The sequence below is a fragment of the Verrucomicrobiia bacterium genome (genome assembly GCA_023953615.1).
In the GTDB taxonomy this organism is placed as follows: domain Bacteria; phylum Verrucomicrobiota; class Verrucomicrobiia; order Limisphaerales; family JADLHS01; genus JADLHS01.
The window spans coordinates 806,147-1,267,519 of record JAMLJH010000002.1; the positions used below are offsets into that span (position 1 = coordinate 806,147).

Annotated in this window: 358 protein-coding genes, 9 tRNA genes, 2 other RNA genes and 8 pseudogenes (2 of these 377 only partly in view); 180 read left to right on the forward strand and 197 right to left on the reverse strand. The window is 57.7% G+C overall.

Annotated elements, in window-relative coordinates; translation table 11 throughout:
- Positions 1–1,132, forward strand: the 3' end of a protein-coding gene (metH, locus tag M9920_13780) for a methionine synthase (GenBank protein MCO5053358.1). 2,669 nt of this gene lie to the left of the window's left edge; the window shows 1,132 of its 3,801 coding nt (coding positions 2,670–3,801); its start codon lies beyond the left edge, outside the window; the stop codon is at positions 1,130–1,132.
- A gap of 90 nt (positions 1,133–1,222) precedes the next feature.
- Here the strand turns inward: metH and M9920_13785 are convergent, their stop codons facing one another.
- The 4 genes from M9920_13785 to M9920_13800 form a co-directional block, all read right to left on the reverse strand.
- Positions 1,223–2,494 (reverse strand): HlyD family efflux transporter periplasmic adaptor subunit, encoded by a 1,272-nt coding sequence (locus M9920_13785; protein MCO5053359.1) that lies wholly within the window; start codon positions 2,492–2,494, stop codon positions 1,223–1,225.
- 229 nt (positions 2,495–2,723) lie between these two features.
- Positions 2,724–3,428 carry an ABC transporter ATP-binding protein gene (locus tag M9920_13790; GenBank protein MCO5053360.1) on the reverse strand — a complete coding sequence of 235 codons (705 nt, stop codon included), beginning with the start codon at positions 3,426–3,428 and terminating at the stop codon, positions 2,724–2,726.
- Between the two features lie 10 nt (positions 3,429–3,438).
- The gene (locus M9920_13795; GenBank protein MCO5053361.1) at positions 3,439–6,123 is read right to left on the reverse strand and encodes an ABC transporter permease; all 2,685 of its coding nucleotides are present in this window, start codon (positions 6,121–6,123) and stop codon (positions 3,439–3,441) included.
- A gap of 18 nt (positions 6,124–6,141) precedes the next feature.
- Positions 6,142–6,474: a PadR family transcriptional regulator gene (locus M9920_13800; GenBank protein ID MCO5053362.1), complete on the reverse strand. Its 333-nt coding sequence runs from the start codon at positions 6,472–6,474 to the stop codon at positions 6,142–6,144.
- 128 nt (positions 6,475–6,602) lie between these two features.
- Between M9920_13800 and M9920_13805 the strand changes: the two genes are divergently transcribed.
- From M9920_13805 to M9920_13825, 5 genes are all read left to right on the forward strand, one after another.
- Positions 6,603–7,055: a bifunctional nuclease family protein gene (locus tag M9920_13805; protein MCO5053363.1), complete on the forward strand. Its 453-nt coding sequence runs from the start codon at positions 6,603–6,605 to the stop codon at positions 7,053–7,055.
- Positions 7,042–8,208: a DNA polymerase III subunit delta gene (gene holA / locus M9920_13810; GenBank protein ID MCO5053364.1), complete on the forward strand. Its 1,167-nt coding sequence runs from the start codon at positions 7,042–7,044 to the stop codon at positions 8,206–8,208. Before M9920_13805 ends, holA begins: the two co-directional genes overlap by 14 nt.
- Before the next feature lie 11 nt (positions 8,209–8,219).
- On the forward strand, positions 8,220–8,789 hold the full coding sequence (locus M9920_13815; GenBank protein MCO5053365.1) for an STAS domain-containing protein: 570 nt from the start codon (positions 8,220–8,222) through the stop codon (positions 8,787–8,789).
- A 471-nt stretch (positions 8,790–9,260) separates the two neighbouring features.
- Positions 9,261–10,994, forward strand: coding sequence for an RNA polymerase sigma factor RpoD (rpoD, locus tag M9920_13820; protein ID MCO5053366.1), 1,734 nt, complete (start codon positions 9,261–9,263; stop codon positions 10,992–10,994).
- A 99-nt stretch (positions 10,995–11,093) separates the two neighbouring features.
- Positions 11,094–11,168: transfer RNA gene (locus M9920_13825), tRNA-Met, on the forward strand.
- A gap of 360 nt (positions 11,169–11,528) precedes the next feature.
- Here M9920_13825 and M9920_13830 read toward each other — a convergent pair.
- A complete protein-coding gene (locus tag M9920_13830) occupies positions 11,529–13,142 on the reverse strand; it encodes a TIGR03790 family protein (protein MCO5053367.1) in 1,614 nt (537 codons plus the stop codon).
- Positions 13,143–13,145: 3 nt separating this feature from the next.
- Positions 13,146–13,949, reverse strand: a complete 804-nt coding sequence (locus tag M9920_13835; GenBank protein ID MCO5053368.1) for an MBL fold metallo-hydrolase — start codon at positions 13,947–13,949, stop codon at positions 13,146–13,148.
- 184 nt (positions 13,950–14,133) lie between these two features.
- Between M9920_13835 and M9920_13840 the strand changes: the two genes are divergently transcribed.
- Entirely contained in the window at positions 14,134–18,438 is a 4,305-nt protein-coding gene (locus M9920_13840) for a chitobiase/beta-hexosaminidase C-terminal domain-containing protein (GenBank protein MCO5053369.1), read from the forward strand.
- A gap of 159 nt (positions 18,439–18,597) precedes the next feature.
- Complete coding sequence (gene recN, locus M9920_13845) at positions 18,598–20,313, forward strand: DNA repair protein RecN (protein ID MCO5053370.1); 1,716 nt, start codon at positions 18,598–18,600, stop codon at positions 20,311–20,313.
- Between the two features lie 42 nt (positions 20,314–20,355).
- On the opposite strand, the pseudogene M9920_13850 reads toward recN, so the two are convergent.
- Positions 20,356–20,490, reverse strand: a pseudogene (locus M9920_13850) (QacE family quaternary ammonium compound efflux SMR transporter).
- A gap of 304 nt (positions 20,491–20,794) precedes the next feature.
- On the opposite strand from M9920_13850, the gene M9920_13855 reads away from it, so the two are divergent.
- From M9920_13855 to M9920_13870, 4 genes are all read left to right on the forward strand, one after another.
- Positions 20,795–21,259, forward strand: a complete 465-nt coding sequence (locus M9920_13855; protein ID MCO5053371.1) for a hypothetical protein — start codon at positions 20,795–20,797, stop codon at positions 21,257–21,259.
- Between the two features lie 161 nt (positions 21,260–21,420).
- Entirely contained in the window at positions 21,421–22,647 is a 1,227-nt protein-coding gene (locus tag M9920_13860; protein MCO5053372.1) for a DDE-type integrase/transposase/recombinase, read from the forward strand.
- Between the two features lie 3 nt (positions 22,648–22,650).
- Complete coding sequence (locus tag M9920_13865) at positions 22,651–22,971, forward strand: hypothetical protein (GenBank protein ID MCO5053373.1); 321 nt, start codon at positions 22,651–22,653, stop codon at positions 22,969–22,971.
- Positions 22,968–23,243 (forward strand): hypothetical protein, encoded by a 276-nt coding sequence (locus M9920_13870; protein MCO5053374.1) that lies wholly within the window; start codon positions 22,968–22,970, stop codon positions 23,241–23,243. The genes M9920_13865 and M9920_13870 overlap by 4 nt, the downstream gene beginning before the upstream one ends.
- A 298-nt stretch (positions 23,244–23,541) precedes the next feature.
- On the opposite strand, the pseudogene M9920_13875 reads toward M9920_13870, so the two are convergent.
- The 4 genes and pseudogenes from M9920_13875 to M9920_13890 form a co-directional block, all read right to left on the reverse strand.
- A pseudogene (locus tag M9920_13875) lies at positions 23,542–23,739 on the reverse strand (multidrug efflux SMR transporter).
- Positions 23,702–24,316, reverse strand: a complete 615-nt coding sequence (locus M9920_13880) for a hypothetical protein (protein ID MCO5053375.1) — start codon at positions 24,314–24,316, stop codon at positions 23,702–23,704. The pseudogene M9920_13875 and the gene M9920_13880 overlap by 38 nt, the downstream one beginning before the upstream one ends.
- Positions 24,300–25,661, reverse strand: coding sequence for an ankyrin repeat domain-containing protein (locus M9920_13885; GenBank protein MCO5053376.1), 1,362 nt, complete (start codon positions 25,659–25,661; stop codon positions 24,300–24,302). The genes M9920_13880 and M9920_13885 overlap by 17 nt, the downstream gene beginning before the upstream one ends.
- A gap of 5 nt (positions 25,662–25,666) precedes the next feature.
- The gene (locus tag M9920_13890; protein ID MCO5053377.1) at positions 25,667–27,355 is read right to left on the reverse strand and encodes a hypothetical protein; all 1,689 of its coding nucleotides are present in this window, start codon (positions 27,353–27,355) and stop codon (positions 25,667–25,669) included.
- 131 nt (positions 27,356–27,486) lie between these two features.
- On the opposite strand from M9920_13890, the gene M9920_13895 reads away from it, so the two are divergent.
- The 4 genes from M9920_13895 (at position 27,487) to M9920_13910 (ending at position 31,859) form a co-directional block, all read left to right on the forward strand.
- A complete protein-coding gene (locus tag M9920_13895; GenBank protein MCO5053378.1) occupies positions 27,487–28,305 on the forward strand; it encodes a ParA family protein in 819 nt (272 codons plus the stop codon).
- Positions 28,306–28,440: 135 nt separating this feature from the next.
- Positions 28,441–29,157, forward strand: coding sequence for an FAD-binding oxidoreductase (locus M9920_13900; protein ID MCO5053379.1), 717 nt, complete (start codon positions 28,441–28,443; stop codon positions 29,155–29,157).
- A gap of 88 nt (positions 29,158–29,245) precedes the next feature.
- Entirely contained in the window at positions 29,246–30,394 is a 1,149-nt protein-coding gene (gcvT, locus tag M9920_13905) for a glycine cleavage system aminomethyltransferase GcvT (protein MCO5053380.1), read from the forward strand.
- A gap of 103 nt (positions 30,395–30,497) precedes the next feature.
- On the forward strand, positions 30,498–31,859 hold the full coding sequence (locus tag M9920_13910; GenBank protein MCO5053381.1) for a hypothetical protein: 1,362 nt from the start codon (positions 30,498–30,500) through the stop codon (positions 31,857–31,859).
- A 28-nt stretch (positions 31,860–31,887) separates the two neighbouring features.
- Here the strand turns inward: M9920_13910 and M9920_13915 are convergent, their stop codons facing one another.
- On the reverse strand, positions 31,888–32,670 hold the full coding sequence (locus tag M9920_13915) for a histone deacetylase (protein MCO5053382.1): 783 nt from the start codon (positions 32,668–32,670) through the stop codon (positions 31,888–31,890).
- Positions 32,671–32,935: 265 nt separating this feature from the next.
- Between M9920_13915 and aroC the strand changes: the two genes are divergently transcribed.
- The gene (gene aroC, locus M9920_13920; protein MCO5053383.1) at positions 32,936–34,015 is read left to right on the forward strand and encodes a chorismate synthase; all 1,080 of its coding nucleotides are present in this window, start codon (positions 32,936–32,938) and stop codon (positions 34,013–34,015) included.
- A gap of 9 nt (positions 34,016–34,024) precedes the next feature.
- Here aroC and lpxA read toward each other — a convergent pair whose 3' ends face one another.
- Together lpxA and M9920_13930 are read right to left on the reverse strand one after the other, a co-directional pair.
- Positions 34,025–34,792, reverse strand: a complete 768-nt coding sequence (gene lpxA, locus M9920_13925) for an acyl-ACP--UDP-N-acetylglucosamine O-acyltransferase (protein ID MCO5053384.1) — start codon at positions 34,790–34,792, stop codon at positions 34,025–34,027.
- An 11-nt stretch (positions 34,793–34,803) separates the two neighbouring features.
- Positions 34,804–36,135 carry a bifunctional UDP-3-O-[3-hydroxymyristoyl] N-acetylglucosamine deacetylase/3-hydroxyacyl-ACP dehydratase gene (locus M9920_13930; protein MCO5053385.1) on the reverse strand — a complete coding sequence of 444 codons (1,332 nt, stop codon included), beginning with the start codon at positions 36,133–36,135 and terminating at the stop codon, positions 34,804–34,806.
- 309 nt (positions 36,136–36,444) lie between these two features.
- Here M9920_13930 and M9920_13935 point away from each other — a divergent pair, with 309 nt between their 5' ends.
- The 3 genes from M9920_13935 (at position 36,445) to M9920_13945 (ending at position 39,076) form a co-directional block, all read left to right on the forward strand.
- On the forward strand, positions 36,445–38,334 hold the full coding sequence (locus tag M9920_13935) for an ABC transporter ATP-binding protein/permease (protein MCO5053386.1): 1,890 nt from the start codon (positions 36,445–36,447) through the stop codon (positions 38,332–38,334).
- 10 nt (positions 38,335–38,344) lie between these two features.
- Positions 38,345–38,557 carry a DUF2905 domain-containing protein gene (locus M9920_13940; protein ID MCO5053387.1) on the forward strand — a complete coding sequence of 71 codons (213 nt, stop codon included), beginning with the start codon at positions 38,345–38,347 and terminating at the stop codon, positions 38,555–38,557.
- 126 nt (positions 38,558–38,683) lie between these two features.
- Positions 38,684–39,076 (forward strand): NADH-quinone oxidoreductase subunit A, encoded by a 393-nt coding sequence (locus M9920_13945; GenBank protein MCO5053388.1) that lies wholly within the window; start codon positions 38,684–38,686, stop codon positions 39,074–39,076.
- Between the two features lie 62 nt (positions 39,077–39,138).
- On the opposite strand, the gene M9920_13950 is transcribed toward M9920_13945, so the two are convergent.
- Genes M9920_13950 through grpE (M9920_13960) form a run of 3 tightly spaced genes read right to left on the reverse strand, consistent with a single transcriptional unit; the run spans position 39,139 to position 41,664 of the window.
- Positions 39,139–39,888 (reverse strand): 16S rRNA (uracil(1498)-N(3))-methyltransferase, encoded by a 750-nt coding sequence (locus tag M9920_13950; protein ID MCO5053389.1) that lies wholly within the window; start codon positions 39,886–39,888, stop codon positions 39,139–39,141.
- A 15-nt stretch (positions 39,889–39,903) separates the two neighbouring features.
- Positions 39,904–41,043 (reverse strand): molecular chaperone DnaJ, encoded by a 1,140-nt coding sequence (gene dnaJ / locus M9920_13955; protein MCO5053390.1) that lies wholly within the window; start codon positions 41,041–41,043, stop codon positions 39,904–39,906.
- Positions 41,044–41,073: 30 nt separating this feature from the next.
- Positions 41,074–41,664 (reverse strand): nucleotide exchange factor GrpE, encoded by a 591-nt coding sequence (grpE, locus tag M9920_13960; GenBank protein ID MCO5053391.1) that lies wholly within the window; start codon positions 41,662–41,664, stop codon positions 41,074–41,076.
- Between the two features lie 1,367 nt (positions 41,665–43,031).
- Here grpE (M9920_13960) and murQ point away from each other — a divergent pair.
- Positions 43,032–43,946, forward strand: coding sequence for an N-acetylmuramic acid 6-phosphate etherase (gene murQ, locus M9920_13965; protein MCO5053392.1), 915 nt, complete (start codon positions 43,032–43,034; stop codon positions 43,944–43,946).
- Here murQ and M9920_13970 read toward each other — a convergent pair.
- A complete protein-coding gene (locus M9920_13970) occupies positions 43,900–44,544 on the reverse strand; it encodes a YIP1 family protein (GenBank protein MCO5053393.1) in 645 nt (214 codons plus the stop codon). The two genes, murQ and M9920_13970, sit on opposite strands and share 47 nt — an antisense overlap.
- A gap of 107 nt (positions 44,545–44,651) precedes the next feature.
- Here M9920_13970 and M9920_13975 point away from each other — a divergent pair, with 107 nt between their 5' ends.
- Positions 44,652–44,969, forward strand: coding sequence for a septum formation initiator family protein (locus M9920_13975; GenBank protein ID MCO5053394.1), 318 nt, complete (start codon positions 44,652–44,654; stop codon positions 44,967–44,969).
- An 11-nt stretch (positions 44,970–44,980) separates the two neighbouring features.
- On the opposite strand, the gene frr is transcribed toward M9920_13975, so the two are convergent.
- From frr to M9920_13990, 3 genes are all read right to left on the reverse strand, one after another.
- On the reverse strand, positions 44,981–45,541 hold the full coding sequence (frr, locus tag M9920_13980) for a ribosome recycling factor (protein ID MCO5053395.1): 561 nt from the start codon (positions 45,539–45,541) through the stop codon (positions 44,981–44,983).
- Between the two features lie 142 nt (positions 45,542–45,683).
- Entirely contained in the window at positions 45,684–47,063 is a 1,380-nt protein-coding gene (gene thrC, locus M9920_13985; protein ID MCO5053396.1) for a threonine synthase, read from the reverse strand.
- Complete coding sequence (locus tag M9920_13990) at positions 47,060–48,367, reverse strand: homoserine dehydrogenase (protein MCO5053397.1); 1,308 nt, start codon at positions 48,365–48,367, stop codon at positions 47,060–47,062. Before M9920_13990 ends, thrC begins: the two co-directional genes overlap by 4 nt.
- 171 nt (positions 48,368–48,538) lie before the next feature.
- Between M9920_13990 and M9920_13995 the strand changes: the two genes are divergently transcribed.
- The 6 genes from M9920_13995 (at position 48,539) to M9920_14020 (ending at position 56,586) form a co-directional block, all read left to right on the forward strand.
- Positions 48,539–49,690 carry a PLP-dependent aspartate aminotransferase family protein gene (locus M9920_13995; protein ID MCO5053398.1) on the forward strand — a complete coding sequence of 384 codons (1,152 nt, stop codon included), beginning with the start codon at positions 48,539–48,541 and terminating at the stop codon, positions 49,688–49,690.
- Positions 49,691–50,006: 316 nt separating this feature from the next.
- Complete coding sequence (locus M9920_14000; protein ID MCO5053399.1) at positions 50,007–51,380, forward strand: aconitase family protein; 1,374 nt, start codon at positions 50,007–50,009, stop codon at positions 51,378–51,380.
- Between the two features lie 496 nt (positions 51,381–51,876).
- Positions 51,877–52,950, forward strand: a complete 1,074-nt coding sequence (locus M9920_14005; GenBank protein MCO5053400.1) for a hypothetical protein — start codon at positions 51,877–51,879, stop codon at positions 52,948–52,950.
- A 919-nt stretch (positions 52,951–53,869) separates the two neighbouring features.
- The gene (locus tag M9920_14010; GenBank protein MCO5053401.1) at positions 53,870–55,519 is read left to right on the forward strand and encodes a hypothetical protein; all 1,650 of its coding nucleotides are present in this window, start codon (positions 53,870–53,872) and stop codon (positions 55,517–55,519) included.
- Between the two features lie 27 nt (positions 55,520–55,546).
- Positions 55,547–55,999: a GtrA family protein gene (locus M9920_14015; GenBank protein MCO5053402.1), complete on the forward strand. Its 453-nt coding sequence runs from the start codon at positions 55,547–55,549 to the stop codon at positions 55,997–55,999.
- A 98-nt stretch (positions 56,000–56,097) separates the two neighbouring features.
- Complete coding sequence (locus M9920_14020) at positions 56,098–56,586, forward strand: DUF4339 domain-containing protein (protein MCO5053403.1); 489 nt, start codon at positions 56,098–56,100, stop codon at positions 56,584–56,586.
- Positions 56,587–57,330: 744 nt separating this feature from the next.
- On the opposite strand, the gene M9920_14025 is transcribed toward M9920_14020, so the two are convergent.
- From M9920_14025 to M9920_14045, 5 genes are all read right to left on the reverse strand, one after another.
- The gene (locus tag M9920_14025; protein ID MCO5053404.1) at positions 57,331–59,382 is read right to left on the reverse strand and encodes a phage/plasmid primase, P4 family; all 2,052 of its coding nucleotides are present in this window, start codon (positions 59,380–59,382) and stop codon (positions 57,331–57,333) included.
- A gap of 539 nt (positions 59,383–59,921) precedes the next feature.
- The gene (locus M9920_14030) at positions 59,922–60,215 is read right to left on the reverse strand and encodes a helix-turn-helix domain-containing protein (GenBank protein ID MCO5053405.1); all 294 of its coding nucleotides are present in this window, start codon (positions 60,213–60,215) and stop codon (positions 59,922–59,924) included.
- A 204-nt stretch (positions 60,216–60,419) separates the two neighbouring features.
- Complete coding sequence (locus M9920_14035) at positions 60,420–61,127, reverse strand: hypothetical protein (GenBank protein MCO5053406.1); 708 nt, start codon at positions 61,125–61,127, stop codon at positions 60,420–60,422.
- Positions 61,128–61,141: 14 nt separating this feature from the next.
- Complete coding sequence (locus M9920_14040; protein ID MCO5053407.1) at positions 61,142–62,521, reverse strand: tyrosine-type recombinase/integrase; 1,380 nt, start codon at positions 62,519–62,521, stop codon at positions 61,142–61,144.
- Between the two features lie 108 nt (positions 62,522–62,629).
- Positions 62,630–62,704: transfer RNA gene (locus tag M9920_14045), tRNA-Glu, on the reverse strand.
- A gap of 108 nt (positions 62,705–62,812) precedes the next feature.
- Between M9920_14045 and M9920_14050 the strand changes: the two genes are divergently transcribed.
- Positions 62,813–62,888 (forward strand) — tRNA-Phe (locus tag M9920_14050).
- Positions 62,889–63,012: 124 nt separating this feature from the next.
- Here M9920_14050 and M9920_14055 read toward each other — a convergent pair.
- The 3 genes from M9920_14055 to M9920_14065 all read right to left on the reverse strand — a co-directional run bounded on the left by M9920_14055 (position 63,013) and on the right by M9920_14065 (position 68,162).
- Entirely contained in the window at positions 63,013–63,459 is a 447-nt protein-coding gene (locus M9920_14055) for a hypothetical protein (GenBank protein MCO5053408.1), read from the reverse strand.
- A gap of 222 nt (positions 63,460–63,681) precedes the next feature.
- Positions 63,682–64,587 (reverse strand): response regulator, encoded by a 906-nt coding sequence (locus M9920_14060; protein ID MCO5053409.1) that lies wholly within the window; start codon positions 64,585–64,587, stop codon positions 63,682–63,684.
- Positions 64,588–64,682: 95 nt separating this feature from the next.
- Positions 64,683–68,162, reverse strand: a complete 3,480-nt coding sequence (locus M9920_14065; protein ID MCO5053410.1) for a metallophosphoesterase — start codon at positions 68,160–68,162, stop codon at positions 64,683–64,685.
- A 244-nt stretch (positions 68,163–68,406) separates the two neighbouring features.
- On the opposite strand from M9920_14065, the gene glpK reads away from it, so the two are divergent.
- From glpK to M9920_14135, 14 genes are all read left to right on the forward strand, one after another.
- On the forward strand, positions 68,407–69,927 hold the full coding sequence (glpK, locus tag M9920_14070; GenBank protein MCO5053411.1) for a glycerol kinase GlpK: 1,521 nt from the start codon (positions 68,407–68,409) through the stop codon (positions 69,925–69,927).
- A gap of 71 nt (positions 69,928–69,998) precedes the next feature.
- Positions 69,999–70,748 carry an aquaporin family protein gene (locus tag M9920_14075; protein MCO5053412.1) on the forward strand — a complete coding sequence of 250 codons (750 nt, stop codon included), beginning with the start codon at positions 69,999–70,001 and terminating at the stop codon, positions 70,746–70,748.
- Between the two features lie 789 nt (positions 70,749–71,537).
- Entirely contained in the window at positions 71,538–73,550 is a 2,013-nt protein-coding gene (locus M9920_14080; protein ID MCO5053413.1) for a tail fiber domain-containing protein, read from the forward strand.
- A 113-nt stretch (positions 73,551–73,663) separates the two neighbouring features.
- A complete protein-coding gene (locus tag M9920_14085; protein ID MCO5053414.1) occupies positions 73,664–74,530 on the forward strand; it encodes a hypothetical protein in 867 nt (288 codons plus the stop codon).
- 39 nt (positions 74,531–74,569) lie between these two features.
- Entirely contained in the window at positions 74,570–75,616 is a 1,047-nt protein-coding gene (locus M9920_14090; protein MCO5053415.1) for a hypothetical protein, read from the forward strand.
- Positions 75,617–75,669: 53 nt separating this feature from the next.
- Positions 75,670–76,518 carry a hypothetical protein gene (locus M9920_14095; protein MCO5053416.1) on the forward strand — a complete coding sequence of 283 codons (849 nt, stop codon included), beginning with the start codon at positions 75,670–75,672 and terminating at the stop codon, positions 76,516–76,518.
- A gap of 47 nt (positions 76,519–76,565) precedes the next feature.
- Positions 76,566–77,462 carry a thrombospondin type 3 repeat-containing protein gene (locus tag M9920_14100; protein ID MCO5053417.1) on the forward strand — a complete coding sequence of 299 codons (897 nt, stop codon included), beginning with the start codon at positions 76,566–76,568 and terminating at the stop codon, positions 77,460–77,462.
- Positions 77,463–77,505: 43 nt separating this feature from the next.
- Positions 77,506–79,386: a tail fiber domain-containing protein gene (locus M9920_14105; GenBank protein ID MCO5053418.1), complete on the forward strand. Its 1,881-nt coding sequence runs from the start codon at positions 77,506–77,508 to the stop codon at positions 79,384–79,386.
- Positions 79,383–79,928: a hypothetical protein gene (locus M9920_14110; protein ID MCO5053419.1), complete on the forward strand. Its 546-nt coding sequence runs from the start codon at positions 79,383–79,385 to the stop codon at positions 79,926–79,928. Before M9920_14105 ends, M9920_14110 begins: the two co-directional genes overlap by 4 nt.
- Before the next feature lie 152 nt (positions 79,929–80,080).
- Entirely contained in the window at positions 80,081–80,536 is a 456-nt protein-coding gene (locus M9920_14115; GenBank protein MCO5053420.1) for a DoxX family protein, read from the forward strand.
- Positions 80,537–80,780: 244 nt separating this feature from the next.
- On the forward strand, positions 80,781–81,560 hold the full coding sequence (locus M9920_14120) for a PA14 domain-containing protein (protein ID MCO5053421.1): 780 nt from the start codon (positions 80,781–80,783) through the stop codon (positions 81,558–81,560).
- Between the two features lie 36 nt (positions 81,561–81,596).
- Positions 81,597–82,307 carry a DUF1080 domain-containing protein gene (locus tag M9920_14125; protein ID MCO5053422.1) on the forward strand — a complete coding sequence of 237 codons (711 nt, stop codon included), beginning with the start codon at positions 81,597–81,599 and terminating at the stop codon, positions 82,305–82,307.
- A gap of 111 nt (positions 82,308–82,418) precedes the next feature.
- Positions 82,419–82,772: a transfer-messenger RNA gene (gene ssrA / locus M9920_14130) on the forward strand.
- A gap of 163 nt (positions 82,773–82,935) precedes the next feature.
- The gene (locus M9920_14135) at positions 82,936–83,898 is read left to right on the forward strand and encodes a TIM barrel protein (protein MCO5053423.1); all 963 of its coding nucleotides are present in this window, start codon (positions 82,936–82,938) and stop codon (positions 83,896–83,898) included.
- Between the two features lie 22 nt (positions 83,899–83,920).
- Here the strand turns inward: M9920_14135 and M9920_14140 are convergent, their stop codons facing one another.
- From M9920_14140 to M9920_14190, 11 genes are all read right to left on the reverse strand, one after another.
- A complete protein-coding gene (locus tag M9920_14140; GenBank protein MCO5053424.1) occupies positions 83,921–84,745 on the reverse strand; it encodes a hypothetical protein in 825 nt (274 codons plus the stop codon).
- 137 nt (positions 84,746–84,882) lie between these two features.
- Positions 84,883–85,617: a GntR family transcriptional regulator gene (locus tag M9920_14145; GenBank protein ID MCO5053425.1), complete on the reverse strand. Its 735-nt coding sequence runs from the start codon at positions 85,615–85,617 to the stop codon at positions 84,883–84,885.
- 91 nt (positions 85,618–85,708) lie between these two features.
- Positions 85,709–87,865 carry a sodium/solute symporter gene (locus tag M9920_14150; protein MCO5053426.1) on the reverse strand — a complete coding sequence of 719 codons (2,157 nt, stop codon included), beginning with the start codon at positions 87,863–87,865 and terminating at the stop codon, positions 85,709–85,711.
- Positions 87,866–87,871: 6 nt separating this feature from the next.
- The gene (locus M9920_14155; protein ID MCO5053427.1) at positions 87,872–89,371 is read right to left on the reverse strand and encodes a glycerol-3-phosphate dehydrogenase/oxidase; all 1,500 of its coding nucleotides are present in this window, start codon (positions 89,369–89,371) and stop codon (positions 87,872–87,874) included.
- Between the two features lie 11 nt (positions 89,372–89,382).
- Positions 89,383–90,258, reverse strand: coding sequence for an HAD-IIA family hydrolase (locus M9920_14160; protein ID MCO5053428.1), 876 nt, complete (start codon positions 90,256–90,258; stop codon positions 89,383–89,385).
- Positions 90,259–90,344: 86 nt separating this feature from the next.
- On the reverse strand, positions 90,345–92,561 hold the full coding sequence (locus tag M9920_14165; GenBank protein MCO5053429.1) for a hypothetical protein: 2,217 nt from the start codon (positions 92,559–92,561) through the stop codon (positions 90,345–90,347).
- 60 nt (positions 92,562–92,621) lie between these two features.
- On the reverse strand, positions 92,622–93,440 hold the full coding sequence (locus M9920_14170; GenBank protein MCO5053430.1) for a prepilin-type N-terminal cleavage/methylation domain-containing protein: 819 nt from the start codon (positions 93,438–93,440) through the stop codon (positions 92,622–92,624).
- A gap of 324 nt (positions 93,441–93,764) precedes the next feature.
- The gene (locus tag M9920_14175) at positions 93,765–94,286 is read right to left on the reverse strand and encodes a YkgJ family cysteine cluster protein (protein MCO5053431.1); all 522 of its coding nucleotides are present in this window, start codon (positions 94,284–94,286) and stop codon (positions 93,765–93,767) included.
- A gap of 1 nt (position 94,287) precedes the next feature.
- Entirely contained in the window at positions 94,288–95,313 is a 1,026-nt protein-coding gene (gene tsaD, locus M9920_14180) for a tRNA (adenosine(37)-N6)-threonylcarbamoyltransferase complex transferase subunit TsaD (GenBank protein MCO5053432.1), read from the reverse strand.
- Positions 95,314–95,367: 54 nt separating this feature from the next.
- On the reverse strand, positions 95,368–96,714 hold the full coding sequence (locus M9920_14185; GenBank protein MCO5053433.1) for a S41 family peptidase: 1,347 nt from the start codon (positions 96,712–96,714) through the stop codon (positions 95,368–95,370).
- Positions 96,715–96,845: 131 nt separating this feature from the next.
- A complete protein-coding gene (locus M9920_14190; GenBank protein ID MCO5053434.1) occupies positions 96,846–97,004 on the reverse strand; it encodes a hypothetical protein in 159 nt (52 codons plus the stop codon).
- Here M9920_14190 and M9920_14195 point away from each other — a divergent pair.
- Positions 97,003–98,199, forward strand: a complete 1,197-nt coding sequence (locus M9920_14195) for a Gfo/Idh/MocA family oxidoreductase (protein ID MCO5053435.1) — start codon at positions 97,003–97,005, stop codon at positions 98,197–98,199. The genes M9920_14190 and M9920_14195 overlap by 2 nt on opposite strands.
- 370 nt (positions 98,200–98,569) lie before the next feature.
- The gene (locus M9920_14200) at positions 98,570–99,904 is read left to right on the forward strand and encodes a Gfo/Idh/MocA family oxidoreductase (GenBank protein ID MCO5053436.1); all 1,335 of its coding nucleotides are present in this window, start codon (positions 98,570–98,572) and stop codon (positions 99,902–99,904) included.
- A 503-nt stretch (positions 99,905–100,407) separates the two neighbouring features.
- On the opposite strand, the pseudogene rplS reads toward M9920_14200, so the two are convergent.
- The 4 genes and pseudogenes from rplS to rpsP form a co-directional block, all read right to left on the reverse strand.
- Positions 100,408–100,752 (reverse strand): annotated as a pseudogene (rplS, locus tag M9920_14205) (50S ribosomal protein L19).
- A gap of 11 nt (positions 100,753–100,763) precedes the next feature.
- Positions 100,764–101,453 (reverse strand): tRNA (guanosine(37)-N1)-methyltransferase TrmD, encoded by a 690-nt coding sequence (gene trmD / locus M9920_14210; GenBank protein MCO5053437.1) that lies wholly within the window; start codon positions 101,451–101,453, stop codon positions 100,764–100,766.
- Between the two features lie 17 nt (positions 101,454–101,470).
- On the reverse strand, positions 101,471–101,719 hold the full coding sequence (locus tag M9920_14215; protein ID MCO5053438.1) for a KH domain-containing protein: 249 nt from the start codon (positions 101,717–101,719) through the stop codon (positions 101,471–101,473).
- Positions 101,720–101,800: 81 nt separating this feature from the next.
- Positions 101,801–102,049, reverse strand: a complete 249-nt coding sequence (gene rpsP / locus M9920_14220) for a 30S ribosomal protein S16 (protein ID MCO5053439.1) — start codon at positions 102,047–102,049, stop codon at positions 101,801–101,803.
- 430 nt (positions 102,050–102,479) lie between these two features.
- Between rpsP and M9920_14225 the strand changes: the two genes are divergently transcribed.
- Genes M9920_14225 through M9920_14235 form a run of 3 tightly spaced genes read left to right on the forward strand, consistent with a single transcriptional unit; the run spans position 102,480 to position 106,549 of the window.
- Entirely contained in the window at positions 102,480–104,156 is a 1,677-nt protein-coding gene (locus M9920_14225) for a ribulokinase (GenBank protein ID MCO5053440.1), read from the forward strand.
- Between the two features lie 23 nt (positions 104,157–104,179).
- Complete coding sequence (locus tag M9920_14230; GenBank protein MCO5053441.1) at positions 104,180–104,887, forward strand: nucleoside monophosphate kinase; 708 nt, start codon at positions 104,180–104,182, stop codon at positions 104,885–104,887.
- A gap of 18 nt (positions 104,888–104,905) precedes the next feature.
- A complete protein-coding gene (locus M9920_14235; GenBank protein ID MCO5053442.1) occupies positions 104,906–106,549 on the forward strand; it encodes a Na/Pi symporter in 1,644 nt (547 codons plus the stop codon).
- A 26-nt stretch (positions 106,550–106,575) separates the two neighbouring features.
- On the opposite strand, the gene M9920_14240 is transcribed toward M9920_14235, so the two are convergent.
- Genes M9920_14240 through M9920_14255 form a run of 4 tightly spaced genes read right to left on the reverse strand, consistent with a single transcriptional unit; the run spans position 106,576 to position 113,107 of the window.
- Positions 106,576–108,006: an efflux transporter outer membrane subunit gene (locus M9920_14240; GenBank protein ID MCO5053443.1), complete on the reverse strand. Its 1,431-nt coding sequence runs from the start codon at positions 108,004–108,006 to the stop codon at positions 106,576–106,578.
- Entirely contained in the window at positions 107,999–111,160 is a 3,162-nt protein-coding gene (locus M9920_14245; GenBank protein ID MCO5053444.1) for an efflux RND transporter permease subunit, read from the reverse strand. The genes M9920_14240 and M9920_14245 overlap by 8 nt, the downstream gene beginning before the upstream one ends.
- Before the next feature lie 12 nt (positions 111,161–111,172).
- Positions 111,173–112,378 (reverse strand): efflux RND transporter periplasmic adaptor subunit, encoded by a 1,206-nt coding sequence (locus M9920_14250; protein ID MCO5053445.1) that lies wholly within the window; start codon positions 112,376–112,378, stop codon positions 111,173–111,175.
- Between the two features lie 45 nt (positions 112,379–112,423).
- Positions 112,424–113,107 carry a TetR/AcrR family transcriptional regulator gene (locus tag M9920_14255; protein ID MCO5053446.1) on the reverse strand — a complete coding sequence of 228 codons (684 nt, stop codon included), beginning with the start codon at positions 113,105–113,107 and terminating at the stop codon, positions 112,424–112,426.
- 689 nt (positions 113,108–113,796) lie between these two features.
- Between M9920_14255 and M9920_14260 the strand changes: the two genes are divergently transcribed.
- Together M9920_14260 and rnk are read left to right on the forward strand one after the other, a co-directional pair.
- Positions 113,797–116,091 carry a cation:proton antiporter gene (locus tag M9920_14260; GenBank protein ID MCO5053447.1) on the forward strand — a complete coding sequence of 765 codons (2,295 nt, stop codon included), beginning with the start codon at positions 113,797–113,799 and terminating at the stop codon, positions 116,089–116,091.
- A 60-nt stretch (positions 116,092–116,151) separates the two neighbouring features.
- On the forward strand, positions 116,152–116,556 hold the full coding sequence (rnk, locus tag M9920_14265) for a nucleoside diphosphate kinase regulator (protein ID MCO5053448.1): 405 nt from the start codon (positions 116,152–116,154) through the stop codon (positions 116,554–116,556).
- A gap of 84 nt (positions 116,557–116,640) precedes the next feature.
- On the opposite strand, the pseudogene M9920_14270 reads toward rnk, so the two are convergent.
- The 4 genes and pseudogenes from M9920_14270 to M9920_14285 form a co-directional block, all read right to left on the reverse strand.
- Positions 116,641–117,047: pseudogene (locus M9920_14270) on the reverse strand (type I restriction enzyme HsdR N-terminal domain-containing protein).
- A gap of 96 nt (positions 117,048–117,143) precedes the next feature.
- Entirely contained in the window at positions 117,144–118,562 is a 1,419-nt protein-coding gene (locus M9920_14275) for a nitronate monooxygenase (GenBank protein MCO5053449.1), read from the reverse strand.
- Positions 118,563–118,569: 7 nt separating this feature from the next.
- Entirely contained in the window at positions 118,570–118,785 is a 216-nt protein-coding gene (gene infA / locus M9920_14280) for a translation initiation factor IF-1 (protein ID MCO5053450.1), read from the reverse strand.
- 118 nt (positions 118,786–118,903) lie between these two features.
- Positions 118,904–119,230, reverse strand: coding sequence for an RNA-binding protein (locus tag M9920_14285; GenBank protein ID MCO5053451.1), 327 nt, complete (start codon positions 119,228–119,230; stop codon positions 118,904–118,906).
- 859 nt (positions 119,231–120,089) lie between these two features.
- Between M9920_14285 and M9920_14290 the strand changes: the two genes are divergently transcribed.
- The 3 genes from M9920_14290 to M9920_14300 all read left to right on the forward strand — a co-directional run bounded on the left by M9920_14290 (position 120,090) and on the right by M9920_14300 (position 123,842).
- Positions 120,090–121,376, forward strand: a complete 1,287-nt coding sequence (locus M9920_14290; protein MCO5053452.1) for an O-acetylhomoserine aminocarboxypropyltransferase/cysteine synthase — start codon at positions 120,090–120,092, stop codon at positions 121,374–121,376.
- Between the two features lie 18 nt (positions 121,377–121,394).
- Positions 121,395–122,549, forward strand: a complete 1,155-nt coding sequence (locus M9920_14295; GenBank protein ID MCO5053453.1) for a homoserine O-acetyltransferase — start codon at positions 121,395–121,397, stop codon at positions 122,547–122,549.
- Between the two features lie 69 nt (positions 122,550–122,618).
- Positions 122,619–123,842: an AAA family ATPase gene (locus tag M9920_14300; protein ID MCO5053454.1), complete on the forward strand. Its 1,224-nt coding sequence runs from the start codon at positions 122,619–122,621 to the stop codon at positions 123,840–123,842.
- A gap of 32 nt (positions 123,843–123,874) precedes the next feature.
- Here the strand turns inward: M9920_14300 and M9920_14305 are convergent, their stop codons facing one another.
- The 7 genes from M9920_14305 to M9920_14335 form a co-directional block, all read right to left on the reverse strand.
- Complete coding sequence (locus M9920_14305) at positions 123,875–124,843, reverse strand: sugar phosphate isomerase/epimerase (GenBank protein MCO5053455.1); 969 nt, start codon at positions 124,841–124,843, stop codon at positions 123,875–123,877.
- A complete protein-coding gene (locus M9920_14310) occupies positions 124,840–132,831 on the reverse strand; it encodes a lamin tail domain-containing protein (protein MCO5053456.1) in 7,992 nt (2,663 codons plus the stop codon). Before M9920_14310 ends, M9920_14305 begins: the two co-directional genes overlap by 4 nt.
- A gap of 29 nt (positions 132,832–132,860) precedes the next feature.
- Positions 132,861–134,921 carry a DUF1080 domain-containing protein gene (locus M9920_14315; GenBank protein MCO5053457.1) on the reverse strand — a complete coding sequence of 687 codons (2,061 nt, stop codon included), beginning with the start codon at positions 134,919–134,921 and terminating at the stop codon, positions 132,861–132,863.
- Positions 134,922–134,942: 21 nt separating this feature from the next.
- Entirely contained in the window at positions 134,943–136,469 is a 1,527-nt protein-coding gene (locus M9920_14320) for a sulfatase (protein ID MCO5053458.1), read from the reverse strand.
- A gap of 102 nt (positions 136,470–136,571) precedes the next feature.
- Positions 136,572–137,441 (reverse strand): DUF1559 domain-containing protein, encoded by an 870-nt coding sequence (locus M9920_14325; GenBank protein ID MCO5053459.1) that lies wholly within the window; start codon positions 137,439–137,441, stop codon positions 136,572–136,574.
- A 234-nt stretch (positions 137,442–137,675) separates the two neighbouring features.
- Entirely contained in the window at positions 137,676–140,504 is a 2,829-nt protein-coding gene (locus tag M9920_14330; GenBank protein MCO5053460.1) for a hypothetical protein, read from the reverse strand.
- Positions 140,505–141,012: 508 nt separating this feature from the next.
- Positions 141,013–141,948 carry a prepilin-type N-terminal cleavage/methylation domain-containing protein gene (locus tag M9920_14335; GenBank protein ID MCO5053461.1) on the reverse strand — a complete coding sequence of 312 codons (936 nt, stop codon included), beginning with the start codon at positions 141,946–141,948 and terminating at the stop codon, positions 141,013–141,015.
- Positions 141,949–142,106: 158 nt separating this feature from the next.
- On the opposite strand from M9920_14335, the gene M9920_14340 reads away from it, so the two are divergent.
- On the forward strand, positions 142,107–142,997 hold the full coding sequence (locus M9920_14340; GenBank protein ID MCO5053462.1) for a LysR family transcriptional regulator: 891 nt from the start codon (positions 142,107–142,109) through the stop codon (positions 142,995–142,997).
- Between the two features lie 4 nt (positions 142,998–143,001).
- The gene (hemB, locus tag M9920_14345) at positions 143,002–144,006 is read left to right on the forward strand and encodes a porphobilinogen synthase (GenBank protein MCO5053463.1); all 1,005 of its coding nucleotides are present in this window, start codon (positions 143,002–143,004) and stop codon (positions 144,004–144,006) included.
- A 46-nt stretch (positions 144,007–144,052) separates the two neighbouring features.
- On the opposite strand, the gene M9920_14350 is transcribed toward hemB, so the two are convergent.
- The gene (locus M9920_14350; GenBank protein ID MCO5053464.1) at positions 144,053–144,604 is read right to left on the reverse strand and encodes an FHA domain-containing protein; all 552 of its coding nucleotides are present in this window, start codon (positions 144,602–144,604) and stop codon (positions 144,053–144,055) included.
- Between the two features lie 188 nt (positions 144,605–144,792).
- Here M9920_14350 and leuB point away from each other — a divergent pair, with 188 nt between their 5' ends.
- A complete protein-coding gene (gene leuB, locus M9920_14355; GenBank protein MCO5053465.1) occupies positions 144,793–145,905 on the forward strand; it encodes a 3-isopropylmalate dehydrogenase in 1,113 nt (370 codons plus the stop codon).
- A 144-nt stretch (positions 145,906–146,049) separates the two neighbouring features.
- Positions 146,050–147,552 (forward strand): NAD(P)/FAD-dependent oxidoreductase, encoded by a 1,503-nt coding sequence (locus M9920_14360; GenBank protein MCO5053466.1) that lies wholly within the window; start codon positions 146,050–146,052, stop codon positions 147,550–147,552.
- A 75-nt stretch (positions 147,553–147,627) separates the two neighbouring features.
- On the opposite strand, the gene M9920_14365 is transcribed toward M9920_14360, so the two are convergent.
- On the reverse strand, positions 147,628–148,197 hold the full coding sequence (locus M9920_14365) for a hypothetical protein (GenBank protein ID MCO5053467.1): 570 nt from the start codon (positions 148,195–148,197) through the stop codon (positions 147,628–147,630).
- A 138-nt stretch (positions 148,198–148,335) separates the two neighbouring features.
- On the opposite strand from M9920_14365, the gene M9920_14370 reads away from it, so the two are divergent.
- Together M9920_14370 and M9920_14375 are read left to right on the forward strand one after the other, a co-directional pair.
- Positions 148,336–149,430 carry a zinc-binding dehydrogenase gene (locus tag M9920_14370; protein ID MCO5053468.1) on the forward strand — a complete coding sequence of 365 codons (1,095 nt, stop codon included), beginning with the start codon at positions 148,336–148,338 and terminating at the stop codon, positions 149,428–149,430.
- A gap of 99 nt (positions 149,431–149,529) precedes the next feature.
- Entirely contained in the window at positions 149,530–150,333 is an 804-nt protein-coding gene (locus tag M9920_14375) for a DUF1361 domain-containing protein (protein MCO5053469.1), read from the forward strand.
- On the opposite strand, the gene M9920_14380 is transcribed toward M9920_14375, so the two are convergent.
- The 4 genes from M9920_14380 to M9920_14395 form a co-directional block, all read right to left on the reverse strand.
- Complete coding sequence (locus tag M9920_14380) at positions 150,330–151,220, reverse strand: SCO family protein (GenBank protein ID MCO5053470.1); 891 nt, start codon at positions 151,218–151,220, stop codon at positions 150,330–150,332. The two genes, M9920_14375 and M9920_14380, sit on opposite strands and share 4 nt — an antisense overlap.
- On the reverse strand, positions 151,217–151,897 hold the full coding sequence (locus tag M9920_14385; protein ID MCO5053471.1) for an SCO family protein: 681 nt from the start codon (positions 151,895–151,897) through the stop codon (positions 151,217–151,219). Before M9920_14385 ends, M9920_14380 begins: the two co-directional genes overlap by 4 nt.
- The gene (locus M9920_14390) at positions 151,894–152,193 is read right to left on the reverse strand and encodes a heavy-metal-associated domain-containing protein (protein ID MCO5053472.1); all 300 of its coding nucleotides are present in this window, start codon (positions 152,191–152,193) and stop codon (positions 151,894–151,896) included. Before M9920_14390 ends, M9920_14385 begins: the two co-directional genes overlap by 4 nt.
- Before the next feature lie 93 nt (positions 152,194–152,286).
- A complete protein-coding gene (locus M9920_14395) occupies positions 152,287–153,297 on the reverse strand; it encodes a deoxyhypusine synthase family protein (protein ID MCO5053473.1) in 1,011 nt (336 codons plus the stop codon).
- 138 nt (positions 153,298–153,435) lie between these two features.
- Between M9920_14395 and M9920_14400 the strand changes: the two genes are divergently transcribed.
- A tRNA-Met gene (locus tag M9920_14400) sits at positions 153,436–153,512 on the forward strand.
- Between the two features lie 394 nt (positions 153,513–153,906).
- On the forward strand, positions 153,907–155,466 hold the full coding sequence (locus M9920_14405) for a sulfotransferase (GenBank protein MCO5053474.1): 1,560 nt from the start codon (positions 153,907–153,909) through the stop codon (positions 155,464–155,466).
- Here M9920_14405 and M9920_14410 read toward each other — a convergent pair.
- Both M9920_14410 and M9920_14415 read right to left on the reverse strand, forming a co-directional pair.
- Positions 155,422–157,281 (reverse strand): cell wall metabolism sensor histidine kinase WalK, encoded by a 1,860-nt coding sequence (locus M9920_14410; GenBank protein ID MCO5053475.1) that lies wholly within the window; start codon positions 157,279–157,281, stop codon positions 155,422–155,424. The genes M9920_14405 and M9920_14410 overlap by 45 nt on opposite strands.
- Before the next feature lie 24 nt (positions 157,282–157,305).
- Entirely contained in the window at positions 157,306–158,646 is a 1,341-nt protein-coding gene (locus M9920_14415) for a sigma-54 dependent transcriptional regulator (GenBank protein MCO5053476.1), read from the reverse strand.
- Between the two features lie 458 nt (positions 158,647–159,104).
- On the opposite strand from M9920_14415, the gene M9920_14420 reads away from it, so the two are divergent.
- From M9920_14420 to M9920_14440, 5 genes are all read left to right on the forward strand, one after another.
- Positions 159,105–159,965, forward strand: a complete 861-nt coding sequence (locus M9920_14420; GenBank protein ID MCO5053477.1) for a fibronectin type III domain-containing protein — start codon at positions 159,105–159,107, stop codon at positions 159,963–159,965.
- 1 nt (position 159,966) lies between these two features.
- Entirely contained in the window at positions 159,967–162,000 is a 2,034-nt protein-coding gene (locus tag M9920_14425; GenBank protein MCO5053478.1) for an RHS repeat-associated core domain-containing protein, read from the forward strand.
- A 4-nt stretch (positions 162,001–162,004) separates the two neighbouring features.
- The gene (locus M9920_14430) at positions 162,005–162,466 is read left to right on the forward strand and encodes a hypothetical protein (protein MCO5053479.1); all 462 of its coding nucleotides are present in this window, start codon (positions 162,005–162,007) and stop codon (positions 162,464–162,466) included.
- Between the two features lie 71 nt (positions 162,467–162,537).
- Positions 162,538–164,235 carry a hypothetical protein gene (locus M9920_14435; GenBank protein MCO5053480.1) on the forward strand — a complete coding sequence of 566 codons (1,698 nt, stop codon included), beginning with the start codon at positions 162,538–162,540 and terminating at the stop codon, positions 164,233–164,235.
- 8 nt (positions 164,236–164,243) lie between these two features.
- On the forward strand, positions 164,244–164,693 hold the full coding sequence (locus M9920_14440; protein ID MCO5053481.1) for a hypothetical protein: 450 nt from the start codon (positions 164,244–164,246) through the stop codon (positions 164,691–164,693).
- A gap of 382 nt (positions 164,694–165,075) precedes the next feature.
- Here M9920_14440 and M9920_14445 read toward each other — a convergent pair whose 3' ends face one another.
- The 5 genes from M9920_14445 to M9920_14465 form a co-directional block, all read right to left on the reverse strand.
- The gene (locus M9920_14445; protein MCO5053482.1) at positions 165,076–165,927 is read right to left on the reverse strand and encodes a nucleotidyl transferase AbiEii/AbiGii toxin family protein; all 852 of its coding nucleotides are present in this window, start codon (positions 165,925–165,927) and stop codon (positions 165,076–165,078) included.
- Positions 165,924–166,523: a hypothetical protein gene (locus tag M9920_14450; protein ID MCO5053483.1), complete on the reverse strand. Its 600-nt coding sequence runs from the start codon at positions 166,521–166,523 to the stop codon at positions 165,924–165,926. Before M9920_14450 ends, M9920_14445 begins: the two co-directional genes overlap by 4 nt.
- 48 nt (positions 166,524–166,571) lie before the next feature.
- Positions 166,572–166,940: a hypothetical protein gene (locus M9920_14455; GenBank protein ID MCO5053484.1), complete on the reverse strand. Its 369-nt coding sequence runs from the start codon at positions 166,938–166,940 to the stop codon at positions 166,572–166,574.
- A gap of 7 nt (positions 166,941–166,947) precedes the next feature.
- Positions 166,948–167,023: transfer RNA gene (locus M9920_14460), tRNA-Lys, on the reverse strand.
- 47 nt (positions 167,024–167,070) lie between these two features.
- On the reverse strand, positions 167,071–168,717 hold the full coding sequence (locus M9920_14465) for a DUF4038 domain-containing protein (protein ID MCO5053485.1): 1,647 nt from the start codon (positions 168,715–168,717) through the stop codon (positions 167,071–167,073).
- A 153-nt stretch (positions 168,718–168,870) separates the two neighbouring features.
- Between M9920_14465 and M9920_14470 the strand changes: the two genes are divergently transcribed.
- From M9920_14470 to M9920_14495, 6 genes are all read left to right on the forward strand, one after another.
- Entirely contained in the window at positions 168,871–170,415 is a 1,545-nt protein-coding gene (locus tag M9920_14470; protein MCO5053486.1) for a DegQ family serine endoprotease, read from the forward strand.
- A 152-nt stretch (positions 170,416–170,567) separates the two neighbouring features.
- On the forward strand, positions 170,568–171,593 hold the full coding sequence (locus M9920_14475; protein ID MCO5053487.1) for a J domain-containing protein: 1,026 nt from the start codon (positions 170,568–170,570) through the stop codon (positions 171,591–171,593).
- A gap of 21 nt (positions 171,594–171,614) precedes the next feature.
- On the forward strand, positions 171,615–172,313 hold the full coding sequence (locus M9920_14480) for an SDR family oxidoreductase (protein MCO5053488.1): 699 nt from the start codon (positions 171,615–171,617) through the stop codon (positions 172,311–172,313).
- 60 nt (positions 172,314–172,373) lie between these two features.
- Positions 172,374–173,252 carry a shikimate dehydrogenase gene (aroE, locus tag M9920_14485; GenBank protein ID MCO5053489.1) on the forward strand — a complete coding sequence of 293 codons (879 nt, stop codon included), beginning with the start codon at positions 172,374–172,376 and terminating at the stop codon, positions 173,250–173,252.
- 107 nt (positions 173,253–173,359) lie between these two features.
- On the forward strand, positions 173,360–174,502 hold the full coding sequence (locus M9920_14490) for a prepilin peptidase (protein MCO5053490.1): 1,143 nt from the start codon (positions 173,360–173,362) through the stop codon (positions 174,500–174,502).
- Between the two features lie 121 nt (positions 174,503–174,623).
- Positions 174,624–174,699 (forward strand) — tRNA-Lys (locus M9920_14495).
- An 18-nt stretch (positions 174,700–174,717) separates the two neighbouring features.
- Here the strand turns inward: M9920_14495 and M9920_14500 are convergent.
- On the reverse strand, positions 174,718–175,278 hold the full coding sequence (locus M9920_14500) for a response regulator (protein ID MCO5053491.1): 561 nt from the start codon (positions 175,276–175,278) through the stop codon (positions 174,718–174,720).
- Between the two features lie 135 nt (positions 175,279–175,413).
- Complete coding sequence (locus M9920_14505) at positions 175,414–176,304, reverse strand: diacylglycerol kinase family lipid kinase (protein ID MCO5053492.1); 891 nt, start codon at positions 176,302–176,304, stop codon at positions 175,414–175,416.
- 196 nt (positions 176,305–176,500) lie between these two features.
- Here M9920_14505 and M9920_14510 point away from each other — a divergent pair, with 196 nt between their 5' ends.
- Positions 176,501–178,255, forward strand: coding sequence for a hypothetical protein (locus M9920_14510; protein MCO5053493.1), 1,755 nt, complete (start codon positions 176,501–176,503; stop codon positions 178,253–178,255).
- Between the two features lie 31 nt (positions 178,256–178,286).
- On the opposite strand, the gene M9920_14515 is transcribed toward M9920_14510, so the two are convergent.
- Complete coding sequence (locus tag M9920_14515) at positions 178,287–180,353, reverse strand: SpoIIE family protein phosphatase (protein ID MCO5053494.1); 2,067 nt, start codon at positions 180,351–180,353, stop codon at positions 178,287–178,289.
- A 140-nt stretch (positions 180,354–180,493) separates the two neighbouring features.
- Between M9920_14515 and miaB the strand changes: the two genes are divergently transcribed.
- Positions 180,494–181,894, forward strand: a complete 1,401-nt coding sequence (miaB, locus tag M9920_14520; protein MCO5053495.1) for a tRNA (N6-isopentenyl adenosine(37)-C2)-methylthiotransferase MiaB — start codon at positions 180,494–180,496, stop codon at positions 181,892–181,894.
- A 60-nt stretch (positions 181,895–181,954) separates the two neighbouring features.
- On the opposite strand, the gene M9920_14525 is transcribed toward miaB, so the two are convergent.
- The gene (locus M9920_14525; GenBank protein MCO5053496.1) at positions 181,955–184,873 is read right to left on the reverse strand and encodes an immunoglobulin domain-containing protein; all 2,919 of its coding nucleotides are present in this window, start codon (positions 184,871–184,873) and stop codon (positions 181,955–181,957) included.
- Positions 184,874–185,233: 360 nt separating this feature from the next.
- Positions 185,234–188,260: a class I tRNA ligase family protein gene (locus M9920_14530; protein ID MCO5053497.1), complete on the reverse strand. Its 3,027-nt coding sequence runs from the start codon at positions 188,258–188,260 to the stop codon at positions 185,234–185,236.
- Between the two features lie 341 nt (positions 188,261–188,601).
- Between M9920_14530 and M9920_14535 the strand changes: the two genes are divergently transcribed.
- The 3 genes from M9920_14535 (at position 188,602) to M9920_14545 (ending at position 191,835) form a co-directional block, all read left to right on the forward strand.
- Positions 188,602–189,213 (forward strand): glycerol-3-phosphate acyltransferase, encoded by a 612-nt coding sequence (locus tag M9920_14535; GenBank protein ID MCO5053498.1) that lies wholly within the window; start codon positions 188,602–188,604, stop codon positions 189,211–189,213.
- Positions 189,210–190,856, forward strand: a complete 1,647-nt coding sequence (locus tag M9920_14540; protein ID MCO5053499.1) for an aminotransferase class V-fold PLP-dependent enzyme — start codon at positions 189,210–189,212, stop codon at positions 190,854–190,856. Before M9920_14535 ends, M9920_14540 begins: the two co-directional genes overlap by 4 nt.
- Positions 190,857–190,989: 133 nt before the next feature.
- Positions 190,990–191,835, forward strand: a complete 846-nt coding sequence (locus tag M9920_14545) for a hypothetical protein (GenBank protein MCO5053500.1) — start codon at positions 190,990–190,992, stop codon at positions 191,833–191,835.
- A 241-nt stretch (positions 191,836–192,076) separates the two neighbouring features.
- Here M9920_14545 and M9920_14550 read toward each other — a convergent pair whose 3' ends face one another.
- Positions 192,077–192,451: a rhodanese-like domain-containing protein gene (locus tag M9920_14550; GenBank protein ID MCO5053501.1), complete on the reverse strand. Its 375-nt coding sequence runs from the start codon at positions 192,449–192,451 to the stop codon at positions 192,077–192,079.
- Positions 192,452–192,617: 166 nt separating this feature from the next.
- Between M9920_14550 and M9920_14555 the strand changes: the two genes are divergently transcribed.
- Positions 192,618–193,892, forward strand: coding sequence for a glutamate-5-semialdehyde dehydrogenase (locus M9920_14555; GenBank protein MCO5053502.1), 1,275 nt, complete (start codon positions 192,618–192,620; stop codon positions 193,890–193,892).
- Here the strand turns inward: M9920_14555 and M9920_14560 are convergent.
- Both M9920_14560 and lysS read right to left on the reverse strand, forming a co-directional pair.
- Entirely contained in the window at positions 193,886–194,890 is a 1,005-nt protein-coding gene (locus M9920_14560) for an NF038122 family metalloprotease (GenBank protein ID MCO5053503.1), read from the reverse strand. The two genes, M9920_14555 and M9920_14560, sit on opposite strands and share 7 nt — an antisense overlap.
- Before the next feature lie 257 nt (positions 194,891–195,147).
- Positions 195,148–196,791: a lysine--tRNA ligase gene (lysS, locus tag M9920_14565; protein MCO5053504.1), complete on the reverse strand. Its 1,644-nt coding sequence runs from the start codon at positions 196,789–196,791 to the stop codon at positions 195,148–195,150.
- A 285-nt stretch (positions 196,792–197,076) separates the two neighbouring features.
- Here lysS and M9920_14570 point away from each other — a divergent pair, with 285 nt between their 5' ends.
- Complete coding sequence (locus tag M9920_14570) at positions 197,077–199,059, forward strand: hypothetical protein (GenBank protein ID MCO5053505.1); 1,983 nt, start codon at positions 197,077–197,079, stop codon at positions 199,057–199,059.
- A gap of 27 nt (positions 199,060–199,086) precedes the next feature.
- On the opposite strand, the gene M9920_14575 is transcribed toward M9920_14570, so the two are convergent.
- Positions 199,087–200,649, reverse strand: a complete 1,563-nt coding sequence (locus M9920_14575) for a D-aminoacylase (protein MCO5053506.1) — start codon at positions 200,647–200,649, stop codon at positions 199,087–199,089.
- Between the two features lie 248 nt (positions 200,650–200,897).
- Between M9920_14575 and M9920_14580 the strand changes: the two genes are divergently transcribed.
- On the forward strand, positions 200,898–203,213 hold the full coding sequence (locus M9920_14580; protein MCO5053507.1) for a GH92 family glycosyl hydrolase: 2,316 nt from the start codon (positions 200,898–200,900) through the stop codon (positions 203,211–203,213).
- Positions 203,214–203,321: 108 nt separating this feature from the next.
- Here the strand turns inward: M9920_14580 and M9920_14585 are convergent, their stop codons facing one another.
- The 5 genes from M9920_14585 to M9920_14605 form a co-directional block, all read right to left on the reverse strand.
- Positions 203,322–204,269 (reverse strand): DUF3472 domain-containing protein, encoded by a 948-nt coding sequence (locus M9920_14585; protein ID MCO5053508.1) that lies wholly within the window; start codon positions 204,267–204,269, stop codon positions 203,322–203,324.
- Between the two features lie 36 nt (positions 204,270–204,305).
- Positions 204,306–205,574 carry a DUF3472 domain-containing protein gene (locus M9920_14590; protein ID MCO5053509.1) on the reverse strand — a complete coding sequence of 423 codons (1,269 nt, stop codon included), beginning with the start codon at positions 205,572–205,574 and terminating at the stop codon, positions 204,306–204,308.
- A 73-nt stretch (positions 205,575–205,647) separates the two neighbouring features.
- Positions 205,648–206,679, reverse strand: coding sequence for an L-threonine 3-dehydrogenase (tdh, locus tag M9920_14595; GenBank protein ID MCO5053510.1), 1,032 nt, complete (start codon positions 206,677–206,679; stop codon positions 205,648–205,650).
- 183 nt (positions 206,680–206,862) lie between these two features.
- The gene (locus tag M9920_14600) at positions 206,863–207,222 is read right to left on the reverse strand and encodes a hypothetical protein (protein ID MCO5053511.1); all 360 of its coding nucleotides are present in this window, start codon (positions 207,220–207,222) and stop codon (positions 206,863–206,865) included.
- Positions 207,223–207,231: 9 nt separating this feature from the next.
- On the reverse strand, positions 207,232–208,026 hold the full coding sequence (locus M9920_14605; protein MCO5053512.1) for a prepilin-type N-terminal cleavage/methylation domain-containing protein: 795 nt from the start codon (positions 208,024–208,026) through the stop codon (positions 207,232–207,234).
- A gap of 382 nt (positions 208,027–208,408) precedes the next feature.
- Here M9920_14605 and M9920_14610 point away from each other — a divergent pair, with 382 nt between their 5' ends.
- The 4 genes from M9920_14610 (at position 208,409) to M9920_14625 (ending at position 213,999) form a co-directional block, all read left to right on the forward strand.
- Positions 208,409–209,224, forward strand: coding sequence for a prepilin-type N-terminal cleavage/methylation domain-containing protein (locus M9920_14610; protein ID MCO5053513.1), 816 nt, complete (start codon positions 208,409–208,411; stop codon positions 209,222–209,224).
- A gap of 126 nt (positions 209,225–209,350) precedes the next feature.
- Complete coding sequence (locus tag M9920_14615) at positions 209,351–210,553, forward strand: cobalamin-independent methionine synthase II family protein (protein MCO5053514.1); 1,203 nt, start codon at positions 209,351–209,353, stop codon at positions 210,551–210,553.
- A 190-nt stretch (positions 210,554–210,743) separates the two neighbouring features.
- The gene (locus M9920_14620) at positions 210,744–211,742 is read left to right on the forward strand and encodes a Gfo/Idh/MocA family oxidoreductase (protein ID MCO5053515.1); all 999 of its coding nucleotides are present in this window, start codon (positions 210,744–210,746) and stop codon (positions 211,740–211,742) included.
- A gap of 169 nt (positions 211,743–211,911) precedes the next feature.
- Positions 211,912–213,999, forward strand: a complete 2,088-nt coding sequence (locus tag M9920_14625) for a beta-galactosidase (protein ID MCO5053516.1) — start codon at positions 211,912–211,914, stop codon at positions 213,997–213,999.
- 103 nt (positions 214,000–214,102) lie between these two features.
- Here the strand turns inward: M9920_14625 and M9920_14630 are convergent, their stop codons facing one another.
- The 5 genes from M9920_14630 to M9920_14650 form a co-directional block, all read right to left on the reverse strand.
- Entirely contained in the window at positions 214,103–216,901 is a 2,799-nt protein-coding gene (locus tag M9920_14630; protein ID MCO5053517.1) for a LamG domain-containing protein, read from the reverse strand.
- Positions 216,902–217,690: 789 nt separating this feature from the next.
- Positions 217,691–218,302 (reverse strand): hypothetical protein, encoded by a 612-nt coding sequence (locus M9920_14635; protein MCO5053518.1) that lies wholly within the window; start codon positions 218,300–218,302, stop codon positions 217,691–217,693.
- A 247-nt stretch (positions 218,303–218,549) separates the two neighbouring features.
- Positions 218,550–223,883: a S8 family serine peptidase gene (locus tag M9920_14640; protein MCO5053519.1), complete on the reverse strand. Its 5,334-nt coding sequence runs from the start codon at positions 223,881–223,883 to the stop codon at positions 218,550–218,552.
- Between the two features lie 578 nt (positions 223,884–224,461).
- Positions 224,462–228,178 carry a UvrD-helicase domain-containing protein gene (locus M9920_14645; protein MCO5053520.1) on the reverse strand — a complete coding sequence of 1,239 codons (3,717 nt, stop codon included), beginning with the start codon at positions 228,176–228,178 and terminating at the stop codon, positions 224,462–224,464.
- Positions 228,179–228,263: 85 nt separating this feature from the next.
- Entirely contained in the window at positions 228,264–231,596 is a 3,333-nt protein-coding gene (locus tag M9920_14650) for a PD-(D/E)XK nuclease family protein (protein MCO5053521.1), read from the reverse strand.
- A 181-nt stretch (positions 231,597–231,777) separates the two neighbouring features.
- On the opposite strand from M9920_14650, the gene rpoN reads away from it, so the two are divergent.
- Positions 231,778–233,253, forward strand: a complete 1,476-nt coding sequence (gene rpoN, locus M9920_14655) for an RNA polymerase factor sigma-54 (GenBank protein MCO5053522.1) — start codon at positions 231,778–231,780, stop codon at positions 233,251–233,253.
- A gap of 99 nt (positions 233,254–233,352) precedes the next feature.
- Positions 233,353–234,501: an LptF/LptG family permease gene (locus M9920_14660; GenBank protein MCO5053523.1), complete on the forward strand. Its 1,149-nt coding sequence runs from the start codon at positions 233,353–233,355 to the stop codon at positions 234,499–234,501.
- A gap of 64 nt (positions 234,502–234,565) precedes the next feature.
- Here M9920_14660 and M9920_14665 read toward each other — a convergent pair.
- Positions 234,566–234,643, reverse strand: a tRNA-Pro gene (locus M9920_14665).
- 185 nt (positions 234,644–234,828) lie between these two features.
- Here M9920_14665 and M9920_14670 point away from each other — a divergent pair.
- The 7 genes from M9920_14670 to M9920_14700 all read left to right on the forward strand — a co-directional run bounded on the left by M9920_14670 (position 234,829) and on the right by M9920_14700 (position 239,319).
- Positions 234,829–235,185 (forward strand): hypothetical protein, encoded by a 357-nt coding sequence (locus tag M9920_14670; GenBank protein MCO5053524.1) that lies wholly within the window; start codon positions 234,829–234,831, stop codon positions 235,183–235,185.
- Positions 235,186–235,353: 168 nt separating this feature from the next.
- Positions 235,354–236,169: an RluA family pseudouridine synthase gene (locus M9920_14675; GenBank protein MCO5053525.1), complete on the forward strand. Its 816-nt coding sequence runs from the start codon at positions 235,354–235,356 to the stop codon at positions 236,167–236,169.
- Positions 236,170–236,188: 19 nt separating this feature from the next.
- Positions 236,189–236,725, forward strand: coding sequence for an SET domain-containing protein-lysine N-methyltransferase (locus tag M9920_14680; protein ID MCO5053526.1), 537 nt, complete (start codon positions 236,189–236,191; stop codon positions 236,723–236,725).
- A complete protein-coding gene (purN, locus tag M9920_14685) occupies positions 236,722–237,357 on the forward strand; it encodes a phosphoribosylglycinamide formyltransferase (GenBank protein ID MCO5053527.1) in 636 nt (211 codons plus the stop codon). Before M9920_14680 ends, purN begins: the two co-directional genes overlap by 4 nt.
- A gap of 84 nt (positions 237,358–237,441) precedes the next feature.
- Positions 237,442–237,516: transfer RNA gene (locus M9920_14690), tRNA-Cys, on the forward strand.
- Positions 237,517–237,730: 214 nt separating this feature from the next.
- Positions 237,731–238,807: a tyrosine-type recombinase/integrase gene (locus M9920_14695; protein ID MCO5053528.1), complete on the forward strand. Its 1,077-nt coding sequence runs from the start codon at positions 237,731–237,733 to the stop codon at positions 238,805–238,807.
- A 284-nt stretch (positions 238,808–239,091) separates the two neighbouring features.
- Positions 239,092–239,319, forward strand: coding sequence for a hypothetical protein (locus M9920_14700; GenBank protein ID MCO5053529.1), 228 nt, complete (start codon positions 239,092–239,094; stop codon positions 239,317–239,319).
- Positions 239,320–239,350: 31 nt separating this feature from the next.
- On the opposite strand, the gene M9920_14705 is transcribed toward M9920_14700, so the two are convergent.
- Both M9920_14705 and M9920_14710 read right to left on the reverse strand, forming a co-directional pair.
- Complete coding sequence (locus M9920_14705) at positions 239,351–239,620, reverse strand: hypothetical protein (protein MCO5053530.1); 270 nt, start codon at positions 239,618–239,620, stop codon at positions 239,351–239,353.
- 26 nt (positions 239,621–239,646) lie between these two features.
- Positions 239,647–242,649, reverse strand: a complete 3,003-nt coding sequence (locus M9920_14710) for a DEAD/DEAH box helicase family protein (protein ID MCO5053531.1) — start codon at positions 242,647–242,649, stop codon at positions 239,647–239,649.
- Between M9920_14710 and M9920_14715 the strand changes: the two genes are divergently transcribed.
- Both M9920_14715 and M9920_14720 read left to right on the forward strand, forming a co-directional pair.
- A complete protein-coding gene (locus M9920_14715) occupies positions 242,636–244,528 on the forward strand; it encodes an AAA family ATPase (GenBank protein ID MCO5053532.1) in 1,893 nt (630 codons plus the stop codon). The genes M9920_14710 and M9920_14715 overlap by 14 nt on opposite strands.
- A complete protein-coding gene (locus M9920_14720) occupies positions 244,455–244,811 on the forward strand; it encodes a hypothetical protein (protein ID MCO5053533.1) in 357 nt (118 codons plus the stop codon). The genes M9920_14715 and M9920_14720 overlap by 74 nt, the downstream gene beginning before the upstream one ends.
- A 9-nt stretch (positions 244,812–244,820) precedes the next feature.
- On the opposite strand, the gene M9920_14725 is transcribed toward M9920_14720, so the two are convergent.
- The 5 genes from M9920_14725 to M9920_14745 are packed head-to-tail and all read right to left on the reverse strand — an operon-like array spanning position 244,821 to position 248,456.
- The gene (locus tag M9920_14725; GenBank protein ID MCO5053534.1) at positions 244,821–245,804 is read right to left on the reverse strand and encodes a YncE family protein; all 984 of its coding nucleotides are present in this window, start codon (positions 245,802–245,804) and stop codon (positions 244,821–244,823) included.
- Between the two features lie 10 nt (positions 245,805–245,814).
- Positions 245,815–246,435, reverse strand: a complete 621-nt coding sequence (locus M9920_14730; protein MCO5053535.1) for a DUF1080 domain-containing protein — start codon at positions 246,433–246,435, stop codon at positions 245,815–245,817.
- A gap of 59 nt (positions 246,436–246,494) precedes the next feature.
- Positions 246,495–246,857: a hypothetical protein gene (locus M9920_14735; protein MCO5053536.1), complete on the reverse strand. Its 363-nt coding sequence runs from the start codon at positions 246,855–246,857 to the stop codon at positions 246,495–246,497.
- Positions 246,858–246,904: 47 nt separating this feature from the next.
- Positions 246,905–247,792, reverse strand: a complete 888-nt coding sequence (locus M9920_14740) for a DUF1259 domain-containing protein (GenBank protein ID MCO5053537.1) — start codon at positions 247,790–247,792, stop codon at positions 246,905–246,907.
- A gap of 37 nt (positions 247,793–247,829) precedes the next feature.
- Positions 247,830–248,456: a DUF1080 domain-containing protein gene (locus M9920_14745; protein ID MCO5053538.1), complete on the reverse strand. Its 627-nt coding sequence runs from the start codon at positions 248,454–248,456 to the stop codon at positions 247,830–247,832.
- Positions 248,457–248,480: 24 nt separating this feature from the next.
- On the opposite strand from M9920_14745, the gene M9920_14750 reads away from it, so the two are divergent.
- The gene (locus M9920_14750; GenBank protein MCO5053539.1) at positions 248,481–248,678 is read left to right on the forward strand and encodes a ferredoxin domain-containing protein; all 198 of its coding nucleotides are present in this window, start codon (positions 248,481–248,483) and stop codon (positions 248,676–248,678) included.
- A complete protein-coding gene (locus M9920_14755) occupies positions 248,675–249,925 on the forward strand; it encodes an MFS transporter (GenBank protein ID MCO5053540.1) in 1,251 nt (416 codons plus the stop codon). The genes M9920_14750 and M9920_14755 overlap by 4 nt, the downstream gene beginning before the upstream one ends.
- A 28-nt stretch (positions 249,926–249,953) precedes the next feature.
- Here M9920_14755 and M9920_14760 read toward each other — a convergent pair whose 3' ends face one another.
- Positions 249,954–250,499, reverse strand: a complete 546-nt coding sequence (locus M9920_14760; protein MCO5053541.1) for a hypothetical protein — start codon at positions 250,497–250,499, stop codon at positions 249,954–249,956.
- A 748-nt stretch (positions 250,500–251,247) separates the two neighbouring features.
- Here M9920_14760 and M9920_14765 point away from each other — a divergent pair.
- Complete coding sequence (locus M9920_14765) at positions 251,248–251,901, forward strand: hypothetical protein (GenBank protein ID MCO5053542.1); 654 nt, start codon at positions 251,248–251,250, stop codon at positions 251,899–251,901.
- Here the strand turns inward: M9920_14765 and M9920_14770 are convergent, their stop codons facing one another.
- The 3 genes and pseudogenes from M9920_14770 to M9920_14780 form a co-directional block, all read right to left on the reverse strand.
- The gene (locus M9920_14770) at positions 251,902–252,969 is read right to left on the reverse strand and encodes a hypothetical protein (protein ID MCO5053543.1); all 1,068 of its coding nucleotides are present in this window, start codon (positions 252,967–252,969) and stop codon (positions 251,902–251,904) included. It abuts the gene before it with no gap.
- A gap of 24 nt (positions 252,970–252,993) precedes the next feature.
- Positions 252,994–253,767 carry a DUF4141 domain-containing protein gene (locus tag M9920_14775; protein MCO5053544.1) on the reverse strand — a complete coding sequence of 258 codons (774 nt, stop codon included), beginning with the start codon at positions 253,765–253,767 and terminating at the stop codon, positions 252,994–252,996.
- Positions 253,768–254,063: 296 nt separating this feature from the next.
- A pseudogene (locus tag M9920_14780) lies at positions 254,064–254,195 on the reverse strand (phosphomethylpyrimidine synthase ThiC).
- A 76-nt stretch (positions 254,196–254,271) separates the two neighbouring features.
- Between M9920_14780 and M9920_14785 the strand changes: the two are divergent.
- From M9920_14785 to M9920_14805, 5 genes are all read left to right on the forward strand, one after another.
- The gene (locus M9920_14785; GenBank protein ID MCO5053545.1) at positions 254,272–254,865 is read left to right on the forward strand and encodes a TetR family transcriptional regulator; all 594 of its coding nucleotides are present in this window, start codon (positions 254,272–254,274) and stop codon (positions 254,863–254,865) included.
- 70 nt (positions 254,866–254,935) lie between these two features.
- On the forward strand, positions 254,936–255,565 hold the full coding sequence (locus tag M9920_14790) for a DUF6448 family protein (GenBank protein ID MCO5053546.1): 630 nt from the start codon (positions 254,936–254,938) through the stop codon (positions 255,563–255,565).
- A gap of 17 nt (positions 255,566–255,582) precedes the next feature.
- On the forward strand, positions 255,583–256,749 hold the full coding sequence (locus tag M9920_14795) for an efflux RND transporter periplasmic adaptor subunit (GenBank protein MCO5053547.1): 1,167 nt from the start codon (positions 255,583–255,585) through the stop codon (positions 256,747–256,749).
- Positions 256,746–257,957 carry an ABC transporter permease gene (locus M9920_14800; GenBank protein MCO5053548.1) on the forward strand — a complete coding sequence of 404 codons (1,212 nt, stop codon included), beginning with the start codon at positions 256,746–256,748 and terminating at the stop codon, positions 257,955–257,957. Before M9920_14795 ends, M9920_14800 begins: the two co-directional genes overlap by 4 nt.
- The gene (locus M9920_14805) at positions 257,954–258,664 is read left to right on the forward strand and encodes an ABC transporter ATP-binding protein (protein ID MCO5053549.1); all 711 of its coding nucleotides are present in this window, start codon (positions 257,954–257,956) and stop codon (positions 258,662–258,664) included. The genes M9920_14800 and M9920_14805 overlap by 4 nt, the downstream gene beginning before the upstream one ends.
- Before the next feature lie 124 nt (positions 258,665–258,788).
- Here M9920_14805 and M9920_14810 read toward each other — a convergent pair whose 3' ends face one another.
- Positions 258,789–259,214 carry a hypothetical protein gene (locus tag M9920_14810; GenBank protein ID MCO5053550.1) on the reverse strand — a complete coding sequence of 142 codons (426 nt, stop codon included), beginning with the start codon at positions 259,212–259,214 and terminating at the stop codon, positions 258,789–258,791.
- Between the two features lie 5 nt (positions 259,215–259,219).
- Positions 259,220–259,972: a hypothetical protein gene (locus tag M9920_14815; GenBank protein MCO5053551.1), complete on the reverse strand. Its 753-nt coding sequence runs from the start codon at positions 259,970–259,972 to the stop codon at positions 259,220–259,222.
- 42 nt (positions 259,973–260,014) lie between these two features.
- On the opposite strand from M9920_14815, the gene M9920_14820 reads away from it, so the two are divergent.
- The gene (locus M9920_14820; GenBank protein MCO5053552.1) at positions 260,015–261,505 is read left to right on the forward strand and encodes a hypothetical protein; all 1,491 of its coding nucleotides are present in this window, start codon (positions 260,015–260,017) and stop codon (positions 261,503–261,505) included.
- A gap of 30 nt (positions 261,506–261,535) precedes the next feature.
- Here M9920_14820 and M9920_14825 read toward each other — a convergent pair whose 3' ends face one another.
- Positions 261,536–262,531 (reverse strand): dihydrodipicolinate reductase, encoded by a 996-nt coding sequence (locus M9920_14825; GenBank protein ID MCO5053553.1) that lies wholly within the window; start codon positions 262,529–262,531, stop codon positions 261,536–261,538.
- 85 nt (positions 262,532–262,616) lie between these two features.
- Entirely contained in the window at positions 262,617–264,449 is a 1,833-nt protein-coding gene (locus M9920_14830) for a phosphoenolpyruvate carboxykinase (GTP) (GenBank protein ID MCO5053554.1), read from the reverse strand.
- A 211-nt stretch (positions 264,450–264,660) separates the two neighbouring features.
- Here M9920_14830 and M9920_14835 point away from each other — a divergent pair, with 211 nt between their 5' ends.
- From M9920_14835 to grpE (M9920_14845), 3 genes are all read left to right on the forward strand, one after another.
- Positions 264,661–265,941: a sodium:glutamate symporter gene (locus M9920_14835; GenBank protein MCO5053555.1), complete on the forward strand. Its 1,281-nt coding sequence runs from the start codon at positions 264,661–264,663 to the stop codon at positions 265,939–265,941.
- 32 nt (positions 265,942–265,973) lie between these two features.
- Positions 265,974–267,677 (forward strand): gamma-glutamyltransferase, encoded by a 1,704-nt coding sequence (ggt, locus tag M9920_14840; protein ID MCO5053556.1) that lies wholly within the window; start codon positions 265,974–265,976, stop codon positions 267,675–267,677.
- A gap of 244 nt (positions 267,678–267,921) precedes the next feature.
- A complete protein-coding gene (gene grpE / locus M9920_14845) occupies positions 267,922–268,818 on the forward strand; it encodes a nucleotide exchange factor GrpE (protein ID MCO5053557.1) in 897 nt (298 codons plus the stop codon).
- A gap of 4 nt (positions 268,819–268,822) precedes the next feature.
- Here the strand turns inward: grpE (M9920_14845) and M9920_14850 are convergent, their stop codons facing one another.
- Entirely contained in the window at positions 268,823–269,680 is an 858-nt protein-coding gene (locus tag M9920_14850) for a prepilin-type N-terminal cleavage/methylation domain-containing protein (protein MCO5053558.1), read from the reverse strand.
- A gap of 101 nt (positions 269,681–269,781) precedes the next feature.
- Here M9920_14850 and M9920_14855 point away from each other — a divergent pair, with 101 nt between their 5' ends.
- The 4 genes from M9920_14855 to M9920_14870 all read left to right on the forward strand — a co-directional run bounded on the left by M9920_14855 (position 269,782) and on the right by M9920_14870 (position 273,433).
- Positions 269,782–270,816: a hypothetical protein gene (locus M9920_14855; GenBank protein ID MCO5053559.1), complete on the forward strand. Its 1,035-nt coding sequence runs from the start codon at positions 269,782–269,784 to the stop codon at positions 270,814–270,816.
- A gap of 200 nt (positions 270,817–271,016) precedes the next feature.
- A complete protein-coding gene (gene rph / locus M9920_14860) occupies positions 271,017–271,766 on the forward strand; it encodes a ribonuclease PH (protein ID MCO5053560.1) in 750 nt (249 codons plus the stop codon).
- A gap of 80 nt (positions 271,767–271,846) precedes the next feature.
- A complete protein-coding gene (locus M9920_14865; GenBank protein ID MCO5053561.1) occupies positions 271,847–272,488 on the forward strand; it encodes a histidine phosphatase family protein in 642 nt (213 codons plus the stop codon).
- 39 nt (positions 272,489–272,527) lie between these two features.
- Positions 272,528–273,433 (forward strand): 50S ribosomal protein L11 methyltransferase, encoded by a 906-nt coding sequence (locus M9920_14870; GenBank protein ID MCO5053562.1) that lies wholly within the window; start codon positions 272,528–272,530, stop codon positions 273,431–273,433.
- A 67-nt stretch (positions 273,434–273,500) separates the two neighbouring features.
- Here the strand turns inward: M9920_14870 and M9920_14875 are convergent, their stop codons facing one another.
- Positions 273,501–274,631 carry a C39 family peptidase gene (locus tag M9920_14875; GenBank protein ID MCO5053563.1) on the reverse strand — a complete coding sequence of 377 codons (1,131 nt, stop codon included), beginning with the start codon at positions 274,629–274,631 and terminating at the stop codon, positions 273,501–273,503.
- A 142-nt stretch (positions 274,632–274,773) separates the two neighbouring features.
- Here M9920_14875 and M9920_14880 point away from each other — a divergent pair, with 142 nt between their 5' ends.
- Positions 274,774–275,490 carry a hypothetical protein gene (locus tag M9920_14880; protein ID MCO5053564.1) on the forward strand — a complete coding sequence of 239 codons (717 nt, stop codon included), beginning with the start codon at positions 274,774–274,776 and terminating at the stop codon, positions 275,488–275,490.
- Positions 275,491–275,534: 44 nt separating this feature from the next.
- Here the strand turns inward: M9920_14880 and M9920_14885 are convergent, their stop codons facing one another.
- From M9920_14885 to ffs, 9 genes and pseudogenes are all read right to left on the reverse strand, one after another.
- Complete coding sequence (locus M9920_14885; protein ID MCO5053565.1) at positions 275,535–276,146, reverse strand: HAD family phosphatase; 612 nt, start codon at positions 276,144–276,146, stop codon at positions 275,535–275,537.
- 40 nt (positions 276,147–276,186) lie between these two features.
- A complete protein-coding gene (locus M9920_14890; GenBank protein MCO5053566.1) occupies positions 276,187–277,425 on the reverse strand; it encodes a hypothetical protein in 1,239 nt (412 codons plus the stop codon).
- A 119-nt stretch (positions 277,426–277,544) separates the two neighbouring features.
- Complete coding sequence (gene recR, locus M9920_14895; protein MCO5053567.1) at positions 277,545–278,141, reverse strand: recombination mediator RecR; 597 nt, start codon at positions 278,139–278,141, stop codon at positions 277,545–277,547.
- 116 nt (positions 278,142–278,257) lie between these two features.
- The gene (locus M9920_14900) at positions 278,258–278,569 is read right to left on the reverse strand and encodes a YbaB/EbfC family nucleoid-associated protein (GenBank protein ID MCO5053568.1); all 312 of its coding nucleotides are present in this window, start codon (positions 278,567–278,569) and stop codon (positions 278,258–278,260) included.
- Positions 278,570–278,619: 50 nt separating this feature from the next.
- A pseudogene (locus tag M9920_14905) lies at positions 278,620–278,884 on the reverse strand (hypothetical protein).
- The gene (locus tag M9920_14910; protein MCO5053569.1) at positions 278,881–279,081 is read right to left on the reverse strand and encodes a hypothetical protein; all 201 of its coding nucleotides are present in this window, start codon (positions 279,079–279,081) and stop codon (positions 278,881–278,883) included. The pseudogene M9920_14905 and the gene M9920_14910 overlap by 4 nt, the downstream one beginning before the upstream one ends.
- Before the next feature lie 172 nt (positions 279,082–279,253).
- A complete protein-coding gene (locus tag M9920_14915; protein MCO5053570.1) occupies positions 279,254–279,769 on the reverse strand; it encodes a hypothetical protein in 516 nt (171 codons plus the stop codon).
- A 12-nt stretch (positions 279,770–279,781) separates the two neighbouring features.
- Positions 279,782–281,557: a DNA polymerase III subunit gamma/tau gene (dnaX, locus tag M9920_14920; protein ID MCO5053571.1), complete on the reverse strand. Its 1,776-nt coding sequence runs from the start codon at positions 281,555–281,557 to the stop codon at positions 279,782–279,784.
- A gap of 91 nt (positions 281,558–281,648) precedes the next feature.
- An RNA gene (ffs, locus tag M9920_14925) (signal recognition particle sRNA small type) lies at positions 281,649–281,745 on the reverse strand.
- 141 nt (positions 281,746–281,886) lie between these two features.
- Between ffs and M9920_14930 the strand changes: the two genes are divergently transcribed.
- The 3 genes from M9920_14930 (at position 281,887) to M9920_14940 (ending at position 285,283) form a co-directional block, all read left to right on the forward strand.
- Complete coding sequence (locus M9920_14930) at positions 281,887–283,269, forward strand: DUF11 domain-containing protein (GenBank protein MCO5053572.1); 1,383 nt, start codon at positions 281,887–281,889, stop codon at positions 283,267–283,269.
- A 4-nt stretch (positions 283,270–283,273) separates the two neighbouring features.
- Entirely contained in the window at positions 283,274–284,380 is a 1,107-nt protein-coding gene (locus M9920_14935) for a hypothetical protein (protein ID MCO5053573.1), read from the forward strand.
- An 87-nt stretch (positions 284,381–284,467) separates the two neighbouring features.
- Positions 284,468–285,283: a M48 family metallopeptidase gene (locus tag M9920_14940; GenBank protein MCO5053574.1), complete on the forward strand. Its 816-nt coding sequence runs from the start codon at positions 284,468–284,470 to the stop codon at positions 285,281–285,283.
- A 5-nt stretch (positions 285,284–285,288) separates the two neighbouring features.
- On the opposite strand, the gene M9920_14945 is transcribed toward M9920_14940, so the two are convergent.
- The 3 genes from M9920_14945 to M9920_14955 all read right to left on the reverse strand — a co-directional run bounded on the left by M9920_14945 (position 285,289) and on the right by M9920_14955 (position 289,963).
- Positions 285,289–286,296, reverse strand: coding sequence for a hypothetical protein (locus tag M9920_14945; GenBank protein ID MCO5053575.1), 1,008 nt, complete (start codon positions 286,294–286,296; stop codon positions 285,289–285,291).
- Between the two features lie 70 nt (positions 286,297–286,366).
- Positions 286,367–286,915 (reverse strand): DUF2249 domain-containing protein, encoded by a 549-nt coding sequence (locus M9920_14950; protein MCO5053576.1) that lies wholly within the window; start codon positions 286,913–286,915, stop codon positions 286,367–286,369.
- 60 nt (positions 286,916–286,975) lie between these two features.
- Positions 286,976–289,963, reverse strand: a complete 2,988-nt coding sequence (locus M9920_14955) for a hypothetical protein (protein MCO5053577.1) — start codon at positions 289,961–289,963, stop codon at positions 286,976–286,978.
- Positions 289,964–290,196: 233 nt separating this feature from the next.
- Here M9920_14955 and M9920_14960 point away from each other — a divergent pair, with 233 nt between their 5' ends.
- Positions 290,197–291,669 carry an alpha-L-fucosidase gene (locus M9920_14960; GenBank protein MCO5053578.1) on the forward strand — a complete coding sequence of 491 codons (1,473 nt, stop codon included), beginning with the start codon at positions 290,197–290,199 and terminating at the stop codon, positions 291,667–291,669.
- Positions 291,670–291,684: 15 nt separating this feature from the next.
- On the opposite strand, the gene M9920_14965 is transcribed toward M9920_14960, so the two are convergent.
- Together M9920_14965 and M9920_14970 are read right to left on the reverse strand one after the other, a co-directional pair.
- Positions 291,685–292,518, reverse strand: coding sequence for an isocitrate lyase/phosphoenolpyruvate mutase family protein (locus tag M9920_14965; GenBank protein ID MCO5053579.1), 834 nt, complete (start codon positions 292,516–292,518; stop codon positions 291,685–291,687).
- Positions 292,515–292,991, reverse strand: coding sequence for a carboxymuconolactone decarboxylase family protein (locus tag M9920_14970; GenBank protein ID MCO5053580.1), 477 nt, complete (start codon positions 292,989–292,991; stop codon positions 292,515–292,517). The genes M9920_14965 and M9920_14970 overlap by 4 nt, the downstream gene beginning before the upstream one ends.
- Positions 292,992–293,256: 265 nt before the next feature.
- On the opposite strand from M9920_14970, the gene M9920_14975 reads away from it, so the two are divergent.
- The 5 genes from M9920_14975 (at position 293,257) to odhB (ending at position 299,198) form a co-directional block, all read left to right on the forward strand.
- Positions 293,257–293,802, forward strand: coding sequence for a hemerythrin domain-containing protein (locus tag M9920_14975; GenBank protein ID MCO5053581.1), 546 nt, complete (start codon positions 293,257–293,259; stop codon positions 293,800–293,802).
- A gap of 65 nt (positions 293,803–293,867) precedes the next feature.
- A complete protein-coding gene (locus M9920_14980; GenBank protein MCO5053582.1) occupies positions 293,868–294,221 on the forward strand; it encodes a cupin domain-containing protein in 354 nt (117 codons plus the stop codon).
- A 28-nt stretch (positions 294,222–294,249) separates the two neighbouring features.
- On the forward strand, positions 294,250–294,870 hold the full coding sequence (locus tag M9920_14985) for a transglutaminase family protein (GenBank protein MCO5053583.1): 621 nt from the start codon (positions 294,250–294,252) through the stop codon (positions 294,868–294,870).
- A gap of 275 nt (positions 294,871–295,145) precedes the next feature.
- Positions 295,146–297,953: a 2-oxoglutarate dehydrogenase E1 component gene (locus M9920_14990; GenBank protein MCO5053584.1), complete on the forward strand. Its 2,808-nt coding sequence runs from the start codon at positions 295,146–295,148 to the stop codon at positions 297,951–297,953.
- 9 nt (positions 297,954–297,962) lie between these two features.
- Positions 297,963–299,198, forward strand: coding sequence for a 2-oxoglutarate dehydrogenase complex dihydrolipoyllysine-residue succinyltransferase (odhB, locus tag M9920_14995; GenBank protein ID MCO5053585.1), 1,236 nt, complete (start codon positions 297,963–297,965; stop codon positions 299,196–299,198).
- A 74-nt stretch (positions 299,199–299,272) separates the two neighbouring features.
- On the opposite strand, the gene metG is transcribed toward odhB, so the two are convergent.
- Positions 299,273–300,832 (reverse strand): methionine--tRNA ligase, encoded by a 1,560-nt coding sequence (metG, locus tag M9920_15000; GenBank protein ID MCO5053586.1) that lies wholly within the window; start codon positions 300,830–300,832, stop codon positions 299,273–299,275.
- A gap of 194 nt (positions 300,833–301,026) precedes the next feature.
- Here metG and M9920_15005 point away from each other — a divergent pair, with 194 nt between their 5' ends.
- Positions 301,027–302,823 carry a ClcB-like voltage-gated chloride channel protein gene (locus M9920_15005; GenBank protein ID MCO5053587.1) on the forward strand — a complete coding sequence of 599 codons (1,797 nt, stop codon included), beginning with the start codon at positions 301,027–301,029 and terminating at the stop codon, positions 302,821–302,823.
- 39 nt (positions 302,824–302,862) lie between these two features.
- Here the strand turns inward: M9920_15005 and M9920_15010 are convergent.
- Positions 302,863–303,228, reverse strand: a pseudogene (locus tag M9920_15010) (tyrosine-type recombinase/integrase).
- Positions 303,229–303,866: 638 nt separating this feature from the next.
- Between M9920_15010 and icd the strand changes: the two are divergent.
- Positions 303,867–305,132 (forward strand): NADP-dependent isocitrate dehydrogenase, encoded by a 1,266-nt coding sequence (gene icd, locus M9920_15015; GenBank protein MCO5053588.1) that lies wholly within the window; start codon positions 303,867–303,869, stop codon positions 305,130–305,132.
- Positions 305,133–305,149: 17 nt separating this feature from the next.
- On the opposite strand, the gene M9920_15020 is transcribed toward icd, so the two are convergent.
- Together M9920_15020 and M9920_15025 are read right to left on the reverse strand one after the other, a co-directional pair.
- A complete protein-coding gene (locus M9920_15020) occupies positions 305,150–306,007 on the reverse strand; it encodes a DUF1080 domain-containing protein (GenBank protein ID MCO5053589.1) in 858 nt (285 codons plus the stop codon).
- Positions 306,008–306,132: 125 nt separating this feature from the next.
- Positions 306,133–307,221: an SGNH/GDSL hydrolase family protein gene (locus tag M9920_15025; GenBank protein ID MCO5053590.1), complete on the reverse strand. Its 1,089-nt coding sequence runs from the start codon at positions 307,219–307,221 to the stop codon at positions 306,133–306,135.
- 208 nt (positions 307,222–307,429) lie between these two features.
- Here M9920_15025 and M9920_15030 point away from each other — a divergent pair, with 208 nt between their 5' ends.
- Entirely contained in the window at positions 307,430–308,230 is an 801-nt protein-coding gene (locus M9920_15030) for an endonuclease/exonuclease/phosphatase family protein (GenBank protein MCO5053591.1), read from the forward strand.
- A gap of 65 nt (positions 308,231–308,295) precedes the next feature.
- Here M9920_15030 and M9920_15035 read toward each other — a convergent pair whose 3' ends face one another.
- Complete coding sequence (locus M9920_15035) at positions 308,296–309,324, reverse strand: tellurite resistance/C4-dicarboxylate transporter family protein (GenBank protein ID MCO5053592.1); 1,029 nt, start codon at positions 309,322–309,324, stop codon at positions 308,296–308,298.
- Positions 309,325–309,813: 489 nt separating this feature from the next.
- Here M9920_15035 and M9920_15040 point away from each other — a divergent pair, with 489 nt between their 5' ends.
- The gene (locus M9920_15040; protein ID MCO5053593.1) at positions 309,814–310,122 is read left to right on the forward strand and encodes a YhbY family RNA-binding protein; all 309 of its coding nucleotides are present in this window, start codon (positions 309,814–309,816) and stop codon (positions 310,120–310,122) included.
- A 66-nt stretch (positions 310,123–310,188) separates the two neighbouring features.
- Positions 310,189–311,937 carry an ADP-ribosylglycohydrolase family protein gene (locus M9920_15045; GenBank protein ID MCO5053594.1) on the forward strand — a complete coding sequence of 583 codons (1,749 nt, stop codon included), beginning with the start codon at positions 310,189–310,191 and terminating at the stop codon, positions 311,935–311,937.
- Between the two features lie 70 nt (positions 311,938–312,007).
- On the opposite strand, the gene M9920_15050 is transcribed toward M9920_15045, so the two are convergent.
- The 7 genes from M9920_15050 to M9920_15080 all read right to left on the reverse strand — a co-directional run bounded on the left by M9920_15050 (position 312,008) and on the right by M9920_15080 (position 320,275).
- Positions 312,008–312,997: an undecaprenyl/decaprenyl-phosphate alpha-N-acetylglucosaminyl 1-phosphate transferase gene (locus tag M9920_15050; GenBank protein MCO5053595.1), complete on the reverse strand. Its 990-nt coding sequence runs from the start codon at positions 312,995–312,997 to the stop codon at positions 312,008–312,010.
- Complete coding sequence (locus M9920_15055) at positions 312,994–314,160, reverse strand: glycosyltransferase family 4 protein (protein MCO5053596.1); 1,167 nt, start codon at positions 314,158–314,160, stop codon at positions 312,994–312,996. The genes M9920_15050 and M9920_15055 overlap by 4 nt, the downstream gene beginning before the upstream one ends.
- Before the next feature lie 7 nt (positions 314,161–314,167).
- Positions 314,168–317,137 (reverse strand): tetratricopeptide repeat protein, encoded by a 2,970-nt coding sequence (locus M9920_15060; protein MCO5053597.1) that lies wholly within the window; start codon positions 317,135–317,137, stop codon positions 314,168–314,170.
- Positions 317,138–317,183: 46 nt separating this feature from the next.
- Positions 317,184–318,335: a class I SAM-dependent RNA methyltransferase gene (locus M9920_15065; protein MCO5053598.1), complete on the reverse strand. Its 1,152-nt coding sequence runs from the start codon at positions 318,333–318,335 to the stop codon at positions 317,184–317,186.
- Positions 318,336–319,202: 867 nt separating this feature from the next.
- A complete protein-coding gene (locus M9920_15070; GenBank protein ID MCO5053599.1) occupies positions 319,203–319,511 on the reverse strand; it encodes a hypothetical protein in 309 nt (102 codons plus the stop codon).
- The gene (locus M9920_15075; GenBank protein ID MCO5053600.1) at positions 319,508–319,708 is read right to left on the reverse strand and encodes a DUF4160 domain-containing protein; all 201 of its coding nucleotides are present in this window, start codon (positions 319,706–319,708) and stop codon (positions 319,508–319,510) included. The genes M9920_15070 and M9920_15075 overlap by 4 nt, the downstream gene beginning before the upstream one ends.
- 15 nt (positions 319,709–319,723) lie before the next feature.
- Positions 319,724–320,275, reverse strand: coding sequence for a 3-isopropylmalate dehydratase (locus M9920_15080; protein ID MCO5053601.1), 552 nt, complete (start codon positions 320,273–320,275; stop codon positions 319,724–319,726).
- 135 nt (positions 320,276–320,410) lie between these two features.
- Between M9920_15080 and M9920_15085 the strand changes: the two genes are divergently transcribed.
- Entirely contained in the window at positions 320,411–321,592 is a 1,182-nt protein-coding gene (locus tag M9920_15085) for an anhydro-N-acetylmuramic acid kinase (protein ID MCO5053602.1), read from the forward strand.
- 242 nt (positions 321,593–321,834) lie between these two features.
- Here the strand turns inward: M9920_15085 and M9920_15090 are convergent, their stop codons facing one another.
- Complete coding sequence (locus M9920_15090) at positions 321,835–322,128, reverse strand: hypothetical protein (protein MCO5053603.1); 294 nt, start codon at positions 322,126–322,128, stop codon at positions 321,835–321,837.
- Between M9920_15090 and M9920_15095 the strand changes: the two genes are divergently transcribed.
- The 3 genes from M9920_15095 (at position 322,018) to M9920_15105 (ending at position 324,921) form a co-directional block, all read left to right on the forward strand.
- The gene (locus M9920_15095) at positions 322,018–323,373 is read left to right on the forward strand and encodes an RNA polymerase sigma factor (protein MCO5053604.1); all 1,356 of its coding nucleotides are present in this window, start codon (positions 322,018–322,020) and stop codon (positions 323,371–323,373) included. The two genes, M9920_15090 and M9920_15095, sit on opposite strands and share 111 nt — an antisense overlap.
- A gap of 265 nt (positions 323,374–323,638) precedes the next feature.
- Complete coding sequence (locus M9920_15100) at positions 323,639–324,307, forward strand: transposase (protein ID MCO5053605.1); 669 nt, start codon at positions 323,639–323,641, stop codon at positions 324,305–324,307.
- 317 nt (positions 324,308–324,624) lie between these two features.
- Positions 324,625–324,921, forward strand: a complete 297-nt coding sequence (locus M9920_15105; GenBank protein MCO5053606.1) for a hypothetical protein — start codon at positions 324,625–324,627, stop codon at positions 324,919–324,921.
- A 133-nt stretch (positions 324,922–325,054) separates the two neighbouring features.
- On the opposite strand, the gene cobA is transcribed toward M9920_15105, so the two are convergent.
- Positions 325,055–326,578: a uroporphyrinogen-III C-methyltransferase gene (cobA, locus tag M9920_15110; protein ID MCO5053607.1), complete on the reverse strand. Its 1,524-nt coding sequence runs from the start codon at positions 326,576–326,578 to the stop codon at positions 325,055–325,057.
- A gap of 97 nt (positions 326,579–326,675) precedes the next feature.
- A complete protein-coding gene (locus tag M9920_15115; protein ID MCO5053608.1) occupies positions 326,676–327,581 on the reverse strand; it encodes an urea transporter in 906 nt (301 codons plus the stop codon).
- A 364-nt stretch (positions 327,582–327,945) separates the two neighbouring features.
- Here M9920_15115 and M9920_15120 point away from each other — a divergent pair, with 364 nt between their 5' ends.
- Positions 327,946–328,683: a polyprenol monophosphomannose synthase gene (locus tag M9920_15120; GenBank protein ID MCO5053609.1), complete on the forward strand. Its 738-nt coding sequence runs from the start codon at positions 327,946–327,948 to the stop codon at positions 328,681–328,683.
- A gap of 19 nt (positions 328,684–328,702) precedes the next feature.
- Here M9920_15120 and M9920_15125 read toward each other — a convergent pair whose 3' ends face one another.
- Both M9920_15125 and M9920_15130 read right to left on the reverse strand, forming a co-directional pair.
- Positions 328,703–330,613 (reverse strand): O-antigen ligase family protein, encoded by a 1,911-nt coding sequence (locus M9920_15125; protein MCO5053610.1) that lies wholly within the window; start codon positions 330,611–330,613, stop codon positions 328,703–328,705.
- Between the two features lie 372 nt (positions 330,614–330,985).
- Positions 330,986–332,038 carry an aldo/keto reductase gene (locus tag M9920_15130; GenBank protein ID MCO5053611.1) on the reverse strand — a complete coding sequence of 351 codons (1,053 nt, stop codon included), beginning with the start codon at positions 332,036–332,038 and terminating at the stop codon, positions 330,986–330,988.
- A 168-nt stretch (positions 332,039–332,206) separates the two neighbouring features.
- Here M9920_15130 and M9920_15135 point away from each other — a divergent pair, with 168 nt between their 5' ends.
- The 16 genes and pseudogenes from M9920_15135 to M9920_15210 all read left to right on the forward strand — a co-directional run bounded on the left by M9920_15135 (position 332,207) and on the right by M9920_15210 (position 347,168).
- Entirely contained in the window at positions 332,207–333,226 is a 1,020-nt protein-coding gene (locus tag M9920_15135) for a Gfo/Idh/MocA family oxidoreductase (GenBank protein ID MCO5053612.1), read from the forward strand.
- An 8-nt stretch (positions 333,227–333,234) separates the two neighbouring features.
- Positions 333,235–334,068: an HNH endonuclease gene (locus tag M9920_15140; protein MCO5053613.1), complete on the forward strand. Its 834-nt coding sequence runs from the start codon at positions 333,235–333,237 to the stop codon at positions 334,066–334,068.
- Positions 334,069–334,154: 86 nt separating this feature from the next.
- Positions 334,155–334,346, forward strand: a complete 192-nt coding sequence (locus M9920_15145) for a type II toxin-antitoxin system HicB family antitoxin (GenBank protein MCO5053614.1) — start codon at positions 334,155–334,157, stop codon at positions 334,344–334,346.
- Positions 334,343–334,525, forward strand: coding sequence for a type II toxin-antitoxin system HicA family toxin (locus M9920_15150; protein ID MCO5053615.1), 183 nt, complete (start codon positions 334,343–334,345; stop codon positions 334,523–334,525). Before M9920_15145 ends, M9920_15150 begins: the two co-directional genes overlap by 4 nt.
- Before the next feature lie 42 nt (positions 334,526–334,567).
- The gene (lpxB, locus tag M9920_15155) at positions 334,568–335,767 is read left to right on the forward strand and encodes a lipid-A-disaccharide synthase (protein MCO5053616.1); all 1,200 of its coding nucleotides are present in this window, start codon (positions 334,568–334,570) and stop codon (positions 335,765–335,767) included.
- A gap of 202 nt (positions 335,768–335,969) precedes the next feature.
- Positions 335,970–336,317, forward strand: a complete 348-nt coding sequence (locus M9920_15160) for a hypothetical protein (protein MCO5053617.1) — start codon at positions 335,970–335,972, stop codon at positions 336,315–336,317.
- Positions 336,318–336,550: 233 nt separating this feature from the next.
- Positions 336,551–337,348, forward strand: coding sequence for a hypothetical protein (locus tag M9920_15165; GenBank protein ID MCO5053618.1), 798 nt, complete (start codon positions 336,551–336,553; stop codon positions 337,346–337,348).
- An 82-nt stretch (positions 337,349–337,430) separates the two neighbouring features.
- A pseudogene (locus tag M9920_15170) lies at positions 337,431–337,514 on the forward strand (prepilin-type N-terminal cleavage/methylation domain-containing protein).
- A gap of 63 nt (positions 337,515–337,577) precedes the next feature.
- Complete coding sequence (locus M9920_15175; GenBank protein MCO5053619.1) at positions 337,578–338,081, forward strand: hypothetical protein; 504 nt, start codon at positions 337,578–337,580, stop codon at positions 338,079–338,081.
- 29 nt (positions 338,082–338,110) lie between these two features.
- Entirely contained in the window at positions 338,111–338,314 is a 204-nt protein-coding gene (locus tag M9920_15180) for a hypothetical protein (GenBank protein ID MCO5053620.1), read from the forward strand.
- Positions 338,315–338,656: 342 nt separating this feature from the next.
- Complete coding sequence (locus M9920_15185; GenBank protein ID MCO5053621.1) at positions 338,657–340,207, forward strand: hypothetical protein; 1,551 nt, start codon at positions 338,657–338,659, stop codon at positions 340,205–340,207.
- An 83-nt stretch (positions 340,208–340,290) separates the two neighbouring features.
- Positions 340,291–341,196, forward strand: a complete 906-nt coding sequence (locus tag M9920_15190; protein MCO5053622.1) for a metal ABC transporter substrate-binding protein — start codon at positions 340,291–340,293, stop codon at positions 341,194–341,196.
- Positions 341,197–341,459: 263 nt separating this feature from the next.
- The gene (locus tag M9920_15195; GenBank protein MCO5053623.1) at positions 341,460–342,317 is read left to right on the forward strand and encodes a metal ABC transporter permease; all 858 of its coding nucleotides are present in this window, start codon (positions 341,460–341,462) and stop codon (positions 342,315–342,317) included.
- 399 nt (positions 342,318–342,716) lie between these two features.
- The gene (ppdK, locus tag M9920_15200; GenBank protein ID MCO5053624.1) at positions 342,717–345,470 is read left to right on the forward strand and encodes a pyruvate, phosphate dikinase; all 2,754 of its coding nucleotides are present in this window, start codon (positions 342,717–342,719) and stop codon (positions 345,468–345,470) included.
- Between the two features lie 211 nt (positions 345,471–345,681).
- Positions 345,682–346,257: a bifunctional phosphoserine phosphatase/homoserine phosphotransferase ThrH gene (gene thrH / locus M9920_15205; GenBank protein ID MCO5053625.1), complete on the forward strand. Its 576-nt coding sequence runs from the start codon at positions 345,682–345,684 to the stop codon at positions 346,255–346,257.
- The gene (locus M9920_15210; GenBank protein MCO5053626.1) at positions 346,257–347,168 is read left to right on the forward strand and encodes a site-2 protease family protein; all 912 of its coding nucleotides are present in this window, start codon (positions 346,257–346,259) and stop codon (positions 347,166–347,168) included. Before thrH ends, M9920_15210 begins: the two co-directional genes overlap by 1 nt.
- A 4-nt stretch (positions 347,169–347,172) precedes the next feature.
- Here the strand turns inward: M9920_15210 and M9920_15215 are convergent, their stop codons facing one another.
- Entirely contained in the window at positions 347,173–348,153 is a 981-nt protein-coding gene (locus tag M9920_15215; GenBank protein ID MCO5053627.1) for an NAD(P)-dependent glycerol-3-phosphate dehydrogenase, read from the reverse strand.
- Positions 348,150–348,821 (reverse strand): glycerol-3-phosphate 1-O-acyltransferase PlsY, encoded by a 672-nt coding sequence (gene plsY, locus M9920_15220; GenBank protein ID MCO5053628.1) that lies wholly within the window; start codon positions 348,819–348,821, stop codon positions 348,150–348,152. The genes M9920_15215 and plsY overlap by 4 nt, the downstream gene beginning before the upstream one ends.
- Before the next feature lie 370 nt (positions 348,822–349,191).
- On the opposite strand from plsY, the gene smc reads away from it, so the two are divergent.
- Positions 349,192–353,043, forward strand: a complete 3,852-nt coding sequence (gene smc / locus M9920_15225) for a chromosome segregation protein SMC (protein MCO5053629.1) — start codon at positions 349,192–349,194, stop codon at positions 353,041–353,043.
- Between the two features lie 43 nt (positions 353,044–353,086).
- On the opposite strand, the gene M9920_15230 is transcribed toward smc, so the two are convergent.
- Positions 353,087–354,550: a hypothetical protein gene (locus M9920_15230; GenBank protein ID MCO5053630.1), complete on the reverse strand. Its 1,464-nt coding sequence runs from the start codon at positions 354,548–354,550 to the stop codon at positions 353,087–353,089.
- Between the two features lie 201 nt (positions 354,551–354,751).
- Between M9920_15230 and eno the strand changes: the two genes are divergently transcribed.
- On the forward strand, positions 354,752–356,044 hold the full coding sequence (gene eno, locus M9920_15235) for a phosphopyruvate hydratase (protein ID MCO5053631.1): 1,293 nt from the start codon (positions 354,752–354,754) through the stop codon (positions 356,042–356,044).
- 84 nt (positions 356,045–356,128) lie between these two features.
- Here the strand turns inward: eno and M9920_15240 are convergent, their stop codons facing one another.
- Positions 356,129–359,560: an AsmA family protein gene (locus tag M9920_15240; GenBank protein ID MCO5053632.1), complete on the reverse strand. Its 3,432-nt coding sequence runs from the start codon at positions 359,558–359,560 to the stop codon at positions 356,129–356,131.
- A gap of 159 nt (positions 359,561–359,719) precedes the next feature.
- Entirely contained in the window at positions 359,720–360,757 is a 1,038-nt protein-coding gene (locus M9920_15245) for a glutamine synthetase beta-grasp domain-containing protein (GenBank protein MCO5053633.1), read from the reverse strand.
- A 302-nt stretch (positions 360,758–361,059) separates the two neighbouring features.
- On the opposite strand from M9920_15245, the gene M9920_15250 reads away from it, so the two are divergent.
- Positions 361,060–361,458: a serine/threonine protein phosphatase gene (locus tag M9920_15250; protein ID MCO5053634.1), complete on the forward strand. Its 399-nt coding sequence runs from the start codon at positions 361,060–361,062 to the stop codon at positions 361,456–361,458.
- Positions 361,455–362,294 (forward strand): protein phosphatase 2C domain-containing protein, encoded by an 840-nt coding sequence (locus tag M9920_15255; GenBank protein MCO5053635.1) that lies wholly within the window; start codon positions 361,455–361,457, stop codon positions 362,292–362,294. The genes M9920_15250 and M9920_15255 overlap by 4 nt, the downstream gene beginning before the upstream one ends.
- 619 nt (positions 362,295–362,913) lie before the next feature.
- On the opposite strand, the gene M9920_15260 is transcribed toward M9920_15255, so the two are convergent.
- The 7 genes from M9920_15260 to M9920_15290 all read right to left on the reverse strand — a co-directional run bounded on the left by M9920_15260 (position 362,914) and on the right by M9920_15290 (position 372,096).
- Positions 362,914–362,991 (reverse strand) — tRNA-Pro (locus M9920_15260).
- Between the two features lie 335 nt (positions 362,992–363,326).
- Positions 363,327–365,438: a DUF6259 domain-containing protein gene (locus M9920_15265; GenBank protein ID MCO5053636.1), complete on the reverse strand. Its 2,112-nt coding sequence runs from the start codon at positions 365,436–365,438 to the stop codon at positions 363,327–363,329.
- A 177-nt stretch (positions 365,439–365,615) separates the two neighbouring features.
- Positions 365,616–366,605 carry a sugar phosphate isomerase/epimerase gene (locus M9920_15270; GenBank protein ID MCO5053637.1) on the reverse strand — a complete coding sequence of 330 codons (990 nt, stop codon included), beginning with the start codon at positions 366,603–366,605 and terminating at the stop codon, positions 365,616–365,618.
- Positions 366,545–367,858: a Gfo/Idh/MocA family oxidoreductase gene (locus tag M9920_15275; protein MCO5053638.1), complete on the reverse strand. Its 1,314-nt coding sequence runs from the start codon at positions 367,856–367,858 to the stop codon at positions 366,545–366,547. Before M9920_15275 ends, M9920_15270 begins: the two co-directional genes overlap by 61 nt.
- A gap of 51 nt (positions 367,859–367,909) precedes the next feature.
- Entirely contained in the window at positions 367,910–369,100 is a 1,191-nt protein-coding gene (locus tag M9920_15280) for a glycine C-acetyltransferase (GenBank protein MCO5053639.1), read from the reverse strand.
- A 239-nt stretch (positions 369,101–369,339) separates the two neighbouring features.
- The gene (locus M9920_15285; GenBank protein MCO5053640.1) at positions 369,340–371,049 is read right to left on the reverse strand and encodes a DUF87 domain-containing protein; all 1,710 of its coding nucleotides are present in this window, start codon (positions 371,047–371,049) and stop codon (positions 369,340–369,342) included.
- 12 nt (positions 371,050–371,061) lie between these two features.
- A complete protein-coding gene (locus tag M9920_15290; protein ID MCO5053641.1) occupies positions 371,062–372,096 on the reverse strand; it encodes an SIR2 family protein in 1,035 nt (344 codons plus the stop codon).
- Positions 372,097–372,586: 490 nt separating this feature from the next.
- Here M9920_15290 and M9920_15295 point away from each other — a divergent pair, with 490 nt between their 5' ends.
- The gene (locus M9920_15295) at positions 372,587–373,018 is read left to right on the forward strand and encodes a DoxX family protein (protein MCO5053642.1); all 432 of its coding nucleotides are present in this window, start codon (positions 372,587–372,589) and stop codon (positions 373,016–373,018) included.
- Positions 373,019–373,158: 140 nt separating this feature from the next.
- Here M9920_15295 and M9920_15300 read toward each other — a convergent pair whose 3' ends face one another.
- The 7 genes from M9920_15300 to M9920_15330 all read right to left on the reverse strand — a co-directional run bounded on the left by M9920_15300 (position 373,159) and on the right by M9920_15330 (position 377,435).
- Positions 373,159–374,004 carry a sulfurtransferase gene (locus M9920_15300; protein ID MCO5053643.1) on the reverse strand — a complete coding sequence of 282 codons (846 nt, stop codon included), beginning with the start codon at positions 374,002–374,004 and terminating at the stop codon, positions 373,159–373,161.
- Between the two features lie 9 nt (positions 374,005–374,013).
- Entirely contained in the window at positions 374,014–374,979 is a 966-nt protein-coding gene (locus tag M9920_15305) for a cysteine synthase family protein (protein ID MCO5053644.1), read from the reverse strand.
- Between the two features lie 13 nt (positions 374,980–374,992).
- Positions 374,993–375,574: a mismatch-specific DNA-glycosylase gene (locus M9920_15310; protein ID MCO5053645.1), complete on the reverse strand. Its 582-nt coding sequence runs from the start codon at positions 375,572–375,574 to the stop codon at positions 374,993–374,995.
- A 1-nt stretch (position 375,575) separates the two neighbouring features.
- A complete protein-coding gene (locus tag M9920_15315; protein MCO5053646.1) occupies positions 375,576–376,145 on the reverse strand; it encodes a DUF488 domain-containing protein in 570 nt (189 codons plus the stop codon).
- 128 nt (positions 376,146–376,273) lie between these two features.
- A complete protein-coding gene (locus M9920_15320) occupies positions 376,274–376,723 on the reverse strand; it encodes a DUF5069 domain-containing protein (protein MCO5053647.1) in 450 nt (149 codons plus the stop codon).
- Complete coding sequence (locus tag M9920_15325; GenBank protein MCO5053648.1) at positions 376,720–376,947, reverse strand: hypothetical protein; 228 nt, start codon at positions 376,945–376,947, stop codon at positions 376,720–376,722. The genes M9920_15320 and M9920_15325 overlap by 4 nt, the downstream gene beginning before the upstream one ends.
- Positions 376,944–377,435 (reverse strand): Rrf2 family transcriptional regulator, encoded by a 492-nt coding sequence (locus tag M9920_15330; GenBank protein ID MCO5053649.1) that lies wholly within the window; start codon positions 377,433–377,435, stop codon positions 376,944–376,946. The genes M9920_15325 and M9920_15330 overlap by 4 nt, the downstream gene beginning before the upstream one ends.
- A gap of 194 nt (positions 377,436–377,629) precedes the next feature.
- Between M9920_15330 and fumC the strand changes: the two genes are divergently transcribed.
- Together fumC and M9920_15340 are read left to right on the forward strand one after the other, a co-directional pair.
- Positions 377,630–379,036, forward strand: a complete 1,407-nt coding sequence (gene fumC / locus M9920_15335) for a class II fumarate hydratase (GenBank protein MCO5053650.1) — start codon at positions 377,630–377,632, stop codon at positions 379,034–379,036.
- Between the two features lie 281 nt (positions 379,037–379,317).
- A complete protein-coding gene (locus M9920_15340; protein ID MCO5053651.1) occupies positions 379,318–379,803 on the forward strand; it encodes a hypothetical protein in 486 nt (161 codons plus the stop codon).
- A 359-nt stretch (positions 379,804–380,162) separates the two neighbouring features.
- Here the strand turns inward: M9920_15340 and zwf are convergent, their stop codons facing one another.
- Together zwf and M9920_15350 are read right to left on the reverse strand one after the other, a co-directional pair.
- Positions 380,163–381,551 carry a glucose-6-phosphate dehydrogenase gene (gene zwf / locus M9920_15345; protein MCO5053652.1) on the reverse strand — a complete coding sequence of 463 codons (1,389 nt, stop codon included), beginning with the start codon at positions 381,549–381,551 and terminating at the stop codon, positions 380,163–380,165.
- A gap of 91 nt (positions 381,552–381,642) precedes the next feature.
- A complete protein-coding gene (locus M9920_15350) occupies positions 381,643–382,401 on the reverse strand; it encodes a DUF2249 domain-containing protein (GenBank protein MCO5053653.1) in 759 nt (252 codons plus the stop codon).
- 232 nt (positions 382,402–382,633) lie between these two features.
- On the opposite strand from M9920_15350, the gene M9920_15355 reads away from it, so the two are divergent.
- Positions 382,634–383,431, forward strand: coding sequence for an ion transporter (locus tag M9920_15355; protein ID MCO5053654.1), 798 nt, complete (start codon positions 382,634–382,636; stop codon positions 383,429–383,431).
- 488 nt (positions 383,432–383,919) lie between these two features.
- Here M9920_15355 and M9920_15360 read toward each other — a convergent pair whose 3' ends face one another.
- The 7 genes from M9920_15360 to M9920_15390 all read right to left on the reverse strand — a co-directional run bounded on the left by M9920_15360 (position 383,920) and on the right by M9920_15390 (position 390,732).
- Entirely contained in the window at positions 383,920–384,828 is a 909-nt protein-coding gene (locus M9920_15360; GenBank protein MCO5053655.1) for a fructose bisphosphate aldolase, read from the reverse strand.
- Positions 384,828–386,462: a glucose-6-phosphate isomerase gene (gene pgi / locus M9920_15365; protein MCO5053656.1), complete on the reverse strand. Its 1,635-nt coding sequence runs from the start codon at positions 386,460–386,462 to the stop codon at positions 384,828–384,830. Before pgi ends, M9920_15360 begins: the two co-directional genes overlap by 1 nt.
- 6 nt (positions 386,463–386,468) lie before the next feature.
- Positions 386,469–387,200, reverse strand: a complete 732-nt coding sequence (locus M9920_15370) for an ROK family protein (GenBank protein ID MCO5053657.1) — start codon at positions 387,198–387,200, stop codon at positions 386,469–386,471.
- A gap of 167 nt (positions 387,201–387,367) precedes the next feature.
- The gene (locus tag M9920_15375; protein MCO5053658.1) at positions 387,368–387,724 is read right to left on the reverse strand and encodes a DUF488 domain-containing protein; all 357 of its coding nucleotides are present in this window, start codon (positions 387,722–387,724) and stop codon (positions 387,368–387,370) included.
- 26 nt (positions 387,725–387,750) lie between these two features.
- The gene (locus M9920_15380; GenBank protein MCO5053659.1) at positions 387,751–388,479 is read right to left on the reverse strand and encodes an FAD-dependent oxidoreductase; all 729 of its coding nucleotides are present in this window, start codon (positions 388,477–388,479) and stop codon (positions 387,751–387,753) included.
- 38 nt (positions 388,480–388,517) lie between these two features.
- On the reverse strand, positions 388,518–389,603 hold the full coding sequence (gene tal, locus M9920_15385) for a transaldolase (protein ID MCO5053660.1): 1,086 nt from the start codon (positions 389,601–389,603) through the stop codon (positions 388,518–388,520).
- A 172-nt stretch (positions 389,604–389,775) separates the two neighbouring features.
- Complete coding sequence (locus tag M9920_15390) at positions 389,776–390,732, reverse strand: aldo/keto reductase (GenBank protein ID MCO5053661.1); 957 nt, start codon at positions 390,730–390,732, stop codon at positions 389,776–389,778.
- Between the two features lie 504 nt (positions 390,733–391,236).
- On the opposite strand from M9920_15390, the gene atpB reads away from it, so the two are divergent.
- The 9 genes from atpB to M9920_15435 all read left to right on the forward strand — a co-directional run bounded on the left by atpB (position 391,237) and on the right by M9920_15435 (position 399,017).
- Positions 391,237–392,163 (forward strand): F0F1 ATP synthase subunit A, encoded by a 927-nt coding sequence (atpB, locus tag M9920_15395; GenBank protein ID MCO5053662.1) that lies wholly within the window; start codon positions 391,237–391,239, stop codon positions 392,161–392,163.
- A gap of 78 nt (positions 392,164–392,241) precedes the next feature.
- Positions 392,242–392,436, forward strand: coding sequence for an ATP synthase F0 subunit C (locus M9920_15400; GenBank protein ID MCO5053663.1), 195 nt, complete (start codon positions 392,242–392,244; stop codon positions 392,434–392,436).
- A gap of 50 nt (positions 392,437–392,486) precedes the next feature.
- Positions 392,487–393,041: a F0F1 ATP synthase subunit B gene (gene atpF / locus M9920_15405; GenBank protein ID MCO5053664.1), complete on the forward strand. Its 555-nt coding sequence runs from the start codon at positions 392,487–392,489 to the stop codon at positions 393,039–393,041.
- A gap of 34 nt (positions 393,042–393,075) precedes the next feature.
- Positions 393,076–393,468, forward strand: a complete 393-nt coding sequence (locus M9920_15410; GenBank protein MCO5053665.1) for a F0F1 ATP synthase subunit delta — start codon at positions 393,076–393,078, stop codon at positions 393,466–393,468.
- A 45-nt stretch (positions 393,469–393,513) separates the two neighbouring features.
- Positions 393,514–395,046: a F0F1 ATP synthase subunit alpha gene (atpA, locus tag M9920_15415; protein MCO5053666.1), complete on the forward strand. Its 1,533-nt coding sequence runs from the start codon at positions 393,514–393,516 to the stop codon at positions 395,044–395,046.
- Positions 395,047–395,085: 39 nt separating this feature from the next.
- Positions 395,086–395,964 (forward strand): ATP synthase F1 subunit gamma, encoded by an 879-nt coding sequence (atpG, locus tag M9920_15420; GenBank protein MCO5053667.1) that lies wholly within the window; start codon positions 395,086–395,088, stop codon positions 395,962–395,964.
- Between the two features lie 33 nt (positions 395,965–395,997).
- Complete coding sequence (gene atpD / locus M9920_15425; GenBank protein MCO5053668.1) at positions 395,998–397,455, forward strand: F0F1 ATP synthase subunit beta; 1,458 nt, start codon at positions 395,998–396,000, stop codon at positions 397,453–397,455.
- Between the two features lie 54 nt (positions 397,456–397,509).
- Positions 397,510–397,914 carry a F0F1 ATP synthase subunit epsilon gene (locus M9920_15430; GenBank protein ID MCO5053669.1) on the forward strand — a complete coding sequence of 135 codons (405 nt, stop codon included), beginning with the start codon at positions 397,510–397,512 and terminating at the stop codon, positions 397,912–397,914.
- 50 nt (positions 397,915–397,964) lie between these two features.
- Entirely contained in the window at positions 397,965–399,017 is a 1,053-nt protein-coding gene (locus M9920_15435; protein ID MCO5053670.1) for a beta-lactamase family protein, read from the forward strand.
- Positions 399,018–399,052: 35 nt separating this feature from the next.
- On the opposite strand, the gene M9920_15440 is transcribed toward M9920_15435, so the two are convergent.
- Entirely contained in the window at positions 399,053–401,776 is a 2,724-nt protein-coding gene (locus M9920_15440) for a glucosidase (GenBank protein MCO5053671.1), read from the reverse strand.
- A 285-nt stretch (positions 401,777–402,061) separates the two neighbouring features.
- On the opposite strand from M9920_15440, the gene M9920_15445 reads away from it, so the two are divergent.
- The 9 genes from M9920_15445 (at position 402,062) to glgA (ending at position 412,746) form a co-directional block, all read left to right on the forward strand.
- Complete coding sequence (locus M9920_15445) at positions 402,062–402,292, forward strand: hypothetical protein (protein MCO5053672.1); 231 nt, start codon at positions 402,062–402,064, stop codon at positions 402,290–402,292.
- An 832-nt stretch (positions 402,293–403,124) separates the two neighbouring features.
- Positions 403,125–404,264, forward strand: coding sequence for a galactose mutarotase (locus tag M9920_15450; GenBank protein MCO5053673.1), 1,140 nt, complete (start codon positions 403,125–403,127; stop codon positions 404,262–404,264).
- Between the two features lie 56 nt (positions 404,265–404,320).
- The gene (locus M9920_15455) at positions 404,321–405,310 is read left to right on the forward strand and encodes a sugar-binding protein (GenBank protein ID MCO5053674.1); all 990 of its coding nucleotides are present in this window, start codon (positions 404,321–404,323) and stop codon (positions 405,308–405,310) included.
- Positions 405,311–405,353: 43 nt separating this feature from the next.
- Entirely contained in the window at positions 405,354–406,871 is a 1,518-nt protein-coding gene (locus M9920_15460; GenBank protein ID MCO5053675.1) for a sugar ABC transporter ATP-binding protein, read from the forward strand.
- A gap of 7 nt (positions 406,872–406,878) precedes the next feature.
- The gene (locus M9920_15465; GenBank protein MCO5053676.1) at positions 406,879–407,886 is read left to right on the forward strand and encodes an ABC transporter permease; all 1,008 of its coding nucleotides are present in this window, start codon (positions 406,879–406,881) and stop codon (positions 407,884–407,886) included.
- A 116-nt stretch (positions 407,887–408,002) separates the two neighbouring features.
- Entirely contained in the window at positions 408,003–409,679 is a 1,677-nt protein-coding gene (locus tag M9920_15470; GenBank protein ID MCO5053677.1) for a sodium:solute symporter family protein, read from the forward strand.
- A gap of 19 nt (positions 409,680–409,698) precedes the next feature.
- Positions 409,699–409,899 (forward strand): hypothetical protein, encoded by a 201-nt coding sequence (locus M9920_15475; GenBank protein ID MCO5053678.1) that lies wholly within the window; start codon positions 409,699–409,701, stop codon positions 409,897–409,899.
- An 85-nt stretch (positions 409,900–409,984) separates the two neighbouring features.
- Positions 409,985–411,292: a serine--tRNA ligase gene (serS, locus tag M9920_15480; GenBank protein MCO5053679.1), complete on the forward strand. Its 1,308-nt coding sequence runs from the start codon at positions 409,985–409,987 to the stop codon at positions 411,290–411,292.
- Positions 411,289–412,746, forward strand: a complete 1,458-nt coding sequence (gene glgA, locus M9920_15485; protein ID MCO5053680.1) for a glycogen synthase GlgA — start codon at positions 411,289–411,291, stop codon at positions 412,744–412,746. The genes serS and glgA overlap by 4 nt, the downstream gene beginning before the upstream one ends.
- A gap of 794 nt (positions 412,747–413,540) precedes the next feature.
- On the opposite strand, the gene M9920_15490 is transcribed toward glgA, so the two are convergent.
- The 10 genes from M9920_15490 to M9920_15535 form a co-directional block, all read right to left on the reverse strand.
- Positions 413,541–414,746, reverse strand: a complete 1,206-nt coding sequence (locus M9920_15490) for a hypothetical protein (GenBank protein ID MCO5053681.1) — start codon at positions 414,744–414,746, stop codon at positions 413,541–413,543.
- Positions 414,747–415,035: 289 nt separating this feature from the next.
- The gene (locus M9920_15495) at positions 415,036–415,221 is read right to left on the reverse strand and encodes a hypothetical protein (GenBank protein ID MCO5053682.1); all 186 of its coding nucleotides are present in this window, start codon (positions 415,219–415,221) and stop codon (positions 415,036–415,038) included.
- Between the two features lie 3 nt (positions 415,222–415,224).
- Positions 415,225–416,781 carry a hypothetical protein gene (locus M9920_15500; GenBank protein ID MCO5053683.1) on the reverse strand — a complete coding sequence of 519 codons (1,557 nt, stop codon included), beginning with the start codon at positions 416,779–416,781 and terminating at the stop codon, positions 415,225–415,227.
- A 98-nt stretch (positions 416,782–416,879) separates the two neighbouring features.
- Complete coding sequence (locus tag M9920_15505) at positions 416,880–417,101, reverse strand: hypothetical protein (GenBank protein ID MCO5053684.1); 222 nt, start codon at positions 417,099–417,101, stop codon at positions 416,880–416,882.
- Positions 417,102–417,504: 403 nt separating this feature from the next.
- Positions 417,505–418,074, reverse strand: coding sequence for a hypothetical protein (locus M9920_15510; protein MCO5053685.1), 570 nt, complete (start codon positions 418,072–418,074; stop codon positions 417,505–417,507).
- 298 nt (positions 418,075–418,372) lie between these two features.
- Positions 418,373–419,173 carry a hypothetical protein gene (locus M9920_15515; GenBank protein MCO5053686.1) on the reverse strand — a complete coding sequence of 267 codons (801 nt, stop codon included), beginning with the start codon at positions 419,171–419,173 and terminating at the stop codon, positions 418,373–418,375.
- Between the two features lie 201 nt (positions 419,174–419,374).
- A complete protein-coding gene (locus M9920_15520) occupies positions 419,375–419,761 on the reverse strand; it encodes a hypothetical protein (protein MCO5053687.1) in 387 nt (128 codons plus the stop codon).
- 140 nt (positions 419,762–419,901) lie between these two features.
- Positions 419,902–422,067 carry a polyribonucleotide nucleotidyltransferase gene (gene pnp, locus M9920_15525; GenBank protein MCO5053688.1) on the reverse strand — a complete coding sequence of 722 codons (2,166 nt, stop codon included), beginning with the start codon at positions 422,065–422,067 and terminating at the stop codon, positions 419,902–419,904.
- A gap of 181 nt (positions 422,068–422,248) precedes the next feature.
- On the reverse strand, positions 422,249–422,506 hold the full coding sequence (gene rpsO / locus M9920_15530; protein ID MCO5053689.1) for a 30S ribosomal protein S15: 258 nt from the start codon (positions 422,504–422,506) through the stop codon (positions 422,249–422,251).
- Between the two features lie 127 nt (positions 422,507–422,633).
- Entirely contained in the window at positions 422,634–424,157 is a 1,524-nt protein-coding gene (locus M9920_15535; protein MCO5053690.1) for an AAA family ATPase, read from the reverse strand.
- Positions 424,158–424,360: 203 nt separating this feature from the next.
- Between M9920_15535 and M9920_15540 the strand changes: the two genes are divergently transcribed.
- Positions 424,361–425,989, forward strand: a complete 1,629-nt coding sequence (locus tag M9920_15540) for a PhoPQ-activated pathogenicity-related family protein (GenBank protein ID MCO5053691.1) — start codon at positions 424,361–424,363, stop codon at positions 425,987–425,989.
- A gap of 67 nt (positions 425,990–426,056) precedes the next feature.
- The gene (locus tag M9920_15545; protein MCO5053692.1) at positions 426,057–428,141 is read left to right on the forward strand and encodes a hypothetical protein; all 2,085 of its coding nucleotides are present in this window, start codon (positions 426,057–426,059) and stop codon (positions 428,139–428,141) included.
- A 412-nt stretch (positions 428,142–428,553) separates the two neighbouring features.
- Here M9920_15545 and M9920_15550 read toward each other — a convergent pair whose 3' ends face one another.
- The 3 genes from M9920_15550 to M9920_15560 all read right to left on the reverse strand — a co-directional run bounded on the left by M9920_15550 (position 428,554) and on the right by M9920_15560 (position 431,704).
- Complete coding sequence (locus tag M9920_15550; protein ID MCO5053693.1) at positions 428,554–430,329, reverse strand: hypothetical protein; 1,776 nt, start codon at positions 430,327–430,329, stop codon at positions 428,554–428,556.
- Between the two features lie 11 nt (positions 430,330–430,340).
- Positions 430,341–430,772: a hypothetical protein gene (locus M9920_15555; protein ID MCO5053694.1), complete on the reverse strand. Its 432-nt coding sequence runs from the start codon at positions 430,770–430,772 to the stop codon at positions 430,341–430,343.
- 383 nt (positions 430,773–431,155) lie between these two features.
- On the reverse strand, positions 431,156–431,704 hold the full coding sequence (locus M9920_15560; GenBank protein MCO5053695.1) for an RNA polymerase sigma factor: 549 nt from the start codon (positions 431,702–431,704) through the stop codon (positions 431,156–431,158).
- A 441-nt stretch (positions 431,705–432,145) separates the two neighbouring features.
- Here M9920_15560 and M9920_15565 point away from each other — a divergent pair, with 441 nt between their 5' ends.
- Entirely contained in the window at positions 432,146–435,061 is a 2,916-nt protein-coding gene (locus tag M9920_15565; protein MCO5053696.1) for a glycoside hydrolase family 78 protein, read from the forward strand.
- 50 nt (positions 435,062–435,111) lie between these two features.
- On the opposite strand, the gene M9920_15570 is transcribed toward M9920_15565, so the two are convergent.
- The 7 genes from M9920_15570 to M9920_15600 form a co-directional block, all read right to left on the reverse strand.
- Positions 435,112–436,581, reverse strand: coding sequence for a NapC/NirT family cytochrome c (locus M9920_15570; GenBank protein MCO5053697.1), 1,470 nt, complete (start codon positions 436,579–436,581; stop codon positions 435,112–435,114).
- Positions 436,582–436,662: 81 nt separating this feature from the next.
- Positions 436,663–436,992: a cytochrome c gene (locus tag M9920_15575; protein ID MCO5053698.1), complete on the reverse strand. Its 330-nt coding sequence runs from the start codon at positions 436,990–436,992 to the stop codon at positions 436,663–436,665.
- A 246-nt stretch (positions 436,993–437,238) separates the two neighbouring features.
- Entirely contained in the window at positions 437,239–439,362 is a 2,124-nt protein-coding gene (locus tag M9920_15580) for a hypothetical protein (GenBank protein MCO5053699.1), read from the reverse strand.
- 18 nt (positions 439,363–439,380) lie between these two features.
- On the reverse strand, positions 439,381–440,262 hold the full coding sequence (locus M9920_15585) for a hypothetical protein (protein MCO5053700.1): 882 nt from the start codon (positions 440,260–440,262) through the stop codon (positions 439,381–439,383).
- Positions 440,259–441,884: a hypothetical protein gene (locus M9920_15590; GenBank protein MCO5053701.1), complete on the reverse strand. Its 1,626-nt coding sequence runs from the start codon at positions 441,882–441,884 to the stop codon at positions 440,259–440,261. Before M9920_15590 ends, M9920_15585 begins: the two co-directional genes overlap by 4 nt.
- Positions 441,885–442,111: 227 nt before the next feature.
- Positions 442,112–442,612: a DUF456 family protein gene (locus M9920_15595; protein ID MCO5053702.1), complete on the reverse strand. Its 501-nt coding sequence runs from the start codon at positions 442,610–442,612 to the stop codon at positions 442,112–442,114.
- A gap of 125 nt (positions 442,613–442,737) precedes the next feature.
- The gene (locus tag M9920_15600) at positions 442,738–444,906 is read right to left on the reverse strand and encodes an alpha-galactosidase (protein MCO5053703.1); all 2,169 of its coding nucleotides are present in this window, start codon (positions 444,904–444,906) and stop codon (positions 442,738–442,740) included.
- A gap of 165 nt (positions 444,907–445,071) precedes the next feature.
- Here M9920_15600 and M9920_15605 point away from each other — a divergent pair, with 165 nt between their 5' ends.
- Entirely contained in the window at positions 445,072–447,786 is a 2,715-nt protein-coding gene (locus M9920_15605; GenBank protein MCO5053704.1) for a beta-propeller fold lactonase family protein, read from the forward strand.
- A 1,194-nt stretch (positions 447,787–448,980) separates the two neighbouring features.
- Here the strand turns inward: M9920_15605 and M9920_15610 are convergent.
- Entirely contained in the window at positions 448,981–450,015 is a 1,035-nt protein-coding gene (locus M9920_15610) for a sugar phosphate isomerase/epimerase (protein MCO5053705.1), read from the reverse strand.
- Between the two features lie 144 nt (positions 450,016–450,159).
- Between M9920_15610 and M9920_15615 the strand changes: the two genes are divergently transcribed.
- Positions 450,160–450,960, forward strand: coding sequence for a prepilin-type N-terminal cleavage/methylation domain-containing protein (locus tag M9920_15615; GenBank protein ID MCO5053706.1), 801 nt, complete (start codon positions 450,160–450,162; stop codon positions 450,958–450,960).
- Positions 450,961–451,109: 149 nt separating this feature from the next.
- Here the strand turns inward: M9920_15615 and M9920_15620 are convergent, their stop codons facing one another.
- Complete coding sequence (locus M9920_15620) at positions 451,110–452,210, reverse strand: hypothetical protein (GenBank protein ID MCO5053707.1); 1,101 nt, start codon at positions 452,208–452,210, stop codon at positions 451,110–451,112.
- A gap of 288 nt (positions 452,211–452,498) precedes the next feature.
- Between M9920_15620 and M9920_15625 the strand changes: the two genes are divergently transcribed.
- Positions 452,499–454,379 carry a glutamine--tRNA ligase gene (locus M9920_15625; protein ID MCO5053708.1) on the forward strand — a complete coding sequence of 627 codons (1,881 nt, stop codon included), beginning with the start codon at positions 452,499–452,501 and terminating at the stop codon, positions 454,377–454,379.
- Positions 454,380–454,385: 6 nt separating this feature from the next.
- Here M9920_15625 and typA read toward each other — a convergent pair whose 3' ends face one another.
- From typA to M9920_15650, 5 genes are all read right to left on the reverse strand, one after another.
- Positions 454,386–456,218 carry a translational GTPase TypA gene (typA, locus tag M9920_15630; protein ID MCO5053709.1) on the reverse strand — a complete coding sequence of 611 codons (1,833 nt, stop codon included), beginning with the start codon at positions 456,216–456,218 and terminating at the stop codon, positions 454,386–454,388.
- A 339-nt stretch (positions 456,219–456,557) separates the two neighbouring features.
- Complete coding sequence (locus tag M9920_15635; GenBank protein ID MCO5053710.1) at positions 456,558–456,920, reverse strand: hypothetical protein; 363 nt, start codon at positions 456,918–456,920, stop codon at positions 456,558–456,560.
- A 97-nt stretch (positions 456,921–457,017) separates the two neighbouring features.
- The gene (locus tag M9920_15640; GenBank protein MCO5053711.1) at positions 457,018–457,380 is read right to left on the reverse strand and encodes a hypothetical protein; all 363 of its coding nucleotides are present in this window, start codon (positions 457,378–457,380) and stop codon (positions 457,018–457,020) included.
- Between the two features lie 631 nt (positions 457,381–458,011).
- Entirely contained in the window at positions 458,012–458,515 is a 504-nt protein-coding gene (locus M9920_15645) for a hypothetical protein (protein ID MCO5053712.1), read from the reverse strand.
- 8 nt (positions 458,516–458,523) lie between these two features.
- The gene (locus M9920_15650; GenBank protein MCO5053713.1) at positions 458,524–458,994 is read right to left on the reverse strand and encodes a hypothetical protein; all 471 of its coding nucleotides are present in this window, start codon (positions 458,992–458,994) and stop codon (positions 458,524–458,526) included.
- 321 nt (positions 458,995–459,315) lie between these two features.
- Here M9920_15650 and uxaC point away from each other — a divergent pair, with 321 nt between their 5' ends.
- Positions 459,316–460,743 (forward strand): glucuronate isomerase, encoded by a 1,428-nt coding sequence (uxaC, locus tag M9920_15655; protein MCO5053714.1) that lies wholly within the window; start codon positions 459,316–459,318, stop codon positions 460,741–460,743.
- 60 nt (positions 460,744–460,803) lie between these two features.
- Here uxaC and M9920_15660 read toward each other — a convergent pair whose 3' ends face one another.
- Positions 460,804–461,373, reverse strand: the 3' portion of a protein-coding gene (locus M9920_15660; protein MCO5053715.1) for a glucosamine-6-phosphate deaminase. 213 nt of this gene lie beyond the right edge of the window; 570 of the gene's 783 nt are visible here — the last part of the coding sequence; its start codon lies off the right edge, out of view — the gene reads right to left on this strand; it ends in the stop codon at positions 460,804–460,806.

Genomic DNA, 461,373 nt, shown 5'->3' on the forward strand with positions numbered 1-461,373 from the left:
CGAAAGCAAGCCGGCGTTCGTGGCTAAAATTACCGAGGAATACGAAAAACTGCGTGTGCGCCATCGGACCGCGCCGGTGAAATTGCTTACCTTGGAAGCCGCTCGCGCCAATGGTCCGAAACTCACGTACGATAACCCGCCTCAACCCGAATTCACCGGGGTCCGCACGTTAAGCTCCGACGGATTCAACGCCGCGGAGGGGAATGACCCAAGGGCGTTCGGACCGGCGCGCGCCTTTTCGGTTTCCCTTGAGGACATTGTGCCGGTCGTGGATTGGACTCCGCTGTTCCATGCGTGGGAACTGCGCGGAGTGTATCCCAAGATTCTTCAGCACGAACGGCACGGGGAACAAGCGCGACAATTGTTCGCCGACGCGCAAAAACTTTTGGAGGAAATCGTTGCCAAAAAATTACTGCGATTGCGCGCGGTGTATGGATTGTTTCCCGCCAACTCGGTCGGCGAGGACGTGCAACTTTATACTGACGCATCGCGGCAACAGGTACTGACCACCTTCCACTTCTTGCGGCAGCAGATGGACAAAGGCGATGGTACCCCGAATCGCTGTCTCGCGGACTTTGTGGCGCCACATCTGCGGGGGGCGTCGGATAACATGTTACCGGATCATATCGGTGCGTTTGCGGTGACTTCTGGAATGGGTTTGAAAGAACTGATCGAGCGTTTCAAGGCGGAGCATGACGATTACAACGCCATCATGGCGGAAGCGCTGGCCGATCGCCTGGCGGAAGGTTTTGCGGAATATCTTCACAAACGCGTTCGCCTCGAATGGGGATTTGGCCGCACCGAAAATCTCACCACCGAGGAATTGATCGCGGAGAAATACCGCGGCATTCGCCCGGCGGCGGGTTATCCAGCCTGCCCCGATCATCCCGAGAAAGCCACGCTTTGGAAGCTGCTTGATGTCGAGCGGCGCACCGGCATCAAGCTGACGGAAAACTTTGCCATGTGGCCAGGCTCAAGCGTGAGCGGACTTTATTTCGCGCACCCGGAAGCCAAGTACTTCGCCGTTGGTAAACTGGGCAAAGACCAGATTGAAGATCACGCCCGGCGAAAAAATATTCCGGTGGCCGAGGACGAACGCTGGCTCGGGCCGTGGTTGAATTACAACTCGTAACCTTCGTAACCGTGGGGCTCCGGCGTTTGCGGGTAGCGGCACTTCGCCTTGCTTTCGGCAACACAGTGTCGAAAGCGTCGCTGCCAGGATTTACTCCAATTGCACCCGTTCCTGCGCGTCCCATTGCGACATGTCGGAGAGGATTACTTGTTCGCCCACCTGCAGGCCGCCGGTGATTTCCACCGCGTTCACCGAGCAGCGTCCCAGCTTGACCGCCACGCGCACCGCAGTCTTGCCGCTGTCCACAACTTTGAACAATCCCACTGTGCTGTCGGGTTGGGCTTGTACGGGGCGACCCAGATACATCACGTCCGTCAACCGCTCCAACTGGATCGTGCCGTCCACGCTCAGGTCGGGCCGCGCGCCTCGGGGCAATGGCGTGGTCAAAGCCACGTCCACCGTCACCGTGCCGTTTTCCACGGCGGGATCAATGCGCGTTACGCGTCCGGATACCACGCCGTTGCGGGTGTCAATTTCCGCAGGTTGGTCCAGTTGGATGTCCCGCGCCTGCGTCTCGGCGATGCGGATCGCGGCCTTCAACTTCGCCGGATTGGCGACACGCGCCACCAAGGCTCCCGCCGGGAGTTGTTGTCCGACTTGCAGGGGATTGGTCGTATCTCCCAGTCGTTGCAATACGCCGTCCATGCCCGCGCGGACCTTAAGCGCCTCGACCTGACGACGCTTCAACTCCAATAGCGCGTCGTACTGCGCGATCTTTTCCTCCTGGGCGGCGATCTGCGCTTGGGCGGCGGCGGTGCTTATTTGCAAACGCTCCTGCTCGATGGCCAGCACTATCTCGAGTTGTTCGGCTTTGGTCCGGGCCTGTTGTACGGTCAGTGCCGCGACCAGACCGCTTTTGCCAAGAGCCTCGTTCACTTCAAAATCCTGCTTCGCGCTGGTGTAATTGGCCTGCGCGTTCGCCACCGCCGCGCGTTGCGTCAACTTCTGCGATTCCAATTGCACGCGCAGATTGGCCAGTTCCGCTTTGGCGGCTTTAACTTGCGATTCCGCTTCGAATCCCGCCTGCTCCAGTTCCGGGTTGCTCAACTCAACCAGCACCGTGTCCGCCTGCACCGCCGCGCCGGGCAAAACCAGCACGCGCTCAACGCGGCCTGCGTTGATCGTTGGGATCCAGCGAATATCCTCGGGCACCAACGTCCCGTTGCCGCGCACCTGACGCAACATTTCACCGCGCTTCACCGTGTCCATCCAGATTGAAGCCTTTTCCACGCGCGGCGCAGCCGGTTTAAGGCGGGACAATCCCAGCGTGATCAGCGCGATGACGATGATTCCCGCGCTGATGGACAACCAGCGGCGGCGCTGGCGTCGTCGTTTGACCTCGGTTGAAACAGGCACGTCCATGGTTAATGAATTTCCTGTGAGTCGGCTCCAACTTCACCGAATCTATAGTGATTCTCAAAACCGATTTCCGGATTGTTTACCGCTGAGACGCCGAGACGCCGAGAAAACAACGGGAAAATCGCTCTGCGTCTCTGCGTTTCGGCGGTGATTCGGAAATTATTTTTGCGAACCATTCCAGATGGAGCGGACGCACGTCCGCTGCTACAAGATTCATGGTGGCGTTTCCAGTTCATCGCGTTCTCGCCGTTTCCCCGGCCACAACCTGTCCATCGAACAGGCGGATGGTTTTCTGCGCATCACGCGCAAAACGATCATCGTGCGTCACCAGACAGATTGTCGCGCCCTCGGCGTGCAACTCGCGCAACAACGCCATCACCGCCTCGCCGTTCTTGGAATCGAGATTCCCCGTCGGCTCGTCCGCCAGCAGAATCGCGGGCCGCCCGCCCAGCGCCCGTGCCACCGCCACGCGCTGTTGCTGCCCGCCGGACAATTGCGCCGGATAATGCTTCGCCCGCGCCGTCATGCCGACTTTCGCCAGCGCCTCGTCCACGCGCTCGCGCCGCTCCTCCTTGGTCAACCCGCGATACGTCAGCGGTAACTCGACGTTTTCCCATACCGTCAAATCACCGATGAGATTGAAGCTTTGAAAAATGAAACCGATCTCGCGATTGCGGACCTTCGCGCGCTGGGCGTGATTCAGATTGGCCACCGGCTCGCCGCGCAATTCATAGCGGCCGCTCGTCGGGGAATCCAGCAGGCCGAGGATGGAAAGCAACGTGGACTTGCCGCAGCCGGACGGCCCGGAGATGGACACGTATTCGCCGTGGCAAATCTCGAAACTCACGCCGGATAGCGCGTGTGTTTCCACTTCATCCGTGAGGAAGATTTTTTGAATCTCCGCCAGTTGAATCAAGGGAATGGTTGTTGTAGGCATAAAACCAAAATCATTCGTGACGCAGCGCCACCATCGGATCCACCTTCGCCGCGCGGCGGGCGGGCAACCAGCAGGCGAACATCGCCACGGACAGTAGGAACAAAGCAACCCCCAGAAAGGTTGCTGGATCGGTGGGTTTCACTTCGTAAAGTTGACTGGTCAGCAGCCGCGTAAGCGCCAGCGATCCCACCAGTCCAACCACCAAGCCGACAACGGCGGGACCCATCCCTTGTCGGAGAATCAAGCCGAGCACATTCCGCGCATTCGCCCCGAGCGCCATGCGGATGCCGATCTCGCGCGTGCGTTGAGCGGCGGCATATCCCACCACTCCGTAAAGACCCACAGCCGTCAGTGCCAGTGCGGTGACGGCAAACAGGCCCAACAGCAGGCTGGTGAAGCGCGGTCGCGCCACGGCATCGGAAACCAATCGTTCCATCGTGCGGTAATTCGCGACCGGCAGGAAGGGATCGAGACTCTTCATCTCCGCGCGAATCGCGCGCTCCAAGGTCGCGTCGGACATGGCCCCAGCCCGGACAACGATCGTCATCATGTTCTGCGGGTCTTGTTCCAGTGGACGATATACCTGCGGACGCGGTTTTGCCTCGGGGCGGGAACTCCGTACGTCACGCACCACGCCCACCACGGTCAGCCAGGGAGCGTGATCATCGGTTTCTCCCAACTTAAGCCGGTGGCCCACCGCGTCGGTTCCAGCAAAGAAGTTGCGCGCGATCGTTTCGTTAATGATGCAAACCGGTGGCTGGTTCGCCGTATCTCGGCTGGTGAAATCACGGCCTCGCAGCAGTGCTATTCCCATCGTTTCAAAATAACCGGGAGTCGTTCTTCGCGTCTCGGCGTTGGGCGTGTTCTCCGCGCTCGGTAAAGGCTGTCCCTCGGCATAAAGCAGATCAATTTGTTCGGGGCCACCCAGAGGCAAGCTCGAAATGGCGGCGGCGGACCGGATGCCGGGGAGCTTGCCCAGCCGCTCCACCGCCTCCCGATAGAACTGCCTTTGGCGCTCGCCGCTGCCGTATTTTTCGCCATATAGTCCCACATCGAACGCGGTCAGATGCTGCGGCTGAAATCCCAAGTCCACCACTTGCAGGCGCAAAAAGCTTTGCGCCATCAATCCTGCACCCGTCAACAACACGACCGCCAGAGCCACTTCGCCTGCGACCAAGAGTCCGTGGGTCCGTTGCCAGCCTCTGGCGTTCCCGGAGCGTCCGCTCGCGTTCAACGCGCGGGCAAAATCCAGCCAACTGGCCCGCCAAGCCGGGGCGAGGCCGAAGATAATTCCACTAACCAGCGAGACCACAACGGTGAACAGAAGGACTCGTCCATCCAGCGTCGTTTCGTTGAGCCGAGCAATGTTCGGTGGAGCCAACACCAGAATGGCCCGGATACCGGTCGTACCGAGTACCAGCCCAAACAGGCCGCCGAGGGTGGAAAGGAGCAAACTCTCGGTCAGTAACTGGCGAAGAATGCGACTCCGCCCCGCTCCGAGGGCCGCTCGTACCGCGATTTCCTTCTGTCGCGCGTTCGCGCGGCACAGCAGCAAGTTCGCGAGGTTGGCACAGGCGATCAGCAGCACGAAGCCAACGGCACCGAGCAGCACGAACAATAGCGGGCGTAGCGTTCCTGCTACTTGGTTGGCCAAGGGACGCAGATGGACGATCCAGCCCTCGTGATCCGCGGGCGACTCCGTGGCCTGTCGGGCCGCAATGACGTTCATCTCGGTTTGGGCCTGACCGAGCGAAACCCCGTCCTTGATCCGCCCCATCGCGATGAAATCGCGGGTATCGTCCCGCTGCCAATACGCGGCATTCTCCGCGAACGGCAGCCAGATGTCCGTGCCCTTCATCAAGCCATAGGCTGGCGGCATCTCCGAACCGCGCGGGAAATTGAAGCCCGGCGGCATGATTCCAACGATCTCTCGCCGTTCCTGATTCACCGTGATAAATCGTCCGATCACATTCGGTTGACCGCCGAAACGACGCTGCCACAGCCCGTAGCTGATGATTGCTACCCGGTCAGTTCCCGGCTGCTCCTCTTCTGCGTTGAAACTTCGTCCCCACATCGGCGCCACGCCCAGCAGTGGGAAGAAATCTGCCGTGACCTGAATGCCGCCGATCCGCTCCGGATCGCCATCTTCCGCCAGATTGGCCGGCCAAGGACGAAATGCCGCAATTTGCTCGAAGGATCGTGCTTGCTGACGCCACTCGGTGAGATCCACTGGCGCCGGCGGCAGTTCCGAAAAACCCAAATCGAGCGCTGGATTATCTGTCCACAGCATCACCAGTCGGTCTGGTTGCTGATACGGCAGCGCCTTTAGCAGGACCGCATTAACGACACTGAAAATGGCGGTGTTCGCCCCAATGCCCAGCGCGAGCGTGAGGACGGCCACGGCGGTGAAACCGGGATTTTTGCGCAACTGGCGGAAGGCGAACTTGAGGTCCATCCACGTCGCCTCGCCAAAACTCGCGCCGCGAGCCTCGCGACATTCTTCACGCACACTTTGCAGATTTCCAAACCGCTTCCGCGCCTCCCGCGCCGCATCTTCCGGCGACATGCCCGCCGCGATGTTCTCCGCCGTGCGTTGTTCGAGGTGATAGCGCAACTCCTCGTCAATCTCCTGTTTCACCGCCCGTCGTTGTCCGAGCGAGCGGAATTGGCGGCGGAAGAAAGTGGAAATGTTCATGTGCGCGTTTGTTTCCGGTCAAACCGCTTGCAACACGAGCGTGATGGCCCGGTGAACGCGCTCCCAGAGGGCCGTCTCTTCCTCCAGTTGTTTGCGCCCGGCGCGGGTCAATTCATAAAATTTGGCGCGGCGGTTGTTTTCGGACTTGCCCCACTCCGCGCGAATCCAACCTTTTTCCTCCATGCGATAGAGCGCCGGGTAGAGCGAGCCTTCCTCCACCACGAGCACGTCATCGGAGCGTTGCTGGATGCGTTGGGCGATGGCGTAGCCGTGCATTGCTCCGGCGGTGAGGGTTTTGAGGATGAGCAAGTCCAGCGTGCCTTGCAGGAGTTCGGATTTGTTGGTGGCCATAGGTTGTCCTAGACGTTCTAGGGGAGAATAGACAGCTTGCCTAGATTGTCAAGGGGAGAGTTGCGCTCACCGGGAGCGGAGCACACAGTGCGCTTGTTTTTTACGTGGGACGGAATAATCTTGGGCGCATGAAGAATGACGTCGTGCGGGTTCAGATTCGCGGCATCCTCCCCGTCAACAACAGTTGTGCGTTATTTGTGGGAAATGACGAAAAGGTGTTCGTCATCAATATTGAACCGCAGATGGGGCACATCATTGGCATGTTTTTGCGCGACACGCCGAAGGAGCGGCCAATGACGCATGATCTCATGAGAAGCGTCTTCAAAGGATTCGGCATTTCGGTCGAGCGGGTGGTCATTACTGATTTGCGCAACGCCACGTATTACGCCCGACTTATTTTGTCGCAAAGCAATGAGGTCGCCAAAAAGTTGGTGGAAATTGACGCGCGCCCCAGCGATTGCCTGGCCCTGGCCTCGGCGGAAAAATGTAAGATTTACGTCAATCGTTCCCTGTTTGAGCAGCTCGAGGATATGACCGAGCAGTTCAATCAAATGAATCAAGGAGAAGATGCGCCAGAGTAAACTGGCCGAAAAACCCGCCGCAGCGGATAAGTCCGTGGCCCTGGTCCACGGCGACGATGATTTCGCCGTCAAACAACGCGCCAAGGAATTGTATCAGAAGTGGAGTGCGGAACTGGGCGGCGAAGATCATGAGATTATCGAGGCGTCCGTCAGTAACAGCGGTGAGACCCTCCGGGTCATCGGCAAACTTCGGGAAGCGCTGCAAACCCTTCCGTTCTTTGGTTCGGGCAAGGTTGTTTGGTTGCGTAACTGCAATTTTCTCAGCGATGAGAACGCAAAACCAGCCACAGCGGTTACTGATGCGTTGGCCGAGCTGTCCCAAGATCTGAAGGAGTTTTCCTGGGACAAGGTGCGGTTGCTGATTACTGCCGCGAAGGTGGACAAACGCAAGTCTATCTTCAAAACGCTGGAAAAAATCGGGCAGGTACAGAGCTTCGAAAGCTGGTCGGTCAATGACAAGGATTGGGCGGCTCGGGCGGAAGTACTGGTGCGAAATCAGATTCGGGAACGTGGCAAGCGCATGGGGGATGGCGCGTTGAGGGAATTGGTGGCCCGCGTCGGGCCGCAGCCGCGCCAACTGGTCAACGAAGTCGAAAAGCTTTGCCTCTACGCTGGTGATCGGGAGGAAATCACCATACAAGACGTGGAAGCCATCTCCGTGAGGAACAAGCAAGCGCGGGCTTTTGCGTTGGGCGACGCTTTGGGAGATCGGAATTTGGCGCGCTTGTTGGCGCGCTTGGATGAAGAATTGTGGGAGGCGCAATTCGACCGAGATAAGAATGAAATCGGGTTGCTCTATGGATTGATTTTCAAGGTCCGGGCCGTGCTCTTGTTAAAGGAGATGCTGCAGGAGGGATGGCTTCACGCGACGGGAGATTTTTCCAACTTCAAGTCGCAGTTGGCTGATGTTCCCAGGGCAAAATTACCTGAGGATAAAAAATACAATCCATTGGCGCTTAATCCGTATGTGTTATTCAGGGCCTTATCGCAGGTGAAAAACTATTCATCCGCGGAGTTGATTCGGGCGCTGGAACTATTGTTGCAGGCGAATCAAAGACTGGTCTCGAGTTCGTTGGACGAGCGGGTGGTTTTACAACAGGTTTTGATTGAGATCGTTGGGGTGACGCCAACACCGGGGCGGTCGAGTCGCTAACACGAGCGAGATTGAGGAACGAGGATGAGTGGAAAAAATCAGAAAAAATGACGACTTCTCCTGCTAACTTGATGGTGCTGACCGGTGACCGCTTTGCCTGCGTAAAAGTCACTGGACGGGCGACTTTTACTCAAGCGGTTGATTTCAAGGCGCTGCTCGCTGGTTTGGAAGCGCGGGGCTACCCCTGTATTGTTATCGAACTGTCAGAATGTTCGCTAATGGACAGCACCTTTCTTGGCGTGTTGGCCGCTTTGGCGGCCCGGCTGAATGTGGCCAACGGAGAATGTGAAACGCGGGCCATTGAGCTGCGTCATGCGAACGCACGGTTGGTTGATCTGCTCGAAAGCCTGGGGGTGTTGCATCTTTTCAAAATGGGACATGCGGAAACCGTAGATTCCGGCTATCAGACGGTGGCGACAGACGCTTGCCGACAATCACGCGAGGATTTGATCCAAGCCTCACTCGAGGCCCATGAGGCGCTCATGCAACTCAATCCCGATAACGTGGGAAAATTCAAAGAGGTCGCTAAATTCCTCAAAGACGATCTGAAAAAGCTTAAGAATACTAAGAAAATAACGTAAAAGCCGAATCCGCGACTTCCGGTATGATGGCAATTTATTTGACGATTAAAAACTGAACTAACTGCTTTTCTACGTTCGTATTTCTTATTTTCTCTCCGATAAATCATTTTATGATTGAGTTTTATCCGGGTTCCGCTAGCCTGAGCAGGCGTCAGGCTTTTGGAGTTACGGAGTTCCCAAGATTTCCAGACCGGAATCACGAAATAGTGTAAAAAACGGTTTTTCCGTTGGTTTTGCAATGTAGCGTGAGTCGTGTCTGCCCAAAAGCGTTACGCTTGGTTCATTAACACTATGCTAAAACGTAAGTCTGTCCGAAATACTACCGTTAAATCTCGAAATACTGCTCCAACGAGAAAACCTTCCCCAACCAAAGCCCCTTCCGTTCGGCGACGCTTCGTTCTGCCGAGCGTCCGGCGACAAAGCAAGGACTCCAGTGCGCCTGCCGCGGTCAAAGCGACGAAAGTAGCCAAAGTGGTCAAAGAGACCACGCCACGTCGCGGCGTCCAGGCGACCGAAGCGGCGAAGAAGCCCGAGTTGCCTACACAAATCGCGGCCATGGCGAATCCGAGCGCGAGCGCGGTGGATATGACTGAAACGGTGAAGATGCTGCTGCATCTTTCCCAGGAGAACGGCTACATCACGTTCGACGACATCAATGACATTCTGCCGGACGGCTTGACGCCGGAAGACTTGGACACGCTGTTCACCAAGCTGCGGAGTCTGGATATTGAGATTGTTGATCAAGCTGAGGTCCAGCGAACCGCCAAGAAGGACGAGGCGGAAGAGCCTGAAGAGGATTCGCGACTGGAAATTCTGGATGATCCGGTGCGGATGTACATGAACCAGATGGGCAAGGTGCCGCTGTTGACCCGGGAACAGGAAGTGGAGATTTGCAAGCGCATTGAAGACGCCGAAATCGCCATGAAGCAAATTATTTGCGGACTTGGGTTCACGGCCAAAGAGCATATCGCCATCGCGGAGAAATTGCTGAGTGAGCCGCCGAAAGAGCGGTTCGATCGCGTCGTGGTTGATAAAAAAGTTGCGAATCGCGAAGGTCACCTCAAAGACTTGCGCACCCTGATCAAGAAGGTTCGGGCGGCGGATGTCAAGGTGGATGAAAAATATGCGACGTTGATGAAAATCTCCCAAAAGGGCCGCAAGGAGAAGCTGTATAAGGAATTCATCAAACTAAGTCAAAAATTGCAGGAGATGTTTTCCAAGTTTGCGTACAAGCAGAAGGTCATCGAGGAGATGATTGTCGTGGCTGGAAACATTTACGAGAACTTGCAAACCAGTTCCCGTCGCGTTCAGGAACTGGAGCGCTTGCGGACCACCTCCGAGCGTCGGGCGACCATCGAAGCCGAGCAGGCGCGAATCCGCACTCTGGAGCAATTTGTTCGCATGCCGAAAGAGGAATTCTCGAAGGCGTTTGCCAATTTGAAGGACGCGGCGGATCGGGCGCATCGGGCGAAAACGCACATGGCCGAGGCCAATTTGCGCTTGGTGGTTTCCGTGGCTAAAAAATACACCAACCGCGGCCAATCGTTCCTCGATCTGATTCAGGAGGGCAACATTGGTTTGATGAAGGGCGTCGAAAAATTTGAATACCGGCGCGGTTACAAATTCTCCACCTACGCCATCTGGTGGATTCGTCAGGCCATCACGCGTTCGATTGCGGATCAGGCGCGTACCATCCGCATCCCGGTTCACATGATCGAAATCATGAACAAACTGTGGCGCGCGCAGAAACAACTCACCCAGGAACTGGGGCGCGAACCCACCCCGGAGGAGTTGGCGGATGAAATGCACATGCCGGTGAGCCGGATCAATTCGCTGCTCAAGATGGCGCAACAGCCCGTCTCACTGCACGCTCCCGTCGGTGATGACGGCGACGTCAGCGTGGGCGATTTTATCGAAGACAAAAGCGCGGAAAACCCTTCCGACGTCACCAGTTATTCATTGCTCAAAGAAAAGCTGGGCGACGTGCTTACCACGTTGACCGAGCGCGAACGCAAGATTCTCGAAATGCGGTTCGGTCTGGTGGATGGCTACGAACGCACTCTGGAGGAAATTGGCAAGATGTACAACGTCACCCGGGAACGCATCCGGCAGATTGAGGCCAAAGCGCTCCGCAAGCTGCGTCACCCGACGCGCGTGCGCCACTTGCAAGGATTCCTCGATAGCGAAGATGCCGCCGCGGCCTGAGGGGCAGGGGATGGTTGGGAATTACCCGTATTTATTCCACGTTTCGGAGCATTGGGTTTGACATGAGCCGAAGCGTTCGGAAAATTATCGCTCCCGGTGGCCAGAGTAGCTCAGGGGTAGAGCAGAGGACTCATAAGCCTTTGGTCGCAGGTTCAATTCCTGCCTCTGGCACCATGTTTTCAACGGCTTGCGCTGGTAACGGGCGCAGGCCGTCTTGTTAGCGGCCAGTCCCGAACCACTTTGCCACACTCCGATGATTGCTCGTAGCGTTTTTTATTACGCTTGAGTTCTCGGGCAATTCTGAAACGGAGATTTTCACCACCATACACGCCTGCCCAATCTGGTGTTTCCCGTTGTCGCGGTGTGATTGAGCCGATTGCATTGACCTGCGTTTGATTTCCCAAGTACGCAAACGGAAAGGATTTCGGAAGGAACGCAACCTCATCGGAGACCAACGTGGTAAAACCGAATTGCGCGCGTCGGCAGGTTAAATCAACGTTTCCTTTGAGCTGCTGTGCGGTCCGTTTGATTCACTTAACGGGATTTTGCTTCCGAGGCGGGGGCGAGAGAATTGATCTTTTGTCGGATGGAGGCGGCGTCGGCGTAATCGGGAATTTCGGCAAGGAGTTGCTCGTAATCGTGAATCGCATCGGCGTTGCGTCCCGCGTCCGTCAGGTGCCGACCCAATTCCAATCGCAAGCGCAGGCGTTGTTGCGGGGATGGGTTGTGTTCGAGCGCTCGTTCATACATCAGGATGGCGGAGCTGGGTTTGCCTTGAGCGAAGTAGAGTTCCGCCAATTTCTCGGATAGCACCGCACTCGGTCTGGTCAAGGGCGTGCTTTCGAGGAACGCGGTGAGTTCGCTCAAGTTCATGCCCCGCTCGCGGTTCAAATTGATCACGCGCTCGATGGCCCATTCCGCAAGGCGATTCGTTTGCGTGGTGAAGGTTTGAAAGTGTTCTTGCAGGGAGGTTTTGGCCGGGCGGTAAAGCGGATCGCCCACCACGGTGGTTTGCCAGGAAAGCACCGGTTGCGCGGCGTAGCTGGCCGTGCCGAAGTCGAATCCAAGCAATAACCAGCGGCTGGTAAAAACGCCGAGGTCCGGAGTGCCGCTCAGATAAGGTTCATCCACGCAGCCCATCGTGCAGGTGGCGCCTTTGGCGAGCAACGGCCCGACCCAGTGACGTTCGGTGGTGCGCAAGGAATTTGCGCTGTAGGAATGCAGGTGATAGGCAAACGCACCGGGCATAAACTCCACGCGCGGCAGCGTGAAGGGGCCACTCACGTTTTCCTGATACCAACCCATGTAAAGCGCGATGTGACTCATGGGGAAGCCGACTGGAAACGTGGCCCCGTTTTCATCAATCGTGGTGTCGAAGCCCGCAACCTGAGACATTTTTGCCGCTTCGCGAATCCAATCATCGCCCGGTTTGTAGCTGGGATCGGAAATGTTGCGCACATCAAAATAGGCGCGGCCCCACAGACCATCGCGTTCCGCCTCCAACGCCTTGTCCACCAGACCGCGCGCGATGGCGGCGTTGGGGCCGTCGAGTCGGGCGACGATTAAAATGCCGTTGGTGGGGTGGAATTCGGCGGCGTTGGTGACACCGTAGAATAGGTTCAGCGTTGGTCCGGTGAGCGGATAACCTTGCGCGGCCAGCGGCAGACAAGCCAGCTCGCTATCCACGGCGGCTTCATTGCGGCGCAGTTCCGGTCGCAACGTGGCGGCGATGGGTTCGGACAACTCGTTATCGCGGCGGATTTTCAACGGCACGCCGTAGCACAAAACCAGATAGCGGATTTTGGACGCCACGACTTTGCGCGCCACCACGCGTCGGGTGTTGTTGGTGTCGGGCAGTTCGCCTTTGCCGATTTGCCAGAGCTTCAATTCCTGCAGTTGCTGTTGCAACGGGAGTTGGAGCTGTCCGCGAAATTCACCGCGAGACATGGTTTCGCCATCGGACAATTCAAAGCCGAGCACCTGTTCCTGGGGCACCTGGCGGAGGCGCGCGTAATAGTAAGCGAGCGATTTGGATTCGTCCAATTTGCGATTGTAAACCACTACCACTTCCGAGCCGTCGGCCCATAGCGAAACCGCACTGGTCAGCAGCCACCAGCCGATCAGGATGAAGAGGCGGTTGGGTTTCAATTTTTAGGCGGAGGAGATGGCTCCGTTACTTTCCACTTTCAAACCGTCCCACGCGAGCCAGATATCCGGGGGCAGCTCGGCCTGAGTTTTGTCGTGGTCATAATCCTGGGTGAGATGCGTGAGATAAGTGTGGTTGGCGCGAATGCGTCGCGCGGCGGTGAGCGCTTCGTCCAGGCACATGTGGGTGGGATGCGGCGCCAAGCGCAACGCATCGAGCACCACGATGTCCGTGCCTTGAACTTGTTCCACCACGGCCGGCGGAACTTCCTTGCAATCGTTCAAGTAAGCGAGCCGTTTGACGCCGTTTTGCCGGAACAAAAATCCGGTGGTCGTGAACCGACCGTGGGGCAAGGGCAGAGGAACGATTTCCAAATCGCCAATGCTAAATGGGCCGGTGATTTCGTGGGGTTGCGGCATGAAGTAACCCTTGGGCCACGGCCCATCGTGGAACGCATATTTGAACACGCGCCGCAGAACGTCCATGGTTTCCGCGCTGGCATACACCGGCAAGGTGCGATCGCCATTCAGGTCGCAGAACCGCCGGCAATCGTCCATGCCCATGATGTGATCCGCGTGTCCATGCGTCACCAGCACCGCATCCACTTGATGAATCTTTTCCCGCAACGCCTGGATGCGCAGTTCGGGGGAGGTGTCAATTAAGAGGCGGACCTGGTCGGTGGCGACGTAAGCCGAAGGCCGGGTGCGCCAGTTTTTGGGATTGGCCAGAAATTCGGGCGGATAATCACGTCCAATGATGGGCACGCCTTGCGAGGTGCCACTGCCGAGAAATAACAAAGAGAACGCCATAGAACCAAATCTCCTGCGAGTTTATATCGCCCGACAAGGTATCGCGAACCTTTTCAAAGGCGGATTCAATTTACTGTTTTGGTAAGCGAACGGACATGGCTTCACTCAGGATTCTCTGAAAAAAAGCCGGGAATTACGGGAGTTTAACCTTGAAAGGGGGTGGTTCGGATGGAACAGTCCCTCCATGCCTTGGCGCGTTACGACTTGGAGCGGTGTGTTACTCATCATCAACCTTGGAGTCCACTTAACCTGCGGACAGGTTTATTTGAACGAAGTGGTGGCGACCTCTGCCGAGCGGACGCTGCAACGAGCAAGCGGTCAGTACCCGTGGATCGGGAACACGACTTCATGGCCGTCTCTGGCTTATGACGATTCGCAGTGGCGTTCTGGTCCAGGGCCATTTGGTTTTGGAAGCTTCAGTGGCGTCACCTTGGGGACCGATGTGGCGGGGATGGTTAAACAACGGGCCGCGTCGCTTTACCTACGCAAATCATTTAGCGTCACGGCGGCGCAAGCGGCCAGTGGCGCGGCGCTGTTTTTCACGTTGCGTTACAATGACGGCTTCATCGCTTTTCTGAATGGCCGGGAAATCGCGCGGCGCAATATGGGTAATCCGGGCATGTTCGCTTTCCACGATCAAACGGCGTTCAACCCCAGATCCACAACGGCTGCTGCGGAAACGATTAACATAGGCGCGGCCAACACCCAACTGATCGAGGGCGAAAACGTGCTTTGCGTTCAAGTCCACAACCAAGCGGTCGGCGGCTCGGTGGGAGACACGCTGCTCTTTCTGGCCGATCTGCAACTCGTCGGCGGGGCCACGCTGGTGACGCAAGGCTCTGATTGGAAATACTTCCCCGGCTTGGTGGAGCCGTCGGGCGGCGTCTTGGATTACGGATTTCATGAGGCTTCCTTTTCGCTCACCTTGAGCACGACGCCGTCGGACGCAGAGATTCGTTACACTTTGGACGGCAGCGAACCCAATCCCGGTCTGCTCTACACCGGTCCGCTTTCCATCACGACCGATCAGATTGTGCGCGCGCGTGCGGTGCGGTCGGGAGCGGCTCCGTCGCGCATCGTCACGCATACGTATTTGATGCAGGAGACGGCGGCGAAGAAGTCGCTTGCCGCGTTGTGTTTGGGAGGTGATCCGGCGTTGACTTATTACGGACCCAATGCCAGTGGTGGTCCGGCCCTCGGGGAGGGCATCTTTGCCATTAAAGGCGGAACGTACGTGGCGGGTACCTGGACGGCGAATAATGATACGGCGGCCTTTAACTTTCCCATGTTACTGGGGCGTGCCAGCGAGAAGCCCGGCACGTTGGAGTTTTATCCGTTGAACGGTGAACCGTTGCGAACCGATCTCGGGGTGCGGCTTTCGGGCAGTCCGTATTCCCGGCCGCGCTACACGCTGACCGATGCGCCTTCGGCGCGCTTTACTCCTTCCTTCATGCGTAAACCGTCCTTCAACCTTTACTTCCGCTCTGAGTGGGGTGAGCGTCCGCAGGAATATCCATTCTTCGCCGATGCCGCGACGACCCGCTTCAAGGATATCCGCGTCCGCGCCGGCAAGAACGACATCCAGAATCCATTCATCCTCGACGAGTGGGTGCGGCGGTTGTTTATCGCCATGGGGCAACAAGGCAGCTTGGGCACGTTCAACACGCTTTACATCAACGGCGTGTTCAAAGGGTACTACAATTTGTGCGAGCATTTACGCGAAGCCTTCATGCAGGAACATTATCAAAGCTCCGAAGCTTGGGATGTCCAACAGGTCAACGACTTTACCAGCGGCAACGCGACCCACTGGAAAAAGACCCTGGCCTATGTGCGCGGTGCGAATCTTTCGGATCCGGAGGCGTACCGGCAGGTTTCCGATTACCTGGAGGTGGACAACTACATTGATTACCTGATCCTCAATTCGTTCAGCGCGATGTGGGATTGGCCCAACAACAACTGGGTGGCCGCTCGTGAACGCAGTGAATCGGGGCGCTGGCGTTTTTACGTGTGGGATGCCGAGGGCAGTTTTGGGCAAAGCGGAAGGAACCCGGACTACAACAGCTTCACCAGCGATCTCATCATTGGCAACGCTGGCACGACGGGCGACAACTACATTCCCGCGTTGTACACGTTGCTGCGGGTTTCTCCAGAATTCCGGCTGCGCTTCGCGGATCGGGTACAGAAACATTTCTTCAATGATGGCGCGTTGGTGAGCACCAACATTCAAGCCATCTACCAAACGCTGCGGGCCGCGATCAACCCAATCATGCTTGAAGTTCAGGGCAGTGCGGTGAATGACAGCTTTTACAATGCCTGGATCGTCAATGACACCCGTCGCGATATTTATTTCACGCAATTGTCCGCTCAAAACCTCTGGCCCAGTTTGATCGCTCCGAGCCTCAGCCACCTCGGCGGGGTGGTGGCGAGCGGCCTGGCTCTCAATCTCAGTAATCCCAATGGTTACGGCACGATTTATTTTACGACGGACGGAACCGATCCCCGCGCGCTGGGCGGCGCCATCGCGGGCACGGCTTACACAAATCCCATCACGATCCAACAAACGACCACGGTGCAGGCGCGGGTGCGGAGTGAGAGCGGCGATTGGAGTCCGGTCATCGTCGCGTCGTTCATCGTGCCAACGTCGGTTCCAGTCTTCCTCCCGACGGGTAGCGGGGATTGGACTGTGGATGATAATTGGTCCAGCGCGCCGTTGCCTTATCCGAATGATATCGGTCAGGCCGTGGCCATTCCGCCAGCCGATGCGGATCGCAATGTGAATCTGCGCGCGCCCGTCACGGTGGGCGTGATTCAGTTTCCGCAGGGTGAAGCCACGACGCGGAATCGGGTTCGGGATCAGGGCACGGACAACTCGCTCACGTTCCAACAGACGAATGGTCCGGCGTTGATTGAAGTGGGCGGCGACGGCAGTGGTTACGTGGAGTTCGACGTTGGTGCGGGAGTGAATTTGCAATCGGATCTCCAGTTGACTGTTACCAATCTGGTGGGCGACGCGGATTACGGCGCGCTGCGTTTGCGTAACAACTGGTCCGGGCCGGGAGGATTGATCAAAGCCGGTCTCGGGATCGCGTCTCTGACTGGCGATGCCAAAACTTACACCGGAAGCACCGTGATTGAGCAAGGCGTGTTACAGGTGACTGGACCGGCCGCGCCCATTGCGTCCTCGTCGGTTTCGGTTCAATCAGGTGGCCAGCTTCGTTTGACTTCGGGCAGCGATCCCGGCGAACCGCGCCTTTACACTTTTGGTGGACCGATCTCGCTGGCGGGGGCCGGACGCGGAGCGGAAATTTCCGAGGGGCAAGCGCAAGGCCGATTGGGCGCGCTGCGTTACGATCCCGGCTCGGGCAACAATCAAGCCTTACTCACCAATTCAATTGTGCTGACCGCGCCAAGTGAAGTGCATGTGGCCGGCAGTCGCAATCGGCTCACGCTGGCGGGAGCAGTGAGTGGTGCGCAACCGCTCACCAAATCCGGCGGCGGCACTTTGGAACTGGCTGCAAATGATCCGGTTTCAATTGGCGCGATTCAGGTGGATAATGGTTCGCTCCTCCTTTCCGGCGACGTTGAAGCGCCCATCAATGTTGCGGCTCCGGCGTTACTCACCGGTGCGGGTAGTGCGGGTGCTTTGAGCGGAACGGGAACGCTGTGCTTGGAAGAAATTTTGAGCGCCCCGTCCATCACCGGTTTGACGCAGCAGTTCGTATTTACAAAAACTGGCTCGCCGAATTATGGTCAAACTCCAATTGCCAACGGGGTGTTGCTGCTCGCCAATCCTCCCACCGCTGTGGCGGCAATCGAGGTCTTTCTACCCGTGGCCCCCGCGCCTGACGCCAGATTCCGCGGCGGTTATTTTCTGCCTTACGCACTGGATCTGTCGGCGGCGGTGACTGCCGCGCCCCAACACGTTTGGGTTCTGGACCCGGAAGGATCACGGCAGTTTAAGGATCAAACATGGTCCGAGCTTGGGACGGTTCAAATCACCACCGTGGCGGAGGCGGCCGATTTTGGCGGCGGCCAAGTGTTTGGGCGCACCCTGGAAGTTCGCGTGGAGGGAGCGCCGGTTTCATTTGCGGCCTGGCAGGCGGCCGCGTTTCCAGATCCCGCCGATCTTGCCGATCCCGAAATCGCCGGCCCCGGCGCCGATCCGCTTCACAGTGGTGTGTCCAATTTACTGCGCTACGCCCTGGGTTTGGGCCTGACGGATAATCCGGCGGAGCGGGCGCCACAATTTGTGGGATCGGCTTCCGCACCGGCGATCCGCTTTCCCTTCGACTCCGGACGCAACGACATCGCTTATGTCGTTGAATCCGTCTTCGACGTCACCGATTGGTCCAACGCCACCGTTCTTTTTGATTCGCGGGCGGATTTTCCTCCGGCGACGGAATCCGGTTGGATCACCATTCACGACCCCGCGCCATCCACCCAACAACGGTTCTATCGGCTCAAAATTATTCCACTGCCGCCGGGGTGAGTTGAGAAGCGACGGAATTCAGTTCGCGCTCTGAAAACCTGGCGTCATGGCGTCGGGTAAACGCAAAACGCGGCCGGATTGCATTTTCGAGATTGCGCACGATTGCATTTTGCCATTGCCGAAAAATGGCCGCATCCGCAAATTCTCGCGGACGCAGACATGCTCGCAACGCTCCGTATCAAGAACCTGGCACTGGTCAGTGATCTGACGTTGGAACTCCAATCGGGTTACAACGTCATCACCGGTGAAACCGGCGCGGGCAAATCCATTATTCTTGGCGCGTTGAATCTCGTGCTGGGCCAGCGCGCGGACCGGGCGTTGATTCGTGCCGACAGCGATTCCTGCGCAGTCGAAGCGGTATTCGATTTGCGCGACGTGATGGCTTCGCGCCGGGCCATCTTGCTGAAACGCGAGTTGCCGGAATGGTTGGCGGCGAACGGGCTTGAGCCGTGCGAAGCGGGGCAGTTGATTCTGAAACGCACTTTCACCAACGCGGGGGCGAACCGCCAGTTCATCAACGGCTCCGCCACGACGTTGAGCAATTTGGCCGAGATCGGCGCGTGGCTTGTGGACCTGCACGGACCGCATGATCATCAATCCTTGCTGCAACCAGCCAAGCAACTGACCATCCTCGACGCCTTTGGTGGACTCGAGCAATCGCGCGCCGAGTTTGCCGCGCTGGTGCGGCAAATTGCCAGTTTGGAAGCGGAAAAGGCGGCGCTGGTTGGCGATGAAAAGACCTACGCGCAGCAGTTGGATTTATTACGCTTTCAAGTGCAGGAAATCGAAGCGGCCCGGCTGCAACCAGATGAGGAGGAAGCGCTCGTGGCGGAGCATCATCGCGCCAGCAACGCGGCGCGTCTGTTGCAGTTGAGCCAGACCGCGTTGGACGGACTCGCGGAAGGCGATGGGGCGTTGCTGTCGCAGGCGGAAAGTATTGGTCGCATTCTGCAAGAGTTACAACGGGTGGACGCGGGGGCGACGCCGCTGACGGAATTGCACGAGCAGGGGATTGTTGCCTGGCGCGAGTTGCAGACGGCGCTGCTGCGCTACGCCGACCGGGTGGAGGTGGATCCGGCGCGGCTGAACGAATTGGAGGAACGCTTGAATCTCATCAATGCGTTGAAACGCAAGTACGGCCCCAACCTCGGCGCGGTCCTGGCTTTCGGCGCTTCGGCGCGCGCCCGATTGCAAACTCTGGAATCTCGCGATGCCGAACTCGCGCGCTTGGCGGCGGCGTCGAGTCAGATGGAGCGGGAGTTGGTTGAAATTGGGCGCAAACTGACCGCTGGGCGAAAAAAAGCCATTCCTCAGTTGACTCAGGCCGCCATGCGTCAGTTGGCCGATCTCGGCTTCAAACAGTCCCGGTTTGAAGTGAAATTGGAGTCGGCGCTTGCCGCTCATACCGCCGCGGGCGCCGCAAATGGAAAGTGGCGCGCTTCGGGTTTTGATGAGATCGAGTTTCAATTTTCACCCAACGTCGGCGAACCGTTGAAGCCGTTGCGCGCCATTGCTTCCTCGGGCGAAATGGCTCGCGTCATGTTGGCATTGAAAACCGTGTTGGCAGCCCAGGACGAAATCCCCGTGCTGATCTTTGACGAAGTGGACGCCAACGTCGGCGGTGAAACCGCGCATGCCGTCGGCGAGAAAATGAAACAGATCGCCGCGCAACATCAGGTGCTGTGCATCACGCATTTGCCGCAGGTGGCGGCGGCCGCCGCCGCGCATTATGTCGTCACCAAGCAGGTGAAGGCGGGCCGGACCATTTCCGAAATTACCCGGCTCGACCCGAAAGCGCGCGTGACCGAACTGGCCCGGATGTTGGGTGGCCAAAGCGGCGCGGCCCGGAAACACGCGGAAACCTTGCTGGAGTGAGCGAACGATGTTGGGGTGATTTCAGCTTTCCTGTGGCCGCACTCAATGTCCGTTCGGCGCGACGAGTTTGAGTCCCACCACTCCCGCGACGATCAATCCGATGCAGACGAGGCGCAGGACTTCACGCGATTCACCAAAGCAAAACATTCCGATCAACGCCGTGCCGACCGCGCCAATTGTTAAGTGCCGCAGTGCCGTCGTAAGAAGTGCCGTTTTCTGGCCGAATTGGGGTCATAAGCTCGGGTGAGTTTACGATCTCAGCGCGGCCAAAGCGCCGTCAGTGTGCCGTCCTTCCCTTTTCCATTATCTCACTCAACCGAGTTGCGCCGTCAGCGGGGCCGTAAAAAAGCTTGACGGTGGCAGTGAGCTTTGGGCAAGCAGTTGAAATGTCTCACCGGCCTTTTCGTTTTGTACGCGATGAACCCGCGTTGAAGGAGTCGCTTTTTCGCTCAAGCAGCAGCGCTGTCCCCGCTGCGGTCAAGTGGAAACACTGAATCGGCACAGCATTCTTCGTGGCAATGATCCGGCCAAAACCAGCGGCCAACTCGTCCGTGGTCAGCGGGTGTTTTGTACCAATCGCGGGCTGCGTGGCGGCTGTGGCAAAACATTTTCCATCCTGCTGGCGGAGATTTTACCACGACACACGTTGACCGCTTCGCTGGTGTGGCGGTGGCTGCTGGAACTGCTGGCCGGACTTTCGATCAAAGCCGCCGTGGAAAAATCGCGTCTGCCTTTTGCCGTGGAAGCGTTCTATCGGTTGCGGCGCGGACTGCGGCGGTGCCTGGCTTCGGTGCGAACGCGGCTTTGCCGGGAACAATCGCCGCCGGTCAGCGCACACACCGATCCGTTGCTGCAAACTGTGGAACATCTGCGGGCCGTCTTTCCTGACCATGAGTGTCCACCGGCAGCCTTTCAACTCCGGTTTCAACGTCCGTTTTTGGGATAAACCGGCCAGCACAGCCGCTGACTTTTGCCGAATTATCACGTCGGAATTTTGCCGGCGGGTTTTGCGGACCGGCGACAACACGACAATCCCATCCCTGTTGGTGCCCGGTGTCCGGTAGCGTCGCCGGCGTGAATGCCAACCACTCCACTAAATAATGACTCATGCGAAATCCCACCGCCTATTTGAAAATGCGGGTGCTCGGGGCCATTGACATGGCCGCGGGCAACTCGATTCAGGCCCGCATCCGGGCCGTCAGCCAGATGACCTTCACCGACGAGGAAGGCCACTCGCGCCAGTTCACCTGGCGCACGATCCAGACCTGGTATTCGCGTTATCAGAAACATGGCGTGACCGTCATGGAAAACCAGCCGCGCTCCGACAAGGGCAAACGCCGCAAGGTGGTGATCGAAGACGTGCTGGACGCGGTGCAAAAGGTGTTGCCCAAGGTTCACGGCAAAGCTCCGGCGCGGGCCTTGCTCTACCGGCTGTGCATTGAGGCCGGACTCATCACCCGTTCCCAAATTGCACCCAACACCTTCAACCGGCTGGTGCGGGAGTTTGAACTGCTCAAACCTGACGCCGAGGCCAGCAAGAAAATCCGGCTGGCTTTTGCCAAGGCCCACGCCAACGAAATGTGGCAGGCCGACACGCTCTGCGGCCCGTTTGTAACCATCAACGGCGTGCCGGTGCAAACGCGGCTGATCGCCTTTTTGGACGATGCTTCGCGCGTCTGCTGTCACGGCCAGTTCTTCCCGGCCGAAAATGTGGACGCCCTGATCGAATCGCTCCGCGCGGCGTTTTACAAACGCGGCGTGCCCCACGCGCTGTATGTGGACAACGGCTCGATTTACAGCTCCAAGGAAATCATCCAGATCTGCGCCCGGGTCGGCTGCCTGCTGCATCACACACCGGTCAGGGATGGCGCGGCCAAAGGAAAAATCGAACGGTTTTTCCGAACCGTCCGCGACCAGTTTTTAGCGCGCGACCTGGATTTGAGTTCGCTCGACGCGCTCAATCGCCAGTTCACGCAGTGGGTCGAGGAGCATTACAACGCCCAACTGCATTCCGTGCTGGGCATGAGTCCGCTGGATCGCTACGCGCTGGATCGCAAGTGGGTTCGCTTTCTGCCGCCAAATGAGGCCAACGATGAGTTGTTCTTTGTCGAGGAAGAGCGCCATGTCCGCGCCGACAACACTTTCGCGTTCAAATCGCTTCGCTGGGAAGCGCCACGTCACTTGCCGGATCGCACCATCCACATTCGTTTCCAGCGTTCGCAGCCGGTCAGTCGCGTGGTGGTTTATTACAAAGGCGAGCGCATGGGCGAAGCGCGTTTGCTCGATGCCATCGCTAACGACAGAAAACCGCTCAACCCGCCAACTGAAATTTAATTTATGATCCGCTCCCATTTTGGGCTCCAACGCAATCCCTTTGACCCGGAAGCCCTCACGCTGCTGGCCCACCAGCAGGAAATCTTCGACATCCTCCGCGTCCATGCCCAGCAAGGCGGTTTGTGTCTGGTGCTCGGCGAACCCGGCACCGGCAAAAGCGTCCTCAAACAAACGCTCCTGACCCACGACCCCAAACGCATGATCACGCCCGTGGTCAACCGCACCTTGCACACTTACCACAACACGCTCCGCATCCTCTGCGAAGCCTTTCAGATCGAGTTTGAAGGCCGCGACCATTCAACCCCATTGGAGAAAAGACTGTGACCAGCCCATCGCTTAAAAATGTCCGGTGGTCGCGCGCGCAAATCCGCGCCGCCCGGCTCGCCCCGCTGGTGCCGCTGCTCCAGCAACGCAAGTTGGAACTCATCGCCCGCGCGGCGGGCAATTTTATTTTGCCCGCCTATCCCGGCCTCATCGTCAAAGACAGTTACTGGCGCTGGCCCGAACGCAATCTGGCCGGCAACGCCATTGACTTCCACGTCCAAGTTCTTGGCCTGTCCTTCCACGACGCCATGCGCCAGATCACCGGCACATAATCCAGCCGCTGGCGTCATAACGCTACGACGCCAGTTCGGCCAAACGCCGCTGCACCGGCAAAATCCCGGCCTTACGACGCCAGTGCGGCAAACCGCCAGAGTAGCGGTCACTTACGATGCCAATGTGGTGAGAAATCCTCCAGTCACTTGAAAATCTAAAAATGAACCAGCCGCGTCATAACCTTACGATCAGAGCGCGGCTATTCGGCTACGAATTACGATGCCAGTGCGGTCAAACGGCCAAAAACCTTACGACGCCAGTTCGGCAAGTTTTACGATGTCAAAAAAGTTCGTAACAGCCAATTCCGGTCCAGACGGCGTACGCAGTCCCAATGGGAATGGATTTGAGCGCCTGCCCGAGCAATACGAAGCTCAGAATCATGCCGATGGCTGTAGCGACGCTCGGCCAGAACCGCGTGAAGCCGTCCGTGTATTTCAGACCAATCGCCCAACCGATTTCAAACGCGCCCGCAATAAGGAGGAAAATCCAAGCCATAACGCGGAGCTTCGCATGAAAAGCGTTCGGAGGCGAGAAGCTCTTCCGGGGCCAAATCATTTTTCGGTGGCACACTTCCTGTAATGGTTGGCGTGTCGAGTTCAACTGCGCCGCTCGGGTAATCAATCCCCCACAACCGCCCGGCAGCGTCATACCGGTTGGTCGTTCCACCCGTGTTGTCCGTCATCACCGTCACAGCGTCGTTGCCGTTATACTCGAAGCTCGCCGTCTCGCCAAGCGTCGAACTCCGATTGGTCAGGCGACCGGCAAAGTCGTAATGGTTGGTCAACGCCACGCCCGTGGGCAGCCGCACCCCGCTCAACCGATTCTCTTCGTTGTAGAAGTTCGTGAGCGAATTCCCGTCCCCAAACCGGATGCTCTTTACGTTATCCAGGTCATCATACGTGTAGCTCAACGTCTCGCCCGTCGGACTCAGCACGTTGGTCAACGCGCCCGTCTCCGCATCAAACTGATTCGTCCACCACGTTGCCCCGCTCAAATCCGTGGCGCGATACAACCGGCCCAAACTGTCGTAATCATAGCGCCGGGTGCGATTGCCCTCATCCGTGATCGCCACGGGATATTCCTCCGCCTCCTGTTCCTGGTTTTGCCCCCGCGTTCTTCATCAATCGGACAAGTGACAGCGAACTTGCCAGCGTCAGGGCCGTTTCCCCTTTCTCGGTCACATGGCTTAAGTCTGCACCGTGCTTGATCAACAACTTCACCATCTCTTTTTGGCCATTTAGCTTCGGATAAGCTGCGGGCGTTGCCCCTATGGGCCGAATCCTTCTTCCACGAGATTTTGTCCCTGGCAGTGACAGCGGGTTAAAGAGAGCCCAAAACAATGGGGTCCAACCATCGGAATCCTGCTCATTCGCATCGGCACCTTTGGAAAGAAGGTAACGGACCATTTCCACTCGCTTGGCACGAGCAGCCGAAATTAGCAGCCCCGAGGTTCTAGGATTTGACCCTTTGCTCACCAACAGTTCTAGCAAACTAACATCGCGCGAATAAATCGCGGTTTGGATAGGATCTCCCAAGCGATTTCCGAGTGGATTTGGAACAGCCCCTGCGCACAATAACAGCTTGGCTATCTCCCATTGCTCGGCTCTCATTGCACCTTCTAAGAACGAAGTGCCTTCTGGATCAACTTTGTTCAAATCCAGCCCCGCCTCAATCAAACGTCGCACAAAAGGAACCGCACCAAGTGCGATAGCTTTTTCCAAAGGTGAACGTCCTAGACGATCTCTTGCATTAACATCAACACCTTTCGCCAAACACTTTTCTACAGCCCCCATGTCCTGCTTCGAAACAGCCTCAAATAATGCAGAAACTCCCTGGCGACGTGGAGGTTTTCTCTGCGAAACTGGTTCGAGTAATCGAACCACCTCGGGCTCATTAGAGTCCTCAGCAATCTCATAGGCGGTCTGGCCAACCCGATCTCGAACACGCGGATTCGCTCCCGCCTTCAGCAATAGCTTGACAACATCGGGTCGCCCGAAACGAGCAGCGGCCATCAGCGGAGTGTTCCCTGAAGAATCTCGCAAATCGAGCTTGGCACCTGCCGCAATACAGGCTTTGGTGAAGTCAACGGAGCCCTCTTGAGAGGCAATATGGATCGGGTATTCCCACGAGCCTCGTTTGTTTATCGAAGCGCCTGCTTTCAACAACATTCGAAATGCCTGCCTATTCTTCGCATATATGGCCCTCATCAACAGCGTGCACCCACCACCCTTAGGATGTTCTACTGCGCCCAGGTCTGCGCCAGCCTCAATCAGAATCCGCAATACAGAATTGGCTTTGTGGCGGACTGCCAAGAAGCAAACGTAGTCACTCGGACACTCGCCTTGCCGTAAGAAGTCCCTGACAACTGAAACTGCATTGTCCGAGACGGCTTGAGCGAAATCCGAGTTGGTAGCCATGAGAATTATTCAAAAACAATGACGACTAGTGGCAATGCGCCCTTTTTCATACCCTTAAATACCACCTGAGCCTGTATGATCTCGTTTGACGGAGCGCCTTTTCCTCTGATCGCACAAATGATCAGCGCTGTCCGCGAATGCACATGACCAGCAGCATAGTTCATCATGGCCTGAAACTGCGGCGGTTCTTGAGTTCCGCCATACTGGTCGTATAAAGTCTTGGCGCTAGATTTGATCTCCCCAACCACCCACGTTTTGCCTTCGGTTGGTTCATTGTGGCCAAGAACAAAATCAGCACGAGGGATACCTTGACTGATGAAACTCCCCAGTTCTTTGAAGTCAATTCCGTCTTTGCAGTTAAACCCATCGGCATGCGGTGTCCCATCTGTGAAAATCGGCACCTCCAGGAATAACCAGTCTGGGACATCGAGATTGTCGCAAATTAGACTAGTGAGGCTTTTAGACACCTTCTCGCCTTGTTCAAATGATGAAAGCATATCTGGCATCGGAAAGAAGTTCTTAATCCGTTTCAGCGCCTCATCTTTAACAAGATTTCCCAAAACCTTGAGTGCCTTTTTCCGACCTTGGGTGGTTGCAATTCCCTTGAATGCTGCAAGTGCTGCTTGCTTCCCGCTGACAATGTTAACCTCAATCAACGTAAAACGTCCGCTTGGGTCACTAAAAATTGAGGGATTTGAATTGGCGTATGAATACGGGTTCAAGGTGTCAGGTGTCTTGAAGTTGCCCGGGTTTGGATCCCTGCTCGTGAACCTCCCCATGCGCGCATCGTATTCCCGCGCCCGCATGTGGTAGAGGCCGCTCTGTTCTTCCAACCACGCACCGTGGAAGCGGAAATCCCCACCCGTGCCGGTCGGCGCAGCAGTTGTCCCGCTCTGATTCCGCACGTTCCCAAACCCATCGTAATTGATGCTCGCAATCTTCGTCTGGCTCGCGTTCACCAACGCCGCCACGCTTCCCATCGCATCCTCAAGATAATAAACGGCGTTGCCATTTTCATCGAACCGCAGAATGGGGTCGTCTCCCAGATACACGTAGCCTTGTTGCACCGCACCACTGGCATCGGCTACCAGAAGCGGACTTTCCAAGTCGCTGCCCGGCGTAGGAGCAACGAGGAACTTCCGCATTTCACTTGCGCTGTTCGTCGAGAAGGTTCTCCGGCCACTCGCATCGTGCTGATATGTCACCCAACTTGCTCCGTTCGTCACCGCCGTCACTTGGTCAGCCGTATTGTAGCCGAGATTGAGGGTGGCGCTGTCCCGATTGATTTGCGTCACCCGCCCACCGCTGTCATAGGTGTAGTTTTCCAAAGTGCTGCCGTTGGCGGCATTTTTGACGGCCGTGATTTGATACCCGCCGCTCACACTGTTGGTCAGCGTCAACCCGCCTTTCACCAGCTTGATGCGGCTGCCGGACGCATCGTAACCGTAGCTGTTGGTCGTCTGCGGCACACCGCCCGAACTGTAATACACTTCGTTGGTCAATCGAAGCGCGGCGTCGTATCCAAGCACGGCGTAAGTTCCATCCTCCCGCGTGATCTTGTTCGGTTCACCACCGGCATTGCGCACGTACGCAAACGATGCCAGCACCGCCCCACTACTCATCTTGTGCGTGATGCCTGCGACGCGGTCGCGCCAATCCGCACCTGGATATTGAATTCGCAACGCCCGAGACATGACCGTGTTCTACCGCCACGCCAAATGAGTGTCAATAGTGCGGGTGAACTCTTTCACAAAACATCCACGGCAGGGTTTGGTGGCATGGTTCAGTGCTTGAAACCTTGCGTTGCCTGGCGTTTAATTTTGTTGTGCCAACCAAGGTCATCGCGGTCGCAAATCAAAAGGGCGGAGTCGGCAAAACCACCACATCCGTCAATCTGGCGGCGTGTCTGGCGGCGCTGGGACACCGGATTTTGCTGCTGGATTTGGACCCACAGGCCAATGCCACCAGCGGGTTGGGCGTGGATAAAATCGAAGGTGCCAGCGCGTACCGGCCGCTGTTCGGCGAAAGTCCGTTGGCGGAAAAAATCAAGGCGACCGCCTTCGAGCGCCTGGCGCTGATTCCCAGCGAAGTGGATTTGTGCGGGGCGGACGTGGAACTCGCGCGGTCGGAAAATCATTTGCAACGGCTCAGGTTGGCATTGCAACCAATTCGCGAGTCGGGGCAGCACGATTTAATTCTGATTGATTGTCCGCCGTCGCTCGGGATTTTGACGTTGAACGCGTTTGTGGCGGCGGACGGAGTTTTGGTGCCGCTGCAGTGCGAGTATTACGCGCTGGAGGGAATTTCGCTGATGAGCAAAATCCTCGGTCAGTTGCGTGAGGCGGGCGTGAATCCGGCCCTGGATATTTTTGGCGTGGTAATGACGATGTTCGACGCGCGGACCAAGCTTTCGCGTGAGGTGGTGGACGAAGTGCGCCATCTGCTGGGCGAGCGGGTGTTTGAAACGGTGATTCCCCGCAGCACGAAGCTGGCGGAAGCGCCGAGTTTCGGGAAACCCATTATTTACTACGACAAATACAGCGCCAGCGCCGCCGCGTATGAAGTGTTGGCGGGCGAAATCGCCGCGCGTCTGCAATTGCCCCGGGTTGCGGCGACCAGTGTAAGCGCGGCTTCCGCTCAGTAGCGGTTGCTTCGTTGTGGCTGGGATTGAGCCAGACACCGGTTGGTTTAATGACGAGTGTGTTTTCAACGCGCTCGGCCCGGGCAATCCAAGGTAATAACTTTACAGAACCGTCGAATATCATAATCTCGATTTTTTATGGCGCGCGAACCTGTAGAAATGTTGATTGAAACCGTGACCACGGAACTGCCGGATACCAAGACCCTCCGACTGAAGTGGCCGGAGGGGCATGATCCCACTTTTCTGACGGGGCAATTCATCACGTTGTACTGGCCGGACACGCCGAATTACAAACGTGCGTATTCGCTATCGTCTTGCGCGCTGGATCGCGGCGCTTACGAGGTCACGGTCAAACGCGATGGCAAAATGGGCACGCGGATCGTGGATTGGGCCAAGCCGGGCGACAAGATGTTCGTCCTGCCGCCGACGGGTCGGTTTCTGCCGGTCCTCGAACCGAACAAACATCTCATTTGCATTGCGGGCGGGTCGGGCGTGACGCCGTTTCGCGCGTTTGCGCGGGAGGCGACCCGGCGGAAATTGGAGACGCGCCTCACGGTGCTTTACAGTGTGCGCACCACCAACGACATCATTTTCAAACAGGAATTTCACGAGCTGGCGCTGGCGAATCCCAACTTTAATTTTTATGTGACCTGCACTCGCTTGAGTGAGGAAGATCCGTGGGACGGTCGGCGCGGGCGCATCCACGCGTCCTGGATCAAGGAACACGTTCACGATCTGGCCAACACGGTTTTTTACGCCTGTGGCCCGAACGCGCTGGTGGAGGCGACGGAAGAATTGGTGCTGCACGGTTTGAACGTGCCCAAAGCGCAGATGAAGACAGAAAAGTGGGGTTGATCCGTGGAAAGCCGCCCGGTTGGTTAAATGACCCGGTGGCGCGTTATCCGGTCGCCTTGACGGCGTTTATTTTTTAATTTCAGCTCTTATGTTAAAGCGCACACCTCTTTACGCGACGCACCAAAAAGCCGGCGGCAAGCTCATCGAATTCGGCGGCTGGGAAATGCCGGTGCAATACACCTCGATCATGGATGAGCACCAGACGGTGCGCCAGGCGGCGGGTATTTTTGATATTTCCCACATGGGCGAAATCACGGTGAGCGGGGCCGCGGCGGAAGCATTTCTCAACCACGTTTTTACCAACGACATTCGCAAACTCACGCCCGGACTGGGGCAATACACGCTGATGTGCAACGAGCGCGGGGGTGTGCTGGATGACCTTTACGTTTATCAACTTTCCACGGGAATTTATTTCCTCATCGTCAACGCTTCCCGGACGCAAGCGGATGCGGCGTGGTTGCAGGCGCAGGCGGTGAAGTTCAAGTCACCGGGCGCGGATTTGAATTTGACCGATGCGTCGCACAATTATTCCGCCGTGGCGGTGCAGGGGCCGCGGGTGAAGGAGTTTATCAACGCTTGCATTTCCGGCGCTTCGGTTTCCGCCAAACGCGTGGCGAGCGTCACGGACTTGAAAAAGAATGAGATTGGCGGTTTCGTTTTTGAAAACGGCAGCGTGTTGGTGTCGCGCACCGGATACACGGGTGAGGATGGATTTGAAATCGTGGGGGAAGGCCCGGCCATCCAGCGGGTGTGGGACACGGTGTTGGCCCAAGGCGCGGCGTTCGGCATCAAACCCTGCGGTTTGGGCGCGCGCGACACCTTGCGCACGGAGGTTGGTTATCCGCTCTACGGTCACGAGCTGGATGAAAACACCACGCCGATTGAAGCCGGGCTTGGATTTTTTGTGGCCCTGGACAAAGGCGATTTTATCGGGCGGACAGTTTTATCCGAACAAAAAGCCAATGGCGTGAAGAAGAAATGTATCGCTTTCAAGCTGACCGAAAAGGCCGCGCCGCCGCGTCCCGGCTATCCGATTTGGATCAACGGTGCGCCTGCCGGACAGGTGGTCAGCGGCACGCAAAGTCCATCGCTGGGGATCGGGATTGGCCTGGGTTACGTGCCGCCGGAATGGGCCAAAGCCGATACGAAGATTGAGATTGAAGCGCGGGGCCGTCGGGCCGCCGCCGTGATTGTTCGCAAGCCGATTTACAAACCCAAGCAACCGCCGGCGCAATGAGGAGTCCCTTCGCGCGCACGCTGCCGCCGCCAAACGGTTGACCATGAAACTTTTTGAGAACGCTCTTGCGCCACAGTGCAAGGAAACCGTATAAGTCGCCACCGTGAATTGTGAAAACCTGCCCCGTCCAACGGTTGACAAACCGTCCGGCCACCACCGGCGCGTCCGTGCGATTCGCTTCCGACAATTCGGCGGCTTTCTGCTTGCGCTAATTTTGCTGCCATTGGCGGCGCGGACCGAGCTGGCGGAAAACCGGGTTTTGGAGCTGGATGGCAATGGCAGTTACGTCGAATTGCCGCCGGATATTTTCCACGACTTGAAGGAGGTTACCGTCGAGGTTTGGGCGAAGTGGGCGCAGTTTAACAAGTATTCGCGCCTCTTTGAGTTTGGTGCCGCTCAAAACTCGATGAGTGTGTTCAATCATTTCACCGATCCGGATCTGCGCTTTAATCTCTACCCCAAATACATCAACAACGAGCAGCGATTTAACTATGTGGCTCGCGCCAACGGCGTGTTGCGGAGCAATGAATGGATGCACATTGCGGCGGTGGCGGGTTCGGGCGGCATGAAGTTATATCTGAACGGCGAAGTGGTGGCCTTGAACACGAACGCCGCGTCTTTGGCCGATATTCAAGGCGTGCAAACCAACCGGCTGGGGCGCGGCCTCACGCTGAATCCGATTGACCAGGATTTTCGAGGGCAGCTTGACGAGGTGCGCGTTTGGAACTATCAACGCACGCCTGAGCAGATTCGCAAAAATATGAACCGGCGGCTGGCGGGCAGCGAGCCGGGATTGGTTGGACTTTGGAATTTCGAGGATGGACGCGCGAGCGATGCGACCCCGCGAGCCAACCACGGCAAACTGATCGGTCAGGCGCGGGTGGTGGTTCCGGACTTTCCGGGAGGCTTGCAATTGATCGCCTCGGAACTGATCGCCACGCCGACGGCGGTGCCCGGCGCCGCTCCCGCCAGCGCCGTCTCGCCCCGGGAAATTTGGTATGGTTGGATTGCGGGCGCGTTGGTGTTGATCGCCGCGTTATTGTTCTGGGTGGCGCTGCTTTTGAAACGGCATCGTGTCAGGACTCCAGCCTCGACGGAAGGGACTTCCACCACGCTGCTGCCATCGGCCAGAGTCGCTGGAACGAGCATGCAGGAGCAGGCGCTGGCGGAGTTGACGGAATTTGCCAAGCAAAGTCTGGTGCAGGGACTTTATTCACAGCGCAACGCGCTTTTGGAAACGCAACACAAGGCGCAGCAGGAACTGGCCGAGTTGGAAGCGCGCTTTGTGGCGTTGAAGCTGCCGGAGCGGATTCAGGCCTACGAACGGCGCATCGTGGAATTGGAACGCGACCTGGAATCGCGCACTGGCGAGTTGCGCGAGTTGACGAAAGCCACCTTGTCTTTGCTGCGCCGCAAGGTTGCCGAAGAGCGCGAGCTGGATCGAACGTCGCCGCGCTTTAACTAAGCCCGTTCAACCGCGCCCGGCTGGGGTTTTATTTCCCCGCCAACCCTTTCAAATAAGCAAGGATGAGTTCTGGCAGGGCGTCGCTGTAACCGCCTTCCAGCAAGCTGAACAGGGGAACGCCCATGCGCCGCAGTTCGGCGCCCAACCAGTGGAAATCCTTGGCCAATAACGGACTGTTGGCGAGTGGGTCCTGCGCGTAAGCGTCGAAGCCTGCGGAGACGGCAATCAGCTCCGGGTGGAACCCGCGCAAATCATCCAGCGCCTCGCCCAACACCGCCCGATAAATTTCACGCGAGCTGTGGGGCGCCACCGGATAATTAAAGCAGTTGTTGCCAACATTGGTCGCCCCCGTGCCGGGGTAACACGGATATTCGTGGACGGAATAAAAAGCCGCACCGGGCACGTCACGGAGGAAATCTTCCGTGCCATTGCCGTGATGCACATCAAAATCAAATACCGCCACCCGCCGCGTTCCCTTCCGCAACGCATGTTGTACCGCGATGGCGATGTTGTTCAGATAACAAAAACCCATCGGGTGCAGCCGCGTGGCGTGGTGGCCGGGCGGACGCATCAAACTGAAAACGGATTGGCCCGCTTGCGCGTGTTCCAGTGCCAGCAGAGCGGCGCCGGCGGAGAGGCGGGCGATGGCTTCAATACGAGGAAACCACGGCGTGTCCGCATCAAAATCCTGAGCCGCGCGCAGTCGGCCGACGTACTCTGCCGAGTGGGTTTGGAGGAGAATTTCATCGCGTATGGGTTCGGGCGCCACCCAGGTGAGATCGAGTTCCGTTGGCTCGATCAGCCTCGCCACGGTGGCAGTTATTCGGGCCGGCCGCTCGGGATGCCCGTGGCTTTCGTAACCGGTACAGCGATCATCGGTAATAACGTACACGCCCTGATGAAATAGAATGTAACGCGAATCGTCACGCTGAAATGCGGAGGGGGTGGCGTTAAACGGTCAGATGGTAGCGGCGTTAAAACGGGGAATTCTGGTAACGGGCCGGGTTTTTAACTTTTGCAATAAGCGGGACAGAACCGCGTTTGACCCGGTTTCGCTTTTTCCGCACACTCGATGTATGGCGAATTCATTTGGCACACTGTTTCGAATCACGACCTGGGGCGAGTCGCACGGGGCCGGAATTGGCGTGGTTGTGGATGGTTGCCCGCCGCGTCTGAAGCTGACGGAAGCGGATCTGCAACCGGATTTGGACCGGCGGCGCCCGGGACAATCGCCCATTGTGACGCCCCGCAAGGAAACGGACGCGGTGCAGATTCTCTCCGGCACGTTCGAAGGGCGAACCTTGGGCACGCCAATTTCCATGTGGGTGAAGAACACCGATCAACGCCCGGAAGCTTATCTGGAGATGGCCGAGAAGTTTCGTCCGTCCCACGCGGATTACACGTATCAAGCCAAGTTTGGCATCCGGGCGTGGCCGGGTGGCGGCCGCACCAGCGCTCGCGAAACGGTCGGGCGCGTCGCGGCGGGCGCAATCGCCAAGAAAATTTTGCGCGAAAAATTTGGCGTGGAAGTATTGGCGTGCGTTTCGCAGGTGCAAAACCTTTCCATGAAAGTGGACGTGGAAAAACTGCGCTACGCCGACATCGAATCCAATCTGGTGCGCTGTCCAGACCCGGTCATTGCCCAGAAGATGATCCAGTTGATTGAGGCGGCCCGCAGTCAGGGCAACACCATCGGTGGAATCATCACCGGCGTGGCGCGCGGCGTGCCGCCGGGGTGGGGCGAGCCGGTGTTTGACCGGTTAGAAGCGGATCTGGCGAAGGCCATGCTGAGTCTGCCCGCGACGAAAGGATTCGAAGTGGGCAGCGGGTTTGGCGGCGTGACCATGACGGGGTTGGAACACAATGATCCGTTTCGCATGAAAGACGGCAAAGTGCGGACTACCTCCAACCGTTCCGGCGGCATTCAAGGCGGCATCAGCAATGGCGAGACGATTTATTTTCGCGTGGCGTTCAAGCCGGTTGCCACCGTGATGCACGAGCAACCAACGGTTTCCACCAAATTCGAAAACACAACGCTCAAAGGGCGCGGTCGGCACGATCCGTGTGTGTTGCCGCGCGCCGTGCCGCTGGTGGAGGCCATGACGGCTTTGGTGCTGGTGGATCATGCGCTGCGCCACAAGGCGCAGTGCGGATGACGCGGGCGGTCAGTGGGTGATTCCGCGTTCGCTCGTGGCGACGAACCCGAGGAGATGTTCCACCTCCGGACTGGACGGCACTTCCTGTCGCGCTTTTTCCAGGGCGTTGGACGTGGTTAATCCGTCGCGGAACAGAATTTTGTAAGCGTGGCGGAGGGCGCTTTGCGTGGCTTCACTGACGCCGTGGCGCTCCAGGCCGATTTTGTTGATGGTGCGAATGCGCGCCGGGCTGCCGTCGGCCAACATGAACGGCGGCATGTCCTGCCGGATCTTCGAGCAGCCCCCAATCATGGCCAGTTTACCAACGCGACAAAATTGATGCACCGCCACGTAACCACCCAGCACCGCATGGTCTTCCACCACGGCGTGACCGGCCAGCCCGGCGAAGTTTGACATGATGATGTAATCGCCCAACTGGCAATCATGCGCGATGTGCGTATAAGCCAGCAGGTTGTTGTGCGAACCAATCCGCGTGGCTGCGGTTTCATCGGTGGCGCTATGCACGGTGACGCCTTCGCGGATGGTGTTATGGTTGCCGATTTCCACCCACGTTACGCCGCCTTTCCACTTCAAATCCTGCGAGCGCAAACCGAGGCTGGCGAACGGAAAAATCTGGTTGTCGTGACCCAACCGAATGTGGCCGTCAATGACGACGTGCGAATATAGCTTGCATCGGTCGCCCAGTTCGACATGCGGACCAACGACGCAGTACGGACCAATTTCGCAGTCCGCGCCGATCCGGGCATCGGGATGAATGACAGCGGTGGAATGAATCATGGCCCAGCGATTTAGAGCGAGATCGGGGAGATCATGAAGGTTACCTCCGCTTCGCTCGCCACTTCTCCGTTCACTTTGCAAACGCCCTTGGCCTTGCCGATTTTACCGCGGAGCTTGGTCATCTCCACTTCGATGATCAACACGTCGCCGGGTAACACGGGCCGCCGCCATTTGACGTTGTCCGCGGCCATGAAATAGGCGGTTTGCGCCGAAGTTTCACCCTGTTTCAGCATGAACAATCCGGCCACCTGCGCCATGGCCTCCAGTTGCAGCACGCCCGGCATGATCGGGTGACCGGGAAAGTGTCCTTGAAAAAACGGTTCATTGATGGAAACGCATTTCAATCCGGTGACCGTGTTGCCTTCGATGGAGAGAATTCGATCCACGAGCAAAAACGGGTACCGATGCGGCAGCCATTTCATCAATTGGTCAATGTCCACCGCGCCGGTGCCCGACGCCGGAATCTCCGCCGGCGTGGCGGGTTTGGCCGGGGCCGGCGGCGGCACGAAGGTTTGCGCCGCGCGCAAGGGCTTTTGCATTTGCGCCACCACTTGCCGCGCGAGTTCGCAATTGCCCATGTGGCTTGGTTTGACGGCGATCAGATGGCCGCGGATCGGTTTGCCGACGAGCGAAAGGTCGCCCACGATATCGAGCATTTTGTGGCGGACAAATTCGTTGGCGTATCGGAGCGGTTCGGTCGTCAGCACCGCGTCATCACGAATCACAACCGCGTTCTCCAGACTGCCACCCTTGATGAGACCGTTTTTGATGAGATACTCGATTTCTTCGTAAAAGCAGAAAGTGCGGGCGTTGGACAGTTCGTGCTCCCAGGTTTTGGGCGTCAGGTCGGTGCTGAAAAACTGGGTGAAGCGACCGTCCTTGTCCGCGCTCGTGCAGGTGATTTTGAAATGCTCGTCCGGCACCAACGTCATCGTGGTTTCTCCGGCTTCGATCTGAATCGGGTCCGTCACGGCATAGACGTCGCGCGCTTCATCCTGCGTGACAATACCCGCCGACTGAACCAGCCGGCAGAATTCGCGCGCGCTGCCGTCGGCAATCGGCGGTTCGTTCGAGTCAATCTCGATGATGGCGTTGTCCACGCCGGCCCCGGCCAACGCGGCCAGGACGTGTTCCACCGTATGAATTTTGATGTTGCCTTTGGCGAGCGTGGTGGAGCGATTGGTCTCGGCCACGTTTTCCACGCGCGCTTCAATCTCCGGCTGCCCTTCCAAATCCGTGCGCCGAAAGCGAAGGCCCGAATTGGTCGGGGCGGGCAGAAAGGTCAGGTTCACGCGATTACCGCTGTGCAGTCCGCTGCCGGAGAAACTGGCGGAACGATTCAAAGTCTGCTGGTGTAGCACGCGCAGATTGAAACAAAACCGCCTTGCGCTTGGCAAGCGAGAGAATCAGCGCCGGATTTGCTTTCGTCGCGTCCGCGCCTTGCCGTCCCGCGCGTGTCCGTTAGACTGATGAGGTGTTGAACAGGGTTCAAACAGTTCCGCGCCAACCCCGGCGCGACGAGGTGCAAGTGGTTTCAGGTGAAACAGACGAAGCGCAACCGACCTTTCCCGACCGCCGATCGTTTGGCGTTGGGGTAAACTGTTTTGCGGAAACCGGCGCGTCAGGATGTCGCCGCTTGGATCATTAATTTCATGTCGCATCCCAGTCGCGCTTTGGAATCAAACTTCGCCGCCCGCAAGCGTTCGACTTCGGAAGTGCTGCGTCGGGTGGCGGTCTTTCTCGCGCCCTATCCGTGGTTGGCGCTCGGGACGGTGCTGGCCGCGGTGCTGTCGTTGCTGGCGTCGTTTGCGTTTCCGAAACTGACCCAGTTTGCCATTGATGAAGTGATCGGCAAAATGCAGGCGGAGCGGTTGGCGCCCGCGATGATTGGCTTGCTGGCGGCGTTCCTGTTGCGGGATCTCTTCAACAGCGCGCGAATTCTCATCAACAATCAGCTCGAACAAAACGTCATCTTCGACATGCGCCGGGCGGTTTACGCGCGGTTGCAGCGGCTGCCCATCGGTTATTTTGATCAGCGGGCCACGGGCGATTTGCTGACCCGGATCATTGAAGACGTCAACGCCGTGGAGCGGGTGTTGATTGACGGATTGGAACAAGGGGTGGTGGCGATTTTCAGCGTTATCGGAGTGGCCGCGTTTTTGTTTTACATGAATCCAACCCTGACGTGGGTGGCCATCGCGCCGATTCCGATCCTCGCCGGGGGCGCGCTATGGTACACGCTCACGGCGCATCGGCGTTACCGGCGGCAACGCGAAGCCTCGAGCGCAATGAACGCGTTGCTGATGGATAACCTTCAGGGCGTTCGTCAGATCAAGGCTTTCAATCGTCAGGCGCATGAAGACGAGCGGTTCGGGGCGCGTGCCGAAGCCATGCGCCGCGCACAACTCGGCATCATGCGAATCTGGGCAGTTTACGGTCCGGGCATGGGGTTCGCCGGTGCGGTGGGTTACGCGTTGGTCCTGTGGGTGGGCGGCAGTTTCACCATTGCGGGGCAAATGACTTCCGGCGAGTTGGTCGGTTTCCTTCTGTTCCTGCACATGTTTTACGCGCCGATTGGGCAATTGCACAGTTTGAATCAAATGCTGCAAAGCGCCCGAGCGGCGGGTGAACGCGTCTTCGATATTTTGGACGCGCCGGAGGAGCGGCGACGGCAATCCGTGCGCCAAACCCTGCGGCAGCCGGTGCGGGGGGCGGTGGTTTACGAGCAGGTGAGTTTCAGTTACGAAGCCACCTCTCACTCCGTTGAATGGGGCGAAGGCGATTCGAGGTCGGAAGTGGGGAAGGTTTCGGCTTCGAACAATCGCATCGTGCTCCGGAACATTTCCCTGCAAGCGCAGCCGGGCGAGATGATCGCGCTCGTGGGGCCAACCGGCGCGGGCAAATCTTCATTGGTCAATTTGCTGCCGGCGTTTTACGAACCCACGGCGGGCCGGATTTTGGTGGATGGCCAGGACATCAGCCAAATAACACTCGCTTCGTTGCGCGAACACATCAGCGTGGTCAGTCAGGAGCCGTTTCTGTTCAACGGCACGATCCGGGAGAACATTCAATACGGTCGGCTGACCGCGAGTGAGGCGGAGTTGTTGGTCGCCACCAAGGCCGCGAACTGTTACGAGTTCATCCAACGGTTGCCGCAGGGATTTGATACCGCGGTGGGCGAACGCGGCGTGAAGTTGAGCGTGGGCGAAAAGCAGCGGGTCAGCATTGCGCGCGCCCTGCTGAAGAACGCGCCGATCTTGATTCTGGATGAAGCCACGGCGAGCGTGGACACCGCGACCGAGCGCTTGATTCAGGAAGCGCTGGAACACTTGATGCGGGGACGGACCAGTTTCGTGATCGCGCATCGCCTCAGCACCATTCGCAACGCCGATCAGATTCTGGTGTTGCGCCACGGCGAAATTGTCGAGCGCGGACGGCATGAGGAACTGCTGCAGAGCAACGGGCTTTACGCCAAACTCGCGCGGATTCAAAATGTCGCCACGGTGGAAGAGGGCTTCGGACGAATGGAAGTCACGCCCTGAGCTTTCCAGCATGGATCACCTCGGCAAAACGTTGGTGCTGGTCGGACTGCTGCTCGCGGCGATCGGGGCGTTGCTCTGGTCCGGATTCGGCAAGGGCTGGTTGGGGCATTTGCCCGGTGACATTCACCTGGAACGCACCCACGGCAGCTTTCATTTTCCCATCGTCACGTGTTTGCTCCTCAGCGCGTTGATCTCGCTTTTGTTGTGGTTTTTTCGGAGGTAATTCGCCGCGTTGCGAGGGTGGATCAACTGAAAAGTTGCGGTCGTTTCGGTGGCGCCATTCGATCCGTCAGCGCTGATTCCCACTTAAAATCTTGCGGAGCGAGCTGTTTTTATTGACCCTCTCAACGTGGAAACGACGCAGATCCTCCAATACATCGGAGTCCTGGTGCTCTTCATTCTCGCTTTGGCCGCAACGGGGGGAATGATTGTGATCTCCAATTTGATTGGCAAAAAAGGCGGGGGCAGCAAGATCAAAGACACCGCTTACGAATGTGGCATGTTGCCCATCGGCAGCGGCACGACCCGAATGTCCATGAAGTTCTACCTCGTGGCGATGCTCTTCATCCTGTTCGATATCGAAGTCATCTTCATGTATCCGTGGGCGGTGGTGTACCGCACGATGCTCGAAGACCCGGCCACGCGAAATCTCATCCTGGGCGCGATGCTCTCCTTCATCGGGATTCTGACCATTGGCTACGTTTATGCGCTGAAAAAGGGCGCGTTTAACTGGCGCAATTAAGAGCGGCGACTTCCGCTTCCATCCATCAACCGCTTGGCGTCACCCCGCTTGCTCGCTTCGGCTTAGGCTTGTTGCAGTTCGTAATTGAGCACCGCCAGACTGGCAATGGCCGCCGTATCGCTGCGCAAAATCAAACGCCCGAGGGTGATGGGCTGGTAACCGCTCGCCCGCAACCAATCCATTTCGGCGGGGGAAAAGTCGCCCTCGGGACCGATCCAGATTGCGGCGGTCGCCGGCATCCGCTGAGGTTGAGATTGAAAATTTCGCAGGTAATCCCGTAAGGCGCTTTGCTCTTCCTGCAATGAAGCAACCAACGGCAGGTCAAATTTTTCTCCACGCGCCAGAAAGTTTTTTAATGAAACCGGTGGCTCGATCTGCGGCAGCCAGGGCGAGCCGCATTGCTTGATGGCTTCCAGCGCAATGGGCTTTAATTTTTCCGCCTTGTCGGCCGCCTCGCGTTCGTTCAGGTGGACAACGACACGTTCGGATAGAATTGGCACGATCCGCGCCACGCCGAGTTCCGTGGCTTTTTGCACGATGTAATCCATCGCCTTGGCCTTGGGAACGGCCTGGAGCAGCGTTATTTGGCAGGGCAGGCGTGGGACAAAACTTTTTTGTTCAACCCGCAGTTCCACGCGCTGCTTCGCCGTTGATTCCACGACGCAAGCGAACACGCCCCCCGCGCCATCAAGCACCGTCACCGGTTCGCCTGGCTCAATCCGGAGGACGCGCGCGGCGTGGTGCGCTTCATCACCGGTCAATTCAATCCGCGATTCGTGACACAATTCCGGCGGAACGAAGAAGCGGCGCATGGCGGGCGATTGCGTTTAGCGAAACCAGCGTTTGGCTTTTTCAAAGAAGCTGGCGCTGATGGGATTCACCTTTTCGTCACAGGCGGCGGCAAACTCCTGCAACCGGTTTTTCTGCGCGCCGCTCAGGCGGGTGGGCACTTCCACGTTGATGCGCACATGCAGATCGCCGTGGCCGTAACCTTGCAGATTTTTGATGCCTTTGCCGCGCAGACGGAAGAGCGTTCCCGGCTGCGTCCCCGGAGGAATTTTAATCGTTGCCTTCTCGCTCAGGGTCGGCACTTGAATCTCCGCGCCCAAGGTTGCCTGCACGAAACTGATCGGCACTTCGCAGAGCAGGTCGTCATCTTCACGCTGGAAAATATCGTGCGGTTTGACGTGCAGCACGACGTAAAGATCGCCCGCGGGGCCGCCGCGCAGGCCGCTTTCGCCATTGCCCGAGGAACGCAAACGCGAACCCGCATCCACGCCGGCGGGAATGCGCAGCGTGATCTTGCTGGTGCGGTCCTTGCGCCTCGAGCCGCTGCAACCGCGACACGGTTTCTCGATGATCCGCCCCGTGCCGGAACATTTGGGGCAGGTTTGCGCAATGCTGAAAATGCCGCGCGAGGCGATGACCTGACCACGACCGTTGCAGGTCTCGCAGGTGCGGATTTTTGATCCCGGTTCGCTCCCCGTGCCGTCGCATTTATCGCAGCGATCCGGTTTCGTGATGGAAATTTCCTTCTCGCAACCCAGCGCCGCTTCCTCGAACGAGATTTCCAAGTCGTAACGCAGGTCATTGCCTCGTTGCGGTGCGGAGGGATCCTGTCGGGCGCCGCCGCCAAAAAATTGCTCGAAGATGCTGCCGCCGTCGCCGCCGAAGACATCGCGGAAAATATCAAACGGATCGTGAAAACCACCGCCGCCGCCGCGGCCCGCGCGCGACCGGGCGTCAAAAGCGTCCGGGCCGTATTGATCGTAAGCGGCACGCTTTTGCGGGTCGCTCAAGATTTCATAGGCCTCGCCAAGCTCCTTGAACTTCTCCTCAGCCTGCTTGTCGCCGGGATTTTTATCGGGATGATATTTGACCGCCAAGCGACGGTAGGATTTTTTGATGCCCTCGGCGCTTTCCTGCCGACTGATTTCCAGAATCTCGTAATAATCGCGTTTGGCCATTGCCCAAAAACTTTCTCCGTCGAATCGCCGTTAAGCCTTCACTTCCGGATGTTTGGCGACGATGACCATGGCCGGGCGCAGCAGGCGCTCGCGCAGTTTGTAGCCCTTGCGCAATTGTTGCAAAACGTGACCGTCAGCGACCGTTTCCGAGTCCTGCTGCGAAATGGCCTCGTGGACGGTGGGATCAAAAGGCTTGCCCGCCGCGTCCACTTCCTCGAGCCCAGCTTCCGTCAGGGTGTTCTTCAACTGGGCGTGAATCATCGCCACGCCTTCGCGCAGCGCCTTCAAATCACCCGGGCCTGCCGTTTGCGCGGCACTGGTCGCCTTTTCGAACGCGTCGAGGATCGGCATGATTTTTTCCAGCAAACTTTCGTTGGCGTAACGGATGGCCTCCTGCTTTTCGCGCTGGGCGCGCTTTTTGAAATTCTCGAAATCTGCGGTGGCGCGAAGCAAACGATCCCAATGCTCTTGCGCCTTGGCCGCGCGCGCCTCCAGGTCGGCGAGCTGTTCCGGTGTGAGCGGGGCGGTCTCCGGCGCGGACGCACCGGCTGGCGGGATGGGCGCGGCGGACGGAGTTTCGGTGGCGGACGGAACGGGCGCTGGTTCTTCGTGCTTTTTCATTCGGGACAAACGGCTCTTAACGTAATCAATCAGGGCATTGAGTCTAGCGGAACGCGGGCGATTGACGCAACAGGGATTGCGACACAGGGATTGCGCCACGCCGTGGCCGTGAGCGTGTGACCGACCAACAATGTGGCTGCGGCGCCCCGCCGCAGCTCCGCATTGCCCGACGGCACGCACGGAGTGACGCGCCCACCCTGTTTCAGTTATCAGAACCGACTGTCGTCCGCGAGACGCGAACGACGACCGCCGAGACGGCGATGCTCCCCCATTCCCCATTCTGAAACCGCAAAGAACTCAAAGATCACAAAGAAATGCCTTGGTTTCTGCGTTCTATGCGTTCTTTGTGGTTAATCCGTTTCCCCAGGAGGAATGCGCTCTTCGCAAATCATCTCTCATAATTCGCCTTCCTCTCGGTGTCTCTGCGCCTCGGTGGCCTTTAACTTCAGAACCGGGTGTCGTCCGCGAGACGCGAACGACGACCGCCGAGACGGCGGTGCTCCCCCATTCCCCATTCTCTTGCCCATCATTCCCTTGTCTTCCCGTTCGAGTATTTCGTGTATTTCGCGGTTGTACTTTCCCTGGGGAGGGACGCGTTCCACCGCGTCCCTGATTTAGTTGGGGACAACGTGGAAGTCGTCCTTCCCGATATAACGACGCTGGCGACGTGAGCGTGTGTCCGGCCAACAATGTGGCTGCGGCGCCCCGCCGCAGTTCCGTATTTCCCGGCGCGCACAGAGTGACGCGCCCTACCGGATTCAGCTATCAGAACCGGATGTCGTCCGCGAGACGCGAACGACTACCGCCGAGACGGCGGTGCTCCCCCAATGCCCATTCCTTTGCCAATCATTCCCTTGTCTTCCCGTTCGTGTATTTCGTGTCTTTCGCGGTTGTATTTTTCTGGGCGGCCCAGATGCCTGCCGCTACCATTTCGACAGAAACGCATCGAGGTTTGAAATTGGAAGCCCGACATTTTTGCGGCGGCGCGATGACGAAAGGAATAATTTTTTGAACGGATTTTTCGCAACGCTGTCTGACCTCTCAGTGACATTCCGTTGGTGTTGAGATGTGCCAACGGCGTGGGTTGGTTGTTCTTTGAAGTTTTTTACAATTTAACATCGGTTATTAGTTCAAACCGATGTTGAAGTTCTACTTGGTCTTGCGCTTGAACTAATCGAAATTCCCCGGGTCTGGCGGCCATCCCCTGGCTGCTGGACCTGGTTTTTTAGTTTGTGGCGTTGCTCTATGAGCGTCGCTTGCTTGTTTTCCAAATGTCGCTGGAGCTTGCGGCGGTCATAGACCGCCGCTACCGCATTTCAGCGGCGGAATGATTTGCCGCTCTTCGACGGAATTGAAACAATCCCGACATGAATGTTTCGGTGCGACAAAAGTCGGTTCGGAAATCCGCCGCGACCATCCAGGTGGCGCCGCCTCCCATCCGTTCAACCCGGCTTTCGCCAACGGAACAGCGCAATCCGCGTTCGCTGCATTTGGATCGCCTGCCGGTTCAGGCCGCGGTGGAATTGATGTTGCGCGAGGAGGCAAACGTAACCCGCGCGTTGTTGCGACAAACCGATTTGCTGGCGCGGGCGGTTGGCGTCGTGGCGCGCGCTTTTCGTCAGCGGGGTCGTTTAATCTACGTTGGTGCCGGCACGAGCGGACGGTTGGGCGTGTTGGATGCGAGTGAGTGTCCGCCAACCTTCCGCACGAACCCGAATCTGGTGCAAGGCATCATCGCCGGGGGCGACGTGGCGTTGCGGCAGGCGGTGGAAGGCGCGGAGGACGACGCGATGGCTGGGGCGCGGGAAATCAGATTGCGGCGCGTCTCGGCGCGGGATGTGGTGGTGGGCATCGCCGCCAGCGGAACGACGCCCTTTGTTTGGGGCGCGTTGCGCGAAGCAAAAAGTCGTGGCGCCAAGACGATGTTGATCTGCTTCAATCCTTATCTCGAGATTCCCCGATCCTGGCGACCGCATCTGGTGTTGGCAACCAATTTGGGGCCGGAAGTTTTAACGGGTTCCACCCGGTTGAAAGCGGGCACCGCCACCAAGCTGATTTTGAATTTGCTCACCACCCTGGCGATGGTGCGGATCGGCAAGGTGCAAAGTAATCTGATGGTGGATGTGCGTCCGAGTAATGCGAAGTTACGCCAGCGAGCGGTGCGGATGATGCAGACGTTGACGGGATGCGACGCGGACGCCGCGCGGGAAGCGTTGGTGAAGCAGCAATGGGTGATCAGGGCGGCGGTACGCCACCGGCAACGCTCCCGGCGAGCTGCGTGATAATTCTTTCGACATCCGGCAGGCGGCCCAGAAAGAATTGCCAGGTGATCAATCGCCACAAACCGAAGGCGATGAATAGCGTCAAGCTGGACATGACGTACAGGCCGAAGGCGTGCGGCGGGTCTGGTCGCAGCAGACAGGGCAGGCCGGTGTAGATCACGCCGATGGTCAACACGATGCCGATGGCCCACGGAATCCAAGGGAACAGACCGTTCCACATATCCAGCAAACGAAAGCAGAAAAAGGGCAGCACGCCATATCCGATGGCGGTAAACGCCTGAGTGAACGTGGCGCGCCGATGAAACGTGCTGGAATACGAGCGCGCCGCCGAGGCCACCAGGAAGACCAATCCGATGTACACCAGACTGATGGTGGTTTCCAACGTAACGGTTTCCGAAACGGAATAAATTTTAATGTGTTTGCCGTCCGCCCCGTGGGTTTTGCCCCAATGGGTGAGCGCGTAACCTTCGGCAAAGGACGTCAGCAGAATCAGCGGCAACACGTGTAGAAAGAAAATGTAGAGCACGCTCCGGTTGGCGACGGCGATGTTATTCCACGTCGCCATGGGCCGGAAAATCAGCAAAAACGCCTTAATCATGGTAGGCCAGAATATCTGATGAATTGGAAACTGTTCAACCAAATACCCGGCGGTTCACCGGCATATTATTTCTTCCGTTGCGCGGGGAAGCGTGCTTAACTCGCGGGGTGAACGGAGTGGACAGCATTTGGGACAAACTCACGCGGGTCGTGATGGGGTTGCTGCTGGTCGCGTTTTTAGTGGCCGTCGGCATCTCGTATCTGCCGCTGATTCGCCAGAACGAGGCGATGCGTGGCGAGATTCTAAAGTTGGACCGGCAAATTTCCGCGAAGACCCAGGAGCAACGGCAACTGACCGCGACCATTCAACAAAGCAACGATCCCAAAGCGGTGGAGCGGTTGGTGCGGGAGAAATTCGGCTACGCCAAGCCGGGCGAGACAGTAATTCATTTCGAGGAAGGCACGAATGCGTTGCGCGCTCCCTGACGCCCCCGGGCTTAGACCGTCAGCAATTCTTTTTCCTTTGCCGCCAGGTGCTGGTCAATTTTGGTCGTGTAAGTATCGGTGAGTTTCTGCAGTTCCTTTTCCGCCTGTTTCACGTCGTCCTCGGCCACGCCGCTGTCGTGCGCGGACTTTTTAATCTGCTCCATGGCGTCGCGGCGGATGTGGCGAATGGCGACGCGGCCATCCTCCGCCATCTTCTTGATAATTTTGACAAATTCCATCCGGCGTTCCTGACTCAGTTCGGGAAAGAAAATGCGCAGCACTTTGCCTTGCACGGCCGGCGACAGTCCAAGGTTCGCTTTTTGAATCGCCTTTTCGATGTGGGGCAGGGTGGAAACGTCCCACGGCTGCACGGCCAAGGTGCGCGGCTCGGGAGTGGTGAGGGTGGCCAGTTCGCGAATGCGCATTTGCGAGCCGTAGGTTTCCACCAGGATGTTTTCGACGAGTGCCGGCGAGGCTTTGCCCGTGCGCACACTGGCAAACTCATTCAAGGCCGATTGCTCGGATTTCTCCATTCGCTCTTCGGCCGTTAGTAAAATGTCATCAAGCGCCATGGGCAAAAATTAACAAATCCCGGGCGATTGTATAGGACTGGTTTTTGATCGAAGACAATTCCAGTAAAAGGTCGAGGAAGCGGTGACAGATGCCGCTCACCCTTTTGGACAAATCGCAATTCGGCGACGGGGGCCGTGTAGTTTAATCGCGCCGACTGGAATGGTTCGCGTAGTGTTCCACCAGGTAATCGCGAAAGGCTACGTAGTCCGGCGTCGAGCGATCAAAGTCCTCAGGCAATTTGATTTGTTCGGCCATGCGTGGGGGCACGTCGGGCGCCCAGCCGAAAGCTTTGCGGATTTCTTCGGGAAACTTCGCCGGGTTGGCGGTTTCGAGGATGACGGCGGGCCGCCCGTCCAGCGCTTCAGTTTGCAACCAGTCTTGAAAGCCTTGCCAGGCCACCGCGCCGTGCGGTTCGAGCAGCAGTTGGAACTTGTGCCAAAAGTCCAGGAAAGCGACGCGCGTCCGCTCGTCACTGACGGAACTGGAAAACAACTCGCGGCGCATGCGCTCCAAATCCGGCGCGCGATGGATGATTCCCGTTTCATCCATCTGCCCGCCATAAACCGCAATCAAGCGGGCGAGATTGCTTGGATGGCCGACGTTCATGGCGTTGGAGAGTGAATTGCGCGAGGGAACGACCTTGGTGTACCGGCCCGTGGCGAGATATTTCGGAAAGGCGTCGTTGTCGTTGACCGAAGCAATGATCTTTTTTATGGGGAGTCCCATTTCACGCGCCACGACGGCGCCCATCATGTCGCCAAAATTACCGCTGGGGATGGAAAATACCATCGGCTCGCCGGGTTGAGCCAAACGCGACGCGGCATAAAAATAATAAACGCTTTGAGGCAGCAGGCGCCCGATGTTGATCGAGTTGGCCGAGGACAGTGGCAGGTGCCGCAGCGCGGGATCGGCAAAGGCGCGCTTCACCATCGCCTGGCAATCGTCGAATTTTCCATCAATGGCGATGGTGCGGATATTGCCGGTCAACGTCGTCATGAGTTTGCGCTGACTCACGCTGACTTCCGCAAACGGAAACAGCACCAGTACGCGGATGCCGGGAATATTATGGAACGCGTGCGCGACGGCTGAACCCGTGTCGCCGCTGGTGGCGGTCAGAATGATCAACTGCTGACGCGTTTGTTGCAGAAAGTATCCCATCAGTCGCGACATCATTTGCGCGGCAAAATCCTTGAAAGAGGCGGTCGGCCCCTGATCCAGCCGCATCAGATGTACGCGACCGTCAATTCTTTCGAGTGGGATTTCGAAATCGTAGGCGGCGCGGCACATCTCCGCCAGAGCCGCGTCGGGCACCAGGCCTTGCGTGTATTTGCTGAGCACTCGAAACGCGATTTCCGCGTAGGGCCGGGCGGTGAACGCCGCGATTTCATCGCGCGTCAATTGCGGAAACGCTTGCGGCAGGTACAGTCCGCGATCCGGCGCCAAGCCATGCAAAACCGCATCACGCAGATCAACGGCGGGCGACTGGCCATTCGTGCTGTGGAAAAGTAGTGCTGACATCATTCAAAGTTTTCGACTCGGAACATGACGGGATGGCCTTTGATCACGGGCAAACGCGCGATCTGGCGCAAGGCCTTTTGCATGGCGGCATTGCTGGCGTCGTGCGTCATCAGAATGAGCGGCACGTAATTGCCGGGGTGGCCTTCGGGCTGGATCACCGAAGCGATGCCGATTTTTGCCCGCGCCAAAATCGCCGCGATTTTCGCGAGCACGCCGGGTTTATCCACCGTGTTCAAACGCAGATAATAACGCGACACAATTTCGGCCATCGGCCGGATACGGCCGCCGCGAGTGTACGCGTTGAATGGCGCCATCCGGATCTTCGTGCCGAGTTTCAAATCCAGCGCGGCATCAGCCACGTCGCTCAACACCGCGCTGGCGGTGGCGTCCTTGCCCGCGCCGCGACCGTAGAACAACGTGTCGCCGACAATATCGCCGCGCACGAAGCAGGCGTTGAACACGCCGTTCACACTGGCCAGCACATGTGCGTTTGGAATCAAAGTGGGATGCACGGAAACCTGGATGCCGCCTTTGCGGTCGGCGAGTTTCTTCACGATGCCCAGCAGCTTGATGGTGTAGCCCAGTTTATCGGCAAACTGCATGTCAATTGCGGACACGTTGCGGATGCCCTCGGTGTGAATCTTTTTTGCCGGCACCCAGAAGCCGTGCGCCAGCGATGCCAGAATCCCGGTTTTATGCAGCGCGTCCTTGCCGTCAATATCGAGATCGGGCGGCGTCTCCGCGTAACCCTGCTTTTGCGCTTCGACCAGCACCGCGGCGAAATCCGCGCCCTCCTGCTTCATCCGCGAGAGGATGTAATTGCAAGTGCCGTTGACGATGCCGTAGATGGCGGAGAATTGGTTGGCGACGAAACCTTCGCGCAACGATTTGATGATGGGGATTCCCCCGCAGACGCTGGCTTCGTAGTACAGGTTCGCGCCGGTTTTCATGGCGGCGGCGAAGAGCTCCGGCCCGCACTCACTCAACAACGCTTTGTTGGCCGTGACCACGGTTTTTCCCTGTTGCAACGCGGCGCGGACCATGGTCCGCGCAAGACCGGTTCCGCCGACCAGTTCGACGACGATTTGAATTTGCGGGTCATGGACGACCTCCTGCCAGTCGGTGGTCAGCCGCGCCGTGGGAATCTGATAAGGTCGAGGTTCGTCGAATGCTTTGACGGCGATTTTCTGAAAGTTAATTTTGACGCCCAAGCGTGCGGCCATCAGTCCGCCGTTCTGTTCCCAGGCGTGATAGACCCCGCTACCGACCGTGCCCCCGCCCAACATCCCTACGTTTACTTGCTGCATAATCAGTCTTCAGCTTGCCGGGACGCGCCGTCGCGGACAATTCAATTTTGATTTGAAACGCGGTTCAAGCGGTGATGTTACCAAAATGCGGGAATCTTTCCATGCGTCAGCCTTGATTGGAAAAGTGAGACCATTGACCGACCGGCTGACGGAGGCGCATACTTGGTTGACATGATAGATTCTGATCGTTCTTTTCAGCCTTCCACACTTTGTATTCACGCGGGAACGCACCTTGATGAAGCGACCGGTGGCGCGTGCAGTCCCATTTACACTTCGACGGCGTTTGCTTTTCCCAATGCAAGTCATACGCCGGTGTATCCACGTTTCTTTAATACGCCCAATCAACGGGTCATCAACCGCAAACTCGCCGCGTTGGAACAGGGCGAGGACGCGCTGGTGTTTGGTTCAGGCATGGCGGCCATCGCGACTTTCCTTTTTGCCTTCCTCAAACCGGGCGATCACGCTGTCTTCCAAGCCGACCTTTACGGCGGCACGCAACAATTGGTGACGAAGGAGTTGGTGCGGTTCGGCATCGAAATTTCCCTGGGGCGCACGGCGGCGGAATTCGCCGCGCGGCGACGGCCCAATACCCGCTTGATCTATGTGGAATCGCCCTCCAATCCGTTATTGCAATGTGTGGACCTGGCGGCCGTGGCTAAATTGGGTCACGAACACAACGCGTTAACGGTCATTGACAACACCTTCGCCTCCCCGATCAATCAGAATCCATTGACGCTGGGCTTTGACGCGGTCATTCACAGCGCCACTAAATACCTGAATGGGCACAGTGATGTGAATGCCGGCGTGGTGGTCGCCTCGGGCAAAATCATTCGTCAGCTCACCGCCGGCGCGGTGAACTATGGCGGCATGTTGGACGCGCACGCTTGCTATCTATTGGAGCGGGGACTGAGAACCCTGGCGGTGCGGATGGAACAACATAATCAAAATGCCGGTCAGCTCGCGCGGTTTTTGCAGCAACACGCCGCGGTGGCACGGGTGAATTATCCCGGCTTGCCTGAGCATCCCGATCACGCCATCGCACGGCGGCAGATGCGCGGATTCAGCGGCATGTTGTCATTTGAACTGCGCGAGCCAAGTCAACTGGATCAGTTTATGAGTCGGCTGCGCATCATCATGCCCGCCTTGAGTCTTGGCGGGGTGGAAAGCCTCGTGTGCATCCCGAGCCGCACCTCGCATCGGTTGATGAGTCCGACGGAACGTCAGCAAGCCGGAATCAGCGATGGATTGGTGCGCCTCTCGGTCGGCATTGAAAACGCGAGCGATCTGATTGCCGACCTTGAGCAAGCTCTCGGTGCGGCATAAAAAAGACAGCCAGGAATTCCCTGGCTGCCTTGAAGCCTTGCGGTTCCGCCGCAGTTTATTCGACGAGATACGCTGACTCACAATGAAAGACAACGGGGACGCCGGGAGATTTCACTGACAAAGGCGACTGGAGTGGAGCGCTTTTTCAGCAGGCGGTTGCCTACCTGGCTCTTCATGTGGTGGCCTTCTGTTCGGCCTTTTTCACTCATTTTCAGGGATGTAACCCGGTGTCCTCGATTGTGAGGCCATTCGCGTTTCCGGGTTTGCGGGCTTCCAGGTTGAAGTCGGGAGCGGAGTCCGCTACGCTGGAAAGGTTATGACGTTGACAGAAAAGCTCCTCGCCCGCGCCGCCGGAAAAGCTTCCGTGCAGGCTGGCGATAATGTTTGGGTAAAGGCCGACGTGCTGATGACGCACGATGTTTGCGGGCCGGGGACGATTGGCGTGTTCAAGCGCGAGTTCGGCAAGGACGCGAAGGTCTGGGATAAAAACCGCGTGGTGATCATTCCCGACCACTACATTTTTACAACCGATCAGCGCTCCAACCGCAACGTGGATATCCTGCGCGAATTCGTCAATGAACAAGGGCTGCCGTATTTTTACGACGTGATTGATGACCCGCACGGCACCTGGCATTTCGATGCGTCGAAGGACGTGCAGAAACGCCAGTATGGGTCCAACTACGCGGGCGTTTGTCACGCGGCGCTGCCGGCCAAAGGGCACACGCGTCCGGGCGAAGTGTTGTTCGGCACGGATTCGCACACCTGCATGGCGGGCGCGTTCAACGAATTTGCCACCGGCATCGGTAACACCGACGCTGGATTCGTGATGGGCACGGGCAAGTTGTTGCTCAAGGTGCCCGAAACGATGCACTTCCGGCTCGAAGGCAGATTGCAGCCGGGCGTGATGGCCAAGGACTTGATTCTGCATTGCATCGGCGAAATCGGCTTCGACGGTGCCACCTATCGGGCCATGCAATTTGATGGTCCGGGCGTCGCGTCGCTCTCGATGGACGATCGCATGACGATGGCCAACATGGCGATTGAGGCCGGTGGTAAGAACGGCATTTTCCCGTTTGATGCGCGCACTGCGGAATACGTGGACGCCCGGGTGAAACTCAACGGCACGCAATCCCGTTACGAACCGGTGGAATTGGACCGGGATCAAAAATTCATTTACGAGCTGGTGGTGGATTTGTCGAAACTCGAACCGTTGGTGGCCTGCCATCCCGACCCGGGGCAGCGCAAGACCGCCCGCGAAATGAACCACATGAAATTGGATCGCGCCTACGTCGGCTCCTGCACCGGTGGCAAGACGAGCGACTTCGTCGAATTCGCCCGGGTGTTGCGCGGTCACAAGGTCAAGATAGACACCTTCGGCGTGCCCGCCACGCCGCAGATTGTGGACGAGTTGCAAATGACCCGTTGGGGCAAGGAAAGCATCTGGCAGATCCTCACGAACGCGGGTGTGCGCATGACGGAGAATGCCGGTTGTGCCGCGTGTCTCGGCGGTCCGGTGGATACGTTCGGTCGGATCAACAAAGCGGGCGTCAACTGCATCAGCACGACGAACCGCAATTTCCCGGGACGCATGGGCAACAAGGAATCCAAGGTGTTCCTCGCCAGTCCCGCCACCGTGGCGGCCAGCGCCATCACCGGCTCCGTAACCGATCCGCGTGAGTTCCTGAGTTGAACCGTCCTTGTAGTTTCAAACCCTCGCGAGAGACATTTCGCGAGGGTTTTTTGTCGGCTTATTCTGTCGCGGCAACGGATTCCTGATCGCGGCGTCGTGTTGCCTCAATGAAAGAAGACAACGGAGACTAAAAAAGCAGGGAATACGTTGACTCACAATTAAGGACACCGGAGACGCCCTTTTGCAGCGGACGGTTGCCTATCCGGCCCTTCACGCGGTGGCCTTGTGTGGTGGTGAGCTTGTCGCCCGCGGCACTCGCCGAAACTTCTCTTCAATTACCCGCTTCAATGCAAATGGATTAAGGGAAGCTAAATGACTTACCCACTCAGTTCCCTGACCGCCACTCCCAATCGCACCCGCATCCCAAGGTATAGCCATATTTCTTTAAAAAGTGCTTGACGCTATCGGGGGGGGGCGTATTATGCGTTCAATTAGCACCCATGTAATACGAACCGCGTTTACCAGTGAGTTTGGTTTTTAGAAAGCAGGAGAAGCAATGCGTGTTTTTTATCTTAACGCTATTCGGAATGGGATTTACGCCAGCGGCGTCACCATCCTCATTTCACAGGGTTTTTCGCCAATATCTGTCATTGGGCAAAGTGCCAACTCCGAAGAATTGTTGACTACCAATTCACCCTTTGTGGTTTATCTGCAAAATGCGCCCTGGATTAAGGATATGGTTTATGTTGAAAGTCAATTTCATACAGCCGTTGATGGCGACAAGCCCCGCAAATCTGATAGAACAATGTGGATCAACGCAACGAATCACGCAGCGATTCAGCCCAGCGGTCTATTCATGGAAAGGCTTACGGGAAGTGCGTTTGGACCAAAGCGCACTCCGGATCGGCGGCTGGTTCACGGGATTTCCGATCATTACGATTGGAATGCAGAGATCGATGAAAACCGGATTGGGAGACTGTCGCTGAGTTCAAAATTACCAAGTGAGGGTGCTTCAGAGAAAAATCTTTCCACCAGGAACTCAAAGCTGGTAGAAGAGTTGGTCAACCGAGTTCGCCATTTTGGGCTGCCCCCGCTCCGCACCAATTCCTTCAGATTGCTGGATCCGAATCAATTTGAGGCTGTAACGGATGAAGGCTTTGTGTTGTCGGCGAAAATCCAGGCCTCATCCAATAACAACCCCCTGGCTTTGACCTATATTCTGGAAGAGATCACCAACGATGTATTTTCCATAACGTACGGCTACCCTCACGGAGGGACATTGCCCACTTATTTTGAGCGCAGGGAAATGCGAAACGGACGCCTCTATGGTATCCCCACAACAAATCGAATTCTGACGGTTAGTTATGGGGTTGATGAGAGTGTCGCCAAGGGGTACAGCCCATCCGCCTTCTTTACCAACCTCGCCATTTTCACCCGCATCCTGATTGAGTCCAACGGCCAACGATTTTTGATAAAAGAGAACAGCCGAGCCAGCTTGATTGATGATTCTCCACCCCCGCCGTTGCCCGGCAAGGAGAAAAAAGGGAAGGCTTTCACCATTATTATAATTTTTCTGATTGCAGGTGGGCTTGTTGTTTGGAGAGCCCATCAACGCAACCGGAATAAGTAGTTAAACCAAAAAACAAAAAATAAAACAAAATGAAAAAAATCAATATCGTGGCACTGTTAGTCGGATCACCGCTAGCGGTATTTGCGGCGTCGTGTTTCGTAGCGACCACCAAAGACTGCCCGCCCACAGTTAATGGTGGTAGTTGTACGCTAGTCGGAGGATCAATACCATCTGTAATGAATGCCAAGCCACCAGCTACGGGAGCTGTCTCCTACCAATCGGATAACACCCAACACTGTTTGTATGCATGTCAAAATGCTAACGGGCAAGTCTCATATATGGAGTATTACGTCGGAGCCTTCCCAACCGGGGCATCGTGTAACCCATCAGGCAGCGGCAGCGGCAGCGGAGGCACTGGTAGTGGCACTGGCGGCAACTAAAAGCATGCCATTCAAATCCGTGGCACTCCGTCCTTCGTCGGGGCGGAGTGCCGGTTGAAAATTACAGATTATCAGCGGCAAGGATGCACTGCCGATATGTGTTCGACAAATTCTCGACAAAGGCTTGATTTAACAATCTGGAAGAGATGCGTGTTGGGAATCCTGTTGTTGTCGATCATCTTCAAATTGTTCGCCATCGTTAATCCGACAAAGTTGATGGATCAAACAGACCACGTGCTCCACGTACAGATTCGTTATGTGATTGTTGTCGCGTGCATTGCGGAGATTTTCTTGTGTGCCTTTCTTTATCTGACCGCCAGTCAACTAAAGACCACCTGGTCAGTTTTTGTTTTTTCCGTGTTAATCCTACTTTATCGAACGCTCGCCTTTGCCAATGGAGCAATAACTTGCCCCTGCCTTGGCAATGTAGCTGATTGGTGGCCATGGTTAGGACGGCATGAAGGCCCAATTCTGACCAGTGTGGCCATCTGGCTTTTCTTAACCTCCGCCATACAGCTTATACCTGGAAGGGAAGATTCTTGAATTCTGTTTCTCAAGGAACTAAAGGCAGTGATGGCTCTCTTCAGCCTTTTGGTAATCCACTTTACCCAAACGGGGGAATCGAACTGGCAACGGTTACCAATGCGCGGCCAAAGTTCCGCGTCTGGACTGGTGTAGTGATTTTTTTACTCGCTGCGATTTTTTTTACGTGGTCGTCTCCGTGGCGCGTTCTGGAGTGCGGGCCGGATGAGGGCATGGAGTTTAGCAAAATTCAACTGCTGCTGCAGAAGCCCGAAATGGCGAAACTTGCATGGAATGATCAATCGTGGTTTTACTCGAAATTTTTTGCGGCGATTTTTTCTTTTACTGGTTTTCAACCTGGGATTGCCCGTCTAACAACATTGGCTTTGGTCGGTTGGATGTTGTTTGTATTTCCCCGGTTGATGCCTAAAAGTGCTGGCTGGCCGCACCTGCTTTGCGCCTGCTTGTTTTTTTGGTGCTGGCCGTTTATTCCAAACTTATCAGTTTCTGCGATGCTGGAAACACCAGCCTTCGCGCTGGCAATCATCGCCGCTGCGATTACGCCGCGTGAGTGGTCGGAATGGAAATTATGGCGCTTTGCGAGTGCGGGGTTTTTGTTCGCAATTGCGGTTCAAATAAAGCTGACCGCGCTGATCATTTTACCGGCGCTAGCTGGCAAAATATTCCTGCTTTGGTGGCGGGAAATTCGGGGCCAAGCCGTTGTTGTAACTGAAACGAAACGTCCGCAAGTGGAACATTGGGCACTGAGGTTGGCATTTGGAGGGCTAGTGTTTGGCATTGTTTTTATGGTGTTGGCCGCGTGGTCGCCCACATGGAATTTGTCACAACTGCTCGGCAGCCATTTTGCAGCAGGTGAAACAAAAGCGGCCGCTGAATATCGTCTGGAACCTGGCGAATTGTTAAAATCTCCGGGTCTGTGGCTGGCAGCCATATTAAGCATTATCGGCTTTTGGCGTAAACGGGACGTGCATGAGGCCACGTTTGCCTTGATTTTGCTAATCACGGTCACAGTCATTCATTTCAACCACAGGCCGTGGTGGTATTATTATGGCATCCACTTTGCCGTGCCGTTGGCAATTTTGGGTGGCTGGGGTGTGACAGAGCTTTTGCGAGCGGCACTAAAACCGAGTTCCAGCGCGGCAGGACCAATGCAGTCAGTCTTCAATAAGGAAATCTCCATGACTCTTGGCATGGCAATCGTATCACTTTGGGCAAGCTTTGATCTCCCGCACGGCTTTGAACACACCGCACAGATCCGCAATGAGGAAAAAACCAACGATAACAACGCGATCTATGAGCTTGAAAAATATAAGGGACGCGTCAAGTGGGTATTCACGCGACGTAATATTTTAGCGGCGCAGGCAGGTTATGTTCTACCCCCAGAGCTAACCATTCTTGCCAAAAAACGGTACTGGACGGGCAACATCAATGATGAATCCATTCTGGCGACGGTTAAGCATTATCAATGTGAAATCTTAATTTTGTACGCCGATCAAGAGTTGAAGGATACCAACTGGAATCAATTTCTAGATAGTAATTATATGAAGGTTTTGTCAGAAGAAAATGAATCAATTTTTGTGGCCAACCGGTTAAATCCAGTGCTGCCACCTCAAAGGGAGAATTTGCTAAAGCGAATGGGGCTTTGAAATATTTCTCCTGCCCATCTTCCCCGGATGAAATCCACACCGACCAACCGTGATTTGGCAAAGACGATCAAACGCTTTATACGGTTTGGCCTCGTTGGCACCAGTGGAGTGGCGGTGGATATGGGGGTGTTATATCTGCTGACCGATCCAAAGTTTTTGCCCGTAAACATCCTCTTGAGCAAACCCGTTGCGGCTGAAGTGGCCATCGTGAATAATTTTGCTTGGAATGAGTTTTGGACCTTCGCGGATACACCAGCGGCCACTCAAACTCATTGGCAAGCGCGGTTCCGGCGTTTTGCCAAGTTCAACCTCATTTGTCTCGCGGGCATCGGCCTGAGCCTCGCGTTGATAAAGGCGCAACTAAATTGGCTGGGAATGAATGTTTATCTCGCCAATTTGATCGCCATTATCGTAGTGAGCCTGTGGAATTTTGTCCTGACACTTAAATTTGGCTGGAATGAACCGACGTACCGGGTTTGATCTGAGTTGTAGTTGACGTTACGATGGCGGGCGCTTCAACTAAGCCGTGTTGTTCCCAGCGGTGGTGTTGAGTTCGGTAAAACAGAGACAAACATTCCATGTATCGAATCATTGGTGCGGATCAAAAAGAATACGGACCAGTCGCGGCCGGGCAGATTCGCGAGTGGCTCGCGCAAGGCCGACTGACTCTGGATACACTCATCAAATCAGAAGGCGATATCGGATGGCGTCCACTGCGGACGCTGCCTGAGTTTCGCGTCGCAACTCCGACTGGTGGCGTGCCACCGATGGCGGCAGCGCCAACCACCTCGAGCAACGGCCTTGAGAAGGTGATTCCCTATAAAAATGCGTACGCCTTGATTGGGTATTATCTCGCCGTGTTTTCGCTGCTGCCATTGATTGGCGCGCTACTGGGGCTGGTTGCTCTGGCCTTGGGAATTTTAGGGTTGCACTTCCGTCGGCGAAATCCCACCGCTGGCGGGACGGTTCATGCGTGGATCGCCATCATCTTGGGCGGGCTATGCGGCTTTGGCTATTTGGCCATAATCATCACCTTGGTGAGCGCTGCGCTCATGAACACGCACTGAACGACGTGAAGCAAGCTCGTTTGGAATCACGATCGGAACTGAGCTATCTGAGAATAAAACGCATTAAAACGGCTTCGTTAGTGAACCAACGCAAGCTGTTTATTATGAGTAGTTTTTAGCGAATGAAAGATGGCGACCCTACCGGGACTCGAAACCGGTAGGGTAGGTTTTTGCAATCTCGCAAAAAGGCCAGAAAACCCCTATAAACATTGGCTAAAATGCAAGTCGCTCAAAAAACCGTGATGACACGAAAAAACGCTATTTTGACGCTTAGAGTGTAGGAACTTGTAGGAACTTTTTGAGGTTGAATCGGGGCACTGGATAGGAAACCCGGCGGGGTGATCCGGGAGGCTTCCAAGGGGCTAAGGAATCTTTTGCTTTCCTGCTTCGGGCGATGGGAAACGCGCAGGCGTGCGAGTCGCTATGTCGGGAAAAAACCAAAAAGCACCAATTACGACTGACGTAGTAGGATTTTAGCCGCTTGGGAGTCGCTACGTTTTGCCGGGGTGATCCGCGGCTTGTTGGCGGTGGCCGGAAGGATTCAAGGTTGGAAGGTGTCAGATAACTGCCGATCTGGTACGGATGCCACGGGTCGTTTCAACTCATGGTACACGCGAGAGGCAAAACTATTCACAGTAAGGATATGATGAAAATCATAATAAGGAATCAGATTTACCCGTGGCAACCCGTACGAGCGTAGCAACTGCGGGCAAGGTTGCGCGGAGTTCATTGCCCGGATGCCTCTCACTCTTGCGGCTCGTCGTCTTGTAACTCTTCCGGCGTTTTTAGGCTCAGGTATTGCCATCCGCGTTTCCGGGTGCCGCCACGTTCGACGTGATTGCTTTTCCCTCGGTTGTAGTGACGGTAGATAAGGTCGGGCAGGAGTTTTTCAACTCTGGTTGCCGGGATGGCATCCCATCCTGCCTCTTCGCAAAAAGTAGAATAGGCTCGGATTATTTCGTCGGTGGTTATGTCTCCATCCGCGTTGCGCCTTAGTCGCGTCTCGACGAAAATTTCAAGGGAATTTGATTCAGCAAGCAGGTCGTCCACCCGTTGCTTTTGCGCTTCGGAAAGTTGGAAGTTGCCGGTCTCGTCTATTTCTTTAAGAAATCGCAAATAGCCTTGGGCAAACCATTTCAGGATGCCTTCGCCTTCCTCTTGCATCAGGACTTTATCGAAGTCGAGAATCTTTTTGGCTGGTGGCGGGTTTTCGTAGCGAATGATGAGCAGTCGCCGTCGCCAAGCCTCTTGATCGTCATCCAACCGCACCCGAAGCCGAGCGTTGCAGTTTATGATGAGGTTGAATGTGCCGTACATGTAAAATGTTTCGTTGCTCCCTTTGGCCTCCGGGGTGATCGGGTCGCCCCCGACCAGGCTTTTAATGTGGTGCGCGGCGGTTTGCGTAAGGAAGTCGCCAGGGACATCCGAGGCAAACAGCAGGGTCTTTCTTATGAAGCGATACATCTCGAAACGCCCGTCTAATTGCTCCGTGCGCATTTGGTAGGCGTTGCGTTCGCCTACCACGGCTTTGAGAACTTGGGTCAAGGTCGTCTTCCCTCCGCCCGGAGTGCCGTCGAGAATCAAGAAGCGTTGCGCGGAGTTGTAGCCGGTCAACACCATGCCGCCCCAGCGTTGCAAGAGGGAAATATCATCCTCGCTCATGGCGGAACGGAGAAGCTCCTCAAGAAACCGTTTCGGCTCTGGTGCTTTGGAATTGTAGCTAATTGGCAAGGGATTGCGTGAGTAGTATTCAGGCGCAAACGGTTTCAACTCCACGCCATACTTCGAGAGGCAAAGCATCCCGTTGGCAACGTGGATAATGTTTTTCTCCCGGTTAAAGGCGTCGCGTTTTTCGACAACACCTCTCAGGGCTTTGATGATTTCATCCGCTGTGCGAATCTTTCTTTGCCGCTCCAAAGATGGCTTATTCTCTTCGCGACTCATTCGCAGCAAGCGGAGGAGAATCAGTTGGCGGAGTACGTCCTCGGTAACGTAATCCCATGCGCCGGTTTTCGCGTTGTATTGATGAAATTTTTCGTCGGCGGGGTCGAAAAGGATGTGGTTTTCCTTCGCGTAAAGCCCCGCAAACCAGTATGCGTTTAAATCGTGAATAGCTTCGCCGTGTTTCTCCCAGCGGGGGCCGTGTTCTATCGTTAGTTCATTGTAGAGCGCCTTGGTATCTTCTGATTTTGTGGCGATAGGTTCGGCTTGCTTTATGGCTTTCGCTATCGCTTCTTGCATGGCTTCCCGGGTTTGCGCGGTGCGCGTCCATTCGTTTAAGTCTTTGCGACCTTCGGGGGTGATTACCCGGCGGATTTCGCACTTGTTATGCTTGGCCAGCTTTTCAAGCCATTCTTGGCCGGGGTCGTCGTTTTGCGGGAAGGCGTAGATTTTAGCCTCCGCCCCGATCCGCTTGCTTAGGTTGCCGTCATTGCTGGCTCCGCGCGTGGCGACAAGAGCGATGTCCTCCGGCAGCGGGTTTTCATGGTGCGCGCAGGCGTCGAGCGTGGCGAGCAAGTCCCATTGCGACTCGAAAGCATAAACGGCTTTGGCTTGGGCAAGGTCGCCAATAACGAGCGGCGTGGTCTTTAATCCCTTGGGCGCGTATCGCCAGCTTCCATCCTCAGACAAGCGGTAATGGCAACCAATGACTTTCCCGGTGTCCGCGTCGGTGACCGGGAAGGCGAAGTGTTTCCCGGCGTAAATGCCGACCAGTTCTTCACGGCGTAGCCATTCGACAAACTCCGGTGCGTAGTCGCGCCATTGGGCCAGTTCTTCGACTCGCTCCGGGGTCATGGCGTTTACGCAAGCCTGCCAATCAAACGGCGGCAGGAGTGGCCGGTTGCTTTGCGGTCGAGACGATGAATTGATGCCGTCCAGCCGGAGGAATTCTTTGCAGGCTTCGGCGTTGCTGATGTTCTTGTGCGTGGCAATTAAATCAATCTGGTCGCCCTCGCCGCACCCGGCGTGACACTTCCAGTACAGGTCTCCGGTTTTCTCGTTCCGGTAAACGCTAAAGCTGGGGGTTTTGTCGTCATGAAACGGGCAGCATTGCGTTGGCTTATCGGTGATCGGACAGCCGATAAGTCGCGCCGTTGCGAGCAGGTCGAGTTTGGCTTTGGCTTCCTTGATGCGGTCGGGATTATTCATGGCCGCACCTCCGATCCGTTCGCCGGTTGGCAGGGAAAATCAGTTGCCTTTTGCCGGGAGGTGGGCTTTAATGAAACCAGCGTTAGACCGGTGTTTTTCATGATGCACTGGTCTGACTTGAGACAATACGTTAAGTGCCTCGCCGTGGTTTCCCCCGCGGCGGGGTTTTTTATTTGTCGCATAATTCAGGCTTCCTTTCCTTGGGCGGCGGATTGGACAGGGTTTGTCCGAGCCTCGCAGGTGACGGGGGCGGGCGGAATGACCCGCGAGCGACGATGCACCCGGGGCGGGTAGGCGGTGCGGTGGCGTTCCAGCCAGGCGTTCAAGTCCTCGCGACTGTAGAGCGTCACCTTGTGCGTGGGTTTGAAGTGCGGTAGGCCACGCATCACCCGCCAGAGACGAATGGTGCGCGGTTTGACGTTTAGGTAGAGGGCGGCTTCGGCCTCGGTTAAAACATTATCATTATGTTTTTTTGTCATGTTCCGCACTTTACCAAACGCGATTTTTGGGAGTGTGCGGACGTTGCGACTGCAAACGGGCGGATTGCGTCTGCAAAGGGGAAAGGGTCAGCGTGCAAGCGGAGGCTCTGATTCTGCAAACGGAAGGATTGCGTCTGCAAAGGGGAAAGCGGGGCTTAAAAAGCCTGTCAAACAGTTTTTTTTGAAAAAGTTTTTAGGGCGTCACTAAGGTTTGCTCTTTTGATGCTTGGCGCGGGCAGCACGAGAGCGTGCGGCACTTTTGCGCCAGTCAAGCCAACTCCCCAAAAGTTCTGAACAGTGCATCCAGTCCGCCCGTTGGAAACCCTTCGTCTGATAATAATCCAGGGGAGCAATTTGCTGTGCTATAGGGTTTCCGGTCAATTGCTTGGCAGCGTTCAGAAAATCACGAAAGAGGTTTAGCCTCTCCGCAGCCTTAACCTTGGGAAACCAGATTTGCAAAGCGCGTTCCAGGGTTAGCGGGAATTTGTGTACGCCAGCAGACATCCAATGCTCGAAGTGCGAAGGGCTACGAGGCTTGGCAAGATTGCTTTTGCGTTTGAAGATTTCCTGACTGCGCTCAATTAGCTCCAGCACGCTCGCTTGCCAGACTTTGTAGGCTAGTTTCGCAGCTTGCGCGGCTTGGTAGTCCTGGGGGTCGCTCGCGGTAGCTGGCGGCGTAATGGAAGGCGCGAGCTTGGCGGCTATGTAGGCGAGTTGTTTCACGGTCGGTGCGCTCTCTTTTGCGATGGATTGCAGAGCTTCCGCCTGGCCTTCGAGTAATTGCTGCGGCGTTGGCTTCAACTTGTCGAGAGCCGTGGTCAAGTCGGCTGCGTTGCGCGGTGGTGCGGGCCGCGTTTTCTCCTTGGTCGCTTTCGCCTTCGGGTTTTTCTTGTTGGTTGTCTTTTGCTTCATGCTCGGGCGTGGGTTTAGTTGCGTTGCAGGATACGGCGGCGCGGGGTGATCCGCTCCGGGACGGCCAGCCGGGGCGGGGGGTTGCCGTTGGCCTCGGGGCGTAGCTCAAACCAGCTTAGGGCTTCTTCGGGCGTAACGAGTTCGCGGTAGTGTCGGAAAATCATGGTGGCGGAGTTGCCCGCTTCCAAGGCGATCCGGGCAACGTCGCCCGTTTCGGCCACGCGGTAGGAGATATAGGAGTGCCGCAAGGCGTTGTGCTTCCATTGCAAGGCCGGGGCGTCAGCGGTGGCCGTCGCTTGCGCGGTCTTGGCTTGTAGCTCGTGGAAGTAGGCGCGGCTATGCGGGAAAACCAGTCCGCTTTTCCGGGCGTAGCGTTCCAGCCACGCGCGGAGGTTGTCGGCTATCGGGACCAGTCGCCGCGAGCCGGTCTTGGCTTGCTCCGCGTTTATCTGGATGTGGCCGCGACGGAGTTTGATGTCGCTCCAATCGAGCCGCAGGACTTCGGCAGAGCGTAACCCGGCGAAGGCTTGCAGGGCGAGCGCGGGCTGAAAGTCGGGCGAGGCGGCTTGCAGGAGGCGGCGAAGTTCTGCCGGGGCGTAAATCTCTATGGGGTCGGTGTGCCGCAATTGGACTTGCTCCGTCCCGCTCACAGGATTGTCTCCCTTGGGCAGATAGCCCCGAGCCTCGGCAAACTTGAACAGACCGCCCAGCATGGCGCGGTAGTTCTTCACGGTGCGCGGCGCGGCTTTCATGCTGTCAAGCCAGCGTTGCAAGTCGCCCGTGGTGACGCGGGCAACGTCCAGCGCAAAGGCTTTCGAGATGTAGGGTAATCGAGTGCGGAGGTCTTCAAGGTAGCGTTGGCTTTTCCCGCGTTGGGTTTGCAGTGCCAGCCATTCGGCGGCTACCTCGGCCACGGTGCGCGGGGTGCGCTTGGCGTGGCGGCGGGCGTATTCCTTGGCCGCTTCAAGAATCAGGTCGCCCCCGAGCAGGTCGTAGGCTTGCGCGTAGGTGCTGGCGACCAGTTCCAGCGTGAGGCGGCGCGGGCGTAGGAATTCCATTGCGCGGCCATAGCTGGCGGCGTCCCGATTGTGAAGCGCGGCGGCGGTCGTCTGGCCGCCGGCGATCTGGCGGGCGAGGCGTTGTGCTTCGGCTTCGGCAGTTTCAAAGCTCAAACGATCCAAAACGCGGCGCGTGCCTTGGGAGTAGTCCACGACTTGATAAAGGGTGCGCTTGACCGGTTTGCCTTGCGGGGTGTTGAAGATGCGCGCGCGTTCGTAAATCTTTACCGCAACGCTGCCAACCTTAACGACGTGAACCTTCGCCCCCGAGTGACGCGGGTTTTTCGTGTCCGGTTTGCTGGAATCTTGCCGTCGCTTTGCACGTTGCTGAATCATGCGTTTAGTGTAGGAATTGTGTAGGAACTTTCCAGAAAAAAGTTTTAACGTGCCGGAAAAATGCAGCGTAAATCCTTTGTTTTCAATGGTTTGTGGAAGTAAAAAAGATGGCGACCCTACCGGGACTCGAACCCGGGCTACCTCCGTGAAAGGGAGGTGTCCTAACCGCTAGACCATAGGGTCATCAAGGGCGCAAATTCTATTAAAGTTTGTCGTGGTGTCACGAAAAAACCCGAACAATTTCTTGCCAATTGCCGAGCGACAAAGTTCAATGTCGGCTCTTCGAGCGAGGGCTGGGTAGCTCAGTCGGTAGAGCAGAGGACTGAAAATCCTTGTGTCGGCGGTTCGATTCCGCCCCCAGCCACCATTTCCATCTGCAAGGGCAGCAATGGTTTGTGTGGTTGCGGAGTCCAAACGAACCCCAAAGCGTAATCCAATTTTCTCACTCCGTGACAATTTGCAGTACCGAAGTTTAACTCCTTCGCTACTCCCTAACGGTTCAAGTGGTGACGCGATGAGGTGTTGCTGTGGTTGCTGGCCACGATCTTCTCGAACTGGAACCAATCAATGTGATGGAGTTGTTCGATGAGGTTGGCGGCTGAATCCGGTGTTCTTGCGTTCACCGTGCCACTCCGATCGGCGGGCGCGAATGCGAGCGGGTTACGAGGCGCGGTCGTGAGAGGGGCAACCGATGCCGCCAGCTTGGCGGTGAAGGGACTGGCAGAGACAACCTGCATTCGTTTGGAGCGGGTGGCGACACGATAGATGATGAAGATGATAAGGCCGAGAAAAGTCAGGCCGAGAAGTCCGAAGGCCAGGTTACCAAAAGCGGACAGCAGTTGTCGTCCTTGAGGGGAAATCAAGGCAATCATCAGCAGCAAGCCAACAAGTTGAGCCACGATTTCCACCGCATCATCATCTTTTCTGCGTCGGGCCATATTCGCCTGATTGATACAGCAGGAACAACGCCGGATGTGAAAACGATCGTCTCCGGTCTGTAATCCGTTCCGTTATGGATCGAATCGTTAACGTGCGCTTGAGGAAACTGGTTTTCCGACCGGACTGCTACGTGGTGGTGGGCGTTGCGTTGGGCGCGGGTTGTTCTGTCACGACTGGATATTAGCCCGGAGCCGCGGAGTGATCAGTGTGCGGTCTTCTGGTCACAGAAGAGTTCGGTGACTCATCAGGCGCTCGGCGCCCAAGCAGGTGCAGAGTGCCGTTTGGAACGATTCGATCGTGTAAGGCTTCGTCAGGAAGCAGGTGTGGAGATCCGATCCGACGCACGCCCGCATCTGAGCCTGGTAATCGCTGGAGGCGCAAAGCTTGGATGACACGAGGATGGGAAATTTCACCCGCTGCTTGGCCAATTGTTTTAGAAGGTTTCCGCCGATCGCGCGGGGATCGTCGCACAACAAGTCCTCGGGATAATCGAGGTCGGCGATAAACAACTCTGGCGAATACACCGCCAGTCGCTGTACGGCCCATGTATCGTCGTAGAATTGCTGCAAGGTGTAGCGCACCAGCGACTGCCGGAGCACTGCGGGGATCGAGTTGGGTTGCCCCGGATTGGCGATCATCGCAACCACTTGGACGGGTCTGATATCCGGGCCAGTCGCGGGTGGCGGGGTGGTCGGGACGGTGATAAGCCTGGCGATCGTCTGTCTCAGGTCCCGGAGATCTGGAGGTTTGGCCAGGAACTCGCGCCGTAATCCCGGTTGAGTTGCGTCTCCCATTTCCTCATGAAAATTGGTGCTACGCAGAAACGCGGAAAGAACCAACATCGGTATTTGGGGATTTAGTTTGGCAAGCCGATGTGAAAGTTCGACCGTACTGAGTCCCTCATGTCTTTGATCCGATATAAACAAGTCCGGGGGCGCTGCCTGTAGAGCCTGCCAGGCTTCATCGCCGTTCCGACAAGAGGTGATTTCCAAGGTGGCAAATTGGAAGGTCAGAGTTAAGGAAAGGACCTTATGCAGGGTAATCTCGTCATCCAAATAAACGATTCGCAGCGGATGAGGGGCCGCTGATATTTCGCCGGCCTCGTGATGGTCCTGGATGGGTGACATTTATCGGCAGAGTGCGAATAATCCGATCAAAAGTAAAGTCGGCGGCGACCACAGGAGGTTACCAATTGCGGGCGAGACCGCCGCTGGCTTTCCCATCAATTGCTGGTGCGGGCGCGATAAGCCCGGAAACCGGAGTCCACCGAAATGCTGTTGGTCCATCGTCCCGAACCATTGGCGGGCAGGGCGTTGGTGCGCCAGCCGATCCAAGTGTGCAAGTCCGTCGAGCTTTCGATCACGTAGGTTTCACCCGGTTTGCCGGCCCCAACCAGTTCGTTGTCCCGTCCCAACGCCAGTTCCGGAACGCGGCTGGGCAGCGTGGTGGCGTCGAGAATTTGGTCGGTCAATCCGTGCGCGGTCCAGGTCATGGTGCGGCCATTGATTTGCATCAACGCGTAGTGGAACAGTGAAAATTCCTCGGTGAAGACCGGCCAGAACGCCACGCGTTCGGTATCGAGGTAACCGCCGCCGCCGCCGACGACGGTGTAGGTGACGCCGTTGGTGATGCCGCGGTTGTAGTTGTGCGAGTGGCCATTGATCACCATGTCCACATGGTATTGTTGGAAGAGCGGCACCCAATCGTTGCGCACCCAAGTTTCGCCCGTGTAACCGCCGCCGTTCCACAGATTGGCGTAGGGCAGACGATGGAAACTGACCACGCGAAAGGCGGCGCGTTGGGTTTCCGGACGGGCCAGTTCGTTCACCAGCCAGGCGTATTGTTCGGGCGACGCGCTGGTGGACGCCTCGGAATCCAGGAAGATGAAACGGGAATTGCCGTAATCGAACGCGAACCAGGCGCCATTACCAGGCAACACGCTGTAGGCATAACTGAAGGCGTACTCGGCATCGTGATTGCCGCGCGAGAACAGGGCCGGGCGCGTCTGCGCGAGGTTGTCAAATTCGAGCGCGTCAAACCAATACGCCTTCCAATCGTGCAGCGAGTTGCCGCTGCTGGCGAGGTCACCCGAGACGCCCATCCAATCCACCTGATTGGTGATCATGCTGGGAATCAGTTGGTGCAGCACCTCCGGACCATTCTGGCTGTCGCTCCACCAGGCGACGGAGAAGGGGGTATCGCGGAAGGGCGCGGTGCGGAAGGGGTAGGTTGCGGAGGTGGTCGTGCCGCTGCGCACGCGATAGACGTAGTGCCGCTCGGTTTCCAGACCGCGGATCGTGGCGCGATGGATGAAATGCGTGGCGTCTATCTGTACCGTTTCAATCTGGCTGATGGTATTTTCGTTCACGTTGGAACGTCCCCAATCCACGTAGTGCCGGGTGAGGTTGCCGTCGGTTTCCCAAAACAGACGCATGGCGTTCGTACGGTAATCCTGCAACATCGGGAGCTTGGTGATTTGCGGCGATGAGGAGAGCGGCCAGGGTTTTTGCAGGCGCACGACGAGATCATCCGCCATGCCGTCGTTGTTGGCGTCGCGCCGGTGGTCGGCAATGATTTCCACACGGAGCTTGCGCGTGCCGATGGGCACGAGTCCGGTGATCAGCCGCCGCTGCCAGACGTTGTTGCCAGCGATCAGGGAACGCGCAGCGGAGATTTCCTGATCGGCAGTATCCAGAAAACCGATCCGGCAGGACACTTGATCGTCGAAGGCCCCGGAATTCTGCGGTGTGCGTAACCAGACTTCCGCGTCCAGCGCCGTGCCAGTGTCGAGATCGGCTGGCGTGAAACCCTTGGCGATGAGGTCAATATCCTGACGAATGACCGTGTTGCTGCCGGAGGCGTTGTTGCCGCCGTGGAAAAAGAAGTCGCCGCCATGAGGACTGCCCTTGCCGCCGCTACTGTTCGGAAAGAGCGGGTTGCCGGTGAGAATTTCCCAACCGGCGGAAAGTTGCTCGAAATCGCCGTTGGTTTGCAGGGGTTGGCCGAAGAGCGGATTCAATTCGCCAATGGAGCCGTGAACCGAGAAATCCTGGTCGGAAGTATCCGTCAGGGGGGGTACGTTAAGCGACGTAAGTTTAATGCGGTAATTGTTCGTGTCGCCCAACATCGGATGGATGTCCCAGAGAAAATTGCTCTGACTCAGCGCCGTCTGACCGAGGGTTTGATACCAGTCGTCGCCGCGATAAAGTTCAACCCGCACCAGTCCGCTGGGATGATTCACTATCCAGGTGATGGTTTGCGTGGTGCCGGCTGGATAATTTTCGCCGCCATTGGGCGTGGTCACCTGCAGCGAATCGGGAGGTGCGGGCGCGGGAATGCCCGCCGCCGCGGCGCCGCCCAACGCAGCAATTTCCACAGGTAGCATGGCTTCGGCGCGGAGTTGCACGCTGTTGATATAACCTCCCGAATTTTCTCCGTCGTTGTCGGCAAACAACAGGAACGTCGGGCCGAGCGCCCACCGGCCATTAAATTCCAGACCATCGTTTTGCTGGACCTTCACGCCATTCACATAACTGGTGAACGTGCCGGCGATCGTATCCACCACCACGGCCAGGCGATTCCAGGCGCCATCAGCCACGTAACCGCCGTAATTGGCGGAGATGCCGACGCCCTGGCTGGGATTGATGAACCAGTCCCCATCATCGTCATTGGCGGGATTTGATTGGTATAACACCGCCCAGCCGGTCGGACGACTCGGGAACATCACGTCCATGATCAGGGTGTATTGATTCAGTAACGTGCCCCCGCCGTTGCCGCCCAGACCGTGAGCCATGACGAAGTACGTTCCGCGCGTGAAGGACGCGACCTGCGCGGATGAACCGGCAATCGTCTGATTCGCAAACGCCACGCCAGCGCTGCTGGCGGGAGTGGCGTAGCCGGTGGTCAAATCCGTTCCCCCCACCGTCGAGTTCAGGTTGCCATTGAAGTCGTATTGCGCATAAGTCAGCGGCGGTGGGGGCAGGGGAATGCCGTCCGCCGTCGGTCCGCCCAACGCGGCGACATCAGCATCGGATAGAGGCACGTCGTGGATTTGAATGCTATTGACGAAGCCGGCGCGGGTTTCGCCATCTTCGTCCGTGAAGAGCAGGGCCGTCGGGGCCAGCGCCCAGCGTCCGTCGGCACCGCCCTCCAGCGTTTGGGAACCCACGAGCGCGCCATCAATGAACTTGCGTAAATGTCCCTCCGCCAGCGTCAGGTCAAAGACAAACGCCACGCGATGCCAGGTGTCCGCAGCGATGACTCCCTGGTAAATGGTGGCGATGCCGATACCGTTGTTTGAGCCGATGAACAAGTCCGCGTCGTTGTTATTGCTCTCGCTGGTTTGCAGCAGCGCCCGGAATTGGCCCGAGCTGGCCGCGGGATACATGACGTCCATGATCAGCGTGAATTGATTCACGTAACTGTCGCCGCTGTTGGGGGTGATGCCGTGAGCCATCACGTAACCTTGCGTGGGGGTGGTGGCCGGAAACGCCATCACCACCGCCGTTTGGCCGCCGATGGTTTTCGTGGTGAAAGTGGTTTGCGCCGCCGTGTCGCCGCGATACCCGAGCGCCGTGCCGACGGTGGCGGTCAGGTTGCTGGAGTTGAAATCCCATTGGCCGGTGACCGTTCCGAACGCCGGACCGCAGAGGCCCAGCATCAGCGCCATGATGAAACCAGTCTGAGTTCGAGTCACATTCATAATGTATTGGTTTTCGCGGTAACGACAGGAGCAGCATAGCCACAACCACAAGCCGTCTGGCAATCAAAATAGCGGCGCGCCCGATGCTTCGGCGGGAACGATTGGATTTAATGAACGTGCGCGGGGTCGGGCAGTTTCGCGCGCGGTTGGTTCAGTTTGGAGTGGGGGCTTCCACAAGCGGTGCTTGACGCTTCGGCATCGCAAGATTACACACTGCTGCGATGTTTCGTTTGCCATTGCCACTATGAAATCCGCCATCCTCGCCTTGGATCAGGGCACAACCAGTTCGCGAGCCATCGTCTTTGATCACGCAGGCGCCATCCGCGCCGTGGCGCAACAGGAGTTGCCCCAGTCCTTTCCGCAGGCGGGTTGGGTGGAGCATGACCCGGAGGAAATTTGGCAGACCCAGATGGACACCGCCCGTCGCGCACTGGCGCAGGCGGGGTTGAAGTCCAGCGACATTGCGGCCATCGGCATCACCAATCAACGCGAAACCACCGTGCTGTGGGATCGGAAGACCAGCCAGCCCGTTCACCCGGCGATTGTCTGGCAGGATCGGCGCACCGCCGCTTTCTGTGACGAACTCAAACGGGCTGGCCACGCGGAGTTGATTCAGCAGAAAACCGGATTGGTGCCGGACGCCTATTTTTCCGGCAGCAAATTGCGCTGGTTGTTGGATCACGTTCCGAACGCCCGCGCCCGCGCCGAGCGCGGTGAACTCGCTTTCGGCACGGTGGATTCGTGGTTGCTCTGGAAGCTTACCGGCGGCGCTGTCCACGCCACCGACGTCAGCAACGCCTCCCGCACGATGCTGTTTAATCTGCGGAGCGGGACCTGGGATGAGGAGCTGCTGCAACAATTGCAAATTCCGCGCGCGGTGTTGCCGGAAGTGCGGTCCTCCAGCGAAATTTACGGAGAGACCGCTGCCGGGCGGTTTGATACGTCGCTGCCGATCGCGGGAATCGCCGGCGATCAGCAGGCGGCGTTGTTTGGGCAAAACTGCTTCACGCGCGGGATGGCCAAGAACACGTACGGCACGGGCTGTTTCTTGTTGATGAACATCGGCACTGAACCACGGCCTTCGCAAAACCAATTGCTCACCACGGTGGCTTGGCGGGTGCAGGAGCAGACCGAGTTTGCGCTGGAAGGCAGCGTCTTTATCGGCGGTGCCGTGGTGCAATGGCTGCGGGATGGTCTGGGGCTGGTTCGCTCCGCCCAGGAGATCGAAGCTCTGGCCGCGAGTGTGCCGGATAGCGGCGGCGTTTATCTCGTGCCGGCGTTTGCCGGGTTGGGCGCACCGCATTGGGATCAATACGCGCGCGGCACCATCACCGGGTTGACCCGTGGCACGAGCGCCGGGCATCTGGCGCGAGCGGCGTTGGAAGGCATCGCGTTCCAAGTGGCGGACGTGCTGGAGGCGATTGCGCAGGATTCCGGCATCGCGATGAATGAACTGCGCGTGGATGGCGGCGCGGCCGCCAACAATCTGCTGCTGCAATTTCAGGCGGATATTTTGCAAGTGCCCGTGGTGCGACCTCGAATCATCGAAACCACCGCGCTCGGCGCCGCCTACCTGGCGGGCCTGGCCGTTGGGTTTTGGAAGAACCGTGATGAGGTGCAACGCGCCTGGCAGATGGACCGCACCTTTGAACCCCAAATGTCGCGCGCGGACGCGGTTCACCGGCGCCAACGCTGGGCCGAGGCGCTGAAGCGCGCTCGCGATTGGGAAGAACATTCCAGCGTCAAACCCGCCGCGACCCAGTGACGCCACGAATCGTCCATTGATTGATTTAACTCCAACTCCAACTCACTCCCACGATCTGACTTGAAGCGCTTATGAACTCACTCTTGGCGGAATTTATCGGCACCATGCTGTTGGTCACCTTCGGCAACGGCGTGGTGGCCAACGTCGTGTTGGCGCGCACCAAAGGTTTCAACAGCGGCTGGATCGTCATCACGGCGGGCTGGGGATTGGCGGTGTTTGTGGGAGTGTTTTGCGCGCAGGAATTCAGCGGCGCGCACTTGAACCCCGCCGTCACCGTCGCCATGGCCGCGGCGGAGAAATTTGCCTGGACGGAAGTGCCCGGTTATCTGCTGGCGCAACTGCTCGGTGGGCTGGTGGGCGGGATGCTTGTCTTTTGTTTTTATCGGGAGCACTTCAAAGCTTCGAACGACGCGGACGCCAAGCTGGCCTGTTTTTGCACCGCGCCGAACATCCGGAAAATTTCGCAGGCGTTTTTCTGCGAACTCATCGGCACGTTCATGCTGGTGTTTCCCGTTTTCCTGATGGTCGGGGCGAAAGCCAAACTGCCGTCCGCATCCGATGAAGTTCTGATCGGGTTGGGCACGCTGGGGGCCGTGCCGGTGGCGCTGGTGGTGTTCGCCATCGGCTTGTCGCTGGGCGGCACCACGGGATATGCCATCAATCCGGTGCGCGATCTCGGTCCGCGGCTGGCGCACGCAATCCTGCCGGTGCCGGGCAAACGCGATAGTGATTGGGGCTACGCCTGGGTGCCGGTCATTGCGCCGTTGGTCGGCGGCTTGCTGGCGGCGCTGGTTTATCGCCTGATCATCCCCACCGTTTAGAGCGGATTAAATAAAGCCGTGGCCGCTTGATTTTTTCCTTTATAGCAGCGGGCTTCTCAACCTCAAGCCAAGCGTTGGGGTCAAACGGACGACTGCCCTGGGTTCGAGGCGGGCACCAACGCGGCAGCGTCTTGGACTGCGGCAGTCCGCTGCCGCTGTGGAATCATCGGCCCGCGACGGAAAAGCGGCAGAAGCCTGCCGCAGTCCAAAACCTCGCGGGCAGAGGCGCCATTCCCCATCCGGACCCCACCTTCATTGGGTTACAACCGCCAGCTCGGTCCGGAGAATCATTGGCAACGGAATAAAGACCGAGGCGTTCCCGGAGCGCGGACGGTCTCCGTCCGCAGCGCGTGAACGGGAAGCTCGGCTTTGCGGATCAATCAACACCTTCTGGTCTGGCGCCGCGCTGCGGGCGCGGGACTGCCCGCGCTCCGTTCCCAGCACCAGCGGCGCGGCATCTGTGTGGAAACTCACCCGCAACAAATCACAAGCTCCATAGGAGCGGCAGAAGCCTGCCGCAGTCCAAAACCTCGCGGACAGAGGCGCCATTCCCCATCCGGACTCCACCTTCATTGGGTTACAACTGCCAGCTCGGTCCGGAGAATCGTTGGCAACGGAATAAAGACCGAGGCGTTCCCGGAGCGCGGACGGTCTCCGTCCGCAGCGCGTGAACCGGAAGCTCGGCTTGCGGTTCAATCAACGCCTTCTGGCGCGCTTTCGTTGCTGAGAAATTGCTTGATCGGCGGTTATTTTTGCTCCAATTAACCCCTCGTCAACTTTCACAACCTTATGAAAATAAAACAACTCCATTTCTTAACGGTGCTTGGTCTGATCGGCCTGACTGCGACAGTCAGTTGGGCCCAAGGCACGGCGTTCACGTATCAAGGGCGGCTGAACAGCGGCGGCACACCCTTTAACGGCAATGCCGAATTTCAAGCGACGCTCTGGACCGCAGCTACGGGCGGGACGCAAGTGGCGGCCAACAACCCGACCGCTGTGGTGGTGGGCGTGACCAACGGCCTGTTCACGTTACCATTGGATTTTGGCGCGCAGTTTTCCGGGGCGGGCCGGTGGCTGCAATTGGAAGTGCGCACCAGCATTGGAGCGTTCACCACCTTGACTCCGCGCCAGACACTGACGCCCACGCCCTATGCCCTCACGGCGGCGGGGCTTTCCGGCTCGCTACCCGCCGCGCAGTTGAGCGGTGCGATTGCCAACGCCAATCTGCCCGCCAGCCCGACCTTTGCGGGAACAGTCGTCGCCAGTACTTTTTCCGGCAATGGCGCGAACCTGACGAACGTGAACGCCGTTACGTTGAACGGCTTGAACAGCGCGAGCTTCTGGCGGGCGACGGGCAACGCGGGCACGACGCCGGGCAACCAATTCATCGGCACGACAGACGATCAGCCACTGGAGTTCAAGGTGAACGGAATAAGGGCGTTGCGACTTGAACCTGGAACGATGATCGACGGTGCGCCGAATGTGATTGGCGGTTCGCCCCGCAACTTTGTCGCGCCGGGCGTCGTTGGGGCGACCATTGCCGGGGGTGGCGCGACCAATTACTATGGCTTGGCTTACACCAATTCAGTCAGGGCGGATTTTGGCGCGATTGGTGGCGGCCTTCAGAACACGATTCAGACCAACGCCGACAATTCCACCATCAGCGGCGGCTATAACAACACGATTCAGACCAACGCATATTACTCCACCATTGGCGGTGGGTACTACAACACGATTCAGACCAACGCATATTACTCCACCATTGGCGGTGGGTACTACAACACGATTCAGACCAACGCAGCTTACGCCACCATTAGCGGCGGGCTTTACAACACGATTCAGGCTAATGTTTATCGCTCCACCATTGGCGGCGGTTGGGCTAACACGATTCAGACCAACACCGCCGCGGCCACCATTGGCGGCGGCTATAACAACACGATTCAGCCCAACGCCTATGAGTCCACCATTGGTGGTGGTCGAAACAACACGATTCAGGCCAACGGTTTCTACGCCACCATTCCCGGCGGTTACGATAATAGCGCCGTCAGCTATGCCTTTGCGGCGGGCACACGGGCCAAGGCTAATCACTCTGGTGCGTTCGTCTGGGCGGATGCGCAAAGTGGGGCTTTTTCCTCGACCGCCCCCGATGAGTTCAACATCCGCGCGCAAAACGGGGTGCGAATTCAGAGCAATAAAGGCATCCATTTGAATGCGCAGGATGCGCCGATGATTGTGCGGGACTGGAACCCCTTCGCGGCCAATGCGCCTGGCGGCAAGGCGGGTATCGGTCGCTGGGGGCTGTTTATGGAACCGACTTATTTGACGATGGGGATTCCGGCCGAAGACATTCCGGGTCGCACGTTCCGAGTATCCAAGTACAACACCAACGGGACGGCCACCGCCCTGATGACCGTGAACCAAGCCGGGGCTGTCACGGCCCAGTCGTTCAATCCGTCGAGTGACCGGCATTTGAAGGAGAACTTCGAGGCGGTGTCACCGGAGGAGGTGTTGGCGAAGGTGGCGGCGTTACCGATCAGCCGCTGGAATTTCAAGGGCGAGACCGAGACGGTGCACGTCGGGCCGATGGCGCAGGATTTCCATGCGACGTTTGGGTTGGGTACGGACGACAAACACATCGCCACGGTGGATGCCGACGGCGTGGCGCTGGCCGCCATCCAGGGGTTGAATCGGAAACTGGAGACGGAAGCCGCCGCATTGCGAACGGAGAACACGGAATTGAAAGCGCGTTTGGAGCGGCTTGAACGACTGTTGCTGGTGCAGACAAGCGGAGGTGCGAAATGAAAACCCGAGGATGGAGGATGGAAGTGAGCGGCTTGGCCTGAGCTGTTTTCGACCTCCTGCCGGTCACTGTAGTTATAGGAGTAACCAGTAGTTAAAGCACAATTGTGAGATCTATGAATAAAAATTGGATAGCGTCAGCTCTTACCTTGGCCCTGGGCTTAGCCGTCGGCCTTCAACCTTCGGCCTTGTTGGCTCAAGGCAGCCTTACGCCGCCGGGCGCGCCGGCGCCGACGATGAAGACACTCGACCAAATTGAGGCGCGCACGCCGGTGGATGCGGCACATACCTCTGGGGACAGTTTAAGTTTGTTCATCATCCGCACCCCAGGCGCGTATTATCTGACCACCAATATTGTCGGCGTTGCCAATCAACGGGGCATTGAGATCCGCGCTAATAATGTCACTCTGGATCTGAACGGTTTTACCTTGATGGGCGTTTCCAATGCCGCCAGTGGAATTTTAGTCGTTGATACTTGCACCAATGTCACCATCCGCAACGGCATGTTAAGTGGATGGGGTAACGGTTTTCATGCCATTCGCGGTCTGGGACAAAATCTCACATTGGAGCGGTTGAGTGTCATCGGCAACAGTTTCGGCCTCATGAGCAGCGGAGGCGATATCATCCGCGATTGTTTGGTCAGCGGCAATCAACGCGATGGCATTGATGTGTTTGGTTCCCATTCGTTGGTCGCGAACAACAACGTGACCCAAAACAATCTTCAAGCCGGACCGGGCAACGCGAGCCTCTGTGTTATAGGCTCCAATAATCGAATCGAAGGCAATCATGTGGTCGGGGCGGGGGAAGGATTTGGGATTCTGTGTAACTTCGGAAATTATACCAACAATATCTTCATCAAAAACTCGGTTGTCGGTAACGGCGCAAACAACTACTCGATCACTTCTGGGAATATCGTCGGCCCATTCCTCGATACCGTGGGCACCATTACCAATTCCAATCCTTGGGCGAATTTCTCCTTCTGAAGCACCAAAAGTCACAAAACAATACCTGCAAAAATCATTATGAAAATCACATCCCCACTCTCGATCGCCAGCCTCGTGTTGGGCTTGACCGTCAGCCTTCAACCTACGACGCTGATGGCTCAAGGCCCGCTCACGCCGCCGGGCGGACCGGCGCCAACCATGCGGACGTTGACGCAAATCGAACCGCGCACGCCCATTTCGTCCGCGCCTGTGACGCTGAGCATACCCGGCTCGTATTATCTGACGACCAATCTCACGGTCAGTAGTGGAAATGCCATCACCATTGCCACCAATGGCGTCACGCTCGATTTAAACGGATTCTCCATTACGTCCATTGCGCCGGGCGCCACGGGCATCGGCATCCTTTTGAGTGGTGGACTGCGCAATGTCACCGTCTTGAATGGTCACATTCAAGGCGGCGTCACCAACAATGCCGGCACGTATAACGGGCCGGGATTTGGATACGGAATCATGTTTGCCGTCCCGCCTCCGATGAACGTTCGTGTAGCGGGCGTCTCGGTGTCGGGCTGTCTCTTTGATGGCATTGATCTTGGCACTAACGACACGACCGTGGTGGAGGGTTGCACGGTACGCACGGTGGGAAATATCGGAATCTCTGCCGCGATGGTTAAAAACTCGGTGGCGCTTGGTTGTGGCGGATACGGGATCAATGGGAAACAGGTTTCGGATAGCCGTGGGGAAAGCGTTGGCGTTGTTGCCGGAATTCTTGCTGACATTGCCCAAAACTGCTATGGGAGCAGCCAATCCGGTTATGGCCTTTACGCCTACAGGACGGCTCAGAACTGCTATGGCTATAGCACTAACAGTCACGGTCTGTTCGGCGGGTCCGCTCAAAATTGCTACGGTGAGAGCGGTGGGGACGGTTTCGGACTGGATAGCTACATGGCCAACAACTGCCGCGGCTACACCGTAAGCGGTATCGGGCTCCGCTGCATCAATGGTGTCGCAACGGCCTGTTTTGGTAGCAGCACATCATCACTCGGTCTGAGCGCCAGGATCGGCATTGGTAGTATCGGTGTGGGAACGCCGCCTGATAGTGTGCTGTACAAATACAACATGCCCTGAGCGAGTGCCGATTTACGATTTACGAATTCAACCGATCGAAAACTCTGAAAACCATGAACACAAAACATCTACCTCCAACCGCCAGCCTCGTGCTGTGCTTAACCATCAGCCTTGCACCGGCGAACTTGTTCGCCCAAGGCACTCTCACCCCGCCGGGCGCGCCCGCGCCGACGATGAGGACGCTGACGCAAATCGAACCGCGCACGCCGGTTGCCGGCGGGATGACTGGGAACGGCCTTCTCCTCACTGGACCCGGCTCGTACTACCTTACCGGTAATGTGACTTTGACCAATGATAACAGCTCTGCCATTTACCTTTACGGAAACAATATTTCGCTCGATCTCAACGGGTTCTCAGTCATCAACGGACGCACCAACACCAGTAATACCACCGGCATCTCGGCTCATTGGTCAGGTGGACAGACTAATGTCAGCGTTCGCAACGGATGGGTCGTGGGTTTTGATGCCGGCGTCGTACTGAGCGCCACGCAATCCCTCATCGAGGATTTGACCATTACGGACAGCCACATGCGCGGAATTAACGTGTTAGGCAATAATGGTTCGAACTTCGTTACCATCATTCGCCGCAATGTCATTTTGAACACCGACTTGAATCGCAGCGGTTTTCCGAATAATCCCGCCACGGCGATCCTCACGCAAGACGCCAGCGGAATCATTGAAGCCAACACCATCAGCGGACTTATCGGACTGTCTGGTAATTCCAATCTCAACGGCCGTGGCATTGTCATCCAGGGAGGTAAACACATGTTGCTGCTGAACAACCGGATCAGCGTGGCCGACGTGGGTATCCAAATGAATTCAGTTTCCCGTTACCGTGATAATGTAACGGCGGCGGTAACCACGGCCTATACGGGCGGTACTAATCTCGGTAATAATCAGTGACCAACTTGCAACGAATCATCTTAAGCTCTGTGATCGAACGAAATAATATGAAGAGAAATTTTCTGTCCTCCACGACGGGTCTTCTGTTTGGGCTGGCTTGCTGCCTGTTTCCGGCCGCCTTCTTGCACGCCGCTTCGACGATCAACCCGGTCAACCAGCACGCCTACGCCGCCAATCTCGGCTGGATCAACGCCTACGCCAACGGCACCCACGGCGCGGTCATTGGCGAATATGTCTGTTCGGGCTACCTCTACGCCGCCAATGTGGGTTGGATTCATCTGGGCAGCGGCAGCCCCGCCAACGGCATCCAATACCAGAACAACTCCGCCACCGACTACGGCGTCAACTGTGACGCCTTCGGTAAATTGGCCGGTTACGCCTACGCCGCCAACCTCGGGTGGCTCAACTTTGAACAGACCTACGGCCAGCCGCGGGTGGACTTGCGCACCGGTAACCTGAGCGGCGCGATCTGGAGCGCCAACTGCGGGTGGATCAGCCTCAGCAACGCCGTGGCGCGGGTGCAGACCGACCACCTCGCTCCCGGTGCGGACACCGACGGCGACGGCCTGGCGGATGCGTGGGAGTTGAGCCAGTTCGGGAATCTGACCACGGCCAACGCGACGAGCGATTACGACGGCGACGGGGCATCGGACCAGAACGAATACCTGGCGGGCACGAATCCCAAGGATGCGAACGACAAACTGGTGATCACCAGCACGATGTTTGCGGCGGGCGGCACGAACGTGGATCTGACCTGGCAAAGTCAGATGACTCGGTTTTACTACGTGGAGAAGGCTTTGGGCTTATCCGGCGGCGGGTGGTTGGACAGCGGTTTGGGACTGATCACGCCGGATGCGGGATTGAGCACGAGCCGCACGTTTGCGGACACAAACGCACCAAACCGTTTTTACCGGGTGAAAGCCGTGCGTCCTTTGACTCCTTAAGATTTAGCCAGACCAACAGCATCAAATCACAAAATCCATGAAAATGAAAATCACACTGCCGCTGCTCAGCCTGGCGCTGGGCTTAAGCATCAGCCTGCCAACGGGGACCGCCCTGGCCCAAGGCACGGCGTTCACGTATCAAGGGCGGCTGGACAGTGGTGGTGCGCCCTATAACGGTAGCGCCGAATTTCAGGCCACTCTGTGGGACGCTGCCACGTCCGGTAGCCAGGTGGCGGCCAACAACCCGACCGCTGTGGTGGTGGGCGTGACCAACGGACTCTTTACGTTGCCATTGGATTTTGGCGCGAACTTTCCGGGGGCGAACCGTTGGCTGCAATTGGAAGTGCGCACCAGCATTGGGTCATTCACCACCTTGACTCCACGCCAGACACTGACGCCCACGCCCTATGCCCTCACGGCGGCGGGGCTTTCCGGCTCGCTACCCGCCGCGCAGTTGAGCGGTGCGATTGCCAACGCCAATCTGCCCGCCAGCCCGACCTTTGCGGGAACAGTCGTCGCCAGTACTTTTTCCGGCAATGGCGCGAACCTGACGAACGTGAACGCCGTTACGTTGAACGGCTTGAACAGCGCGAGCTTCTGGCGGGCGACGGGCAACGCGGGCACGACGCCGGGCAACCAATTCATCGGCACGACGGACGATCAGCCACTGGAGTTCAAGGTGAACGGAATAAGGGCGTTGCGACTTGAACCTGGAACGATGATCGACGGTGCGCCGAATGTGATTGGCGGTTCGCCCCGCAACTTTGTCGCGCCGGGCGTCATTGGAGCGACCATTGCCGGGGGTGGCGCGACCAATTACTATGGCTCGGTTTTGCCCAATTCAGTCAGGGCGGATTTTGGCGCGATTGGTGGCGGCCTTCAGAACACGATTCAGCCCAACGCCGACAATTCCACCATCAGCGGTGGCAATTACAACACGATTCAGCCCAATGCCAACTCTTCCACCATTGGCGGCGGCTATAACAACACGATTCAGACCGATGCCGAGGCGGCTACTATTGGCGGCGGTTGGGCTAACACGATTCAGAACATTGCCGGATACGCGACCATTGGTGGTGGTCGAAACAACACGATTCAGACCAACGCATATTACGCCACCATTGGCGGCGGCTACTGGAATACGATTCAGGCCAACGCAGCTTACGCCACCATTCCGGGTGGGAGAGACAATAGCGCCGTCAGCTATGCCTTCGCGGCCGGATACCGGGCCAAGGCGAATCACAGCGGTTCGTTCGTCTGGGCGGATTCGCAGAACGCTGACTTCGTCTCCACGGACCTGAATCAGTTTGCCGTGCGGGCTGGTGGTGGGCTGCGGCTGGACGACTCCACGAGCTTGTTCTTCGGCGCGCGCGTCCGTCAAATGTTGAATTTATGGTCCACCAGCTTTGGCATTGGGGTTCAGGATGCCAACATGTATTTTCGGGTGAACCCCGGAGCGGGTTACGCCTGGTATCGCGGTGGGGCGCACCAGGATGGTCATTTTGATTCTGGGGGCGGAACGCAATTGATGCGGTTGGAGAGCAACGGGAGTTTATACACGCTGGGGGTGGTGAATCCTCCCAGTGACCGAAATCTGAAGGAGAATTTTCGAGCGGTGGACGCACAAGCGGTGCTGGCGAAGGTGGCGGTGCTACCCCTGACTCGTTGGAACTACAAGACGAGTCCTGGCGAAGAGCACGTCGGCCCCATGGCGCAGGATTTCCATGCGGCGTTTGGTTTGGGAACGGACGATAAACACATCGCCACGGTGGACGCCGACGGTGTGGCGTTGGCCGCCATTCAGGGATTGAATCAAAAGTTGGAGGAAACCCGCGCCGAGAATGTAGAGTTGCGGCAAACCGTAAATGAATTAAAAATACTGGTGCAGAGCCTGAATCAACAACTCAACGCAAACCAACCATGAAAACCCGAGGATTGAAGATAGTGGATGGAAGCTGGCGGCGGCTCAACGAACCATTGCCAGAAGGAACGAACACCAAGCGGCCAGCCTTGGCTCTGCGTCTCTGCGTCTCGGCGGTGATTTTACTGTTCAGTCTGAGTGGGGCGTTCGCGCAGAACTACTCGATTGACTGGTGGACCATAGACGGCGGCGGTGGCACCAGCACGGGCGGTGTCTATTCGGTTACCGGCACGATTGGTCAGCCGGATGCCAGTGGCACGGCCATGACGGGTGGAGCGTATTCAGTGATGGGCGGGTTCTGGGCGTTGCAAGCGGTGCAAACTGTGGGCGCGCCGCTGCTTTCCATTGCTCGTACGGCCACCAACACCGTGGCGGTCTGGTGGCCCTCACCTGCGACGGGTTGGATTCTGCAGCAGAACACCAACAGCGTGGCGAGTGTGAACTGGAGCAACGTGGTGACGGCTCCGGTGGATGACGGCACGCACAAGACGGTCATCATCAGTCCGCCCACCGGCAACCGCTTTTATCGGCTGTTCAAACCCTGATCCCCTCATACTAACTGGCGGATTTTCAATGTTGCGAGAGCCGCTCCGTCCGGCGCGGGAATTGGACATTCCCGACCGGAATACCCGCGTGTTCGACGGCAATTTTTCTGCTCGCCTCTGACGGGTCTTTGCCTAAGCTGTCCCGCGAAATGATGAAACCGATTGTTCAACGCTTATTTAATCCCGGAGCGGCCACGCCCACCACGTCGCTGGCTTTATTGCTGTTGCGCTTGTGGTTGGGACTGACTCTGCTGTTCAACCATGGCCTGGCCAAACTCACCAATTTCAGCGGCATGTCTGATGGTTTCCTGGACTTGTTCGGCATCGGCAGCAAGCCGAGTTTGGTGCTGGCGATCTTTGGCGAATTTTTCTGCGCCGCCTTGCTGGCGTTGGGATTGGTGAGCCGCTTCGCCGCCTTCTGTCTGGTGCTGAATATGATCGTGGCTTTTAGCATGGTCCACAAGCTGGCGCTGAGCGGTCCTTCCAGCGGGGAATTGCCGTTCATTTATCTGGCGGGTTTTGTGACTTTGCTGGTGGCGGGGCCGGGACGTATTTCAGCCGATGCTTTTCTCTTCGGCAAACCCGCGAAGTCAGCCAAGGCGGGCTGAGTCGGTTGCTGAGCCACGAAGGTTAGCCGACTTCATGCTGAAAGTTGGAACGGAGCGGCGGGCGGACTTGGTGGACGCCTGCGCGCCAGCATCGAGAAACGCAACTCTGGTAATGAAAACTGATATGATGAACGGGCGCCGCGGAACGTGGTGGCCCAGAACCTGGTCGCTTGCGAGGCAAGCGAATCAATCCCGCTGCTTCCAGTTCTTGCTGAAGGGATGCCAAGCATGGGTTTTGCTTCCCATGATTCTGCTGTTCGTGTCTGGTCGCAGTCTGGCGGCCGACGGGTTGGTTGGACAGTATTATACGGGTTTTAACCTCGTGAACGACCGGATCGTCTTCGATGGACTGACGCTGGTAAAAACCGAAATCAGCACCTTCTTCGATTTTTGGGGCGGCTCGCAATGGGACGATTGGAATCCCATCGGCAGCGGACCGTATTCCGTGCATTGGACGGGATATTTGCAGATCACCAATGCCGGGGACTATGGCTTCGGCACGATTTCCGACGACGGCTCGGAGATCTGGATTGATGGCGTGCGTGTGGTGGATAATCACGAGGAACAATGGTACGACTGGCAGGAAGCCTGGTGCTATCTCGGTGTGGGCAATCACGCCATTGAAATCACGTTCTTCGAAAACCAAAATTTCAGCGGGATCGAAGTTTGGTGGCTGAAACCGGAGCGAGCGCCGTCAAGTCTGCCCTATTCGGGCGATACATTTCATACCACTCCACCTTCGTTTAATGCCGATACGCGCTGGGAAATTCTCAGTGCTCCATTTGTTCAAACCGAGGTGACCTATGTGAACCCGCGATTGCGAATCGAATGGCAGCCAGCCGGCACCGGCGCGCGGCTTGCGTGGCAAGGATTCAGCGGCGTAACTTACCAGATCGAGACGTCCACGAATCTGCACACTTGGCAGGATTTCGGCCCCGCGCAGAACGGTTGGAACGGCCTCATGTCCCAAGCCATCACGCCCTCGGACCAAAAGCAATTCTTTCGTTTGCGCTTGCAAGAGTAGCTGGCAAAGGTGGCGGCAATCCGCCAGAATGGTCGCATGAAAAGTCGCGCGTTTTGGATATTGCTCGGTGCGGTTGTTTTGGTGACCGGATTGGTGGGGGCCGCTGACGAGGCCGTACCCAACGTCGGCCAACCTGATTTGCAGCCGTTGTTTCCTGCGGACGGGGTGCCGTCCGGTTGGGTGGTGCGCGCCTGGGATGAGGTCAGCAAGCCGGCGGCGAATGGCGCAGTTTGGAAGGTGGAGCAGGGCGTCCTGCACGGCGGCGAGCCACGCGGTTCGTGGCTGTTGAGTGAGAAGGAATACACGGACTTCATCCTTGAATTCGATTTCAAGCTCGGGCCGCAAGGTAACAGCGGACTGGCGTTGCGCGCGCCCTTGAGTGGCGATCCGGCGTTTGACGGGATGGAACTTCAAATGGCCGATTTACGCTATAACCCGCAGGCCAAGGATTCCGAACTGACCGGCGGATTGTATCGCGCCGTCGCTCCCACGCAGCAGGTCTATAAACCCACCGAGTGGAATCATTACGAAATCACCCTGCAAGGCCCCCACTTGAAAGTGGTGCTCAACGGCGTAACGATCCAAGACCTGGATCTCTCGCGGCAAAATCAGGAAGTGAAACGTCACGATGGCCAATTGGCTCCGCCACTCAAAGATCGTCCGCGCCAGGGACACATTGGCTTTCAAGAACTCAGTCGGGGCGGGGCGCACGTCCTTATCCGCAACGCGCGTATCAAGGAACTGTAAATCTCGAGATCGCGAATCCGGGTTGCTCAGTGGCGGCGCTGCAATTCGTTGCGCCGGAGGTGCCGTTGCTTGACCGTGGGGGCAAATTCCCCGATGTTAACGGCGTCGTTTGGGCGCGTACTGGTTTCGACCAAGTGAACTCGTCAGAGGCGGCATGCCGAGGACGATGCGTTGGCCTCGTTAATCATCGCATCAAAACATAACTGCTAACGAAGAATTAGCTCTCGCGGCCTAAAGTTGCCGCGACGTTCGCCCGCTGACACCTGCTAGGTGGGACGAACGCCACAGCAGGCATGGTGGAAGGCGGAGATCGCGCGCCCAAGCCGAGAAAATGACATGCGAACTAAGCAGCGGGATTCGAGTCTGGACGCCATCCCGTAGCCGACAAAAACTTCCGGACTAAGCATGTAGTCGCGGCTGGTTGGTTGATTTGGGACGGGGGTTCAACTCCCCCCGCGTCCACCATTTTTCAGACTGCACCGCAAACCGTTCCGCCGATGTCCCTCTGCCGGTTGCGCCAGGCTCAATGGCCGCCCGCGAATTGCGGCCAAGGGCGGCGTGGTTCCGCACGCTTCCGGATGAATATCAAATTGCTTCCGGGCGGGGGGCGGAGAATAATGGCCTGCCTATGAACACTGACCCGAATGAAACCGACGAAACCATTAGCGCGGCGCCGCATCGTTCCCGACGCGAGTTCATGAAATGCTCGGCGTTGACGCTGGCCGCGTTGGCGCTGGGGCAGAAGGTGGAGGCGCAGACAACGGACAACGACGTTCTCGGGCTGCTGAGCAAACGACCCGATTCCAAGTTCGCCGGGGTCCAACTCGGGTTGAATGTGCCTTACAGCTTCGGCGATATGAAGATGAGCGGTCCCGATATCCTGGCGAATTGCGTGAAGCTGGGATTGAGCGCCGTGGAATTGCGCACCCAACCGATCGAGGCTTTTCTGAGCGCGCCCCGGGACGCAAACGAATTGCGCGGCTGGCGGGAATCGGTCGCGGTCAGTCGCGCCAACGAGTTTCGGCAGCTTTATGAAAAGACGGGCGTGGCGATTGAGATCGTGAAGGTGGACGGCATTTTTAAGATGTCGGATGGCGAGCTGGATTATGTGTTCACGCTGGGCAAGACGCTGGGGGCGCGCGCACTGTCCACCGAAATTTCGCATCAAGACGATGATTTGAAGCGCGTGGGCCAGTTTGCCGATAAACACCAACTCCTGGTCGGCTACCACGGTCACGCTTCCACCAAACCCGAGCATTGGGAGCGCGCGTTCGCCCTGGCCCAATACAACGGTGCTAATGTGGATCTCGGCCACTTCGTCGCGGGCTTGAACACTTCCCCCGTGCCGTTCCTCAAGCAGTACCATGCCCGCATCCCGCATGTGCATGTGAAGGACCGGAAATTCAATAACGGGCCTAATACGCCGTTCGGTGAGGGCGACACGCCGATCGTGGAAGTGCTGCACCTGATCCGCGATCAGCAATGGCCGATGCAGGCCACGATTGAGTTTGAGTATCCGGTACCCGCGGGGTCAGATCGGATGACGGAGATCGCTCGCGCCATCCGCTACTGTCGGAAAGCTTTGGTTTGACCGGCTCGCGAGGCGTCGGCGGTTATTTCCCGCCGCGCAGCGCAATGGTCCGCCAGATCAACGAAGTGTTGTTCGTGATGATGCCATCCACGCCCAGGTCCAATAGTTTGTTGGCCGTGGCCGAGTCGTTGATGGTATAGACCCACACCTTGAGGCCCTGCTGGTGCGCGTAGGCGACCGCTTCCCGGGTGACGGCTTGATTCCAAACGGCGAGCAGCGCGCCCCGCTTTTTCGCCTCATCAATCCAGCGTTTGCTCAAGGTCTTTTCCGCCTCGGTGGGATTCCAATCTTTGAGCCGGGTTGGTCCAAGCACGCCGATTACCTGCTCGGGCGCCTGGCGATGGAAGTCCTCGATGTAATCCCAGTCAAAGGCTTGAACGACGACCTTGTTGATCAGATTTTTTTGTCGCAACAGTTCAATACATTGTGCCGCGCTGCCCGCTTTGCGCTCGATCAGCGTCACGTTGCCATCTTGAATTTCATTCAAGGCCTCTTCCAGGGTGGGCAGATGCGTGTTCGGGTAGGGCGGGTTGAACCAACTGCCGGCGTCGAGCTGCTTCAATTCCGCCAGCGTTTTGCTGGTGATCGGAATTTTACTTCCGCCCCAACGCTTGGTGGCATCGGTGGTGCGATCCACGGTGCCGTCGTGACTCACAATCATCGCGCCATCCTGAGTGACGTGATAGTCCAGCTCGATGAGGTCCGCGCCGGCCGCTTTGGCCAGGTGGAACGAGGGCAACGTGTTTTCAGGCGCGAATTGCGGAAAGCCACGGTGGCCGATGACCAGCGGGCGTTTCAGAGCGATCAAGTCTTCCGCCACGGAAGCTGAATGAGCGGCGATGGGCATGATTCCAAGCAGTAATCCAGCGATCACGACACTCCGGAAGAGTGGACGACGGCTGGAGTTTTTGGTTAACGACGCGAGCGTTTTACTCTTCATGAGCGACATCATGTCAGATTCGAAGATTGAGGGTGAGCAAAAAATCAAAAAGCTTTTACGGCAAAGCGGTACATGTCGCCGCGATAAACGGAGTTCTCCATTTCCGCGATGAGCTCCTTGCCGCAGAAGGAAACGCCTTCCACCCGAAACGCCGGGATATCCGGGCCGACTTCGAAAATCTCCAGGAGTTCCCCATCCAAAATCACCGCGCTCAACATCTGGTTAATTTCGTTGAGGCGGATGCCGTAACCTTTTTCGTAAATATCGTAGAGGGAGGATTCCAGGTTTTTGCGGTGGATGTCCGGAAATAACTGCAACGAGATGTAGCGCGTTTCCTTCATCATCGGAATCCCATCCGCCAGCCGGAGGCGCTCAATCTCGCAAAGCGGCGCCGCGAGGGTGTATTCCTTGCCGTTCACGGTTTGCCGATGATCCCGATATCGCAAGTGAAAACCAATCAGCCGCGTGGTGGGTTTACGCCCCGCTTCCACCATGTTTTTGGTGAAGCCAAAAATGCGGCTGACGGAGCGCTCGACGGTGGACTGGCGGGAAACGAACGTGCCCTTGCCGCGCACGCGTTTCACCCAACCGGCTTTTTCCAGTTCGAGCAGGGCTTTGCGCGCGGTGGTGTTGCTGACTCCGTGCTGCTCGATCAGTTCGTTCTCCGAAGGCACGAGCGCGCCGGTTTGAAGCTCGCCCCGTTGAATGCGCGTGATGATCTCCCGTGTGATCCGGAAGTATTTCGGGAACGGTTTTTCAACTGAAAGCTTGGCGGCCACAGCGGGTTCATGTTGGCGATTCGCAGGGACGAGTCAAGTTTCACCCTGATGAAACCCGCTTGCCCAGGCGTCGCGCCGTTGCGCATCGCGATCAGGAAACCGCCGGCGCCGTGGCTGGAGTGGAAGCGTAAAGGCGTTCCACCTTCACCAGGTGTTTGACCCGTTTGCCAACCACGTTCGGATAAACCGTTGGGTCCATGGCCACGGCGGGATCATTGTCGCCCGCGGACACTTCCGCCACGATCACATGCGCCGAGTACAATCCGCCCGTCCACCAGCGACGATCCGTGACGTACAGCAGGTCGCCAACTTGCGCTTCGAGTGCCGTGGCCAGCGCCGATGAAATCCGCACGCTGGGCAGGTCCGTTTCGCCGACTGTGGGCAGTGGGTGCGCGAGTTGTTGCGGTTGCGCCAGTGCGCGAACGACGGGACATTCGCGACCAGGCGAACCTTTGTAATGGCGCAGGGCGTCGCTGATTGTGCCCCAGACCAGCCCGCGCTGCTTCTCCCACGGTTCGGGTTTCGTGAGCAGCGCGACGACCACCGCGATGACCAGACAACAGATGATGCCGTAGCAGGCGCGCATGAATTCTTGTTCCCTCATGCCGGCGAAGAAATTACTCACGGTATCGCCGCCCGGTACGCCGTGCGCAAAAGGCTTGATGAGCATGGGGAAGAACATGGAAGCCGTCATCACCACCAGCCCGCCGGCGAGGGTGGCGACGGCCGCCTTGCGGGTGAAGCGCCGCCAAAAGACGGACAGGATCAAAGTGACCACCATGGGCGGAGTCACGGCGGCGGTAAAGGCGGCGTGCGCGCGGTAGATGGATTTGAAATTCATGAACATGGGCACCAGCAAGATGCCGATCAGCGCGGCGCCCACCGCCGCGATTCGCGCGGCGCTCAACAGTTGCCGATCGGTGGCTTGCGGTCGGAAGTAGGGCCGGTAAACATCGTTGACCGTCACCGCCGAGACCGCCGTGATCAACGTATCCACCGTGGACATGAGGGCTGCGGTCATGCCCGCCAGAATCAATCCAAATACGCCCGGATGACTCAGGAGTTCCGTGGCGATGAAAAAGGCCTGATCCGGTTCAACTTCGGGCAACACGCCCGCGTGCGTGAGGGCGCGGGCCACGAGGCCGCCGGAGGCCACCACCAGCGCGCCGATGAACATCAGCCCGACGGTCATGACGGTGGCGGCTTTGCGGCCTTCATCCAAAGACTTGGCCGCCATGAACCGCATCAAAATGCCCTGGTTGAGAAAATAGAACATGGCGGAGTTGGCGATGGCATCCTGCCAAAACACGCCGACGGCGGGGAAGTTTCGGTCTTCATTAAAATTGGGAAACGCCAGTCGGGCCGGGCGGGGCAGGTTATCCCACAGCGCTTCAAACCCGCCCAGGTACGACGCGCCGAGGACAATAATTAATCCGCCGGTCAGCAGCAGGAACAATCCGTGCAACAGATCGTTCATGATGACACTGCTCTGGCCGCCGACGGTGACGTAGGTGGTGGAAATCAGCGCGACGATGACGGCGGACCAAAAGATGGACCACCCGGCCAGTGCGTTCACCACCACGCCCATCGTGTAGAGGTTTACGCCCACGTAACCGATCAGGTAAATCAGGATGTACACCGTGGCCCAGCGCCGTACCTGTGGACTGAATCGGCGCGCAAAATACTCGGGTACGGATAAGATGCGGGAGAAATAAAGCAGAGGCAGCCAGCCAAATATAATCAGCGGAAACCACACCCAATCGTTCCAATAAGATTGGGTGACTCCCAAGCCGTATTTGTAACCAATCTCGCTGTACTTAACGAAGCTGTAGGAGCCGATGGTCGTCGCCACCAGGCTGATGGCGATCAACCACCACGCGAAGCGTTGTCCGCCAAAGAAGAAATCGCGCGTGGTTTGTTGGCGCCGCCCGAAGTACAGGCCGTTGGCAATGACCAGGATGAAGTAGCCGATGACGATGATGTAATCCACCGGTGCGCCGCGGATGTGTCCCTTCTTCTGCAACACCGCTTCCGCGCCACCTTGATAAACCTTGGGTGCCGCCGTACTCATCGGCGCAAATTGCAACCAGCCTTGGAGGACGGCGTAAAAGCCGATCACGCCCAGGCAAAGCAGCAGGTTGCGCAGCTTGCGTCCGGTGAAACCGACGTAACCCTGGCGCGCGGCGTAACCGAGGCCAATGACGAAAATTACGCCGCCGACAAGATAGGTATAAAGATAGGCTTCCATGGTGAATTACAGAGTGGTGAGAGTCGCCGCGACGGGAGTCCGGCCTTGGTAGCGCATGATTTCCTCCGCGCGTTGTTCAGGGGTCCAACCGAGACTTTCGGCCATCCATTGCGAGGTCTGTTCCGCGAGTGTTTCCATGTCGCGTTGGTAATAATGCCAACCCGCCCGACGAAGCAAGACATCATCCAGGTGGACGGCCCATTCATTGGCGCAGAAATGCTGGATCAAAGCCTGATTGAATTGCGGGGGCAAGATGCCGCTGATATGGCGAACTTCAGCTTCGGGCAACAGCGGCTCTTCGGCGGTGCGACAACGGGTGAGTGATGGCGCGGCGCCGTTGGCGACCTTCAACATTTTTATCACCTGATCCACGGTTTGTTCCGCCATCAGCCGGTAGGTGGTCAATTTGCCGCCCGCCACATCCCACCAACCCGGTTCAGGATTACGGATTTCGTGGGTACGCGAAATGTCCGAAGGCTTGCCGTTCGGATCGGCGATCAACGGACGCAACCCCGCCCAGGAACTAATGACGTCGGCGGCGGTCAAGCGAGCCGTTGGGAAAAACCGGTTGGTGACCTCCAGCACGTAGGCGATGTCGGTGTTGTCCGTTTGCACTTTGGCGGGATCGCCCTGGTAATCCGTATCCGTGGTGCCGAGGATGGTGCGTTCACCCCAGGGGATGGCGAACAGAATGCGTTTGCCCTCCGTCATGACGACCGTGTCCGGCACGGGCACCCGCTGGTGATCCACCACCAGATGCACGCCTTTGGTGATACGGAGTTTTACGCGACTGTGCGGCAGCGCATCCGCCCAGGGACCCGTGGCGTTGATCACGGCGCGCGTTTGGACCTTGAAGGCGGTGCCGGTCAATTGATCGGTGAGATCCGCTTCCCACCCTCGGGAACGGGTGGCGGCGGTGAACCGGGCGTAATTCAATACCGTAGCGCCGTGCCGCGCGGCCGAACGCAAGGTGTCCAAGACCAGGCGCGCGTCGTTGGTGAAACCGTCGTAATAGCGAACCGCGCCCGTTAAATCGGTCTGAGTCAGGGCGGGCACCAAGGCGGCCAGCGCCGCCCGATTCAGCCAGGTGGATTTGCCCAGATTGCGGCCGCCGCAGAGTAAATCGTAAATTTTCACTCCGATTTTTAACTGCCATAACACCCAGTGTTTGTTGTGGCGATAAGTCGGAAAAATGAAGGGTAAGGGCGCGGCCAGATGCGGCGCGATGTGGTGAATGATTTTTTTCTCCACGCTGGCTTCATGCACCAGACCAACGCGACCCTGGGCCAGATAGCGCAGGCCACCGTGGAGCAGACGGCTGGAACGGCTGCTGGTGCCAAAAGCGAAATCGGCTTGTTCCACCAAACCGATTCGCAAACCGCGCATCGCGGCGTCGCGGGCGATACCGGCGCCGACGATGCCGCCGCCAATCACCAAGAGGTCCAGCGGAGTTTTAGTTAACGCTCTAAGCGCTTCGGCTCGTTTCGGGTAGGGGGTGGTCATCATGGAAATCCAAATCAGCGTTGCGCGTGGGCGACTTGAAGCTGCGCCCCGAACTCGGTCAGGGAAGGAACGATCAAAGCGGGTTGGGGCAAATGGCGGTGCGCCTGTTCGCGCGTGGTTTCCCCGGTAAGCACGAGGACTCCGAAGGCCCCAACGCGGTGAGCCATCGCCAGGTCTGTGTAAAGACGGTCTCCCACCATCGCCAGTTCATTGGCGCGCAATTGATGCTGGCGCAGGATGCCTTGGAGCATCGCGGGGTCCGGTTTGCCCAACACCGCTGCGGGTGGCTGGCCGGTGGCGCTTTCAAGCGCGGCGCAAATAGCGCCGCAATCCACCAACACGGTGGGTTGATCCGTGGGACAAATGCGATCCGGGTTGGTGGCAAAGTACGGCTTCCCCTGTTTGATCCACCAGGCCGCGCGACAGAGGCGGGGGTAGGTGAGCGTCAGATCAAACCCCACCACCACGGCGTCGGGTTCGGCGTCGGGACGATCGGGTAGCAATTCGAATCCGGCCTGGGTGAAAGCGGCGGCCATGCTTTCCGTACCCAGAACGAACAGCCGTCGGATTTTGGGAAAGCGTTCCCGCAAAAATCCAATCGTCGCCTGGGTGGACGTATAGAGTTGCCGGGCCTGCGCGGCAATACCCATGTGCCTCAAGTGATCAAGGTAATCCGTGATATTTTTCGAGGGGTTATTGGTCAGGAAAGTGTAACCAATTTCCAAACGATCCAGTAGTTCCAGAAACGGCTTGGTGGTCTTAAACAGGGTGCCGCCGCTGTAAATTGTTCCATCCATATCCAGAGCCACATGACGCACTTGTCGCAATTGCGCGGACAAGTTTAGCACGGGTGGCGGGGTTGGATTATGGGCGGCGGCGGCAGTCGTCATTCAAACAGATACATTTTGCGTTTACAGCTTAACTAAGCGCGGCAACAGAGGGAAGTCTGTTGCCGCGCCCGGGTAAAGTTTTTTCCTTATTTTTCCAATCGGAAAAACTGCGTTCCCGTGGCCGGCAGGGTGACCACATTTTGGTCGCCCTCAACCGTCGGCGTTGCTGCCACATCAGTCCAATTGACGGAAGGCAGACTGGAACTGGTCTTCAAACCAAAACCCGTGGCACTGGCCGGCCAGGCGATGCGGATATCAGAGCCAACCCGAGTGATCGTCAGAGTCGGAGAGACGACTGCTTCGCCGATGGTGCCTCGCACCCGGGGGCCGTTCACGCGGCCCAAGGCAACTGTATTACTATCGGCGGTGCTGGTATTCCCCCAACCGTAGAGACGGAAGGTGATGGTGACGGGGCCGTTCAATCCTTGCAGCGCTTCGATGATGGATAGATCAATTGTCGGGATGGGATCTCCGGGACTGCTCCCAGTATTGGGACGACCGGGGACATCACCGATAATCCACTCGTATGGCTCCACACGCTCCCGTGCGGTGCCGCTGGTGCGGCCTTGGTACTTAAAGGTTGAGGTATTGATTCCCAACTCACTCCAAATCAAGCCCTGCGGCAGGATCGTAATGCCGTCGGTGGCAAAGCCGTCCAAGCTGTATTGCCATTCGAAATTGAGCGCGGCGTTTGCCGCCGAACGGCGCAAGGACGCGTCCAGTGAGTCCAGTGACAGGGCGGTACCCGCCTCGACCGTGATCGAGAATTCAAAGTAATCGCCACGCGCGATCGCATTGGCGCGGTTGGGAGTTGATGGTTCATAGCTCGAACTAGGATTATTCCAATGATCCGCAGAAAAGGCGGCGCCCAAGGAAGCGGCGGTGAGGCCCGGGCCGCGCGTAAGATTGGCGACCGTCAGATGCTCCGCCACTCGAGTAGGCTCAGCGGTTTCAGTGATGCCGCTTAACCCGGTGAAATCCCATTCCACCACAAAATCGGGAGCGAAACGGACCACGAAACTGGTGGAGGTTTGTGAATCGCCAGACGTCGCGGTGATCGTGATGGTGGTGTCACCCAAGACATTGGGTTGCGGTGTGACGGTGACGGTTCGCGCTGAATCGGCTCCGGAAAACGTGATATCAGCATCCGCCACCACGCTTTGATCGGAGGAGAAACCCGCAAACTGCCAGTCGTTCGGGTCGCCGGGCAGATCAAACACGGTGAAGTCAACGACCGCGGCCAGATTTGAGGTAGTGATTTGCGGGAAAATATGGGAAAGCGTTGGATTCCCGACCACCGTCAACGCGAAGCAGGATTCCGTGATCTTGTTGCCGCCATCTTTGACGCGGATGGTAATGATGGTGGATCCGATCTGGCCACTCGCCGCCGTGGCGGTGATGGTGCGTTGTCCATCGCTACCGCCCAAAGTCAGGGCGCTCAACAGGGAAGGATTGGAAGCACTGGCGGTTACTTCCAAATCACCCAGCGCCGTTTCGCCGTCATAAATATCGAAGGTCAGCGCATCGGTGGATTGGCTGCTCAAAATGGATTGATCTTCAATCACGCTTACGTACGGCGGCTGGTTCATCGGGTCCAAGTTGTCGCCCGTCACCGTAACCATGTCGAGCCAGAGCGTGCCGCCGGTGCCGTAATTGGAGGTCACCCGGTTGGCGACATAGCCATCATTACCGGAGCCGGTCGCGGTAGATTCGAATTCACTGACGAGGCGGATCCCAAAGTCAGGATTATTATTGGCGCCGGAGATAGTGCTGAAGTCAGCGTTCAAGCCCATCACCCAGGCGGGGGTGCCGTCATCCACCCCAAACCCATCCAGTGAACTGGCGGTCGTGATCGAGTCGGAATCAATCCAATCGGTGCCATTCAGGGTGTACTGCCAGCGCCAATAGCGGCTGGCCGTGGCGCTGTTTTCCTGATCCCAGGTGATGCGAATATTTTCATAGCCCGAAGTGTTGACATGAAATTGCGCCCCGGCGGTTTTATTGTTCGCTGTCGCCGTGGGAAATCCGGTGCCAGCCACGCCGGTAAGCGAACCCAGTCGCCAGTGCGTGTTGTCCAAGGTGTTGGGATCCGAGGAGCCTGTGGTGGCGGACACTTGCCCATATTGTTGCCCCACACCGCCGATCGCTTGGGCGGGGAAACCGATTTGATCGTTTGGACGTAACGTGCCAAGACCCGGAGCGTCAAACGTGACGCTGTTGAAGTCCCATTGACGAATGGTGTCGGCGGAGGCGGTGAAGTTCACCACCGCGGTGCCGAGCAGCAGGAGCAGGAGTTTTTTCATAAGTTTTTTATGCGGGGATGTTGTGTGTTTACGTTAGTTAGTTGGTTATTGACCGGTAGATCAGGGAGAAGCTACGCGCGCCGTGCCTTGGGAAAGATTCCAGGCGTTTAACCAGTTGGCGCGTTTTACAAATTCGGCGTGCCCGTCGCAAAAACTCATCTGGCTGCCGTCCAAGCCGTGGTTGTCATCCTGGTCGGGAAAATTGCTATTATCTCCTTTTGACAAAACCGGCGTTAGGGCTTTTCCAGTATCCGAGTCCACCATCAGGAACACCGCGGATGGTCCGGGGCGTCGTCCCGCCAGAAACGGGTGATTGGCCCGGATCGTAAATGAGTTTACGCGACTTTCAGTCTTCTTTGGATTGGGAATGTTGCTGCCGGTGAACAAGCCAAACACCTCGTAACTGAGTCCGAAAAAATTCGGCTTTTCGGCTAGCACTATCAGGTCGCCAACCACTTTTTCCGTGGTGCCGGGTTTGGTGATCTGATATTCGCTTCGGACTTTGTGTTTGCGCGCCGCGGGACAGGTGAAGCTGCCCAAGGTAGGAATATACCGAGGATAGAGATAGGACAGGTCATCATCAGTTGAGGCGCGATCGGCATCCTCTGTAACCTTCTCCAATTGCTTTGGATACCAAGTCGGGGCGGTAAAATGTCCGTTGAAATCCGACGCATACATGGTCGAGGCGAGCGCCATTTGCTTATGATTATTCAAACAACTGATACGGTGCGCTTTCGCTTTGGCTTTGGCCAACGCCGGCAGCAGCATGGCGGCCAGGATGGCGATGATTGCAATAACCACCAACAGCTCGATCAACGTGAAGGCCGGGTCGGCGGAGGCGACCGGAGGCTTGGGGTGGGTCCAACGTGCTAATCTCATGGCTGATCTGCCGTTCACAAAGCTGGCTGCAATAGATTGGTCTTTTTTCTCTTCACCCGCCAATTCCCGATCCATTTAAGAAAATTGTCCGGGCCATTGAATTGCTTAACGCTCTAAGCTAGGAGGAAACCTTCGTTTCCGTCAATAGTTTTGTTCAAATTCGGCAAAAACCGAACGTTGCGAGCGTAAGCGACTGGCGGTAATTCGAGCATGGTTCGCAGCGAATTTTGGCGTTCTTCGAGTCGCCGGTGCCTGGCAACATGCTCTTCCAAATTCAAGTCGTGCCGTGACCCGCGACGGTCAGTGCCCGGATTGCCGCGATGGTTAAGTGAGGAAATCGCGTTCCAAGGATTCCGCCAGCCGCGCCACCGATCTCATGAGTGCGCCACGACGCTCGATTTCAGCTTCGTCCGCGGCCAGATCAATGGGTCGGGCCATGATGGCGGCGTAGCGTTGGTTGAGCGGAGCGCCTTCATCGTGGTTACCCAGCTGGCGGACCAGCTTGGTGACTTGGGCAACGTGGCGTTTTGCCGTTGCGATTTTTTTCAAAGCGGTAGCCGGAGCGGTTTCACCGGTCTGCACGCGCTTCAACAGTCCACAAACAAAAGTGGCGCAACGTCGGGGGCGATTTTCGTAAATGCGGCAAAGCCCATCCACGTAAAGCGAGCAGGGTTGCGCGAACGCGGTTTTACGACCCTTGCGAAACAGCGTTACGCCTTCCTGAGTCAACAACTTCTGGTTGTCGCCGCGCTGCAATTCCACATCACCGAACAGCACGCCGTTGCAGCACAAACCGCATTGCGGGCAAAGTTGGCGAACGGCTTCGGCTGGAGGGAGGGGAGGCATTTCAAGTGAGTTGCCAGCCCGGCAAAATGTCCTCGTCCAGCGTGAACGATCCGGGGGCGTGAAGTAATTTGCGTTCCGCCAAAATTCCCACCATGGCGGCATTGTCGGTGCAAAGTGATTTTTCCGCCAGGCGCAGGCGCAGTTGATGTTTGGCGCAGGCGCGGCTTAGTTCGGTCCGCAAGTGTTGGTTGCACGTGACGCCGCCCGAGGCGGTGACGCATTTCACGCCGAGGCGCGTTGCGGCCTGAATGGTTTTCTTCACGAGGACTTCGACGATGGCGCTTTGCACGCTGGCGCATAAATCACGCAGCGCCGCTGCGTCTTCCAGCAAACCGGGGCGATCACGCAAGAAATAGCGCACGGAAGTTTTGAGGCCGCTGAAACTAAAATCGTCGTTGTCATCGTGGAGCAGTGGACGGGGAAAATTAAAAGCCCGCGAATTTCCGGAGGCGGCGAGCCGATCAATCACCGGTCCGGCGGGGTAGGGCAAGCCCATTAGTTTGCCGGTTTTGTCGAAACATTCCCCGGCGGCGTCGTCAAGCGTTCCGCCAAGGATGCGGTGTTTCAGTTCGGACTCAACGTGGACGAGCAGCGTGTGGCCGCCGCTGACGATGAGCGAGACGTTGGGTTCCAGTTGATCGAATTGGGCCTGCGGCGGATTCCCGACGATCCACGGCGAGTACAGATGCGCTTCGTGATGATGAATTCCGACGAAGGGTTTGCGCCGGATGAAAGCCAGGGCTTGACCCGCGCGGAAACCCACCAACAGCGCGGTCGGCAAACCGGGGCCACGCGTCGCCGCAATCGCATCCAGCTCGTCAAACCGCACTCCGGCTTCGCGCACGGCGGTTCGCGTCACGGGCAGGAGATTGCGCAAATGTTCGCGCGCGGCCAGTTCGGGGACGACGCCGCCGTACTCGGCGTGCAGTTGGATCTGTGACGCCACCACGGCTCCCAGCACCGCGCCATCACGGATGACGGCCGCACTGGTTTCGTCGCAGGAAGTTTCAAGCGCCAGTAAGAGCACCAGAGCAGAATGGCTTAAGGCGGTGATCAGGACACGCTTTTCCTCGAGGCGCGGTCAAGGGCGACCGTCGCGTGCCGCCACCTGGCTTGTTTTCGAGGGGGCGTCGGAATCATTGCGTGCCGTGAACAGTAAAATGCCTTTTAATACGTCTTCCGCCCGTTCCAATTGGCGGTCGTGCGCGTCCCGCAACCGATTTTGCTGCGCCTCGGGGGCGGCGGCGATTCCGCCCGGCGCCATCCGCATGCGGGAGAATTCCTCATCCGTGTCCGACATGGGCACCACGAGGTCGGGTGTGATGCCGTGCTCATGAATCACCTTGTGACTCGGGGTGTAGTATTTGGAAGTGGTCAGTCGCAGCGCCGCGCCGCTTTCGAGTGGTAGAATCTCCTGCACCGAGCCTTTGCCAAACGTTTTTTCGCCGATGAGAACCGCTTTGCATTTGCCGGTGGCCGCGTAATCTTGCAGGCAGCCGGAAACGATCTCCGCCGCGCTGGCGCTGTTGTAATTGACCAGAACGGCGAGCGGCAGATCGCGATAGGCCCCCGCCCGCGTGGTGATCCGGCGTTCCTTCTTGTTATTGCGGCCTTCGGTCGTAACCACGAGCTGGCCGCGCGGCAAAAAGCGTTCGCAAACTTCAACCGCCTGATCCAGTAACCCGCCCGGATTATCGCGCAAATCCAGAATCAAAGCCTGCATGCCGGCGGCCCGTAGTTTGCCCAGGGCGCGATCCAGCTCGGCGCTGGCGCGATCGCCGAATTGCGTCAGGCGCACGTAGCCGATTTTTCCTTCCAGCAACGGATATTCCTGTTTGCCGTTCACGTCCTTGGTCATCGCGACGTTGATCACCGCGCGGGTCAGTTCGTATTCCTTGGTTTCACCAGTGGCGGGTCGGAGCAGCGTCAAACGCACTTGGGTGTCTGGTTTGCCGCGCAGCAACTGCACCGCGTCTTCGGTGGACATGCCTTCGGCATTTTCGTCGTTGATTTTCAATAACCGGTCGCCCGCCTGGATGCCGGCCCGAAATCCAGGCGTGTCGTCAATGGGAGTCACGACCGTAATGAAACCGTCGCGGCTTTGAATCACCACGCCCAAGCCGCCGAACTGGCCTTGCGTGTCATCCTGCAAATCTTTGAAACGGTCGGGCGTCAGAAATTCGCTGTGCGGATCCAGCGTGTTCACCATGCCGCGCAACGCGCCATAGACCAGTTCCTGATAGGTCAAATTCGTGCCATCCACGTAATCGCGCCGGACCTTTTCCAAGACGTAGGAAAACAGTTCGAGATTCGGGTAAGCCGAGTCTTTTTGCGTCGCGGTGGCGTTGGCGAAGTACACTTGAGCCCCGAGCGCGAGGTTCAAAGCCAGGACGACAATGGCTACTCCGTAAATCAGACGTTGCTTCATAATGCCAAATTTGCAGGGAAAATAGGTTTGGAAACCGGTCTTGGCAAGCGCCTGCCGCAATGACTTCTGCCTTGTTCATAAAATAGTTTTAACAAACTTCGGTTTCTGGTTGTCAAACCCACGGTTTCTAATTATTTCATACCCATGCGTTCTCCCAATAAAACAACGATGATAAACCGACGACAATTTTTGGCGACCACTGCGCTCGCGGCGGCCGCCGGCCCCGGGCTTTTGACCGGCTGCGCGGCCACCACCAAGCCGCGCCCCGCTCCCTCAGGCCGAATTTCCATGGCCATGATTGGCGTGGGCTGGCAGGGCGGCAGTAACATGGGCGGCTTCCTGAACCATTCCAATTGTCAGGTGGTGGCGGTTTCCGATCTGGATCAAAAGCATTTGCAGGACGCCATCAATACGGTTAACGCGCATTACAAAAACCAAGACTGTAAAGGTTACCACGACTATCGAGAACTGCTGGCCCGACCCGATATTGACGCCGTGATGATTGCGACGCCGGATCACTGGCACGCACTGGTGGCCGTCGAAGCTGCCAGCCAAGGCAAGGATATTTACGGCGAAAAACCGCTGGCTCGGACAATTGCCGAACAGCAGGCCATCGTCAAAGCGGTGCAGAAAAATCAGCGCATTTGGCAGACTGGTTCGTGGCAGCGCTCCGAGCAACATTTCCAATACGCCGCCGAGATTGTGCGCAACGGGCTGATTGGGAAAATCAAGCGCGTCGAGGTGGGGCTGCCCTCGGGACATTCCGATTTTGCGAAGACCAAGGACAAGGTGAATATCAGCCAGCCACCGCCCGAATTGGATTACGATTTCTGGAGTGGTCCTTCCTTGAAGCTGCCGTACATCGAAGCACGGGTCCACAAAAACTGGCGCTGGAACTACAATACCGGCGGCGGACAACTGCTGGATTGGATTGGCCATCATTGCGATATCGCGCATTGGGGCATGGATTGCGATCGGAGCGGACCTTCTGAGATTGAAGGTTACGGCGAGTTTCCGTCCAAGGACGCTGTGTGGAACACCTGCACCAAGTATCGGCTGACCGCCAAGTATCCGAACGACATCGAGATGATCATTGCTGGAGGACATCCGGATATTCGGTCCGGCACGAAATGGATCGGCACGGACGGTTGGGTCTGGGTGGATCGCGGGAATTCACTCGAGGCATCAAACAAGCAATGGGAGGAGTCGCGGCGATTGCCCGATTCATTGCGTAAGGTCAAGTTGTACGAATCGCGCGATCACATTGGCAACTTCTTGGATTGCGTGAAATCCCGGCAGCCCACCATTACGCCCGTGGAAACGGCGCACCATTCCGCCACGCCCGGCCACCTGGGCCTGATTGCGATGTTGGTGGGCAGAAAGATCCGCTGGGACGTGCGGAAAGAACAAATCATCGGTGACGCTGAAGCCAGCAAGTTGCTTACGCGCCCCTATCGCAGCCCTTGGAAATTGGCGGGAGTGTAAGTTTCTGCCGAGTTGGCGGAAGAATTCACTCTCACTGTGAACACAAGTTCGGTCGGTGAGCCAGCCAGTTTGAACTGCTTCGAAAAGGCTGCAGCCATTGTTGCGGGGATGTGACTGATTGAGTGACTACGAACGATTTTTTGCTCGTTTGCGGACGGATTCTGACCGCCAATGGCCAGGGCTTTGCGAAAGGCATCACTCCAGCCGCCTGAGGTAGGGCTGTTTCCTGTGGCTTAATAACGTCGGTTAATTTGTTCTACTTGGGCCTGCGTTGGAGATCTCCACACAGGCACGTGGAAGGATTTTTTCCTTTTAACAAAATTTGCTTTCTGATTGTCAAGCCACTCAGTTGCAACTATTTCATAGGGCCATGCGAGTTCCCAGTAAAATGACGATGATCAACCGACGACAATTTTTGGCGACCACCACACTTGCGGCAGTGGCTGGTCCCAGCATCCTGACGGGATATGCAGCCACGCCCAAACCACGTCCCGCACCGTCGGGGCGAATTTCCGTGGCGATGATCGGTTGCGGTGGAATGGGCCGTGGCAACATGGGCGGGTTTTTGAATCACGGCAATTGTCAGGTAGTTGCCGTTTGTGATGTGGATCAAAAGCATTTGCAGGACGCCATCAATACGGTTAACGCACATTACAAAAACCAGGACTGCAAAGGTTACCACGACTATCGAGAACTGCTGGCCCGGCCCGATATTGACGCCGTGATGATTGCGACGCCGGATCACTGGCACGCACTGGTGGCCGTCGAAGCTGCCAGCCAAGGCAAGGATATTTACGGCGAAAAACCGCTGGCTCGGACGATTGCCGAACAGCAGGCCATCGTCAAAGCGGTGCAGGAGAATCAGCGCATTTGGCAGACTGGTTCGTGGCAACGGTCGGAGCAACATTTCCAATACGCCGCCGAGATTGTGCGCAACGGGCTGATTGGGAAAATCAAGCGCGTCGAAGTGGGATTGCCTTCCGGATATGGGAATTTTGCCGATAACAAAAACAAAATGGGAATCACGCCGCCGCCGCCCGAGTTGGATTATGATTTCTGGAGTGGTCCTTCCTTGAAGCTGCCGTACATCGAAGCGCGGGTGCATAATAATTGGCGTTGGAATTACAACACGGGCGGCGGACAACTGCTGGATTGGATTGGTCATCATTGTGACATCGCGCATTGGGGCATGGATTGTGATCGGAGCGGCCCGTCGGAAATTGAAGGCTACGGCGAGTTTCCGCCCAAGGACGCCGTGTGGAACACCTGCACCAAATATCGGCTTACCGCCAAGTATCCGAACGACATCGAGATGATCATTGCTGGAGGACATCCGGATATTCGGTCCGGCACGAAATGGATCGGCACGGACGGCTGGGTCTGGGTGGATCGCGGGAATTCACTCGAGGCTTCAAACAAGCAATGGGAAGAATCACGGCGTTTGCCAGATGCTTTGCGAAAAGTGAAGCTCTACGAATCGCGTGATCACATTGGCAACTTCCTGGATTGCGTGAAATCCCGACAGCCGACCATTACGCCCGTGGAAACGGCGCACCATTCCGCCACGCCCGGCCACTTGGGCCTGATTGCGATGTTGGTGGGCAGAAAGATCCGCTGGGACGTGCGGAAAGAGCAAATCATCGGTGACGCTGAAGCCAGCAAGTTGTTAACCCGCCCGTATCGCGCGCCCTGGAACCTGGGCTGAGCCGCGTCAGGTATTGCAAAACATGGGAAGATCGTAATGGAGACCTTCCGCCTGCCGACACTGGGTCGGAGCGATGTCCGTTGACTGAAATCACGGGTGACGCTCGTGGCGGCAGGGATGGTTGAGCCTGGAAAAATCAAAAGGCGAGGCCGGAGCCTCGCCTGGTTGAAAAAATGGAATGAGGGTCAGACGCGGCGTCCACCTTTAAGTTCTTCTTTGAGTTTCTTGAACGCTTCCAAATCCCCTTTGGCCGCCAGTGCCGCCTGTTCCGGCCATGTGGCAGGGTCCCATTGCTTCAAGTGTTCTCCTCCTGTTGCCAAAATTTCCTTCAAGCGATCAACTGACGTGCCGGCAACTTCCGCAAAAGTGTGGATGCCCGCCTCGTTCAACGCGGCGGCAATTTTCGGTCCGACGCCCTCGATTTCCGTCAAGTCATCGCCCTTGGCCGGAGCGGCAGCGGCAGCGGCTTGGGGTTTGGTCGCCACGGTGCTGACCTTGGCGGTTTTCTCCTTCACCAGGGTGGCGCCTTTGCCCAAGCGATGACGCAGATAGGTCAACTTGGCCCGGCGCACCGCACCGTGACGTTCCACCGTGATTTTATCCACGCGCGGCGAGTGCAGGGGAAAGATGCGTTCCACACCTTCGCCGTAGCTGATGCGGCGGACGGTGAAGGTTTCGTTCAAGCCGCGACCGCGTTTGCCGATGACCACGCCGGAGAACACCTGAATGCGCTCCTTGTCACCTTCGACGACTTTGGTGTGTACCTTGACCGTATCGCCCACGCCAAACGCGACGCTGTTCTTACGAAATTGTTCCGAATGAATTTTGTCCAACAATACCTGGTTCATAAATAATCTTTCTATTTTGTCGTTCGCTCACGCTGGCGAACCAAATCTGGTCGTCGTTGCTCCGTACGTTTCTGCGCCTGTGCCGACCGCCATTTGGCGATTTCGGCGTGGTTGCCTGAAACCAGCACCTCGGGAACTCTCATCCCGTGAAATTCCACCGGACGCGTCCATTGCGGATATTCCAATCCACCGTCGCTGAACGACTCTTCCGTGGCGCTGGCCGCATGTCCCAACACTCCCGGTAGCAATCGCGTCACCGCGTCCACTACAACCATCGCGGGTAGTGCGCCATTCGTCAGCACGTAATCCCCGATGGAGATTTCATCGTCCGCCAAGGCTTCGCGAATCCGCTCGTCAAAACCTTCGTAGTGCCCCGTCACCATCAACAAATGCGATTGTTCCGCCAGTTGTGCGGCGACCGTTTGGTCAAATTTGCGTCCGGCTGGCGACATCAAAATCACACGCGTGTTTTCGCGTCGCAGACTTTCCACCGCTGCGAAAATCGGCTCCGGTTTCAACAACATGCCCGGCCCTCCGCCAAACGGACGATCATCCACCGTCTTGTGCCGGTCTTTGGCCCAATCGCGCAACTGGTGCAACCGCAATTCCAACAAGCCCGCCTGCCGCGCGCGTTTGATGATGCTTTCATCCAACGGCCCGGCGAACATTGCCGGGAAGAGGGTGAGCACGTCTATGATCATGCTCGGGCAGCTACCGGTCAGCGCCGGGGCGGATCGGCCTCGACAATTTCCAAGGCGCAGCGGATTCCTTTCTTCGCGCTGCCTGCCGTCAGCAACGATCGAATCGCATTGATCGTTTGTCCCTGACGTCCGATCACCTTGCCCACATCCTGCGCGTCCAACCGCAGTTCATAAACCGTTTGTCCGCTGCGTTCCTGCGGCGTGATGGTGACCGCGCTTGGGTTATCCACCAGCCCCTTCACAATATATTCGAGGAACGCTTGCATCCGCTTTGCTTTTGAGTCTGAACGTGAACCCGTGAAATCTCCGCTGTCGAAATCATGCGCGACGCGGTCGGGCGACGGAGTTTAGGCCGCGGCTCGTTCCGCTTTCTTGATGAAGCTGGCGACGGTGTCGCTCGGTTGCGCGCCCTTGCCGATCCAATATTTGGTGCGGTCCAAGTCGAGTTTCACGTTGTTCCCCTTGGTTTGGGGTTGGTACGTGCCGATTTCTTCCAAAAACTTACCATCGCGCGGACTGCGGCTGTCGGCCACGACAATGCGGTACACCGGGTTGTTTTTGCACCCGATGCGTTTCATGCGGATTCTAACTGCCATAAATTTATCTCGTTTGTTGCCTCAGCCGATTTGGTCTTGCCATTACGAGGCGGTTCCCAAAATGGGAGCGCAAAGACTAGACACTTAAAGACCGGCTTGCAAGCACTCATTTGGGGCAATTTTGTCACCAAACCAAAGCTTCGCAGGCGGGCGGGATTGAAAAGGAAACTGCTCGGCTCGACCACCGAAGGCGTGATGCGGCGCAGTCCTCATCCGGTACTCGTCGTTCCGAAATAGAATGCCCCGCACTGGTTCAGGGGAAAACGGTTTCCAGTCCGATTAAATGGACCGGCGGATTGGAATTCACGAACGGGTTTTATCGCTTGCACGACGTGCCTTGATCCGCTCTGACCGCGCCGGAATGAGCGTTTGAAGTTGCGCTCCAGACTTGTAAGATGCTCCGACTTTGCTTCACTCGTCTGGGAATTTTATGAGCGAACAATACTCCATCGGACTGGACTACGGCACGAACTCGGTTCGCGCTCTCATCGTCAATGTGGCCAACGGCCAGGAGGTCGCCTCCGCCATTTGGGGATACGAGCACGGCACGGACGGAGTCATCCTCGCGCACGATCCGAATCTCGCCCGCCAACACCCGGCAGATTACATCAAGGGCGCCGCCATCACGCTCCGACAGGTGGTGCAAAGCGCCAAGAAAATGGTGCGCGGTTTCCAGCCTGAACAGATCATCGGCATCGGCGTGGACACCACCGGCAGCACGCCGCTCCCGGTTGACGCGCAAGGGCGTCCGCTCGCGCTCCAGTCTCGCTTTGCCAAAAATCCAGCGGCCCTGGCGTGGCTGTGGAAAGACCATACCAGCATTGCCGAGGCTGCTGAAATTACGGAACTCGCCCGCAAGCGACGGCCCCAATATCTCGCCAAGTGCGGCGGTATTTATTCCAGCGAATGGTTCTTCAGTAAAATTCTGCATTGCCGCCGTACCGCGCCCAAGGTATTCGATGCCGCTGCCAGTTGGGTGGAATGTGCCGACTGGGTGCCCGCGATGCTGACCGGCACCGAAGCTCCGGACCGACTGACGATTGGGGTTTGTGCGGCTGGACACAAGGCGATGTTTAACGCGGATTGGGGTGGATATCCTGACGCAAACTTCCTGGCACAACTTGATCCCAAGCTGGGGCGGTTGCGTTCCCGACTGCCCACCCGTGCGGGTACGATTGCTCAAGCCGCCGGCCAGTTGACTGCGGCTTGGGCGCACCGTACCGGATTGCCGGCCGGCATTCCGGTTGCCGTCGGGGCGCTGGACGCGCATTTGGGCGCGGTCGGCTCGGGCATCGCTCCGGGGGCCTTGGTGAAAATCATCGGCACGAGCACCTGCGACATGATGGTAGTGCCAACCGGGCAACGGCTCGCCGACGTGCCTGGACTTTGCGGGATTGTCAACGGCAGCATTCTGCCCGGTTATCATGGCCTCGAAGCCGGTCAGTCCGCAGTGGGCGACATCTTCAACTGGTTCGTGAATTACCTTCAACCCGGCGGCAAAAAAATGGGTTCACATGAAGAACTCACCAAAGCCGCCGCCAGATTGCTCCCCGGTGAATCCGGTTTGCTGGCGCTCGATTGGAACAACGGCAATCGCACCGTGCTGGTGGATCAACGCCTGACCGGACTGCTGCTGGGGCAAACGCTTTACACGACGCCGGCGGAGATTTATCGCGCGCTCATTGAAGCGACGGCTTTCGGCGCGCTGACGATCATCAATCGCTTCGAGGAATACGGCGTAAAGGTGAGGCAAATCATCAACTGCGGCGGCATCGCGGAAAAGAACCCGGTGGTCATGCAAATCTACGCGGATGTGACCGGACGTCCGATGAAAGTCTCGCGCTCGGCGCAGACCTGTGCGCTGGGTTCGGCGATTGCCGGCGCGGTGGTGGCGGGTGCGTATGTGAATTGTGAATCCGCCCAACGCGCGATGACCGGCCTCAAACCGCGCGTCTTCAAACCACGCGCGGCGGCGCGCGCAACCTATCGCGAACTCTACGCCCTCTACAAAAAGTTGCACGATGCCTTCGGAACGAAGGGCTGGAATGGCAATCTCCACGACGTGATGAAACGGTTGTTGGCAACCCGGAACCGCATCCGGAAATGAGCGCCGCCGCCCCCACCAGGAACGTGCGAATCAGATCGAAATGCGCCGTGGTGTTGTTCGGCCCGCCCGGAAGCGGGAAGACGACCATCGTTCGCGCGCTCAACGTGAAACAGCCGCTGACGGTGATCGAAACCGGGAATCTGCTGGAGCGCGAAATTCGATTGCGGACCGCCATCGGCAAACGCATCAAGCGTGACAAAGCCGCGGGTAAGCTCGTCTCCACCGACGTCGTCAAGACGGTGATTCAAGCGCGCTTGAAAAAAGTCAAAACAGGCTGGGTTCTGTTTGATGGATTCCCGCGTCACTTGGGACAGGCGGAAGTATTTTTTGAACTGCTGGAAACGCAGCGCCTCAACCTTTGTCTCGTGGGAATCCTCACGTTGAAACTTGCGACCGCGCTGAAACGCATCGCCGGCCGCCGCGTCTGCCCGGAGTGTGGTCGGCTTTACAATTTGCAAATGAATCCGCCGGCGAAAGTGGGAACGTGTGACGGTTGTGGCGGCAAACTCGAGGTGCGTGCGGACGATCAACCCGCGACGATCCGGCGCCGGTTCGCCACCTATCGCCGCGAAACGCAGCCGGTGATCCGACGGTTCAAGCGTGATTATCCCGATTGTTGTTGGGAAGCGCCGGAGGCTTCGGGCAGCATTGAACTGGCGGCCCAACTCAGCGAGCGGTTGGATTCCCTCCGCGAGGGTGGCGCATCTAAAACCAGGCGCGCTGGAAATTAAGCGACTTTTCATTCGGGCGTGGAGCTTCAGCAACAGATTACTTTGATTTCGCAACTGCTTGGCGGGGGCGGATTGTTTCTGCTGGGCGTCTTTCTCATCACCGACGGATTGAAAACGGCCGCGGGCGATGCGCTGCGGCGCGTTCTGGTTCGCTTTACCGCCAAACCGCTGGCGGCGTTCATCTCCGGTGCCGGAATCACCGTGCTGGCGCAATCGTCCAGTGCGACGACGCTCGCCACCATTGGTTTCGTCAGCGCGGGCATTCTCACCTTCTCGCAATCCATTGGAATCATCCTCGGCGCGAGTCTGGGCACGACCAGCACGGGTTGGTTGGTGGCGTTGGCCGGCTTGAAATTTGGAATTGGAAAACTGGCGTTTCCGTTGGTGGGGTTGGGCGCGGTATTGCGGCTGGTGATGCGCGGTCGCAAAGCCGGCGTCGCTTTGGCGTTGGCCGGTTTTGGAGTGATGTTCATGGGCATTGACATCTTGCAGACCGGTTTAATTCCGCTCTCAACCTCCTTTTCACCGGCGGACCTGCCACGGGGAACGATCCTCGCCCGAGCTTTGTTGGTGGGCGCCGGCATCGTGTTGACCGTCTTCACGCAATCCTCGGCGACGGCGGTGGCGATGACGTTGACCGCCTTTCATTCCGGCATGATTGATCTGGATCAGGGCACGGCGTTGGTCATCGGCGCGAGCATCGGCACCACGTCCACCTCGGCTTTGGTGGCGATTGGCGCCACGGCATCCGTCAAACGCACGGCACTGGCCCACATCTTATTCAGTCTGGCGGCGGGGCTGCTGGCGTTTCTCATCGCGCCGCTGTTTCTCTGGGCGACGCACCGGATCGAAGTTCAGTTCAACCTTCAATTCGGCGCGGTGATTTTGGCGGCGTTTCATTCCGGGTTCACGCTGTTGGCCGGGTTGTTATTCCTCCCTAAAGTGTCGGCGTTTAGCGCCTTTGTGGAACGGCTGATCCCTGAGCGCGGTCCGATTTTGACGCGACATCTCGACGCCTCGCTGGTGGAAGTGCCTGAAGTGGCCATTGAAGCCGTGCGTCGCACGTTGCGGGAGGCTTTCACTGAAATTCTCGCCACCCTGGATCGCGCCATTACGCAGAACATCCGACCCAACGCGGAACGATTGACCACCGTTCTGACTGCGTTGCAGGAAACCCGACGTTTCCTCGGCCTGATCACCTTCTCCGCCACCCCCGCCGATCATCAAAACACCCGCGCGTCCATTTTCCATGCGCTGGATCATTTGTTCCGCCTGGCAGTGGCCGCGAAGGATGATTTTGAACCCGACACGTTCGGCGATGAACCGAGAGTGCAGGAATCCAAGCGGATGGTGATGGAACTGTTGGCGCTGGCGCAAACCGCGCAGCAAGGTCAGTCCTCGGTTCGCTTTGATGAGCAATTGCAACGCCCGTCACAAATTCTTGCCGAACGGCGTCGCCGCGGCCGCGCCACCTTGTTGGAAGAGAGCGCGCGCGGCGTCATCGAATCCGATCAGGCCTTGCGCGCGCTTGATGGTCTGCGACAACTGGACACCATCGGCTACCACATCTGGCGCACCGTGCATCATTTGAACATCGAAGCCAGCAATCAGGATGACAGCGACGAGGCGGCTGAGGATCCGGACAAGTTCCAAGTGGATTGAGCGACACCAAACTTGGGTGATCCCCGCTATTCCGCCGCCGCCGTGTGGGTGTATTCCTGCCAGCCGCCACCCAGCGCTTGATACAGATTGATCAGGTTGAACCCGTGAGCGTAGCGCGCGCGAATCAGATTTTGCTGCGCGCTATAAAGCGCCTGTTGCGCGGTCAACACATTCAGATAGCTGTCCACCCCGTGACGAAAACGGGCATCAGCCAGTTCAAACCGGCGTTGCTCGGCTTGGACCAACGCCTGATTGGCAGCGAGCTGTGTCTGGATCGTCTTTTGCGCGGCCAGCGCGTCGGCCACTTCGCGGAAGGCGGTTTGAATGGCTTGCTGATAATTCTGCACCTCGATCAATTTGCTTACTTTGGACGCGTCCAAACCCGCTCGCATGGTGCCGATGGCGAAAATCGGCCATTGTAGTTGTGGCGCAAAACTCCACACCCGCGATCCGGGCACAAACAGATTTTCCAAATCCGTGCTGGAGAAACCGGCCGAACCGGTGAGCGTTATGGTCGGGAAGAACGCCGCGCGCGCCGCGCCGATGACGGCGTTGGCCGCCTTCAATTCGTGTTCCGCCGCCAGAATGTCGGGACGGCGCTGCAACAAATCGGATGGCAACCCGGCGGGCACGTTGGGAAAGCCGAGCTGTTCCTCGAATGGCGCCGCGGGAGGCAAATCCGCGGGCAACGGCTGGCTCAACAAAAAGACCAGGTAATTTTCCTGTTGCGCCAATTGCTGCTCGAAGCCGGCCATATTGGCGCGGGCGGTTTCCACCTGCGCCTCCGTCATGCGGAAATCCAGTTCGGAAACCGTGCCGACGTCGTAGCTGGCCTTGGTCAGATCGTAAGCGCGCTGAACGGCCGCCAGAGTTTGCTGAGCCACCGCGAGTTGCTCCATCAGCTCGCGTCGCGTTAAATACGCGCCGCTGACTTCGGCGATCAACGCGATCTGCGCGCTGCGCTGTGTTTCCTCAGCGGCGAAATATCTTTCCAACGCCTCGCCTTTGAGACTGCGTACGCGGCCGAACAAATCCAACTCGTAACTGGCCATTCCGAGATTGGCGTAATACTGACTGTAAGTCACCGGCCCCGTGGTGCCCGCAAACCCGTTGACCGCGCGCTGGCGCGAACCACCGGCGTTGAGATTCACCACCGGAATCAGTTCGTTGCGTTGAATCCGATATCGCGCTTGATACGCCGCCACGTTCAACATGGCGAGCCGCAGATTGGAATTATTCGTCAAGGCCACTTCCAGCAAACGCTGCAATTGAGCGTCGCGAAAGAAATCCCGCCAGCCGATGTCGGCCGTCACCAGTTCGTTGCTGGAACTGCCGGTCGCCAGTCCGGGCTGCGGCCAAGCATCGGCGACGGTGGGTTGCGGGCGTTCGTACCGCGGCGTCATGGTGCAGCCCACCAATCCGACCACCATTACCAAACCGAGTAGCAATTTATTCATGATGATCGTCTCCTTCCACTGCCGTCGCTGCTGCCGCCGGGGGCGGCGTGGGCGCGGCCTTTCTGCGTCGGAAAATTCGGCGTACCACAACGTAGAATACCGGCACTAGAAAGATGGCCAGAACGGTCGCGGTAATCATGCCGCCCACGACTCCCGTGCCGATGTCGTGGCGGCTGGCCGCGCCGGCGCCCGTGCTCAACGCGAGTGGCAAGACTCCCAGAATAAACGCGAGCGAAGTCATCAGGATCGGGCGCAACCGTTGCCGCGAAGCCAGCAGCGTTGCTTCGACCAAATCATGTCCTTCCGCTTCCAGGTCCTTGGCGAATTCGACAATGAGGATGGCGTTCTTGGCGGACAACCCGATGATGACCAGCAAGCCGACTTTGAAAAACACGTCGTTCGGTAGGCCGCGCAACTCGGCACCGAGCAGCGCGCCCAAAATGCCGAGCGGGACTACCAGCATGACGGAGAAGGGAATGGACCAGCTTTCGTACAGCGCCGCCAGCGCCAAGAATACGACCAACATGGAAAGCACCAGCAACATGGGCGCTTGCTTGGAGGAGAGCAATTGCTCGAAGGATTGCCCCGTCCATTCGTAGCCGATGCCCTCCGGCAATTGTTTCGCCAGCCGCTCCATGGCGTCCATGGCTTGGCCAATGCTCACGCCCGGTGGCGCTGAACCGATGATTTCCAGGGACGGAAACCCATTGTAATGTTGCAGTGCCGGCGAACCATAAATCCACCGCGTGGAAACCAGTTCCGCCAGCGGTACCATCGTGCCATTTCGACTGCGCACGTAGGTGCCTCCCATGTCCTGCGGTAGCATCCGATACGGCGCATCCAATTGCGCGATCACACGTTGCACGCGGTTGCCGTTGACGAAGTTGTTGATGTAATAGGAGCCGAAAGCCGTGGTCAGCGTGGCGTTCAAATCCGCCAGTGAAACGCCTAGGGCTTCGGCCTTGGTTTGATCCACGTCCACCTTGAGTTGCGGGGTGTCTTCCAACGCCTGCATTTGCAACTGCGTGATGTGCGGGTCCTTTGCCGCCAACGCGAACAACTGCTCCTTGGCTTCCATCAACCGGGCGTGGCCAAGTCCCGCCTGATCCTGCAATTCAAAATCGAAACCGGAAGCGACGCCCAACTCCGGGATCGGAGGGGGATTGAGCGGGAAAATGATCGCACCGGGAATCTTGCTGAAGACGGCGAAAGCGCGGTTGATGAGTGATTGCACCGAATGTTCCGCGCCCGGGCGATCCCGCCACGGTTTCAGGCGCACCCAGGAAATCCCCGCGTTCTGGCCCTGACCGCTGAAACTGAAACCCGCGACCGCAATCATGTCCTCGACCTCTGGTTGCGCGAGGTAGAATTGCTCCATCTCTTCCAGCACGGCCAGCGCGCGTTCCGTCGAGGCGCCGACGGGCAGGACCACGTTGGTAATGAGATACCCTTGATCTTCCGAAGGCAAAAACGCCGAGGGTAATTTCCAGAACAGCCAGACCACGACCGCGACGATACCGGCGTAGAGCAGCAGATAACGCGGCGCGCGTCTTAAGATGCGGGCGACGCGACCTTCGTAGCGATGGGTGGCCGCATTGAATTTACGGTTGAACCAACCCCAGAAGCCCCGCTTCTCAACGTGGTGGCCCGCCTGCACCGATTTCAGCAACGCGGCGCACAAGGCGGGTGTCAGCGACATCGCGAGAAACACGGAGAAAACCATGGACGCGACCAGCGTCAGCGAGAATTGCCGGTAAATCGCTCCAACCGAGCCGCCGAAGAAAGCCATTGGAATAAAGACCGCCGTCAACACCAGCGAGATGGCAATCAACGCGCCGGTGATTTGATCCATCGCTTTGCGCGTGGCTTCGCGTGCGGGCAAGCCCTCCTCGCTCATGATGCGTTCGACGTTTTCGGTCACGACGATGGCGTCGTCCACCAGAATTCCGATGGCCAGCACCATGCCGAACATCGTCAGCACGTTGATGGAAAAGCCCATCGCGTACATGATGGCGAACGTTCCGAGCAGCGCCACCGGGATCACGATGGTGGCGATGAAGGCCGTGCGGATGCTTTGCAGGAAGAAATAGATGATCAAAAAGACCAGGAAGATGGCTTCAAGCAAAGTGATCACGACCTCCTTGATGGATTCCTGAATGAATTCCGTCGAGTCGTACGGGTAGGTGACTTTGATGCCGGGTGGAAAAAATTCCGAGAGTTGTTTGACGCGCTCCCGCACCGCGTCCGCCGTGGCCAGGGCGTTCGCTCCCGGCGCCAGCCGGATGCCAATCGCCGCCGCCGGACGACCGTTCACGCGGGTCTGCGTGACGTAAGCCGCGCCCGCCAGTTCCACCCGCGCCACGTCGCGCAGATGCACCCGCGAGCCATCGGAATTCACGCGGAGCAGAATATTGCCAAACTCTTCAGGCGTGGTCAGCGTGGTTTGTCCCTGTAACGTGATGTTGATTTCCTGTCCCTTCACTGCGGGCAACATGCCGATCTGGCCAACCGGCACCTGTGCGTTTTGCGCCTGCACCGCGGCGATGACGTCATTGGCCGTCAGTTGAAATTCGAGGAGCTTCTCGGGATTCAACCAGATGCGCATGGCGTACTCGGTACCGAAGAGGTTCGCTTCGCCCACGCCAGTAACCCGGCTGATCGGATCGAGCACCGTGGTGGCGATGAAGTTGCCCAGTTCGATGGAATTCATCGAATTGTTCGTGGAGGACAACGCAAAAAACATCAGGTAATTGCGCGTGGACTTGGTGACCACGATGCCCTGTTGTTGCACCGTCATTGGCAGGCTGGGCACGGCCAGTTGCAGTTTGTTCTGCACCTGCACCTGGGCAATGTCCGGGTCCGTGCCGGATTCAAAGTACAGCGTCACGGTGGCCTGACCGCTGCCGCTGCTGCTGGATGACATGTAGAGCAGGCGGTCCAAGCCGTTCATGCGCTGCTCGATCACGGAAGTCACCGTGTCCTGCACCGTTTGCGCGGAAGCGCCCGCGTAAGTGGCCGTGATGGAAATCGAGGGCGGCGCGACGTTTGGATATTGCGCCACCGGGAGGTTGGAGATCGCCATGATCCCCGCCAACATGATGAGAATCGAAACGACCCAGGCAAAAACTGGGCGGTCAATGAAGAATTTTGACATGACGCGATTCCCTTACTTTCCAGCCGTAGTCGCGACGGTGTTCGTGGTGGTCGAGCCGCCGGAACGCGGATGAACTTCCATACCGGGACGAGCCTTCTGCAATCCAGCCACGACCACGCGGTCGCCCGCCTGCAAGCCACTTTTGATCACCCAGTTGCCGCCGACCGCCTCCCCTAACTGCACCGGTTGCGTTTGCGCCACGTTGTTGCTTTGCAGCAACAACACGCTGGCCTGGCCGTCCGCGCCAACGGTTACGCCGCGCTGCGGCACCAATATGGTTTCCGGCGCCATCGCCTGCGCGATTTGCCCCATGACAAACATGCCGGGCAACAGCCAGTTTTCGGGATTGGGAAATTCAGCGCGCAGCGTGATCATGCCGCTGCTCGCATCCACGGAAATATCCGAGAATAATAATTTGCCCGCATGTGGATAGACCGTTCCGTCGGGCAGCAACAACGTCACCTGAGCCTCGCCCGAGGGCAGGCTTTGCAATTGACCGGCGTCCAACTGGCGCCGCAACTTCATCACGTTGCGGGTGGACTCGGTGAAATCAAAATAGATGGGGTCCATTTGCTGGATCACCGCCATTTCGCTCGCCGCCGCCTGGCTGACCAGCGCGCCCTCCGTCACCAGCGCCGGTCCGATCCGTCCGGAAATGGGCGCGACCACCTGGCAATAACCCAGATTGATTTTTGCTGTTTCCAAGGCGGCTTTGGCAGCCATGACTTCAGCCTGGCCCTGCGCGGCGGCGGACGTGGCGTTATCGTAATCCTGTTTGCTGACGGCATTCATCCGCATCAACGGTTCATAGCGCTCGGCCAATTGCCGCGCCTGCACCCAGTTGGCTTCCGCCTTGGTCAGACTGGCTTGCGCGCTGTCATGAACCGCCTGGAACGGGGCGGGATCAATTTGATACAGCAACTCGCCCGCCTTGACGTTCGAACCTTGATTAAATTTTCGTTCGAGCACCACGCCATCCACTCGCGCGCGCACCTGCGCGATTCGCACCGGATCAATGCGGCCCGGCAGCGTATTGGTTAACGCCAGGTTTTGACGCGTGACGGTGAAAACTTCCACTTCGGGTGGTGGAGCGGTCTGGGTGGCGGCCGGTTTGTCGTTGCAGCCAGCCAGCAACACCAACGCGGGCAACAACCAACCCGCGCCACGGGGGAGGCGCCGGTAAACATCGGGCAATCGGATAGTGAACTTTGATTTCATGTTTTACAAAAACTGGGGAAGCTGCGATCGGCGCAGGAGCTTTCCTTAACGCCATTCTTTCTTGAAGGCGCGCTTCAATTTCGCCGGATCGTAATGCGTCCTGATGGCCTTGTCGGTCAGGCCCATGCCGCGCAACGCGAACCAGAGCGCTTGATTCAACAAATCTTCCCGCGCAGTGCGATAATCAATTGCCGTCTTTTTCGGCAGGTGCATGATGGCCAGCCAGGCCGCCACGTGATGCGCAAAGCGCACGCGATTTTCAATCGAGGCCGGACTGTCCACCGCGTCACCAGCCGCAATGGCGGCTTCCAGACAACTTTCCATGCGCGCAGAAAAAGAGGCGACCCGGTTGCGATAAAGCAGACGCGCGAACGCGCCATCCTCCAACAGGCTGTTCAACATCAGCCGAAACGGTGTGTCCACTTTGACCTCGCTCACCAGTTTGTGTAAAACGAGCGAGCGCATCTGGTAATAGACCAATTGCACCAGCGTGGCGGTGGAAGGTGTAAGACGGGACAGGCGCTCGACGACGGGATCGTTACCCTGACAGCAAAAATTCTGAATGGCCTCATACAGCGCTTCCTTGCTGGGAAAGTGCCGGTACAGCAACGGCTCGGAGACTTCTGCCGCGTGCGCCAGTTCCCGTGTCGTCGTCGCGGCAAAACCTTTGTTCGCAAACAAAGGCAGGGCCGCGCGGACAATGGCGCGTTTTCGGTCCTTGGCTGACATGCGTTGGGATCGCATCTGGCCAAAAGCTAGTGAACGCTAACTTACTCGTCAAAGAAATTATTCTTCACAGCCTGAAAACACGCCACCGCCGCGGCGCAATCAGTGGTCGGCGATCCCGCTCCTGCCGCTGAACAAAAGTTCCCACGCACCTTTGCTTGCGTTATTCGTGTGATCCTCTATGCTCCCGCACGAACACTGTCGCGTAACCGGCTCGCGAAATTCCAAACCCCAAGCGTTTGAACCAACGGCCGCGGATGGAGTGGCAGTGAGTTATTGTTCCAATCCGAATGGTTGGAAATTTAACGTGCGAGTATCCAAAAGCGTCCTAACGAAAAAGCGATAGTGAGACGGCAGGCCAACATCATTCAAAGCGTGGCGCGTAGCCTCAGATCATTCGTGACCAAGTCCCGAAAGAATCTGAGTCGCTCCCGCGTGGAGATGGGGCGGCGTCACGAACCGATTCGGTCGCGCCTTCCAGTCGCCTTTGCCGCACCCTGTTGTCCTGATCCCGCTTCGCTGGCCGCTTTCGCTCAACGGGCGATTGCTCAATGAGGCGAAGGTCGAACGTCCGCCCGCCCTCAATCACCCAATACCAACTGCCGCATTTATGAACCATATTTCAAAAAGTCGCTTTTCAGGAGGCAACCAAACTGGAACCATTGTCGGGAGTTAGTTACGTCTAAATTCGGATGTCGGGAATTGATTTCATTCAAGATTTGGGATTGGTGATGCTGGTGGCCGCCGCGGCGGCCTGGTTTTGCCAGCGCATCGGTCTGCCCGTGGTGATTGGTTATATCACCGCCGGGATTTTGATCGGCCCGCACACGCACTCCTACGCGCTGGTGAGTAGTCCGGACCGGATTCAATCACTCGCGCAAATCGGGTTGGTCTTTCTGATTTTCAGTATTGGCCAGGGCATCAAACTGCAACGCCTGCGCAAGGTCGGTATTCCACTGGTGCTGGCCACGCTATTGATTGCGGCGCTGGTCCTCGTTGGCTGCCGGATGCTTGGCGCCGCGCTGGGTTGGCCAAGCACGCACAGTTTGGTGCTCGCCGGGATGTTGATGGTTTCCAGCACGGCGGTATTGGGTAAAAGCCTGCGCGATGCCAACGCGCTTCACAGTCGGTTTGGTCAAACGGCGCTTACGGTGACGGCGTTGGATGACATGGTGGCGGTGGTCACGTTGACCGTCCTGTCCTCGCTCATTCAGGTTGGTGAAACTGACACGGCCGTGGTCTTTGGCACGGTGCTGCGGCTGAAAGCCATCATCGTTTTGCTGGTTGTGGCGGCGCTGTTATTCGTGCCCGCTTTGCTGAAACGTTTAAGCCTCGGCGTGGCTTCGGAACTCCGTTCCCTGACCATTGTGGGGTTGTTACTCGGGATGGCTTTGGTCTCCGCGAAAGCCGGGTTCTCGCCGGCTTTGGGTGCGTTTTTGTTGGGAGCCATTGTTTCTTCCACCGGACGCAGCGAACAAGTGAACCATGTGCTGGGCGGATTGTGCGACGTTTTTGCGCCCGTCTTTTTTGTGGCGATTGGCATGTTATTCGATTTCAAACTGGTGGCGGATGTCTGGCTGCTGGTGCTGGGTGTGTTTGTGATTGCCGTGGTCTGGCGCACGCTGGCCGCCACCGGCGCCTTGCTGCTGGTCGGACAGCCCATGCGCGACGCCGCGCGCGCGGCGCTCTGTCTCACGCCAATCGGCGAATTCTCCCTGATCATTGCGCTGACCGGCGTTCAGGGGAAATTGGTGCCCGAATCATTTTACGCCCTTGGTATCGGCGTCTGTTTGCTGACATCGCTGACCACGCCGTTGCTGATTCGTCGCTCGGGCGGTTTTGCCGCCTGGATGGAACGTCGGCAACCTCGGTTTTTGGCTGAAGGGATTGGCTTTTATCACGACTGGTTTGAGAGTTTGAAGCATCGCGGCGCCGCCAGCCTGACTTGGAAACTAATCGCCCCGCGCGTGGTGCAAATTGGTTTGTTGATTCTCTTCTGCTCCGGCCTGCTGATCTTCGCGCAGCCGCTTTACAAAATCACCGGCAAATGGCTGGGCACGGACTGGGGCGCGGCAAACCGCCTGGCGGTGGCTTGGAGCATCGGATTCGGAATCGTCCTGCTGACCCCGCTGATTGCGTTGTGGCGGAACGTGGATGCGGTCGCGATGATCTGCGCCGAATCGGCAACCCAGGGGCATGATCGGCGCGCGTTGTTGCGCCCGCTGTTCGAACGCAGTCTGAAAGGGGCGGCGGCGGTGGGGCTCCTGCTGTGGTTTTCTGCGCTCGTGCCCTACGGACTGTTTCCATGGTGGGGCTGGGTGGCGTTGCTCGTCGTCTTGGTCACGTTGACCAGTATTTTTGGGCGGCGCTTGATCCGACTGCACAGCCGGTTTGAGATCGAGTTGCGTCATCAGTTGGCCGAGTCGCCTTTCACCGATGGAAGGCCCGTGCTGGCCGGGTGGTCAGAATCCGAGAATCGCTGGGGGCTGAATCTCGCGGAGTGCATCATTCCCGACGTTTCCCAAGCGGTGGGCAAATCCATTGCCACGCTGCCGTTGCGGCGGACGTTTTCCTGCACCATTGTCAGCATCGAACGCCAGGGCATCACCATCCCCAACCCGTCGGCGGAGGTCATGCTTTTTCCCAACGATAAAGTGTTGCTGCTCGGTCAGGATGAAAACTTGCGCCAGGCGGAGCATTGGTTGTGCGCGGAAACACAACCCACCGCGGAGCAAGCGGACGCGCCGAAATTATCCGATCTTGGATTGTCCCAACTGGCCGTGCCGGCGACTTCGCGGCGCGTTGGGAAATCACTCGGTGAACTGGCGCTCAATACTCTTTTCGGTATTCAAATTGTGGCCATCGAACGGGAACAAAAACCGGTGCTCAGCCCGAATCGGTTTGAAGCGTTGCAGCCCGGCGACCAGTTGCTGGTGCTCGGCGCGCCGGAACGCGTCAACGAAATGGCGTTCTGGCTGGCCAACTGATCGGTCAGGTTTTTCTTGTGCTAATTTTCAAATCATCAACAAATCATTAATAACGTAATTATGAATCCTCGAATCATTTACATCACGGATGCGGACATGCGGCGGTTGCAACCCCTCGTGGAAAGCAATAAGAAAACCCGCGACGACCTCCGCAAACTGGAGACGGAATTGGCCAATGCGCGCGTCGTTGCTCCCAAGGAAGTGCCGGCGGATGTCATCACCATGAATTCCAAAGCCCGCTTGCGCGACTTGGAAACGGACGAGGATTTGGTTTACACGCTTGTCTTCCCCGACCAGGCCAACATCGAGCAGGGCCGCATTTCCGTGGTCGCGCCCATCGGTACCGCCATGCTGGGGTACCGGGTCGGCGACGAATTTCAATGGGAAGTGCCCGGCGGCACCGTGCGCATGAAAGTGGAAGAAATTCTCTACCAACCCGAAGCTGCCGGCGATTACCACCTGTAATCTCCGCTCCAACCAATCCAGTTAAAGGTTGGCGACCAAACCCGTTTCCGGGCGAAACGCAATCGGGCATTCTGCGGTGACGCCGGGCAAATCCTTCAGCGCGAGCGTGTCCTTGGGCGTATCGAGATCGGTATCGAAATCATAGACGCGGAACTCGTCGAAGTTGCAAAGCATCACGTAGCGCGGGCGATGCGGCAACAGGCGCGTCCAATAATCGAAGGTCTGCCGATAATGTTTCTGGAGATTTTCACCGCGCTTCTTCATTTCAATTAGCACGACGGGTTTCCAGATCCGATCGGCAAAGCTGGTGACAACCGCATCAGCTTTGGCCACGCGCATTTCGAGCGTTGCCCCGCTTTCTTCAAGCCGCCCGGATGCCCGAAAGCCTCGAACAAGCGATCGAGAAAGATTTGCGCTTTGCCCTTTTTCGTCGCCTGTGAGGTGTTAGCGCACCAAGTGGTAAATTCGGTCAGAGAATCACGACTCGGCATGAATTGATTTATACCGGAAGCGCAAGGCACGGGGCAATGGTGGAGACGCGCCAAGCTGGCATCTGGAGTAACGAGCCGTCACCGCGTGCCGTGGCCTCAAGCGCCGAGCAGTTTTTGGATGACTTCAGCCGCAGTGTAGCTGTCGCTGTCAGGTCGGGCAAATTGCGCGACGTTGCCGACGTCGTTGCCGGCAGTCAGCAGCGCCGGTTCAATCCCTTCGCTGCGGCTCTGTCCCATGCCGACCGTGGCCACCAAACCATTGCAAACGCATTTGCGACCCACGGTGTCTTTGATGTCGCCACCCTTACGCACGTAATCTTCGATCGGCTCCGCCGGACAACGGTAGCCCACGGTGCCGTCCGGCTTGCGATAGGCATGTCGCAGGTAGCCCAAGTCGCAGATGCGAACCCGTTTTTCATAAACGGGGGCTTCGCTCAGCGTATTTGCCACCTGCACCACTTTGAAGGGAAACCCGGTGGGCGAGGCCAGGGGATCGGTAAAGACCCGGCCGGTTCCGTTTCGGCTCTGGCGAATGACTTCCCGTTTTAATTCCGGCGCGATGCCCGATTCGTCGCAGAATGCGAACGCCGTTCCCACCTGCACGCCGGCCGCGCCGAGCTGCAAGGCTTCGGCCAATTTACCCGGACGACCATATGAGCCGGCCAGCCAGAAGGGTAATCCCAGCGCGCGAATTTTGGCGAGGTCGGGCACGTCACGTTCGCCATAGACGGGTTCGCCGGCGGCGCTGAGGTGCAGTGGACCGCGCGGCGGAGCGTTGTGGCCGCCGGCCGTTTCGCCTTCCACCACGAAGCCGTCCACCCGGCCGTTCGACTTTTTAGCCAGGGTGATCGCCAGTGTGGCCGAAGCCACAATGCCGAAGAACCGGGGTCGCTTCAAAGATGGCGGATTCGCGCCATGTAAAAATTCGTGAGGATCGAAGCGGCTGACGAATTTTTCGCCAGGCAGCGCTCCCACCACATCAATATCTATCTCGGCAGGTTCGCCGCGCGCCAGCCGGTCGAGCACGCCGGGGATGGTGCGCGGAATGCCCGCCCCCATCAGCACGTAGTCCACTCCCGCCAACATTGCTCCATACAGCGAGACCACGGTGGGGAATTGGATTTTCTCCAACAGGTTCAGGCCGACGACGCCCGCATGTCCTTCCTTGGCCAGGAAGACTTCGACGAAGTTGGCCACGATGGTCAACTCATCCAGTTTGCGTCCGGGGTCCATTCGAGGCATGGGAACCGCGGCGAACCGTGTCTGATCAGTCTTGCCTTGAGGTTGAAAGTAATCCGCCAGCACCTGGGCCGCCAAGGCCGGTACCGGGAAGTGGTCCAACGCGTGGCGCATCTTTCCGTCTGGATCGCCCAGTTGTAATCGCCGGGCGAGCACCACGGCGAGAGCCGTTCCAGAAACGACTCCCAGTTGCCCCAATTGGGACACGGTCCGGGCCAGCCGCCAGTTGGAAACAGCTGCTCCCATTCCGCCTTGAATGATCTGGGGAGTGGTCATGTTGCGTTTATCTCAACCGCCAAACGATGCGTGCCTTGGTCAAATCATAGGGAGACATTTGCAGCTTCACCCGATCGCCGACGGTAAGCCGCACCCAGCGCTTGCGCATCTTGCCGGAGATGGTGGCCAGCACGAGATGCTGGTTATCCAATTCCACCCGGAACATGGTCCCCGGCAGAACGGTGTGAATCTTTCCTTCCAATTCGATCGGCTCTTCCTTCATGACTTAAGCAGCGGGTGGAAAATTCCACTGCCGGGCAAAACCTGGCAGGAGTTGGCGGCAATTGCCACCAAACCAATCGAGTTGGAAACGTCCGCGCGTCGGCCGGACGGTGATGAATTTAATAGCGATGGCGACCTCCGCGATAGCCGCCGCGACCGCTTCGCTCGTCCCGACGCCGACCTCCATTGTCCCCACGCTCTTCGCGGGGTCGGGCCAGGTTGACCGTCAAGGCGCGACCATCCAGCGACGCGCTGCTCATGCCTTGGATGGCGGTTTGCGCTTCCTCCGACGAGCTCATGGTTACGAACGCGAATCCGCGGGAGCGACCCGTAGCGCGATCCAGCATCAGGTTGACATCTGCTACCGAACCATGCGGCGCAAAAGCGTCGCGCAGGTCATTTTCCGTGGTGTTGAAGGAAAGGTTACCCACAAACAATTTATTCATACAAGGTCTTCAGTCTTCGTCCGGCCATTGCCTTCTCAAAGACTGTTCCCGGTTGTTCGGGCCTAAAATCATCATTGAACCGTGTTCACCTGAGGATTTGCCATGTCTTGATAGTGAAATGCTGTCGAGCAGACGGGGCATAGCATGCCCGATTCTTGAACCGTGGCAATGAATATCCACAACTATCTTTGCCGCCTCAGATTTATAGCTCTGCTTTCAGGTGGCGGGTGCGCTCTACCTGGAATGATTTAGTCGTAGAGACGTAGAGCCGCAGAGAGTTTCCAATACGGTGTTCGCTGCCCCGGTTTATCGCGTTGTGAACGGAATGTTCCGGCTAAAGCCGGGACTACGAGCGAGAAGATCGGAGTTTGTAGTTCCGCCTTCAGGCGGCGGATGTATTCGATTTAGCCACAGAGGCGCAGAACCATGGAATGTTGGCAATGTGGCGTCCTGTCCTCGATGATTTGTCGCGTTGTAAACGGAATGTTCCGGCTAAAGCCGGGGCTACGAGCGAGAACGGCAAAATTTGTAGTTCCGCCTTCAGGCGGGGGCAAGGCACAAGGGAGCGCATTACAGAATGATCGCGTTCGTGCCGGCTAAAGCCGAGACTACGAACAGCAAGAGAAAGTTCAATTCGGCTAAAGCCGGGACTACGAACGAGAAGGGCAAAGTTTGTAGTCCCGCCTTCAGGCGGAGTAGAGATCAAAAGGAGGCACATCGCGGAGCGACTGCGTTGCTTTAACCGTTGAAAAACGTTTCCCTTAATCAGGACGATAGCAGCAATCCGACTTTTTCGATTGGTTTTCCGCCGTAAATCTGTTATCGCGTTAAGCTTGACGGTTTGCTAACAATTAAGTTTATGAAATTTGAAACTCTTTGTCTTCACGGTGGTACGCAACCAGATCCAACCACGCTCTCACGCACGGTGCCGTTGCATCGCACCAGCTCGTTCGTTTTTCGCAATACGGAACACGCGGCCAATCTGTTCGGGCTGCGGGAGCTGGGCAACATCTATACCCGGTTGCAAAATCCAACGACTGACGTCTTGGAAAAACGCATCGCTTTGTTGGAAGGCGCGCCTGAAATGGGCGGGCTGGCCGCCGCTTCCGGAATGTCCGCCATTTTCAATACGATCGTGAATCTGGCCGAAGCGGGCGACAACATCGTCAGTGGTCGCAATCTCTACGGCGGCACGTTCACGCAGTTCCACGACATTCTCCCCAAGTTGGGCATTACGGTGAAGTTGGTGGATTCCAATGATCCGCAGAATTATGCCCGCGCCATTGACGGAAAAACCCGCGCGCTTTTCTGTGAAACGGTGTCCAATCCGGCGCTCGATATTCTGGATCTGGAAGCGGTGGCCAAAGTGGCCAATGACCACGGTTTGCCGCTGGTGGCGGACGCGACGTTTGCGACTCCATACCTGACACGGCCGCTGGAGTACGGCGCGCATATTGTGATTCACGCGCTGACGAAATGGCTGGGCGGTCACGGCACGGGCATCGGTGGCATCGTGGTGGATGGCGGTCGGTTTAACTGGGCGGCGGGGAAACACCCGCTCTACACGCAGCCGGACACTTCCTACCACGGATTGCGTTGGGGGCTGGACTTACCCGAGCCACTCAAGCCGCTGGCGTTCATTCTCCGGATGCGCACAGTGCCGCTCCGCAACATTGGCGCGTGCATTGCGCCGGATAATTCCTGGATGTTCCTGCAGGGCATCGAGACGCTGCCGGTGCGGATTGATCGCCATTGCGAGAATGCGCTGGCCGTTGCCAAGCACTTGCAGGCGCATCGGAGTGTGGAATGGGTGCGCTATCCGGGATTGCCGAACGACCCCATGTTCCAGCTCAACCAAAAGTATTTGCGTGGCAAAGGCGGCTCGATGGTCGTCTTCGGCATCAAAGGCGGCGCGAAGGCGGGCGCGAAGTTCATTGATTCGCTCAAGCTGCTCTCGCACCTGGCCAATGTCGGTGACGCCAAGAGTCTGGCGATTCATCCCGCCACCACCACTCATTCGCAATTGAATGAGGAACAACAACGTGAGGGCGGGATTACGCCGGAGCTGGTGCGCTTGAGCATCGGGCTGGAAAACATTGACGACATCCGGGCCGATCTGGATCAGGCCTTGGCCGCAGCCGTATAAAAGTCGGGAGCAACCCGCATGCACGGTTCGATTGGCAAGGTGGCCACGCGCTTTTTCGAGTTCGACAATCCCAAGTCGCCGCTCAAGTTGCGCGTTGGGGGCAAGTTATCGCGGTTCACGCTCGCCTACGAGATGTACGGGCGGATGAACGCCGACCGGTCGAACGTCATCCTGGTGTTTCACGCGATGACCGGAAGTCAACACGCGGCGGGAGTGAACCGCCGCGTTTCCGGCGTGGATCAGCTCTGGACGGAGGAGATGCACGTCGGGTGGTGGGATGAATTCATCGGCCCCGGCAAAGCGCTCGACACGCGCAAGTTTTGTGTCATTTGCGCGAATTACCTGGGCGGGTGCTATGGTTCGACCGGCCCCAGTTCAATCAATCCGAAGACCCAGCGACCGTGGGGGCCGGCCTTCCCGGTGTTGCGGATGGTGGATATTGTCCAATCCCAATTGAAGTTGCTCGATTCGTTGGGCGTGAAAAAACTGCACGCGGTGGTGGGCGCTTCGGTGGGCGGTTATCTGTGTCTGGTGCTGGCCACGCGATATCCGGATCGGGTCAAAACCGTGGTGCCGATTGCCACCGGCGCCGAGACCACGATCAATCAGCGCATTCTGAATTTTGAGCAGATCAGCGCCATCGAGAGCGATCCGCATTTCAATGGCGGCGATTATTACGGCGGGGTGCAGCCCAACACCGGCCTGGCCCGGGCGCGGCGCATTGCGCATAAAACCTTTGTGTCGTTGGAAGCCTTGCGCGAGCGCGCGCGGAGCGAAATCTTGCGTCAACAATCGCCGCACGGCTGGTACCGGATGAATCATCCGATCGAATCGTACATGTGGCATCAGGGCGAGAAGTTCGTGCAGCGTTTCGACGCGAACACGTACTTGCGGATTGTGGACGCCTGGCAGTGGTTCAATCTGCCGGACGAAGCGGAGGCGAAGAACGTGACCGCCGCGTTTGCGCGCTGTCGCCAACAGGAATTCCTGGTGTTCAGCATGGATTCCGATGGCGCTTTTCCGGCGCAGGATCAATCAAAACTGGTGCATTTGTTAAAGCAAGCCCGCGTGCCGGTCATGTGGATCACGGTGCATACGGATAAAGGCCATGACGCTTTTCTGCTGGAGCCGCGGTTGTTCACGCCGCACTTGATCCAGGCGCTCAATCGTTGATTCGCCGGCGCGGTTGGCGGCGGTCAGTTTCATTCGATTTTACCAACAGGAGCGTACACACTCTGCTGCATGGCGTTTTCAAATCAATTCAGCCAACCGCCCGAGGACTCCGATACGGCAGATCCGGCACGCGGCGCCAAAAGCAAACGCGCGCGTCTGGCCAAGCCCGGCGTTTTGGAATTTGCCGCTCCTCCTGAGCCGTTATTCAGCTTCCACCTGAAACCGGCGGATATCGCCCGTCACCTTGATCGCTTCGTCATCGGCCAGCGCGAGGCCAAGAAAGTATTGAGCGTGGCGTTGTGCGATCACTTTCAACACGTCCGCCTGACGCAGGAGGGAAATTTGGCGCCGTATTATCAAAAGCAAAACGTGTTGCTGCTCGGACCGACCGGCGTCGGCAAAACGCATCTGATCCGCTCCGCCGCCGAACTGATTGGCGTGCCGTTCGTGAAAGCGGACGCGACGAAGTTCAGTGAGACGGGTTACGTGGGAGGCGACGTGGATGATCTGGTGCGGGATTTGGTGCGCCGCGCCGGGGGCGACGTTAAAAAGGCCGAACACGGGATCATTTATCTGGATGAGGTGGACAAACTCGCGACGCATGGCGAATCCGCCGGGCGCGACGTGTCGGGTCGCGGCGTGCAAACCAACCTGCTGAAACTGATGGAAGACGGGGATGTGCCGGTGGTGTCACCAAACGACGTGACTGGACAATTGCAAAGCGCGATGTCGGCCATGCGCGGCAGTGGCGCTTCGCAGCCGGAGGTGATCAATACGCGCCATATTTTGTTCATTGTCAGCGGGGCGTTTGCCGGGTTGGGGGAACTGATCGTTCGGCGATTGGAGCGGGCCGCCGCGAGCGAGCGGCGGCAACGAACGCGCCGCAGTTCGGAAGAACTGTTGGGGCAGGCCATCACTGCCGACTTCATCGCGTTCGGTTTGGAGCCGGAGTTCGTGGGCCGATTACCGGTGCGCGTAGCCTGTCACGGATTGAGCACGGAAGACCTGTTTAACGTGTTGCGCAAGAGCGAGAGCAGCTTGATCCACCAATACGAGCGCGCCTTTGCCGCGTACGGCATCCGTTGTGAATTCAAGGATGACGGCCTGCGCCGTCTCGCGGAATTGGCGACGGATGAACAGACTGGCGCCCGCGGCCTGATGACGCAATGCGAACGCGTGTTTCGCGATTTCAAATTTCAATTGCCGGGGCGGCGCGTGAAACGCTTGGCGGTCACCGCGCGGTTGGTGGACGCTCCAGCTCGTGAATTGCGGCGATTATTGAAGCAGCGCTGAAGTGGCGCGTTCAGCCCGCGATCGAGAGATCCTCAGGCAAACGCTTCGCGCAGTTGGGCGATGCTTTTGGGCACGGCAGTTTCCGGGTCTTCCTTGCCTTCCATTTCCAGCGACACGTAACCGTGGTAGTTCGCCTCGGCCAGGATTTTGGCGATGCGCCGGTAATCCATTTCAAGCGTGTACCATTCGCCGCCACCGGGATAGGTCTTGGCCTGAACGAACACGGCGCGGGGCGCGATTTGCGCGAGCTGATCGTAATCAGCGGTTTGGTACGGAGCGGTCAAAAAATTGCCGGTGTCCATCAAAACGCCGAGCCAGGGGGATTGAATGGCGTTGGCGATGCGCAGCAGCCCTGCCGCCGTTCGGGCCAGTCCCCAGTGATTTTCCAAAGCGAGCACGACGCCACATTCCGCGGCCTTGGGCAGACACGCTTCAATGCCGTCAATGCACCACTTGAACCCTTCCGCTTCGGTGTGTCCCGGCAGAATGGGTTCTTCTCCATGCTGCGCCATGAGTTCGTCAAAATCATTGATCGTCCCCCAGCGACCGGTGTTGATCCGCAGCGAGGGGATGCCGAGTTCGTAACAAATCTCAATGCACTTTTTGGTGTGCTCGACGTTGGCAGCCACAACTTCGGGGCGGGGGCTGACAAAGCCCTGATGTGTGGAAAGGCAAACCGGGGCGACGCCGTTGGCAAAGGCCAGGCGTTTGAGCCGGTGCAGATAATCGCGGTGCGCCCGGCTGAGCGGATCGCGCTCGGGCAGGTCCATTTGGCGGTGCAGAATATCCACGCCTTCAACTCCCAGCGCGGCGCATTTTTCGATGACGGTTTCAATCGAAACTTTCGGGCCGCGAAAATGCCAGTAGGAATAAGTGGCGATGGCCAGCTTCACGCGACGTTGGGCGGCGGTGGTGGTTTGCGCGGCGCTGGAGATGGGGCTTAACGTGGCGGCAGCACCCACACTTGCCGCCGTCGCGGCAAAAAATTGGCGACGATTCATAATCGAATTCGATAGAATTTTTGCGCTTCTGTCAAATCAATGGTGATTGGGGAAATTGCCGGCAGATCGTGATAAGGCCCGGTCACTTCATCCGCTTCCTGGAGCGTGCCGCGCGGCCAGCTTAATTGCATTTGATTGTCGTTCACCTGGATTCCGAGGCTGGGCGGCGGATAAACGGTGACATTGAAACTCCGCGAGGCCGTCAGGCTGGGCGTGCCATTGTCGGCCACCATGACGGTAATCGTTGCGTTCGTCGGTGCGCTCGCCGGATGCCAGTTGAATTGTCCGGTCAGTGGATTGATGACCGCACCGGCTGGCGCACCCGCCTCGAGGCTGAACGTCAAGGTTTGGGCGGGTACGTCGGGATCGGTGGCGCTGACGGTAAAGGTCAAGGTTTGTCCCAGGGTGATTTCCTGATCCGGAATCGGGTTCAGAACCGGGGGTGTGTTGGGCAGGACATTACCCGCGCGGGGAGTGGGAGTGGGCATTGAATAAATGTTGGCCGCGCCATCGGGAAAGCGGCCTTCGGAAACATCACTGGTTTGCGATCCGAAAGTGACTGCGTCAATCTGCGTGCCGTCAGCGGCGAACAATCCGATGGCTTCGCCGCCTTTACTAAGCGCAAAATTGACGTGCAGGTCGGCGCGGTTCGCGGAATTTTGATTGGCTTCATTGTCCGCCCATACCAGGAGGTAGCCGCCCGGCGGAATCAGGTACTGACCGTTGTTTGGAATCTCGAATTGCGTTTTGTTCCCAAGATTATCGGTCAGGTAATAGCCGCCCAGATCAACGGTTTCGGAGCCGGCGTTGTATAGCTCAAACCAATCTTCAAAACCGCCATCGGCTGGATCGGCCAGCGTGTGGGTGTTATCCGCCATCCATTCGTTGATGAAAACGGGTAGTGGCGCTGCCGCACCGTTATTGGTTACGCCCGGAGTCGCGTAGAACAGATTTGCCCGATAGAACGGTTGGGCGTCCGGCACATCACCGTACGACCAGTTGGCCGGTAAATTGTGGTAGGTCAGATAATCCACCAATTGGTTGGTGCCGCCGCTGAGCCGCGACAGCGCCACTTGTCCCGAACCGGACGGCAGCCGGAAATTGGTGTGCGGCACGCCCGCGACGGTTTGAGCCGGCTCGTTATCGCACCAGACCAGCAGGAAACTTTGCGGAGGCATGGTGAGACCGGAAGGGAAGCTCCAGCGCGTCGGGTTGGCGTAGTCGTCGGAAAGATAATAGTCGGTGAGGTTGATGGGGCTGGCCCCAGGATTGAAAATTTCCACCCACGGATCGCGTTGGCCAAAATTATCCACCGGCCCGGTCTGGTTGTTGGCTTGCAGTTCATTGAGCCAAAGCGTCGGAAAGGCCGGCAACGTGGCGGCAACGGAATTGAGGGCGCCGGGTGTCGCGGCCCATGACTCCAGCCGCTGGGCCACGAGGCTCAGGCCAAACGTGATGTCCGAACTGCCGGTGATGTTCTGATGGATGGAAATGGCGATGGTATTTTCGCCCGGAACAAAGAGAGCGGTCGGCAGAAGAATCGCTTCTGGCGCAATGGCGTCGCCCGAGGGCGGTTGCTGGCCGCTTTGAGTCAGAGTTTGATTCGAGATCAAACCGGTCGGCATGCGGAGTCGTGCGGCTTCCGTGCCGTTCACGTAGATCACCGCGCCGTCATCCACGTAAGCGTCAGCGGTGACGGCATAACCAGCCAGGTCGTTGGTGAGATTAAATTTAGTGCGGAAATAATACGCGTGGCCGGAAGTGACATTGTTGGTGGCCACACGCGGGTCCAACAGAGTGGTGCGGATCAAGGGGGTGATCGCTGAATTATTTTCATAGGCCAACAATGCGGGCCCGGCGGGCCAGGCCGCGTCGTTGAAGGTCGGGGCCGTCCAGTTCACTCCGTCCAGGTTGGAGACCTGCATGAATTTCCAGGTATTGGTCAGGGCCAGCAAGGAGAGCGATTCGGGTTGCGTTCCGGATTGAAGGGTCACCGCCCAATTGGCCACGCGGCTGTTATCCTGCGTGGCATCGCGTAATTGCAAAGAGCCGCCGAGGGTCGGGACGGCCCAAGGCGCGGCGGCTTCGTAACGAACGCGATCCACCACGGTGTTATCACCCGGAACCGCGCCGGGTGACAACAGGCTTAAAGTTTCGCCTTCGGGCTGAATTACTCCCTGGAATTCGTCCAGCACCGTGATGCCCGGCCCGTAGGCCGTGTTGAAGGCGGTGCGATCTTTGGTCAGCACCACGTATTGCTGCGGTTCAATGAACGTGCCGCCGGGGAAGTGATAGCTCAACCCGTTGAACTGCCAATCCGACAAGTCAAAACTGGTGCTGCTGGAAGTGTTGAACAACTCGACAAATTCCGCGCGTGGCACGAGCGGGGCATACATGATTTCATTGATGACCACCTGGTTCACCGGCGAGGTCACCGCGCCGCCGTAAGTAATCGCAATGCTGCCAGTCGCTCCGGGGATGGTTTCACCGTGCGCGTCCTGACCCGCCACATTGAACACGTTGTTGCCGGGTGACAAAGCCACTCGCGCGGTCCACGTCGTAACTCCGGTCCAGCGCACCGACCACGGCACGCCGTTGATTGTGATGGTGTCCACTCCGATGGGCGCGGTGCCGGTGAGGGTCGCGATGTTTCCCGCGAGCGACGGGCTGTTGTTGACGCTGAACGTCGTGGCGACCGTGGCGAGTTGGTTTTGCAGAAAGGTGCGGCGAGCCACGAACCACGCTTTTACGGCGGCGGGACTGGTCAGCGCCGCGCCATCGCACCATTTGATTTGGTTGGCGACCAGGGATTGATACTTGGCATCCATGACCGGAGTGTAATTGGCCGGATCAAAGGGACCGTTGAGGGCGTCCGCCACCGCCCGCCAGTAGGCGCGTTGAAACGGCGGATAGGCGTACATCGCGGCAATGACCGGATCTTCCGAGTTGAAGAGCGGCGCACTTTCGGGAGGACGACTGCCGCTAACCTGGGCCGCGAGCATGAGCCAGTCCAGATCGAACATGTAAAGCTGCCATTTTCCGTTTTGCGGTTTGTAGGCGTACATGTTTTTGCCGATGTCATGCCCCCACGCGTCGAAGTTGACGATGATGTGTTCGGTGGCAAAAATGCGAATCCACTCCTCCACATCCACCAGCCCCAAAGTGGATGAAGTGTAAGGTTCGGGTTTCGCGGCATTCAACGCGTCGGCCAGAGCGAAAATACCCGTGTAATCATTCACGCGATTGGCTGCGCGATACATGAAGTTCCAGCGGTATTTTTCGCGCTTTTTGAGGCCGCCGGTGGTGGTGAAATTTTGAATGCGCGGCTGTGGATCGGCGATCAAACTTCCGCTGTCACTAAATTCAAACGCCCGGTCAATCTTGAAAAATTGCCCGTCGGTATCGTCCGGCGACCATTGTTTGATGAACGAACTGCCCGGCTGATGAACCGCTTCAAAGACGGCGTGCCGCGATTCATCGGTTACTCCATTCACATGCAGGCGAATGATATAGCGATGACTGAAGGGGAGTCGCAATTGGTCGGCAATCCAATAGCCCAGTTGCTCCTGCATTGCGGAGGTCTCACCGCCGTGGCCGCCGGGCCAATCCAGCACCAGACCGCTGTCGCCGAGCAACAGGTCGTCCTTGGGCAGATCAATGCTGTAACCGCACCGGCCGGAGGTGGGACTGCTGTAGCCGGGAGAGATATAAGGACTGCCCGCATACAGCCCGGTGGCGTTGTAAATGACGCGTTTATCGTCCAACACGAACGTGATATCGAACGGCGTGTTATCCAAGCGATTGCGAACGGACCAGGAATTGAGCGTGGCCTGGCTCATCCAGATCCGGTAGGTCGGAAAATTTCCGGTGGGCTGCGTTTCCCCCACGCGCACCAGACACTCACGCGTCGGTGCATCGTTCGGGAAGGTGGCCGTGGCCGCCGGCACCTGACCGTCGGTGGCGGTTACATAATACGCGATGAGTGCGCCGCTGACTTGACCGGGAACGGTGGCGGTGTAAATGCCGTCGCCCGCCACTTGATCCCCGGCGGTGCCGGCGTCGTTCATGTTGACGGTGGAATAATTTAAGTTGGGGTCCAGACGATATTTCAGTTGCAGGGCGGACAACCCGTCGGGGTCTTGCACTTGGGCGGTGACGATGAAAGCGGTGTTAGCCGCCGGCAAAACGGGCGAGTGTTGCACTTCGGTAATGGCCGGGGCGGCGTTGGGTTGGTAACGGCTGTTCACCGCGCCGGGCGTGCCCGGGCTGATGGGCAACGCCATTTCGCCGGCACATTCGAGCCAGTTGCCGCGCAAACGAAAGAGGATTTCCGGATGCCCCTTCAGCCAGCGCACGTGGGCACGGATGGTGACGTTTTTGGTGCCGGAGGCGAGAGTGGTCGTAAGCGGCGTGCGGATGCGATTGATTTGGTTATCGCCCCGCGTCACGGCCCGGACGTGATACGATTGCGCGCTCTCATAACCCTCGGTGGTTTCGAGACTGGAAGTGGATTCCGTCCCTTGAGCCACCCAGCCATTGGCCCCCGCTTCAAAAGTGGAATTGGCAATCAGATTAACGCCGTCCTGCCAGACCTCGACATTATCAATCAGACATTCGCCCGCACCTTGCAACAGAACTTGCAACTGATCGGCGGTGGTCGAGCCATTATCTATCGTGCCCGTCGCGCTGACCAATTGCCACGGCGCTTTCTGCGTTTCATCACTGTCGGCCCAATTTGAGGGCAACCGGGAATTGGCGCGTGGATCAATCCGTTCCAAACTGCTGCCGCCGCCATCGGCCCATTGTCCCCAGCGGCCGCCATCGGCGTACGTCACCTCGTCCACAACGATCTGGAAGAAATTGGTTACCGTGACGCCGCCGCTTTCGCTGACGGTGGAATCGGGTTTGCCGAGCGTGATGCGTTCGCCGCTGCGGGAAAGGCGACCGCCAAAGTCGCCGTAAACAAGCGCCGGATTGACCGCGGGATAATTGCTCAGAAAGTTTGCCCGCGCTTTGGCCACCACCAAGTAACCGTTGGCGGCGATGGTGGCGCCATTGGGAAACGTGTAGCTGATGCCATCGCCCAAAGTCCAACCGTCGAGATTCACCGCGACTGCGCCTCGGTTATACAATTCCACGTACTGATCGTCATCGTTTTCGGAAATGGGATGATACATCAACTCGTTGAGGATCACGTCGCCGACCCGCACCGGCGCGTTGGGCAGGCTCGGCGTTTTGGCCGTCAACCGATAGAACTGGTCCGCGCCATCCGGATAACGTCCGGTGGCCACTCCATTTTCCTGGCCATCGAAACGGACGGCGTCCAATACACGAGTGCGCGCTGGATTTTTGAAGTAGATGGTTTCGCCATCGGCGGCGAGAGAAAAGCCCAGGAGGGTTTGATTGAAGGAAACGTATCCATTGGCCGGCAAGGTCAACGCCGGAATGAGATACTTGTCCACCTCGGGATCATCGGACAACACGCAGCCGGTCAGATTCACCGGAGTCGCGCTGTGATTGTAGAGTTCGATGTAGTCCTGCTCGGGATCATCCGTGTGCGCGAGAAATTCATTGATCACCACGTGCTTCAGCGGATCGGGAACGTAGAATTCAGAATGTCCGGGTGAGCCGCCGATCACTTCGCTGGCGGCCCAGGCGCGCGGGTCGTTCTCGCCCCAGGAGGGATGCGCCAGCACCAGCGAATGTCCCGCGCCGTCCGCCGCCACCGGCCAGGGAGGCGTATCGGAGTAATCCACCTGCAAAAACACCCCGCCAATGCGATTCACCAATTGCACCGTACCGCTGGAATTCGGAAGGCTGTTGCCGAACGGTCCGAGGACGTTGGGCAACCCGTAGGCGTTTTGCAAATCAACCGGCGATTTGGCCACCACCAAAAACCCGCCGCCGGGAATTGCCGTGCCGACGGGAAAATCATAATTGATGCTGCCGCGCAAGGCGAAGCCTTCGAGTGATTCCGGTTCGCCCCGGGTGTTGAACAGTTCCACGTATTCCAACGCGGTATTGGTGGGGTGATACATGATTTCGGAAATCACCAGACTCGTGCGGCGCGAACTTTGGCTTAACGCCTCGAAGGGCAAATCGCCGTTCACTCCGCTGGCAGTCACTTCGCCGAAGTCTCGAAACGCCGCCGTGCTCAATTGGCTGGAATGATGGCTGGACACGGCAAATCCGAAATAAACCGTGGCCGGCAAAGTGAGGTTGACCGAACCGAGCGGCGTCCAGTTTTGTCCATCCACACCGGCGAAACCGGTGAAGGTGTTGGCGGCGCGTTTGAGTCGCAACCACGTATGCGGATAGTTCGCCGGGAACGCGCCGGTGGTGGTGGCCGCGCCATTGGCGGTTGAGCGCGATCGGAAGAAGCAGCCGCTGATGCTGGGCGTGGCCATAACGCCGGCCATGCGGGAATCGGGATCGAGCGTTTCGCGGATCAGCAGTCCCGCCTCCGACCACGCATCGCTCAACGTGAGCGCGTCGAGGCGGACTTTGACATCAAAATCGCCGGTACGCGGCACGTAACTGAATTGGTATTGATCCGCACTGCCGCCAAGACCGTTGCCGCCGCCGGAGATGTCCCAGCCGTCACCCGTGTAGAACTGACTGCCGCGAGGCGCATCGCCGATAGGCACGCTCGCATAAACGCTGGCGATGAATTGCGCCTGGGAATTATTGGTGACGGTATTGGCGGACGCCGTCTGATCCGCGACGTGGTTTACGGTCAGCGTGTACGACGCATTATCGGTCATCGGGCTTACGCTTAGCACCACGTTACTTTGCGCGGTATCGAGCGTAATGGCTGAAATTGTGAGGCCGCCGCTCAACGCGTAATTGCCCGGATTCGTCGCGCTGCTCGGTTGCAAAGATTTGGAAAACTGGGCCAGCACTTGATTCAGACCGAGCGATTGGGCGTAAAGCAGAACGGGGCGATTGGTATCCGCCAGAACGGTCAACACGGCCGGAGCGCTGGTGACCACCTGGCTGGAGCCGTTGACGAAGTTGGAAGCGACCAACCGGTAGGCGGCGTTGTTATCCGCGAGTGCCGCGATGAAGCTGTAAGTCGTGTTGGTCGCTCCCGGGAGCACCGCTCCGTTTCGCAGCCAGCGCAAGGTTGGAAACGGAACTCCACTCACCGCCGCTTGGAGGGTGAGGTCCGTTCCTTCCACGACCGTGGTATTCGTCGGGCTGGTGACAATGGTGGCGGGTGCGGTCGGCGCAACTTCCCCACTCACGGCGTAAATGCCCGTGGCGCCGGCCGACGAAGCTTTGCTGAACGTGAGGCTGGCAATTGGTTTGTTATTCGCGCCCAAGAGCGAAGCCAAATTCAAGGTGGTCTGATAAAATCGAGGGTCGTCCGGAGCGCCTTCCGTCCCTCCGTTTGTCAGATCAATCCGTTCCATTCCGCTCAATGCCGCGCCGGGATTAAAAAACCAGTCCGGTGCGTTGTAGGTGGTGACAAACGAAGTGCCATCGGTGAAATGAAGAGTCAAAGCGGGCACTCCACCTCCGCTACCCGAGTGCGCAATGACCGCAAGGCGCTGGTAAGTCTCCGGGGTGACCAGTGTCAGTGTTCCCTCGCTTAACCCGGTGTTGGCACTCAGCACCAGCGCGTTGTTTGCCGTGTAGGGTTGAAATTGAAACCGGGTATTATCGCCCAACGCGCTCAGGAAGCTGCCGTTCGCGGGCAACCCGTACGACTTGCCGCTCAAACCCGCCTGATAAAACGCCCAATTTTCGCTGGGATTAAAATTGGTGGCGTAACTCTGGTAGGGCGGACCGGCAGCGGTGCTTTCAATCACGACATCCAGGTTGAATCCGGAAACCGCGAGCGGCGTCATGTCGGCGGCCTGGAGCGATCTCCAACCGAACACACCAGCAGCCAGAGCCGTTAGCAACCAACCGATGGAATGAAATGTGAGCCGCGGTCGCGATGCCGTTTTGCGCATCGGTAAATCAGAGCAAGCGTTGAACATGATACGGAGCGGAGAACTTTCTATCGGAATTAGAGTCGTCGAATTTTGAGATTGCGAAAGGAGATCTGGCCGTGATCGCCCTGGAGCGCGATGCGGCCCGCCCCCGTCTGTGCAAACAGCGGCATTTGGGAAAATTTGCTGCGCGCCACGCGGCCTTTGAAATCGTCACTGCCCAACTGATATTCAAAATATTTCACTCCATTGATCCAGTGCTCGCATTTATCCGGAGTGACGACCAGGCGAATTTGATTCCACTGTCCCGCCGGCAGCGTCGCATCAATCGGCTGACCGGTGCGCGGGTCTTCGGACGGCCGATAAAGCGCGTAGAGCCAGCCACAGCGTTGCGGATCGGAAGCGTGGGCGTTGTCTTCCAATTGAAATTCCGGTCCGGTCGCCCAGGCCGCGCCGCCGACATCCGTTACGTGGTACATGATGCCGCTGTTGCCGCCTTTCGAGATGTTGTATTCCAGTTGCAGCTCGAATGCCGCAAAGGTTTCCGTGGTCACCAGGTCTCCGGCGTCGTGCGGGTCTGCGCAAATCAGCAGACCCTCTTTTACCTGCCAGCCCGGACGCACGCCGTCCCGTTTGAAATTGTGCCAGCCGGTAAAATCCACGCCGTTGAACAGCGATTGCCAACCGGCCTGCTGTTCCGCCGTGGTCAGGGTGTTCAGTCGTGCGCCGGCGCGGGCCGCCAACTGCGCCTCGACGTGCTGTTTCCATTCCTCGTTCAGGGTTGCCAGTGTTTTACCGGTTAACTGCTCCCAAAGCGCGTCCGTGTATTCGCCCCGCCGACAAGCCGCGTTGATCTGGGTGAGCAGGGTGGCCTTGGCATCATGATGGCGGATCACGTAATCCAGGAAATTCGCCGTGATCCGATAGCTTTGATCGTACTGGAGCTTCGCGTTCCGACGTCCTTCCAGCCAGATCAGGTCCGCGCCGTGACTCTGGGGTTCAAACAAAAAGAAACGCAGGTAATCCGGAATGCCTTCCACCAACCAGCCCGGGGGACGCTGAGATCCTGGCCGACGCGAACGACCGTATGCCTGCACGACATGCACGGCTTCGTGGACGATTGCGCCCAGCGCCTCGCGGTCGAGTTCGCGGCGCAGCCAGTCCGCGTTGGCCGTGATTCGATTGCCGCTGGCGTACGCCACGCCGTCCGCCGGACGGATGACGATGGTGACATTGGTGGGGGCGTTAAAACCGGCGCTGGGCAGCCGGGCCACGATGCGCGGATACCATGCGCTCAGGACGGGGGCCAGTTTGTCTTCCACCCATTCCGCCAAATCGGGCGCTTCCGAAGTATCCACCGAGATTTGCTGTTCGCCGGTGCTGGTGGTGAAGCGGTAAGGCGCGGCGGTCGCCGCTTCAGTGGCGCCGGTTTCGATGACGTCAATTTCACTGTAGAACGTGTTGCCGAACGGATCGTTCTGTTCGGTCGGAGAAATATCGAAAAGCAGGTAGCGAAATTTTCCCAACTCTCCCGAGGCATCGGTGATGCGGACCCGGTATTCACCACCCCAATCACCAGTGGCGGGCCGGGTATCCACCGCGGCCAGAAGCTGCCAGCCGCTGCGGGCGAGATCCGTGGTGCGTTGGGGGCGTTCGACAAAACTTTCGCCACTGCCATCGCTGCCGTACAGGCGATAGACCTGCGGGCCGCGTGACCCCGGATGACGCGAGCAGGTGTTGATTCGCTCGACGGAAACCAGCCGTCCCAGGTCGAACAACAACCGGCCTCCGTCGGTGCCGGCGTCGAAAAAGAAATTCTCGCCGGGGGCATCCGCCGCTGACGGCAGGCGACCGTCCTGCAATTTCGTCAAGCCGCCGCTGTTCGGATCCACCACGCCCGCCAGAATCCGGAGGTGCGCCGTGGCGGCCGCGTCCCGCCGGGACACATTGGGAACATTCGTAAAAGTGGTTTCAGCGGAGGGACCGCTGGCGGGAAGAACTTCCGTTGTCACTTGGACCGCCGCCATCGTCCCGGCGAGCGACCCCAGCCAGAGCAATCCCCAAACGGCACCGGTGCGGATGAAATTTGATCGGCGGTTTAATGTGGCGCTGGATTCGGGGACTGGTGGTATCGGCATCTTAAGCTGGTGAGTGATGGGTTAATGCGAAGTTTTTGGCCGGGCTTTTTGCCAGCCGTCGTTAAGTTGTTGAACCAGTTGGTTGCGGCGTTCACGGTATTCCGGCGCGTTGGCCAGATTCACGTTTTCCTCAGGGTCCGCGAGTTCATCGTAAAGCTCGTAAGTTTTGAAATCGCTCTCGCTGGCCGCCCATTCCACCAGCCGATACTGCGGCGTCCGCATGGCGCGGCCCACCACGGGTCCCAACTCGGGATCTTTTTTGGGGTAAATACTAAACGCCGCCTGCTTCCAATCCGCATGGGGATTTTCCAGCAACGGCCGAAAGCTGAGGCCCTCCAGATCGGCTGGTGGCTTGAGTCCGCACAGATCCGCCAGCGTGGGATAGAGGTCGGTAAATTCCACCAACGCATCCGAGACCGCGCCCCGATTGCTTTGATTCGGTACTGAAATCAGCAGCGGCGCGCGGGTGGCGGTTTCCCAATTCGTGCGTTTGTTCCAGGTGCCGTGATCGCCCAGATGATAACCGTGATCGCCAAAGAAAATGACAATCGTATTGTCACGTAAACCGAGACGGTCCAGCTCGCGCAACACCCGCCCGATTTGCGCGTCGGTGTAACTGATGCAGGCGTAGTAGCCTTGGAGCAATTGGCGGGCGGTTGCGTCCGGGATCGCGCCCGTGGCGGGAATACTTTTGTAACGGCGCAGTTCCGAGGCATTGTTGCTGGCCAAAGCCGGAGCGTCCTTGGGGAGGAAGGGATTCGACGCCAGTTGCAACTGTTGGGGATCGTAAAGCTCCCAGTATTTTCGGGGGGCGACAAAAGGCAGGTGCGGTTTGTGGAAGCCGACGCCCAAAAAGAACGGTTGATCCTTGATCCGATTCAAAACCGCGATGGCTTGAGTGGCGATCTGGCCATCAATTAAATCGTCATCATCACAGTCCGGATTATCAAAGGGCATGGTATTGGACCGATCGGGCGTGATGGCCTTTTTCTTTTTGCTTTTGGGCTTGGCGGCAGCGGGGGAAGGGTTCGTTGCCGGTCGGGCCGAAGCGCGCGGCCCATGCCAGGGCGGTTCGCTCCAGGACTCCGGATCATCGTGATTTCCGTTGGTGACATGAAAAATCTTGCCCACAGACAGACTGCGATAGCCGTTTTGTTTGAACAACTGGGGCAGCGTCACCACCTCCGGTTTCTGGTCGCGGAAGTGGGTGATCAAATCGTACACGCCGAGGGTTTCGGGGCGCAATCCGGTGAGCAGGGAAGCGCGGGACGGATTGCAGAGCGCTTCCTGGCAATAGGCGCGATTGAACCGCAACCCTTGAGCCGCCAGGCGATCGAGATGGGGCGATTGGACCAACGGATGACCGTAGCAACCCAACTCGGGCCGCATATCATCGGCGACCAGAAACAGCACGTTATAGCGGGGCGAAGCCGCGCCGAGGAGCAGCGGGAAGAAAACGATGAGCGCGACAACGACCCAGTAATGATGGCTGTTGGCGTGGGCGGGCAAGTCCGGCCAGGGCTGGTGGAGTAGCGAGTTGGTTTTCATGGCGGCTTAATAAGCCCGCTTGATTGGTTGTCAGTTCAATAAAAAACGGAGAGCGGTGTTCAAGCGCTCTCCGTTGTCAGGAAATCCGAGTGACCCTCTCGTTTAATTGGTTCGCGCCGAGGTGCGATCGCGTAACCAGATGTAGTCTCTTTCCTCGGCCGAACCTGCCGCGACCGCGCCGACAAATTTTCCAGTGCGCCCCGATTGCCACTTTTTAATTTCGGAATGACCGTCGGCAAAGGTGACCCCGCAGGCGCCGGCATGGTAATTACCCGGAGCATCCACCCACATGGATTCAGTCATGCGGAATCCGAAGGCGCCGTCATTGAGCAGAATCGGACTTTCGTCCAGTAACACCCAAAGGTCTGAGGCGCCGGGCCTCACAATGTTGGAAATTTTATTGTATTTATAGTAAAGCGGATCATTGGCCGTACCGGTCAAATGGGGGGCGCGGGTCGTGGTTTGGGGTACCCCACCATGGCCACCGCCTTCTTGCCAACTGACACAAGCACTACCTACCGCGCCATTCATCGAGTACGTGCGAGGAGTAGGGATTACCTGGCCGGCATATTGTCCGACCCCGGGTTTCCCCGTCCGGTTATCCGCCGGACATTTGAATAGCGCGACGTTCTTTCCGATGTAATTCAAGATCGCGCAGCGCTGCGGATCCTGCAGGTATTCGGGGCGCCAACTGACGCTATTGCCGGAGCCGCCGGCGTTTCCGGGAACCCAGTTGTGTCCGAAAAAGCTGTTGGCGTCATCGGGATTGGGCGGGAGGATGCTGTTGTAGTCTTCGGAATACATCAGGATGCCGAGCATCATCTGTTTGCCGTTGTTCAGGCATTGGATGCCTTGCGCCTTCTGTTTGGCGCGCGCCAAGGCCGGCAGGAGCATGGCCGCCAGAATGGCGATAATGGCGATGACCACCAATAGTTCAATCAAGGTGAACGCACGGGCTGGTGGCCGCCTCATTTGCCGGGAGTGGAATTGATTACCATTTTGCATATAATTCTCCGCTTTAATTGTAATTTCGTTCAACACTTGATCAAGGCCGAACCGGCTCTGATCAACGTGTCAATTTAGACTCGTTCTCTCCGTTGCCAAAAATTAAAAGGCGAGGCCAAGAGGGGTTGCTCCGGGCCTCGCCATGATTATTCAATCGTTTCGTGTTTCAGACTTGGATTTCAAGCCAATGGTCGGAAACGATCACGGCACGCGCAACCGATAGAACGCGGCGCCGGCACTGGCCGGAATCGTCCGCGGTCCGGAGATCGCCCCCTGGTCCGTCCAACCCCCGGTCGCGGTTGCCGAGGACTCCAGCGTGCCCGGCTGGTTGGGGGTGATGATCACGTTGCTGCCACTGGTCGTGATGCTCAGGAGCGGAGCTGGCGCTCCGGTTGAACCCAGGAGCTCTACTTCCGCGATTTGCATCAGACTGACATTGCCGCGCAGTGCGGTGGTGTACCACCGGTAGCTGGTATAGCCCAACGTGTTCGGAAACGACACTTCCGAGACAAAGTTGGTGGCCGGGCTGACTGGATTTGCTCCGTCGCCGTTGCGACCGGTGTCCATGGTGATGGCGCCCGAAAAGATCGGATACCAGGAGTTTCCATCATCCAACGAGCCTTCCAGCACGACATAGGCGGGATCGCGTTCGATTGCGTCATTGGCCGAGTAGTGGCGCAGACCGGTAACGACGGTTGACCCAAGCGACGGAGTGACAGTGAAACCCAGGGGATAGTTCATGGGCGTCGCGCCGGTGCCGAAGTTCAGGTACTTCTGCAGATTACCGCCGATGACATTTTCAACTGATTCCGCATCCGGAGAACTGCCGCCATTGGGTTGGTAAACGGCAACTGGATCACCGGGCTTGACCACATTGGTCTTACTGGAATAGACGAAATACTGCCAAGTGTTGGTGAAGGTCCCACCAAGTGTGGTTTCATAGACCAACGTGGCAGTATGAGCTCCTGCGGATAACGAGCTGCCGCCGCTCAAGGTTGCTGTCGTCAGACTGCCCGAGTTGCTGATGATGGGGGTCTGTCCGTTAATGCGGATGCTGCCATCCACCACGCTGCCAGCGCTGCCATCCATGAATTTGACGGTCACACTGCCGCTTTCAGGAATGGCGTAATAAGCTCCTTCTCTCGGTGCGACTGACACAACGTAAGGCCGGGTCAATGCCGCCGGGGCCTGATAGGCGGCGATCGAAGTCGGCCCCGTAGTCAGGTCATTGATCAGGATCTTGTTGCCGGTGGCGAAATCCACGAAGTAAAACTCCAATTGCGCTCCGCCAGTGTTTTCACCCCAAAGCAGACGCACCGGGTAGTAGCCGCTGTCGGTCACCACAAGGCGCAAGCCGGTATCGTCGGCATTGTTATCCTTACGAGCCACAACGCGGGCATCGAAGAAATTACGTGGCTCAGGCCCCACGCTCAATTTGTAGCCGTCATCATGGTTGACTCCCAATTCATAAGCGCCGGCCGGGAGATAAAGCACAGTCAAGACCTCAGCCGCGACCCAGTCGGTGTTAGCTTCAGACTGAGCATCTATGCCGGGGATCGGCTGGTCAGGTGTGTTGTACGGGAAGGGGCGGTCTTGACTGAAGTTACCGGTTCCGTCGCCACCAATCGGCATATCTTGAGACCAGTTAATCACCGTATCTGAAGTGAATGTGCTGGTACCCAAGAGCGTTTGGTTGGGGTACGGCTGGCTGGTGGCGGGATCGAGAATGTCATTCGCCAGTTGCTTTTCAATTAAATCCACTTGGGCCGAGCCGGGGTAGCGGGCGATGGGTAATTGATTGATGCGTCCCCAGAAACCAGGAGTGCTGGTGTTCACTGTGCCTGGCGCTTGATCCGCGGTACCCAAAACCATGTAATTCGGCACGGTAAACCGGTTGGTGGCCCGCACGGTGCCGTTGAAGGTGGCTCCCGTGAATTCGACGATGTTGGTATGCGTTGAGCCTGGCGCGAGTACCAGGGTCGGATTTTGGTAGGATACGGCCGTCAGTCCGTCGCCGCCGCCGATGTTGCCGCTTTGTGACATGAGAAGGGGAGTTACCGGGGTGCCATCCAAGGTGACCGTAATGGAGTTCGTGTCAGGCGTGGCCGCTCCCGAGTCACTGATTACGAATTTGAAACCGTTGGCGTTGCCGACTGAGGCGCTGACTACGGGCGCGGATGAAGGAGTGGTATCGAGGCGGATATTATCCACATCTTGGTACTGGTTGGAGCCGCCAACGCGACCCGCGAAGATCAAACGTCCGGGGCTGGGAGCAAATTCCACGACGTAGTTGGTGATCAACGTGGTGCCTTTCCAAGCCACGCTCAAACGACCATCGGTGGTCAATTCGACGTAGAGCGGTTGCCAGCATAATCCGGCCACGCCGAGGGTGTTGGTCCCGGTTTGCATCGAGGTCGGATCATTGCAATCGCCGTTCACGGTGGGCATGGGGAAGTTGGTCCGGATTACGTTATCCACCCGGATGGTAATACCCACCACGTCGCCGCTGCCGCTGTCCCAGGCATCAAAGCAAATGGACAATCCAGTTTGCGTGCCTTCCTCGGGCAGGTTGCCCTCACCGCCGGGGCTGGAAGCGAATCCGGAAAGATCAGCATTCAAGATCACCGGATCGTCCTTGCGGGCGTAGCTGAGGCTGAAACCATCGGCGGGCGGCTGTGTGCCGCCGCCGACGCGCAGGTCACACTGAAACTTGAATCCCGCAATGACCAAACCCTCGTCGAAGTCGGGAAAGATAATGGCGGCGCGGTGACCAAATGAGCCTGGACTGGGATTCGCTCCAGCGGTTATTTGCAGGTAACCGTTGCTGGATGGATTGGCGCCGACTTCCAAGGGGCTGCCACCGGTGGGGAACCATCTTCCCGCTTCACCGACAGCATTGGCTTCCTCGGAACGATAGATCGTCAACTCCGCATCGGGGTCGGAGTTGAAATCGAAGAGGTGACTTGCAGCCGGGACGGACGCCGTAGCGAACAGTCCGACCACCAACGCATGAACTAATTTTTTTCGCATAGTGTATTTCTATTTTGAACCAGGTTAACGCATGGGTTTAGTTTGAAACAGAACTGATGCGCATTATTGGTGGTTTTTCAGAAATTACAATATAAAAAATGTAGCCTCGTTTAGATTATTGTATTCTGCCTTCGGTGCTTTCCCGCTTGTCGTTCTGGTGCTGATTCACGGTGGTGCGTTGGCCTGTCCTTTGGAAATTACCACCAAGGAGTGAGCGAATTCTCGCACCACCATCAAGCGGTGGGCTTCCGAGTCGGATAAAAAATCAGCGGTATGCTGAAGGGCGACTGGTTTCAGAGGTAGGCGTTCGCGGCCCTCACCGTCTAATGGCGAACCCAACCGGATTAAGGCATGAGCGGAAGTGCGACTTGGATTGGGTACGAATTAACGCGTGTTTCACCCAGCGAGGGCAGGGGAGGGAAGAGTCTGGCTGGACGGAGCTGGGGCTGTTGAAAGAACCAATGACTCAACAGCAACGGCCAAGGTCGCTCACAATAAAGGCTAGACTTTACCGAGCAGAAGTGTGGTCAACCATCCATTGCCAGTCCACCCGGTTGGCTACCGGCAGGCTGATGGTGGAGACGGGTACTCGCGGTTTGGTTTTGCCATCTTTCCATTTGTGGATTTCGGAATGTCCATCGGCAAAGGCGAAACCTCCGCCGAAATTGTGAAACGTGGCTGGATAATCGAGCCACTCGGCGACATTCATCGCCACTGCAAAGCCGCCATCGTTCAGGCTGTCGGGATCTTCATCCACCAGGACCCAGATCGTGGCGGGTGAGGCGGTACCGGTGAAGTGCGCCATTTTACCGAAAGTTTTGTAAGGTCTCCCCGAAAGATGGTTGTGGGTGCCGTCAAGCCAGGGGCCGCTTACCGGCATTGTGATCCGCCCGCTGGTGTGTCCGCTGTTTTTAGCCTTTCCGTTGCAGGCGGTACCGACTGCCTGACTCATGGAAAAAGTGCGCACTGGTGGAATGCGTTGTCCAGCCATGCCGGGATTCGTCCCACGATACAGACCGGGTTTACGCCGATCCGCCGGGCATTTGTAAATGGTGATGTTATTGCCCACGTAGGGTTGCAGCAACGCGGTGCTGGGGTTCATTAGGATGTCTGGATTAAATTCTTCACCGCCTCCCGCCCCGGCATCGCCTTTGACCCAGGAGTGTCCCGCCGGCGCCCCGGAGTCGTCTTCATTGGGCGGAAACAGATCTTCCGCATCGTGGGTGTAGAGTTGGACGCTCAACATCATTTGTTTGCCGTTGTTGAGGCAGTAAATTTGTTCCGCCTTCTGCTTGGCCTTGCCCAAGGCGGGAAGCAGCATGGCCGCGAGAATGGCAATGATGGCAATCACGACGAGCAGTTCAATCAAGGTGAAGCCGCGGGCGTGATAAGCCGGACGGAAGTTACGAGGGACAGGCAGAGTAGTGGTCATACGCGTTTTCATGTGGTTCAGCGGGTTGTTCGCATACGGTTCTCTATGGTTTAACTGAGGGTAAGTTAGTCGGAAGGATCCGGTTTGTCATCAAGATAAATTCCGTCGGACTCATTTTCCTTCGGATAACATTAGTTGACGGAATCAAAGGATTATCATTTAATCTGCTTATGCAAATTGAGAGTCTCAAGGTTTTCTGCGATCTCGCAGAAACGGAAAGTTTCACCAAGGCCGCCCAAATCAACAACGTCACCCAGTCCGCCGTCAGCCAGCAGATCAGTTCACTCGAACGCCAATTCAAGTCGCTGCTGATTGAGCGCAGCAAAAAGAAATTCCGGCTCACCCGCGAAGGCGAGGTGCTGTACGATTTCAGCAAACAGATCATCCAGACCTACGACGGTTTGCACAATAAACTGCAGGAGATCAAGGACGTCATTTCGGGCACGATCCGCGTGGCCACCATTTACAGCATTGGTTTGCACGACCTGCCGCCGTACATCAAAAAGTTTCTCAAGGGGTACCCGACGGTGCATGTGCATGTGGAGTATCGGCGCGCCAATCAGGTGTATGAGGATGTGTTAAGCAACATCGTGGATCTCGGTCTGGTGGCGTATCCCAGCAAGGATGCCAAGCTGGAGATCGTCCCGTTGCGCAAGGATCCGCTGGTGTTGATCTGCCATCCGCAACATCCGCTTGCCAAACAGAAATCCATCAAGCTGACCGCCATCGCCGGACAAAAATTTGTGGGCTTCGAGCCGGACATTCCCACCCGCAAGGCCATTGATAGAATCCTGAAGGAGCGGGAAGTGGACATCAAAACGGTGATGGAGTTCGACAATATTGAAACGGTGAAACGCGCGGTGGAAATTGACGCCGGCGTCTCCATCGTGCCGCTGGGAACGCTTAGCCAGGAAGTCGCCAAACAGACCCTCGCGGCCATTGCCATCGAGGATGCGGAGTTGTTTCGTCCGCTCGCGGCGATCTACAAAAAAAGCAAAGTGCTTTCCCCGGCGATGAAGCAATTCATCGCCATCCTCAAGGAAGGCGCGGCGAAGGCTTGAAATCATGAGCGTCAAATTTACGGGACGATTCCCCGTCGCCCGACCCCGACGATTGCGACAATCCGCGGCGTTGCGGCGGATGGTTTGCGAAACGCATTTGCGTCCCGCGCAACTGGTCCTGCCGCTCTTTGCGCGACAGGGGAAAAAAATCCGCAAGCCGATTCACGCGATGCCGGGCGTGTTTCAGCTTTCGCCTGATGAACTTGTACGCGAAGCCGAACGGGCGCATCAGGCCGGCGTGCCGGCGGTGTTGCTCTTCGGCATTCCCGAGCGCAAAGACGAGCGCGCGTCCGGCGCTTACGCCCATCACGGTATCGTGCAACAAACCATCCGCCGGTTGAAACGGGAGCTGCCGGAATTATTGGTCATGACCGATGTGTGTTTGTGCGAATACATGAGCCACGGACATTGCGGTGTGGTTCGATCCGGCCCGCACGGCGCGCGGATTTTGAATGACCCTTCGTTGAAGCTGTTGGCGCGGACGGCGGTGAGCCACGCGGCGGCAGGAGCGGATTTGGTTGCGCCCAGCGACATGATGGACGGGCGGGTTGGAGCGATTCGCAGCGCGTTGGACGCGGCGGGATTCATTGACACCCCAATCATGTCCTACGCGGCCAAATTTGCCTCGGCCTATTATGGACCGTTTCGTGAGGCGGCGGAATCCGCGCCCCAGTTTGGCGACCGACGCAGTTACCAGATGGATGCGGGCAACGCCGAGGAAGCGTTGCGCGAAGTGGCGCTCGACATTCAGGAAGGCGCCGACATCGTCATGGTGAAACCGGCGCTGGCTTATTTGGACATCGTTCACCGCGTCAAAAGGGAGTTTGGTTATCCCACGGCGGTGTACTCGGTCAGCGCGGAATACGCGATGATCAAAGCGGCGGCGGCGAACGGCTGGATTGATGAGCGGGCGGTGACGTTGGAAAGCTTGCTGGCCATGCGTCGGGCGGGCGCGGATATTTTGATCACCTATGCGGCCACCGATGTCGCGCGATGGCTTGCGGAATGAGGAAGGGATCCCGAACCGGGCTTCTGCCCGGTGGCTGAGAAAATGGTTATTGTCCCGGCTTGCCAGCGGACAGCAAGGCGAACAAAACCAGCAGCACGATAATCACTCCCACGGAGATCGCGGCGATCAGGAAAATCTTGTTTCCTTTATTTTCCTTTTTGGTGAACGCTTTGCTGGCCGCGCCTTCCGGACGTCGTCCGCCTTGTTCCAAGTCGGTCAGACTAACGCCCCGTTGCACGACGGTGGTGCTTTCCGGAGCGGACTTTGGCGCTGCCGGTTTGGCGGGCGCTTCGGGCGCGGCGGGAGCGCCTTCGCCTTCCAAACGCAACTCCACCTGACCGAGCCGTAAAATCTGGCCCGGCTTCAACACGGTCTCAGCCGTGACGCGATTGCCGTTGATAAATGTGCCGTTGGTTGAGTCGAGGTCTTTGACCACCACGTCGTTATCGCGCAGATAAACCTCACAGTGATGGCTGGAAACGGAGGACTCAGCGATTGGGAAGGTGTTGTCGTCCATGCGCCCAATGGTGGTTTTGTCCACCTTGATCTCATGTGAACGGCCCGCCATGTCTTGGCTGAGTATGATGAGTTTCGCCATAATGACCTGCTTCCCAAGCAAATTAGCGGTTGCGGCAAATTCAAGTCAAACGTAAAGGTGCATTTCGATCCTTCTAAAAGTTACGTCACTAAAACCGTGCGTAATCAAACCAACGCCTTCGCGGATCAAAATCGGCGCGTCTTGAGGCTTTGAAATTGCCCTGCGGCTTCGTTATTCTATCCGCTCTTATGAGTTCTAAGCATTTCAAAATTGCCGCTCTGGCCGGAGACGGGATCGGACCGGAAGTGATGCGCGAAGCCATTAAGGTGCTCCGCGCGACGGAAAAGAAATTCGGTTTCACCTTGCAGATCACCGAAGCCGCGGTCGGTTGGACGGGCATTGACGCCGCCGGAAAAGCCCTGCCCGAGGCCACGCTGGCGTTGTGCCGAGAATCGGATGCCATTCTGTTTGGTTCGGTCGGCTTGCCGGATCGCGATCCCACGCTGCCGAAGGAGGAGCGTCCCGAGCGCGCCGCACTGCTCCGGATTCGCAAGGAGTTCGGTTTGTTTGCCAACTTGCGTCCCGTGGCGTTGCCCCGAGCGCTGGCGGCCGCGTGTCCCTTGGCGGCCAATCGTCAGGGCGACGGCATCAATATCCTCGTGGTGCGCGAGTTGACCGGCGGCATGTATTTCGGCCAGCCGAAGCAGACTGAAACCCTCGCGGACGGGCATCGTCGCGCCGTGGACACGATGGTTTACACCACGCCGGAGATTGAGCGGATCGCGCATGTGGCCTTCCAGTCGGCCAGATTGCGCCGCCGAAAACTCACCAGCATTGACAAGGCGAACGTGTTGGAAAATGGCATTCTGTGGCGCGAAACCGTCACGCAAATCGGCAAGCAATATCCGGACGTCACCCTGGAGCACATGTTTGTGGACAATGGCGCGATGCAACTGATTCTGCGGCCAACGCAGTTCGACGTGTTGCTCTGCGAAAACATGTTCGGAGACATTTTGAGCGACGAAGCGGCGGCGCTTGGCGGCTCGCTCGGCATGTTGCCCAGCGCCAGTCTGGGCGCGACGCGCGCCGGCAACACGTTTGGATTTTACGAACCGGCCGGCGGCACGGCCCCCGACATCGCCGGAAAGGACCTCGCCAATCCCATCGCGCAAATTCTGTCGGGCGCCCTGATGCTGCGTCACAGCTTCGGTTTGAATGAAGCCGCGAGCGCGATTGAAGCGGCGGTCACCCAAGCCATCAACGCCGGCCATCGCACGGGAGATATTTTCAATCCAGATGAAGCCAACGCCCGGCGCGTCGGCACCGGTGCCATGGGGGAGGCGATTGTTTCTGCGCTGTGACGTTCGAATCATGGGTGGCCGCCAACTTGGACTTGGCGCTGGTCGTCCATTTGAACCGGCGCGCGGGTAAACGTGGGCGGAAACCGGCGGTGAATTTACTTGGAAAAACGGCGGTGGGCGCACCAACCCGGTAATAACTCAAGCATGGCTGAAAAATCCATTCTCATCATTGGTGCTGGCGTCGCCGGTCTGGCAACCGGTTGCTTTGGCCGGATGAACGGCTATCGCACGTTGCTGCTCGAACATCATTCCGAGGCGGGCGGCGTGGCCAAGGCTTGGAAACATCAGGATTACCTGATTGATGGCGGCGTGCATTATCTGATGGGGCATCGGCCCGGCTCGGCTTGTCATGAATTATATCGCGAACTGGGCATTTTGAACGGACGCTCATTTCCGGACCTGCTCAACTATTGCGATTTCGCTGATGAATCCACCGGGCAGCGGGTCAGCTTTACCTCCGACCTGGGCCGCCTCGCGCAGGACCTGAATCATCTCGCGCCCGAAGACGCGGCGGCGATTGCGGATTTCATCAAGGGCATTTGCGCGTTTCAGCAGGTTGACATCTTTGCATTGATGCAAACGCCCATTGAGCTGATGGGCTGGCGCGGCGCGATTCGACAAGCCTGGGGCTTGCGGCGCGTGTGGCGCTATCTGGGCGGCGCTTACAATTTGCCCAGCCGGGAGTTCTGCCAGCGCTTCAAGAACCTCACCCTGCGCCGCATCATGCAGCATCTGTTTTTGCCTGAAATGCCGATGTGGTTTGTGCTGCTGATTTTGTCATTGCTGGCCAACCGGCAGATGGGATTGCTCTCGCGCAGTTGTCATGATTTTGTCGCGAGTCTGCTGGAACGCTACGCGGGGCTGGGCGGCGAAATCCGTTACAACGCCACGGTGATGGAAATTCTTGTCGAAAATGATCGCGCCGTCGGCGTCCGTCTCGAAAACGGCACCACGTTACGCGCCGACGTGGTGGTTTCCGCCGGCGACGGTACGAACACCATCTTCAAACTGCTCGGCGGAAAATATGTCGGCGCGACAATTCAAAAGCGTTACCGCCACTGGCCGCAGCTCAAACCCGTGGTCACGTTGAGTTTCGGATTGCGCCGGGATTTCACCGGCGAATCCCACCTGCGCTTTCTGTTGCTCAAGGACAATCTCACCATCGGTAATGAAACCATTGATGGTTTTCCCATCCGTATCTTCAACTACGGCGAAGGTTTCGCGCCGGCGGGGCGGACGGTGTTTCAGGTGTTGCTCATCACCGACTGGAATTTCTGGAACGACATGATCAACGACCGTCCGCGTTATCAGACGGAAAAAAAGCGCGTGGGCGACGAAATCCTTGCCCGGCTCGAACCGCATTATCCCGGCATCATCTCGCAGGTGGAACTGGTGGACATGGCCACCCCGCACACCACCTGGCGGTTCACGCTGAACAACGAAGGCGCGTTCATGGGGTGGTCGCCGACCCCGGTCGCGCTGCGTACTCCGTTCAAAAAAACGCTGCCGGGTCTGGCGAACTTTTACATGGCTGGTCAGTGGGTCATGCCCGGTGGCGGCATTCCGCCCTGTCTTTTCTCCGGTCGCCACGTCATTCAACTGCTGTGCCGCGCCGACGGCAAAAAGTTCATTACGTCCACGGCGTGATGAACGGAGGCGCGATTGTAAAAATAAAACCGCGCTTCCCTTGAACAGGAAGCGCGGGATCTTGCTGATTGAATTTTATTTCTGCTTGAGAATCGCGAGCGCGTCCGCCGCGTCTTTTTGCACCGCCAGATCCGGGAAATTCATGAATGGTTCAATCGTCGGAACAAGGCTGCGATCCCCCAACACCGCGAGCGTGCGAATCGAATCCCGCATCACGTTTTTGTCGCTGTGCTTCAGCAACGGCGTGATTTCCGGAATCGCGCTCTGCGCCTTCAAGCCGCGCAACGCCTTCAAGCCATCAATGATTTCATACTTGTCGGTGCCCCTTAACAAAGCCGCGATGCTCTTGATCTCCGCCTCGGTGACATCGGCGTTGACCACGCCCAACACGCGCGCCGCTTTCCGCACGACCGCTTTGCGGTTGTCCGTCAGCAGCGGTTTGATGGCCGCCTGCGCCGTCTTGCTGGTGGGATAATTTTTCTCAATTTCGGCCAGTCCCCGGATCACCACTTTTTCCTTGGGCGAAGCCAGGTCCGCGATCAACTGAGCCTCGGTCTTGGGCGCGGCGGATACCGCGATGGAACTACACACCAGCGCCGCCAGGGTCAGCGCGCCGATGAAACTACGTTTGGTCATTCTTTTCATAAGTCTTATTTCAGGATTATTCGATTCGGCGGTTGGGTTGGATCGTGGCGGCGTCCGGTCCGTCCCATCGCCTCCAACCTCCGCACGACCGTCGAGACTAATGGAGCATCCGACCTTGTCAACTGGGTTCGACAGCTTATGCTGACGCCGCGTCCGGACCGGGAATTTGCCGCGGCTCCGGACGCCGGTATGAAAGCTTTGCAACTCACCGCGTTTGGCACGCCCGGCCAGTTTGAACTGCGCCAACTGACCGACCCGCTCCCTGGTCTCGGGGAAGTGGTGGTCGAGGTTTTTGCGTGTGGGCTTAACCATCTCGATCTCTGGCTGGAAGCGGACGGATTACCCGTGCGCGTGCCGCTGCCGCGAACGCCCGGTGGCGAAGTGGCGGGCCGCGTCAGCCGCGTCGGCGGCAACGTTGTTGGTTGGCAACCGGGTGATCGGGTCGCGGTTCAATCCAATCTCACTTGCGGCCAATGCGAGTTTTGCCGGCGCGGCGAAGCATCCGTCTGTCTCAAAAGCGAATTGCTCGGCGTGAATCGCGATGGTGGTTTCGCCGAGCAAGTCGTGGTGCCCGCGTCCGCTTTGGTGGCGTTGCCCGGGCGATTGGATTACGTCGCTTCCGCCGCGTTGACCCTGGCTGGTAGCACCGCCATGCACATGCTGACCGATCGCGCTCAAGTGCGCCCCGACGATTGGGTTCTCGTCATGGGCGGCGCGAGCGGGGTGGGATCGGCGGCGATTCAGATTGCGCGGCAGTTGGGCGCGCGCGTCATCAGCACTGGTTCGACTGAACCCAAACGGCAACTGGCCCAACAACTGGGTGCGGAGTTGGTCGTGGATACGACTGATCCGAATTGGCCCATGGCCGTGCGGCAGCACACCAAACGGCGCGGGGTGGATCTGGTCATTGAACACGTTGGCGGTGAGGTGTTGGCGCGCTGCTTCGCGTGTCTGGCGCGCAACGGAACGATCGTTACGTGTGGCGCGACGGCGGGCCGCGAGGTCACGCTCAACCTCTGGCCGTTCTTCGTAAAGCAACAGCGGCTCATCGGCAGTTACGGTCGAAATCGCGCCGATTTGCAGGCGACATTGGACTGGGCCGCCGCCGGCAAACTTAACCCCGTCATTGATTCCATCTTTCCGCTGACGGACGGGGCTGCCGCTTTTGCCAAACTACGCTCGCGTCAGGTGCTCGGCAAGGTGCTGATCGAAGTGAAGCGCGCGGCGTCTTGACGCCAAAGCCGAACGCGCGGCGCCGTCCTGGTTTCCTGATGCGGACCGGGCTGAATACTGAACTTTTATGCCGCGAGGCGGTCGAAACGGAATTGATTTATGAGTGAGTTGAAAGGGGTCTTGCCAAAAGAAATTTTCGCGCCGCTGGCCGCGCTGCTGCTGGCTTCGGCGGTTTGCGGCGTGTTCGTGGTGGTGCGGGTTCTCTTGACAGGCTGGATCAACTACCTGTTTTTAATCTGGAATTTATTCCTCGCCTGGTTGCCGCTGGTTTTTGCGGTGCTGGCGCAAAACCAATTTCGCAAGATGACGGCAACCGAAAAACCATCCATCCGCTTTTGGGCCTGGGCCGTGTTGTGGCTGCTCTTCCTGCCCAATGCGTCGTACATCTTCACGGACCTGGTGCATCTGCAAGACCGGCGGTTTTTTAATTTCTGGCTGGATTTAACCGTCATTCTATCGTGCGCGTTGACCGGATTGATCCTGGGATTCGTCGCGCTGTTCCTGATGCAATCCGTGGTTACGCGGCGCTACGGCAGTTGGATCGGCTGGGGCTTCGTGGCGATCAGCACCGGTTTGAGCAGCTTTGGGATTTATCTGGGGCGCTTCCTGCGTTTCAACAGTTGGGATGTCATTGCCAAACCGCATCGGCTCTATCACGGCATCAGCTCTTTTCCTTTGGGGCAACCGCAGCATCTGGCTTTCTTCGGATTGTTCGCGGTGTTTCTATTCCTCACCTACCTGATGCTCTACGCGCTGACGCGATTGCCATCTCCCCGGCAACCAGCCTCGATGAATGATGAATTGCTCGAACCGCCACCCGACCACCGGCAAGCGCCAGAATCAAGTTCGGAAATGTCATCACCGGACGAGCGGAAGCACGAAGCCCGATCGAGAGAAATTTAATTGGCCGCCGCTTGCTTGATGGCGTCCACCAACGCCTCGACCGTCCATTGATTGCCGTTGAATTGTTCCTGGATGCGGCCCTGCGTATCCAGCACCACGGTGCGCAGATTGTGTGAGATGCTTCCGCCTTCCTCCGGCGCCACGATCAAGTCCAGCTCGGGGCCGAACTTATTTAACACCTCGTGCGACGCGGTGGTGAAGAGCCAGCGGTCGGCATTCTCGTGCCGATAAAACTTGGCGTAATCCCGCAACACTTCCGGCTGGTCATGCTCCGGATCGAAGGAGATTGAAATGAATTGCCAGTTGGTGATGGCGGGGGCGCTGGTGAGCAGCAGCTCCCGGGCGGCGGCAAAATTATTGCCCATGCGCGGACAAAAATCCGGCAGTGGACAACGGGTGAAAATGAAGGTGAACGCCACCGCGCGCCCTCGAAAATCCGAGAAATGCACCGTGCGACCGTCCTCAGCCACGAACCCGTAATCCGGAACGGCGTCACCCGGTTCGAGTTCCTTCACCAACTGAAAACCGGGCGGCATGTTCGTTACGACTGCGGACGTGGCGCTCCGGCCAATCCGTTTGAGGTTTTGAATCCAGTGCGTGTCCGCCGTCGCGACCAATTGAAACGTGATCTCGTCGTCCCGCTGCAGTCCGGCCAGTTCGTTGGTGTCGCGCACGTTCAACTCCATCGTCATCGCGGGCATGTAATTGAGAATCTCCTCATGCCGCACCACCAGCGTGTGTCCGCCTTCGGGCACGGAACGCACCACGCCCCGTCCGTCAAAGACTTGCTCTGTGGAGGACGCCGGGGCCTTGGTTTTATCCGACCGCTCGCATCCGGTTAGGAACATCAGCAACACCACGAGAAAGAGACCCAGCAAGTATTTCATATTTTTTCCGGTTCCGACCGTAACTCCTCAAGGAACGCCACAATGGCCGCCGGCGTTTCCGTGCGCATACCGTCGAAATAACGGCGCACCCGGCCCGTCCGATCCACCACCGCAATCCGATCCGTATCCTCGAAACCGCCCGGCATCAGATTGGCCTGTGCCGCCGGTGCGCGCACCAGAAAGCTCGATTCAATCAGCGCATACAGGTCCGCTTTAAGCCCGGTCAACATTTGCCAGCGGTTCGGGTCCGTTCCAAACTTGGCCCCGAATTGCGCCAACGCTGATGGGGTGTCCGAAGCCGGATCCACGGTGAACGACAACAATTGCACGTCGGGTTGAGTTTCGGTGAGCCGTTGCACTTCGGCCATTTGATGATTCACCTGCAAACAGGAAATGGAGCAACTGGTGTGAATGAAGTTCACCACCAATAGTTTCCCAGCCGCAATCTCGCTGGTGGTCACCAGCCCCAGTTGATTCGTCAGCGCGAAGGCCGCCAGTTGCCGTGATGGCAACGCATCCGTGGCTCGCGACTTCGAGGCCGACGGGGGCCAGAAGACAACCAACACCAGCACCACCGCCACCAACAGCGCGGCGAACCAATAGAAGAATTTGAGATCGCGTCCGCCCGCGGTGGCCAGGGGGCTGGCCGTCGTGGCCGCACTGCCGTTTTCGCTCATGGCCGGGCGGGTTGCGCCGTGTAACCGGCCTTTTTGATCGTAGTCATCAGTTGCGCGGAACTGATGCGGTTCGTGTCGTAAGCGACCACGGCCAACCGGTTTGAAAAGGTGACTTGCGCCCGAATGACGCCGCGCGTTTCCTTCAGTTCAGCGGTGAGACCGTTCGCGCAACCTTCGCAGTGCATACCGGTAATCGTGAAGCGGTTCGTGAGGTTGGCGCTGCCAGTGTTTTTGTCACCCGCCGCCGCCAGCCACCCAACTCCGAGTAAAAGCGTAAGAATCAGTTTGGTTTTCATACCCACCGCTTTGCATCTTGTCACAGAATGGAGCCGCCCGCCAATAACGATTCGCGGACGCGCGGCCACACCACGCAGACCGGAACGCCGCCGTTACCAACCCAGCACGTGCGCGAAGATCAGCGGCGCGACAATGGTTGCATCCGATTCGATGATGAATTTGGGTGTCTTCACGCCGAGTTTGCCCCAGGTGATTTTTTCGTTCGGCACCGCGCCGGAATAGCTTCCGTAACTCGTGGTCGAATCGCTGATCTGACAAAAGTATCCCCAGAGCGGCACGTTGGTGCGGCCCAGGTCTTGATGCAACATCGGTACGACGCAAATTGGAAAATCCCCGGAAATGCCGCCGCCAATCTGAAACATGCCGAGTGAACTCTTCTTCGTCGCGGTCTTGGAATAGAACTCCGCCAACCAGGTCATGTATTCGATGCCCGTGCGCACGGTATGCACATTTTTGATTTCGCCGCGAATCACCGCCGCCGCAAACATGTTGCCGAGCGTGGAATCCTCCCAACCCGGCACCACGATGGGCAGATTTTTTTCCGCCGCCGCCAGCATCCATGAATCTTTCGGGTCAATCTGATAGTATTTCTTGTACTTTCCGCCGCGCAAAACTTGATACAAAAATTCATGCGGGAAAAAGCGCGCTCCCTTACGATCCGCCGCCGTCCAGACCTCCAGCATCGCCTTTTCCATGCGCCGCATGGCTTCGCCCTCGGGGATGCATGTGTCCGTGACGCGGTTCATGTGACGTTTAAGCAATGCGTTCTCGTCCTCCGCGCTCAAGCTGCGGTAATGCGGCACCCGCTCGTAATAATCATGCGCGACCAGATTGAAAACGTCCTCCTCCAGATTCGCGCCGGTGCAGGTGATGAGTTGCACCTTGTCGCGACGAATCATTTCCGCAAGCGACAAACCCAACTCCGCCGTGCTCATCGCGCCGCCCAGAGTGATCATCATTTTGCCGCCCGCCGCCAGATGCGCGGAGTAACCATTGGCCGCGTCAACCAACGCCGCCGCGTTGAAATGACGATAGTGATGCTGAATGAACCGCGAAATGGGTCCGCCCGTCAGTTTCGATTTGGAAGACTTCAATTTTTTCATACTCAACCGCTTCATGGTAGCAAGTGCCCGCGAAACGGAAATCTAAAAACCGTTTGTCATTGATGCGCCGCGCGCGATTGACGCTCGAAAAACAAGCTTGCGTCAGTCCGGCGATCAGGCAAGATGGCGCTCCCTTATCGCGGGGTGGAGCAGCCCGGTAGCTCGTCAGGCTCATAACCTGAAGGTCCTAGGTTCAAATCCTAGCCCCGCAACCAATTTCCGGCCATAAAACCCCAGTTTTATGGCCTTTTTATTGGAGGCTTAACCATCCTTGAAGAGAGTTTCAGAAAGGTTGTGAAACATGCCGAACTCTCTGAAATAACGCGGTCATGGCCTGTCTTAAACTAAAAACCCAACGCGTTCCTCCGCCTGAAGGCGGGACTACAAGCGATCGTGCTCTCTCTCCGTTCGTAGTCCCGGCTTCAGTTGGAATAAACTTTTCCCCGTCGTTTGTAGTTCCGGCTTCAGCCGGAACATTTCATCCGCGATTCTACCTTTATCACGCGAATGCACCGCTTACGTCGCCCGAGGCCGCTTCGCCTCATCGTGCATAGTTTAAGTGTAATTCCAGTTTGACTCGTTCGCGCATTTGTTCAGTGTAACTTGCGGATGCAACAGGAAAATCATCGCCCGCCACTGGCGCCGCGCGACGTCGCGCGCTGGCAGAAGGCGCAGGCGCAACTGCTCAGCGGTCAGAGCGGCCCGGCGTTGCGCTTGTACCGCGAACTGGTCGGTCGTTGTTCCCAAAGCGCCGAGTTGTGGTTCGAGCTGGGCAATGCCGCCGCGGGCGAGTTGGATTTTTCGCAAGCGAATCAAGCGTATCAACGGGCCTTGGAACTTGCTCCGGGCAATGCCTCGCTGCTGGGGCTGATTGGGCATCAATATCTCGGGCTGCGCCAGTTGGATGACGCACGCGCCTGCTTTGAACGCGCGGTGAGCGCCGCGCCGGATTTGGTGGACGCGCATATCAATCTTGCCGTCTGGTTCGAGAAGGAGCGCCGATTGGACGAAGCGTGGGCGTGCGTCGAGGCGTGTCGGAGCAAGCATCCGCGCGATGATCAAGTCCGTTACTTTCGCGCGTTTCTATTGCATCGCAAAAAGCAGCATGAAGCGGCGGAGACGGAGTTGCGGGATTTGATCAAGGCCGGCCCGCAATATCCTTACGTCAAATACGCCAGCCGCCATCTGTTGGGCGTGGTGCTGGATCAACTCGGACAATATGACGAGGCGCTCAACTGGCTGCTCGAGGCCAAGGCGCAGGTGCGCTTGATCACTGATACGCGCCGACTGGAGCGGAGTTATGACGAAACCGATCGCCAACGTCGCGCGCTGTTGGCGCAGTTGACCCCGGAGCATATCCGGCGTTGGCGGGCCGAGCCGTCCGCCACCACGGAGCGGTATCAAGTCGCTTTTCTCGGCGGCCATCCCCGAAGCGGTACGACGTTGTTGGAACAGATCATGGACGCGCACCCCGAGGTGCTGGCGTTTGATGAACCCAGTTCGTTCATGCAGGAAATTGCCAATCCCCTCATGCCGGCTCCGGGCGCGAAGCTCGGTCACGCCACGCTGGACGCGCTGCCGGTATCGCGCCGCGCTGAAATGCGCCGGCGTTATCTTAAAAGTTTGTTGCGCGAAATTCCGACGGAACCGACCGCGCGAATTTTGTTGGATAAAAATCCCTCGCCGACCATGGCGTTGAACTTGTGGTTGCGGATTTTTCCCGAGTTGAAGGTCATCATCGCCCTGCGTGATCCGCGCGACGTCATCATCAGTTGCTTTTTTCTGAACATCATGTTGAACGCCACCAACGTGAATTTTTTAAGCCTCGAGCGCACCGCCAAACATTACGCGGATTTGATGGATGTCTGGTTGCGGCTGCGGGAATTGGGCGGTTTCGATTGGATTGAAACGCGCTACGAGGACGTGGTGGCCCATCTGGCGGGGGAAGGGCAGCGCGTGACGAATTTCCTCGGGCTGACGTGGCATCCGGATCAGGCGCGCTATCACGAAACCGCGCGGCGCAAGGTGCTTTACGCGCCGACTTATCACGACGTGACGCAACCGGTGTATCGTCGGGCAATCGGTCGCTGGCAACGGTACGCCGCCGCGCTCGAACCGCTCCAATCACGCCTCGCGCCGTATTGCCGCGCGTTTGGTTACGCCGCTTGATGGCGGGACAACCTGGTCGGCCGCGTCCAGCACGAAGAAAAATTCGCTGCCCTGGCCCGGAACACTTTGCACGCCCACCCGCCCGCCGTGCGCCACAATGATTTCGCGCGCAATGGAAAGGCCCAGGCCGGCGCCGGTCTTGGTTTGGCCGGGCACGCGGAAAAAGCGGTCGAAAATGCGCGCCTGATGTTCCGGCGCCACGCCGGGGCCGCGGTCGGTCACGCTGAAACACACGCTGCCATCCGCCAGACGCCGGGCCGCCACCAGGATGGTTTCGCGCGGTGGCGAATGTTTCATCGCGTTGGCGATGAAGTTTTGAAACACCTGTCCGATCTGCTGCTGATCCACCAACACTGCGGGCAAGTCTGACGGCAATCGGATTGCGAGTTTGAAACCGCGCGCGGCGATAAAACTTTGCGTTTCTTCGAGGACGCTGGTGACCAATGCCACTGCGGGAATGATTTCCCGGTGCAAACTGGAATCGCCCGCCTCGAGCCGCGCGATATCGAGCAACGCATCCAACATGCGAAGCAATCGTTCGGAATCTTTCCGCGCCGTCGCCACCAGTTCGGCCTGCGACGCGTTCAGCGGCCCCACGCTTTTCTCGTGCAGCATGTGCAACACCATGCGCACGCTGGTGAGCGGCGTTTTCAACTCGTGACTGACCGTGCCCACCAGGTTGGTTTTGGCGTCATCCAACAGACGAAAGCGCGTCACGTCGTGCAACACCACCGCCACTCCGATGGTTTTGGTCTCCGCCTCACGCATGATGTGCAGGCGCGGCAAAAAGGCGCGATCCCGATCCTTGACCCGTAACGTCACGACCGCCTCGAAGTTGTCCGGCAAAAAATCTCGATTTTCCGCCAGCACCCGCTGGACGGCGTGCATCAACTTGGGCGGCAATGTTCCCGATAATTCCAGTTCCGCGCTCAATTCTTCCGCCGCGCGATTGCTCAACTCGATCTGTCCTTGCGGGTCCAGGATGAACACCGGATCGGAAAACGAAGCCAGCGCCGACTCCATGGTGTGGTGCAGTCGGACGATTTGTTCCGTGGTGCTTTCCCGATACGTGTTCAACTGCGCGGCCATTTTATTGAACGTCCCCGCCAACTCTCCCAATTCATCCTCGGAAAGCACCGGCACGGTCTGCGCCAGATTGCCCTGTCCGATTTCCCGGGCCGCACTGGTCAAGGTCTGGATCGGACGCAGAATGGCGCGACCAAGTTTGTAGCTCGCGTAACCCAACAACAGCAAAGCCACGCCCAGACTCAGAGTCAGGACGCCCAGGATGGTGCGGTTGGCTTGCTTGATGGTTTCCGCCGTGCCGAAAATGTCTTTCTTGTTGGCTTCCCGCCAGCGCTCCAGCAACACGTCAATCGTCAGTTTTTTGGGGATGATCTGCTGATCGTAGATGGCGTGCTGCTCGGTCGCCGGCGTGTCCGGACGAAACATCTGCGCCCCCTCGAACCGCAGCGCCACGAAGTTCGTGCGCAATTGTTGCAGCAACTCAGCCTGCGCCTGCGCCAACCGATTGGAGGATTGCGTGGTCAGTTGTTCTTCAAACAGACGGGCGTTGGTATCGAACATCAACTGCGCCGCCGCCGAATCTTCCGTCCGCGACCGTTGCAAGGCGGTGTCCATGCGATCCGCCGCCTCGACCATTTTCGCCGCGGCATTATCGCGTTGATAATTCTCCGTCACCGTCTGGTCCACACTCGCCGCCAGGCGCGAAACCAGCACCATCGCAAAGGCGCCAACCGCCGTCAGGATCAGCACGAACGGAATAAGATGCAGGACAATTCGCGTGCGAAGCATGGTGGCGGACCTCAGGCCGCAAGGTTAGAGACCCATTTTCTTTTTGCGCTCATAAAGGGTGCCCCGCGAAATGCCGAGCAATTGCGCGGCTTCCTCCATGGTCTTGGTTTGCGCGAGCACCCGGCGGATGTGTTCGGTTTCAATCTGCTCCAGCGACACCTTCATGCCCACGCTGACTTCCGCCGGACTTCCCAAACTGTGGGGATCGAACAGATCCGGCAAATCCGCGGGCACAATCTCGCCGCCGTTGGCAAAGATGACCGCGTGTTCGATGACGTTGCGCAATTCGCGCAAATTCCCCGGCCAATGATAGGCTTCGAGTGCGGCCCAGGTCGCCGTCGAAAATCCGGTGAGGCGCTTGCCGCATTGCGCGCCAAAAAATTTGAGACAACCCACCGCCAGCGCTTTGAGGTCGCGCCGCCGCTCCCGCAACGGCGGCATCCGAATCGCGATCACGTTCAGCCGGTAAAACAAATCTTCGCGAAACGTCTTTTCCGCGACGGCGGTGGCGAGATTGCGATTGGTGGCGGCGATCACCCGCACGTTGGCGCGACGCGTTTTGGCTTCGCCCACGCGCTCGTATTCTTTCTCCTGCAACAACCGGAGCAGCTTGGGTTGAATCGCCAACGGCAGCTCGCCAATTTCATCCAGGAACAAGGTCCCGCCTTCGGCCTGGGCGACCTTGCCCCACGTGTCGCTCGAAGCGCCGGTGTAAGCGCCTTTCACCCGACCGAACAATTCGCTCTCCAACAACTCGGCCGAGAGGCTGGGGCAATTGATGGTCACGAACGGTTTATCCTGGAACGGGCTGCGCTCGTGCATCGCGCGCGCCAGCATGCTTTTGCCCGTGCCGCTCTCGCCCAGCAACAGCACCGTAGCCGCTGAATCCGCCGCGCGAAACGCCTGGCTGAACGCTTTTTCCATGGCCGGCTCGACCGATTCCATGAGCGTCGGCGGCGCGTCTCCAGTCAGTTGCGCTTCCAGGGTGGCAATGCGACCGGACAACGACCGCGCCTCGCTGATCTTGCGCAGCAATTGCCGGATTTGTTCCGGCGTGAACGGTTTGGGGATGTAATCTTTTGCGCCGCGCCGCATCGCTTCCACCGCGCTGTCAATCGAGGCGTAGGCGGTGAACACCACCACGTCGAGATTCGCATTGTTGCGGAGCAATTGCGGCAACACGTCCAAACCGTTTTCACCTTCGAGCTTCAGATCGAGAAAGCACAGGTCGAATTGCGCGCGCTCCAGTTCGTGCAGTGCCGCCGCGGCCTCCGCCACGCTCACCACCTCGTGTCCCAACCCTTTCAGCATCACGGCCAGAGTGGTGCGAATACTCGCTTCATCATCGAGAATCAGAATACGCATGAATTGAAGGGGACGTTCAGAGTGGATTTCTCGCGACCAATCCGGATCCGATCCCACCGTAATGGTAAAGGCCATGAGCCAGCGAGGCGAGCAGGTTTCTCGCCGCTCCTCATTGGGCGGTGGAATTCGCAATGACTCCGAGGCGGCGACGAAATTCCGGCGTGGTTTCGACCGATTTCTGAACGTCGCTCGTTCAGAATTTGCACTGGCTCTTGCCGCGCTCGACTGACCTTGTTTTTTGCGCGAACTTTTTTACGTCTCCGCTTCCGTTCACTCGTTGACGCGAATCGTTGGATTGCCGCGTCATTCCACTCCGGTAAACGCGGATATTTGTTTCAGCTTCAAGACGCGCGTTTGGCGTCCGCACTCATGGCATTGCCGCTGCTAAGGCGACCGCGTGCGAGTGCCTCTTTTCCAGAGGGTGAAAGGAGGTTGAACCAGATGCCAGTAGTTGCCTTATGCGGAAAAATGCTGTGTTCCCGTGGAGTTCTCGACTCCTTGTCATTCTGCTTGGATTGATTCTGCCGCGGCTCGGTTGGGCGCAGGAACTGGCTGTTCCCGTCAAGCTGCGTTGGAACGCCGCCGCGGATTCCAATGTCGCTGGTTACGCGGTGTATTTCGGACCGGCGGTCACCGGCAGGTTGCAGCGGGTGGATGTCGGCCCCAATCTGGAAGTAACGCTCTCCAATTTATATGTGGGAACGACCTATCGCATTTATGCGGTTTCATACAACGCGTTCGCCTTGGAAAGCATTCCCTCGAATGAACTGCTTTACACGCCCACCGTTTCCGCCGCGCCGCCGGCGGGGCAGAACGGCCGATTGCAAATCACCCGGCTCGCCGACGGGCGTCTGCGATTGAACACCACTGCGACCTCGGGCACGGTGGGGGCCATTCAATTTGCCGCCACGCCCAACCCGGTTTACTGGCAGACGTTGACCAACGTCACCGCCAATCGCACCGGCCAGATCATCGCGCTGGACGCCGCCGCCGCGTCGGTGGCCCAGCGGTTTTACCGATTTGTCCCCGGCCCGCAACCGTTGCTCTCGCGGATCACGCTCACGCCGCCGACCAACGGCATGATGCGGCTCGAATGGCTGACGCCGCCCGGCGCCGTGACGCAGTTGCAATCCGCCGGCAGTCCCAACGCAAAAATCTGGACCCCGCGCGCCACCCTCACGGCCGATGCCGAAGGTCGCACGGTGTATTGGACTCCCGTGTCGCCGACCTCGGAAGCGCAATTTTACCGGGTCATGATGACGACGGAACCCGCCACCTACCGGGAACGCGGTGCTGCCAGTGACGCTCCTGCGGGTTGATGTGGATTTCAAATTTTGCCACCGCCCATTCGCCATCCTCGCCTCGACCGCCTACGGTTACGACGACGCCTCGCGCCTGCTGACGGTGGGCGACGGCACGCATAGCGCCACGTATGATTACCTTGATAATTCCTCACTGGTGGAACAGATTGTTTTCGCCACGAACGGCACCACCGTGATGACCACGACCAAAGGCTATGATTTTGTAAACCGGCTCACGAACACGACGACCTTGGACGTTGGCCTTGGGACTTTGGACTCCCACGCTTACAAATACAATCCCGCCAGCCAGCGCACGAGCGTGACGAACCTGGACGGCAGCTATTGGGTGTATGGCTATGACAGCATGGGGCAGGTGACGAGCGGGAAGAAGTATTGGAGCGATAGCACACCTGTCGCCGGGCAGCAGTTTGATTATGCGTTCGACGACATTGGCAACCGGCAAACCACCACGCGGGACCTGCGGCAGGCTTCCTATTCTGTGAACAATCTGAACCAATACGCCAGCCGCACCGTGCCGGGCTTTGTGAACGTGCTGGGCACGGCCACGAATACGGCCACCGTAAGCTTGTGGAGCCAGGACAATCTTGCGCTCTACACGCCGACGACGCGCAAGGGGGATTATTTCCGGGGAGAAATGTTGTTCAATAACAACACGGGCGCGCTGTGGCTCACCATCACCAACGTGGCCGTGTTGAGCAACTATACGGGGGCCGATGTGGTGACGAATACTATCGGGAAACTCTTTCTGCCCAAGACGGCGGAGGTGTTTGGTTATGACGCCGATGGCAACTTAACCAGTGACAGCTTGTGGACGAATGTGTGGAATGGGGAGAACCGGCGGATAGTGATTGAACGTAGAAGCGACGCCCCGTCGCTCTCCAAAGTGAAAGAGGTGTGGACGATTCTGGCCGATGGAAGATGGATTGAGCGCATTGTGTCCACGAACAATGGAACAGCTTACTATCCTTCACTCACGAACCGCTACGTGTGGGACAATCAAGTGTTGCTGGCGGTGCTGGATCATACGAACGGCGTGGTGGTGAGCTTCCTGCGGGGCATAGATATGAGCGGCAGTATTCAAGGAGCTGGTGGGGTGGGTGGAGTGTTGGCGGTGAAAGCGGGAACGTCCGCCCAGTGTGGCAACATGGCGAACACCACACATTTCACCTGCTATGATGGTAACGGGAACGTGGCGGCGTTGGTGAATGCGGCGACTGGTATTGAGAGCGCACGGTATGAATGCGGGCCGTTTGCGGAACAAGTGCGGGAAACCGGCCCAATGGCGAAACTCAACCCCATCCGCTTCAGCACGCAATATCACGATGATTACATCGGGGATGATAAATACTTGTTCCGGGATTTGAGAGATGGAAGATGGCTAAGCAGAGACCCTATCGAGGAACGTGGAGGTGAAAACCTCTACGAATTTGTCGGCAATAACCCCGTTGACTACATCGACCCAGCTGGGAGGAAGAGATATCGTATGAAGTTTCCGAGTTTCTATATCTCAGCGATTACCTTCGTCCCCGGCGACATCATTGAGGTTCCGAAAGACACGATAACTGTTCGCAGTGGGAACCTGTGGCCGTTTGCTCCGGGTAGCAATCTCGCCAAGCTTCGGTGCCTGTTAGCAGAGCTCGGTTTCAACTTACCTGTGCCGAACAACGGCGTCTATTTGGCGAGCTTCGGAAGCTCAGCCAACGGTTGGACGGTGACATACGGCATTCCGACGAAAGCAGCCACTTTTTTGAGCGCGGACAACATTAACGGCCTGAGTATTGTGAACGCCGAATTTCAAATCGTCACAGTGTGGCACGAAATGGAGGGGCACAATAAAGATGACGGCGAAGATGGCCCAGCGTTCGATGCTCGATACGAAAAACCTGTCCAAGACGCTGTTGAAAAACTGAAAAAGCAGCAGATTTGCGCGACGTGCGTTCCTAAGAACGGCGCACCTTCTTGGACGATAAGTAACGCGTTTGATAAAGCGATGTGCAAATGCGGAATCGACCGGCCTCCAAAAAGGAAATGAGGCAATGAATCGTGCAACATTCATCATTGGTTTCAGTGCGCTGCTAGCCTTGGTGGGAGTAGTCACAGGCTGTGGCCACAACCCTCTGAAGCCTCGTGCGTGGGTGAACCGTGGGAGTTGTTTGCAGTTCGCCCGCGTAGGAATTATTGCAGTTCGAGAATATGCCAAAGCGCACGGCCACCTTCCCGAAGCCGGCGCCAATCTGGCCGAACTGGGTGAGTTCAGTGTGCTGCGCGAGGTTGCGGTGCGGCTGAATTACGGCGGCAGCGATGCGTTGAGCCTTGAATCCCCAGAACGGATCATCGTATTGAAGTGCATATTTCCAGTCTCGTCGCAAAAAGGCGGCTCGGAATTTTACTACTGCGCCCTGTTGTCCGGCGAGGTTCTTCTCTTACAAGACAAGGATGCGATACTTGGAGGGGTCTGCCCGCAAGGAATCGGGGAGGTCGTGTTCCAAAAGGAATAAGTGAATCGGACACGACCAACCAATGCACTGAACGTGCCATGAGATTTTGTATTGGAGATTCTTGTCTGAACGTGAACCGGTCTGCACCAACCACGCCAGTCGCCGGGCAGCAGTTTGATTATGCGTTCGACGACATTGGCAACCGGCAGACCACCACGCGGGACCTGCGGCAAGCTTCCTATTCTGTGAACAACCTGAACCAATACACCAGCCGCACCGTGCCGGGCTTTGTGAATGTGCTAGGGACGGCGACGAACACGGCCACGGTGAGCTTGTGGAGCCAGGACAATCTTGCGCTCTATACGCCGACGACGCGCAAGGGGGATTATTTCCGGGGGGAAATGTTGTTCAATAACAACACGGGCGCGCTGTGGCTCACCATCACGAACGTCGCCGTCCTGAGCAACTACACCGGGGCGGACATTGTGACCAATACCATTGGAAAGCTCTTTGTGCCCAAGACGGCGGAGGTATTTGGTTATGACGCCGATGGCAATCTCACCAACGACGGGCGTTGGTCATACACTTGGGACGCGGAGAACCGAATCACTTCCTTCACCAGAAACAGTGCCGCCCCGGTTGGTTCGCGGGTGAAGCTGGATTGCGCGTATGATTCTCGTTCCCGCCGGACGCAGAAGATTGTTTCAACGTGGAACGGTTCAACCTACGTGGCGCAGAGCACGAACAAGTTTGTTTACGATGGGTGGAATCTCATTGCCATCCTCGATGCCACGAACGGACTGGTTCAGTCATTCACATGGGGAACAGACGCGAGCGGGACGATGCAAGGAGCGGGCGGTGTGGGCGGCCTGATTTCCATGACCGTGCATCAAGGGCCGGAGGCGGGAACATATTTTTACTGCTACGACGGCAACCATAATGTCGCGACTCTCGTGAATGCCACAAACGGTGCGGTTGAGGCGGTGTATGAGTATGAGCCGTTCCTCGGTATTCTTCGCGCTACAGGCCGACTTGCATCCTTCAACCCGTTCGTTGGCTCGACCAAGTTCTGTGATTGGGAGACGGGGATGCTCTATTACGGCTACCGCTATTATGACCCGGATACAGGCCGGTGGCCAAACAGAGACCCGTTGGAAGAACAAGGCGGCGTGAACTTGTATGCTTTCGTTGCAAACAATGGGATTAACCGCATTGAGTATCTTGGTTTCTTCAGCATTGAAACGCTTTTACCAAATGCGGGCACATTTGAGCTTGGTCACATCCCTGTTCCTGGTTTGCCGCCAGGCTGTGGATTGGTTGGCACAATCACGGTTAAGAGTGAAGGCGGGTGCAAGGTTTACGAAATCGGCGCAGGCGTCTCGTGTAGTGTGCGTCAGAAGCTGATCGACAAGCTCGTCAAACGTATTCCTGGCATCGGCGAAACCCTCGACAGGTATTTGCCGGACGTATCAGCACAGGGGTGGATCGAGGGTGTAGTTCGGAATTGTTGTGGCTGCGTGGACGCGTGTGAGTTCTCGCTGAATGGCGCATTCACAGTCGGCAATGGTCGGCGCGGTGGCGGCGAAACCGCTGGTCAAAGAAAAGTTATTGAGCTTGGTGCTACTGGCGAAGTCAACGGTATCGTCAATCTGTGTCAGGGCACGCTGCGGCTGGATGCTACGGCCGTTTTCAGCTTCTCCATGAATTTCGAGCAGCTCGGTGAAAAGGGCTGGTTTCCTGCTTTTAACTTGGACAAGGAGTTTTCCGGGACACTACTTGGCGGAAAAACACAGTTTGAGGGGCTCAAATGGTTTAAACCCTGCAAGTGAGGCCCGAAATGGAAGCCGTTCAGCGTTGGGAAACTTCGTTCCGCAAACACATTCGAGTGCGTTTGCAGCTTGAGCGTGACTACGGCGACCTGTTCTTGTCGCCTTACGGATGGAGCTTTCTCCTGTTCCATGACCCAGTAGCGCTTGCTGCGAAGAGACGCATCGCAGAATCCAACGGTTGGCATGTGCGCTCTTGGCGCGGGCAGTCCGCAGCTGGTGGTCGAACCTATGCCAGACTTCAGCCCGCTCTTGATGAGTTCACTGCTTACTGTGAGGGGAAGGCAATACTTGGCTTCATAGATATCGTGAGCGGCTACGCGGAGTTCACCTTTCCAGTGAATCAATTGCCGAAATTTTGGAACAAGCGCATTCGCGAATGGGAGACAAAACCTCAGTTCGATGAACTAGCGAGCCTTTTTGTGAAAGGAATTGACCGCTGGTGCCCCGCCAAGAGCTGAGAAGGAGTCTGGCTCGCCGCGCCGGGGTTGGTCGGTCACTAGCGCCTGTGCCACAGCCCTGGACGCTCCGTCTTCGCTGCGAAGTTTAGGTTGAATGGTTCGTTGGGATCATTTGCGGTCCGTGCCGCCGTTCGTCACGCCAGCGGAAACGACTATGCGCTCGTTCCGCCTGTCGCGCCGGCCAGCCGCACCGACCGCTTTTCCATTTTTGCCAGGTTTATTGCATTTTCACAACGTAGCGTCAGACGCTACGATACGTGAACCATCCGTCCTCTCCTGCGTAATGATGCCTCCCCGCGAATTCAAGCGCGCGCTGAATGCGGAGGGTGAGCCAGCGTGTGCCGACCGATGTTCTGGGAGCGCCGATAGCATCCGTTTGGAATTACTCCAGAATCACAACGAGAAAATTGGCAAGTCGGCGGTGATGTTCAGCCATGTTTTGATTCAAACCGCACTCGGCTGCCAATGCACTGAACGGCTCTACCCAATCTTTCTGTGGCGGCGGCAACGACTCCGGCACTTCATGAGTACCGCGACGACGGAATGTCGCCTTGATGTTTTCCGACAAGCGAGTTCGATCCATCGTTCCAGAATCGAGCAGGAGAACCATGTCCACCAAATCCTTCACCCGAGTATTCGGACGCCCGGTGCGAGGCAGCGTGTAAGCGTGCAACTTTTCGGCAAACTGTTCTTCGCGCGATATGGCAGGCAGCTTCGCCTTTGCAATCCCGGCGAAGCCCAGCCAATCCTGTCCCTCCAAAATCTCAAACGGTTCGCGAAGCACGTCACCCGCACTCACGTCCAAATGAAAATTGGCAAAGCGTCGGCCCGCCATTTGTGCATCAACCGGAAAACGAGAGCCGCCGTAAGGCGCGGCATCCAAATCCATCGTGGGTTCGCCGATGGTGAATTCAAACCCGTCCTGGAGATCAACACTTGCCGCGCTTTGCAACAAGCCGCGAATGGCAGTGTCATCCCATTTCTCTGTCGGCAGAGTGCGGATGGCCAGATCAACGTCCCGCGTCGTCCGCGCCGCCCGGATGCGGAGTTCCATCGCGTACCCGCCCTTGAGCAGCCACGGCGCGTCCGGGTCATGAAACAGCCTGCAAAGCAAACGGTCGAAAGCCGCCTGTCGGCGCATACGCCGGATGTCGCCGCCGCCGCGCCGCACAGCCGCCAGCAGCCGGTCTTCTAAGGCGCGACGCAGAGCGATTGATGTTTCGTATCGTTTCATTCAAACAGAGTCGTTACGAATTTCTTATGATCGGCGATTCCCTTCATTGCCGAAATCTCCCGCTCGGTTATCAGGCCGCGTCGCCTCGCTTCCTTGGCGACAGGTTTGAGCGCATGAATGCCACTTGGATTGGAAGCAGCCACGTCGCACAGTGCGCGCAGTGGACGGCACACAGCCAGGCCACGCAGTTGCATAACTTCGCCCGCAGCGAGATTTACACGATGCAGCACGACTGACTTGGGAACACGACTGTTGCGGCGGAACATCGGCGGCACCGTCATGTGGATCTTTGCGGGATTGAAATCGCCCATCTCAAACAGGCTCAGTGCCGTCTCATGCGACATGGCCGCGCGCGGCTTTTCGTCATGCCCGCGCGACCAAAGCAGCCAGACCATCATCTCGCCATCTTCCGGCGCGGGCAGATGCGCCATCCGATAGATGCCGCGCCAGACCCGCTCCCAATTCCCGGCCTTGACGTGATAGGGATGCGTGTTGTCCGCGTAGCCGGCCTCGATGGCCTGCTTCGTGGTGAAATACCCTTGCTGATCTTGGGCAATCGTCATCAGAGCGGCAAATGGATTGGTTTTCTTCGTCATGCACATATCCTCAACTTTTTTGAGGAAATGTGCAAGCTGGCAGTCCGTTCAATCTGAGGCGTTTGACGTTGGTGATTTCTGTTTCGCCGCTTCCGTAACGACAATTTCAAGAATAATCGGCTGCCCGTCTGCAATCAAGGATTGCTGACGGCTTGGCAGCTCTGCCAAGTGTGCCAACTCCATCCGCTGCATTGCGGTTTCGATGCGTTTCAACGAGTGGCCGCACAGCATGACTTCGTGGGTGGCAAAGATCGGGAGAGCGACATCTTTGAGATGTTCAGCCTGGCCGACGAGTTGGGAAGGCAGACTGGAGCGAGCAGCGACGACCGAAAAATTGGCCAAGAATTGGCCAAGCATGTTTTTTTGCGTTTTGTTGGCGTCACGGGCCAATGCCGAAAACCATTCACAGACAGGCATTTGAGAGTGGTGCCCCGGCAAGGACTCGAACCTTGGACCAATTGATTAAGAGTCAACTGCTCTACCAACTGAGCTACCGAGGCAACCAAGGCCGCCTAGCATCGCAATCGTAGGCGGGAGTTGTCAATCTTCACTTGGGGTTTTGTTGCCGGGTGGTATCCATCGCCGTCGTCGGGGCTTTGATTTCCAAGAGCCAATCGCCCGGGGCGGGCGGGCGCATTTCCAAGCGGTTCGAGCCGGGCACGGACGCGGCTTGCGCCGGTTGTGTCTGATTTGCGCGGAGATCGCGCCAGGTCGCCCGAGCGCCGGGGGGCAATACTTTTGCCGCCAAATGGATGGCGCGGCCTTCAGGCAGATAGACCAACGCTCCCGTGCGGTTGGTCACAATCAACGGGTAAACGGGCAGGGTGGCCGGGTCCAAGGTCGCGAGCAAAGGTGTTGGGCTGGGTCGCCATGTCCAAAAATCAGTGGCCGCCATGGTTTCACTCAGGGCCGCGAACGCTTGGGCGTCGGTGGAAGCGAGGGCTTCGCGCCAGGTTGGGCCCGCACCGGAATCCGTATGCCACTCGGCGATGGGTTGGGCGGCGTACGTGACGCCGGCGGGAGTGATCAGCAGAGCGTTCCACCACAGGAGGCGGCGGGCGAATTCCGTCGTGATGGTTTTGCCGGCAACCGGGGTTTGGCTCGTCGGTGGCGGAAGGATGGAGAGCAGCGGGTGCGGGGGCACTTTCCAGCGTTCTTGCGAGGGAGCGCCACCCAGCAGCCAGGGAAGCGAATTTGCGTCAGTGACCGAACTGGTTTGGAAACCGAACCCGTCCGCCCACGGTTCGGAACGAAATCCGTCATAGACCCAAAAGGATTCTCCGGGCACCAGAATTACCGGGGCATGATTACCCGCATCGAACACTTGTCGGCAGATTTTTTTCCAGCGGTTCGCCGCCACGCCTGAGCTGTCGCAGTCGAAGGCGATGATCCAAACGACGTCCGCCGCATTCCAGCGAGCCAGGGCATAACGGAGCAGCGCGATGGCGTGTGCTTCAGGCAGTTCGGTACCCGGTCGCAACCCGATTTCCCACAGCGGCGCAATGGCGTTCAATAGGTTGGCTTGATTGGCGGCGATCACGTTTTGTTCCACTTCACGAAAAGCGTCGGGGTTGATGGCAAAACCGGTCTCGGCGCGATAGAGCGGCGTTTGTTCCGATCCGATCGCGGCGGGCAATCGCCACAAGGTGACATTGAATTTCTGCTGCCGTCGGGTTTGGAGATAAGCGCGCCATTCCTCCAGGCTGGTCCGGCCTGCGGCTGACCATGCGGCGTCGCCCAGCCAGAAGAAGGGCGTGTGGTCGGCGTGTTCCAGGTGTTGTTGATCTCGCGCAACTTGGATGGGGCCGTGGCGGGTAAAATCAGTTTCATCCGTCGGCGCGGAACAGAGGAACGTGCCCGTTTGTCCATGCAAACCGGAATTCGTGGTGTCGGAGCAAAGCGTGTGGTATTGCCAGGTTCCCGGAAAACTGGGTTTGAAGCGCGCCTTCCAGACGGAGCCGCCGTCCCAGAATCCTTCGACGCGATTGGTTTCACCCAGCGGCGAAATCAACACGACCTGGAGTTCGGCTTGTTCGATCGGGTTCGAGTAGCTCACACTGCTGTGTAGTTCGAGTTCCCAGCGCTGCCACTTGGCGACCGAATCGGCGGCGTGAGCGGTGGCGAGGGGAACGGATGGCCAGAGAAGCAGCGCCAGCCATGCGAGATGAAATCGGATTCGCAAATGTTGAGTCATTCAGGCCGGTATCTGAACGGAATCCGGCGAGGCTGTCAAACCCGGCAGCACGGTTGCGTTGAACATTTTTTTGAGAGTATTGTCCATTCGTTGTGTGGTTAAGGTCGGGAGAATGATCGCTACGGCCCGACAAAAAATGGAAAGAGAGAAGTTATGAGCAAGAAATTAAATTTTGTTTTGGATTCAGGCGGATTGAGGAGCAACCGCCTGCTCGGGGCGGTGCTGGCGGGTTTGCTGGCGCTACCCGTTTTGGCCAAGGACGCGCCGAAGCTGTCCATTTCCGATAGTTCGGTGGATCGCGCCACGCGCGGGGTGAGTTACGCGGACGTGATTAAAAAAGTGACGCCAAGCGTGGTGACGATCGAGTCCACCCGGACCATTCAGTTGCGACAATTTCAAAACCCACTTCAGGGCGACCAGATGTGGCGTCGGTTCTTTGAACCGGATCCCGATTCGGATCAGGGGAATCAGCGGCGTCCCCGCGATCGGAGCCGAAAGTTGCGCCAAGAAAGCTTAGGTTCGGGAGTGGTCGTCACGGAAGACGGTTATATTCTGACGAACAATCATGTGGTCGAAGGCGCGGATGAAGACGGAATCATGGTGGTGTTGCCGGATGGCAAAACGAAATATCAAGCGACGGTGATTGGCCGGGATCCGCGCACGGATCTGGCGGTGTTGAAAGTGGAGGCCCAAAAGAAGCTGCCGGCGGTCACGCTGGCGGACAGCGACAAGCTGGAAGTGGGCGACGTGGTGCTGGCGGTGGGTAATCCGTTTGGCATCGGACAAAGTGTTTCCAGCGGCATCGTCAGCGCGTTGGGACGAGGCTTCGGCATCCTGGGACGGCAGGGGTATGAAGATTTCATTCAAACGGATGCCGCGATCAACAAGGGCAATTCCGGCGGCGCGTTGGTGGATGCGGAAGGCCGGTTGGTGGGGATCAACCAATCCATTGCCAGTCCGAGCGGCGGTAATGCCGGGGTGGGTTTCGCGGTGCCGGTGAATCTGGCCCGCACGGTGTTGGAGCAATTGGTTGCCGATGGCCGGATTGTGCATGGTTATCTGGGAGTCAGTTTGCAACCCCTGACCCCGGAATTGGCGGACGCTTTCAAGTTGCCCGACGCGAGCGGCGCGCTGGTGGGAGGGGTGCAACCGAATACGCCCGCCGCCAAGGCCGGGATTCGGGCCGGTGACGTGATTATTGATTTCAATGGCAAGCCGGTGACGGATTCGTCGCACCTGCGATTGTTGGTGGCGCAAACCGTCCCGGATACCGCGGTCACGTTCAAAGCGTTGCGCAAAGGCAAGGAACAGACTTTCAATGTCAAGCTGGGCGAGCACCCGGACGACGTCGCGGTGAAGGGCGGCAGCTCCAGCCAGACGGGAGACGAGATATTGCCCGCATTGTCCGGAGTGGAATTGTCCGATCTGAACTGGCGGTTGCGCCGACAATACAACATTCCGGGGCGCGTCAATGGCGCGTTGGTGACTTCCGTGGAGGAGGATTCTGCCGCGGCCCAGGCCGGACTGCGGCCAGGCGACGTGATTACGGAGGTCAATCAGCAATCAGTCAAGAGCAGCGATGAGGTTTCTGAGCAGGCGGATAAAACCAAGGGTAAAAGTCTGCTGTTGCAGGTTTACACGCAAACCGACGATCTGGAGACGACGCGGTTTGTGTCCGTGCCGTTAGGCAAAAAATAATCAAGGGTGGGGAAACTTGGACATCCAGCCGGATCGAAATGGCCCGGCTGGATTTTCCATTGGCGGGACGAAGCTGCATCGCGGCTTTGACAAAAAGTTTTGGGCAGGCATGATTTTGTCGAGCCAGCAATGACGACGACTGGCTAGATTGAATGTCAGTCCAATATAAAGATTATTACGCCATCCTGGGGGTCGCCCGCACCGCCAGTAGTGCCGACATCAAAAAGGCGTTTCGCAAACTAGCGCGCGAGTACCACCCGGACGTAGCCAAGGATAAAAAGCGCGCGGAGGAAAAGTTCAAAGCGGTCAATGAAGCCTACGAGGTCCTGGGGGACCCGGTTAAGCGGCAGCAGTATGACCAGTTGGGCGCCAACTGGAAATCCGGCGCGGATTTTCGGCCGCCACCCGGTTGGGGGCGGAGCGCCGGAGGCGGTGGCGAGCGGACGGAATTTGAGTTCAACTTTGGCGGCACGGGTTTTAGCGACTTCTTTGAACAATTGTTCGGCGGCCGCCGTAATGGTCAGTCGCGTTCGGGCGCTTCGGAAGCGGAGCCAGCGGAGCGCGGCGCGGACATTGAAGGGGATATTCTGGTTTCGTTGGAAGAAGCGATGCGCGGTTCACAACGCGCCGTGAACGTGCGGCACGCCGTCGTCTGTTCGGTCTGTGGCGGCAGTGGCCATCGCGGCGCCCGGGCTTGCGTGGCGTGTGAAGGGCAGGGGCGCGTGAGCAAATCAGAAACCTACCAGGTCAAGATTCCGGCGGGCGTGACGGAAGGCCAGCGTTTGCGCCTGGCGGGTCGCGGCGAGGCCGGATCGCGCGGTGGCAGCGCGGGTGATTTGTTTCTTCGAGTGCGTCTGGCGAAGCATCCGGACTTTGAAGTGTCCGGCCATAACTTGATTTACGAGGCGCCGGTTGCGCCGTGGGAAGCCGTATTGGGCGGTAACCTTTCCGTTCCCACATTGGAGGGACATGTGAACATCAAAGTCCCGCCGGGAACGCAGAATGGTCAAAAGTTGCGCGTGCGACATCGGGGGTTGACGTCACGGGCCGGGGAACGCGGCGATTTATTGGTGGTGATTCAGGTGGAGGTGCCCGTGCGCATCACCGAGGCCGAACGAAATTTGTGGCGCAAGCTCGCGGAAACGTCCAAATTCAATCCTCGAACCAGTCAAAACTAGGAATCAGGGAACAAGAACATCATGGCAGAGGCAAAATTGGTGGTCCTTACCGGAGCGACCCGAGGTCTGGGGCGCGCGATGGTGACCGAATTTGTGAAGCGCGGTCTTACGGTGCTGGGTTGCGGACGCAGCAACCGGGACATTGAAGGGTTGCGGGCGGAGTTTGGCGCGCCGCATGATTTTTACGCGGTGGATATTGCGTCCGATCCGGCGGTGAAATCGTGGGCGAGTTTGATCATGACTTCGCACGGGGTGCCGGATTTGATCGTGAACAACGCCGGCATCATCAACGCCAACGCTCGGCTTTGGGAGGTGAGCGCGCGCGCGTTTGACGAAGTGGTGGATGTGAATTTACGCGGGCCGGTGAATGTGATTCGTCACTTGATCCCGGCCATGGTCAAGCGCCGGACGGGTACGATCGTAAATTTCAGTTCCGGTTGGGGACGTTCCACGGATCCTGAGGTGGCCCCGTATTGCGCCACCAAATGGGCCGTGGAAGGATTGACCCAATCTTTAGCCCAAGAACTGCCATCGGGCATGGCGGCGGTGGCGCTCAATCCCGGCGTCGTGAATACCGACATGCTGCGCAGTTGCTTTGGGCGTTCGGCGGCCAATTATCCCTCACCGGACGAATGGGCGGCGGTGGCCGTTCCTTTTATTTTGAGCATCAAATCCGGTGACAACGGACGTCCATTAACCGTACCGGAATCGAGAGTGTGATCGTCGCCGCGAAAATTCTTTCCGCTTTGAAGTCGGGCTGGCTCTGCGTATAACCTCCGCGTGGCGGCGCCGTTTCCAACTCCGATTGATGCCAGCACACGCTATTGCGCGGTGTTCGGGCATCCGGTGCGTCATTCCGCTTCCCCCGCCATGCACAATGCCGCGCTCGCGGCGTTGGGACTGAACTGGCGCTATCTCGCTTTTGAAGTGCCGCCCGAGGAATTACGCGTCGCGCTTGCCGGAGCCAAGCAGATGGGTTTCATCGGATTGAACCTGACCGTGCCACACAAATTACTGGCGCTGCCCTGGGTGGATGAACTGGATGTTTCAGCCCAACTGCTTGGGGCGATAAACACCGTGCATTTCTCTCGCGACGCGACGGGGAAAATCACCAGCCGCGGTTACAACACGGATGGCGATGCGCTGATCCAGGCCGTGCAGGAAGAGTTGCGGATCAACCTGCGAAGCGCTCGCGTGCTCGTGTTGGGCGCCGGTGGCGCCGCCCGGGCGGCGGTGATGAAATTAGCCGCCGAAGGAGTCATCGAACTGGCTTTGGTGAATCGCACCCAAACCAAAGCGGAAGCGCTGGTGGATGAAGTGCGGAGGTTGTTTCCTGCAATCAACGTCCGTGTGGGCTATCCCAATGGCTCGGTGGATTTGGTGCTGAATGCGACTTCACTCGGCTTGAAACCGAATGACGCGCTGCCTGTTGATTTGACAACTTTCAGCCTGGCCCGGGCTAGGGCCGCTTATGACATGATCTATCGGCCAGCCGAGACCCCGTTTCTCCAAGCGGCGCAAGCGGCCGGATGCCAAACCGCCAATGGCTTGGGCATGTTGCTTCATCAGGGAGCGCGAGCGTTGGAGATTTGGTCGGGAAAAGTGGCGCCGCTGGCAGTGATGCGCACGGCGTTGGAGGCGAATGTTTATGGCCGATGATATTTTGAGAGCACCGATTACTGAATTGCCCCCACTGACGCGAAGCGGCGACTGGCTTGGCGCGGCTGGTCATGGGCGTTTGCCTCGTCCCTTTTCACTCACCCACTATGCTTGACACGGTATTTGATCCGGAAATCTGGGCGCGCGTGCCGTTCCATTTTTGGTCGGTGGTATTTTTCATTTTCGGCAGCATCGTCGGCAGTTTTTTGAATGTTTGCATTCATCGGATGCCGCTGGGGTTGAGTGTCGTATCTCCGCCTTCGCACTGTCCGCACTGCCATTACTCGATTCCCTGGTATCTCAATCTGCCGCTGATCACCTGGTTGATGTTGCGGGGGCGTTGCAAAAATTGTCGCGCGCCCATCTCGGTCCGTTACTTTCTGGTGGAACTGTTGACCGGCGCGCTTTTTCTCGGTTGTTGGCTGAATTACGGTCCGGCTTCCGCCCGCCTCGCGTTGATCTACTCGCTGTTTGTCGCTGGATTGATTGTCGCCACCTTCATTGACTTTGAGCATTTCATCATCCCGGATGAAATCACCATCGGCGGCACGATCGTGGGACTGGTGTTTTCATTTTATGCGCCCTTGCATGATCAAGTGACGGCGCTGGCCGGGTTCTGGCAGGGAGTGATTGGCGCGGTGGTGGGTTGGGGATTGATTTACGCCATCGTGCGGCTGGGCAAGCTGATGTTCGGTCGGCAACGAATGGCGCTGCCGGTGGATACGAAAATTATCTTTTCGGAAACGGCGGTGCATTTGCCGGACCGGGAGATTCCTTACGAGGAATTGTTTTATCGTCAGTCGGATGAAATCATCATGCAGGCCCGCACCTTGGAATTGATTGATCGTTGTTATCAAAACGTCCAGGTGCGCCTGTCGCCGCGCCGGTTGCGCATTGCAGCGGAGGAACTCAATCCAGAAGCCATTCACCAAATGGAGGCGGTGAGTACGGAGATCATTTTACCGCGCGAGGCCATGGGGTTTGGCGACGTGAAATTCATGGCGGCGATTGGCGCGTTCCTCGGCTGGCCCGCGACGTTCTTTACCCTGGTGATCAGCTCGGTGGTCGGCTCCGTGGTGGGCATCATCGGCATGACGATCCAGGGGCGGGAACGCTTTGCGCGCATTCCCTACGGTCCCTATCTGGCGGTGGCGGCGTTGATCTGGGTGCTATTGCCATTGGATGCCAAACAGGAATTGCGGGAACTATTGGCGGTACTCAATCCATTTGCCGCGCCGGGTCTGCTCTGAACCGGAAAAAATCTTGCGCGGGCCGGTCCGGTTCACTAGCGTTACCCCCTCGCTAGACGCGCGATCGTGCGTCGGGAGTTGATGGATTCAGACGTTCGGGAAACAGATCGCGCGGGGTTCCGGGTTGGTAGCTCAGTTGGTAGAGCAGTGCCCTTTTAAGGCATTGGTCCAGGGTTCGAGTCCCTGCCAACCCACCACTTCATTCGTCCTTCGCTTCAGATTTGGTAATCGAAAGTGGTATCTCCAGTGGGGTTTTTCGCCGTGCCCCGTTGCAAGGAATGGTCCACCAAAGTCAGCAAATGCGATTGAGTCATTTGCTTGTGGAAAAAGGCCGTGGCTCCGGAATTCAATGCTTCGCGAGTTTTCTTGGCCGGGTCACCAGCCGAAACCATCACGACGGGAATGTTCTTGAACGCGTCGAAGCGGTAGAGCCACGAAATGACGCGATCGCCATTCCAGGCCACGCCCGTTACGTCCACGGGCAGATTCATGTCCAGCAGCACGAGATCGGGTTTTTGTTTGCGCACGGTACGGATGGCTTCGCAACCATCACCGGCGGTCAGGACTTCAAAGCCCTCATTGGTGAGTTGCGTCGCGGCGGTTTTCCGAAACACCGGATCATCGTCCACCACCAATACTTTTTGGTTTCGCGAGGGTTTGTGCAAAATCTCGGCGGCGGCTGAATTCGACTTCGCCACCACGTGTTTGCCGGTCCCATTGCCAAAAATCCGGCGGAACCATTTGGTGCAGCTTTCTTGATCTGAGTTTGTATTCATGTGGCCCTCGCTTGAAATGAGTTGTATCACTCACTTCCAAGCTACCCTTAAAGTACGTTGTCTCAATTCGGTTACATTTAGGAACGGTGCCCCGGAAATCAGGTCAGATGGCTCCCGGAAAATTCCCGGGGCGTTTCAAGGTGCCAGAATTCGCAACGCGGATGGTTCGACGGTTACTTGCGCCGGCAGCCGCCCGGCCAGTTCGCCGTCCACTTCAAAGTGAAGCGGTTGCGCGCTGGTCAGACTGAAGGCGGCACTTTGGAAACGAAGCACGGTTGCCTCTGGCAGCCGGTTTGCCAGCAATAGCCGCCATCCGCAGCGCAGCAGAATCCACCAGCCAATTTGGGGAAAGACGCAGACCTCGAGCCAACCGTCGCTGAGCTTTGCAGAGGGGAAGATGTTAAAATTTCCGCCGTACTTGCGGCCGTTACCGATCAGGACCAAACCGCCGGTCAGGGTGCGCGCTCCATCCGTAACGCTAAGTGGAATTGATTTTTTCCGCAACGCGCGCAAGCCGGCGACGACGTAAGCCAGGGGGCCGATCTTTTTCTTTAATTGCAAATTGACCAGTTCCAGCGCGCGCGAATCAAGCCCCGCGCCGGCCAGTTGGACAAAATAATATCGCTGGCGGTTTTCGGCGGGGCCGCAAATAAAGCTGGGCAAGTCAATGCGTCGCTCGTTTTCGGCTCGCAGCGTGGCCCACGCCGCTTCCAGACGCAGGGACATTCCCAGTTCGCGGGCGAATACATTGGCCGTGCCGATGGGCAAAACCCCGAGGCGCGCGTGTTTGAAACCGTCGGGAACATCCCCGATGCCATTCAACACTTCGTTGACGGTGCCATCGCCTCCGGCGGCGATGATGGTATCGAAGCCCTCGATTACAGATTGCGCAGCCAGACGTCTGGCGTCGCCGGGCGCAGTGGTTTGTCGCAGAGCGGCTTCCCGCGCGATGTCTCCCAAGGCGCGGCGGAAATGCTGGGCTTTATGCCCCTTCGCGGCGGGATTGAAGATGACGCAGGCGCGCACACGCGACAGTTTTCCGAGTGAGCCAAACAAGTCGAGGATAAAACCGACGCGAGTGACAATCGGGACAAAAGGCGCGGGGTGTCACCGGATGATTTTGGAAAGAGATGAAGTTGATTGAGCGGTTAATCGCGAAAGAATTTTGTGATGCGGCAAAAACTTATGGAAAACCGCCGCCCAATTGAGGCAACATCTCATCATGGTCGCTGACCCTAACGAATCCAGTCCGGCGCCGAAGGCAGGAGCGGACGAGTCATCTCGTGACTTGGCCGTCGTCAAATTACAGGTGCAACAACTGCAGGACGCGCAAGCGGTATTGGAGCGGGAGAACAAGAATTTACGTTTGCTGCTCGAACGCGTGGTGGAACATCGGCAACGGTCGCATGCCGAGCTGGTGCTGTTGCTCGCGAATCTGGTCAGCAAGTTGCCGATCAACGACGTCGGCGTATTCGTCGCCAAGCTGGTGGAGCATAATACCAGCGTGGCGGAGGCTTGCGCGGCGTTCTCCAAAGGGGCGATTGACAGCGCGATTCCCCAGCCGCAGTTCCTGAAGGATTTGGAGCAATCCAAACAAGACCTGCGCGCGGCGCTCGAACCGATTGTCGCGGAGTTGCTGGAAACCAAACCGCCGTTGGAAACGGAGATGGTCAAGAAACTGGCGGAAACCCCGGAATCGTTCTTCTCGGCACCGGTCGTTCGCGCCACGCGGTGTTACCTCAAAGGCCAGTTGCCGCGCGAGCGGGTGGTTCGCGAATTTGGCGAAAAGAGTCTGGTGTTCTTTACCGATTTGACCACCGATCCGAAGCTGAATCCGCGGCCCCGGTCGGAGGAAATTGTGCTGGCGTTCAAGCCGGATTTTGAAGCGTTGTTGACGCAGGAAGCCGCGGCGGCGGGTAATCACGCCGAAGCGTTGCGTGAGTTGCATCGGCGCGTGCAGCTCAGCCGGGAGTCCACCGAAACGGCACGGCGACAGAAAGGCGCGTTCGGACGGATTACCTTTCTCATTGAATTATTGCATTTTTACGAAAACCAAAACACCGAAGCGCCGGACGTTTTGTTCGCGATGCGATTGCCGACGTTGCTGGAGCAGTTGGTGATTCAGCCCGGGCAAAAGCAACTGTCGCCCGCCGATGTCACCGCCGCCGAGGACCTGCTCGCGCATATTGTCAGTTTGGATCATCGCCTCATCGTGGTTAACAACCTGGGGAAATCTGGCGGGTTGGCGCGGGTGTTGAAATTCGTGCTTCGCCTCCGCGTGGAAAAATTATCGGACGAGGCGGATGTGGTGCGCGGCTGTGTGCGTACGTTGTTACCCGCCGCGCCGCAACCGGCACCGACCGTGGCGGAACTGGCGTCCATTCTCAAGCTGGTGCCCGACGCGGACCGGCAGAAACTGGTGGTTCAGGGCATCATGGGATCGGATCGCATGAAGCGGGTGGATGCGGAGTTGTTGGGCCGTGCGGTCGGACAGGAATTGGGTTTGAAAGGTCTGGAGGAGCAGGCGCGCGCCGCCGTGGTGATGGACCCGGAAGTGGAGCGGCAACTGGCTTGGGATCGGATTCGCGAACTGATGACCCGGCACGCGAATCCCAGTCAGATCGCCGCCGCCATCCGCGAGCGGTTACGCGCCAAATACGATGCCGCCGAGGTGCGACAAAGCTGGCTGGTGCTGAGCGAGGTCGAGCCGATTCTTTTCATTCGCGTCTTCTGTCAGTTGCCCTACCTCGAGGATGGCCGCACTGATCCAATTGCCCAGGCGGTGTTGGAAAGCTACGTCACTCGGCTGGTCCATGAAAAATACGCGACGACTTACAACAAAGTGTTGACGAGCCTTAAAAGCATGTTCAAAGCCCGGGCTGATAGTCCGCTGCTGTTGAATTTCATGGCGCTGGTGAAGTGGGTGCAACCCACCATCGCGCAGAAGCTATCGGCGGAAATCGGGTCGCCGGCTTGAGCCGGAATTCGAACTGCCGCCACCTGAGCCGTCACCGTGGCTGATCGCGTTGGGTTGCGGCAGGGTCGCGATATTCCAATGCCAGCAGGCAGACGTCATCTTCAAAGTGTCCGTCCGCGGCGAATTTTTTGGTTTCCCGCAACAGGGCGTTGACGACGCGGTGAACCGGAAGCGATAGGTATTTCTTAGCAGCCGCCAGCAGCCGCTCGCGTGAGTAGAGCGAGTCGTCCGAAGCTTGAATCTCGTAAAGGCCATCCGTGAACAGCATGACGGCATCGCCGGGTTGCAATTGGATTTCGGAACTTTGATACGCATGTTGCTCGAACAGTCCGAGCGCCGGCTGACTTTTCGCTCCGGCTTGGTTTTTAATTTCCTCGGCCAGTCTGGCGGAGCGACGCAGCAGAAACGGTTTGGGATGTCCGGCGTTCACATAGCGCATCTGACCGGTGGCGGCATGAACCACCATAAAAAAGGCGGTCGTCAAAATGGAAGCGCCGCTCGGTTTGAGGATGGCGAACAGTTCCGCGTTCAACTCCGTGATGAACCGCCCCGGATCGTGAGCCAGCGGGCGCAGGTTTTCCACCAGCGTGCGAATCATCATGGTGATCAGCGCCGAACGCACGCCGTGCCCGGCCACGTCACAAAGAAAAACCGCCACTTCCTGATCGGAGATCGGCGTGATGCTGAAGAAGTCTCCGCCCACGGTGCCGCTGGGCAGATAGCGATGCGTAAATTGGAACGCGCTGTCCTTGGCGGTCGCGCCTCGGGGCAAAACCGGATATTCCTGCGGCAACATGGCGAACTGAATTTCGCGCGCGGTTTTGAGGTCATTTTCCAGTTGCTCGTTCTTGCGCCGCAATTGTTCCTCGCTGGCGGCAAGATCATCCCGGGCCTGGTTGAGTCGTTCCTGCGCCAGTTTTTGTTCCGTGATGTCCCAGAAAATTCCCTGCACGCCAATGACGGTCTGGTCCTTGCCGTACAGCGGCGTCTTCACCACCTGAACGTAACTCTTGTTTTGTCCCAGCGGTTGGTGCTCTTCGACGATGCTCAAGGTTTGTCCGGTCGCCATTACGCGTCGGTCGTCCGCCTGGTACTGTCGGGCTAATTCCACCGGAAAGAAGTCGAAGTCCGTTTTGCCGAGGATCGCCTCGAGGGGCACGCCGTAATGATCGCAGTAGTGCTGATTGGCGAAGGTGAAGCGCCCCTGCAAATCTTTGCGAAACACATTTTGCGGCATGGTTTCCACCAGCGAGTGGTATAACGCTTCGGATTCCTTGACGCTGTCTTCCGCCTGTCGCCGGGCGGTGATGTCCTCCACGGTCCCTTCGTAGTACAACAACTGACCGCCCGCGCCGCGGATCGCCCGGCAGTTTTCAGAAATCCAGATGATGCTGCCATCCTTGCGAAAGATTTGGGACGTGAAGCCGACGATGACGTCGCGTTGCTGCATGAGCTGTTGGAATTGCTCGCGCCGACCTGGCGCCACATACAAGCGCCGGCCAATGTCCGTGACGCTTTGCATCAATTCTTCCGGGGTGGCGTAACCGTAAATTCGCGCCAGCGCCGCGTTGGCCAGGAGGTATTGTCCGTCGGGCGTGGTTTGGAAAATCCCTTCCGCCAGATGATCGAAGATGCTGTGATATTTTTCCTCCTGGGCGATCAGCGCCATTTCTGATTCGTGCCGCTCGATGGCGTAGCGGATCGAGCGCCGCAGATTGCTCAGCGTCAATTGGCTTTTGACGAGGTAATCCTGGGCTCCGGATCGCACCACTTCCGTCACCACCGAGTCATCATCCGCCGCGCCCAGCACGATGATCGGCGTTTGCGGCGTGACTTTTTGGAGCACGGTCAGATTGGCCGGGCCGGCGCCATCAGGCATGAACAGCTCCAGCAGGATGACGGCAAATTCTTCGCGCGATATCAAATCCAGCGCCGCCGCCAGCGAGGTTGCCACCGCGATGCCGCTGCCGCTTTCGCGCGCCTGCTCCAACATGCCACTCACCGTGTTGGCCACGACCACATCGTGCTCGATCAACAGGAGTCGTAACGCCTGCCGTCGCGAGATCATCGCGGTGTTATGAAAATCCAGTCCGACCATGCTTTGAGGAGATTTCTCCCGCCTCCATAAATGGCAGGCTCGCGGCCCGGCGGCAAGCGCATTGGAACGCTCCGCCGCATCTGGAAAGTCTGCTTTTCAGTTGATTGGGTTTTCAGCTATGCTGTCCGACGCATAACCTTATGCCGAGTGTTTACATCAAGACTTATGGTTGCCAGATGAACGAGCGCGATAGCGAAGCCGTCGCCGCGCAGTTGGTGGCCAAGGGTTACACGCTCGCCGCTTCCGAATTCGAGGCCGACGTCGTGTTGCTCAATACTTGCAGCGTGCGGGATCACGCCGAGCAGAAAGCCATCAACAAGATGGAAAACCTTACCGCCAACATTCGGCGTCAGCGTCCGGATGTGATTTTCGGGTTCATGGGGTGCATGGCCCAAAGCCGCGGTCAGACGTTGATTGACCGGTTGCCGGACGTGGATCTCGTGGTGGGCACGCAGAAATTCCATCATACCGCCGATTACCTGGACGAACTACTGCAAGGGCGCCGGGAAAAAATCGTGGACACCGGGACGGAGCGGGGGAGTGAAGCCACGGTGAAAGAGCATTTGCTCAACGGCACCGCAAAACATAAATCCGTCACCGCCTTTGTCAGCATCATGCAAGGTTGCAATCAATACTGCACCTATTGCATCGTGCCTTACACCCGCGGCGAGGAACGCAGCCGTTCCATTCCGGACCTTGTGGCCGAGTGCCGCCAGCTTGTTGCGCAAGGGGTGAGGGAAATCACTTTGCTCGGCCAGATCGTTACCAGTTATGGCAAACGGTTTAAGGCACAAAGCGCGACCGCAAACGGGCAGGTGGCCGCGCCGGGATTCGATCCGCACTCGGATAAAAGCGCTTTTGTGCAACTGATCGAGGCGGTTCATGCCATCGAAGGTTTGGAACGAATCCGATTCACCTCGCCTCATCCCAAAGGTTACGGCGATGATTTGGTGGCCGCGTACGGGCAATTGCCCAAGTTGATGGCGAGCGCGCATCTACCGGTGCAGAGCGGCAGTGATCGCGTGCTCAAATTGATGCACCGGGGCTACACGCGCGAGCGTTTCCTTGAGATCGTGGGCAAACTGCGCGCCGTGTGTCCGCACCTGGGTTTGACCACCGACATCATCGTGGGCTTTCCCGGTGAAACGGAGGAAGACTTCGCCGCGACCGTGTCGCTGTGTCGCGAAGTTGAATTTGATAATGCGTTTCTCTTCAAGTATTCGCCGCGCAAGGATACGCCGGCAGCCACGATGCCCGATCCCTTGCCGCAGGAAGTGATTGAAGCGCGCCACGCACGTTTGCTGGAGGTGGTGAATCAAATCGGCCGGCGCAAATACGAGGCGTTTATTGGCCGCAACGTGCAAATTCTGGTGGAAGGGCCGAGTCGCCGCAACCAGGCGCGCATGATGGGGCGCACGCCGTGCAACAAGCTCGTTCTGTTCGACGGCAGCGAGCGCCATCGCGGGCAATTGATGGACGTGCGGATTGTTCGCACGGGCAATTTCACGCTTTACGGCGATCCAGCCATCATCGGCTTGTAGTCGGGGGAGAACGGTCGCAGCAGCTTTCGTAAGCACGCCACCCCGCTTTAAGGGCGGAGGTTACGGCAATAATTTTCCACGATAAAATTTCTCCGGACGGATTTCATTTTCCGGGTCCAGATACCAAACCTGACCGGTGAGATTGGTCACTGTGGCCAGGGCATCCCAGTTCAGGAAGTTGGTGGAACTCTCAATGACATAACGGTCGCCGGGAGTGCCGCTGAGTTGTAGGCGCATCTGACCATTCGCAAGTTGCGGCAGGGAAAGTTGTGGGCGCACGGATACGGTGAGGAGGGCGGTCGCGCTGGTGGCCTGCCCAAAGCGGCTGCTGACCACGACGGAATAATTTCCGGCGTGCAACGGTTCAACATTCGTGCGGGTGAAGATGTTGCTGCCTTCGCGGTCGCCGTTCGAGCCTCCGAGGGTCGGTTTGGAATAGACATTCGAGCCATTGTGTTGCCATTGATACAGCAGCACGGGTGATCCGACGGCTTCAACCGTGAAGGTCACGTCACTACCTTCAAGCACCCGTTGACTTACTGGCGACGCGAGAATCACCGGCGGTTCGCCGATGGTCAGCGTCGCCGCGGCACTGATCACACTGCCGTACGCATTGGACACGGTGACGGTGTAACTACCCGCCTGATTGGTTTGCACCTCGGAGAGAATCAGACTGGCGCCATCGCCACCGAGCCAATTGGTGCCGTTGAAGCGCCATTGATAAGAGAAGGGGGGCGTACCGTTGGCCACGACATTGAAGGTTACGGTCGAACCCACCGCCACAGTTTGACTAAGCGGCTGACTTCCAATGGTGGGCGGATACGTGATCTCGCTCGCCAGAAAATCAATGGCCTCCGCGTCCGGCCCCACGCTTACAGGATTCGTGAAGTTCGCCTGCGTGAACGCATAATCATAACGGCTGGCCGCGACGGTATAAGCTCCCGCCGGCAGACCGGGGATCGCATAATTTCCGTCCGCATCGGTGTAGCCCATGCGTGTGCTGGAGACGTAAACCCGCACGTCGGCCAGTGGGTTTCCATCGCAATTGATCTGGCCGGAAATGCGGAATGTGGTCGGCGCGCCGACTCGCACGGTGACCCAGCGGCTGGTCGAGCCGCCTTTCATATCGCTGACCACGCAGCGGACCAGATAATCACCTTTCGTATTCCAATTTTTCGCGGCGATCGGGCTGTTGGTGCCGAAGGTTCCGTCGCCGAAGTCCCAATAGTAAGCCAGAGTGTCGTCGTCGGGATCCGTCGCGCTGGCGCTGAAACTGGCCGTCTCGTTCAAGTCCAGTTCCGTGGCGCTCGCGGTCAGGTTGAGTTGCGGCGCGTGATTCATCGGGAAAGCGCCCAGGTTAATCACCACGTCCAACGATTCAGGTGAGGTGCCGCCTTTACCGATGGTGGTGATGTGGATGCCAGCGTCGAAGTCCGAGAAAGTGCGTCCGAGCCCCAGCGCCGAGTCGCTTTTGCCGTCGGGCGAGCCGGGCGTGGTATCGAGCAGTTGGCTTTTCTGATTGCCATTTTGAGCCCAACGCAACCCGGCGCCGCTCATCAGCCATTTGTTGCTGGTAAATTTCTGCCGAAATTCCACCCAGTAATTCGTGCTGCTGTTTTTGATGATCTTCAACCCGCGCAGACCGGTCGCGTTCGGATTATCATGGCAATAGACCCGATACGTGCCGCTGGTGCTGACGGTGAGCACTTCATTCGTGGTGAGCCAGTTTAGATAATGTTTATAGCGCGCGTTGAAATGATTGTTGCCCGCACTGGCCGCGCCCATCGTGTCGAAACTATCGCCATACTCCGTGCTCGTTCCCGGTCCGATGATGCTGGCGCCGCTGGTGTTCCAGAAGTTGGCGTGGTTAAGTCCGAAGTTGTGTCCCAGTTCGTGCCCGGCGACCCCCGTGCTGAAATTATTTCGCAACCACGCCCCGGCACCGCCCACATACGCCAAGCCGGACCAACTGAATCCCGGCACTGCGCCCATGCAGATGATGTCAAAATTAAAATTGGTCAACGCGTAGCCCGCTGCCGTGGCCGCCGCGCGCGCTTCCGTCCGTAGCTGGTTGTAATAATTGTTCGTCCCGTAATAGGCGGCCGGATGCTCCATCCGAAAGACGGGGGTGTAATCCGAACCGAAACCATTCGAAGCAAAGCTGGCGCGGCCGTATGACATTTCCCGATAAAACTTGTTCAAGTTGTTGACCAGATTGGTGACGCCGCCATCGCTCAAATTGACTCCTTCCAAATCCGGAAAGTCCACACGAATGAACAGGAGCTTTTTCTCGCCTTCAGTCCAGGCGGTAGCCGATGGATCGCCGCCATCCGGTGAAGGCGGACCGCCATCCGCCGCCACGATGCTTTCGTTTTGTTGGCTGGCGTGTTCCGGTCGGCAGAAGAAAACAATTTCACCCTCGAGTTCGGCCGCCAGTTCCGCTTGGTTCGCCGCCGCCGACTGTCCGGTGATGGCGCAAAGCGGGTCGGGATTTGCGGCCAGCGCCTGAGCCGTTTCGTCTGCGTCCAGAATGCGCAGCGCATCTTCACTCAACGCGAAGAAATTATCCACCGCAATGCCGTTCAGCGCGATGTGCTGGCGCGTTGGTACGCCAAAACGCTCGCCGTACGTGTAAGTTTGATATTCCCGTTCACCGATGGTTGCGATGCGAAACGTGGGTTCAATTTCCGTTTCGTGGCCAGGCTCGGCCAACGCACCCAACACCGCCAGCGTTCCCCGCGCGCTGATGTTCTCCTCGAATAGCTCAATCACTTCGGTAGGTAACTGGGCGCGCACACCGGCGGGGACCGCGAGTTGCAATGCGCGCTCCGGAGCTTGTTTGATCAACGCTTTCAAAGCGATGCGCCGGGTCGCGGCCAGTTGGACGCCTTCCGGCAGTAAACCGGGACGCTGTTCTGGCGCGGCGACGAAGTACCGTTGCGTCCACGCTTTGAATTCGGCGAAGGCCGGTTCAACCATTGGTTGATCCCAGAGAGTTTCCCGAGTTGGCAACCAACGCTGAACCGAACGCGAAGCGGCGGACTTTGCGGGAGTAACGCGGTGGGTAGTTTGGCCCGGCTGACTCGTTGCAACCACGGGCGCGATCGGTTGATGCGATGGGTGTGGATTGGTGGAGCGCTGGTGCAGGAACAGTCCGATCCCTCCCAGCAGAAGCACCATCACCACCAGCTTATATTTCGTCTTCAGGCGCAATCTGATTATGCGAATTTGTGATTAACTAATGCACCGCAACCGCTCGAAATTTCAAGCGCGAATTATTTTCCCTGAATTATTTGCCGGCTGGAGGTGCATCCCCCGCCGCTGGAAACTTGCTCAACTTCAACCGACTATCAGGTTCACCATTTTCTTGGGGACGACAATGACCTTTTTGATCGTTTTGCCCGCCAGAAAGGGTTGCACCTTCTCGGAGGCTTTGGCGGCGGCTTCAACCGCGGCGCTCTCGGCATTTGCGGCAATTGTGATGACCGCGCGCAGCTTGCCATTCACCTGCACCGGGATTTCGATTTCGGATTCAACGAGCCGCGCGGGATCAAACGCTGGCCAGGGCGCATAGCTGAGCGACGGGGCGCGTTGCCCAAAGGTCGAGTGCAGGCGCACCCACAGTTCCTCGGTCAGGTGCGGTGCGAACGGTGCGAGCAATTGGAGAAAGGTTTTTAGTGCGACCAGCGGTTTGGTCGGCCAGTTGTGGGCTTCGTTGATGAAGACCATCAGGGCGGAGATTGCGGTGTTGAAACGCATCGCGTCGAGGTCTTCGGTGACTTTCTTGATGCACGCGTGCAGCGTTTTCAATTGCGCGGGAGTCGGGGCGATGTCGGTGATCGCGCCATCGAGCAAAATCAAATCCAGCAATTCTTCGTGCCGCTGCGCCTCGGTGGCGACCGTCTCCGCTTGTTCAAACGCCGTCTCGGCTTTTTCGTCCACGAACAAGCGCCAGACGCGACCGAGGAAACGATAGACGCCTTCGACGCCCTTGGTGCTCCACGGTTTGGAATCCTGTAACGGCCCCATGAACATTTCATAGAGGCGAAAAGCGTCCGCGCCGTATTCCTTGAGAATATCGTCCGGATTCACCACGTTGCCGCGCGACTTGGACATTTTCTGACCGTCTTCGCCAAGGATAAGTCCCTGATTCACCAACTTGTAAAAGGGTTCGGGCGTGGAGACGTAGCCGAGGTCGAACAAAACCTTGTGCCAGAAACGCGCGTAGAGCAGGTGCAACACGGCGTGTTCCGTGCCGCCGACGTAGAGGTCAACGCCGGGTTTCGTTGAATCGTTACAAGGTTGCATCGTTACATCGGCGGACGCGCTACTCGTTGTAACGCTTTCACGATTTGACGCTGTAACGCTTCCCATCCAATACGCCTCGGCTTCCTTACTGACAAAGGCGTTCGCATTTTTCGCGTCGAGATAACGGAGGTAATACCAGCACGACCCCGCCCATTGCGGCATGGTGTTGGTTTCATGTGTCGAACCGTCGGGGAGATTGACCCAATCTTTGGCGCGGGCGAGCGGCGGCTGGCCGTCGGCAGTGGGTTTGTAATCTTCCAGCGTGGGCGGCAGCACGGGCAACGCGCTTTCCGGCAAGGCCTCGTGATAAAGATTTCCGGAGGCGTCCTTTTTCCAAACGATGGGGAACGGTTCGCCCCAATAACGCTGGCGGCTGAAGAGCCAGTCGCGGAGTTTGTAGTTGATGGTCTTTTTGCCGAGATCTTTGGCTTCGAGCCACGCGGAGATTTTCGTTTTGGCTTCGGGGGTGGACAGGCCATTGAGAGAAACTTCGGCATTGGCCGAATTGATGGCGACGCCTGGTTCGCAAAACGGTTTGGCCGGAGCGCGACCGGTCCCCGGTCGCAGCGCATCGCCGAGGCCGGTGGATTTCGGAGGTTCGTGAGTTGCGGCGGTTTTGGTTGGAGCGCGACCGGTCTCCGGTCGCAGCGCATCGTCGGGGCCGGTGGATCTCGGGGGTTCGTGAGTCGCGGCGGTTTTGGTTGGAGCGCGACCGGTCCCCGGTCGCAGCGCATCGCCGAGGTCGGTAGATTTTGGAGGTTCGTGAGTCGCGGCGGTGTCGGAGGCGCTGCGGGCGGAGACCGCCCGCGCTCCGTCGCTTTCGGTGGGCTGCACGACTTCGACGATTGGCAGCGCAAACTTTGTGGCAAACTCAAAATCCCGATCGTCATGCGCGGGTACGGCCATGATGGCGCCGGTGCCATAGCTCGCCAAAACGTAGTCGGCGATCCAGATGGGAATTTTCTCGCCGTTGACGGGATTGATGGCGTAAGCGCCGGTGAACACGCCGGTCTTTTCTTTTGCAAGTTCGGTGCGTTCCAAGTCGGACTTACCGGCAGCGTAAGCCTTGTAATCTTCAACGGCTTTCTTTTGCTCGGCGGTCGTGATTTGCGGAACAAGTTTGTGTTCCGGCGAAAGCACCATGTAGGTCGCGCCAAACAACGTGTCGGGGCGCGTGGTGAACACGCAAATTTTTAAAGCGGCAACCGACAATCGGGAATCGGCAATGGCAAAGTCCACCTCCGCGCCTTCGCTCCGGCCAATCCAGTTGCGCTGCATTTCCTTGAGCGAATCGCTCCAGTCAATCGTGTCGAGATCGTGGAGCAGACGTTCGGCGTAGGCAGTGATACGGAGCATCCATTGGCGCATCGGCTTGCGGATGACCGGGAAGCCGCCAACTTCGCTTTTGCCATCAATGACTTCCTCGTTGGCCAGCACCGTGCCGAGTTCGGGGCACCAGTTCACCGGGGCTTCGCTGACGTAGGCAAGGCGTTTGGAATCGCGATACGTGCGGCGGCGCTCTTCGAGAGTCGTTGCATCGTTACAAGGTTGCATCGTTACATCGCGCGGGGCGTCCGTCGTTTTAACGTTGGAACGATTTGACGATGTAACATCCAACTCCGCCGGATACTTCAGCGTCTCAATCGGTTCGGCCTTGTTCGTCTCGGGGTTGAACCACGAGTTGTAGAGCTTCAGAAAAATCCATTGCGTCCACCGGAAGTAATCGGGATCGGTTGTATTGACCTCGCGCGACCAATCGTAGCAGAACCCGAGGCTTTGGATCTGGCGCGTGAAGTTGGCGATGTTCGCCTCGGTGGTCTTGCGCGGGTGCTGGCCGGTTTTGACGGCGTATTGTTCGGCGGGCAGACCGAAAGCGTCCCAACCCATGGGGTGCAGCACATGCCGACCGCGAGCGCGTTGGTAACGGGCGAGAATATCCGTGGCCGTGTAACCCTCCGGATGGCCGACGTGCAAGCCCGCGCCGGACGGGTAGGGGAACATGTCGAGGATGTAAAATTTGGGCGGGGCCTGGCAGCTCGCCACCTTTTCGCGGGACATGGAATCCGCGCCGTGCCGAAGTGCGAACGGATGATTGGCGGGGATTTCGTCACTGGGATTAAACGCGCGGAAGGTTTGTTGTTGATCCCAAAACTGTTGCCATTTCGGTTCGATTAAATGAAACGGATATTGTCTGCGGCGGCTCGCCATAAAGTCGGCAGTCTATGTTGCGAACGCCAAAGTCTAAAGATTAAATTCACCCGCTGCGGCGTGAAGGCGGAGCAAAGTTTTTAGTTTCACTTCGATTTTGCGTCTGGTTAATCTAGCGCGGTCATCGGAACGACTTAATCGAACTTTTCAAACGAATGACGTGGGTGCAACCATTTGGAAGTGCTGATTTGATGCCTGCGTTGGCGTGGGCGCTCGGCGCCTATCTGCTGGGTGGATTTGCCACGGGGTATTATTGGGTGCGGTTGCGTACGGGCCAGGATATTCGCGATTTGGGCAGCGGCAGCATTGGCGCGCGGAACGTGGGTCGCTTCACCGGGAAGACTGGCTTCTTTATTACTCTGCTGGGAGATTTTGGTAAAGGCGCGTTGGCGGTGCTAATCGCCCGTTTCTTTGCCAATCATCCGCTGATGCCCTCCGTCGCCTTGTTGTGGGTGGTCGTCGGGCACATCTGGCCGGTCACGCTGGGATTCCGGGGCGGAAAAGGCGTGGCGACATCCTTGGGTGGATTGTTGTGCTTCGATTACCGGATGGCCTTGATTTACGCGGCGATTTTTTTGCTGAGCTTGGTGGTGACGCGCCGCGTCGTGCTGGCGAGTTTGGTGGCGTTTCTCCTCCTGCCTGCGGTGGGGTATTGGCAGCAGAGCGCGCATTTTGAAATCGGCGTGTTGGCCGCGATTGCGGTGGTCGTGATTTTTGCTCATCGCCAGAATCTTCTGGAAGAGTTTCCCGCGCTCTCTCTGCGTCGCTCTTTGACGGATAAACCCTGCGCTCCCAAGACATGAATAATTCCCGCACGCCACTGGTGTTCAAATTTGCAACCGAAGATTGGGAGTTTGAGCAGATTCACCGACTGAATTACCGCACCTTTGTGGAAGAAATTCCGCAGCATCACGCGGCGCCCACGCACCGGCTGGTGGATAAGTTTCACGCGGAAAATACTTACCTGATCTGTTTGGAAAGTCAGAAGCTGGCCGGGATGCTGGCGGTTCGCGGCCAACGTCCATTTTCGCTGGATCAAAAATTGGAACGTCTCGATAGCTATCTACCCGCCCAGCGGACGATTTGCGAAATCCGGTTGCTGGCCATCGAGAAAAAGTTTCGCGGTTCACGGAGCGGTCAGATTCTTTCGGGCTTGCTGGCGTTGTTGTGGCAGCACGGCGTGGAACGCGGTTACGATCTGGCCATCATCTCCGGCACCACGCGGCAGATGCGCCTGTATCAGCATCTGGGGTTTGTGCCGTTCGGTCCGTTGGTCGGCACTGGCGAGGCGCAATTCCAACCGATGTACGTGACGTTGGAAACGTTTGAAGTGACCGCGCGCGAGTTTCTGCGTTCGGCGCCCGCCAAATCATTTCAACCCAGCGCGGTGAATTTTCTGCCCGGCCCCGTGACGGTGCGGCGTGAAGTGCGCCGCGCCTTCGAGCAAGCGCCCGAGTCGCATCGCGCGGAAAGTTTCAAACAAGATTTTTGTTTAACCCGGGAATTGCTGTGTGGTTTGGTCAAGTCCCGCCAGGTCGAGCTGTTCATGGGTTCGGGCACACTGGCCAATGACGTGGTTGGCGCGCAGCTCTCCTTGTTGTCGGGAAGGGGACTGGTTCTGAGCAATGGCGAATTTGGTGAGCGGCTGGCGGATCAAGCCCGTCGCTTCCAATTGAAGTTCGAAGCCTTGGAGTTCGGCTGGGGGCAGCCGTTCGATCTGGCGTTGGTGCGCGAACGGCTTTCCCAATTGCCGGCGCCGAGCTGGTTGTGGTGTGCGCATTGCGAAACGTCCACCGGAGTGCTCAACGATCTGGACGCGTTGCGCGAGTTATGCGCGTCGTACGGCACCAAACTGTGTCTGGACAGCATCAGCAGCATTGGCACGATGCCGGTGGATTTGAGCGGGGTGTACCTGGCGTCCGGCACGAGCGGTAAAGGATTGCGAGCGTATCCCGGCATCTCGATGGTGTTTTACCATCATGCGGTCGCGCCAGCGGAGCAACGGCTGCCGCGGTATCTGGACCTGGGTTACTACACCCATGAAGCCGGCATCCCGTTTACCTTCTCCTCCAATTTGCTGCACGCCTTGCAGGCCGCCGTACGCGGGGTGAACTGGGATAAACGCTTCGCGGAACTGGCAGCCACTTCGGCTTGGTTGCGTCCCAAACTGGAGGAAATGGGCTTTCAACTGGTGGGCCGCTCCGCCCGGACCTCCCCGGCGGTTCTCACCATCGCGCTGCCGCCTGAGTTGAATTCCGTCACCGTCGGCAGCCTGATGAAGGAATCCGGTTTCCTGCTCAGTTTCAACAGCAGCTATCTGCGCGAGAAAAATTGGATTCAAATCTGTCTGATGGGTGAGATCGCCCACGAGAAAGTGGTGGCGCTGACGAACGCGTTGAATCGAGCGTGTCGGATCAAGCCGGATGCAGTTCAAGTTCACGGTTAGTTGGAATGGTTGCGCTTTCTGGCTTTCAAAGAAAACGGCTAAAAGAACGCGCCGATGGCTGAGTTTGGCGCTTTTTGCGACCGGGGCACTGGCAGTGTAGGGTAGTGCTTCCGTTCCTGATTACCTTCCGCCTTTGTTGAAAATACGCAAAGGAGTGTTTTTCTTGGGATTGGTATCTTGCTGCTGGCTTCTCAGTGCGGTGCTTGGGTTTGTCGCTTTAACGCGTGCGAAAAAATTCGGGCATCATGAGTCGCTTGGGAAGTATTGGATACTGGCTGGATTTCACAGTTTCTTTAGTGCGTTGTCAGTATTGGGGTTGTTTGTGACAGCCTTTTTCTACGCCAAATTTCAGGCTGTGGATAAACAGCAGATGAGAGAAGAGGCTGCGTCTATTCGCGCAAAGTTTGGAGAAGGGCAGGCTTATGATGTCGAAATGGCGAAACGCATTGGCAAGCGATTCCAATGGCAACTGAATGAAATCCGAAAGAAATATCAATTGGCCGGGGCGGCGTTGACCAATCCGGTGATTCTTGATATGGCCGGGATAACCGATGTGGGTGAGATTGGGAATCGAATTGAAACCATTCAGGATTTCATTATTGCGTCTCGGGAACTGCGCGATTTCAGCAAAAACTCAACCGCGATTTACAAGTACGAGGTGAGTCGGCACGTTCTCTCTGAAACAGCGCGACAAGAGGTTCTCAAAGGGTTTCTGGATCGTACGGAAAAACTGAATCCAACAATCATTACAATGCGTGACGCCGAACTGCACAAATGCGACGCGATGCTGAAATTGTTAAAACTGTTGGAAAAAACATGGGGACAATGGGAATGGGATTCGGTCAAAGGTGGCGTGATATTCGACACTGATGCACAGACGAAAAATTACGCTGCGCTTGTGGCTAAAATAGAAGCAGCAGAGACAAGAATGAATGAACTTCAAGACAAACTCGCTTCTCTCCAGCAAGCTACCAAGTGAGGTTGACGTTTGAAAATAGCCCGGCGTTTCAACGCCGGGCTATTGCCGGACGTTCCTTCGGAACTGCGGGTCGGGTGCCAACGCCATTGGCAGCGCCGTAGGCGCGGTATATTTGTAGTTACGGCGTAGTTGTTTGCTCAAGCTCCGTTAGGAGCGGCATGTTGTGTCGCTCCTAACGGAGCTTGAAAATTCTTTTGTGCTGGTTCTACAAATATGCCGCCCCTGACGGGGCTGGGAAAAATCATGCGCCGCTCTTCATCGGCCAGTTGGTGGCAACCATTTCTTTGTAGCCGCCAACGAGTGAGGCGACGTTTTTGTAACCCATCTTTTGCGCGGCGTCGCAGGTCAGCGCCGAACGAAATCCGCCGCCGCAATACATGATGATTTCCGTGTTCTTATCGGGATAAAGCTTTTCCAGATCGCGCTCGAAAATTCCCTTGCCCAGATGCGCGGCGGCGGCGGCATGACCGGCGTTCCATTCGTGGTCTTCGCGCACATCCAGCAACACGACCGTGGGATGGGCCGCGAGCCGGGCGCGGGCTTCGACAGCGCTGATTTCCGTGGCGCGCTTTTTGGCGTCGCTGACGAGGGCGAGAAAACCGGGTGAATGATCCATGCGGGCAAAGTAAGCCGGGCACGATTGCGGTCAACGAAATTAACCGCGGATGAACGCAGATGGATCGTCTGCCAAAATTCGTGTCAATGCGTGTTTATTCGTGGTTGAAGTCCTCACCTGCGGATTCGTGCCTTTTCATCCGAGTGATTTGCTCTATGCTGCGGTCATGACTTTGCTTGAGCAAATGACGCAACTCGCGCGGCAGGCCAAAGCGGCTTCGCGAGAACTCGCCCGGCTCTCGACGACTGAGAAAAACAACATCTTGATCGCCATGGCCGGCGCGATTGAGTCGAGCGCCGCGACCATCAAGCGCGCCAACGCGTTGGACATGGATTTTGGTGCCAAGTCCAATTTGTCCAAGGCAATGTTGGACCGTTTGCGGTTGGACGACAAACGCATTGCGGGCATGGCCAAAGGGCTGCGCGAAGTGGCGGCGTTGCCGGACCCCGTTGGCCGGATTTTAGCCGAACGCGAGCGTCCGAATGGTCTGAAACTGCAAAAAGTTTCCACGCCGATTGGAGTGGTGGTGATTATTTATGAGTCGCGCCCGAACGTCACCGCCGATGCGGCCAGCTTGTGTTTCAAGTCTGGAAACGCGACGATTTTGCGCGGCGGCAAGGAGGCCTTACATTCCAACCAAGCCATTGCCACGGCGATGATTGCGGCCGGGCGGCGAACCCATGCGGCTTTTCCCGAGCACGCGATTCAGGTCGTGCCCGTCACGGATCGGGAAGCGATTCCCGCGTTGCTCTCGTTGACGCAATACGTGGACCTTTGCATGCCGCGCGGCGGCGAGGGCCTGATTCGCGCCGTGACCGAGTGCAGCAAGGTGCCGGTCATCAAACATTACAAGGGCGTCTGTCATGTCTTCGTGGATGCCGATGCCGATCTCAACATGGCGGAGGAAATTGTGTTTAACGCAAAGACGCAACGTCCCGGTGTCTGCAACGCGGCGGAGACGCTGTTGGTGGATCGCAGTATTGCGACCGTTTTTTTACCGCGGATTGACCGGCGTCTGGCCGAGCAGAAAGTGCAATTGCGCACGGATGCGGCAAGCGGTGACGTGTTGCGGCCCGCGCATTGCGTTTCGCAGCCCGCCCAGGAATCCGATTGGTCCACCGAATACAACGATTACATCATGAACGTGCGGGTGGTGGATGGCGTGCAAGGGGCGATTGACCACATCAACCATTACGGCTCGGCGCACTCGGACAGCATCGTGACCGGCAACGAAGCGCACGCGAAACGTTTCTTGAACGAGGTGGACAGCGCGACGGTTTATTGGAATGCGTCCACGCGATTCACGGACGGCGGTGAGTTCGGGATGGGTGCGGAAATCGGTATCAGCACGGACAAGATTGGCGCGCGCGGACCAATGGGTTTGGAGGAGTTGACCAGTTACAAATGGCTCGGCTTGGGAAGCGGTCAGATTCGTTACTGACGCCGACCCCGACGCAACCACACGCCGGCCAGTAACAACAATCCCATCACGCTGGGTTCGGGCACGAGCGTATAACCGAGGGCGTGGAACGCTTGCAGATCGGCTTCCGTCACCGTCATAAGTTCGCCCGGACTGAGCGTGGGATCCATGAGGCCGAAACCGGGGACCGCCTGCCAGTGACTGGCTTGATAACCGTCGCCGTAGGTGATGCCGGTTGAAAAAAACGCCAGCGCGGTCGCGCCTCCATCCAGAGACAGGTATTTGGGACGATTATCGGCCGTGTAATCGGTGGCGCTCAGGGAGAAACTTTCTTCGGAGTAACGGAACAAATCCAGCAGGTTGGAGCTGAACGCCGAGTCCGGCAGTACGCCCCCGAGTTGATCCACGTCATCCACGCCGCTGATGAAACCCAGCGCGTGACCCAGTTCGTGCATGGCCGCACCGATGAAATCAAACTGGCCGAACCCGATGCCGTCCGTGCGGTTGAAATCAAAGTTCAGGTCCGAATTAAAATAAATCGTGGCATCCGTGAGGGTGACCCCGGTTAACAGCCCCAGCGCTTTGGCGTTGGCCGTCGTCAGCCCCACGCGATCCATCGTATCCAGATAAGGAATGGCGCTGTTGACGCCGTTGGGGTTGTTGCTGGTGTGATTGATCAAACGGGTATAGCTCGTGACCGGCGTGGCCGCTGGGGTCGCCGCGTGCGCAGTGGCCAGCGCGCCTTGCGTTTCCGCATAAGAATACTCCCGAAACTCGCTGCCGGTTTGCGCCACGACCTGACTGCCAAGCGAACTATAACCGATTTCGATGTTGAGGGTGATGTCGTTGGCCAGGAGTGCAGACCAGCGATTGGCCGCACTGGTGAAACCGTCCAACACCACCTGCGGCAGGTCCGAATCGTGAATGAGATTGAACACGACATTGCCGCGCGCCGAGGGCAGCAATCCGCCAGCGATGAGCATCGCCAGTACACCACGGTGTGACCACGATTGGAGCATACGACTAAATCCCGGGTTTGACGGAACGCCAAAAGTCTGATGGAAAAGGACCGCCGCGACAACGGAAACTTTTGGCTAATTTGAGGGCTGCAATTTGCCAATGGCGGTGCGCACAAAATGCCGCAGGCTCATCGTCGTATGGTCTTCGATCATGCCGATTTCAACGCGCGGGCTCCGCGGCGGTCAGGTTGGGATTAAGTTTTGGCGCTCGCCGGTTGAGAGCGGGATAGGGACAAGCCAAGCTCTACTCCAATGGGTTATTTCGGCTTCAATTGCGGGAACAGGATGACGTCCCGGATGCTTTCCTGTCCGAGCAACATCATGCAAAGTCGGTCAATGCCGATACCAATACCGCCCGCCGGCGGCATCCCATGTTCGAGCGCGACGAGGAAATCTTCGTCGAGCTTTTGTTGTTCGCCGCCGGCTTGATGTTCCAGCGTGGTGCGTTGCTGGATGGGATCGTTCTGTTCCGTGTAGCCAGGTGAAATCTCTTGTCCGTTGATGCAGCACTCGAAAACTTCAACCGTGGTTGGATCGTCAGGAGAGAGTTTCGCCAGCGGCACAAGCTCTTTCGGCAAGTGTGTTACAAAGGTTGGTTGAATCAAAGTTGGTTCGATCAGCTTCTCGAACACCGCGCCGGTCACTTCAAAATCTTCGTAGCCTTTGGCGATGTCACCTTCCAGCTTCAAGTCTTCGATGGCGCGGCGACGGCGTTCCTCCGGCGTGACCTCGAACCAATCATTGCCCGCGACGGCGCGGACGAGGTCTTTGTATTTGGCGCGCTTCCATGGAGGGGTAAGGTCAATTACCTTCTCATCACGTTTCTCTAAATCGGACGAAGGGAGAATGTTCACTACATCCTCGGCTGTTTTCCCGCTTTCAGTGGCCGCGGCCACAACAGTCCGTGCTGGAGATATTTTCTCGTGTTTGATCACCAGCGTTCCCAAAACTTTCTGCGCTACATGACAAATAAGCGATTGCACCAGTTCCATCATCGTCGCGTAATCGCCGAACGCCTGATACGCTTCCAACATGGTGAACTCGGGATTGTGGCGGCGGGAGAGGCCCTCGTTGCGGAAGTTCTTGCCGATCTCGAACAGCTTATCAATGCCGCCCACGAGCAGTCGCTTGTGATACAGTTCAATCGCGATGCGCAGATAAAATTCACAGCCGAGTGCGTTGTGAAAGGTCTTGAACGGTTGCGCCGCCGCACCGCCGGGAATTGCCTGCATCGCGGGCGTCTCGACTTCCACGTAGCCGCGACTGTGAAAGAACTGGCGGATTTCGTGGATGATGGCGCTGCGTTTCAGGAACACGTCCTTCACGTCGGGATTCGCGATCAAATCCAGATAGCGCTGGCGATAGCGGATTTCCGTGTCTTCCAAACCGTGCCATTTCGCAGGTGGCGGACGCAGGGCTTTGGCGAGAATGACGAATGGCGGTGGCGGCGACGCCTCGTCGCCGGATGGTTGCGAGGGCGTAACCGCTTCTCCCGAAGGCTGCGCGGGCGCAGCCGGTACGCCGCCGAGTTTGATGCTTGGCTCGCCAGTCTTGGTGCGGAACAGCGTGCCGGTCACGCCGATGAAATCGCCCAAGTCAAGATGTGTGAACGTGTGCCAATGTTCGTCGCCCAAGACATTTTTCTGCGCGTAAACCTGGATGCGGCCGGATTGATCGCGCACGTCAATGAACATGGATTTGCCCATTTCACGATGCGCGGTGATGCGTCCCGCCACCGCGACCCGATAGCCTTCCGGGAATTGTCCCGATTCAAAACCATCGCGGGTTTCTTTGCACTGGTGATCGGGCGTAAATTTGTTCTTAAACGGATCAATTCCTTTGGCTCTCAGAGCCTCCAACTTGGCGCGGCGTTGTTCAATCAGCGAATTCGTATCATCCATCATGCCGTTGCTAATAGAACCTGAACTTCACCTGAAAACCAAGCAGGGAATCAGGTCGGGCGAAAGCGTCGGGCGAAAATATCAACTTTGCGGCGGCAGCGGGCACAAAGTTGAAAAAATGGAATGAAGATAGCTGAACTTCAGGCATAATGGAGTTTCGGGGTAGGGCGGGCCTCCAGATTTGAGACTGGAGCGTGCCAGGGAAACAGCCCGGTCCGGTGGAAAGTTGTATTGAAGAAAAGTTGTTCAAGTCGTTGGGGGTGTATCGGGGCGAAGTTGTGGCTCATGCTGTTGCTGACGTTGGGGACGACGTCCGTACGCGCGGCGGTCTTGTTAAGCGAGGAGTTTGATTATCCCAATGGTCCGATTGCCATCGTCAGTGATGGATCGTGGAACACTCATGGTGGGACGAGTGGCCAAATCATGGTCACGAACGCCGCCGTGTTACTGCAGAGCGCCGATTCGGAGGACGTGAACACGCTGGTGGGCGGGCAACCGTATCCGGCTTCGGACGACACGATTCTCTACGTGGGTTGCACCGTCAATTTTTCCACCCTGCCGACACTGAACGGAGGATACTTTGCCCATCTTAAAGGCGGAGGCACTCTCTTTCGCGCCAAATTGTTCGCCCTCAGAGCGGATGCGCCGGTCGGAAAATTTCGGATCGGGATTGCCAATGGCAGCAATACACCAAGCGCCATCGCGCCTGCTGATTTGCAGTTGAACACGGATTATCGCCTGTATCTGCGCTACGTGGTGAATACGAGCGTCGCCACGCTATGGGTTGAACCGGATTCGGAAATGGCTCCATCCGTCACCGCCACGGATGCCGTCAGTAACACGACGATTACTTCCTTCGCCTTGCGAGAGGATAGCGGCATTGGTGGCCTGGCGTTAAGCTCGTTGCGCATTGGGACGAGTTTTGCCGACGTGTACACGGGGCCGAACTCCATTCCGCCGACGTTCGTTCGTCAGCCGGTGAGCGTCGCGGCAATTGTTGGCGGCGTCGCGGTTTTCAGCGCGGAAGCGGTCGGTAGCGCGCCGTTGCAGTATCAGTGGCACTTTGACGATCTCATCATTTCCGACGCCACGAACAGCACCTTGCTGCTGGCGTCGGTGGCGACCAATCACGCGGGCCGCTACAGCGTCACCGTCGCCAACCCGGGCGGAGCCACCAACAGCCTGGAGGCGTTGCTGACCATCATTCCGCCCAACGCCAGTGGGACGTTGACCGTGGTTCATTACAATGTGAAGGGAAACTTCGCCTCGGACTGGACGACCAACGCTCCGCAAGTCCAGGCTATCGCGCGGCAATTGCGTTATCTCCAGCCGGATATCATCACGCTCAATGAGATTCCGAACGGTTCGCGGTTTGAAATGACGAACTGGATGGCCGCGTTCTTCCCGACGCATTACCTGGCGGTCAGCCCGGGCACGGATGGAGTGTTGCGGAGTGGCGTCATCAGCCGCTTTCCCTTCGTGAGCAGCAATTCGTGGCTGGCTGGCGCGAGTCTGACGAACTACGGCTACGAAGGCACCTTCACGCGGGATTTGTTTGAAACGGAGATTTTGGTGCCGGGAGCGACCGAGCCGTTGCACGTTTTCACCACGCATTTGAAATCGGCGGCAGACGCCGACAGCCAAAGACGCCGCGCCGCCGAGTGCAGCGCCATTTCCAATTTCTTCGCGACGATATTTCTTCCCACCAATGGATTCCACGCCTATTTGCTCACGGGCGATTTGAATGAGGATATTGATTTGCCGATGAGTCAGAATTTGCAGGCGATCCAGCGGCTCACCAATAATTCCCGCCTGACTTTGACCACGCCGTTGAACCCGTTTGCGCTGACCCGATTCACCCATTCCATTCAAGGCTCATTGGACGCGCGCTTTGACTACGTTCTGCCGAACGGGTTGCTTGCGTCGAACATCGTCGGCAGTCAGGTGTTTCGCACGGATCTGCTGCCGCTGCCTTTGCCGCCCGAGCTGAACCATGACGACGACTTGGTCGCCTCCGATCATTTACCGGTGGTGACGGTCTTTCGTTATCCTGATCCACCGCTGGCGGTTTCGCTCAGCGTCAACGCGCATACGGTCACCTTGACCTGGCCCGCGTTGATGGGACGCGCTTTTCGCGTCGAGGCCAGTCCAGACCTGAGCGCTTGGAACGTCGTGGCGGGCGAATTGACCGCGACGCAGGTGCAGACGACCTGGACCGCGCCCGCAACCGTGGACGCGCAATTTTATCGGGTTATCCGCTTGCCGTGATTGCGGATGGGTCGCGGCTGGCGGCGCTTAATCCTGCCGCTTCAATCCCAGTCCTGGCCTGGCGCCGGTATGCTCTCCATTCGCGATAACGGTCACTCCGTTGACCAGCACCAGCGGAATTCCCGTGGCGTAATGATGCGGGTCATTGAAGGTCGCGGGGTCGTTCACTTTTTGTGGGTCGAAGATTGTGATGTCGGCCCAAAATCCTTCCTTTAACAAACCACGATTTTTCAGGCGAAACGTCGTCGCGGGGAGGCTGGTCATTTTGCGGATGGCCTCCTCGAGTCGGAGCACCTTCAGTTCGCGAACGTAACGAGCCAGCACGCGGGCGTTATTGCCGTAGCCGCGCGGATGCGGCACGCCTTTCCCGAATTCGCGGATGCCGCTGTCACTGGCGACCATGGTGTTGGGATACTTCATGAATTTTTGCAGGTCCTCCTCATTCATGCCGTGAAAGACGCCGCTCGCACTGCCGTGCTCCTGGATTTCCAAAATCGTTTCAATCTGGTCGTCCAGCGAATCGTTGCCGCGAAGTTTCTTCGCCGCTTCCACGATGTTGAGGCCATTGAGCGACGGATCATGCCGGTACGACGCGATGACTGCGTATGCATAGTCCTGGCGGCCGCGAGCAGTAATCCTGCGTTTCATTTGCTTTACCAACGCGGCCTTTTCGTCCGGATTCTTCAGCAGCGCGAGAAACCGCTGTTGTCCGCCGTCGAAGGCGTCATCAGGAATCAACTGGCGCATCGTGGTGGAGGAAGCGGTGTACGCGTACTGGTCGTCCGTGATGTCGAGACCGCTGGCGCGGGCCGCTTCGATATAAGCGATGATTTCGTCAGCGCGTCCCCACGCTTTTTCGCCGCTCAATTTGAGGTGTGACACTTCCGCGCGGACTTTGGCTTCGCGCGCGACCCGGAACACCTCGTCCAAGGCGGACCGAATCTCGACTCCCTCGTGTCGCATGTGGCTCGCGTAGATGCCGTCGTAAGGCGCGATGACTTTGGCCAGTTCGACAATTTCCTCCGGTTTCGAAAACGTGCCGGGGAGATAGATCAAGCCGGTGGACAAACCCACCGCGCCGTTCCGCATGGCCTGCTCGACGTAATCCTTCATTTTCGCCAGTTCCGCCGCGGTGGGCGGGCGATCAAAATTCCCGCCCATGGCCTTTTTACGAACGGTGTTGTGGCCGATCAATGTGCAAACATTGGGGGCGACGCCATTACGCGCGATCGCGGCAAAAAACTCGCCGACCTCCAGCGCGGAGTCGCCGCAGTTTCCGACCACCAACGTGGTCACGCCCATGCGCAGAAAATTTTCGGCCCGGGGCATGTCGGCGACTTCATCCGCATGGGTGTGGACGTCAATGAATCCGGGCGCGACGATCATCCCGGCGGCATTGATCTCCTGCCGGCCACTTTCCGTGATCCGGCCAATTTGAACGATGCGCCCGTCCTTCACGGCGAGGTCCGCGAAATACGCCGGGCCGCCGGTACCATCAACGATCCGTCCGCCACGAATCACGCAGTCATATTCGGCGACGGCGAGGATGGGGAGAGCAAGGAAGAGAAACCCGGCGAGGAACTTATTCATGACGCAATTATGGCACCATCGTTGGCGAGTGGAAGTCAAACCAATACTTGTTAACGCGTGAAAGCGGTATAACGAGGAGCACGCCAAAGAATTGGAAATTGCCGCGCGCCGCGATCTCGGGTTGCATGTTCGAGCGAACCGATCGAACCCGAGGTCACCACATGCCACCAGTTAATCCGCATAGCGAATCCCCGCCGCCAGCCGCGCGCCGACGAAATCCAGCGCGGTGGCAACGAGCGCTTAAATTCATGGCGCTGCTGGCGCTGGGAATTGTTGTGTTGGTCGCCACCTTCATCGGACTGTTATTTCTGAAATATCGCGGCATCGTTGGCGGCAAACCGAGCCAGCCGTTGACTCAGGTTGAACCCGGAGAATTGGGTCGGTGGGTGAATCCGTTCATTGGCACCGGTGGCATCCCTTGGGTGTGCGGGAATAACTTTCCGGGAGCAATGGTGCCGTTCGGCATGGTGCGGTTGGGGCCGGAGACCGCTTCTCTGTTGATCCATGAACGGGCGCTGAACACGTCCGGTTATTACTACGGCGATGAGCGCCTGCTTGGTTTCAGCCATACCCGCCTCAATGGCACGGGGGCTACCGATGGCGGTCATTTCCTCGTGGTCCCTGTCGCCGACCCAATTGATCCTGCCGCTCGGCATTGGGATCAAGGCACGAAATTCTCGCACCGCCGCGAAATCGCTTCCCCCGGCTACTATGCGGTGGAACTGCCCGGGCTGGCGGCGTTGGTGGAACTCACGGCGACGCGGCGAGTGGGCGTGCAGCGTTACACTTTTAATGCCGGCAAAACACCGCGGCTCTTGCTCGAGGTGATGAACGCTCTGGGCGGATATCGTAGTGACACGGGCTGGGTGCGGGTGTTGCCCGCCGCGAATGAAGTCGAAGCTTCAGTGAGAACGTTTGGCACTTTTGCCGGGCGTTACGGTGGTCTCAAGGCGTACTGCGTCGCCCGGTTTGATCAATCGTTCGCCTCGTTCGCGACCTGGCAGGATGATTTGCGGTCGCCGGGACAAGCGATCGCGGAAGGTGGTCGGGTCGCCGCCGATTTCAGTTTCGCCACTGGTGAAACGCCACCGGTCATCACGCTCAAACTCGGCATTTCTTACGTGAGCCTCGCCAACGCGCGCGCCAACCTTGACGCGGAAGCGGGCGCGAAAAATTTTACGACGATCCTTGCGGAAGCGCAGCAAGCGTGGGAAGAGAAGCTGGCGTTGATTCAGATTCAAGGCGGGACGGAACGGCAGCGAAGCATTTTTTACACGGCGCTGTTCCGGGTGTTTCAGATGCCGACCATTTTCAACGATGCGAACGGCGACTACCTGGGCTTTGACGGCCAGGTGCATCGCGCCGCCGATTTTCAATATTTCACCGACCTTTCGTTGTGGGACACCTTCCGCACCACCCACCCGCTTTACACGTTGATCGCGCCGCAAGATCAGCGCGATATGATCGTTTCCCTGGTCAGGATGCTCGAACAAGGCGGTTGGCTGCCGCGCTGGCCCGCAGGCAACGGCTATTCCAACTCCATGCTCGGCACGCCTGCGGACATTGTCATCGCCGAAGCTTATTTGAAGGGCATCCGCGATTTTGAGGTCGAACGCGCCTACGCCGCCATGCGCCGAACCGCGCTCGCCCCAACTCCGCCGGGCGCGGCGTTTTCCGGTCGGGAAGGAGTGGAGCATTATCTTCAATATGGCTATTGCCCGTCCGGATTGATGGATGAATCCGTCGCGCGCACCTTGGAATTTGCCTGGGCGGATTCGGCGATTGCGAATCTGGCGGAAGCGTTGGGGCAGCGCGAGGATGCCGAGTTGTTTCGCCGCCACGCGCAGTTCTATCGCAACCTCTGGAATCCCGTGACGCAGTATTTTCAACCGCGCAATGTAGCCGGGGAGTTTTTTGAGCCGTTCAAACCACGACTCCTGACCTATTTCGACTTCAAGGGCAAATACACCCGGGACTACGTGGAGGGCAGCGCGCTGCAATGGCGTTGGGGCGCGCCTTACGACGCGGCCGGCATGATCGCGCTGTTCAAGAGTCGCGACTATTTTGTATCCGAGCTGAATGACTTTTTTGCGAAGTCCAGTTCGACGCGGGGGGCGTGGCAGCCGGGACCGTATTACTGGCACGGCAATCAACCGGACCTGCACACGGCCTATTTGTTCAACGCAGCGGATCGCCCGGACTTGACGCAAAAATGGGTGCGCTGGATTTTGGACCACAAATACGGAGACGACTACGAAGGCTTGGACGGCAACGACGATGGCGGGGCGCTCTCGGCCTGGTACGTTTTCAGCGCGCTGGGGTTGTATCCCAGCGCCGGCACGGACCAGTATCAACTCGGCGCACCACTGTTCGATCGTGCGGAAATTCGATTAAGCGGAGCACCGCTCGTGGTGGTTGCGGAGAATCATCCCCAGCAAAATCCCTATGTCGCCAAAGTCTGGCTCAACGACACGTTGCTGGATCGCACCTGGATTAGACATGCGGAGATTGCCCACGGCGGTGTGCTGAAATTTCAGATGAGCGCCGTGCCAGTTACCAAGTAATCAGATCTGGCGTTTCCCGCATCGCGCGCCTCGATCCAGTTTATGAGTCAACGCTCAGAGTTGACCATCGCTTTCGCGGCTGCCGACGCGACCCTTTTTGGCTGGCGGTTAATTTGAAACCGGGAATAGGTTTTGGCGGCGTTGCGTGGCGTCGCGCACGAAGATCGGGCCTACCGAGATACGAAATTTATCGCCGTCCATCACGGTGTTTGCGCAATCAGGCGCGGCGGGTTCATTCGCCCGGTGCGGGTAGTAGGCGTAGGCGCTTTTGACGTTGGGGAGCTGGCCGTTCACGCGCGGCGCGCTGAAGGTGAGGTTTACCTTGGGAATGCCGGAGTGCGGAATTTTAGCGGTGCTGTAAACTTCCACGAACATCGAGTGCCGCGCCCAAAAGGTGAAGTCGCTGCCTTCAAATCGCAGCCGCCCCACTTCGAACCAGTCGCCATCCTGCTTTTTCACGCGACAGGTGAACCAGGTGTTCGTCTGGCCGTCGGTCACTTCAGTGTCGCTCTTGATGATTTGGTAGGTGTAAGTGCCCGCACTCCAGTCAAAGGGGCGGCGCACGCTGGCAAATTCGCCCTCGTAACCGGCGCTTTCCACCAGGCAATCGGCACCCGCCACGCGCACGTTTTCCAAACCGACCGGAGTTTTCTTGTCGTTGGACCAACGCGAGAAGATGGCGCCTTTGCCGGGATGAACGCGGGTGCGGTTGGTGGCGTTGCGCCAGCCGTTGATGTTGGATTGCAGGCCGCCGTAAAAATCGAGTCCGTTGATTTGCGCGATGCCGCAGGGCGAAATGTAGAGGTTGTAGGTGTCGGGCACGTCGCGATCAATGGTGACGTTAACTTCCAACGAGGTGAAGTGTTTGATGGGTTGATCGAACTCCCACCAGAGGTTGACGAGATGCCAGGGCAACGGTGGCAATTTGACTCCGACCGCTTGCGCCATGACTTCCGGAGCCGGTTGTTCGCAGGATTCAGCGGCGCGCAAAGGCAGCGCGAGCAGGCACGCACTCAAAGTTAGCGCGAACTTTTGGAACATTCGGGTTGGCGTCATGGTTAGCGGGGTTGGAATGACTTCGGGAAGTGGCCTTCAACGACTCGCGTGCCATTCGGGTAGTTTGGGCAGATCCAGATCGGTGGGAGGCTGGCCGGTCGGCGGGCGATCAAATTTTTCGCCATAACGGGTGAAGCCGGGAACGAAACCGCCTTGATGCAAAAAGAATTGGCCGGCTTCGACGCCCATAAAGCGGTCCAAGCGATCGTTCTTGCCGGTCGGGTCATGACTGAAGGAGGCTTGGGTCAACTCGATCCAGCGCCCGGTTTCGGTTTGGATCCATTGGTTGCCGAAGCGTGCTTTACGCGCGAGCTGCCCGTTGGCGCCGTCGAAATTTTCGCTGAAACTATACAGCCCGCGCAACCAACTGCCGTCCTTGGGCGCTTTCCAACTCGAGATCAACATCCATTTGGCGGTATCGGGGCGAAAGTAGTAGCCAGAATAAATGGTGTGGGTATCGTCCACAGGTTTGGCGGTCACGAGGAAGCGCTGTTTTTCTCCGGTCTTCCAGGGAAACTTCAAGTGACTGTGGCCGCCCGTGCCTTCATTGCCAAAATCGCCGGAATACACGTCCTCGCCCTTGGCGATCAAGGTGACACGATCCGCCGTGGCCACTTTGTCGCGATCCACTGCTTCATCGCCGCTATCCCAGACGCTAAAAATAATGCGGCGTTCCGTCGGGCTGTTGACCTGCATGCCAAAATAGCCGCGATGCCAGCCGCAAGCCATGTAGTAGGTCCAGAGCGGATCCTCCAAGCCCGTCAGTTCACAATAAAACGCCTGCACCTTGAGGTCGCGCGCGACGGGATAACTCAAATGAACCGAGGCGGCGTTGCGACGGGGCTGGAGGTTGAAATGAGCGTCGGTCGTGGCGGGGCCGTCGAGTCGGAGCGTTTTAATGGTCACGGCGCTTTGACCGGCGGGATTCAATGATTCCAAAGTGAAACGCTGATAACCGGGAGCGGAAAGATTAAATTCGCCGAAGTCGGCGACGATCTCGCTCGCGTCGGAATTGGTGACGGTAAGTTCGCGCGACTGTTCGGCAACGGTCAGGCGCAGCTTGGTCGAGGCGTGGTCGCGCAATTGCAGCACGATGGCGGCGTGGAGTTTGCCGGTGGATTTGAATTCGCCGAACCACTGAATTTGTTGCGCGGGATCATTCCATCTGGAGATGCCGGAGCGTTCGCTGACGCGGGCGCCGTAGGGATTGGGCGAGAGGTACGCCGTGAACGCGGGTATTTCCAAGGCGCCGCTGACACTCCAGCCCGTCAGTAAGGCGAATCCCAAAATGAAGGTTTTTTTCATGAGCGTCATTAGGCCGCCGTGCGAGTGGCGACGGGTCATTCAGGTGGAATTTGCGAGCCGAATCATTCGCGGTTCACTTAACGGTCCAATCCAGGACGACCTTGCCGCTGTTGCCGGATTTCATGGCCGCGAAGCCTGATTCAAATTCGGTGTAGGGCAGGCGATGGGTGATGACGGGGGCGATGTTCAAACCGCTCTCCAGCATCACGGTCATCTTGTACCAAGTCTCGTACATCTCGCGGCCGTAGATGCCTTTGATGGTGATCATATTGAAGACCACCTGGTTCCAGTCTATGGCAATCGGCTCGGAGGGGATGCCCAACATGGCGATTTTGCCGCCGTGGCAGACGTTATCCAGCATGTCGCGAAACGCCGCCGGATTGCCGGACATTTCCAATCCGACATCAAAACCTTCCTTCATGCCAAGCTGCGATTGCACGTCCCGCAAGTTCCCGGTCTTTACGTTCAAGGCGACGGTGACGCCCATTTTTTTCGCCAGGGCCAGACGGTAATCGTTTACGTCGGTGATGACGACGTGACGCGCACCGGCATGTTTTGCCACCGCGGCGGCCATGATACCGATGGGTCCCGCGCCCGTGACCAATACATCCTCGCCCAACACCGGGAAGGAGAGGGCGGTATGCACGGCATTGCCGAAAGGATCGAAGATGGCGGCCACATCCAGATCAATGTCGGGCGGTTGATGCCAGACATTGGTCATGGGCAAGGCGAGATATTCGGCAAAAGCGCCCGGGCGATTTACGCCCACGCCTTTGGTGTCTTTGCAGAGGTGACGCCGTCCCGCCATGCAATTACGGCAACGCCCGCAGACCACATGGCCTTCGCCGCTGACCAGATCGCCGATCCGGAAGTCGTTGACGTTCGCCCCGATCTCGACGATTTCGCCGACGAATTCGTGACCAACTACCATCGGCACCGGGATGGTTTTTTGCGCCCAAGCATCCCAATTGTAAATGTGCAGGTCAGTGCCGCAGACGCCGGTTTTCTTGATACGGATGAGGACGTCGTTGATGCCAATAGTAGGCTCGGGAACGTCCTCGAGCCAGAGACCCGGTTGGCGCTGCTTTTTGACTAAAGCTTTCATAATTAGCGGGAAGAGAGTAGGCGAACAAAGTTACCGACTCCATCGCACATTCGGGGGATTATTCTGGTTGAAACGGAAGGCCGCGACTCAATCGGGCGGCGGCGTTAAGCATCCGCGAGAGCACCAAGCGGATGCTGGCCAGGCGAAGCACACCGCATGAGGCGGGCTTCAAGATGGCAACTGCTACCGATGCGGGGTGGCGTTTTTTCCGGCTTCCAAGGCCTGTTGCGCGGCTTTATTTCCTTTGTCGGCAGCGTCGTTGAGCCGGTAGTTGAAGCCGCCGACGGCGTTTTGGACGGCGATCAATTGGTCCGTGGTGAGGTTTTGCCGCAACAGATTCCGATAGTTGGCGCTGGCAGTGCCAAAATCGTCCGCCTGATCCGCTTTGCGCGCCGCTTCCCACAACTGCCGTAATTCCGGTGTGGCGTCCTTGAAGGCGGCCTGATCGCTGGCGCTCAAGGCGTACGGATCGCGATTGCATCCGGTGAGCAGCAAGCCGATCGTGCCAAGCAGCAATCCGAACTTCATCCAAGACTTGAACATGGAACTCCTTTAGCGACCGTTGGCGGTGACAGGATTACACCACAGACTGTTTTTGGTGGTTGAGGCCGCCATCTTGAGCCACTGATCGTATTTAACAAATTCCACGCTGCCGCTGACGACCATGACCACTCCGCCTGCCTTGCCGTGGCGGCGGCCTAACCCACCATCCGCGTCGGGAGAGGGATAGCTGCTGCCGTCGTTGTAGGCTGTGCTGCCGCTCGGCACGAATTCATTGGGCTCCCAGGAAACGAAGGCGTCCTGCTTGAAACTGGTGATTTTGTAGCCCTCACGGACATTGGCGCCAAAGCCACACACTGCGCCGTTCATAATGTAAGTGGACATCTTATTGTTCCGAGCTTTGTAACCGGCGGTATTGGTGGCCAGATCGGTGGGACACCAATAAATAGCGCGATTTTTAAGGCTGGGCCAAAGCAAGCCGGTTTCGTAGGCGCGCTCGGGGTACACGTTGTAGGGAGCGGCGACCATGTTGGGCGGCGCGCTGCCCACGGGCGTGTAGAGCCAGCCGGGCAGGGGTTGGCCGTTCGGTGCGGTCCACGGTGGGTTCCAATTGGGGAACGGCAGGGCGTCGCGGTTCTCATTGGCATAAAGGTGTTCAGCCAGAATGATCTGTTTGCAATTGCCCACGCATTTGGTGCGCAGCGCTTTGTCTTTGGCGCTGGCCAAGGCGGGGAGGAGCATGGCGGCCAGGATCGCGATGATCGCGATGACGACCAGCAATTCAATCAGGGTAAAGGCCTTTGAACGGCTTGGGTGAGGCCGCAGCAGTGGGGCGAGTTCAATCATAATCGGACTGGGTACATGGTTGTTATGAACGACGCGAATATCATGGACATTTTCGCGGTGGAATAAATCCCACATTTGGGGGAGAATCCCATCCCGCCGCCAGTTTTGCGGTTGGAGTCTGAATTATCGCGCTGCGGTTTGAAAAGCATAAACTTAAAGCCGTCTTTCTCATGGTACGGCGGATTTGGGCGGGCCGTCCTCTGCACGCCGCTTCCCCGCATCACCCGGCGGCATGCCCGAAGTGATGCACCCTACCTTTAGCCCCGTTCCTGGTCGGATTAACAGCAAACAAAAAATCTTGCTGTGCTGGCCTTGACGTCTATGCTTTCATCGGACGCCAGAAATAAAGATGAAAGCAATCTTTCCGAACCAACGCAAAACTGTGAGGTCTCGCCAAACTTCGATTCGATGGAAGGGCTTCACGTTGATCGAGCTGCTGGTGGTGATCGCAATCATTGCGATCCTGGCCGCCATGCTATTGCCGGCGCTGTCGCGCGCCAAGGCCAAGGCGCTGCAGACATCCTGCATGAATAATTTGCAGCAAATTGGCCTGTTCATGCAGTTTTACACTGACGATTACAACGACATCTTTCCCGCTCATCGCAATCAAGGCCTCGCCACGCAGGATGCGCGCGCTTCGGTCAATAATTGGTGGGGAACGTCCATTGCCACTTATGGCGGCTCCCGGAGCAATCTGTTTCACGATCCCGCGTTCAAAGGCGTCCGTCAGGATAACGGCGTGAGTTGGAAGTGGAATTTTGACTGCCATCTGGTGGGGTATGGTTACAACGGTTATTTTCTGGGCAGCCATCCGTACGGAGCGAGTTCCATCACCGTGGGCGGAATTCGGTTCGATACCCAGCCGACCTTCAAACGAAGCGCCATCCACAAACCATCAGAAAATTTGTTGATTGCGGACAAACAGCCTTATGGTTATCCGCCGTTGTGGAGCAGTAGTCTGTGGTGGGTTTCCGCATGCATGGACCCTGCGGTGGTGGCCAGCAGCTCGTTCCCAACTTATGAGGGTGTGGAACCCAAGCGCCACCTGGGCGGTGCGGTGATGGTGTTCAACGACAGCCACGCTGAAGTTCGCAAAAGCCAAAATATCAATCCGCCTGCAAATCCGGCGGATGGTTCGGCTCGAGCCTTGATCAATTCGCGCTATTGGGATCCCTTGCAACGGGGCGGCGCCCAGTAGTAGCCCACGGGCGCGACTGCATGGCTCGCGAATGCTGATCGCGATTGGAAATTGTCTTTACTGTTTTAGGTTCCCGTTCCAGGCTCATCGCACTGGAACACACTAAACTGACAGCCATAAACCATCATGCTTACAATTACTGCTGATAAAATTCTGCCCTGCACCATCACTGGCTCCTGGCCGCGCCCACATTGGTTCGATATGAGCATGTGGGGTCGTCCGCTGGATACCTGCATGATGGATGTGAAATATCGCGAGCGCTTTCAAGACGCGCTGGCGACGGTGTTGAGCGATCAAGCGCGCGCCGGCATTGATATTTTGACTCACGGCGATCTGCATTGCGACGACGACATGGCGGGGCGTTCGTGGCATCATTACCCCATTCAACGCTGGTCCGGTTTCAGCGGCGATTATTTGCAGTCGGAGGAGACGCGGTCGCCCTGGCTGCGCTATCCCGCCGGAACGTTGCTCAATGAAATCTACACGGGCTGGCGCTGGCCGCGTGTGGTGGATAAGATTGAGCATCGGCCGCTCGACTACGCGAAGATCTGGCGCATGGCACAGGCGAAAGCCACCAAGCCGGTACGATTTGGCACTTGTTGCTCGCAGGTCATGGGTTTGTTCCTGGATATTCATACCAAGAAATACAAGGACAACCGGGAAGTCGTCTGGGACATGGCGGTGGCCATGAACAAGGAACTGTTGGCGTTGCGCGACGCGGGTTGCAAGTGCATCCAGATCGAAGAACCCACGTTGCATTTCTGGGCCAACACCTACGGCAAGGACCATGACAACGTCAAATTCATGATTGAAGCCTTTAACCGCGAGGTGCAGGGACTTGACGACGTGGAACTCTGGATTCACACCTGCTGGGGCAACCCCAACATGCAACGCGTGATCGAAAACGACAGCTACCGTGAATCCTTCCAATTGTACCTCGAAGCGCTGCGTGGCGACGTGTGGACGGTGGAGATGCGCGATCGTAACATGCGCGAAATCGAATTGTTCGCGCCGCTCAAGGGCCAACTCAAAAAGAAGATCGCCGTCGGTGTGGTCAGCCATCGCACGTTGCAGGTGGAGCTGGCGGATCAGGTGGCCAACTCGGTTCGCACCGCGCTCAAACACATCGCGCCGGAGCAACTCATTGTTTCGAGCGACTGCGGCTTTGGCCGGCAGGGATGCAATCGCGACATTGCCTTCTTCAAAACGGTCGCCATTGCGCAAGGCACGAACCAGGTGCGCAAAGAACTTGGGTTGCCCACCACCTATATCCCGGCGGCTGACCCGCAGTTGCAAACCGATATCGTACCGAAGACTTCAGATCGCTGAGGTGGCAGTGATGGCGGACGGAGACGGCACGGGCCTGGGGCGCGCTGGAGAACCGGTTGCGCCCGGTCGCTCCGAGCGCCGCGCGGATAAATCCAAGCCAGGGATTCGCAACGTCGCGGCCATTTGACTTGTTTTTCCGAAATCAAAAATACTAGGGTGACGCGCCATCATAAACGATTTGCATGACATTATGAAATATCTCCCACTTCTCAGTTCCTGTTTGCTGGCGGCCACGGTCGCCGGCGCCGCCGATTTGCGCATTGGCATCATCGGCTCGGATACCTCGCACGTGCCCGCCTTTACCAAACTGTTCAACGACGCCACGGATCCCAACCATGTGCCGGGTGGCAAAGTGACGGTGCTGTTCAAAAGCGGCAGTCCCGACATCGAATCAAGTTGGAGTCGCGTGGATCAATACGCCACGGAGGTTCAGGAAAAATTCGGCGTGCGGCTGGTGGATTCCGTGGCGGCGCTTTGCAAAGAGGTGGACGTCGTTCTTTTGGAAAGCGTGGACGGGCGGCCGCATTTGGAACAAGCCCGACCGGTCATTCAGGCGGGCAAACCGTTGTTTGTGGATAAACCCGTGGCGGGGACGTTGCGCGACGCCATTGAACTGTACCGACTGGCCCAGGCGAATCGCGTGCCGGTCTTTACCTCTTCCGCCTACCGCTACTACCGCAGTTTGGTGGACTTGCGGCAACAGACCCAGGCGCAAAAAATCAAAGGCGCCATTTCCTACGGTCCCTGCGAATTGGAGCCGCATCATCCCGATTTCTTTTGGTATGGCATCCACCCGACGGAGGCGCTGTTCACCATCATGGGGCCGGGCTGTCAATCCGTGGTACGCGTGAACACGGCGGATACCGACGTCGCCACGGGGATTTGGGCGGACGGACGCACGGGAGTGTTGTACGGCGTGCGCAACAGTTGGGCGCATCAGGTGATTGCTTTTGGTGAGAAGGGAGTGCTGGAGCAAAAAGAAGGTGGCGACTCCTACGCGCCGTTGGTGGTGGAAATCATGAAGTTCTTCCAAACCGGCATCGCTCCCGTGTCGCCCGAGGAAAGCTTGGAAATTTACGCTTTCATGGAAGCAGCTGATGAAAGCAAACGACAAGGCGGCAAGCCGGTGAAAATCAGTGACGTGATGGAGAAAAACGGCGGGGCCGGCATGTTATCAACCTCGCGTTAAACCGCGCCGAAATCATTGAGTTCGTTTCGCCGCTCGTCGCGTTTGGAGCCGTAGCCAACGCCGACTGAGTTGCGGTCAAACCTCCGCAACCCAATTCCGGCGCGCAGGCGGAACTTGCTAAATCCATCAGGCTGGAGTTCACTCAAACCCCATACGAATCTGCCAAAATATGAACGCTTACAAAATTACGGTCCCGCTGTTGCTTGGTTTGATGGCGATGTTCGCTTCCGCCGCTGCCGAGCAGGTATTGTTGCGCCCGGATCACCAGACTGACCTGGCGAAATTTGTCACCACCGATGCCGTACTGGAACGGGCGGGGGCGGCGCCAGCCAGCGCGCTGCGACTCATCACTGGGACTCACCAACGTTGGCCGGGTGTGACGTTGCCCGCGCCGGATGGGCATTGGGACTTGTCGCCCTTCGCCAATGTGATTGTCGCGGTGCGCAACACCGGCACGAATCGCGCCACACTGAACTGTCGCGTGGATAATCCCGGAGCCGATGGCAAACTTAATTGTGTCAACGGCGCCATCACGTTGAACCCCGGTGAAAACGGCTCGCTGCGGGTGTTATTGCGGCGGGCGAGTGGCGGCACCCTGGGTGGCAAGCTGTTCGGCCTGCGCGGTTATCCGGTCGTCCTCGGCGGGCCGGAAACCATCAAACCCAACCACATCACGCAGATTCTGCTGTTTGTTTCCGAGCCCCAAGCCACGCATCAGTTCGATATCCTGACGGTCAGCGCCACGGGCGATTACACGCCGCCCACGGCCTGGGTCACGGATGCCGATCCGTTCTTCCCGCTCATTGACACCTTTGGTCAATACAAACATAAGGATTGGCCGGGTAAGGTTCATTCGCTGGAAGAACTGCAACAGCGGCGCGAAACCGAAGCGCGCGAACTTGCCGCGCAACGGGGGCCGGAGAATTGGGATCAGTACGGGGGGTGGGCCAACGGCCCGAAACTCGAAGCCACGGGATTTTTTCGCACCGCCAAACACAACGGCAAATGGTGGTTGGTGGACCCCGACGGGCGCCTGTTTTTCTCCCACGGCATTGATTGTGTGTTGGCGATTGATGTCACGCCCATCGAGGAGCGCGCGTCCTGGTTTGAAGATTTTCCCGGAGCGCAAGCAGAGTTCGAACGCTTTCACACCAAAGCCTACGCCTTGAAAGGCCATTATGCCGACCGTTCCCCGAAGTGTTTCGCCTTCGCGTCCGTCAATTTGCAGCGCAAGTATGGTCCGGATTGGAGAGCGGTTTATCCCGGGGTCATCCATCAGCGCCTGCGCAGTTGGGGACTTAACACCATCGCCAACTGGTCGGCGGGCGACGTGTTTCTGAAGCGGCGCACGCCGTACACCGATAATGTAGGCTCGCACGGCGCCCGGATGATTGAGGGCAGCGAGGGTTACTGGGGAAAATTCCCGGATGTGTTCGATGCGAGTTTTGCCAACAGCCTGCGCCGCGCCATGGCGGGCAAACGCAAGACGAGCGCGAACGATCCCTGGTGCATTGGCTACTTTTCCGATAACGAAATGTCCTGGGGCGACGAGACGTCGCTGGCGCTGGCGGCGTTGAAATCTCCCGCGGACCAGCCCGCGAAGCTGGCGTTGCTGGCCGATCTGAAGGCGAAGTATGTGGAGATCGAAAAACTGAATCAGGGGTGGGGAACAACCCATGATTCGTGGGACGCCTTGCTCGCGACCCGGGAGACTCCGGACGCCTACAAAGCCCGCGCGGATTTAACCGCGTTTTACTCGCACACGGCGGAAACTTATTTTCGCGTGGTGCGCGAAGCGATCCAGGAAGTCGCCCCACAGCAACTCTATCTTGGTTGCCGGTTTGCCTGGGTGAATCGCTTGGCTGATCTGGCCGCCGGCAAGTATTGCGACGTGATCAGTTACAATCTTTACGAACGCAGCGTGGCCGATTTCAAAAATCCGAGTCACGACAAACCGCTCATCATCGGGGAATTCCACTTTGGCGCGCTGGACCGGGGACTGTTTCACACCGGACTGGTCCCCGTGGAAAATCAGGCGGCGCGCGCGGCCAGCTACAAGGAATACGTGCTCGGAGCGTTGCGACATCCGCAATTTGTCGGCACGCACTGGTTTCAGTATATGGATGAACCGACGACGGGCCGGGTGTATGACGAGGAGAATTATCAGATCGGCTTTGTGGATATCGCCGATACGCCCTACGCGGAAACGATTGCGGCCAGCCGGGAAGTGGGACGACGCTTATATGTTCAACCGTAAGTGCGCCGATTGAGCATCCCGCAGCATTATCGGATTTGAGGCAAGAAAAAAGCGGTCGAAGTAACCTTCGACCGCTTTGCATAGGAGGAACGTTCTGAGTTGATCAGAACCCAACCCGATAGAACATGGAGTCCTCGGTGGGTTTTGCGGGCGCGGGTGGCAGGAACGGGTAGGGCGGTGTTGCCCCCGAAACCGTTTCCCAATCCGCGGTGCTGCCCAGCGTCCGCGACCGTTGCAATGAGCCGGTGGGCCAGGTCAGGCTGGTGCCCACGTTCGCCGTGTCAAAGTTGTATCGCACTTTCAGCGCACTGGTATCCACCAAGGCGTCGCTGGCAAACACTTGTCCGATTTCGTCGGGTTCGAGGATGCGGTTGTAGATTCGGAAATCATCCATTTGTCCGTTCAGTTTTTTCCAATAGCCATCGTGAGACAGGCCCAGTTCCACCGGCTGTCCGGAAGGCCATGACCAAGCGGTCTCCACCGGTTGTGAACCCGAGAGGACCCCGTCAACGTAAGTGGAGAGCGTATCACCAACCACCTGGCTGAAGGTGATTGCGATATGGTGCCAGTTATTGTCAGGCACGTAACCGGCCGAGAATTGGTTTCGCGCACCGTTCTGTCCCTGCCAGAAGATGCCGCCGCCGTCATCCAAACCGATGATGGCGCCGGTGGTGGTGCGCCAGTCAACCAGAATGGCCGCTTCACTTCCCGGACCGGGAATCGGAGCGTTGGCGCGCAACCAGAACGTGATCGTGCCCTGGGCGGTGTTGAAATCCGCGCTGTCGGCAATGACGATTTGCCCGGAACCACTGAAGGAAGCAACTCCGGTGCGCGTTACCAGTTGGGAATCATCGGTGACCGAGGCTTCCCAAACGCTGCCATAATTGATGCCGGGATGGAGGGTGCCGACTGGTTTGGTGTCAGCGACGAAACCGCCGGGCACCACCGAGAGCACAATGTTCCCCGTACCCAGCAAGCCGTGTGCGGCGTGGATACCGATCCGACTTCCCGATAGCGCGTAATTATAGATGGCCACATCACTGATCTGCCCTCCGAAGAAACTATTGCGATCGCGCAAGTCGCCACCGATGCCGACCCGCAGCGGAATCAGCGAGGCCACGGTGGCCGAGGTGGTCGAAGCCGCCACCGCGCCGTCAATGTAAATGACGCCTTCGGTTCCATTCCTTCGCACCGCCGCCACATGGTGCCATTTGCCGTCGTTCACACTGCCGCTGGAGGTCAGGTTGAATTGATATCCACCGCCGTAGATGACGAAGCCAACCCGTCCGTCGCTACCGACCGTGAACATGTATTCCCCATCGTATCCGCCTTCATCGCGTTGCTCAATAATCGGGCCGCCCGTTGTGGTGTTAATCCAGGCTTCCAACGTCAGGTCTGTCGTTCCCAGCAGAGCCGCCTCCAGGCCGCAATCAATGATGCCGCTGTAACCATCGAATTCGTATGCCGTCTTGCTGGCGCTGAAGCCCTGGTAGGCAGGTGGCCGCGGTCCGGGCACGCCCAAGCTGACAAAAGTCAGATTGGTGCCGAAATGGTTGTTTCCGGAATAATCGGAAACGTCCGTTCCGCTGGTTTCATTTAACGGCCAGTAACTGATTGGGCCATCTTGCGCCACATCAGTCGTGTAAAGATCGGGTGAGGCAACCACCGTCAGATGATTGGTCTTGCTCTTGACGTTGCCAAAGGCGTTCACGACCGTCACGGAGTAATCGCCACCATCGGTGGCGCTCACGTTGTTGAGCGTCAACACCGGACTGTTGTCGCCGACCGGCGTGCTGCCGTTCCTGACCCACTGATATTCCAGCGGTTCTCCGCCAACAGCCGCTACCGACCAACCGGCAAAATTCGCGCCGGCGTAAACCGTGCCGCTGGTGCCGGTTAAATCCTTCGTGAGCGATGGCTGCGCCGCCACCGTTACCGTTGCCGTACTGCTGGTAGCCGAACCGTAAGCATTGGCGACCACCAATTCATAGGGACCTTCGTCCTCGAGGGTCGCGTTGGTCTTGGTATAAACGGGATTGGTGGCGCCAGGCAGGTTGGTGCCGTAATGCCGCCATTGATAGGTCAATCCGTTTGGAAGCCCGAAACTCACGGCCGAGAGGGTCAATGTGCCGCCGTAATTGACCGAAGCGTCGGCTGGATCTTTGCCGATCACCGGCTGATCGGTGATGATGAACCCACCGATGGCGCAACTTTCCGCGGAATTGATGCTTCGAGAAGCCGCGCCAAACGTAACTGAATCGCTGGTCAACGCGGGCAGAATCATCAAGCCAACGGGACCGCTGAAGTTTTCATTGCCGCCGGTCCAGATCGCATCGAAGGCGTTGGTGTAAGTGTCCACACCGTCGGCCGTAACGACTCGGGAGGTCGGTTGGCACTTGACCCCGCCCACCAAACCGATCACGTACCCGTTGGGAAAAGTGGTGGTCAATCCGCTAAGGGTATTGGTCCAACCGGTGTTATCTTGGAAACCCCAGGTGACTTCATCGTTTCCGGGCGCCACTGACGATTGATAACCCTCGTCCCATTCGTGTTCCGGATCCACCAAATTGCCAATGTCGCCGGACCACATGTTCACAGTGGTTAGGTGGGCCGAAATGGAGCCGAGGGGAATGATCTCGTCCACTGCGGAGCAGGGTAGTGGGTCGGTATTAATCCAGTTGGCTGCATCTACGCCAAAGGCCCGGGCCGTCACAGGAAAGCCGGTGGTTTGATATCCCTGACCAAACCCGATCGTTTGCGGGGTGGTCCCGGAGTCATAATACCACGCCTGAAAATTCAGGCCGATGGTGGTCCCCGCCTGCGAAGCGCCAAGCATCAAAGCGGCTGCCGGCACGGCAAGCAGGGATTTTCTAATGGAGTTGGGTAACAATTTTCGCTTCATTTTATTTTTACGTTTTGTCTAACCGGAGGTTGAATTATTCAGTTCCAATCCACCTCGTTTCGTCCTGAGTAAAGCGCGGTTGGGCTTCGGGCCAAGACCGTTTGAGGCGGGTTGAACCGAGCCAATTTGCGTCACCACCGATGATGGCCACACCTGTCGGACTCAACCAGTTTGGCGGGATGTTAGCGAAATTTTGAAGACCGACTACCCCACATTCGGGTGGGAAACGGATTGGTGCTGGAAAAGCACAGCCAGACAAGTGCGCCTTCCGTGTGGAGAAAATTTATCTGGGGAATACGCGAGCTAAGTTTGCCAAACTGTGCGCTCAGTACTCAAACTATAGCGGTTTAATTAAAGTTGTAGCCGTGGCACCGAATGAGTGTAACCCCATGAAGGTGGGGTCCGGATGGGGAATGGCGCCTCTGTCCGCGAGGTTTTGGAGTGCGGCAGGCTTCTGCCGCTTTCCGATCGCGGGCCGATGATTCCACAGCGGCAGAGGACTGCCGCAGTCCAAGACGCGGTCGCGGGAATGCTCGTCCCAAACCAAGAGCGGTCGTCCGTTTGACCCCAACGCTTGGCTTGAGGTTGGCGGGCCGCTGCGTCATGTCGGCGGCTATAGGAATACTTAAAATGCGCTAGTGCTCCCGTCCGGACGGAAATACCGGCACGGTCATTTGTTATCTCTGGAAGTAGCGAAGGTGAATCTCAGTACCCACGTCTGGCGCGGATGGAAGTCAGATCTTTATTCCGGGGGGACGACAAAACAGCGTCGGTTGTGATCCGAGCCGCTTAAATCACACTCTTGCGGCGGTTAGCCGTTGCGACCAAAGCCAGCCCGCCCAAGATGATCAGAGTCGCCGTTGTTGGCTCGGGAGCTTGCGCGATGACGATCCCCGGCCCGTTGTTCCCATCCACGCTGAGAACGACATTAAAATTCTGCCAACCTCCATTGATCGTGCCGCCCAACGTATAACTACCGTCTGCATTACCCCAAAGGTTCAGTTCGCTGGCGGGATTGCTATCTAGCCGAAATAGGAGTCCGTATTGGTCCAGCAGGGGATTGGTTATGGGGAACTGCGCATTATTGCCCTCCACATAGACTGAATTGTTATACCAATAAGCGCCAGCGGGCGAAGTGAGGCGGCTCGGATAGTTAACGTAGTCGTCTTCCGCGTAAAGCGTCCAATGGCCGTCAAGGCCGGTAATGGCTCCGCCGGAGATGTCGAGAAAGCCGCTTACGGCATAGAAATCGTTGTTGGAAGAATTGGTGAACACCTGAAACTGCCCCGCACCTGTGCCAGGCCCGAGGTCAAACGAAATGTCGAACCATACGGCTTTACTTTGGAGGCTTGCCCCCAAGACCAGAGCGATGGTGAGAAACAAAGTTTTCATTGTTTGCATATCAATTCTCCTTTTGCGACCGCTTCGAATCAGCAAGTGACTGGCCAACCGTATTTCCCACCCTCAAGCCGACGCGATTCATGGATTCATCCCGATTTAGGAACGACTTTGCCCGGCCCGGGCGCACGAAAAGCGATCATCGGTTTCCGCTTGTCCTCTTTCCAGACACCAAGCGATCACGAAGCATCCAGATTCACGAACGCGGTATCTGGGCAGCGGAGCTGTTGGTTGTTACGAATCTCGCCCCTCAAGGCGCCGCTTCCAGGCGGAAGAAGACGGGGGCGTCATTGGTTGAAGGCGACACGGTCTGATTCAGCGTGTAGCCGGACGCGCGAATCCAGTCGGTGTAGGGAGCCCAGGTCGAAAGATTCGTGCTACCCATCACGCGATAGGCGTGTCCGGGGGCGGTGGGCCAGTCGAGATGAATTTGCTGATTCGGCAGCGGCGTGGCCGTCAGCTTGAAGAGGCCGGCGATGTTGCCGTCACCGGCGTTCGCCTCCACGCGAAAAAAGCGCACCACACCGTTCGTCGTGCTGCCAAGGACATAACTGGTATTCGTCCCCGTCCCCTCGAACCACCCGGTAACGGGTTGCCAGGCAGTGCCGTTGGTGCTGCCATGCACTCGATAGAGGTGAGTGGCAACCGAAGGCCACGAAAGTTGAACCAGTTGATCGCTCAGAGCCTCGGCTCGCAAGCGAAACGGGGGCGGCGGATTGTTGGGATCGGTGCCCGCGACAAACTCAGCCCAATCACTCAGGCCGTCCTGATCGGTATCCGTGTGCGGCGTCCGCAGCGGATCCACCGTGCCGAACTTTTCCAGTTCATAGGCGTCTGGAACGCCGTTGGTGTTGGCGTCCGTGAACGTGTAGTCGCCAATGAAACTGATGCTGCCACCGGCGCTGAGCGTTTGGGTCTGACTGGGCGGGGTCGCAAAATACGGGACGTCGCCGTACTGGATGGTGTAAGTGCCCGGCGCCGCGTTGGTGATCAGCAACGTGCGGCCGCTGGCAGTGCGACCGCTCGGGCCAGCCAGGGCAAAGACACTTTGCCAGAGGTTATTCGTAATCGCGATGGTGCCGGGCACAACGGTGCTGGTGGTGATGGAAACGTCGTCAATCAACCAACCCAGCCGCGGCGGAGCGTCGAAGGAGAACAGGAAGTGATACCAGACGACGTAAACGACATTGCCCAGAAACGGTGTCAGATCGAGTTCCATTTCCTCCCAGCCAGCGGAGTAATCTTCCCCATACTGATAAAGCAGTACGGGTTCGCTGGCGACGTTGGTGATGATTTCAATGGCGGCCAGTTGAATGTCGAAATCACCCTGAGCCATGAAATCGTAATTTTGCCAGAAATGGAGCGTCGCCTGGTTGCCGCCAGTGAGGAGAATTCCAGGACTGATGAGATAGGATTCAAATTGACTGACGGCAGCACCGTTCCGAATTGTGCCCCAGACGTTCGTGCCGGAGTGGGCCGTTTCACCATAACCCGGCGTTCCGCGCGTCCAGCCGCTTTCAGATTCGTCCGCTGTAATCACGGACCAGTCGGTATTGTTGGTTTCCAGGTTGTCGAACCAGGGCGGCGTGAGCGGTTGCAACGTGGTGAAGGAATAAAGTTGTCCGTCATTGTCATCAATGGTGGTGTTGCCCGCCCGATCCCGACTGGTGACGCGCAGATAATAGGTGGTGCTGGGTTTGAGGCCGCTCAGAAAAACCTCGTGCGCCGTGGTGGGCAGGGCGTCGTAGGCGACGAAGTTATTGGGCAGATTGCCGGGCGATTCGCTGTATTGCACCAGGGAATCTGCGTCCTTGCTCGTATCCCAATAAACCATCGCTTCCAGATACCCCGGCTCGATCACGACGTTGCTAATGACTGGCGCGGTGGTGTCAATGGTGGCGGTGGTGGAATTGGTGCGGTTCACCGCCGCGTCGAAGTAATCCACGAACACTGTGTTTTGCGCCTGCGCCCACAGCACTCCGGGTAATTCGTCGTTCACGGGCGAAAATAAAACGCTACCCCGGAACAACCCGGCTCGAGGTGTTTCCAGCAAGGTTGCGTTGACTTGATTGGTGTGCTCCCAGGTGCCAACCGTTACCTGAACTGAACCTTGTCCGCCCCGCGCGACGTCTTCCACCTCGATGATGGCGCGGCCCGGCGTGGAATACACGTCGCTGTCGAGTGATACGCGACTGGCGTCGCCGGCGGGCGCGAGGAAGTTCAATGCGTTCTGCAGCAACCCGGCGCGATTATTTCCGATGCCACTGCCCAGCGGCACCGTATCGAGCGGGAACGACAGAAACACTACGCGTCCCGGCAGGTCCACGCCAGTCTTGGGCGCGCGCAATCCGACGATCTGCCCATCCGCCAGCATCACGGGCGCGGCATTGGTGGTTGGGGTGATCCAGTCGGACGGATCGCTGACGCCCACCAGTTCCAGGAACGTCATCAGATCGTCATAATTTTCCCGGTAATCCAGATCGGTGCTGATTCCCGCTCCGATCGGATCGCCTGGATAGCCGCTAATTTCGTCCACCGGCTGATCTTCGACATTCGCCTGCACTTGCAAAATGTCCTTCACAAAACTCGTCGCTCCCGCTTCACCGAGGCGGGTGACGGTATCCATGCCGGAGATGAACAATGAGCCGCCGTTGGTGACGTAACTCGCCACGACCGATACGAGCGAAGGGCTGGGAGCGGAAATTTCATCCATCCGCCAAATCAGGCAACGAAATGACTGCAACTGTTGCAACGTCGGCAGGTTGTTGCCGGTGGCGTCAAAAACCTGAAAGTTCGCGCCCACGGCGGTTAACGCATCCGTGTATCCGGAAAGCGGAGGCACGGCAATAAAACCGTTTTCCGCGTAGGAATCCAGCAGCAGCACGGCGGAAGGTTGGGGATTGGTGGCGATGAAAAGCGCGCCATTGTTGTTATTGGTGGTGCGGTTGCCCGCAGCGTCACTGGCCACCACAAAAAAGTTTATCGTGGAGCCGGGAGCCACGCCGGACAGATAAATCGTTTGCTCATTATCGAGAACATTATTGGTGACTGACAGGTCGGGAGTCGAAGCGCCGTAATACACCTCGCCTCGCGCCGCTTCATCGGTGTTCCATTGGACGACCAACTGTCCGAATTGGCCGCTGGTGTGAAGACCGGAAATAATCGGTGGTTGCAAATCTGCCTGGGCGGTGGCGGTTCGCGTTCCCGCCGGAGCGGTATCCTCGTAAATCGCCTCGACGATATCGCCATGTGCCACTTGCAAACGGCCATCCGCGACCGCGCTGCCGGTGGCGGTGGTGACGGAGTTGGTGAAATTGCCGCTCGCGTCTCGCGCGAACAAGGTGATCGCTTCACCCGCTGGTTCAGTGGTGCTCCGTAGTTGAATCGTGACGCTTGGCTGTCCGGCCAGATCGTAGTCCACCAACGCGATACGGATTTGATCTGGAGCGCGATAGAATTGGCGGTCCAGCGTGATGATTCCAAATCCGGGTGCGACGAAATGCCCGGAAGCCACCAGCGCAAAATCCTGATCAATGGCGGCGGTATCCTGTCGGGCATCTTCCACGACCCGCGTTCCCCGCACGCGAATGATGTACTCGCCCGGCGCAGGCGTCGCGAGATGCACCGCTTCCACGTTATTGATCGAGTCTGGCAGAGGGGCGTTGGGAATGGACTCGCCATCGTTGAATTGGTTGCCGCGATAAATTTCTCCCGTCGGCGTGATGACTTCCAAATCGAGATCGTTGACGAGCGCCACGGCGGCGGCGGGCAGACCGGGAACATCGGTGTAGGCCAGCGTGATTTTCAAAGGCTCGTCAGAACTGCCAACCAAAATGCGTTTCTCGAACACGCCGCCGTTGGTAAGTAGCGCGGTTTGATCGGTAAAATCATAATTCCGTGTGGAAGCCAGCAGCGCCGGTAAATCTACGCGACCCCAACCTTCGTCGTTGTTCGGAACGGCGGCGGCGGTGGTCAGGCCGTCGTCCATATCTGTGGCGGAATTGATCAGCGCCGCTTTGACCAGGGCCGGGGAAGGGGTGACGCCATTCTGATGCTCGCGCCAGTACTGCACAAAAACCGCCGCCGCCCCGGCAACGTGCGGACCAGCCTGACTGGTGCCGCCTTGATACAGGTAATTATCCGAGATCGGCCACCACGCGTAACCGTCGTTGGCATAGACCGATCGCAACGAAGCGATCCAGCTTCCCGGCGCCGTCAGGTCGGGTTTGATGCGGCCATCCGCACACGGACCGCGACTGGAGAAATCTGACATTGCCTCCTCGCCTTCTGCATAAATGGCAAAGTCTTCAATGGGTAGATTGAAGCGATTATTTTGCGAGGCGCCGGTGGCGATCACATTTTTAGCCACCGCCGGACTGCCGATCGTTTGTTGATTTGGACCGGCGTTGCCGGCGGAAAATTCCAGGATGTACGGTTGATCCCCCAACGCGAGCACGTCAGCGTCACGCACCAATGCGTCAAACTCCATGGCGCTGACGTCGTATTGTCCCTGCGTGTCGTCACCCCAACTGTTCGAGCCAATGTCTGCGCCCGCGCGTTTGGCATCGCGGGTCAAGGTTTCAAAACTTGGCGGCGGCGCGTAACCACCGGCCGCATCGAAAATGCGTTGTCCAATCAAACTCGCTCCCGGCGCCACGCCCAATCCGTATAGAAAATTATCCTCATCGGTCTCGCCCGTCGCGCCGTTGCCCGCAATGATCCCGGCGCAATGTGTGCCGTGACTGTGCTCATCCGCCGCGTCTTCCAGTTGTCCGGGCGTGCCGTAATAGAACAGCGCCCGCACGCGACCTTGAATGTCCGGATGCATGGAATTGGTGTCGCCACTGTCCAGGCCGCTATCCGCAACGGCGACCGTCACGCCCGCGCCGTTGTAACCGAGCGCTTGCATTTGCGTCTGATGCGTCGGACCGTCGCCCGCCACGATCCGGCTGGCAATTTCGTCAAAGAGTTTCATGCGCGGCGCCGGTTCGATCCACAGCACGGCTTCCGAAGCGGCGAAGGTTTGAAATTGAGCACGGGCAACGGTACCGCGCAAGATACGCCCGGTCGGTAGCGATGTTTCATGTTCTAATTGATGAAACTGACTGCGCGCCTGCTGGAGCTGAACTTCGTTTACGTCGGTGAGAACGGCGGCCACCGCCACCTCGTCGTTGGTGGTTGTGGTGGACAAAATTTGCGTCAAGCGCGGCTCAACTTTTTGTTCCGCGCCGTAACGTCCAATGAATTTTATCCAGCCCAACGCTTGCAGATCGCTCAACGCGGCGCTTTGCAGTTTGGCTACGAACGCGTCGTCGGGGACGTAACGCAGGAGCGTGACCCCCCGCTGTTTCAGCAGTAATTGCTCGGATGCGGTCAAGGTTTGGTTGAATTGGATGAGGAACAAGCCCGAGGCGGTGAGCGGCGCGCTCGAACCGGGAGCCGCCGCGGCCGCCACCGCTTCAATCGGTGAGGGCAGGGGATTGCGCAGTCGGATGGGTTTGTCCGCCGCACTTACGGTTAGGCAACTGATCGCTCCCGCCAGCCACCAGCCCGACCAGCGGCGCAAAAACGCTGGAAATATCACGGCGTGAAACTAAGCGGAAAGCGGCAGAATTACAAGGCGTCGCCGCGCGAAATTCTCTCGCATGTAGCGTTGCTTTATGGGCCATGTCCGCTGGCGAGGAAATTTAGCGGCGGTCATAGACCGCCGCTACAAGCAACGCAGGCGCTCGCTCGTTTTAATGAAATCGCCAGCTTCGGAGGCGCGGTAGATGGTAGTGTTAAATGCTTTTGGCGTCTTGGCAGAACAGGCCAAATCATTCGGTGCGGAATCAGATCCGCAGTTGGCTTATTGCCCATCGTGTAGCGCCGGAGGCGCGGCAGAAGGTAGCCCACAGCGCAAGCTGTGGGTTCTGGTCGGATAAATTACCAGCCCCGGTAGGGGCGATAGAAAATCGTCGTCGCATACCTAAATCTGTCGCCCCTCCGGGGCTTGATTCGGGGCCGTCACTTTCCCACGGCTGACGCCGTGGGCTACTGTCTGACGCTGCTCCGCCGCTTTAGCTTTGGAATCCTATTGCCGTCAAAGGTGCTGATCACTTCGCATGATTGACGATTTGCGTCGGGCCAAATTTCAGTCGGGAACAAATTCGTGGTGACACTTCAAAGCTCCACTGTTTTTCGGGCGCGGAGGAAATGCAGCCAGCAATTCGTCACGGGGCGATGATAAATCTGCTCCAACGCGGTGGCATAAACTTCAAGTTGCGGCGCGTACTGTTTTAGCTTGTCCGGCAGACCGGCTTCGTCCACGGCGTCGGTTTTGAAATCGAGCAACCAGATTTCGTCCGGCAACAACACCGCCAAGTCCACCTGACCTTGCACGACGATGAAATCATCCGCCGCCAGCGTCGCGGCAGGTTGCAGAACCTTGAGGGTGCGCAGCGTCTTCGGGTCGAGCCGCGCGGTGAACGGCATTTCCCGATTGATGATGCCGGCGGGCAAGGCGCGGAGTTTTGCGCCGAGATCGGAATGCCAGAAGCTGCCCAGCGCGCCGAAATCCAGCACGGCAAATTGCTCCTCGCTCAACACGCCGGCACCGCGCAACCGTTCGGCTTCGTTGCGCAGATCGAGATCGGTCGCCGTGCGGGCGATGGTGATGAATTGCTGGAAGGTGTGATGCGCGATGCCGATTTCGGCGGCGGACAATCCGTCGGCGGACGACGATTTCAGCCGCGCGGTTTCCGGCGGGAAAAACTTTCGCGATTCCTCATCCGTATCATCGGCAATGCGGCGGCGGATGGCGGTGACGGTGGTTTTCGCTGGTTCAACCGTCGCTTGCAGGTGCGGATATTGGAAATGAATCCGGGTCTGGATTTCAGCGAACGGCTCGATGCCGGGTTTAGTTTCAGCCGCGTTCAACTCGGTGGCTTCCGTCGCCGTCGGTGAAGCGGGCGTTTCCTGCGCTCCATGAAAACGCCACGCCAAAAGTCGGTTTTGACCACTCGTTTCCTGCTGCCACTCATCGGGGGCGGTGTGGTTCGTGAACCACAGGTGCAGCCAGGCAAGAAAGCTGTTGGCTTTGAGCCGGGCGTGATCCGTGAGCTGGGCGGGAATGTGCCAGCGCTCGATCTCATCCCGGCGCGCTGTACTGCCAACGAGCAACAAGCGGTCGCGCGCGCGGGTGAGCGCCACGTAAAGCAGGCGCAACTCTTCGCCCCACATCGCGCGGTGTTCGTATTGGTTGGCGTGCCAGTGCGCGAAGCTGGGGTATTTGCTTCGGGCATGGGGCGGCACGATTTTCGGCGCGAGGCCGATGGTTTCACTCAATAAAATATCGTCGTTTAGATCGCCGGTGTTGAAGCGGGAGCCGAGTCCCGCCACGGCGACGATGGGAAACTCCAGTCCCTTGCTGGCGTGAATTGTCAGCAGCCGCACCGCGTTTTCCGGCGCCACCTCCGCCGGGGAGTGGTCCACCTCGGCGACTTCCTGATCGGCGATGAAACGCAGGAAGCGGAACAATCCCTCGCGTTGGTAGGGATCAAACCGTCGCGCCAGTTCAATCAAGCGGCGCACGTTAGCCACACGCTCGGGACCACGTTCGCTGGTGAGGAGCAAGGTTTCGTAGTGCGTATCCAACAAAATGGTTTCCAGGCAATGCGTGAGCGGCGCGTGGCGAATCAACTCGCGCCAGCGACGAAAGCGCTGGTGAAAGGCTGCCAGTTTATCACGGAGTGCCGTGGTGAGGGGACGATCAGGCGCGAGCACCTTTTGCGTGGCAATCCAGAGCCGTCCCTTCGGCTCGGCGATGCGAAGCTGCGCGAGTTCTTCCGCCGATAGACCGACGAACGGTGAACGCAGCACTCCCAGCAACGGCAGGTCTTGCAGCGGGTTATCGAGCAGGCGCAGCAGATTCAAGCCGTCGGCGATCTCCTGCGCTTCCAAAAATCCGGCACGTTCCGCTTGCAGAGGGATGCCAAATTGATGAAAGGCTTTGGCGAACATTTCGGTTTTGCCCGCGGCGGCGCGAAGTAAAACCACCATGTCCGAGTATTCCACCGGGCGAAATCCAAGCTGGCCGTCGCGCGTATCCGCCACGGGGTAATGGGAGGTCTTCAGCGCCTTGAACTGCGCCGCGATGAGTCGCGCTTCGCGTTCGACCGCCAGTAAATCTTCCGCGTTTGGAGTGGCTTCATGGCTGCCGTCCAGATCAAGGTTGCCGCTGGAAAAATCGTCTTTGGTGAGTACGTGAAGTTCCACCCGCGGACTCGAGTCCTGGTTGACCGCCAACGCCGCGCGCGTAGCGGCGGCGCCAAAATGTAATTGTGCTTCGGCGCCGTAGGTCAGGCCGCCGATCGCCGGACGCATCAGAACTCCGAAGACCGAATTGACAAAATTCAACAAACCTTCGGCGCTGCGGAAATTTTCGGTGAGCGCGAGCACCTGGCCGGGATTGGTGGGGCGCGTCACTCCGAGCGCGTCGCTAACCGGCAGAGGACTTCTTGCTTTACCGGTTTGTGGCGTTGCCCACGCTGCTTGATAGCTCTGAAAAATGCGCGGATCGGCGAGGCGAAACCGGTAGATGCTTTGTTTGACGTCGCCGACGAGAAAGCGGTTGGCACAAGCGTCTTCGCCGCTCACCGCCTGAATGATGGCGGCCTGCGCGGCGTTGATGTCTTGACATTCATCCACGAAAACGAACGCGAATTGTTCGCGACATGCCCGGGCGATTTGCGTTGGCGCTCCCGCATCCGTTCGCAACAGGCGCAACGCGAATTGTTCTTGATCGGAAAAATCAATGCCGCCGAGTTCGCGTTTGGCTTGCGCGAAAAGTTGACCGAATTCTTCCGCCAGTCGCAGCAGAACCAACATGGGTTGTCGCGCCCAATTCCAATCCTCGACCAAAGCCGCGCCGTCGTCTTTCGCCAGTGCAGAAAGAAATCTGGCGTCTTCAAAAAACCGTTTTATTGGATCGCGATGAAGCTTTTTGGTGCCGCGTTTCCAAGTTTCGTCGGCGTCATTGATGGCCGCCAGGGCGCTGGCGATTTGCGCTAAAGTCGGGTCGTCGCGGATCAGCGGATTTAAGGCGACTTGACAGGTCGCGAGATTAGAACACGCATCGGCGGAGGCGGCCAGGGGCGGTTGCCAAAGCCGCGCCCAAGCGGAAACTGCCGCGCTGAATTGATGACGCCAGGCCGTTGGTTCGGCGGCGGAGAACAAAGTCGTTTGCGCGGAGAACCAGGCGTCCGGACTTGGCAGCGTCTGACTATAGCGATGGATTTTGACGATCCACTCGCGGATTTTTTGATCTCGTCCCCGACCGTAGGAGCGGATGAGTTCGCGCACTTGCGCGGAGTAATCCGTGGTGCCGGCGTAGTGTTTGAGGAACAAATCGTTGAGCAGCGTGTGAATCAACGGCCGGGTTTGCGTTTCGTCCAGCACTACGCAAGCGGGGTCCAGTCCCAACGTATGAAAATTGCGGCGGACCAGTTCCAGACAAAACCCGTGCAGCGTGGAGATGTTTGCCGTGTCCAGCAGCGCGAGTTGCTCCGCTAGGTGGCGGGCGTCCCCATCATCGGGCGGCGCACTCAAATCGGCTGCGAGTGACTGCGGAGCAGAGTGGACGGAATGATTCAAAGCCTCCGCCGCTTCCCGAAGCCGGGTTCGCAGGCGTTGTCGCATTTCTGCGGCAGCGGCTTCGGTGAATGTCACCATCAAAATTTGATCCAGACCACAGCGGCCGCCCGCGATTCGCTCATGGAGAATCAACTCCAGACACCGATCGGTGACGGTGCTGGTTTTTCCGGTGCCGGCCCCGGCGGCCACCAGCACGTTTCCGCGCGCCCGGATGGCGGCGTTCTGTTGCTCGGTCGGATGACTCATGATTCCGCGGGCCGGTTTATTTCAATTGCGCGGGCCCGATCACCAAGGAGGCCGATCGTTGGATCATGAGAGGTTGTGACGTGTTTCATTGGCGCGCGGAATCGGGTTGTTTCAAAATGCGGTAGGGTTGCGTCCAGCGATCAAAGCGGCAGATGGCGGCAAACTCGCAAAAATCGCAGGCGGTTTTTGCGCCCAGGCGATAGGGCGCGGGCGCGATGTTTCCAAGGTAAATCTCGTTGCCGAAGCGGAACAAGGTGGCCGCCGTGTGGTTCAACAGATCGCGAAAAGCTTCGGCCTTCATTCCATCCCGGGCGCGCGCCGAGGTTTTGAACTGTTCGTTCGATTGAGTGGGATCAAATTTGTCGAGCTGCGAAGCGTCAAATCGTCCCGCGTGCTGAAACGCCTCACGGAACTGTTTCTCGGGATAATCAAGCGCTTCACTACGATTGGCTGCGGATTCAAAGCGTCCTTGCAGATTGATGTAAAACGCGCCAGCCGCGTTGAGTCGTTCCGCCTGGAACGTCTCCCGCACGGCGGGTACCCGTTCCAACGCGAGCAGGTAGGTGGGTAATTGCAATTGCAGCCCGTGATAAAGTTGTGCGTCGCTCAATCGCTGATCGCTGGATTTGTAATCCATGACCACCACCAGCGCCGCGCCTGAATTTTCGTCACGATAAAGATCAACGCGGTCAATCCGCCCGCGCAGACTCAGAGTGCGATTCCCTCCCAGGTCGAAACGACAGGCGGGCCAAAGCGCGTCCGTGCCGGTCCCGAAGCCCGCCTCCACGCGGACGGGATCGAATTGATAATTTTTCGCCCAACCTACCAGCACCCGGATCAGGGTTTGCAACGTCAGCAAAAGTTGTTCGCCACTGAACCGGCGGGCGGCATCACTCAGCAGCAGGCCCTCGCGATACGTCGGCAGCAGTTCCGTTCCAATGCGGCGTACGCGCGCTTCCGCCTGCGCGGGCGAGACCTCGCGCCAGCGGAGCTTTTCCTGTTCGAGTTCCCGGTGAAAAGCCGTGAGTACCGCGTGTTGAAACGAGCCGCGTTCGCGCGCGTCAAATTCATACTCTTCACGTTCCCTGGCGCGCATTCCGTGAATGACGAAGAATTTGAACGGGCAGGCCGCGTAATCCTCGAGCTGGCTTACCGAGGTGATCAATTCCGGACCATACCACTGAGCCACCGTGTCCGGAGATAAACGCTCGTGAGGCGCGCGGGCAAGCTGTTCGGACTTGGCGCGAAGCTCCGTCAGCAGCGGGGAGGTGAATTGAACCCAAACGGGATCATTGGCGGGCAGTCGCAAGCACGGCACGATGATTTCGCTCTCGTGTTCCACCTCGGTGAAGGCGGGGGGTGGCTGCCACGTTTCCATGGCCAGTCCCGGAAAGATTTTTTGAAGCTGATCAAAAAACGGCGACGGATTTAATTTTCCCCCGGCGTCATCGGTTCGCGCGCAGGTCAGCACCAGGCGTTCACTGGCGCGCGTGCAGGCAATGTAACCGTAGAACCACTCGTGCCCCAGGCGATGCCGGAACGCCGCGCCGAGCGAAGCGCCATGCGACTGAAGCGCGTCCCGTTCGAGTTCGTTCAACAACGGGTCTTCCGTGGGCGCGGCCGGGAAGCCGCCTTCGTTGAGGCCCAGCACCAACACCAATTTCAAGTCAGGATTGCGCGAACGATCCACTGACCCGATCAGCACCTGATCCAACGTCGGCGGAATGACCCCGACGGTGAGATGCGCCAATCCGGCTTCGAGGATGGGCAGCCATTCGCGGAGCGGCAAAGGTTCGGTTGGAAACGCCTGTTCGAGGTTGTCCAGCCATTGGTGCAACTGCTCCAACACGGTCGAGTGCAACGCCGGATTGGGAAGCTGCAGTTCCGATTGCGCGGCGGCGTCGGTCCATGCGGTCAAGGTTGCTTCGACTGCAAGCGCATTCCAGAATTCGCGTACGGCTTGGGCAAGTTGCGCGCCAGAATGAGGCGCAGCCGTTTGCCGGGCCAGGACTTGAAACGGCGCCAGCAGTTTCAGGCGCCGCGCCTCGGTAACGGCGACCGCGCCGGATTGATCTGGCGGCGCGAGCGGTCGGAGCCAGGATTCACCTTCCCAACCGTATTGCAGTGCGTCGTTTTCCAGTTCGTCAATCGCTTGCGGACTGACCGGCATGAAACCGGTTTTGAGCGCACCAAACCAGTCCGCGTGACGCCAATGAAACGCGACGACCCGTAAGGCGCAACGGGTCAGCTCCGCGAGTGGGTGATGCGAAACGGACTCGCGCCGATCGAGGAAGAACGGAATGTCATAACGCGAGAAGACGCGTCGCAAGATGTAATCGTAGCCTTGCAGCGAACGCAGCAAAACCGCCGCGTCCCGATAACGTCCCCCCTGGCGCACGAAGCGGCGGATTTCGCGGGCGGCCAAGGTTGCTTCCGCCTCCGGATTGGCGCAGGCGGCGGCGCGGAGATGGGGTGGCGGGGTGGTTAAAACCGAAGTCGCCGCGCGAGTCGGCCAAGCCTCCGCGAGTTGCGCCAAATCGGGAGCGTGCCGGAAACGGGTCCGTTGCGGATCAGCAGTCAGAGTGGCGATGGAGATTGCCACGTCAGGAAGTTGCGCGAGCCTTTCCCGACAGCGCCGGAACGTCTGACCGATGACGCTCCAGGGCGACAGCCAACTCGGATCGCTCCGGAGTTCCGCCGGCAGGCAGAACGCCAGAGTGGCCTGCTCCGCAACCGGAATCACCGCCGCGAGCAAATCCAGTTCTTGAGCCGTCAATTCGGCAAAACCATCCATCCATAAACCGCCGAGCCGAAGCGTCGGTGCGTTCGGGTGGGGTGGTCGGGCGGCGCGCAGGTGTTCCGCCGCTGCGGTTTGCAAACCGTCGAGGTCTTCGAGTTGATGCGCTTGCAACCAATCGCGATAAGCCGACAACAGCAACGCGAAATCGCCGAGCTTGTCCGCAAGCTGCGCGGGATGCGTGAGCCGGGTCGCCAGCGCCCGGAGTTTGCGAACGGAAATTTGGTGGCGTTGCAGCTCGCGAAACAACCCGCTGAGCCGCATGGCAAAGCCCGGCAGCCGCGCCGTGGCGTGGAAGATTTTCAATTCTGATGCGTGCCGATTCAGCAGTGCGCGCAACACCATGATCCGGCCTTCGTCATCCAGCCAGTTGGGTTCAACCCCGGCCTCGCGGAGAATGAATTGCGCGAGGCGATCAAAGGAGAAAATCTCCAATCGGGTGTAGCCTTCCAATTCGCCCGTCGCGAGCAACTGCCGTTCAAGTTGGAACGTCGCCTGCTTCGGCGCGAGCAGCAGCAGCGGCAGACCATCGGGCGAACGGAGCAACTCCCGCCGGATTTCAGCCAGACACTGAAAAGTCTTGCCGCTACCGGCTGGGCCGAGGAGAAACCGCGTTTGCACGCGGTTCGTTTTAGTCGCAACCGCAGTCGGAAGCAAAAAAACAAAATTATTTATTTTCCGACGGGAAGGAAATTTGACCCGAACGCGCGCCGAATCGTTACTTTTCCGACCATGCCAGAATCATGCCAGAATCAAGTTCTCCTTGTCTCAGCTACATTCGCCGCTAAAATCGGACGCAATTATGGCGCAAGGCTTACATTTGTCGCAACGATTGACGCAGTCGTTGGTTTTGGCCCCCCAACTCCAGCAATCGCTGGCGTTGTTGCAAGCGCCGACCCTCGAACTCAAAGCCTTGGTGGAGGCGGAGCTGCAGCAAAATCCCGTGCTGGAGGAAATTGACACCGGCGGCGATACCGACATGGCGGATCGAGAAGCGGAGAGCGAGAGCACTGGCGAGGCGGGCGACGCATCCGAAACTTCCGAAGCGGGGGAAAGCGGCGACAGCGTGGACGATTTTCAGGCGGAATTTGATCGCCTGGTGCAGTTGGATCAGGATTGGCGCGACCATTTCGCGCAAACCAACGTCCCGACGCGCACCTCGGCCGAGGACGAGGAAAAACGGCAGTTCATGTTCGATTCACTCGTTGCCTCGACCACGCTGGCGGAAAGTTTGTTGGAACAGGTGCGCGATACGGACCTGACTCCGGCGGACCTCCAGGTGGCGGAGATTATCATCGGCAACATTGATGACTACGGCTATCTCAAAGCCTCGATCGAAGAAGTCGCCGCCATTGCCAATGTAACCGGGGAGAAAATTCTCGAAGTCCTCAAGGTCATTCAAACGTTTGAACCCGCCGGTGTCGGCGCGCGGGATTTGCGGGAATGTCTCTTGTTGCAACTGGCCCACACCCGCCAACAGGACTCGCTGGAATACCGCATCGTTCGCGACCACATGGACGCCTTGGGCAAGCGGCGCGTCCCTGAAATCGCCCGCGGCACCGGCTCAACTATTGAGGAGGTGCAGGAGGCCATGGCCGCAATCGCGCAACTCGAACCGCGTCCGGGGCGTGCGTTTCTCTCCCAGGCCGACCATTTTGTATTGCCCGAAGTGTTCGTGAAACGCAGCGGCGGCGATTTTGTGGTCACCACGAACAACGAACACATTCCACATTTACGCATCAGTAATGTTTACAAGGACCTGATGAGTCAAAGCGCCAACAGCGCCGAAGTGAAGAATTACATCCGCGAGAAAATCCGCGCGGGCAAGTTTTTGATCAAGAGCCTGCACCAAAGACAAAGCACCATCGGCAACATCGCGCGCGAGATCGTCAAACGACAGCGCGAGTTCATGGAGAAAGGCGTCGCGTTTTTGAAGCCGCTGACGATGGTGCAGGTGGCGGAAGTGGTGGGTGTGCATGAAACCACCGTGAGCCGCGCCGTGTCCGGCAAATACATGGAAACGCCGCAGGGCGTTTTCGAAATGAAGTATTTCTTCACCGCCGGTCTGCAGACGGATTCCGGCGCGAACGTGTCCAACACCAGCGTCAAGGACATGATTGCGGAGATTTTCAAATCCGAGGACACCGGCAAACCCCTGTCCGATCAAGAGGTGGTCAAAATGCTCAAGGACAAGGGAATTGTGATCGCGCGCCGCACGGTGGCGAAATACCGCATGGAATTGAACATCCTGCCTTCCAACTTGCGGAAGGTGTACTAAAAGGCATCCGGTGCGAGGCGTCCAACGGCCAGCCTCCGACGGAAAATCAGGCGAACGTCCTTCGCCCCTCCACGCCCGGCGCGGCTACTCTGATTTCGCTTGAAAACGCTGCCTCGTTATCTCCTGCGTCAGGTCGTCGCCACGTTGGTGATGACCGTGCTCGTCTTCACGTTCGTGATGATCATTGGCAACATCCTGAAAGAAGTCCTGGTGTTGTTGGTGAACGGTCAAGCCTCGCTGGGCGTCATTCTGAAATCCATCGCGCTGCTCGTGCCTTACGCGGTGGCTTACGCGCTGCCGATGGGCATGTTGACGGCGGTGTTGCTGGTGTTTGGGCGCTTCAGCGCCGACCTGGAATTAACCGCCTGCCGGGCGAGCGGCATCAGCCTGGTTTCTCTCGCGACGCCGATTTTGCTGCTCAGCCTGGTGCTGTGCGGCCTGAGCGGATGGGCCAACTTGAAACTTGCGCCCGAAGCGCGGCGCGCTTTCAAAAAAATCGTTTTCACCTTCACGACGGAATTTTCCGCCGCACAAATCCCTTCCGGTCAGTATCTCAGGGATATTCCGGGCTACCTCGTTTACATCGGCAATAATCAAAATGGCCATCTGACGGATGTGCTGATTTATGACCTGGGGCAGGGGACGGATCAGCAATCGAAGAGTTTGTTTGCCGCGCACGGGACGATCCAAAAGGAAACGGAGGGCACGAATTATCTGTGGGTATTGAACCTGACGGACGTGCGGGGCTTGACCTTCGAGGGCGATCAAGCCAGCCCGGGCGCGGCGCGCGAGATGCGCCTCGAATTTGATCCGACCAAGTTCGAGCGCAACCGGGAGCGGCGTCCCATGGCTTACGCGAGTTTTGCCGAACTGCGCGCGGAACTGGGAAAAACTCGCGCCCACCGACCCTTGATATCTCAACAAACCGAGCCGGAGATTCGCAAATCACTGGCGGTTTCGGAGCTGAGTTTACTTATGGAAATGAATCGGCAATGGGCGTTTTCCTTCGCGCCGTTCGGGTTCGCCCTGATCGGCATTCCGCTGGGCATTCGCGTGCAACGGCGTGAAACCAACATCGGCTTCGCCCTCGCCGTGGTGTTGGTGCTGATTTACTACGGTCTGATCCTCGCCGCCTTGGCGCTGCAAAATCATCCGGAGCTGCATCCGCACCTGTTGCTTTGGTTGCCGAATCTGCTCTTTCAGGCCGTGGGCGCAATTTTACTGTGGCGCGCCAATCACGGACTGTGAAGTCGAAGCGTCAAGCTGCACAGTGGGTTGGAAATTAGTTCTGACCAGGTGGACTGAAGTAGAATGGTCGGGGCGGCGAGATTTGAACTCGCGACCTCTTGCACCCCAAGCAAGCGCGCTAGCCAGGCTACGCTACGCCCCGAACCATTGAATTGATTGGTAAAATCGCAGGTTTTTGAGTCCGGCAATTTGCGTTTTTCATACTGTGGTTCCATACCGTGCGAGGTGAAGGAACATTCCGCCACCACCGTTCGGTGATGGTGAAAAACGTTCGTGGCCAATCTCATGCACCACGTCCAATCCGGAAACCATTATGCGCGAATCCGTGTGCGCGGCAAGCTGATTTGGAAATCCCTAAAAACCGACCGCATCAGTGTTGCCAAACTACGTTTGAGTGATTTTCACAAAGAGGAAAGGCAGCGGGCCGCCGTAAACAAATCCGTCGCCCGTGGAAAAATGACTTTTGGGAATGCGGTGACTGTTTACCAAAAACAACGCAATAATGACCCAAACATCAAGCCCGGAACTGTGGAATATGATGACTACCGTATGCCTCCACCAACGGGGAAGATTGGCGGTTGGTGGAACTGCACTCCCAATTTTCCCATCGCCCGCCCAAACTGCGTTTGGGGCGTTTTCCCGGCGATTGGCTCGGCAATGCTGCCCACCCCTTCACACCGATAGATGCTGTCCCGGTCCACATACAGGCTTTGCGGCAACCCATGCCTCTTAGCCCAGCCTTCCAGCATGTCGTAGCTGGCGTGCGTCGTCTCGGCCTCAAAAAACTGTGCCCACACCCGGTTGCCCGGCCCGCAGATTGCCGCCGGGCTGGGGATCAGCTACTCTCGCCGCGTGGCCAAGCCAGATTTCATCGAACTACCCGGAGAACCGCCCATCCCGATTCTATACGAAGACCGTTCCGTCCTGGTCATTGATAAGCCGCGGCATTGGATGCTGGTGCCGTTTTCCTGGCAACGCACCAATCGCAATTTGCAAGCAGCTCTCGTTTCTTCTATCGCGGCGGGAGATTTTTGGGCGCGCGCCCGCAGCTTGAAATTTCTGCGTTACGTGCATCGGCTGGATGCCGAGACGACCGGCCTCTTGATGTTCGCCAAAAGTCAGGGGGCGGTGGACGCTCTGGCGAGCCTTTTTGAAAATCGCCGTATCGAGAAAACCTATCTCGCGGTGGTGGCCGGAGCGCCGGTTCAAACTGAATGGACGTGCTACAAAAAACTCGGCCCGGACCCTAGACACGTTGGTCGTCAGCGCGTGGATGAACGACACGGCAAAACCGCCGAAACTCATTTTCGAGTGTTGCAAACTGTCGCGTCGCCTCAATTACGCCAGGCCGCTGGCGCTGAAACCCGTCCCGGCAAATTCTCACTCTCGAAAAATCCAAGACCGCACCAATCATCTGTGTCGAAGCAAACCTTGGTCGAGGCCCGCCCTGTCACCGGTCGCACGCATCAGATCCGGATTCATCTGGCGGCGGCGGGCACGCCGTGTGTTGGAGACCAACTTTACGGACGACCTCGAACCGGCGCGGAATTGGGATTACGCGCCATTCGTCTCGCCTATCGGGATCCCTTTACGCGCCGACAGGTCGAGATCGCCGCGCCGTTTCAGGAGTTTTGCCGGGAATACGGATTCGACATTCCCGCGTCTTGAGGCATACTCCCCGCCGCTTATGGCATCCGGGTCATCCAACCACGCCCATCATTCTATTCCGATCGAGCAGGGAAACCAATTCCTTGAAGTTCGCCAGTCGCGCATCCACGGCACGGGCGGCTACGCACGACAGGACATCCCCGCCGGGACGCGCATCATCGAATACGTGGGCAACTATATCAGCAAGGCTGAATCAGAACGACGTTGCGAAGCTGATAACGCCTACATTTTCACCATTGATGACGAGAAGGACTTGGACGGCAACGTCACTTGGAATCCAGCCCGATTCATCAACCACAGTTGCGCACCAAATTGCGAAGCGGAATGGGACGAAGGGCGGATTTTTATCAACACCCTGCGCGCGATCACCACGGGTGAGGAGTTGACTTTCAATTACGGTTACGACCTGGAAGATTTTCAAAATCACGTTTGCCGCTGCGGCGCGCCAACATGTCCAGGTTATATCCTGGCCGAAGAATACTGGGCGGAAGCGCGCCATCTTCTCGCGCAACAAACTGCGGCGCATCCAGCTCTCGTCACCAACCCGGTCGCATGAACGCAGTAACCCCATTCCGATTGGGCGTCCTCGGCTCGGGACGCGGGTCGAACTTTGTCGCCATCGCGGACGCGATTGCGGCTGGCAAAATTCCGGCGGAGATTGGTCTGGTACTGAGCGATGTCGAGACGGCGGGAATTTTAACGGAAGCCCGATCCCGCCAACTTCGGGCCCGCTACATTGCGCCGGGAAAATTCCGTACCAAATTGGAAGAAGGCGTCGAGCAAACCTACGTCGCAGCGTTGCGGGAAGCGCGAGTGGATTTAATCGTGCTGGCCGGTTTCATGCGGGTGCTCAAGGAAACTTTTCTGCGCGCCTTCGCCGGACGCATTGTGAACATTCATCCGTCGCTGCTGCCTGCGTTTCCGGGTTTGGCCGCGTGGCAACAAGCGCTCGATTACGGAGTGAAAGTCACCGGTTGCACCGTTCACTTTGTGGATGCCGGAGTGGACTCGGGCGCGATCATTGGTCAGCAACCCGTGCCGGTATTGGACACGGATACCGCGGCTTCGTTGCACGCCCGCATTCATACGGCGGAACACGAACTATACCCACGCTGCATTGCGTTGCTGGCTCGCAATGAAATCACCCTCGCGGGTCGTCGGGCCGGACGTCGGGCGGCAGCGGATTGAACTTCGGGTCAGTGTGAAATAAACGCGCGGACGCAAGCAATTCACTTGAGACCGGTTCGGAGACCACATAGGATGACGTCGGTGGGCGGGGTAGCCAAGTGGTAAGGCAGGGCTCTGCAAAAGCCTCATTCGTCGGTTCGATTCCGACCTCCGCCTCCAACTTCAAGTTGCACTTTTGCAACGAGTTGCAGAATCCAGAGGGGGCAAGTGCCAGTGAAAGTGCCAGTGAAATCAATACCGGGATACGACTCATCATCTACTCCGGCATTACTCGGCAATCACTCGCGATGACGGGATTCGCAGCCCGTTTGGTGTAGCTGATACACCCAAAGCCACGTTCAGTTTCATAGCTTCGGACAGAAAGTCTGAACTTATGAAACGTCGTTTCATCCTCTACCGTCGCAAGCTCGGGGGCACATTCTACGTCGAGGACACCCAAACCCGAAAGCAGGAAAGTCTCGGCACGAAGGATCGCGCCGAGGCCACGTCCCTGCTCAACGCTCGTAACGAGTCTGTTCGCCAACCGCAACTGAATCTTCAAATCGCCAAGGCATACTTGGCTGGAACGGATTCAGGCGTCTCGACCCGGACGTGGCAACAAGCACTCGATGCCATTGTCGAAACCAAGAGCGGTTCAACCCAGGATCGCTGGAAACGTGCGGCGAAAGAAACCGCGTTGGACCATATCCGCCATCGAGTGATTCTGGAAACGCAAGCCGATCATCTGCTCGCCTGCCTCAAGGCGGGCACGGTCAGCACGAATGTTCATCTGAGGAAGTTGCACAACTTCTGCCTTTCGATGAACTGGCTGCCGTGGCCGCTCATTCCCAAGCGCCTCTGGCCGGAAGTGCGTTTCAAGGAAAGACGCGCCATCACCAGTGAAGAACATCAGCGCATCATTGAGCGGGAAAAGAACCCGGAGCGGCGAAGCTTCTACGAACTCTGCTGGCATCTCGGCGGTTCTCAAACCGACATCGCCAATCTCAAGGCGGAGGACATTGACTGGCCCAACCAGACCATTGCTTATGCCCGGCAAAAGACCGGCAGCCTCGCAATGATTCACTTCGGGCCGGACATTGAGGCGGTTCTGCGCCGACTCAACTCAACGGGATATTTGTTCCCATATCTGCAATCCGTTCGCTCTGGCGACCGCGCCACGGAATTCAAGCAACGATGCGAAGGATTGGGAATCAAAGGCGTGTCGCTGCATTCTTACCGCTACGCTTGGGCGGAGCGGGCGAAAACGTGCGGCTACCCGGAACGATTTGCACAGGAAGCGCTCGGTCACAACAGCAAGGCTGTGCATCGCTCCTATTCACGAAAGGCCAAGGTGAGGCTGCCCTCGCTGGAAAGCTACGAGAAGCAAAACGTGGAAGGCCGCATCATTCCATTGCTTCCGCCCGTGCCGAATCCCGAAAGAAACGGTCACTCGATTTCAGCGGCTGGTTAAGCGTTCAGTCTCCGGGAATCGTCATAAGCCGTTCCGAGTCACAAAAAAATAATTCAAATATTTTTCACCCTGCAAACATTGCAAAAAAACGATGTTGAAACCGAAAACCAGCCAAGTCGCCCCGCATAAAATCAGGGTGCTTTTGTGTCAAGTGTCGGCGGTGACATCGGTTTTGTTCAATGTTTGCAAGGCTTCGGCTGCCAGATTCGCAGTTCAACAAAAGTGCGCCTGATAAAATGATGGAGTCGTTGAATGAATCAGCGACGCAACCAAAAAAGCACATTATGGAAGCAACTGAAATGACGGACACACTCAAAAGCATCAACACGACTCCTCATCTTTGTCGGAGCAAGGTAAAACAAACCGCGCTGGAAATTGCCGCCGCGATCCGGCCCGCCAATAAATTCAGCCGGGTTGGGATGAGCTTCGTTGAACGCATTGAAGCCAAAGTCCGCGCCGCCATCCGTGAGGAAGTCAGGATTCATCCCAGCAAAGGCAAGACACTTTTATGATGAGTCCAACCGATGCGTTGAATCTTCTGCATCACGCGCGCCCGCCAGTCTTGTGCTTGCGGGCGTTGCGTTCCCGCCAGTAGCTCGCGATAGCATCGCTGGCGCGAGCGAGCCACTTTTCGTCGCGGCGGAATTGCTCCAGCGTTTCAGTGGCGAAGAACTTCGTGCTGTTGCGGGCTGGGTGGCCCAACGGCTTCAACAGACCTGCTGCAATAAGCATAGGAATCTCGTGCGGCTCAAAACCGAGAAACCAAGCAGCCTGCATCGCATCAAGTCGCGCGGGAACGATCTTCCAACTCAAGAATTCGGTTTGTTGCGCAGTTACATTCATACGCGGACTGCCGCGCGGCGCTTGGGCCGGGGCGAATGGGCTTGGGTTTGTTTCTCGGAAGTCTTCTGTTCGGTCGCCTCGGGAGCATCCGCATCAACCTGGCTCGGCGCTTGGTTCTTGGTGAGATCGAGCTTTTCTTCGATCTCACTTTGGCGGCGGGTCAACTCTTGGTAGCGCTCCTCGCGCTCGAAGTGTGCGCCAACTTTGGTTTCCAGCTCTTTTGCCCGCTTCGTGGCGTCGGCGATGTCGTATTCGAGTTTGGATGCGCGCTCCTCAAAGCCTTGGACGTTTGCTTCGAGTGAACGAATTGTGCCCTGCGCCGTGTCTGTCACTCGTGCGGCATAACTGTTCTTTCCGCGCACAATCATTTCGACGTTGTTGTTGAAGGTGGGACGCAGGAACAAATCGAAACCCGCAAAGCGTCCAACCCGCACGTCATCGCCGAATCGGTTTTTGATCTTCTCGGCACGACGAACAATCAATTCTCCGGCAATCCCCCGGTTGTCGAGAACTTGCCCGTCGAGTTCGATGCTGAACTTGTCGCCCGACGTGTCCTGCCGGAGAGCGATGTCCTGACGCAAGTTGGTGAGCCGTCCCGCGAACGCCTCGGCGTCCTCGTGCGAGCGACGGAGATTGGAGCGGATGCGGTATTGTTCCTCGGCATGGGCGGAACGCAGCCGCGTGAGACGGATCAATTCCGCGTCCACCTGGGCCTTTTCAATCACGAGCGGATTACCGGAAGCAATGGCCTTCACCTCGGCGTAGGTCAGTGCGGCCGAGTCCAAATCTTCAAGGCGGCGGATCGTCATGTCGCCGCTCATCACCTGCGCGATGAACTTCGCCTTCGTCTCCAGTGTCTGCCACATATAGGCGTCAAAGCTCCCCTCCGTGACGTAGCGGAAAATCTGGATGACGGAATTCTTGTTTCCCTGCCGTAGAATCCGTCCCTCGCGCTGCTCCACGTCTGCCGGTCGCCACGGCGCATCGAAATGGTGCAAAGCGATGAGGCGTTCCTGAACATTCGTTCCCGAACCCATTTTCTGTGTGCTGCCGAAAAGGACACGCACCTTGCCCGCCCGAACGTCCCGGAATAGAGACAACTTCGCAGCATCGGAGTCATAGTCTTGAATAAAGGCGATTTCCGCACTCGGCACGCCAAGCTTCTCCAGCTTGTCCGCCGCGTCACGATAAACCGAAAAGCCCTTGTCCTTCGGCGTCGAGAGATCGCAAAAGACGAGCTGCGCGGAACGCTCCGGCTTCGACTCCTGCCAGATGAGGAAAATGTTTTCGACCGCCTGATTGACTTTGCCCTGTGGATCGTCCTTCGCGGCTGGCTTCATCAGCCGCAGATCCAAAGCAGCCTTCCTGCCCTCGGACGTAATCTTCAGCATGTTGTCCACGCTTGGATCAACACGATTGGCTTTCAGGCGCTCCGCGCGCTTGGCAAGTTCCTGAACAAATGCCTTCAACTCTGGCGTTGCTGGCGCATTTCGGATGGTTGGCCTTTCGCCATCAAGCTTTGGCCGGGGCAAATTAAGCATTGCAGCGGTTTGCACGTCGGCGGACTGGCGGAACATCTGCATCAGCTCCGGCACATTGATGAAACGCGCAAAGCGCGTGTTCAGACGGTAGCCCGCGCCGTCCGGCGAAAGCTCCATCGCCGTCACCGGCTCGCCGAAAGTGGCCGCCCACGAATCGAAGTGATGCAGATTATGTTTCTTCAGCGCGTCGTGCTGGAGATAACGCTGCATCGTGAACATTTCGGCCATGCTGTTGGCGATGGGCGTCCCGGTGGCGAACACAACGCCGCCCCCGCCGTTCAACGACTGGACGTGGCGCACCTTCAAATACATATCGAACGCCCGCTCGCTCGCGGTCTGCGGAAGCCCCGCGATGCGTGTCATCTTGGAAACGTAGAACAGATTTTTGAAGTAGTGGGCCTCGTCCACGAGCAGCCGGTCCACGCCAAGTTCTTCAAACGTCAGCGTGTTGTCCTTTTTGTGTTCGGCAGCCAGCGTTTGAAGTTTGGCTTCAAGCCGCTTCTTCGCTTTTTCCAGTTCCTTCACCAACCGGCGATTAGAACTGTCGGCGTGTTCCCGGCGGATCATTTCCAGTTCGTGAAGCTGCTCCTTAAAAAACCGCTCCTGCGTTTCGCGTGAAAGTGGGATGCGTTCAAAACCGGAGTGCGTGACAATGACGGCATCCCAATTGCCAGTCGCGATGCGGCTGAACAGTTTCTTGCGTTTGTGCGACTCGAAATCCTCCTTGCCTGCGGCCAGGATATTCGCGCCCGGATACAACGTCAGCAACTCGGTAGAAAACTGCCCGAGCATGTGATTGGGGACGACAAACATTGGCTTGCCAGAAAGACCAAGCCGCCGCGATTCCATCGCAGCGGCAACCATCGTGTAGGTCTTGCCTGCGCCGACGACGTGGGCGAGCAATGTGTTCGGCGTTTGCAGAATCCGCCAGACACCGGCCTTTTGGTGCGAGTGAAGTTGAATCGCTCCGCTTGCGCCCGGCAACGTCAGGTGATCGCCGTTGAAGGTGCGAACGCGCGTGTGATTGAACGTGTCGTTGTAGAGGCGGCAAAGCCGTTCGCGGCGCGAGTCATCCGACCAGACCCATTCCTTGAATTGTTCTTTGATGCGTTCCTGCTTTTCGCGCGCGGCCTCGGTTGACTGCGCGTTCACGACAGGCTTTTTATCCACCATGTCATAGACCGTAGGCGTTTTCAGATTGAGCGCGTCTTCAATCAATTCGAGCGCGGTATAACGGTCAGTTCCCCAATCTGTCGTGTTTGCAGTCGCGCCTTTCGCTTCCCAATTCGCGCTGATATGCCAAGTGCCGAGTGCGTGGATGTGGCCGATTTCCACACCGGACGGAATGTGGAGCAATCCATTCGTGAAATCCTGCACGTCCCCTGGCGGCAGCCAGGACGCGCCAAGGCGAACATCAATTTCCGTGGCCGCGAGGTCGGCTGAAATGAAGTCCGTCACCGCAAGCGAGGCCGTCCAATGGGCGGAGGAGCACTTGTTCGACCGCAATTCGGTCGTGCTCGAATGTCAGGTGTGGCAGGAAGCGTTGGGGCGGGCGCGCGGCGAAGGTTTTTCAGTTTCCGAACTCAAAGAGTTCACAGGGAAGCGCGGTTACATACGGGATGAGGAACGTCCCGGCGCGGTCACTTTGCGCGAAGTTCTGCTCCGCGAATGGGAAATCGTTCAGACCGCGAAAGAAGGCGTGGGTGATGCCTGGCCGCTGGTTGCGAATCCGCGTCCGGCAGATCCCAAACTCGACGACGAACAACGAGAGGCACTCGATGCTTTGCTCTCCTCCATTAACACCGTGTCTGTGTTTCGCGGCGGCGCGGGCACGGGCAAAAGTTTTGTCCTGCACGAGCTGGTCGAACAACTTCGGGAGTCTGGTCGGCGTGTGGTTGTTCTCGCCCCGCAGCGTCAGCAAGTCGTGGAAATGGAGAAGGCAGGATTTCCGTCACCCTCTACGGTCGCGAATTTTATCCTCAAGCGCGAACTGGCTGAACGCGCGGTCGTTGTCGTGGACGAAGCGGGGCAAATCGGCGGGCGGCAAATGCTCGAATTGATGCGGCTGGTCCGCGAGCGGAATGCCCGGCTGATTCTGTCGGGCGACACGCGGCAGCACGGAGCTGTTGAGGCTTCGGACGCATTGCTGGCAATCGAGCGGCACTCCGGCGTCAGGCCAGTCGAGTTGCACAAGATTCGGCGGCAAGACCCGGCGCTTGGCAAAGACGCCGATGAGCGCATACGCATCAAGGATTATCGGAACGCAGTCGAATCAGCGGCGGCGGGCAAGTTGAGCGAATCGTTTGAACGCCTCGACAAGATGGGTGCGGTGGTGGCGTGCGGCTTGGGAGATCAAGCTGACAAGCTGGCGAAAGAATATCTCCGGCTCGCGGAACAAGAGGCTTCGGCGGTGGTCGTCTCGCAAACATGGAGTGAAGTGCATCGCGTCAACACGCGCGTCCGCGATGCACTCAAAGACAAAGGATTGCTCGGCGCAAACGACACGATCGTTCAAGTGCTGGACAAGCTCGACTTGACGAACGCGCAGAAACGCGACGAACGGTTTTACCCGCCTGATGCCGTCGTCGTCTTCAATCAGAAAGTGCGCGAAGCTGAACCGGGTGCGAAAGGAAAGCTGGCGGGCATTTTGAAATCGAGCGTGCTCGTCGAAGTTGGCGGAAGATTCATCACCGTTTCAAACAAAGTCCTGGATCACGTTACGGTTTATCTCCCGCGTGAAATCTCGGTTGCACAAGGCGACCGGCTTCATCTCAAAGCGAATCGCAAGCTGGCTTCAGGTGGTCGCGTCACGAATGGCGAACTTGTCACCGTGAAGTTGGTTCGTCCCGATGGCGCAGTTGAACTCACCGATGGCCGCGTCCTGGACAAAACTTTCCGCGAGTTTCTGCCGGGCTACGCCGTCACGTCCTACGGCTCGCAAGGCAAGACGGTGGATTACGTCCTGTTCTCCGACTCGACCGTCAAGGCCGCGACGAACGCGCAGCAATGGTATGTGACCATTTCGCGCGGGCGGCGTGGCATCCGAATCTTCACGCCGGACAAAGAGCAATTGCGCGAGAATGTGACGCGCTCCGGCCACAGGCCGCTGGCGATGGAGTTGGTGGCCGGTCTTGTCCCGCGCCGTGGCGTCCGCCTTTGGGATCGCTTGCACGTCCATCTCCTCCGATTTGGACGACGCGCCGCCGACACTTTTTGCCGGTTGAAACTGGCGCGTCGTCATCACCATCAACCCACGCAAAAGCATGAACACAAAAACACCCGAATGTTGGTCGAGCGACCCGAACGCTCACGGCGTCAAAATCGAACTGTCGGCTGAACGGAGTCTGCTGCTGCCGTTTGATCAATTCGCCTTCGCCGAACTCAAAACCGAAGGGAAGCAGCAACACCTCCGTTTGGTCTTTGCCACGCACGAGGTTTCGATTCGCGGCAACGCCTTGCGCCGAATCGAGACAACGATGCAGCGAATGGAATTGTCATTCCTCGCCGTTTTGTCGAGCAGTGAACGAAAACTCATCGCGGAAGGCCAGCCAGTGATTCACGACATCACCGTTACGGAGGCAAATGCGGCTGGCAAGCAACATGAACAGGTCAAATCCTGATCGGTCGGCTTATTTCGAGGGCCGGAACACGCGGATTTCCGCGTCTTGTTGTCCGTGCTGCGGGACAGCGAGGAAAAACTCATTCAATTCGGCGGAGAAAAAGGAAGTCCGCGCGCCGGTGCGGGTGGGAATTCGTTCACGCAACTGGTAATGATCCGCATCGCGCTGGTCAACGACATCTACGAAACCTTCGCCACAGGAGACATAAAGGCGTTTAAGCGCGGCATCATAAAACACGTCATCGGTGTCGCCGGAAATCGCAAAGTTGGTCACGGGTTTACCGGTCGTGGTATCGAAGACAACCAACCGTGCCGGTTTGCGGCAACCGACGAACAGGCGGTGATTCGCTTCATCCAGCGCCATCGGAAAGTTGGCTTGGAACTCCTTCATCGGCCATGTCGTGGTGACGGTTTGCTTCTCGCGGTCAATAACGGCGATTTGTTTTGCGTCAGGCACGTTCACGAAGATGCGGTTTCCGTTCTTCTCCAATTGAAATGATTCCGGGTGTCCCCCGAGCTTTATGTTGCCGGTTTGTTTCATCGTCGCGGAATCAATGATGGCGAGTGCGCCGTCGCCATAGCCGTTGTAGATCAATTTCGTTTTGGCATCGAAGCGTGCGTTGTCGGCGTCGTCCAGTGAGCCGATGCTTTTCGCCAACTCGTAGGAAACGCCGTCGAACAATTTGAACGTGCCGTCGTTTCCGTTGGCGACGCCGATTTGGTTCGCTTCCGGCAGAAAGACCACGCCTGTCGGCATGTGAAGACCGTTGATGCTCTTGACCCGCTTGCCCGCTGCCACGTCGAGCACTTCAAGGGTGTCGTTTCCAAGTGCAGCGACAAAGAGACGGTGATTCTTTGCATCTATGGCAAAATGGTCGAACCGTCCTTTGACACCGGGTAGCGGAATGGTCTTGATGAGTTTGAGCGTGTTGGATTCCTGCGCCCCAGCGTAGAGGGCGACGGAACAGAGCAGCGATAAAGCAAGTGACCGCATAGGTTGAGAGCTATTTGCTGCCGTAAGTGAAATCATCGAACAGCGTCACGCTATCGGCCTTTGTCCACACGCCGACCATGCCCGCGTCCTTGAAGCTGTCGTCGCTGGCTTCGATAACTTTCTTGCCGTCAAACGTGACGGTGAATTTATTTCCCGCAAAATCCACGCGCAACGTGTGCCATACGCCAGACGCGACCTTGGTGTCGGAGTTTTTGAACGAGACGCGCTTGCCTTTGATCGTGTGGTAAATGGTCACGTTGTCTTCGAGCGCGTTGGCGCGGGCGATGTAATAATTGTCCGCATCCGCGCAGCGCCAGATGACGCCGCCCGCCTGATCTTCCTTGCCGCTGACGGGCTTAAACTTCACTTCGACGAAGCCATCCTTGAGGCTCGTGTCATCCTTGATGCAAACCGGGTAAGTCGCTTCGCCGGATTGTTTGAGGACGTTTGGTTTGCTCGGCGCGGTGTCGTCCTTTTCAACCGTCCACTTCGCGTTGCCGCTGCCGGTCTTGGTCGCGGTCCAACCGGCTGGAGCTTCGCCGATTTTGGCGTCGTCGAAATTGACGGTCTGTGCGAGCGCAGCATTGGCTAGAACACTCGTTCCGATAATCATAGCAGTGATAGTTTTCATAGTTAGAGTGTTTCACCGGCAACCGCTCGCTCGCATGTTGCCGGTGAGGTTGCGTGATTTCATTTTACGGCGGAAACGTAGATGACCTGTGTGCCGCCTTTTTTGACGAGCGTTCCCTCGACCGTGACGGTTTCGGCCATTTTATCAATCAACACATCCTTGCCCGGCTGATGGTCTTTGATGCCCATCATCACATAGATTTCGCCTTTTTCGGTGAGCAGACCGATGGGATTTCCCGCCTTGGCGCACGCCGTCCCGCATTTTTTGTGCTCCGCACCGTGGTCGCCGCCTTCGAGGTAACACCATAAGTCAACAACCTCGCCTTTGACCGTGATGGCGTCGCCTTTCGGATCGGCGAACGTGGGAGTGACGCCCAACAGAAACAGCGGCAAAGCCGCTATCGCTACACGAATGATTTTCATTTTGTTCCTTTCATTTATCTCCGGGCATCCCGAAGAAATTGTTTTGGTTACTTGCTTTGCGTGGCGAGCGCGGCTTTCAGCGCCGCCGCCAAATCGGCCGTCTTGCCTCTGCCCCAATAATGCAGAAAGAGAATGCGCGGGTTCTCGTGCGTCATGTGACTGTGAATCGCCACGATGTTGATCCCGTCATGGCGAAGCGATTTCAACACCTGCTGCAATTCGTCTTCCAACACGGCGAAATCGCCATCCACGAGCGCATTGTCGTCCGCGCCCGCAAACGCCGCCCAGGTGTTCACGCCCATTTCCTTGGTCATTTCGCAGCCACACGGCATTTTCGTTGTGCGTCCGATGACGATTTTGAACATGCCGTTGTTCGCCTGCCCCTTGACGCCGAGCAGGTCTTCGATGGTTTTGCCGGTAATGGAATTCGTGGCGGGCATAGCCGCACCGCCGAAGCTTTTCCCTGGCTGCGAATTCACCGCGCGGATTTCCTTCACCTTGTCCCACATTTTGCGAACAGCGGCGGCGAGCTTGTCTGCCTCGCCCATGCCGCTGATGTGCATGAAATAAACCTTCGGCTCGTCATAAAAGAAATGGTTGTGCAGGGCGGTGACGGAAAGACCGTTGTCCAAGGCGACGCTCATCACGGGATTCACCTCGTCCTGAAACAGCACCGTGTCGCCCATCACCATCACGTCGTCGGTCTTTTGTTCCGTGAACGCGGCCCATGAAGCCAGCCCCATAAACGGCGGCATCGTCCAACCGTCCACGGCGATTTTTACGTCGTTACGCGGCGAAGTGACTTTGAAGACTCCTTCGTTGGTGTTGAGCGTGCCTTTGACACCCGTGAGTTGTTCGATTTTGGCGGTGTCGAGACCTGCGCCGTGACAACACAAATTGACGGCAGCAAGTGCAAACAGAATGGCTTTTTTCATGGTGACTGTTTTGATAAAGGGTTTGGTCGTGATTTTTTCAAGAGGTGACGCGGATATTCGCGAACGCAACCGTGCCGGTGTGAACCTGGAGTCCGATGAAGCCGGAGTCGGGGTCTTCGCTCTTTTTCTTGCCGCGAAATTGCTCGCTTGCCGCAGCGGTGAAAACCGTGGCGGGCTGGCCGTTGAGTTTCACTTCGTATGTGCGGTCGGTCACTTTGATCTCGTAGGAGTGCCAAACGCCGGAAGCGAGACGCTGATTGTTCGTGTAGTTCTGCTGGCCAACCGCTGTGCCCTGGGTTTTGATTTTGTAAATCGCCCCCGTGCGGTTGAAGAACAAGCCGTCAGCTTCGTTCTTCCGCGTGTCGCCGCGCGCTTCTTCATCAATCTGGATTTCGTAGCCGGTATCCACCGCGACCGTGGCGAGGTTTCCGGGCACGTCCGGTCCGGGTGTTCCAGGCAACACCGGCTTGCGCGGATCACGGAAGCGAACGAAGACACCGGAGTTGTCGTTGAAACCGCCGCGCGGATGCGGCAGGCAGAAATCGAGGCGCAGCGTGAAGTTATTGAATTGCTTCCCGGTGTAGTAGAGCAGGCCGATGCCATTGCCAGGTTGAGCGATCAATGAGCGGCCCGCGATGACAAAGCGATTGCCTCCTCCCGGCATCTCGGCCAGCTTCGCGCGCTAGATTTGGGAATCGCCATCGGTTCGGCGGCGAAGACGGCGAGCCTCAACAACATTGATATGCGCTGCCAGACGCGAATCGCCGCCGCCGCGAGACACTTGAAAGTCATTCAAGCTGATCTTGCCGTAGCTGTGTCCATGAGCGTGAGTCACAAGAACATTTTCTTCGACAAGAAGATGCCGGAGATAAAGTTCCCCGCGTGAGCGGTTGGCGCAACATCGGGGAGTTTCTCGCACTGCGGCGGAATACGTCGCTGATGCTCGTCGCCCTCGTCCTGGCTGGCACGGGCGAAAGACTTTGGCTTGGCTTCGCACCCAAATACATCGAAACGCTCGGTGGCGGAATTCTCATTATCGGCTTGTTCGACGCGCTGCAAACTTTCCTTGGCGCGATCTACGCCTATCCTGGCGGCTGGCTCACCGACCATTGGGGACAGCGCCGTTCACTGTTGTTGTTCAGCGTGATTTCCGTGGCGGGCTACATTCTGGTTTTGCTCTGGCCACACTGGCTAGCGCTGTTGCTCGGCTCGTTTCTATTTCTGGCATGGAGCGCTTTATCACTGCCCGCGACATTTTCAGTCGTCGCCACGTCGCTTGAAAAACATCAGCACACGATGGGCATCGGCGTGCAATCCATGATTCGTCGTGTGCCGATGATGCTCGGCCCGCTCATCGGCGGCTTGTTGCTCACGCGCTACGGCTGGACGGACGGCGTGCGTTACGCACTCGCGCTCTGCATCGCGATGAGCCTGTTGACGGCGGCGTTTCAATGGCTCATGTTCGAGCCGCATGGAAAATCCGCAGCGCCGGGCTACATTCCACCTGACGCGGGGGGTTCATTCCTCGGCGTCGTCAAATCTTTCACGCCTGCGTTGCGCGAACTTCTCGTGAGCGACATCCTCATCCGCTTCTGCGAACGGATTCCGTATGCGTTCGTGATTTTGTGGGCGATGGATTCCGGCGGCGTGACGGCGCAACAATTTGGTTATCTCATCACGTTTGAAATGGTCACGGCAATGCTCTGCTACATTCCTGTCGCGCATCTCGCCGACAAATACGGTCGCCGTCCATTCGTGCTGGCGACGTTCATTTTCTTCACACTGTTTCCGTTGTCGCTGCTGTGGGCGCACAATTTCGCGTGGTTGGCACTGGCGTTCGTCGTGCGCGGGCTGAAGGAATTTGGTGAACCTGCGCGCAAGGCACTCATCATCGGCGAGGCCACGCCCGAACTTCGCGCGCGGACATACGGCGCGTATTATCTTATCCGCGATTGCTTCGTAACGAGTGGTTCATTTCTCGGCGCGTGGCTGTGGCACATCAGCCCGCAAGCGAATTTCCTCGGTGCGGCGGTTTGCGGCGCGCTCGGCACAATCTGGTTTTGGTGGTTCATCTACCGAAGGAATGAAGTAACGCGGATAGGTCCAGAATTGCAAAAGTCGGTCAAAGTGTAGCCTCCTTTTTTCAGGAAGCCGTTACCGGCTAGGAGAAAAAATAGCCAAGGGAGCGAAGCGATGAGTGGTTGGGATTACCGATGACTATGTGATCGAGGACTTCGATTTTGAGAAGTTGCCCGGCTCGGATGAGGTCGCGGGTGATTTTGATGTCAGCTTCCGAAGGAGTTGATTCACCGCTCGGATGATTGTGCGCGATGATGATTGCAGCGGCACTCGCCATGATGGCTAAACGGAACACCTCCCTGGGATGACAGAGAATTGTATCCATCGTTCCAATGGACACCAGATAGTGGCCCTTGATGCGCCGACGTGTGTTGAGGATGAACACCACCAAACATTCACATTCAGAATTGAAGTAAGGATGTGTCGCGATATGCGTTTTCCAATAGGCGGCTGCCTGATCCGGTGTTTCGCACTGTTGCATGGTGTCGGGTGTAGGACATTCCCGAAGTGATACGATTTTCCATTCCTGCGGTTGAGACGGGAATTTGATCGGCTTGACGATGGTGTTCGTGGGTTGCGGAGTGATTGCGGGGCATCCGGTGGAGATGAGGTTTTCCGTTGTGTTCATGTTTTGCGTTTCGTTCTGAAGGAGCGGGACTGCTCTCTTCACCGCACCGGGAGAGCAGCCCCGCTCCTGACGAAACGCACCCGTCTGCGCCCGCGCCGCCGGGCAGCGGAGCATCAGCAACGAAGTGACAGCGGACGAAAGGATGTTTCGTCCGCTGGCGCGAGGTTGCGCGGAGCAACCAGAGGCGCGGGTGCAGACGGGATGAACACAGCGGATAACCTCATCGGCGGATGCCCGCTGCGTTGGCAAGCAAACACCGATGGCGAATGCCATTTAGCCCTGATAAACAGGGCATTTTTTACAAAAAGAAGTGCCAGTGAAAGTGCCAGTGAACAGGTGATAAATGAGTAATTGGCGAGTAGTTGATTGGCATCGAGTGCGTGATGCCGAGTGCTTGACAGATGTGCTAAAACGCCTGATTCTATTGGCGTTCGTTAGTTATGAGGCTGTTCGCCTCTGGTGGTGGGGCGGTAATCGCGGAGTAGTGAGTTTCGGAAAAACTCCCTGCATCTGTTCGATTCCGACCTCCGCCTCCAATTCCAAACAACTTTTGGACAAGGAGTTACAAATCTCACAGCCCTCAAGTGCCAGCAAAAGTGCCAGCAGATTTGTGACTCGGAATTACTCAACAACAACTCCGCGATCACCCCGGCACGACTTGCTGAAACGCAATTGGCCGTGCGTTTGGTGTCATTGAGACACCTGCCCTTCGTCCTCGCTTGGCAGGCTCGAACAAAAAATTCGAGCCATGAAAAACCGATTTCGCCTCTACCGCCGCAAGAAGGGCGGCATGTTCTACGCCCACGATTCCGAAACTGGCAAACAGGAGAGCCTCGGAACAAAAGACCGCGCCGAAGCGACCACTCTGCTCAACGCCCGCAACGAATCGTTTCGCCAGCCTCAACTCAATCTCCACATTGCCAAAGCCTACCTGGCGGGGACGGATTCCGGCGTCTCCACGCGGACCTGGCAGGACGCCCTGAACGCGATCATTGAAAACAAGGAGGGTTCGACCAAAGATCGCTGGGTTCGGGCGGCAAAGGAGCCGGCGCTCGACTTGATTCGCGGGAAGGTCATCCTTGAAACCCAAGCCGAGCAACTGCTCGCCTGCCTCAAGGCTGGCACGGTCAGCACCAACGTCCATTTGCGCAAGCTCCACAACTTCTGCCTCGCGATGAACTGGCTGCCGTGGCCGATCATTCCGAAGCGACTCTGGCCGGAAGTCCGCTTTCAACCCAAGCGCGCCATCACGCTGGAGGAACATCAGCGGATCATTGAGCGAGAGAAGAACCCCGAGCGACAGAGCTTCTACGAACTCTGCTGGCATCTGGGCGGCTCGCAAACGGACATCGCCAACCTCAAGGCCGAGGACGTTGACTGGCCCAACCGGACCATTCCATAATCAGTAGTAGTGGCCTTTGGTCTTGGCGATGAGTTCACGAACAGAGCGGTCGCCAGTGATGTCATCGCCGGGGCGACCGCGAGCGGAGCGAGGGGGAAGGCCAGAACCAGCGATGATGATCGCGCCGGCGCTGCCCTGGCCGGCGGCAGTCGAGAGCGTGCTCAGGATCGCCGCCATGCCGGTTGCACCCACGGTGGCGAGGGGCAGCCCGGTGGTGGAGGCGACGGCCGCCGCACCCGCCGTGGTGGCAGCGGTCTGGAGAAAACTGCCGACTGCACCAGAAATGAGCTGGCCGCCTGCGAGCGTGCCGTAGCTGATAACCTTCTGGATGACGACCGGTGCAGAAATGGTACTGAACACGATCCAAAAGGCCACGACCGCCACTCCAAACGTGGCTTGCAGGGAATAGAGCGTGGCGGTTGGGTCAATGAATTTGAAAGCCGGGTCGGTCATGAAATCGAGAATGCCCTGGGTGATGAGCGCCGCGACGGCCCAGCCGAGCGGCCAGAGCAGCACGCCAACGATGTGCATCAGGTAGCGGCTGCCGATCGACCGCAGCGGGCGAATGGCCATAAAGCCAATCATTAGGGGCGAGAGCGCGTAGGCGGTGAACAGGATGAACTTCTGAATGATGTAGGCCCAGAACAGCAGCAGCGACGCGAACTGACCAAAGAGCCAGAGAAAGCCAGAGATGAGAAGTTCAACGGTAAAACTGTTGAGGTCGCTCAAAATATCCCACCAAGAACGGTCAGTCCCGGTATCACGCTTGATGATGAGCAACTGATTGTATTGGTCTTGAACGTTCGACGGATCAACGCCCAAGCCGTCGAGAATGGAGGTTTGCAGGAGTTGTTGGGCCTGATTGCCCCATTGCGGCAGCATTACCAGCAGGGCGGTCAACACGAACAAGCGCACGATGTGCAAGATGAGCGTCTTTCCGTTGAAGCCGTGGACGACCAAAAGGATCGTCCCGACGATGAACAACATGAACGCCACGATGCGCAGCAATTCGTGCAGTTCGACGCACTTTTGCAGGAACGTCGGGAAGAGTTGTTCAAAGGTTGCCATAGTCGGGACGATTTGAGGGGGCGGTTACTGGGTTGGGAATGCGGTGGGCGCATTCACCAGGCGGAAGGTCTGCCCGTATTTCTGCACCGCCTCGGTGAACTCGGCGTGCTGTTGCTCTTTCTTCGCCTCGATCTGGCGCTGCGCCTCGTTGCGATTGGCCACGTCCTGAACCAGCGCCGACGCGGTGGCCTGATTGATTTCGTAGTCCGTGTTGTTGAGCGCTGACGACAGGCCGATGAGAACGCCGGTCAACTTCTGCACCTCCGCGTCGGTGGTGGCGTTCTTGAGCGCTGTAGTGGTCCGGGCAATTTCCTCCTTCAGCGCAACACGCCTGGCGGTGGCGTCTGTAGTGACAGACAAAAAGTTGTCCGTCGTCTTCTGCACGGCCGCGACCGGCAGATACGGCGATTCGCGGCGGGTGACGGTTGCTCCGTTCGGAGTGGTAAACGTCGTGCCGATGCTGCTGAACAGGCCGTTGGCGTCATAGAGCATGGCCTGGCCCGCATCCGCAGCCCCTTCGAGCGCCGTGAGCGTCTGGCCGAGTTCAGTCTTCCGCAAATCGGTGACCAGCGGTTGAACCGTTGTGAGAAGGACGGCTTTGGGATCGCCGAACAGGCTCTCGTAGTGCTTGAACTCGTTCAGTTGGTCGTTGAGCGTCTGGATCTGCTGGACCTGGTTTTGAATGACCTTCACGAATTGCGCGATTTCCTGCGCGGTGTTCATGATGGATTGCATCTGCGCGGTGGGGTCAAAGACCACCCATTGCGCGCGGGCCGATACCGTGACGCCGAGCGTCACGAGGGTGAGTGCGATGAGTCTCTTCATGGTGTGCCTTTCGTTGTCGTTTGCTGGACGGCGGCGACACGCCGCCAATCACGAGAGAGGGTTTACCACGGAGGAAGGAAGGTGCGGTGTATCACCTGCACCACGTGCAGCGAAGTCCGTATGGCGGAAACCGAGACCGACACGAAAAGGTCCAGCAAGGGCTGCGCATTGGGAAACCGGTAGCCAACAGGTCAACTCAACACACGACTAATAATGCGTGCCTTGCTCGACCTAGTCCCGGTATTGCGCGCCACGTTGGCCTTTGGGGAATCGGCGGCGTGCGCAGCAGTGTTGTAGGCGATGATGCGGTCCTCCACGTCTCTCTTGTTCGGTAGGCAGTGGTTTTCCCAGGACGTGAAGTAGCTAAGCATCGCGCAGCCATACCAGCCAAGCATCGCCGCATTTCTTGACCTGGATCAAATCGCACGCGTCCGATCCAGTCCATATTGTGAACGTGTATTCACAATACGTAACGGGATGAGAGCGAGAAAGACCAACACCGAAATCCGTCGGGAACAGATCGCGCAGGCGGCTTTGGGCGTCGTGGAGCAACACGGCTTGCGCGGCTTGAATGTCGCGCGCGTCGCCAAGGCCGTCGGCGTGGTGGCGTCGGGCCTTTATCGGCATTACCCGGGCAAGGACGCCGTGTTGGACACAGTGCTCAATCTGATTGCCGCCCGCATGGAAGCCAACGTTGCGCACGCGCGGTCGAACAGCGGCAGCGCGTTGGACCGGCTTCACGGATTGCTGGTGCGCCACGTGGAACTCGTCCGCCGCAATTCCGCCATCCCGCGCGTGGTGTTCTCCGAGGAGCTGCTTCATGGCCGCGCCGCGCATCGCCGCCGGATGTTTGGCATCATTCGCGGTTACTTGCGGCAGGTGGAGGAACTCATTCGCGAGGGCCAGCGGGAGGGGTGCATCCGCGCCGGAGTCGATCCCGAACCGGCGTCCATCTTGTTCCTTGGGCTGATCCAACCGTCGGTGGTTCTTTGGGCCATGAGCGACGGTGCGTTCGACCTTGGAGCGAATGCCGAGGCTGGCTGGAAACTATTTGTCGAGGCTGTCGGTTGAACGGCAAGGCCTCGCATCGACATGCAACCAAACACAAGAAAAGGACAACAAAGGAAAAATGAAAACTAACATGAGCCGACTCCTCGCCCTTGGAATCGTGTCTGCCGCCTGGCTGCTGGCCGCCGACCCGGCCTTTGCCCATTGCGACACGCTGGACGGACCGGTGGTCGCCGCGGCCAAAACCGCACTGGAGAAGAAGGACATCAGGCCCGTGCTGAAGTGGATAATATCCGAGCACGAGGCGGAGTTGATAACCGCCTTTGACCGGACGCTCACCGTGCGCACCCAAAGCAAAGAGGCGCGCGACCTCGCTGACCAGTTCTTTTTCGAAACGCTGGTTCGCGTGCATCGCGAAGGCGAGGGCGCGCCCTACACCGGACTCAAGCCGGCCGGCACGAAGCTCGACCCGGCGGTCGAAGCCGCCGACCAGGCGCTGGACAGTGGCAAAGCCGACGCACTGATCAAGACCGTGACCGAAGAAGCCGCCGCCGGCATCCGCCAGCGATTCGCTGACGCGACCGAGAAGAAGAAGCACGCCGAGCACAACGTTGAAGCCGGACGCGAGTTCGTCGCCGCCTACGTTGAGTTCGTCCACTACGTCGAGGCGCTGCACACGACCGCGACCCGGTCAGCGCAGCCACACGGGCACGCCGAAGCCGCCGGTCACCCGCCAAAGACCCCGCCCGCGCACAACCACTGAAACCAAGACAACACGCCATGAATGCTTCCGGTTTCTCTGCCACGCTTGGCAAGTCAGCCAAGTGGCTGGTTCTCGTTCTCATCGCGGTCGTCGTGGTTTACCGGATGAAGTTCGCGGCCGTGCCCGTGCAGATGTTTGAGATGAAACCGGGCGTCGTCACCGGCGAAGTCATGGGCACGGGCACGCTCGAAGCGCGGATCAAAACCACGATTAGCCCACGCCTACAGGAACGATTGGCCGAGGTGCTGGTGGACCAGAACGATTTCGTCAAAGCCGGGCAACTGCTCGCGCGGCTGGATGACGGCGAGCTGAAGCGGCAAGTCGAAGTCGCTGCCGCCTCCCTGGCCAGCGCCAAGGCAACCGCTGAGCGTGTGCGGGTGGACGAAGCGCGCGCCCAGGCGGTGGAACAACAGGGGAGGCAGGAGCATAAACGCGTCTCGCAGTTGCTCGAGACCCAGGTTAGTTCGCAGGCGGAACTGGACAAGGCGGTCGAACAACTGCGCGTCGCGGAAGCGGACTTGAAGCGTGCCCGCGCCGCCACGGTGGAGGCCGAACACCAGGTGATCACAGCGGATAAGAACCTCGCCTACCAAACAGAGCGCTTCAGCTTCACGCGGATTGTCAGCCCCTACGATGGCCTGATCACCCGGCGCGACCGTGATGCCGGCGGGGTGGTCGTGCCGGGAAGTTCCCTGCTGCAGATCGTCTCAACCAACGAACTTTGGGTGGCGGCATGGGTGGACGAAACCGCAGCCACGGCGCTGGCCACCGGCCAGAACGCCCGCGTCGTATTCCGCTCCGAACCGGCACGCAATTATCCAGGCAAAGTCGTGCGGCTCGGACGCGAGACCGACCGCGAGACGCGCGAATTCCTCGTGGACGTGCGCGTGCGGGAGCTTCCACTGAATTGGACCATTGGCCAGCGAGCCGAAGTGTTCATTGAAACCGGGCGCAAGTCCGACGTGCTCGCGTTGCCACAACGTTTTCTTCAATGGCGACAGGCCAAACCCGGCGTGTTCGCCGCAACTTCCGGCAGGGCCGAGTGGCATGACGTGGCGCTTGGCCTGCGCGGGCGCGAGTCGGTGGAAATCACGCAAGGTCTGTTGGCCGGCGAAAAGGTGGTTGTGCCAGCCGATCCCAAACAGTCACCACTCAAGTCCGATCAGCGCGTAAAGGCAAAATGAACCTCGCCGCCAAGGACATTCGCCACAACCTCGGGCGCTTCGCGCTGACGGCTGTGGGCATCGGTCTGCTGCTGATGACCGTGCTGGGCATGAGCGGCATTTACCGGGGCATGATTGACGACGCGCTGGTGGTGGTGGACCGCATCGGCGCGGACTTGTGGGTGGTGCAACGCGGCACGCGCGGGCCGTTCGCCGAGATTTCCCGCGTGTCCGCCAATTTGGAACATCGATTGCGCGCCGTGCCGGGCGTGGCCGGCGCGCGGAGTTTTGTTTCACATAACGTCCAGCGCGAACACCGGGGACAACCGTTGCGCATGAATGTCCACGGCCTGGCGTGGCCAGAGGATAACGGCGCATGGGTGACGCTGACCGCCGGCCGGCCTTTGGGGCAGGCGCACTATGAAATGATTGCCGATGCCACCCTCGGGCTGGCGTTAGGCGAAAAGCTGGTCTTGGCCAAGGACACCTACACGGTGGTGGGGATCGCGAAAGGCATGGTCTCGTCCGGCGGGGACGGCATCGCTTTCCTCACCACGCAGGACGCACTGGCGATTCAATTTGATCTCTCCGGCGAAGCAATCCGGCTGGAGCGCGCGGCGCGCGTCCAACGGGCCGTCGGGCAAGACATCGGACAAGTCCAACCGCTGCTGCTCGAACGCGGCGCGGGCCTGGCCTCCGGCATTCCCGCGCTCGGCCCGCCGATGGTCAGCGCCATTACTGTGCGACTGGCGGACGGTGTCGATCCCGCCGAGGTCGCGGCCACCATCGCCGCCTGGCCAGACGTGTCGGTTCACACCCGCGATGGCCAGGAGCAACTGCTCGTGCATGGCATGATTGACAAAGCTCGGCGGCAGATCGGCCTGTTCCGCGCGCTGCTCGTCATCATTTCCACCATTATCATGGCGCTGATCCTCTACACGCTCACGCTCGACAAGATTCACGACATCGCGATGCTCAAACTGATGGGCGCGCGCAACGCGATGATTGCCGGGCTTATCCTGCAACAGGCGTTGTTGTTGGGCGCGCTGGGCTACAGCATCGCGTGGGCCGTGGGTGGCTGGGTGTTTCCCCGGTTTCCGCGCCGGGTATTGATCGCACCGGAAGATCTATGGGGACTGGCCGTGGTGGTCGCCTTCATTTCCGTGCTCGCCAGCCTGCTGGGCATTTGGAAGGCCATGCGGGTTGAGCCAAACAAAGTGTTGTCATGACCGCCGCTCCACATTCGCCTGCTGTCGAAGCTCTCGACCTCACGAAAATCTACGGCTCGGGCAACACCGAGGTCGTCGCGATGAAGGATATTTCGCTCCGGTTGGCCCGTGGCGAGGTCGTCGCCTTGCTTGGCCCGAGTGGAGCGGGCAAATCCACCTTTCTCACCGCCATCGGCCTGATCAATCCGCCCACCTCCGGACGCATCATTCTCGGAGGCGAACCCGTGATGGACGGTCCGCGAGCACTGGTGGATGTGCGCGCCTTTCGGCGGCGGCATCTGGGGTTCGTCTTCCAGAAGGCAAATCTCATCCCGTTTCTCAGCGCGGTTGAGAACGTCGCAGTGGCTTTGGAGATCAACAACACGCCGCCCCGGCCCGCCCGAAGCCGCGCCATGGAATTACTCGACTATCTCGGCGTGGCCGACCGCGCGAACAATTTGCCGGACGCGCTTTCGGGCGGACAACAACAACGCGTCGCCGTGGCCCGCGCGCTCGCCAACCAGCCCAGCCTGATTCTTGCCGACGAGCCAACAGCGGCCCTCGACAGCCATCGCGGGCGGCAAGTGATGGAATTGTTCCGCAAAGTCGCCCACGAACGCGGCTCGGCGGTCATCGTCGTCACGCACGACCATCGCTCGCTGGACGTGTTCGATCGGACCTACGAGATGGAAGACGGAGAGCTGCGTCCGGCGGCCAACCACCAGTGATCTAGCTGATGGAATCGCTGGTCATTCTGCTCGCGCACGAGGCTGAGGCCGTTGCCGGTCGCGATGTCTGTGGTGAGCGGCCCGAGCGTGTCGATCGGCGCTTCAGATTGAATGCTCAGTCGAACTATTCCTCGATACGAAGAAACTTGGTCGAAGGCTGAAATGTCACTCCGTCAATGCGCTGTTCGGGCAGTTGCACCGGGTAAAGGCGGACGCTGCCGACCTGGTTGCGCTGGCGCTGCATGGAGACGTAGAGCCAATACTGCTGCTTGACCGCGTCACTCTTCCCTTTGTCGTAGCCGGTGGCATAAGCCTTCTCGGCCTGCTTCCTGGCAGCGTAGTGGAGTGTCTCGCTGACGATGACGCCACCCGCCGCGCCAGCGGCGGTGATGAGCGGATCACCGTCGGAGAGTTCGTGGCCGAGATATGCGCCGCCCGCTCCGAGGGCCACGTCGCTGATGGGGCGTGTCGCTGAGCAACCGGCAATCAAGCCGGCGACCAGGGCGAGCAGGATGAGTCTGGATGCGTTGGTGATGAGTTTCGTTTTCATATCGGTCAGTGGTTTTTGGTGTTGCCGTCTTTGCGGCGGTTGGCGTGGAGAATGATTCCCTCAACGACACTGGGGCTCTGGCGAAGCTCGCGGGCGCGGCGGTCGAAATGTTCACCGCTCGAACTGGAGCAGTAGAGCATCTCGGGCGAGGCGACGTTGTGGACCGTGCCGCAGATGTTGCGCGCCGAGTCGGTGTGCAGGTATGTGAACGGCGAATACTTCTCGCCGGGCTGATGGTCGGGCAGCGGGTAGTTCATGATGGCGTGCTGCGTCACCTCGGGCAGCGCGATGTCCTTGCCCATGTCGTCCAGGTCGGCGCGGTCGTTCTGCCGCATGATGAAGAACTGGCGGCTGTTCCCGAAGACGGCGGAGCGGATGCGCGACTGCTTGAACCGCGCGTATTGCTGCACGATGGAGATGTTCCAGCAGTTGAATTTGCGAAGCCCGGCCACGTGTGCCGCTGCCGCCTTCGCGGACTCCTCCAGCTTCTTCTCAAGGTCGGGAGCATTCTCCAGGGGTATCTGAATGGTTTCCATCTCGCTCATTGAGCGCTTTTGGAACGCGAGAAGGCGACGGTGAGCGTTCTCAATGTCGGCAGAGTCCGCTTTCGCTTCACGAAGGGCATGAACCGCCTTCGCCATCCAGCCCGCTGCCCCCATATACGACGGCTGTGCGGCGTTTGCGAAACTCTCCGCCAGCTTGACGTAGGTATCGCAGTTACAATCCCTCAACGGGAAGGTGGTTGAGCCGCGATCCAATGGAAGAAAAAGGCGGTGAAGGAGTCTAGCAACGCATTTGGAGTGACGACCAGTTCAGTGGCGCGACTGGTGTTGCATTATGTCAACGCGTCCAGCGTCGCGCCAACGGCGCCGTACACGAACTGGAGTTCCGCGGCGAATACGATCCAAGCCGCGGTGGACGCGGCGCAGGCGGGAGCGGTGGTGCTGGTCACCAACGGACTTTATGCCACCGGCGAGCGCCAGGATGACAGCGGGTTGATGACCCGGGTCATTGTGGACAAACCGATCACAGTCCTGAGCGTCAATGGTTACAAGGTTACGACCATCGAAGGCCGTTGGGATACCGCCACGAATGGCCCCAACGCGATTCGGTGTGTGCGGCTGGAAAACGGTGCGGTATTGGCAGGATTCACCATTCAGAATGGTGCCACGCGGTCCACTGGTGGTTCGTCGTGGTCAACCGCAGGAGGCGGGGTCTTCACGTCCGTTTATACGAACGCCACGGTGGCGAATTGTCTTCTGACGAATAACGCCGCCCGAAGCTATGGCGGTGGCGCTTATGGCGTCAGGCTGAAGAATTGTCTGATCCTTGGTAATTACGCCAACGATGGCGGCAGTGGCGTTGCTTGTGGCGAATTGGTGAATTGTACGGTGGCGTATAATTGGGTCAATTCATTCGTCCCCGGTGGCTTGATGAGAGGCGGCGGCGTGGCGGGCAATGTCGGTTATTTGGGGACAGCTCCATGCCGAATTCGGAACAGCATTGTATGGCAAAACTTCCGCGGCTATGGAGAGATGGACAACTACACCACCGGAACGGAGTTCGCTTTTTCCGCTTCGGTGGGTCCATCCGACGCCGCGCCACCCGGAATAGGCAACCAGTTGGCGGAACGAACATTTTTGGATGCCGACTTTCATATTTCCAGCGCCTCAATCTATCACGCCGCCGGCAGTGCTTTGTATGCTTCGGGTGAAGACATGGATGGTGAGCCGTGGGCCAATCCGCCTTCCATGGGCGCGGATGAAGTCATTGAGGCAAATTTGACCGGGCCGCTTACGCTTACGATTGACGCCTGGCAAACCAATACCATTGCCGAACCGATCCGGCATGAGTTGAGCTTTGGCGCGGTGGTCACCGGACGGGTTTCCCGGATTGATTGGAATTATGGCGACGGAGGCATTGATCCCAATCGGGGTTACTGGGGCATTCATGGTTGGACCAATCCCGGCACCTATACCGTTACGGCCACGGCTTACAACCAAGACAATCCCGATGGCGTCGTGGCCAGCGTGATGGTTTTAGTGGAGCCAATCAATCCGCCTGTGCTCCAATCCAGCCTCCTGAATGCGAATGGCTATAACTTCAGTTTCATGGCCCAACCGGGTATGAATTATTATGTGCAATACGCCACCAATCTGGCTGCGCCCATCAGTTGGCAACCGTTACAAACCATCTACTATCCTCCGTTTGGCCCGAGCGGGTTGGTTTCCATCACTGACCCGGCGTGGACCAATAATACCGCGCGGTTTTATCGCGTGCTGGCGCAGTAGGCGATCACGGGTTTTTATCTGCGACCAAATTCAGGCGTAGCTTGGTGTGCCGAGGTCGGTCATCAATACCAATCCGGAGGGGGCTTTCAGCAGACGCGGTGCGGCGTTGACCAACGAAGCCACGGTGGCGCCATCGCCGGCCACGCCGGTGGTAACGATGTTCTTGATGGTGGGTTCGCCAATAATCTCCACGGCATCCTGTGGATTGGGGGCGTCCAGATACATTTTGATATCGAGCGTGATTTTGACCGCGCCTTTAATGCGGCCGACGGCGAGTTGATGAATGCCGCAGCATTGACCGCGTTTTACGTTGACGTGCGGGGTTTCGATGTCGGCCAGGGCCACCATGGCTTTTCCCGTTTCCACCAATTCATCCAACTTCCAGCCCAGCGCGTGAGCGATAAGCGCGGCGGATTCTTTCAGCCCCGCGTGGCCCGCGCGCCCTTGAGTGAAGCGCCGTTCAAATTCAGTGGGAGTCCAGCCGCTGCCGATTTTGCGTTGCAACGGTCCGCGTCGCGTGGACGCATTGACGACGCGCTGCACGTGAACGGCGGACACTTGACGACAAACGCCGGTGAGACAAACGGGCAGCACATCCATGACAAATCCGGGATTGACGCCCGTGCCCAGCACCCGGGCGCCGGAGGCTTTGGCCACCGCGTCGAGTTGCGCGGCCAGTTTGGGTTCGCGCAGGGCGGGGTAGAGCAATTCTTCGCATGAGGACACCACGCTGATGCCCTGGCGCAGCATCGGTTCAATCTGGGGATAAGCCAGCTTCACCTTGGAAACCGCGGTATGAAAAATCAGGTCGGGCTTGGCTTCGGCCAGCAATTCATCGAGCGAGCGATGCACCCGGGCCTGACCCGCGCGCCGATCATTCGTGAGTTTGCTCAAAGGCTTGCCAATCTTCGCCGGGTCAATGTCAATGCCGCCGACGATTTGCAGCCAGGGTTTGGTGGCCGCGAGTTTCAGGGTTTCAATACCGATGGGTCCCAAACCAAATTGGGCGATTTTGATTTTTTTCATTTTGTAGAAGGCTAAAAATTGATCGCGCCACGATCAGGGCTGCCTGCCCCGAAGGTGGCGCGACGTGGTGATTATGGTAGCCGGCTCACAGGCGCGAGACCAGCAATTCCCGCTGAAACACCAGTTCTTTGGGCAATTGCGAATAGAGCTTGAAGAACAACTCGTCCTGCATCACCAACTCACGATGCCACTCGGTGCGGTCAATCTTTTGAATCTCGACGAATTTTTCAGCCGTGATTTGTTGCTCCAAGCCGCGCATATCGAGGTCTTGATACTCGGGTACCCAGCCCACGGAAGTTTCGATGGCGCGCGCGCCCAACTGGCAGCGTTGCACGATCCATTTCAGCACGCGCATGTTTTCGCCGTAACCGGGCCAGAGGAATTTTCCCGCTTCATTTTTGCGGAACCAATTGACGTGGAACATGCGCGGCAGGTGTTTCACCCGACGACGCATCTCCAGCCAGTGCGAGAAGTAATCGCCCATGTTATATCCGCAGAACGGCAGCATGGCCATCGGGTCGCGGCGCACCTGACCGATCGTGCCCGCGGCTGCCGCTGTCATTTCCGATCCGACGGTCGCCCCCAGGTACACGCCATGCACCCAGTTGAACGCCTGGAAGATCAACGGCATGGTGGTGGCGCGACGCCCGCCAAAAATAATGGCGCTGACCTTTACTCCGGCGGGATTTTCCCAATCCGGATCAATAATTGGACAGTTGCCTGCGGGGGCAGTGAAGCGACTGTTTGGATGACTTGACAACACGGGCTTGCCGTCGGCGTCCTTCGTGTTCGGAGTCCAATCGCGTCCCTTCCAGTCAATCAAGTGCGCGGGTGGCGTCGGGGTCATGCCTTCCCACCACACGTCGCCTTCATCCGTGAGCGCCACGTTGGTGAAAATCGTGTCGCGCTTGATGGAATCCATCGCCATGGGGTTGCTGGTGTAGGAAGTGCCTGGAGCGACGCCAAAAAATCCGGCTTCCGGATTGATGGCGCGGAAGTGGCCGTCCGGTCCTGGTTTGATCCAGGCGATGTCATCGCCGACGCACGTCACTTCCCAACCCTCGGTCTTGAGGTGTTTCGGCGGCACGAGCATGGCAAAATTGGTTTTGCCGCACGCACTGGGAAACGCCGCCGTGACGTAGGTTTTATTGCCGGACGGATCTTTGACGCCGAGGATCAACATGTGTTCCGCCATCCAACCTTCGTCGCGCGCCATGGCCGAGGCGATGCGGAGCGCAAAACATTTTTTGCCCAACAAGGCATTGCCGCCGTAGCCGGAACCAAAACTCATGATGAGCCGTTCCTCGGGGAAATGCGTGATGTAAGTGTTTTCCGGATTGCACGGCCACGGAACGTCTTGAGCGCCGGCAGCCAGCGGAACTCCGACCGAGTGCAGACACTTTACAAATTGTCCGGTGCGGTCAATCTCGGGATAAACCGCCAGTCCCATCCGCGTCATGATCCGCATGTTGGCGGCCACGTACGGGCTGTCGGTGATTTCAATGCCGTATTGGGCGATGGGCGAACCGATCGGCCCCATGCTGAATGGAATGACGTACAGCGTCCGACCCTTCATGCAGCCGTTGAACAAGCCCTTCAATCTGGCCTTCATGGTGGCGGGGCTTTCCCAATTGTTGGTCGGCCCGGCATCCTTCGGCGATTGCGAGCAAATGAAGGTGCGTTGCTCGACGCGGGCGACGTCGCGCGGGTCGCTGCGCACCAAAATCGAATTGGGGCGCAATTGGTCGTTCAGTTGCACCCCGGCGCCGGAAGCGATGATCAATTGCCGCATCTGCTGATCTTCGCTGGCGGAACCGTCGCACCAGTGGATGTGATCCGGCTGGCAGAGCGCCGCTATGTCGCGCACCCAGTTGCGGATGGTGAGATTTTGCGGGAGTTTTTGGTCTTCAGTTTTCATCAGTTTTTAACGGGGTTGATTCGTTCCTTTGTCGAGAGGAATTGTCACTGCTCGGGTGACAACACCATGCTCTGAAGTGTGCGAAGGGTGACGGGGTTGAAACAAGGAAAAAGCGTGAGTCCGGTTTCTAAAAATGACGTTGCGAACAAGCAAACATTGAATCCGTGGCGCTGAATGGTTACGGTCGCCATGGAAGCAGTTGGATGAGCACATGATTCTTTCCGCGTGGTGGACGATTATTCTGGCGTTGCCGGTCTTGTGGCTCGGCGAATTTCTCGTGCGCCGTGTGCGTCTTTTCTCGCGTTTTCAAATCCCCGCGCCGGTCGTTGGCGGCTTGATCGTCTCGCTGGTGATTTGGGGGAGCAACGTCACGCAGTTTTGGACCGGACGCTTTGATACCAAAATTGCCGCGCCTTGGTGGACCTGGCTGGTGACGATTGAGCCGGACTGGTTACGGGCGCCCGCGCAAACCGCCAACCTGCCGTTTCTGGTCATGTTTTTCACCTGCATCGGCTTGAACGCCAGTTGGTCGCTGGTGAAGCGCGGCAGCTTGCAGGTACTCCTGTTTCTCGCGATCGCGGGATTGCTGGCGATCATTCAGAACGGTTTTGGCGTGGTGTTGGCCCAGGCGCTGGGACAATCGCCGTTGCTGGGACTGGTCTGTGGCAGTGTGAGCATGACCGGCGGCCACGGCACGGCGCTGGGATTCGCCGCGGACTTGGAACGCGCCGGACTGCCCGCAGCGGATGTGTTGGGCATGGCCGCCGCCACTTTTGGTCTGGTGGCGGGCGGATTGATTGGCGGGCCTATCGGCGGCGGATTGATCCGACGGTTCAATCTGAAATCCACCGCTTCCACCCGCACGCACCTGGAGGCGGGGGAAAGCGGCACGGCGGGCATTCTCTCGGATTTTCGCGCTTTATTTCAGGCCGGAAGAACGACGCTGCCCAACCTCGCGCTTTTGCTGGTCTGCGTGAAACTCGGCGCGTGGGTAAGCTGGCTGATTCAAATGACGGGCCTCACGTTTCCGATTTACATGGGCGCGATGTTGCTGGGCGTGACCGTCCGCAATGGGTTGGACTTTGCGGGAGTCACCTGGGTGAAAACGGAAATTATAGATACGCTGGCGGCGATCTCGCTCGGTCTGTTTCTTTCCGTGGCGTTGATGAGCCTGAACCTCATTGAGCTGGCCCGCGCCGCCGGGCCAATGCTGGTGATCCTCAGCGCGCAAGTGTTCCTGATGGCATTGTTTGCGTGGTGGGTCACCTACCGGTTGATGGGACGCGATTTCGAAGCGGCGGTCATGGCGGGTGGCCACTGTGGTTTTGGGCTGGGCGCCACGCCCAACGCCGTGGCCAACATGAAAGCCTTGGTGGAAAAATTCGGCCCCGCACCGCGCGCTTTTCTGGTCCTGCCCATCGTTGGCGCGTTCTTGATTGATTTCATCAACGCGCTGAACATCACGGTATTTCTCAACCTGTTTAAGCAATGAACTTCTGCTCTTCAGTTAAATTGGCGCACTCGGTGACGAAACCCACCAGCGGATTACGCCTCCCACCACTCTGCCGACACCGCTGGTTGCTGATCGGAATTTGCGCGGTGGCAATCACGGTCCACAGCGAGAACGCACCGACGCACGGGATGGTTGCTTCAGTGCATCCACTGGCGACCGAAGCCGGAGTGCGAACGCTGAAATCCGGCGGCAACGCCATTGACGCCGCGGTGGCGGTGGGCCTGACGTTGGGCGTGGTGGACGCGCACAATTCCGGAATCGGCGGTGGTTGCTTCATGCTGATCCGTTTGGCAAATGGAGAGTTCGTGGCGCTCGACGGACGCGAAATGGCCCCCGCCGCGGCCACGCGCGACCTGTTCATCCGCAATGGCAAAGGCGATACCGAGTTGAGTCAAACGGGGCCGCTGGCCAGCGGCGTGCCGGGCGAGGTCGCGGTTTTCGATTACGCCGTGCGGCATCATGGAAAAAAATCGTTTCGCGAACTGGTGTTGCCGGCGGCGGAAATTGCCGCGACCGGTTTTCCGATCACCCAAGCCTTTGTGAGCCGCTTGCGATCCGTGACGAACGAACTCGCGCGGTTTGAAGGTTCGCGGGCGTTGTTTTTGCCGGATGGCCAATTGCCGCGCGTGGGCGCAATTTTTAAGCAGCCCGATCTGGCCCGGACGTATCGTCAACTGGCCGGGCAGGGGAGTGATTGGTTTTACCGTGGCGGGTTTGCCGAAGCGGTGGCGGCCTGGATGAAAGCCAATGGTGGAATTTTGACCGCAGACGACTTTGCGAATTATCAAATGGTGCTGCGCGAACCGGTGCGCACCACGTATCGCGGTTACTCCGTCGTGTCATTTCCCCCACCCAGTTCGGGCGGCGTGCATGTGGTGCAGATGCTCAACATCCTGGAACATTTCGATCTCAAACACCTTGACCCAGTGACGCGCTGGCACGTTTTGGCCGAAACGATGAAACTCGCGTTTGCGGATCGGGCGTATTGGTTGGGCGATCCCGATTACGCGAAGGTACCACGCGGGTTGATCGCGAAAGATTACGCGGCGACCTTGGCGCGCCAAATCAATTTGGAACACACCACGTCGGTGACCAATCACGGCTGGCCGCCGCGTTGGTCGGAGGATTTATTTGAACGGCACACCACGCATTGGTCGGTGGCGGATGCCGAAGGCAACTGGGTGGCTTGCACAGCCACCATCAACACGACTTACGGATCGAAAGTGGTTATTCCGGGCACGGGCGTGGTGCTGAACAATCAGATGGACGATTTCTCCGTGCAACCCGGCGTGCCGAACGCCTTCGGTTTGATCGGCGCGGAAGCCAATGCCGTCGCGCCCGGCAAACGTCCGCTCTCCAGCATGAGTCCGACGATTGTGTTACAGGACGGGCAACCCATTATCGCGTTGGGCGCGGCCGGCGGACCGAAGATCATCACGGCGGTATTGTTGGAACTGGTCGAGATGCTTGATCTGGGACTGACGCCGGAGCAAGCGCTGGCGCAACCGCGGATCCATCAGCAATGGTCGCCGGACGAACTGCTGGTGGAAGCGGCGTTGCCAACGGCAATCAAAACCGCGCTGGAACAACGCGGTCATGTGGTGAGGGAACTCCGGGCATTGGCGATCTCGCAGATTGTCGCGCGTAGCGCAGATGGGAAATCCTTTGTCGGCGCCGCCGACCCGCGCACCGGCGGGAAGGCAGAGGGGTGGTAAACGGCAGTTATTTTTCGCACCTGATTTCGACCCTTACCTTCGGGCCGGGCCGGGCGCGGGGCACAGCTTGATATTATCCCGGAGCGCGACCGGTCCCCGGTCGCAGCGCGTGGCCAACCCCAAAAGCACTGGAACTTCCAGAGTCTTCCGACAAGGCAGAACGCTGCGGGCGGAGGACTGCCCGCGCTCCTTAAGGACGGGCGGATGCTTGCGGTGGCTTTCCGGTTTGCCGTATCGTGTCGGGATGCAGGATGCACCGCAATTGTCGGAGTTGAAGGTTCCCAAGTGGCCGTTTTTCCTCGCTGACGCCTTCATGCTGGGGCTGGCGTGGTTTTTGTTTTATTGGCAAGCCAAATTTCCATTAAGTCAATGGGAGGTTCTAACCTGCTGCCTGTGCGTGTTTCTCGGCGCGGGGCTGGGCGTGCTGCCGTATTTGCTCGAGTACCGCGCGTTGCTGAAATATGGCGCGCTGGTGAAATTGATTGAAAGCAGTTCGCTGATGGCCGCCACCGAGAAGATTCAAAACCTGGAGAATTGCGTGTTGCAGATCAGCAGCGCCACGACGCAGTTGGAATCGGCCCAGACCCAGGCCGACGCCACGGCCAAGCTCGCGGGCCAAATCACTGAACGCATGACCGCCGAAGTGCGCGGCTTCAAGGAGTTCATGCAAAACGCCAATGACAGCGAGCGGGCGACGTTGCGGTTGGAGGCCGAAAAGTTGCATCGCGCTGAACGCGAATGGCTGAACGTGCTGGTGTTCATTTTGGATCATACGTTTGCGTTGTATCGCGCGGCGGAGCGTTCGGGACAGGAAAACGTCGTCCGGCAACTGGCGCAATTTCAACATACGTGTCGTGATGCCGCCCGCCGCCTCGGCTTGCAAGTGGTGGGGGCAAATTCGGGCGAGGCTTTTGACCCGCAACGGCACACGCTCGGACCGGAGCAGGAAGCGCCGGCGCATGGCATTATCGAGGAGACGCTGGCGTGCGGGTATTCGTATCAAAGCACGTTGATTCGTCCGGCTTTGGTAAAACTACGCACGGCAGGTGCCGTTGGCGCGGAGTCGGCGATGGAAGCTCAGGACGCCGAACCGCAGTTGCCGCTGGAGACGGGCGAGCCGAGCGAGTCGGGCGCGGCTTGAGCAGTCACGGAGTGCGCGGCCGGGTGGAACGGAATTGCAACCAGGCGACATCCTGATTGTTGGGCGAGGAAAATATGTCGGGAACGAAGCCTCCGGTGGTGATGGGCGGCATGGTGCGCGAATCTTTCCAGGGGTGAATTTCCGAGTGGCCGTCGGCGAATGAGAAGCCCGCCGCGCGGTGGTGATAAAAGGCGGGCAGATCATAAAAGCCGTATTGGTCCGGGGCATTGGGCCAACCCGCCATCTTCGTGGCGAAATTACCCATATCAATACTGTCCTCGCGCACGTCCAGAAATACAAAGGTGTTGACCGGGCCGGGATCCACCAGCTCGGACATTTTAAGATAAATTTTGTAGGCGCTGAAGGGCGCGCCCCAATTGCCGTCGGTACCGCCCCAGCCGCCGAGGAAGATGTTCATGGACATGCTGCGCGGGCGCGGTTTGAACTGGCCATTCACCGTTACGCCGGAGCGGTCCGCGGGGCATTTCCAAATGGCCAGATTTTTTCCCGTGTACGGCCACAGCGGACTTTTTTCGATGGTGAGCGAGGGGTCCCAATTTCGCGGATCACTGGAACTGTAGTTGAGCGTGCCGGTGACCCAGGCGTAATCCGCCGTCCACAGCTTGTCCGGGTCCAGCGATTCACTGGCAAAGAGCAGCGCGTCATTATTGTCAGTGGCGTACATCTGCCAGGCGAGGGTCAGTTGCCGGTGACTGTTCATGCACGAAAGTCCCGCCGCTTTGCGTTTCCCAATGTCCAGCGCGGGAAGCAACAAGGCCGCCAGGATCGCGATGATCGCAATGACGACCAGCAACTCGATCAACGTGAAGCCGCGGCGCGGCCTGGTTGGCGACCATTTCATGACCAGAGTCACTTTAGAAGGGCCGCAATAATATGCAAGCGCCCCGGAATGTGTTTTGTTTTACGACCGGCAACGCTAGAATCCGCCGAATGAAGTGGGCCATGAAAGTTAAAGTTGGTTTGGTGCTGTTGCTGGTGGGGGCGCAGGCGGTCAGTGTGCTTGCCTGGGATTATGCCGGTCATCGCGCGGTTAATCTGCTGGCGCTGGAGACCTTGCCGGCGGGGTTTCCGGCGTTTGTCAAAACACCCGAGGCGCGCGAGCGGATCGGGTTTCTGGCGGGCGAACCGGATCGTTGGCGCAATATCAATGACGATCAGTCGTTGAATCATTGTAACGGCCCGGATCATTATCTGGACCTCGAAGAACTGGAGTTGTTTCAGCTCACCCCCGAAACCCTGCCGATTTTTCGTTACGATTTCGCACAGAAAATCGGCGTGGAACGCGCCGCTCACCCGGATCGCTTTCCGCCGCTTGATCCGCTGAAAAACAAGGATCACACCCGCGAGTTGGTGGGTTTCGCGCCTTGGGCGATCACAGAGTATCAAGGGCGCTTGCGTTCAGCCTTCTCGTATTTGAAAGCGTTTCAGGAGTATGGCGGCACGCCGGAGGAAATCGGCAACGCGCAACAAAACATCATTTACATCATGGCGTTGCAGGGGCATTTCGTCGGTGATTGCGCGCAGCCGTTGCACGTCACCAAACACCATCACGGTTGGGTGGGCGATAACCCCGGTGGTTTCACCACCAACCGCGGCTTTCATAGCTGGATTGATGGTGGCTTTTTGAAAAAGACCGGGCCGCTGGACGTGACGTCGCTGGCGCAGAAAATCAAGGCGGCGCAGATCGTCGGTAATCCGTTCGTGGAAGGCGATACCTTTCGCGCGGTCGTGGCGTATTTGCTCGAAACGGAGAAATTTATCGTGCCGCTTTATCAGTTGGAAAAGGCAGGAAAATTAGCGCCTGAAAATCCCGCCTCGCGGGAGGGGCGCGCGTTTTTGGAAGGGCAACTGGTGCGTGGCGGACAGATGCTCCGCAACCTTTGGTATTCGGCCTGGCAACAAGCGACCGAAGATCAGTATCTCATCCGGCAACTGCAAGAGCGCCAGGCATCCGGTAAATCCGAAGGCCAAAAATAATCCGTTGGTCGGTACGGATGAAACGCCCTTCGCCTCAACGCGGCCAAGCGGACAGGAGCGCGTCAATATTTGAACTCACGGGCGCGGCTTCCGATTGTCGAGCTTTCGGAATAAGGCGGCTTGGCGACGTCGGTAAAAATTTTCACCGCTGTTTTCCGCGTTGCCATCGGGCCGGAGTCAACTAACATCACGATTACTTTATGGTTTCGTCCCAAAGTTCCTCACTTCGCGCCGACGGTCGTCGTGCCGCTGAGTTGCGTCCGCTCAGCTTCAAAAATCACATTGCGCCGAACGCCACCGGTTCCACGCTGATCGAATGGGGGAACACCCGGGTCATTTGCGGGGTGACCATCGAGGAAAACGTGCCCCGTTGGATGAAGGAGCAAAATGTTACCGGCGGCTGGATCACGGCGGAGTATTCCATGCTGCCGTATTCCACGCTGCAACGGAAACCGCGCGATAGCGCCAAGGGCAAAGTGGACGGGCGCACCCAGGAGATTCAACGGCTCATCGGACGCACCATGCGGGCGACGCTGGATTTGGAAAAATTGGGTTCGCGCACGTTGTGTGTGGATTGCGATGTGTTGCAAGCGGACGGAGGAACGCGAACGGCCGCGATCACCGGGGCGTACGTGGCGCTGGTTTTTGCGGTGCGCCGGCTGCTCGCCGAAAAAAAACTGACGGAGAATCCCATCCTGAGCGCGGTGGCCGCAGTAAGCGTGGGCATTGTGGCGGGACAGGCGCTTTGCGATTTGTGCTACACTGAGGATGTGGCGGCGGCGGTGGATTTTAATCTGGTGATGAACGCCGCCGGCGAATTTATCGAACTGCAGGGAACGGGCGAAGAAGCCACCTTCACTGAAGCGCAACTGGCTGAATTGCTCGCGCTGGGCAAAGCCGGCATCCGACAGTTGCTGGCCGCGCAGGAGCAGGCTCTGTCCGGCGCTTGACCGCACTTCGCTCGCGGCTCCGACCTTCGAGGCGATCTCCGCAGCTTGAGTTTCCGGTTTTAATCCAGATCAGATTTTGAATGAACACGACTTTACATTTCATCCGTCATGCGGAAGTGGAATCGGCTTACCAGGGCGTTTTCGGCGGCACGATTGATATGAATCTTTCGCCACGCGGCGAGGCGCAGGCGCGCATTTTGGCGGATTACCTGAAGAACCAGCCGCTTGACGCGATTTTTGCCAGCCCGATGAAACGGGTGCAACAGACCCTGGCGCCGTTGCGCGAGCAATCCGATCTGCAGCCGGTGATTCTGCCGGATTTGCATGAGGTGAATTTCGGCATCTGGCAGGGACTTAACTTCGCGCAGGTCAAAGAGCGTTACGGTTTTGATTCGCATCAATGGCTCGAGGCGTTGGTGGGCGGCAAGGTTGCGCAGGCGGAAAATATGGAGGCGTATCAGGCGCGTATTGAAAACTGTCTGCGGCAGATTCGGGAACAAGGGCAGGGGAAATCCGTGGGTGTCTTTTGTCACGGCGGCGTCATCCGGATGTTGATCTCGCTTTTGCTGCGCCTGCCGTATGCGAAAATGGACTGGATGGAAATCGAGTATGCGAGCATTTCCACGGTGGTCATCAACGGCGTTCGCGCGCGCCTGCGTTTGTCCGATTTCGCTCCCTGGCGCGATTTGCCGGGACTGAATCACGCGGAACAACCGGAGTAATTTTAATTTTGCCATGTCCTCACCTCGCCTCACTTGTTTATGAGCGCGCAAATCATTTGGAAAACTTCCATCGCCACGCATCCGGAGGCGGAAGAAGCCGTGGCGGAATTACTGGCGACCGCAGTTGCCCCCGGACCATCATCTTACACCGACGTGGAATCGGGGGCGCTCACCGTTTCCGTTTATTCTCCACACGCGCCTCGAAATCGCGCCCAAACGGTCGCCACCTTAAAGGCGGGTTTGCAACAGCTTCGAAGTTGCGGACTGAATCTTGGGCCGGGACAAATTCGGATTCAAAAGTTGCCGCGAGCGAACTGGGCTGAAGCTTGGAAGCGACACTTTTCCGCCATGGAAATTGGCGCGGCTCTGCTGGTCAAGCCCGGCTGGATCAAGCGCAAACCGAAGCGCGGACAAAAGCTCGTCGTGCTGGATCCCGGTTTAAGCTTCGGCACGGGGCAGCATCCGACCACGAGCTTTTGTTTGCATGAATTGGTGTGCGCGGCGCGGCGCACTGGTTCCCGATCATTTCTCGACATGGGAACGGGATCGGGAATTTTAGCCATCGCCGCGGCAAAATTAGGATTCGCGCCGATTGCCGCTTTTGATTACGATCCGCAGTGCGTCAAAACCGCTCGCGCCAATGCGCGACGAAATCGCGTGGCCGAGCGCCTGCGCGTCACGCGCGCGGATCTGACCCGGCTGCCGCAGCGTTCCGCCCGGCGTTACGATTTGGTCTGCGCCAATCTTCTGGCGGATCTGTTGCTAAACGAACGGGATCGCATCCTGGCCCGAGTGAAACCTGACGGCGCCTTGGTCGTCGCCGGAATTCTCAAAGTGGAGTTTACCCAAGTGGAACGGGCCTACGCCGCGGCGGGATGGAAATTGGTTCGCGCTAAATCTGAGCGGGAATGGCGTTCCGGGACGTTTATGCGCCGCGCGGATTAAATGCGATTCGGCGCGGCGTCGGTCTTTGATGGGGCATCAACCTGGATCAACTGTGGCTGCAAATAAATCAGGGCAGCAGTTTGATGGCGCGTCTCGAGGTGCGCGATTCCCAATGAGCGAACGGGTCGCTGGGCAGCACGGTGTTGACCGGGTAAATCAGATAAACGGCGTTTTTGGAGTAAGCCCAAGCGTCAATCACATTGGCGCGCGGAAACACTTTGGGGGTCGGTTGAGTTTTGCCGGGATCGTTGATGATTGGATCGCCCGTTTCCGTGAAGCCCACCAGAACGACCAGATGCCCGCTGGGCGTCCGGCTGCGCGCGTTCAAACGGTTGGAACAAACCGAGAGGCCAACGGGAATCCCGTGCGCGATCAACGTTTCCAATTCGGTCAAATCAAGCAATCGAGTCGTGTAGGCGCGCATCCAGCGAAAGCTGCCGGCGTAAGCCGTGTTGAAAATCCAGTTGCCCGTGCCGTCCCAGACCGGATCAAAAATCCCCTGAACCACCTCCGGTACATCCACGTTCAAACCCGGACGATTCAATTGCCGGCTCCAGTACGTCAGCAGCATTGAGGTGGTGGTGGCGCTGCATAAAACTTTACCGTTGGGGTAATCCATTTGTGAGCGTTTGGGCACCTCGATGAGTTTGCCCCAGGCCGCGCGATTTGGCGGTCGCGCGGGCGGTTGATATTTTGCATCCAACACGGACAGGCTCAGAAATTTCAGCCGCGGTTTGGTTCGCGTGGTTGAGCCTAGGGTGATCTGCACTTGCACGCGATTTACCGGCCGTTCGAGGATCAGCGTGTCGGTATCCATCGTGCCGTCGGCGTCCCGTTGCCGTTTGACACTGGCCCGTTCGTGGATTTGGGGCGCAACTGACCATTGTCCAAAAGTGAACCACTTCGTCGTGTGTTCGGGATAAATCGCCCGCGCCTTGACCTCGAGCCAGTCGGTGGGCTTCAAATCAGCATTCCATGAAATCACCAGCTCATCCCAGTTGATGCCGGTTTCGATTATCGGCGAAGTCAGCGTCGTTTCATCGCCGTCCGGTTGGGTTTCCGAGGTGAAAGCGCGAAAGGAGGTGAAGGGCAGGAATTGTTCACCATGAAAATCCAACGGCGGCGCGGCCAAAGCGAGGCGCGGCCCGAAGCCCAATCCCATCACGCAACCGATGAGGAGTCCGCAAATTCTTTTCATGTTGATGCAGGATGGCGATTTTTTCGCGCTCAGGCCAGCGCGGATTCGGTCGGCGCGCGGCGGTCCGTTTGGCATCGCTTTTGCCTGCAACCACTGAAAGTAAGTTGTCGTTCGCGTTCCATCGCGTAGGCTGGAGCAACGCATGAAAGTAATTCAACCGAACTGTCGCGTGCAATTTAGCGCGGAAGACGTGGACTTCGTTCGCGAGGTACTGGGGACGAAACTAAGTGACGCGGAATGTCTCGTGCGGCTGCTGGCGGATGAAGACACGCGCGATTTGATCCTCGATGACGCCGCGTTGTTGCAGGCGCTGCTGGAGCGGCGCGGGTGTCTGCGGGTTTCCACGCATTTTTATTTCTACGTTTTGGTGCGTCACGTTTTGACCCGGGCCGGAGTGAACGACCGGCGCGTCGCGGATTACGTGGCCGAGGTGCTGACCGAGTTTGCACGCGCGGAGCAATTGCGGTGTGTCGTGCCGGGACAACCCAACGCGCTGGATTACTTTTTTGAAATGCTGGCGGCGTTGCGCACCGCCGACGACCGCACCAGCTTTCAAATCCGCGTTCACCTCGGCAACCACTCGCTGTTTCTTTCCGGCGTTTTTCCCGAGCGCATTCGCTTTCGGGCCGAGCGCAAGGGGTTTCCCGATTTGAACTATTACGAGGCGCTGGGTCGCAGTCAGTATGGCCTCGCCAGCGATCATCGCCTGGCCCGGCGTTATCAGCTATCCGGGATCTTGAGCACGCTCGCGGAGCAGTTCCAAACCACGCGCCGCGCGTTGAACGAACTTTCCGAGCGTTTGTTCGCGCTGGGAGATGGTGGGGAGAAACTGGAGCACCTGTTGATCGGCAGGGATTAAAGCGGTGCGAGCGATCGCAGGATGACGACAGGGGATCCGGCGAATCAGTCCAACAACCCCAGCCGCTCAATTTCAGCGCGCGATTGCGCCGGGTCCGTTTGCAGAATCGTTCGCCAGCCCCGCGCCGCACCCGCCGCGATGTTCTCCGCCCGATCATCCAGATAAAGAATTTCGTCACCGCCTTTTTCCGTGAGCGTTTCCAGTGCTTCGTAAATTTTCGCCTCGGGTTTCATCGCGCCTACTTCATAGCTGAAAATGTAGCCGTCAAAATGGGCGAAGAAAGGAAAGTCGCGCCGGATGTGCTCAATGGCGAGATCGTTGGTGTTGGAAAAGATGTAAGTGGGCACCCCGCGTTCGCGTAGCGCTGCGTGCAGAGCGGTCATCTCACCAATTTCCGTGAAGATGTCGGCAAAGAGCACGCTGAATTCTTCCAGACTGCCGCGAAATCCGGTTTGGCGACAGACCGTCTCGTAAAACTCCTGCCGGGTGAGTTTTCCGGTTTCATAGCGAAAGAGCAGGGGAGAATGGTCGAGGTACGCCTGGATTTCGGCTGCGGATAAATTTGCCTGCGCGGCCAAGCTGCGTCCGGCGCGGGAATAATCAAAATCCACCAGAACTTTGCCGAGGTCGAAGACGACGATGGATGGAATGGTCATGCGACGAACAAAGGAACTGACATTGCCAGCAGGAGTTTGATCACGGAAGCAGGAGCGCCCGATAAAACTTGTTGGGCGTGGTCGCTCCTTGATCAATCCAAGTTTGTGGGCTGGTGGTCAGCAATATTGTGGCTTCAGAAGTCCAATTGGAAAGTGTCGTGCAGGATTCGATGCGGTAGGTCCGGCCTACGATGCCCGTGATACTCAAGCCGGGGAGCATGCGCAGCCCCAAGTTTGCCGGAGCTACCGCCTCCACCTCCTGATCAAAAGAAATCCGTCGAATGCGATGATCTTCAAAATCCGTAATGAAAATGGAATCTTGCACCGCACAGATTCCGTACGCGTTCTTGAATCTTGCCTCCGTCCCGGGCCCATCGGCATATCCGCTTTCGGTAAAACTTCCTGCGAGAGTCACCACGTTGGTTGCGACACTAATCTTACGAATGCTGGTGCCGCAGGTAAGTAGCAGGTTGCCGTCGCGGTCCACGCACAAGTTGTTGACTTTTGAAAAGCTGGCCTCAAATCCCACCCCGTCAGCGTCGCAGTTGTAACAATAAATATTATTTGTGCCGGCGATGGTTTCGACATCCCGGCTTTGGTTGATGCGCCGGATCAAGCGATTATCTGCGTCCCACACATAAATGTTGTCGGCGGCGTCCACCGCCAGAGCGGTGGGACTGTTGAACGAGGAAAAAATCCAATTTCCGTCTCGCGATCCTGGGTTGCCAGAACCGGCAAACACTTCCGACTCGCCGCTGGACGGATTATACCGAAAAATACGCAATTCGCGGGTAAAATAGAGGTTGTTAGCTGAATCAACACAGACCCCGCCGACAAAATTCATACCTGTCGCCTGCGGCACCACGAACCCATTTGGGGTGATTCGCAGCAGGTCGCCTCCGGTGATCAGCCAGAGTGTATTGGAGTGATCCATAATTAGGCGACCACCATAATAACTGGAGGGTATGGAAACATTTGTTCCATAGCCCGGCGGGCTGGAGTTTCCACCGCCGACAAACGTGCTTACCGTACCACTTGGAGTAATTTTACGGATCAGCCCGTTGCCACTGTCATAAACAAACAGGTTTCCGCTGGTGTCGGCCGTGATCGCCGTCGGAGCATTGAACATGGTGAGGATCCCTTGACCGTCATAATGGCCGTAAAATCCCGAACCAGCGTGAGTTTGGACGGCAATGTTATTGGTATCATAGGTCTGCGCTGGAGTGGTAACCGCCAGCGCGAGGCAGATCGCCAAGCTGAGCAAGTATGATGATTTCATATTGGGGATTCCGTTGTTTGTTTCGGAACAAATTAATCGTGTAGCTTGATTTGCCGGAAGCCTAGGCTTTCACGTATTGGGAGTCAAGAATCACCACATACGTTTGTCACCACATACGTTTATTGCATCTCGCGTCGGCCTTCGAGCGCCCGGCTCAACGTCAATTCATCTGCGTATTCCAAGCCGCTGCCCGCCGGCAGGCCATAGGCGATGCGCGAAATTTTCAGCCCCGGCCGTGCCAGCCGTTTCGCCAGATAATTACTCGTCGCGTCACCTTCCACGTCCGTGCCCAGGGCGATGACGATTTCCTGAATCGGCTCGGTTTGCAAACGCTGCTCCAGTTCCGCAATGCGCAGGTCTTTTGGCTCGACTCCGTCCAGCGGCGAAATTTTTCCACCCAACACATGGTATTGGCCGCGAAATGCGCTGGCTTTTTCGATGCGCAGCAAATCCACCGCGCGCTCGACCACACAGACCAGCGTGTGATCGCGGCGCGGATCGGAGCAGATCGCGCAGGGCGATTTTTCGGTGAGTGCCCCGCACCGCTCACAAAACCGCGTGCGTTCCCGTGCCTGGACCACGACTGCGGCAAGATTCTGGGCGACGTCCAGCTCGGCTTGGACCAGATGCAAGGCGATGCGCTCCGCTGAGCGCGGCCCGATTCCGGGCAGCCGACTGAGCGCGGCAACCAACGCGGTGATGGAATCCGGGAGCATGGCGCTGCGTCGTTACATTATTAAAACGTTAAAACGTTGCAACGCGGGGATTTGGTGTCGCGCGTTTCATCACGATGTAACCTTTTTAACGTTTTAACGCTGTAACATTCCACCGTTCACCCAAATCCCGGCAGATTAAACCCAGCCGTGGCCTTGCCCATTTCGGCGTTGGAAATTTCCTTGGCCTGGGCGAGTGCCTGATTCACGGCGGTCAACACCATGTCTTCCACCACCGACGCGTCGGACGGATTGAGCGCCTGCGGATCAATCTTGATGGCCGCGAGGCTGCCGTCGCACTTGGCGGTGACTTTGACCGCGCCGCCGCCGCTGGTGGCTTCCACCGTGCGCTGGGCGAGGTCGGCTTGAATCTGTTCCATTTGCTGCTGCATTCGCGCAGCCTGTTTCATGAGTTTTCCAATGCTCGACATAATTTGAGATTAAACGTGTAAACGAATGAGTAAATATCGCAATCGGTTTTTTAGTGACGCCGCTCAATCAGTCGGTCGTACTCGCTGTGGTGGCCGATCCAAAACCACACAATATTCTCGCCTTCGGCTACGGCTAAAGCGCGATAATGAATCCCCACGCGAATGGACCTGATTGGCCCTACCTTCTTGAAGTGCAGCGAGGGGGTGCTGAGGATCGTGTTTAAGGAGCGCGTAATTCTTGTCGGTCAGTTCCCGAATTTCCTTGGGCAGTCTTTGGTAGGACTCCCGGAATTTTGGTGTGGCGCGATGAATCACAATGGAGTGGTGCGGCCCTCATGGAGTTCGCGCAAAGCTTCCTGCGCGAGCGCCTCCATGCGACCAGCAGCCACATCTTCCGCCAACTGCTGATCCCAAGCGGTGGCGTCGAAACCGAGAAACCAATCGCGGAACGCCGTCAGATCACTGCGGGAAAGCTTCCGAATCGCATGCTCAATTTCTGAAACAGTACTCACGCTGAAAGCATACGACCGGTCTTTTCCAGGGCAAGAACGGTTTCATGTCGGTGAAATCTGAAAAACCAACTTTGCGAATAGCCTGCGCGCAGCCTGCTTCATGGGTTTTCCAATGCTCGACACAAATTTACATTACGGTTAAACGAAGTTGTCTTTGCCTTATGTGGTTTGCTTAGTCGGGATAATAACCGAACCCTGACTTGGACGAATACCAGTAGGAAATTCCTGGGTCATTCATAAAATACGTGATGCGAAATTCGTTTGTTTCATCAGAAACAAAACCGTGAATATGCGATTTAACACCAATGTTTTTGAAGGCGTATTCATCAAGGCTGGCGGGGTAATGACCGGTTTTGTTCTTCAATTCTTCGGCAAACTGTACAATGGAGATAATATCCTCGTGAATTATTACCCACTTGCGATTCTGGTATGACTGCCAAAGTAATAGGCAACCTCCCAGCGACGTGACGCACCACAAGGCGATGGTGCGATGATGAAACCCTATTAGGACACAACATGCCACGACGCCAGTCAGCAGAGCGAATAATCCCTGCATCACCTCTCCTTCTGTGTAGAGCACGTTATGATATTGCAACGAAAGGGTGGTTACTATCACCACCGTGACCGTGAGCAACAAAAACCAGGATACTTCTCGTTTACAGTTACTTTTGCCAACGGTTTCGTTCATGCCACACCAGTTTTACGTCCGCACTTCCACGATCTCTCCCTTGAAAATCTCCAGCGCCTTTTGAATCAACGGATCGTTTTTGAAATCCTCTGGATTGAAAGATTCGCGAGTGGAGGTTTTGCCTTTGCCGCCGTTCGCCGCCGGCTTTTTACCGCCCACGCTCGTTTCGCTTTTGCCGGTGGCGACCGGGGGTGTTTTGGATTCTGGCGTGGCTGATTCCGGGGCGGGCCGGACCCAATCCGCCGGCGCTTCCGCGCAAATAAATTTGACCCGCGCTCCGGCGAAGCCCAGCTCGGCCAGCTTGGTTTGCAACACCGCGTGGTTGCGCGAATGATCCACCAAACCGCGGTGGTCGTCGAATTCAGGATCAAATCCAATGGTCAACAAATCGTCCTCGAAAGACACCGGATGCGCTTCCAACAAGTAAGTGCGAATGAACGGACTGGCCTGGCCCGCGGATTCCAGAAGTCGCTTCCAGAGCGTGGTGAGTTTTTCACCACTCAGTGACGACTTGGCTTTTGCCGCTGGTGCCGGCGGCGGCGGGGTTTCTTGGACGACGGGTTTGGGCGGCGGCGCGGTTGGTTTCGGCGGCGTGACGGGGCGAGGGTCCCGCAGCGATGCCAGTGGTAGTGACGGAGCGCCACCGGCCTGCTCGCGCAGCGCGCGCAATTGCTTTAACACCGTGTCCAGACTCACCGCTTGTCGCGCTTCGATGGCGCGCAACAGCGTGACTTCGAGCAGAATCTTTTTCGATGCGGCGTCGCGCAGGCGCAACTCGGCGTCGGAGAGGACTTCCAGGATATGCGTCAACGCTTCAGTGGAGACCGCCTGGGATTGTTCCTTGAGCGCGCTCCCGTCGGCCTCGGAAACTTGCAACAGTTCCAAATCGCCTTTGGAGACCTGGAACAAAATCAGGTTGCGAATGTGGCCGAGCAAATCGGAAAGCAGGCGCCCGGGATCTTTGCCTTGCTGGATCAATTCGGTCAATTGCCGCAAGGCTGCTTGAATGTCGCCCGTCAAGATCGCTTCCCCGAGCGCCAGAATTTGCTGCTGCCCGGTCAGTCCGAACATCGTGAGCGCATCCGTTTCCTGAATGGTATCGCCGCAGAAACTGATCAATTGATCGAGCGCCGATTCGGCGTCGCGCATGCCGCCGTCCGCGCCGCGCGCAATGGCGTAGAGCGCGCCCGCGTCCGCCTTGACGCCTTCTTTCGTGGCGATCTCGGTCAGGTGATTGATGATCATCGTCATCGGGATGCGCCGCAGATCAAAGCGTTGGCAGCGCGAAAGAATGGTGGGCAGCACCTTCTCGGGATCGGTCGTCGCGAACATGAATTTCACGTGCGCCGGCGGCTCTTCCAGGGTTTTCAACAACGCATTGAACGCTGCCGTCGAGAGCATGTGGACTTCGTCAATGATGTAAATTTTGAACTTGCCGTTCGCGGGCATGTATTGGCAGGTCTCGCGCAATTCGCGCACCTGTTCGACGCCGTTGTTGCTCGCCCCGTCAATCTCCAGCACGTCCAGCGCGCGACCTTCGGTGATCTCCTTCACCCGCTCGTCGTGATCGTCAAAATCCACTTTCGGCCCGCCGGTGCAGTTGAGACATTTGGCAAAAATGCGGGCGATGGTGGTTTTGCCGGTGCCGCGCGGCCCGCAGAAGATGTAGGCGTGCGCAATCCGGTTTTGCTGAATGGCGCTGGCCAACGTCTGCGTGACGTGCTCCTGACCGATCACATCGGCGAAGCGTTGCGGACGATACTTGCGAGCAATGACCTGATAGGACATGACAGAAATTTACGATTTACGACTCACGATTTACGAGCCAAATGTGACCCGCAGGAAAATCGTAAACCAAAAGCGCAAATCGTAAATTGGGAAGTGCCAGGGTGACCACGGCAGATACGGAGCAAACTGCCGCTGCTGCCTTCCGGCCCTGACGGGGTTCGTAAGTCCACATTCCATGGGCCCTGGCGGGGCAGAGAGTGCGGGAGGGCGGCTGGCGCTTCAAGCTTAAAGCGGGGAATCTTCCCGTGCCGGAAATATCCAATTGCCAAAAAGTGAAACCGCGCCACACTCCAACCGGAAGTGAAACAAACAATTCAGTTGAATCGCAAATGACCTGGCGCCGTTGGCTGATTTTCCTCGGGTTAAGCGGAGTACTGTGGTGGGGCGGTCGCGTCCCGGCGCAGTTCGTGGATTTTTCGCTCGCGGCCAGTTCCAGTCCCGCTTCGGTGCAACCGGGCGAGGAAGTTTTCTATTCCCTGTTCATCACCAACATTTCCGGCGTGACGCTGCCGCAAGTCATTGTCACCAACCAAACGTCCGGTCCGACGGAGATCGTTGGCGCGACGAATTCGTTCGGTGGCTTCATTACCAACACGGACGACGGTTTGATTTTTACGTTCGGTCCAATGGCTTATGGCCAGGTGGCGCGACTCACCATGAGCTTGCGTCCGCAAACCTCCGGCGCGTTCACCAATGAATTTACCGTGTTCACCTTGGGCCGCACCAATATGACCACGAACCTCGTGACGCAGATCGGGTTTCCCGCAGCCGATCTGACCATTGGTTTGACCAATGCCAGCACGGGCATTTTCACGAACGATCTCACGAGCATCGGATTGTTCGTAACGAATCTCGGTCCCAGCGCCGCCTCGGGGGTGGTGGTCACCAACTGGCTGCCGAGCGCCTTTCAATTGGTGAGCGTCACGCCATCGGACGCCGCCGCCGATTTTTCCGGCGATACTTTGACGTGGACGATCGGCTCGCTCGCCAACGGTGGCGTCGCGCAATTGTTGCTCTCCGTGCGCAGCGCCCAAGCGGGTGATTTCAATTTAAGCGCGGCGGTGGGCGGCGCGGTGGAGGATCCGCATCCGAATAACAACGCGATCACCAACACCATGAGCGTCAGCGGGTTTGTTTCGAGCGGACTCGCCATTACGGTGCTGGGACAACAAATGAATCCGCAAACCGGCCTTTTGGAAATGCGCGCCTGGCTGACGAATCAACTGACGGACCCGGTCCCCGCCGTGCGGATTGTCGCCACGGGATTGCCGTCGGGTGTCTGGCTTTACAACGCCGCCGGGACCAATGCTGGTGCCGCCTACGCGCTCTATAACTATTCCGTGCCCGGCCACAGCGGGGTGGAATTGACGCTGGAATTTTACACGCTGGAACGCGAGCCGTTGTCGGTTTACACGTTGACTCCGCTGGGCGTGACCGCCATTGATCTTTCGGCCGCTTCCACCAACGGCATGGCGGTGACCAAACAACTGATGACGCCCAACGGATTTCTGATCGAGTTCGCGGCGAATATCGGCCGGACTTACACCATCATTTATCAAGACAATCTGAGTTCCAACGCCTGGCTGACGGTGCAACCTTCGATTGTGGCGCCCGCCACCCGCGTGCAATGGATTGATCGCGGACCGCCCAAAACGCGCAGCGCGCCGCTGAGTGTTGGACAACGCGTTTATCGAGTTTTAGAACTGCCCTGAACCCATGCGGAACAAAAGCCCATCAACCCGGTCGTGCCTCGGAGCGCTCACCAGTCTGGCGCTCGGAATTGGCGTTGCTGGGGCGCAGGGTTGGGATCAGGATTTAAGTCATCTGTTTGATTTGGGCAAATCCGATCAGGCGCAATGGACGCGGCATTTCCGATTGGGCGCGGTGCTGGGACTGAATTTCAAGGCGAAGTTTGCCACGGCCGGCACGTTTGCCTTTTCAGGCAATCATCCGGGCGCCGTCGGCGTGGGCAGGCAGGACCACCTCTACGACGACGGTTTTGTGCGGGTGGACGCCAGCGGCAACAAAAACGGTCAGACGTGGTATTGGGGCTACCAAGGCGAAGGCGGTCAATACACGGCGGGGGATGATCGGATTTATTTTCACGCCGCGGAAAGCTATACGGCTCAAGGCGGTGCAAAACGCGACAGCGGCGCGGAAGCGGGATTTGAATTGGCGTATGGCGGTAAATTACGCCAAGGACGAAATGCGTCATGGGGTTGGGAATTTGGGTTCGGCTTCATGCCGATCGGCATCAAAGACCGACAGACGTTGGGCGGGGTTTCCGCCACTCGCATCACGCACTCGTATCAACTCGCGGGCATCGTCGCGCCCGACGCGCCGTATCAGGGCAGCTATCTCGGGCCGGGAGCGCTGATTTCTGATGTGGCCCAAAATGAAACGGCGGGCGCCGGCACGTTTACCGGATTGGATCTAACCGGCACGCGCGAGCTGGACCTGACGCTTTACAGTTTGCGGCTTGGGCCGACCTGGCAATGGGATCCGCATCCGCGCGTCAGCACGTTACTGGGCGCTGGCGCCGCGTTAGGAATCGTCTCGGGCGACCTGAAGGTGCTCGAGTCAGTTCAATTTCCCGATGGCACGAGAGGAGTGAACGCGGGTCGCCACAGCGAAACCGAACTCACCTATGGCGGTTACCTTTCTGCCGCGCTGCTCTTGCACACCGTGGAGAACGGCGATCTGTATCTCGGGGTGCAATACCTGCCGATGAGTTCCGCCACGTTTCGCGGCGCCGGACGCCGGGCGCAACTGAATCAAACTCAAGCGGTCTATTTTTCCGTTGGCATCAACTGGCCATTTTGATTGCGACCATCCGAGGGGAGTATCAAGATGCGTCCGACGTGTCTTTCGAGATTGAATTTCACCGCGAATTTCGCTTGGCTGAACGGGATGAAACGATTTGCTCATGCTTCCTTGTTCCGAGTGGCGCTGATGCTGGTGGCGGCGCTCGGGTTTACCGCCCTGTTCACCGGTTGCAACACCGTACCCGTGACCGGACGGCAACAACTCAACATCATGTCCGAAGGCGAAGAGATGCAGTTGGGACTGACCAGTTTTGACGAATTGAAAAAGCAAACTCCCATCAGCACCGACGCGGCAGCCAACGCCCTGGTCAAACGCGTGGGCGAACGCATCGCGGCGGTGGCCGGCAAGGACATGCCCAACGCGCAATGGGAGTTTGTGGTCTTTGAATCCAAGGAGGCCAACGCGTTCTGTTTGCCGGGCGGCAAGGTGGGCGTTTACACCGGCATTTTGCCGATCACAAAAGATGAAGCCGGGCTGGCCACGGTTTTGGGGCACGAAATCGCGCACGCGGTGGCACGGCACGGCGGCGAACGCATGAGCGAAGCGATGCTGTTGCAAACGGGCGGCAGCTTACTCGGTCTGGGTTTGCAGGCCACCGATCCGCGCTGGCAGGCCGTGGCGCAACTGGCCTACGGAGTCGGATCGCAGGTGGGCGTGGAATTGCCGCACAGTCGGAAACAGGAGTCGGAGGCGGATCACATCGGTTTGATTTACATGGCGCAGGCCGGTTACCCACCGGAAGCGGCGGTCGAGTTTTGGAAACGGTTTAGCGCCTTCAACCAGCAGCAGGGAGACAACACGCCCGAGTTCCTGCGCACGCATCCGCTGGACGCCACGCGCATCCGGCAACTGGAAGGTTGGTTGCCGGAAGCCCGGCAGCGCGCGGCGCAAGCGCGCTGAGTGGATCACGGTCGCGCGGTGATTCCGAGTTGCGCCGGCGTCCGGCGCGTGATGCCAAAGCTGAATTCCTGGCCGGGATAATAGCGCTCGTTCAATTCAAAATTCTCAAACGCCACGCCCCCGGGAATCGGTTGTTTCGATTGCCAATAGGTGTAGCGCGCATTGACCACCGCGCGCAAATCGGGTCGCACCGTGGCGGCCGACCGGCGCCAATACTGCGTGACCGGTTGGCCGCCGTAATACCAATGATCCGAGTTGGGAAAGGGATGCACCGTTGCCGGATCGGGTTCGTCCGAGGTCAACGCCACCAGCACGTCTCCACCCGAAACACGGGAGAGTTGCTTCAATGGGTAAATGCTGTGCGCGGCAAAACTGGTGTCGCGATGCTCCGGATATTGCCGCAAGCTATTGATCACCTGATCGCGCAACCAAAGTTGTCGCGCTCGAATCCAGTTGCCCATCGTGGCGGTCAAAATGCAGTAATCCAACGGCGCGCTATCCGGTCGAGTGTTAATCACCAAACGCAATTCATCCGGGCGATCCGTGCGCTGACTGATTTGCAGTTGGACTGCGGCGCCGTTTTCAAAGCGCTCGATGCCTACCGTGACCGTGAGTTCTTCAATTCCAGAACTCAGTTGCCGCAACGTGCCCGGCGACATCTGATCGGTGGGGGACGTGGAGGTTGCCGCGCCGGACCAAAATAATTTGCCCGGCTTACGATCGGTCTGACTCAGCTCCAGTTCGCTGAATCCGCGCTGACCTTTGACGATGGGTTCGACGGCGATGAAATTAATCAGATCGTAACCACCGTTGGTGAGCACGGGATAACCGACCCGGATAAGCCCGCGCGGCCCGCCATGAGGCCGCAATTTGCCGGGTGGGATCGCCCAAATGAGGCCGCCCGAGATGCCCCAGACCGGCGCGTTGGTGTTGATGTCCGCGCGAATCCATTCCGCCGCGCCACTCAGGTTGAGGGTCAACAGCAGAACGATCAGCACGCCAATCCGTCGCATGGCGCTGACCTTACAAAGGCGCGTTTGACGTGTCGAGACGTGCGAGCGAGGCGACGTTGATTCGCAAGGATCAGAGCGGACGGATTTCCGTCAGGAAACTGCCGTCGGATTGCTCGGTGGTCTGGCTGGAAAAACCACGTTCCTCGAGGTGCGCGTAAAGGTGCATCGGCCGCCGGTCGGTACGGGCGCGAATTCCGGTTTTGGCCGGCAGATTCGACACGGCTTCCAGAATGGTCACCATCGGTTGTGGCGGCTCCAGACCGCGCGCGTCCACTTCGATGAAGGAGGTCGGCTCATTCGCGCTGGCGGGCGCGGTGCTTTTGGCGGCGGGTTTGGGCACGTCGCCCGGTGAAAAAGTGATTTCCCAGACCCCGGAATCAAGCTGTTTGGTTTCGTGACTGAAACCTTTGTTGCCCAACACCGTGTACAAGGGGGCTGGTTCAAACGGAGCCAGCAGGCGGAATTTTTGTCCGGGTTGCAGTTTCGCCACCGTGCGCATGATGATGCCGAACGGTTCGCGGCCCTGACTGATTTCCTCCCGCACATCCAACGTCACAATCTCGTCGCTCATGGCGTCACTCTGACTGAAGGTTATCAGTCCAACTTTGACGCGGGTCAAAATTTCCTAATTTCAAAGCCGTGACTTGAATGTCCGTCGGGCGATTGAGAAGTTGCCGTCTCAAGGCGACTTCAAGCGAAAGAAACGTCGTGGTCCGGTTAGCGTGGTGGAGTATGGACTGACGGCGTCGGGCAGCTCGACATACGTTCCGACGGCTTCGGGAGCCGACTCCAGCGTGAAACTTGGATCGTCCCAAGTTAGAACGAGTGTGTCACCGGCGAGTTGCCAATGCAGCGGAATGGGGGCGGTGCCAAGAATGGCTTGCGCGAGGTAGGGGGATACCTTGCCGCCAGCGGTCATGAACCGTCCTCCGACGAAGAGTCGGTTGTCCAACGTGGCCAGCGCTTCCACGTACGGCGAACTGATTCCCAATCCGGATCCGAGCGGAGACCAGTCGGTGCCGTCCCATTTTGCCAGGTAGCGGGCGGGGTTCCCTCCTGCGCTCGTAAACCAGCCGCCGACGTAAAGATCACTGCCCACCACGGCCAGCCCGCGAACACTGCCGTTAAGTCCTGTCCCCAAGGCGTGCCACTGCGTGCCATCCCACCTCGCGATGTTGGCGGTGGCAACGGTAGTGGCGTCAGAGTTGGTTGCCGTCGTGAACGAGCCACCTACCAGGAGCTGACCATTCCATTCCTCCAGGGTATAAACCCAGTCATTCACGCCTCCACCTACCGCTAACCATTCAGTGCCATTCCACTTGGCGATGTAGCTGGTGGGATTGTCCCCGGCCGTCGTAAACCAGCCGCCGGCGTAGAGTTCGCCATTCATCCATTTCAAGACACTCACTTGGTTGTTCATTCCCGTGTCGAGTGCGCTCCAACTGCTCCCGTTCCATTTGGCGATCCGATTGACCGTCACATTTCCGGCCTTGGTAAATTCGCCACCGGCATAGACGGTGGTGCCGGTCACGGCCAGCGCATGGACGGGATTGTTCATGCCGATGCCAAACGCGCTCCAAGCGTTGCCATTCCATTTGGCAATACCGTTGACCGGGGTCGGCCCGGCGAGCGTGAAGAAACCTCCCGCATACAACGCCCCATCCACGTAGGTAAGAACATATACCGGGTTGTTCATGCCGCCCTGCAAGGTGCTCCAACTCGTGCCGTCCCAGCGCGCGATGTAGTTGGCCTTCAAGTCACCGATCGAGTTGAAATTGCCGCCGACGTAGAGATTGGTTTCGGATGCGGCCAATGCGTAAACCCAGGAGCTGAAGCCGCTGTTCAGAGGACGCCAAGCGTTCCCGTTCCAGTGCGCGATGCGGTTCACATAAACTGGACCCGACGCGAGGTTGGTGGCCAGAACCTGCGCTCCCCCCACAAATAAGCCGTCGCTCCGCACCACCAAGGTGTTTACCGCATCATTCAATCCACCGGCCACGGAATTCCAGGCGGTGCCATTCCATTGAGCGAGGCGCGGACTGGACTTCCCATCTGCCTGCGTGAAATTACCGGCGGCGTATAAATTGCCATTCCACACCGTCAAGGTTCTGACGGCTTGGTTGAATCCACCTCCCATGGCGTTCCAATCGCTCCCATCCCATTGGGCCACCCGATTGACCGAAATCGCTTGGTTATCAGCATTCGTAGCCAGAGTGAAACCACCGCCCACGTATAATTTTCCGTTGTCGGCAAGCAAAGCGTTGACGGGCTGATTCAAGCCGCCGCCCACGGTCTGCCAGTTACTTCCGTCCCATTCCGCAATGTAAAAAGCCGGCGCATCACCGGCGGTGGTAAACCAGCCACCGACATATAGCCGCCCATCCAACTCGGCCAATGCCCGCACGGAAGCGTTCAAGCCCGTTCCCAAGGCATGCCAATTGATTCCGTCCCAGCGGGCAATCCGATTTGCAGCCACCCCATCAATGGTGACGAAGTCGCCGCCGGCGTACACGTCGCCATTCATTATGGTCAGAGTCAGGACATCCGAGGTCGGATTGGGGCCAAGCTGGCCGAACTGCTGCCAGGTCTGACCGTCCCACTTGGCGACGCCCTCTTTGACGCTGCCTCCGATAACGAAGGTGCCGCTGGCGTACACTTCGGTACCGTTGACCGCGAGAGCGCGAATCACACTACCGACCTGAGTGCCCATGTCGCTCCAGCTTTGCCCGTCCCATTTGGCGACGCCGCCCGCCACCGTATTACCCACCAAATGAAATTGTCCGCCAACGTAAAGGTTGTCCGCAGCGTCCACAGCTGCGGTAAAAATCTCACTATCCGCTCCAGGCAAATCGCCCATGCTCACCCAATTGACATCGCTGAATGTGGGATCAATCCGGATGGGATAAACGGCATCCTGATCATCCACCAAAATCGCCAACGTCGAAGCGAAGCCGGCGTCATTCATTGCGAAGCGCGCCGGAAGTTCTCTGCCAACGGCGTCCGTGACATGCAGTCGGCTGTAGGCAATCTGGCGTCCAGAATGTGCCAGGGTTAATTGCGCGTCCGCAGCGGTTGACTCGATTGCCGCCCCATTGACGGCAAGCTCCAACCGAAGCAATTCTTCATGCGCTGTCATCCGTTCCTCCGCCGGGGAAGCGAGCCGCCACGAGACGGCGGGCGGTTCAGCGAGGATGAAATCCTGGCGAATGCCATCCAAGCTCACTGAGTATTCCTCCACTAATCCGGGCCGATTGAACCGGGCCACTTGCCCCTCCATGACGACGGTACCGGTGGTCGGAAACGCAAGCGATAGCGCGTCCGGTGTGGTGTGGTTGCGACTTACCCTCGTTGCCGTTACCCGAAAGCAATCACCCGCAGGCTCGATGGGCGTGGACGTCAACCACAACCCTTCGGCGGTGACTTCTCCTTCCAGACGTTGGAAGACGCAGTTCAACTGGGCTCCGTTGCGCGTGGGGGTGGCGACCAAACCGTCGCCTTGATAAGTGGCGGTGGCCCGGCTCCCGATTTCACTCCAGGGGATGGCCGATGGAGTCGCGGAGTTGGCGGCGATTGGCGTCGCCCAAGCGCAACTGGAACGGAGACCGATGGTGGCCGCTGCTAAAGCAAGGAAACGGATCGCGGCGCTGGAAGCATTGGATTTAATCATGATTCCGGGGTTTGAGATGTGGCAGTAAAAGCTCGTAAAGCGAATCGTCCGCCGTTGCGGTAAAAACTTCAATCACAAAAGCCCGCGGTGATGCTGGACCAGCGGCAGCGTCGCAGCGTTGATCTTTTCGGTTGCCTCAGATTCGATTTAATTTTCGCTTCTGCATCGGAGCTGGGTCGGGTAGAAATGGAAGCCGAACCGTCCGTCCGCATGACCTGTATAATTGAACTGAAATGAAGAAGATTGCGATCCTCCTGTTCCTCGTCGTCGTGGGTGCTGTCAGTTTTGAGACGTGCGCTGAGGATTCCGTCCAAGCTCCAGAACCGTATGGCCCGGTGCCCACTCCACGGCAGTTGGCGTGGCACGAGTTGGAATTTTACGGGTTCATTCATTTCACCATCAACACCTTCACCGACAAGGAATGGGGTTATGGCGATGAATCCCCGGCCTTGTTTAATCCCTCTGATTTCAGTGCGGATCAAATTGCGCGCACCGCGGCGGGCGCGGGCATGAAAGGCTTGATCCTCACCGCCAAACACCATGACGGGTTTTGTCTGTGGCCTTCGCAATACACGGAACATTCGGTGAAGCACAGTCCCTGGCGCGAGGGGCGGGGTGATGTGGTTGGGGAACTCGCCGCCGCCTGCCGTCAGCACCACTTGAAATTCGGGGTCTATTTGTCTCCTTGGGATCGCAATCATTCCGAGTATGGGCGATCGGAATACATCACTTATTACCGCAACCAACTGCGCGAGTTGCTCGCCAATTACGGCGACATCTTCGAGGTGTGGTTCGATGGCGCCAATGGCGGTGACGGTTACTATGGTGGCGCGCGGGAGGCCCGGAAGATTGACAACCGCACCTACTACGATTGGGCAAACACCTGGCCGATCGTGCGGGAGCTACAACCAATGGCCTCCATTTTCAGCGACGCCGGGCCGGACGTCCGTTGGGTGGGCAACGAACGTGGTGAAGCGGGTGAAACTTGCTGGGCCACATTGAATCGCGCCGACTTTGCGCCCGGTCACGCCGATACCGAGCGGTTGAACCACGGCGATCGCCCCGGTACCGATTGGCTGCCCGCCGAGTGCGACGTTTCCATCCGTCCCGGCTGGTTTTATCACGCCCAGGAAGACGCGCGGGTGAAATCACCGGAACAACTCCTGAAGCTCTATTTCGCCTCGGTAGGCCGCGGCGCTTCGTTCCTGTTGAATCTGCCGCCGGATCGGCGCGGACAGATTCCCGAAGTGGATGTGCGGTCGCTTACGGAATGTCACCGCCGGCTTCAGGCCATGTTCAAAACCGACTTGGCGCCTTCAGCTAAAATCCAGGCTTCCAATGTACGGGGCAACGCGCGGACGTTCGGAACGGCGAATCTGGTTGATGGCCGCCGCGACACCTATTGGGCGACGGATGACGCGATCAAAACGCCGGAACTGATTTTGGATTTTGGCAAGGCCACTTCGTTCAATATCGTGCGGTTGCGCGAATATCTGCCGTTGGGACAGCGGATCGAAGCTTTGGCTTTGGATCATTGGCAGAATGAGGGTTGGGTGGAATTCGCCACGGCCACCAGCATTGGCAATTGCCGGTTGGTGCGCACGCGTCCCGTCATCACCACCAAACTGCGGCTGCGCGTCATTAAAGCCGCGGCTTGTCCGGCGCTTAGCGAACTTGGCGTGTTCTTGGAAGATTCCGGGACATAACCGCTCCGGCCGTTTTTACTGAAATAATGCGTTGACGATTGCGTGGGTGAATTCGGTTTGCGCGAGCAATTCCGAATTGCCCGTCGCGCGAAGGTCCTGCGCCAAGCGTTGCATGCAGGGCAGGGTGGCGCGGGTCAACGCACTGCCAAAGGTCACGCGGCGCACTCCGATTTGTTCCAGCTCGGCCAGCGGGGGCGACCCCGGCCCGATGATGATGTTCACCGGACATTTCACTTCGCGTAACAAGCGGACGATGGTTTCACGGTCGCGCAACCCCATTGGGAAAATGCAATCCGCACCGGCCTCGCAATAGGCATGAGCGCGCCGAACGGCTTCATTAAAGCGTTCGGCATCGCTGCCGTTGCCGCGCAAAAACACATCCAACCGCGCATTGATGACGAACGGCGTGGCAGCCGCGTTGGCCACCGCGCGTACGGCTTTGATCACCTCGACCTGGTAAGTGAGGTCGGCGAGCGGTTGATGCGGGCCACGACCATCTTCAAGGTTTGCCCCCGCAACGCCGAGGTTGATGGCTTGCCGGATTGTTTCGGCAACAGCGTCCGGAGTGGTGCCGTAACCCGCTTCGAGGTCGGCGGTAACGGGAACGGAAACCGTAGCGGCGATGCGGCCGACCATCAGCAACATTTCGCTCGCACTGATGCGTTGACCGTCGGGATAACCCAGGACCGCCGCCACGCCGCCGCTCGTCGTGGCCAGGGCGGGAAAGCCCGCCTGTTCGAATAACCGCGCGCTGACGCAATCCCACGCGTTCGGCAGGACCAGGGTTTTAGGCCCTTGATGCAATTCACGCAGCTTCGCGGCGCGCGCCCGTTGCCACTCTAAATTCACGCCTTCGCCTTGACTTGATGTTGCCCGACTTGGTACGTGCCCGGAACGCTGCGGAAGCTGATGGCGAGCCGATTCCAACCGTTGATCGCGATGATGGCCAGCGTCAGGTCCACCAGTTCCTTCTCGGAAAATTGTTTGCGCGCCTGTTCATAAACGGAATCGGGTACTTGCGATTCCGCGACGCGAGTCACGGCCTCGGTCCACGCCAACGCCGCGCGTTCGCGCTCGGTGAAGAACGGGGTCTCGTGCCAGACCGAGAGCGTGTAAAGACGTTGCTCGGTTTCGCCGGCGGCGCGGGCATCCTTGGTGTGCATATCGAGGCAAAAACCGCAGCCGTTGATTTGGGATGCGCGCGTCTTGACCAGTTCGAGCAGCGAATGTTCCAGCCCGCTGCGGCGCGCATAGAGTTCGAGTCCGAGCATGGCTTTTTGTCCGTCTGGAGCGACTTCCCCGTAAATGAGTCGTGGTTGCATGATGTTTTCTTTCTTGGTTATGAATGTGTCTTTCGTATTCGCGGCTTGTCGGCATCGGCAATCTTTTGTGAGGCCCAGCGAAGTCGGTCTCGCTGTCCGTCAAACCGCTGTAACAGCAGTGCTGTATTTTTCGACCGCGTCAAGCCAAGGGACGCTTCGGCTGCGCGATGGCGAGCGGTTCGCAGGGAGGATTCAGCGGAATTTTGATTCAGGTCAAAGAACGCACCCCGATTCTGCCCAAGGCTGGTAGCGGAGAAATAAAATAATGAGTGCAACCGCCATCGAACAAATGAGCGCCGAGCATCGGCATATTGAAACCGTGATCAACGCGCTGCACGCGGCGGCGATCCAACTGGAAAAGCAGGAATCTCCCAGTGTCGAGTTACTGCGGAAGAGTGTGGAATTTTTGCGCGTCTATGCGGATGAACGCCATCATCAGCGCGAAGAAGCGTTGTTCTTTCCGTTGCTGGTTCAGCGCGGCGTGCCGCCGCAAGGCTGTCCGATTGGCGGCTTGAACAACGATCACGCCAAGGGCCGCGCGATGTTGGCCGCGTTTGGCGAGCGCATCCACGCGTACGAACAAAAGCAGAGCGGTGCGGGTGACGCCTTGCGTCGGTCGCTTCAGGAAATCGTGCAACTCTACCGGCATCACCTGTGGATGGAAGACGCGATGGTTTTTCCGATGGCTGAAAAATTGGTCACGGGCGCGGATAACCAAGCCTTGCTGGATAAATTTGCCGCCCTGGATCGTAAGCTGGGCGCGGAAGTTGTAACGCGACTGGAACAATTTGCCACGCAACTGGCGTCCTAGTTATCCTCTGACGCGGGATTAACCCGCGGCCACTACCTGAAATTAGCAAGCTCCAAGGGAACTTTATGTCCAACGCCAAAACGCCACCCGCGGTCCGATCGAAAATCGAGCCGGCCCGAGCCTTCCAGCTTGCGGGTCTGGTGGATTATCAAAGCGGCGCCGTCGTCAGCCGGGAAATTCTCAAAGGCGCCGCCGGGCGCGTCACGCTGTTTGCCTTTGATGTCGGCGAGGAATTGAGCGAGCACACTTCGCCGTTTGACGCGCTCGTGCAAGTCGTCGAAGGCGAGGCGGAAATCACCATTGCCGGCAAGCCGCATCGGGTTCACGCGGGCGAAGCGATCCTGATGCCGGCGCAACAGCCGCACGCCTTGGCGGCCGTCAAACCGTTCAAAATGGTGTTGACCATGATCCGCGGTTGAAGCGGACGAAAGCGCGCAGGTGAGCGGCATGCAGTTCATTTTCGAGACCTCGGATCCAAACGCGTATCTGTCATCCTCCGACGTGATTGATTTTCAATCGCCGTTGGTAGCGGCCAAGCTTGTCGCGATTCGTCGCGAAGCCGCCACCGACGTGGCGCAAGCCCGATTGGCCTTCGAGTTTGTGCGCGATCAAATTGCGCACTCCTTTGATTTGAACAGCGCGGCTGTCACCATCTCGGCTTCCGAAGCCTTGGCTGGGCATGAAGGCATTTGTTTTGCCAAAGCGCATCTGCTGGCGGCTCTGCTGCGCGGCCTGCGCATCCCGACGGGATTTTGCTATCAACGCGTTCTGCGCAAGGGCACGCCGGAATCCGGTTACGCTTTGCATGGATTGAACGCGGTGTATTTGCCGAGCCGCCAAGTGTGGTTTCGACTTGATCCGCGCGGCAACAAACCGGGCGTCAACTCCCAGTTCAGCATCGAGCGCGAACAACTGGCCTATCCGATCCGTCCCGAACTGGGCGAAGTGGATTATCCGTATGTGTTCGTCGCACCCCGCGCGGAAGTCCTGGCGTCCATGCGCGATTCCGCCGACGGTCACGCCTTGTTCCACAATCGCCCCGCGGCGTTGGACCCGAGCACGCTGTGACGCCCGGCAGACCTTACGCTTTCACGTTGGCTTACCGACTCGCGAACGTGCTGAGCCGAGCTTCATGGGCGTCAAGCTGGGTTCAGGTTGCGAGCTTTTCCGGCACTGGTTTTGCTTGGTTTAATCCGGGTGAAATGAGTCCAAGTAAACCTTTTCTAATACGACCGAAGCGAATTCGACTCGTTTGCTTCAATTTCATCCGCTGGGCCCGATTAACATTTTCAAACCCAGGCCGTTTGAGCATATTGAATCGCGACGGTTGATTTTACTTGTTTATGGTTGATGCGCCGGTTGATCTCAATCACATAAGCCTCGCCTGGGTGGAAGGTTTATATGCCGATTTTTTGCGTGACCCAGCTTCCGTGCCGCCCGAATGGCGCCGCTATTTTGCCGGCTTGGTGAACGGGGACGCGGCGGAGAAACAATTCGTCGCCCGGCCCAATTTCACGACTTACAGTGTCTTTAATCCACCCGCGGATCGGCGCACCGGTTTTACGCACCATGAAGTTTCCAGCATTGCCGGTCGCCAGGAACTGGTGGATGCGCTGATCCGCAGTTACCGGATGCGCGGGCACATCGTCGCGCAGATTGATCCGCTGGAACAACTCAAGGCCACGCCCCCGGAATTGGACCCCGCCTATCACGGTTTGACCGAGGCGGATCAGGACCGTCTCTTCGCCTGCGTCACGATGGAGCCGGATCGCCTGCTGACGTTGCGGGAAATCATTGAGCGCCTGCGCAACACCTACTGCCGCACCATCGGCGTGCAGTTCATGCACATTGACAACTACGAAATGCGGTTGTGGTTGCAGGAAAAAATCGAGCGCTCCCAAAACCGGCTGGCATTGAGCCGCCAGGAGCAGTTGCGGATTCTCACGCGGTTGACCGACGCCGTGATGTTCGAGGAATTCATCCGCAAGAAGTTCATCGGCGCGAAAAGCTTTTCATTGGAGGGTTGCGAAAGTTTGATCCCGTTGCTCGATCTGGCGATTGAACGGGCCGGGGAGCAAGGCGTGGACGACATCGTTCTGGGCATGGCGCATCGCGGGCGGTTGAACGTGCTCGCCAATATCATCGGAAAAAGCCCGCGCGAAATCTTCCGCGAGTTTGAGGACACCGGCGCAAAGTCCAAGGATACCAGCGGCGGCGATGTGAAGTATCACCTCGGTTACAGCAATGACTGGACGACGGCCACCGGCAAGCAGGTGCATCTCTCGCTGTGCTTCAATCCGAGTCACTTGGAATTTGTCAATCCCGTGGCCACGGGGCGGGTGCGCGCGCGCCAGGATTTGAAGGGCGACACCGAACGCACCCGCAGCATGACGGTGTTGATTCATGGAGATGCGGCCTTCATCGGCGAAGGCGTGGTGCAGGAGACGCTGAATTTGAGCCGCGTGGCCGGTTACACCGTTGGCGGCACGTTGCACATCGTGGTGAACAACCAGATCGGATTCACCACGCGCCCCAAGGAAGGGCGCTCGACCATGTACGCCACCAGCGTCGCCAAAATGCTCCCGGCGCCCATCTTTCACGTGAACGGCGAAGACCCGGAAGCCGTGGCGCAATGCGTTTTACTGGCGTTGGAATTTCGCGCGAAATTCAAACTTGATGTGGTTATTGACATGTATGGCTACCGCCGGCTGGGTCACAACGAAAGCGATGAACCGACGTTCACGCAACCGATGTTGTATCGGCGCATCGCCAAGCGGAAACCGGTGCGTGAAGGTTATTTGGAACACCTGCTCAAACTCGGTGAAGTGACCCGTGCCGAAGCGGATCAGATCGCCGAACATCGGCAGGCCGCATTGGAACAGAATCTGGCGGAAGCGCGCAGTGAACCCGGGACTCAGCTTAACTTCGAGCGTTCCCGCAAATGGAAGAATTTCTTTGGCGGACCCGAACCCGTGGAGGAGGTCGCCACCGGTGCGGAGCTGTCCCGACTGGCCGCATTGCTGGCCGCGCAAACCGAATTGCCGGCGGACTTTCATCCGCATCCGAAAATCGTGCGCTGGTTGGAAACGCGCAAGCAAATGGCTCGCGGCCAACACGCGCTCGATTGGGCGGCGGCGGAATCGCTGGCGTTCGGCACGTTGGCGACGGAAGGGGTGCGGGTGCGGTTGAGTGGTGAGGATAGCGGGCGCGGCACGTTCAGCCATCGGCACGCCGTGTTGCATGATCACGAGAACGGCCAGCTTTACACGCCCCTGCAACATCTCGCGCCGGATCAAGCGCCGGTGGACATCTGGAACAGCCCGCTTTCCGAGACCGGCGTACTCGGTTTCGATTACGGTTATAGTCTGGACTGCCCGAACGGCCTCATTTTATGGGAAGCGCAGTTTGGCGATTTCGTCAACGCGGCGCAGGTCATCATTGATCAGTTTATCGTCAGCGCGGAAAAGAAGTGGGATCACTTGAGCGGACTTGTAATGTTGCTGCCGCATGGTTTGGAAGGGCAAGGGCCGGAACATTCCAGCGCGCGTCTGGAGCGATTTCTTCAACAAGCCGCCGAGGACAACATCCAGGTTGTGTATCCCACCACACCCGCCCAGTATTTTCATCTGTTGCGACGGCAGGCGCTGCGCCGCTGGCGCAAACCGCTGATCATCATGACGCCGAAAAGTTTGTTGCGTCATCCTCAATCCGTTTCCACCCTGGCCGAACTGGCTGCGGGCCAGTTCCAGCGGGTCATCCCTGACGCCCGGCCCGCCGCGGCGGCGACGAAAACCAAACGGGTGTTGCTGTGCAGCGGCAAAGTGTATTTCGAACTGGCGGAACAGCGGGAGAAAACCCAGCGCAACGAGGTCGCGATTTTGCGAGTGGAACAGTTATATCCGTTCCCTGAAACCCTGCTCGAAGCCGCGTTGCGCCAATATCCGGAAACCACGCCGGTATTTTGGGTGCAGGAAGAACCGGAGAACATGGGCGCCTGGCGCGAAATTCGGATGCGCTTCGGCGACCGCTTGCTCGGTCGCTGGCCGCTGGCGTTGATTTCGCGACCGCGCTCGCCCAGCCCGGCCACCGGGTCCGCAAAGGCGCACAAATTGAAACAAGCGGCGCTGGTTGCCGCCGCGTTGGGAGAATGATTTGATTTTATGGCCATTGAACTAAAAGTGCCGGCAGTCGGCGAATCCATCACCGAAGTAGAAATAGGCGACTGGCTCAAAGCCGAGGGCGCCGCGGTGGCGAAGGACGAAAATCTGGTCGTCATCGAAACCGAAAAAGCCACGGTGGAATTGCCCGCACCCGCCGCCGGACGATTGAGCAAAATTTTGCAACCGACCGGTTCGACCGTCAAAGTCGGCGACGTGATTGCCTTGCTCGAGGCGGGCCAAATTGCAGCGTCAGGCAAACCAGCCTCGGCGCCGACCACACCAGCCACCCCGACCGAGCCGGCCGCCGCCGCTCGCTCGCGCGCCACGCCCCTGGCGGAGAAAGTTTTGGCCGAGCACGGATTGCAGGCGAATGAAGTCGCGGGAACCGGCCCCGGCGGACGGGTGTCGAAGCAGGACGTGTTGCAATACGTTGCCGCACATCCGCAGTCAGCGGCGCCGGCATCTGCGAGTCCGACAGCGGCGCCGACCTCCGCACCGACCACGCCTCTCGTTCCGGCTACGTCCCCGGCCATCAGCCGCGAGCAACAGGTCGTGCGCATGAGTTTATTGCGTCGCACCATCGCCAAACGACTGGTGGCGGCGCAGCACACGGCAGCGTTATTGACCACGTTCAACGAGGTGGACATGTCTTCCATCATCGCGCTGCGTCGCCAGTATCAGGAAACCTTCCAGAAAAAGCACGGCGTCAAGCTGGGTTTCATGTCGTTCTTTGTTAAAGCCGTGATTGACGGACTGAAACAGTTCCCCGGTTTGAACGCCATCATCCGCGATTCGGACATCGTTTATCATAACTATCACGACATCGGCCTGGCCGTCAGCACGGACCGCGGCCTGGTCGTGCCGGTGCTGGCCGACGCGGATCGGTTGAGCTTCGCGGAGATCGAACGCGCCATCATTGATTTTGCGCAACGCGCTCGCGACGGCAAAATCCGACCGGAAGAACTCGAAGGCGGCACCTTCACCATCACGAACGGCGGAGTCTTTGGCTCACTGCTTTCGACGCCGCTGGTCAATCCGCCGCAAAGCGGCATTCTGGGCATGCACACCATTCAGGAACGGCCCGTCGCGGTGAATGGCCAGGTGGTCATCCGTCCGATGATGTACGTGGCCCTCACTTACGATCATCGGATTGTGGATGGCAAGGAAGCCGTGCAGTTCCTGCGCCGCGTCAAAGACGGCGTGGAAAACCCCGAACGTCTGTTGCTGGAAGTTTAGCGCGACAGCGTGAAGCGAACCGGCTCCAGCCGGAACAAGCTTCTGTCGCGGCGCCCCGACCACCGCCAGCGCGGTTAGTCGTCGCGGCGCGGAAACAACGGCACGGGGTCGCCGCATTGATGTCCCGCAGACAAGCCGCCCCAGGCGATTAATGCGAATTGATCCGGTTCTCCCGGCAAACCCAGTTGGGCGAAAATCTTGGTCGCCGTCTGCGGCAGAAAGGGCCACAGCAAAACGGCCAGTACCCGGCAAACCTCCACCAAATTGTAAAGCACCTCGTCCAGGCGTTGTGCCTGCGCCGGGTCCTTGGCGAGCTTGAAGGGCGCGGTGTGATCCACGTATTGATTCGCCCGCGTGACCAGCGCCCCGATGGTGATCAACGCCGCTTGCAATTCATTCCGTTCCAGGTGCGCGCGCGTTTCCGCACCCGCCCGGGCCACTTCCGCCGCCAGCTCATCATGCCGCGCGGGGACGATGCTTTTCCGATAGCGTTTCAGCATCGCCAGCGAACGGTTGATCAGGTTGCCCAGGCCGTTGGCCAGTTCCGCGTGGTAACGCGACTTGAATCCCGCGTCGGTCCAATTGCCATCCGGCCCAATCGCCAGTTCGCGAATGACGTAGAAGCGGAACGCATCCACGCCCCAATCATCAATCACCGCCACCGGGTCCACCACGTTCCCGGTGGTCTTGCTCATCTTTTCGCCATCCTTTTGCCACCAGCCATGCACGAGTACCTGTTGCGGCAACGGCAGCCCCATCGCCTTCAGCATGATCGGCCAGAACACCGTGTGAAATTTCAAAATGTCCTTGCCGATCACGTGCAGGTTCGCCGGCCACAACGCGGGACGCGGCGCATTTGCCGCCGGTTGATAATCCAGTCGCAACGGATCAAAGCTCGGATCGCCCAGACTTGCCGGAATGCTGATGTAATTCACCAGCGCGTCGAACCACACGTACGTCACGTAGTCCGGGTCGAAGGGCAGGGGAATACCCCAGTTGAGTCGCGCCGCCGGCCGCGAGATGCACAGGTCTTCCAATTCGTTGTTTTTCAGAAACCCGAGCACTTCGTTGCGGCGATAATCGGGCTGCACGAAAGTCGGGTTCGCTTCGATGTAATCAATCAACCACTGCTGATGAGGTTTGAGCCGGAACCAGTAATTCGTTTCCTCCAACTCGATGACTTCGCCGTATGCCGGATCGAACGTACCGTCCGGGCGCCGATCTTTTTCCGTCAAAAAAGTTTCTTCCTTGGCCGAATAGAAGCCCTTGTATTTGGCCGTGTAAAATTCACCGGCGGCGTGGAGTTTGGCGAGAATGGCTTGAACAAACTTTCGATGCCGCGGCTGGGTCGTCCGCACAAAATCGTCGTTGGCCAGATTCAGTTTTCGGGCAAACGCCTGCCAGTCCGCCGCGAGCTGATCGCAATACGTTTGCGGGTTCAGCCCCTCGGCCACCGCCGCCTGCTGCACTTTCTGGCCGTGCTCATCCAGTCCGGTCAGATAGAAAACTTTCCCGCCAAAACTGCGGTGTGCCCGCGCGATTACGTCCGTAATCACCTTCTCATAGGCATGGCCGAGGTGCGGCTGGCCGTTGACGTAATCAATTGCGGTTGTGAGGTAAAAGACCTTGCTCATCCGTCGGACAGTGTGGCGAAGCCAAACCGTCTTGGCAATCGCAGTCCCCGGCGCGCAGGCTCGGCGCACTGTTTGGCCAAAAGCCGCGATCACTTGCGCTCGTTGGCCGAGCGGATTGATCGGGATGCCTGGTTGGTAAAATCCAGACTCGTCAAGCGTATCGTAAATCGTAAGTTCCTCGTGTGCAGAGTGGGATGGACAGTCGGTTGATCGGTCGGGCGCGTGAGTTTTTCCGGCGTCATTGGCGCGCGGCCTTTCAACTGCGTAAACGCGTGGTGCTGAGTGAGGAGGCGCTGCATCTGGTCATTGCCAGCGTCGTTGGCCTGCTCGGCGGCTTGGTCAACCTCGCGTTCTTTCACGCCATTGAATTGTCCAAAATGATCTTTCTGCATCGGCTCGGCGACCCCGTGGAAGTGGCCGAAGAACTGCCGCATTGGGAGCGCCTGACCATCCCCATCCTTGGCGGTCTGGTGGCGGGAGCGGTGTTGCACTGGGGATTGCGCCTCGCCGGTCGGCAGGGCACAACCAATCTGCTCGAAGCCGTCGTTGCCGGTGACGGGCGGTTGCCCATGCGCTCGGGACTCGTCAAGGCGCTCTCCTCGCTCGTCAGCATTGGCACGGGCGCTTCCATCGGACGCGAGGGCGGCATCACGCAACTGGCCGCCACGTTGGCCTCGAAGCTCGGGCAACTCGCGCACTGGCCGCCGTACCGGTTGCGTTTGCTCGTTGGTTGCGGCGCGGCCTCGGGCATTTCCGCCGCCTACAATGCGCCCATCGCCGGCGCGTTGTTCGCCGCCACCATCGTGCTGGATAACATTTCCATGGCGATGTTTGCGCCGTTGGTGCTCTCGTCGGCCGTGGCCGCGGTCGTGTCCCGCAGCTTCTTCGGCATCGCGCCGTGGTATCAGGTGCCCGCCTACGAATTCGCCAATCCCGGTCAACTGCCCTGGTTCGTGTTTCTCGGCATCCTCTGTGGAATCATGGGCGCGGTCTTCCTGAAAATGATCCGCTTTGCCAAACACCGTTTCGCCGCCGTGCGGGTACCGATCTACGTCAAAATGGCCATTGGCGGATTGGCCGTTGGTTTGTTGGCCATCGAATATCCCGGCGTCTGGGGCAATGGCTACGTGGTCACCAACCGGATTTTGCACAACGAACTGTCCCTGCAAATCCTCGCCGGATTATTCCTCGCCAAATTGATTGCCACCGTATTCACCGTCGGCTCGGGCACGGTGGGTGGCGTGTTCACGCCCACGCTGTTTTTGGGCGCGAGCCTGGGCGGTTTGTTCGGCGCGGGACTGCACGCGCTGGACACCGTGACCGAACTGCCCACCAGCGCGTTTTCTCTGGTCGGCATGGCCAGCGTCCTTGCGGCCACCACCCGCTCGCCGTTTCTGGCGATGATCATGGTCTTTGAAATTTCCCTGGATTACTCGCTCATGCCGCCGCTCATGCTTGGTTGCGTGGTCGCCATCGTGATGGCGAATCGCTTCGAGAAAAGTTCCATCTACACCGAACCGTTGCGCGAACGCGGCATTGCCACCACCGGCGGCGCCAACCGGCTCGGCCTCGCCACCGCCCAACGGGTGGGCGACGTGATGATTGCGCCCGTGCCGCCCGTGGCCGAGAACACGGTGCTGCCTGACCTCGCCAAACGCTTTTTGACCAGCGCCAATAATTTCATCCCGGTGATTGACGGCGACCGCCGGCTGGTGGGCGTGGTGGCGTTACAGGACTTGAAAGAGTATCTCGGCGCCGGGGCGGAACTACGGGCGGTGATCGCCAGCGACGTGATGCGTCCGCCGCCGCCGGTGGTGACGCCGGATCAACGCCTGGTGGACGTGTTGAATCTGGCGCTGGCCAGCCAGCAACAAAACATCCCCGTGGTCAGCACCTTGAAAGGCATGCGCCTGCTCGGTGCGCTGTCGCGCACGCACGTCCTCGGCCTGTTTGCGGAAACCATCGCCGTGCGCCGCAAACCGCATGTTTGAGTGGCGTAGTCTCATTATCCCAGTTCAACCTCAATCTCCTCACCCAGCCAGCGGACTCTTCACTCCCAATCCCGGTTTCTGCATGACGTGCGTGTAAATCTGCGTCGTCGCCACATCCTTGTGCCCCAGTAAATCCTGCACCGTCCGGTATCCGTTCCTCTCTCCAGCAAATGAGTCGCAAACGAATGCCGCAGTGTGTGCGGCGTCACGCGTTTGTCCAGCTTCGCCTCGCGTGCCGCCTGGCGAACGGCGTGCTGAAACGTCGCATCCAACCCATGATGCCGCCGACGCACGCCGCTGCGCGGATCGTTCAGCAACTGCCGCGATGGGAAACACCACTGCCAACTCCCACGACTGGCCGGCTTTCGGATACTTCCGTTCCAAGCCCTCCGGCAACCAAACGCCCGGAACCTCGTTTGCCGCTGGAGAACTCCAGCCCAACCCGGAAACCAGATGCCGGGCAACTGACAGGATGACAGGACATCGTCCGCGAGACGCGAACGACTACCGCCGAGACGGCGGTGCTCCCCCAATGCCCATTCCTTTGCCCATCATTCCCTTGTCTTCCCGTGCGTGTATTTCGTGTATTTCGCGGTTGTACTTTCCCTGGGGAGGGACGCGTTCCACCGCGTCCATGATGAGCTGGAGACAACGTGGAGATCGTCCCTTCCGACACAACGGCGGTGCGAGCGTATGGGTAGGGCGGGCATGGTTTTTGACAGGATGAACAAGATTTACCGGATCAAATTCTTGATTGGCGGCTGGATCGCATTCCGCGTTTGAACTCCAACTGCTTCGCGCCAAGATTCAGCAACAATCAGCGCGGCCACGCGGTCTTGATGGTCGTCACCTGCAGCTCCGCACGTCGGACGACGGGTGTCTGGTAGTTCGTGAAACGCCCGGTCAGAGTTGGCCGTGTGCGCTTACTTATGCAGCGCATTACCGGCGCGAACGATTTCTTTCCTTGAATTTGCGCCGCCAAAATTCAACCCTGAGCGCGTTAAATTTGAGTTCTCATTCTAAACTGAAATTCTGAATCACACATGGCCTACAAAGACGTTACCCCACCCGCCGGAAACAAAATCTCCATTCACGCTGGCAAACTCACCGTGCCGAACGATCCGATTGTTCCGTTCATTCGCGGCGACGGGACCGGGCCGGATATCTGGGCGGCAAGCGTGCGGGTCTTTGACGCGGCGGTGCAAAAGGCCTACGGCGGCCAGCGGAAGATTTCCTGGTTTGAAGTGTTCGCCGGCGAAGCGTCGAAAAATAAATTCGATAACTGGCTGCCCGACGATACGGTCGCGGCGTTCAAGGAATATCTGGTGGGCATCAAGGGGCCGCTGACGACGCCGGTCGGGGGCGGCATTCGCTCGCTCAACGTGGCGTTGCGGCAAATGCTGGACCTCTACGTTTGTCTGCGTCCGGTGCAGTATTTTCAAGGTGTGCCCAGTCCGGTGAAGCATCCGGAGAAGGTGAACATGGTCATCTTCCGCGAAAACACCGAGGACATTTACGCGGGCATTGATTATCAGGCCGGTTCGGTGGAGGCGAAAAAAATCCTGGAACTGCTGCGGCAGGAATTGCCAGCGGCCTTCAAGAAAATTCGTTTTGGCAACGAGGCGGACGCGGTGGGCATCGGCATCAAGCCGGTGAGCCAGCCGGGCACGGAGCGGTTGGTGCGCGCGGCGATCCAGTACGCGATCACGAATCACCGCAAGAGCGTGACGTTTGTCCACAAGGGAAACATCATGAAGTTCACCGAGGGCGCGTTTCGCGACTGGGGTTACGAACTGGCCAAGCGCGAGTTTGGCGCGACGGAAGTGGACGGCGGTCCGTGGTGCAAAATCCCGGAAGGCAAACCCGGCGCGGGCATGGTCATCAAGGACGCCATCGCCGACATCACGCTGCAACAGGTGTTGACCCGGCCGACGGACTTTGACGTCATTGCCACGTTGAATCTCAACGGTGATTATCTCAGCGACGCCTTGGCGGCGCAGGTGGGCGGCATCGGCATCGCGCCCGGTGGCAACATCAATTATCTGACCGGACACGCCATTTTTGAAGCCACGCACGGCACGGCGCCGAAGTACGCGGGCAAGGACGTGGTGAATCCGGGATCGGTGGTGTTGTCCGGTGAAATGATGTTCCGCTACCTGGGTTGGACCGAGGCGGCGGACTTGATTCTGAAAGGCTTGAACGGCGCCATTGCCTCCAAGAAAGTTACGTACGACTTTGCGCGGCTGATGGACGGCGCCACGGAGATCAAGTGTTCCGCTTTTGGCGACAACCTCATCGCCCACATGTAAGCGGCGACGGCCGGTGATTACTGGGCGGCGGGCAGGGGATGCAGTTCGATTTTCCGAAAGTAAATTTCGGCGCCTTCGGATTGAAAAATCAACTGCCCGGCTTGATGGCTGAGTTGCGTGGCGTGGTTGACCCGCTGGCCGTTCACGTAGTAGTCGAGCGTCGCTCCGCGACAAACCACTTCGAGGCGAGTCCACTGGCCGTCGGGACTTTCCACATCTTGACGCCCGCGAAAGCCGAGTTGGTCTTTCCAATCCACATCGCGCCCCCACCAATTAATGCGTCCGGTTTGAAACACTTTGGGTTCGCCTTTCGGATCCCAGATCGGCTCGCCATCGCGATCCGGGCTGGTGTTCAGGGTGGCTGAGTATTTCACAATCGAGCCATCCGGATCGTAGCCGCCGAGCACCAGGATGTCGCCCACGCCGCCTTGAATGATTTGAAATTCGTAGCCGCGCATCCACGGACCATTGAACGTCGGCGAGTAATAATTGCCATCCGGCCCGGTGCAATGCAGCACCACGCCGCTGTCCTTCGTGGCGTTGGTGCGGCTGCCCCAAGTGGTCAAGCCCCAGCGGAATTCGGCGACCAACCGGTAGTTGGCGTATTGCTGGCGCGTGTATAATCCGCCGTAAATTTTTCCACTGATGCGGATGGCGGGTGCGCCGTCCAAACTGTCCACCACCGAAAAAACCTGGAGCGGGTCTTCGCGATGATAATCCACCAGCCAGGTGTAAAAAGCGGAGAGGTCCTTGCCGTTGAAGAGGGAGATCACTTCATGCGGGACGATGGGCTTCGAGTTTTTGACCTCGGGTTCGGCGGCGGGCGCAATCAAGGTGACCGCCAACAGGGAAAGCAGGATGAAGGACTTTTGCATGGATGAATTTTTCGCAAAGCTTGCGGAGCGACACCGCAAACGTCAATCGCGAAGCAACGAATTGCGACCATCAATTTTTCCTGACCGCATCCCGCCCGAACCTCGAGGGCGCCGTCGTTCGGGCTTCAAAGTCCGAGCGCCTGGAGCGCTTCAAAATAGAGATTGTGACCGAAATCGTTCGGATGATTGATGTCGTTCGCCAGCATGTCCTCGGGAGCTTTGCGGGTGGCAAGCTGTTGCCAGCGCTGATAAACGTCGGCAAAAGCGCATTGCTTTTCGCGTGCCACCGCTTCGGTCGCGACGGCGTAGGCTTCCATGTTATGCGATCCATACCGCCATTGTGGGTTGGGTGGGAACGCGGAGAAGAGGATGATTTCCGCCTTCGTATTCACTCGAATGCGATTGATCATCTGACGCAGGTTGTCCGCGAAAGCGGGCAGCGCCACGCCGAAACCGGGGCGGTTGTGATCGTTCATACCGAAGCCGATCAGCACCAGGTCCGGCTGTTGATCCAGCACCTTGGCTTGCAGCCGTTGCAGACCTTGCGCGGTGGTATCGCCACCAGTGGCGCCATTGATGGCTTCGATGCTGGCGCGCGGATACTTCTTTCGCAACGCGTCGGCCCAGCGCGCCCAGAAAATCATGTCAGGGGTGGAGGCATCGCCGCCGGCGGTAATGCTGTCGCCGAACGCCACGATCCGCACGGGGTCGCCCGCCCGCAGTTTTCGCCGGGTCTCGGGCAGCGCGACGGCGGAGAATTCCGGTTGCGCCACTGGCGGCGTCCAGCGTTCGCGATGGTGGTAATCCACATAGACGAAGAAGGGCAGGTTGCCGAAGCCGGGAAATTGGTTGTGATCGAAATCCTCCTTGCCGAAGAGGATGTTGGTGGAGAAATCAAGAATGCGGGAATCCGCCGTGCGCTGGATGGCGCCGTCGCTGGTCAGAACGTAATCACGTCCGGCTTCATACTGCACCGTGTTCGTCAGGCCCGCGCGATAGGTGCTGCGCACGACGAGCGGGTGATCGAACGCGGGGGCGAACGCCAGATGCTTCGGTTGTTGCCCGATCAAGACCAGCGATTCACCCGTTTGCTGATACGCGGCGTCAGGACGCGATTGCGTGGCGCAACCCGCCAGTCCGATGACCACGGCGCACAGGGCGACCATCCCGCCAACGGGAATGAAAGATTGAGTTCGTTTGTTGTTGTGGCTCATAAAAAATAGCGACCGTCTCGCATCGAATGGCTGATGATAATTGTCCCGGGGGGCGTCCGTCGAAAAAATAATTCTCCATGCGACGGGTCGCGATGGTGCGGAGCTTGATGAAAAATCAATCCGCTTTTCGATTCGCTGCGGAGTTGGCGTTGGCCAACGGAGCGGATTCAGCTTTGAAATGGGTGGTACGACGGTTACAAATTTGAACATGCGGAAATTGCTTGTACTCACGTTTGGCCTGGTGGGACTTACTTTGAGCGGCTCTGTTGGCCTGGCCGCTCCAGCGACCAATACGCTTCCGCTGACGCTGCGCATCGGCACTTTCAACGTGGGCCACTTCAACCAAGGCAAGCTGGGCGGTTATCAGGAAAGCGATGTTGCCGCCGCGTTGGAACGGTGGCGCAGTTGGATCAAGGCGCAGTCATTCGACGTTTTCTTCATCAACGAATGGAACTTGAACTTCGACAAAGACGGCACGCTGAATGCCACTGAACATTTGCTGCAACCGTTCTACGACCACATCGTCTTCGGCAAACGCAACACCTGGATCTACAATGGGATGGCCTCGAACTTTCCGATCAGCAAAGCCGGCGAAGTGCCTTTGACGCACCAGGAATATTACGCCGTGCGCGCCGAGTGGCCGGTGGGCGGAGTGACGGTCACCCTGATGTCGGTGCATGTGCCTTGGCAGAAAGACGCTCATGATTCTTCCATTGACGCGTTGATCACCGAGATGAAGCGGCACAAGTATCTGATCTGCGCCGGTGACCTGAACGCGCCGGATCGCAACGTGCTCAAGATCAAAGCGGCGGGATTCAAGGTGGCGAACGGTGGTGATGAAGGCTGGTTTTGCACCGCGGCATCCAAGTGCGGATCGCAAACGAACAACGTGCATATTGATAACATCATCACCTCGCCCAACTTGACCATCAAGCGCGTCTCCGCTCCCCGCACCGGGCTGAACGATCTGGATCATCTTCCGTTGCGGGCCGAAGTGACGTTGGAATAACGCCGCGGCGGATTGCGCGGCTGCTGCCGGGAACAATGGCGCGTGGGCGCAGGAGCGCCGCGGATTCAACTTTTGGATTTCACGAGCCGATGCAACATTCCGAGAAAGGTCAACACCCAGGCGGTTAGCGCGAGATAGACGAACACCTGCGCTACCGGCAATAGAAAATCCGATTGCAGGATTCGCGCGATACCGAAGGTGCAAGTGGCGTACATGCCCAATGGAAAGACCACGCTCCAACCGGCCGGATCGTAGGTCAACGGAAACCGGTGGTAGCCGTAGCGCCAGACCGCCAGTAACGCGAGCAGGGGCAACCACCAAGTGCCACACGCCCAAAACAGGAGCGTCATTCCTTTGAGGAAGGGCAGTAGCGGACCGAGCGGTTCGGTCGCCGTCGCGCTTTCGATCAATGCCGACCCCGCCAGCGTGGAGATGGCCGCCGCGCCCATGTTGATCCAGTAATGCGGTGAAAAGTCGGTGGGTGAAAATTTGAAAAACAGGCAACGGTAGAAAATCAGCGTGATCAGCAGGCCGTAACCCATGCCGCCAGTCAGCCACAGGGCCAGTGCCAGAAAATTCAGGACCGATCGTGTCTCGTCGCCGAAGCCCGATGCCAGTTGCGTGCTCAAGATCGCGATGGCTTGAGTCGCCACCACGGCCAGCAGCCAGTTGCCGCTGAGACCTCGATCCAAAGACGGTTTGTTCGCCTTGACGGTGAGCGCGGCGAAGATGGTGTAAGTGAGCGTCGCCCAGAGCAGGAGCGCGAGTCCCCAGAGTCCGAGGGCGATCCGCCACGCTTGCTGAAGCAAAATCAATTGTTCCGCCAGCACGCCAGTCCCGGCGACCAAGGTGAAAAAACCAGGGCCGCGCTGATGATCAGTCAAGTCGGATCGAAATTCGTGTGGAAAATACCGCCACCGCGTCAACGTGAGCATCCCGAGAACCAGATACTGGCCGACGTTCAGCCAGAGCAATCCGTGGGCAACGGCGTGGAAACCGGAATTTTCGGCGGCAATGGAAACGATGCCAGTCGCCATCACCAGCGCAAAATAACCCGGCGCCAAGGCGCGAATTTCGTTGGTTGAAAAGCTCATGCGCGCGCCGTTTTCATCCGGGGCAACCGATCGCGACCCACGCAAAGAGTGACTCAGTTTTTCGCGGTAGCAGCAGTTCCAGTTGGTTTGTGGTAATGATCAATCGCGTCGCCTCACAACCGGAACAGAATAAGGAAAGAATTGTCGGTGAGTCGAAAAGATAATGGCAATCAACGGAATCCCAACTGACCTGTTGTGCTGTAGTTTGTGATGATATCGAAGTTGCGTTGGTGGAGTGGAATGGAAGATTGATGCTTTGGCCCCCGCTGCCTTCGGAGCGCGACTGATCCTCAGTCGCAGCGCGGGAAAGAGACGGAGACTGCGGAGGTTCGCGTAATTTCCCTTGCTGCCACGTGCTGCGGACGGGGGACCGTCCGCGCTCCTCGTGTCGGACTTCTTTTGCGTGAAGCGTGCCTCGCACTTCCTACGACGGTTTTCACGACGGTTTTTCTTCCAAGCTTTTGGCCGGGGCTTTGGCATATTGGTGGCATGGGTGAATTGACCAATGCTCAAATCCGCTCGCTTAAAGCGCGCGGCCAGTTTTTGAAGCCAGCGGTGAAGGTTGGCAAGGAAGGACTGTCGCCGGCGTTTTTTGCCGCGTTGAAGGAGGCGCTACAACATAACGAATTGATCAAGGTGAAATTTGACGATCACAAAGATGAGAAGAAACGGCTCGCGCCGCAATTGGCCGAGCAGAGTGGCAGCGAGTTGATCATGCGGGTGGGCAACGTCGTGTTGCTTTATCGTCCTAAACCCGGCGTCGAAGCAGCTTCCGATCTTGAAGCGCCCGAACGGTAATTGAGGAATCCAGTTCCGTTGCGTGCGAACGGCGTCTGGGACTGGAGCGCGTGGCGACGATTGAAAATGGCACGCTCTCTTATTTACGCGCGGACGGCTTTCGCCCATGATGACGGCATGAGACCGTTACAGCGATGTGGGTGGCGCGCCGCCAGTTTTGCGGGATGGATCAGCCTGATTTTGTTCACAGCGATCGCCGCGCGCGCGGTTGAATTTCGTCGTCTGTCGGTGACCGAATACCGGAGCAAAATGACAGCCGGTTGGTTGGGACAAATGGCCGGGGTATCGTGGGGCGCGCCGACTGAGTTCAAGTGGGAGGACGCCATCATCCCCGCTGACAAAGTGCCGGAGTGGAAACCGACATTGATCAACGCGGCTTTTCCCCAGGACGATCTTTATGTGGAAATGACCTTTCTGCGCACCCTTGAACGGCACGGCTTGGAGGCTTCGATTCGACAGGTCGGGATTGATTTTGCCAACAGCGGTTATCCGCTCTGGTGCGCCAACAATGCGGGCAGGAACAATTTGCGCAAAGGCATTGCGCCGCCTGATTCCAGCCATCCCCAGTTCAACAAGTGCCCCAACGATATTGACTATCAGATTGAAGCGGACTTCTCCGGATTGATCGCACCGGGCCTGCCGCAGTTCGCGATCGAGTGTGGCGAGAAGTTCGGCCGGCTGATGAATTACGGCGACGGCATGTACGCCGGTCAGTTCATCGGCGCGTTGTATGCCGCCGCGTTTTTTGAAACGGAACCCGTCCAACTGATTGAAACCGCGCTGGCCGCCATTCCGCGCGATTGTCAGTACGCCGAAATGGTGCGCGACGTGGTCGCCTGGCATCAGGCGAATCCGGATGCGTGGGAAAAGACCTGGCAACTCTGTCAGCAGAAATACCGCGAAAATCCTGAGTATCAAAAAGCGTCCAATGGCGGGATTGATTGTAAGATCAACGGCGCTTACGTGTTGCTTGGGTTGCTCTACGGTCAGCGCGATTTTGATCGCACCATGGTCATTGCAATGCGCGCGGGTCAGGATTCCGATTGTAATCCTTCGAGCGCCGGAGGCGTTTTGTTCACCACTTATGGCGCGGGAAAAATACCGGCGCGTTTCACCAGCGCACTGGATGAATTGGAAGTCTTCAGCCACACCGAATACACCTTTCCCAAACTTCTGGCGGTCAGCGAGCAGTTGGCCCGACAGGTGATTCTGCGCGCGGGCGGAAAAATCGTCACGGAGAACGGCGAGGAAATTTTTCTGATTCCGGTGCAGTCGCCGCAACCGAGTCCGCTGGTGCTCAGTTGGTCGCCCGGCCCCATTGCCGACAGCCGGTTCACTCCAGAGGAAATGGCGCAGATCACGGCGCGGAATGTGCCCCGGGCCGTCACGCTGGCCGCCGGAGATATTTTACCGGGCTGGGAGGTGAATGATTGCGGCACGGACATGAATCCGGGTTTGCGTGAAGAATATGCGGGGCGAAACAATGTGCTGCTGACGCATCCACTGGATCGCGAGACCGGTTGCGTTTTGAGTCGGAAAGTGAATTTACCCGTCGACAAAAAGAGCACGCTGCGGATCACGGTGGCACACGACACCCGTGGCGACTTTGATCTGATCGTGCGCGTGAATGGTGAAGAATTGTTGCGCAAACCGGTTAGTTCGCAAACGACCACCGACGACCCGTGGCTGATGCAGGATGTGGATTTGTCGGGATTCGCCGGTCAGCAAGGAGTGAAAGTGGAGTTGATCAACCAGCCCAGCGACTGGTCCTACGAAGCGGCGTATTGGGCGGACTTACGAATCGTGAGCCGGTAATCTTGCGGCATCGGGAATGGCTGGCGGAACGGTACGCTCATGCTTTGATTGCAAATCTGCCAAGGTTTTTTTAGAACTCGCGCAGTAAGAGGACCGCGATACTTCCGATGGCCACGGATAACAACCAGATGAGCATCACGGTGGTGGTTTTACTTAAACCCAACCGCACGAGACGATGGGAGAGGTGATTGGTATCGCCAAGGTAAAAGGGCTTGCCGAGCCGCAGCCGGAGCATGACCACCCAGGCCAGATCGCCCAACGGGACCGCCAAAATAAACAGCGGCAGCAGCACCGCCAATGGTTGCGGATGCTGTTCGGAATGGAAATGCGGCAGAATCGCCATGATGGCCAGCAGATAACCAACCAGGTGACTGCCGGAATCCCCCAAAAAGGCGCGGGCCCGGGGGAAATTATGTGGCAGAAAACCCATCAGCGCCCCGACGGTGAGAAACGCCAGCAGTGCGACAAGGTATTGTCCGTGATACGCCGCAATACCTCCGAACCACGCCGCGCCGATCGCTCCCAGTCCGCCGCAGAGGCCATTCATGTTGTCCATGAAGTTGAAGGCGTTCACGATGGTTAACAGCCACAAGATTGTGATGACGTAGCTAAAGAGGGGGAGGGGAACGAACAGGGTGATGCGCACCCCCGCCGCTGCGACCCCGCCGGCAATGAGCAGTTGCGCGATGAATTTCGACGCGGGACGCAGTTCGATCCGGTCGTCGAGCAAGCCCACCACCGTCATGCCGATGGCGCCGAGCGCGATGGCCAGCAATTGTCCCGCGCGCTGTTCAAATCCATGTCCCAACGGTGCCGCGCTGGCCTCGCCAAGCCAGCCGAATTTCAGTATCGCAACGGCCACGATCAACGGGAGCAACAACGCGGTTAATACCGTCAAGCCGCCGGCAAGTGGCACGGGTTCAGCGTGGATCTTGCGCTGCCCCGGATCATCCAGAAAACCGTTCCGCCCGCACCAAATCCGCCAGATCGGCAGGGAGAAAAACGCGACGGCCCAGGCGCTGCAAAACGCTGCCAGATAGAGGTTGGAGGGAAACATCATTGGTTGGAGGCGCGCGCCAACTGCTCTTGATACAGGCGATAAATGGTTGCCACCATGAGTTTGACGGGAAAGCGCGCTTGCACCAACTGCCGACCGTTCTGCCCCAGTTCGTGACGCAACCGGGCATCGCGCATCAACTGAAGCAACTTCTCAACAACCGCGTCTTCCTGGCCGGTGCGGACCAGGAATCCAGTCTTTCCGTCCAAACAGATTTCATCAGCGCCGTCAAAATCATAAGCGATGACCGGCTTGCCGGCGGCCAGCGCCTGAGCCAGCGCGCGTCCCAACGCTTCCCGCCGTGACAGGTGAACGAGACAGTTCATGAGACCCACGTAGCGCGAAATTTCCGAGGGCGGGACCAAGCCGGTAAAAGTGACATTATCACTCAGGTAAAGCTGCCGCACTTGCGCCTCCAGTTTGGCGCGCAGCACGCCGTCGCCGACCAGCAGCAGATGGGCTTGCGGACAGTCTTTGATGAATTTGGCGAACACGCGCAACATTTCGTCGTGCCCTTTCAGCGGAAACAGCCGGCCGATTTTCCCCACCACAAACGCGTTGGGCGGAATGTGGAGTTGCGCCCGCAGCGCGGGGTCATTGGTCGCCGATAGGAATGGCTCGATATCAAAACCGCTCCAGATGCGTGTGTACATTTCTGGCCGGCCAATTCCCGCCGCCAGATAGCGCTTGGCCATGGCTTGGGCGGAAACGATGAAGTGCGTGGTGAATTTCGCCGCGTAACGTTCGGCGGCGGTAAAAATAAAATTCGCCAGCGCGCCTTGAAACGGGCCGAAGCTGGGGCCGTGAATGTGGTGAATGATCACCGGCACCCCTGCTCGCGCCGCCGCCAGGCGACCCAGGACTCCCGCCTTGCCGCTGTGCGTGTGAACGATGTCCGGCTTCTGCTCGCGCAATTGGTGAGTCAACTCCCGCCGGGCGCGCGCGTCTTGCCATGGCTGCACCGGGCGAATCAGCGAAGGTACCACCGTCAGCAAATCCGGAATGGAGGCCACCTGGGATTCGAGCGAACCTTCGGGGCCGGTGGTGGGACCGGAAATCAGGCGTACGGTTACATCCGGTTGGTTACGCAGACCGAGCACCGTGGCGACCGTATTTTCCTGGGCGCCGCCAACAATGAGTCGGGTGATGATGTGGGTGACGCGCATGGCGTCGTTAAGGCTTGGGCGCCGTTTTGGCGTCCGGCGCAGCGATGGCTTCGCCTTTCAGCTCGCGCAATCGTTGAGCGACCTCGATCGCTTCGGTCGTTCGCGCCGGTGCGTTCAGGAGGTAGTTTTCGTAATGTCGAATGGCCGCATTAGTGTCCTGGCGGCGGAAGGCGATCTCGCCCAGGCCATAGTCCACGGCGAACTCCTTCGGGAACTGGCGCTGCACGGTCTCGTAATCCTGTTGCGCGCCGTCCAAACGGTTGGCGTGTAATTGGGCAATGGCGCGATAGAGAATGGCGCGATAGTTGTTGGGCTCCACGGTCGAGGCGCGATCAAAGGACTCAATGGCCCCATCGTAATCCGACAGTTCGATGAGGAAACAACCGCGGTTGATGAGCCACGTCAGGTTGGTGGGAGCGAGTTGTACCAGGCGTTCGCTTAACGCCAGTGCGTTGGTGTAGCGGTGATTATCCGCATACACTTTGCAGGCCGCGCCCAGCAGGTTGAAGTTGTTGGGCGACTTGGCCAGATTTTCGTTGATGATCCGGTTGGCGGCGGCATCGTCGTTTTTCGCCAGATAAGCCGCCGCTTCGATGCAGAACAAATCCGTGAGATTGGTTCGAACGTCGGGAAGGCGATCCGCAATTTGACGCACTTCGTCCACCATCTTGATGGTTTCATCCGGCAGCCCGCGATTGAGATTCAGTTGGGCCAGCCACAAACGGCTGCCGATGTCATCCGCAACCAGGACGCGGGTGCGATCAAAATACTGCGCGGCTTGTCGAATCAAATTCCCTTGCACAAACACCATACCCTGTTGATAGGCCAGGCCGGGCAGATCATACGGGCCGAAGACCGTGAGCATCTGTTCCCAAGTGCGGGTTTCGCCAAAGATATCTGCAAATTCCTTGGGGATGGCCAGCGTCGGCGCCTCGCCGCGTTGGTGTTGGGCGTTGAACAGCAAATTACCGGAAGCCACGACATTGTCCGGATTCAGTTCTTCCGCCAGCGCAAACCACTTTGCGGCCTCGGGGTATTCGTTCAACCTTTGCAACTCGACGCCCCAGCGGACCAGGCTTCGGGAGCAGTACGAACCCAGGATGGATACGGATTGGTTTTGACGCGGCTTGAGTCCGATTTTTTTATACAGATTTTTGGGAAACTTGAGTCGTGGCTGCTGAGTGGTGGCGCGGGTCTCGGGCAGAATGGTGGTCAAAAACCCATGCTCGGCTTCAGTCCAAAACCGGTTGTTCCGAGTGACACATTCGGGCGAGAGCGGCGCGGCGAGCAGCGAACTGGTCTTATCCAGATGCAACAAACTGCCCAAACCGTTCGGCTCGGCGTGAAATGTTTCAAAGTAATAACCAAAGCTGGGATGCAGATACGCGATTTGATGATCCGCCGCCATCTGCATCATCGCCCGTAGCAATTTAATCTCGGGAATGGCGGCTTGGGGTTCAAGATCGTCAGGCACGATCCAGTCGGGATGTTTTTTATGCAAAAACTTTTGATAGTCCGATGAGGTCAACCATGCGGTGGTGACAAAAATATAGTCGGCGGCGCGCCGTTGCCGTGTCAGCCACTCCTGCACCATCCAGAGCCGGCGGGGATCATCGCTCAGAATCACGCCGTGTTCCGGGAGGTTGAATGCTTCCGCCGCCGCAAAGCGACTTTGCAAGGGACCGTTGGTCAACCGGATTTGCGGGAGATTGCGATCCAGCAATATGAGCGGCGTGACAATCAGCAGACCTAGCAATGCCGCCGCCACGCCCCATTGGACGCGGAGCGCACCCAGGGCGGGCCGCTTGACGCTCCGTCCGGGTTCATGAGCTTGCGAAACGACCAGGAGGTAACCGCTGTAATAACCGACGCTCAAAGCCGCCAGATAATACAGCGGCAGGAAGGCGAAGTTGCCGCCGGGGAAGGGGAGGCTTTTGCCGATCTCCCGCGGACTAAAATCGGGATCGAGAATCACCCACAAGCAGGCGAGCAGAATGGCGGTATGGCAGACGTGAAACGCGATGTTCGTGACAAATGAACCAACATGGCTGGCGTCACGGTGGGGCGCCCAGCGGATGGAGAGCAGAAATACCGGAACCACCGACGTGAGTGAGAGCAGCAGCAAGGTTTCGCGTGGAAGAGTGGTTAGCACCCAGCGTTGAGTGCCCAGGTTGCTGCGCAACAGTTCCCAGAAGGTCGCCGCAGTGCTGCCCGACCACGCACCAATGGCGGGTAATAGCAGATAAAAGGCGAGTCCCGCCAAACCGTAGAACAACATGCGGCTTAGAAAGCTGAACTTGAAAAACTCCAGTTTGCGCGTCCACACCAAGGCGCCGAGATAAATCGGGAAGCCGGCGATCATCACGGGATTATTGGTCAGCGCCAGTCCATAAACAAACGCGGCATGGAGCAGGCGCGCTTCCTTTTCATCGCGCCGATACTCGAGGAAACTGCGCAATACGTAAGCGAACAACAGTAGATCGAACATTTCGCCCGAACCGTTCGTACCGTATTCCCAGAAACTCAAGCCAAGCGCGCAAACCAGGGTTGCCAGCACCGGAGGCAGCCACGCGAACGGCAGCCCGGTCAATAACTCGCGCGTGCGCCCCAGCCGGAATTTCTGCATCGCGGTTCGATCATGCGGCAGCAATGCGACGGAGCGGGCCAGTTGCCCCAACGCCAGCGCCGCGCAGGCCACAGAAAAGAGGTTGAGGCATAAGGGAATCCAGGCGGCGGGCAGCCACCGGATGGGCAGGGTCACCAGATAATAAATCGGGGCCAGTACGTCGGGAGTATAACTCCAGCCAAGGGCGCGCACGCCGGCCGGCATTTGTTGCACCGAAGTCCAATCCGGTAGAAAAGACAGATGGCGGTTGACCGTGAGCAGGTAGCCTCCCGCCACCACGGCCGCCAGAGCCCACGGCAGCCAGCTCATCGTGTAATGCGCTGACGATTTCTTTTCGTGACCTGTTGTCATGCGATTACTCAGTTGAATTCATGTGGAATCACTTGGCAAGTATCGTTTAATCTGCCGCCCGCAGGTCCGCGACACATTCCACATGTTGCGTTTGCGGAAACATGTCCAATGGCGTGACCCGTCGCAGCTTAAAGACACCGTCCGCACCCAAAATGTTCAAGTCCCGCGCCATCGTGGCTGGGTGACAGGAAACGTAGAGGACTTGGGCGGGCCGCACGCTTCGCAGCAGTTCCAGCGTTGCTGGCTGACAACCTTTGCGAGGCGGATCAATCAGCACGGTGGTTGCCGGGGCGGAAAATCGCTCCACTAATTGCGGTAAAGCCTCCTCGACCCGCGCGGCAATAAATTCGCCGTTGGTCACCCCGCGTCGTTGCGCGTTGCGCCGCGCCGCCGCGATGGCCAGTTGATCACATTCCACGCCCACGAACGATTCCACCGCTCCGGCCAGTTCAATGCCAAAGAAGCCGACGCCGCAGTACAAATCCACCAAATGCCGGCTGCCGCCGGCGCGCAGCGTTTCGCGCACCACGCGCACCAGTTCCGGCAACAGGAAGAAATTGTTCTGGAAAAACGAATGAGCCGGCACCTCCCAATCCTCGGGTGGAATTCGCAGCACCACTTTGATCCCGCCCTTGGGGGGCGGATGCTGTCGCACGTAAGTGATCTGCTCGTTCAAGGCCGGTTCCGCAATTTTGCACGTCTCGATATCTTCCACCAATCCGCAATCCGCGCGGATGAAGCCGAGATTCAACTTCTGCTCGGGCTTGTTCCACTGACTGCGAATCATGATGCGATTGCGATAACCATACGGTTGCGGGCAGGGGATCACCGGCTCGATCAACTCCGGGGTGATGCCGCTGAGCCGCTGGAAGAGATCCGCGACCTGCTTATGTTTGAACCGCAGTTGCGCGGGATAATCAACGTGCTGATATTGGCAGCCGCCGCACGCGCCAAAGTAAGCACATTCCGGCTGAACCCGTTCGGGCGCCGCCGTGATGAGCCGCACCAATTTTGCGCGGCCAAAATGCTTTTTCAGCTCCAGGATTTCGACTTCGACCTGTTCGCCTGGAATGACGAAGAGGATGAACAGGACAAAGCCATTCAAACGCGCCACCCCTTCGCCGCCAAAGGCCAGGTCTTCAATTGTGACAATGTGTTTTTGTCCCACGGCCAGCGCGGGCGCTGCGGCTTCCACCATGTTCAACTCCAGCCTGACGGATCTGACCAGTCAGCCAAGCAATAAATCTGCTCCGACCGATTAGCCGCGCCCGCTGGCGACGAGACCGTGCCAAGCCCTTTCTGTGCGGTTGTGCGCAACTGAACAAAAAGTGGCGGAAGGAACTGGAATCGAGCGGGATTTGTCATTTCGACTACCTGTTACTACCACCGTTTTCACGCGGGAGTCAAGCATCCGGCATCACGCCGCCTCGCGCGAAATTCGGCCAGCCGCGAATTTTGAAGCAAGGCAGGCGGTTTATTCTTCGTGCCGGCAGGATGCCGGTGTTCTCAGGGCTGGCGGCGGCGCTGTAGCGGCGGTCTGTGACCGCCGTCATTCAAGCCACGCTCGTAGGGCGTGGCTACCGGCCGAACCTCCAGAATTATTACGGACACCCGTATCAGGAAGCAGTCGTGCGCTACGTGGTGGTGCTTGGAGTTTCAATGCCAGCGCCGCGCGATGCGCCAAGCGTCTCGCTGTCACACTTTCGGGTGGTTATCATGCCTACGGTTTCCGGTGTGTCAGGGGGCAATAATTTCCGCGCTTTTCATTTTTCCCGCCGCCGGGTTGGGGAACCCGGCCTACACCATCACATTCTGTAGGTCGTGTGCCTCCACGCGGCGCCGCAGCCCCGTTAGGGGCGAAATCTTTGTAGAAAACGTCCTCTAAAAAATAGAAAAGCTCCGTAGGAGCGACATCATCAGAATATGCCGCTCCTACGGAGCTTGCGGATTTTGTGCGGTGGACTCTATAAAGATGCCGCGCTTACGGCGCTGCGGAAATCAGCGCGCCGATTTCTACTTCGCAATTATTCCCGTCGCCGCGTGTGATTGAAAATATCAACGGCGCTCACCGGGCGTTTGGCTTCTTCGGCGGCAGTTCCCGGATAAAAGCCCAGGAGACTTCAGCGGTCTGGCCGTTGTCGTAGTGGACGAAGAAACCAGCCTGACACCAATCTTCAATTTCCAAATGGTCAAACCTGGCTTTGGGCGAAATTTTATTGGCCTTGCGGATGGTGGCGTGGGGTTCGAGGATGCACAAGCCATCGGCAAACTCGACATCGAAAGCGTCCTCCCAACTCAAGTAGCGGACGTTTTTCACCTTTGAGAATTTTCCTTTCCCAAACGGAACTTTGGCGTTGTGAATGGCAGTTTTCATAGTCGGCCTTCGCGCTGCAATTCGCGGATCAGCTCCAGAATCTTACGCTCGATTTTGGGAATGTCCATTGGTTGCATGGTTTCCAGATTCACCCGGGTAATCAATCTGCCGTTTTTGTCGAATACATGAACGTGCCGCGGTGAATGGTCGCCAATCCACCACATGAACATATACCCGCCCCGGCGGATTTTTCCCATAACTCAAAATGCGCTTCACTTCGCAATCATGCCCGTGTTGCGGGCGTAATTGAAGATGCCGCCGGCGTCCACCACGGGACGCACGTCGCCGAGTTGTTTGAACGAATATACTTTGCCGGTGGCCTGCACGGTCACAGTGGCTTTGTCCAAATCCACGGTCACGACGTCGCCGGTTTTGAGCACGTCGCAGAGGCGTTCGGTGATTTCGCAGGGATACAGTTCGCCGGTGGCGACGCAGTTGCGGAAGAAGATGCGCGCGAAACTTTCCGCCAGCACCACTTCACAATTCGCCGACCCCATCGCGATGGGCGCGTGTTCACGCGAACTGCCGCAGCCAAAATTTTTCCCCGCGACCACGATCGGATACTGGCTGTCCAGTTGCCCGGCTTCGACAAAGCGCGTGGGATAGAGTGAGTCCGGCAACCCGACCAGGGCGTAGCTGCCCAGCTTCTCGTATTCGTCGGGAATGGTCGGCACCAGGTTCAGGTATTGCGCGGGAATGATTTGATCGGTGTCTATGTTGTCGCGCACTACGTAAACGGGTCCGGTAAATACAGACTTACTCATGCCCGCAGTGTGGGGCGATTCCGGCACTTTTTCAAACAGATTTCAGTCGCTGAGTCGCCGTGCATCATGGTTTTCCCTGACAGGCGGTGCGCTTCCTTCTAACCTTGCCCCCGCCGAAGCGCAACATTTTGAGTCATGAAGCCTGCAAAATTAAAAATCAAGCGTGAGGGATTTTATGTCGGGCTGATGTCCGGCACCTCTGCGGATGGCATTGACGCCGTGGTGGCGAGAATTTCCCCGGTTGCGCCGCGACCTCGGGTGCAATTGGTGGCGCACGTATATCGCCGGTTCACGCCCCAGTTCCAACAACGGCTGTTGCGAGCGTGTTTGCACGGTCACGTGGCGGAAATTTGCGAATTGAACTTCGCGCTGGGCGAATTTTTCGCGCGCGCGGCGTTGGCCGTGATTCAGCGCGCGGGATTGCAACCCCAGCAAATCGAGGTGATTGGCTCGCACGGCCAGACGCTCCACCATCTGCCGCACGCCCAGTTTCCATCCACACTGCAAATCGGCGAACCGGGCGTCATTGCCGAGCGCACCGGGATCACGACGGTGGCCGATTTTCGGGTGCGCGACATGGCCGCCGGCGGGCAGGGCGCGCCGCTGGTGCCGTTTGCCGATTGGGTGTTGTTCACGCATCCAAACCATCCGCGCATCATCCAGAACATCGGCGGCATTGGGAATCTCACGTTTTTGCCGCCGCACGCCCGCCGCGAGGACATCATCGCGTTCGACACTGGTCCGGGCAATATGGTGATGGATGCGCTCGTTTCCCGGTTGACGCACGGGCAGCGCCGTTTTGATCAAGGAGGGCGTTGGGCGGCGCAGGGGAAGGTTTCTGCCGCGCTGTTGGAAACGTGTTTGGCGCATCCGTTTTTCCAACGACGTCCGCCCAAAACCACCGGACGCGAGGAATTTGGCGAACTGTTTTTAACCCCGTTGCTGGCGCAGGCGCGTCGTCGGCGTTTGTCCCCCGCAGACCTCGTCGCTACAGCTACTGAATTGACCGCCGTCAGCATCGCCACCGCGTACCGTCGGTTTATTTTTCCGAAAATCGAACCGCGCGCCCTGGCACGGCTCGAAGTCATCATTGGCGGTGGCGGCGCCCGGAACGCTACTCTGTTGCGCCGTTTGCAGACGCATTTGGGCGTGGGGAAAATTTTGCGCCACGAAGATTTTGGCATGGATAGCTCCGCCAAAGAGCCGTTGGCTTTTGCGTTGCTGGCGCACGCAACCATCCGTCAGCAACCCGGTAATGTACCCTCGGCAACCGGCGCACGTCGCGCGGTGGTGCTGGGCAAAATTGTGCCCGCCTGAACCGAAGCCCTCCGGCCAGTGGACCAACGATTATTTTACAATCGTCGGCCCCCCACATGTTTGAACAGACCTTCAAAAACCTGGACGACTTTCTCCATCAGAAAATCAGGCCACGCGATTTCATATTCTTGACGTTACGATTCTGGTGGAAAAAATCACCCGCATAATCAAGCGCACGAAAAATTCCACGGCCCGCTTACCATTCACGCTCATTCCGGGCGGCAAGGATGCCGCCCTCTACGTCAGGCAGAGATGCCTGACGCTACAATTTCTGTCCGATTTTTCAAACGGCGGCTACTCTCTGGTGAATGGATGCTCAAACCGACGCTCAATTGCTTCGCGCTTACGCCGCCCGGCGTTCCGAAGCCGCGTTCGCCGAACTCGTTCGACGGTACGTTGACCTCGTCCATTCCGCCGCGCGCCGCATGGTTGGTGACGTACACCTCGCCGAGGACGTAACCCAAGCCACCTTCCTCGCACTGGCCAAAAACGCCGCCCAACTCACGAATTGTGCGGTGTTGGCCGGATGGTTGCATCGCACCGCGCAAAACATTGCTGCTCAAACCATCCGCACCGACGTACGCCGCCGTGTTCGCGAACAGGAGGCCGCCACCATGAATGAACTGATCGCTCCAACGCCCGAAGCCGATTGGGAACAGATCGCCCCGCACCTCGATGCCGCGCTCGGCGAACTGACCGAACCGGATCGCGATGCGATTCTCCTCCGCTATTTCGAGCGCAAGTCCGCCAGGGAAATGGCCGCGCAACTCGGCATCAGCGACGAAGCCGCACAAAAACGCGTGAGTCGCGCCGTGGAACGACTGCGTGAATTTCTGGCCAAACGCGGCGTCACCGTCGGCGCGAGCGGACTCGCGGTCGTCATTTCCGCCCACGCCGTGCAAGCCGCACCCGCAGGTCTCGCTCTCACCATCACCACGGCTGCCACTTTGACGGGAGCAACGCTTGCCACCACCGCAACGGTCACCACTACGAAAGCCATCGCCATGACTGCACTTCAGAAAGCCATCGTCACCACTACCATAGCCATCCTCGCTGGAGTGGGAATTCACGAAGCTCGCCAAAACTCAAAACTGCGCGAACAAAATCAACAACGGCAAGGGCTGCTGCACGAGCAGATTCAACGAATCGATGCCGCATTGATGGATGCAACCAACAGACTCGCCAATTTACGCGATGAAAACGCGCGCTTGAGCCGCAATGCAGATGAATTACTCAGATTGCGAGGTGAAATTGGCACGCTCCGCCGGTCGCTCCGGGAAGCTGAAAATGACGGAGAAAATCTGCGGCTTCGGCAGGAGGTCAGCCAACTTGAGGCTATGTGGAACAACTGGACAAATAGCACATATTTCAACAATCCGTACTTTCAGCGCGATGAATGGGTGGAAAGGGGGACGGCAGAACCAATTAACACTTTGCAGACCATGCTGTCGGCCATAAAGCAACGCGATGATCAGAGGCTCGCTCAATTGGTATCTGGAAGCGATGAAACTCAGTTACTCGATTCCATACTCCTCCCCAAACGGGTATGGGATAAAGTCATCGGAGTTCAAATCGTGGACATTAACATCATGACCAGCGACGGTCAGGATTCAAAAGCGGTGATCGGAACAGTCTTGCAGAAGCAAAGATCACCATCAGAATCTCCCGGCGCTCCCTATGACAACTCAGCCCTTGAAGCATACCGAAACTCAGAACAGTCCATACGCCGCTGGTTTTTTGTAAAAACAAATGGCCAGTGGCTGATCACAGGTAGTGGCTGATTCCGAGATTGTGCCGCAAACGGCGGGCGGCGGGTATTTCGCAACCGCAGGTGTAGCGGCGGGCATCCGTGCCTGCCGTAGAGCCGGGCTTCCCAGCCCGGCGGAAAAAAACTCTCGCATCATCAAGCGTGTGGAAAAACTCCAAGCGCCCCGCACCAGCCACCATTCTGTCCGGGCGGCAAGGATGCCGCCCTCTACGTCAGGCAGGGATGCCTGGCGCTACTCTGGGCTTGCCTGCTGCCACACGCGACAGCAATTTGTCGCCATGCCCGACGCCGACCCGCCAAAAGATTTCCCGTTCTCAAATCCGTTGGTGGCTGGTTTGCATTTTCGCGGAAAACTGCCGCATTTGAAAAATGAAGAGGCGGTTTATTTCGTTACGTTTCGTCTGGCGGATTCCCTGCCCGCTCACGAAGTCGTTCGGTTGAAGCACGAACGCAAAGTCATTCTCGAACAAGCCCGCGCCGCCAAGAGTCCTTTGACGTGGCATGAAGAACAGCAACCCCTGGCTTGGTATTGCGACAAAGTGGAAGCGTTACTCGACGCCGGGCATGGCACGTGTTGGTTGAGCAAACCGGAAATTGCCGATCTCGTCGCCGCAGCCCTAAAACATTTTGCCGGCCCCCGCTATGAACTGCGCGCGTGGGTCGTGATGCCCAATCACGTTCACGCCGTCGTCTGGCCGCTGCCGGGACATACGTTGAGCGACATCCTGCATAGCTGGAAATCATTCACGAGCAGCAAGGCGAGCCAGTTGTTGCACCGCAAGCATCAGGAATTCTGGCAGACCGAATCATTTGATCACTGGATTCGGGACGATGAAGAACATGCGCGACTGGTGGCTTACGTGGAAAACAATCCAGTCAAGGCGCGCCTCTGCAAAGCGCCGGGGGATTGGAAGTGGAGTAGTGCGAGTAGCCGGCAAGCGGTGTAGCGGCGGGCATCCTTGCCTGCCGTAGAGCCGAGCTTCCCAGCCCGGCGGAAAAAACGGCCCGCATCATCAAGCGTGTGGAAAAACTCCACGGCCTCCTTACCACCCACGCTCATTCCGGGCGTCAAAGATGCCGCCCTCTACGTCAGGCAGGGATGCCTGACGCTACATGATTCTCTTGTTGTGCGCCGCCGCTACGGCACCAATTGCTGACGCGCTCCCGGTGCAAACCCGAGAGCGCAGCGGGCGGAAATCGGAGGCCATTTTGCGGGAGCACACCGAATGGCTCGGTTGCGGCACGACCGCTAAATTGGTGCGCGATGAAACCCATCATCAATCAACCACTGAACGCGCCCGCCGCCGCGAGTTGCGACACGGAATTTTTAAGTCGCCAAGCGACGAAGGTCATCATCCAGGACAGCGCGACGCGCCGTTACCTGACGGCGACCGACCTCTGGACGCCGCAACCGGAGGCGGCCCGGGCGTTTCGTTCTGGATCGGCAGCGGTGGAGCATGTGACGCAGAAAGGGTTGAAGCACGTGAATCTGGTGCTGATTCGCGCCATCACTGTAAGCGAGGTCATTCCCATTCAAGATTACGCCGCCGCACGGTCGTGAGTAATTGATCAGAAATTCCCAATTCACGTGCAGAGGCCATGAGTCGGGTGCGTGAACGTGGCTGATTTCGACACCGGACGGAAACACCCGTTGGCGGATGCCGTTTGGTCCCCAGTTGGCGAAGACAAAAGCGTCAGGTGGACGCTTGGAGCACAGCGGCTACCAGGCCGGTGGCGGTGTGTTCTTTGGCTTCGGCATGGGGCGTCAAGCCCAGTCGTTGCAATGCTTTGGTGGTTTCCGGTCCAATGCTGGCCAGCCGGGTGGTGGAAAATTTTTGCGTCAGTTCCACGAGATTGAAGCGCGCATGAAAGTGTTCCACTGTCGAGCCGCTGGTGAACGTGATCCAATCCGCGCCCGCCTCGCGTAGTCGGGCTTCCGCCACGGGAAAGCTCTGCGTTTCCGCGACGGTGGCGTACACGGGAATATCGTCCACAATCGCGCCCAGTTCCTGCAACGCCTGCGGTAATTCGGGATTGGCTTGCTCGGCGCGGAAGAGGCAGAGCTTCACGTTTTCGATGGCTTGAAACTTGGCGAATTCTTTCGCGATCTCGATGCCGACGGCCCTGGCGGGCATCAAGTCCACTTCCAGATGCAGTTCGCGTAGTTTGGCCGCCGTGCCCGGGCCAACAGCCGCCAGTCGCGCGCCGCCAAGTTCGCGCAGGTCCGGGTGCATTTTGAAAAAGTAGTCAAAGAAAACGCGGACGCCGTTGGGGCTGGTGAACACGAGCCAATCGTAAGAACCCAGCTCCAACAAGGCATCGGCAACCAGATGCTTCTGCGTGGGGGGAACGATTTTGATGCAGGGGATTTCCAACACTTCAGCGCCGAGTTCGGTGAAGCGACGGGAAAGTTCGGCTGCCTGATTCTTTGCGCGCGTCACCACGATGCGTTGACCGAACAGTTTCCGGGCTTCAAACCAGTTGAGTTTGTCGCGCAGTTTGACGACGTCGCCGATGACGGTGACGGTGGGTGGCGGCAGTTTGATTTTCGCGGCGTCCGTGGCGATTTGGGCGAGGGTGCTGGTGAGGGATTGTTGTCGTCCGGTTGTGCCCCAACTGATCATGGCCACCGGGGTGTGGGGATTCATGCCGTTGGCGATCAGCGTGGCCGCAATGGGGCCGATGCGTTCCGTGCCCATCATCACCACTTTGGTGCCGGGATTTTTCGCTTCCGCGGCCCAGTTCACCGCCGGATCGGGAGTGGAGGGATCATCGTGACCCGTCAGAATGGTGAGTTGCGAACAGTGATCGCGATGCGTCAGCGGCACGCCACCGTAATTGGGCACGGCGGCAAAAGCGGAAATCCCGGGTACCACTTCAAAGGGAATCCCCGCTTCGTGCAGCCGTTCCGCCTCCTCACCGCCGCGACCAAACACATACGGGTCGCCGCCTTTGAGCCGGACCACCATTTTACCGGCGCGCGCTTCGGCAATGAGTTGGTCAATCACGTCGCCGCGATTGTCATAAACGGTTTTCGCCCGGCGTCCGCCGAAAATGATGGCGGCCGATTCCGGCGCGTGCTGGAGCAGGGCGAGATTGACGAGCGCATCGTAGATGACGACATCCGCCCGGCGCAACAATTCCACGCCGCGTAAAGTGATCAAACCAGTATCGCCCGGCCCCGCGCCAACCAGATAAACCATGCCACGTTCATTCATTCGGGCGCAGGGTAGCGAAACGCGCGGGGATGGGTAAAGCTCAGGCGATTGGCTCAGGCGATTGGTTGAGCGGGCGTTTGGTTGCAAGCAACCGACGTTACGCGGAGCGCCGCAGAACTTTTTGCAGGAGCAGGGTGAGCCAGGTACCGGCCACAAACGGGAAGGTCAGCGCGCCACCGACGCCATTCAGAAACGGGTAAGCGACGAGGAACTGGTTGATGCCGATCGTTAGAAGGGATCCGATTAAAACCCACAACCCGTCTTTGGCGCGCGGTCCCGAAAAGACGATGGCGGTCAGAATCGGGTTGAAGCCGAACAGTCCCAATTGAACGGAGGCGAACGGCGAGCCGAGTAGCACCGCGACAATGGCCCCGAGCAGCGATGCGCCCAGACCATACAAGGCCGCGATGGGGTGACTGATCAATACGCCTGTGAAAAACAACAGGCCTGACAGAAAATGAACTTGGAAAACCACCTGCCCGTAGCCATTGGTGGCGGTCAAAAGACGGTCGCTCCAACCCGGCCAGCCGGTCAGCGGGGCAGAAACGCCGGGCGGCAGATTGACCCATTGGGCAAGACCGAAAATAATTCCCCACGTAATCACGATGAAAGGAAACGTGTAGGCCGGAATTTTTCGTTGGATAAAACATTGCTGCACCCAGGCCGCCAGCGCCGCGCCAATAATAATGGCGATCCAGGCCGCCGTCGTGCTGCCGAACCGAACGAGCAAGGCGACTCCAGTCAACGCCGGGCTGAAGCCATACAGGCCGGCGTTGGTTTCCGGTGCCGGCCATTTTAAGGCGCGGGCCAGAAGTGTGCCGGTGGTGGCGGCGACCATTGCGGCCAGCGCAAAACGCCAGTTGCCCACCAATAACCCCGCGATGATGAACAGTCCGGTCCAGCGATTGGGCTGCAACAGAATTTGACCAAAGCCTTTCAACACTTGATCCACGAAATTTGACGGCTCGCAGGTATCGGGCGGAATGGCGGTAGTCTGACTCATGCGGTAACGAACTTCACAACAGAGAGTGAGCGGGTCGGCTGGTAAAAGTAAAGTGCGTCGGGCTGTTAATCCACTTTTGCAGCATCAACGCGATGGATGATTTACCCTTCTGTGTGGTCATCAAACCGCTGCGGAGAGGGGTTCCGCTGCGGAACCGACGGACTGTAATTTTATTTTCTGAGTCCATGATTTCGATCCTGAGCGACAAATTCGTGACGCGACGTAAAATCTTGGCGGGGGTCTGTTGGTCGGACTGGACAAGGCCCGTCAGTCTTAAGGCGGTGACCGGAAGATTTGTTGGTCCGCTTAAAACACCGCTTGTTTTATCGAAGTTCGTCGCGTAATTCTGTGCGCGCTGCGCCGGATGAATAATACACTGATTGTCATACCGACCTATAACGAGCGGGAGAACCTGCCGCGCATGGTCGCCAAATTATTGAGCCTGCCCGTGCCGGTGGATTTGTTGGTGGTGGATGATAATTCGCCGGACGGTACGGGGACGCTGGCGGATGGACTCGCCGCGAAACATCCGGAGGTGCGAGTATTGCATCGGAAGGAGAAGAGCGGGTTGGGTCGCGCGTATCTGGCGGGCTTCCATTGGGCTTTGGAGCACGATTACGAGTTTATCTTCGAGATGGACGGGGATTTTTCTCACAACCCGGATGACATCCCGGCTTTTCTCGAAGCGGCGCGCGACGCGGATTTGGTTCTCGGTTCGCGTTACTTGAATGGCATTCGCGTCATCAACTGGCCGCTGAGCCGGTTGATGCTCAGCAAGGGGGCGGCGTTCTACGTTCGTTTCATCACCGGCATGCCCTTCACCGATCCCACGGGCGGCTACAAGTGTTTCCGGCGCCAGGCTTTGATCGCGCTCAAATTGTCCGAGGTGCAATCGAACGGTTACAGTTTCCAGATTGAACTGACGCACCGGCTGTGGCGGCGCGGCTTTCGTGTGGTGGAAGTGCCGATTATTTTTACCGAACGCGCGGAGGGAAATTCCAAAATGGCCGGAAACATCGTCAGCGAGGCGTTGTTGATGGTTTGGAAATTATTTTTCCAAAACGGATGTCGGCGGCGACCGCGTCCGGAGCGCCGGCCGTGATCGGGGCGCGGCGCGCCACTTATTCCGTCAGACGTTTCATCTCTTCATGCAGCTTTTGCAGCAAGGGGTCCTGCGCCGCTTCCAACAGCCGTTGATTGGCCAATCTTAAATTACTGGCCGCTACTTCGTTGTCTTTTCGATACAGATAGAGCGAGCGCTCCAGCCAGGGCCGCGCGTTGGCGTATTCGCCGCTTTCCACGAAATGCCGGCCAATCAACGCGGAAGTGAAATAGCCATTCGGGTCCACGGCATTCGCCTTGAAGAACAAGGGGGCGGCTCCATCGTGTTTTCCCAGAAAGTCCAGCACCATGCCCCAGCCGGTGTAGTTGTAATTGTTGTACGGATTGTCAGCGATGCCGAGTTGATACCAGCGCACCGATTGTTGCGCGAGTTCGAGGTGCGCGCTTTCTCCCAAGAAACTGTGCCCGCGATAAATATCCCCGAGCCGCTGCGCCGTGAGGTAATTATCCGGCTCGATTTCGTAAGCGTGCTCCAAGGCCCGGGCTTGTTCCAGCGAGTTGGTTTTCAATTGCGCCGCCTCCCGCAGGCGCAGGCTCTCACGTCCCAGGCGAAAACTTTGCTGGCCGAGATAGAGAATTGATGCGCCGAGCAGCAGGGTGATGACGAGTTGGGTGGGCCAGCGAAGCGAATACCAATGGCGCTCGGTGGCGAAACGATAATGACTGCTTAACAGGGCGACCAGCGTCGTCGCTATGATGGCGTTGGCGGGAATGTGCAGATTGAAGTCCATCACGGAGTGAAACGCGAGCGCGATCAGCCCAATGGTCGCGCCCAGCACGAACGCAAATTTGTCGCTTTGACTGGAGGAAAAAACGCCGCCGTCGCGCTGTACCTTGCGCCAGATTGAAACGATCCCGAAAATGAACAATCCCAATCCAATCGCGACCACCGCCGCACCCACGACGCCCCAGTCCGTCAGCAGATTCAGGTAATCGTTGTGAACGCGTTCCGGCTGTAACTGGGTCGTGGAGGCTCGATACGCACGGAAGCGCAAATCGTAATGCGCCGGACCAACGCCCCACCACGGGTGATCTTGCCACATGCGTCCCGCGGCCTTCCACAAATCGGCGCGCGTATCCAGTTCCAGTTGGCCGGACTGCATGGCCAGGTTGATGCGACGCTGGAAAAAGTCGGTCTTCTTGGCGACCACGATTCCACCCGCGAGCAGCGCCACGAGCAAGCCGACGGCCGGCCAGCGGAAGGAGCGGTGACTCAACAACAGCAGGGTCAGCACAAGCATGGCGAGCGCGGCGGAAATCCAGCCGGCGCGTGACGCCGTCACCACGATGCCGGCGAGCATCGTCAACGTGGCGTAGCCGACGAGAATCTTGGTCAGGGCCTTGCCGCGTCCGACCAACGTGTAAGTCACGCCGAGCGGCAGGAGCATTTCCAGAAACCCGGCCAGATGGTTCGGACAAATATACGTGCCGCTCCCTCTGCCGACGTAGCCCGAGTGAAAACCCCAGACGTTATCCGATTTGGTCGCGAATTGAAAAACGGCGTAGAACGAAATGGCCGTGGCCAGCCCCAGCCAGGTAAAGCTGATGATTTGCGTGGATTCCTGGCGATGCAGATTGTTCACGATCAGAAAGAACAGCACCGCGTAAGTCAGGATTCGCAACAGCTCCTGCCGCGCGACGTATTCCACATCGCTGGTCAGGTAACGGCCCACCGCGTAGGCCGTGAAGGCCAGCACCACCCAACTCAGCGGCGGGAAAAGGATTTGCGGACGTTCGCTCAACCAGCAGCGCGCCAGCCACAACAACGCCGCCCCCGCCGTGAGCGCTTGCACCACCACCATGTCTTGAAGTCGGGCGGCGCCAAACGCCAGCGGACTGAAGACCAGGATCAGCAGCACCATCGCGAGGATGCCGCGCTCGCACCATTGATCAAGGGTTTCCCGAAGCATATTGACGCCAAACGTATCTCGACTCAGTTAAACGCGTCCGGCAGACAGCGCGGAATCAGATGTGGCGCGGGACGTTCCCATCCCGGTTGCCATTCTGAAATTGATGTGGTTTTGCTTAACAGCACCTTGCGCCCTCGGGCGGCTGATTTGGTTTGGCGGGTGAGGTCAATGATCACAGCGTGCTATGAAGACTGCCCGGATCGGTTTCCGCCGTAAAGTTCATTTCTCACCCCCTCAGCTGCAGATACCCATCCAGTCGGAACGGTGGTCGGTTCGGAGTGTCTCGGCCGATGAAACTGCGCCTCGTCGTTTGCCGCGACAGATTTTGAAGCCATCATCTCGATGCACGAAGTTACTCCTGGAGACCCCGGCTCAGCATCTGGCGTATGGGCAATCGCCGTCCGGCGTAGATTCCGCAGGGTGATAACTCGCCGTCTCCGCCCGTTTCTCTTCGTGGGCAAAGATTGAGCCGGCGCCGGCAGCGAGTTCCTGGAGCCGGGTCAACTCGATGGCGCTGACGGGCCGATCGTCTTTCGCCGCCAGAATGGCTTTATCGAGCAGATCAAGAAACGACGGCGGCACGCCGGTGGCGACGCCGGGTTGTGACCAGGCGAACCGCAGGGAAAGCGCGACCTCCTCCTGCGCTTCGGTGGTGCGATACCACCATTGGCGGGTGCGCTCGACGTCCTTGGGCCACGCGCCGCGCGACATGGGCTTGATCGCAATTACGCCCGCGCCGTGCGTCTGGGCTCGTTCCAGTACTTCCTTGCCGAACCCGCGATTGAGGTACTCGGTGAAATTGATTGGGAACATCACGGTGTCGAAGCGGAACTTCTCCATCACCGCCAGCGCGGCCTTGGTGGTGTGCGCGGAGAAACCGATGTGTTTGATTTTCCCCTGCTCGCGTGCCTGCAATACGGCTTCAAGCGCGCCTCCCGGACCCGACACTTGGCGCACTTCCGGCTCCGTGACCAAATGATGCAGTTGGTACAGATCGAAGTGATCCGTCTTGAGCTGCTTCAGTGAGTTCTCCAATTCCGTCCGCACGCCGGTGGCCTCGCGCTGCTTCGTTTTGCACGCCAGAAAAATGTGGTCGCGGTCCACGCCCTGTAACGCAATCCCCAACTTGGTTTCGCAAACTCCGTTGCCGTAAGCCGGTGCGACATCGAAGAAATTCACGCCCCGCTCAAACGCCTGGCGCACCGCCGTGTTGCATTGTTCCTGTTCGACCGGATGCAAGGAAAGTCCGGGAAACGTGACGATGGAGACGCTTCGTCCCGTGCGCCCGAGTTGGCGTCGGGGCAGACCAGCGACCTTCTCAATCGTTGGGTCCGGTTTGCTGGCGGCCAGGATTTGTTCGAGCGACAGGGCGCAACCCGCAGCGGCGACACTGGTGGTGACTTGGAGGAATCGGCGGCGTTTCATGATGTCCGCATTCATACCATCGCCCCGCCTGCCGCGCAAGCTCCGGAGTCGCCCGCCGTTGCGGGAGCGTCGGGTCGCGACTCCGGTTCGCCGGCGGCGTTTGGGTTGCCGGTTGGAGCGATAAAGAATCACCTTTCAAAGCTGAGCGCGGTTTGGGTAAGCTCGGCAATGGCCGTGAAGATCAAAGTTGCGGTTCTCGGGACCGGTTCATTGGGCAAGGAGCATGTGCGCATCTACGCGCAGTTGGCCACGGAACAGGAAGCGGAATTGGTGGCGATTTACGATACGAATGTTGAAGCCGCGCGGCAGATTGCGTCGAAACATCGGGTGCCGGTAGCGCCTTCCTTGGACGCAGCCATCGCCGCCGCCGACGCGATCAGCATCGTCACCCCCACGCACACCCATTATGAACTGGCGCAACAGTGTCTGACCCGGGGCAAACATGTGTTGCTCGAAAAACCGATGACCGACGACGCGGCCGAGGCGGCGGCCTTGATTGAGTTGGCGCAAAAAAACAACTGCGTTTTGCAGGTCGGTCTGGTGGAGCGATTCAATCCCGTGTTCACGTATCTGGAATCAGTCGCCACGCAACCGCGGTTCATCGAAGCGCACCGGCTTTCGCCCTATCCGAAACGCAGCACGGATATTGGCGTGGTGTTGGACCTGATGATCCACGATCTGGACGTGGTGCTGGCGTTCGTGAAATCCCCGGTGGTCCGCGTGGATGCGGTGGGCATTCCGGTGTTGAGCCAGTCGGAGGACATTGCCAATGCGCGGCTGCATTTCGCCAATGGTTGCGTGGCGAATCTGACGGCCAGTCGCATCAGCCCCGAGCGGATGCGCAAGATTCGCGTGTTTAGTGGTCCGGATCACAAGTGCTATATTTCCCTGGATTATCGGGCGCAGGAAGGGTTTGTCTATCGCATCGCCCGGACGGATGAAAAGGAAAGTTCATTGCTCAAGAAACTGCTCGCTTCACGCGGCTCGACCATCGTGAGTGAGTATCAAAATCTTCGGATCGTGCGCGAACCGGTGCCGATCCAGAAAGGCGAACCGTTGAAACTGGAGTTGCAGCACTTCGTCCGTTGTGCGCGCGAAAAACAAACGCCGCGCGTCAGCGGTGTGGCGGCGAAGCTGGCGCTGGATCTGGCCTTTGAAATTACCCGCCAGGTGCAGCAGAGCAAGTAGGCGCAGAGATGAAAACATATTTGCTGACTTGGAATCCCCGGCGCTGGCACTGGGATGACCTTGCTGAAACGAGCGCCAAAACACTGGCTGGCAAAGGCGTTATTGCAAGTTGGAGTTGCGGCAACAGCAAAAGCATTTCTCCGGGAGATCGAATTTTTTTAATGAGAGTTGCCGAAGAACCAAAAGGAATCATTGGTTCAGGATGGGTGACAACCTCGCCGCGTTTGAGGTCGCATTGGAATGTCGAAAAAGCGGCGATGGGAGAAAAGTGCCTTGGCATTGATGGAGAATGGGAGCGGCTTATGGAGCCAGTCGCCAATGCCCCACTTGGATTAAAGGAGCTTCAAAAAGGAAAATTGGCTGATTTTAATTGGACACCACAAGCATCAGGCACGCGAATTCCCGATGATATTGCGGATGAGTTGGAACAGAAGTGGTCGGTTCATATTGGGAAAACTTCTATGGCTATTGTGGCTACCGACTCGGAGCTTGTGGCGATGGAAGGTGCGACAAGAATAGCTCTCATTAGACACCGTACGCGGGAGCAATTCCTCCGAGACGCCAAAATCAATGAGGCTCGGAGATCAGGAAACGGTAGGCTCAAATGCGAAGTGCCAAGGTGCGGTTTTGATTTTGAGGAAATTTACGGCGAGATTGGCCGGGATTTTGCCCATGTGCATCATCTAAAACCTCTTGGTGATAGAACAGCACCGAGTCAAACGAAACTTGATGACCTTGCCGTGGTTTGTGCGAACTGCCATGCGATGATTCACCGTGACGGGAAATGCCGGTCATTGAATGGTTTGATTTCTCCGCATCTTTGCGCCTCTGCATTGAAATAATGCTTTCCCTTCTGCTTATCGCGGGCGACTTGAGTGGCGGGCAATGTCGGCTTTACGGGGCTTGCGGTGGGGTGTATTAGTTAGCCATGCAAAGCATCCGTTACGTGTACTGGCAGGATGGTGACGCCTGGCTCGGCCACTTGGAGGAATTTCCCGATTACCTGACGCAGGGCGAGTCGCTGGCCGATTTGGAAGAGCATTTGCGTGATTTGCACAAGGAGTTGACCAGTGGCGAACTTCCCGCCGTGCGCCGCGTGGCGGAACTGCAAGTCTCGTGAAGCGCGTCGAGCTAATCCAACGTCTGAATGAAATGGGCTGCATTTTCATCCGGCACGGCGGCAAACATGATTGGTATCAGAATCCTCGCACCAAAATGTGCCAGCCGGTGCCGCGTCACCGCGAACTCAAGGAAATTTTGGCGCGAAGCATCATCAAAAAATTGAGCGATGCCGCGTGATCGTTTTCCACACCGTCGCTGGTGCGGTGTCAGAATAAAATCGTGAAACCACTTTCTTTCATGCTGATCGCGGGCGACCCCAGTGGGGACCAGCTCGCGGCGGAATTGGTGACGGCTTTGCGGGAAAAAATTCCGTTGCGCCATCGGCACACCTCGGCGGACGTGCAGCCGCTGCACACTTCACTTGCGCCCCGCTTCTTCGGCGCGGGCGGTCCCCGGATGGCGGCGGCGGGAGTGGAAATCGTGTGCGACCTGACGCGGTATTCAGTGATCGGTCTTGCTGAAGTCTTGAAAAATTTCGGCGCTTTTCGCCGCGCCTTCAAGCAACTGAAGACGATCGCCCGGCAACGGGAACCGGAAGTCATCGTGGGCGTGGATTCCAGCGGGTTTAATCTGCGGTTTGCCCGCGCCATTCACGCCCAGGTGCGGAAGCAGCATGGCTGGTTTCAAAACTGGCATCCCAAACTGGTGCAGTTTGTTTCTCCACAGGTCTGGGCTTCGCGACCCGGACGCGCCTACGCACTGGCGGAATATTGCGATCTGCTGTTGAGCATTTTCCCGTTTGAGAAATCGTGGTACGCCCGGCGGGTGCCGAAGTTGCGCGTGGATTTTGTCGGCCATCCGATGTTGGGGCGCGCACAGTCGTCCGCGTTGCTCAAGGCGAATCCAACCGCGGCAGCGCAGATTGTTTTGCTGCCGGGCAGCCGCCGCGACGAAGTGCGCCGCCACGGCCCCTTGGTCATCGCGGCCTTCGAAAAATTGCGCCGTGAAATTCCAACCTTGACGGGAAAGTTGATCGTGCCGAATGAAACGTTGGCGGCGTTAGTCAAAACCGCTCCCTTACCCGCCGGACTTGACGTGCAGGTGGGGGGCTTGGCCGAAGTGTTGCCGACCGCGCAACTGGCGCTCACCAAATCGGGCACGATCACCATGGAATGTGCGTTTCACGGAGTGCCGGCGGTTGTGTTCTATAAAACCTCGTGGCCGACGTATTGCATCGGTCGCCGGCTCGTTACGGTGAAATATCTGGCCATGCCCAACCTCCTGGCTGATGCGCCAATTTATCCCGAGCTGGTGCAATCAGCGGCAACACCGGATCATCTGGCCCGCGCCGCTTTGGAATTGTTGCGCGATGAGCAACGCCGGATTCAAGTCCAGCAACAACTGGCGCCAGTGATTGCGGCGTTGGGAGCGCCGGGGGCGCCGGAACGTGCTGCCGAAGCGGTTTTGAGTTTGTTGTAGTTGGATTTGGTGGAATCGCACTGCAACCAGTCGCGCCTCAGCTCGCCGAGTTGGTGGCGACTTCATGAAAAATCCGGCAGGCGGGTCTTGAGGCTTCGCCGCGATCTGAACTGGAATTGACACTGGCTGCGTCAGCGACAACCATGAAGCGGTGCTGAAGCGGGTTTCCAAGTGGGTATTGGTGGCGGCACTCTCATTATCAATGGGAGCGCATTGGGCCTTGCTACAACCAATCGCCTGGGTCGGCATGATGATTAGTTACTCGCGGGACGCTTCGTTCACTGAAGCCGTGAGCAAAACTTTTGACGGCAAACATCCCTGTGCGCTTTGCGAAGTCATTCAGGAAGGCCGCCAGGATAGCCGGCAACCGAACCAGCAGCAGAATTCAGAGGCGCTCAAATTTGATTTTGGTTTGATTCCTTCCGTTGAAGATTTTGTCATCACCGAAGTTTTCTCCTCCATTCCCGCCACGTCGCCAACGCTGAACTCGCGTTCGGATGAGCCGCCGAAACCTCGTCCGCGATCCCATTCGTTTCTCCATTCTGTTTAAGCGGCCGCATTTGGCCAACCTGCCGTTGGGGTTGCGGTGCTGATTTGAATTACACGCGGAGGGATTATTTCCATTCCGTCTTTCCGAAGCTTCCGATGGAACGTCACACCGCCCGCGAATTTGTACGGGCTGACGGACTGAAACTTCCAACGGGGCGTCACGATAGCAATTTGAGAAATTTTAGAAACGAGAAATCAAGAGTTTGAAGTATGCAAAGTATGATTAAATTTTCAGTGAGCGCGCTCGTAATGGCGTGCGGGTTAGGTTGGGGGCGAGCCGAGGTATTGTCCGCGGTGCCCATGCAAGGCGGGATGCTAATGCCGATGGTGGCCTATCACGCGGAGACCGACCGCATGCAGGTCGCAATGCCGGATGAAATTCCCCAACTCACGCCGTTGCTGGTGAGTCATCCCGGGTCGAGCTTTGATCCGGTGGATCCGTGGTTTGATGCGCTCGATCCAAGTCGGCAAGGCGCGTCGTTCAGCCGTCGTTATGGATTTGTCATGGATAGCATGAGCGATCCGCTGCCGGCGGGCACGCAGATGTGGATTCGCAAATTGGCCGGTCCATCGGAGTTGCGCTTCTATGACTACATGGGCACGGCGCCGAAGGCGATGACGCCGATTTTCGGAACTGATGGCGTAACGAATGCGCTGTATTGGAATGGCCTGATGTATCATCCCTTGGTGACCACGCCGCCGGGGACCAACGGCTATACCGCCGTGTTCGAAGTCTATCTGGTGGATACCATCGCTAACCGGGAATTGCCGGCGACATCCAGTGGACCGCTGACATTCGAGTTCACCAATCAACCCGATGGACGACCGCTCCTGACCTTGACGCCGGACCTGCGGCTGACCTGGTCGGCGGAAGTGGTTACCAATTGGACGCTCGAAGCCGCGCCAAAGCCGGATCAGGTGACCGCTTGGAGCGCTGTAACCAACACGCCCGCGCGGCGTGGAGAGCTTATGGAAGTGCAATTGCAGCCAACGCCGGCGCCCCAGTTCTTCCGGATGCGTTATCAATACTGAATTGACCGGAAGACCGAGCATGATCGCTCCCCAGATTTCATCCACCACGAGCTTCCGACCTGATCCGTTACTTCGAGGTCGGTTGGCTCGTGACGGTTTTACCCTGATTGAGTTGCTGGTGGTGATTGCGATCATCGCCATTCTCGCGGCGTTATTGCTGCCGGCGTTATCCCGAGCCAAGGCCACGGCACGAGCCACGCAATGTCTGAACCAGATACGACAACTGGGATTGGCCACGCGGCTTTATGCGGATGAGAACCGTGATTGTTTTCCGCGCAGCCAACACTCGGCTTTTGCTCACGGTGAATTGACCTGGGCGCGCAGTCTCGCACCACAACTAGGTTTTAATTCCACCACTTGGACCAATCTGCTGACCGGGTTGTACCGCTGTCCATCCGACCAGCGCGCCGCGCCACTGAGCTACGGCATGAATGTTTATTTCGAACTGAGTGCCGCGGATGATTACATCGGCAAACCCGCTACCTGGCGACGCATCGCCACGGTTCCCAGGCCGGCCGTGACCATTCTATTCGCTGAAAACGCGGGTGGCGCCGACCACATCATGCCCAATTACTGGGTTACGTTAGCGGACGCCGCGGAAGTGGTGGCGCAACGTCATGCGCTCAAAGCGAATTACACATTCGTGGATGGCCATGCGGAACGGCGCAAATTGGAAACCACCTTTTATCCGCCGCAACAACTCGATCTCTGGCATCCAATGTTGGCTAAATAAGCGGATCACTTGATTCCAAATTTCGGCGGATGACAGTTATTGGCGAGCGGGCCGGGGAGGTTTTGCAGCTCCTGATAAAATGCCGGGCAAAAACCTTGTGCGGCGGCATTGGCTTTGCTCAAATCCCCTCTGATGCGGCTTTCAACGCCAGCGAATTTCAAGCAGTACAAACCGGTTCTAGCCGGTTTGCTGGCGACGCTGATGCTGTTGCTGACGCTGGCTTCCGCCAGTAGTTGGCTGCACGAACGGCTTCATTCCAACCGTGGTCACACGCAAAGTCCATGCGCGGTCTGCATCCTGGTCGAAGGGCAACTCAACGCGCCGCTGGTCACAGTGTCAGAGGTTTTTGCGTCGCTGTCTGTCGCTTGGACACTGCCCGCGCCGCAAATCGTTGTTCCCGCCGCGATGGATCCTTCCGTCGTTTCCACTCGCGGTCCGCCCGCCTCCGTTTCTTCCCAGTCGTAATCCGTGTTGTTGGTCCGGCCCGCGTGGGCAGGATTCATTTTAACCCGTTTGGTAGTTCTCGTGGCCGACTCGTATCGAGGTGGCCCGGAAAGCTTAGAACGGAATTTGGTATGAACCGAAATTTTTGGCAGGGGACAATAATGGTGGGCGTGACGGTTCTGATCGCGAGTGCGGTCAGCGCGCAGGAAACCAATGAAGTCGAGTTGTTGCAGCGCGAGCTTCGTGAGCTGCGCGAGCGGATGCAATCACTCGAACAAAAACTCAACTCCGCCGCGACCAACTCCACTTTGCTTGCGTCACCGGACTCCAACGGCTCCGCGCCAACCAGCGCTTCGGCGACGCCGGCCAAAGGCTGGTTGCCCAGTGACCCCCTCCGGATCGGACGCGGCGGCACGTATGCGGACATCGGATTCGTGGGAACCTTTGCGGCGGGTGGTTCGACGACGAAAGACATCGAGGGCGGCACGCAATTGGGCGGGCACGATCCGAATCAGAACGGTTTCACGGTGCAAGGCGTCGAGATGAATCTGCAAGGCGCGGTGGACCCGTATCTGCGCGGCAACGCGAACCTCCTGTTCTCGGTGGATTCCGGCGGCGAGTCTTTCATGGAACTGGAGGAGGCGTGGCTGGAGACGGTTTCCTTGCCGGGCAATTTCCAGATTCGCGCCGGACAAATTTTGTCCGAGTTTGGCCGGGCCAACGCGCAGCATCCGCACACTTGGGGCTTTGTGGATTCGCCGCTCGTCAACGGACGTTTCCTCGGCGCGGACGGCTTGCGCAATCCCGGCGCGCGGCTCAGTTGGCTGGCGCCGACGCCGTTTTATTCCGAATTGATGTTGGGCATCCAAAATAGCCAGGGCGAAACGGCAGCGAGTTTTCGCAGCGACGGCGACGCGCACGCGGGCGAAGGCGAGGAACGGCTGCCGTTTGGTTATCGGCACGCGGAGAATGATCGCGGCGTGCGACATGTGACGGATTTGTTATTCACGCCACGCTACGCGATGTCGTTTGATGTGACGGATCAACAGACGTTGGTGTTGGGCGCATCCGGCGCGTTCGGGCCGAATGCCAGCGGCGGCAGCGGCGATACAGTGACGCAGATTTACGGTCTGGATTTGTATTGGAAATGGAAACCCTCGAATGCTCACGCCGGATTTCCATTCGTCAGTTTTCAAACTGAAGTCATGGTGCGGCGCTATCAACTCGGCGCGTTCGATTGGGATGAAAATGGCAACGGCGGCGATAATGACGGCGACGGCTTCGTGGACGCCGGCATCATCACGGACGCGACGGGGCTGGCGCCGGCGGTGTTGGCTTCGGAAACGGTGACGGATTACGGCGGTTACGCGCAACTGCTCTACGGTTTTCGGCAGGGGTGGGTGGCCGGATTGCGTTTCGATTATGTGACGGGTGAACGGGCGGCCTACGAACGCGCGGGCTTGTTGCTCGTCGATGGGAACGGCGGCGGCGCGTCGTTGGGGCGCGATCCTCAGCGAAATGAGCGGTGGCGATTAACGCCGAATCTCACCTGGTATCCGACGGAGTTTTCCAAAATCCGGTTGCAATACAACTACGATGACCGGCGCGATCTGGGCCGGGATCATTCCGTGTGGCTGCAATTTGAATTTCTGCTCGGGGCGCACGCAGCGCACAAGTTTTGAAGGAAGAAGTATGAATGAAGAATGATGAAGTGAAAAACAAATCAATCGCATTCGCCCTGTTTGTCCCAATGAAGGTTATGAAAATGAAAACAAAATTTGCACTACTGCTTGGCGCATTGCTCTTGGCAACAACCGCCCACGCCAGGTTAAACATCGTCGTCACCACGCCCGACCTCGCTTCCATCGCGAAGGAGGTCGGTGGCGACAAAGTGGAAATCACCACGCTGGCACGGCCCACGGAAGACCCGCATTTCGTGGACGCCAAACCGAGCTTCATCGTGAAGCTGAATCGTGCCGATGCGCTCATCGAGGGCGGCGCGGACCTGGAAATCGGCTGGCTGCCGGCGTTGTTGACGGGAGCGCGCAATGCCAAAATCCAGTCCGGTCAGCCGGGGCGCATTCTGGGCAACGCCGGGGTTGTCATGCTCGAAGTGCCGACCACTTTGACGCGCGCCGAAGGCGACATTCATCCGCTGGGCAATCCGCACTACGTCATTGATCCGGTGAACGCAAAAATCGTCGCCGCACATCTGGCGGACGCGTTTGCGAAGCTGGATTCCGCCGGTGCGGAAGCGTATCGCGCCAACGCGAAAAAATTTACGGACGCGCTTGACGCCAAGCTCGCGGAATGGACGGCGAAACTCGCGCCGTTCAAGGGCGCGAAAGTGGTTTCCTATCACAACTCGTGGCCGTATTTCGCGGCGCGCTACGGATTGACGATGAATATTTTCCTGGAGCCGAAGCCGGGGATTCCGCCATCGCCCGCGCATCTCGCGTCGGTCATCGCCAGGATGAAGGAGGAAAACGCGCGCGTCATCATCGTGGACCCGTATCTGAATCGAAAGACAGCGCAAACCGTCGCGCGCAGCACGGACGCAACCGTGGTGGACGTGGCGCAGATGCCCGGAGGCGTGAAAGGCGCGGACAGCTACATTGCGCTGGAAGATTATCTGGTGAACTCGTTGGCGGCGGCGTTGGAGAAAAAATGATTTAAACACAGATTAAAAGCAAAGACCGAGGTGACGCGAATTTCGCTAATTTCCACGAATTGAATTCCATTCGCGCCAATTCGTGAAATTCGCGCCAAACGTTTCCTCATCCGTGTTTATCTGTATCCATCCGTGGTTAAAAAATTATGAATGAAATTTTATCGGTGATGACGTGGCCGCTGGTCGCGTGCGACGAACGGTTCTTCCTCTTCTGGGAGAGGAGAGCGAGATGACGGAGAACGCTACAACCAAAATTATGCATTATGAGCATTGATGTTCCTGATGCCATGACATGGGCGCAAATCATGTCCGTGATGATGTGGCCGCTGGTCGCGTGCCTCGTGTTGCCCGGCGTTCTCGTCTATTACGGCCTGCACATCATCCGGCGTGAAGTCATCTTTGTGGACCTCGCGCTGGCACAGGTGGCGACCCTTGGAACGTGCGTCTGTCTTTATCTCGGTCACGAAGCCGACGATCCGCACAACTACTTCTGGTCGCTTGGTTTCACGCTGGCCGGGGCGTTGTTGTTCACCTTCACGCGCCCGAGCAAACATGCGCGCGTGCCGCAGGAGGCGCTCATCGGCATCATCTACGTCGTGGCGGCGGCGGCGGGGATTTTGTTGTTGAGCAAAAGTCCGCACGGCAAGGAGGAACTGCAACGCACCCTCGTCGGCGATCTGCTCACGGTGACGCCGCCACAGATTGGCCGGACTGCCGCCCTGTATGCCGTCATTGGCGTGGTGCATTTTATTTTCCGCAAGCAATTCATCAAACTCTCGTTCGATCACGACCACGCCGCGAAAGGCGGCTGGTCCGTGCATTTCTGGGACTTCTTGTTCTACGCGCTATTCGGGTTGATCGTGACGAGCTTTGTGCAGGTCGGCGGCGTGTTGATGGTGTTTTCGTATCTCATCGTGCCGGCGGCGTGCGCGACGTTCCTGGTGAACTCGCTGCTGGTGCGCTTGTTGGTTGGATGGTGTGTGGCGACGCTGGCGAGCATAGTGGGGTTGTATGCGTCATTCGAACTGGACGTGCCCACGGGCGCGGCGGTGGTCTGCGCGTTGGGCGGAGCGTTGTTATTGACGGGAATCGCCGCCCCACTATTGCGCCGGTGCCGTTGAAGTGGTTCTGACTGGAATGTGGGCGAGCTGCCGCATTGTCCTGGATGCTGCATTTGCGTTGTGGAGTACACTTGACGGAATTCACCAGCGGACGTAAAACGGGGCATAACCATATCAATGATTACCACCGCGAAATACGCCAACCACGCGAAAACTGGGACGGGAACAACGGCTTTTCCGGTTGCCATTTCCTTTCGCGTGGCCCAGGTGGTTCGCGGTTCATCCGTCGGTTGGCATGGCTAGTTAAGGACTTAACGCGTGCAGCGTGGAGGGAAGCAAGTGATTGTCTTGATAACTCCCGCTTTTTCCCCGGTTCATTCATTGACTCCCTGATTGGCTTTGATACCCTGAGCGCCCGGTTTTACGGTTCATTTTCGGACAACAGATACCAATTCATATATGGCAAAAGCAAAATCCACCAAATACGTTTATCAATGGGGCAACAAAAAAGCCGATGGCGACGGGAGCATGAAAGCGCTCCTCGGCGGCAAAGGCGCGAACCTGGCTGAGATGACTCGAATCGGCCTGCCGGTGCCTCCCGGTTTTACGGTTACCACCGAAGTTTGCACCTACTTTTACGCGCATAAAAAGACCTATCCCAAGGAACTCCGAAAACAGATCGAAGCGGGAATTGCCAACATGGAAAAAATCATGGGGGCGAAATTCGGCGCGGCCAGCGGGCGTCCGCTGTTGGTAGCCGTCCGTTCCGGCGCCCGCGATTCCATGCCGGGAATGATGGATACGATTTTGAACCTGGGCTTGAACGACCAGACCGTTTTCGCCTTGGAGAAAGCCACGAACAATCCGCGTTTTGCGTGGGATTGTTACCGGCGCTTCATCCAAATGTACGGCGACGTGGTATTGGGCGTGCAAAAGCGCGAGGGCGAAGATCACGAGCCTTTTGAAACCGTGATCCACGCGTTGAAGGAGGAGCGTTATCACGCGGATATCGAAGACTCGAAGCTCACGGCCGCCGACCAGGCGGAATTGGTCAAACGCTTCAAAGCCCTGGTCAAGGAACGAACGGGCCGGAATTTTCCCGAGAATCCGTGGGATCAATTGCAAGGCGCCGCCAGTGCCGTGTTTGGCTCCTGGATGAATGATCGCGCGATTGTTTATCGCCGGAAATACAACATTCCGTCCGAGTGGGGCACCGCGGTCAACGTGCAAGCGATGGTGTTCGGCAACACCGGTGAAAATTCCGGTTCCGGAGTGGCGTTCACCCGCAATCCGGCGAACGGGACCAATGAATTTTACGGGGAGTTCCTCATCAATGCCCAAGGCGAAGATGTCGTGGCCGGCGTCCGGACTCCCGAGCCGGTGGCGAAGTTAAAAGAGCACATGCCCCAGACGCATAAGGAACTGTTGCACGTGCGCCAAATCCTCGAGAAGCACTTCAAGGATGTGCAGGACATCGAGTTCACCGTGCAGGAGGGGAAGCTGTTCATGTTGCAAACGCGCAATGGCAAACGCACCGCCGCGGCCGCGCTCAAATTTGCCGCCGACATGGTGAAGGAGAAATTGATTGATTGGGAAACCGCGATCCTGCGCAACCCGGCGGATCAGCTTTCGCAACTGCTCACCCCCATTTTTGATGTGGGCGAGCTGCAGAAGGCCAAGGTCATCGCTTCCGGTCTGCCCGCAGGGCCTGGCGCGGCCACGGGTAAAATTTACTTTAACGCGGATCGCGCGGCCCAGGCCGCCGAGAAGGGCGAAGAAGTGTTGCTTGTGCGTCTGGAAACCTCTCCAGAAGATTTGCGCGGCATGATTGCGGCCGAAGGGATTCTTACCGCGCGCGGCGGGGTCAGTTCGCACGCGGCGCTGGTGGCCCGTCAAATGGGCAAGGTTTGTGTTTGCGGCGCGGCGGGAGTCGTGATTGATTACGACAAGAAGACGGCGACGATTGACGGCCAAACTTTTGCGGAAGGTGATTTTCTTTCCATTGACGGCACTTCGGGCGCCGTTTATGCCGGACAGATTAAAACCGCGCCGTCCGAGATCATCGCGGGTCTGTTGCACGATGATCAGGCCGCTCGCAAGACGGAAAAGTATCGGAACTACATCCAGTTGATGAATTGGTGCAAGAAAGCCACCCGGCTCTCCGTGCGTACCAATGCCGATACGCCCGAGCAGGCATCACAAGCCGTGGCGTTTGGCGCCGAGGGCATCGGGTTGACGCGCACCGAGCACATGTTCTTCGAGGGCAATCGCATTGATTCCATGCGCGAGATGATTCTGGCGGACACCTCGGCCGCGCGCGAAGCGGCCCTGACGAAACTGCTGCCGTTTCAGCGCGAGGACTTCTACGGCATTTTCAAGGCGCTGAAAGGTCATCCGGCCACCATCCGTTTCCTTGATCCGCCGCTGCACGAGTTCCTGCCGCAGTCCAAGGAACAGCAAATGGATTTTGCCCGCAAACGGGGCATCACCGTCGAGAAGATCATGAACCGCGTGAACGAGTTGCATGAGTTCAATCCGATGCTGGGCTTCCGTGGTTGTCGTCTGGGAATCCGGTATCCGGAAATCACCCGCATGCAGGCACGCGCGGTGCTTGAAGCCGCCGCCGACGCGACGAAGGACGGCTACAAAGCGAAGCCGGAAATCATGATTCCGCTGGTGGGTTTCAAGCGCGAACTTGATCTGCAGGTGGCCATCGTTCACGAAGTGGCCGCGCAGGTGCAGAAGGAAAAGAAGGTCAAGATCAACTATTCCGTCGGCACGATGATTGAAATTCCGCGAGGCGCGCTCACCGCCGATGAAATCGCGCAAACCGCCGAGTTCTTCAGCTTCGGCACGAACGACCTCACGCAGACCTGCCTCGGCATGTCCCGCGATGACTCGGGCACGTTCCTCGGCGCTTACACCGAGAACGAAATCGTGAAGAAAAATCCGTTTGCTTCGGTGGATCAGACCGGGGTGGGGCAACTCATGCAAATCGCCGTCGAGAAGGGACGCCGCACGCGTCCGGGCATCAAGCTCGGCATCTGCGGCGAACACGGTGGCGACCCCGATTCCGTGAAATTCTGCCATCGGCTCGGCCTGTCCTATGTTAGCTGTTCGCCCTACCGCGTGCCCGTGGCGCGTTTATCCGCCGCGCAAGCCGCTGTCGAAGAGAAGCGCCAGACGAAGGCGAAGGCGAAGAAAAAGAAATAAATTGTCGCATTGCACTGGTAGCGTTGCTCCATGAGCGACGTCATCTGGCGATGAAGTTTGGCGGTGGTCGCAGGCCGCCGCTACAAGGCCGCTACAATCAAGCCGCTCCGGGCAACCGGGGCGGCTTGGCATTTTCCGTAGCGATGCTGGACACCCTCTTTCGCTTCTGAAAGACTGCCCGGGCGTGAAACAATCAATCGTCACTTTGGATATGGAAGGCGTGTTGACGCCGGAAATCTGGATCGCCGTCGCCGAGAAAACCGGCATCCCGGAATTGCGTCGCACCACGCGCGACGAGCCGGATTACGACCGGTTGATGAATTACCGCATCAACCTTCTCGATCAGCACCACATCACGTTGTCCACCATCCAGGAAGTCATCGGCACGCTCAAACCTCTGCCGGGGGCGTTGGAGTTTCTTGACGCGCTCCGGACCCTGACGCAGGTCATCATTTTATCAGACACGTTTGAGCAATTCGCTCAACCGCTCATGAAACAACTTCATTGGCCGACGTTGTTTTGTCATCGGTTGATCGTGGCGAATGATCGGATCACCGGCTATCAATTGCGTCAGCCCAATCAAAAGCAGAAGTCCGTCGCGGCGCTCAAGTCGTTGAACTATCGAGTGATTTCAGCCGGGGATTCCTACAATGACACGGCGATGCTGGGCGAAGCTGACGTGGCGTTTCTCATTCACGCGCCGGAAAATGTGAAACGCGATTTCCCGCAATTCACGCCGATGGAGTCGCACGCGGAATTGCTGCAACACATCAAGGAGGCGCTCTAATGCCAACGCACCGTGGCTCGATCCGAATTTTTTCGTTTCTGGGCATTGACGTTTATCTGCATTGGTCGTGGTTCTTTGTGGCGTTGTATGGCATTTACTATCGCACGCACGAATACAGTTCTCTGGGGTGGAACGGTCTGGAATACCTTGCGCTGTTTGCTTTGGTGTTGCTTCACGAGTTCGGCCATCAACTGGCCTGTCGCCAGGTTGGCGGGGTGACGCACGATATCATCCTCTGGCCGCTGGGCGGGGTGGCTTACGTTTCACCTCCGCAACGGCCGGGCGCGCAACTCTGGAGCATTGCTGCCGGACCGTTGGTTAATGTGGCGTTGACTCCGCTCCTGTTGGGATTGGTGTTGCTGAGCCGCCAGTTGGGTTGGGGCGCTTCGTTGCCGGACCTCAACACGCTTTTGCACATTATCCTGTATATCAACGTCGGGCTTTTGGTTTTCAATCTACTGCCCATCTATCCCCTGGACGGCGGGCAAATTCTGCGTTCGCTGCTGTGGTATGGGTTGGGTCGCGCATACAGCTTGCAGGCGGCCTGCATCATTGGCTTCGTGGGCGCGGCGGGAATCGTGGTGCTGGCGGTGCTGCTGCAATCCGTCTGGATTGGAATCATGGCGGCGTTCCTGGTGATCAATTGCTGGCGCGGTCTGCAGCAGGCGCTGGTGCTTACCAAGCTGGCCAAAATTCCGCGTCGCGCCGGTTACGCCTGTCCATCCTGTCTCACGGCGCCAGTGGCCGGACAATACTGGAATTGCGGGCGTTGCGGCCAGACGTTTGACACCTTTGAGACCCGGGCGGTTTGTCCGCAGTGCGGGGCGCACTACGACCTGACCCAGTGTTTGGATTGCGGAACGACGCGGCCTTTTCACGAATGGGTGGCGCCGACATCCCATGACCGGTGAGCCGTTACGCTTCCGCTTTTGATTCTCGGTGGATCAAATCCTCAACGGCGCGACGAACGTCTTTGGCCTCATAAAGCATCGCATACACTTCATCAATAATCGGCGTGGAGACCTGAAGTTTTTGGGCCAGGGCAAAGGCGGAACGTGCCGTGGGAACGCCTTCAACCACGGAACTCGTGCTCCGCAGGATGGTGTCGAATTTTTCACCGCGCCCCAGGCGTTCGCCAAAACCGCGATTGCGGCTCAGCTTGGAAAAGCAGGTCGCCATCAAATCGCCAATGCCGCTCAAGCCCGCAAAGGTTTCCGCGCGCGCGCCGCAAGCCTCTCCCAGATGGCGCATCTCCGTGATGCCGCGCGTGATTAGGGCGGCTTTGGAATTGTCGCCAAAGCCCAACCCGTCGCCGACGCCAGCCGCAATGGCCATCACGTTCTTGAGCGCGCCGCCCAATTCCACTCCGATCAGGTCGGTGCTGGTGTAAACGCGGAACGCAGACCGATGGAACAAAGTCTGAACCTCCCGCGCCACCGCAAGGTCAGCGCTCGCGGCGACGATGGCGGTGGGAATACCACGGGCCACTTCCAAAGCCAGCGACGGTCCGGAGAGCGCCGCAATTTTTGCCTGTGGAGCGGTTTGGGTGAGGATGCCGCCCATCGTCAAGCCCGTTTCAGATTCGATGCCCTTGGTGACACTCACCACCGTACCGGAAAAATTTCGCAACGGTTGCGTGAGCGGACGGAAAACTCTGGAGGGAACGGCCAGGATCACGATATTTGCTTGATCGAGGGCGAGCGCCAGATCGGATTCTAACCGCAGACGCTCCGGCAGCCGAATTCCTGGCAGGTAGGGCTGGTTTTCACCGCTGCGGCGCATTTCCGCCAGACGTTGCGCGTCGTGTCCCCATAACGTTACGGATTGACCGCTGCGTTGGAGTAGCAGCGCCAGTGCGGTCCCCCAGGCGCCCGCTCCGACGATGGTGATTTTCATTTGGGCGGTTTGGCGCTCTTGAAGTTAAACCGGTTTTCCGTACCGGCGCGAAGGCGGGCAAGGTTCGCCCGATGTTTGTAAATGGCCAGGACACCCAGCGCGATGACGATCACGCGCAACGCCATATTGTCGCGGGTCAACCAGACTCCGCAGGGCAGGGTGATGGCGGCCACAATGGAGGCGATCGAGACGTAACGTGTCGCGAGCAAAGCGAGGAACCAACAAACGGCCGCGATGCCGACTGCCGCCGGCGCCAGCGCGAGAAAAACGCCGCCGGTGGTGGCGATGCCTTTGCCGCCTTTGAATTTCAACCAACAGGTGTAGTTGTGTCCAAGCACCGCCGCGATGCCGGCCGCCAGGCTGGGGTTGAAATGATTCTGCCACTGCGCGTCGGCCGTTGGCGGAAATAGATGCGGCAACGCTTGGGAACACGCGGGATGACAATGAGTCACCAAGCTGACGGCGGCAAAACCTTTGAGCGCATCCATCAGGAGGACAAAAATTCCCGGCCCTTTGCCGAGGGTGCGAAAGACATTGGTCGCGCCCATGTTTTTGCTCCCGACCGTGCGGATGTCCACGCCCCGCGTCAGGCCCACCAGATAACCGGTCGGAATCGAGCCTAACAAATAGCCAAAGAGCGCAACGATGAGATAACCAATAATCGCCACAGCCTCATGGTGACGCGGGTGACCGCGTGATGAAAGTTGAAACTTGGCCCGACGAATTTTTGGGGATGATGTGCAGTTGCCAGATCGAGGGGAATAATCAGCCGCGCAACGCCCCGGGGACGCAGGCGTGCGGCTCGGCCCCGCAAGGAAGATTTTTGCACAAAGTTGTTGCGTTGAATCGTGACGCAGCCTACAAAGGGTTGCGTCGGTAAAAGTTGAAAAAAGCGGATTGAAAAGTGGTCAAATCGCACGACGGCTAATCTCGGTTCCTCACCAATTAGTTGTGCGGTTGGACGGCAAAACCACATTTAGTAGTGGTTTTGACTTTACAGCGCGCTAGAGGTTTGGTTTCGTTCAACCACTATTTGTCATGTATCTCAAAAACTTGACCGTTTTAGGTTTTAAGTCTTTTGCGGATAAAACCGCATTGAATTTTCAGCCGGGCGTTACGGCCATCGTTGGACCGAATGGCTGTGGTAAGTCCAATGTCTCGGATGCCATCCGCTGGGTGCTCGGCGAGCAATCGGCCAAGGCGTTGCGTGGCGGCGAAATGGCTGATGTCATTTTCAACGGCACGGACGGACGCAAACCATTGGGGATGGCGGAAGTCTCGTTGACCATCGGTGGCGTGGATGAGGAACAACTGCGGGCGGCGGGAGTCGAGTTGACCTACAACGAAGTGACCGTCACGCGCCGCGTCTTTCGGGATGGCGGCAGCGAGTATTTCATCAATCGCACGCCGTGCCGGTTGAAGGACGTGCAGCAGCTTTTCATGGGAACGGGCATGGGCAAGACGAGTTACTCGATCATGGCCCAGGGCAATATCACCCAGATCCTTTCGAGCAAGCCCGAAGATCGCCGCTTGATTTTCGAGGAAGCCGCCGGCATCACCAAATACAAATCACAAAAACGCGAAGCGCTCCGCAAGTTGGAGGCGACCGAACAGAATTTGTTGCGCGTGCAGGATTTGATCCGGGAGGTCAAACGCCAGATCGGGTCGCTGCAACGGCAGGCGGGCAAGGCGCGCCGCTATAAACAGTTGCAAGCGGAGTTGCAGCATCTCGATACACAATTGGCGCGACATCAATTGGACGTGTTGCTGGAGGAGATTCGCGAGGGGCAGGCCAAGAGCGATCAATTGCGCAACGACCTGGAAACGGAATCGGCGGCCGTGGCGCGCGGCGAAGATGAAATTGTGCAATTACGCGAGCGGCTGGCCGAGCTGGAACAGCAAATGAGCGTCACCCAGCAGCGGGGTCTGGAGCTTAAGAGCGAAATGGATCGCCACGAAAACCGCGCGCAATTCAATGAGCAACGGATTGCTGAACTCGCGCAGCAAAATACGCAGGCGACTTCAGACATCACGGAAGCTGAAGAACGACGCGGTCTGGCCCGTCACGAATTGACTTCCGTGCAGGAACGTCTGGCGGCGTCGGAAATCGCCCTGGCCCAGCATCGCGCCGCCGTCGAGCGGCAGCAGGCGGAGTTGCAGCAAATCGAGGCCACTCTGCGCGACGGCCAGGAACAGTTGCGTCAGGCGCAGGCGGACGCGTTTGCAGTCGCTCAGGATTTGACCCGGGTGCGCAATGAAATCACCACGCTCGAAGTGCGGAAACAGGGCAATGTGGTGCGGTTGGAAAAATTAACGGCGGAAAAAATCCAACTGGAGGAGGAGCAGACCGGACTGGATTCGCGGTTGCAGACCTTTGCGGCCAACGTGGAGACGGACCGACTGAGCGTGGCCACCGCGCGCGGCACCGTTGAACAGCGACAGACGCGGCTGCGCGAATTGCAGGTCGAGTTGCAACAATCTTCGACCGATCAAGATCAGTTGTTGCAGCGCCAGGCGGAGAAGCGTTCCCGGCTCGATGTGCTGAAACAACTGGAAGGCGCGCACGAGGGATTCAGCGCCGGCGCGGTCGCCGCGTTGCGACAATCGCGCGAGGTGATTGGCTCGCTGGCGGATTGCATTCGCGTGCCCGATCAGTTTGTCCTGGCCATTGAAAATGCCCTGGGACACAACCTGCAATTGGTGCTGACCGAGCGGCCCGAATCCGCGCAGCAAATTCTTTCCGAACTGACGAACAACAAATTAGGTCGCGCCAGCGTGGCGGCCCTGGCGATTCGGAACGTGGACGAAAGCCAGTTGGCCTTTACCGGCGACATGTCACCGGGTAACGGCAATCGGGCGGACCAGGTTTTGGGCGCCGGCGAAATGATTCCGGCTTTGAGCGTCGTGCAAAGTGACGCGTCGGTCAGCACTCTGCTCAAGTCGCTGTTGGGGCGGACCTTCATTGCGGAGAATCTCGCGACCGCCACGGCCCAGATTCAGAACGGTCATGCGGGTTGCGATTTTGTGACGCTGGGCGGGGAGCTGCTGAATCGCCACGGCATCTACACCGGCGGTTATCTGAACGGCAACAGCCATGGCCGCGCGCCTTCGTCCATTCTGGGGCGCAAAAACCAGATTGCCGAACTGCAAGCCACGGTGGCGGAATTGCAGGAAAGCGTCGCCGAGGCGAGTCGGCGGCGGGGTGCGCTGTTGAGTGAACAGACGGAATTGCAGGCCGGCTTGCAGGAGGCGCAAACCGAGTTGCAACAACGCGAAGTGGCCATTGCCACCCGCGAGGGCGAATTCAATGCGCTGCAAAATTCGACCCGGGTGTTGAATCAAAAACTGGAAACGGTTGCTTACGAAATTCAGGGTTTGACGGCGCAGGAAAAGGAAGCCAACGAAAAGCGCGTGGAACTCGACGCGGCGCTCGCGGCGTTGGCCACCCGGGAACAAGCCGCCCAGGCAGGGATGGCTTCGGGCACGTCAGCCGTGGAGGCGGCGCGTCAGAAACGCGATGCGGCCACCACGACCCTCACTGAAAGCAAAGTGGCGCTGGCCGCCGAGGAACAGGTTTCAGCCGCGTTACAGCGCCAGACTCAGGCGCTCGAACAGCGCGTGCGAGAGCTGGAGCAATTGTTGGCGCAACGTCGCAGTGAGATTTCATCGTTCACCACGCGCAAGGCGCAGGCGGAAGCGGAGATTGCCGAGGCGCGAGGTCAGATCGAACACCTCGGACATGAACGGACCCAGGTCAACGCTCAGACGGCCGATTTGCTGGTTCGCAAGCAGGAGCGGGAAGGGGAGGTGACGTCACGTGATGAAGCGTTGCGGGAGCAGCGGCGGCGGTTGACCCAACTGCAAGAGCAGCGGGGCGCGGCGGAGGTTGAGCTGGTGCAGAAAAACATGGCCGCACAGAACTTGCGTGAGCGGGTGCGGCAGAAGTATGAGATCAATCTCGACGACGTGCGGAGCGAGTGCATCACCATCACCTACGCTGACGAAGGTCCGGCCAAGGTGGAAGTGCTCTCGCCGGAAGAGATGGCCGCCAGCGGCGCAGGGGTGGATTGGGACGTCGTCGCCCAGCGCGTGGGCGAACTGCAAAAGAAGCTGGAAGAGATGGGATTGGTGAATCTGGTGGCCATCGAGGAATACGAGGAAACCGAGCAGCGCCACGCGTTCCTGACCCGGCAATGCGATGATTTGACGCAGGCGAAGGCGCAGTTGTTGGAGGTGATTGACCGCATCAACACGCAGACACGGGAGATGTTCACCACGACGTTCAATCAGATCCGCGACAATTTCCGGTTGATGTTTGCCGAGGTGTTCGGCGGCGGCAAAGCGGATTTGCGTCTGACTGAAGAACACGACGTATTGGAATCCGGCATCGAGATCATGGCCAAGCCGCCCGGCAAACAATTGCAAACCATTTCGCTGCTTTCGGGCGGCGAACAAACCATGACGGCGGTGTCGCTCCTGTTCTCGATCTATCAGGTGAAGCCGAGTCCGTTCTGCGTGTTGGACGAGTTGGATGCGCCGTTGGACGAGTCCAACATCAACCGTTTCATCCGGATTTTGCAGCGGTTCATCAATCATTCGCAGTTCATCATCATCACGCATAACAAACGTACAATCAGCATGGCGGATGTGCTTTACGGCGTGACGATGGAAGAACACGGCGTCAGCAAATTGGTCAGCGTAAAATTTCACAAAGCCGCAGAAACGCCCGTGACGGAAACCGGCACGACACCGATGATCCCCATCGAAACGCCCGTCGGCGGTAAAGGCGTTGAACCAGAGAGCGCTGCGGCACCCGCGCAAGACGAGGCGCTGGAGATGGCCGTCGGGCCGGATTCTTCCGGTAGCGACGACGTCCTGCCGACGAGTTAAATTGGTCTGGGGAACGCGCCAGCAAGGGGCTGGCGCTCCCGGATTACCACGAATAATGCACGGTGTAGGTGATGACCTTTTCCTCGTCTGGTGGCACCGTCACGCGGAATTCGATGGTTTGAGCGTCCTGCTTTTTGAAAGCGTCAGACTGGGCTTTGATCTTCCAATTGCTCCAACGGTAGAGGTGTTCGACCACGCGGATTTCCACTGCTTCCTTCTTGCGATTGCGTAGCTTGATTTCGAAAGTTTCATCAATCCATTTATCGCCGCGATCGGTTTTGAAATTTGTCGCTTTGCGTTCACCCACAAGATCGAACGAGTTGCCGGTGCGCACCCGGATGGTTTCGTTGCGCGGCGTGTGGTCAATCTGGTTTTCCCCGGTAAATTCCAACTGTCCATCCGTGCCGCGCCGGTAAAAGCGCAGCTTGCCCTTGGGCAGAGGGACGCCGAGATGGTTCGTATCCGCGTTCACAAATTCGCGCATCACCCAAACCTTGGTGTTGGATTGGGCGCCATAACCCTGATCGGTGTTTAGACTGCCATAGAAGCGGGAACTTGTGCCGCCGTCGTAAACGTAAAACACCGGCGCGTGGACGGCTTCGGCGCGCACAAACTCCACCTGCTTGGTTTCCCGGTCCCGGAGCGTTGTGGCGCGCGCCACCGTGTAGAGGTGAAACTCGTCAAAGGTTTCTTCCGTCACCGTTGGCGGCGCGCCGGCAGCTGCGTATGACAGGGCCATCACTCGGGTAGCTGGTCTGCGTTCTAATGGAGCGATTTTATTCACGTCTCCGGCCAACAATTTGATTTTCGCGTTCTCAAAAGTTTTGCCGCTGGAATTGTTCATGGAGATCCAGCCGATGAGATCCACCGTGTCGCCAGTCTCCGGAGCGACGAGATTGTAATCCGCAGCCCAGGTGAAGCCGCCGGTGACGTAGCTGACTTCCGCCGCCAACTTGCCGGGTTTATCCGTCCGCAACAGCCAGTTGAGCGTGGGCTTGAGGATGGTGTCATCGCCCAACGAAGGAAACAACGGTTGGCCGGGCAACGCAAATTGCAGCTCCCCGTTCACCTCGATGATGGGTTGTTCCTTGCCGCCTCCCGGCACGTAACCACTCCGAATGATTTTGCCTTTGATGATTTCACGCGTCAGCGTGTTATCCTTCATCCGCTCGCGCACGAAGGAAATCGTTTTGCCTTCATTCAATGACAGCAACAACTCCTGCGAGACGGGGTCGTTGCGGTAGTTTTGTTCGAGAATCTGCAGCGCGCGTTGGCCGGAGGGATCGCGCAGGATCACTGAATCCGGCTCCAACTGCGCCGTGGCGCCTGCAAAATGAATCTCGTTGAGATCGGCCTTCAGTTCGAGTGGAACGTCATCCCGCACCACGGCGAAATCTTGATTGTAGATGGTCAGCGCCGGACCGGCGGGACTGGTGACGCTCCAGGGGGACAGGAGGGCAGTGGCGGCGACTAGCGCCGCAATTGGTGTTGATTTTAGCTGGTTCATAAATTTCTCGTTCGATGATGAGACGGTATTAGTAGCAGGATGCTCCCGGAAAAGTTTAATCGCGAGGAATTTCAGTCGGGGTCGGTGGGGAAATCTTGACCCGCTGCGCGCAGATTTTATCATGCGATCCGGTAGGTTGAAAACGCTACCTCAAGCCGCACGGCCAGGGCGGTGGCTTGAACCCCGAACCGAAATTGAAACATGACAAAAATCCAAAAAATAGTGGCGCGCGAAATCCTCGACTCGCGCGGTAATCCGACCGTCGAGGTTGATTTGACTTTGAACTGCGGCGGGATCGGTCGCGCGGCCGTGCCCTCGGGCGCCAGCACGGGCGAGCACGAAGCCGTCGAGCTGCGGGACGGCGATAAAAAGCGTTACCTCGGCAAAGGCGTGCAAAAGGCCGTGGCCAATGTGAACACGAAAATTGCCGGCGCGCTGCAAGGCGTGTGCGCGTTGGATCAACTCACTGTGGACCGCACGATGATCAAGCTGGACGGCACGGAAACCAAGTCCAAGCTCGGAGCGAACGCGATTCTCGCCGTCTCGCTGGCCAACGCTCAGGCGGCGGCCAAGTGTCTCGGGGTGCCGCTCTTCAAGTATCTCGGTGGCCCGAACGCCAAAGTGTTGCCCGTGCCGATGGCCAACGTCATCAATGGCGGCGCCCATTCGGATGCGCCGATTGATTTCCAAGAGTTCATGATCATGCCGCACGGTTTGCCCACCTATGGGGAAGGATTGCGCGCGATCACTGAAATTTTTCATGCGCTCAAGAGCGTGCTCAAGAAGCGCGGCTTAAGCACCGCCGTGGGGGATGAAGGCGGATTCGCCCCCAAGCTGAACAGCGTGGAGGATGCGATTGAATCCATTCTGGAAGCCACGAAGAACGCCGGTTACAAGGCCGGCAAACAGATCTATCTGGCGTTGGATGTGGCTTCGTCGGAATTCTACAATCACGACGGCACTTACACCTTCAAGAAAAGCACCGGCAAAACGGTCACGGGCGCGCAGCTCGTGGACTTCTACGCCAAATTGGTTGCCAAGTATCCGATCGTCAGCATCGAGGACGGTTGTGCCGAGGGCGATTGGAAGCATTGGAAATTACTCACCGAAAAGATCGGCGACCAGGTGCAACTGGTGGGTGACGATCTCTTCGTGACGAATGTGAAGTTCCTGAAGAAGGGCATTGATACCGGCACCGCGAATTCCATTTTGGTGAAGGTGAATCAGATCGGCTCGCTCACCGAGACGTTGGATGCGGTCGAGCTGGCCCAGACGAACGCCTACACCGCCGTCTTGAGCCATCGCTCGGGTGAAACCGAGGACGCCACCATTGCCGACATTGCGGTGGCGACCAATTGCGGTCAGATCAAGACCGGCAGCTTAAGTCGTTCGGATCGACTGGCGAAATACAATCAATTGCTGCGGATTGAACAAACCCTCGGCAAGAATGCCGTTTACGCCGGACGCAGTGCGTTGCCCCAAGCGCGCCGATAAAATCAGCTATCCTTTTGCAAAAACCTCGGTGGAAGTCGCTTTCCACCGAGGTTCTTCGTTATCACTGCGAAAGCATTCAATCGCTTATTTCTTTGGCTTTTTGAAGAGATTCAGCAAGTCGCCGACCGGATCAGCGGGTGAAGCATTGGTGGCGGGAGCGTTCGTGTTCGCGTTGGCCGAATCGGACGCAACGGGTTTGCCGCCGAGAATCGCGCCGACCTCACCCAGCACGCCGCCCGCCTTGCCGCCAATGACATTGCCAATCGTTCCGGCGGTAAAAGCGAAAATCACGGTCTTATCGGTTTTGACATCCGGACTGCCAAGCGTGCCGGTCAATCGCGCAAACGTGGGCAATTGCACGTAGGCATCGTTGGTCGTCTGATTCGAGATGCGTAGGTTTTTTGCCACTCGTCCCGCCAATGAAATATCCAGGTTCTGGTTTAATGGCGAGTCATCCAGCACATCGGCAATCGGAATCGCTCCGCGGGTGGTGGCAATGAACGTTGCGCTGTGCGCGATAAAATCCGGGATCTCGATCTGGCCGTTCGCCGCGCGCAGGTCGGCATTGACATAATTCAACGGAGAATCGAGCAGTTCCGGCGCGCCCAGCCCGAGGGCGATGGGCGTGATGATGGCGCGAAGTTTGGGACCGGTAATCTGAATGTTGGCGTTGGTGAAGCTGAAATGCGCCGAGCCGTTCAAGTGTTCCCGCAGACTGACTCCCGTAACGCCGGCGCCTTTGAGGTCAGCTTGGGCGGTAAGTTGACCATCGGCTTGGTCGCGATAGGTGGGTGAAAAAGTATTGGCCAATGGCGCGACCGGCACGTCTTGCGCCTGAAAAGTGACATCGTATTTATAGCCGCGCGTTCCCAAGTCCAAGGCAACGGTTGCGTTGACCGGCGCGCGATTCAGAGTCAACGCCATTGGCTTGAGCGTGATTTGATGATTGTCGAGCTTCGCGGTCATCTGGAGGTTCTCAACATCAATTTCGCGCAGGTAGAGCCGCTGAATCGCCGCTTCAAAAGTGAAATTTTGGAACGGTAGCTGGACGGGGTCAGGTTCAACATTTTTTCCTGGCGTCGCGGGCGGCGCAACGTTCGTAACGGTTGTGGCCTTCGTCGGGGCGTCGGCGAACAAATCATAATACGGCGTCACGTCCAAGGTTTCGGCGGTGAGCTTCAGTTGTCCGGTGATGGCGTTGCTCTGGGAATAATCCACGTTGCCAGTCAGGTTCAACTGGTTCTTGGCGCGGTCGGTCGGGGTGAGTGTCAGTTGCGCTTGTCGAATCTGCGCGACGGCCTTCGCCACGCCCACATCCAATTGCGCTTTGACCGCAAGCGGACTGGTGGGAAGCGAACCTTGCGGATCCTGGACCACCAGATTGCTCACCTGAAAATCACCTTTCAGCGACATATCGCCGTTCGCGGAAGCATTGACCGATGCGGTCGAGTCCAGGGAAACGGACCGCAATTTTTTATCACCCAAGGCACTTTCGAGAAACGGGCGCAAGCCATTTTGGTTAAGCCCGGCGAGTTTGAGCGAAAGTTGGCCCGCTTGGGTGGTCAGATTCAACTGCCCGGACAGATCAAAGTTGCCGCCGGGAGTGTCTCCGCCGCGCAAGGTTCCCTTCAGTTGACGGATGACCACGTCCTGATTTTGCAGGGTCACGTCCCAATCCGCCGAACTGCCGAAAGAGTTGAAGTGGTAATCGGCGTAACGACCGCGCAGATCTGAAAGCGTGAGCTGGCCGGTTGTGGTTTGGCCGGTTTGCGTTTTGAGGAGATGACTGCGCAATTCCAGCGTGCCGGAAGAAAATTCGGCTCCTTGCTGAGGCAGCACGGTGAGTAATCCCGACACCGCGACCTGAGCGGTCACTTGTAGATTCGCAGCCTGCGTGTCGCTGTGAAAATCGCCGTTGACCGACGCGGATAAAACGGGTTGAGCGTGTTGTGTCAGATCGAGTTGGAGTTTATCAACCTTGAATCGGGACAGGTCCGTGACGCTTCCTTGCGTGGTTAGTTTCACGTCAAGGCCGTTGAGCTTCAGGTCGTCCACCTTGGCGGCGAGCTGATTGATCGAGGTGTCGAGGTTGAAGGATAAGGCTTGCGCGCCCTTTTGCGCGGTTACTTGCGCCGTGGCGTTTACCACTCCTCCGGGCGATAAATCGGCTGCGAAAGCCTGCCAGTCGGCCAGGTTCAAATTCGAGACGCGGAGATTCAATGCCGCATCGCTCAGCGCCGTCGCGGAACTGCCCACCGCCAGACTGATCGGTTGAGTCAAGGCAACGGTCAACAATTCGTGCCCGTTTTGCGTGCCGGTGATATCGAGCGTTTTGAGCAGAGCCGAGAGGGTCGCTCGATTCCAGGCCGCGTCGTAGTCGCAACGCAAATCCAACCTCGGCGTGGTTTGCTGGGCGTAAGTTATCTGAAAAGGATTGAGCTGGATTTGACCGGTCGCGGCAATTTTCTCGCCGCCTTTCTCAATCTGAATTTCGCTGTTGGCGTTGATGACCGTTGGACCGAAATCAAGCCCGGCCATGGCGCCCGCCAGATTCAGTACGGCGCGATCCACGGAGGAGAGTTGCACTTTTAATTTGCCTTCCAATTTGGCGGCGTCAAACGGTCCGGCGACGTGCAATTGCGCAAGCCGGGTATCGCCTTGGAGAAATTGCAGGGCGATCTGCTTCACTTCCGTCGGCGTCACCTCGCAATCCAGGGTGGCGGCCAGTCCGGCGGCTTCAGCAAAATTGCCGCTGGCGTTTTGCACGGCAAAAGTCGCTTTTCCAATGAGATGATCCGGCAGCAAAGTCGGAGCAAGATTAAAGTCGAATTTACCCGCGAGCGTGGCGGCGAGCGCGTCGGTTCCGGTTGCCGCCGTGTTTTCCATCTGGAGCTGTGAGGAAATCTCCAAACGTCCCGCCCCGCCGTTCTTTATGTCGGTAGCGGTGAAATTTAATCCGGACAAAGCCATGGTTTCTGTACCGCCATCCTTGGTCTGGACCTCGCGTCGCAGCGTTGCATTCTTGATGGTGATTTGTTTGAGATTCAGAACCAGTGGTTTTGTCGCGTCGGTAGTGGCCGGCTCTTTCGACGCGGTCGGTTGCTCAAGCAACGGGTCCAGATTGCTCGATCCATCCGCAAGTTGTTTGAGATTGATGACGGGGGATTCAATCGTGATTTCGTCAACCTCCAGATTGCCGCGCAACAACGCGAAGCCGTGATAGCGGACGCGCACCAGATCCGCCGTCAAAAGCTGGGGCCGGCCTTTTGGCGTCAGCTTGAGTCCTTTGAGGGACACTTGCGAAAGCGGACTAAGCTGGAGTTCGGTGACGGTCAATTCGGCGTTGAGTGCGTGGCCGACGCGCGGAAGCACGACGCCTTTGATGAAGGCTGAGCTGGTCAAAATGAAGTACGCCGCAACCAGCAAAACTACGAAGCTTCCTAGAATCCAGATGAGTTTGCGCCGCCAGCTTCGTGCGGGGCGAACGGGAGTCGAATTCAGTCCTGTGTCAGCCATAATCAACCTAAAGCAATGTGTCGTTTTCCGTATTGCCCGATGGAACATCTCGGCCCAACAACCTTAGCGGTTGGGCGGATAGTTTCAAATGGATTGTTGGCGGACGAGGCGCCGAGCCACAGTGGCAAGACTTGTGGCGACGCTTTTCACAGTACGCCATCAGGCTTTCTTGCCGCCGGAAGTCGGAACGGTGGCAATGGTTCGCAGAATGCGACTGGCCACCTTGTAGGGATCGCTCTGTGAGTTGGGCCGCCGATCTTCCAGATAACCTTTGTACCCGTTGTTCACGAAACTGTGCGGGACGCGGATCGAGGCGCCGCGATTGGCGACGCCGTAGTTGAATTTGTCAATGGACTGGGTCTCGTGCAGACCAGTCAACCGCAGGTGATTATCCGGGCCGTAAACCGCGATGTGTTCGTTTTTATATTTGTCAAACGCGGCCATCAACGCTTCAAAGTAGTCCTTGCCGCCGACTTCGCGCAGGTGAGTCGTGGAAAAATTGGTGTGCATTCCCGATCCGTTCCAGTCCACGTCTTTGCCCAACGGCTTGCAATGCCAGTTCACGTCCACTTTGTAGCTTTCGCAAAGACGCATCAGCAGATAGCGCGCGACCCAGATTTGATCGGCGGCGGTGGTGGCGCCCTTGCCGAAAATCTGAAATTCCCATTGGCCTTTGGCGACTTCAGCATTGATTCCCTCCAGGTTGAGGTTGGCATCGAGACAAAGGTCCACGTGCTTTTCAATGATTTCGCGTCCGATGCTGCCCATGCTGTCGAAACCCACACCGGTGTAGTACAGGCCTTGCGGATAGGGGAAACCTGTTTCCGGAAATCCCAATGGCTTGCCGTCTTGATAAAGGAAAAACTCCTGCTCGAATCCGAACCACGCGCCCGGGTCCTCTGGAATGGTCGCGCGGCTGTTACTGGGATGAGGCGTTTTGCCGTCGGGCATCAACACTTCCGACATGACTAATACGCCGTTGCGCCGGGTGCTATCGGGATAACACGCAACGGGTTTGAGCACGCAATCCGAACTGCGCCCTTCGGCCTGGCGGGTCGAGCTGCCGTCAAATCCCCAGAGGGGAAGTTCGGCGGGAGTGGGAAAGGATTTGAATTCGCGGATCAGGGTTTTGCTGCGGAGATTGGCTGTGGGTTCGTAACCATCGAGCCAGATATATTCCAATTTAAATTTAACCATGTGTGTGTAGTGTGTGCGCACAACCTGGGGTGTCCAGTCACTTGAAGCCAAGACCCGTTTCCCAACGCCAAGTTACGCGACTCCATTCCAGCAGGTGCCGGGGTGTGCCGCAAGCACTTTGCGCAACGCGGCATTTTTCGCGTCACCAGTGCGGAGATCGTTGATGCCACTCCGTCATGATAAATTATCGCCGCCATGCAGGAGCGTTGATTGGGATGCAGACCTGGCTTTTAGTCAGTTTCAGGCTTTTCTCCAGCGTGCGCTTGCGACACCATGCCGTTGGAATAAAGGCCGCAGGCTGGATGCTGAAAGTAAAAGATACTTTGCGCGCCACGGTGAATCTGACCTTCGATGGGCAAGTGATAAAAACCTATCACGGGTCGGATGCGCTGAAGCGTTTTGAGAACGAGGTGCAGGTGCTGAACTACCTGGAAGCTCAAGGTTGCCCCTTTGTGCCCCGCCTTTTGGAGGCGGACCGCGAAAAGCTGCGGATTATCACCACCAATTGTGGGTCCCGAGTCGAGCGCGTGGATCCCGACCGCGTGCGGGAACTTTTTGCCGAATTACAACAGTACGGCGTCCGCCATGATGATCCCGACGTGCGCAACATCACTTACCGCCAGCAGGACGGAAGATTTTGCCTCATTGATTTTGAGTTCGCCACCATTCTGAGCGATGCGTCCAAGACCAAACCGCAATGAGCCAACCCAGCCCTGAAGTGATCACCCCCACGTTGCGCTGGTTTGGCTGGACGGATTGTGGCCGCGTCCGTCAGAACAACGAAGATGCTTTTCTCGGATTGCGATTTGACGCGCAAGACGTGCAACGGCTGGGAAAGTTTGGCGAAGCTTCATTGGCTCAGGCCGACTTCGCCTTCGCCGTCAGCGATGGCATGGGCGGCGCCAAAGCGGGGGAATACGCCAGCAATGTTGCTGTGGAAAAAATCACGACGCTGCTACCGCGCTCTTTTGCCCAACGCGCCGCGGGTTTGAGCATCGGCGCGGAAGATATTCTGGCCGAACTTTTCACCCAGGTGCATCGCGCTCTGGCTTACCTGGGCGGCAGCTACGAGGAGTGCGATGGCATGGAAACGACGCTGAGCCTGTGCTGGTTTACTCCCGGGTGGATGTATTTTGGTCATGTGGGCGATAGTCGGATTTATTACTTGTCGCAGCGCGATCAAACCATCAAACAGATCAGCCACGATGACACCCACGTCGGCTGGCTGTATCGCCAGGGAAAGATCAATGAACGCGAAGCGCGCACCCATCCGCGTCGCAACGTCCTGCAAAAAGCCCTCGGTGGCAGCAATCAATTCATTGACCCGCAACTTGGCGCGGTGGGCTTCGAGTCCGGCGACCGTTTTTTAATTTGTTCCGACGGCCTGATTGAGGGGCTTTATGACCATCACATTCTGGATTTAATCCGGTCGAACTCCGGACGTTCCGATTACCATCCGGCGCGCGAATTGGTGTTGGAGTCGGTGCGTAATGACGGTCGCGATAACACCACGGCGCTGGTCGTCGAAGTTATTTGAGGAGATATGACTAGAGCACTCGTAATCTAAATTGCTCTCAAGAGAGCAATAAAGGTGGAGCGAGGGTTGCGCTCTCCATACAGTCATTTTCCCCAGTTCGACTCGGGATTCATCGGAATAACAATTACATGATTTGTCGGGACGATTTTCTGGCTTGGGCCGGTAACGAAACCATCCCATGACAGATACCCGTCAACAGGGTCATACCCCGGTCGCTGAAATCTAAAGAAGTGAAGGTGACTGCCGTTAAAGCTGATCAATTCCGTTGTTCCATCGTCGCCGGATGGAGGGACGGATTTCCGATGTGTCCAAATGGTTCGATCAAAAGGACGGGTGTAGTCTTCATACCATTCGCCTGCCACACCATTGAGGGTGCGCCCATTACCTGCATCTCGGAATTGAAATTGAACCCGGCCCGTTGCGCACCCGGCCGATATGGTCAGGCTCAAAAAAAGGAGAAACCACCACGAACTTTGATCGCGTCTTACGCTCTTAAACCCGGGTTCATGGGCAGGCGTTTGCCTTTTCTGGCAGCATAGCAATTGACGTAGCTTTTCCATATCAGCGGTCAAAGTCGCCGTTTGTTACTCCGTGGCACGGAGAGTCAAAAGATGAAAAGTGGTCGGAGCGACAGGATTCGAACCTGCGACGTCTTGCTCCCAAAGCAAGTGCTCTAGCCAGGCTGAGCTACGCTCCGAACCATTAATTTGATTGGTGAAATCGCAGGCTTTTGAATTCTGCAATTCACGTTTTTCATACTGCGGTTCCCTACCGTGTGAGGTGAAGGAACATTCCGCCGCCGCCGTTCGGTGATGGTAAAAAACATTCATGACCAATTTCGTGCGCCACGTCCAATCCGCAAACCATTATGCGCGAATCCGTATGCGCGGCAAGCTGATTTGGAAAACTCCCAAAACCGGCCGCATCCGTGTGGCTCGATTGCGCTTTAACATTCTCCACAAAGAGGCGCGACAGTGCGTTGCTACGCATACGGCGTTGGCGCGCGGAAGCTAACTTCGAAGTCACCTTACTTTAACGCAACTGGAGCAGCACCATGCCGTCGGCGGGGAGGAGGATCGGCACGCCTTGATTGACCAGTGCTTCAACCTCCAGTCCGGATGGATTGGTCTTGGGAGCGTCCGAACTGGCTGGCGCGGGGTCGCGGATGATGGCGGCGTGGCGGAGGGACGGCAGCGGGTACGGCAGGAGTTGCGGTCGCACCACGCAGCGCGCTTCCTGCGGATGGTCTTGGAGGTTGCTGAGCAGGACGTACGTTTCGCCGGGACGACTGTAGATCGCCGAGGCGCAACGATCACCTTCAAGCGTGACGGCTGGATTGCGCCAATCGGCAAACCGATAGGATTGAAAATCGCCCAGCGGTTTCAATTGCTTCACCAACTCAAAGGTCGCGGGACTGGCCGGCCAGGGCGTGACGCCGCTCAGCAGAGCTTGCTGGGCAAACAAGCGGTGCAGGCGCGGGGGCGATTGCGCGTTCAATTGTCCGTAGCTGATGACGCCGCGTGAGCGCGCGCCGACCAACGACCATTCCAGCGGCAGGTCTTCCAACTTCGGGCCATCGTCTTTCCAGGTGCCGTAGCCCCATTCGTTCGCGACCACATGATCGGAAAAATTTTCGACACTAAACATGGGCGTGGTGGTGTCGTGAATGATCACCAATCCGTTCGGCCCCACGCGGTGGCGCGTCCATTCCATCAGGTCGAGCAGCTCGTCAATGTCCCAGTGACCCGCCGCCGCTTCGCCCGGCGCTTTGCCTTCGTGTTGGCCGTTGGCGCAGTAAAGCGCGACGTTCCAATCGTAATAAACCCCGTCCAACGGATGATTTTCGAGCACGCGATCAATGGAGTGTTTCAGGAACTCGAGCCAGCCCGAGCGCAGGCACATTTGCGCGCCGAATTCATTGGTGCCGGCGTAAAAATTATGCTGCAGTTTGCCCGCGCGATTCAGGCGTCCCCAAGCCATGCCGTGCTCCTGAAATTCCGGGGTGCTCGGGTGGAGTTCTTTATTCGAGAAATAAGTGGCGGTGCGGAGACCGGCCTGATGACAGTTGGTCAGCACCTGATCAAACTTCGCCAGGTCAGGGTAGGGCGGATACGATCCGTCCCGCCAGAATAAACCGTCGCCGTAATAATCACCGTCGTTATGACAGTGAACGGTTTGGATGCCGGATTCCGCCCAGCGCTGAATTTGCGCGGGCGTCACCCATGCGCCGCGATTGCGGTTGAACGAAGTGTGCAACCACGGCGACCGCGCGGATTGCTCCTTGAGCGGGAGGCCTAGATAAAAATCAAACTGGCAGGCATTGGATAAAACCACAGTGGCATTGGTGCTGAAGAACGGGGCGATGGCCACCGCAATTCCCGGTGGTTGATCCTGCAATGTCAATTGGCTGCGCGCCTGACCGCGTTGGCCGGTGAGTTGCAAATCCCATTGGGACAAATCCGAGCTTACAAACCATTCCAAGCCCTCAACTCCCGCATCGGCAAACAACAGCGAACGGGGCACGTAGGACAGCGTCACCGGCGGATCGGCGGGATGGCTGCGGCGCATTTTTCCCCAACGATTGCTGCCGAAAGAGAAGGCCGGCGTGCCTTCCGCTTCAGTGATGCCTTCGCGATAGCCGTAATCAGAAAGGCTGGGAGCTAAAACCATCGTGATCGGACAAACCTCCCGCACCTGGACCCCGGCAGGTGGACTGAGGAATTCCCTGTGAATTTTGAGATAGCCCCAGTGATACGCGAAAACGGTTCGGACGCTCACGTCGGACGCGCGCCCTCGCTCATCCAGGAGCCGACTTTCCACCGTGACGATTTCAGTCAAGCCATCCTGACGGTGTGTGACGCGGGCTTTGTCGTCCGGCAAATCCGTGAAGTGGGTGCCGTTTTCAGTTTCAATGCGCATGGCCAGAGGCTGAATCAGCAGGTTGGTGGCGCGACCGTTGGTGAGGCGGATTTCACTGATCGCACCGCCGCGTTTCAAATCGTGTGTCACCGTGTAATAGGGCGTGCTGAGGCGCAGCCGCCCCGCGGCTTCATCCTTTTGCACGGCGTATTTTTCCGGCCAGGCGCTGATCGTGCGGTTTCCCGGTTCAGCCGCAAAAACTGAGGGTGCAAAGCAACTGGCCACCAACAAACAGATCAGGCTCCGCCTGGTTCTGGCAAACCGACGCTTGGATGAGCCACTTGATTTGTGGGGTTGATTTCCTGCGCGCTTCATCGTCACGCCAAGGTTATCCATTGCCGCCGCCATGACCAGAATGAGAAATATGTCGGAGGTTGGTTTGTCACCAACCACCGGGTCTGGCTAAGCAGCGAGGATGCGATCAAGGGCGTGCGACAGATCCGGCAGGCTCGCGCCTTGCTCGGTGATGAGCGCTCCCGTGTAACCCACACCATCGAGCGCTTTCATAATTCCCGGCCAGTTGTTTGCGCCTTCCAACAGCGGCACGCCAAAGCCTTTCCAGACGTCCCCGGCGCGCATGGCGCGGTCGCGACTGTATTCTTTGATGTGAACCCGGATGATGCGTTTGTCCAGGGTTTGAATCCACTCGATGGGATCGCCGTAGCGGATGATATTGCCCACGTCGAAGTGCCAGCCCACCTGCGGCGAATTGATGGCGTCCAGATATTCCATCGCCTGATGCACCTCGGTGATGAAGTTGTTCCAGACGTTTTCAATGGAGATGGTGACGCCGGAATCCTTGGCCAGGGGAATGGCCTTGCGGATTTGTTCGATGGAGCGTTCCCAGCATTGTTCGTAGTTCGTGTCCTTGTTGACCACCCCCGGCACGAGCAGAATGGACGTCGCTCCGTAGGCCTTGGCGTCACGAATGGTCTGCTCCAACGCGGCCAACCCACTCGCGCGGACTTTGGCGTCCGGGCTGGACAGAGGTTCGCCCCAATGCTTCGCGCCGCACACGCTGACGATGGATAACCCGGTCGCTTCCCGTGCTTGCAACACTTCCTTCTGATCCATGTGGCTGGCCATCTCGACGGCCTCAAAACCGGCGGCTTTGACGGCTTGCATCCGTTCCATCACGCTGCCTTTTACGTCAATGGTGTCCCACATGATCGCCTTGAGATTGGCGCGCTTGCGGCCGGCGGGAGCGGACTGGTTCGCGGCCCAAGCCCATGTGGGCGACCAGCCAGCCAGCGCCAGGGCGGCGCCGGTGGTTTTTAGAAAGTTACGTCGGTTGGCGTTAAACTTCATGACGGTATCGGGGTGGTTGTAGGTCAGATCAATGGGGTCATCCCGGGAACGGCCATGGGCGCAATCGCCAGTGGCATTTTCCAATCCAATGTTGCCGGCACAATGGACTCCTTCGAGTTCAACGCTTCCTCCCAGGTGACTTCCTGGCCGGTGTAAGCCGCCATGCGTCCCATGATGCCCATCAAGGTGCTTTGCGCCATCCAATCCGCGTCAAAGATGTGTTTGCCGCTGCGGATGCCGGCGAAAAACTCGTTATGTTCGTTTTGATACATGTCGGTCTTCGGCCCGCGGAAGCGCCAGTTTTCCTTGCCATGAATCACCGGCCCGGCGGCCCAGGTGATTTTGGCCGAACCAGTCGCGCCCATGATGTAATCCGAGTTTTCGGAGAAGCAGTTGCTGATCTGCCGCTGCCCGAGGAACGCATGCACGTCGTTTTCGAATTCGTACACCACGAACATGTGGTCGTAGATATTGCCCTGGTGGTTGGGAATCTGGCGTCCGCCCACGGCCACGGCTTTAAGCGGCGGCACATCTTTCATGGCCCAGGCGATTTTGTCCACGCTGTGGCAGGCTTGTTCCACCAGACCATCGCCGGAGAGCCAGACGAAGTTATACCAATTGCGCACCTGCCATTCCACGTCGCCCATGTCTTTCGGGCGGGTCTCCGCCGCCGGCATGGGCTTCACCGGACTGGTGTAGTAATTCGCGTAGATGGAGCGGATGTCGCCGATCGCGCCGTCGTGCAGTTTCTGAAACAGTTCGCGGCGGGGATAATCATAACGCCAGCAAAACCCGGCGAGCACCGAGAGGTTTTTCTGCCGGGCCAGCTTGGCGGTTTCCATCACGGAACGCACTCCGGTGGCGTCGGTGGCCATCGGCTTTTCACAGAAGACATGCTTGCCCGCGGTGACCGCCGCCTTGAAATGTTGCGGGCGGAATCCCGGCGGCGTGCAAAGCAGCACCACGTCCACTCCGCTATCAATCACTTTCTGGTACGCGTCCAGACCCGCGAAGCAGGTCTCGGGAGTGACTTTGATCCGTTCAGGAAAACCTTGCTTGTCAGCCACCGTGCGCAGGGTTTGCAACGCAGGCTGGATTTTTTCCGCGAACGCATCGCCCATGGCGACCAGATGCACGTGCGGGTCCGCCTGTAACGCCTGACCCGCCGCACCGGTGCCCCGACCACCGCAGCCCACCAGGCCGACGCGCAGCGGCGTGTCGTCCGCGGCGAACGCTTTGGAAGTGAGAATGGCGGGAGCGGCCAGTGCGCCCGCGATGAGCGCCGATTGGCCGAGAAATTCGCGCCGTGTTGAACCAGAAGATTTTGAGTTATTCATAGACTGTAGCTGTTTTCCGTTTCGTTTCGACTCTTTATGCGGCAATTCAATTCAAATAGCGAGTTGTTCTTTTACCGTGGCGAAGGCCCGCAAAGCGAGTTCCAAATCCGCTCGCGAATGGGCGGCGGAAATCTGCGTGCGAATGCGCGCCTGGCCCTTGGGTACGACCGGGAATGAAAACCCGATGACATAAACACCTTGATCAAGCATGGCATCGGCAAACCGCGTCGCCAGAGCCGCGTCACCCAGCATCACCGGACAAATGGGATGCGTGCCCGGCAACACGGTAAAGCCAAGTTGACTCAGACCAGCGCGGAAAAATTCCGTGTTGGCCGCCAATTTATCCCGGAGCGCGGTGGAGGCGCTGAGCAATTCCAACACGCGCAGCGAAGCGCCCGCAATTGCCGGCGCGAGCGTGTTGGAAAAAAGATAAGGTCGCGACCGTTGGCGGAGCAGTTCAATGATGGCGCCGCGACCGCTGGTGTACCCACCGCTGGCGCCGCCCAACGCCTTGCCCAACGTGCCGGTGATCAAATCCACCCGGCCCATCACGCCGCAATGTTCAGGAGTGCCCCGTCCCGTTTTGCCCATGAACCCGACCGCGTGCGAATCGTCCACGACGACCAGCGCGCCGTATTTTTCCGCGAGATCACAAATGCCCTTCAGATTGGCGATGTAACCATCCATTGAAAACACGCCATCGGTGACGATCAACTTGAAGCGGGCGTTCGCAGCTTCCTGCAACTTGGCCTCCAGATCCGCCAGGTCGTTGTTGCGATAGCGAAAGCGTTGCGCTTTGCACAATCGGATCCCGTCAATGATGCTGGCGTGATTTAATTCATCGGAGATCACCGCGTCCTCCGCGCCGAGCAGCGTCTCGAACAAACCGCCATTGGCATCGAAGCAGGAGGAGTAAAGGATCGTGTCGTCCGTGCCGAGAAATTCGCTGAGCTTTTGCTCGAGCTGTTTATGAACGCCTTGCGTGCCGCAAATGAACCGCACGCTGGCGCAGCCGTAACCCCATTGCGCCAACGCGGCTTTGGCGGCGGCGGCGACCTCAGGATGCTGCGCGAGGCCGAGATAATTATTGGCGCACAAATTCAGCACCTCCCGCCCGTCGGCCACGCGAATCGTGCTGCCTTGCGGCGTGATGATGACGCGCTCTGCCTTGTACGTGCCCGCGGTCCGGATGGCGGCCAGTTGCGCCGCGACGTGTTGTTGGAATTCCGGAAGGTAACTCATGCCCGCATTCTTCAGTTGCGATATTAGAACCCGAGACGCGCCCGGAACTCAACCCCGCATATTGGGGGACGCATCCGTCGTCTCGCCGCTGAACTCGTTCGGCAGGCTGGAAGCCTGCGATATAGCGATTTCGCCCGATGTGTCTTTTGCCTTTGCCCATGAGGTTACGCGCGGGTTTCAGGAGCGCACCGAGAGATTGGGTGGTGGGAGAAGAAACAGCCTTGGGCATGGAATAATAGTTACGGCACAACGTCTTGGTCTCGCCACGCCTTCAGCACCTTGGCGAAATCAATATTCTTCGGCGCTTCGTTCCACGATTTGTAGAAAGAAGCATCATCGCTGACTGGCGCGGGGGTGGGTTCGGTAATTTTGATTCGCGTCGGCATCATCACCGAGTCACCTAGCAGGATGCACTCCCCGCGGCGAAGCGTTGAAAACATGCTCGCAATCCCACGGACAGAATCGGGCAGGAGGCTCTTGACGTATGCTTGGTCGTCCGGATTCGAGATTCGTAGGCAGAGAAAGCTATTACACTGCGAAAGTATGGTGGCGGACACTTCGCGTGGGCGTTGGCTGATGGCAGTGAGGCTGATGCCATACTTGCGCCCTTCTTTGGCTATCCTCTCGGCTGAGTGCTTGGCTGCGTCTGTGGCCGGGTTGCTATCGCTTAAGTAAATGTGAGCCTCGTCTGCGAAGACGGCGATTGGGAAGCGCACCTTGTGGGCGCGGCGATGCCAATAGGCGAAGTCGAACAGGCAGCGGAGAATGAGCGAGATCACGGACGAGCGAACGTCGAACGGCACGGGGCTCAAATCGACAACTACAACCTTCTTTCGCGCTCCGGTTGCTTCGCCAAGCAGCCGACGGAACAAGGCTTCCATCGATGCGCTGGTGTTGTATTTCGTCGGCTTGAAGATAAGGTCGTAGCGTTTGTCGTTCAGTCGAGAGTCGATGCGCATTAGTAGGCGCGTGAAGTCGCCAAAGAGCGGTCCTTGCTTCGGCCCTTTCGCCCCAGCGACCATTTCCGTGTCGAGCCGCCTGAACTCACTTAGTATCGAGGTGAAATCAAAGAACACCGGTGTATCGATGGTGATTTTCTTGATCGCGAGTGCCTTGTTTTCTGGGTGGTTCTCTTTTGCGGCTTGCAGTAGTTCCTTGAACTTGGCGATTTGATTTGGGGCAGCGGACTCGCTGCGGTCTACCATGAGGCCGAGCAGTTCTTCGGAGTTCATTAGCCAATAGGGCAACTCCAAGTCGGTTGCGGAAATCACGTCGGCAGAAGCTCCGAAGGTGGCGGCATATTCACCGTGCAAATCGAACAGCACGATGGTCGCCTGCTGGAACGCACACATTTTCTGAATCAGCGATGCGACCGTCCACGACTTGCCACCGCCCGTCTGCCCAAGAATGGCGGCGTGACGAGTGAGGAAGGCATCGAGATTGATTTTGGCCTGCTGGCTGGGAACGAGCGAAAGTTTTCCAATAGCAAAATCACCTTCCGCGTAGCTCGAATAAACCTTGTCGATCAGTTCCGGTGCAACTGCGAACACCGGCGCGTTCACAGTTGGAAGAACGTCAGAGCCGCGTTCAAATTTTCCCGCTGCGTCCATTGTGCCAACGGCAATAGTTGCCAGACCGCGATTTGCCCGGTCGAGAACGAACGCACCAGCAGAGTCAATGTCGCGAAGTTCCGACGCCGTGTTCTTCGCCTCGCGCATTTCAACGCTGGTGACCATGCAGAGTAATCGCCCCGCTGGCAGCGCAATCATCACGAACGTCCCAGGTTGGCCAATGAGCACAGGCATCGGCCCAGCACCGGTAGCAAGGTGAATGGTCATGGACTCGGGCACTCCCATTTCCGATCCGGTTGACTGTTCGTGGTCGAGCAGTGACACGAAGATTTCGTCACCCGTGACGCCCACAACTTTGCCAATCTGGTAATTACTCATAAAGGTATCCGGTTAGAAGAGCTTCACGAACTCGCTGAATTTCCAAAGGTCTGTGCCGGGTGTAGCCGCTTTGCCACCCATGAACACCTCGTTTGAATAGCCGCCTCCGAACGAAGGCAGCTTTTTGAAATCGGCCACTCCGCTCGGCTCAATTTGGTTCAATGTAAAGAGCCGGATGCGTCCAGTTTTTAGTGCAGGCAAAACGAGATGCTGGTTGATGTGCTCGTCACCAAAACTGAATCCACAGCAAAGAATGTATTTGCACGCCCCACCAAGAACGCGGCTCATGTAAGCAAACATCGTTTCGTGCGGCGGCGCTAGGGCCTCCATGACTTTTTTCCGGCGCGGCAAGACCATGACGCGGTTCGCTGGCCCTGAGAGGACATCGGGATGTCGCTCAAAAAATTGTCCGGCGTCGGATGTCCATGAGATCGAGCCGTGAAGTTTCACCAGCTTTATCGCGAGCTGGTTGTTTGGGGTAAAGCGATTGCCAACAACCTCGCCCGACGTTGCCATGAACTGGCCAGGGTTAAAGAAACGCTCGGTGCATCCGGAAAATCCGTTCTCAATAAGCACGCCAGCTTTCGCTGCTGCGACCTCAAACAGCAGGTCATAATTCGTTGTGAAAATCCAGACCGTGCATGGGCGTCCGAATGTCCGCTTGGATAGAGCACGGAAGAACTGGACGTGATTGTCGATATTGGGAGTTTTGACCGCTAGGATTTCGTGGACCACCAGTTCCCGAAATCTGGGCTCAAGTGCGATGCATTGCGCATCCTTCGAGTTGATGGCATGGGCGATGAGTAAGTCAGCAATCTCCTCAATGTTTGGCGTAGCCTTCGCATCATCATAAGACGACCCGGCAGCCTTGAGCACTTTGTCGAGAACGGCACGTTCAGCCGGCGTGAGAGCACCAACAACCTTTCGAGTCAGGCCATTCATCATCGGATAGCCAGCTTCTACCGACGTGCCAGCGCCGAAGAGAAACCCTGTACCTTCGAGTGAGTGATTGATGTTGGGCAAGATGGTTACGAGGTCTAGGCTCATAGCATTTCACGCTGCATACAGCAGCGATTTGAGTTGGTTGGCGGCGGTGCGGAGCTGATCTGCACCGCCGGATTTGCCGATGATTTCGTTCACGTCGCCGTGGTGGAAAATGGGCGGGAGTTTCAGCATGTCGCGCAGCGTAGTTAAAAAGGCTGCTTGAGCAAAGCAAAAGCCTCGTGAATTTGACAGGATGAACGGGATTTACAGGATGACACTTTCTCTGGGTCTCTGCGCCTCGGTGACCCTTAACTTCAGAACCTGATGAAATCGCCGCGCGTCTGCAGTTGCCTCGAGTTGCGGCGTTCAGTGTAAATAAACCGTGCGCGCTGGGATAACGCCAAGAGATCAAACTGACCGGGCGTTGGCGTGGCGGCGGCTCGGTCGAAACTGCGGCGGCTTGGCTTTGATAAACTTTCGGTTAAGCTGTGAGGCGTTACGCGGGGGAATCCACGACTTTTTGTTTCCTCCGTGTTCGCAATCATCTTTTTGTATGTACGCTAATTTGGTTAAACTTTTTCTGCGGCTTTCATTGGGGATCGGGTTTTTATCGGCGGTGGCGGATCGGTTCGGCTTCTGGCATCAAGGCGTGGCCTGGGGCAACTGGGAGAATTTTCTGAAATACACCGCCACCCTGACGCCGTGGTTGCCAGCGTCGTTGGTGCCGGTGGCCGGGATCCTGGCCACGGCCGCCGAGGTCATTTTTGCGCTGGCCTTGATCGTGGGTTTCCGCACGGATTTGTTTGCCAAATTGAGCGGCGGATTGTTGCTGGTGTTTGCTCTCTCAATGGCGTTGTGGACGGGAATCAAACGTCCGTTGGACGCTTCGGTGTTTGCGGCATCAGCCGCCGCTTTGGCGCTGCCTTTGATTCGAGGAAAATTCCTCGAACTGGATAATTTGCTTTCGCGAAAACGAGCGGGCTGATGCGCGAGGGTTGATTGAAGCGACGGCTCGCGCCGCCGTTCCGAAGTTGACAAGCCCAACAAAAACGTCCTGCCATTGCTGACAGGACGTGAGGTTGAAAGGCCCGATAATCGCCTCAGTAGGTGAGACGGTAACGGCGATTACTTTTCAATCGGAGCGCCGACGATGCTGCCGTATTCGGTCCAACTGCCGTCGTAGTTTTTCACGTTGTTCAAGCCGAGCAGGTATTTCAGCACGAACCAGGTGTGGCTGGAGCGTTCGCCGATGCGGCAATAGGCAATGGTTTCCTTGTTCGGGTCCACGGCGTTTTTATCCAGGTAAATGCCGCGCAGTTCGTCCGCGGATTTGAAGGTGCCGTTCGCGCCCACGGCCGTGCTCCAGGGAATGCCTTTGGCGCCGGGAATGTGTCCGCCGCGTTGCGCGGTTTCCGTCATGCCGGGCGGCGCGATGACTTTGCCGGTGAACTCGTCCGGACTGCGCACGTCCACGAGATTGCAGGTTTGATCGGGGCGCTGTTTGAGCAGTTCGGGCAACAACGTGCGCAGGCTCAAATCCGGTCCGCTGGCCTGATATTGCGTGGGCGTAACCTTTGGCAGGTCCGTCGTCATTTCCTTGTCGGCTTCATTGAGCCATTTGATGCGACCGCCATTCATCAGGCGCACGTCCTTGTGTCCATAAATTTTGAACAGCCAAAAGCCGTACGCGGCGAACCAGTTGTTGTTATCGCCGTACAGAATGACGGTGTCCGCGGGCAGGATGCCGGCGTCGCTGAGCAATTTTTCAAAAGCGGCTTTGGTGATGATGTCGCGCCGCACCTGATCTTGCAGTTGCGTTTGCCAATTGAAGCCCACCGCACCCGGAATGTGTCCGGCCGCGTAGGCTTTGCTGTCCACGTCTATTTCGACGAGTTTGATCCCCGGTTTACCGAGGTTTTGTTTGACCCAGTCGGTTTCGACCAGGACTTCAGGATGTGCATAGTTTGCCATAAGTCATGATTACGGTTTAAGCCCCGTGCCCAATTCGGGAACGTGTTTCGCGAGGTTCGAAGTGTATTTGAAAATGTTGTCGGGAAAGATCATCACGCCGTGCCCGTTTTGATCGCGGCGCACGATATCCAATGCGCCCTCGAAAATCAGTCCGGAACTGGGGCCGGCGAGCAATCCTTCATTGCGGCACAACTCCAGCGCACGCGTGTAGGCGAGACGAAAATCCACTTCGAGGATGTCATCCACCAGCGAGGCATCGAAGAGTTTGGAGACGCCCAGTTGCGAAACGTTGCGCAGCCCGGGCACGTCGTGGCCTTCAGTGGGTTGCACGGCGATGATTTTTACGTCCGGATTTTTCTCGCGCAGAAATTTGGCCGTGCCCGTCACCGTGCCGCAGGTGCCGAGAGAAACGAACAAGTGGGTAATTTTGCCTTCGGTTTGCCGCCAGATTTCCGGGCCGGTGGTGGTGTAATGCGCCTCAACATTCTTGGCGTTTTCGTACTGGTTGGGCATCGCGTATTTTTGAGGCGACGCCTTGGCGTGAGTCTTGGCCAGATTGATTGAACCATCGCCCAGGCCGGGCGCGGGACATAGCTCGTCCGAGATCACTTCCAGGTCCGCCCCCACGATTTTCAGCAGAATCTTTTTTTCCGTCGGAATTTTGTTGGGGACCACCGCCAGCAAACGGTGGCCGCGCGCCCGCGCCAGCGCGGCGAGGCTGATGCCGGTATTGCCCGAAGTAGGTTCCACCAAACCGCGCCCATCGGTCAACTGGCCGCGTTCTTCCAAATCCCGCAGCAGCGCCCAAGCGGCGCGATCCTTCACCGAACCGAACGGATTCATCCATTCCAGTTTGGCGTAGAGCGGAAAATTCGGCATCGGGTTGAGCTGATTGATGCGGACCAATGGCGTGGGGTTCTGCTCGGTGGGCAGCAGTTCAAAGATATTTTCGTAAACGCGTGTCTGATGATTCATGTGTAACCCAAAATTACCGTTTCGATCGCACCCCTTTCCGCGCGGGCACCGGCTTGGTTGCCTTGGCTGGCCGGGCGACCTCGCCAAGCTCCGCCATCTGTTTGATTTCTTTCAATTCTTTTACTCGAATGGAAGCCAGCCCGCGGATGGGGAAGTGCATCAAATAAACTTTGCTCTTTTCGATGGCCGCATGCCAGCCAAATTCACAATCGCGACAGCCATAAAATTTATTGAACGTCACCTTGCCGATGAAACAAACCACTTTGGGCTGGTGTTGGCGGATGATCTGCCTGGCCCGTTGGACGCCGGTTTGCTCCTCGCCCGGACGCAGTTCGGTCACGACCACCGTGGGGCGATCCACCAAATTCACAAAGTTCAAGCCGTACTCGGGCATGAATTTCTCATCGTAAACGCGGCGCAGGGTTTGATCGTTTTTCAGATCGCTTTCCGCTTCCGCCAGTAAACCGGCCCGACTGAGCAGATACCAGAACATCTTGTTGTTGGAAAAGGGCACGCCGCGCCGGTGCGATCCCGGATGCGGATTGATGCCAACGAACAGGATTTTTGCGCCCGGAGATATTTTATACTCGACCATATCAAGCGGTGGTGCCGGCGCGACGAGCGCGCGGCGCCGGAGCTTCAAGTTTCGAGGCGGCGGGCGGCGCGGGATAGGTGATGGTTAATCCGCGCACTTTGGCAAACGGCGTCAGGGTGTGAACGCGGCGGCTCTTCGGTCCAATGATGTCTTCCGCGCGAATACCGCGCACCAGCAACGCATCCGCAATGAGCGAGCGATGGCAGCGCCACGGCACCGCTTCGGCACACATCAACGCCGTGCGTTCGCGGCGCGCGCGCTTGATTAATTCCTCGAGGCTTTGCTTGAATTCCGGGGTCTGCATGTAATCCGCATAACCGCGAAAGGATGCGTTGCGCCAGGCGGTATTGATCGAGTCCCGCTTGGTATGGCGCAGTCCGCCGAGACCCGGCCAATGGACATAATGCAATCCTTCCTTTTCGAGGTTCTTGGCGAGGGTTTCTTTATTGAACTGCGGATTGTAACGCGAGCGCGGCACCGTTCGCACGTCCGCGACGAGCGACACTTCGTAGGCACGCAACAATTCCACGAACTCCGCGAGCGAACGGGTCGAATGACCAATCGTCAGCACGACGAATTGGGTTTTCTTGCGGCTGGCGGAGCCAGCGCTTCGTTTCGGTTTCGAAGCGGAGTCGCTGCTGACTTTTCTAATTACTGGATTCGGTTTCGTACGGGCCGCATTCTGCTGAGGACGAATTTTCACTTCGCCGCAAAGCTGGCGCGATCGTCGGCTTCCAACCAGTCGAAGGTCGTGGCCGTTTCGGGCTTCAACCCGTGTTTGGCACAATTTTCCACAAAGTAAGCGCGCTTTTCGGGGTAATTATACAAGCTGTCCGCTTCCACTTTATCAGACCAGGCTTTCACTTCCTCGGGCGTCTTCTTGGCGCCGTTGGCGTTGAGCCAAGCACCGATTTCCTCGTAAGTCTTGGCCGCCTGCACGGCCGCCTGAAATTGCGGGCCGGTGATTTCCTTGAACCCGAACAGGACGTTGTCCAACGGACAATCAAAATTATATTCGCCCCGCTTTCCGTTGAGGTTGGCGCGGCACTTGTCCACGGCGCGTTTCGCAATCACGTATCCGCCGACGCGTTCGCGCGGGCTGGAAGGGGCTTGCCGGGTTAGGTCTCGATCAATAATAGGTGTGCTCATTTAATTAATTTCTCTCTGGTTTGATTGGCTTCGGGTTCGCGCGGCCACAGGTCGTCCTTGCCAAATTCCGGACAGCACGAGCCGCTCCCGACGTAACATTCCTGACACAAGACGCGATCGCCAAAATGAAACGCGCCAAATTTTCCGCAAACATCACAAACGGCTTTTTCATCCGCACGGACGGAACCAGCCGTTGATTTCTCAATTACCTTCGTGGTTTTCATACCTCAACTTTCGTGCGAGTGACATCACGAGGCGTGGTGGTCACCGCAACCGATGCTTCCATTCCCAATACCGCCCGGATGCGAGCGGGTTGTTGGAGCAAATCCGCCAGTGTGTAGCGATCCAAAACTTGAAAAAACGCGGCGGACGCTTCCTGCAAAACACTCTTGAACCGACAGGCCGGTTGCAGCCGGCAAACCCGATTTCGCGCGTCCCGACAGTTAATCATCGTTTCGCTTTCTTCGCCCAGCCGCACAATGTCGCCCACGCGAATGGCCTCCGGCGCTTGCGCAAGGGTGAAGCCGCCACCCACGCCGCGGTGCGTGTTCAGATAACCGTGCCGTCCCAGATCATTGACGATCTTGACCAGGTGATGCCGCGAAATGGCGAAGGTTTCCGCAACTTTCGCCACCGTCATTCGTCCGGAATCGCACAGCGCGGTTTGCACCAGCACGCGCACGGCGTAATCGGAGTAGGCACTTAGTTGCATCCCGCAAGAAATATGGGAACAGCTTTTTCCGAGAGCAAGTTAAACATGCACTTGAAATACATATTTAATGTAACTAGCCTCTTATGTTAGTTTTTCTTTTGTGAGGTGAAACGCCGATTTCGCGGACAAAGGTGCGGACGAGGCGTCACCAACGAAATTTTACAGCAATAACATCAAACCGGATAAACATACTTATGAGCTCTTCAACCCAATCACCAACTGTTCGTGTGGAATCTGACAGCCTCGGCCAGATCGAGGTGCCCGCCAACGTCTATTGGGGCGCGCAAACGAAGCGTTCCCTCATCCACTTCGACATTGGTCGCGACCTCATGCCGCCCGAGTTGATTCGCGCGTTCGGCACGCTGAAGAAGGCGGCGGCGTTGGTGAACGCAGATTTGGGCAAGCTGCCCGAGGACAAAGCCAAGTTGATTGTTGCGGCGGCCGATGAGGTCATTGCCGGTAAATTGAATGATCAATTTCCATTGCGCATCTGGCAGACCGGCAGCGGCACCCAGACCAACATGAACGTCAACGAGGTGATCGCCAATCGCGCGATCGAACTGGCCGGTGGCGTGCTCGGCTCCAAGAAACCCATCCATCCGAACGATCACGTCAACCGTTCCCAATCCTCCAATGACACCTTTCCCACCGCCATGCACATCGCGGCGGCGGAACGGGTGCAACGCGACTTGATTCCCGCCATCCAGCGGATTTACGAGGCGACGGCGGCCAAGGCTCGGGAATTTGCCGGCGTGGTCAAAATCGGGCGCACGCATTTGCAGGACGCCACTCCGCTCACGGTGGAACAGGAAATGTCCGGCTGGGCGAGCTTGTTGGCGCGCGACATCGAACGACTGCGGCAATCCGCCGACGGACTTTACGATCTGGCCATTGGCGGCACGGCGGTCGGCACGGGATTAAACGCGCATCCGGAATTTGCCGAGCGCGCGGCGGCCAAAATCGCCGCGCTGACCCAACTGCCGTTCCGATCGCACCCGAATAAATTCGCCGCCTTGTCCGCGCACGATGAATTGGTGTACGCGCATGGAGCCATTCTGACGTTGGCCGGATCATTGATGAAAATCGCCAATGACATCCGTTGGCTGGCGTCCGGCCCGCGCTGTGGTTTGGGGGAATTGCAGATTCCTGAAAACGAACCCGGTTCGTCCATCATGCCGGGCAAGGTGAATCCCACCCAGTGCGAAGCCATGACGATGATCGCCGTGCAAATACACGGCAACCACGCGGCGATTGCTTTTGGCGGTTCGCAAGGCAACTTCGAACTGAACGTCTTCAAACCGGTGATGATTTACAACTTCCTGCACTCAGTGACGCTGCTTTGCGACGCGAGCCACGGATTTGTGGATTACCTGATCAAGGGCATGGCGCTGAATCGCGCCCAGATTGATGCCCATGTGAAAAACTCCCTCATGCTCGTGACCGCGCTGACGCCGGCCATCGGCTACGATAAAGCCGCGCATCTGGCACATGTGGCGCACGTCGAAAACTTGAGCCTGCGCGAGGCCTGTTTGAAACTCGGCTATCTGTCCGGCGAAGAATTTGATCGGCAAGTCCGCCCGGAAGCCATGACGCATCCCTGATGCGGTGGCGGCGATAGTTTTAGCGGCTCCATCAAAATGGTAACCATCGAAGTGAAGGGAATCACCCGGCGCACCATCCAACGAAGGTTGCAGGGTGGACGCGACGTCTCGTCGCGTTGAGTGGCGCTGTGGTCATCGCCGGCAGGCGCTCAGGCTATTTGACCGTCGCAATATTCCAAGACTTCGGCGTGCGGACGTTGGCGAATTGACAGCCCCGGCGGAGTGGCTAGAATCCGCCTCAGTTTGCAGCCCGTTAAATCGAAATCAACCAACCAACTCTTATGAAAATAACGCTCATCGCAATCCTGGCAGTCCTCTTGATCGGGGTCAGCGGTTGTGGCAAGAAAAAGCACACGATCAAGACCGACGACGGCAATGTGGAAATCACCCAATCCAAATCCGGGGACGATTTTCGGATGGAGATAAAAGGCCAGGATGGCAAATCCGCCATGACGGTGGGCGACACCGTCAGTGTTCCGGATTCTTTTCCCAAGGACGTGCCGATCCTCGCGGGGGCCAAACCTTTCATGAACGTGACTCAGGATAAGCTGGAGATTTTGCATTTGAAAATTCAGCAACCCCTGGCAGCAGTCGCCAAGGAATATCAGGAAAAGCTGAAGGCCGAGGGCTGGAAAATTGAATCCACCGCAAACATGGGCGAGATGTCCATGATCCAAGCGAAGAAAGACAACCGCACTTGTTCCGTCGTAATTAACAAAGGCTCGGGCGACGCCGAAGCAACGGTTCAACTCGCCGTGGGCGAGTGAGCGCGTCGCGGCGCCCGACATTTTTCCTCATCGAATAGGTCAAGGGCAGGGGAGAGAATCGTCGAACGGAAGTCCGCGCTTTGAATGGCTAACCCGGAACGATGCAGTTGGTTCAGGTGGAACGGCCAACCTGGCCGTTCTGGGCGGCAACCTGCCGCCCAGTCGAGCGTACGGAGATCGCACCCCATTGGGTTCGCACTCTTTGCGTCCGGCTAACGGGCTGGTAGCCCGACAGAACGGGCCAGTGGCCCGTTCCACCTAAACTCCAATCGAATCGTTCCAAGTAAGCGTATCCCTCGCTTTGCTTCAAAGGAGCAGAAGGCTATTGGCAGCCGCATCGGGCGGTGACAGTCAGGGGGCTATTTGAGCTTTGGCGATTCAACCACCACCGGATTGTGCCAGCCGCCGATTGGCGCGAGCGTTTCCGCTTCGCGCGGCCCCCAAGTGCCGCCTTCGTATTCGGGAACGGGCGTGGTCAGTTTGATGATGGGCGCCACGATGCGCCAGGCTTCCTCCACATAATCTTCGCGTGCGAACCAGGTTTGATCGCCAGCCATCGCGTCGCCAAGCACGCGCTCGTAAGCGTCCATTTCGCCCGCCTGCGGATGGTGTTGCGCGATGACTTCCATCTGGTCACTGGTGGATTCGTCATCAGACGTGATCGTGTTGAGGTTGAAGGCGAACGCAATGTCCGGACTCATGCGCAGCCGACAGGCATTCGGCATCAGTGGGTAGCCTTGATACATTGTCGGCGGTTGGCGCAGGCGCACCAGAATTTCCGTGCAGGTAACCGGCAGGCATTTCCCGGCGCGCAGATAGAACGGCACGCCCTGCCAGCGCCACGAATCCACTTCCAGTTTGAACGCGGCAAAGGTTTCCACGCGCGAATCCGCGGCCACCCCCGGTTCGTTGCGATAGCCACGGAATTGACCGCGCACCAGGTTGCCAGGTGCAATCGGCGGGATGGCTTTGAGCACCTTCGCTTTCTCGTCGCGGATGGATTCGCTGTCCGTGCGCACCGGCGGCTCCATCGCCAGATGCGCGAGAATGTGGAACAGATGATTCTGCATCACGTCGCGGATGGTGCCGACCTGTTCGTAAAACGAGCCGCGGCCCTGCACCCCAAAATTCTCCGCCATGGTGATCTGCACGCTTTCGACGTAGCGGCGATTCCAAAACGGTTCGAGCAGCGTATTGGCGAAGCGGAAGAACAGCATGTTGTGAACGGGCTTTTTGCCGAGGTAATGGTCAATGCGGAAAATCTCCCGTTCCTGAAAATGCTGAAGCAAAATTCGATTCAACGTGCGGGCGGACGCCAGATCGCGGCCGAACGGTTTTTCGATGACGACGCGCGCATCCCGGGTGCAACCGGCCTTGACCAATTGGGTGACCACCGTGGCAAAAGCCGCCGGCGGAATCGCGAGGTAGAACGCCGGGCGCTGCACCTGGCCCAGCTCGCGGTGCAGCGCTTGAAAAGTGGCGGCGTCATTGAAATCACCATCCACGTAGCGCAGCAATTGGCATAACTTCGGAAAGGCGGCGGCGTCCAGCCCGCCGTGCTTTTCCACGCTGTCTCGCGCGCGGGCTTTGAGCTGGTCCAGATTCCAGCCGGACTTGGCGACGCCGATGACCGGCACGTTGAGCGTGCCGCGGCGGACCAGGGCTTGCAGCGTGGGAAAGATCTTTTTGTAAGCCAGATCGCCCGTGGCGCCGAAGAATACCAACGCGTCGGAATGATTTTCGTTCATGTGATTTCGTCAGCCGGTTTGATGGGTTCGATCTCGCGCCGCGGTGGCTTGGGCGCGGCCGAAACACGAGCCCGATTACCAATCGCGCGACCTACGCCGTTTTGATTTTGGACACGCGAACCTTCCAGTCGTCCGGACCTTTCTCCAGATATTCCCAACGGAAGGGTTCTTTGCTCTCGGCTTCCATTTGATAATACAGCGGTTTAGGATCGTGATCGTTGATGAATTCAAACGCCTCGCCGGGTTTGATATCCGCGAACGCCCGGTAAAACATGTCGTGCCGTTGGGCGGGCGGATAGGGACGAAAATCCATTTCGTTGACGACCGCGAAACCCTCTTCGCCCAGACCGCTTGCCGCCACCTTTTTGATGTGAACGACGTATTCGCCGGGCGTTTTCTGCTGACCGGTCCAGGTGTGCTTGCCGGCGAATTTATTTTTGAAAATATCGTGAATGGCGGTCGGCTCTTCCTTGGCGATCAATTCCATCACTGTATCCGTTTCCATCATGGCGTAGCGGTGGAACACCACCTTGCTCCACTCCGCCGCGCCCACGTTGCGCAGATCCAGCAGCGTGGCGACCCGGCTCATGTCGCGCCCTTGCGACGCGCCGGTGCGCGTGACCTTGACCTTCCAGTCGCGTCCGCCGCGGTTCAGATACTCCCAACCCACCACGTCGCCGTGGATGGACTTGAATTCGTAATAGAGCGGGACGGGATCGTGATCATTGATGAACGTGAAACTCTGACCGACCGGCAATTCTTGAAAGAGCTTTAATAGTTTCTCGTGCCGCTGGATCGGCACCAACACCCGCACATCCAATACCTCATCTGGTTTAAGCTTGTCACTCATGCCTTTCAGTATCCGCGCAAAAAATCGCGAAGCAAGTTTGCATCCGGACCACGCGGATACGTGAACGCGCAAAATTTGATGGCGGTCAGGCAGAGCGATCCGGCTGCAACCCGGTACAGAAAATTCGCTGAAACGCAAAATTTGTTTGAGGTAAGGACGAAATTTCACATTTTGGAGACAAAATGGTGGCCAGCGTTCCGCGCAATGACCCGCGACTGACAGGCAGTTTTGCATGAAGGTTTACAAGTTACTTCTCAACGACACATTTATTCTGGGCGTCATTCTGCTCAACGCCGTGGTGATTTTCATCGAAGGCTTTGGCGTTGCGGAACAGTTGCTGGATATCGTCGAGGCGCTGTTCACGCTGGTCTTCGTTTTTGAGATCGGGCTTAAAATCAAGACCTACGGCGCGCCCGCCTATTTTTCGCAGCACTGGAACAAATTCGATTTCACCGTGGTGTTGCTTTCGTTGCCGTCCTTGGCCATTCCGTTCGGCGATTACCAATTTCTCGGCACGAATATTTTCATGACGCTGCGGATCTTCCGCGTTTTCAAGTCGTTCCGCCTCATCAAGTACTTGCCCAACGCCAATTCCTTTGTCGTGTCCGTCCAGCGCGCGCTGCGGACGTCTTACATCATTCTCATCGGTTTTTTTGTGCTCATCTTCATCACGGCGCTCATCAGCGGATCGTTTTTCAAGGAAGCCGCGCCACAATACTTTGGCAATCCGCTAAAGTCCATCTACACGATTTTCCAACTGTTCTCCGTGGAAGGCTGGTATGAAATTCCCAATGCCATCGCCCAGGAATCCAGCCCAACGACCGCCTTTTTCGTGAAACTCTATTTCAGCGGCTTATTGATGGTGGGTGGAATCATGGGGTTGTCATTGGTCAACTCGATCTTTGTGGACGCCATGGTTAGCGACAACAACGATGACTTGGAGGCTGAAATCAACAAGTTGACCAAGCAAGTTCACTCGCTGGAACAGAAACTCGATCAATTCATCCAGTCCAACGCGGAGAAAAAATAGTGTCCGCCTCCTACGCCAGCGCAACAGTTTGAAGCGCTCTGCCGTATATTTAACCGCCGATATGACGCAGCGGGCCTCCAACCTCACGTCAAGCGTTGGGGGCAAACTGATGCTCGTCCTGGGTTTGGGACGAGCACCAGCGCGACCGCATCCGGACTGCGGCAGTCCGCTGCCGCTGTGGAATCATCGGCACGCGGACGGAAAGCGGCAGAAGCCTGCCGCAGTCCAAAACCTCGCGGACAGAGGCGCCATTCCCAATCCGGCCTCCACCTTCATTGGGTTACAGCCGTTCGGTGCCACGGCTACAACTTTAATTAACCCGCTATAAAAGCGGGGCAGGGAGCTTGGGTTGACCAAGTCTCCGCAATTTCAGTCCTCGCTCCGGCCGCACCGATGGGCACCTGCAAAATGCGGAGAGCCATTCAGCCTGCTCCGACAAGCGCCGGGCCGAGCGGAAAACCAGGACTCAAAGGCAGGGACGCTTTGAATTATGCTTTGGCCGTGGACGCTTCGTAGATGTTCTGGATGGCGTCGTCGAGCAGAGCATTGAATTCGGCAGCGGTTTGCTGGGCGGACAGGCCCTCGGCAAGTGCGCGCGAAAAACTCGCGATGACGCCGTGTTGTCGTTGCAAACGCGCGTTGCCTTCCGTGCGCGAATAACCGCCCGAGAGCGCCACGACTTTGAGGACTTTCGGATGTTTCACGAGTTCCGCATGGAGATCATTCTGCTCGGGCAGCGTAAGTTTGAGCATGACCTGTCGTCCGGCGGGCAGTGCGTCGAGACGTTGCAGCAGCGCCGTTTTGAGCAGGGCCTCGGCGCCCGCCTTATCGGGGCAATGAATGTCCACTTCCGGCTCGACGATGGGCATGAGTCCGGCCGCGTTGATTTGGGCCGCGACTTCAAATTGCTGCTCCACGATGGCGCGAATCCCCGCCGCGTTGGCCTGGTTGATGACGGAACGCATTTTAGTTCCGAAGATGTGCTTGGCGTTGGCGCGGGCCAGCAAGGCGTCCAAACCGGGCATCGGTTTCATCAAACGCACGCCGTCGCGTTCCTCGATCAAACCTTTGTCCACCTTGAGAAACGGCACGATGCGTTTCTGATTCCAGAGATAATCCGCAGTCGGTTGGCCTTCGATGTCGCCGTCCATGGTGCGCTCAAACAAAATCGCGCCGAGGATGCGGTCGCCGCTGAAAACCGGACTGGTGATGATGCGGGCGCGCATCTGATGGACGAGGGCGAACATTTCCGCTTCGTTGCTCCAGGCGTCGGGTTTGAGGCCGTAAGCGGTCAGGGCTTTGGGGGTACTGCCGCCGCTTTGATCCAGCGCGGCAATGAAGCCGGCCTGCGTGCGAATTTTGCGGAGTTGTTGTGCTTTCAAGTTTAGTGTGCTCATTATTTTCCTTTCATTTTACGGTAGCGACGGATCAGGTGATTCGTCGAGCTGTCATGTTTCAATTTCGGTAGCGTCGGACTTTCCAATTCGGGAACGATCCGTTGCGCCAGAACTTTCCCCAGTTCCACGCCCCATTGATCGAACGAGTCAATATTCCAAATCGCCCCCTGCACAAAGACGCTGTGTTCGTAGAGGGCGACCAATTTCCCAAGCGTCGCGGGAGTCAGCTTATCCGCCAGAATAATATTGGACGGGCGGTTGCCGGTGAAAACCTTGTGCGGGACCAAGGCGGCGGGCACGCCTTCGGCCTTCACTTCCGCGGCGGTTTTGCCAAAGGCCAGCGCTTCGGCTTGCGCGAAAACATTCGCCAACAGCAGATCGTGATGTCGTCCGAGCGGAGTCAAGGGGCGGGCGAACGCGATGAAATCGCACGGAATCAAACGCGTGCCCTGATGAATGAGCTGGTAGAACGAGTGTTGGCCGTTCGTACCCGGTTCGCCCCAGAAAATCGGACCGGTGGAATAATTCACCGGCTGCCCGGCGCGCGTAACGTGCTTGCCGTTGCTTTCCATGGTCAACTGCTGCAGGTAGGCGGGAAAGCGTTTGAGATAATTTTCGTAGGGCAACACGGCCGTCGTTTCCGCGTTGAGGAAATTCGTGTTCCACACGGTGAGCAGGCCGAGCAGCGCCGGTAAATTTCTCTCCAGCGGCGCGGTGCGGAAATGTTCATCCAGCTCATGCGCCCCGGCGAGCAGGGCGCGAAAGTTCGTCGGGCCGATGGCGATCATGGTCGAAAGTCCAATGGCCGAGTTCATGGAGTAGCGACCGCCCACCCAATCCCAGAAACCGAACATGTTTGCGCGATCAATTCCGAACGCGGCCACCTTCTCGGCGTTGGTGGACACCGCGACGAAATGTCGGGTGACGGCCTTCACGTCACCACGACAGGCGCGCAGCAGCCAGGCGCGCGCGCTCTGCGCGTTGGTCATGGTTTCCAGCGTGGTGAAAGTTTTCGACGCGATGATGAACAGCGTTTCCGTCGGATCGAGATCGTGCGTGGCTTCAACGAAATCCGCGCCATCCACATTCGAGATGAACCGGAAGGTCAGGGAGCGATCGCTGTAATGGCGGAGCGCTTCGTAGGCCATCACCGGACCGAGGTCCGAACCGCCGATGCCGATGTTGACCACATTGCGGATGCGGCGGCCCGTGTGACCTTTCCATTTGCCGGTGCGGACGCGGTTGGCAAAATTCGCCATTCGGTTCAACACCGCATGGACTTCAGGCACGACGTTTTTGCCGTCCACGCGAATCACCGTGCCACGGGGCGCGCGCAGGGCGACGTGCAACACGGCGCGATTCTCGGTGACGTTGATTTTGTCGCCGCGAAACATCGCTCCGATCTTGCCGCGCAAGTCGGTTTCTTTGGCCAGTTGGCGCAGCCCGCGCAGGGTTGCGGCGTTGATGCGATTCTTTGAGTAATCAAGGAACAGCCCCACGCCTTCGGCAGTGAACCGTTCGCCGCGCCGGGCATCCTGCGCGAAGAGGTCGCGCAAATGTAGTTGCTCAATGGTTTGACGATGGCGCGTCAACGCTTTCCAGACGGGCAGCGTTGTGAGTGATTTTGTTTTCATACAGCGTTAAGAAATTCTCTTTGCCCCATCGGTCCCGGCCCATAGACGCAATCCGCCCAGGAAAGCGTTGGCGTTGTCGCCAGCACGGCACCCGGGCGGCAGTTTTTTCAGACGATGCACATTGCCACCACCGAGGACGACGTCGTCGGGCAGCAGGGCGGCCGTGAGTTGTTTCACCACGTTTTTCACATGCTGCCGCCATTGGCTCTCGCCATATTTTTGCAAACCGCGAATGCCCAGATAATCTTCAAACGTCGCGTCCTGATAAGTGAGGTGCGCCAGTTCCATCGGCACAACGATGTGCTCCACCACCATCGCCGAACCCATGCCGGTGCCCAGCCCGAGGAAGAGCATCTTGCCGCCGCGATAACTGCCCAGCGCTTGCATGGCGGCGTCATTGATCATTTTCACCGGTCGCTGAAAACCGGCGCGGAAGTTGAAACGCATCCAACCCTTGCCAAGATTCCACGGCTCTTCCATCGGTTGGTTGTGTCGTACGGGTCCGGGATAACCGATGGAAACGGCGTCAAACGGCCAATCGGCCGTCAGCTTGCGAACCTGCGCGACCAGTTGTTTGGGGGTCAACTTCGGACCGGAATCAAACTGTCGGTGCGGAGTGCGACCTGAAACCAGAATTTTGACGTGCGTGCCACCAATATCAATCACCAGCACCCGGCGGGAGCGTTGCGTCGGTGAGGATTGTTTTGCTGCCGCGTTTCGCGCGGAAATTTTTTTCATGAAGTTGATGCGACGCGGAATCTTTGCGCGTTCCACCGTCGGCAGCAGCATGAACGACTATGAAATAAAAATCACGCAGAATCCTTTCCGCGTTCTTTCCGCGTCGCTCGCCCGCAGGGTTGGGGGCGGTGCGAACGGCGCGGGTGAATTCGACTCCGGCGCTGCGGTTACTTCCGTTTGAGTTTGGCTTCCAGATACGCCTTCAGCGCGACGACGTTGTTGTGTTCCGCGTCATGCGAACTGAACAACAAGGTGGCTGTCTCTTTTTTTACCGCGTCGAGCAACGGTTGCCAGGCGGTCGGGTTGGCGTCCAGCTCCGCGCGATAGCGCTTCTGGAACTCGGGCCATTTAGCCGGATCGTGGCTGAACCACTTGCGCAGCTCGGTGCTGGGCGCGACTTCGCGAAACCAGGCGTCCAGTTTGGCCGCCGCCTTCGTCATGCCTCGCGGCCAGAGCCGCTCGACCAGAAAACGTTTTCCGTCGCTTTTAGCCGGCGGATCATAAACGCGTTTGATTTGCAACATAACTTCTCCCTTTCCAAATGGCGGATTCAATAACCACCAAAATCTTCCAGGCGAATATCGTCATCGTCCACACCGGTTTGGTTGAGCAGCGCATGCACGCCATTGACCATGCCCGGCGGCCCGACGAGGTAATAAACCGGTGACACGGCTTCGCTCTTGTATTTGCCGAGCAACTCGGGCGTCAGCCGGCCTTTCTCGCCTGACCAATTTTCCGCCGCCGTCATGATTGGTACCAGGTGGAAATTGGGATTCTGTTTCTGCAACCCGGTCAATTCCTCCAGGAACGCGGCGTCCTGCGGGCGGCGGTTCAGATACAGCAGGAGCAATTTGTGAGGCAGATGCTCATGGGCCGCCCGCGCCAGAATGCTGCGCACGGGGGTGATGCCGATGCCGCCCACGATGAGCACGGCGGTGCGCGCGGCGTTGTTATGCAACGTCAGGCTGCCGCTGGGACCTTCAATTTGCACTTCGGAGCCAAGGGGCAGGTTGGTGATTACCCGTTTGAAGGCGGTGTCGCGCAAGCGGGTGGCCACCATGAGAAAATCCTCGTGAGGCGCGCTGGCGATGGAGAGGGCGCGCCCGTTGCCTTCTGCGTCGGTTTCGCTGGGATTCAGCAACGTTACTTCGAGATATTGCCCGGGGCGAAAGGTGAATCCGGCCGGCTTCTCGAACTGAAACGCCAGGGTGCGTTCGGCCACGGTGAGCCGGTGCTTTAGTTTGACTTGATATTTATTGCTTGATGTTTGAGTGCTCATTTTATTTTCGCTTTCCAACTTAAATCTTAATCCGGGTTTCAGGCGGCCTTTTGCAACGCAGCCCCTTTGGAGGTGATGACGCCCAGCATGTCATTCCATGATTTTACGAAGGCCTTCGCGCCGTTGTCCTGCAATTCCGTGGCGAGTTGGTCCACGTTGATTCCAGCCTGGGCAAACTGTCCCAACACTTTTTCGCAGTCGCCACCACCATGCGGCATGAGCCGTCCGCGCGTGCCGTGATCGGCGTACGCCTTCAAGGTTTTTTCCGGAATGGTGTTGATGGTGAACGGCGCCGCGAGCGCCTGCACGTAAAGAATATCGGAGGCCTCCGGGTCTTTCGTGCCGGTGCTGGCCCAAAGCAAACGCTGCGGTTGCGCGCCGGCATTAAATACGCGCTGCCAGCGCGGGGTCACCAACAATTCCAGATAAGCCTTGTAAGTGCGCCGCGCGATGGCGATGCCCAGTTGATTCTTCAGTTCGGCGGGCACTTTATCGGCCACCGCCACATCCCAACGGCTGATAAACACCGACGCGACCGACCGCACCAATGGATTCAGCCCCGCCGCGATGCGTCGCTCGATGCCACGCAAGTAAGCTTCCGCAACGGCCAGGTATTGCTCACGCGAAAACAGCAGCGTCACATTGATCGGCACCCCGGCGAAGATGGCTTCCTCGATGGCGGGCACGCCTTCCTTGGTGCCGGGAATTTTGATGAACAGGTTGGGGCGACCGGAACGGGCGAAGAGTTCCTTGGCGGCCGCGAGGGTGCGTTGGGTGTCGTAAGCCAGTAACGGCGAAACTTCGAGTGAAACCCAGCCGTCCACGCCATTGGTGCGATCGTGAATCGGACGGAACAAGTCGGCGGCGCGGTTTAAGTCGTCTAGCGCCAGATCAAAAAACAGGTCTTCGCCGGAACGCCCTTGCTTCAGGTCCTGGAGAATCGCCGCATCGTAGGCCTGACTGTTTTTGATGGCGTGATCGAAGATGGACGGATTCGAAGTCAGCCCGGAAACGGAGTATTCATCGCGATACTGCTGGAGCGTGCCTTGATTGAGCAGATCCCGCGTGATGTTATCGAGCCAGAGACTCTGGCCGCGATCGTGTAGTTTTTGAGTCGCTTTCATAATGTTCAGTTTAAAAGTTTCGTTGAATTTGAAATCCGCCAAGCCGCTTAGTTGCAAGCATGGACGAAGATGTCGCGGTCGCTGACTGCGGCAATGATCGTGATAAATTTACGGCGGTCCGTTTTCATTGTTCTCTTTGGTTGGTTTGAGTTGATTGTGGTCAAATTTATGTTCAGTTCTCCGCGCTGGCTTGATCGAGGCTGGCGACATCCTCCGCACCAAGCGTGAGCGTTGCGGCTTTAACGAGGTCGTTCAGTTGTGCGACACTGGTAGCGCTGGCGATGGGGGCCGTGACAGCGGGGCGTTGGATGAGCCAAGCCAAGGCGACGATGGCGGGGGCAGTATGATGGGCGGCGGCGACTTTATCCAAAGCCGCGAGTATGCGCCGGCCTCGCTCGTTCAGGTATTTCTCTCCAATTCCACCACCGCGCGCGCTCTTGCCGAGGTCGTCAGCACTGCGATATTTGCCAGTGAGAAAGCCGCTGGCCAGGGAGTAGTAGGTAATCACACCGAGACCGTTCTCCAGCGCGAGCGGTTCCAGACTGGACTCGAATCCGGCCCGGTCATACAGGTTGTATTCCGGCTGGATCGTTGCATAGGCGGGGAGGTTTTTGGCCGCACTGGCGGCGAGCGACTCCCGGAGCCGGTCGGCGGTGTAGTTCGAGGCGCCGATGGCGCGGACTTTGCCCTGCCGGATCAAGATGTCATAGGCGGAAAGGGTTTCCGCCAATGGCGTGTCGGCATCGTCCTGGTGCGACTGATAGAGGTCAATGTAATCGGTCTGGAGACGAGCAAGGGAATCTTCAACGGATTTTAGAATGTAGTCCTTCTTCAAACCTTGAGTGCCATCACCCATCTGCATTCCTACTTTGGTGGCAAGGATGATCTTGTCGCGTTTGCCGCTGGTTTTCAGCCAGCGACCGATAATGGTTTCGGACTCTCCCCCCTTGTTGCCGGGAGCCCAAGTAGAATACATATTGGCGGTGTCCACGAGATCGAGGCCGTGATCAACGAAGGCGTCAAGAATGGTGAACGAGGCTTTTTCGTCGATAGTCCAGCCGAAGACATTACCCCCGAGGGCCAGTGGCGAGATGGAGATGCCGGTTTTTCCTAGTGGACGTTTGGTCATGATTCAGATGCCGTAGGTTATAGATATGAATGCGATCATTTGGCGGTGAAGCAGATGGCTATCCAACCGAATTAAGTATAGCATAAGCACGCTCAAAATGGATCCATCTGGCGGCGAACGCAAGAATGAGGTGATTTGAGCCGGGCGGGCGTGGCGGGAAAAACTCGTTAAATTCCGTGAAAATATGCGGTTGCGGAAGCAACGCCGCGCCATGCTCGCGTTCATAAATCCAGCGCGACGGCGACGTCCGCGCCTTCCAGCGACGGAGAGTAAAACCGCCGACGCCTGCGGAGCAGGGCGGCGGTGGCCATCTCGTAAATGGTTGATACAAATAATGGACCGACTTAACCGAAGCATTACGATTGCTTTACAATTCTCGACGGAGCGAAAAAGCGGAAAATTAACCTTGTGATTTTTTTCACACTCAGGCAGTCTGCGCGTCCTTTCGTTGTCCGTTGGTGATCGAAAGGTTATCACACGGACGGCAGGGATTTCTAAAACTCGATGCGATTGCTCAAAGTCATTTGGCTGGCGCTGGTGTTGGGCGGAATGTTGGCCTGCACCGGTTACGCTCAGGAAACAGCGGCGGCTGCGGCCCACGGTGGTCATCACGGTTTGCCCGCTTATGCCGTCAAGGTTTTCAGCATTGGTCCGGTGGTCATCACCAATTCCATGGTGGTCACCATTCTGGTGACGTTGGGTTTGGTGCTTTTTGCCCAGGTGGTGAGCCGCAACGTCAAACCCGTGCCCTCCGGTCTGCAAAACTTCAGCGAGTGGATGGTGGAATCCATGTATAACTTTTTGGGTGACATCCTCGGCGAACGGCTGAACAAAAAGACGTTCTGGTTTTTTGGCGGCATCTTTTTCTTCATTCTCTTTACGAACTGGTTCGGCCTGGTGCCGGGCATCGGCACGGTGGGGTGGAAGGTGACTTACTCCGATGGCTCGCAGGAATTTCAACCGTGGTTGCGCGGCGGCAATGCGGACTTGAACATGACCACGGCCATGGCGTTGTTGTTCTTTTTTCTGTGGACAGTCTGGGCGTTGCGGGAGAACGGAGTGGTGGGGTTTGCGAAGCATCTGTTTGCGCCCAAGGGGAAGAGCGAGGGGTTCATGCAGTATTTCATGATCGCGGTTTTCCTCGTCGTGGGAGTGCTGGAAGTCATTTCAATTTTATTCCGACCGGTTTCCCTGAGCTTTCGTCTCTACGGGAATATTTTTGCCGGGGAGAACATGTTGGAATCCATGATGAACCTGATTCCGTGGCTGGGCTGGTTGATTCCGTTGCCGTTCTACTTTTTGGAAATGCTGGTGGGTTTGATCCAGGCGTTGGTGTTCATGCTGTTGACGGCGGTGTTCACGCTGCTGATTTGCGAGCATGATCCGGATGAAGACCACGGTCACGGCGAGGTGGCCACCACCGGGCACTGAACCAAAGAATTTGATCGTCAGACGGTGGCCAGACTGCCGGGGCGATTGAAAAAACAACAAACGAAAGGTAATGCAATGATGGGTAGTATTCATGTCGGTTTGGCGGCGATTGGTTCCGCCATCGGCGTCGGTCTGATTGGTATGAAGGCAGCGGAAGCCACCGGACGCAATCCGGGCGCGGCCGGGCAAATTCGCAACATCGCCATCATCTTGGCGGCCTTGGCGGAAGGAATCACCTTCTTCGCCATCTTCCTCGAGAAGTTTGGTCGCTGATCTCAACGCGGGCGCGGCGTTGCCGCGCCCGCACGTTTTGCCATTTTCCTATGAACTATTTGATGCTGGCCGCCGCTGAAGCCGGGCAGGGCGATAGCCCCCTGACCCAACTGGCGCGGGAATTTTCACTGGAGCCGCGGCTTCTGATTTCCCAGTTGGTTTTGTTTGTCATTGTGGCCGTGGTTCTGGCCAAGTTCGCCTACAAGCCGTTACTGGGCATGTTGGAAATGCGCAAAGCCCAGATCTCCGAGAGTCTGGAAAACGCCAAGCAAACCCGCGAAGAATTAGCCAAGGCGCAGGTCAAGGCGCAGGAAATTGTCAACGCCGCCAGCGCGCAGGCAAATAAAGCCATCGAGGAAGCGCGCGCCGCCGCCGCCAAGGTGCAGGAACAGGAAACGCAAAAAGCCATCGCGGCGGCCAATGACATCATCGCGAAAGCCCGCCAGGCCAGCGAGGCCGAGCTGGCGCGCATGAAGGCGGAATTGCGCAAGGAGATCGGACGCTTGGTGGTGGCCACCAGCGCGAAAGTCACCGGCGAGATTCTCACTCCCGATCAGCAGAAGCATCTGGCCGAGGAAACCAACCGGCAGTTGGCGCACAATTGAGTCAGTCAGGAATTTTGTTTCAAAGTAAGCCCACGTGAAAATCAGCAAACAAGCGCGACGCGACGGCAAGGCGTTGTTCAACCTCTGCAAAACCGGCGAGGGTCTGGACGAACAGCGGGTGCGCGAAACGGTGCGGGTGGTGATCGCGAAAAAGCCGCGTGGCTACCTTGCGATTTTGTCGCACTTCCAACGGCTGGTGAAACTGGAACTGGAGCGGCGCACCGCGCATGTGGAAAGCGCCACGCCGTTGAGCGCGGCGTTGCAGCAATCGGTGCAGGCCAATCTGGCGACCCGCTACGGCGCGGGGTTGACCGTGAATTTTGCCGTCAAACCGGCGCTCATCGGCGGCTTGCGGGTGCAGGTGGGCAGTGATGTTTACGATGGCAGCGTCAGCGCGCGTCTCGCGGAGCTGGCGGCGGACTTTTGACGCGGGAACGATTGAACGATTTAACGAAGCACGGTTAACGAAACTATGAGCAATTTATTGCAAGAAATTGAAGCGCAGATCGCCGGGGTGAAAACCCAGGTGAACCGGCAGAACATCGGTGTGGTTCGCGAGATCTCCGATGGCGTGGCGAAAATTGAGGGCCTCACCGATTGCATGGCCAACGAGATGTTGGACTTCGGTGCCGGGGTCATTGGTCTGGCGTTGAACCTTGAAGAAACCGAAGTCGGCGCCATCGTGCTGGGCGATTATCTCGGCATCCACGAAGGCACCGAGGTCAAGACCACCGGCAAGCTGTTGTCCGTGCCCGTGGGCAAGGGATTGCTTGGTCGCGTGGTGGATTGTTTGGGACGGCCAGTGGACGGCAAAGGCCCGATCAAGGAAGACGCGTTTTATCCGGTCGAAAAAATCGCGCCCGGCATCATCAAACGAAAATCCGTCAGCCAACCGGTGCAGACCGGCATTATGGCCATTGACGCGATGATTCCGATCGGTCGCGGTCAGCGGGAATTGATCATTGGCGACCGTTCGACGGGCAAGACGACCATTGGCGTGGACGCGATGATCAACCAATCGCGCATCAACAAGGTGGGGCGCGAATCGGGCGACAAGAATTTTCGCCCCATGTACAACATTTACGTGGCCGTCGGTCAAAAGCAGTCGAACATCGCCCGGGTGATCGCGGAACTGGAAAAGGCGGGCGCGATGGAAGACACGATCGTCGTGGTCGCGGCGGCTTCGGATTCCGCCGCCAACCAATATCTTGCGCCCTTTGCCGGCGCCGCCATTGGCGAGTGGTTCATGGATCACGGCATGGATGCGCTGATCATTTACGATGACCTCTCCAAGCAAGCCGTGGCGTATCGGCAGGTTTCATTGGTGTTGAAACGTCCGTCGGGGCGCGAAGCTTATCCGGGTGACGTCTTCTATTTGCACAGCCGGTTGCTGGAACGTTCCGCGCGGGTGTCCGAAAAATATGGCAATGGTTCGCTGACGGCGCTGCCGATCATTGAAACGCAGGCGGGCGACGTTTCGGCGTACATTCCGACGAACGTGATCTCCATCACGGACGGTCAGATTTATCTTGAGACGGACTTGTTTTATCAGGGCGTGCGTCCCGCAGTTTCCGTCGGTTTGTCCGTGAGCCGCGTCGGTTCGGCCGCGCAAATTAAAGCGATGAAACAGGTGGCGGGGCGCATCAAAGGCGATCTGGCGCAATACCGCGAGTTGGCCGCGTTTGCCCAATTCGGCTCCGATCTCGACGCCAAGACCCAGGCGATCCTCGAACGCGGCAAACGCGTCGTGGAAATTTTCAAACAGCCGCAGTTCAATCCGATCGCGGTGGAAATGCAGGTGGCGGTGCTGTGGGCGGTGCAAAATAACTTCTTCGACGACGTGGCGGTTGAGAAGGTGAAAGATTGTCAGGACAAAATGGTGGACTTTCTTTCCACGCGGAAAGCGGAGTTGCTCACGAAGATTCGCAATGAAAAAGCCGTCAGTGACGCGCTGGCCGGGGAGTTGAAAGCCGCGATCACGGAATTCAAACAAACCTATCGGTGAGGTTGGGCTGCGCGCCAATGGCTGTCACTTTAACAATCCATGCCTAGTACCCGCGATATTCGCCGACGCATCAAGTCGGTCAAAAACACGGCCCAGATCACGAAGGCCATGCAGATGGTGGCTTCGTCGAAGATGCGCAAGGCGCAGTTGGCGGCACTGGCGGGCCGGCCTTACGCGCAGCAAATGAATTCGATGCTGGCGGACGCCACCGCGAACGCCGGCGATTTTACGCACCCGCTGATGGAGTCGCGAAGCGGAAACCGGGCTGCCGTGATTTTGGTCAGCACCGACAAAGGTTTGTGCGGCGCATTGAACTCCAACCTGTTTCGGGAGGCGGGCAAATTGGCGCCGGAGGCGACGGTGTTTATCTGTGCGGGCAAAAAAGGCGCGCAATTTGTTTCGCGGACGCGGCGCAAGCTGGCCGCCGAGTTTACGTACAAAGACACGCCGCTTTTTTCCGAGGCGCGGGCCATCTCGCGGTTCGTGCGCGAGTTGTTTCTGAAAGGTGAAGTGGATCGGGTGGAGATTTTGTTCACGGATTTTGTGAGTACCTTGGTGCAACAACCCGAGCGCCGCACCCTGTTGCCGGTGGGCGAAATCAAGGGGGTCCAGGCCGGAGTCATGCGGCACGAAACGCCCGCGTCCTTGCAAGCTTCGGGTGTGGAATTTCAATTCGAGCCGGGCGCGGCGCAGGTGTTGGGAGAGTTGTTGCCGCACGCTTTGAACTTTGAGATTTACCAGATTTTACTGGAAGCCAAGGCGTCCGAGCACAGCTCGCGCATGGTGGCGATGAAGAACGCCACCGACAACGCCAAGCAATTGATCAAGGACCTGACGCTGGAATACAACAAATTGCGGCAGGCGAACATTACGAAGGAATTGTTGGAAATCACCACGGCGCAAATGGCGTTGGGGTAAGTAAAACGCAAAACAGGATTTAAAATTTAAGCCATGAACAAAGGTAAAATCGTTCAAATCATCGGCCCGGTCGTGGACATCGAATTTCCCGACCACTTGCCGGCCATTTACAACGCGTTGACCGTTGAATTCAACGTGCCGGGCAGCGCCAGCAAGACCAAATTGACCCTCGAAGTGCAACAGCACCTGGGCGACAACTGGATTCGCGCCGTGGCCATGAGCAGCACGGAAGGATTGAAGCGCGGGATGGAGATCGTGGATTCCGGCGCGCCGATTTCCATGCCGGTGGGTGAAGCCGTCATGGGGCGCGTGTTCGACGTCACCGGTCAAGCCGTGGACGAGCAAGGCCCGGTGCAGGCGGATAAATTTCTGCCAATTCACCGACAGGCGCCGGCCTTGGTCGAGCAATCCACCAGTCCGCAAATTTTGACCACCGGCATCAAGGTGATTGATTTAATTTGCCCCTTCTTGAAAGGCGGCAAGGTCGGAGCGTTTGGTGGCGCCGGCGTCGGCAAGACCGTCGTCATCATGGAGCTGATCAATAACATCGCCAAATTGCACGGCGGCATTTCGATGTTCGCGGGCGTCGGCGAACGCACCCGCGAGGGGAACGATCTTTACAACGAAATGATCGAAGCCGGGGTGATCAAAACAAAGAAAGACGCCAAGGGACATCCGTTGGTCGGGGATAACGGGCTGCCGGTGCTCGAACCGGGCTCCCGGATCGGTCTGGTCTATGGTCAGATGAACGAGCCGCCTGGCGCGCGTTTGCGCGTGGCCTTGTCCGCGCTGGCGGTGACGGAATATTTCCGCGACGAAAAAAATCAAGACGTGCTCTTGTTCGTGGACAACGTGTTCCGCTTCTCGCAGGCAGGTTCGGAAGTGTCCGCGCTGCTGGGCCGCACTCCTTCCGCCGTGGGTTATCAACCGACGTTGGCGGCGGAAATGGGCAACTTGCAAGAGCGGATCACCTCCACCAAAAAAGGTTCCATCACGTCTTTCCAGGCGGTGTACGTGCCGGCGGACGACTTGACCGATCCCGCGCCAGCCACGACGTTCGCGCATCTGGACGCGACGATTGTGTTGGAGCGCTCGATTGCGGAACTGGGAATTTATCCAGCCGTGGACCCGCTGGCATCCAACTCCCGCGCCTTGTCGGCGGACATTGTGGGCCAGGAACATTACGACGTGGCGCGCGGCGTGCAAAAGGTGTTGCAACGCTACAAGGACTTGCAGGACATCATCGCCATTCTCGGCATGGACGAGCTTTCTCCGGACGATAAATTGACCGTGTTCCGCGCCCGCAAGATTCAACGCTTTTTGTCGCAACCGTTCTCGGTGGCGCAGGTGTTCACGGGACGGGAAGGCAAGCAGGTGCCCGTGGCGGAGACCGTGCGCGGCTTCAAGGAAATTCTCGAAGGCAAGCACGACGAGGTGCCCGAGGTGAATTTCTACATGAAGGGCAGCATTGACGAAATCAACGAAGCTTGATCGTTGGCTGGCGGCGACGGGAAATGAACCGATTAACTTTGTAAGCACAAAACCATGGCCACACTGAAACTAGAGATTGTGACGCCGGAAGCGAAAGTCTTCTCGGAAGAGGTGGAAATGGTGACGTTGCCGGGCAGTGAAGGGGAGTTGGGCATTTATCCATTGCACATTCCTTACATGACCAAGCTGACGCATGGGGAAATCAACGCGCGCCAGGGCCCGCAAAATTTCTTCCTCGCCGTGGGGGAGGGCTTCGTGGAAATCACTGGCGAGAAAGTGACCGTCCTGACCGACATGGCCATTCGGGCGGAAAACATTGATGAAGCGCAGGCTGAGGAAGCGCGTCAGCGCGCCGAAGCTCGCTTGGCGGAAAAGTTGGACGCCGAGGAAGTGGCGCGGGTGAACGCTTCACTGGCCCACGCAACGACCCAGTTGAAAGTCAAACGGCGGGGCCGTTAAGCTTGCGGATTCTTTTTGAAGCGGTGGCGGGCGGTTGACTAGACTGCGCCATGCAGCGAACGCTTCGAGTTTCAGTTTTTCTTTCGGTTCTGATTTTTCTTACGCCTCGCCTCCGGGCCGATCCGGTGGAGGATTACCTGCGGGCGCAAATGAGCGCGCATCGCATTCCCGGCCTGGCCTTGACCGTGTTGCGTCACGGCGAACGCATCAAAACCGCGACCTACGGCTGGGCGGACCTGGAGCAGGAAGTGCCGGTACGTCCGGAGACGGTGTTTGAGATTGGTTCACTTACCAAGCAGTTCACCGCTGCGGGAATTTTATTGCTCGCTCAGGAGGGGAAACTCTCGGTGGATGATCGGATCAGCAAGCATCTCTCCAACCCACCCGCCACATGGTCGGAAATTACGATCCGCCATTTGCTGACCCACGGATCGGGCATTAAAAGCTACACCGGCTTGTCCGGTTTCGAACTCACCCGGCATTTGACTCAGGCGCAATTTATCGCGGCGCTGCGCGATCTGCCCCTGGAGTTTGCTCCCGGCACTGCTTACGCCTATTGCAACAGCGGTTACAGTTTGCTCGGTTACATCATCGAGAATGTCAGCGGCACAAATTATTGGAGTTTTATGCGGACGCGAATTTTTCAGCCGCTGGGCATGAACGCCACGACCGACCGGCTGCCGCAAACGATCATTCCGCATCGGGCGCATGGTTATGAGCAAACGAACCGGGTTTGGATCAATCGGGATTACGATTTGACGGACATCTTTGCCGCCGGCGCCATCGTCTCGACGGTCGGCGACCTTGCGCGTTGGAGCGTGGCGTTGGATGGCACTCAATTGCTGACTGCCGCCAGCAAAACCGCCATGTGGACGCCGGGAGAGAATACAAAATCGCGCCAATCGCAGTACGGATTTGGCTGGTCGTTGGGTTCGTTGGACGGGCACAAAAACATCGGTCACGGTGGCGCCACTTCCGGATTTTCCGCAAGTCACCAGCGCTTTCCCGATGACGATTTGGTCGTCATCATTCTTACCAATACGGACGAGCAAATCGCGACCACCTTGGCCCGGAAGGTGGCGACGTTTTATTTCACGAAATAGCGATACCGCCGCAACCGCGCGCGTTCCGCCAAGGCTTACGAAGGCGCCCCGGCCCGCTTGCGGGAACTTGCTGGCCGCGAGACGGATGCGGGTTCACTTCGACGCGGCTGGAGTAATTTTGCCACCAACCCAGTCCAGCCGGTTTGATGCGACGCGCCCAGCCCAAGGCCCGTATCGCCGTGAAAATACTCGTGAAAGAGCAGGTGATCCTTGAAATGTGGATCGCGCTGCAATTTGGGATGACTCTTCAACGCCGGACGTTCCCCGTTGGCATCGCGCAGGAAAAGGCGGCACAGTCGCTGCGTGATTTCTTCCGCCGCGCCCTTCAAGGTGGTGAACTTGCCCGAGTGCGTGGGACATTCCACTTTGAAATCGTCGCCGTAATAGTGATGGAATTTTTGCAGCGACTCGATGATCAGATAATTCATGGGCATCCAAACCGGACCGCGCCAGTTCGAGTTGCCGCCGAACAGTCCGCTCCGGGATTCGCCCGGCCAATAGGTGACCTCGTGCCTCAACTCGCCGCAATCCAACTGGAACGGCTGGTGCTCGTGAATTTTTGAAAGCGCGCGAATGCCGTGATCGGACAGAAATTCGGTTTCGTCCAGCATCCGACGCAGCAGGCACTTCATGCGGTGGCCACGCAGCAATGATAACAAACTGCGTTCGCCCAATCCGTGCTCCTCCCAACGCGAGACGAGACGTGCCAGGTCCGGACGGTACTTGAGATACCACTCCATGCGCGCGGTGAAATCCGGCAGCTTTTTGAGTAATTGCGGCTCGAGCGTTTCCACGGCGAACAACGGAATCAGTCCCACCATGGAGCGCACCTTGAGTGGAATCTCGCGACCGTCCGGGGTGCGCAGTTCATCGTAGTAAAAGGCGTCCGTTTCGTCCCACAACCCAAAACCCGCTTCGGTGGCATTGATGGCTTCCGCGATGGCCAGAAAGTGCTCGAAAAATTTGGTGGCAATGTCTTCATAGACGCGATTGTGCTGCGCCAGTTCCAACGCAATGCGCAGCAGGTTCAGCGAATACATCGCCATCCAGCTCGTGCCGTCAGCTTGGCTGATCGTGCCGCCCGAGGGCAGCGGCGCGCTGCGATCGAACACGCTGATGTTGTCGAGGCCGAGAAAACCGCCGTGGAAAATGTTGCGCCCCTGCGCGTCCTTGCGATTCACCCACCAGGTGAAGTTCAGCAACAGTTTGTGAAAGACCCGTTCGAGAAACGCGAGGTCGCCGGCGTCGCCGGGCCGCCGGGCGCGACGCTGTTTCCGATCAATTTGGAACACGCGCCACGCGGCCCAGGCGTGAACCGGCGGGTTGACGTTGCCGAACTCCCATTCGTAGGCCGGGAATTGTCCGTTCGGGTGCATGTACCATTCGCGTGTGATGAGGATGAGTTGCTCCTTGGCAAACTCCGCATCCACCAAAGCAAGTGGCAGACAATGGAACGCCAGATCCCAGGTGGCATACCAGGGATATTCCCACTTGTCCGGCATGGACATCACGGTCGCGTTGTTCAAATGCGTCCATTCGGCATTGCGACCTTGTTTGCGTTCGGCTGGTGGCGGTGTTCGCCCCAGATCACCTTCCAGCCACTCGCGCACGTCGTAGTAGTAGAATTGCTTCGACCAGATCAAACCGGCCAAAGCTTGTCGCTGCACGCGGCGCTGATCTTCATCGGCAATGTCCTTTTGCAACACCGCGTAAAATTCATCGGCCTCGCGTTGCCGTTGCGCCAAGCGCGCATCAAAGCTTGCAAAATGGTTTCGTCCATTTTTTTGCCGGGTGAGCGCGCGCTCCGCGACCAGCCGCAAGCGGACGGTTGCTGATTGCCCCGGAGCAACGGAAAGTTTGTAAAGCACACCGGCCTTGGTGCCGATCTGGGTGGCATCCACGGCGGTCGTGTCGCCGTTAACCAGATATTCATTGAAAGCGTCTTTGAACGCGCCTTTCGCCTCGGGTTGGCCGTGATGCCGGCGGGGATTGGTTTCATTCTCACAAAACAGCGCTTCGGGCTGGCCTTCGATGAGCAGCCGGAATTCACCCAGCTCTGGATGGCGAGCGGTGATCGCGCCGCGATTGGTGAGTAACAACACCGGCTTTACGCTGTCGGTCTCCCCACTCCACGTATTGCGAAACCATAGTTGCGGCAACAAATACAACGGCGCGACATCCGGGCCGCGGTTGTACGCCGTGATCCGCATGAGCAAATCATCGGGCGCGGCTTTGGCGTACTCCACGAAGACATCCCAATAGTGGTCGTCGTCGAAAATACCCGTATCCAGCAATTCATACTCGGACGATTGGGGATCGGTCTTGCGCCGCGCGTTCTCGCGCACCAACTCATCGTAGGGAAACGCGCGTTGCGGATACTTGTAGAGCATCTTCAAGTAGGAATGTGTGGGCGTTGCATCCAGGTAGTAATACAACTCCTTCACGTCCTCACCGTGATTGCCCTCGTGATTGGTCAGACCAAAGAAACGCTCCTTGAGAATCGGGTCCTGTCCGTTCCAAAGCGCGAGCGCGAGGCAAAGGCGACATTGTTCATCGCTGATCCCCGCCAAGCCATCCTCACCCCAGCGGTACGCGCGACTGCGGGCGTCATCGTGAGGGAAATACTCCCACGCGGCGCCGTTCGGCGAATAATCCTCACGCACCGTGCCCCATTGACGGTCCGCCAGGTAGGGGCCCCAAGCGCGCCAGTTGGCTTTGCCGGTATTGGCGGCTGACAATCGTTGGGCTTCAGCGTTCATGAACCAGACCTTGCCCGATTGAACCCCGAGCGAAACCAATCACAAAATGAAATCATAAAACTTCGTGCCCCGAGCCTGCCACCCGGAACGGAAGCAATCAAGTCGCACCAATCGCACTGATTTGAACTGAACTTCATTCGCCATGAACCGTTTGCCGGGGCAGGTATGATTTGGAACCTTCACTCCCGAGCAGCCCGGCGGAAATTATTTTACGATTATTTTTGGCTCAGACAGTTTTTGTCTGACCCCTCCCGCTAGTGTGGTGACGTAAAAGGAAAATAAATTATGACAACGATCACTAAAATCCAAAATGACGAACAACTGGAACTGGGCTTCCGCGGTTTGCCGCGCCACACCCGCCTGGCGCGACGCGAACGACGGCTGGCGCGGGCCAGTTGGTGGTTCGCAAAAATGCGGGCAGCGGTGAACGCCGCGTCATCCGGGCCACGAGCCGGCACACCGCGCCCCGAACAACCCGTGTTGCCTGGCACCATCCGCCAAATTCGTCTGAACTGACGGGGACGGGCGACGGACATCCGTGTGCCAACGTGGCGAGGTCTTTCGGGGAGAACCGTTGGAAGGCGAAAGCTGATGTGCAGCAGACTGAACTGCCCGGCCAATAGTGTGGCTGCGGCGTCCCGCCGCAGTTCCGCATCACCCGGCGGCGCGCACGGAGTGTGATGCGCCCTACCGGTTCCAGTTACCGGAACCGGATGTCGTCCGCGAGACGCGAACGACTACCGCCGAGACGGCGGTGCTCCCCCATTCCCCATTCCTTTGCCAATCATTCCCTTGTCTCCCCGTTCGCGCATTTCGTGTCTTTCGCGGTTGTGTTTCCTTGGGAGGGACGTGTTCCACCGCGTCCCTGATACAGTTGGGAACGACGTGGAAGTCGTCCCTCCCGCGGGCGGGTTGAAACCGCAAAGAACGCAAAGATCACCAAGTCGGGACGGTGTCGTTGTTCGACGCGGGACGCGTCGAACCTGCACCCGAGACGGGTGCGCTCCCGGAAATAATCGCCCCATCGAACCTGACTGAACCGCTGATTGGTCCACGGGTCTTTGCACACCTATGATCGTGCCAGTGCGACTGGGGAGCATACGCGTCTCGCGTGTGCTGGCGGGCGTCTCGCCCGACAGAATCTGCATCCGCCAAGCCGGAACGGGCCAGTGGCCCGTTCCACCCAAACTCCAATCGAATCGTCCCGGTCAACCATGTGGCTGCGGCGTCCCGCCGCAGTTCCGGCAGTTTCGAGCAGAATCCGTCTTGCCCCGGAAACGGTTTCCTCGTAAACATGAATCCACGCTGTAGCTGCACGAAATCCGGCAGCGCGACAACAATTCATAGAATGAAACGAACAATTCAATGGGCCGCCGTTGCCACGCTGGGCGTTACCGCGCTGGTGATCTCGGGCTGCGCCTCGAAATGCTGTATGACCACATCCCACGTTACTTCCATCCCGTACGGTTCAGTGAATGGCCAATCGGTCACTTTGTACACGTTGCGCAATGCCAAGGGCGCTGAGGCAACCATCATGAATTATGGCGGCTTGGTGCAGTCGCTCCGGGTGTCGGATCGCAACGGACACTTCGACGACGTGGTGCTGGGCTACGATAATCTGGCGGGTTACCTGAAGGACACGCCGTATTTTGGCGCGATCATCGGGCGTTACGGCAACCGCATTGGCGGCGCGAAATTTTCCCTGGATGGCAAGACGTATTCCCTGGCCGCCAACAACGGCCGCAACTCGCTGCACGGCGGCATCAAGGGCTTCGACAAGGTGGTTTGGGATGTAATCAAGGCGACGGGGAACAGTCTGGAATTGCATTATCTCAGCCAGGACGGTGAGGAAGGTTTCCCCGGCAACCTGGAGGTCACCGCGACTTACACGCTGACGGACGCGAATGAATTGAAGCTCGCCTTTCGCGCCACGACCGACCAGCCCACGGTGGTCAACCTGACGCATCATTCCTATTTCAATCTGCGCGGGCAGGGGAACGGCGACATTCTCGGCCATGAAGTTTACCTGAACTCGGATCAAATCACGGAGATTGACAGCGAATTGATCCCCACCGGCGCGTTCATGGACGTGACGGGAACGCCGTTTGATTTTCGCACTCCGACGGCCATCGGCGCGCGCATCAATGACTCCAATCCCATTCTGCAATACGGTCCGGGTTACGACGACAATTGGATCATCAAGAAACCGCTCGGCCAGTTCGGTCTGATGGCGCGCGTTTATGAGCCGACCACCGGTCGGGTGATGGAAGTGCTGAGCGACGAGCCGGGGCTGCAATTTTACGCGGGCAATTTCCTGGATGGCTCGATCACCGGCAAAGGTGGCAAGACGTATCAACGACGCACGGCGTTCTGCATGGAGCCGCAGCATTACCCGGATTCGCCCAACAAACCCGGCTTCCCCTCGGTGGTGTTGCGCCCCGGTCAGACGTTTCATAACACGATTGTCTATCGGTTCTCGACCCGCTAAGTGGATGCGCCGAGGCCGACGAAATCCGGCTTTCGACGGCAATTGAATCAAGCTCAATGAAACGACTCCTCACATGTTTCGCACTGGTCGCCGTGGTGTTGGCGCTGAACGGTTGCGGCAAAAGCGGTGCGGACGCCCCGCATGCCAATTCTGCTTCCGGCAATAGCGCGAAGAAACTGAAGCTGGCTTTCGTTTCCAATACGGCAGCGACGTTCTGGACGCTGGCCCGACGCGGTTGCGACGCGGCCCAGGCGGAGTTAGGGAACATCGAGGTGGATTTTCGCATCCCGGCGACCGGTAGCGCCGCCGAGCAGCAACAGATTTTGGACGACCTGCTGGCGCGCGGCATGGATGGCATCGCCGTCAGCGCCATAGATCCGCGCAATCAAACCGAGTTCCTGAATAAAATCGCGGCGACCACTTTGCTCATCACCTGCGATAGTGACGCGCCGGACAGCAAACGGGTCTGCTACATCGGCACGGACAATTATCTGGCGGGCGTCGAGGCGGGCAAACTCATCAAGGAAGCGTTGCCAAACGGCGGTTCGATCATGGCGTTCGTTGGTTACGCAGACGCGCAAAACGCGACCGACCGCTACAACGGCATCAAGCGCACATTGGATGGTTCGAATGTGAAGATCATTGATTTGCGGACGGATGACACCGATTTGGTGCGCGCGCAGAAAAATGCCGAGGACACGCTGGTGAAGTATCCGGACATCGCCCTGCTCGTGGGGTTGTACGATTACAACGGTCCCGCCATTCTGAACGCGGTCCGGCGCGCGGGCGCGGTCGGCAGGGTGAAGATCGTGTGCTTCGATGAACGCGAGGAAACGCTGGCTGGCGTGGCCAGCGGCGAAATTTACGGGACGGTGGTGCAACAGCCGTTTGAGTTTGGCAAGCAAGCCATGTTGCAAATGGCGCGTTACCTCGGCGGGGATAAAACTGCGTTGGCGGGCGGGCAACAGATCGTTCCGACGCGCAGTTTGAAGCAGGCAGACGTCGCGGCGTTCCAGGCCGACTTGCGACGTCTATTGAACCAGTAACCTTCGGCTCATGCTTCGCGTCGCCGCCAACTGCTAACCACTCATGCGCGGTTCGACGCTACTTTCGCTGCGCCAGATCACGAAGCGCTTTCCGGGAGTGCTGGCGTTGGATGAGGTTTCGCTGGAGGTCCGCACCGGAGAAGTGGTGGCATTGTGCGGTGAGAATGGCGCGGGCAAATCCACGTTGATGAAAATCGTCGGCGGCATTTTTCCGCCGGATGCGGGAAAGATTCAAATCGGCGGAGTCGCGGTCGAAGTTCCAAATGCGCACGCGGCGCTCCGTTTGGGGGTGGCGTTCATTCATCAAGAGCTTAACGTGCTCGACAACCTGGATGTGGCGGCCAACGTGTTCTTTGGGCGCGAACCGCGCAATCGGCTGGGGTTGATCCGCTTCAACCAAATCCACGCGGCCACCGCGCCGTGGTTGCGGCGTTTGGGCGTCGCGTTTTCCAGTCGAACGCGCGTAAGCGAATTGTCGCTGGCGGAACAGCAGATGGTGGAAATCGCCCGAGCATTGTCGCTCCAGGCCCGGCTCATCATCATGGATGAACCGACGGCGTCATTGACGTTGCGGGAGACGAATCGGTTGTTGGAACTTACGCTGGAACTCAAACAACAAGGCGTCAGCGTGGTTTATATTTCCCATCGGTTGAGCGAGATCGAACGCATTGCCGACCGCGTGGTGGTGCTGCGCGATGGACGCAACGCGGGCGAGCTGGACCGATCCGCGTTGCGCCACGACGCGATTGTGAATCTGATGGTTGGGCGCGAGATCCGAAACCGCTATCAAGCGCCGGCACGCCCGCCGACGCCGGATTTTCTCCAAGTGCGTCACGCGCGGTCGAGCCGCTTTCCCCAACGGGTGGTAAATTTCACGGCGACGCGCGGTGAAATCCTCGGTTTCGCGGGACTGGTTGGCGCCGGACGGTCCGAAATCATGAAAGCCATCGTCGGACTGGACGAGTCGGGGAGTGCGGAGATCAATCTGAACGGACAGACGATTCCAGTTCACCGCCCCGCGGACGCAATTCGACAGGGTGTGTACCTCGTGCCCGAAGACCGCCGCGCGGAAGGGTTGGTGGTGGATTTGTCGGTGCGGGAAAATCTCACGCTGCCGTCGTTGCTCCAATATGCGACCGGCTGGCTCATCCAGCGTTCCCGCGAGCGGGCGGCGGCGGAAGCTCAAATCAAATTATTGCGCATCCGGACGCCGGATGCGGAAACGCCGGTGCGCCATCTGAGTGGCGGTAATCAGCAAAAAGTGGTGCTGGGCAAATGGCTCTTGTGGTCGCCGCGCGTGTTGATTTTGGATGAACCCACGCGAGGGATTGATGTGGGTGCGAAAGCGGAAATTTACCGGTTGATGCGACAGTTGGCAGAGCAGGGGACGGTGGTGCTGATGGTGAGTTCGGACATGGAGGAGTTGTTAAACTTGAGCGATCGCATCGTCGTCATGCACGAGGGACGTATCACCGGTTGTTTGAATCGCTCCGAATGTACGGAGGAAAACGTGATGCGGTTGGCCGTGGGCAAACCGTTGCCAACCGCGCCCGCAGCCTGACCCGAACATGAAGAAAGAACTGGGAATCACGCTGCTACTGCTGGGGTTATGCGTCGTCACCACGGTGCTGAACCCGAAATTTTTATCACCAACCAATCTGATCAACACCGCCAATCTCATCGGCCTTTACGGCGTGTTCAGTCTTGGTGCGGGACTGGTAATCATCACGGGCGGTGTGGATTTATCCGTGGGTTCGATGTGCGCGTTGACCGGAGTGTTGCTGACGCTGGGCGTGAGTGAATGGCAACTGGCCTGGCCGATCGTCATCGTGGCCGTACTGTTGATGGCTGCTTCGCTTGGCGCGGCGCACGGCTGGTTGGTCACCAAGGCGAAATTACAACCGTTCATCGTGACGCTCTGCGGTCTGTTAATTTACCGCGGCGTTGCCCGGTATATCGCTGGAGATCGCACGACCGGGTTCTCGGGCGCAAAAGGCATTGAGCTGTTGCGCAACCTGGCGGCGGGCCGGTGGTTTCGTATGACCACTACCCCTGAGCCGGGCGTCACGAAGGAATGGTTTCCGGGATTGCCCGCGCCGTTTGTGATCTTGATCATCCTGGCGGTGCTCCTGTGGTTTGTGCTGCATCGCTCGGTCTATGGCCGTTACCTGTTCGCGGTGGGGCGCAATGAACAAGCCGCGCGTTTTTCAGGCATCAACACCCGACTCGTGGTGGGTAGCGCCTACGTGATTGCCGCCGTGCTGACCGGCGGGTCAGGTATTTTGATTGCGTTTTACACCAACTCGATCGTGCCATCGAATCACGGCAATTTTTACGAGCTATACGGAATCGCGGCCGCCGTGCTGGGCGGTTGCAGTTTGAGCGGCGGCGAGGGTTCGGTTATCGGCATTGTCATTGGCACCGCGTTGCTGCTGGTGTTGCAGAATCTTGTGAACCTGCTGGGCATTGATAGTTCGCTGAATTTCGCGGTGATGGGGGCGGTGGTACTGGTTGGCGTGTTGGTGGATCAATTTTTCCAGCGGCGCCGATCGCGCCGTCAGGTCCGTGGTGAATGAGCGGGTCGCGGTCTTTACCATGAATTTCTCTCAATTGAAAATGTTGCCTTGCCTCCGAGAATCTATATTTTCTGCGCATTGCGAATGGAACGAAATGGCTGACGCCCCAACCAAGCATGCACTTTAATTCACTCAATCTGCTCGATTACTCCATTCTGGGGATTTATCTCGTTTTCGTGGTGGGCATCGGCTTCGCCTTGAAACGCTTCACGCGAAGCGCCGAGGATTTCTTTCTTTCCGGTCGCGCCATTCCGGGTTGGGTGACCGGTCTGGCGTTCATCTCAGCCAACCTGGGCGCGCAGGAACTGATCGGCATGGCGGCTTCGGGTGCGGAATACGGCATCATGACGTCGCACTTTTACTGGGTGGGCGCGATTCCCGCGATGGTGTTTCTCGGCATCTTCATGATGCCGATGTACTACGGCTCGAAGGCGAAGTCCGTGCCCGAATATCTCAAGATGCGTTACGACGAACGGACGCGCGCGTTCAACTCGATTTCCTTCGCGTTCATGGCGATTTTTTCCTCGGGCATTTCCATGCACGCCCTGGCCGATCTGCTCGACGCGCTGTTGGGTTGGAATTATTACGTTTGCCTCGTGGTAACTTCCGTCATCGTGCTGGCCTACGTGCTTAAAGGCGGCTTGAGTTCGGCCATTTACAACGAGGTGCTGCAATTCTTCATGATCGTGTTCGGCATCGCGCCCCTGGCGTATCTGGCGTTGAAAGACATTGGCGGTTGGGAAGGTTTGGTGGCGAAATTGGATTCAGGGCGCATGCACTCGTGGGCCGAAGCCGGCGGCACGAACAATCCGCTTGGCGTGCCCTGGTACGGCATTCTGTTCGGCCTCGGTTTTGTGCTCTCCTTCGGCTACTGGTGTACGAACTTTGCCGAGGTGCAACGCGCGCTGGCGGCCAATTCGATGGGTGCCGCGCGGCGCACGCCGATCATTGGCGCGATCCCGAAAATGTTGTTTCCGGCCATCATCATCCTGCCCGGCATGATTGCGTATGGTTTGACGAGTGACGCCGTTGCCGGCGGTTATTCCATCCCGTTGCGCGATGGCGCGTTGAATTACAATCAAGTGCTGCCTTCGATGATTTTTCACTACTTCCCGAACGGGCTGTTGGGTTTGGCGCTCACGGCGCTGATGGCTTCGTTCATGTCCGGCATGGCCGCCAACGTCACGGCGTTCAACACCGTCTGGACTTATGATCTCTACCAAACCATCGGTGGAAAAAAGAGCGATGCCGAACTGTTGAGCATGGGTAAAATCGCGACGGTGGGCGGCATTATTCTGGCAATGGGTTCGGCGTTGATTGCGTCGAAATACAACAACATCATGTCCATTCTGCAACTGGTATTCGGCTTCGTAAACGCGCCGTTGTTCGCGACATTCCTGCTGGGTATGTTCACCCGACGCTCGAATAACACCGGAGCGTTCTGGGGCTTGATGGTGGGCACCACGTCCGCCGTTGTGTTTCACGGACTCTGCTTCGCCACTGGCAATCCGGCGGGAATCAAGGGCGGCTGGCTCAGTCCGATAATCGAGTTTCCAAAGGAAATGTCGCAAAGCTTCTGGGTGGCCATCGTCGCCTTCTCCGTCACGTTCATGGTCAACGCTGTTTTGTCCCTCGCCACCCAGCGCAATAAGAGCGACGCGGAACTGCGTGGCTTGGTCTATTCGCTCACGGAAAAACAACGCGGCCACGAGGATCACTGGCTGGCGCGGCCCGCCGTGCTGGGATCAATCGTCATGGTGGCGGTGATCATTTTGAACCTTCTATTCTGGTAACTTTTAACGCCCCATTCACATGCAATTCGACCTGCGCTTACCCATCGGAATTTTGTTCAGCATTTACGGCGTGCTGCTCGTGATTTACGGCTTGATCGGGGGCAAGGAACAATACACTCGCTCGCTGAACATCAACGTCAACCTGGTCTGGGGCGTCGTCATGCTGGTCTTCGGTTTGGCGATGTGGTTCTTCGCCCGCCGTGGCGCAAAAAAATCCTGAGCCAACCGAGCGCGAAACTCCCTGCTGCAGTCAGTTTGGGGCTTCGGCCTTGCGACCTTAACCGGTTCGTTTCTATAATCTTCGCGTGCTGGATATCCGACTGATCCGAGAGAAACCCGATTTTGTCCGCGAACGCCTCGTCACGCGAGGAGCGGGAGACGAACGATTGATTGACGAGATTCTGCACGCGGACGAACAGCGGCGCAAAGCGTTGGCCGAAGTCGAGTCACTCAAGGCCGCGCGGAACCGGGTCTCCAAGGAAATCGGCGCTTTGATGGCGCAGCAAAAGCGTGATGCGGCCGAAGCGAAAAAAGCCGAGACCAAGGATTTGGGCGATAAGATTGCCGCGCTCGATGCGCAAGCCAAAGCGGCCGAGGCGCGGCGCGATGAGCGATTGCTGAGCCTGCCAAACCTGCCGCATGCATCGGTCGCCGTCGGTAAAACGGCGGCGGATAATCCCGAGGTGCGCCAGTTTGGACAAAAGCGCGAATTCACCTTCAAGCCCCGAACGCACGTGGAATTGTGCGAGCACTTGAAGTTGATTGATTTTGCCCGCGCCACCAAGTTGTCCGGCAGCGGCTTTCTGCTTTACACGCATTGGGGCGCGAAACTGGAGCGCGCGCTGATCCAATTTCTGCTCGATCTGCACACGCAAGAGCATCACTACACTGAAATTTCGCCGCCGTTCATGGTCGGCCCGGAATGTCTTGTTGGCGTCGGCCAATTTCCGAAATTTCGCGATCAATACTACGGCGTGGCCGAGGGCGATAAAACCGAGGCGCTGGGCAAGCTTTACCTGATTCCCACCGCGGAAACGCCCATCGCAAACATTCACCGCGATGAACTGCTGGCCGAGAGCCAACTGCCGATCTACTACTGCGGCTACACTCCGTGTTTTCGCGGCGAGGCGGGCGCGGCGGGCGTGGGCACGCGCGGCATGATCCGCGTGCATCAATTTGACAAGGTGGAGCTGATCAAGGTGGTGAAACCGGAAGACGGTTATGCCGAGCACGAGCAAATGCTCACTCACGCCGAGCGCGTGTTGCAACGCCTCGAGCTGCATTACCGTGTGGTGCAGCTTTGCACCGGCGACATGGGGTTTGCCAGCGCCAAGACCTATGACCTCGAGGTTTGGGCGCCAGGGCAGGGGAGCTACCTCGAAGTTTCATCGGTTTCCAACTGCGAGGATTTTCAGGCGCGACGGATGAATTTGCGCTTCAAATCCGAGTCCGGCGAAAACCGCTTTCCGCACATTCTCAATGGCAGCGGCACCGCTCTCGCCCGACTGTTTGTTGCGCTCATCGAAACCCACCAACAAGCGGATGGGAGTGTGACCATCCCCGCGCCGTTGCAAACCTATCTCGGCACGGACGTCATCCGGTGCGTGGCGTGAGAATTTTACTCGCCAGTTCAGAGGTTCATCCCTACTCGAAAACCGGCGGGCTGGGCGACTCCGTGGGCGCCCTGGGTAAAGCCCTGGCCCGAACGGGCCATCAGGTCGTCACCGTTACGCCATTACATCGCGGCATCCGGGAAAATTTTGACGGCCTCCGCCGGGTGGATTGGCGCTTCAATCTACCGCTGGGCAAGCGCCAGGTGGACGCCCAACTGCTCGCGTTGGACGTTGCTCCACGCCACACCGTTTATTTCATAGACCAACCGGAATTTTTCGATCGGGCGGGACTCTACAATGATGGTCAGCACGATTACGCAGACAACGCCGAACGCTTCATCTTTTTCTCCAAGTGCGTCGTTCATCTGGCGCGCTATTTGCCATTCAAACCGGAAGTCGTCCACGTTCACGATTGGCCGGTCGGCTTGGTGCCGTTGCTGGCCAAAACGGAGCACGAAATCGCACCGTGGCCGGACTTTCCGCGGTTTTGTTTGACGATTCATAATCTGGCCTATCAAGGTGTTTTTCCACGTCCGGCCTTTGATCTTACCAATCTGCCAGTGAAATGTTTCAATGTTGAAACCACCGAGTTTTACGGGCAGCTAAATTGTCTCAAAGCCGGAATTGCCACGGCGGATGTCGTCACCACCGTCAGCCCGCGGTACGCGCGGGAAATCACCACCGAACCGTTCGGCGCGGGACTGGACGGACTGTTGCGCCGCCGTCGGGCTGATCTGATCGGAATTCTTAATGGCGTGGATTACGATGAATGGAATACGATCAACAATCCATTCCTATCCGCTTCCTACAATGCCGCCGATCTGGCCGGCAAGGCGATCTGCAAGCGCGCATTGCAAAAACGGTTTCAATTAGAGGTGGATTCCAAGCTGCCGCTATTTGGCAATGTCAGCCGGTTGGTCGCACAAAAAGGCGTTAATCTCATGCTTGGCGCGTTGGAGCAAGCCTTCGCCGCGCCTATCCCGATGCAGTTTGTCATGCTGGGCAGCGGCGATCAAAAATTCGAAATGGCGTTGCGCGATTTGGCCGCCCGATATGTCGGACGGATTGGCCTCCAATTCGGCTACGATCAGGGCTTGGCCCATCAAATCGAAGCCGGCAGCGATTTCTTCCTCATGCCGTCGCGATTTGAACCTTGCGGATTGAATCAACTTTACAGTCTCCGCTACGGCGCGATTCCGATTGTACGCCGCACCGGAGGATTGGATGACACCGTGATTGATGCCACCGATAATTCAGCGCAAGCCAACGGCATTAAATTCGATGCGGCTGAATCATCGGCCTTGCTCAAAGCCATCCAGAAGGCGTGGCTGCTATTTCAAGACGCTAAATTATTAAAGCGTTTCCGGCTGAACGGAATGAGAGCCGATTTTTCTTGGGAACAGGTGGTGACGGCTTTAGAAGCTGCTTATCGCAATGACTCACGCCTGCAATGAACTAAACATAACTTACAATCAATAACCGCAAAGTTTTGATGCCCAATAGTTTACTGGTCTAAAATTTTTCGCTCTTACCGGGTTGACAGTCCGGTTTCTTCGCCTTTTTTTTGTCATCCGTCATTCCGTGCCCGCCCGCCGTCGCCTGCTACATGGTCACGCCAGAGATGGCAGGGGACTGCTAAAGCCCCGCCAAAGTTCGCCCCGTTTCCCCCTTCTCACTTTGTCAGGTCTTTAGCTTCCCCTCAGATCACAAAGCGCAGCCGCGCAGGGCGTGACCACTCCGCACAGGTGAAGGCGACGGCGAGACAGGCAACGGGAAAGACTCAATTCCTGCAAAAAAAAAGCTATGAAACCAGAAAATCAAAACGAGAAGGCTCAGGCAAACTCGACACAGGAAAAACCCAAATGCACGGAAGCCGACGTTCTTCTCACGACGCACCTCGACATTCAATTCACACCTGACGGACTGATAATGAGTAGAACAGGATGGGCAATCATACCCTTCGACGGGCGAAACACAGAACTGTATTGCTCCCAAGCCTTCGCACAACTCAGGGCGCAGCAATTGGCTAACAAATCCGGGGGAAAGGTCATTCGATGAACCCTCAGCTACTAGAAGTCGGCGAAATCGTGCAAATCGTCTTAGCTCTTGAAGATCGCGCAAAACACTGCCAAGAGAAAATCCACCACCACGGCAGCACGCACCCGGACGAATACTACCAAGCCACAAGCGAAGCCTGCACCAAACTGGCCGAGAAGATCAGGACGCACAACATCACACTAACCCCACTTCAAGGGAAAGAGGGTTGATTGGCCATGAACCGCGCACGCCCGGCCCCTAATTCCGACGTGCGCGGTTCTGGCCTACTCCCAAAGGTTGAAACAGACACGCCGCCAGACTCCCTCGAGATCGATTCACTGTAAGCCACAGAATTCCAGGGCTGCGCAGACGGGGCAGGGGGAAACACTCCAGGACGAGGCCGCGCTTGCTCATATTCTTTCCCGTCGAACCACCACTTGCCAGAATCCAACTTCCGCAAGCCTTCTTTCATCGTTACAATCCGACCGTCCGACAGGATCACCCGCAGGCGACCGCCTGACACTGCCCAGCCTTCCAGCTTGACCGGGTTTTGCGGTTCCGGCTCGATCATCGGCGGCAATTCCGCCGGCGCAGGCGTGACTCCAACACCGTCCACACCCGGAGCAACATCCGCCGCACTGTGTTGCGTCTGAGGCATAGCAGGCTTCACTCCAAGCGTCCGTTTCATATAGAACTTGAAGCTTCCTCCCAAGACATGTGGCAGCATCGCCAGCCCGACAACAAACAGAATCACGCCAATGATCAGCCATACAATCGAAATCCCTTTACGCCGCCGTTTCACATCGGCACCACGTCCGCCACCAACCGCGACTCCCGCCGACGTATCATAGGTTTGCACTACGCGCACGTCCAAACGCTTAACTGTAGTATGAAACGCACGTGCGGAGGCTGAGGAGGGTGGCTCGTAAAACGTCCGGACTTGGAAAACTGGAGGCTGACGAAATATCCCCAACCGGCGCAGGCCAAAGTTCGTACAAATCTGCCATTGCTGAGCCATGCGATTTATCTGAACGTCAAGATCCTTATGGCTATGACTGACCAGATGCCAATCATCCCCGAATTTGCGATGCTGACGGCCGTAGAATTCCGTTACCTTCTCTGAATCTTTCCACCGGCGCGACGAGTAACATTTCCAGGCTTCATCTGTAATGATGAACTGTCCAGCACCCATCCGCCCTAAGTCGTCTTTATCGAATTGCTCGCCGACAGCATCCCACTTAATTTTGAACCATTCCCCGGTTTCCCGGTCCCGCCGCCACATGAACAAGGTTGAAAGTTCGTTTTCATCCTCGACACACAAAAGCCGCCCCGCAGCGACAATGCCAGGACGGATCACGACCGGCTCCGGGAATTCTCGTTTCAAGATCGTCTCACAGTAGGCTTTCAGCCCCATCATGATCCGACCGTCTCCAGTGACCCAGGGAGGCACCCGAACAGGTGTTGAAGTTACAATGTCCCGCGAACCCCACAGCCATTCCTCGATTGTCACGGATTGCTCAAGAAGGCTCTTACCGTTTCCCGGTGGCCCGCTTACGATGGTTATCATTAGAAGGAGTCAGCAAATTCTCCGAACTCACGAGCGACTTGAATGAACGGATAGTATCGCTTCAACCAAACACACATTGACCGCCAGTCCTCAAATTGACGGACAACACGGCGACCGCTCCAAGTGGTGTAGATAATTCTCATAGTTCAGGGGAGTGATGCGTGATTTTCCGAACCAGCCGGAAGGTAAAGGCGATTGCACCAAGGGAAAGGCCAAGCCAAAAGCCGCGAAAGAAATAATTATCAGGATCAGCGACCGGATCAGGCTCGCCCTGGGCAAAAGCAGAGACAGGCAACAGCAACAAGAGAAACAAAAATTTGCGCATACATCACCCCACCAAAAAACGGACGATTGCTTGAGACACCCATAAGAGACCGCCGAGACTGATTTGATATACCCATGCGCTAATGGATGCCGTAAGCATTAACGCCAACGGAAAGAATTGATTAGCGAGATAAAGACTTTGAAGGATTGGCGAAGTTGACGCCGTAAAAGGTGAACTAAAGATTGTCGGCAAGTGTCCGGTAGCCCCCGCCCACGTAACCAACGCCACCGGGATCACGCCCACCGCTACCGTGATTGCTACCGCCATTGCCAACGCCAGACCGGAATTGACATTCGTTCCAAGAACCGTAGTCCCCGCCGACGTAGCCTGACGGAAACCCCCGGTTGCCATGATCGCCGCAATGGTAATGTGAGTGTTACGCCACACCAAGAGGAACAGGACGCCCCACGTAACAATCCGCCTACAGAGAGCAGCCAGATCAGACACCCAACCCAACGAAAACGGGTTCAGGTTGACTTGGAAGGACTGACCACCAGCAGGGACGGTAATTGTCCAGGAGGAATCCAACGCAGAGCCAGGATCATCCCACGACGACGGAGCACCGTCCGCCAAACCGTCGAATTGCGCGCGCACACTTTCGGCAGCATCAGCCCCCGCTTGCGCGTTCGTTCCCGCCGCGTTATTGGTGCCCTCAAACTTCCCCAAGAGTTGCCCAAGCAGGTTCGTGTTGTCGGAATGAAACGCGCCGACGGCACCAATGATGCCCGCATCATCAAAACCAGTCCCGCCCGGTCCAGTGCCTCCTCTAAGAGTCGCCATTGTATTTTCCTGCACCTTCTGGTTAATCGCATCCAGTTGCTGAGCCAAAACATTAAACCCAGCTTTTAAGGTATCGTCCCGCGCAGCAGTTGAGGAAGTGCCGTTGAAATTGATAACGCTATTAGTTTGCTGAGAAAAAACTATCGAAGGTGTATTGCTCATCACAATAGTTTCTCCGGACGGCCCCATGCCACCGAAAGGCGCATTCGTATTAGATTCAAACAACACCGCAGTTTCCGTTTGGTTCGTAAAGCTGAAATCTGCGCCATCATCCACCATTGAAACATAATTCCGCTTACTCTCGAAACTCACTTGGCTCGAATAGCCGTTACTGCACACAGTAAGCGGGATAGACCAAGACCAAGACGCACCTGGACTCAAAATATAAGCACTGTTGTAAAGCTCTTCGCCATCTACGACCGGGTAAACATACTTTTCGCCCGCCGTTGTATTGGTAAAGGAATAACTGCGCGAAATTTCAACACATTCATTAGTGCCGAAAATAATAAACACTCCGCCAGCATCCGAAGGGAAAACACCAGCTTGAGGCACTGCTAACGGACCAGACCAAGGCCCAACCTGCAGAAGATAATTACCGGATGCAACGAAGGTAGCAGAATACCCAGATTTCAAATTGCTGATCGGAGAATTGTAATAGCTGCCGTCATGATAAACGCGGACAGAGGTAGTTATTGGGCCGAAATTATACACACGATAAGTGCCACCAAAAGCGACCCTACACACCAGTAAAAAAATCAGATAATACGCCAAACGAACCATAAGGAGAGGCCGATCAAGTAGCCAGCGGTGAATTGTAGATATTCCATGATCTCAAAGAGAAAAGGCAGGGGCCGAAGCCCCCGCCCATGTTGAAACCATCACTTGCGAATCCATTTGACGATCTTGATGATCACAAAGAACCCGACCACCGCAGCGACCAACGCGCCGACAGTGTAAAACGTGTTCGTCGCAGTCGTCACAATCGTGGACGCATCCGGCGCAGTCGGATCTGTCGCCATTGCAGGCAGACCGAGCATTGCCACCATCGCCAACACCGCCACAAACCGCGCCCAACAGGCACCGAGTTTATTCTTAACCATAACTAACCTTTCGTTTAACCCCGCCGCGGAATTGCGACGGATGCGGGGAGAATGGCGCAGAAAGTGCATTTGCATAACTGACAGAAACAACAAGTTACTTGCACGTAAGATGAACGCCGAAACAGCAGCGCAGAAACTTCTACCAATAATCATTGGCGCGGTGATACTCGCTTTAACGCTTTCCGCTCTTTGGACTTTCGCAGATATGAGACGCGCTTCAAAACGGAAGCAGAAGAAACCCAACGCACCCCCAAAAAAGTAACAGGCCGCAAGATGCCAGCGTCCAAAAGCTGGACAATCCGGACGTGACTAACCCCCAAGGCAGCTTGCGCCAACCACTGAGGCACACCGGCCCGCGACAATCTGACCACCCGCAAAGCCTTCCTCTGTTCTGACGTCACAGTCACCACACCCCCGGCCAAAATCGCCACGGGACCCGCAAGCAGTAATCCCGGTAGCTTGGTTGAAGTTTGAGAAACCGTTCCTCGAAAAGCGTGATCGCAAACTTAGACGCCAACACGATCAGGAACACGACCCCATTCCGAACGGAGGGGAATTCAAAGAAGAACACGCCCGCCATCAGCAACTCGATGAACGTCATGGGGTGACGTATCCACGAGTAAGGTCCCGATTGGATCACGTCCACCCATACCGGCCCCGTGACTGTACAACGCCGCCCAAGATGCCATTTCACCCAACACTGAACGGCGAACAGAAACCAGAACACCGGTGCCACCTGATGCACATGCGGGCCCGACGCCGAGAACAGCAGGATCGCCAGATGCCCGACGCCGACGCTTAACCCGCTCCAGGTCAGATCAGGCTTGCCAATCGCCCACGCCCAAACGGTGGTCGCAACAGCGATCAGCCCGACGACGCCGAGAATGAAGCCACTGACGGTACCGGAATTCAAAAGAGGGATGCACAGCCAAAGACGGAACCCGCCCAGCACGTAAGAGAGGAGCGCGATCATAGTTTGCCTTCACAGCGTAACCGATAGGCCAAAGGCCGATCGTTCACATCTGGTTTAATTAACCCTGTGCGCAGGCCGTAGGAGATGCCGAGACGCCCTGACCACGTCCGACGACGGCGCAGCCACAACAACGACACGAATTTTACGCCGCCCACTACGATCACCGGCACAGACGGAAGCCGCTTCCATCGAGAACGCGACACGCCCGCAAACAGATGCGCCGAGCGTTCCGGCACAAGACCGCCGTGAAACTGGCTCGCTCGCTCAAATTCCGAAATTAAAGGAAAGTTTGTCATGGTCAAAACGGTTGCTCTACAGGGGAGGGGACTAAATAGGTGTACCATTCCCCGGTTTCCTCGCACTTGAGTTTTATCCAACCAAACGCCCGCGCAATGCGATGCTCTACGCCGTCAGGCACCCAACTGTCCGACGCTTCAAAATCTTCTTTCGGTGGCGGTAGTTCTTTCAAAGCTGGATAAGTAGGCCAATCCAGGCAATGACCGTAGCGACAGGTTAAACGGTTGACGGCAATGAAGATTTCCCGCGACCACGTTTTCAAAACTTGATACGTCCGCCGACAGTTTTCCGCCAATTCGGATTGCACCAGAATATCCCGAACCCGGGTTCCTTTGAAGCCGCAGACCATCCCCCACCGACGACGACCCCGCAAACCATCGTCCCGCTTCGTCAAATACTTAGCCAGGTATCCCGCCGCCCGCTGATCACACTTCCGAACGTGGATTCGCCCAAAACCGGCGCGAATTGCCATCCGACGGACTTCTACCACGTCCACACGACGCGCAATCAGCACATGGAAATGCAGACCATGCCCGCCGGGATGACCGACCGGCCCCGGATGATCTTCGACAACTCGAACGCCCGGACAGCCGCCCGCATCCTTATATTTCTTCCGTAATAGCCGGTTCATGTGATGCCAACAAGCCATTGCCATTTTGTCCTCGACTACTTGCCGGGTGGTAAAAGTCCACATATACACGCGCCGCCGTTTGCCGTTTTCATCCTCAAACAGCTTGGCGCAGGTGTGTAGAAACGCCGCTTTGCGCTTCGTTAAGGGTGTTTTACTGCGCAAAATTTCCATAGGGTAAATTGTTCTTAAGGTAACAAGGTTAGACTCCCGGCGCGGCGGCGCTGGCGCGCCGCTCGCGTCGGGAGTTTTCGCGTTTGCCAAGAAGGGGGATTCATTTGAGAGGCATTGCGGCTCCATCCCGCTAAGGACGGAGCCGCTTTTAGCTTGGTTTCACATGCCCGGGCACACTCCAAGCAGGACTTTCCGGGCTGATTATTTTCCGGTTGCGAGGGGTACCACCGTGCCGGAGAACTGGCCGACGCCGTTAAGAATTGCAAACCGGTCGAATTGCAAAAGACACTTGGTCCCCTTGGCCATTGGTGGGGCCCAGCTCTCGATTGAAAAGCCTTCCGGGACACGCTCCGAGACGTGGAACGCATCATTGCCCACCTCAACGGTGTGCTTTATCGCCGTAAACGAGGAAGGTTTCCGCGTGAGTTTGTCCAGGTAGTTTATGGTTTCCGCTTTGCCAAACCGGTATTCGCCAATCAAGATGCGATCACCAGCTTTGAATTTTTCTACCGCTTGTTCGAGTGTTAATGGTTTCATGAGTTTTGATTTGCTAATCCCGGCCACACGACCGGGAACGCTAAAACTCATTGCATAAACGACTTAGAGACGCAACGCAAAACAAACATAACTTACATTGTGCATAGATTATTACTAAAGGTAAAAGGCCAATTAACTTCGCGATGCGTTGCTAATTGGCCTTTGAAGCCTAATGTGATCCGGTAGCTTAATTACGCCGTCGGAGGTTGCTGACCGTCGCCGTCACCGCTCGCTTCGTTGATCTCTTTGCTACGGTCTTCCATGGCGGCTTTGCGTGAAAGTCGAACCCGACCTTTCTCATCCACGCCGAGGCATTTGACGTAAATTTCATCTCCCATTTTGACGATGTCTTCAGTCTTCTTGACGCGGAAGTTGGCCAGCTCGCTGATGTGGACCAATCCGTCTTTACCTGGGAGGAATTCAACGAAGGCGCCAAATTCTTTGATCGTGACCACTTTGCCGCGGTAGATCTTTCCGATCTCCGCTTCGGCAGTCATGCCCGTGATATGATCCACGGCGATCTGCATACCGTCGGCGGATACCGAGAAGATATTCACCGTGCCATCGTCTTCGATGTCAATTTCGCACCCGGACTCTTCCACGAGCTTCTTGATGTTCTTGCCGCCAGGGCCAATCAACGCCCCGATCTTTTCCGGGTTGATCTTCAGCGTCGTGATGCGAGGCGCGTATTTGCTGATGTCCTTGCGCGGTTCGGCAATGGTTTTAGCCATTTCCGCCAAAATTGCCAATCGGGCCACGCGCGCTTTCTCAATCGCCTCGGTCATAATCGAGTGCGGGAGACCTTTTAGTTTCAGATCAAGCTGAAATCCGGTAATTCCCCGCTCCGTTCCGGCGATTTTGCAATCCATATCGCAATACGCGTCTTCCCAGCCGATGATATCGGTCAACAATTGGTATTTGGAAATTTTTTTGTCGGCGGCGTATTCGGTGCAAATGCCGACGCTGATGCCCGCCACCGGGCGAATCATCGGAACGCCCGCGTCAAATAACGCCAACGTACCACTGCAAACGGTCGCCATGGAGGTTGAACCGTTGGATTCCATGATCTCGCTCGTGATTCGGACGGTGTAGGGATAATTGTCCATGGGCACCATCGGCTTGATGCTGCGTTCCGCCAAAGCGCCATGACCGATCTCGCGGCGCCCCGGTCCGCTGATGCGGCCAGTTTCGCCCACGGAAAAATTCGGAAAATTGTAATGCAGGATGAATTTTTTCTCGTTTTCGCCGCCGGTATAAGAATCAAACTCCTGCGCGTCATCACCGGTGCCGAGCGTAGCCAGAGCAATCGCTTGCGTTTCGCCACGGGCGAAAATTGCCGAGCCGTGAGCGCGTGGCAGAATTCCCACCGCACTGGAAATCGGACGGATTCCGTCGAAGCCACGACCATCCAAACGCTGATCTTTTTCGAGGATCAGTTTTCGAACCGCTTCCTTTTGGATGTAATAAAACGCGTCGTTGACGACGAAGGGAGTGACTTTTTCCGCACCGAACTTCTCCACCAATTTCGCGCCAACTTCCTCTTTAATCGCGTTGCAGGCCGCCTCGCGATTTAGTTTACCCGGCGTCAGCAACGCCGGGACAAAACGGTCGCCGGCCAGTTGTTTGGCTTCCTGCAAAATCTCGTCTGGAACGATGTTCAGCTTGATTTCCCGCTTGGACTTCCCCGCTTTGGCGGTTAATTCCTTCTGCGCGGCGATCAAGGGCACGCAACATTCCTGACCGAACTTCAGCGCCGCATTGAAATCCGCTTCGGTAATTTCCTTGGCGGCGCCTTCAAACATGACCACATCGGTTTCATTGCCGACATAAATCAGGTCCAGATCGCTCTCCTTCGCTTCGGCGTGCGTGGGATTGGCGATGAACTTGCCGTTGATGCGTCCGACGCGCACCGCCCCGAGCGGCCCGGCCCAAGGAATATCGCTGACCATCAAAGCCGCACTCGCGCCAATGATACTCAAAATGTCGGGATCGTTTTCGCCATCGGCACTGAGCACGATGGTTTGCACCTGGACCTCGTTGTACCAGCCTTTGGGGAACAAGGGACGAATCGGACGATCCGTCAGTCGACAGGTTAAAATTTCCTTTTCAGTTGGACGCCCTTCCCGCTTGAAATAGCCGCCCGGGAACTTGCCCGCTGCAGCCGCCTTCTCCCGATAATCTACGGTCAAAGGGAAAAAGTCCTGGCCTTCTTTGGCTTTGGTCGCGGCGACGGCCGCCACGACGACGATGGTTTCGCCGAGTTGAACGGTCACGGCTCCGTCGGCTTGCTTCGCGAGCTTGCCGGTTTCAATGATGATTTGTTTGTCGCCGACTGCGGCGGTTATTTTTTCTGGCATTGGTGGTTTCCTGCCGTCACCACCGAGGAACTTCAGTGAACTCCGAATTCGGTCGGAGCTGAATGAAATCTCCCGGAGGCGACGATTTTTTCTTTGCGCGAACTTATGTTGTGTGAGTGGCCGGTCGCGCCTCCGACCGATTAAAAGCGAAAAGCGCGTGGCTTGACCACGCGCCCGGCAATCAGCGACGCAATTTCAATTTCTTGGTCACGGTTTGATAACGCGCCAAGTCAATGTCATGCAAATAATCCAACAACCGACGGCGTTGGCCGACCATCATCAACAAACCGCGGCGGGAACTGTGGTCCTTCTTATTGGTTTGCAGGTGTTCCGTTAAATGATTGATCCGCTGCGTCAGCAGCGCAATTTGTACGTCCGCTGAACCGGTATCCTTCTCGTGCAACTTGAAGGAATCAATCGTCTTTGTTTTGGCTTCCATACTTTCTCTAGTCAAAAATGCTAGGCGAGCCTAATTAGTACCAATTCCCGTGTAAAGGTTTTAATTCTGCCGGTTGGGCCGTCGGTTGAGGATTCTCCCATCCGCAGCATGAAATTTCGCGCGCCAGCTAATCACACGGCACGGTTCGTTCACTGGCCCATTCGCGAAGTCCCGTCACTTTTTCAGCCATCACGACCGAAAGCGGCCTGGTTTGTTGAACCTCAGCCAGCAAGTCGGCCTGACTCAATGAGCGGCTTTGCGCGTGCGCCGTGTACATCGCCGACACAATGGCCTGCTCAATTTCTGATCCGGAAAATCCGCTGGTCGCCTCCGCCAGTGCCGCCAAATCAAACTGGCTTGGATTCAAAGCCCGTTTTTTCAGATGGATGGTTAAAATGTCTCGTCGCACCATTGGCGCAGGTAAATCAACAAAGAAAATTTCGTCGAAACGTCCCTTGCGCACCATTTCCGGTGGCAACCGGGTGATGTCGTTCGCCGTCGCCACCAGAAAAACAGGTTTGCGGCGTTCGGCCATCCAGGTCAGCAGCGTACCCAGGATGCGCCGCGCCAGACCGTCATCCTCATCTCCAACCGCCAGTCCCTTTTCGATTTCATCCATCCACAAGACGCAAGGCGACATGACTTCGGCCGTCTCGAGCGCTTTGCGTAGGTTGCGTTCCGTTTCGCCGTAATACTTGTTGTACAGAATGCCGAAATCCAATCGCAGCAACGGCATCCCGAAAATGCCCGCCGCCGCTTTGGCGGCAAGGCTCTTCCCGCAACCCTGCACGCCCAACAGCAAAACCCCGCGTGGCGGATCCAAATGCGCGCGTGGGCCGTCCACAAAAAAGATTTTTCGCACGTCGAGCCATTGCCGCAGGCGACTCATCCCGCCGATTTCCGAAAATTGTGCCGTCTCGTATTCAAAGGACAGCGGCGAGTCTCGTCCGAGCAACTCGTATTTGGCCCGCATCACCTCGGGCAGATCCGATTCCGTAATTGCCCCATTGTCGTCAATGGCTTTCCGCACCAAACGCCGCGCATCGGTCGCGGTCAGACCGGCCAGATTACGAACGAGCGCTTCAAGCGCCTTACTGGTGGTCTGCACTTCGCGACGCCCGTGCTCCGCGCCCCAATCCGCCGCCACTTCGTACACAATGGCGCGCAATTCATCGAGCGTTGGCAGGGGTAGATGGAACTGGCCGGTGAACGGGCGCAGTTCTTCGGGAATTTTAAGCGCGCAACCAACGAGCACCATCGTGGAAAAATGTTTAGGGTAACTCAGCGCCACATCCTTGAGATGCCGCACCAGCATGGTGTCTTCCAAAAACGGATGAAAATCCAGCAGCACGAAGAGTGAGCGCTGTCCATCCGTGCGTGCGAAGTTGAAAATCTCCGGCGGTTTGATCACGGACTGCATGGGCTGATCGGAAGGTTCAAACGCTTGCAGCCCCTCGGTGATTGTCCAGCGAAACGCCTTGAGTTGGAGGCGGCGGGCAATTTGCCGAATCATTGCGACGATTTGCGGCTCTTCGTTGCTCTCCACCGCGATCAACGCCGTGCGCGAACGAATGATGGCCTCAAGGTCGCGCTGCGGACTTTCTGTTCCCAGCGCGCCGCTCGGGATCGCTTTACCCGTCGGCAAATTCATGTTCTTAAATTAAACGGCACGCAACTGCATGGGAAGACTCAAACTCCAAGTCTCTCGTGCCACGCGACTTTATCCGGGCAACATTCTGAAATTGCGAACAAAAACTGCGGTAAATGGCCGCTGACGGCCTTTCCGCTTGCGTGATTAGTGTCTGCGCTAAAGAATCGAGCTGTCTCGGCAAACGATTGCAACTCAGTGGAATCATGAAAGCTTGGTCCGATAATATCACTAATTTGAAATTAGCGCGCTGGCGTCGTTTCCTGGCTTTGGGTAGCGTGACGTTGCTGGCATGCTTCGGAGATTTTGCCCTCCATCCCTGCGCTGCGTCGCAACTCCACGCTGATCTGCAAGCACCAAATCAGCTCGTGCAACTGTCGTTGACCGGCACGACGGGTAAGTGGCATCGCATCGAAGTGTCCACCGATCTGCTCCACTGGCAGGCGCTCACCAATCTCTGGCAAACCAATCCAGTCACCACTTGGGTGGACCCGGAATCAGTGACCGCGCCAACCCGGTTCTACCGGGCGTTGCAACTTTCCGCGCTGGATCGTTATGTCGCCGCACCCGATACGAATTTTACCTGGACGCTTGCCAAAACCATTCCGGGCGCGGGGCAAACGACCTACGTGCTCGATATGACTTCACAATCCTGGCTGACATCGGCCGAGGTGAATCGCACGTTGTGGAAACATTGGTTGATTGTGGTGCTGCCAATCGGAGTCACCAATTCCCACGCCCTGCTCTTCATCTCGGGCGGCAGCAATCCCGGCTCCCTGCCCTCCAGCGCGGATGCGAACCTCCGGCAGATTGCGCTCGATACGGGAACCGTGGTGGCTGAACTCAAGATGGTGCCGAATCAACCGCTGACCTTTGCGCCAGAAACCATCGGGCGCACTGAAGACTCACTCATTGCGTTCAACTGGGACAAATTCATGCGCACGGGCGACGAGCGCTGGCCCACGCGCCTGCCCATGACCAAAGCCGCCGTGCGCGCCATGGATGCGATCACGGCTTTCTGCGCGGGCGCACCTGGCGGTGGATGGAGCGTCAATAAATTTGTGGTTGCTGGAGCGTCGAAACGCGGTTGGACCACCTGGACCACCGCCGTGGTGGATGATCGCGTGGTGGGCATTGTGCCCACGGTGATTGACGTGTTGAATGTGCAAGTTTCGATGGCGCATCATTATTCCGCCTACGGCTTTTGGGCGCCGGCCATTAACGACTACGTCGAGATGGACATTCCCTCCCGATTCGGCACTCCTGAATTTCACGCGTTAATGGAAATCGAGGACCCTTACGAATACGCCGGACGTTTGAGCATGCCCAAATTCATCGTGAATTCCTCCGGCGATCAGTTTTTCCTGCCGGACTCCTCGCAATTTTACTTCGATGCGCTGCCCGGTATTAAGTACCTGCGTTACATCCCCAACAGCTCACACTCGATGAGCGACACGGACTATCCCACCTCGTTGCGCGCTTATTACGAATCCGTCATTTTTTCAACTCCGCTCCCGCAGTTTTCCTGGACGTTGCAATCGTCCAACACCGTCCGCGTGGTCGCCACTGATCCGCCCACGGAGGTCAAACTCTGGCAGGCCGGCAATGCCAACACGCGCGACTTCCGGCTCGATACCATCGGTCCCGCCTGGCAGAGCACCGATTTGTCTGACCAAGGTGGCGGCGTTTATCTCGGCGCAGTGACCACGCCCGCACAAGGCTGGCGCGCGTTCTTCGTGGAATTGACTTATACCCGCTCCGTCAATCTCGCGCCGCTGAAATTCACGACGCAAGTGTATGTCGTGCCGGACATCCTGCCGTTTCAGTATCCATAACCCCCTGCTCGCTCCCCTGCCCTTGACGCCTTTTACCGCATCTCTAAATTTTTGAGCGCAAAGCACCATGAATTTATTTCGAAAAAACCTCTCAACATCGCGATCGTTTCGTCGCCTTGACCTGCTGGGCGCAACCTTGCTCTTCGTCACGCAGTTCCTTACCTCGAGCTGCACGGCGCTGGATCGTGGCGACGCTTCCACTGCCGGTGCGAGTGCCGATCAAGTGAGTAAAACCAGCACGCTGCGACGCGGAATTCCAACTCCGTTGCCCGAACATCCGGGGAACATTTTCTTGGCTGGCGAATCGGTGATCATTCCCATCCCCGAAGCGGTGCCGCCTAACGCGACTCACTGGCGTTTGTTGGATGATCAGGGGACAACGCTGCGCCAAGGTGCGTTGTCGTCCGCAACGGCGGGGCCGCGTCGGACCTTATCATTCGGTCAACTCGGCTTAGGCTGGTATCGCGTTGAATTCGGGAGCAAGGAACAACCGGACCAATCCTGGACTGCGCTGGCGGTTCTATCCCGTTTGCAAGCGCCGGTGCCGCTGGATTCGCCGATCTCCGTGGATTCTGCGCCTGCGTGGTTTGCGCTCAACGATCCGGGTAAACAAAAGCAACTGGCGAATCTCGCCGCGCTGGCGGGAGTGAATTGGATTCGCGATCGGCTCCGCTGGCGGGACCTGCAGCCGGAACCAGGCTCGCTGACGCCGCCGCCCACCACGTACGACACGGCGGCGCAAATTCATCACGCCGCCGGATTGCAGGTGCTTCAAGTATTTCACGATACGCCGCCGTGGACGCGCGAGCCGGAGCAAGGCAACGGACGCTTTGCGCCGGATTTGCGCCACGTTTATCGGTTTGGTCAACAACTGGCGCAACGCTTCCAAGGCTTGGTGGACGCCTGGGAACCTTGGAATGAAGCCAATGTCGCCACCTTTGGCGGGCACACCACCGATCAGATTTGTTCCTGGCAAAAAGCGGCGTGGCTCGGTTTCAAGGCGGGCGATCCCCAGGTGACGATCAGTTGGAACGCCACCACCGGAGTGCCAACTTCCCAGCAAACGGAAGGCGTTTTGGCCAATGAAACCTGGCCTTACTTTGACACTTACAACATCCACAGTTACGACTGGCCGGAGGCTTACGCGCGCCTCTGGTCGCCGGTGCGCCAAGCGACTTCCGGCCGACCGCTTTGGATCACCGAAGCGGATCGCGGCACGCCGCATTTGAAAAACCCGCCGTGGTATGATCAGGAACCGCGATTGGAACGGCTCAAGGCGCAAATGATTGCCCAAGCTTACGCCAACAGTCTGTTCGCCGGCGCCAAGCAACACTTCCATTTCATCCTGGGGAATTATCAGGAGAACAATCACATCCAGTTCGGTTTGCTGCGCGAGGACCTCACGCCGCGTCCGGCTTATGTGGCGCTCGCCACAGTGGGGCGTTGCTTATCGGGCGCGCGCATTTTAGGTCGCTGGCAACCGGCGGAGCATGTGAACGTATTTGCCTTTCGCGCCCAACCCGATGGCCGCGAGCGCGACGTGTTGGTCGCCTGGGTGGAAAAGGAGGTTGATTGGGACGAGCGCGGCCAAACCACGACATCATGGAAATTGCCGGACGCATTGCCAGTGCAAGAAATAGTGGATTATCTCGGGCGTTCGCTGGGCAACCAGTTTCCGACGCCGCTGGGTTCAGCTCCGGTTTTTGTGTTCCTGCCCGCGGGTCAGGCGGAAACGCTGCCCCTGGAACTACCACCCGCGCTTGGCGATTGGCGGAGCGGAACACCTTCGCCCGTCGTGCTGCAACTCTCCCTGCCTCGTTCGCGCCTCCACAAGGTCGAAGACCTGCCGTGGTCGGAGGAATATGTCTATCACGTCAACGCCGGTGAATCATTGCCGCTCAAGTTGCATGTGTACAACTTCGGCACAAATACCGTCACGGGCCAATTGACGCTCACGCAACAACCGACCGATTGGAAAACCACTCTGCCGGCGGGCGACTTCAACCTGTCCCGCTTGGAACGCGCGGAAATTCTAGGGGCCGTGGAAATTCCAAAGACCACCGCCACTCGCGATGGCTGGGTGGTGCTTCACGCCGATTATGGCTCATTGGGAAAGCCCGCTCTCGCGTTTCGAATTCAGGTCACCGATTGACCGCGAGCGGTACCTCAGCCGGAACGATTTGATTGGAGTTTGGGTGGAACGGGCCAACTACATCGTTCCGGGTTAGAGCGGTTCCAGAAATAATGTAGCGACCGACGGCATGCCTTCTCGGAAGGCGAAGATGGAAACTCCTTCACCGCGAAATATCCGAATGACAATTTACGTTTTACGCCGGTCGTGACTACGTGCGGATGGGTTTGGGGGGAGCATACGCGCCTCGCGTGTGCTGGCGGACGCCGCGTCCGCCGGAGATGATAACATTTCAAACGCGGCCTGCGATTCGCCACTGACTGAAGTGCGTGTTCGACGCGTGGCGCGTCGAGCTGCATCCGAGGCGGATGCGCTCCCCAAATCCACTGTATCGTTCTGACTTGTGCGATGAACTTGAACATCCGCCCAAGCTTTACTTTGTCGGATAACGCCAGACCCAGTCGCCTTGGGTCATCAACGGGACTTTGCCCTTTTCGCTCAATGCCACCTCTCCACCATCGTCGGTTTCATTCCAGCCCACCGAATAGAGGATGAATGAGCCATCCGCCATCCGGCGATATTTCAATGGCTGACCATTCATGACATCGTGCGGCAGTTTGGCGATGAATTGCGGTTCGAGCGCGGCGAGCGTGGCGGGAAATTCCCCGAGCGCAAGCCGATGGCGTTCCAGCGCGATGGCGACGCGGGCGAGGTCGGTGGCCGCTTGCGCTTGAACGAATTTGGTGGAAGCGCTGGCCAATGCTGGCATGATTTTTCGGGAAAGCCAGTTGTAAGGGGTGCGACGGCTGGTAAGTTCCACAAGATCTGTCTCGGCTTTCGCGCCATTAGTCGCCGAATAGGTTCGGTCTTTCAGATTGACGATCGGCAAATATGTGTCCGTCATGAACCGGCACAGCGCGAGTTTGTTCTGCTCGAACCAGCCGGAAGGACCGATCTGAACTAATCGAGGCATAATGGTTTCGTCGAGGTCAGTAAGCTCTAAATATTCTTCGATCCGATTGGGACGCCGCCGCAAGTAATCAATGCTGTCAACTATATTAGCCCGCTCGCCGCGTATGGCCAGTTGATAACTGGCCAGAAAATCGAGCCGGGCCAATTCGGTGTCCAAGGCGAGAAGCTGGCGGTCATTCCACTTGCGGTCGGCCAGTCCTTCCCAAATTGATTGCAGCTCAAGATTGAACATGGCGATGTTCACCAAATGAGAAATGAGGAACGGCTCGATCTGGAGCGCGGCGCTCAAGCGAAACATCAGCTTGAAATCCGCCAGCGCCTGGTCGGGCTGATCCGCCTGGAGTTCGGCAGAAGCGCGCAGGCACAACATCCTGGTCAAGCCCTTGAGTGAAGACAGATGCGGCAGGACAATCCTTGCTTTTACTTCATTGGTATAAGTGATCGGAAACCGCGCGTAGGGAAGCTGACTGGCGCGGCGCAGTTCTTCAATCGTCCCATCATATCGGCTTAGAGCCAGCAGTACATCTTGAGCTGGTGTTTGCGGGGCCGTAGCAACGGGGAAAAAATTCGTTTTTTCTGCCAGTTGCCGATAGTAATGCTGCCAGGACCCTAGGTCCGTTTTCTTCGCAAGCCGCCAGTCGCCGACAGGTAGATTGGGGCTTTCCAAATCCCGACCAGGAAGCTCAATCGGCAGATTCAGCGGCTGGACAAAATTGGTGTGGCCGAGCGCGGCAATCCGATTTTCGTCGTACCAGAGCTTGGCCTTCTCCATGCCCAGGATACTGCTGATTTCTTCGACCCAAAGCGGCGTCATGGCAAAGTTTTGGTCGTCGGGCACGGGTGGCGGTGCGAGAGCGGCGAGATCCAGCTTCTCGCCCCGAGCTTCAGCGGCGCGTTGGTAATTTTTCCAAGCCCATTTGCCGCGCCAGTTTTCTTCCGCGTAGAAGAGCGCGATCAAGGTGATGAAGCAGACGACGCCAAAAAGCAAGCGGCGCAAGTTCCGCCAAGAACGGCTCCATCGCAGGAACCAGGCGCCGCCCATGAACAAAAGCGCCAGACCGGCGGATAAACCCAGCGCCGGCAGGATGAAATCGGAAAAAGAACGACTTTCCGCCAGCATCAGGTTGTGGCACACGAGGATGGCCAAATTAGCGGCGAACAAGATGATAAACCAGCCGGCGATGCTCCAGCCGCCCGAACACGGACGCGTCCAAACAGATTTCGGTTTTTCGTTCATAGGATATCAGACTAAACAATGGTGGTTTCGTCACGACGCTGACTGCGCGGCGAGAGCGCAGGCGCTTTTGTCTGCGTTGCCACTCGCGTTGGCGTGGCCCCTAACAACTCGGCATACAAGCGCTCTTGTTGTCGCAATAATTCCCGCACTTCCGGTGAAGGGGGCGCGGCCTGCGCGATGGTTTGTGATTGAGGACCGCGCGTCGTCAGGTTCACCGTCAAAATCACCAACCACACGACAGCCAAACCGGCCCAAGCCTGCGGACAGGGCCAAAGCAACTCGCGCCAGCGTAAGCGTATGGCTGCGGCCAGCGTAAGCTTCGCCGCGGCCGCGCTTTCACGATTGGTTTCCGTGACTTCTCGCAAGGTTTCGTGACGAAGGCGCTCAAGCTGCGACTCAATCGCTCGATGTTGCCTAAGTAAAATTTCACGCGGCGTATTCATGATATTCTATAGCGGTTTAATTAAAGTTGTAGCCGTGGCACCGAACGAGTGTAACCCAATGAAGGTGGGGTCCGGATGGAGAATGGCGCCTCTGTCCGCGAGGTTTTGGACTGCGGCAGTCTTCTGCCGCTGTGGGATCATCGGCCCGCGACCGGAAAGCGGCAGAAGACTGCCGCAGTCCAAGGCGCGGTCGCGCCGGTGCTCGCCCCGAACCAAGAGCGGTCGTCCGTTTGACCCCAACGCTTGGCTTGAAGTTGCGAGGCCCGTTGCGTCATGTCGGCGGCTATAGGAATACTTAAAATGCGCTAGCGTTGTTCGTGGCAGTTTCGCCGTTAGTTCCGCTGTTATCCGTGGCGGTTTCGTTATGGTTGCAAGACGCTGGTTCATGCTCGATTCCGATCCATTAAAATTTCCCGCAAGGCTTTCTTCCCGTAATGCAGTCGGGATTTAACCGTCCCGACGCTGACGCCGGTGATGCGCGCAATTTCTTCCAACGGAAAATCCTCGAGGAAATGCAGCAGCAACGCCGAACGCTGCGGCGACGGCAATTGCGCCAATGCCTGCATGAATTCCGCTGCTGCCTCCTCGCGAATGAGCAGCTCTCGCGGATTATCCATGTCGTCGGGCCATTCCGCCAACTGCTCGTCATCGGTCGGCAGTTCGCGGTCGCGCTGGCGCCAATGTTGGATGCATTTCTGGTGCGCGATGCCAAAGAGCCAGCTTCCGAACCGGGCATTGTCGCGCAGGCCGCCGATGTGCCGTGAGGCGGCAATAAAGGTTTCCTGGACGATGTCCAAACTCGTCGCTTCGCTGCGGACCAATTCAAAAACGTAGGCATACAACGGCAATTCGTAACGCTGGAACAGGGTGTTCCACGCCTCCGGTTGCCCCAGCCGGGCTGCGGCCACCGGCAGTTGTTCGGATTCAGCCACTGCCAGCATTTACACCGAGAGGAATGCGCGAAGCGAGAAAAGGTTCAATCCGATGTTTGAATTTTCAATGCGCGCGGTTACGGATGGGTTTGGGGGGAGCATACGCGCCTCGCGTGTGCTGGCGGACGCCTCGTCCGCCGGAGATGATAACATTTCAAACGCGGCCTACGATTCGCCCACTGGCTGAAGTGAGTGTTCAACGCGCGGCGCGTCAAACCGCATCCGAGGCGGATGCGCTCCCCAAGTCCACTGTATCATTCCCGCTCAAGCTCGTTTTTGATCGTTCATTCTGCCGGGATCAGACGCTTCGTACCCGCGCCATCCGTTGACAATGGAGCGGCAATTCGCCGATGATGGGCGTGATGAAAAATGTATTTTCGCCGCTAAGAACGGTCGCAACCCGCATTTAACCGGACTAACTTTACCCTTATCAAACCCCCTATGAATTCAATTGGCTTGCGACTGACTCTTTCCATTTTGCTGTTCGGTTTTGCCGGCGCCGGCTCCCTGCCGGCGGTTTTGGCGCCGGTGGCGTTGCGTTGTGAATATCGCGACAATCCGTTGGGCATTGACGAAACCCAACCGCGACTGACCTGGCGGGTCGAATCGAATGAGCGCGGCGCAAAACAAACCGCGTATCGGATTTTGGTCGCCTCCAACGCCGGACAATTAAATCAGAATCAAGGCGACTTGTGGGACAGCGGCAAGATGACCAGTGCGGAGACGGTGAACATCGTCTATGCCGGCCGGGCGTTGGCATCGCGCCAGCAGTGCTTTTGGAAGGTCTGTGTTTGGGATCAAAACGGCGCATCCAGTTGGAGCGAGTCCGCGCAATGGTCCATGGGCTTGTTGCAACCGCAGGATTGGTCGGCCCAGTACATCAGCTTTCGCGACACCGCAGCGGTGGAAAAGGACGCGGGCAAATTGCACCTGCCGCCCGCCCGCCAGTACCGGCACGAATTTACCGCCGCCAAAACAATTCGCCGCGCGACGCTTTATGCCACGGCGCTCGGCATTTATGAGTTTTACCTGAATGGCACGCGCGTCGGCGATGCGTGGTTCGCGCCCGGTTGGACGGATTATCATCAACGCGCGTATTATTACACCTACGACGTGACGCCGCTCGTGCAGACCGGCAGGAACGCCATCGGCGCGTGGCTCGGTGACGGTTGGTATTCGGGTTATCTCGGCTTCGGACTGCTCACGGGCATCGGTACGGAAAAGATTGGTCGCTACACCTACGGCAAAACTCCCGCACTCATGGCGCAGTTGGAAATCGAATACAGCGATGGCGCGCGCGAAACCGTCAGCACGGACGTCACTTGGAAGACGAGCGGTGCCGGCCCCATTCGTGAGGGCGATTTTTTGATGGGCGAATTTTATGATGCGCGACGGGAAACGACCGGTTGGACGAAGATGGGTTTCGATGACGCCCAATGGGAATCCGCCATTCCCGCCGAAGCCAACGGTCCGGTGCCCGCCACGTTCTATGAATGGCGCAATCCCGAAAAACCGGGCGAAGCGCTCGCAATCAAGGGGCGACCGATTGACTTGCGCTTTCAGCGTCCGCCCAAACTGGAAGCGTTCCCCGGAGTGCCCATGCGCGTGGTACAGGAGCTTGCGCCAGTCGCGGTCACCTCGCCCACCAACGGCGTGTATATTTTCGATCTCGGCCAGAACTTCGCCGGCGTCGTGCGGTTAAAGGTCAAAGGTCCCGCCGGAACGACGGTACAATTGCGTCATGGCGAAATGCTGTACCCGGACGGGCGTTTGATGACGGAGAATCTGCGCCGGGCGCGGGCGATTGATCATTACGTGCTGCGTGGTGATCCGCAGGGCGAGGTCTGGGTGCCACGGTTCACCTTTCACGGATTTCAGTATGTCGAGGTGACAGGTTATCCCGGCACACCCGGACCGGAGGCGATTACGGGTTTGGTGTTACAAAGTGACACGCCGTTGGCCAGCGGCTTTACGTGCAGTGATCCGATGGTGAATCGCTTGTTCAAAAACGTGGTGTGGACGCAACGCGCCAACTTTCTCGATCTACCGACGGATTGTCCGCAACGTGACGAGCGGTTTGGCTGGACGGGCGACGCGCAAATTTACGTGCATACCGCCACATTAAATGCCGACGTGGCCGCGTTTTACACCAAATGGCTGCGCGAGTTGATGGAGGCGCAACAGCCGACCGGCGCGTTCCCCGGCTATGCGCCCTACCCGTTTCAACACGGCTGGGATTTCGGCACGGCCTGGTGCGATGCGGGGATTATTTGTCCCTGGACCATCTGGCAGGCCTACGGCGACACGCGGGTCCTCGAGCGTTGCTGGCCGTTCATGGTGAAATTCATGGAATGGCGCCAGACCACGAGCCGGGACTTTCTGGGCGTGACGCATGGCAACGAATGGGGCGACTGGTTGTCGGTTGGGGCGAAGACGCCGCTGGATTTTGTGGATACCGTTTACTTCGCCTACTCGGCTCAACTCATGTCGCAAATGGCCGCCGCGATCGGAAAATCCACCGCCGCTGCCGAATACGCGCAGTTGTTTCAGAACATCAAAACCGCCTTCGACAGGAAATATGTTCAGGCGAACGGCGCGCTCACCGTGGACACCCAAACCGCCTACGCGCTGGCGCTGTTCATGGATTTGATTCCCGCCGGGCAACGGTTGCAATCCGGTAAAATTTTGGCGGATAAATTGCGTCAGGGCGCAACTGCGGAAAATTCCGGCATGACCACAGGATTTCTGGGAACGCGACCCCTGCTGCCGGTGCTGACCAGCGTGGGCGAAAATGATCTGGCCGTGCGCCACTTTCAGAGCCGCAATTATCCATCCTGGGGTTACGAAGTGAGTCAGGGCGCGACGACCATTTGGGAGCGTTGGGACAGTTTCACAAAGGAAAACGGCTTTCAGGGCCGCAACGGCAAACAGAATGCCGAGATGAATTCGTTCTCGCATTACTCGTTTGGCGCGGTCTGCGAATGGATGTTCAACGACCTGGCGGGGATTCAATGGGGCAGTCCCGGCTACGCGACCATCGTCATCCGGCCGCAGCCACCCACGCCAGGCAGCAATACTGATCACGAACCGATCCATTGGGTGCGCGCCCATTACGATTCGATCCGCGGACGTATCGAAAGCAACTGGCGACGCACACCGGATCAATTCGAGTTGGCAACGCTCATCCCGGCCAATACAACCGCGACGGTCTATCTGCCGGCGAAACAGGCGGACCAAATCACCGAAGGGCAATTGCCCATCGCCCAAGTCGAGGGAGTTAAGCTGGTGCGTTTGGCTGACGGCGTGGCGGAACTGAGCGTAACCGCCGGGCAATATCGCTTTGTGTCAAAACTTTAAGTCACCGACGCAGCCCGACAAACCGTCAGAGTGGGTTTCTCTCTTCCGGCTTACGGCCCGCCGGTGTGACAGTCGTTGCACGCGCCATCAATGGGATCACCGGGATGGCGGAATTCCTGTCCCTGCGGCGTAATCAGATCCAATTCTGCCCCCTGCCCTTGCGCCAGAATGGTATGACAAGATTGGCAGCCACTGGCAGGAATGGTCCTTTCGGAAGTGGTGGCATGATGCCGGTCGTCGTGGCAACGGAAGCAACCCGGCCAGTCCTTGTGACCAGCGTTCACGGGATAGGCCTCCCAGCTCACCTTCATTTCCGGAAAAAAATTCTTACGGTAAATGTTCTGCACCTCGGTCACCAATTGGTCCACTTCCGGGCGATCCGCATAAATTTCGCGCAGACCGGCTTTGAGTTTTTCTAGCGCCTCGGTCTCAGTTGCGTATTCCTCTGCCAGCAATTCTACCACGTTGGATTTCACCCAGGGAATGCTGGGACTGATTTTGCCAATTCGCATGGCAAAGTTTACCGCGTCATTCGGGGAAGCGTATTGGTGAGCCGGACGATTGTGACAGTCCATACAATCCATGGTGCGGATTTCAAAACCGCGCACGTCATTGGTGAAGCGTGGCGTGCGATATTCGGTGATATTACCTTGCGGGTCCGTCACCCGCACCCATGGGATTACCTGACGCCGCTCGTCCGTGGCAATGTACTCGATTTTATTTTCCTGACTGACATGCCAGTGAATGCCACCCACGGGACCGTATTCGGGATCCGCCCCGCCCACGAGCAGAGAGAGGCGTACGGCGTAAGGGGTATTGGTTTCGTCCGCCAGATAGGATTGATAGGTGCGGTCAATGTTGCCCGAAAATTTCTGCGGCCAGTGGCATTGCTCACACGTCTCGCGGGCCGGCCGTAAATTCCGAATCGGCGTTTTAATGGGGCGATGGTAATCATCCGTGAACACGGCGATGAGTTGATGCACCCCATTCATCTTAGCGCGCACGAAGGCTTCCGCTCCGCCACCCACATGACATTGCACACAGGAAACCCGAGCGTGCGGGGAAACTTGGTACGCCACATATTCCGGTTTCATTGGACCATGGCAGGCCTGGCCGCAAAACTGCACCGACTCAGCCACATGGTAGGTCTGGTAACTGCCGATGGCCGTAGCCAGGAGGAAAACCACACTTGCTCCACCAAAGATCCACAGTTTCTTGCGATCCTGGGAACGGGAAAGATCCACGGCCAGAAAACTAGAAACAACCACGCCGAGCTTACGCGCGCGCCAGCGTTGCCACCAAATGCCCGCGACTACCAGAGTCAGCCCGAGAAACAAAAATCCCGGCGCAATCACGTAGGCCAGAATCCCCATGTAGGGATTGCTGTAGGCTGCGAGCATGTCAATCGCGAAGAGCAGCAGAAACGCGAAGAAACTGCCCACCGCCACCACGCCTCCGGCCAACGTCAACCAGTTGCGCCAAGACCCTGATTTCCGTGCCACCTTATCGTCCGTTTTCATGCTTTGCTCAAATTCTGCAAGAACAAGCCGGCACCGCATCAAACGGCGCACTGGACCAACCGAATGTGACCAACCGCGCTCTTATTTTTTGAACGATCGCATGTAAGCAATTAGTTCCTTGATCTCCGCATCCGACAAATCTTCCGCAGGTTTCATGACTTCTTTACCCTTCTTGTCCTTAAGGCCCTCCTTGATGGCTTTTAAGGCTTCGTCATCCTTCAACGCCGCTTGCACTTTGGCGTCGGTGTAATCTTTGCACCCATTTTTTTGTCCCATTTTGGTGTCGCCTTTACCCTCTTTCCCATGGCACTTGGCGCAAGATTTGGCGTAAATCTCCTTGGCTTCGGCCGCCCGTGAAGGAAGGACGGTGACTGCGGCGAGGACGATCGAGAGTAATAGTATTTTTTTCATGAGCTTCAGGTGTTATTCGATTTATTCAGCATCCCAACCAAACAAAATCAATTAAACGTGTCCTTCGCCTGGTGGAGATCAAACTGTACTTGCGCGAATTATCAGACTGCACTTTGGCGATCTTTTGCTGGTTCACATTCACGTCATAATATTAAAGATCCACCCCGTTTAGGCTCCGCTGAATTTGCCAATGAACAACCCAAATTTGTCGCGTTGCGAATCACTCCGCCTCATGCCAGTTACCCTTCAAAACCGGTACTGCACGCCGCTGTAAACCGCGTGTGCCTCGTAATCGCGATAAGTTCGCGCGCTGGCATCGGAATAAGCATAGTACCCGTAGCGCAGTGTGCCCCGCACATTCTTGCTGAAGCGGTGCATTAAAAGGGCACTCACCCCGTGTTCCTCGGCGCCGCTGCCCAAGGGCAGTCCTGCCGGAGCGTTGTCTGTATAATCGTCGGCGCGATAGTAACTGTAACCGAGTAGCAAATCCGTGCGGTCGCTCCACACGAAGCCGGCGTTGAAGCTGAGACTCCAATAATTGTTCTGAGCTTTGAGCACTGCGGCGGTATAATCGCGCGCCGGTGTTTTCAAATCACTCAGCACATAATTGAAACCTAGTTGCAGCGACAAGCGCGCCCATGGTGACCAGCTCGCATTTTGCGCGAAAATGTGGCTGGTCATTTTGGCAGATTCCACCTCGCCCAAGCCCGAAATTGAATCAGGCGTCGTGTGGATGGTGGCGAACCGATATTCGTAACGACTCACAAGAGTCAAACCGGATCGCGGTCGCCAGGTCATCCGTGCGCTGCCGTCGTAAGTGTCCAAGTCCTGCAAGGTTAGATAAGCCGGATAGCGATCGCCCACATCATTGTTTGGCGTGCTGTCCAGCTTGTGGTCGTAATCATAACTATGGCGTTTATAGTAGCCGCCTACATCAAAACTGAGCCGTCGCACCGGATACCACTTCGCGCTCAAGCTGTATCTTTGATGCAAGCGCGTCTCTTCGGTCTTGCGTTGGATGGGCGCACCGGGGCTGATCGCATCGTTGAAGATACCGCCGAATTCGCGCTGGTTACCCTGCCCTTGATTCCATTCACCCCTGGCGCTGAACACCCAGTTCGTAATGCCACCGTAGCGCACATCCAGGCGTTCCCGCACGTCAATGGCGTCCGCATCGGCCGTGCTGCTCGTTGCGCCAAAGAGCGAATTGGCGTAAGTGGAAAACGCCGCAGATTGTGCGTTCCAATCCTGCCGTTCAACTCGGATGGATGGGGTGATGATCAGGGCGCGTGCCGGTTGACTCATTAAGTTCAGATTGAGCACGTAGTCGTGCTTACGCGCGTTGCTGAGCAGATTGGTATAACCTTGACCATTCCCCGCGTTGGGCGCAAATAGCACGTCAAAATTATCGCCCCAAATTCGACTGCCGCCCACGTCGTTGTCCAAATCCGCGAACAGGAATCCTGTCGAGAAAAATAGGTTCTCCTTAAGCCAGGTTTCGGTGAAGGCATGAACGCTGAACCAATCATAGGAACTATTCTGTTGATCAGTCACCTTTCGATCTTGCGGCACCCCGCCCACCGGTGGTTCGCCGGGATAGAAGGAGATTTTTTTTGCGTTATTCAAATCGCCGAATTCGTAGCGCAGACTAAGGCCAACATCCGTGGCTTTAATCCGTTGCCTGGCATCGAACTCGAAAACATGCCGCTCCTCGTCAATCGCCAGAAGTGTCGGCCCCAACCCACTGGAGGGAAACATCAAACCGGGATGTGTCGGCCCCCAAATCGTCGAACCTTTCTCGCCATCGCGGAACCAATAGGTGTACTTGAAACGCAACGTGGGTAAATTCTCGATAGTCAGTCCGCTCTCAACCGAGAATTCACCGCGATCCAGCGTGAGCGCCCGATCGTAAAGCGAATATAGCTGGTCCGTGGGCGGGTAGTAGCCGCCGTCACCACTCGACCAGCTGCGAAACTCGCGATAGTTGAGTTTCAGAAAGTAATGCTCCTCTTTTTCCAGGCCGATTCCGAGCCGATAATCATGCAAATCAAAAAGCCCGCGCCCATCCAGTGAGAAGGCCGTACCTTTGGCGACGTCTTTGTGAAAATGAAAATCCTCGATCCCGCCGAAAAAATGTTCCGTCAGGCGCTGCGTTTGTTCCGCCTGCGCGGTATTTTTCTGGCTGAAGAAATCGCCGATACCGAGTTCAATCCAATTGCTGCCTGCTTCCTCCGGCCCTTCAAAGCTCGTTTCACCGTCAGCCGCCCAACCAGCTTCCGTTCCCAGAATTACCGCCACGCTCATGACCACATGGCGCGGCCAGACTGATCGTTGGTTCCGTCGTTTTTTTATCCGCGTTTTCTCTTTCATAACCCTTGGTTCCTGGGATTAGTACCGCAGCGACGAGTTTACCCTTGATCCGTGAACGGCCTCGTGACACCCCGCCGTCCAGCACGTACCCTGTCCCAAACGCAGAGTGTGATCCGCACCCCCGATCAGGACTTGCCCGCCCGTCACTCGTTGAAAGTGACACTTCAGGCAAAGATTGGCATCGCGCACGGCCAGCAGCTTCGCGTTCACCGAACCGTGCGGGACATGGCACGTTACGCAACCTTCCCGCATCGCCTCATGTTCAAACACGTACGGACCGTGCTGCGCGGGATGACAACTCAAGCAGGTGGTATCTTGTGCCCGCAACGCCATGCTGCCTCCCAGATGAATCGAGCCTTGGTGCGGCGGATGGCATTTCGTACAACTTATCTGTCCTTCCAAAACAGGATGGTGGCTGGCCAGATTAAATTGGCCGCGCACCTCGCCGTGACAATTGAAGCAGACCGTTTCCACCGCACGCGCCGCCGGCACGGCCGGATGGGTTCCGGAAGCATTCATGATCGGACGCCCCGGCGCGAAACTGTAGGGTGGCAATACTTCTCCACCCGATTCGGAATGCAGACTGCCTGGGCCATGACAAGATTCGCAGCCGGCATTGAGAACATTCGGTCCGCCCATCGTCAAGATCGAGTGTTCAGCGGTCTGGAACGAGCGGTAAATCTCCGCGTGACATTCCGCACATGCTTTCGAACCGATATATTCCGCACCCGGAACGTCGGGCAACAAGACCGCCACGCGACTGACCGTGCGACAGGAAATAACGATCTCCGTCAATAGGAGCACCGCCGCCAGCCAAAGGAGGGTCCGGCCCCACAGGCTGGACAGATATTGCCGCACCTGGGCGATCCACACACTGATTGGGGCGAAGGGGTAGTTCATTGGCTCAGCTCAGCTTGCACCCAGGCATCCGCCGCGTCGAGCAAGGCGGCGATGTGCATCGGATTATGCGTTCCCAAACTGCCGTCGTAGGCAGCAACATAGAGATTAAACCGGGCGTATTTGATGCGCGCCGGAATTAGAGCTTGTTCGGCTGCGGTGGGTCCCGCCACGCCAGAGGACAATGTTCCCGGAATGCTGAATTCCCAGGCCAACAATCCGTATTGCTCACGCAACGCGGCTGGTGCGCGAGTCGCCGCCCACTGGTTCAGGGCCACCTTGAGTTGTTCGATACGCGTGGCGACCGCCGCGTTGAAATGATTCAGCCGATCGGGCACTGCGTGACATTTCTGACAGATGTCCACACGGTCTGCCTTGAAGGTATGACCCGCTTGCGCTGGATGCTCTTCGTCAACGAATGGCGTCGTTTGCATGTGGCACGTCACGCATTGCTTCTCCACATACAAGGCATGAGTAGCCGGATTGGCGTTAGTGGCACTGTTGATAAAAATCGGTGCGGCACCGGCGGCTGGCAATAACCCTACCGTTCCCATCAGCATGTTGTACTGTGGCGAGTGATGTGGGGGGCGCGTACCAGCCCAGTTCGCGCCGAAATCATTATGACATTGCGCACATACATTGATATCCAAGCGGTTGGTAAAAGTGGTTCCGCTGGTGACGCTGATGTAATTCGTCGAGGTCAGTGGATACCGTAATTGATTAGTGAACGCCGTGCCGGTTAACACATTGGTCCAGGTCTGTTTGGCATGAGGATCATGACAAACTACGCAGGTAAGCCCAACGTTCGCGTCGTTGGCCAGCGTAACTGGAATGTCGCTCGGATCGGCGCCATGCACCAACGCCAGCCGGACCGTGCCGGAGTGGCAACGACCGCAATTATTGATCAATCCCGGCGAACTCAGGTCCTCCACTACGGTGGCGTGGCCACTGGCTTTCCACTCGCTATAAAACGGACCTTCAGATGAATTATGACAGCCACCACAAACCTGTCCCGCAATCTCTGCCCGGGGACGGCGGCTCAGATCGCGCGGATTTGCTGCGTGACTAGCCGCTGGACCGTGACAGTTCTCACATTGCACATTGGCCAGATGGCGCGTGTCGGCCAAACTGGTAAAGCCAGTGGGTAATCCATAACCGACAGCATGACAAACAATGCACGCCGGATTCTTGTCTTGATGAATGATCTCCAGTGGCGTCCAGGCATGTGCGTGACCGGTTTCCATTTGGTTGTTGTAAATGGCCCGATGACAGCCTGCACATGCTAGCGATCCGGCGTATTGCGCCGCCGGCCCGAGTACCTTGAAGAAAACTTGATCTGGCGGATTTGTGAGGGTGGCGTTGCGATTCAAATTCGGCCCACCCACCGCCTCCCAATACCGACTAAGCAGATTGGTGGTTTGGTAGAGTTGATAGTACCCCGAGGGGCCGTCCCACGTGAGCGTGACGCTGTTGTTTGTCCGATAAATGCCCGTCATTACTGGATGACCGGGGAATCCGCCGGGCTGGGTGAAATTCAGGTGGAGAACGTCTTGCGCGCCCATCGTAAAGGCAAAGATCACGGCTGGCAGCAGAACCGGCAGGAGGGTCTTCAGACACCGTTTCATGCACCCCAGCCTATCCTGCGGCGAGAAACGAGCTACCCCGATATTGACCAATCTTTCTCCTGCGTTGCTCGACGCGGCGGAGCGCTACGATGCCTTGGCGATTACGGGTGGAAAATCACCGTTGGCCAACGATGGAGTAGATAATCAACCTTGAGCGCGAAGGCCGTTGAGTCCGTGTAGGCAAGGCCTGATTCCACCACCGCTCAAACTTCAAAGCAGTTAGCCGCTCAATCAATGGAGCGCGCAATGACGTTCACGGCGAACAACACGATCATCACCACGCAAATGGCCGACTTGCCGATCACGCCCAGCGCCAAGCCAATCACCGCTCCCAGGCCAGCCCGGGCGGCCGCCTTGAGTTCTTTGTCGCCGATCAACTCGAACAGCGTCGCGCCGATGAACGGGCCGAGAATGATTCCCGGCAAATTGAAAAACAGTCCGACCAGTCCGCCAATCACCGCGCCGGTGATGCCGCGCCAGGTGGCGCCAAACTTCTTCGCGCCCAGCGCACTGCCCAAAAAATCCAGGGCCAACGCCAGCACCGTCAGTAGAATCAGCGCCGTTAAAACCGCATTGTTGACACTTGCCGCTCCGAAATACAGCCGATGACCAATCACCGCGACCAAAGCGAGCGGCGTTCCCGGAACCCCGGGGATCACGTTGCCCACCAACGCCACCAGCATGACCACCAGCGCCAAACTTAATCCGATGATTTGTTCCCAGTTCACCAACCAATTTTACCTCGAATCTTGAAGAAGGAAACTCCCGGATCAATGGAGTTTCAGGAAAATACGTTCAGTGGAACCAGTTGGCTCGCATCCCAGCCACAGACATCGGGTGCGCGCCCGCAACCTTACTCAATTACGAACCAACTCATGCCTTGAGCCGCAACTTGCACTGGCAGCTCGATTGCGTAGTCGCGGTTTAATTTGAAAACCCCGGTCGCCCCACCCGCTTGGCTGACGCGCGCGTCGTCGGTCAGACCAGTGTAATAAAGATTCACGCGTAAGGTTCTGCTCATCGGCTCATTCAGCGGATTGAACACAACGAGCAGACCCTTTTCTTTCAACTTGGGATTCACGTGCAGCATCCAGTCCAGATCGCGCGCGTCGGCCCGACGGCCATGAATCAAATCGCTTTCCAAAATGTCGCGGTGCGCCTTAAACCAGCCTACCCAGCGGCGGAGCATGGCCTGGGTGCGCTCGGTGTCATACAACCGCGGTCCGCGATAACACGCCTGCACTCCCAGCGCGAGATTGCTGTAGAGCATCCGTTCATAATGGTCCAAGTGTTCATCGAGCGGCTCGATGGTCGCCGCCGCGCCGCCGCCCTGATATTCGGTGAGCGGCACAAACATCCAGCCCATGCTGGGGGTTTTCTCCCAGGTCCCGTCGTAGATGTTCTGCCGGGTGTGAATGACCTGTTGCTCGCGTTGCAATGACCAGTTGGTTTCGCGATAGCCCATGCCGGTTTTGCTCGAACCAGATAGGAAATAATGATCGGGCACGTTCAAATAAAATCCCTGGCCGCGACACCATTTGTAAAAATCCGTGATCTCGCGCCATTGCTTCCAACGCGAATCCGCCAGACCGCGATGGCCGGGGTGCTGATCGCTCTGGCAAACGTCACCCGGATACGAACCATCATGCTCCAGTAACGTGAAACCGCTGTCGCGGGAAAATCCATAGAGCCGTCGGAAATAATTCGTTCCCCAAGTGCTGACGAGACATGGCGAATTGCCAAAGGTCGGATGTTGCCCCGGCGGCATCACCACGTCGTTGCCCCCGCCAACGCTTCGCGAGGCCAACAGCGAGTAGCTGCCGATTTCAATGCCCCGACTGCGGGCAAAATCAGCGTAATACTGTGCTCGGGCAAGGGTTTCCGGATTTTCATTTTCGAGATCAAACCCGCTGCCGAAGCTGAGAATCACCATCTCGAACCCGACTTCGGCGCATTGCTGGATGGCGTTCGTTACCGTGCGCTCATCCGCTGAACGCACATGCATCATCAATGGATTTTCCGTCACCCACGGCGCAATGACGCGATACATGCGGCGCAGGGCCAGACCACAACGTTCCCGATCGAAATCCTCGAACGGCAACACCCACGCGCGGAATGACTCGAACGTGTCGCCGGGAGCAATCTCCTGCGCCGGTCCGAGATCCGGTCCAATCTCCAAAAGGCAGGGCGTTTTCTTTTCGTAATTGACCTGCGTGTCAAACTGCGGGTCAGGCAACCAGCGAAACGAGCGTCGGTTCGCTCCCGCCGCCATCATGCCGCCGAAGGCCATGTCGGTCTCGATATGCAGGTTTGGCGTCTGACGGCCCGCCGCCAATTCATCCACCTCGGCTACCCGCTCGACGGCGGCCAGAATTTCACTGACGAAGCGATCCACGCGAATGGTCCGTGTCGTCCCGTTGCTGACGGTCAACCATTTGCTGTAACACGGCAGCCCATCGTAAAGTTCGTAATGAACGGACACGCGAATGTCGCGCGTTGCCGATTCGTCTGTGCCGCTCGATGGTGCGTAGTCCATCCGCAAATGCACTCCGGACGGCGGCCACTTCACATCGGGGGCGTGATGCCGCACCTGCTTCCACGCAAAGCGCGCTTCAATTGGACTCACTATGAATCCGGTCAACTGAAAAGCGGCGGCGTCACCCTGCAATTGTTCGATCCATTCCGGACGCAAAAAGGCGTAATTTGGCTGACCTTTAAGTCCGCCAATTTCGTATCGCGCGCCGTCAATTTCCACCACCGCCTCGGGTTTGACGCCGCGCAACAAGGATTCGCCAGTGGCCAGATTATCGAGGGCGATCGTGGCGGCGTTGGGCGTAAGACGAAAGGTTCGCGCCAGCAAACCGTTGCTGAGACGCAGTTGACGCCCATCAGCATTGGTCTGCACCTGGGCGCGGTAGGGTGTGGCATCCAGCAACCAGTCGGTTGAAACATTGAACGGCGCGGCGGAAGTCACGCACGCAATCGCCGCCAAGATTCCAGCAAGGAAAAAGTTTTTACGCATGTACGGAAGAAGGAAACCAGCCTCAGAGCGGAAAGCAATCGCAGAATTGGGGCTGTTGGGTTTGTTGAGAGATGTTAGTCCTGTTCAACTGAATCCAAGACCGGCGACGGCAAGAAGCAAAATGCACCATTGCCCGAGACCGTAAGCGGGTGTTAGCTTTTGCCCATGAAACAAGTGCGTCGCTCCCTCCTCCATTCCTTCGTAGCGCTGGCGATTACGCTTGGCTTGGTCACCAGTTGTCAACATGCGCCTGGCCCTGCCGTATTCAAGGGCACCACCGAAGTCGTCGGTCAACAGGGCACGAATCGGTGGTACACGCCAGCCAACCAAATTTTGACGCCCGCCGGTCAGCAGGTCGAACTACCCGGCATGCGGCCACAGGTGATCGCGCTCAGCCCTGATGGTCAACTGCTTCTCACCGCCGGCAAAACCGGAGACCTCGTGGTGCTGGACCCGGCCACCGGCGAGGTCCGCCAACGCGTGCCGTTGCCATCGGAAAAGGAACTCGCGCCGACGCCAGATGCTGTTTCCACGCACATCCTGGAGCCGGACAAGGATGGCCAGGTTAGTTTCACCGGCTTGGCGTTCTCTCCGGATGGACAACGCATTTATTTCGCCAACGTGAATGGCAGCGTCAAGGTGTTCGGTGTGGAAAACGGCACAAATGTGGTCGGGCTTTTCACCCTGCCCTTGCCGCCCGCGGACGCACCCGGGCGCAAGGCGGAAATCCCTTCCGGACTCGCCGTTTCGGTTGATGGCCAGCGACTGTACGTTTGCGGCAATCTTTCCAATCGCTTGCTGGAACTGGAAGCCGCGACCGGAAAACTCTTGCGCACCTGGGACGTGGGCGTTGCCCCCTACGACGTGGTATTGGTGGGCGGCAAAGCGTACGTCAGCAACTGGGGTGGGCGACGACCGGAAGCGGATAGTCTCACCGGCCCGGCGGGGCGCGGGACGTTGGTGCGGGTGGATCCCGTGCGGCACATTGCCAGTGAAGGTTCCGTTTCGGTGATTGATATTGCCTCCCAAGCTCCCGCCGGAAAGGCGCAAGCGGAAATCCTGACGGGTCTGCACGCCACGGCGATGGCGGTTTCGCCCAATGGCCGCTGGTTGGTGGTGGCCAACACCGGCAGTGATACGCTCAGCGTGCTGGACACGCGCACGGATAAAATCGTCGAAACCATCTGGATGCGGCAAAGCCCGGCGGATTTGTTTGGCGCGCAACCCAACGCGCTGACTTTCGATCCGAGGGGTAAAAAATTGTTCGTCTGCAACGGCACGCAGAACGCCATCGCCATTGTGGATTTCAAGGCCGGCGATTCCATACCGCGCGGCTTGGTGCCGGTCGGGTGGTTTCCGGGCGGCATTGTGTATCATCCCAAACTCAACCGGCTCTGCGTCGCCAATATCAAGGGAATTGGTTCGACCAAACGTTACAAATCAGGTGAGAAGATTCAGTACAACTCCCACCAGTATTTCGGCACGCTTTCCCTGGTCACACCGCCTAAAAATCGTGAACTGGCCGGGTACACTCAAATTGCCCTCGACAACATGCGCTACGGCCTGGTGCGCGAAGCCCGCCGTCCGGCGCGCCCCGGCCAACCACCTCGGCCCGTGCCCGAGCGGGTGGGCGAACCGAGCGTGTTCAAACACGTCGTTTACATCATCAAGGAAAACCGCACCTACGACCAGGTGCATGGCGACATCAAGGAAGGTAACGGCGATCCGTTGTTGTGCATTTTCGGAGAACACATCACGCCCAACCAGCACAAGATGGTGCGGGAATTTGTGCTGCTCGATAATACCTACTGCTCCGGCATCCTCAGCGCCGAGGGTCATCAATGGGCCGACACCGGCATGTCCACGGATTACATGGAACGGTCGTTCGCCGGTTTTCCGCGCAGCTATCCCGACGGCATGGAGGATGACGACGTGGACGCATTGGCCTATTCGCCCGCTGGGTTTATTTGGGACAACGCACTGGCGCACGGCAAAACGCTGCGCATTTACGGGGAGTTCGCGGCGACGGAAGTGCGCTGGACTGATCCCAATCGCAAGGGACCGATCCGATTTGCTGATCATTGGAAAGAGTTCACGACCGGTGCCGGCGAAATTCGCATCTGGAGTCGGCCCACGATTGAATCCATCCGCCCTTATCTTTGCACCAACACGGTGGGTTGGGATATGGATATCCCGGACGTGTTTCGAGCCCGCGAGTTTATCAAGGAACTGCGCGAATATGAGCAAGCCGGGGAATTGCCCAATTTCATCATTATTTGCTTGCCCAACAACCATACCAGCGGCACGCGCAAAGGCTCGCCGACACCCGACGCGCATGTGGCCGACAACGATCTCGCCTTGGGTCAAATCGTGGAAGCCCTGAGCCACAGCCCGTTCTGGAAGGAAACCTGCATCTTCGCCATCGAGGACGATCCGCAAGGCGGTTGGGATCATGTGAGCGGCTACCGCACGACCGCCTACGTCATCAGCCCATACACCAAACGCGGAGCGGTGATCAGCACGCAATACAATCAAACCAGCCTGCTGCGCACCATGGAATTGATGTTGGGATTGCCGCCGATGAATCAGCTCGATGCGAGTGCGACGCCCATGACCGATTGTTTCATGGACCTGCCGGACTTCACGCCCTATCAACTCGTGGCCAACAACGTGCCGCTGGACCAAATGAATCCCGATCCCAAGGCGATCAACGATCCGTTGCTGCGCAAAAACGCCTACGCTTCCGCCAAGCTGCCGCTCCACATCGTGGACGCCTGTCCGGAAGATCAGTTCAACCGCATCCTCTGGTATGCGATGAAAGGTTCGCAAGAACCGTATCCGGAGTGGGCCATTACCAAACTGGACGACGACGATGATTGAGGTTGTTGGTTGAATGAGTCCTCACGACGCTTCCACCCGCGTTTTAACGCCATATTGACTCGGTTCGGTCGGAACTGCGGCGAGACGCCGCAGCCACATTATTGGCCGGGACGATTCGATTGGAGTTTGGGTGGAACGGGCCACTGGCCCGTTCGGTCGGGCTACCAGCCTGACCGCCGAACGCAAAGTGTGCGAACCCAATGGTGGGCGATCTCCGTGCGCCCGGCTGGGCGGCAGGTTGCCGCCCAGAACGGCCAAGTTGGCCGTTCCACCTGGACCTACTGCATCGTCTCGGCTTGGTGATCTTTGCGTTCTTTACGGTTTCAACCAGCCCGCGGGAGGGACGATTACCACGTCGTCCCCAACCCATCAGAGAGATACAACCGCAAAATGCACAAAACACGCGAACGGGAAGGCAAGGGAATGAGGGGCAAAGGAATGGGCATTGGGGGAGCACCGCCGTCTCGGCGGTGGTCGTTCGCGTCTCGCGGACGACATTTGGTTCTGATAACTGAAACTGGTAGGGCGCGTCACTCGGTGCACGTCGGGCAATACGGAACTGCGGCGAGACGCCGCAGCCACAATTATTGGCCGGGACGATTCGATTGGAGTTTGGGTGGAACGGGCCACTGGCCCGTTCGGTCGGGCTACCAGCCCGACCGCCAAACGTAAAGTGTGCGAACCCAATGAGGTGCGATCTCCGTGCGGCCGGCTGGGCGGCAGGTTGCCGTCCAGAACGGCCAAGTTGGCCGTTCCACCCAGACCAACTGCATCGTTCCGGCTTGGTGACCTTTGCGTTCTTTGCGGTTTCAACCAGCCTGCGGGAGGAACGATTACCACGTCGTCCCCAACTCATCAGAGAGATACAACCGCGAAAGACACGAAATACGCGAACGGGAAGACAGTGGAATGATTGGCAAGGGAATGGGAAATGGGGGAGCACCGCCGCCTCGGCGGTGGTCGTTCGCGTCTCGCGGACGACATGCTGTTCTGATAGCTGAAATCGGTAGGGCGCGTCACGCCGTGCGCGCCGTCGGGCAATACGGAACTGCGGCGGGACGCCGCAGCCACATTGTTGGCCGGACACGCGCTCACGACACCGCCGTCGTTATGTCGGGAGGGACGACTTCCACGTTGTCCCCAACTAAATCAGGGACGCGGTGGAACGCGTCCCTCCCAGGGAGATAGCCGCTTTTACGCGCCCATGCCTTCTTCAAACGATCCAGCGGCCAATGGGAAGCAGAGGTTGTCGCGCACGTATTGAATGCCGTTGGCGCTCGTCGCTTCAAGATCGCGAAATGCGCTTTCAGCTTCCACGACCAGCGGTGCGGTCTTTGTACCCATCACCTGACAATAACGCTGCGGATAACCAATGTTGATCATCAATTCCGCGTAACGCACCATGTTGAGGTCGCCACTCGGAATATCCACAAATTGCATCGCGCGATCCGGCCAATCCGGTGCCATCATGCGCAGCGGCCGACTGTGCCGCACGACGATGTTCTTCACGTGACAGGCATAAACGCGATCCGCCACCTTGCGAAAGCGCGTTTCAAAATCTTCGCCTTCCCAGCAATGCGATGGATCGGCATTGACGGTGAGCACCGGATCTCCATCGCAAGCCTTTACGAGCAGGTTAAAATCGTCCGCCGTCATGGCGGCGGTGCCGGCGTGAATCTCGTGCGCCAGATAAATCCCCAACTGACGCGCATGGGCGCGCAGCTTCGCGGTTTTTTTGACAAAGCGCGCCTTGCCTTCTTCGAGCAAATCGTAATCGGCGCCTTTCCAGAAGCCCCACGGATAACCGGTGGCCAGCTCCCAGCCGAAGGCCACGCCCCAGAACATCGGGACAATTTTGATGCCGAGTTCGGCGCAAAGATCAAGCAGGCGGAGACAATAATCCTCGGCCCATTGCTCGATTTGCGCCGGGGAACGCTTGGCCACATCCGGCGGAACAAACGGACGAATGGTCGGCGTGCCCGTCCACGCGCTGGTATGCACCCAAAACGCGCAATGCGCCGACACGCCGTCGAACTTCATCTTGGCGCGGGCAAAAGCGTTTTTGATTTCTTTGGCCGATTGCAGGCCGCCTTTGCTGTTTTGCAGCATGAAGTTGGAAGGTTGCGCCCCGGCCGCGCCGGATTTTTTGGCGTAGGCCAGAAATTGCGCGAGCGATTTGGCGCCGTGTTGTGCGCCTTCCACACTGGGATGATAACAAGGTTGTGCCATATAATTTGGTAGTTTGTTGAAACTTGCGTCATGCTAGGGACATTGAGGCGACGAATTCAATGCCAAATTAAGGTTCCGCTAATTTTTATTGGCCGGGATTGCGGCAACGACTAAGTTGCACACCGAAACATCAAAAGTGGCATCGTGAATTCGAGTCGTCGAACCCATCGCCCTCCTGTGGCTCTGGAAGCGTTTACGCTGATCGAGTTGTTGGTGGTCATCGCCATCATTGCCATTCTGGCGGCATTGTTGCTTCCCTCACTGAGCAAGAGCAAAGGAAGTGCCCTGACGGCGTCCTGCCAGAACAACCTGCGCCAATTGCAAATCTGCTGGCAATTGTATGCCGGGGACAATGACGACATTCTGCCGCCCAACGATTTCTTTTATGTATTTGACCTGAGCAATCCGGGCGGGGGGACGCTGGGCGACGACAGCCAGACTTGGTGTCGATCCATCGCGCCCCTTGATGACTACCCGATCAATGACGACACTTCGCTGTTATTTCGCTACAACCAGAACCAGGGGATTTACCATTGTCCGGCCGACCGCAGCACCGTCACCAATGCGCCCGGAAAATTGCGCAACCGCAGCTACAACATGAGCAACAGCATCAACATGTCGCGCGCCAATTCGTTTCGCAAATCCACAGAAATCCCGCGTCCGACGGAACTGTTCACCTTCATTGACACGCACGAAAATGCGATTTGGGATGCCACTTTCGGCATCTTGGAGTTGGGCGGTCCTCGGCAAAATTATTGGCTGGATGTTCCTGCGGATCGGCACCGGCAGGGCGCCAATCTGGCCTTCGCCGACGGCCATGTGGATCTTCACAAGTGGAAACATCCCAAGGGAGAGGTCCCCATTGGCGGGCACACCCTCAACGCGGCAGACTTGGAGGACTTGCGCTGGTTACAACAACACATCAAGGGCGCGAACGGTAATTAAAAGCATTGCCGCACGGTGAAAGGCTATCGCCTCGTTACCCCATGAAAATGTTGCCCCGCCTTACCAATCCGCATTGGTATTGGTTGTAGCGCTGCAATCCAGTCCGCCTTCGCGCGGCCTCGTTGTCAAAACTCTTTAGAAATGTCCCCCTAACCTGATTCAGCCTTTTTCCAATTCCGAATGACGTAGAAACCAAACAGCACGAGTGACGTAACCAACAAAATTATTAAAATCACTCTCGCTTTTGAACTGCCAGATGTGTCTGCGCTGGCTCGGGCGGCAATCCTTTTCTCGGTCACTATCTTTGCGTCAGTACTACCTAAGAACCGCAATCCATCCGTCCGATACCTCATCTCCTTGAGCTTGGGGTTGGATTTTTGAAATCTCTTATCTTGAACAAAGAATGTTCCGTTCAAAACCGGGAGGTGATCCGATAACCCACTGACCAATTCCAAAGACTTAATCGCGCCAGTCACTTTAGCCAAGGGGTAAGTGGTGAAATCAGGGCGTACGCCGTTCCGGCTGAATTCAAAAGCTTTTGGCACCGTCACGCCGCCAACATTGGTTGCCCCAACTGCAAGGTACACAGCATTGGTGAGTGGGCCGGTGAAGATTGATGGAGTACGAAGTACCACCCTGTTTCCCTTGGTTGATTTGGCGTTGATAATACCATCGTTAAAATACACCAGCGACGAGGGTAATCCCGCTACCGTCTCCAAGCGCCCCCTCATGGTAAAACCTTCCACGCGCAAACGTGGATCATCTAACATCCAAATTGGCTTGTACTGATCGTCCCTGACCTTCGCTAAATAACAATGGGAGGCATAAGCCAACCAGATTATAGAAATCCCCGAAATATCAGAGTCGGGAACATCATTGTCCTCAACAACCGAGGCGAAATCGTTGACCGCAGGATTGTTGGAAATGTTTACCGAGGAGATATTGTAAATCAATCCATCAACGAACGCCTTGAGCGAATATTGTCCGCTCGCGGCGTCAACACTTTCGATGAACCAATCACAACCATCCACCAAGACTGTAAAATCACGGTTCCAAAAACGTTGAGCACCAGTTGGCAACATTATCCCATAAACAATTTGTCCTTGAGCTTTGAACGCTTGGCTGCCTCCGGTTGCGGCTGGAGCGTCAGGGATTGGGAATAGCGTGATAAAAAGAACGGTCAAAGAAAGGCAGCCATTGCCCTTGAATCGTCGGCACAATTTCCCGATTGAAAGTTTACCCGTGCGCATTGGCCTTGCCTCGATTTGGTGGACAGGGAGTGAACGTATGTGTCAAACATCCACCCAGGCGACACATTGGAGTTGCACTGAGGCATTTTTCTTCCGCCACCGTCGGGGAACGCAAGCCGGGTTTCGGTAAATGAGCGTGTGCCATTTCGTGTCCTTTCTTCTTATGACGTGAGTATGGTACGCGCAAAATAAAGAAAAAGACATTCTCAAAGAGTCGAGACAACTCCACGCAACCTCGCAACCTCGTTGGACAAGCGCCGTTTTCTTTGTTAGCCTGCGCACCATTTTATGAGTTTGGAACAGCCCCAATTCACCGCGTCTTCCCCCGCGCCAAGTGATTTTATCCGCGATATCGTGGCGCAACATGTTGCCGAGAAAAAATATCCGCGCATCCACACCCGGTTTCCGCCCGAGCCGAACGGTTATCTCCACATCGGCCACGCCAAAAGCATTTGCCTGAACTTCGGCATCGCACGGGAGTTTGGCGGAGTGTGCAATTTGCGCATGGACGATACGAATCCGGCCAAGGAAGACCTCGAATATGTGGACAGCATTCAAGCTGATGTGAACTGGCTCATTGGCGGTTGGGCGGACGCCAACCTGGGATTGAAGTCCAAAGGCCAAACGCCAGCGCCGCTCGTGGCCAACGGCCAAACTGATTTCCATCTGCCCCCCGCCAGCGGCGGCGGCCAATCGGATGTCGAACCGTTTTATGCCTCGGACTATTTCGCCGCGCTTTACGAATACGCGGTGGCGCTGATCAAACAAGGCCAGGCGTACGTTTGCGATTTGACTCCGGAGCAAACCGACGAGTATCGCCGGCTCGGCAAAGCCTCCCCATTCCGAGACCGCAGCGTGGAGGAAAATCTCGATTTGTTCACCCGCATGAAGAACGGCGAGTTCCCGGACGGGGCAAAAGTTCTGCGCGCCAAGATCATCGTGGACGCGCCCAATATCTGGTTGCGCGATCCCCTGCTCTACCGCATCAAGCACGCGGAGCATCACCACACCGGCAACGTCTGGTGCATTTATCCGATGTATGACTTCGCGCATTGCCTGAGCGATTACATCGAAGGCATCACGCACAGCGTTTGCACCCTGGAGTTTGAGGTGCATCGTCCGCTTTACGACTGGATTTTGGCAAATCTCAATTTGCCTCGCGCGCTGCCGCATCAATATGAATTCGCCCGGCTCAACCTCAGTTACACCGTGATGAGCAAACGCAAGCTCATGCAGCTTGTGGATGAAAAACTTGTGACCGGCTGGGATGATCCGCGCCTGCCCACCATCTCGGGTTTGCGACGGCGCGGCGTGACTCCGGAGGCGCTGCGCAACTTCGCTTACAACATTGGCATCACGAAATACAATGGCATCACTGACGTGGCCGTACTGGAGTTCGCCATCCGGGAAGACCTGAATAAACGCGCGTTGCGGCGCCTCGCGGTGTTACGCCCGATCAAGGTCGTGCTGACGAATTACCCCGAGGATAAAATCGAGGAACTCGACGCCGTGAATAATCCCGAAGCGGCCAGGACGAGCAGTCCCTCGCCCGCCGACGGTGCGCACGGAGTGTCGTGCCCGACCTATTCAGACGAGCACCTTGGCACCAGGAAAGTGCCGTTCAGCCGCGAACTTTACATTGAACGTGATGACTTTGCGGAAGTTCCACCACCCAAATTTTATCGCCTCAAACCGGGCGGCGAAGTGCGTTTGAAATACGCCTACATCATCCGATGTGACGAGGTGATCAAGGACGCTGACGGGAATCTGGTCGAGCTGCGTTGCACCGCCGACCTCGACAGCAAGATGGGCGGCCCGACGGCGAATCGCAAAGTGAAGGGCACGATTCATTGGGTTAGCGCGCCGCACGCGGTGGATGCGGAGGTGCGGCTTTATGACCGCCTCTTCACCGAAGCCGAACCGGAAAAGGACGGGCGCGATTTCAAATCGGTATTAAATCCGCGCAGCCTGGAGATTCTTACCGCCAAATGCGAGCCGAGTCTCCGAAACGCGCAGCCGTCCGAGCGTTATCAATTTGAGCGGCTGGCTTATTTTGCCTTGGACGCGGAGGCCGCAGCGGCGGACGGCGCCGCCCGGCTGGTGTTCAATCGCACCATCACCCTGAAGGACGCCTGGGCGAAGCAGACCCAAAAAGGCGGCGGCAAATAACCGGAATCAATCCAGAAACTTGATCGAGCGGTTTTTCTCGCTGCGCTTGCGACGGGTCTCATCCAGTTCCTTTTTGCGCAGGCGCAAATTCTTGGGCGTCGCTTCCACGTACTCGTCCACGTCAATGTATTCCAAGGCCCGCTCCAGCGAGAGGCGCAACGGCGGCACCAGTTGAATTCCCTTGCCGTCGCCTTGCGAACGCATGTTGGTGAGTTTCTTCTCTTTCACGGGATTGACCGGGATGTCGTTTTCGCGCGCGTTTTCCCCCACAATCATGCCCGCGTAAACCGCGTCGCCGGGTTCAACCAACAGCCGGCCGCGCTCCTGAATCATGTTCAGCGCGTAACTTGTCGCCTCGCCATTATCCATGCTGACCAGCGAACCGTTCTTGCGCGCGGCAATTTCACCGCGATCCTCGCCATACTCGTGGAACAAATGGCTCATGACCCCCAGACCCCGCGTCGAGTTCACGAGGTCGGTTTCAAATCCGATCAAACCGCGCATGGGCACCAACGCTTCAATCGTCACCTGATCTCCATGATGGTGCATGTTGGTGATTTGAGCCTTGCGGAAGGAGAGGTTCTCCATGATGTGCCCCAAACAATCCTGCGGAATTTCCACGAACACTTTTTCAATCGGCTCCAGCGCGTTGCCGGCGGCATCCTTTTTCCACAACACCTCGGGCCGGGACACGAGCACTTCATAACCCTCGCGCCGCATTTGCTCGACCAAAATGGCGATTTGCATCTCGCCACGTCCGCTGACCGCAAAAATCTTGGGATCACTGGTCGGCGCGATGCGCAGGGCCACGTTGGTGCGCGTCTCCCGGACCAGCCGCTCCCAAATGTGGCGCGCGGTGACGAGCTTGCCATCGCGACCCGCCAGCGGCCCGTCGTTCACGGCGAATTCCATTTGAATCGTCGGCGGGTCAATCGGGATGTACGGCAGGGCCGGATGAGTTTCGCTGTCGCAGATGGTTTCTCCGATGAAAACCTCTTCAAACCCGGTGATGCCCACAATGTCGCCCGCCTGCGCCTCTTCCACCTCGATGCGCTTCATGCCCTCGAAGTGGTAAAGCATGGTGATTTTACCCCGGGTGATCTTGCCGTTGCCGTGACGGCAAATCGCCGCGTCGCCCGCGCGGATTTTGCCTTCGTAAATTTTACCGAACGCAATGCGGCCGAGGTAATCGCTGTAATCCAGATTGGCGACCAGCACTTGAAAGCCGGCGCCGGCCTTGGCGCGGGGCGGCGGAATATGGCGGATGATCGCCTCGAACAACGGCGCCATGGTCTGGCTTTCTTGATCCAAACGCTCCTTGGCGTAGCCCTGCTTGGCCGAGCAATAAATAAACGGGAAATCCAGTTGTTCGTCCGTCGCGTTGAGTGAAATGAACAGTTCGAAAACTTGATCCAGCACCTTCTTGGGATTGGCGTTATCGCGGTCAATTTTATTGATCACCACGATGGGTTTGGCGCCCGCCTCCAACGCCTTGCGCAACACAAAGCGCGTCTGCGCCTGCGGCCCCTCCGCCGAATCCACCACCAACAGCACCCCGTCAATCATGTTCATGATGCGCTCGACTTCACCGCCGAAATCGGCGTGGCCGGGCGTATCCACGATGTTGATGTGATACTCCTTGTATTTGAACGCGGCGTTCTTGGCGCGAATGGTGATGCCCTTTTCCCTTTCCAGGTCCATGGAATCCATGAGCCGCTCGGTCTGGGTCTCGGCTTGATTGGCGCGGAACGTCCCCGACTGCTTGAGCAGGCAATCCACGAGCGTGGTTTTGCCATGATCCACGTGCGCAATAATCGCAATGTTTCGAATGTGCTGCATAATGTTACCACCGGGACCCTGCCCTGCATATCAACCGGCACGACGCTGAAGGTGGAAAAACACAGACGGAGCGTGTCACGAGAAAGGCGGGATTCGCCGGGTTGAAGAGCATGACGATTTTTCGTCACAGGTCAAGTCACGGATTCTTCAAATCGGAGTAACGCCAAAAGCCACTGCGATTCCCTTGAAAATCAAGGAATTGAGCGCCGCTCGTCAGTTTGAGCGGGCGCGACGGAACGGCGCATCACGCAAGCAAGACCTATCAATATTGCAGAAACCGAACGGCTTCATTCCGCTCGACGTATCCTCGCCAACACGGCCGCGCTCCGACTGATCAAGTTATCGTGCTTTTGTCTTGTGTTCACTCATCCATGTGGTGCGCGCTGTCGTGCAACGGGAGCAAACAAAGACTCGTCCACGCCGCTCGACCAGCGGAATACAAAAACCAGTACCGTATGGCTCGTCTGCGTGTGGAAACAACTGGCATCTCGCCTTGCTTGTGTCAGTGGGCATCTTCATGCCGAACTCAAGACTAACGACCTGCGGCGACATGGTGATACCATGAACCTCGCACGTCGCTGAACGATTAGTGGTGAAGTCGTAGATGGCATCGGGGTCGTTGCCGGTGATTGTGACGTAGTGCTGCGACCGACAGCCAACTAAAAGCGCACTGGCAAGAGCGATGAAAATCGCGATGCGCATACGCAATGAGCTAACGCCCCCCAGCCCAATGCCCCGGCGCACAGAACGCCACGGTTGCAACCGCGTCGCCCCCGTCGAGTTAGATGCAGTGAATGGCCTACCGCTTCGATAAATGTCGGACAACATATTCATTATAAAGACGTGCGTATTCCACCTGCGCGGTTCGAAGCTCTGCATCCTCGACATCACAGCCGATGCCCGCGTCGGCGCGTGGTAAGGCCTTCACGAGCGAGAAGCAATCAGAGTTAATACCGGGAGCGTACGGAGCTTCCGTGCCACTGATGTAAATCTTTGCCGTTCCTGCGGCGAGGTCGCGGCGCGCTTCTGGAATCGCCTGGTCGGAGCGCCAATCCACCAATGTGCGGTCGGGGTAACGCAATATCTTTCCGTCAACCAATGAATGTGATGATGAACACCCAAACAAACACCCGAGAATCAAAATTGTTAGAAACGCTTTCATTGTAGGGCTAACAGCTCAGGTGAGCGACGATCGCAGAACAGCGCACTCGCAACACAATCACAGCGCCTACACTCAGTTGCCCGGCAATTGGGAGTGGAAGTTGTCGTCATGTTTTTATCGTCAGAATTATGGGGCCTTTGTGAGTTTCTGTCCAATCGGGATGCGCTCCAGTCCTTCCCAAGACTTTGGCGGTTAGGTCACGGTCTTCGGTTTTCGCTTTCCATACACTCCGAGTGCAATGCGCAGTTGTGGTGAAAGTTTCGGTTTCGGCTTCTGCTTTCTGACTGTGGGCATGCCATAATTGCGTCCTTCCCGCAAGGCTGTCTCGATGCGTGACCATCCTCGAACATCGTTTGTTCTTGGCGCCCGAAACTTATAGCCCATGCCAACCATTTCGCCGCCACACTGCGGACACCGGCGGACTGTCGGCGTGACTGAATACTCGTGCGGTTTTTTGAAAACCTTCCGACAACTAAAACAAGCGTGCTGGCTGAGTGTGGGCATCGCAGTGGTCTATCGTCCCAGTTCAGTGAACACCGGGTCGGGAGCGAGGATTGGACTGAAACGGTTCAAGTTGATCATCATAAAATCGTGAATTACAGGAGCCACTGGCGGCTCGCTACGTGCAGGGTTAGCTATCATCCTTGATACTTTTTAGTAATCCAATTGCCTGAATCCAAGCGTTCGATGGCCCCGTAAATTGGCCGTTCCATACTCTGCCATCCACGCTCATCATGAACACGGTTTGCCATATATTCGTGCCGCCGTTATTGGTCTGGAACACAGCATAACTCCCCTGACACCGTATGCTGGCGAATTGCTCGATCCGGTATTCCTGAGTGGCAAGCGAGAACTCGGACGACTTCCTCGCCTGATCCAGAAAGCCGTCGGCGATCTTCTGAACCAATCCCGGTATCTCCTGCGGTTTGTTTGGCGGTGGCCACTGTGAAAACATCAGCAATCCTCCGTCTGGTGTGCCTGCTATCACGGTATAGAAATGAAGTCCTCCGGGTGACTGATACTCCATACTCCAATCTGGAGGCAACTGAAACGAAAGCGGCCCTTTGGCCGCTGGCGGCGCACAGCCGGCCATAACGAGTGTAAAAACGAAAATGATCAGAAGTGATGAGCGCATGGCTTAGCCTATGGTTGTGCTTTCTGAACTCGAAAAAGGCGAAACAAGAGACGCGGCAAAAACCAGACGGTAGAAATTGCCGTCCAATGGACGATGAACGCGAGGGCGACAATAGCTCCAGCAATCGGTGGCACGGCTGGATGAGCACCGCTAAATGAAAGCCAAGTGATGCCGGTCACCAGTAGAAAAACCACAATCGGCGGCAACCAAACCGGAACTTGGTAATGCCGACGAAGCAGATCACTCAAGAGTGCCGCACCAGCCAGGATGGCAGTAATGACGACTGCAAAGGGAAGAACCCCGAGGACAAAGATGGGGAAGAACATCGGGCCGCCCAGATCGTTCCCAATGGCCATGAGGACGAGGCAGCCGACGATAGGAACGACTGTGAAGAAAACGAAACACGCGGCTGCCGCTGCAAAATGCAAAAGGAGAAGCGGTAGCAATGGACGACGTTCCTTTTGTAGCGACGCGCTCATCGGACTAACGGTTAGTTGCCCGGCAATTGGGAGTGGAAGTTGTCGTCATGTTTTTTATCGTCAGAATTATGGGATCTTTGTGGGCTTCTGTCCATCGGGATGCGCCCCAGCCCTTCCCAATCCTTTGGCGATTAGCTGCACCTGATTGAATCACAAGGTCGTCAGGACTCAAAGCCTCGGTAAGGCGGCCCAAACCACCCAAAACAAACAAGCGCGTATCGCCGTCGTCAGACGAGTGGCTTCAAAACGCGGCGGCAGAGTGGATAATGTCAGTTGGCAATTGCCATACGGGCTGGTAGATATTCAAATCGTTGCCGGGTTATGACCTTTATTCACGACGATTTTTTGCTGCACACCAAGTCGGCGCGGCGTTTGTATCACGAGTTCGCGGCGGCCGAACCCATTTTAGATTATCACAATCACCTCCCGCCCCGAGACCTCGCCGACAATCGGCAGTTCGCCAACCTGTTCGAAATCTGGCTCGCGGGCGATCACTACAAATGGCGGGCCATGCGCGCCAACGGGATCGCGGAACAATTTTGCACGGGTGACGCCGCGCCGTTCGATAAGTTCCAGGCCTGGGCGGCCACGGTGCCGCATACCTTGCGCAATCCGCTCCATCACTGGACGCACCTGGAGCTCAAACGTTACTTCGACGTGGAGGCTCTGCTGGATGCCGCCAACGCGCGGCAGATTTGGGAACGGGCCAACGAGCAACTCGCCACCCCGGCTTTGTCCACGCAAGGAATTCTGAAAAAATTCAAGGTTCGCGCACTCTGCACCACCGATGATCCGGTTGATGATCTGCGTCATCATGAACGCTTGGCGGCGGCGGACTCCGCTACGAAAATCTATCCCGCTTTCCGACCGGATAAAGCGCTGGCGGTGGATCAGCCTCAATTTTTCAATGCCTGGACGGATCAACTCGCCGCCGCTGCCAAGGTGGATATCCAGACCTTGTCGGATTTTCTCGCGGCGCTGGAACAACGTCATGCCTACTTTCACGCCCACGGTTGCCGCCTGTCCGATCATGGGTTGGAACATTGTTACGCGGAATTTGGTCCGGAAAAAACCGTCGCCCAAATTTTTACGCGAGCGCGTAGCGGCCAAACCATATCGCCCAGCGAGCGCGCCCAATTCGCCACATTTATGATGGTCTTCTTTGGGCAATTGGATGCGCGACGCGGTTGGGTCAAGCAGTTGCACCTGGGCGCATTGCGCGGCAACAATACGCGGCTGTTACGCGCCGTGGGCGCCGATGTGGGCTGCGATTCCATCGGCACTTTTCCGCAAGCGCAAACGCTGGCGGCATATCTGGATCGCTTGGATCAGGAAAACGCGTTGCCCAAGACGATCATTTATAATCTGAACCCAGCGGATAATTACGTCTGCGCCGCCATGATGGGAAATTTTCAGGACGGCAGCATACCCGGGAAAATCCAGTTCGGCTCGGGCTGGTGGTTTCTCGATCAGAAAGAAGGCATGGAATGGCAACTCAACACGCTTTCGAATCTTGGGCTGCTGTCGCGCTTCGTCGGCATGGTGACTGATTCGCGCTCTTTCATGTCGTTTCCGCGCCATGAGTATTTCCGTCGGGTACTTTGTAACCTGATCGGTCGCGAAATGGAAAATGGCGAATTGCCAAATGACCTGAACCTGCTCGGCAACATGATCCGCAACCTCTGTTACCACAACGCCAGACAGTATCTGGACCTGCCGGATATGCTCACCGCGCAGAAAGAAAATTAACCCGCGACGCCCCGTTAAACGCGCACATTGGCAAACGCTCGTGTGCGGTGTTCGGTCGGCTTACCGATCTGGTGGCAGCGACTCTGCTGCGGCCGCATCCAAATAGAGCGTCGCATCCGGGTGCTGACGCAAAACACTGGCGGGACAAGCGGTGGCAATTGGACCGCACAACATGGCGCGAACCGCCGCCGCCTTACGCGGTCCCGGCACGACGCAGACCAAGGTGCGCCCGGACCGCAGCGTCGGACAGGTCAAGGTGATGGCTTGTTGCGGAACGGAAGCAAAATCCGGAAAGCAACCGTCGTTCACTTGTTGCTGGCGACAGGCCGAATCCAGCTCCACCACTTTGACGGCTTGTGGATCGTTGAAATCCGCCACCGGCGGATCATTGAAGGCAATGTGCCCGTTTTCGCCAACGCCAAGGCAGACCAGATCAATCGGTTTTTCCCGCAATAACGCCGCGTACCGCTGACATTCTGCAATCGTATTTTTCGCCTCACCACGAATACCATGAAAGGCTGCCGGGCGAATTTTTGTCAGCAAATGTTCCTGTTGATAGCGTCGAAAGCTCGCCGGGTGATCCGCCGCCAGCCCCACATACTCGTCCATGTGGAAGATAACCACCCGCGA

What these genes read in the sequence shown, in the direction of transcription:
- M9920_13785 (MCO5053359.1), bottom strand. Translation starts at nt 2,494, where the DNA reads ATGGACGTGCCTGTTTCAACCGAGGTCAAACGACGACGCCAGCGCCGC.
- M9920_13790 (MCO5053360.1), bottom strand. Translation starts at nt 3,428, where the DNA reads ATGCCTACAACAACCATTCCCTTGATTCAACTGGCGGAGATTCAAAAA.
- M9920_13795 (MCO5053361.1), bottom strand. Translation starts at nt 6,123, where the DNA reads ATGAACATTTCCACTTTCTTCCGCCGCCAATTCCGCTCGCTCGGACAA.
- M9920_13800 (MCO5053362.1), bottom strand. Translation starts at nt 6,474, where the DNA reads ATGGCCACCAACAAATCCGAACTCCTGCAAGGCACGCTGGACTTGCTC.
- M9920_13805 (MCO5053363.1), top strand. Translation starts at nt 6,603, where the DNA reads ATGAAGAATGACGTCGTGCGGGTTCAGATTCGCGGCATCCTCCCCGTC.
- holA (MCO5053364.1), top strand. Translation starts at nt 7,042, where the DNA reads ATGCGCCAGAGTAAACTGGCCGAAAAACCCGCCGCAGCGGATAAGTCC.
- M9920_13835 (MCO5053368.1), bottom strand. Translation starts at nt 13,949, where the DNA reads ATGGCGTTCTCTTTGTTATTTCTCGGCAGTGGCACCTCGCAAGGCGTG.
- M9920_13840 (MCO5053369.1), top strand. Translation starts at nt 14,134, where the DNA reads ATGCCTTGGCGCGTTACGACTTGGAGCGGTGTGTTACTCATCATCAAC.
- recN (MCO5053370.1), top strand. Translation starts at nt 18,598, where the DNA reads ATGCTCGCAACGCTCCGTATCAAGAACCTGGCACTGGTCAGTGATCTG.
- M9920_13860 (MCO5053372.1), top strand. Translation starts at nt 21,421, where the DNA reads ATGCGAAATCCCACCGCCTATTTGAAAATGCGGGTGCTCGGGGCCATT.
- M9920_13865 (MCO5053373.1), top strand. Translation starts at nt 22,651, where the DNA reads ATGATCCGCTCCCATTTTGGGCTCCAACGCAATCCCTTTGACCCGGAA.
- M9920_13885 (MCO5053376.1), bottom strand. Translation starts at nt 25,661, where the DNA reads ATGGCTACCAACTCGGATTTCGCTCAAGCCGTCTCGGACAATGCAGTT.
- M9920_13890 (MCO5053377.1), bottom strand. Translation starts at nt 27,355, where the DNA reads ATGTCTCGGGCGTTGCGAATTCAATATCCAGGTGCGGATTGGCGCGAC.
- M9920_13900 (MCO5053379.1), top strand. Translation starts at nt 28,441, where the DNA reads ATGGCGCGCGAACCTGTAGAAATGTTGATTGAAACCGTGACCACGGAA.
- gcvT (MCO5053380.1), top strand. Translation starts at nt 29,246, where the DNA reads ATGTTAAAGCGCACACCTCTTTACGCGACGCACCAAAAAGCCGGCGGC.
- aroC (MCO5053383.1), top strand. Translation starts at nt 32,936, where the DNA reads ATGGCGAATTCATTTGGCACACTGTTTCGAATCACGACCTGGGGCGAG.
- lpxA (MCO5053384.1), bottom strand. Translation starts at nt 34,792, where the DNA reads ATGATTCATTCCACCGCTGTCATTCATCCCGATGCCCGGATCGGCGCG.
- M9920_13935 (MCO5053386.1), top strand. Translation starts at nt 36,445, where the DNA reads ATGTCGCATCCCAGTCGCGCTTTGGAATCAAACTTCGCCGCCCGCAAG.
- M9920_13940 (MCO5053387.1), top strand. Translation starts at nt 38,345, where the DNA reads ATGGATCACCTCGGCAAAACGTTGGTGCTGGTCGGACTGCTGCTCGCG.
- M9920_13950 (MCO5053389.1), bottom strand. Translation starts at nt 39,888, where the DNA reads ATGCGCCGCTTCTTCGTTCCGCCGGAATTGTGTCACGAATCGCGGATT.
- dnaJ (MCO5053390.1), bottom strand. Translation starts at nt 41,043, where the DNA reads ATGGCCAAACGCGATTATTACGAGATTCTGGAAATCAGTCGGCAGGAA.
- grpE (MCO5053391.1), bottom strand. Translation starts at nt 41,664, where the DNA reads ATGAAAAAGCACGAAGAACCAGCGCCCGTTCCGTCCGCCACCGAAACT.
- murQ (MCO5053392.1), top strand. Translation starts at nt 43,032, where the DNA reads ATGAATGTTTCGGTGCGACAAAAGTCGGTTCGGAAATCCGCCGCGACC.
- M9920_13970 (MCO5053393.1), bottom strand. Translation starts at nt 44,544, where the DNA reads ATGATTAAGGCGTTTTTGCTGATTTTCCGGCCCATGGCGACGTGGAAT.
- frr (MCO5053395.1), bottom strand. Translation starts at nt 45,541, where the DNA reads ATGGCGCTTGATGACATTTTACTAACGGCCGAAGAGCGAATGGAGAAA.
- thrC (MCO5053396.1), bottom strand. Translation starts at nt 47,063, where the DNA reads ATGATGTCAGCACTACTTTTCCACAGCACGAATGGCCAGTCGCCCGCC.
- M9920_13990 (MCO5053397.1), bottom strand. Translation starts at nt 48,367, where the DNA reads ATGCAGCAAGTAAACGTAGGGATGTTGGGCGGGGGCACGGTCGGTAGC.
- M9920_13995 (MCO5053398.1), top strand. Translation starts at nt 48,539, where the DNA reads ATGATAGATTCTGATCGTTCTTTTCAGCCTTCCACACTTTGTATTCAC.
- M9920_14000 (MCO5053399.1), top strand. Translation starts at nt 50,007, where the DNA reads ATGACGTTGACAGAAAAGCTCCTCGCCCGCGCCGCCGGAAAAGCTTCC.
- M9920_14005 (MCO5053400.1), top strand. Translation starts at nt 51,877, where the DNA reads ATGCGTGTTTTTTATCTTAACGCTATTCGGAATGGGATTTACGCCAGC.
- M9920_14015 (MCO5053402.1), top strand. Translation starts at nt 55,547, where the DNA reads ATGAAATCCACACCGACCAACCGTGATTTGGCAAAGACGATCAAACGC.
- M9920_14020 (MCO5053403.1), top strand. Translation starts at nt 56,098, where the DNA reads ATGTATCGAATCATTGGTGCGGATCAAAAAGAATACGGACCAGTCGCG.
- M9920_14025 (MCO5053404.1), bottom strand. Translation starts at nt 59,382, where the DNA reads ATGACCCCGGAGCGAGTCGAAGAACTGGCCCAATGGCGCGACTACGCA.
- M9920_14030 (MCO5053405.1), bottom strand. Translation starts at nt 60,215, where the DNA reads ATGACAAAAAAACATAATGATAATGTTTTAACCGAGGCCGAAGCCGCC.
- M9920_14035 (MCO5053406.1), bottom strand. Translation starts at nt 61,127, where the DNA reads ATGAAGCAAAAGACAACCAACAAGAAAAACCCGAAGGCGAAAGCGACC.
- M9920_14040 (MCO5053407.1), bottom strand. Translation starts at nt 62,521, where the DNA reads ATGATTCAGCAACGTGCAAAGCGACGGCAAGATTCCAGCAAACCGGAC.
- M9920_14055 (MCO5053408.1), bottom strand. Translation starts at nt 63,459, where the DNA reads ATGGCCCGACGCAGAAAAGATGATGATGCGGTGGAAATCGTGGCTCAA.
- M9920_14060 (MCO5053409.1), bottom strand. Translation starts at nt 64,587, where the DNA reads ATGTCACCCATCCAGGACCATCACGAGGCCGGCGAAATATCAGCGGCC.
- M9920_14065 (MCO5053410.1), bottom strand. Translation starts at nt 68,162, where the DNA reads ATGAATGTGACTCGAACTCAGACTGGTTTCATCATGGCGCTGATGCTG.
- glpK (MCO5053411.1), top strand. Translation starts at nt 68,407, where the DNA reads ATGAAATCCGCCATCCTCGCCTTGGATCAGGGCACAACCAGTTCGCGA.
- M9920_14075 (MCO5053412.1), top strand. Translation starts at nt 69,999, where the DNA reads ATGAACTCACTCTTGGCGGAATTTATCGGCACCATGCTGTTGGTCACC.
- M9920_14080 (MCO5053413.1), top strand. Translation starts at nt 71,538, where the DNA reads ATGAAAATAAAACAACTCCATTTCTTAACGGTGCTTGGTCTGATCGGC.
- M9920_14085 (MCO5053414.1), top strand. Translation starts at nt 73,664, where the DNA reads ATGAATAAAAATTGGATAGCGTCAGCTCTTACCTTGGCCCTGGGCTTA.
- M9920_14090 (MCO5053415.1), top strand. Translation starts at nt 74,570, where the DNA reads ATGAAAATCACATCCCCACTCTCGATCGCCAGCCTCGTGTTGGGCTTG.
- M9920_14095 (MCO5053416.1), top strand. Translation starts at nt 75,670, where the DNA reads ATGAACACAAAACATCTACCTCCAACCGCCAGCCTCGTGCTGTGCTTA.
- M9920_14100 (MCO5053417.1), top strand. Translation starts at nt 76,566, where the DNA reads ATGAAGAGAAATTTTCTGTCCTCCACGACGGGTCTTCTGTTTGGGCTG.
- M9920_14105 (MCO5053418.1), top strand. Translation starts at nt 77,506, where the DNA reads ATGAAAATCACACTGCCGCTGCTCAGCCTGGCGCTGGGCTTAAGCATC.
- M9920_14110 (MCO5053419.1), top strand. Translation starts at nt 79,383, where the DNA reads ATGAAAACCCGAGGATTGAAGATAGTGGATGGAAGCTGGCGGCGGCTC.
- M9920_14115 (MCO5053420.1), top strand. Translation starts at nt 80,081, where the DNA reads ATGAAACCGATTGTTCAACGCTTATTTAATCCCGGAGCGGCCACGCCC.
- M9920_14120 (MCO5053421.1), top strand. Translation starts at nt 80,781, where the DNA reads ATGATTCTGCTGTTCGTGTCTGGTCGCAGTCTGGCGGCCGACGGGTTG.
- M9920_14125 (MCO5053422.1), top strand. Translation starts at nt 81,597, where the DNA reads ATGAAAAGTCGCGCGTTTTGGATATTGCTCGGTGCGGTTGTTTTGGTG.
- M9920_14135 (MCO5053423.1), top strand. Translation starts at nt 82,936, where the DNA reads ATGAACACTGACCCGAATGAAACCGACGAAACCATTAGCGCGGCGCCG.
- M9920_14140 (MCO5053424.1), bottom strand. Translation starts at nt 84,745, where the DNA reads ATGCCCATCGCCGCTCATTCAGCTTCCGTGGCGGAAGACTTGATCGCT.
- M9920_14150 (MCO5053426.1), bottom strand. Translation starts at nt 87,865, where the DNA reads ATGGAAGCCTATCTTTATACCTATCTTGTCGGCGGCGTAATTTTCGTC.
- M9920_14155 (MCO5053427.1), bottom strand. Translation starts at nt 89,371, where the DNA reads ATGATGACCACCCCCTACCCGAAACGAGCCGAAGCGCTTAGAGCGTTA.
- M9920_14160 (MCO5053428.1), bottom strand. Translation starts at nt 90,258, where the DNA reads ATGACGACTGCCGCCGCCGCCCATAATCCAACCCCGCCACCCGTGCTA.
- M9920_14165 (MCO5053429.1), bottom strand. Translation starts at nt 92,561, where the DNA reads ATGAAAAAACTCCTGCTCCTGCTGCTCGGCACCGCGGTGGTGAACTTC.
- M9920_14170 (MCO5053430.1), bottom strand. Translation starts at nt 93,440, where the DNA reads ATGAGATTAGCACGTTGGACCCACCCCAAGCCTCCGGTCGCCTCCGCC.
- M9920_14175 (MCO5053431.1), bottom strand. Translation starts at nt 94,286, where the DNA reads ATGCCTCCCCTCCCTCCAGCCGAAGCCGTTCGCCAACTTTGCCCGCAA.
- M9920_14185 (MCO5053433.1), bottom strand. Translation starts at nt 96,714, where the DNA reads ATGAAGCAACGTCTGATTTACGGAGTAGCCATTGTCGTCCTGGCTTTG.
- M9920_14195 (MCO5053435.1), top strand. Translation starts at nt 97,003, where the DNA reads ATGGCCATGATTGGCGTGGGCTGGCAGGGCGGCAGTAACATGGGCGGC.
- M9920_14190 (MCO5053434.1), bottom strand. Translation starts at nt 97,004, where the DNA reads ATGGAAATTCGGCCTGAGGGAGCGGGGCGCGGCTTGGTGGTGGCCGCG.
- M9920_14200 (MCO5053436.1), top strand. Translation starts at nt 98,570, where the DNA reads ATGCGAGTTCCCAGTAAAATGACGATGATCAACCGACGACAATTTTTG.
- trmD (MCO5053437.1), bottom strand. Translation starts at nt 101,453, where the DNA reads ATGATCATAGACGTGCTCACCCTCTTCCCGGCAATGTTCGCCGGGCCG.
- M9920_14215 (MCO5053438.1), bottom strand. Translation starts at nt 101,719, where the DNA reads ATGCAAGCGTTCCTCGAATATATTGTGAAGGGGCTGGTGGATAACCCA.
- rpsP (MCO5053439.1), bottom strand. Translation starts at nt 102,049, where the DNA reads ATGGCAGTTAGAATCCGCATGAAACGCATCGGGTGCAAAAACAACCCG.
- M9920_14225 (MCO5053440.1), top strand. Translation starts at nt 102,480, where the DNA reads ATGAGCGAACAATACTCCATCGGACTGGACTACGGCACGAACTCGGTT.
- M9920_14240 (MCO5053443.1), bottom strand. Translation starts at nt 108,006, where the DNA reads ATGAATAAATTGCTACTCGGTTTGGTAATGGTGGTCGGATTGGTGGGC.
- M9920_14245 (MCO5053444.1), bottom strand. Translation starts at nt 111,160, where the DNA reads ATGTCAAAATTCTTCATTGACCGCCCAGTTTTTGCCTGGGTCGTTTCG.
- M9920_14250 (MCO5053445.1), bottom strand. Translation starts at nt 112,378, where the DNA reads ATGAAATCAAAGTTCACTATCCGATTGCCCGATGTTTACCGGCGCCTC.
- M9920_14255 (MCO5053446.1), bottom strand. Translation starts at nt 113,107, where the DNA reads ATGTCAGCCAAGGACCGAAAACGCGCCATTGTCCGCGCGGCCCTGCCT.
- M9920_14260 (MCO5053447.1), top strand. Translation starts at nt 113,797, where the DNA reads ATGTCGGGAATTGATTTCATTCAAGATTTGGGATTGGTGATGCTGGTG.
- rnk (MCO5053448.1), top strand. Translation starts at nt 116,152, where the DNA reads ATGAATCCTCGAATCATTTACATCACGGATGCGGACATGCGGCGGTTG.
- M9920_14275 (MCO5053449.1), bottom strand. Translation starts at nt 118,562, where the DNA reads ATGACCACTCCCCAGATCATTCAAGGCGGAATGGGAGCAGCTGTTTCC.
- infA (MCO5053450.1), bottom strand. Translation starts at nt 118,785, where the DNA reads ATGAAGGAAGAGCCGATCGAATTGGAAGGAAAGATTCACACCGTTCTG.
- M9920_14285 (MCO5053451.1), bottom strand. Translation starts at nt 119,230, where the DNA reads ATGAATAAATTGTTTGTGGGTAACCTTTCCTTCAACACCACGGAAAAT.
- M9920_14290 (MCO5053452.1), top strand. Translation starts at nt 120,090, where the DNA reads ATGAAATTTGAAACTCTTTGTCTTCACGGTGGTACGCAACCAGATCCA.
- M9920_14295 (MCO5053453.1), top strand. Translation starts at nt 121,395, where the DNA reads ATGCACGGTTCGATTGGCAAGGTGGCCACGCGCTTTTTCGAGTTCGAC.
- M9920_14300 (MCO5053454.1), top strand. Translation starts at nt 122,619, where the DNA reads ATGGCGTTTTCAAATCAATTCAGCCAACCGCCCGAGGACTCCGATACG.
- M9920_14305 (MCO5053455.1), bottom strand. Translation starts at nt 124,843, where the DNA reads ATGAATCGTCGCCAATTTTTTGCCGCGACGGCGGCAAGTGTGGGTGCT.
- M9920_14310 (MCO5053456.1), bottom strand. Translation starts at nt 132,831, where the DNA reads ATGTTCAACGCTTGCTCTGATTTACCGATGCGCAAAACGGCATCGCGA.
- M9920_14315 (MCO5053457.1), bottom strand. Translation starts at nt 134,921, where the DNA reads ATGCCGATACCACCAGTCCCCGAATCCAGCGCCACATTAAACCGCCGA.
- M9920_14320 (MCO5053458.1), bottom strand. Translation starts at nt 136,469, where the DNA reads ATGAAAACCAACTCGCTACTCCACCAGCCCTGGCCGGACTTGCCCGCC.
- M9920_14325 (MCO5053459.1), bottom strand. Translation starts at nt 137,441, where the DNA reads ATGAGGCGGCCACCAGCCCGTGCGTTCACCTTGATTGAACTATTGGTG.
- M9920_14330 (MCO5053460.1), bottom strand. Translation starts at nt 140,504, where the DNA reads ATGCGAAAAAAATTAGTTCATGCGTTGGTGGTCGGACTGTTCGCTACG.
- M9920_14335 (MCO5053461.1), bottom strand. Translation starts at nt 141,948, where the DNA reads ATGAAAACGCGTATGACCACTACTCTGCCTGTCCCTCGTAACTTCCGT.
- M9920_14340 (MCO5053462.1), top strand. Translation starts at nt 142,107, where the DNA reads ATGCAAATTGAGAGTCTCAAGGTTTTCTGCGATCTCGCAGAAACGGAA.
- hemB (MCO5053463.1), top strand. Translation starts at nt 143,002, where the DNA reads ATGAGCGTCAAATTTACGGGACGATTCCCCGTCGCCCGACCCCGACGA.
- M9920_14350 (MCO5053464.1), bottom strand. Translation starts at nt 144,604, where the DNA reads ATGGCGAAACTCATCATACTCAGCCAAGACATGGCGGGCCGTTCACAT.
- leuB (MCO5053465.1), top strand. Translation starts at nt 144,793, where the DNA reads ATGAGTTCTAAGCATTTCAAAATTGCCGCTCTGGCCGGAGACGGGATC.
- M9920_14360 (MCO5053466.1), top strand. Translation starts at nt 146,050, where the DNA reads ATGGCTGAAAAATCCATTCTCATCATTGGTGCTGGCGTCGCCGGTCTG.
- M9920_14365 (MCO5053467.1), bottom strand. Translation starts at nt 148,197, where the DNA reads ATGAAAAGAATGACCAAACGTAGTTTCATCGGCGCGCTGACCCTGGCG.
- M9920_14370 (MCO5053468.1), top strand. Translation starts at nt 148,336, where the DNA reads ATGCTGACGCCGCGTCCGGACCGGGAATTTGCCGCGGCTCCGGACGCC.
- M9920_14375 (MCO5053469.1), top strand. Translation starts at nt 149,530, where the DNA reads ATGAGTGAGTTGAAAGGGGTCTTGCCAAAAGAAATTTTCGCGCCGCTG.
- M9920_14380 (MCO5053470.1), bottom strand. Translation starts at nt 151,220, where the DNA reads ATGAAATACTTGCTGGGTCTCTTTCTCGTGGTGTTGCTGATGTTCCTA.
- M9920_14385 (MCO5053471.1), bottom strand. Translation starts at nt 151,897, where the DNA reads ATGAGCGAAAACGGCAGTGCGGCCACGACGGCCAGCCCCCTGGCCACC.
- M9920_14390 (MCO5053472.1), bottom strand. Translation starts at nt 152,193, where the DNA reads ATGAAAACCAAACTGATTCTTACGCTTTTACTCGGAGTTGGGTGGCTG.
- M9920_14395 (MCO5053473.1), bottom strand. Translation starts at nt 153,297, where the DNA reads ATGAAAAAATTGAAGTCTTCCAAATCGAAACTGACGGGCGGACCCATT.
- M9920_14405 (MCO5053474.1), top strand. Translation starts at nt 153,907, where the DNA reads ATGCAACAGGAAAATCATCGCCCGCCACTGGCGCCGCGCGACGTCGCG.
- M9920_14410 (MCO5053475.1), bottom strand. Translation starts at nt 157,281, where the DNA reads ATGCTTCGCACGCGAATTGTCCTGCATCTTATTCCGTTCGTGCTGATC.
- M9920_14415 (MCO5053476.1), bottom strand. Translation starts at nt 158,646, where the DNA reads ATGCGTATTCTGATTCTCGATGATGAAGCGAGTATTCGCACCACTCTG.
- M9920_14420 (MCO5053477.1), top strand. Translation starts at nt 159,105, where the DNA reads ATGCGGAAAAATGCTGTGTTCCCGTGGAGTTCTCGACTCCTTGTCATT.
- M9920_14430 (MCO5053479.1), top strand. Translation starts at nt 162,005, where the DNA reads ATGAATCGTGCAACATTCATCATTGGTTTCAGTGCGCTGCTAGCCTTG.
- M9920_14440 (MCO5053481.1), top strand. Translation starts at nt 164,244, where the DNA reads ATGGAAGCCGTTCAGCGTTGGGAAACTTCGTTCCGCAAACACATTCGA.
- M9920_14445 (MCO5053482.1), bottom strand. Translation starts at nt 165,927, where the DNA reads ATGAAACGATACGAAACATCAATCGCTCTGCGTCGCGCCTTAGAAGAC.
- M9920_14450 (MCO5053483.1), bottom strand. Translation starts at nt 166,523, where the DNA reads ATGACGAAGAAAACCAATCCATTTGCCGCTCTGATGACGATTGCCCAA.
- M9920_14455 (MCO5053484.1), bottom strand. Translation starts at nt 166,940, where the DNA reads ATGCCTGTCTGTGAATGGTTTTCGGCATTGGCCCGTGACGCCAACAAA.
- M9920_14465 (MCO5053485.1), bottom strand. Translation starts at nt 168,717, where the DNA reads ATGACTCAACATTTGCGAATCCGATTTCATCTCGCATGGCTGGCGCTG.
- M9920_14470 (MCO5053486.1), top strand. Translation starts at nt 168,871, where the DNA reads ATGAGCAAGAAATTAAATTTTGTTTTGGATTCAGGCGGATTGAGGAGC.
- M9920_14475 (MCO5053487.1), top strand. Translation starts at nt 170,568, where the DNA reads ATGTCAGTCCAATATAAAGATTATTACGCCATCCTGGGGGTCGCCCGC.
- M9920_14480 (MCO5053488.1), top strand. Translation starts at nt 171,615, where the DNA reads ATGGCAGAGGCAAAATTGGTGGTCCTTACCGGAGCGACCCGAGGTCTG.
- M9920_14490 (MCO5053490.1), top strand. Translation starts at nt 173,360, where the DNA reads ATGCTTGACACGGTATTTGATCCGGAAATCTGGGCGCGCGTGCCGTTC.
- M9920_14500 (MCO5053491.1), bottom strand. Translation starts at nt 175,278, where the DNA reads ATGAATACAAACTCAGATCAAGAAAGCTGCACCAAATGGTTCCGCCGG.
- M9920_14510 (MCO5053493.1), top strand. Translation starts at nt 176,501, where the DNA reads ATGGTCGCTGACCCTAACGAATCCAGTCCGGCGCCGAAGGCAGGAGCG.
- M9920_14515 (MCO5053494.1), bottom strand. Translation starts at nt 180,353, where the DNA reads ATGGTCGGACTGGATTTTCATAACACCGCGATGATCTCGCGACGGCAG.
- miaB (MCO5053495.1), top strand. Translation starts at nt 180,494, where the DNA reads ATGCCGAGTGTTTACATCAAGACTTATGGTTGCCAGATGAACGAGCGC.
- M9920_14525 (MCO5053496.1), bottom strand. Translation starts at nt 184,873, where the DNA reads ATGGTTGAACCGGCCTTCGCCGAATTCAAAGCGTGGACGCAACGGTAC.
- M9920_14530 (MCO5053497.1), bottom strand. Translation starts at nt 188,260, where the DNA reads ATGTCCCGCGAAAAGGTGGCGAGCTGCCAGGCCCCGCCCAAATTTTAC.
- M9920_14535 (MCO5053498.1), top strand. Translation starts at nt 188,602, where the DNA reads ATGCCTGCGTTGGCGTGGGCGCTCGGCGCCTATCTGCTGGGTGGATTT.
- M9920_14540 (MCO5053499.1), top strand. Translation starts at nt 189,210, where the DNA reads ATGAATAATTCCCGCACGCCACTGGTGTTCAAATTTGCAACCGAAGAT.
- M9920_14550 (MCO5053501.1), bottom strand. Translation starts at nt 192,451, where the DNA reads ATGGATCATTCACCCGGTTTTCTCGCCCTCGTCAGCGACGCCAAAAAG.
- M9920_14555 (MCO5053502.1), top strand. Translation starts at nt 192,618, where the DNA reads ATGACTTTGCTTGAGCAAATGACGCAACTCGCGCGGCAGGCCAAAGCG.
- M9920_14560 (MCO5053503.1), bottom strand. Translation starts at nt 194,890, where the DNA reads ATGCTCCAATCGTGGTCACACCGTGGTGTACTGGCGATGCTCATCGCT.
- lysS (MCO5053504.1), bottom strand. Translation starts at nt 196,791, where the DNA reads ATGGATGATACGAATTCGCTGATTGAACAACGCCGCGCCAAGTTGGAG.
- M9920_14570 (MCO5053505.1), top strand. Translation starts at nt 197,077, where the DNA reads ATGCTGTTGCTGACGTTGGGGACGACGTCCGTACGCGCGGCGGTCTTG.
- M9920_14575 (MCO5053506.1), bottom strand. Translation starts at nt 200,649, where the DNA reads ATGAATAAGTTCCTCGCCGGGTTTCTCTTCCTTGCTCTCCCCATCCTC.
- M9920_14580 (MCO5053507.1), top strand. Translation starts at nt 200,898, where the DNA reads ATGGCGCTGCTGGCGCTGGGAATTGTTGTGTTGGTCGCCACCTTCATC.
- M9920_14585 (MCO5053508.1), bottom strand. Translation starts at nt 204,269, where the DNA reads ATGACGCCAACCCGAATGTTCCAAAAGTTCGCGCTAACTTTGAGTGCG.
- M9920_14590 (MCO5053509.1), bottom strand. Translation starts at nt 205,574, where the DNA reads ATGAAAAAAACCTTCATTTTGGGATTCGCCTTACTGACGGGCTGGAGT.
- tdh (MCO5053510.1), bottom strand. Translation starts at nt 206,679, where the DNA reads ATGAAAGCTTTAGTCAAAAAGCAGCGCCAACCGGGTCTCTGGCTCGAG.
- M9920_14600 (MCO5053511.1), bottom strand. Translation starts at nt 207,222, where the DNA reads ATGTTCAAGTCTTGGATGAAGTTCGGATTGCTGCTTGGCACGATCGGC.
- M9920_14605 (MCO5053512.1), bottom strand. Translation starts at nt 208,026, where the DNA reads ATGATTGAACTCGCCCCACTGCTGCGGCCTCACCCAAGCCGTTCAAAG.
- M9920_14615 (MCO5053514.1), top strand. Translation starts at nt 209,351, where the DNA reads ATGCTTACAATTACTGCTGATAAAATTCTGCCCTGCACCATCACTGGC.
- M9920_14620 (MCO5053515.1), top strand. Translation starts at nt 210,744, where the DNA reads ATGAAATATCTCCCACTTCTCAGTTCCTGTTTGCTGGCGGCCACGGTC.
- M9920_14625 (MCO5053516.1), top strand. Translation starts at nt 211,912, where the DNA reads ATGAACGCTTACAAAATTACGGTCCCGCTGTTGCTTGGTTTGATGGCG.
- M9920_14630 (MCO5053517.1), bottom strand. Translation starts at nt 216,901, where the DNA reads ATGAAGCGAAAATTGTTACCCAACTCCATTAGAAAATCCCTGCTTGCC.
- M9920_14635 (MCO5053518.1), bottom strand. Translation starts at nt 218,302, where the DNA reads ATGCAAACAATGAAAACTTTGTTTCTCACCATCGCTCTGGTCTTGGGG.
- M9920_14645 (MCO5053520.1), bottom strand. Translation starts at nt 228,178, where the DNA reads ATGAGTCATCCGACCGAGCAACAGAACGCCGCCATCCGGGCGCGCGGA.
- rpoN (MCO5053522.1), top strand. Translation starts at nt 231,778, where the DNA reads ATGGCGCAAGGCTTACATTTGTCGCAACGATTGACGCAGTCGTTGGTT.
- M9920_14680 (MCO5053526.1), top strand. Translation starts at nt 236,189, where the DNA reads ATGGCATCCGGGTCATCCAACCACGCCCATCATTCTATTCCGATCGAG.
- purN (MCO5053527.1), top strand. Translation starts at nt 236,722, where the DNA reads ATGAACGCAGTAACCCCATTCCGATTGGGCGTCCTCGGCTCGGGACGC.
- M9920_14695 (MCO5053528.1), top strand. Translation starts at nt 237,731, where the DNA reads ATGAAACGTCGTTTCATCCTCTACCGTCGCAAGCTCGGGGGCACATTC.
- M9920_14700 (MCO5053529.1), top strand. Translation starts at nt 239,092, where the DNA reads ATGGAAGCAACTGAAATGACGGACACACTCAAAAGCATCAACACGACT.
- M9920_14715 (MCO5053532.1), top strand. Translation starts at nt 242,636, where the DNA reads ATGAAGTCCGTCACCGCAAGCGAGGCCGTCCAATGGGCGGAGGAGCAC.
- M9920_14720 (MCO5053533.1), top strand. Translation starts at nt 244,455, where the DNA reads ATGAACACAAAAACACCCGAATGTTGGTCGAGCGACCCGAACGCTCAC.
- M9920_14725 (MCO5053534.1), bottom strand. Translation starts at nt 245,804, where the DNA reads ATGCGGTCACTTGCTTTATCGCTGCTCTGTTCCGTCGCCCTCTACGCT.
- M9920_14730 (MCO5053535.1), bottom strand. Translation starts at nt 246,435, where the DNA reads ATGAAAACTATCACTGCTATGATTATCGGAACGAGTGTTCTAGCCAAT.
- M9920_14735 (MCO5053536.1), bottom strand. Translation starts at nt 246,857, where the DNA reads ATGAAAATCATTCGTGTAGCGATAGCGGCTTTGCCGCTGTTTCTGTTG.
- M9920_14740 (MCO5053537.1), bottom strand. Translation starts at nt 247,792, where the DNA reads ATGAAAAAAGCCATTCTGTTTGCACTTGCTGCCGTCAATTTGTGTTGT.
- M9920_14745 (MCO5053538.1), bottom strand. Translation starts at nt 248,456, where the DNA reads ATGCCGGGAGGAGGCAATCGCTTTGTCATCGCGGGCCGCTCATTGATC.
- M9920_14760 (MCO5053541.1), bottom strand. Translation starts at nt 250,499, where the DNA reads ATGAACACAACGGAAAACCTCATCTCCACCGGATGCCCCGCAATCACT.
- M9920_14765 (MCO5053542.1), top strand. Translation starts at nt 251,248, where the DNA reads ATGAAAAACCGATTTCGCCTCTACCGCCGCAAGAAGGGCGGCATGTTC.
- M9920_14770 (MCO5053543.1), bottom strand. Translation starts at nt 252,969, where the DNA reads ATGGCAACCTTTGAACAACTCTTCCCGACGTTCCTGCAAAAGTGCGTC.
- M9920_14785 (MCO5053545.1), top strand. Translation starts at nt 254,272, where the DNA reads ATGAGAGCGAGAAAGACCAACACCGAAATCCGTCGGGAACAGATCGCG.
- M9920_14790 (MCO5053546.1), top strand. Translation starts at nt 254,936, where the DNA reads ATGAGCCGACTCCTCGCCCTTGGAATCGTGTCTGCCGCCTGGCTGCTG.
- M9920_14795 (MCO5053547.1), top strand. Translation starts at nt 255,583, where the DNA reads ATGAATGCTTCCGGTTTCTCTGCCACGCTTGGCAAGTCAGCCAAGTGG.
- M9920_14800 (MCO5053548.1), top strand. Translation starts at nt 256,746, where the DNA reads ATGAACCTCGCCGCCAAGGACATTCGCCACAACCTCGGGCGCTTCGCG.
- M9920_14805 (MCO5053549.1), top strand. Translation starts at nt 257,954, where the DNA reads ATGACCGCCGCTCCACATTCGCCTGCTGTCGAAGCTCTCGACCTCACG.
- M9920_14810 (MCO5053550.1), bottom strand. Translation starts at nt 259,214, where the DNA reads ATGAAAACGAAACTCATCACCAACGCATCCAGACTCATCCTGCTCGCC.
- M9920_14825 (MCO5053553.1), bottom strand. Translation starts at nt 262,531, where the DNA reads ATGAAAAAAATCAAAATCGCCCAATTTGGTTTGGGACCCATCGGTATT.
- M9920_14830 (MCO5053554.1), bottom strand. Translation starts at nt 264,449, where the DNA reads ATGAAAACTGAAGACCAAAAACTCCCGCAAAATCTCACCATCCGCAAC.
- M9920_14835 (MCO5053555.1), top strand. Translation starts at nt 264,661, where the DNA reads ATGATTCTTTCCGCGTGGTGGACGATTATTCTGGCGTTGCCGGTCTTG.
- grpE (MCO5053557.1), top strand. Translation starts at nt 267,922, where the DNA reads ATGCAGGATGCACCGCAATTGTCGGAGTTGAAGGTTCCCAAGTGGCCG.
- M9920_14850 (MCO5053558.1), bottom strand. Translation starts at nt 269,680, where the DNA reads ATGAAATGGTCGCCAACCAGGCCGCGCCGCGGCTTCACGTTGATCGAG.
- M9920_14855 (MCO5053559.1), top strand. Translation starts at nt 269,782, where the DNA reads ATGAAAGTTAAAGTTGGTTTGGTGCTGTTGCTGGTGGGGGCGCAGGCG.
- rph (MCO5053560.1), top strand. Translation starts at nt 271,017, where the DNA reads ATGGTTTCGTCCCAAAGTTCCTCACTTCGCGCCGACGGTCGTCGTGCC.
- M9920_14865 (MCO5053561.1), top strand. Translation starts at nt 271,847, where the DNA reads ATGAACACGACTTTACATTTCATCCGTCATGCGGAAGTGGAATCGGCT.
- M9920_14870 (MCO5053562.1), top strand. Translation starts at nt 272,528, where the DNA reads ATGAGCGCGCAAATCATTTGGAAAACTTCCATCGCCACGCATCCGGAG.
- M9920_14875 (MCO5053563.1), bottom strand. Translation starts at nt 274,631, where the DNA reads ATGAAAAGAATTTGCGGACTCCTCATCGGTTGCGTGATGGGATTGGGC.
- M9920_14880 (MCO5053564.1), top strand. Translation starts at nt 274,774, where the DNA reads ATGAAAGTAATTCAACCGAACTGTCGCGTGCAATTTAGCGCGGAAGAC.
- M9920_14885 (MCO5053565.1), bottom strand. Translation starts at nt 276,146, where the DNA reads ATGACCATTCCATCCATCGTCGTCTTCGACCTCGGCAAAGTTCTGGTG.
- M9920_14890 (MCO5053566.1), bottom strand. Translation starts at nt 277,425, where the DNA reads ATGAAATCATCATACTTGCTCAGCTTGGCGATCTGCCTCGCGCTGGCG.
- recR (MCO5053567.1), bottom strand. Translation starts at nt 278,141, where the DNA reads ATGCTCCCGGATTCCATCACCGCGTTGGTTGCCGCGCTCAGTCGGCTG.
- M9920_14900 (MCO5053568.1), bottom strand. Translation starts at nt 278,569, where the DNA reads ATGTCGAGCATTGGAAAACTCATGAAACAGGCTGCGCGAATGCAGCAG.
- M9920_14915 (MCO5053570.1), bottom strand. Translation starts at nt 279,769, where the DNA reads ATGAACGAAACCGTTGGCAAAAGTAACTGTAAACGAGAAGTATCCTGG.
- dnaX (MCO5053571.1), bottom strand. Translation starts at nt 281,557, where the DNA reads ATGTCCTATCAGGTCATTGCTCGCAAGTATCGTCCGCAACGCTTCGCC.
- M9920_14930 (MCO5053572.1), top strand. Translation starts at nt 281,887, where the DNA reads ATGACCTGGCGCCGTTGGCTGATTTTCCTCGGGTTAAGCGGAGTACTG.
- M9920_14935 (MCO5053573.1), top strand. Translation starts at nt 283,274, where the DNA reads ATGCGGAACAAAAGCCCATCAACCCGGTCGTGCCTCGGAGCGCTCACC.
- M9920_14940 (MCO5053574.1), top strand. Translation starts at nt 284,468, where the DNA reads ATGAAACGATTTGCTCATGCTTCCTTGTTCCGAGTGGCGCTGATGCTG.
- M9920_14945 (MCO5053575.1), bottom strand. Translation starts at nt 286,296, where the DNA reads ATGCGACGGATTGGCGTGCTGATCGTTCTGCTGTTGACCCTCAACCTG.
- M9920_14955 (MCO5053577.1), bottom strand. Translation starts at nt 289,963, where the DNA reads ATGATTAAATCCAATGCTTCCAGCGCCGCGATCCGTTTCCTTGCTTTA.
- M9920_14960 (MCO5053578.1), top strand. Translation starts at nt 290,197, where the DNA reads ATGAAGAAGATTGCGATCCTCCTGTTCCTCGTCGTCGTGGGTGCTGTC.
- M9920_14970 (MCO5053580.1), bottom strand. Translation starts at nt 292,991, where the DNA reads ATGCAACCACGACTCATTTACGGGGAAGTCGCTCCAGACGGACAAAAA.
- M9920_14975 (MCO5053581.1), top strand. Translation starts at nt 293,257, where the DNA reads ATGAGTGCAACCGCCATCGAACAAATGAGCGCCGAGCATCGGCATATT.
- M9920_14980 (MCO5053582.1), top strand. Translation starts at nt 293,868, where the DNA reads ATGTCCAACGCCAAAACGCCACCCGCGGTCCGATCGAAAATCGAGCCG.
- M9920_14985 (MCO5053583.1), top strand. Translation starts at nt 294,250, where the DNA reads ATGCAGTTCATTTTCGAGACCTCGGATCCAAACGCGTATCTGTCATCC.
- M9920_14990 (MCO5053584.1), top strand. Translation starts at nt 295,146, where the DNA reads ATGGTTGATGCGCCGGTTGATCTCAATCACATAAGCCTCGCCTGGGTG.
- odhB (MCO5053585.1), top strand. Translation starts at nt 297,963, where the DNA reads ATGGCCATTGAACTAAAAGTGCCGGCAGTCGGCGAATCCATCACCGAA.
- metG (MCO5053586.1), bottom strand. Translation starts at nt 300,832, where the DNA reads ATGAGCAAGGTCTTTTACCTCACAACCGCAATTGATTACGTCAACGGC.
- M9920_15005 (MCO5053587.1), top strand. Translation starts at nt 301,027, where the DNA reads ATGGACAGTCGGTTGATCGGTCGGGCGCGTGAGTTTTTCCGGCGTCAT.
- icd (MCO5053588.1), top strand. Translation starts at nt 303,867, where the DNA reads ATGGCCTACAAAGACGTTACCCCACCCGCCGGAAACAAAATCTCCATT.
- M9920_15020 (MCO5053589.1), bottom strand. Translation starts at nt 306,007, where the DNA reads ATGCAAAAGTCCTTCATCCTGCTTTCCCTGTTGGCGGTCACCTTGATT.
- M9920_15025 (MCO5053590.1), bottom strand. Translation starts at nt 307,221, where the DNA reads ATGAGCCACAACAACAAACGAACTCAATCTTTCATTCCCGTTGGCGGG.
- M9920_15030 (MCO5053591.1), top strand. Translation starts at nt 307,430, where the DNA reads ATGCGGAAATTGCTTGTACTCACGTTTGGCCTGGTGGGACTTACTTTG.
- M9920_15035 (MCO5053592.1), bottom strand. Translation starts at nt 309,324, where the DNA reads ATGAGCTTTTCAACCAACGAAATTCGCGCCTTGGCGCCGGGTTATTTT.
- M9920_15040 (MCO5053593.1), top strand. Translation starts at nt 309,814, where the DNA reads ATGGGTGAATTGACCAATGCTCAAATCCGCTCGCTTAAAGCGCGCGGC.
- M9920_15045 (MCO5053594.1), top strand. Translation starts at nt 310,189, where the DNA reads ATGGCACGCTCTCTTATTTACGCGCGGACGGCTTTCGCCCATGATGAC.
- M9920_15050 (MCO5053595.1), bottom strand. Translation starts at nt 312,997, where the DNA reads ATGATGTTTCCCTCCAACCTCTATCTGGCAGCGTTTTGCAGCGCCTGG.
- M9920_15055 (MCO5053596.1), bottom strand. Translation starts at nt 314,160, where the DNA reads ATGCGCGTCACCCACATCATCACCCGACTCATTGTTGGCGGCGCCCAG.
- M9920_15060 (MCO5053597.1), bottom strand. Translation starts at nt 317,137, where the DNA reads ATGACAACAGGTCACGAAAAGAAATCGTCAGCGCATTACACGATGAGC.
- M9920_15065 (MCO5053598.1), bottom strand. Translation starts at nt 318,335, where the DNA reads ATGGTGGAAGCCGCAGCGCCCGCGCTGGCCGTGGGACAAAAACACATT.
- M9920_15070 (MCO5053599.1), bottom strand. Translation starts at nt 319,511, where the DNA reads ATGAAAACTGCCATTCACAACGCCAAAGTTCCGTTTGGGAAAGGAAAA.
- M9920_15075 (MCO5053600.1), bottom strand. Translation starts at nt 319,708, where the DNA reads ATGGGAAAAATCCGCCGGGGCGGGTATATGTTCATGTGGTGGATTGGC.
- M9920_15080 (MCO5053601.1), bottom strand. Translation starts at nt 320,275, where the DNA reads ATGAGTAAGTCTGTATTTACCGGACCCGTTTACGTAGTGCGCGACAAC.
- M9920_15085 (MCO5053602.1), top strand. Translation starts at nt 320,411, where the DNA reads ATGAAGCCTGCAAAATTAAAAATCAAGCGTGAGGGATTTTATGTCGGG.
- M9920_15095 (MCO5053604.1), top strand. Translation starts at nt 322,018, where the DNA reads ATGGTTGGTGACGTACACCTCGCCGAGGACGTAACCCAAGCCACCTTC.
- M9920_15090 (MCO5053603.1), bottom strand. Translation starts at nt 322,128, where the DNA reads ATGCAACCATCCGGCCAACACCGCACAATTCGTGAGTTGGGCGGCGTT.
- M9920_15100 (MCO5053605.1), top strand. Translation starts at nt 323,639, where the DNA reads ATGCCCGACGCCGACCCGCCAAAAGATTTCCCGTTCTCAAATCCGTTG.
- M9920_15105 (MCO5053606.1), top strand. Translation starts at nt 324,625, where the DNA reads ATGAAACCCATCATCAATCAACCACTGAACGCGCCCGCCGCCGCGAGT.
- cobA (MCO5053607.1), bottom strand. Translation starts at nt 326,578, where the DNA reads ATGAATGAACGTGGCATGGTTTATCTGGTTGGCGCGGGGCCGGGCGAT.
- M9920_15115 (MCO5053608.1), bottom strand. Translation starts at nt 327,581, where the DNA reads ATGAGTCAGACTACCGCCATTCCGCCCGATACCTGCGAGCCGTCAAAT.
- M9920_15120 (MCO5053609.1), top strand. Translation starts at nt 327,946, where the DNA reads ATGAATAATACACTGATTGTCATACCGACCTATAACGAGCGGGAGAAC.
- M9920_15125 (MCO5053610.1), bottom strand. Translation starts at nt 330,613, where the DNA reads ATGCTTCGGGAAACCCTTGATCAATGGTGCGAGCGCGGCATCCTCGCG.
- M9920_15130 (MCO5053611.1), bottom strand. Translation starts at nt 332,038, where the DNA reads ATGAAACGCCGCCGATTCCTCCAAGTCACCACCAGTGTCGCCGCTGCG.
- M9920_15135 (MCO5053612.1), top strand. Translation starts at nt 332,207, where the DNA reads ATGGCCGTGAAGATCAAAGTTGCGGTTCTCGGGACCGGTTCATTGGGC.
- M9920_15140 (MCO5053613.1), top strand. Translation starts at nt 333,235, where the DNA reads ATGAAAACATATTTGCTGACTTGGAATCCCCGGCGCTGGCACTGGGAT.
- M9920_15145 (MCO5053614.1), top strand. Translation starts at nt 334,155, where the DNA reads ATGCAAAGCATCCGTTACGTGTACTGGCAGGATGGTGACGCCTGGCTC.
- M9920_15160 (MCO5053617.1), top strand. Translation starts at nt 335,970, where the DNA reads ATGGGAGCGCATTGGGCCTTGCTACAACCAATCGCCTGGGTCGGCATG.
- M9920_15180 (MCO5053620.1), top strand. Translation starts at nt 338,111, where the DNA reads ATGACAGTTATTGGCGAGCGGGCCGGGGAGGTTTTGCAGCTCCTGATA.
- M9920_15185 (MCO5053621.1), top strand. Translation starts at nt 338,657, where the DNA reads ATGAACCGAAATTTTTGGCAGGGGACAATAATGGTGGGCGTGACGGTT.
- M9920_15190 (MCO5053622.1), top strand. Translation starts at nt 340,291, where the DNA reads ATGAAAACAAAATTTGCACTACTGCTTGGCGCATTGCTCTTGGCAACA.
- M9920_15195 (MCO5053623.1), top strand. Translation starts at nt 341,460, where the DNA reads ATGAGCATTGATGTTCCTGATGCCATGACATGGGCGCAAATCATGTCC.
- ppdK (MCO5053624.1), top strand. Translation starts at nt 342,717, where the DNA reads ATGGCAAAAGCAAAATCCACCAAATACGTTTATCAATGGGGCAACAAA.
- thrH (MCO5053625.1), top strand. Translation starts at nt 345,682, where the DNA reads ATGGAAGGCGTGTTGACGCCGGAAATCTGGATCGCCGTCGCCGAGAAA.
- M9920_15210 (MCO5053626.1), top strand. Translation starts at nt 346,257, where the DNA reads ATGCCAACGCACCGTGGCTCGATCCGAATTTTTTCGTTTCTGGGCATT.
- M9920_15215 (MCO5053627.1), bottom strand. Translation starts at nt 348,153, where the DNA reads ATGAAAATCACCATCGTCGGAGCGGGCGCCTGGGGGACCGCACTGGCG.
- smc (MCO5053629.1), top strand. Translation starts at nt 349,192, where the DNA reads ATGTATCTCAAAAACTTGACCGTTTTAGGTTTTAAGTCTTTTGCGGAT.
- M9920_15230 (MCO5053630.1), bottom strand. Translation starts at nt 354,550, where the DNA reads ATGAACCAGCTAAAATCAACACCAATTGCGGCGCTAGTCGCCGCCACT.
- eno (MCO5053631.1), top strand. Translation starts at nt 354,752, where the DNA reads ATGACAAAAATCCAAAAAATAGTGGCGCGCGAAATCCTCGACTCGCGC.
- M9920_15240 (MCO5053632.1), bottom strand. Translation starts at nt 359,560, where the DNA reads ATGGCTGACACAGGACTGAATTCGACTCCCGTTCGCCCCGCACGAAGC.
- M9920_15245 (MCO5053633.1), bottom strand. Translation starts at nt 360,757, where the DNA reads ATGGTTAAATTTAAATTGGAATATATCTGGCTCGATGGTTACGAACCC.
- M9920_15250 (MCO5053634.1), top strand. Translation starts at nt 361,060, where the DNA reads ATGCTGAAAGTAAAAGATACTTTGCGCGCCACGGTGAATCTGACCTTC.
- M9920_15255 (MCO5053635.1), top strand. Translation starts at nt 361,455, where the DNA reads ATGAGCCAACCCAGCCCTGAAGTGATCACCCCCACGTTGCGCTGGTTT.
- M9920_15275 (MCO5053638.1), bottom strand. Translation starts at nt 367,858, where the DNA reads ATGAATAACTCAAAATCTTCTGGTTCAACACGGCGCGAATTTCTCGGC.
- M9920_15280 (MCO5053639.1), bottom strand. Translation starts at nt 369,100, where the DNA reads ATGAGTTACCTTCCGGAATTCCAACAACACGTCGCGGCGCAACTGGCC.
- M9920_15285 (MCO5053640.1), bottom strand. Translation starts at nt 371,049, where the DNA reads ATGAGTAATTACCAGATTGGCAAAGTTGTGGGCGTCACGGGTGACGAA.
- M9920_15290 (MCO5053641.1), bottom strand. Translation starts at nt 372,096, where the DNA reads ATGAGCCTAGACCTCGTAACCATCTTGCCCAACATCAATCACTCACTC.
- M9920_15295 (MCO5053642.1), top strand. Translation starts at nt 372,587, where the DNA reads ATGTACGCTAATTTGGTTAAACTTTTTCTGCGGCTTTCATTGGGGATC.
- M9920_15300 (MCO5053643.1), bottom strand. Translation starts at nt 374,004, where the DNA reads ATGGCAAACTATGCACATCCTGAAGTCCTGGTCGAAACCGACTGGGTC.
- M9920_15305 (MCO5053644.1), bottom strand. Translation starts at nt 374,979, where the DNA reads ATGAATCATCAGACACGCGTTTACGAAAATATCTTTGAACTGCTGCCC.
- M9920_15310 (MCO5053645.1), bottom strand. Translation starts at nt 375,574, where the DNA reads ATGGTCGAGTATAAAATATCTCCGGGCGCAAAAATCCTGTTCGTTGGC.
- M9920_15320 (MCO5053647.1), bottom strand. Translation starts at nt 376,723, where the DNA reads ATGAGCACACCTATTATTGATCGAGACCTAACCCGGCAAGCCCCTTCC.
- M9920_15325 (MCO5053648.1), bottom strand. Translation starts at nt 376,947, where the DNA reads ATGAAAACCACGAAGGTAATTGAGAAATCAACGGCTGGTTCCGTCCGT.
- M9920_15330 (MCO5053649.1), bottom strand. Translation starts at nt 377,435, where the DNA reads ATGCAACTAAGTGCCTACTCCGATTACGCCGTGCGCGTGCTGGTGCAA.
- fumC (MCO5053650.1), top strand. Translation starts at nt 377,630, where the DNA reads ATGAGCTCTTCAACCCAATCACCAACTGTTCGTGTGGAATCTGACAGC.
- M9920_15340 (MCO5053651.1), top strand. Translation starts at nt 379,318, where the DNA reads ATGAAAATAACGCTCATCGCAATCCTGGCAGTCCTCTTGATCGGGGTC.
- zwf (MCO5053652.1), bottom strand. Translation starts at nt 381,551, where the DNA reads ATGAACGAAAATCATTCCGACGCGTTGGTATTCTTCGGCGCCACGGGC.
- M9920_15350 (MCO5053653.1), bottom strand. Translation starts at nt 382,401, where the DNA reads ATGAGTGACAAGCTTAAACCAGATGAGGTATTGGATGTGCGGGTGTTG.
- M9920_15355 (MCO5053654.1), top strand. Translation starts at nt 382,634, where the DNA reads ATGAAGGTTTACAAGTTACTTCTCAACGACACATTTATTCTGGGCGTC.
- M9920_15360 (MCO5053655.1), bottom strand. Translation starts at nt 384,828, where the DNA reads ATGAGCACACTAAACTTGAAAGCACAACAACTCCGCAAAATTCGCACG.
- pgi (MCO5053656.1), bottom strand. Translation starts at nt 386,462, where the DNA reads ATGAAAACAAAATCACTCACAACGCTGCCCGTCTGGAAAGCGTTGACG.
- M9920_15370 (MCO5053657.1), bottom strand. Translation starts at nt 387,200, where the DNA reads ATGAAAAAAATTTCCGCGCGAAACGCGGCAGCAAAACAATCCTCACCG.
- M9920_15375 (MCO5053658.1), bottom strand. Translation starts at nt 387,724, where the DNA reads ATGTTGCAAATCAAACGCGTTTATGATCCGCCGGCTAAAAGCGACGGA.
- M9920_15380 (MCO5053659.1), bottom strand. Translation starts at nt 388,479, where the DNA reads ATGAGCACTCAAACATCAAGCAATAAATATCAAGTCAAACTAAAGCAC.
- tal (MCO5053660.1), bottom strand. Translation starts at nt 389,603, where the DNA reads ATGAAAGCGACTCAAAAACTACACGATCGCGGCCAGAGTCTCTGGCTC.
- M9920_15390 (MCO5053661.1), bottom strand. Translation starts at nt 390,732, where the DNA reads ATGACCAAACGTCCACTAGGAAAAACCGGCATCTCCATCTCGCCACTG.
- atpB (MCO5053662.1), top strand. Translation starts at nt 391,237, where the DNA reads ATGCGATTGCTCAAAGTCATTTGGCTGGCGCTGGTGTTGGGCGGAATG.
- M9920_15400 (MCO5053663.1), top strand. Translation starts at nt 392,242, where the DNA reads ATGGGTAGTATTCATGTCGGTTTGGCGGCGATTGGTTCCGCCATCGGC.
- atpF (MCO5053664.1), top strand. Translation starts at nt 392,487, where the DNA reads ATGAACTATTTGATGCTGGCCGCCGCTGAAGCCGGGCAGGGCGATAGC.
- atpA (MCO5053666.1), top strand. Translation starts at nt 393,514, where the DNA reads ATGAGCAATTTATTGCAAGAAATTGAAGCGCAGATCGCCGGGGTGAAA.
- atpG (MCO5053667.1), top strand. Translation starts at nt 395,086, where the DNA reads ATGCCTAGTACCCGCGATATTCGCCGACGCATCAAGTCGGTCAAAAAC.
- atpD (MCO5053668.1), top strand. Translation starts at nt 395,998, where the DNA reads ATGAACAAAGGTAAAATCGTTCAAATCATCGGCCCGGTCGTGGACATC.
- M9920_15430 (MCO5053669.1), top strand. Translation starts at nt 397,510, where the DNA reads ATGGCCACACTGAAACTAGAGATTGTGACGCCGGAAGCGAAAGTCTTC.
- M9920_15435 (MCO5053670.1), top strand. Translation starts at nt 397,965, where the DNA reads ATGCAGCGAACGCTTCGAGTTTCAGTTTTTCTTTCGGTTCTGATTTTT.
- M9920_15440 (MCO5053671.1), bottom strand. Translation starts at nt 401,776, where the DNA reads ATGAACGCTGAAGCCCAACGATTGTCAGCCGCCAATACCGGCAAAGCC.
- M9920_15445 (MCO5053672.1), top strand. Translation starts at nt 402,062, where the DNA reads ATGACAACGATCACTAAAATCCAAAATGACGAACAACTGGAACTGGGC.
- M9920_15450 (MCO5053673.1), top strand. Translation starts at nt 403,125, where the DNA reads ATGAAACGAACAATTCAATGGGCCGCCGTTGCCACGCTGGGCGTTACC.
- M9920_15455 (MCO5053674.1), top strand. Translation starts at nt 404,321, where the DNA reads ATGAAACGACTCCTCACATGTTTCGCACTGGTCGCCGTGGTGTTGGCG.
- M9920_15460 (MCO5053675.1), top strand. Translation starts at nt 405,354, where the DNA reads ATGCGCGGTTCGACGCTACTTTCGCTGCGCCAGATCACGAAGCGCTTT.
- M9920_15465 (MCO5053676.1), top strand. Translation starts at nt 406,879, where the DNA reads ATGAAGAAAGAACTGGGAATCACGCTGCTACTGCTGGGGTTATGCGTC.
- M9920_15470 (MCO5053677.1), top strand. Translation starts at nt 408,003, where the DNA reads ATGCACTTTAATTCACTCAATCTGCTCGATTACTCCATTCTGGGGATT.
- M9920_15475 (MCO5053678.1), top strand. Translation starts at nt 409,699, where the DNA reads ATGCAATTCGACCTGCGCTTACCCATCGGAATTTTGTTCAGCATTTAC.
- M9920_15490 (MCO5053681.1), bottom strand. Translation starts at nt 414,746, where the DNA reads ATGATGGGGCTGAAAGCCTACTGTGAGACGATCTTGAAACGAGAATTC.
- M9920_15495 (MCO5053682.1), bottom strand. Translation starts at nt 415,221, where the DNA reads ATGCGCAAATTTTTGTTTCTCTTGTTGCTGTTGCCTGTCTCTGCTTTT.
- M9920_15500 (MCO5053683.1), bottom strand. Translation starts at nt 416,781, where the DNA reads ATGGTTCGTTTGGCGTATTATCTGATTTTTTTACTGGTGTGTAGGGTC.
- M9920_15505 (MCO5053684.1), bottom strand. Translation starts at nt 417,101, where the DNA reads ATGGTTAAGAATAAACTCGGTGCCTGTTGGGCGCGGTTTGTGGCGGTG.
- M9920_15510 (MCO5053685.1), bottom strand. Translation starts at nt 418,074, where the DNA reads ATGATCGCGCTCCTCTCTTACGTGCTGGGCGGGTTCCGTCTTTGGCTG.
- M9920_15515 (MCO5053686.1), bottom strand. Translation starts at nt 419,173, where the DNA reads ATGGAAATTTTGCGCAGTAAAACACCCTTAACGAAGCGCAAAGCGGCG.
- M9920_15520 (MCO5053687.1), bottom strand. Translation starts at nt 419,761, where the DNA reads ATGAGTTTTAGCGTTCCCGGTCGTGTGGCCGGGATTAGCAAATCAAAA.
- pnp (MCO5053688.1), bottom strand. Translation starts at nt 422,067, where the DNA reads ATGCCAGAAAAAATAACCGCCGCAGTCGGCGACAAACAAATCATCATT.
- rpsO (MCO5053689.1), bottom strand. Translation starts at nt 422,506, where the DNA reads ATGGAAGCCAAAACAAAGACGATTGATTCCTTCAAGTTGCACGAGAAG.
- M9920_15535 (MCO5053690.1), bottom strand. Translation starts at nt 424,157, where the DNA reads ATGAATTTGCCGACGGGTAAAGCGATCCCGAGCGGCGCGCTGGGAACA.
- M9920_15540 (MCO5053691.1), top strand. Translation starts at nt 424,361, where the DNA reads ATGAAAGCTTGGTCCGATAATATCACTAATTTGAAATTAGCGCGCTGG.
- M9920_15545 (MCO5053692.1), top strand. Translation starts at nt 426,057, where the DNA reads ATGAATTTATTTCGAAAAAACCTCTCAACATCGCGATCGTTTCGTCGC.
- M9920_15550 (MCO5053693.1), bottom strand. Translation starts at nt 430,329, where the DNA reads ATGAACGAAAAACCGAAATCTGTTTGGACGCGTCCGTGTTCGGGCGGC.
- M9920_15555 (MCO5053694.1), bottom strand. Translation starts at nt 430,772, where the DNA reads ATGAATACGCCGCGTGAAATTTTACTTAGGCAACATCGAGCGATTGAG.
- M9920_15565 (MCO5053696.1), top strand. Translation starts at nt 432,146, where the DNA reads ATGAATTCAATTGGCTTGCGACTGACTCTTTCCATTTTGCTGTTCGGT.
- M9920_15570 (MCO5053697.1), bottom strand. Translation starts at nt 436,581, where the DNA reads ATGAAAACGGACGATAAGGTGGCACGGAAATCAGGGTCTTGGCGCAAC.
- M9920_15575 (MCO5053698.1), bottom strand. Translation starts at nt 436,992, where the DNA reads ATGAAAAAAATACTATTACTCTCGATCGTCCTCGCCGCAGTCACCGTC.
- M9920_15580 (MCO5053699.1), bottom strand. Translation starts at nt 439,362, where the DNA reads ATGAAAGAGAAAACGCGGATAAAAAAACGACGGAACCAACGATCAGTC.
- M9920_15585 (MCO5053700.1), bottom strand. Translation starts at nt 440,262, where the DNA reads ATGAACTACCCCTTCGCCCCAATCAGTGTGTGGATCGCCCAGGTGCGG.
- M9920_15590 (MCO5053701.1), bottom strand. Translation starts at nt 441,884, where the DNA reads ATGAAACGGTGTCTGAAGACCCTCCTGCCGGTTCTGCTGCCAGCCGTG.
- M9920_15600 (MCO5053703.1), bottom strand. Translation starts at nt 444,906, where the DNA reads ATGCGTAAAAACTTTTTCCTTGCTGGAATCTTGGCGGCGATTGCGTGC.
- M9920_15605 (MCO5053704.1), top strand. Translation starts at nt 445,072, where the DNA reads ATGAAACAAGTGCGTCGCTCCCTCCTCCATTCCTTCGTAGCGCTGGCG.
- M9920_15610 (MCO5053705.1), bottom strand. Translation starts at nt 450,015, where the DNA reads ATGGCACAACCTTGTTATCATCCCAGTGTGGAAGGCGCACAACACGGC.
- M9920_15620 (MCO5053707.1), bottom strand. Translation starts at nt 452,210, where the DNA reads ATGCGCACGGGTAAACTTTCAATCGGGAAATTGTGCCGACGATTCAAG.
- M9920_15625 (MCO5053708.1), top strand. Translation starts at nt 452,499, where the DNA reads ATGAGTTTGGAACAGCCCCAATTCACCGCGTCTTCCCCCGCGCCAAGT.
- typA (MCO5053709.1), bottom strand. Translation starts at nt 456,218, where the DNA reads ATGCAGCACATTCGAAACATTGCGATTATTGCGCACGTGGATCATGGC.
- M9920_15635 (MCO5053710.1), bottom strand. Translation starts at nt 456,920, where the DNA reads ATGCGCATCGCGATTTTCATCGCTCTTGCCAGTGCGCTTTTAGTTGGC.
- M9920_15640 (MCO5053711.1), bottom strand. Translation starts at nt 457,380, where the DNA reads ATGAAAGCGTTTCTAACAATTTTGATTCTCGGGTGTTTGTTTGGGTGT.
- M9920_15645 (MCO5053712.1), bottom strand. Translation starts at nt 458,515, where the DNA reads ATGCGCTCATCACTTCTGATCATTTTCGTTTTTACACTCGTTATGGCC.
- M9920_15650 (MCO5053713.1), bottom strand. Translation starts at nt 458,994, where the DNA reads ATGAGCGCGTCGCTACAAAAGGAACGTCGTCCATTGCTACCGCTTCTC.
- uxaC (MCO5053714.1), top strand. Translation starts at nt 459,316, where the DNA reads ATGACCTTTATTCACGACGATTTTTTGCTGCACACCAAGTCGGCGCGG.